This window comes from Marivirga sericea (assembly GCF_900177665.1).
Classification (GTDB): Bacteria; Bacteroidota; Bacteroidia; order Cytophagales; family Cyclobacteriaceae; genus Marivirga; species Marivirga sericea.
In genome coordinates, this window is sequence record NZ_FXAW01000001.1 from 403701 (window position 1) to 865073 (window position 461373).

General features: G+C 36.2%; 367 protein-coding genes, 3 tRNA genes and 2 pseudogenes (2 of these 372 running past the window's edge). 250 read left to right on the top strand and 122 right to left on the bottom strand.

Annotated elements, in window-relative coordinates; genetic code table 11:
* The 3 genes in view from B9Y84_RS01570 to B9Y84_RS01580 are tightly spaced (each overlapping or abutting the next) and all read left to right on the top strand, a layout consistent with a single transcriptional unit that may run on beyond the window.
* Positions 1-562 carry the 3' portion of a DUF58 domain-containing protein gene (locus B9Y84_RS01570; protein WP_085515337.1) on the top strand. The gene continues 317 nt to the left of window position 1, outside the view, so only the last 562 of its 879 coding nucleotides appear in the window; its start codon lies off the left edge, out of view; it ends in the stop codon at positions 560-562.
* Complete coding sequence (locus B9Y84_RS01575) at positions 559-1449, top strand: hypothetical protein (protein WP_085515338.1); 891 nt, start codon at positions 559-561, stop codon at positions 1447-1449. The genes B9Y84_RS01570 and B9Y84_RS01575 overlap by 4 nt, the downstream gene beginning before the upstream one ends.
* Positions 1439-2476 (top strand): vWA domain-containing protein, encoded by a 1038-nt coding sequence (locus tag B9Y84_RS01580; RefSeq protein WP_085515339.1) that lies wholly within the window; start codon positions 1439-1441, stop codon positions 2474-2476. Before B9Y84_RS01575 ends, B9Y84_RS01580 begins: the two co-directional genes overlap by 11 nt.
* A gap of 212 nt (positions 2477-2688) precedes the next feature.
* Here the strand turns inward: B9Y84_RS01580 and B9Y84_RS01585 are convergent, their stop codons facing one another.
* The 5 genes from B9Y84_RS01585 to B9Y84_RS01605 form a co-directional block, all read right to left on the bottom strand.
* Positions 2689-4044, bottom strand: a complete 1356-nt coding sequence (locus tag B9Y84_RS01585) for an NAD-dependent succinate-semialdehyde dehydrogenase (RefSeq protein ID WP_085515340.1) — start codon at positions 4042-4044, stop codon at positions 2689-2691.
* 27 nt (positions 4045-4071) lie between these two features.
* Positions 4072-4827 carry an EI24 domain-containing protein gene (locus B9Y84_RS01590; protein WP_085515341.1) on the bottom strand — a complete coding sequence of 252 codons (756 nt, stop codon included), beginning with the start codon at positions 4825-4827 and terminating at the stop codon, positions 4072-4074.
* Complete coding sequence (locus B9Y84_RS01595; RefSeq protein WP_221406400.1) at positions 4824-5213, bottom strand: rhodanese-like domain-containing protein; 390 nt, start codon at positions 5211-5213, stop codon at positions 4824-4826. Before B9Y84_RS01595 ends, B9Y84_RS01590 begins: the two co-directional genes overlap by 4 nt.
* 132 nt (positions 5214-5345) lie before the next feature.
* Positions 5346-6653 (bottom strand): UDP-N-acetylglucosamine 1-carboxyvinyltransferase, encoded by a 1308-nt coding sequence (gene murA / locus B9Y84_RS01600; protein ID WP_085515342.1) that lies wholly within the window; start codon positions 6651-6653, stop codon positions 5346-5348.
* 3 nt (positions 6654-6656) lie between these two features.
* Positions 6657-7298, bottom strand: a complete 642-nt coding sequence (locus B9Y84_RS01605) for a DUF4290 domain-containing protein (protein WP_085515343.1) — start codon at positions 7296-7298, stop codon at positions 6657-6659.
* A 209-nt stretch (positions 7299-7507) separates the two neighbouring features.
* On the opposite strand from B9Y84_RS01605, the gene B9Y84_RS01610 reads away from it, so the two are divergent.
* Entirely contained in the window at positions 7508-9373 is a 1866-nt protein-coding gene (locus B9Y84_RS01610) for a M1 family metallopeptidase (protein ID WP_085515344.1), read from the top strand.
* Positions 9374-9461: 88 nt separating this feature from the next.
* Positions 9462-10559: an MFS transporter gene (locus B9Y84_RS01615; RefSeq protein WP_085515345.1), complete on the top strand. Its 1098-nt coding sequence runs from the start codon at positions 9462-9464 to the stop codon at positions 10557-10559.
* A gap of 115 nt (positions 10560-10674) precedes the next feature.
* Here the strand turns inward: B9Y84_RS01615 and folE are convergent, their stop codons facing one another.
* From folE to B9Y84_RS01630, 3 genes are all read right to left on the bottom strand, one after another.
* Positions 10675-11370, bottom strand: coding sequence for a GTP cyclohydrolase I FolE (gene folE, locus B9Y84_RS01620; RefSeq protein ID WP_085515346.1), 696 nt, complete (start codon positions 11368-11370; stop codon positions 10675-10677).
* Complete coding sequence (locus B9Y84_RS01625; RefSeq protein WP_085515347.1) at positions 11351-11758, bottom strand: 6-pyruvoyl trahydropterin synthase family protein; 408 nt, start codon at positions 11756-11758, stop codon at positions 11351-11353. Before B9Y84_RS01625 ends, folE begins: the two co-directional genes overlap by 20 nt.
* A 151-nt stretch (positions 11759-11909) precedes the next feature.
* Positions 11910-12779 (bottom strand): bestrophin family protein, encoded by an 870-nt coding sequence (locus tag B9Y84_RS01630; protein ID WP_085515348.1) that lies wholly within the window; start codon positions 12777-12779, stop codon positions 11910-11912.
* Between the two features lie 120 nt (positions 12780-12899).
* On the opposite strand from B9Y84_RS01630, the gene B9Y84_RS01635 reads away from it, so the two are divergent.
* Complete coding sequence (locus B9Y84_RS01635) at positions 12900-14927, top strand: penicillin acylase family protein (protein WP_085515349.1); 2028 nt, start codon at positions 12900-12902, stop codon at positions 14925-14927.
* On the opposite strand, the gene B9Y84_RS01640 is transcribed toward B9Y84_RS01635, so the two are convergent.
* Positions 14899-15435 (bottom strand): DUF1643 domain-containing protein, encoded by a 537-nt coding sequence (locus tag B9Y84_RS01640; RefSeq protein WP_085515350.1) that lies wholly within the window; start codon positions 15433-15435, stop codon positions 14899-14901. The two genes, B9Y84_RS01635 and B9Y84_RS01640, sit on opposite strands and share 29 nt — an antisense overlap.
* A gap of 135 nt (positions 15436-15570) precedes the next feature.
* On the opposite strand from B9Y84_RS01640, the gene B9Y84_RS01645 reads away from it, so the two are divergent.
* The 7 genes from B9Y84_RS01645 (at position 15571) to B9Y84_RS01675 (ending at position 20695) form a co-directional block, all read left to right on the top strand.
* The gene (locus B9Y84_RS01645) at positions 15571-15978 is read left to right on the top strand and encodes a hypothetical protein (protein WP_085516015.1); all 408 of its coding nucleotides are present in this window, start codon (positions 15571-15573) and stop codon (positions 15976-15978) included.
* Positions 15975-16172, top strand: a complete 198-nt coding sequence (locus tag B9Y84_RS01650) for a helix-turn-helix transcriptional regulator (protein WP_085515351.1) — start codon at positions 15975-15977, stop codon at positions 16170-16172. The genes B9Y84_RS01645 and B9Y84_RS01650 overlap by 4 nt, the downstream gene beginning before the upstream one ends.
* Before the next feature lie 59 nt (positions 16173-16231).
* Positions 16232-17083, top strand: coding sequence for a LytR/AlgR family response regulator transcription factor (locus B9Y84_RS01655; protein ID WP_085515352.1), 852 nt, complete (start codon positions 16232-16234; stop codon positions 17081-17083).
* Positions 17084-17198: 115 nt separating this feature from the next.
* Positions 17199-18461, top strand: coding sequence for a hypothetical protein (locus tag B9Y84_RS01660; RefSeq protein ID WP_085515353.1), 1263 nt, complete (start codon positions 17199-17201; stop codon positions 18459-18461).
* Positions 18462-18465: 4 nt separating this feature from the next.
* Entirely contained in the window at positions 18466-19137 is a 672-nt protein-coding gene (locus tag B9Y84_RS01665) for a DUF2306 domain-containing protein (protein ID WP_085515354.1), read from the top strand.
* Complete coding sequence (locus tag B9Y84_RS01670) at positions 19134-20285, top strand: retropepsin-like aspartic protease (RefSeq protein WP_085515355.1); 1152 nt, start codon at positions 19134-19136, stop codon at positions 20283-20285. The genes B9Y84_RS01665 and B9Y84_RS01670 overlap by 4 nt, the downstream gene beginning before the upstream one ends.
* 65 nt (positions 20286-20350) lie before the next feature.
* Positions 20351-20695 carry a serine hydrolase domain-containing protein gene (locus B9Y84_RS01675; protein WP_085515356.1) on the top strand — a complete coding sequence of 115 codons (345 nt, stop codon included), beginning with the start codon at positions 20351-20353 and terminating at the stop codon, positions 20693-20695.
* Positions 20696-20876: 181 nt separating this feature from the next.
* On the opposite strand, the gene B9Y84_RS01680 is transcribed toward B9Y84_RS01675, so the two are convergent.
* Positions 20877-21758 (bottom strand): alpha/beta fold hydrolase, encoded by an 882-nt coding sequence (locus B9Y84_RS01680; RefSeq protein WP_085515357.1) that lies wholly within the window; start codon positions 21756-21758, stop codon positions 20877-20879.
* A 211-nt stretch (positions 21759-21969) separates the two neighbouring features.
* Here B9Y84_RS01680 and B9Y84_RS01685 point away from each other — a divergent pair, with 211 nt between their 5' ends.
* Together B9Y84_RS01685 and B9Y84_RS01690 are read left to right on the top strand one after the other, a co-directional pair.
* Entirely contained in the window at positions 21970-23001 is a 1032-nt protein-coding gene (locus tag B9Y84_RS01685) for a sensor histidine kinase (RefSeq protein WP_085515358.1), read from the top strand.
* Positions 22994-23707 (top strand): LytR/AlgR family response regulator transcription factor, encoded by a 714-nt coding sequence (locus B9Y84_RS01690; protein WP_085515359.1) that lies wholly within the window; start codon positions 22994-22996, stop codon positions 23705-23707. The genes B9Y84_RS01685 and B9Y84_RS01690 overlap by 8 nt, the downstream gene beginning before the upstream one ends.
* Here the strand turns inward: B9Y84_RS01690 and B9Y84_RS01695 are convergent, their stop codons facing one another.
* On the bottom strand, positions 23708-25843 hold the full coding sequence (locus tag B9Y84_RS01695) for an amino acid carrier protein (RefSeq protein ID WP_085515360.1): 2136 nt from the start codon (positions 25841-25843) through the stop codon (positions 23708-23710).
* A 308-nt stretch (positions 25844-26151) separates the two neighbouring features.
* Here B9Y84_RS01695 and B9Y84_RS01700 point away from each other — a divergent pair, with 308 nt between their 5' ends.
* The 8 genes from B9Y84_RS01700 to B9Y84_RS01735 all read left to right on the top strand — a co-directional run bounded on the left by B9Y84_RS01700 (position 26152) and on the right by B9Y84_RS01735 (position 36790).
* Positions 26152-26526: a BlaI/MecI/CopY family transcriptional regulator gene (locus tag B9Y84_RS01700; protein WP_085515361.1), complete on the top strand. Its 375-nt coding sequence runs from the start codon at positions 26152-26154 to the stop codon at positions 26524-26526.
* Positions 26523-28484 (top strand): N-acetylmuramoyl-L-alanine amidase, encoded by a 1962-nt coding sequence (locus B9Y84_RS01705; RefSeq protein WP_085515362.1) that lies wholly within the window; start codon positions 26523-26525, stop codon positions 28482-28484. The genes B9Y84_RS01700 and B9Y84_RS01705 overlap by 4 nt, the downstream gene beginning before the upstream one ends.
* Positions 28485-28633: 149 nt before the next feature.
* On the top strand, positions 28634-30349 hold the full coding sequence (locus tag B9Y84_RS01710) for a sensor histidine kinase (RefSeq protein ID WP_085515363.1): 1716 nt from the start codon (positions 28634-28636) through the stop codon (positions 30347-30349).
* A 548-nt stretch (positions 30350-30897) separates the two neighbouring features.
* On the top strand, positions 30898-32031 hold the full coding sequence (locus B9Y84_RS01715; RefSeq protein WP_085515364.1) for a DUF4221 family protein: 1134 nt from the start codon (positions 30898-30900) through the stop codon (positions 32029-32031).
* Between the two features lie 121 nt (positions 32032-32152).
* The gene (locus B9Y84_RS01720) at positions 32153-33058 is read left to right on the top strand and encodes an AAA family ATPase (protein WP_085515365.1); all 906 of its coding nucleotides are present in this window, start codon (positions 32153-32155) and stop codon (positions 33056-33058) included.
* 6 nt (positions 33059-33064) lie between these two features.
* A complete protein-coding gene (locus tag B9Y84_RS01725; protein ID WP_085515366.1) occupies positions 33065-34390 on the top strand; it encodes a hypothetical protein in 1326 nt (441 codons plus the stop codon).
* Positions 34391-34421: 31 nt separating this feature from the next.
* Complete coding sequence (locus B9Y84_RS01730) at positions 34422-35306, top strand: bile acid:sodium symporter family protein (RefSeq protein ID WP_085515367.1); 885 nt, start codon at positions 34422-34424, stop codon at positions 35304-35306.
* A 95-nt stretch (positions 35307-35401) separates the two neighbouring features.
* Positions 35402-36790: a sodium-dependent transporter gene (locus B9Y84_RS01735; protein ID WP_085515368.1), complete on the top strand. Its 1389-nt coding sequence runs from the start codon at positions 35402-35404 to the stop codon at positions 36788-36790.
* Between the two features lie 66 nt (positions 36791-36856).
* Here B9Y84_RS01735 and B9Y84_RS01740 read toward each other — a convergent pair whose 3' ends face one another.
* The 6 genes from B9Y84_RS01740 to B9Y84_RS01765 all read right to left on the bottom strand — a co-directional run bounded on the left by B9Y84_RS01740 (position 36857) and on the right by B9Y84_RS01765 (position 42272).
* Positions 36857-37714 (bottom strand): universal stress protein, encoded by an 858-nt coding sequence (locus B9Y84_RS01740; protein WP_085515369.1) that lies wholly within the window; start codon positions 37712-37714, stop codon positions 36857-36859.
* A 180-nt stretch (positions 37715-37894) separates the two neighbouring features.
* Complete coding sequence (locus B9Y84_RS01745; RefSeq protein WP_085515370.1) at positions 37895-38413, bottom strand: DUF2062 domain-containing protein; 519 nt, start codon at positions 38411-38413, stop codon at positions 37895-37897.
* Positions 38379-38729 (bottom strand): translation initiation factor, encoded by a 351-nt coding sequence (locus B9Y84_RS01750; protein WP_085515371.1) that lies wholly within the window; start codon positions 38727-38729, stop codon positions 38379-38381. The genes B9Y84_RS01745 and B9Y84_RS01750 overlap by 35 nt, the downstream gene beginning before the upstream one ends.
* 64 nt (positions 38730-38793) lie before the next feature.
* Complete coding sequence (locus B9Y84_RS01755; RefSeq protein WP_085515372.1) at positions 38794-39534, bottom strand: pseudouridine synthase; 741 nt, start codon at positions 39532-39534, stop codon at positions 38794-38796.
* A complete protein-coding gene (locus tag B9Y84_RS01760) occupies positions 39491-40603 on the bottom strand; it encodes an MBL fold metallo-hydrolase (protein WP_085515373.1) in 1113 nt (370 codons plus the stop codon). Before B9Y84_RS01760 ends, B9Y84_RS01755 begins: the two co-directional genes overlap by 44 nt.
* Before the next feature lie 43 nt (positions 40604-40646).
* Positions 40647-42272 carry an ABC-F family ATP-binding cassette domain-containing protein gene (locus B9Y84_RS01765; protein WP_085515374.1) on the bottom strand — a complete coding sequence of 542 codons (1626 nt, stop codon included), beginning with the start codon at positions 42270-42272 and terminating at the stop codon, positions 40647-40649.
* 442 nt (positions 42273-42714) lie between these two features.
* Between B9Y84_RS01765 and B9Y84_RS01770 the strand changes: the two genes are divergently transcribed.
* Genes B9Y84_RS01770 through B9Y84_RS01785 form a run of 4 tightly spaced genes read left to right on the top strand, consistent with a single transcriptional unit; the run spans position 42715 to position 47106 of the window.
* Positions 42715-43218 (top strand): nucleoid-structuring protein H-NS, encoded by a 504-nt coding sequence (locus B9Y84_RS01770; RefSeq protein WP_139827918.1) that lies wholly within the window; start codon positions 42715-42717, stop codon positions 43216-43218.
* 30 nt (positions 43219-43248) lie between these two features.
* Positions 43249-43833, top strand: a complete 585-nt coding sequence (locus tag B9Y84_RS01775; protein ID WP_085515376.1) for a hypothetical protein — start codon at positions 43249-43251, stop codon at positions 43831-43833.
* Between the two features lie 41 nt (positions 43834-43874).
* Positions 43875-44660: a hypothetical protein gene (locus tag B9Y84_RS01780; protein ID WP_245830800.1), complete on the top strand. Its 786-nt coding sequence runs from the start codon at positions 43875-43877 to the stop codon at positions 44658-44660.
* The gene (locus B9Y84_RS01785) at positions 44647-47106 is read left to right on the top strand and encodes a leucine-rich repeat domain-containing protein (RefSeq protein ID WP_085515378.1); all 2460 of its coding nucleotides are present in this window, start codon (positions 44647-44649) and stop codon (positions 47104-47106) included. Before B9Y84_RS01780 ends, B9Y84_RS01785 begins: the two co-directional genes overlap by 14 nt.
* Before the next feature lie 26 nt (positions 47107-47132).
* Here the strand turns inward: B9Y84_RS01785 and floA are convergent, their stop codons facing one another.
* A complete protein-coding gene (floA, locus tag B9Y84_RS01790) occupies positions 47133-48020 on the bottom strand; it encodes a flotillin-like protein FloA (protein WP_085515379.1) in 888 nt (295 codons plus the stop codon).
* A gap of 173 nt (positions 48021-48193) precedes the next feature.
* Between floA and B9Y84_RS01795 the strand changes: the two genes are divergently transcribed.
* The 8 genes from B9Y84_RS01795 (at position 48194) to B9Y84_RS01830 (ending at position 58856) form a co-directional block, all read left to right on the top strand.
* Positions 48194-51124: a hypothetical protein gene (locus B9Y84_RS01795; RefSeq protein ID WP_085515380.1), complete on the top strand. Its 2931-nt coding sequence runs from the start codon at positions 48194-48196 to the stop codon at positions 51122-51124.
* On the top strand, positions 51121-52224 hold the full coding sequence (locus B9Y84_RS01800) for a mechanosensitive ion channel family protein (RefSeq protein ID WP_085515381.1): 1104 nt from the start codon (positions 51121-51123) through the stop codon (positions 52222-52224). Before B9Y84_RS01795 ends, B9Y84_RS01800 begins: the two co-directional genes overlap by 4 nt.
* Before the next feature lie 64 nt (positions 52225-52288).
* Positions 52289-54286 (top strand): OmpA family protein, encoded by a 1998-nt coding sequence (locus tag B9Y84_RS01805; RefSeq protein WP_085515382.1) that lies wholly within the window; start codon positions 52289-52291, stop codon positions 54284-54286.
* Between the two features lie 311 nt (positions 54287-54597).
* Positions 54598-56634 (top strand): tetratricopeptide repeat-containing sensor histidine kinase, encoded by a 2037-nt coding sequence (locus tag B9Y84_RS01810; RefSeq protein ID WP_085515383.1) that lies wholly within the window; start codon positions 54598-54600, stop codon positions 56632-56634.
* 68 nt (positions 56635-56702) lie between these two features.
* Positions 56703-57302: an acetyltransferase gene (locus tag B9Y84_RS01815; RefSeq protein WP_085515384.1), complete on the top strand. Its 600-nt coding sequence runs from the start codon at positions 56703-56705 to the stop codon at positions 57300-57302.
* Positions 57303-57932, top strand: a complete 630-nt coding sequence (locus B9Y84_RS01820; protein WP_085515385.1) for a NeuD/PglB/VioB family sugar acetyltransferase — start codon at positions 57303-57305, stop codon at positions 57930-57932.
* Positions 57929-58453, top strand: a complete 525-nt coding sequence (xrtF, locus tag B9Y84_RS01825; protein ID WP_085515386.1) for an exosortase family protein XrtF — start codon at positions 57929-57931, stop codon at positions 58451-58453. Before B9Y84_RS01820 ends, xrtF begins: the two co-directional genes overlap by 4 nt.
* Entirely contained in the window at positions 58443-58856 is a 414-nt protein-coding gene (locus B9Y84_RS01830; RefSeq protein WP_085515387.1) for an exosortase F system-associated membrane protein, read from the top strand. The genes xrtF and B9Y84_RS01830 overlap by 11 nt, the downstream gene beginning before the upstream one ends.
* A gap of 72 nt (positions 58857-58928) precedes the next feature.
* On the opposite strand, the gene B9Y84_RS01835 is transcribed toward B9Y84_RS01830, so the two are convergent.
* Both B9Y84_RS01835 and B9Y84_RS01840 read right to left on the bottom strand, forming a co-directional pair.
* Positions 58929-59159: a DUF3820 family protein gene (locus B9Y84_RS01835; RefSeq protein WP_085515388.1), complete on the bottom strand. Its 231-nt coding sequence runs from the start codon at positions 59157-59159 to the stop codon at positions 58929-58931.
* Complete coding sequence (locus B9Y84_RS01840) at positions 59159-60049, bottom strand: 3-hydroxybutyryl-CoA dehydrogenase (protein ID WP_085515389.1); 891 nt, start codon at positions 60047-60049, stop codon at positions 59159-59161. The genes B9Y84_RS01835 and B9Y84_RS01840 overlap by 1 nt, the downstream gene beginning before the upstream one ends.
* Positions 60050-60276: 227 nt before the next feature.
* Between B9Y84_RS01840 and B9Y84_RS01845 the strand changes: the two genes are divergently transcribed.
* Positions 60277-62226 carry a M1 family metallopeptidase gene (locus B9Y84_RS01845; protein WP_085515390.1) on the top strand — a complete coding sequence of 650 codons (1950 nt, stop codon included), beginning with the start codon at positions 60277-60279 and terminating at the stop codon, positions 62224-62226.
* Between the two features lie 46 nt (positions 62227-62272).
* Here the strand turns inward: B9Y84_RS01845 and B9Y84_RS01850 are convergent, their stop codons facing one another.
* A complete protein-coding gene (locus B9Y84_RS01850) occupies positions 62273-62842 on the bottom strand; it encodes a M48 family metalloprotease (protein ID WP_085515391.1) in 570 nt (189 codons plus the stop codon).
* 141 nt (positions 62843-62983) lie between these two features.
* On the opposite strand from B9Y84_RS01850, the gene B9Y84_RS01855 reads away from it, so the two are divergent.
* Complete coding sequence (locus B9Y84_RS01855) at positions 62984-65803, top strand: M16 family metallopeptidase (protein WP_245830801.1); 2820 nt, start codon at positions 62984-62986, stop codon at positions 65801-65803.
* A 103-nt stretch (positions 65804-65906) separates the two neighbouring features.
* On the opposite strand, the gene pth is transcribed toward B9Y84_RS01855, so the two are convergent.
* Complete coding sequence (pth, locus tag B9Y84_RS01860) at positions 65907-66467, bottom strand: aminoacyl-tRNA hydrolase (RefSeq protein ID WP_085515393.1); 561 nt, start codon at positions 66465-66467, stop codon at positions 65907-65909.
* 211 nt (positions 66468-66678) lie between these two features.
* On the opposite strand from pth, the gene B9Y84_RS01865 reads away from it, so the two are divergent.
* The 16 genes from B9Y84_RS01865 (at position 66679) to B9Y84_RS01940 (ending at position 93723) form a co-directional block, all read left to right on the top strand.
* On the top strand, positions 66679-68031 hold the full coding sequence (locus B9Y84_RS01865) for a sigma-54-dependent transcriptional regulator (RefSeq protein ID WP_085515394.1): 1353 nt from the start codon (positions 66679-66681) through the stop codon (positions 68029-68031).
* Between the two features lie 12 nt (positions 68032-68043).
* Positions 68044-72855 (top strand): PAS domain S-box protein, encoded by a 4812-nt coding sequence (locus B9Y84_RS01870; protein WP_085515395.1) that lies wholly within the window; start codon positions 68044-68046, stop codon positions 72853-72855.
* A gap of 121 nt (positions 72856-72976) precedes the next feature.
* Positions 72977-77596 carry an FG-GAP-like repeat-containing protein gene (locus B9Y84_RS01875; RefSeq protein ID WP_085515396.1) on the top strand — a complete coding sequence of 1540 codons (4620 nt, stop codon included), beginning with the start codon at positions 72977-72979 and terminating at the stop codon, positions 77594-77596.
* Between the two features lie 166 nt (positions 77597-77762).
* Positions 77763-78197 carry a response regulator gene (locus tag B9Y84_RS01880; protein ID WP_085515397.1) on the top strand — a complete coding sequence of 145 codons (435 nt, stop codon included), beginning with the start codon at positions 77763-77765 and terminating at the stop codon, positions 78195-78197.
* A 1-nt stretch (position 78198) separates the two neighbouring features.
* Positions 78199-78945 (top strand): polysaccharide biosynthesis/export family protein, encoded by a 747-nt coding sequence (locus B9Y84_RS01885; protein WP_085515398.1) that lies wholly within the window; start codon positions 78199-78201, stop codon positions 78943-78945.
* 8 nt (positions 78946-78953) lie between these two features.
* Positions 78954-81152 (top strand): GNVR domain-containing protein, encoded by a 2199-nt coding sequence (locus tag B9Y84_RS01890; RefSeq protein WP_085515399.1) that lies wholly within the window; start codon positions 78954-78956, stop codon positions 81150-81152.
* Complete coding sequence (locus B9Y84_RS01895) at positions 81139-82389, top strand: lipopolysaccharide biosynthesis protein (RefSeq protein WP_085515400.1); 1251 nt, start codon at positions 81139-81141, stop codon at positions 82387-82389. The genes B9Y84_RS01890 and B9Y84_RS01895 overlap by 14 nt, the downstream gene beginning before the upstream one ends.
* Entirely contained in the window at positions 82371-83471 is a 1101-nt protein-coding gene (locus tag B9Y84_RS01900) for a glycosyltransferase family 4 protein (protein ID WP_085515401.1), read from the top strand. The genes B9Y84_RS01895 and B9Y84_RS01900 overlap by 19 nt, the downstream gene beginning before the upstream one ends.
* Positions 83468-84763, top strand: a complete 1296-nt coding sequence (locus tag B9Y84_RS01905; RefSeq protein ID WP_085515402.1) for an O-antigen ligase family protein — start codon at positions 83468-83470, stop codon at positions 84761-84763. The genes B9Y84_RS01900 and B9Y84_RS01905 overlap by 4 nt, the downstream gene beginning before the upstream one ends.
* 150 nt (positions 84764-84913) lie before the next feature.
* On the top strand, positions 84914-87292 hold the full coding sequence (locus B9Y84_RS01910; protein ID WP_139827919.1) for a nucleoside/nucleotide kinase family protein: 2379 nt from the start codon (positions 84914-84916) through the stop codon (positions 87290-87292).
* On the top strand, positions 87280-87972 hold the full coding sequence (locus B9Y84_RS20970; RefSeq protein WP_085515404.1) for an acyltransferase: 693 nt from the start codon (positions 87280-87282) through the stop codon (positions 87970-87972). Before B9Y84_RS01910 ends, B9Y84_RS20970 begins: the two co-directional genes overlap by 13 nt.
* Positions 87969-89192 (top strand): glycosyltransferase family 4 protein, encoded by a 1224-nt coding sequence (locus tag B9Y84_RS01920; RefSeq protein ID WP_085515405.1) that lies wholly within the window; start codon positions 87969-87971, stop codon positions 89190-89192. Before B9Y84_RS20970 ends, B9Y84_RS01920 begins: the two co-directional genes overlap by 4 nt.
* Positions 89192-90274 carry a glycosyltransferase family 4 protein gene (locus B9Y84_RS01925; RefSeq protein ID WP_085515406.1) on the top strand — a complete coding sequence of 361 codons (1083 nt, stop codon included), beginning with the start codon at positions 89192-89194 and terminating at the stop codon, positions 90272-90274. Before B9Y84_RS01920 ends, B9Y84_RS01925 begins: the two co-directional genes overlap by 1 nt.
* Positions 90275-90372: 98 nt before the next feature.
* Positions 90373-91422, top strand: a complete 1050-nt coding sequence (gene galE, locus B9Y84_RS01930) for a UDP-glucose 4-epimerase GalE (RefSeq protein WP_085515407.1) — start codon at positions 90373-90375, stop codon at positions 91420-91422.
* Positions 91419-92627: a DUF1972 domain-containing protein gene (locus B9Y84_RS01935; protein WP_245830802.1), complete on the top strand. Its 1209-nt coding sequence runs from the start codon at positions 91419-91421 to the stop codon at positions 92625-92627. The genes galE and B9Y84_RS01935 overlap by 4 nt, the downstream gene beginning before the upstream one ends.
* Before the next feature lie 4 nt (positions 92628-92631).
* Complete coding sequence (locus B9Y84_RS01940; RefSeq protein ID WP_176223681.1) at positions 92632-93723, top strand: MraY family glycosyltransferase; 1092 nt, start codon at positions 92632-92634, stop codon at positions 93721-93723.
* A gap of 32 nt (positions 93724-93755) precedes the next feature.
* On the opposite strand, the gene B9Y84_RS01945 is transcribed toward B9Y84_RS01940, so the two are convergent.
* The 8 genes from B9Y84_RS01945 to B9Y84_RS01980 all read right to left on the bottom strand — a co-directional run bounded on the left by B9Y84_RS01945 (position 93756) and on the right by B9Y84_RS01980 (position 102486).
* Positions 93756-94472 (bottom strand): alpha/beta hydrolase, encoded by a 717-nt coding sequence (locus tag B9Y84_RS01945; RefSeq protein ID WP_085515410.1) that lies wholly within the window; start codon positions 94470-94472, stop codon positions 93756-93758.
* Entirely contained in the window at positions 94462-95193 is a 732-nt protein-coding gene (rluF, locus tag B9Y84_RS01950; protein WP_085515411.1) for a 23S rRNA pseudouridine(2604) synthase RluF, read from the bottom strand. Before rluF ends, B9Y84_RS01945 begins: the two co-directional genes overlap by 11 nt.
* Positions 95194-95342: 149 nt before the next feature.
* Complete coding sequence (locus B9Y84_RS01955; protein WP_085515412.1) at positions 95343-95990, bottom strand: 50S ribosomal protein L25/general stress protein Ctc; 648 nt, start codon at positions 95988-95990, stop codon at positions 95343-95345.
* A 33-nt stretch (positions 95991-96023) separates the two neighbouring features.
* Positions 96024-96950 (bottom strand): ribose-phosphate pyrophosphokinase, encoded by a 927-nt coding sequence (locus B9Y84_RS01960; RefSeq protein WP_085515413.1) that lies wholly within the window; start codon positions 96948-96950, stop codon positions 96024-96026.
* Positions 96951-97013: 63 nt separating this feature from the next.
* Positions 97014-97086: transfer RNA gene (locus tag B9Y84_RS01965), tRNA-Gln, on the bottom strand.
* 78 nt (positions 97087-97164) lie between these two features.
* Positions 97165-97722, bottom strand: a complete 558-nt coding sequence (locus B9Y84_RS01970; protein ID WP_085515414.1) for a DUF4136 domain-containing protein — start codon at positions 97720-97722, stop codon at positions 97165-97167.
* A 68-nt stretch (positions 97723-97790) separates the two neighbouring features.
* Entirely contained in the window at positions 97791-101480 is a 3690-nt protein-coding gene (gene purL, locus B9Y84_RS01975; RefSeq protein ID WP_085515415.1) for a phosphoribosylformylglycinamidine synthase, read from the bottom strand.
* Positions 101481-101682: 202 nt separating this feature from the next.
* A complete protein-coding gene (locus tag B9Y84_RS01980; protein ID WP_085515416.1) occupies positions 101683-102486 on the bottom strand; it encodes an alpha/beta fold hydrolase in 804 nt (267 codons plus the stop codon).
* Positions 102487-102705: 219 nt separating this feature from the next.
* On the opposite strand from B9Y84_RS01980, the gene B9Y84_RS01985 reads away from it, so the two are divergent.
* From B9Y84_RS01985 to B9Y84_RS02075, 19 genes and pseudogenes are all read left to right on the top strand, one after another.
* Positions 102706-103320, top strand: a complete 615-nt coding sequence (locus B9Y84_RS01985) for a TetR/AcrR family transcriptional regulator (RefSeq protein WP_085515417.1) — start codon at positions 102706-102708, stop codon at positions 103318-103320.
* Complete coding sequence (locus B9Y84_RS01990) at positions 103313-104665, top strand: TolC family protein (protein ID WP_176223682.1); 1353 nt, start codon at positions 103313-103315, stop codon at positions 104663-104665. Before B9Y84_RS01985 ends, B9Y84_RS01990 begins: the two co-directional genes overlap by 8 nt.
* A gap of 28 nt (positions 104666-104693) precedes the next feature.
* Complete coding sequence (locus B9Y84_RS01995; protein WP_176223683.1) at positions 104694-105830, top strand: efflux RND transporter periplasmic adaptor subunit; 1137 nt, start codon at positions 104694-104696, stop codon at positions 105828-105830.
* 18 nt (positions 105831-105848) lie between these two features.
* Positions 105849-109253 carry an efflux RND transporter permease subunit gene (locus B9Y84_RS02000; RefSeq protein ID WP_085515420.1) on the top strand — a complete coding sequence of 1135 codons (3405 nt, stop codon included), beginning with the start codon at positions 105849-105851 and terminating at the stop codon, positions 109251-109253.
* A gap of 80 nt (positions 109254-109333) precedes the next feature.
* A complete protein-coding gene (locus B9Y84_RS02005; protein ID WP_085515421.1) occupies positions 109334-110590 on the top strand; it encodes a metallophosphoesterase in 1257 nt (418 codons plus the stop codon).
* Positions 110591-111079: 489 nt separating this feature from the next.
* Positions 111080-114100, top strand: coding sequence for a T9SS type A sorting domain-containing protein (locus tag B9Y84_RS02010; RefSeq protein WP_085515422.1), 3021 nt, complete (start codon positions 111080-111082; stop codon positions 114098-114100).
* A gap of 422 nt (positions 114101-114522) precedes the next feature.
* A pseudogene (locus B9Y84_RS02015) lies at positions 114523-115392 on the top strand (RHS repeat-associated core domain-containing protein); the annotation flags it as partial.
* Positions 115389-115775, top strand: coding sequence for a hypothetical protein (locus B9Y84_RS02020; protein WP_085515424.1), 387 nt, complete (start codon positions 115389-115391; stop codon positions 115773-115775). The pseudogene B9Y84_RS02015 and the gene B9Y84_RS02020, both read left to right, overlap by 4 nt.
* 40 nt (positions 115776-115815) lie before the next feature.
* Entirely contained in the window at positions 115816-116649 is an 834-nt protein-coding gene (locus tag B9Y84_RS02025) for an RHS repeat-associated core domain-containing protein (RefSeq protein ID WP_085515425.1), read from the top strand.
* A 126-nt stretch (positions 116650-116775) separates the two neighbouring features.
* Positions 116776-117180 (top strand): hypothetical protein, encoded by a 405-nt coding sequence (locus B9Y84_RS02030; protein WP_085515426.1) that lies wholly within the window; start codon positions 116776-116778, stop codon positions 117178-117180.
* Positions 117181-117306: 126 nt separating this feature from the next.
* The gene (locus tag B9Y84_RS02035; protein WP_139827921.1) at positions 117307-117684 is read left to right on the top strand and encodes a hypothetical protein; all 378 of its coding nucleotides are present in this window, start codon (positions 117307-117309) and stop codon (positions 117682-117684) included.
* A 16-nt stretch (positions 117685-117700) separates the two neighbouring features.
* Positions 117701-117928 carry an RHS repeat-associated core domain-containing protein gene (locus tag B9Y84_RS20910; protein ID WP_262494117.1) on the top strand — a complete coding sequence of 76 codons (228 nt, stop codon included), beginning with the start codon at positions 117701-117703 and terminating at the stop codon, positions 117926-117928.
* Between the two features lie 583 nt (positions 117929-118511).
* Positions 118512-118754 carry a type II toxin-antitoxin system HicA family toxin gene (locus B9Y84_RS02045; RefSeq protein WP_085515429.1) on the top strand — a complete coding sequence of 81 codons (243 nt, stop codon included), beginning with the start codon at positions 118512-118514 and terminating at the stop codon, positions 118752-118754.
* A complete protein-coding gene (locus B9Y84_RS02050; RefSeq protein ID WP_085515430.1) occupies positions 118751-119092 on the top strand; it encodes a type II toxin-antitoxin system HicB family antitoxin in 342 nt (113 codons plus the stop codon). The genes B9Y84_RS02045 and B9Y84_RS02050 overlap by 4 nt, the downstream gene beginning before the upstream one ends.
* A 1451-nt stretch (positions 119093-120543) precedes the next feature.
* Positions 120544-121056 (top strand): RHS repeat domain-containing protein, encoded by a 513-nt coding sequence (locus B9Y84_RS02055; protein WP_085515431.1) that lies wholly within the window; start codon positions 120544-120546, stop codon positions 121054-121056.
* A 75-nt stretch (positions 121057-121131) separates the two neighbouring features.
* A complete protein-coding gene (locus tag B9Y84_RS02060) occupies positions 121132-121518 on the top strand; it encodes a hypothetical protein (RefSeq protein WP_139827922.1) in 387 nt (128 codons plus the stop codon).
* A complete protein-coding gene (locus B9Y84_RS02065) occupies positions 121508-122170 on the top strand; it encodes a hypothetical protein (RefSeq protein WP_085515433.1) in 663 nt (220 codons plus the stop codon). Before B9Y84_RS02060 ends, B9Y84_RS02065 begins: the two co-directional genes overlap by 11 nt.
* Positions 122171-124544: 2374 nt before the next feature.
* Positions 124545-124799, top strand: a complete 255-nt coding sequence (locus B9Y84_RS02070) for a hypothetical protein (RefSeq protein ID WP_139827923.1) — start codon at positions 124545-124547, stop codon at positions 124797-124799.
* Positions 124793-125113 carry a type II toxin-antitoxin system RelE/ParE family toxin gene (locus B9Y84_RS02075; RefSeq protein ID WP_085515435.1) on the top strand — a complete coding sequence of 107 codons (321 nt, stop codon included), beginning with the start codon at positions 124793-124795 and terminating at the stop codon, positions 125111-125113. The genes B9Y84_RS02070 and B9Y84_RS02075 overlap by 7 nt, the downstream gene beginning before the upstream one ends.
* Positions 125114-126215: 1102 nt before the next feature.
* Here the strand turns inward: B9Y84_RS02075 and B9Y84_RS02080 are convergent.
* Positions 126216-126581 (bottom strand): hypothetical protein, encoded by a 366-nt coding sequence (locus tag B9Y84_RS02080; RefSeq protein WP_085515436.1) that lies wholly within the window; start codon positions 126579-126581, stop codon positions 126216-126218.
* 808 nt (positions 126582-127389) lie between these two features.
* Here B9Y84_RS02080 and B9Y84_RS02085 point away from each other — a divergent pair.
* The 3 genes from B9Y84_RS02085 to B9Y84_RS02095 all read left to right on the top strand — a co-directional run bounded on the left by B9Y84_RS02085 (position 127390) and on the right by B9Y84_RS02095 (position 132784).
* Positions 127390-127665: a hypothetical protein gene (locus tag B9Y84_RS02085; protein ID WP_085515437.1), complete on the top strand. Its 276-nt coding sequence runs from the start codon at positions 127390-127392 to the stop codon at positions 127663-127665.
* Positions 127666-127742: 77 nt separating this feature from the next.
* Positions 127743-127934 (top strand): hypothetical protein, encoded by a 192-nt coding sequence (locus B9Y84_RS02090; protein ID WP_085515438.1) that lies wholly within the window; start codon positions 127743-127745, stop codon positions 127932-127934.
* A 716-nt stretch (positions 127935-128650) separates the two neighbouring features.
* On the top strand, positions 128651-132784 hold the full coding sequence (locus B9Y84_RS02095; protein ID WP_085515439.1) for a Kelch repeat-containing protein: 4134 nt from the start codon (positions 128651-128653) through the stop codon (positions 132782-132784).
* Positions 132785-132855: 71 nt separating this feature from the next.
* Here B9Y84_RS02095 and B9Y84_RS02100 read toward each other — a convergent pair whose 3' ends face one another.
* A complete protein-coding gene (locus tag B9Y84_RS02100; RefSeq protein WP_085515440.1) occupies positions 132856-133293 on the bottom strand; it encodes a peptidylprolyl isomerase in 438 nt (145 codons plus the stop codon).
* Positions 133294-133345: 52 nt separating this feature from the next.
* Positions 133346-134212 carry a substrate-binding domain-containing protein gene (locus tag B9Y84_RS02105; RefSeq protein ID WP_245830805.1) on the bottom strand — a complete coding sequence of 289 codons (867 nt, stop codon included), beginning with the start codon at positions 134210-134212 and terminating at the stop codon, positions 133346-133348.
* A gap of 152 nt (positions 134213-134364) precedes the next feature.
* On the opposite strand from B9Y84_RS02105, the gene B9Y84_RS02110 reads away from it, so the two are divergent.
* The 6 genes from B9Y84_RS02110 to B9Y84_RS02135 all read left to right on the top strand — a co-directional run bounded on the left by B9Y84_RS02110 (position 134365) and on the right by B9Y84_RS02135 (position 142587).
* Positions 134365-136680 carry a penicillin-binding protein 1A gene (locus B9Y84_RS02110; protein ID WP_085515442.1) on the top strand — a complete coding sequence of 772 codons (2316 nt, stop codon included), beginning with the start codon at positions 134365-134367 and terminating at the stop codon, positions 136678-136680.
* 243 nt (positions 136681-136923) lie between these two features.
* Positions 136924-138144 carry an ATP-grasp domain-containing protein gene (locus tag B9Y84_RS02115; protein ID WP_085515443.1) on the top strand — a complete coding sequence of 407 codons (1221 nt, stop codon included), beginning with the start codon at positions 136924-136926 and terminating at the stop codon, positions 138142-138144.
* A 172-nt stretch (positions 138145-138316) separates the two neighbouring features.
* Complete coding sequence (locus B9Y84_RS02120) at positions 138317-140311, top strand: hypothetical protein (protein WP_085515444.1); 1995 nt, start codon at positions 138317-138319, stop codon at positions 140309-140311.
* Positions 140305-141462, top strand: coding sequence for an alanine racemase (gene alr, locus B9Y84_RS02125; protein WP_085515445.1), 1158 nt, complete (start codon positions 140305-140307; stop codon positions 141460-141462). The genes B9Y84_RS02120 and alr overlap by 7 nt, the downstream gene beginning before the upstream one ends.
* Before the next feature lie 17 nt (positions 141463-141479).
* A complete protein-coding gene (locus B9Y84_RS02130) occupies positions 141480-142247 on the top strand; it encodes a hypothetical protein (RefSeq protein ID WP_085515446.1) in 768 nt (255 codons plus the stop codon).
* A gap of 79 nt (positions 142248-142326) precedes the next feature.
* The gene (locus B9Y84_RS02135; protein ID WP_245830806.1) at positions 142327-142587 is read left to right on the top strand and encodes a hypothetical protein; all 261 of its coding nucleotides are present in this window, start codon (positions 142327-142329) and stop codon (positions 142585-142587) included.
* Between the two features lie 69 nt (positions 142588-142656).
* Here the strand turns inward: B9Y84_RS02135 and B9Y84_RS02140 are convergent, their stop codons facing one another.
* The 4 genes from B9Y84_RS02140 to B9Y84_RS02155 form a co-directional block, all read right to left on the bottom strand.
* Positions 142657-144018, bottom strand: coding sequence for a transglutaminase-like domain-containing protein (locus tag B9Y84_RS02140; RefSeq protein WP_085515447.1), 1362 nt, complete (start codon positions 144016-144018; stop codon positions 142657-142659).
* 62 nt (positions 144019-144080) lie between these two features.
* Entirely contained in the window at positions 144081-146402 is a 2322-nt protein-coding gene (locus B9Y84_RS02145) for a PAS domain S-box protein (protein WP_085515448.1), read from the bottom strand.
* Between the two features lie 39 nt (positions 146403-146441).
* Positions 146442-146819 carry a hypothetical protein gene (locus B9Y84_RS02150; protein ID WP_085515449.1) on the bottom strand — a complete coding sequence of 126 codons (378 nt, stop codon included), beginning with the start codon at positions 146817-146819 and terminating at the stop codon, positions 146442-146444.
* Positions 146820-146903: 84 nt separating this feature from the next.
* The gene (locus tag B9Y84_RS02155) at positions 146904-148148 is read right to left on the bottom strand and encodes a sterol desaturase family protein (protein ID WP_085515450.1); all 1245 of its coding nucleotides are present in this window, start codon (positions 148146-148148) and stop codon (positions 146904-146906) included.
* 132 nt (positions 148149-148280) lie between these two features.
* On the opposite strand from B9Y84_RS02155, the gene B9Y84_RS02160 reads away from it, so the two are divergent.
* The 9 genes from B9Y84_RS02160 to B9Y84_RS02200 all read left to right on the top strand — a co-directional run bounded on the left by B9Y84_RS02160 (position 148281) and on the right by B9Y84_RS02200 (position 158917).
* Positions 148281-148742, top strand: coding sequence for a hypothetical protein (locus B9Y84_RS02160; RefSeq protein WP_085515451.1), 462 nt, complete (start codon positions 148281-148283; stop codon positions 148740-148742).
* 222 nt (positions 148743-148964) lie between these two features.
* A complete protein-coding gene (locus B9Y84_RS02165; protein ID WP_085515452.1) occupies positions 148965-150824 on the top strand; it encodes a DNA topoisomerase IV subunit B in 1860 nt (619 codons plus the stop codon).
* Between the two features lie 106 nt (positions 150825-150930).
* Positions 150931-153534, top strand: coding sequence for a DNA gyrase/topoisomerase IV subunit A (locus B9Y84_RS02170; RefSeq protein WP_085515453.1), 2604 nt, complete (start codon positions 150931-150933; stop codon positions 153532-153534).
* 5 nt (positions 153535-153539) lie between these two features.
* A complete protein-coding gene (locus B9Y84_RS02175) occupies positions 153540-154232 on the top strand; it encodes a TrmH family RNA methyltransferase (protein WP_085515454.1) in 693 nt (230 codons plus the stop codon).
* A complete protein-coding gene (locus tag B9Y84_RS02180) occupies positions 154232-154855 on the top strand; it encodes a SanA/YdcF family protein (RefSeq protein WP_085515455.1) in 624 nt (207 codons plus the stop codon). Before B9Y84_RS02175 ends, B9Y84_RS02180 begins: the two co-directional genes overlap by 1 nt.
* A gap of 37 nt (positions 154856-154892) precedes the next feature.
* A complete protein-coding gene (locus B9Y84_RS02185; protein WP_085515456.1) occupies positions 154893-157370 on the top strand; it encodes a DUF5686 and carboxypeptidase-like regulatory domain-containing protein in 2478 nt (825 codons plus the stop codon).
* Between the two features lie 174 nt (positions 157371-157544).
* Positions 157545-157967, top strand: a complete 423-nt coding sequence (locus tag B9Y84_RS02190; protein WP_085515457.1) for a DoxX family protein — start codon at positions 157545-157547, stop codon at positions 157965-157967.
* Between the two features lie 6 nt (positions 157968-157973).
* Complete coding sequence (locus B9Y84_RS02195; protein ID WP_085515458.1) at positions 157974-158450, top strand: glutathione peroxidase; 477 nt, start codon at positions 157974-157976, stop codon at positions 158448-158450.
* Positions 158451-158452: 2 nt separating this feature from the next.
* The gene (locus B9Y84_RS02200) at positions 158453-158917 is read left to right on the top strand and encodes a MarR family winged helix-turn-helix transcriptional regulator (protein ID WP_085515459.1); all 465 of its coding nucleotides are present in this window, start codon (positions 158453-158455) and stop codon (positions 158915-158917) included.
* A gap of 84 nt (positions 158918-159001) precedes the next feature.
* On the opposite strand, the gene B9Y84_RS02205 is transcribed toward B9Y84_RS02200, so the two are convergent.
* Positions 159002-160408 carry an alpha-amylase gene (locus B9Y84_RS02205; protein WP_085515460.1) on the bottom strand — a complete coding sequence of 469 codons (1407 nt, stop codon included), beginning with the start codon at positions 160406-160408 and terminating at the stop codon, positions 159002-159004.
* A 291-nt stretch (positions 160409-160699) separates the two neighbouring features.
* Here B9Y84_RS02205 and B9Y84_RS02210 point away from each other — a divergent pair, with 291 nt between their 5' ends.
* From B9Y84_RS02210 to B9Y84_RS02220, 3 genes are all read left to right on the top strand, one after another.
* Positions 160700-161890 carry an RHS repeat domain-containing protein gene (locus B9Y84_RS02210; RefSeq protein WP_085515461.1) on the top strand — a complete coding sequence of 397 codons (1191 nt, stop codon included), beginning with the start codon at positions 160700-160702 and terminating at the stop codon, positions 161888-161890.
* A gap of 4 nt (positions 161891-161894) precedes the next feature.
* On the top strand, positions 161895-162098 hold the full coding sequence (locus B9Y84_RS02215) for a hypothetical protein (protein WP_139827924.1): 204 nt from the start codon (positions 161895-161897) through the stop codon (positions 162096-162098).
* A 355-nt stretch (positions 162099-162453) separates the two neighbouring features.
* Entirely contained in the window at positions 162454-164418 is a 1965-nt protein-coding gene (locus tag B9Y84_RS02220; protein WP_085515463.1) for an OmpA family protein, read from the top strand.
* Positions 164419-164509: 91 nt separating this feature from the next.
* Here B9Y84_RS02220 and trpF read toward each other — a convergent pair whose 3' ends face one another.
* Positions 164510-165142, bottom strand: coding sequence for a phosphoribosylanthranilate isomerase (gene trpF / locus B9Y84_RS02225; protein WP_085515464.1), 633 nt, complete (start codon positions 165140-165142; stop codon positions 164510-164512).
* 171 nt (positions 165143-165313) lie between these two features.
* On the opposite strand from trpF, the gene B9Y84_RS02230 reads away from it, so the two are divergent.
* Positions 165314-167470, top strand: coding sequence for a carboxypeptidase-like regulatory domain-containing protein (locus tag B9Y84_RS02230; RefSeq protein WP_085515465.1), 2157 nt, complete (start codon positions 165314-165316; stop codon positions 167468-167470).
* 61 nt (positions 167471-167531) lie between these two features.
* On the opposite strand, the gene B9Y84_RS02235 is transcribed toward B9Y84_RS02230, so the two are convergent.
* Positions 167532-169985: a zinc-dependent metalloprotease gene (locus B9Y84_RS02235; protein WP_085515466.1), complete on the bottom strand. Its 2454-nt coding sequence runs from the start codon at positions 169983-169985 to the stop codon at positions 167532-167534.
* Between the two features lie 179 nt (positions 169986-170164).
* Here B9Y84_RS02235 and B9Y84_RS02240 point away from each other — a divergent pair, with 179 nt between their 5' ends.
* Complete coding sequence (locus tag B9Y84_RS02240; protein WP_176223684.1) at positions 170165-171460, top strand: sensor histidine kinase; 1296 nt, start codon at positions 170165-170167, stop codon at positions 171458-171460.
* A 28-nt stretch (positions 171461-171488) separates the two neighbouring features.
* On the opposite strand, the gene B9Y84_RS02245 is transcribed toward B9Y84_RS02240, so the two are convergent.
* The gene (locus B9Y84_RS02245) at positions 171489-172184 is read right to left on the bottom strand and encodes a 16S rRNA (uracil(1498)-N(3))-methyltransferase (RefSeq protein WP_085515468.1); all 696 of its coding nucleotides are present in this window, start codon (positions 172182-172184) and stop codon (positions 171489-171491) included.
* Between the two features lie 228 nt (positions 172185-172412).
* Between B9Y84_RS02245 and B9Y84_RS02250 the strand changes: the two genes are divergently transcribed.
* The 3 genes from B9Y84_RS02250 (at position 172413) to B9Y84_RS02260 (ending at position 176392) form a co-directional block, all read left to right on the top strand.
* Positions 172413-173696 (top strand): NupC/NupG family nucleoside CNT transporter, encoded by a 1284-nt coding sequence (locus tag B9Y84_RS02250; protein WP_085515469.1) that lies wholly within the window; start codon positions 172413-172415, stop codon positions 173694-173696.
* A gap of 165 nt (positions 173697-173861) precedes the next feature.
* Positions 173862-175262 carry an alpha/beta hydrolase family protein gene (locus B9Y84_RS02255; RefSeq protein WP_085515470.1) on the top strand — a complete coding sequence of 467 codons (1401 nt, stop codon included), beginning with the start codon at positions 173862-173864 and terminating at the stop codon, positions 175260-175262.
* Between the two features lie 122 nt (positions 175263-175384).
* Positions 175385-176392 (top strand): NADP-dependent oxidoreductase, encoded by a 1008-nt coding sequence (locus B9Y84_RS02260; RefSeq protein WP_085515471.1) that lies wholly within the window; start codon positions 175385-175387, stop codon positions 176390-176392.
* 30 nt (positions 176393-176422) lie between these two features.
* Here the strand turns inward: B9Y84_RS02260 and B9Y84_RS02265 are convergent, their stop codons facing one another.
* Positions 176423-177136, bottom strand: coding sequence for a peptidoglycan DD-metalloendopeptidase family protein (locus B9Y84_RS02265; protein WP_317043229.1), 714 nt, complete (start codon positions 177134-177136; stop codon positions 176423-176425).
* Positions 177137-177169: 33 nt separating this feature from the next.
* A complete protein-coding gene (gene pckA, locus B9Y84_RS02270; RefSeq protein WP_085515472.1) occupies positions 177170-178792 on the bottom strand; it encodes a phosphoenolpyruvate carboxykinase (ATP) in 1623 nt (540 codons plus the stop codon).
* Positions 178793-179015: 223 nt separating this feature from the next.
* Here pckA and B9Y84_RS02275 point away from each other — a divergent pair, with 223 nt between their 5' ends.
* From B9Y84_RS02275 to B9Y84_RS02290, 4 genes are all read left to right on the top strand, one after another.
* Positions 179016-180518, top strand: a complete 1503-nt coding sequence (locus B9Y84_RS02275; protein WP_085515473.1) for a peptide MFS transporter — start codon at positions 179016-179018, stop codon at positions 180516-180518.
* 101 nt (positions 180519-180619) lie between these two features.
* Positions 180620-181156 (top strand): SiaB family protein kinase, encoded by a 537-nt coding sequence (locus B9Y84_RS02280; RefSeq protein WP_085515474.1) that lies wholly within the window; start codon positions 180620-180622, stop codon positions 181154-181156.
* An 11-nt stretch (positions 181157-181167) separates the two neighbouring features.
* Positions 181168-181548: a DUF1987 domain-containing protein gene (locus B9Y84_RS02285; protein ID WP_085515475.1), complete on the top strand. Its 381-nt coding sequence runs from the start codon at positions 181168-181170 to the stop codon at positions 181546-181548.
* Positions 181549-181554: 6 nt separating this feature from the next.
* Positions 181555-182088: a hypothetical protein gene (locus B9Y84_RS02290; protein WP_085515476.1), complete on the top strand. Its 534-nt coding sequence runs from the start codon at positions 181555-181557 to the stop codon at positions 182086-182088.
* Here the strand turns inward: B9Y84_RS02290 and B9Y84_RS02295 are convergent.
* Both B9Y84_RS02295 and B9Y84_RS02300 read right to left on the bottom strand, forming a co-directional pair.
* Entirely contained in the window at positions 182085-183119 is a 1035-nt protein-coding gene (locus B9Y84_RS02295) for a PorP/SprF family type IX secretion system membrane protein (protein ID WP_245830807.1), read from the bottom strand. The two genes, B9Y84_RS02290 and B9Y84_RS02295, sit on opposite strands and share 4 nt — an antisense overlap.
* A gap of 54 nt (positions 183120-183173) precedes the next feature.
* A complete protein-coding gene (locus B9Y84_RS02300) occupies positions 183174-190112 on the bottom strand; it encodes a PKD domain-containing protein (protein ID WP_085515477.1) in 6939 nt (2312 codons plus the stop codon).
* A gap of 327 nt (positions 190113-190439) precedes the next feature.
* Between B9Y84_RS02300 and B9Y84_RS02305 the strand changes: the two genes are divergently transcribed.
* Positions 190440-190961, top strand: a complete 522-nt coding sequence (locus B9Y84_RS02305) for a hypothetical protein (protein ID WP_085515478.1) — start codon at positions 190440-190442, stop codon at positions 190959-190961.
* 157 nt (positions 190962-191118) lie between these two features.
* Here B9Y84_RS02305 and B9Y84_RS02310 read toward each other — a convergent pair whose 3' ends face one another.
* The 5 genes from B9Y84_RS02310 to B9Y84_RS02330 form a co-directional block, all read right to left on the bottom strand.
* Positions 191119-192087, bottom strand: coding sequence for a sodium-dependent bicarbonate transport family permease (locus tag B9Y84_RS02310; RefSeq protein WP_085515479.1), 969 nt, complete (start codon positions 192085-192087; stop codon positions 191119-191121).
* 6 nt (positions 192088-192093) lie between these two features.
* The gene (locus tag B9Y84_RS02315; RefSeq protein ID WP_085515480.1) at positions 192094-192375 is read right to left on the bottom strand and encodes a hypothetical protein; all 282 of its coding nucleotides are present in this window, start codon (positions 192373-192375) and stop codon (positions 192094-192096) included.
* Positions 192376-192494: 119 nt separating this feature from the next.
* Positions 192495-194624: an ATP-dependent helicase HrpB gene (gene hrpB / locus B9Y84_RS02320; protein WP_085515481.1), complete on the bottom strand. Its 2130-nt coding sequence runs from the start codon at positions 194622-194624 to the stop codon at positions 192495-192497.
* Positions 194625-194897: 273 nt separating this feature from the next.
* Complete coding sequence (locus B9Y84_RS02325; RefSeq protein WP_085515482.1) at positions 194898-197378, bottom strand: TonB-dependent receptor; 2481 nt, start codon at positions 197376-197378, stop codon at positions 194898-194900.
* A gap of 120 nt (positions 197379-197498) precedes the next feature.
* Entirely contained in the window at positions 197499-198851 is a 1353-nt protein-coding gene (locus tag B9Y84_RS02330; RefSeq protein ID WP_085515483.1) for an MATE family efflux transporter, read from the bottom strand.
* Positions 198852-199374: 523 nt separating this feature from the next.
* On the opposite strand from B9Y84_RS02330, the gene B9Y84_RS02340 reads away from it, so the two are divergent.
* The gene (locus B9Y84_RS02340) at positions 199375-200214 is read left to right on the top strand and encodes an alpha/beta fold hydrolase (protein ID WP_085515484.1); all 840 of its coding nucleotides are present in this window, start codon (positions 199375-199377) and stop codon (positions 200212-200214) included.
* Here B9Y84_RS02340 and B9Y84_RS02345 read toward each other — a convergent pair.
* On the bottom strand, positions 200163-200564 hold the full coding sequence (locus B9Y84_RS02345) for a DoxX family protein (protein ID WP_085515485.1): 402 nt from the start codon (positions 200562-200564) through the stop codon (positions 200163-200165). The genes B9Y84_RS02340 and B9Y84_RS02345 overlap by 52 nt on opposite strands.
* Positions 200536-200934 carry an alkyl hydroperoxide reductase gene (locus tag B9Y84_RS02350; protein WP_085515486.1) on the bottom strand — a complete coding sequence of 133 codons (399 nt, stop codon included), beginning with the start codon at positions 200932-200934 and terminating at the stop codon, positions 200536-200538. The genes B9Y84_RS02345 and B9Y84_RS02350 overlap by 29 nt, the downstream gene beginning before the upstream one ends.
* A gap of 144 nt (positions 200935-201078) precedes the next feature.
* Here B9Y84_RS02350 and B9Y84_RS02355 point away from each other — a divergent pair, with 144 nt between their 5' ends.
* The 6 genes from B9Y84_RS02355 (at position 201079) to B9Y84_RS02380 (ending at position 204717) form a co-directional block, all read left to right on the top strand.
* Entirely contained in the window at positions 201079-201663 is a 585-nt protein-coding gene (locus tag B9Y84_RS02355; protein WP_085515487.1) for a coiled-coil domain-containing protein, read from the top strand.
* Positions 201664-201800: 137 nt separating this feature from the next.
* Positions 201801-202724, top strand: coding sequence for a lysylphosphatidylglycerol synthase domain-containing protein (locus B9Y84_RS02360; RefSeq protein WP_085515488.1), 924 nt, complete (start codon positions 201801-201803; stop codon positions 202722-202724).
* Entirely contained in the window at positions 202721-203845 is a 1125-nt protein-coding gene (locus B9Y84_RS02365; protein WP_085515489.1) for a glycosyltransferase, read from the top strand. The genes B9Y84_RS02360 and B9Y84_RS02365 overlap by 4 nt, the downstream gene beginning before the upstream one ends.
* A complete protein-coding gene (locus B9Y84_RS02370; protein WP_085515490.1) occupies positions 203826-204080 on the top strand; it encodes a hypothetical protein in 255 nt (84 codons plus the stop codon). The genes B9Y84_RS02365 and B9Y84_RS02370 overlap by 20 nt, the downstream gene beginning before the upstream one ends.
* An 11-nt stretch (positions 204081-204091) precedes the next feature.
* Complete coding sequence (locus B9Y84_RS02375; RefSeq protein ID WP_085515491.1) at positions 204092-204457, top strand: DUF3703 domain-containing protein; 366 nt, start codon at positions 204092-204094, stop codon at positions 204455-204457.
* Between the two features lie 2 nt (positions 204458-204459).
* Positions 204460-204717 carry a YnfA family protein gene (locus tag B9Y84_RS02380; protein ID WP_085515492.1) on the top strand — a complete coding sequence of 86 codons (258 nt, stop codon included), beginning with the start codon at positions 204460-204462 and terminating at the stop codon, positions 204715-204717.
* Here B9Y84_RS02380 and B9Y84_RS20525 read toward each other — a convergent pair.
* The gene (locus tag B9Y84_RS20525) at positions 204614-204907 is read right to left on the bottom strand and encodes a hypothetical protein (RefSeq protein WP_176223666.1); all 294 of its coding nucleotides are present in this window, start codon (positions 204905-204907) and stop codon (positions 204614-204616) included. The genes B9Y84_RS02380 and B9Y84_RS20525 overlap by 104 nt on opposite strands.
* 89 nt (positions 204908-204996) lie before the next feature.
* Positions 204997-207441, bottom strand: a complete 2445-nt coding sequence (locus B9Y84_RS02385; protein ID WP_085515493.1) for a zinc-dependent metalloprotease — start codon at positions 207439-207441, stop codon at positions 204997-204999.
* Positions 207442-207621: 180 nt separating this feature from the next.
* Between B9Y84_RS02385 and B9Y84_RS02390 the strand changes: the two genes are divergently transcribed.
* The 11 genes from B9Y84_RS02390 (at position 207622) to B9Y84_RS02440 (ending at position 216512) form a co-directional block, all read left to right on the top strand.
* Positions 207622-208854, top strand: a complete 1233-nt coding sequence (locus tag B9Y84_RS02390) for a PP2C family protein-serine/threonine phosphatase (protein ID WP_085515494.1) — start codon at positions 207622-207624, stop codon at positions 208852-208854.
* Entirely contained in the window at positions 208847-209485 is a 639-nt protein-coding gene (locus B9Y84_RS02395) for a polysaccharide deacetylase family protein (RefSeq protein WP_085515495.1), read from the top strand. The genes B9Y84_RS02390 and B9Y84_RS02395 overlap by 8 nt, the downstream gene beginning before the upstream one ends.
* The gene (locus tag B9Y84_RS02400) at positions 209482-210591 is read left to right on the top strand and encodes a glycosyltransferase family 2 protein (RefSeq protein ID WP_085515496.1); all 1110 of its coding nucleotides are present in this window, start codon (positions 209482-209484) and stop codon (positions 210589-210591) included. Before B9Y84_RS02395 ends, B9Y84_RS02400 begins: the two co-directional genes overlap by 4 nt.
* On the top strand, positions 210588-211343 hold the full coding sequence (locus B9Y84_RS02405; RefSeq protein ID WP_085515497.1) for a TatD family hydrolase: 756 nt from the start codon (positions 210588-210590) through the stop codon (positions 211341-211343). The genes B9Y84_RS02400 and B9Y84_RS02405 overlap by 4 nt, the downstream gene beginning before the upstream one ends.
* Positions 211344-212414, top strand: coding sequence for an asparaginase (locus B9Y84_RS02410; RefSeq protein ID WP_085515498.1), 1071 nt, complete (start codon positions 211344-211346; stop codon positions 212412-212414).
* Between the two features lie 191 nt (positions 212415-212605).
* Positions 212606-212692, top strand: a tRNA-Ser gene (locus B9Y84_RS02415).
* Positions 212693-212865: 173 nt separating this feature from the next.
* The gene (locus B9Y84_RS02420; protein WP_085515499.1) at positions 212866-213717 is read left to right on the top strand and encodes a MotA/TolQ/ExbB proton channel family protein; all 852 of its coding nucleotides are present in this window, start codon (positions 212866-212868) and stop codon (positions 213715-213717) included.
* A 24-nt stretch (positions 213718-213741) separates the two neighbouring features.
* Complete coding sequence (locus tag B9Y84_RS02425) at positions 213742-214071, top strand: hypothetical protein (protein ID WP_085515500.1); 330 nt, start codon at positions 213742-213744, stop codon at positions 214069-214071.
* On the top strand, positions 214071-214637 hold the full coding sequence (locus tag B9Y84_RS02430) for an ExbD/TolR family protein (RefSeq protein WP_085515501.1): 567 nt from the start codon (positions 214071-214073) through the stop codon (positions 214635-214637). Before B9Y84_RS02425 ends, B9Y84_RS02430 begins: the two co-directional genes overlap by 1 nt.
* A gap of 3 nt (positions 214638-214640) precedes the next feature.
* Positions 214641-215123, top strand: coding sequence for an ExbD/TolR family protein (locus B9Y84_RS02435; RefSeq protein WP_085515502.1), 483 nt, complete (start codon positions 214641-214643; stop codon positions 215121-215123).
* Between the two features lie 87 nt (positions 215124-215210).
* Positions 215211-216512 (top strand): MFS transporter, encoded by a 1302-nt coding sequence (locus B9Y84_RS02440; RefSeq protein ID WP_085515503.1) that lies wholly within the window; start codon positions 215211-215213, stop codon positions 216510-216512.
* Here B9Y84_RS02440 and B9Y84_RS02445 read toward each other — a convergent pair whose 3' ends face one another.
* Positions 216513-218090, bottom strand: a complete 1578-nt coding sequence (locus B9Y84_RS02445) for a GAF domain-containing protein (RefSeq protein WP_085515504.1) — start codon at positions 218088-218090, stop codon at positions 216513-216515. It abuts the gene before it with no gap.
* Positions 218091-218334: 244 nt separating this feature from the next.
* Here B9Y84_RS02445 and B9Y84_RS02450 point away from each other — a divergent pair, with 244 nt between their 5' ends.
* Entirely contained in the window at positions 218335-221358 is a 3024-nt protein-coding gene (locus B9Y84_RS02450) for an amidohydrolase family protein (protein WP_085515505.1), read from the top strand.
* A gap of 6 nt (positions 221359-221364) precedes the next feature.
* Positions 221365-222669, top strand: coding sequence for an amidohydrolase family protein (locus B9Y84_RS02455; protein WP_085515506.1), 1305 nt, complete (start codon positions 221365-221367; stop codon positions 222667-222669).
* 107 nt (positions 222670-222776) lie between these two features.
* On the opposite strand, the gene B9Y84_RS02460 is transcribed toward B9Y84_RS02455, so the two are convergent.
* The 3 genes from B9Y84_RS02460 to B9Y84_RS02470 all read right to left on the bottom strand — a co-directional run bounded on the left by B9Y84_RS02460 (position 222777) and on the right by B9Y84_RS02470 (position 227970).
* The gene (locus B9Y84_RS02460) at positions 222777-223106 is read right to left on the bottom strand and encodes a thioredoxin family protein (RefSeq protein WP_085515507.1); all 330 of its coding nucleotides are present in this window, start codon (positions 223104-223106) and stop codon (positions 222777-222779) included.
* A gap of 255 nt (positions 223107-223361) precedes the next feature.
* Positions 223362-224045, bottom strand: a complete 684-nt coding sequence (locus tag B9Y84_RS02465; protein ID WP_085515508.1) for a haloacid dehalogenase type II — start codon at positions 224043-224045, stop codon at positions 223362-223364.
* Positions 224046-224067: 22 nt separating this feature from the next.
* Positions 224068-227970: a PAS domain-containing hybrid sensor histidine kinase/response regulator gene (locus tag B9Y84_RS02470; RefSeq protein ID WP_085515509.1), complete on the bottom strand. Its 3903-nt coding sequence runs from the start codon at positions 227968-227970 to the stop codon at positions 224068-224070.
* A 250-nt stretch (positions 227971-228220) separates the two neighbouring features.
* Here B9Y84_RS02470 and B9Y84_RS02475 point away from each other — a divergent pair, with 250 nt between their 5' ends.
* From B9Y84_RS02475 to B9Y84_RS02505, 7 genes are all read left to right on the top strand, one after another.
* Complete coding sequence (locus B9Y84_RS02475) at positions 228221-228898, top strand: response regulator transcription factor (protein WP_085515510.1); 678 nt, start codon at positions 228221-228223, stop codon at positions 228896-228898.
* Between the two features lies 1 nt (position 228899).
* Positions 228900-230153 (top strand): sensor histidine kinase, encoded by a 1254-nt coding sequence (locus B9Y84_RS02480; RefSeq protein ID WP_085515511.1) that lies wholly within the window; start codon positions 228900-228902, stop codon positions 230151-230153.
* A gap of 169 nt (positions 230154-230322) precedes the next feature.
* On the top strand, positions 230323-232773 hold the full coding sequence (locus tag B9Y84_RS02485) for a TonB-dependent receptor (RefSeq protein WP_085515512.1): 2451 nt from the start codon (positions 230323-230325) through the stop codon (positions 232771-232773).
* A 129-nt stretch (positions 232774-232902) separates the two neighbouring features.
* Positions 232903-233814, top strand: coding sequence for an ROK family protein (locus B9Y84_RS02490; protein ID WP_085515513.1), 912 nt, complete (start codon positions 232903-232905; stop codon positions 233812-233814).
* A gap of 35 nt (positions 233815-233849) precedes the next feature.
* Positions 233850-234506 carry a ribulose-phosphate 3-epimerase gene (rpe, locus tag B9Y84_RS02495; RefSeq protein WP_085515514.1) on the top strand — a complete coding sequence of 219 codons (657 nt, stop codon included), beginning with the start codon at positions 233850-233852 and terminating at the stop codon, positions 234504-234506.
* Between the two features lie 17 nt (positions 234507-234523).
* Complete coding sequence (locus B9Y84_RS02500; protein ID WP_085515515.1) at positions 234524-236875, top strand: TonB-dependent receptor; 2352 nt, start codon at positions 234524-234526, stop codon at positions 236873-236875.
* 8 nt (positions 236876-236883) lie between these two features.
* Positions 236884-237372, top strand: a complete 489-nt coding sequence (locus tag B9Y84_RS02505) for a hypothetical protein (RefSeq protein WP_085515516.1) — start codon at positions 236884-236886, stop codon at positions 237370-237372.
* A gap of 5 nt (positions 237373-237377) precedes the next feature.
* On the opposite strand, the gene B9Y84_RS02510 is transcribed toward B9Y84_RS02505, so the two are convergent.
* Complete coding sequence (locus B9Y84_RS02510) at positions 237378-237731, bottom strand: arsenate reductase family protein (RefSeq protein WP_085515517.1); 354 nt, start codon at positions 237729-237731, stop codon at positions 237378-237380.
* 116 nt (positions 237732-237847) lie between these two features.
* On the opposite strand from B9Y84_RS02510, the gene B9Y84_RS02515 reads away from it, so the two are divergent.
* Entirely contained in the window at positions 237848-238327 is a 480-nt protein-coding gene (locus tag B9Y84_RS02515) for a hypothetical protein (RefSeq protein WP_085515518.1), read from the top strand.
* 69 nt (positions 238328-238396) lie between these two features.
* On the opposite strand, the pseudogene B9Y84_RS02520 reads toward B9Y84_RS02515, so the two are convergent.
* Positions 238397-240037: pseudogene (locus B9Y84_RS02520) on the bottom strand (ABC-F family ATP-binding cassette domain-containing protein).
* A 203-nt stretch (positions 240038-240240) separates the two neighbouring features.
* Here B9Y84_RS02520 and B9Y84_RS02525 point away from each other — a divergent pair.
* The gene (locus B9Y84_RS02525; protein WP_085515519.1) at positions 240241-240687 is read left to right on the top strand and encodes a KTSC domain-containing protein; all 447 of its coding nucleotides are present in this window, start codon (positions 240241-240243) and stop codon (positions 240685-240687) included.
* Positions 240688-240818: 131 nt separating this feature from the next.
* Here B9Y84_RS02525 and B9Y84_RS02530 read toward each other — a convergent pair whose 3' ends face one another.
* From B9Y84_RS02530 to B9Y84_RS02555, 6 genes are all read right to left on the bottom strand, one after another.
* Positions 240819-241310 carry a peptide-methionine (S)-S-oxide reductase gene (locus tag B9Y84_RS02530; protein ID WP_085515520.1) on the bottom strand — a complete coding sequence of 164 codons (492 nt, stop codon included), beginning with the start codon at positions 241308-241310 and terminating at the stop codon, positions 240819-240821.
* 126 nt (positions 241311-241436) lie between these two features.
* Positions 241437-243401: a DUF3352 domain-containing protein gene (locus tag B9Y84_RS02535; protein ID WP_085515521.1), complete on the bottom strand. Its 1965-nt coding sequence runs from the start codon at positions 243399-243401 to the stop codon at positions 241437-241439.
* A gap of 246 nt (positions 243402-243647) precedes the next feature.
* Positions 243648-246773, bottom strand: a complete 3126-nt coding sequence (locus B9Y84_RS02540; RefSeq protein ID WP_085515522.1) for a DNA polymerase III subunit alpha — start codon at positions 246771-246773, stop codon at positions 243648-243650.
* 171 nt (positions 246774-246944) lie between these two features.
* On the bottom strand, positions 246945-248084 hold the full coding sequence (locus B9Y84_RS02545) for a DNA polymerase Y family protein (RefSeq protein WP_085515523.1): 1140 nt from the start codon (positions 248082-248084) through the stop codon (positions 246945-246947).
* Positions 248085-248317: 233 nt separating this feature from the next.
* Positions 248318-248527: a hypothetical protein gene (locus B9Y84_RS02550; protein WP_085515524.1), complete on the bottom strand. Its 210-nt coding sequence runs from the start codon at positions 248525-248527 to the stop codon at positions 248318-248320.
* A 106-nt stretch (positions 248528-248633) separates the two neighbouring features.
* Entirely contained in the window at positions 248634-249005 is a 372-nt protein-coding gene (locus B9Y84_RS02555) for a hypothetical protein (RefSeq protein ID WP_085515525.1), read from the bottom strand.
* Between the two features lie 296 nt (positions 249006-249301).
* Here B9Y84_RS02555 and B9Y84_RS02560 point away from each other — a divergent pair, with 296 nt between their 5' ends.
* Positions 249302-250654 (top strand): NAD-dependent epimerase/dehydratase family protein, encoded by a 1353-nt coding sequence (locus tag B9Y84_RS02560; protein ID WP_085515526.1) that lies wholly within the window; start codon positions 249302-249304, stop codon positions 250652-250654.
* Positions 250655-250698: 44 nt separating this feature from the next.
* Here B9Y84_RS02560 and B9Y84_RS02565 read toward each other — a convergent pair.
* A tRNA-Asp gene (locus tag B9Y84_RS02565) sits at positions 250699-250772 on the bottom strand.
* A gap of 290 nt (positions 250773-251062) precedes the next feature.
* Between B9Y84_RS02565 and B9Y84_RS02570 the strand changes: the two genes are divergently transcribed.
* The 4 genes from B9Y84_RS02570 (at position 251063) to B9Y84_RS02585 (ending at position 256871) form a co-directional block, all read left to right on the top strand.
* On the top strand, positions 251063-252007 hold the full coding sequence (locus B9Y84_RS02570) for an acetyl-CoA carboxylase carboxyltransferase subunit alpha (RefSeq protein WP_085516020.1): 945 nt from the start codon (positions 251063-251065) through the stop codon (positions 252005-252007).
* 101 nt (positions 252008-252108) lie between these two features.
* Complete coding sequence (locus B9Y84_RS02575; protein ID WP_085515527.1) at positions 252109-252957, top strand: MBL fold metallo-hydrolase; 849 nt, start codon at positions 252109-252111, stop codon at positions 252955-252957.
* Positions 252958-252979: 22 nt separating this feature from the next.
* On the top strand, positions 252980-253762 hold the full coding sequence (locus B9Y84_RS02580) for a patatin-like phospholipase family protein (RefSeq protein WP_085515528.1): 783 nt from the start codon (positions 252980-252982) through the stop codon (positions 253760-253762).
* A gap of 253 nt (positions 253763-254015) precedes the next feature.
* Complete coding sequence (locus tag B9Y84_RS02585) at positions 254016-256871, top strand: M16 family metallopeptidase (RefSeq protein ID WP_085515529.1); 2856 nt, start codon at positions 254016-254018, stop codon at positions 256869-256871.
* 135 nt (positions 256872-257006) lie between these two features.
* On the opposite strand, the gene B9Y84_RS02590 is transcribed toward B9Y84_RS02585, so the two are convergent.
* A complete protein-coding gene (locus B9Y84_RS02590) occupies positions 257007-257801 on the bottom strand; it encodes a dienelactone hydrolase family protein (RefSeq protein WP_085515530.1) in 795 nt (264 codons plus the stop codon).
* A 103-nt stretch (positions 257802-257904) separates the two neighbouring features.
* Here B9Y84_RS02590 and B9Y84_RS02595 point away from each other — a divergent pair, with 103 nt between their 5' ends.
* The 3 genes from B9Y84_RS02595 to B9Y84_RS02605 all read left to right on the top strand — a co-directional run bounded on the left by B9Y84_RS02595 (position 257905) and on the right by B9Y84_RS02605 (position 263449).
* Complete coding sequence (locus tag B9Y84_RS02595) at positions 257905-261672, top strand: PAS domain S-box protein (protein ID WP_085515531.1); 3768 nt, start codon at positions 257905-257907, stop codon at positions 261670-261672.
* A complete protein-coding gene (locus B9Y84_RS02600) occupies positions 261659-262042 on the top strand; it encodes a response regulator (protein ID WP_085515532.1) in 384 nt (127 codons plus the stop codon). The genes B9Y84_RS02595 and B9Y84_RS02600 overlap by 14 nt, the downstream gene beginning before the upstream one ends.
* 138 nt (positions 262043-262180) lie before the next feature.
* Entirely contained in the window at positions 262181-263449 is a 1269-nt protein-coding gene (locus B9Y84_RS02605; RefSeq protein WP_085515533.1) for an NAD(P)/FAD-dependent oxidoreductase, read from the top strand.
* Here the strand turns inward: B9Y84_RS02605 and B9Y84_RS02610 are convergent.
* Both B9Y84_RS02610 and B9Y84_RS02615 read right to left on the bottom strand, forming a co-directional pair.
* Positions 263446-264408 carry an alpha/beta fold hydrolase gene (locus tag B9Y84_RS02610; protein ID WP_085515534.1) on the bottom strand — a complete coding sequence of 321 codons (963 nt, stop codon included), beginning with the start codon at positions 264406-264408 and terminating at the stop codon, positions 263446-263448. The two genes, B9Y84_RS02605 and B9Y84_RS02610, sit on opposite strands and share 4 nt — an antisense overlap.
* Before the next feature lie 11 nt (positions 264409-264419).
* On the bottom strand, positions 264420-265526 hold the full coding sequence (locus B9Y84_RS02615) for an AMP-binding protein (RefSeq protein WP_085515535.1): 1107 nt from the start codon (positions 265524-265526) through the stop codon (positions 264420-264422).
* Positions 265527-265735: 209 nt separating this feature from the next.
* Here B9Y84_RS02615 and B9Y84_RS02620 point away from each other — a divergent pair, with 209 nt between their 5' ends.
* The 7 genes from B9Y84_RS02620 (at position 265736) to rplT (ending at position 271912) form a co-directional block, all read left to right on the top strand.
* On the top strand, positions 265736-266215 hold the full coding sequence (locus B9Y84_RS02620) for an Lrp/AsnC family transcriptional regulator (protein ID WP_085515536.1): 480 nt from the start codon (positions 265736-265738) through the stop codon (positions 266213-266215).
* Between the two features lie 5 nt (positions 266216-266220).
* Complete coding sequence (locus B9Y84_RS02625) at positions 266221-266727, top strand: phosphoribosyltransferase family protein (RefSeq protein WP_085515537.1); 507 nt, start codon at positions 266221-266223, stop codon at positions 266725-266727.
* Between the two features lie 45 nt (positions 266728-266772).
* Complete coding sequence (locus B9Y84_RS02630) at positions 266773-268512, top strand: hypothetical protein (RefSeq protein WP_085515538.1); 1740 nt, start codon at positions 266773-266775, stop codon at positions 268510-268512.
* A gap of 115 nt (positions 268513-268627) precedes the next feature.
* On the top strand, positions 268628-270592 hold the full coding sequence (thrS, locus tag B9Y84_RS02635; RefSeq protein ID WP_085515539.1) for a threonine--tRNA ligase: 1965 nt from the start codon (positions 268628-268630) through the stop codon (positions 270590-270592).
* 97 nt (positions 270593-270689) lie between these two features.
* On the top strand, positions 270690-271238 hold the full coding sequence (gene infC / locus B9Y84_RS02640; protein ID WP_085515540.1) for a translation initiation factor IF-3: 549 nt from the start codon (positions 270690-270692) through the stop codon (positions 271236-271238).
* 25 nt (positions 271239-271263) lie between these two features.
* Positions 271264-271458 (top strand): 50S ribosomal protein L35, encoded by a 195-nt coding sequence (gene rpmI, locus B9Y84_RS02645; RefSeq protein WP_085515541.1) that lies wholly within the window; start codon positions 271264-271266, stop codon positions 271456-271458.
* A gap of 109 nt (positions 271459-271567) precedes the next feature.
* Positions 271568-271912, top strand: a complete 345-nt coding sequence (gene rplT, locus B9Y84_RS02650; RefSeq protein ID WP_085515542.1) for a 50S ribosomal protein L20 — start codon at positions 271568-271570, stop codon at positions 271910-271912.
* Positions 271913-272032: 120 nt separating this feature from the next.
* On the opposite strand, the gene B9Y84_RS02655 is transcribed toward rplT, so the two are convergent.
* Positions 272033-272803 (bottom strand): CDP-alcohol phosphatidyltransferase family protein, encoded by a 771-nt coding sequence (locus tag B9Y84_RS02655; protein ID WP_085515543.1) that lies wholly within the window; start codon positions 272801-272803, stop codon positions 272033-272035.
* Positions 272804-273057: 254 nt separating this feature from the next.
* Here B9Y84_RS02655 and B9Y84_RS02660 point away from each other — a divergent pair, with 254 nt between their 5' ends.
* Positions 273058-274020 (top strand): hypothetical protein, encoded by a 963-nt coding sequence (locus B9Y84_RS02660; RefSeq protein WP_085515544.1) that lies wholly within the window; start codon positions 273058-273060, stop codon positions 274018-274020.
* Between the two features lie 23 nt (positions 274021-274043).
* Here B9Y84_RS02660 and B9Y84_RS02665 read toward each other — a convergent pair whose 3' ends face one another.
* Complete coding sequence (locus B9Y84_RS02665; protein ID WP_085515545.1) at positions 274044-275207, bottom strand: iron-containing alcohol dehydrogenase; 1164 nt, start codon at positions 275205-275207, stop codon at positions 274044-274046.
* Positions 275208-275385: 178 nt separating this feature from the next.
* Between B9Y84_RS02665 and B9Y84_RS02670 the strand changes: the two genes are divergently transcribed.
* From B9Y84_RS02670 to B9Y84_RS02715, 10 genes are all read left to right on the top strand, one after another.
* A complete protein-coding gene (locus tag B9Y84_RS02670; protein WP_085515546.1) occupies positions 275386-276051 on the top strand; it encodes a hypothetical protein in 666 nt (221 codons plus the stop codon).
* Between the two features lie 91 nt (positions 276052-276142).
* Positions 276143-276739 (top strand): hypothetical protein, encoded by a 597-nt coding sequence (locus B9Y84_RS02675; RefSeq protein ID WP_085515547.1) that lies wholly within the window; start codon positions 276143-276145, stop codon positions 276737-276739.
* 59 nt (positions 276740-276798) lie between these two features.
* Positions 276799-277869, top strand: coding sequence for a hypothetical protein (locus B9Y84_RS02680; RefSeq protein ID WP_139827925.1), 1071 nt, complete (start codon positions 276799-276801; stop codon positions 277867-277869).
* 76 nt (positions 277870-277945) lie between these two features.
* Entirely contained in the window at positions 277946-280474 is a 2529-nt protein-coding gene (gene gyrA, locus B9Y84_RS02685; RefSeq protein ID WP_085515549.1) for a DNA gyrase subunit A, read from the top strand.
* A 56-nt stretch (positions 280475-280530) separates the two neighbouring features.
* Complete coding sequence (locus tag B9Y84_RS02690; RefSeq protein WP_085515550.1) at positions 280531-281691, top strand: tetratricopeptide repeat protein; 1161 nt, start codon at positions 280531-280533, stop codon at positions 281689-281691.
* Positions 281692-281776: 85 nt separating this feature from the next.
* Positions 281777-282325, top strand: a complete 549-nt coding sequence (gene msrA, locus B9Y84_RS02695; RefSeq protein ID WP_085515551.1) for a peptide-methionine (S)-S-oxide reductase MsrA — start codon at positions 281777-281779, stop codon at positions 282323-282325.
* 565 nt (positions 282326-282890) lie between these two features.
* The gene (locus B9Y84_RS02700; protein WP_085515552.1) at positions 282891-283208 is read left to right on the top strand and encodes a hypothetical protein; all 318 of its coding nucleotides are present in this window, start codon (positions 282891-282893) and stop codon (positions 283206-283208) included.
* Positions 283209-283242: 34 nt separating this feature from the next.
* Positions 283243-283674 (top strand): hypothetical protein, encoded by a 432-nt coding sequence (locus tag B9Y84_RS02705; protein WP_085515553.1) that lies wholly within the window; start codon positions 283243-283245, stop codon positions 283672-283674.
* 23 nt (positions 283675-283697) lie between these two features.
* Positions 283698-287849 carry a LamG-like jellyroll fold domain-containing protein gene (locus B9Y84_RS02710; RefSeq protein ID WP_085515554.1) on the top strand — a complete coding sequence of 1384 codons (4152 nt, stop codon included), beginning with the start codon at positions 283698-283700 and terminating at the stop codon, positions 287847-287849.
* 19 nt (positions 287850-287868) lie between these two features.
* Complete coding sequence (locus B9Y84_RS02715; protein WP_085515555.1) at positions 287869-288774, top strand: caspase family protein; 906 nt, start codon at positions 287869-287871, stop codon at positions 288772-288774.
* A 53-nt stretch (positions 288775-288827) separates the two neighbouring features.
* Here the strand turns inward: B9Y84_RS02715 and dinB are convergent, their stop codons facing one another.
* A complete protein-coding gene (dinB, locus tag B9Y84_RS02720; protein WP_085515556.1) occupies positions 288828-289907 on the bottom strand; it encodes a DNA polymerase IV in 1080 nt (359 codons plus the stop codon).
* 115 nt (positions 289908-290022) lie between these two features.
* Between dinB and B9Y84_RS02725 the strand changes: the two genes are divergently transcribed.
* The 8 genes from B9Y84_RS02725 to B9Y84_RS02760 all read left to right on the top strand — a co-directional run bounded on the left by B9Y84_RS02725 (position 290023) and on the right by B9Y84_RS02760 (position 301739).
* Complete coding sequence (locus B9Y84_RS02725) at positions 290023-291663, top strand: TldD/PmbA family protein (RefSeq protein ID WP_085515557.1); 1641 nt, start codon at positions 290023-290025, stop codon at positions 291661-291663.
* Positions 291664-291726: 63 nt separating this feature from the next.
* Positions 291727-293043 (top strand): TldD/PmbA family protein, encoded by a 1317-nt coding sequence (locus B9Y84_RS02730; protein WP_085515558.1) that lies wholly within the window; start codon positions 291727-291729, stop codon positions 293041-293043.
* Between the two features lie 144 nt (positions 293044-293187).
* Complete coding sequence (locus B9Y84_RS02735; RefSeq protein WP_085515559.1) at positions 293188-295014, top strand: PAS domain S-box protein; 1827 nt, start codon at positions 293188-293190, stop codon at positions 295012-295014.
* 91 nt (positions 295015-295105) lie between these two features.
* The gene (locus B9Y84_RS02740) at positions 295106-296323 is read left to right on the top strand and encodes a DEAD/DEAH box helicase (RefSeq protein ID WP_085515560.1); all 1218 of its coding nucleotides are present in this window, start codon (positions 295106-295108) and stop codon (positions 296321-296323) included.
* 17 nt (positions 296324-296340) lie between these two features.
* Positions 296341-297456 carry a DEAD/DEAH box helicase gene (locus B9Y84_RS02745; RefSeq protein WP_085515561.1) on the top strand — a complete coding sequence of 372 codons (1116 nt, stop codon included), beginning with the start codon at positions 296341-296343 and terminating at the stop codon, positions 297454-297456.
* Positions 297457-297572: 116 nt separating this feature from the next.
* Positions 297573-298592: a tetratricopeptide repeat protein gene (locus B9Y84_RS02750; protein WP_085515562.1), complete on the top strand. Its 1020-nt coding sequence runs from the start codon at positions 297573-297575 to the stop codon at positions 298590-298592.
* A 174-nt stretch (positions 298593-298766) separates the two neighbouring features.
* Positions 298767-300098, top strand: a complete 1332-nt coding sequence (gene ffh, locus B9Y84_RS02755) for a signal recognition particle protein (RefSeq protein WP_085515563.1) — start codon at positions 298767-298769, stop codon at positions 300096-300098.
* Between the two features lie 345 nt (positions 300099-300443).
* Positions 300444-301739 carry a sensor histidine kinase gene (locus tag B9Y84_RS02760; protein WP_139827926.1) on the top strand — a complete coding sequence of 432 codons (1296 nt, stop codon included), beginning with the start codon at positions 300444-300446 and terminating at the stop codon, positions 301737-301739.
* Between the two features lie 47 nt (positions 301740-301786).
* On the opposite strand, the gene B9Y84_RS02765 is transcribed toward B9Y84_RS02760, so the two are convergent.
* A complete protein-coding gene (locus B9Y84_RS02765) occupies positions 301787-302530 on the bottom strand; it encodes an NUDIX hydrolase (RefSeq protein ID WP_085515565.1) in 744 nt (247 codons plus the stop codon).
* Between the two features lie 126 nt (positions 302531-302656).
* On the opposite strand from B9Y84_RS02765, the gene B9Y84_RS02770 reads away from it, so the two are divergent.
* The 34 genes from B9Y84_RS02770 (at position 302657) to B9Y84_RS02935 (ending at position 348064) form a co-directional block, all read left to right on the top strand.
* Positions 302657-305116, top strand: a complete 2460-nt coding sequence (locus B9Y84_RS02770) for a beta-glucosidase (protein WP_085515566.1) — start codon at positions 302657-302659, stop codon at positions 305114-305116.
* 457 nt (positions 305117-305573) lie between these two features.
* Positions 305574-308669 (top strand): HYR domain-containing protein, encoded by a 3096-nt coding sequence (locus tag B9Y84_RS02775; RefSeq protein WP_085515567.1) that lies wholly within the window; start codon positions 305574-305576, stop codon positions 308667-308669.
* Entirely contained in the window at positions 308666-309658 is a 993-nt protein-coding gene (locus tag B9Y84_RS02780; RefSeq protein ID WP_085515568.1) for a PorP/SprF family type IX secretion system membrane protein, read from the top strand. The genes B9Y84_RS02775 and B9Y84_RS02780 overlap by 4 nt, the downstream gene beginning before the upstream one ends.
* On the top strand, positions 309655-311313 hold the full coding sequence (locus B9Y84_RS02785) for a tetratricopeptide repeat protein (RefSeq protein ID WP_085515569.1): 1659 nt from the start codon (positions 309655-309657) through the stop codon (positions 311311-311313). Before B9Y84_RS02780 ends, B9Y84_RS02785 begins: the two co-directional genes overlap by 4 nt.
* A 1-nt stretch (position 311314) precedes the next feature.
* On the top strand, positions 311315-313384 hold the full coding sequence (locus B9Y84_RS02790) for a sensor histidine kinase (protein WP_176223685.1): 2070 nt from the start codon (positions 311315-311317) through the stop codon (positions 313382-313384).
* Positions 313385-313475: 91 nt separating this feature from the next.
* Positions 313476-313727, top strand: a complete 252-nt coding sequence (locus B9Y84_RS02795) for a hypothetical protein (RefSeq protein WP_085515571.1) — start codon at positions 313476-313478, stop codon at positions 313725-313727.
* Complete coding sequence (locus B9Y84_RS02800; RefSeq protein WP_085515572.1) at positions 313728-314969, top strand: NAD(P)/FAD-dependent oxidoreductase; 1242 nt, start codon at positions 313728-313730, stop codon at positions 314967-314969.
* Between the two features lie 200 nt (positions 314970-315169).
* Positions 315170-317095 (top strand): CBS domain-containing protein, encoded by a 1926-nt coding sequence (locus B9Y84_RS02805; protein WP_245830809.1) that lies wholly within the window; start codon positions 315170-315172, stop codon positions 317093-317095.
* On the top strand, positions 317073-318275 hold the full coding sequence (locus B9Y84_RS02810) for a M14 family metallopeptidase (protein ID WP_176223686.1): 1203 nt from the start codon (positions 317073-317075) through the stop codon (positions 318273-318275). The genes B9Y84_RS02805 and B9Y84_RS02810 overlap by 23 nt, the downstream gene beginning before the upstream one ends.
* A gap of 381 nt (positions 318276-318656) precedes the next feature.
* A complete protein-coding gene (locus tag B9Y84_RS02815) occupies positions 318657-319007 on the top strand; it encodes a HEPN domain-containing protein (RefSeq protein WP_176223687.1) in 351 nt (116 codons plus the stop codon).
* A gap of 22 nt (positions 319008-319029) precedes the next feature.
* Positions 319030-323988 (top strand): 2-oxoacid:acceptor oxidoreductase family protein, encoded by a 4959-nt coding sequence (locus B9Y84_RS02820; RefSeq protein ID WP_221406402.1) that lies wholly within the window; start codon positions 319030-319032, stop codon positions 323986-323988.
* A gap of 6 nt (positions 323989-323994) precedes the next feature.
* The gene (rsxC, locus tag B9Y84_RS02825; RefSeq protein WP_085515576.1) at positions 323995-325323 is read left to right on the top strand and encodes an electron transport complex subunit RsxC; all 1329 of its coding nucleotides are present in this window, start codon (positions 323995-323997) and stop codon (positions 325321-325323) included.
* Positions 325323-326336 carry an RnfABCDGE type electron transport complex subunit D gene (locus tag B9Y84_RS02830; protein ID WP_085515577.1) on the top strand — a complete coding sequence of 338 codons (1014 nt, stop codon included), beginning with the start codon at positions 325323-325325 and terminating at the stop codon, positions 326334-326336. Before rsxC ends, B9Y84_RS02830 begins: the two co-directional genes overlap by 1 nt.
* On the top strand, positions 326333-327004 hold the full coding sequence (locus B9Y84_RS02835) for an RnfABCDGE type electron transport complex subunit G (RefSeq protein ID WP_085515578.1): 672 nt from the start codon (positions 326333-326335) through the stop codon (positions 327002-327004). Before B9Y84_RS02830 ends, B9Y84_RS02835 begins: the two co-directional genes overlap by 4 nt.
* Complete coding sequence (rsxE, locus tag B9Y84_RS02840) at positions 326997-327638, top strand: electron transport complex subunit RsxE (protein WP_085515579.1); 642 nt, start codon at positions 326997-326999, stop codon at positions 327636-327638. Before B9Y84_RS02835 ends, rsxE begins: the two co-directional genes overlap by 8 nt.
* On the top strand, positions 327635-328219 hold the full coding sequence (locus B9Y84_RS02845; RefSeq protein WP_085515580.1) for an electron transport complex protein RnfA: 585 nt from the start codon (positions 327635-327637) through the stop codon (positions 328217-328219). Before rsxE ends, B9Y84_RS02845 begins: the two co-directional genes overlap by 4 nt.
* A 9-nt stretch (positions 328220-328228) precedes the next feature.
* Positions 328229-328420: a hypothetical protein gene (locus B9Y84_RS02850; protein ID WP_085515581.1), complete on the top strand. Its 192-nt coding sequence runs from the start codon at positions 328229-328231 to the stop codon at positions 328418-328420.
* 12 nt (positions 328421-328432) lie between these two features.
* On the top strand, positions 328433-329290 hold the full coding sequence (locus B9Y84_RS02855) for a ferredoxin reductase domain-containing protein (RefSeq protein ID WP_085515582.1): 858 nt from the start codon (positions 328433-328435) through the stop codon (positions 329288-329290).
* A gap of 10 nt (positions 329291-329300) precedes the next feature.
* Positions 329301-330167 carry an RnfABCDGE type electron transport complex subunit B gene (locus tag B9Y84_RS02860; protein WP_085515583.1) on the top strand — a complete coding sequence of 289 codons (867 nt, stop codon included), beginning with the start codon at positions 329301-329303 and terminating at the stop codon, positions 330165-330167.
* 140 nt (positions 330168-330307) lie between these two features.
* Positions 330308-332224: a 2-oxoacid:acceptor oxidoreductase subunit alpha gene (locus B9Y84_RS02865; protein ID WP_221406403.1), complete on the top strand. Its 1917-nt coding sequence runs from the start codon at positions 330308-330310 to the stop codon at positions 332222-332224.
* A gap of 3 nt (positions 332225-332227) precedes the next feature.
* Entirely contained in the window at positions 332228-333190 is a 963-nt protein-coding gene (locus B9Y84_RS02870; RefSeq protein ID WP_085515584.1) for a thiamine pyrophosphate-dependent enzyme, read from the top strand.
* An 11-nt stretch (positions 333191-333201) separates the two neighbouring features.
* Positions 333202-334998, top strand: a complete 1797-nt coding sequence (locus tag B9Y84_RS02875) for a thiamine pyrophosphate-dependent enzyme (RefSeq protein ID WP_085515585.1) — start codon at positions 333202-333204, stop codon at positions 334996-334998.
* Between the two features lie 172 nt (positions 334999-335170).
* Entirely contained in the window at positions 335171-336463 is a 1293-nt protein-coding gene (gene sqr, locus B9Y84_RS02880) for a type III sulfide quinone reductase, selenoprotein subtype (RefSeq protein ID WP_085515586.1), read from the top strand.
* Positions 336464-336479: 16 nt separating this feature from the next.
* Positions 336480-336791: a TusE/DsrC/DsvC family sulfur relay protein gene (locus B9Y84_RS02885; RefSeq protein WP_085515587.1), complete on the top strand. Its 312-nt coding sequence runs from the start codon at positions 336480-336482 to the stop codon at positions 336789-336791.
* A 19-nt stretch (positions 336792-336810) separates the two neighbouring features.
* A complete protein-coding gene (locus tag B9Y84_RS02890) occupies positions 336811-337338 on the top strand; it encodes a DsrE/DsrF/DrsH-like family protein (RefSeq protein WP_085515588.1) in 528 nt (175 codons plus the stop codon).
* 214 nt (positions 337339-337552) lie between these two features.
* Entirely contained in the window at positions 337553-339016 is a 1464-nt protein-coding gene (locus B9Y84_RS02895) for a flavin-containing monooxygenase (protein WP_085515589.1), read from the top strand.
* A 68-nt stretch (positions 339017-339084) separates the two neighbouring features.
* Complete coding sequence (locus tag B9Y84_RS02900; RefSeq protein ID WP_085515590.1) at positions 339085-340056, top strand: phosphotransferase; 972 nt, start codon at positions 339085-339087, stop codon at positions 340054-340056.
* On the top strand, positions 340053-340937 hold the full coding sequence (locus B9Y84_RS02905; RefSeq protein WP_139827927.1) for a 3'(2'),5'-bisphosphate nucleotidase CysQ family protein: 885 nt from the start codon (positions 340053-340055) through the stop codon (positions 340935-340937). Before B9Y84_RS02900 ends, B9Y84_RS02905 begins: the two co-directional genes overlap by 4 nt.
* Positions 340938-341103: 166 nt before the next feature.
* Positions 341104-342537 carry a circularly permuted type 2 ATP-grasp protein gene (locus B9Y84_RS02910; RefSeq protein WP_085515591.1) on the top strand — a complete coding sequence of 478 codons (1434 nt, stop codon included), beginning with the start codon at positions 341104-341106 and terminating at the stop codon, positions 342535-342537.
* Positions 342538-342601: 64 nt separating this feature from the next.
* Positions 342602-343600: an alpha-E domain-containing protein gene (locus B9Y84_RS02915; RefSeq protein WP_085515592.1), complete on the top strand. Its 999-nt coding sequence runs from the start codon at positions 342602-342604 to the stop codon at positions 343598-343600.
* A 37-nt stretch (positions 343601-343637) separates the two neighbouring features.
* Positions 343638-344480, top strand: a complete 843-nt coding sequence (locus B9Y84_RS02920; protein ID WP_085515593.1) for a transglutaminase family protein — start codon at positions 343638-343640, stop codon at positions 344478-344480.
* Between the two features lie 56 nt (positions 344481-344536).
* The gene (locus tag B9Y84_RS02925; protein ID WP_085515594.1) at positions 344537-345601 is read left to right on the top strand and encodes a zinc-binding metallopeptidase family protein; all 1065 of its coding nucleotides are present in this window, start codon (positions 344537-344539) and stop codon (positions 345599-345601) included.
* 255 nt (positions 345602-345856) lie between these two features.
* Positions 345857-347413: an SDR family NAD(P)-dependent oxidoreductase gene (locus B9Y84_RS02930; RefSeq protein ID WP_085515595.1), complete on the top strand. Its 1557-nt coding sequence runs from the start codon at positions 345857-345859 to the stop codon at positions 347411-347413.
* Positions 347414-347551: 138 nt separating this feature from the next.
* A complete protein-coding gene (locus B9Y84_RS02935) occupies positions 347552-348064 on the top strand; it encodes a ribonuclease HI (RefSeq protein WP_085515596.1) in 513 nt (170 codons plus the stop codon).
* Positions 348065-348146: 82 nt separating this feature from the next.
* Here B9Y84_RS02935 and B9Y84_RS02940 read toward each other — a convergent pair whose 3' ends face one another.
* From B9Y84_RS02940 to B9Y84_RS02950, 3 genes are all read right to left on the bottom strand, one after another.
* A complete protein-coding gene (locus B9Y84_RS02940) occupies positions 348147-348725 on the bottom strand; it encodes a fasciclin domain-containing protein (RefSeq protein WP_176223688.1) in 579 nt (192 codons plus the stop codon).
* A 158-nt stretch (positions 348726-348883) separates the two neighbouring features.
* Complete coding sequence (locus B9Y84_RS02945; RefSeq protein ID WP_085515597.1) at positions 348884-349246, bottom strand: response regulator; 363 nt, start codon at positions 349244-349246, stop codon at positions 348884-348886.
* 125 nt (positions 349247-349371) lie between these two features.
* Complete coding sequence (locus B9Y84_RS02950; protein ID WP_085515598.1) at positions 349372-350589, bottom strand: caspase family protein; 1218 nt, start codon at positions 350587-350589, stop codon at positions 349372-349374.
* A gap of 525 nt (positions 350590-351114) precedes the next feature.
* Between B9Y84_RS02950 and B9Y84_RS02955 the strand changes: the two genes are divergently transcribed.
* The 9 genes from B9Y84_RS02955 to B9Y84_RS02995 all read left to right on the top strand — a co-directional run bounded on the left by B9Y84_RS02955 (position 351115) and on the right by B9Y84_RS02995 (position 364443).
* Positions 351115-351888 (top strand): hypothetical protein, encoded by a 774-nt coding sequence (locus B9Y84_RS02955; RefSeq protein WP_085515599.1) that lies wholly within the window; start codon positions 351115-351117, stop codon positions 351886-351888.
* 31 nt (positions 351889-351919) lie between these two features.
* Positions 351920-352717, top strand: a complete 798-nt coding sequence (locus tag B9Y84_RS02960; protein ID WP_139827928.1) for a c-type cytochrome — start codon at positions 351920-351922, stop codon at positions 352715-352717.
* 121 nt (positions 352718-352838) lie between these two features.
* Positions 352839-353393 carry a YceI family protein gene (locus tag B9Y84_RS02965; protein ID WP_085515601.1) on the top strand — a complete coding sequence of 185 codons (555 nt, stop codon included), beginning with the start codon at positions 352839-352841 and terminating at the stop codon, positions 353391-353393.
* 122 nt (positions 353394-353515) lie between these two features.
* The gene (locus tag B9Y84_RS02970) at positions 353516-354373 is read left to right on the top strand and encodes a DUF5777 family beta-barrel protein (protein WP_085515602.1); all 858 of its coding nucleotides are present in this window, start codon (positions 353516-353518) and stop codon (positions 354371-354373) included.
* A gap of 173 nt (positions 354374-354546) precedes the next feature.
* Complete coding sequence (locus B9Y84_RS02975) at positions 354547-354852, top strand: DUF6787 family protein (protein WP_085515603.1); 306 nt, start codon at positions 354547-354549, stop codon at positions 354850-354852.
* Positions 354853-354863: 11 nt separating this feature from the next.
* Positions 354864-356525: an alpha/beta fold hydrolase gene (locus tag B9Y84_RS02980; RefSeq protein ID WP_085515604.1), complete on the top strand. Its 1662-nt coding sequence runs from the start codon at positions 354864-354866 to the stop codon at positions 356523-356525.
* A 280-nt stretch (positions 356526-356805) separates the two neighbouring features.
* Positions 356806-362055 carry a BspA family leucine-rich repeat surface protein gene (locus tag B9Y84_RS02985; protein WP_085515605.1) on the top strand — a complete coding sequence of 1750 codons (5250 nt, stop codon included), beginning with the start codon at positions 356806-356808 and terminating at the stop codon, positions 362053-362055.
* Between the two features lie 372 nt (positions 362056-362427).
* Positions 362428-362640 (top strand): hypothetical protein, encoded by a 213-nt coding sequence (locus B9Y84_RS02990; protein WP_085515606.1) that lies wholly within the window; start codon positions 362428-362430, stop codon positions 362638-362640.
* Between the two features lie 66 nt (positions 362641-362706).
* A complete protein-coding gene (locus tag B9Y84_RS02995) occupies positions 362707-364443 on the top strand; it encodes a tetratricopeptide repeat protein (RefSeq protein WP_085515607.1) in 1737 nt (578 codons plus the stop codon).
* A gap of 21 nt (positions 364444-364464) precedes the next feature.
* Here the strand turns inward: B9Y84_RS02995 and B9Y84_RS03000 are convergent, their stop codons facing one another.
* The 4 genes from B9Y84_RS03000 to B9Y84_RS03015 all read right to left on the bottom strand — a co-directional run bounded on the left by B9Y84_RS03000 (position 364465) and on the right by B9Y84_RS03015 (position 367871).
* A complete protein-coding gene (locus tag B9Y84_RS03000; RefSeq protein WP_085515608.1) occupies positions 364465-365589 on the bottom strand; it encodes an amidohydrolase family protein in 1125 nt (374 codons plus the stop codon).
* Positions 365590-366144 carry a DUF2911 domain-containing protein gene (locus B9Y84_RS03005; RefSeq protein ID WP_085515609.1) on the bottom strand — a complete coding sequence of 185 codons (555 nt, stop codon included), beginning with the start codon at positions 366142-366144 and terminating at the stop codon, positions 365590-365592.
* A gap of 212 nt (positions 366145-366356) precedes the next feature.
* On the bottom strand, positions 366357-367220 hold the full coding sequence (locus B9Y84_RS03010) for an alpha/beta hydrolase family protein (protein WP_085515610.1): 864 nt from the start codon (positions 367218-367220) through the stop codon (positions 366357-366359).
* 69 nt (positions 367221-367289) lie between these two features.
* A complete protein-coding gene (locus tag B9Y84_RS03015; RefSeq protein ID WP_085515611.1) occupies positions 367290-367871 on the bottom strand; it encodes a Crp/Fnr family transcriptional regulator in 582 nt (193 codons plus the stop codon).
* Between the two features lie 263 nt (positions 367872-368134).
* Here B9Y84_RS03015 and B9Y84_RS03020 point away from each other — a divergent pair, with 263 nt between their 5' ends.
* Positions 368135-369184, top strand: a complete 1050-nt coding sequence (locus B9Y84_RS03020) for a helix-turn-helix domain-containing protein (RefSeq protein ID WP_085515612.1) — start codon at positions 368135-368137, stop codon at positions 369182-369184.
* 430 nt (positions 369185-369614) lie between these two features.
* Positions 369615-370859 carry a serine hydrolase domain-containing protein gene (locus B9Y84_RS03025; protein ID WP_085515613.1) on the top strand — a complete coding sequence of 415 codons (1245 nt, stop codon included), beginning with the start codon at positions 369615-369617 and terminating at the stop codon, positions 370857-370859.
* A 49-nt stretch (positions 370860-370908) separates the two neighbouring features.
* On the opposite strand, the gene B9Y84_RS03030 is transcribed toward B9Y84_RS03025, so the two are convergent.
* On the bottom strand, positions 370909-372999 hold the full coding sequence (locus tag B9Y84_RS03030; protein ID WP_085515614.1) for an OmpA family protein: 2091 nt from the start codon (positions 372997-372999) through the stop codon (positions 370909-370911).
* A 241-nt stretch (positions 373000-373240) separates the two neighbouring features.
* On the opposite strand from B9Y84_RS03030, the gene B9Y84_RS20530 reads away from it, so the two are divergent.
* Complete coding sequence (locus tag B9Y84_RS20530) at positions 373241-373390, top strand: hypothetical protein (protein WP_176223689.1); 150 nt, start codon at positions 373241-373243, stop codon at positions 373388-373390.
* 251 nt (positions 373391-373641) lie between these two features.
* On the opposite strand, the gene B9Y84_RS03040 is transcribed toward B9Y84_RS20530, so the two are convergent.
* From B9Y84_RS03040 to B9Y84_RS03055, 4 genes are all read right to left on the bottom strand, one after another.
* On the bottom strand, positions 373642-374481 hold the full coding sequence (locus B9Y84_RS03040) for an NmrA family NAD(P)-binding protein (RefSeq protein WP_085515616.1): 840 nt from the start codon (positions 374479-374481) through the stop codon (positions 373642-373644).
* 380 nt (positions 374482-374861) lie between these two features.
* Complete coding sequence (locus B9Y84_RS03045; RefSeq protein ID WP_085515617.1) at positions 374862-375716, bottom strand: T9SS type B sorting domain-containing protein; 855 nt, start codon at positions 375714-375716, stop codon at positions 374862-374864.
* Positions 375717-376021: 305 nt separating this feature from the next.
* On the bottom strand, positions 376022-376438 hold the full coding sequence (locus B9Y84_RS03050) for a hypothetical protein (RefSeq protein WP_085515618.1): 417 nt from the start codon (positions 376436-376438) through the stop codon (positions 376022-376024).
* 271 nt (positions 376439-376709) lie between these two features.
* On the bottom strand, positions 376710-377696 hold the full coding sequence (locus B9Y84_RS03055) for an AraC family transcriptional regulator (protein WP_085515619.1): 987 nt from the start codon (positions 377694-377696) through the stop codon (positions 376710-376712).
* Between the two features lie 1042 nt (positions 377697-378738).
* Between B9Y84_RS03055 and B9Y84_RS03060 the strand changes: the two genes are divergently transcribed.
* Positions 378739-379689, top strand: a complete 951-nt coding sequence (locus tag B9Y84_RS03060) for a DUF429 domain-containing protein (RefSeq protein ID WP_085515620.1) — start codon at positions 378739-378741, stop codon at positions 379687-379689.
* 129 nt (positions 379690-379818) lie between these two features.
* Entirely contained in the window at positions 379819-380034 is a 216-nt protein-coding gene (locus B9Y84_RS03065; protein ID WP_085515621.1) for a hypothetical protein, read from the top strand.
* Between the two features lie 3 nt (positions 380035-380037).
* On the opposite strand, the gene B9Y84_RS03070 is transcribed toward B9Y84_RS03065, so the two are convergent.
* Entirely contained in the window at positions 380038-383115 is a 3078-nt protein-coding gene (locus B9Y84_RS03070; RefSeq protein WP_085515622.1) for a Tn3 family transposase, read from the bottom strand.
* Positions 383116-383216: 101 nt separating this feature from the next.
* Positions 383217-383840, bottom strand: a complete 624-nt coding sequence (locus B9Y84_RS03075; protein WP_085515623.1) for a recombinase family protein — start codon at positions 383838-383840, stop codon at positions 383217-383219.
* A 94-nt stretch (positions 383841-383934) separates the two neighbouring features.
* Between B9Y84_RS03075 and B9Y84_RS03080 the strand changes: the two genes are divergently transcribed.
* From B9Y84_RS03080 to B9Y84_RS20535, 22 genes are all read left to right on the top strand, one after another.
* Positions 383935-384333, top strand: coding sequence for a DUF6660 family protein (locus B9Y84_RS03080; protein WP_245830810.1), 399 nt, complete (start codon positions 383935-383937; stop codon positions 384331-384333).
* Positions 384334-384660: 327 nt separating this feature from the next.
* Positions 384661-389073 carry a CusA/CzcA family heavy metal efflux RND transporter gene (locus tag B9Y84_RS03085; RefSeq protein WP_085515624.1) on the top strand — a complete coding sequence of 1471 codons (4413 nt, stop codon included), beginning with the start codon at positions 384661-384663 and terminating at the stop codon, positions 389071-389073.
* The gene (locus tag B9Y84_RS03090) at positions 389073-390374 is read left to right on the top strand and encodes an efflux RND transporter periplasmic adaptor subunit (RefSeq protein ID WP_245830811.1); all 1302 of its coding nucleotides are present in this window, start codon (positions 389073-389075) and stop codon (positions 390372-390374) included. The genes B9Y84_RS03085 and B9Y84_RS03090 overlap by 1 nt, the downstream gene beginning before the upstream one ends.
* A gap of 95 nt (positions 390375-390469) precedes the next feature.
* Positions 390470-391669, top strand: a complete 1200-nt coding sequence (locus B9Y84_RS03095) for a M20/M25/M40 family metallo-hydrolase (protein WP_176223690.1) — start codon at positions 390470-390472, stop codon at positions 391667-391669.
* Between the two features lie 10 nt (positions 391670-391679).
* Positions 391680-392021 carry a P-II family nitrogen regulator gene (locus tag B9Y84_RS03100; RefSeq protein WP_085515626.1) on the top strand — a complete coding sequence of 114 codons (342 nt, stop codon included), beginning with the start codon at positions 391680-391682 and terminating at the stop codon, positions 392019-392021.
* 27 nt (positions 392022-392048) lie between these two features.
* Positions 392049-392402, top strand: a complete 354-nt coding sequence (locus tag B9Y84_RS21020) for a zinc-ribbon domain-containing protein (protein ID WP_394334684.1) — start codon at positions 392049-392051, stop codon at positions 392400-392402.
* Positions 392403-392415: 13 nt separating this feature from the next.
* Complete coding sequence (locus B9Y84_RS03110) at positions 392416-393294, top strand: SPFH domain-containing protein (protein ID WP_085515628.1); 879 nt, start codon at positions 392416-392418, stop codon at positions 393292-393294.
* A 29-nt stretch (positions 393295-393323) separates the two neighbouring features.
* Complete coding sequence (locus B9Y84_RS03115; protein ID WP_014022494.1) at positions 393324-393542, top strand: SHOCT domain-containing protein; 219 nt, start codon at positions 393324-393326, stop codon at positions 393540-393542.
* Between the two features lie 64 nt (positions 393543-393606).
* Positions 393607-394374 carry an AlbA family DNA-binding domain-containing protein gene (locus B9Y84_RS03120; protein WP_085515629.1) on the top strand — a complete coding sequence of 256 codons (768 nt, stop codon included), beginning with the start codon at positions 393607-393609 and terminating at the stop codon, positions 394372-394374.
* A gap of 2 nt (positions 394375-394376) precedes the next feature.
* Entirely contained in the window at positions 394377-394925 is a 549-nt protein-coding gene (locus tag B9Y84_RS03125) for a hypothetical protein (protein WP_085515630.1), read from the top strand.
* Positions 394922-395341, top strand: coding sequence for a Fur family transcriptional regulator (locus B9Y84_RS03130; protein ID WP_085515631.1), 420 nt, complete (start codon positions 394922-394924; stop codon positions 395339-395341). Before B9Y84_RS03125 ends, B9Y84_RS03130 begins: the two co-directional genes overlap by 4 nt.
* Before the next feature lie 11 nt (positions 395342-395352).
* Complete coding sequence (locus B9Y84_RS03135; protein WP_085515632.1) at positions 395353-396243, top strand: bestrophin family protein; 891 nt, start codon at positions 395353-395355, stop codon at positions 396241-396243.
* A 15-nt stretch (positions 396244-396258) separates the two neighbouring features.
* Positions 396259-396687 (top strand): MgtC/SapB family protein, encoded by a 429-nt coding sequence (locus tag B9Y84_RS03140; protein WP_176223691.1) that lies wholly within the window; start codon positions 396259-396261, stop codon positions 396685-396687.
* Positions 396684-399185, top strand: coding sequence for a heavy metal translocating P-type ATPase (locus B9Y84_RS03145; protein ID WP_085515634.1), 2502 nt, complete (start codon positions 396684-396686; stop codon positions 399183-399185). The genes B9Y84_RS03140 and B9Y84_RS03145 overlap by 4 nt, the downstream gene beginning before the upstream one ends.
* 135 nt (positions 399186-399320) lie before the next feature.
* On the top strand, positions 399321-400724 hold the full coding sequence (gene lpdA / locus B9Y84_RS03150; RefSeq protein ID WP_085515635.1) for a dihydrolipoyl dehydrogenase: 1404 nt from the start codon (positions 399321-399323) through the stop codon (positions 400722-400724).
* Between the two features lie 95 nt (positions 400725-400819).
* The gene (locus B9Y84_RS03155) at positions 400820-402109 is read left to right on the top strand and encodes a CYP152 family fatty-acid peroxygenase CypC (protein WP_245830812.1); all 1290 of its coding nucleotides are present in this window, start codon (positions 400820-400822) and stop codon (positions 402107-402109) included.
* The gene (locus B9Y84_RS03160; RefSeq protein WP_085515636.1) at positions 402102-403469 is read left to right on the top strand and encodes a phenylacetate--CoA ligase family protein; all 1368 of its coding nucleotides are present in this window, start codon (positions 402102-402104) and stop codon (positions 403467-403469) included. Before B9Y84_RS03155 ends, B9Y84_RS03160 begins: the two co-directional genes overlap by 8 nt.
* A gap of 10 nt (positions 403470-403479) precedes the next feature.
* Positions 403480-404145, top strand: a complete 666-nt coding sequence (locus B9Y84_RS03165) for a cation efflux transmembrane domain-containing protein (RefSeq protein WP_085515637.1) — start codon at positions 403480-403482, stop codon at positions 404143-404145.
* A 19-nt stretch (positions 404146-404164) separates the two neighbouring features.
* Positions 404165-404392, top strand: a complete 228-nt coding sequence (locus B9Y84_RS03170) for a hypothetical protein (RefSeq protein WP_085515638.1) — start codon at positions 404165-404167, stop codon at positions 404390-404392.
* A complete protein-coding gene (locus tag B9Y84_RS03175; RefSeq protein WP_176223692.1) occupies positions 404389-405183 on the top strand; it encodes a cation efflux transmembrane domain-containing protein in 795 nt (264 codons plus the stop codon). The genes B9Y84_RS03170 and B9Y84_RS03175 overlap by 4 nt, the downstream gene beginning before the upstream one ends.
* Before the next feature lie 150 nt (positions 405184-405333).
* Positions 405334-405969, top strand: coding sequence for a cation diffusion facilitator family transporter (locus B9Y84_RS03180; protein ID WP_085516028.1), 636 nt, complete (start codon positions 405334-405336; stop codon positions 405967-405969).
* 66 nt (positions 405970-406035) lie between these two features.
* A complete protein-coding gene (locus B9Y84_RS20535; RefSeq protein WP_176223693.1) occupies positions 406036-406209 on the top strand; it encodes a hypothetical protein in 174 nt (57 codons plus the stop codon).
* A gap of 672 nt (positions 406210-406881) precedes the next feature.
* On the opposite strand, the gene B9Y84_RS03185 is transcribed toward B9Y84_RS20535, so the two are convergent.
* Entirely contained in the window at positions 406882-407100 is a 219-nt protein-coding gene (locus B9Y84_RS03185) for a hypothetical protein (protein WP_221406404.1), read from the bottom strand.
* 291 nt (positions 407101-407391) lie between these two features.
* Here B9Y84_RS03185 and B9Y84_RS03190 point away from each other — a divergent pair, with 291 nt between their 5' ends.
* From B9Y84_RS03190 to B9Y84_RS03210, 5 genes are all read left to right on the top strand, one after another.
* A complete protein-coding gene (locus tag B9Y84_RS03190) occupies positions 407392-409353 on the top strand; it encodes an AAA family ATPase (RefSeq protein WP_085515640.1) in 1962 nt (653 codons plus the stop codon).
* Positions 409350-409934 carry a hypothetical protein gene (locus tag B9Y84_RS03195; protein ID WP_085515641.1) on the top strand — a complete coding sequence of 195 codons (585 nt, stop codon included), beginning with the start codon at positions 409350-409352 and terminating at the stop codon, positions 409932-409934. Before B9Y84_RS03190 ends, B9Y84_RS03195 begins: the two co-directional genes overlap by 4 nt.
* A gap of 3 nt (positions 409935-409937) precedes the next feature.
* Positions 409938-410993, top strand: coding sequence for a hypothetical protein (locus B9Y84_RS03200; RefSeq protein ID WP_085515642.1), 1056 nt, complete (start codon positions 409938-409940; stop codon positions 410991-410993).
* 12 nt (positions 410994-411005) lie between these two features.
* On the top strand, positions 411006-412286 hold the full coding sequence (locus tag B9Y84_RS03205) for a DNA methyltransferase (protein ID WP_085515643.1): 1281 nt from the start codon (positions 411006-411008) through the stop codon (positions 412284-412286).
* Between the two features lie 330 nt (positions 412287-412616).
* Complete coding sequence (locus B9Y84_RS03210) at positions 412617-413390, top strand: AlbA family DNA-binding domain-containing protein (protein WP_176223694.1); 774 nt, start codon at positions 412617-412619, stop codon at positions 413388-413390.
* Positions 413391-413872: 482 nt separating this feature from the next.
* Here the strand turns inward: B9Y84_RS03210 and greB are convergent, their stop codons facing one another.
* Entirely contained in the window at positions 413873-414406 is a 534-nt protein-coding gene (gene greB, locus B9Y84_RS03215; RefSeq protein WP_085515645.1) for a transcription elongation factor GreB, read from the bottom strand.
* A gap of 718 nt (positions 414407-415124) precedes the next feature.
* Between greB and B9Y84_RS03220 the strand changes: the two genes are divergently transcribed.
* Complete coding sequence (locus B9Y84_RS03220; protein ID WP_085515646.1) at positions 415125-415571, top strand: TlpA family protein disulfide reductase; 447 nt, start codon at positions 415125-415127, stop codon at positions 415569-415571.
* 123 nt (positions 415572-415694) lie between these two features.
* Here the strand turns inward: B9Y84_RS03220 and B9Y84_RS03225 are convergent, their stop codons facing one another.
* Positions 415695-419180 carry a T9SS type B sorting domain-containing protein gene (locus B9Y84_RS03225; protein ID WP_085515647.1) on the bottom strand — a complete coding sequence of 1162 codons (3486 nt, stop codon included), beginning with the start codon at positions 419178-419180 and terminating at the stop codon, positions 415695-415697.
* 161 nt (positions 419181-419341) lie between these two features.
* Here B9Y84_RS03225 and B9Y84_RS03230 point away from each other — a divergent pair, with 161 nt between their 5' ends.
* Entirely contained in the window at positions 419342-419683 is a 342-nt protein-coding gene (locus B9Y84_RS03230) for a phage holin family protein (RefSeq protein ID WP_085515648.1), read from the top strand.
* An 84-nt stretch (positions 419684-419767) separates the two neighbouring features.
* On the opposite strand, the gene B9Y84_RS03235 is transcribed toward B9Y84_RS03230, so the two are convergent.
* The gene (locus B9Y84_RS03235; RefSeq protein ID WP_085515649.1) at positions 419768-421804 is read right to left on the bottom strand and encodes a carboxy terminal-processing peptidase; all 2037 of its coding nucleotides are present in this window, start codon (positions 421802-421804) and stop codon (positions 419768-419770) included.
* Between the two features lie 70 nt (positions 421805-421874).
* Positions 421875-423194, bottom strand: coding sequence for a serine hydrolase domain-containing protein (locus B9Y84_RS03240; RefSeq protein ID WP_085515650.1), 1320 nt, complete (start codon positions 423192-423194; stop codon positions 421875-421877).
* A gap of 210 nt (positions 423195-423404) precedes the next feature.
* On the opposite strand from B9Y84_RS03240, the gene B9Y84_RS03245 reads away from it, so the two are divergent.
* Complete coding sequence (locus B9Y84_RS03245) at positions 423405-424550, top strand: lycopene cyclase family protein (protein ID WP_085515651.1); 1146 nt, start codon at positions 423405-423407, stop codon at positions 424548-424550.
* 63 nt (positions 424551-424613) lie between these two features.
* Here the strand turns inward: B9Y84_RS03245 and B9Y84_RS03250 are convergent, their stop codons facing one another.
* Positions 424614-425357: an outer membrane beta-barrel protein gene (locus B9Y84_RS03250; RefSeq protein WP_085515652.1), complete on the bottom strand. Its 744-nt coding sequence runs from the start codon at positions 425355-425357 to the stop codon at positions 424614-424616.
* 234 nt (positions 425358-425591) lie between these two features.
* Here B9Y84_RS03250 and B9Y84_RS03255 point away from each other — a divergent pair, with 234 nt between their 5' ends.
* Positions 425592-427619 carry a glutamine--tRNA ligase/YqeY domain fusion protein gene (locus B9Y84_RS03255; protein ID WP_085515653.1) on the top strand — a complete coding sequence of 676 codons (2028 nt, stop codon included), beginning with the start codon at positions 425592-425594 and terminating at the stop codon, positions 427617-427619.
* 906 nt (positions 427620-428525) lie between these two features.
* Positions 428526-429113 (top strand): transposase, encoded by a 588-nt coding sequence (locus tag B9Y84_RS03260; RefSeq protein ID WP_085515654.1) that lies wholly within the window; start codon positions 428526-428528, stop codon positions 429111-429113.
* Positions 429114-430144: 1031 nt separating this feature from the next.
* Here B9Y84_RS03260 and B9Y84_RS03265 read toward each other — a convergent pair.
* The gene (locus B9Y84_RS03265; RefSeq protein WP_085515655.1) at positions 430145-430399 is read right to left on the bottom strand and encodes a hypothetical protein; all 255 of its coding nucleotides are present in this window, start codon (positions 430397-430399) and stop codon (positions 430145-430147) included.
* A 168-nt stretch (positions 430400-430567) separates the two neighbouring features.
* Positions 430568-431041: a pyrophosphohydrolase domain-containing protein gene (locus B9Y84_RS03270; protein WP_085515656.1), complete on the bottom strand. Its 474-nt coding sequence runs from the start codon at positions 431039-431041 to the stop codon at positions 430568-430570.
* A 131-nt stretch (positions 431042-431172) separates the two neighbouring features.
* Here B9Y84_RS03270 and B9Y84_RS03275 point away from each other — a divergent pair, with 131 nt between their 5' ends.
* The 3 genes from B9Y84_RS03275 (at position 431173) to arfB (ending at position 432584) form a co-directional block, all read left to right on the top strand.
* Positions 431173-431517 (top strand): zinc ribbon domain-containing protein YjdM, encoded by a 345-nt coding sequence (locus B9Y84_RS03275; protein ID WP_085515657.1) that lies wholly within the window; start codon positions 431173-431175, stop codon positions 431515-431517.
* Between the two features lie 58 nt (positions 431518-431575).
* Positions 431576-432073 (top strand): GreA/GreB family elongation factor, encoded by a 498-nt coding sequence (locus B9Y84_RS03280; RefSeq protein ID WP_085515658.1) that lies wholly within the window; start codon positions 431576-431578, stop codon positions 432071-432073.
* A 94-nt stretch (positions 432074-432167) separates the two neighbouring features.
* On the top strand, positions 432168-432584 hold the full coding sequence (arfB, locus tag B9Y84_RS03285; protein ID WP_085515659.1) for an alternative ribosome rescue aminoacyl-tRNA hydrolase ArfB: 417 nt from the start codon (positions 432168-432170) through the stop codon (positions 432582-432584).
* 5 nt (positions 432585-432589) lie between these two features.
* On the opposite strand, the gene B9Y84_RS03290 is transcribed toward arfB, so the two are convergent.
* The 13 genes from B9Y84_RS03290 to B9Y84_RS03350 all read right to left on the bottom strand — a co-directional run bounded on the left by B9Y84_RS03290 (position 432590) and on the right by B9Y84_RS03350 (position 447059).
* Positions 432590-433078 (bottom strand): DUF427 domain-containing protein, encoded by a 489-nt coding sequence (locus tag B9Y84_RS03290; RefSeq protein WP_085515660.1) that lies wholly within the window; start codon positions 433076-433078, stop codon positions 432590-432592.
* A 10-nt stretch (positions 433079-433088) separates the two neighbouring features.
* Positions 433089-433658 carry a pyridoxamine 5'-phosphate oxidase family protein gene (locus B9Y84_RS03295; RefSeq protein WP_085515661.1) on the bottom strand — a complete coding sequence of 190 codons (570 nt, stop codon included), beginning with the start codon at positions 433656-433658 and terminating at the stop codon, positions 433089-433091.
* Positions 433655-434152, bottom strand: a complete 498-nt coding sequence (locus B9Y84_RS03300; protein ID WP_085515662.1) for a hypothetical protein — start codon at positions 434150-434152, stop codon at positions 433655-433657. The genes B9Y84_RS03295 and B9Y84_RS03300 overlap by 4 nt, the downstream gene beginning before the upstream one ends.
* A 178-nt stretch (positions 434153-434330) precedes the next feature.
* Positions 434331-434795: a DUF2452 domain-containing protein gene (locus B9Y84_RS03305; RefSeq protein WP_085515663.1), complete on the bottom strand. Its 465-nt coding sequence runs from the start codon at positions 434793-434795 to the stop codon at positions 434331-434333.
* Positions 434796-434802: 7 nt separating this feature from the next.
* A complete protein-coding gene (locus tag B9Y84_RS03310) occupies positions 434803-434985 on the bottom strand; it encodes a hypothetical protein (protein WP_085515664.1) in 183 nt (60 codons plus the stop codon).
* Positions 434986-435147: 162 nt separating this feature from the next.
* On the bottom strand, positions 435148-436614 hold the full coding sequence (locus B9Y84_RS03315) for a M20 family metallopeptidase (protein WP_139827929.1): 1467 nt from the start codon (positions 436612-436614) through the stop codon (positions 435148-435150).
* Positions 436615-436618: 4 nt separating this feature from the next.
* Positions 436619-438328 carry a hypothetical protein gene (locus B9Y84_RS03320; protein WP_085515666.1) on the bottom strand — a complete coding sequence of 570 codons (1710 nt, stop codon included), beginning with the start codon at positions 438326-438328 and terminating at the stop codon, positions 436619-436621.
* The gene (locus tag B9Y84_RS03325) at positions 438321-440501 is read right to left on the bottom strand and encodes a hypothetical protein (protein WP_085515667.1); all 2181 of its coding nucleotides are present in this window, start codon (positions 440499-440501) and stop codon (positions 438321-438323) included. The genes B9Y84_RS03320 and B9Y84_RS03325 overlap by 8 nt, the downstream gene beginning before the upstream one ends.
* Positions 440494-441510, bottom strand: coding sequence for a BatA domain-containing protein (locus B9Y84_RS03330; protein WP_176223695.1), 1017 nt, complete (start codon positions 441508-441510; stop codon positions 440494-440496). The genes B9Y84_RS03325 and B9Y84_RS03330 overlap by 8 nt, the downstream gene beginning before the upstream one ends.
* Entirely contained in the window at positions 441507-442370 is an 864-nt protein-coding gene (locus B9Y84_RS03335) for a DUF58 domain-containing protein (RefSeq protein WP_085515669.1), read from the bottom strand. Before B9Y84_RS03335 ends, B9Y84_RS03330 begins: the two co-directional genes overlap by 4 nt.
* A gap of 3 nt (positions 442371-442373) precedes the next feature.
* Positions 442374-443339: an AAA family ATPase gene (locus B9Y84_RS03340; RefSeq protein WP_085515670.1), complete on the bottom strand. Its 966-nt coding sequence runs from the start codon at positions 443337-443339 to the stop codon at positions 442374-442376.
* Between the two features lie 167 nt (positions 443340-443506).
* Positions 443507-444124 carry a DUF4159 domain-containing protein gene (locus B9Y84_RS03345; RefSeq protein WP_085515671.1) on the bottom strand — a complete coding sequence of 206 codons (618 nt, stop codon included), beginning with the start codon at positions 444122-444124 and terminating at the stop codon, positions 443507-443509.
* Positions 444125-444248: 124 nt separating this feature from the next.
* A complete protein-coding gene (locus B9Y84_RS03350; RefSeq protein WP_176223696.1) occupies positions 444249-447059 on the bottom strand; it encodes a S8 family peptidase in 2811 nt (936 codons plus the stop codon).
* 232 nt (positions 447060-447291) lie between these two features.
* On the opposite strand from B9Y84_RS03350, the gene B9Y84_RS03355 reads away from it, so the two are divergent.
* Positions 447292-448149, top strand: a complete 858-nt coding sequence (locus B9Y84_RS03355) for a M57 family metalloprotease (protein ID WP_085515673.1) — start codon at positions 447292-447294, stop codon at positions 448147-448149.
* Positions 448150-448210: 61 nt separating this feature from the next.
* On the opposite strand, the gene B9Y84_RS03360 is transcribed toward B9Y84_RS03355, so the two are convergent.
* The 13 genes from B9Y84_RS03360 to B9Y84_RS03420 all read right to left on the bottom strand — a co-directional run.
* Positions 448211-448930, bottom strand: coding sequence for an SDR family oxidoreductase (locus B9Y84_RS03360; RefSeq protein ID WP_085515674.1), 720 nt, complete (start codon positions 448928-448930; stop codon positions 448211-448213).
* 68 nt (positions 448931-448998) lie between these two features.
* Positions 448999-449703, bottom strand: coding sequence for a response regulator transcription factor (locus tag B9Y84_RS03365; protein ID WP_085515675.1), 705 nt, complete (start codon positions 449701-449703; stop codon positions 448999-449001).
* 168 nt (positions 449704-449871) lie between these two features.
* A complete protein-coding gene (locus B9Y84_RS03370) occupies positions 449872-450477 on the bottom strand; it encodes a sugar transferase (RefSeq protein WP_085515676.1) in 606 nt (201 codons plus the stop codon).
* A gap of 1 nt (position 450478) precedes the next feature.
* Positions 450479-451414, bottom strand: a complete 936-nt coding sequence (locus B9Y84_RS03375) for a succinylglutamate desuccinylase/aspartoacylase family protein (RefSeq protein WP_085515677.1) — start codon at positions 451412-451414, stop codon at positions 450479-450481.
* Positions 451411-452073, bottom strand: a complete 663-nt coding sequence (locus B9Y84_RS03380; RefSeq protein WP_085515678.1) for a phosphatase PAP2 family protein — start codon at positions 452071-452073, stop codon at positions 451411-451413. Before B9Y84_RS03380 ends, B9Y84_RS03375 begins: the two co-directional genes overlap by 4 nt.
* Positions 452061-452726: a tRNA (guanosine(46)-N7)-methyltransferase TrmB gene (trmB, locus tag B9Y84_RS03385; protein WP_085515679.1), complete on the bottom strand. Its 666-nt coding sequence runs from the start codon at positions 452724-452726 to the stop codon at positions 452061-452063. The genes B9Y84_RS03380 and trmB overlap by 13 nt, the downstream gene beginning before the upstream one ends.
* 2 nt (positions 452727-452728) lie before the next feature.
* The gene (locus tag B9Y84_RS03390) at positions 452729-454033 is read right to left on the bottom strand and encodes a bifunctional folylpolyglutamate synthase/dihydrofolate synthase (RefSeq protein WP_317043231.1); all 1305 of its coding nucleotides are present in this window, start codon (positions 454031-454033) and stop codon (positions 452729-452731) included.
* An 86-nt stretch (positions 454034-454119) separates the two neighbouring features.
* Positions 454120-454968: a hypothetical protein gene (locus B9Y84_RS03395; protein WP_085515680.1), complete on the bottom strand. Its 849-nt coding sequence runs from the start codon at positions 454966-454968 to the stop codon at positions 454120-454122.
* Positions 454961-455356, bottom strand: coding sequence for an ExbD/TolR family protein (locus tag B9Y84_RS03400; protein ID WP_085515681.1), 396 nt, complete (start codon positions 455354-455356; stop codon positions 454961-454963). The genes B9Y84_RS03395 and B9Y84_RS03400 overlap by 8 nt, the downstream gene beginning before the upstream one ends.
* A 6-nt stretch (positions 455357-455362) precedes the next feature.
* Positions 455363-456040 carry a MotA/TolQ/ExbB proton channel family protein gene (locus tag B9Y84_RS03405; RefSeq protein WP_085515682.1) on the bottom strand — a complete coding sequence of 226 codons (678 nt, stop codon included), beginning with the start codon at positions 456038-456040 and terminating at the stop codon, positions 455363-455365.
* A 10-nt stretch (positions 456041-456050) separates the two neighbouring features.
* A complete protein-coding gene (locus B9Y84_RS03410; RefSeq protein ID WP_085515683.1) occupies positions 456051-456842 on the bottom strand; it encodes an SPOR domain-containing protein in 792 nt (263 codons plus the stop codon).
* Positions 456843-456997: 155 nt separating this feature from the next.
* The gene (locus tag B9Y84_RS03415; protein WP_139827930.1) at positions 456998-458686 is read right to left on the bottom strand and encodes a TonB-dependent receptor; all 1689 of its coding nucleotides are present in this window, start codon (positions 458684-458686) and stop codon (positions 456998-457000) included.
* A gap of 1 nt (position 458687) precedes the next feature.
* Positions 458688-461373, bottom strand: the 3' portion of a protein-coding gene (locus B9Y84_RS03420) for a tetratricopeptide repeat protein (RefSeq protein ID WP_085515685.1). The gene runs 383 nt beyond the window's last position; the window shows 2686 of its 3069 coding nt (coding positions 384-3069); its start codon lies beyond the right edge, outside the window; the stop codon is at positions 458688-458690.

The window sequence follows — 461373 nt, forward strand, 5'->3', positions numbered from 1 at the left end:
TCTGTGTATTTCAGCATTAAAAGAGGGTAGTCAAGTAGGTATGGTCGGTTATTCCGATGAACGAGAGTTATATGTTAAGCCTGGAAAAGGACAAAAGCACGGATACTATGCAATCACTAGACTTTTTGATTTAAAGGCAAAATCTTTAAAAACCAGTCTAGATAAAGGGCTTTCTTATCTCTTAGGATTAGTGAAAAGAAGAAGTGTTATATTTCTTATTAGTGATTTTGTGGATGAAGGATATGAACATCATCTAAAAGCCTTGGCTCGCAAGCATGACTTAATAGTGATTCACATCAAAGATAAGTTGGAAACGGATTTACCAATGTTGGGTATAGTTCCGATCAAAGATAAAGAGACTGGCAAAACCAGGTGGGTGAATACTTCAAGTGCTACTTTTAAAAAGCATTTTCAGCAAAAAAACAAAGACTATTCAGCCGAATTACATGATATTTGTAAGCGTAATCAAGCAGATTATTTGCTTATTGATACGCAAGAAGACTATACAGCAAAATTAATCAAACTATTTAAAATCAGGAATTTAAGCAAGAAAAAAGCATGAAGAAATACGGGTTGAGCTTAATTTTCAGTCTTGCAATTATTACTAATTTATTCGGGCAACAAATTAAGCCTAAAGGACAATTTATTCAGGACAGTATGGCCATTGGTGAGCCAATACAGTATAGCTTGAGTGTGCGTTATCCTGCTGAATTTCAAATATTAATGCCTGATTCATTATTTAATTATGCTCCATTCGAATACGCTACTAAGCAGTATTTTCCGACTAAATCGGATAGTATTCAGAGCTTTGATAGTGTAATTTATACCTTGTCATCTTTTGAAATTGATAAGGTTCAAATGTTAAAGTTACCTATTTTCCTTATTCAGGGCGAAGACAGTACTGCAATTTATGCTGATGAGGATTCTTTGTTCTTAGAAGAACAAATTCAAGTGGTAAGTGATAGCCTCAAAATGAAAACTGATGCCATCATTACAAAACTCGATAAGGACTTTAATTATCCTTACTTAATAGCTTTTTTGATTGCAGTTGGTATTGTGCTTTTGCTGATATTCATTTTCTTTGGAAATAAACTAAGAAAAAAATGGCGAATTTGGAGGCTTAACAAACGCCATACGAAGTTCAGGATTTCATTTGAAGGTAAATTATCTACAGTAGGAGATATACCCGTGGAGAAAATTGAAAAGTTGCTCTATATGTGGAAGAAGCATGCAGAATTTGTGTCAGGCTCACCATACGCAAAACTGACTAGCAAAGAGATCAATCAGATGCAGGAGCATAAAGAATTGTATGAGAATTTGAAGTCTATTGACAAAACAATTTATTCTTCGAAAGGAAGAGAAAATGCTACGGAAGCTTTTCAATTCCTTTTGAATTATGCAGATGTTATTTTAGAAGAACGAATTAAAGCAATCGCAAATGGAAAGTAATAACTGGTGGAGTTTCGATTGGTTTACTCCTGAAAGATTGAGAGCTTTTGAATACGAATTCCCTTTAGCATTATATGCTATGATTGCCTTGCCTATCCTTTATGTAATAGTGGAGTGGTTGAAAAGTAGGTTTAGCCCAAAAGTACCAGTTGCTTTCCGTGGAGAAGGAATTGCTTTTCAAATGTCTTCTATTCTCCGGTTTATTCCTTTAATTCTTCTGCTGTTTTCTGCAATCTTAATGTTGTTAGCGCTGGCTAGGCCCCAGCAAACTAATGAGCGTGTTGAGCAATGGACAGAAGGGATTGACATTATGTTAGTGATGGACATATCTGAGTCCATGAAGATTCAGGATTTCACACCCAATCGATTGGAAGCTGCAAAGCAAGTGGCTAATGATTTTATTGATGGCAGATTTCAAGATCGAATAGGATTGACCATCTTTAGCGGGGAAGCTTACTCTTTATCTCCTTTGACTACTGATTATAAGATGTTGAAGAACCAGATTTCTGATATTGATTTTAAAATGATGGAGGCATCAGGAACCGCAATAGGTAGTGCTTTAGCCGTTGGAACGAACAGAATGAGAGAATCAGATTCTAAATCGAAAGTGTTAATTCTACTTAGCGATGGGGATAGCAATGCAGGTAACATTGATCCAGAAACTGCTGCGAAATTAGCCAATGCCTATGATATTAAAATTTATACCATTGCCATCGGGAAAGAAGGAAAAGTGCCTTATGGAAAAGACTTCTTTGGCAGAACCCGATATATTGAAAATTCAATGGATGTAACAGGATTAAAAAATATAGCAGAAATAGGGCAGGGTAAATTTTACAGAGCAACAGATAATCAAGCACTAGAAGAAGTGTTTAGTATTATCGATGAATACGAAAAAGCTGAAATCAAAGAAACTCGTTATAAGGACACCAAAGATTATTATGATGTCTATCTGAAATGGGCCATCGTTTTTTTTCTATTATGGATGCTGACCAAATCAACTTATATTTCCAACGTTTTGGTAGATTAGCAAGTACAAATATCTGACATCCAAAGGCGTCCAGCACAATCGTTTTGTTGGTGCCTTTCTTGGATCTTGCTGGTTTTGTTCCTAGAGTCATCGTAACATTCTAATCGATCAGAAGGAAGGTTCAGATCTTTATTAAAATAGTTAAATCAGTCTAGTACCAGTACAAAAATTGCATATATTTTGTATCCGTCAGACCGAAATATTCAAATTTTTCAAGCTACCCAAACAGTCTTTTGATTAACAAATTCCTTGATTCCCATTTCGGACAGTTCTCGACCATAACCGCTCATTTTGACTCCTCCAAAAGGAACTGCGGGATGAGAGGCCATGAGTTTGTTGATGTAAACAGCTCCGCTTTCTACCTCTCTTACAAGCTTCTTGGCTTTTTCTATGTCTTTACTCCATAAAGAACCACCTAGTCCAAACCTGGAGTCATTGGCTAACTCTATCGCATGTTTTTCATCATTGGCTATTAAAATCACAGCTACAGGGCCAAATAATTCTTCTTCATAAGCTGGCATTCCAGGTTTTACGTCAGTTAGGATGGTAGGGTCAAAAAATGCTTTGTTTCTATTTCCACCTATAAGAATTTTCGCCCCTTTTTCTACTGATCTCTCTACCTGATCTTCTAATTCTTTTGCTAAGTCTTCTCTGGCCATTGCGCCATAATCAAAATTATCATCTGCCGGGTCTCCAATTTTGATATTTTCAAATTCGACTTTAAAATAACTCAGAAATTCATCTGCAATAGATTTTTCCAAGATAAAGCGTTTAGCAGCTATGCAGCTTTGGCCATTGTTGATCATTCTGGCCTTAGCACCTGTTTTAGCAGCTTCTTTGATATCAGCATCTTTTAGAACAATGAAAGGATCACTGCCGCCTAATTCTAAAACGGTCTTTTTCAGGTTTTTACTTGATCTCTCTGCTACTTTGCTTCCCGCTTCTTCGCTTCCCGTTAAAGTAGCTGCCTTCACTCGGTCATCATCTAAGATCATATTGACTTTAGAAGATGAAATTAAGAGCGTCTGAAAACAACCTTTGGGAAATCCAGCATCCAGTAGAACTTCTTGTATAGCCAATGCACATTGTGGTACATTGGAGGCATGCTTTAGTAATCCTACATTACCTGCCATTAAATTTGGTGCCAGGAAGCGGAATACCTGCCAAAAAGGGAAATTCCAAGGCATCACAGCCAAAACAATTCCGATAGGATCGTGGGCAACATAGGCTTCACCCTCGGGGACATCTAAGATTTTATTGGAGAGAAATTTTTCAGCATTACCTGCATAGTAACCACAGGCTAAGGCACATTTTTCAATTTCGGCAATAGCTTCTCTTTTTGCTTTGCCCATTTCGATTGTCATCAAGTTAGCATACTGTTCTTTTCGATCTCTGAGTAGAACAGCCGTTTTTAGCATTAATTCCTTTCGATGTGTAAAATTGGTTTTTTTCCAGTCCAAGTAAGTGTTTTGAGCTAAGTCAATCTTTTGTGATATTTGACTCTCAGTTTCTTCTTCAAAAGTTTTTACTACTTCGTTATTGAATGGATTTCTGCTTTCAATAGCCATAATAGATTTTCGTTTAGTTCAAAAAAATCATCTGATCACTTTATTTGCATGAATTCCTGCTGCTATGAGCGCAAAGGAAGGTGCAAATAAAACGCCAACAAATGGTATTAGTATAAACAGGTTTAAAGCCAAACCGTTACCTAAAACCAAACCTTTATGTATAAAAATTTTTTGTAAGCTCGATTTCACACTTAATTGGAAATATTCATTTCTATAATCGAGCATGGAAGCTCCGAAGAAAAAACTTTCTGTTAGAAAAATCAAAACAAGGAAAGCGGGAGCAAGAAAGGGTATAGCAATACTTGCAAGGATCAAAACAATATAAATTATAATATTAAAAATGATTAGGACTATGCCCATTATCATTCCACGTCCTATTTCAGAAACTAATCGAATCAAGTTAATTGATTTCTTTTGTCGAAGTAGGATGTTTTGAGTCCGCTCTGAAAGGATGGCTAGAACAGGTGCAAAGATAAGTAGGATTATGTATTTGTAAAGATTTATATAAATTGAAACCAGAAGGAGCCTTATAAAAATAGAGGTAAGAATTTGGAGGATATTACCCCATTCTTCCCAATCGCTCGGAAAATTGAATGTTGAGTAGATTAATTCTATTAATCTCCCTGTATAGATCCAAGCAAATACACCAACAAAAATAAATGCAAAAAGATTGAAGAAAGCAGCACTCAAAACAAAGCCTTTCAGCTTGTGAATCTTCACAAATTGAAAGGCTTCATAATAAGCGAGGGTCGACTGGCTAAACTCCTGAAAAAATCTTTTCATTTTTCTACAGGAAAATTTGCCGCTTCCCAAGCTTGCATTCCTCCCGTAATATTTTTTACGTTTTTGAACCCAGCCTCTGTCATCAAATCGGCCGCTTTTTGACTTCTACTTCCTGATCGACAAATCACATAGTAGGTTTTTTCTTTATCTAGTTTTTCGATAGAAGTAGTGAATAGATCTGTTTTCAAAACATCCAAATTTTGACTTCCGGAAATTTTACCTTCAGCATACTCTTGTGGAGTTCTGACATCTAAGACAAGCTGTTCGTTATCATCCGTAAATTCAATCGCATGCAATTCGCCTACTGTCATATTCTTTTGCGCGTTGCTTTGAGAACAAGCTGCCATAAGGAATACTGATATTGTAATAGAGATTAAGATTTTCATATCATTGATTTTAATTCTAATTTACAAACGTAATACATTAAAAATATTTCACTGTATCAAAGGTTACTTACTAAATAGAGCGAAATTCAATATCTAATGTGAATTCCCGACTTCTAGTCTCTAAAAATTAACTCAATCCACTCGTTCAATCTTAGCTCCTAAGGCATTTAATCTAGTATCAATATTCTGATATCCTCTGTCAATTTGTTCTACATTATGAATAGTACTTTCACCTTCAGCCGATAGAGCAGCTATTAATAAGGAAACTCCAGCTCTAATATCCGGTGATGTCATAGATATACCCCTTAAATTAATTTGTCTATCGAGGCCGATGACTGTAGCTCTGTGCGGATCACACAAAATGATTTGAGCTCCCATATCGATTAATTTATCCACGAAAAACAATCGGCTTTCAAACATTTTTTGATGTACTAAAACTGTTCCTTTCGCTTGTGTCGCTACAACTAGTACAATGCTTAACAAGTCAGGAGTAAAACCAGGCCAAATAGCATCGGCAATAGTCATGATAGAGCCATCAATAAAGGTCTCAATTTCGTAGTGCTGCTGAGATGGAATAAAAATATCGTCCCCTCTAAATTCCATTTTAATACCAAGCCTTCGGAAAGTTTCGGGAATGATCCCCAAATGTTCTATCCCAGCATTTTTGATGGTGATTTCAGATTGTGTCATAGCAGCCAAGCCAATGAAACTCCCGATTTCAATCATATCCGGGAGCATAGTATGCTCTGTTCCTTTTAATTCTTTTACTCCCTCAATATGAAGAAGATTTGAACCTATGCCTTCAATTTTCGCTCCCATTCTCACCAGCATTTTACAAAGCTGCTGTAGATAGGGTTCACAGGCAGCGTTATAGATGGTAGTTTTACCTTCTGCCATAGAAGCGGCCATTACTATATTAGCAGTACCAGTAACTGAAGCTTCATCTAGATGGATGTATGCACCTTTTAAACTGGAGGCATCTATGTGATAGAAATTCTTTTCTGATTCAAAAAGAAATTTTGCTCCTAGTTTCTGAAATCCAATAAAATGGGTGTCGAGCCTCCTTCTGCCGATTTTATCTCCTCCCGGTTTAGGGATCATGGCTTTTCCAAATCTGGCAAGAAGAGGTCCTAGAAGCATTATCGAACCTCTTAAGGAAGCTGCTTTTTTCGTGTATTCAGCAGTCCCGAAGAAATCAAGATTGACGTTTTTTGCCGTAAATTCGTAACTTTCCTCTCCAATTTGTTTTACTTCAACTCCTAAGTCTTTCAATAAATCTATTAACTTATTGACATCAACAATATTAGGAACTTTGTGAATAGTAACTTTTTCGGGAGTCAATAATACAGCGCAAAGAATTTGTAAAGCCTCATTTTTTGCGCCTTGAGGGTGAATTTCACCGGAGAGTTTTTGCCCTCCAGTAATTTTAAATGATGCCATTGATTAATTTCGTCTTCTTTTCGGGTTATTACCTTTGCTAGGTCTTTTTCCTTTATTATTATTATTTCTTGGCCGGTTATCCTTAAAGATGGCATCAAAACCATTAGTAGCTTTTACATGTTCAATATCAACAGATAATTTGCCATCCGACAATTGTTTGATGTTATCAGCTATCGCTTCTTCGGTTACATTATCTCTATTCCAAGTAGTGTAAAAAGTCTTCATTAAGCGGCCAATATAATATACTGCTGCTTGCTTTTCTTCTTCCTCTTCAATGCTTATGGCTTTTTCAACCAATAATTCTATATTTCTTCCATAATGCTTGAATTTTACTTCATCTGTAGCATATTTCACCGGTTGTGGCTTTTTTCCTAGAACCTCTTTTTCCGGCATCGGAAAAGGACTGTCAACATCCAAATTGAAATCTGACATGATATATAAGTCATCCCAGTATTTCTGCATATTGTCATTATTGTGGTCTTTTGGTCCGCTGCTCAACTGCTTTATCAAGTCTACAACCGTATAGGCCATTTTATTGCGCGTTTCTTTATCTTCAACAGTGCGCAAATGTTTGACCAACATTTGGACATTGCGTCCATATTCTTTTAATTTCATTTCCGGTCTTTGGGTATTATAATCTAACATAGTCTTAGCTTATTCTTTCACAAAGGTAGAAAATTAGAAATAAATAACAGGCATTACAATCTTAAGTAGAAAAATAAAGTCCTCAGCCTTGAAAAAAGCTTTACAATCACTTTTCATCAGCCAAATCTTAAAGCTTATATAAAATTGATTGACATATTAAATAGAATTAACCATTTTTGAAATTCAAGTAAAACCAAAATATAATCATTATGAAGATAAATTTTTTAGGATTAATTATGGCCATGTTGATCAGTTCTACTGTTGCTTTTGGGCAAGTAAAAGATCGTTGGCAACAAGCTATTAATTATGAAATGGAAATCGATATGGATGTGGAAACACATCGATTTGAAGGGGAGCAAAAAGTGGAATACACCAATAACTCACCCGATCAATTGGATAAGGTATTTTATCATCTCTATTTCAATGCATTTCAGCCCAATAGTATGATGGATGTTCGTTCCAGAACGATTAAAGACCCGGATAGAAGAGTAGGCGACAGAATAAGTAAGTTAGATGAAGAGGGAATAGGCTATCAAAAGATAAAAAGCTTAAAGCAGAACGGAAAAGCCGTTGATTTTGAAGTGGTAGGAACAATTCTTGAAGTGGACTTAAACCAACCGATCAAGTCAGGAGAGACGGTTACATTTGAAATGGAGTTTGAAGCACAAGTACCTGAGCAGATTAGAAGAACGGGTAGAGATAATGAAGAAGGTATTAGTTACTCGATGGCGCAATGGTATCCTAAGATGTCTGAGTATGATTACCAAGGATGGCATTCTAATCCTTACATAGGAAGAGAATTTCATGGTATATGGGGAGATTTTGATGTAAAGATCACAATTGACAAGGATTATATTTTAGGTGGAACAGGTTATGTTCAAAACCCTGAAGAAGTAGGACATGGATACCAAAAAGAAGGAACAGACGGAGGGAAAGGTAAAAAAGGAAAGTTAACCTGGCACTTTAAGGCTCCTCAAGTGATTGATTTCATGTGGGCTGCAGATCCTGATTACAAACACGTGAAAGCCCAGGTTCCAAATGGACCTGAATTACATTTCCTTTATCAGGAAAATGATAAAACTAAAGAGAACTGGGAACAGCTACCAGAATATACTATAAAAGCATTTGAGTATATGAATAAAACGTTTGGTGAATATCCTTACGAGCAGTATTCAGTTATTCAAGGAGGAGATGGAGGTATGGAATATCCAATGTCGACATTGATTACAGGGGAAAGAAGCTTAGGAAGTTTAGTAGGAGTCACTGTGCATGAAATGTTTCACAGTTGGTACCAAGGAGTTTTGGCTTCAAATGAATCATTGTACGAGTGGATGGATGAAGGTTTCACCTCTTTTGGTGCAGCTGAAACTATGAATGCGATTATGGAACAAGGTCAAGAAAATCCTCAGTCAGGAAACTATAGAGGATATTTGGCACTAGCAGAAAGTGGTTATGAAGAACCAATGAGCACTCATGCTGACCATTATGTAACTAATTTTGCATATGGAAGAGCAGCTTATTCAAAAGGTGCTACTTTTTTAGGCCAGTTAAGATATATTATTGGAGAAGATGTTTTCTATCCCGCTATGAGAACTTATTTCAATGAGTGGAAATTCAAGCATCCAAATGACAATGATTTTATTAGGGTTATGGAAAAAGCTTCTGGTTTAGAGCTAGATTGGTTTAAAGAATATTGGGTTTATTCTACCAAACAGATTGATTACGGAATTAAATCTGTAATAGAAAATGAAGATCAGACCTTCGTTACTCTAGAAAAAATAGGTAAGATGCCTATGCCTTTAGAAGTTTCTGTTACTTATAAAGATGGTAGCAGCGAATTGATTTATATTCCTTTAAGAATTATGAGAGGAGAAAAATCTTTTGATGATAATGCTAATATTAAAACGTTAGCAGACTGGCCTTGGGTTTTTCCAACTTATACTTTTGAGTTAGCTCAATCTGCTTCTAATATTGAAAGCATGATTATAGATGAAAAGCAGGGTATGGCAGATGTAGATAGAGAAAACAACTCTTTTGATTCAGAAAAGCATTTAAAGGCAACTTTCGATAAATAATTCAATTTCTTTGTAAAAAAGTCTTTACAGTAAATCCAAAAAGCGATGAGCCTTCGTAAATTGGGAAAACTGTAAAGACTTTTTTATTATGGATAATCAAAACACAACTAATGCTGTCATCCAATGGAAGCAAATGTTCAGTTTACTAGCACTTTATGCTTCCGTTATCATCGGTTGGATTGCCTATCATAGATATCAGCCCGCATTACTTGATACTTTTAATATGACAGAGTTTGAGCCAATGTTAATATGGGCACAAGCTATTATTTTGATCATTACACCCCCACTAGCAGGCTATTTAGGAGATAAATATCGTAACAGATTAGGCAATAGATTACGAATTATAACGCTGGGAGTGAGCTTTGCTGCTATGATATTTATGACGGTTGCTTTTACCCTAATAGTGAATCCCCCACAATCATTTGTCATTTATGCGTTGCCTGTCTTAGTGATTCTTTGGCTTTTTGCTATGAGTCTATTTACAAGCCCAGCAATTTCAACTATCGAAATGTTTAGCCCTAGCACCAAATTACCTATTACAGTAGCGGCCTTAACAATTACTTCTGATTTACTCTATTCCTTAGAACCTGTGATCGTGGATATTATCGATTTTTTAGGAGGAGCAGCAACATTTGCAGTGGGAGGGATCATTGTTTCTGTTTCGGGCTATTTATTAAGAAAGTACTCACTCAAAGTGACAGTAGAAGGACAAGAAACTAGACCTGATGATTTTAAACCGAAAACAAAAATGGGAAGAGTAATCATTTTAGGAGTTGGAATGGGATTGTTTTCTGGAATAATTATAGAAGTTTTCCCTGATTATTTAGATAGATTAAAGTCGATCATGGGCATGAGTGGACAGTGGGTGTCTTCTCTAGTTTTGATTCTTACTGCCATTTTCTCGATTATAATCAGTAGAAAGGTAACAAAGGATAATATTTTAAAACTCTTACTGATTGGTTTGGTGTTTGCTGGCGTCAGCACAGTTGGGATCTTTACCATCCCTAGTAATGTAATCATAATATTTGCTTTGGTTATTTTTGCAGTTTTTTATGCTATGGTTAACGTTACTGCCTTACCCTTAGCATTGCAGAATACAAGCGTTAAACAAAAAGTATTAGGCGTAGGAGTATTTTTCTGTGGATTTGAAATTCCGAATAGTGTGATTGACATTGTTTTACTATAGTCCGGGAGAAATGCGCAAAAGCCAATTTTTAACACCTTGAATAATCGATATGAACATAAAAAAACCTGTCAAGATTTATTTTGACAGGTTTTTGCAATTAGAATGTTCTTCTCTATTAAGAACTAGGTGAGTTAATATAATCTAAAAATTCACGTCTAGTAGCTTCATCATTAAATTTTCCGCCAAAATATGATGTACCAGTTCTGCTGTTTGTATCACCTACACCTCTGGAAGAAACACACATATGGTTCGCATCCATTACTACAGCCACGTCCTCTGTCTCCATCACTTTTCTTAGTTCTTCTGCAATCTGTACAGTCAAACGCTCTTGAACCTGAGGTCTTTTAGAAAAATATTGTACAATTCGGTTAATTTTTGAAAGACCAATTACTTTTCCACTTGAAATATATGCAACGTGTGCCTTTCCATAAATAGGTACAAAATGGTGTTCGCAATGTGAGTAGAAGGTAATATCTTTTTCTACTAACATTTGACTATACTTATATTTGTTTTCAAAAAGCTTAGGCTGAGGTTTATTTTTAGGATTTAAACCACTGAAAACTTCTTTCACATACATTTTAGCAACTCTATTGGGAGTTCCCTTCAAGCTATCATCACTTAAGTCCATTCCCAATATGTGCATGATTTCTTTAAAATGTTTGGCAATCATCTCCATTTTAAGATCATCGTCCATTTCGAAGGCATCTGCTCTCAAGGGGGTCTCGAAGTTTGAGGCTACATGGTCATCGCCCAATTCATCAAAATCATTCATATTATCTAAATCCTTATTTTTATGCGGGGTATTCAACATAGTTTCTTTCCGTTTCGTACAACTTAATTTTTAATTCCTTGTCAGGATCAATTTCACCCCTCAATAAATTAAAAATTACAACAGCAATGTTTTCAGCGGTCGGATTAAGATTAGAGAATTCTTTAGTATCCAAATTCAAATTTTTATGGTCAAATCTATCCAATACTCTTTCTTTGATCAAATCGCTGAGCACTTTCATATCCATCACATATCCTGTATCAGGGTCTGTTTCTCCTGTTACTTTAACGATAAGTTCATAATTATGACCGTGAAAATTGGGATTGTTACATTTTCCGAAAACCTCTCGGTTCTCCTCTTCCGTCCATTTCGGATTGTTTAACCTATGGGCGGCATTAAAATGTTCTTTCCTGAAAACTGCTACTTTCATTAAAATTTATTTATCAAAGGTGAAATATACGGCAATAACACGGAAGAGTTTGAAGTGTTTAATAAAAATATAAAAAAGTTAAACGGAATTAGGTCAAGTTTTGCGCTTTCAATTTTTTGAGTCTGAATTCGAATCACTTTATAAAATTAGCTTAATCCATTAGCTCTTTCACATTTAGCTCAATTTTATCGGATAACTCTTTAGTCGGTAAATCATTGACATCTCCTCCAAATGGTTCTTCTATTTCTTCAGCTATTAATTCCACGCTTACCAAAATAAAGAATACAAATAGTACAATAGGAATCGTGATATAATGGAATTCAGTGATAAAGGCCAAAGGAAGCGTTACGGTGTAAGTAAAAACGAATTTCTTGATGAACATGCTGTAGGAATAGGGGATAGGGGTGTTTTTTATTCTTTCGCAACCGCCTAAAATATCTGAAAACTCTTTCATTTCTTTATCTAGCATCAAAAATTGATTAGGTGTTAAATTACCGGATTTTAACAACTGATTTAATTTTTTGTAAATTAAAGCTGTTAAAGCATTTGGAATGTGGTCTTTTTTCTCCAGATATATAACGATTGCTTTGTCTGTGATTTTTAGATTCTTGATTTCCACACCTTTTCTTAAGTGATCTTTCAATGCAAAAGCGAAAGCAGGTATCATTTCCTCGAAAAATCTTCTATCGTCTTTGTTTTCTACAGAAAGCATTGCATTTAACTTTGAAGCCAAATTCCTTGAGTTGTTCAGTAATAAACCCCATAATTTTCTGCCTTCATACCATCGATCGTAAGCAGAGTTTACTCTAAACACCAAAAATAAACCCAGTACAATCCCTAGAAGTGAATGAACTACTGTGGTGCTGGTAAATTCTAATTGAAAATAATCTTCAATCAAAAAGGTAACAACAGCAGTGTAGATTGCCATTATAGTCAAAAATGGAAGTAGTGTTCTGACTACCTGACGACTATAGGAATGAAAAATAAGGCCGAACCAGTTTTTTGGATTATATTTAATCATGTTCTAAACAAATTGAGAGAAAAAGTGATATTATGAATGCAATAATATAGCAATTTGTACTCAGATTGAATTTTCCTTAATAAATTTATTGTTTTAACCTCTTCTATAGCTATTCATTAGATGAAAAATCTACTTCTACTTTTATTTACTTTCCATTTCTCCTCCCTTTATTCTCAAATCTCACCTGAAAATATTGATATAGTGCGTGATCAGTGGGGAGTGGCGCATATTTATGCTGAAACTGATGCAGAAGTGGCCTATGGATTAGCATGGGCGCATGCTGAAGATGATTTTAAAACTATCCAATCTACATTGACTGCGGGAAAATTGATGGCGGGTCGACAATTCGGAAAAGATGGAGCAGGAATCGATTTCTTTACCCAGTTTATTGGTGCTCCTGAACTAGTGGAAGCAAAAAAAAATGAACTGTCTACTGAATTTTTAGCTTTATTGGATGGCTACATTCAAGGAATAAATGCTTACGCATTAACCCATACAGAAGAAGTATTACACCGAAAACTGTTTCCTGTGAACCAGGATGACCTTTTGGTGGCCTTCGTTCTTTCTTTATCTGCCATGAATGGAGCTGATAAGGTTTTAGGCGATATTGTAGCTAATAAGTCATTTAATAATCCTTATGTAGGAATTGGCTCGAATGGTATTGCCATAAGCAAAAGCAAAACGACTAGCGGTGAAAGCTTTTTGGCTGTTAATTCCCATCAACCTTTTGAGGGACCTGCCAGCTGGTATGAGGTACATATGCATAGTGACGAAGGACTGAATATGCTTGGCTCATTGTTCCCAGGCAGCCCTACCATTTTTCATGGAGTGAATGAAAATTTAGGCTGGGCACATACAGTCAATCATCCCGATAAAATGGATATTTATCAGCTACGCATGCATCAAGATCATAAGAATCACTATTATTTTGACGGGGAAGTTTTGCCTTTGGAGAAACGTAAAGCCAAATTGAAAGTTAAAATATGGGGTTTAACGATTCCTCTGTCTAAAACCTATTACAATAGTGTTTATGGCCCCACTTTAAAGAATGAAAATGGATATTTTGCAGTAAGCTTTAGTGCTAATCGAAATTTGAAAGCTATTCAGCAGTGGTATGAAATGACTAAAACCCAAAACCTAGATGAATTTCAATCTGTAATTTCTCGGTTGGCCTTACCTGACTTCAATGTGGTCTATGCTGATCGAGATCATCACATCTACTATGTTAGTAACGCCAAACTACCTGTTCGTAATCCTCACTATGATTGGAAAAGTGTATTGCCTGGTGATACATCAACAACATTTTGGACTGAATATCATTCCTATGAAGATTTACCTAGTTATACCGATCCGCAGGCAGGCTATTTATTTAATATGAACAATTCGCCATTTAATGCCACAGGCAAGAAAGAAAACCTGAATCCGGTAAAATTCCCATCAGAAATGGGCTTTTCATTAAAGGATAACAACAGAAGTATTCGTTTTCAAAACCTGATGAGTAAAGAACTGAAATTGAGTTATAAAGATTTCAAGAGGATAAAATTTGATATTCAATACCCGGATGAATTTCAATTTGAAGAAGATGTCAATATCATATTTAAATTAAAGACTAGCGATTATCCTGAAATCGAGAAATACCTGACCTTATTACAAAATTGGGATAGAAGAGCAGAAAAAGAAAGTGTTGAAGCAGGATTAATGAAAGTATTGATTAATAATGCTAAGGGTCAAGAAATCGATAGTGCTACTGCTATTGAAATAGTAAAAACTTCGCAGGCTCAATTAATAGAGGAGTTTGGTACTATTCAAGTACCCTTAGCGAAATTACAAGTCCATAAAAGAGGAGATGTTGAAATAGCAATTGATGGATTGCCAGACGTGATTGCGCCCATGTATACTCAGAAAATGGGAGAGGGCTTGAAGGAAAAGACTTATGTAGGAGAATCTTATATTTTACTGGCTCAATTTGGTGAGGGGTTGCCAAAATTAGAATCCATCATGCCTTATGGAGCATCTTCTAAGCCTGAAAGTCCGCATTATACGGATCAAATGGAAATGTTTGTGAATAAAGAAATGAAACCAATGACTTTAGATAAAGAGGAGATTTATAAAAATGCAGCTAGGATATATCATCCTCAGGTTGAATGACAGTTTCCATATAGTGTTCCATATCGAATTTAGATAAGACTGTAGTCTTTTTTAGGTACAAAGGATGCCTTGGGTGACCTGCTTTTAAGGGCTCTCCAGCAGATAACCATTGACAATCGTAAAATTGACTCATATTAAAAATATCTGATAGACAGTGCTTTAAAAAAGGTCTTGAATCAAAAAGATTTCCCCATGCTGCCCATATAAATACCTCATTCTCTTCAAGATAGGATTCAATGATCTCTAGATTCTCTTCATGGTATTTCTTTTCAATTTTGTGATGAAGCAAATTTGGATCGGCACTTCTTTGAGGATAGAGGTTGAGCATAATCCAGCTATCAAAGTGATTATGGAAGGCAATTCTTTCCACTGAAGAGACTGTACCGTCATATTGTTCTGGACTAGCCTGACTAGGATTAACACCTATGCAGAGCAAGGTTTTTTCTCCTCTTTTACCTAAAGAATACCGGTAATTTCCCGTTTTTTCTGTGTCATAAATCCAGTCCATAGTCTAATATAAGCAATATTTCAAAAGTAATGTAAATAAAACTTGACATTTGTAGTTCTTTGGTTTTTCTTTGTGTAAATAAAACTTTACTTTTAGACAATAGAACATTACATTATGGTGACTAAACAACACATTATGGAGACAAGTAACTGGCAAGAGCAGAAAAAGAAAAACATCAAAAATTTAGCAATTTGGACAGTGGGATGGGTCCTAACGATGGCATTGGTTACCTTTGGCCCTAAATTCATTTGGGAAGGAAATCAGCTGCTGACCTATTTAGCCTTTTTTCTTAATTTAGGTCTCGGGGTCGGAATGATCTTCGCCAACCGAAATCATATAAATGGTTTAGATGAGCTAGATAAAAAAATCACTTTCGATGCCATGGCAATTGCACTTGGAGTAGGAGTGATTGGCGGATTAAGTTTTTCAGTGATGGATATTACCAATATGATAGGCTTTGATGCAGAGATATCATTTTTAGTAATACTTATTTCCATTACCTACTTAATAGCAATGGTGGTAGGAAAATTTCGATATAAATGAAAAATCGCGTTAAAGTATTAAGAGCTGAGCATAATATAACGCAAGCTGATTTAGCCAATTCAGTGCAAGTATCGAGGCAAACCATCAATGCCATTGAAAAGGAGAAGTTTGATCCTAGTTTAGATTTGGCATTTAAACTGTCGAAGTTCTTTTCAAAGTCGATTGAAGAGATATTTGAATATCATAATAAGTAGTTTATTAAGAATACTTGAAATCATATAAACAATTTAAATGCAAGTATTAGTTTTGCTTTATGCTTTCAATATTTAAAAAGCCTCATCCATTTATATTCAATTCCGGGAGTATTCTCATCCCCGGAATTTTCACTTTTCTGCTGATTTTGCTTTTTAGACCACTGGGATTTAATAGTCTGCCGCTCAATTATGTTGTAGCTTTTGCATTAGGCTTTGGCTTGATTGCTTCAATATTGGTTTGGTTTACAGTCAGGCTTTTGCAATTTATCGTGCCTAAATCGATGGAGGAGGATAGCTGGACTTTAGGAAAAGAGGTTCTACTGATATTTACAGTGCTGGTTCTTATAGTATTAACTATCTTCATTATTTTTTTCAGTATCAATGTTACAGAGCATGGTCCCTGGGAGCTATTTAAAATGGTTTTCATCAAAACACTTTTATTTAGTGCTTTCCCTATTCTTTTTATGGTCTTATTTGAGCAGTACAATTATCAAAGGAAACAACTCAAGGAAGCTGAAAAGTTGAATCAAAAAGTAAAAGCAGAAAATGGAGATGTGGATGTTACTCATTCCATTACTGCTGAAAATGGCCAGATTGCTTTACAGTTAAAGACTATTGAAATTCTTTGGGCGCAGTCAGATGGTAATTACCTAGAATTATTTTATTTGAATGAAGCAAAGGAAATCAAGAAAGAGCTCATTCGAAATAGATTAAAAAACTTGGCCGAGCAACTTCCCAATGATACCTTTTTCCATTGTCATAAAAGTTTTCTCATTAATCTCCATCAGGTTCAGAAAGTTCAGGGTAATGCCAGAAACTTTGAAGTAGTGCTTAGATATGGCAGTAATCCCATACCTGTAGCAAGATCAAAATCTTCCGAATTAAAGGAAAAAATCAATCGTCCTGAATAGATGCTTCCTTTTCATACCTAATCGTTCCCCTTAATACCAAACAGCACTCAATTTGCTCAAATGCTGATTTGATCAATCATATTTGCTTCATCATTCACAAACACAAAAGTAAAAAATGAAGCAGATTTTAATGGCATTGATTATGGTCTTCACCTCTAATTTCTTGCATGCACAAGTGTACTTGCAGGAGAAAAGCAAGCATAGATTTGCCCAAACCTATGTAGGATTTAATACGCAAATAGTACCAGCTCAGGGTAGTTTTATATCTGACGGATCAAGCAATAAATTTCCAACGCTTTTTTCTCCTAGGTTTAATATAGGGGGCTTACATTTCTGGGGAAAATGGGATTTCAATGTTAACCTTCCTCTTGGTCATTTGGGGGATAAAAAAGTTGCGGAAGAAACCGAATACCTTTTCATACCAGGGGCAGATTTAAGTGCTCGATATTATCCATGGAGAATGGAATTCGGCAAATTAAGACCTTATGCTGGTGTTTCAGTTAACCAGATGGTTTTCAAGTTGGATCATGAAGAGCTAGGGAGCAGAGATGATTTATTTTTTACTGCATCGCCCTTAGCGGGGGTTTCCTATGCTTATAAGGGATGGCAACTGAATGCGGAACTCATGTGGGTACCTACGAACAAAAAAAAATTTTATACAAGCCGAAATCAGCGAGAGATATTTCATTTACCTCAAAATTACTTTTCAGTTGGGGTTGTAAAGTTTTTTGACACCACTCTAAAAAATGAGAAAGGCTATAAAAATGGATCTACCGAGAAAAAGGAAGACGAATTGAGAAGTAAAGGGAAATTAAATAGCTTTTCTATTGGTATCGCACCGAGTGCAGCCTATTTCTTGCAGGCCCCACAATTCTCTAAAGGTGAGCAGCAGTCTTTACCACGGCATAAAGGCGTTTTCAATTGGGACTTTGGTCTTGGCTATTTATTCCATGATGCAGGGCTTCACCTTGGCTTTAGTTATAGAGATTACAGCTCAAACTCGAATAGCTATGGCCTTGAGCATGTAATTCGAAGAAATTCCTTAGCAGTTGAAGCGATAAAATTCTTCTGGGATTACAATGGATTTGTACCATTCATTGGACCAAGCATTAGCTATGAAAGATGGGGTGCAGCGGAATTTGAGAATGATGTGATGACAAATGAAGTAGCCAGAACTAGCATGATTTCGCCAGGGATAATTTTTGGTTGGGACATAGTACCATCTCCATTGAAGACCTGGATCTTACGGACTAATCTTCGATATTATCCGTCACAAAAAATTACTAATCCTACCGGAAAGGTATCCAGAGTGGATCAATTTGAATTCAATATAATTCAATTGGTTATTTATCCGAATAGAATCCTAAATACTCGTTAATCAGATGAATTACATAGTTCAAAATATATTATACGTGCATATTTGCGCAGGGGCAATTGCTTTATTGAGTGGCGCAGTGGCCATCAGTTCCACCAAAGGGAAGGGAACGCATCAAAAAGCTGGGAAAATATATGCATTGGCGATGTTAGTGGTCTTTATCACTGGAATCACAATAGCTTCTTATAAATTCAATAAGTTCTTATTTTTAATCGCTTTCATCAGCTACTACAGTGTTTTTGCTGGAGTACGCATATTAGAATTGAAAAAGCTTCACAAAGGCCAGAAAGCGAGATGGTTCGATTGGATGGCGGGATCAATAAATTTCATAGCCAACTTTTCATTTGTTTGCATGGCCGTTTACTATGCGGTCACACCAGATGTAAATGTACCTGGCGTATTGCTTTCCGCAGGTTTCGGCCTAGGAGGCATGTACCTGAGCTATATCAATATGAAACCATTTATTTTGAAGCCTGAAAAAGGCTATCATTGGTACACTTATCATTTAGGAAATATGATGGGAGGCTACATAGCAACCTTCACAGCCTTTTTTTCCACCATGGTAACACGATTTGAATTCATGAATCCATTTTTGGCTTTCGCTTTACCTTCCCTTATCGGAATTCCATTTATAATATATTGGACATATAAAACAGAATTAAAATTTAAGACAGAATGAAAAGTATTTTTTATTTATTAGTAATCGTCCTCTCTAGCACCTTGATAAGCTGCACATATCTAAAAAATGTTCAGCTCTTGAGTGGAGGAGAATTAAAGCGTCAGCAATTTGTAGAAGCTATTCCTTTTGAGATGAGAAAGGACTTGATTGTAGTAAAAGCCACAGTGAATGCAGATAGCACAGAGCGAGAATTTATTTTTGATACAGGTGCTTTCAATAGCAAAATTGAAAAGGGATTGGCAGAGTCGCTTGGATTGAAAACCATCACTACCAAATCCAATTCTACCGCAGCTGGAGTAAATAGAATAATTGAGGTCACTAGAATAGACTCTTTAGTTTTTGGAGAAACGGCATTTTATAATGTTGGTGCAGGAAAAGTAGAATATGATGAACAGTCTGCCAGTCCTTGCATAGCGCAGCATGGCATCATAGGAGCCAATATTATGAAGCTTGCCCACTGGAGAATTGATTATGAACATCAGATGATCTATTTTTCAGATCAACCCTTTGAAGTTAAAGAATCAGCTTACAATATTGAATTTGATAGCCCATTGCTTTCTGGAACGCCACTGATTAGTATGAAAATAGGTGGAAAGGAAGCGCAGAACATCCTATTTGATGTAGGCTATAATGGTGGTTTAGTGCTGCCCATAGCCTTAGCCAAAGAATTTGAAGGCAGTAATAAACTATTTTTCGATCGATCTACTACGGGTATTTATGGTGCTAAAACCGATACGTTAATTGAAAAACAACTGGAAATTGAAATTGATGGCTTTAAAACTACACTCCCTGTTAATTTCTCTGCAAATGGTAAAGCCCTGTTAGGTAATGAATTTTTAAAGCATTTCGATGTAATCATCAATTATGAAGAGGATTTAATAAGATTAGTTGAAAGAATGGCTGTAAGCATTCAGCCTAGTGTCCGATTTATTCCTGGTATTTTGAATGATAATCAGTGGGTGGTTAATAGAACAACAGAAGATTTGCCATTCGAATTGGGGGATACTTTAAGCACGGTAAATGGCAAAATACCAGCTGATCTATATGCTAATTATTGTGATTATAGGATGCATGTTGGGGCCCTAATTAATACGGACAGCTTAAAGCTTGTGAAATTAAGTGGAAAAGAATTCATTATTAATAATTAATCTGTTTCGAAGTAATGGTCAGAAGAATCACAGTATTAATTTCATATTTCTTATTGAGCTAGTCTTTGGTAGCACAAGAATATGATCACGCAATTGCCAAAGCGAGATTCCTCATTCTGGAACATCAAAAGCAAACTAATATTCCTGGGCTGCAAGTTGCAGTAATGATTGATGGTGAAATGATTTGGAGTGAATCCATGGGCTATGTTGATCTGGAAAATGCTGTTCCAGTTACGAGCCAAACGCAGTTTAGAACGGGCAGTCTTACAAAACCATTGACCTCCATAGCCCTAGGAAAGATGCTGGAAGGGAATCTGATAAGTTTAGACAATACTGTTGAAGATTTCTTTCCTGATTATCCTGCTCCTGCGAAACAAATTACTGTAAGACACTGCTTAGGATTATTTTAGAGCCAATTAGAAAAAGATAATGGAAGGCTTTTTCACTTTTCTATTTTTTTGATTTTCCCTGTTGCTATGAGGATGTAGAATGTAATTGCCACACTTAATAATACGGACAATATCATCATGATTTTATTATTTTTGGTGAATAAGAATAGAGTGTGATTCGATATCACACTCTAGATTTCAATTATTTTGAAGCTAAAAAACTGTCCACCTGATTAAAAAACCACTTAGGCTCATCGTAGAAAATAAAGTGGTAAGCTTCATCCGCTACCGCTACTTTTACATTCTCGATGTCCTTACACTGAGCTTCATAATTACTTTCAACTGCTTGTTTTGTACTTCCATATTGTTCATAAGCAGCCCATGCGCCCAATACTAAAACAGGTGTATTAACTTTACTCATTTCCGAACGGATATCGGTGGTGTACATTTCTCCATAAGCTTGAGTCGTAACGGTTCTACTGCTGTTAATTCCCATTTCAACTACTTGTTCTCTTTTGTCTGCAGTTGCAATCATTCCAGCGATAATCATTTTCTGCTGCTGTGCAAAAGCATCTTCACTCACATTTTTCATATTTGCTTGCATCTGTTTTGCCATGCTTTGTGCTCTTTCAGGAGTGAGCCCTGGCATTTGAATAGCAGGGAAGTAGGGAATTCCATCGACTGATATGATTTTGGAAAAAAGATCAGGAGCCTCTGAAGCTGCCCATAACGATAGAAATCCTCCCATACTATGGCCCATTAATATGGTATTCTTTAATTGATTGGTTTTTACATAGTCAATTAACTCATTTCTAACCTCTTTCAGGAAATGCTCACTTTCTACGCTTTCTTTATTTCCAAATCCTTTTAAAGTAACCAGGTGAATTTGGTAATCATTTTTGTAGTATTCGGTTACTTCATTCCATACCTCAGCGGAACAAGACATTCCATGAATGAGAATCATAGGCTGTCCTTTTCCAACTATGGTGGTGCTGAGTATTTTTTCGGATTTTGCTTCTGTAGCCATCATTAAAAGGGCAATGCTCAATAGTGCTGTTGGTAATTTTAAGAATAATTTTTTCATGACTTTTCTGTTTTGTTTGCTCAAATGAAGCACTGAATTTTGAGTTAATTAAATTTGATTGACCATTGGTTTGATTGTATTGACCAACTGCATTCCTGCACAAAACGCTAAGAGACTTATGAAATATTACTTCCAAATACCATTCGTCAATTCATACAAGCAGTTCGTCAAGCCAAGTTGTGAATAGTATCTTCTTTAATATCTTTAGGGAATGATTTTAAAAAGATTAACTCAGTACAAAATTCATCATCTAATTGGATGGCTACTTTACTTTTCCATTGCAGCGGCTGGCTACAACCGTTTTTATGAAAATAAACTTGATTTACTGTTGGTCACTTCAGTCTATGTTTTTTCGCATGCGTTGATGTATTACATATCGCAATATGTATTGACAGCTTTCAGTTTTAAAAAGGGAAGACCATGGCTGTTCTTTATTGGATATGTCCTACTCGCAATTTTCCTTTCGTTTGTGATGTATGGAGTAATCTATTTAATTTTAGGAGATCAAATGCCACTCTATTTCGGAAAAGAGTTTCTTACCGTATTCTCTGTATTTTTGATCTCTAATCTTTTTATGGGAGGAGTTTTGATTGGGATCAAATCTATGATAGACAAATCTCGTCAGCAAAAGTTTGAAAAGGAACGAAAGCAAGAAAGTCTTTTATCTGAGCTTAGCTATTTGAAAGCCCAAGTCAATCCTCATTTTTTGTTTAATACTATCAATAGCGTATATGTTTTAATCAAAATGAATCCTGATAAAGCAGCTGATATGCTCATTAAGTTATCAGATTTGTTAAGGTCTCAATTATATGATTTCAGCAGTGATAAAATTACCATAGAAGAGGAAATTAACTATTTGGAGAACTATATTGAATTAGAAAAACTAAGAAGGGCACATCGATTGGAAGTCCATTTTGAAAAGGAGGGATTGCTACAAGGTTTTTCTTTGCCTCCTTTATTGATGATTCCCTTTTTAGAAAACTGCTTTAAGCATCTTTCTTCCGATACAGATAAGTCTAATATAGTGAGAATTAGAATGACTAGAAATTTTAGTAAATTAAGCGTAGAATTCTCTAATACTTTTGACAAGCAATCAGCACCACGAAAGGAGGGAGGAATTGGCTTACCTAATGTGAAAAGAAGACTTGCATTGCTTTTCCCTGATAAATACCAGCTGGAGATCAATAGAACAGATGAATTATTTAGAGTAAATCTTGAATTAGACCTATCTGATTATGAGTAAGAAATTGAAAGTTTTAATTGTTGAAGATGAACACCTCGCAGCCGAGGGCTTAAAATCATATGTTGCTGAGATTGAGTTTTTAGAGCTTATTGCCTATTGCGAAAATGCATTAGAAGCTAATAAACTCTTATCTGAACAATCAATCGATTTGATTTTCCTCGATATTCAAATGCCTAAAATCACTGGAATTGAATTTTTAAAATCACTTTCTAAGCCGCCAATGGTGATTTTTACCACAGCATACCCAAACTATGCTTTGCAAGGTTATGAATTGGATGTGATCGATTATCTAGTGAAGCCTTATCCTTTTGATCGCTTTTTAAAAGCAGTCAATAAAGCCAAAGATCGATTTGTTTTGGAGAATTCAAACAATCAGGAATCTGAAAAAAATAGGGAGATAGATTACTTCTTTGTGAAATCAGAGCAAAAACTGGAGAAGGTGGTAATCAATGAAATATGTTATGTGGAGGCAATGGAGAATTATGTGATTATTCATACAGATTCACAGAAGACCATTTCTTTAATGACTATGAAAAGCATGGAAGAAAAATTGCCTCTAGATCAATTTATAAGATCCCATAAAAGCTATATAGTGAACATTAGCAAGGTGGAATCAATAGAAGGCAACTGTCTGAATGTGAAATCCAAACAGTTGCCCATTTCAAGACAAAACAAGCAGGAAGTCTTGAATAGAATTCTAGGCTAACTATTCGTCACCTTTTATTGCAGATACATCCGCCTTAAGATCATCGTCTGGTTGGCCTAACTTACCCGCATCCTTTTTCTTAAAGTAGTGCGCCAAGTCTTTTCTTACTTCACCCGACATGATGTAAAGTCCAATCATATTGGGAACTGACATGGCCAAAATCATCATATCCGAAAAGCTCAGAACGGCACCTAAACTTACTGATGCACCCACTACAACAAATACCAAGAAAGTGATTTTATATGCTAATTCTGATTTGTTGGTTTTTCCGAATAGATATGTCCATCCTCTCATTCCGTAATATGACCATGAAATCATGGTGGAAAAAGCGAAAAGGAAAACTGCAATTGCCAATACATAAGGGAACCAACCAATCACAGAACCGAAGGCTTGCGCAGTTAATTTCACACCTGTGACATCAGGCACTTCGTGCATACCTGTAAAGATCAATACTAAGGCAGTTAGCGTACAAACCACAACCGTATCAATAAATGGCTCCATTAATCCTACAAAACCTTCTGAGGGGGCGTTATGTGTCTTAGTGGCACTGTGTGCGATGGCTGCAGAACCCACACCTGCTTCATTTGAAAAGGCTGCTCTTTGGAATCCAATAATCAATACGCCTAAAAATCCACCTTTTAATGCACTTGAATTTAATGCCCCATTATAAATAGCCGAAAATGCAGGACCTATATTTTCATAATTAATTCCAATTATAACTAAGGCAGCAACAACATAAACTATAGCCATAATCGGCACTACTTTTTCTGTTACTTTGGCAATACTTTCGATACCACCGATAATAACAATACCGACTAAAACAGCCAAACCGATTCCGAACCAAAATCCCCAACCTTCCAATACCGTAAATTGAGAAGCCATAATTTGGAAAGATTGATTGGATTGGAACATATTACCAGCACCGAAGGAAGCCCCTATACAAAGGACAGCAAAGATCCCAGCTAAAACTTTTCCGACTCCTTTTATATTTCTTTTTTCAAGTCCGTACCGTAAATAATTCATTGGCCCACCAAATATTTTTCCGTCAGCCTTAATCTCTCTATACTTTACGCCTAATGTACATTCAACAAATTTCGAAGACATGCCTAAGAAACCGGCTAAAATCATCCAAAAGGTTGCACCTGCGCCACCAATTGATACTGCCACAGCCACACCGGCAATATTTCCTAAACCTACAGTTGCTGAAACTGCTGTTGCTAAAGCTTGAAAGTGCGTTACTTTACCTGGGGCATTTGGATCACTATGCTTTCCTCTTGCCAGATCAATAGAGTGTTTGAACCCTCTAATATTAATAAAGCCCATTCTTACTGTAAAGAAAGCCGCACCAGCAATAAGCCAGACCACTATAAATGGAATACTATTTTCCCTTATATCTCCATTTGCGTAAAGCAAAGGTTGTTCTTCGTCAAATTTAATACTGGCGAAAAACTGCGCGCCTTGTTCTATCAGATCTCTTGTATTATCAGGGCTAAAAATAACTTTTCCTTCTGCTACATTAAAATTGATCTCTCCATCAGCTGTTGCTTTCACTGTATCAGCGTCTTTTTTATCAATAGAAACAATGGCGATAGGATCACCTTCTTTGACTTGCTGACCGTCTTGCACTAATTTTTCCTTAAGAAGGAAAACTTTATCCGTTCGTGCATTCCAGTCAGGAGTTTTAATCATTTCCTTATCGGTCATGACTACGGGGTCGTATAGACCAATAGCAGCAAATGGATCCCAAAACAGTACGTTTCCCATTACCTCAACTGCTGGATCAAAAACAGCATTGAAGTTTTCTGTAATGGACTCGGCTTCTATGGTGATTTTTTTGTCGATGACCTGATTGTTAGCATCGGAAATTTGAACTGTATATTCCTTGCCTTCAATAAGTCCTGATGCTTTCGAGGCTGTTAAAGCAGTATTTTGATTAGACCATTTGTATTGATAGGGTTCTTCACCACCAGTCACTTTTAGTCTTATTTCTCCGTTATTGATAGTAGTAGAGGGATTGATTATTTCTACCTCTACTTGCAGAGAATCGTTAGTGCGCTGTGAATTGGCATGCAAAGTTGATTGGGATAAAAAAAGGAGAAGTAGTGGGATGAGTAATACTCTTAAAATTTTGTTCATAGATAACTTGAGAGTTAATTAAAAACTGATTTTAGACTTTACTTATTTTGGATTTACTATAGGATAACTAGCGTTATTACATACATTTTGTTACAAAATTAACAGTCGTCCTCTAATTTTGTTCAAAGCTAGGTATTATTTTATTGCTGACCAACCGCCACTAAATCAGTCCTTAATTCTTTACTGACAGAATTATGTTCTTTTTTTAAATGATCATTCGAAATAGACCATTATTCTATTACTATAAAAATAGTAAAGTAATTTAATAAATAGTTGTATTACTATTTAAATAGTAATATACTTGAGCTATGAAAGAATTGACAAAAGCAGAGGAGCAACTCATGAGACATCTTTGGAAGCTCAAAAAAGCATATCTAAAAGATATAGTAGATGAATATGATGAACCTAAACCAGCATATACTACTATCAGTACAGTTGTGAATGTTTTGGTAAAAAAGGGTATAATAGGTTTTGATTTACATGGAAAAGCTAAACATTATTATCCGCTGATCACCAAAGAGGATTATTCTAATCAATCCATAAAGGGATTGGTCAGTAATTTTTTCAATAACTCATACCAACAGTTTGCTTCCTTTTTTACTTCCAGAAAAGAATTATCAGTTAATGAATTAAAGGAAATTAGAAAAATGATTGATGATGAAATTAAAAAGAAAGGCAAATGAATGTTCTATTGATATATTTTCTGAAGGTAATCACTATCCAGGCCATCTTGTATTTGATTTATATATTGATTTTTCATAAGAGTGGACGGCACAGCATTAATAGGTTTTATTTAATCTTTACGTTAGTTATTGGTTTCATAATTCCATTTATGTTGATTCCGAAATTTCAATCCTATCAATCTTATCAGGAAGTTGAAAAGCCTATTTGGCATGAACTGGCCAACTTGACTGAATTTTCCGTTACAGAAGCCGAACTTCTACCAGTTGAAAGATTAAATCAATCAGATTTTACTACAGAATTGATTGTACTGGGAATTTCATTGATCAGTCTTTTATTTTTAATGAAGTTGATTTATAGTCATTTTCAACTCGTTAGGTTAAAAAGACAATCTAAAGAAATTAATAAAAATGGATATAGGATATATTGCAGTCCAGTTGAAAGCCCTTTCAGCTATTTTAAATCTATATTCATTCCGAAGAGCCTGCTAAATTCAGTGTCATTTAATACCATTATGGAGCATGAATTGGTTCATGTCAAGAAGATGCATTCTATTGATAGGGTATTGATGGAAATCATACTATCCATATTTTGGTTCCATCCTTTGCTCTATTTATTCAGGAATAGATTAATTGAAACTCATGAATTTCAAGCTGATGCAGAAGTGATAGCCTTGCAGCAAGATCCAATCGGCTATCAAGAAATACTATTCCAACAAATTAATGCACATAAAGCAATTTCTTATGTTAACTATTTCAAATTGAACACTGTTAAAACAAGAATTAAAATGATCAATAGAACTAAAAATCTTTCAAAGTGGCATTACTTATTGATTTTGCCTGTTTTAGCGCTCATGACATTTTCCTTTGCCAATAAAGAAAATGCGGAGTTCATAGCGCCTTTAAAGAGCGATGTTTCAGATGTTTTTGAATATGCAATAAATCCATCTGAGAATTATACGCCTTCTATTTTTCCTCTGCAGGATGCAGAAGGAGTAAAACTAACGGCAAGCTTTGGAAATCGAATCCATCCCATTTTAAAAGTGGAAAGATTTCATGAAGGTATCGACTTGAAAACCTATAGAGGAAATCCTGTTTTAGCAACGGCAGATGGTATTGTGATTGAAGCTGGGATCAATAGTGAAGTTGCCTGGGGGAAAATTGTACGAATTAAGCATGGTGATATGTATGAAACCGTCTACGCTCATTTGTCTGAAGTGGAGGTAAGTATAGGGGATAAAATTAAAAGAGGAGATATCATCGGAAAGGCAGGGACTACCGGAAGATCTACGGGTTCACATTTACATTATGAAGTGAAAGATGCTGCTGATGGATTTCTAGATCCATTGAAGTATATTTTGGATATTGATTTTAAGTTGAGTAAAAATGGTGACCAGTCTGGTGAATTGAGCTTGCGCAAAACAGATCAAAAGTTAAGAGTAATACTTGATCCAGGGCATGGTGGAAAGGACAGTGGCATGAAGTCATCAGCGCTGAATGAAAAAGACATTGTATTAAAAGTGGCACAAAAAGTAGCAGAAAACTTCAAAGAATCAGAAGAGATAGAAATCATTCTTACAAGAGATGTTGATAAAGTAGTGAGTTTGGAGGAAAGAGTTAGTAATTCAGAAAGCTCAGATTTGTTTATTTCGCTCCATATTGAAACGCATGAATATAAGGACGAAAACAGCATGCTTGCTATTTATAATGACCAGAATGATAATGCCTCCCACTCCAAATATTTTTCAGAATTACTGGCTCAAGAAATGAAGAATGAAAATAAAATTTTGAAAGTGGGTTATTCAAGTGGATATTATGTTTTGAAAAATGCAAAATGTCCTGCAGTAATATTCAGTATGGGCTATTTTTCAAATCCAGAATCTGAACAATATTTAAATTCAGAAAAAGGAATGAAAGAAATTGCTCAAGAATTGTCGGATGCAATAATGGCCGCAAAATAATAATATTTAGTTTCATTCAAAGGCTGTATAAGTGTGTCAAATACACTTATACCGCTTTTTTTAAATCATTAATCGATAAAATTTACAAATTCATAGAAATAGTTTCAGAAAAAAGTTTCATATTTAACTAATAATAAGTGAGTTAAGTAATGCAGCTAAAAGCTATAGTTAAATATAAACAAGATTTAATAATACTATTCGTAGCCTTGGGTTATTTCTTTTTTGCCCGATTAGGCTACTTTCTAGTATTTGAAGATATCTATATTTTGCCTACTTGGCCTCCATCAGGCTTAGCTTTAGCTTTTCTGATTCTGCTCGGGCGAAAAGCTTGGCCGGGCATCACCATTGGAGCACTTTTGGCTAATATTCTCGCTTATTGGAATACTGGCGATTTAGCCTCTGATTCCGTTATTTTATTATCCTCAGTTATTGCAGCTGGTCATACCTTAGAAGCATTATTAGGTAATTACTTGATCGAGAAATGGATTCAGAAAGATCAATTATTCAATAAATCTATTAACATATTTCGCTTCCTAGGAGTAGGGTTTATTATTGCATTGGTCAGTGCGGCAATCGGTACTGGTGCCCTTTATTATCAAGGATTATTTGGTGCTAATGAGTTTCTTACACGCTTTGTTTCTTGGTGGGTGGGTAATTTAGTAGGGATTCTACTTTTTACACCTTTTATTTTATCCTTTAAAGAACCAATAGCCAAAAAACTGAATAGGGGGCATTTCATGGAAATTATATTTTTCAGCTTGGCCTTAGTCATTGTATTTGTCCTATTGAATCAAGAAAGTTTACGATATCCTGTACAGCAATCTATACCTTTTCTCGTTTTGCCTTTATTGCTTTGGATGGCTTTTCGCTTTCATTTATCGGTTGCCATGACAGGAACAATAATAATTGGCTTAATATCAGTGTACATGACAACACAAGGTATTGGTCCCTTTGTTATGGAAACGCCAAGTAATGCCATGCTGATTTTACAGATTTTCTTAGGAGTGATTAGTGTTTCGACCATTATTCTTTCTGCAACTCAAAGAGAAAGGACAGAAGCACAAAATGAGCTAAAAAGTTTAAATAGCAATTTGGAGGAAATTGTGCAAACCAGAACAAAAGAACTGGAAAGTGAAAATGCCACGCGCAAAAATGCAGAACAAGAATTAAAATCTTCCAATACAGAATTACGGAAAATTAACGCAGAACTAGATAATTTCGTTTATCGAGTTTCGCATGATTTAAGAGCTCCAATTGCTAGCATGTTGGGTTTATTGAATTTGGCTAAATCTGACGAAAGTGAAGAAATGAAGTCGATTTATTTGTCGAAAATTGAGCAAAGTGCACAATTACAAGATACTTTTATCACAGAAATACTAGATCAATCAAGAAACGCAAGACTTGAAGTTAGAAAGGAACCTATTGATTTCGAAAAAATAATAAAGGAATCCTTTGAGCAACTTCAGTATTCCAATACAAATGAAGATGTCGAAAAGACTTTAAATATTGATTTGAAGGATCCTTTTTATTCAGACCCGTGGAGATTGAAGGTGATTATCAATAATGTAATTTCCAATTCCATTCGCTACAGAAATGGAAAATCCCCTAAAATAGATATTGATATTTCTTCAGAAAATCACGAGGCTTTGATTAATATTAAAGATAATGGAAGAGGAATAGAACAGGAACATATCGACAAGGTTTTTAATATGTTCTACAGAGCTACTGATGATAATGCAGGTTCAGGATTAGGTTTATACATTGTAAAAGAGACGGTTAGTAAGCTACAAGGCCGCGTGCAGATTCAATCAAAGCCTCGAGAAGGCACTACTATTAGCTTTGTTTTGCCTAATATGAAAAATTAGTTCAAGTTTCCTGATTAATAGAGCTACCGTTCCCAAAGAATTGGAAAGTGTATACTGGCAAATTAAGACTTAATTTCTTAAAAAGTCTTAATTTATCCTGTTTGTGCCGATCTATCGGTATATCTCCTTCAAATTAGGGCTTTCTTGATAAATACTACAAAGCTTTCAAGCCAAATAAAATTTGCTCATAGAGAGCGGGTTGGGGGTCAAAAATGCGGGCCAGACGAGGGTGTGGGTTGTAGCATATTTTTGTCTTGAATTTTTGTTTCTTTTTGTTCAAGCAAAAAGAAAAGATATAAAGCACAAAATTTAATTTGGAATACACATATGTCTATAATTTCTTAAACTTCAGATGATACCCAAAATCACTAATTTTGAGATCTTAAACATAATTATATTTCAAAAATGATGCTTTAATTTTCGTTTAAAAATATATTAAAGATACTTTATATTTTTCAAGAGAACCCAAATTACCATCTTATGATTTAAAGAGTAAAATCAAATTTCAGTTTCTTTATACCGTTAATTAGCAAGTTAAACCACTTTCTATGAAGAATTTATTGATATTAGCTTTTTTTAGTACTATCCTCTGGTCTTGTGAATCAGCAAATAGAAAAGAAACCACATCAGCTTATTTTAATTTTGAATTGGAAATTGATACAGTTCAGCTAGATTCTAGAAATGAAATAATAATGGCAGGAGCCTATATGGACAACCCAGCGGTCTCCTTCGATAAAACTAAGTTTTATAATTTTGATAATGAAAATTACGTGCTTGAAGTATTTGACATTGAAAATTATAAGCTTGACAAAAAAGTAAATTTTCAAAAAGATGGACCAAATGGATTAGGTTCAAACCAGGTGAGGAGTTTAAAAATTTTTCCAAATGGTAATATTGGAATTGAGGATTTTGAGTCTTTTAAGGTTTTTGATTTGCAGGGAAACCAGGTGAAAAATGTGAATTTTAACAAAGATTGGATAAAGGGAGATTTTACTGCCTCCGAAAGCTTTGAATTTGCTTCAGTTAATAAAGACGGTTCACTCATTGCAGGCATGCATTTTGGTACTGATAATTTTAAACCACTTATGTTTCTACTTGATATTGAAGAAAAGAAAGCGAAACGGATATTGCTATCCCAATTTGATAAGTTGAAAAGGTATAAAATTGTTTTTCGAAGAAATGGGGGATACCTAACAGATCATCATGAGCGAGTTCAATTCGGTTTTAAAGGAGATAGTATTATTATTTCAAATTCTGCCTATAACGATCTGTATATCTATAATGAAAAAACCAATGAATTGGAATATAGAACATTTGCTCATAAGTTAATACCAGAAAGAAAGGAAAAAGAGTATAAAAACAGCTCTGAATCTCGAGAAGAAGTAGTTGAAATAATCTATTCGATAAGCGAAGAAGTAAGATTTACAGAGTTTTTTTGGGATGAGGATACCAGAAAATTTTACAGATTTACAAATCAGACCATTTATGATGATAAGCGAGAAAACTCTACCTATAAAGTTTCAATGCTGGTATATGATGAATATCTGCAGTTAATCGGTGAAAAAGAATTGATGAAGTTTAAAGATTATGCCGAACCTCTTTTTGTAAAAGACGGAAAAGTCCATTTCCATTTAAATATGGAAGATGAATTAGGTTTTATACGAATAGGATTGAAAAACTAACAACCTCAACACTTACAAACTTAATCACCTCAACACTTGCAGACTTGCAAGTCCAAACATTTAATTTCAATTTTGCTTGTTCATTTTGGAACTATAATCATATCAGTCAGTTTTAATCATTATGGCAGAAACATCTCATTGGACAGGATCCGAAAAATATTTATGCGACCCAGCTTTAGCGCAGGCATTTCACATGGCAAGAACTTTAGGAATGCCTCTTCTAATAGAGGGGGAACCTGGAACGGGAAAGACCGAATTACCTATTCATTATGCAAAGGACAGGGGATTGGACTTAGAAGTTTATCCTGTTGGTTCGAAAAGCAATGTAGAACAATTTGTAGCTCGCTTTGACCACGTTAAGTATTTGCGTGACTCTCAAATCGAAATTTTGAATGCTCAACGCGAAGAAAAGGGGCTGGACAACAAATTGACTACGGGAGATCGTAATCCTGAATCTTTGAAGGATTATGTTGTAAAAGGTCCTGCAGCAGTTGCTTATAGCAAGCCTAATTCTGTTTTACTAATTGATGAAATTGATAAAGCACCTCGTGAATTCCCTAATGATCTACTGTATGCCTTAAGTCATAGGAAATTTATAATGCCTGAATCAGGTGAAATCATTGAGGTTTCTGAGGAGGATATGCCTGCTATAGTCATTACTTCCAATCGTGAGCAGGAGTTGCCAACTGCCTTTAAAGGAAGGTGTATTTATCACTATATCGATTTTCCAGATCAGGATACGATGAACAAAATCATTGATAAACATCACCCTGGAATGGATGAAAAAGTAGTCCGTGTAGCTTTAGATGTATTTTATCATTTGAGAAGGTTAGGTTTGGAGAGAGCACCGACAACTCGCGAAATCTTAAATTGGCTGAAATACATGAGTCAAATAGCTCCTGCAGAGGCTGTTAAGAAAATATCAGGATTGGAAGGAATTGGAGCCTTGATCAAAACTCAAGAAGATATGGAAAGGGTAGGCAGAATGATAGGGGCTGATGAGAGCTTTGGTACGAATTTAAATTAAATATTTATGCTCAGCTCATTACCTGAACATTTCCGATCCCATGGCCTAAAAGCAGATGTCAGAACATTGCTTTTATTACGGAAGGCTATGCAAAAAGGCCTAGTCAAGACTTTAGGTGATATTTATAATGTTTTGAAGGGGATTATTGTAAAGGAATCATCAGACCTAGGACCCTTTACGAAAGCCTATTATGCTTACTTCCTTTATATTCCTATCAAGCCAGGTCAAACCTTAGAAGATGCCATTTTGCGATCTGAAACTTTCCAAAAGTGGAAAACGGATTACGTTGAGGAAGCAGATCGAGATTTTACGGATGAAGAGCTGGTTAGTACATTTTTGGACGAGGTACATTTGACCAGTTACGATATTAAGGAAGTAGTTTCGGGCAAAGAGATCTGGGATAAAGACAATCCTGATCAGGAAGATAGTGATCCGATGGATGAAGACGGGGAAGTAGCAGAGCGTAAGTTGGATAAGATGGCAGATTACTCCGAATTATCTTTAGAGGAATTGCTAGAGCGAATGGAGAAAGTCCGTGAACAGCAAAAAACCAGACACGGTGGTGGAAGCCATTGGATTGGAACTGGCGGAATTTCACCTTATGGACATGGAGGCGCTGCCAAAAACGGCATCAGAGTAGGTGGCCAAGGAGGAGGGAAGATGGCCCGGAAAGTGATGGGTGATAAAAATTATTTTCCAATTGATAGAAATTCTACATTGAATGATAATAATATAGATGCAGCATTAGCCTCTATTAAGGGGGTTATTGAAGAAAGTGCAACGGAGAAACTGGATGTTCCCCAAACCATTAAATCTGGCTTAAAGCGTGGTGGTTTGTTTATTCCCGAAATGTCAAGTGAGAAAAATGAGGAACTGAAAATCATTGTTTTGATTGATAATGGAGGTTATTCAATGGCGCCTTATGTACGTACTGTTCAAAACCTTTTCAGAAAAATGCGTACTCGTTTTGCCCATGATTTGGAAGTTTATTATTTCCATAATACCATTTATGATAGGGTTTACACAGATGAAAGAAGAACCAAAGCCATTTCAATAGAAAAACTCCTTAGTCATAATAAAGATTACAGGGTATTCATCATGGGTGATGCCGCGATGGCCCCTTACGAAATCAACTCATTAAGCATGGAAAGTCTAAAAGCTATTCCTCAAAAATTCAAAAAATGTGTTTGGCTTAATCCGGAGCCTCTTAAATATTGGCCACATACTTATACGATTCAATTGATCAAGCAACTGATTCCGATGTTTCCTTTAACCCCTGCAGGTATTGAAAGAGCCGTTAGAAGCATGAATAGTAAGGGGACTGAAAATTGATTTTCATAATTTTTTATAATTAACATAATCAATGCAACAATCTTTCGTAGATTTTATCATGCCATTTGCAATTGCTGTGATCATGCTAGGCATTGGTTTAGAGTTAAAGTTTAAAGATTTTGAAAGGGTATTTATCCAACCAAAGGCTGTGATAACTGGCATTGCAAGTCAAATGATTTTAATGCCAGTAATTGCCCTAGGTTTAATTTATTTTTGGCCAATTGATCCTGTCTATAAAGTTGGCTTAATGCTTTTGGCAGCATGTCCTGGTGGAACAGCTTCAAACTTAGTGACAAAATTGTTAGGTGGAAGAGTGGCACTTTCCATTTCTATGACTGCTTTCAACAGCTTTATTATTTTATTTACTATTCCAGCCATCCTTAAGCTAAGCTTTTATTTATTTTTAGGGAAGGAGCAGTCCATTGATTTAAGTTTTTGGCAAACGACAGCACAGGTTTTTTATACTGTTATTATCCCTGCTACTATAGGTGTGCTAGTGAATGAATTTTCTTCAGAAAGATTCACTGATCCATTAAAAAAGCCATTAAAGTATATTTTGCCCATTATATTAATTGTCGCGCTTTTAGCCGTTGTGTTTTTAGATGAGGACAATAAAGAAGTAAATTACCTGGACCATCTTAATTTATTAATACCGCTTATTATTTTCAATGTTATAACCATGCTTTTTGGATATCGAATTGGCAAACTCTTAGGGCTAAGACATGACTCTAATTATACTATTGCAATCGAAATGGGCTTACAAAATAGTGTTTTGGCGCTGTTTATAGCCAATCAGGTAGTGGAGATTTCAGCGATCAGTACTATGGCAATTTTATATAGTAGTTTTTCTTTTATCACCACTTTTGGAATTGCTTTTTTAATGCAAAAACGAGTAATCCCAGGTTTTAGAGGCTAAAAATTATCCATTCATAACAATTTCTTCACATCTGTAAAGGTTTCATATTGCGCTATTGGATTTATCCTATATATTTACGACCTAAAATTTCATACATGGCATCAAGAGGAGGTTTTTCAAACCGTTTAGGTTTTATAGCAGCAGCAGCAGGTTCTGCAGTAGGTTTAGGTAACATTTGGAAGTTTCCTTATGAAGTAGGAGAAAATGGAGGAGCTGCATTTTTGGTAATTTATTTGGCTTGTGCTTTTCTAATTTGTTTACCCATCATGCTGGCGGAAACAGCTATTGGTAGAAATACTAGGCTGAATCCTTTTGGAGCATTCAACAAAATCGGAAACCGTAAATGGGGATTGGTTGGATTATTAGGAGTATTATCTGGTATCATGATCCTAAGCTTCTACAATGTTGTGGCTGGTTGGGCTTTTGGTTATTTTATCCAAATTGGTTTTGGGGGCTTGCTCAGTAAAGGAGTAAATTATGGTGAATATTTTGGAAGCTTTGTCTCTGACATTACAGATAACCTTTTATTCTCGATCGGCTTTATGGTGTTAACCGCCTTGATTGTTGCTGGCGGTGTGCAAAAAGGAATTGAAAGGTGGACAAAGATTTTGATGCCTTTGCTTATAGCTATGATCCTCGGTTTGATTTCTTATGGATTGACATTAGATGGAGCGATGGATGGTTTATCTTTCTATTTGGTTCCTGATTTTAGTGAAATAAATGCCAATACGTTTTACACTGCCCTAGCTCAGGCTTTCTTTTCTCTTTCATTAGGAATGGGAGCCTTGATCACATACGGTTCCTATGTTGGTAAAGATGATAGTATTGTAGGAGCAGCAGCTTTAATCACTATAGCAGATATATCTATTGCATTTTTAGCAGGTTTGATGATTTTCCCATTAGTATTCAGTCAGCCTAGCATAGAAGCAAATGCTGGCCCAGGTTTGGTATTCGTTGCCTTGCCAGGGATTTTTGAAACCATGGGAAGCGTTGGGCCATTCGTAGGAGCATCCTTCTTTTTGCTTTTGTGCTTTGCAGCACTAACTTCTACGGTTTCATTATTGGAGGTTCCAGTAGCATTTGTGACCGATCAGTTTAAGACCAATAGGAAAAAGACTGTGTACCTAGTGGCTACGTTCATTTTCTTTGTAGGCTTACCGACCATGCTATCACAAGGAGCTTCAGATTTCTTTACAAATTTCACTTATTACGGGGGAGAAAGTAAAGACTTTTTCACACTAATTGAGAATTTGTTTTCAGATTTAGCCTTGCCCTTAGGTGGATTCTTTATTGCAATATTTGCCGGTTGGTCTTGGAAAAATAAAGGTTTTCAGAAAGAATTATATTTTGGAAATGCTGCATTAGAAGGTACCTTTCTAGAAAAAATGATTTTATTCATGGTGCGCTTCGTTTCACCATTTGTAGTTGGAGCTATTTTTATTATTAGTGTTCTGCAGATTTTCTTCAATGTGTCATTATTCTAGAATAAATAGTAATGGTTGATAACATAAAAAGGCTCGAGATTCGAGCCTTTTTTATAGAAATTTTTTTCAGTCTGTTTCAATAATTTTCCTTTTAGAAGAGGAAAGTGCTAATAAAGGAACCTTAGTATGGAAAATTAGAGATTTGGATTCGCTTCTAGCAAACAAGCTTTCGAATAACCCTTTTTTCCTTGGCAAGACCACTAATAAATCAATTCTATTCCTCTCTGCAAACTCATCAATTCCGGACTCTACATTTCTGTTAACCATAAAATGGTATTGATGCGGTAGGCCCTTTAAATGGAGCTCTAAGTTTTTTGCCTCTTCCGCTTTTTCCTTATCTAGCATAGGCTCAGCACTTACATGGATCAAATGAATTTCAGAGGCATAGGCTTGTCGAATAGCTTTGACTGGGCTTAGAAGCTCCGCAATAATACCTTTATAGTCACTTGATAATGCGATATTCTTAATATCAACATATCGTGCATCTTCTGGGATGACTAAGACGGGTGCAACTTCTGCTTTAATAACTCGATGAGCATTTGTACCTAAAATAACTTCATCTACACCGCTTGCGCCCTTTGTTCCCATAATGATCAAGTCTACATCATTTTCCAGACAAAATTCTTCAACCGCATCTTTAACATAATTCTCAGTTTTAACGGGTTCATATTCAAAATCCTTTATCATGGGGACTTTCTCTTCAATTTTATCAAATTCTGAATCGATGAATTTCTTAATGTCTTCAACACTTTCACCCACATCATACGCTATATTAAAATCAGCGTAAGCCAATGGTACGGTATAGGCGTTTAAAATAGTGATTTCCGCTTGTGGATTGATATGTTTTGCAAATTTAAGTGCATATTCCAAAGCATTCATTGCGCAATCAGAAAAGTCGGTTGGAACTAATATGTGCTTTATCATGGCTTCTAATTTTAGAATTCAAAAAAGTTATACAAACAGCTTTTGTCCAATAATGTATTGATTGCTGTTTGTATTTTAAAATTAGAAATATTTAAACCGAAATACGTTGACTTAAAGTATATCTTAAGCTGATATAAGTCATCTTATTAAGAGTTATTTTTGTGTCAAAAAATAAAAACTTTAAGCAGTAATTCCACCTCTCCTTTGGGTCTGTCGAAGCCTCATTTTTCTTGCTAATTGTAGCAGCAATATTGCTAAGAAATAGCTTCCGATGGAGATGGGTATAGTTAAAGTTAAATTACCTAGTGCAAATTGCTTGAAAAACAGTAAGATTTGTCGCATAGTTTCATTTTGAACTTCTACATCGGGTAGACTGTTGGAAATCCTACTTCCTATCTTGTAACTTAGCCAAAAAATAGGGATTATGGTAATGGCGTTCCAAACCATCATGGAGAGCAATACAGCCATTTTGTTGAGCTGTTTGAATACAGTTATAAAACCGATCCCAATTGCCGTACTAAAACCAGGTGTTGGTAAGAGGGCAATTAAGGTTCCGAAAGCGTAGCTCAAAGCAATTGATACATCTGATTTATCAGAAGTGAGTATTGCTATGGTATAGCGCTTGAGTTTAAATATATATTTATCTTTATAAAAGCGTAAGCGTCTAACCGCCCACCTTTTTAACTTTGCTGTAGCCATCTTTTTGTAAAACTTCTACTATTTTATCTCGAAAATCTCCCTGAATGAGGATTTCTCCTTCTTTTACGCTTCCACCAACTCCGCACTTTGATTTGAGTACCTTTCCAAGATCTTTTAGATCATCTTCAGTTCCAATGAACCCGCTAATCAAACTGACTTTCTTGCCAGCTCTTGCTTTTTTGTCTAGTTGTACCTTCAGATTTTGTTGAGAGGCGGGGAGTGTCTCCTGTTCTTCTTGCCCCTCATACTCGTACTCGAAATCATCTGAAGTGGAATAAACGATACCTTCTCTTTGCTTTTTACTTTTCTTGCTCATTGTTAGTTTTTCTATACTTCTTATACGTTTAGTAAACTCAAAGTTTAGTCCTTTTCTATCAATTCTAGCTAATTATTTTTTCAAATTTAAGAAAGCTTAAAGTCCTTTCAAATTCCGATGAAATTTTAGCTCTTAGACGTAGAACATCATGAGTCACAGGATGTTTAAATTCAAGCTCTTTGGCGTGCAAGAGCATGCTATCCATAGACCATTTGTCTTTAAATAGTCTATTCTGCTTATTGCATCCGTGCGGTCGATCTGCGATAATAGGATGATGAATATGCGCCAAATGCTTCCTGATTTGATGCATTCGCCCAGTTTCAGGTTGTACTTCTACTAGAGAGTATCTAGATGTTTCAAATTTTCCTAAGGGAACTGGTATTTCAGTTTGTGCTAAGGTTTTATAATGGGTAATAGATTCCTGTAACTGACCGTTGTCTTTTTTCAGGGCATAATCTATAGTTCCTGTAGCATCAGTAAAACCCCTGACTATTGCCCAGTATGTTTTTGCAATTTGTTGCTCTCTAAACAGAGTACTTAAACGAGCATTAACATCTTCATTTAGGGCAAATAGTAAGATACCCGATGTTTTCCGATCGATTCTATGAACTGGATAAACACGCTGGCCAATTTGATCTCGCAACAATTGTAAAGCAAAAACATCTCTTTCCGTTGCTATCTTGGTTCGATGAACGAGTAAGCCGTGTGGCTTGTTAATAGCTATGATTTGTTCATCTCTGTAGATGATTTCTAATGGACCATTATTCACTGCTAATCTCTTTTGAATACTTCCTCCACCATCCATTATTACTCTTATCTGACAGTTTAAACCATTTACCTTGCGGGTGACTCAAAAGAGGCAAGTCTGTTTCACTTGAAAGTTGTTCTAATTCATGAATAGGCTCGTACCAGCTGTGCAATGCCAAGTCAAAAGTTCCCCAATGAATAGGAAATAATCTAAGGGCTCTCATTTGCTTGAAAGCCTCAATAGCTTCTTTAGGATCCATGTGGATATCATGCCAAGCTTCATTATAAGCACCTATGGGCATAATTGCAATTTCGAATGGGCCCAATTTAGCATCAATCTCTTCAAATCCATCGAAAATTCCAGTATCTCCACCAAAGTAGATATTATCCCCATCCATTTCAATGGCCCAAGAAGCCCAGAAGGTGTTGTTTTGACTCAATAATCTACCACTAAAATGGCGGGCAGGTGTGGCAGTGATTGTAATTCCATTTTCAGTATGGGTATCCCACCAGCTAAATTCCTTTATTTTTTCTTTTGGAACACCCCAATACTCTAAACTAGCACTTACACCAGTAGGTACATAAAAATATTTTGTTTTGGCTGTTATTTTTTTGATGGTTTCATAATCCAAATGATCGTAATGGTCGTGAGAAATCACTACAGCTTCCAACTCAGGAAGATTTTCAGCAGAAATAGGAGGGGCACTGAATCTTTTCGGGCCCATGAAGGTAAAGGGTGAAGCACGCTCACCCAACATTGGATCCGCTAATACATACTTACCATTTTTGTAGAAAAGGATTGCGGCATGCCCCAACCAATTAACTTGCAAAATACTGTCATTTTCCTGCTTGTTGGTTTCAGAAAAAATATAGTCTTCAGTAGGATTTGTTTCTACATCTCTTTTAAAATAATTTCTAAGGATGCGAGGCGTTTGGGAGAATTCAGCACTTTTCGTCTCAACTGAGTTGATGAATTTTCCTTTATGGTAATAAGGAGATTTTGCCATCTTTTCTGAATTAGGAGCTTTACCAACTGAGGGAACAAAATATTTTACCATATAATAGCCTAAAAAGAAAAAGGCTACTACGATGAGTAAGCCTTTTACGATGTTAATTAAAATTTTCATTATTTGTTTAAACTGCAAAATGAATTTAATGTTCCAATGAATGTCATGCAGTCACTTTACCATATAACTCAGCTCTCTGAGCTTGAATTCTGTCATCGTCCATGTATTGATCATAGGTTTTTAAACTGTCTATGTTTCCATTAGGAGTAATTTCCAAGATACGATTAGCAACAGTATTGGTGAATTCATGGTCATGAGATGTAAATAGTACAGTACCTGGGAAGTCTTTCAAGCCATTATTGAAAGCCTGAATGGACTCCAAATCTAGATGGTTCGTAGGTTCATCCAATATTAAAAGATTTCCGCCAGTTAACATCATTTTTGAAACCATACATCTTACTTTTTCTCCTCCTGACAAAACATTTACAGATTTGAAAGTATCTTCACCAGTGAATAGCATTTTACCTAAGAATCCACGGATGTAAACCTCATCTTTTTCATCAGAGTAGTTTCTTAACCAGTCGATTAAGTTTTCTTTCCCTTGGAAAAACTCATCATTGTGGTTCGGTAAATACGAAGTGGTAATGGTTTGTCCAAATTTGAAACTTCCTGAGTCAGCTTGCATACTACCGTTCAAGATTTCAAATAGGGCAGTGGTAGCCAAACTATTCTTACTCAAAACAGATATTTTATCCCCTTTATTAACGAATAAATCCAAATCCTTAATCAAGACTTTATCCTCAACTGCTTTGTTGAGTTTCTCAATCTGTAAGATTTGGTCACCCGCTTCTCTATTTTGATTAAAGATAATAGCAGGATATCTACGAGTAGAAGGTTTTATGTCTTCTACATTGATTTTATCCAATAATTTCCTTCTACTAGTCGCTTGTTTCGATTTAGATGCATTCGCACTAAATCGAGCAATAAATTCCTGTAACTCTTTCTTCTTTTCTTCTGCCTTTTTGTTGGCAGATGATTTTTGGCTTAAAGCCAATTGACTTGACTCATACCAGAAAGAATAGTTTCCAGAATACATGCTGATTTGACTGAAATCAATATCTACGATGTGTGTACAAACCGTATCCAAAAAGTGTCTATCGTGAGAAACTACGATAACGGTGTTTTTGAATTCCAAAAGGAAATCCTCGAGCCAAGCGATGGTATAAATATCCAAATCATTGGTAGGCTCATCCAGAATCAATACATCAGGGTTGCCGAATAACGCTTGCGCCAAAAGGACACGTACTCTATAATTACCGTCAACGTCTTTCAATAATTTGTAGTGATGCTCTTCTTCAATGCCCAAACCACTCAAAAGAGCAGCAGCATCAGATTCAGCATTCCAGCCATCCATTTCAGCAAATTCTTCTTCTAATTCCGATACTTTAATACCGTCTGCTTCAGAAAAATCAGGCTTGCTGTATAATTCTTCTTTGGCTTTGATGTTGTTCCACAATTTATCGTGTCCCATCATCACGGTATTTAAAACAGAGTGCTCATTGAACTCATTATGGTTCTGCTTTAGCACAGCCATTCTTTTGCCGGAATCAAGGCTAACATTTCCTTTAGTAGGGTTAATTTCCCCTGAAAGGATTTTTAGGAAAGTGGATTTTCCTGCTCCGTTGGCACCAATTACGCCATAGCAGTTTCCTTGCGTGAATTTGATGTTAACTTCATCAAATAGAACTCTTTTTCCAAATTGTAGGGTTAAATTACTGGTATTAATCATAGTATTTTTTCAATCAAAGTGCAAAGGTACGGATATTCATTGAGAGTGGTGAGCTTTAAAGACTAGATATTTGTGAAAAATAGTATAGCTCCTTCCCTAATTGGGCTTAGGTAACATAACAGTAGCCGCTTAGTACTAAAATATCCTTCCGAATGGAACTTGGACGTTTCGATTTTAGTGAGTAGACATGTTTTTTTTGTTTACTATTTTTAAAAGAGTAAATGCAGAAGTATGATAAATTTTTGCCCTAGCGGTATAATATTATGGTAATTAATAACCGAAACAGCAATACCAAGCTCATGTGATGAGCATTGCCTGCAATGGCTTTATGTTTTAACAACACTAAGCACCTATATTTATCGACAAATCAATTATTTCTATCGACAAATATAACTTTCTCCTAAAAATACGTTACAAGACGTGTACTAAACAATTGTATGAAATGAACAAATTGAAATCTATTTTTAGGCTAACCGCCTTGTGTTTGATTTTAAGTGCAGGCTTATTTGCTTGCAAGAGTAGTAAGAAAATGGCAGATACTTCTAAAAATGATGAAGCCGTTGAGACTCAGCAAGAGAAACCGGATAATACGACAGTAGATGTGGAGATGAAAGGAGAGTCTGAATCTCAGAAGAAGGAAATTAAAATGAAAACTATTTCCTCCAAGTTGGATGATTATTTTAACGCTATTGCTAGTTCTTCAGCTAATACCACTCAAGCTAATAGAAATATAAACGAAGCTAAATCAATGTTTGCTTCTCCTGATGTTCCAGTTTTGATTATCATCAATGAATCAGCAGATGGCACTAAGGATTATGATCAGCCTACCAATATTTTGGATTACATGAACTATTTAAAAGATCAAGGTAAAAATCTGAATGATATCTACAAGGTCAAAACCAATGAAAGGGGTAGAATTACCGAACTAGAATTGATCAGAAAATAATTCATAAAAGTCACTTAAAATTGTAAAAAAATGAAACTATTAAAGATAAGATATATAGGTTTAATCGCCTTGCTAATTACTTTTTCAGCGGGTGCTTTCGCACAAACGGATGACGTTTCGCCTCAACGAAAGCAGGCCATTGATTCATTAGCACTGGAAAAAGTACGGGACCTTAGTAAATATATTAGCATTATTGGCGACAAAGAAACAGCTTATTCGGAAGCTAATCGAGTAATGGATAGAGCTGAAGAACTTTTTGCTCCCGATAGCGAGATGGGTGTTTCTTCCTTAACTACTGAAGAAATTGAGTATTATAAGGTGAGAAAATACTTTGAGCGTTTGATGGCTTTGAATTATGATAAGGTAAAAATCAGTTGGTATGATATTCATTATATCAGTGATTTGGAAAAGCAACCAGATGGTAAATATGTTGGCATTGTTACTGTTTACCAAAGGTTTGAAGGATCTTCAGATGATGGCTTGAATTATAAAGACACCACCAAAAAAGATATTACCATATATGTTGAGAAAAAGAAAACTCAAATTTCTGGTAGAACTATCGAGTTTTGGGACGTGATGTTAGGCGATATTCGTGTGACGGAAACTTCTTCATGATACGAATTGTCATTCTCAATTTATTATTAAGTTTACCTTTCATGCTCCCTGCCCAAATTGTGCAGGGAGATGGAAGCACTTCAGATGAATCTGAATTGTATGCGTCAACTAAGCAGGTTAATCAATTTTTTAGACGATTTAATGGGGAAGAGGACCAAAAAGGGAATCGCTTTTATGAAAATGATAAATCCTTTAGGGAAACTTCTTTGCGAAAGGATTATATTACACTACTTTTTGACAGAGAGAACCAAAACATTTCTATTGATCAGAAAAAGTCTTTTATAAATGATGTTACTGATAAAAGGAATCCCCAGTTCTTAGATTTCCATCGAGAAGGCTGGTTTGCAGAAGTCAATGCTGTTTTTAATCGGGATGGTCAGCAAGAGAATATATTGCTTTTCTTTAAAATTCAACAAGAGGGAAAAGGTTATGAGTGGGTTTTAGAGCAGGTTGCTTCAAGTTATTATCAGGAGTTTTTTGATAAAGATGAAGGAGATGAAAAAGCCTTTTTGCACCCTATGAGTCATGAGTTGGATTTCATGAATTTACATAAATCTTTGAATCAGGAAAATGCTGTAGATTTTACTGGCGATGATTTTGAAGTAGATCCTTTGTCTATTTTTCTTTATGAAATGGCTTCAAAGCAGCTTCAGTTTAAAACCGTTAAGAACAGTAGATTTCATTTCTTCCAATGTGAAGGCTGGTATTTTCAAATTACTGAATACAACCGATCTGGTTATAATAGTGGTTGGTTAATTTCTGATTTGACAAAACTCCAAAGGCAAGATATTCCAAAACTGAAAGCATTTATCTATGAGGCAAAATAGTGTTGTATTCATTCTTTTTAGCTTTGTTTTTTTATTGAGTATAGAGCTTGATGGACAAGATATTGAAGGTTTTGATAATAAGGAAGTTAAATCCTATCAGTCTAAAGCAGAAGACCAAGTTCGTTTTCTAGAGTATTTGTTGAATACACTAGGTAGCAAAGAGGCAAGTCCTAGAGATAAAGATGTAATCATTAGAGAGAGCTATTTAAAGATCTTCAGGGATAGTAAAATTCAAATTGAAGATGATTTAACTGAAAATCGAAATGTATTAATTAATAAAGATGTAACTGCTTATCTGAAAGACATAGATTTCTTCTTTCAAGAAGCGTCTTTTGATTTTGACGTTAAATCAAGTGAACCCTTTTTACGAGATAATGGGGGCTTGTCTTTTAAATTTGAGCTTACTAGGACATTAAAAGCTACAGGGATTGAAGGGGAGTCTATTCTTAATAGTAAAACTCGGTTTGTTGAAATCAATTTGAATAAAGAAAATAATGAACTTCAGATTGCAAGTATTTACACGACTAAGGTAAGCAGAGATGAAGCAATTAAAGAATGGTGGGATAATCTTTCCTTAGGTTGGCAGAATATTTTTAAAAATGAGATTGGAAGTGAAGATGATAGTTTACAGATCAACCAATTAAATAAGATAGCTTCCATTGATTCATTAGATTTTTCTGGTAATGAAACAATCATAAGCCTCGAACCCATCAGCTTTTTGGTTGATCTAGAATTCATAGATTTGAGCCATACTGGAATTGAAGATATTGCTCCCCTTAGTAGTCTTACAGAATTGAAGCATTTGAATATTTCTTACACTGCAATAAAGAATTTAAGCTTTTTACGCTATGCTGAGAACATGGAGCATCTGGATATTTCATTTACTCCGGTTGAGAAGATTGATGAATTGGAAAATCTTAAAGCTTTAAAAGAATTACATCTATCCGGTGCAGATATCAGTGATTTTAAAGTACTGGCGCACTTCCAAAAACTATCAAAGGTAGATCTTAGTGAAACGTTTTTTAACGAACCTGAAGTGTTTTCTGAAATGAAGATGCTAGAAGAGCTCAATATGGCAAAAAGTAATTTATCCAGTTTGAATAATAGAATGAGTCCAGAAACATTGAAAAGACTTGATGTTTCATTTGCCTTTATTTCAGATTTGTCTCCTTTAGAAAATTACCAGAAGCTACAAATCCTCAATATCAATAATACGCAGGTTGAAAATTTGGAACCATTGCAAAGCTTAAAAAAGCTAGAAAAAATTTATGCAGACAACACATTTGTGAGTGAACAAGATATCAGTGACTTTGTGGATTCAAATCCTACGAAATTACTGATAGTAAATTCAGAAGAATTGTCGCATTGGTGGACGAATCTAGATCAATCTTGGAAAAATGTCTTCTCTGGATATTTCGAAAGACAGTTGAGTAGCAAACCTGAAAAAGAAGAGCTAACAAAGCTGATTTTGAAAGATAGTCTTAGCCTTGATGATTATGGCTTAACTGATTTAGATCCGCTGAGTAAGTTTTCAAGATTACGCTATTTGTCTATTTCCAATAATAGAATAAAAAGTTTATTACCTATTGAAGGCTTAAATTCTTTAAGCGTTTTGGAGGCTGAGAATATTGAATTGAATTCAGTTAAATCAATTCTTACTTTAAAGAAATTAAAGAGGTTAAATTTAGCAAATAATCAACTCTCAGAAGATCAGTTTTTGCAACTAAGCAAGTTGAATAGTTTAATTGAACTAAATGTCGATAGAAGTGGAATCGAAAAGGAAATTGTGCGCGACTTTTTATCCCAAAAATCTATGGAATGTGCGGTGATATACGATCAGAAAGGGATGAATACTTGGTGGAATGAACTGGACCCTAATTGGCAATCAATTTTTAAGTTACAATTTCCGTTGAGTAACAATCCTACAGTCAAAGAATTACATGAATTAACAGCTATCAGAAGTATTGCGATTATAGATGAGGATATTAAAAATCTGCATCCTTTGTCACAATTTATCTATGTAGAACAATTGGTTTTGGAAAAAGTTGGTTTGAGTAATTTAGAAAGTATATTCGCTGTAAAAGATGTAAGAATATTGAGTATTAAGGAAAGTCCTATCACAGATTTACAACCTTTAAACAGACTGTCTAATTTGGAAAAATTGACTTTAGATTTTTCAGCAGTTTCCGATTTAAGGCCATTGGAAAGAATGGAAAACCTACGATACTTGAGTCTAAAAGGAACTCAAATAAAAAACATTAAAGGTATAGAAACATTAATTGGCTTAAACTACTTGGATATATCAAGTACACAAGTCCGTTGGATAGGAAGACTTGAAGACTTGTATAATATTGAACAGTTTGTATGCTACAATACTAGAATCTTTGATTTCAGTATTAATAAATTTAAAGAAGGCCACCCAGATTGTATAATAAGGTTTTATTAGCCCCTTAATCCTCAAAGGGAAATTTTTTAATAGAATCTCCCTGTTCTGAAAGCGCCAGATAATGCTACCGGAATTTCAGCCTCGGCTTGGATAACGGTGGCTTTTGCTCTTTGTACGCGAGCGGACATTTCCTGTTCCAAAGCAACCGCCATAGCCCTTCTTTTTTCCGCTTTTGCTTTCGCAATATTCAAATCCGCTGAGGCTTGATCTATTTGTAGAAATGCACCAATGTTTTTTCCTATATCGATATCTGCTATATCTATTGATAATATCTCAAATGCAGTTCCAGCATCTAAACCATCTGCTAATACTTTTTTAGAGATACTTTCAGGATTTTCCAGTACCTCGTAATATGTTTTAGCTGTTCCAATACAGGAAATTACGCCTTGTCCGACTCGAGCCTTGATAGTTTCTTCACCAGCTCCACCCACTAATCTACCCAAATTAGTACGTACTGTGACCCGTGCCTCAGCGATTAGCTGAATTCCATCAAGAGATACCCCAGTAATGGCGGGAACTACAATCATATAAGGGGTTACTGAAACTTGTACGGCTTGTAAAACATCTCTTCCTGCTAAATCAATTGCAGTAGCTTGTTTGAAAGAAAGTTGCAAATTTGCCTTATCAGCAACAATTAATGCTTTAATGACATTAGGTAAATTGCCATTGGCTAAATAGTGTGTTTCCATTTCTTCAGTCGTGACATCAAGTATACCGGCCTTTGTGGCATTTATCATGGCATTGGCAATTAGCACAGGAGGTACTTTTCTGAACCGCATAAAAACTAATTCTAACAAATTAATTTTTACGCCAGAGAAAATGGCCGTAATCCAAATATTAACCGGAAATATGAATAGCAATAACCATATACCGACCAAAATGGCAAGCAGTAAAAAAATAGAATATAATGCCATTTGATATCAGCGTTAATAAGTGTGCTGAAAGGTAGTGAATTGCCCTTATATTTTGTCTTAATTATGTTTATTTAATTTTTGACTAAACTACCAACTTCCTTAATCTTTATTTGTACTAGAATTGAATATTTGGTAACATGCACTATATTTCAAGGGTGCTTATATTTTAATTAATGACAGAAAATCTAGAACAGCTTGCAGCACAATGGCATTCATTTTTGCAAGATTATTTTCAGAGACTTATTGCGCAAAAAAGAGAATTTCTTACAGCTCATTTTGAATTTGTGAGTCTACAAAAACCCGTGCAGACAGAGGAATCGAATTTCAAAGCAGATGATGAATATAAGCAAGCTATTTTCGAATTTATAAAAAACACTTATTCGGAACGTCCTAATTTGCAGCAATCAGATTTCGAAGTGCTACACGCTAGCTTGATTACAGAATTTAGAAACTTGCAGACTTCAGTACCGGATGTTACTGTTAAGCAACAAATATCAAATAGGTTTCAATTATTAAAAGAAGACCGTTTCCGATTAAAAGTGCAGAAGCCATTTAAGATTTTCATCTTCCACTTGAGCAAACTGCCTTTTTACTTTATTAATTTGTTTCGCAAGCAAAAGAAGCCTTTAAAATATTGGAAGCATGAAATTAATGTAAAACAACTCTTTGAAAGGCATTTCTTTAATGGATTTCAAGATTTCATAAGTGAACTCAATCAATCTATTTTAAAAGAATTTACAGCTTCGCTGGTCAAACTAAAAGATTACGAGGATTTGCCCACAGAAGAAATTAGCACAGACAGCGAAAGCTTTGATGTTGGTTTTAATCCAGATTTCGTAAAAGCCATCAAAACCAAGATTAATGACGAATATCTGGAATTATGTAAGTCATTTGAAGAAGAGTACGATCTTGCAGGTACTATTGAGTTGAAGGATAAATTACTTAGCTCTCAGCGACTGAAAAATGATTTTAAGCAATTAAAGAAGCAGTTTTCTAGAAAAAATCATCAGTGGAATAATACAATTCATGCGCTTTTCGAAGATTGGCGTTCCGAACTTGAATTATCAGCTTTGCAGTCTTTCGTAAATAAAAGCATTGACGAATTAAACACTAATGTTGGAGAATGGAATAGTAAACTTCAAAGTAATTTCATTAATTCTATTAAATCCTTTCTAGCAGAAGCGCAATCAACTTTTAATGAGGGAGGAAGCGAAGAAGAAGATATTTCAAAAAAGATTACTCAGGTAAAATATATTACTAATAAGCAATTGGATAAGGGTTTGTTACAGAAGTTGCAAGAGAGCCTGTCTAAGAATACTATCTTAAATCAAATGGATCGCCTAGAGCATTTGATTGGGGAGCGTATAGAAAAGTTGGCAAGTGATTATGCAGTTACTAAGTCTAACCATTTTGATAAGCCGTTAGAAGATAGTGAGCTCTCTTCTATTTCAAATTACGAGTTACTCTCGTTCGAGCTTAAACCAAAATTGAATCAGCAACTGGAAACTTTAAAAAGTAATATTTTCCAGAAGATGGGAGATATATTGATTAAGGTAGGAGATATTGATGAAATAGTAAATTATGTATTGAGCGCTGCCTCCAATTCTTTGAGTTCAGAAGCAAACGTTAGCCAGGCGCGCAGCATAATAGTAGATGGATTTGAAAGAGCTGAAAACACCGCTCAGGAAGCTGATGTCCAAATTCAAGAAGTAATTAAAAATGCGCAGCATGAGCTTAAAGTCATGAGCGAAGAGCTTATTAAAGAATTGCAGGGCCTTAAGCAAAATGAAAATGTATCTGCAATAAAATTAAGAATAAACAAAGCAAAAGCAATTCAGAAGTCAGAGGCACTCACGCAACAAGGCTTAGATTTTGTAAAAAAATATTTTGAGGTTGCCAAGAAATTTACATTGGTCTATTACCAGAAGGCTTGGGAGTTAAAGGAAGAACTGTCGAAGCGGTTTCTATCCGCCACTATCGAAAATGAGCCTAACCGGGCAGTTTCTGATTTTCTTAACGAATCTAATCAGGTGATTGATGGCTTACCTGTTATTTATAAAAGATTATATGCTATTGAGCCCTTAACCGATATGGTCCTTTTTGAAGGAAGGGAAAGTGAAATTGAAAAGTTATCGACAGCCTATTTAGCTTGGTCGGGTGGTAAATATGCTTCAGTTTTGATAACCGCTGAGAAATGGAGTGGAATGACATCGCTCATTAATTATGCAGTTAAAAATATCAAATTCAACAGTGTTCCACTTCGTACGGAATTTAAAGTAAATGATCCTGATCCGCAAGCATTGTTTCAAGGGTTATCGGACTTATTGGAAACTAAGCTCATGGATAAACAGGCTATTATTGACTTTTTGAATTCAGGTCGGAAGAGAGTGATTATCTTTGAAAATTTACAGAAGCTTTTTTTACGTGAAATGCATGGTCAGAAAGCTCTGATTGAATTTATTGATATCATGACTGCTACCCAGAGCAATGTTTTTTGGATAGGAACCATGTCTATCTACACTTTTGAGTATTTGGAGAGATCTTTGAAAATGAGTGCATTTTTCAGTTATCATATTCCGCTTGAGCCTTTAAGCGATACTGAAATCAGTCAGCTTATTATCAAAAGAAATCGTATTAGTGGCTTTAGGATAAAATTTGAAGCTGTGGAAAGAGATAGCAGTGACAAAAAGTTTAAAAAGCTAAATGATGCGGAGCGACAGCAGTATTTGAAAGAACGTTTCTTTAAAGATTTAAATAATTTTGCAAAGAGCAATATAAGTATGGCCTTAATGTTTTGGTTGTTATCTACGAAAAAAGTGGATGATCAAACTATTATTATTAAGAGCTTTAAAAAACCTGATTTGAGCTTCTTAGCATCCCTTAAGAATGATAGGGTTTTTGTATTACAAGCTTTGATCATGCATGATGGTCTAAAACTGGAGCAAGTTGCCAAAGTCTTGTCATATAGTGTTACAAAAGCTAAATTCTTGTTGTTGGAGTTATTAGAAGATGGTGTTCTTATTGAAAAAGAAACACAGTATCTAGTTAATCCGATTATTTATAGAAATACTGTGCAACTCCTTAAATCTAGAAATTTATTATGAAATTTGGGCAAATAAAATGGCTAGCAATCCTTTTGATGGGGCTTTTGATTGCATTTCAAGTTTCGGCTCAAGATAGTATTGAGAGTCAAGAGAAAAGCTTGATAGGAGTGAAGCCTACTGTTCAAGATAATACTCCTAAAACTAAAAAGGCTAAAGTTCAAGAGCCACTTTTGAGCGTTGATTCCTTACAATTTCAAGCAGACAGCGTAAACACCATAAAGAAATCAGAAAAAAACCAAGAAAACGGTCTTATAGCAGCTGATACTTTAGTAGTGAAAACCGAAGACAGTGGAGATGGAAAAGGGTTAGATGATAGTAAAATTGAAGAATTATCAAACCTCATTTCAGGTGGTAATCTTTTTTACACCGTGGTTTTTATGCTTTTTGGATTTCTATTCATAAAAGTCATTACCTTCATATTGAATGCGTTAGCCGAGCGGAGTACCAAGTACAGGATTGCATTTAAGGGTTCTATCCCAATTGTTAAGATCATAGGCTGGGTCATCATCGTTACTTTAGTGATTGTAGTGATTTATAAACCCTCCGTAGCTTCTATGTTGGCAGTGTCTGCTTCAATCGGAGTTGCTATAGGCTTTGCTTCGCAAGATATTCTGAAAAACATATTCGGAGGTATAGTTATTTTGCTGGATAGACCTTTCGTATCTGGAGACAAAATTGAAGTTGATAAATATTATGGGGAAGTAGTAGAGATCGGTCTCCGTTCTACACGAATCGTTACGCCTGACGATTCTTTGGTTTCAGTTCCCAATGCCGTAATGATGAACAGCTCTTTATCAAACTCTAACGCTGGAGAGCCTAATTGTCAAGTAGTGGCTGAGATTTATTTACCACTTACAATTGATACTATTAAGACCAGAGAAATAGCTACTCAAGCAGCAACAGTTTCCAAATATATTTACCTTGGAAAACCTATTACTATACTTTTCTTGAATGAAGTCAATAATACGCATTCATACTATAAAATGAGGGTAAAGGCTTATGTAATGGATATAAGAGATGAATTCCGTTTTAAAAGCGATATGACAGAGTTGATTATCACAGAATTAGTTCAAGAAGGGATATTGACTGGCGAATTTTGAAAACTACAAGCGGATACTTTCTTAAAATACTTATATTTTAATTAATTTGCACAAAAAACAAGTCATGCGTGAATCTTTAATTGTTCTATTAGCTATCTTATCTGTCAAGTTTGCAGTCGGTCAGAGCGAAGTCCCAAAGAGTTTGGGGTCTAATGTCAATTCATCTTATCAGGAAACTAAACCCGTGATTTCACCAGATGGCAACACCTTATATTTTGCAAGGCAAAACTATCCTGAAAATTATTCTGGCTCCAACGACCCGCAGGATATTTATGTTTCTCAGAGATTAAATGGGAATTGGTCAGCAGCCCGGAATATTGGAGAGCCTTTAAATGATAAATATCCAAATGGGGTGAGTTCAGTGACTCCTGACGGTAACACTTTGCTAATAATTAATGCTTACAATGAGTATGGGGATGTATTAGATGGGGCCTCTATTTCGCATAGAAAAGGTGGGCGTTGGCAATATCCTCAGATGATTAATATACAAGAGTTTTATAATTTAAATGAGTATATAGATTATTACTTAGCCAATAATGAAAGAACACTTTTGCTGGCTATAGAAACAGAAGAAAGCTTTGGCGACCAAGATTTATACGTAAGCTTTAGAATTGATGAGAGAAATTGGTCTAAGCCAGTGAACTTAGGTAGGCAAATAAACTCAAATTCTCCTGAGTTTTCTCCTTTTTTAGCAGCAGATAATAAGACACTATTTTTTGCATCATACGGCCACGGTGGATATGGAGATGCGGATATTTTTTATTCCAAACGATTGGATGACAGCTGGCAGAATTGGTCTAAGCCAGAGAATTTAGGTACTGAGGTTAATACAAAGGAATTCGAAGCATACTATACCATTGACGCAGGAGGAGAAAATGCTTATTTCGTGACTACCAAAGGAAGTGTTGCAAATTCTAAGGATATCTATCAGATGAATCTGCCCTACAAATTCCGACCAGATCCTGTTTTACTATTGAAGGGCGAAGTAGTAAATATTTCAAACGGAAGTAAGTTGGAAGCAGATATTGAATTTGTGAATACCACTAATTACCAAAAGAATGAGGATGTGGCATCAAACACAGAGAATGGATTTTTGCACATTTTAGAACAAGGGGCACTTTATCAATATTTACCTGTAAAAAAGGGTTATGTTGGTATCTTACAATATCAAGATTTGACTAAGCTCGGCGAATACTTAGAGAAAGAACAACAGCTCGGAATGGTACCGATTGCTGTTGGATCTCAAATCCCAGTCCATCATATCACTTTTGTAAATAATGCTGATATTTTTAGGTCGGATGCCTATTTTGAGTTGGATAGATTTGCTTCGCTTTTACAAAGCAATCCTCAAATGCAAATAGAAATCATTGGCCACACTTCTCAGTTACCGCTCGAAGCCGAAAATGAAAGACTTTCTTATAATAGAGCTCAATTAGTAGCTGAGTATTTTGAAAAGAAAAATATTCATCCTGATAGATTAAGAATTAAGGGTGCCGGTGAGAAGATTTCTTTCTCTTCAAATGGAGATGTTGCTTTAAAGAACGGAATCGCATTAGAAGATCGAATTACAATTAAAATCATAAGCATGAATTGGGAAAAGCCAAAACCTAAAGATTCTGATGAGGATGGCATAATTGATATTGAAGACGATTGCCCAACTCTGGCGGGTGTTTTCGAAAACAACGGCTGTCCTGAGATTACTGAAGAAACTAAGGAGGTATTAAAAGAAGCATTAGAAGGGATTGAATTTGAATTAGCTTCAGATGTTATTCGCAGCCAATCTCTGCCGATTTTAGATAAAGTGGTTACTGTAATGGAAGAGAATCCAGATTATAAATTAAAAATTTCAGGACATACTGATAATCAGGGAGATGATGATGCTAATTTGTTACTATCTCATAAAAGGGCTCAAGCCACCAAAAAGTATTTGATGGACCAGGGAATTGCAATTTTAAGATTAGATGCCGTTGGCTATGGAGAAATGCAGCCGATAGAAAGCAATGACACTGCGGACGGTAGAGCGAAAAATAGGAGAGTTGAATTTGAAATTGTGTTTTTTTAATAGTTTATGAGTACCTATTTTAGGTATCAATGGCTAATTAATTTAGAAGACTCAAACCAGGCATACATTTCAGAATGCTTATTTTTAAACATTTCTGTGTTTGGTTTTGAGTGCTTTTTTTAAATGGGATTTTTAAAATGTCCCTTCTGATATCCAGAGTAGTAAAAACGAATCAGCCTAATTTCAATTTTTGCTATTTGAAGTTTTAGAAAGAGTTAAGCTGCAGTTTTTATCCATTAAAAGGGGTTATTTGTCGATTTGATGATGGACTTATAAATATTTTGACGATATTATATTGAAGAGTTGCACCTATGTTATATCCGAAAACGTACATTTTTGTATTTATTTTAATATCGTGCGGGTGTTATGGGCAGTTAAATGCGCAGCCAAGCAGTTTAGTAGATAGCTTAAAAATTGAGTTGTCCAAAGCGGAAGTCAAAAGCGATCAAGTGCAAATACTAAATGAGCTAGCAGAAACTTTGAAATCCAGTGACGTTACAGATGCTTTAGAATATGCTAGAGGAGCATTGAATCTAGCTATTGAAATTGGAGATAAAGATGGGATTTTATCAGCTTACTCAAATTTAGGTTTAGTGAAAACCTATTCTGGTGATTACGATAGTGCTCTAATAGATTTCTTCAAAGGCTTACATTTATCTGATTCCTTCGATAATTCTTTTTTCAAAGCACGTATTTTAAATAATATTGGAAATACATATTGGAAGGCAAGCAGGCTGGAAGATGCTTATCAGTATTATAAAAGATCCTTAGAAATCAGAACGCTGATTGAAGATAGTTTAGGTATGGCAAAATCTTATGGTAATCTTGGGAATATTGCAAATGCCGTACTACATGACTTGGATTCCGCAGAATATTATTATCAAAATGCTTTACGTCTATTTTTACTTTTACAGGATTCAGTTAGTATTTCGATAACCTATATCAATTTGGGTAATATAGAAGGGTCAAAAGGTAATGATAGCTTAGCTTTAAGATTTTACAGCAGATCTCTGCAACTAGATTTACAACGTAATGACTTATATGGGGCTACATATGCATTGTCAAATTTAGGGGGTACTTATAAAGAACTTAAGAAATATGACTCAGCTTTGCATTATTTTCACACCTTGTTATATGTGGCAGAAGCTGTTAAATCGCTACCAAGAAAAAAGCAAGCTTATGAAAGGCTTGCATATATTCATAAAGAATTGAAGAGTTTTGATAGTGCTTTTTACTATTTGGAAAAATACCAGTCTGCAAATGACAGTTTAATTGATGAAAGAACGCAAAGAAGTATGTCCTCTTTGCAAGCTGAATACGAGAAGGAGGTTCAAAGTAAGCAGTTGCAAATTCTTAAAACGAAGAGCCAACTCGATTCGGAGAAGTTAGAGACTAAGTATTGGCAGAACTTATTATTAGTTTTTTTGGTCTTTTTTTTAGTAACCGGCCTTCTAATTCTTATCATCAGAATTAAAGAAAAGAGTAAGCTGAACACACAGTTGTCCTTAAGACAAAAAGCGCTAGAAGATAAAACTTTGCAGCTTGAGGAGGCTAAAGAATTAATTGAGGAGAGTCATCAGGAGTTATTGACATTAAACGACAATTTAGAGTCAAAAGTGGCGCTTCGTACACAAGAGCTGAACGAATCATATCAAAATCTACTAATCACTAAGGAGAGATTGAACCATTTTACTTATAGAAGTGCCCATGATTTGAAAGGACCAATAGCTAGTATCCTGGGCTTATGTAATTTAATGAAGAAAGATATTGAATCGATTAAAGGAAATCAGGACGAAACGTTTCACTATGTCAATTTAATTCTGGATACAGCCAATAGCATGAATGTGTTGTTGAAGAGGATATTGAAAAGCAATCAACTAAATGAGAGTATTTTAAAATTTGAGGACACCAACATTTCTCAATTGTTAGAAGAGATAAAAGAAGTTTTTCAGGAAACTGTAGATAATAATAATGTTCAATTACTTATTGACGCTGAAGATCATTTTATTGTTCATACCGACCCGACTATTTTAAAGCTTATCATAAAATACATCTTGAAAAACTCATTCCAACATATCAACAGGGCGCAAGAAAAACCCATTATTGAAATCCTAGTAGAAAGCCAGATCAGTAAGGGAATTAAAATTCACATCAAGGATAACGGAATAGGAGTAGAGCCTGAACTTGTGCCTGATTTGTTTAAAATGTTCAGTAAAGGTAGCCGAAACCCGAAAAATACTGGATTAGGATTATATGATGTTAATTTACTGGCAGAAAAAATAGGAGTAAGCGTTTACTATGATCAAGATGATGACGTTTTTACACATTTTGTAATATCATTAGATTAATTCCTAATACTTAATTTTATCTTTGTAATTAATTTGACAGTTAATCCTTTAAAATTATAATATTTCGTATGCTATTATTCGGAGCCAGTGGACATGCAAAAGTGATTATTGATATTCTTTTGTCAAAAGGCGTGCAAGTGAAAGGTTTTTATGATGAGGATGAGGCAAAGAGAGAACTTTGGGGCATACCTGTTATGGGTAAAACGAAAGATTTCAAAGATTCAATAGAGGAATGCATTGTGTCTATCGGTGAAAATGCCACTCGCAAGAAGGTAGTGTCAGATTTAGGTGATGCAGAATTTGGTTTTGCCATCCATAAAAAATCAAATATCGGATCACATGTGGAAATAGGAGAGGGCACAGTAGTGATGGCGGGTACTGTGATAAATGCAGATGCTAAAATTGGTAATCATGTAATCATTAATACATGTGCAAGCGTAGATCATGACTGTAAAGTGGGAGATTTTGCACATATTGCCCCAAATGCCTCACTTTGTGGTGGTGTTGAAATTGGTGAAGGAACTTTGATCGGAGCAGGCTCAACTGTAATTCCTCTGATTAAAATCGGTAAATGGTGCACAATCGGAGCCGGAGCAGTTGTAGTAGAAGATATTCCTGACAATTCAATAGTGGTGGGGAATCCTGCTAGAGTGATAAAGACAATTTAGATGACGGAAATAGCAATATATGGTGCCGGAGGCTTTGGAAGAGAGGTGAATTTAATTATTCAGCAACTTATTAAAAAAGGTCATCCTTATCATTTTTTAGGTTTTTTTGATGATGAAGATAAGACTCTAGAACTTGGTAATTCTTATCTGGGTAATACAGAAAAACTGAATAACTGGAAAACTCCAATTTCAATAGCACTAGGAATTGGAAGCGGAAAGATTCGGAAAAAAATAGTGGAGCGAATTACAAATCCTCAGGTGGACTTTTCTAAGGTAATTTCGCCTTATGCTTTTTTTAATGATATTATTTCCATTGGAAAAGGAAGTATTATTTGTGCGGGAGCTAATCTTACAACGAATATTGTGATTGGTGATTTCGCGGTCGTAAACTTAAATGCTACCATAGGACATGACACTCGCCTTGGAGATTATAGTTCTGTAATGCCTGGAGCTAATTTAGCGGGAAATGTTAATCTGAAGGAATGTGCCTATGTTGGCAGCGGAGCATCGATTTTAAACGGAATTGTAATGGGCGAAAATTCAGTATTAGGGTCTGGCGGAGTGCTCATCAAAAACTTGGAAGCAAATAGAATAGCCATTGGAGTGCCTGCAAAAATTTTAGAAAAGTGAGCTTATATCAAGATTTTAAACCTTCGATCCTTTTCTTGGCTAAATTTATTGGTCTATACATCATTTTAAATGTGCTATATGGTTTTTATTTAGATGCCTCAAAAGGAGAAGCAGATATTATGACCAAGTGGGTCACAGAACAGACTGCAACTATAATAGGTACATATGAAGATAAGATTGGTACTGGTCCTAAAGATGATTTAAAGAGCATTTATATTTATAAAGAGAGTAGCGCAATATTATCAGTTTATGAAGGTTGTAACGGCTTGAATGTGATGATTATTTTCGTTTCGTTTTTAATTGCTTATGGTAAGATCGGGGCAAGGTTGTTGTGGTTTATTCCTTTAGGGTTAGTAGTAATTCATCTATTCAATATTCTCAGGATATTACTATTATTTCACGTCACCATTTCTATGCCTGATTTCTTGTATTTTAGTCATAAGTATTTATTTACAGCCTTTATTTATATTGCCGTATTTGGCATGTGGGCACTTTGGATCTTTAAAGTAAATGAAAAATAACCATTGGTTACAACCAGATCGGAGCCTTAGAGTTTCTCTAATCTTAATTAGTTTGATAGGGCTAGGTGTTATTTTCATTGTTCAGCGTTTCAATTACAGCATTCTTTTCTTCGATTCATTGAGTGGTGAAAATAAGTTTATATTTAACAGAGGTATTAGATTTTTATTGAATGATAATTTAGTGCTCTTACTGATCTACGCACTTTTCTACGATAAAAAATACGTGAAATTTGGTTTGGCAGTTGAGGGAGTAGGATTTTTCTTTTTATTGATCCCTTATTTCATCTTAAGATTCTCGACTGACATTGATCATATGTATATTAGTTTTATTCATAGATTGATAATCAATCCTACCTTGATGGTGCTCTTGATCCCTGCTATCTATATTCAACGAAACAATTAAGCGATAGAGTCAAAATAATCTAGAAGTGAAAAGTACCAGAAAAATAAACATTTTTGTCTAAGCTTAAGCTTCTTATCTTCTCTGGTTAAGAAGAGGCTTTAGTAAATCTTCCAAACCATTGGTCTTAATCACCCAAAGCGTTTCCATTTGCATGCCTAGCTTTCCGGCAGGGAAGCCATCTTTTCTTTTGAACCACTCCAGATAGGAGACGGGAAGATTACAAAGTAAAGTGCCCTTGTATTTTCCAAAGGGCATCTTTACTCTGACTAAATCTTTTAAGATTTCAGGATTTAATCCTTCCATTATTTTTTGAAAGTATCGGCCACCACCAAATCTTTAGTTCCATGGCTATAGTTGTAAAAGCCTTCACCTGACTTAGACCCCATTTTTCCAGCTTGCACCATATTAATTAGTAGTGGACATGGTCTATACTTAGGATCTCCTAAGCCATCATGCAATACATTTAAAATACTCAAGCAAACATCCAAACCAATAAAATCAGCTAATTGAAGCGGTCCCATAGGATGAGCCATTCCCAACTTCATAACGGAATCAATTTCCTTCACACCAGCAACGCCCTCGAATAAGCTAAATATTGCTTCATTGATCATAGGCATTAAAATTCTGTTAGCTATGAATCCAGGATAGTCATTTACTTCTTCCGGAATTTTACCCAATTTTTTAGACATTTCCATGATTCGGTTAGTCACCTCGTCAGAAGTAGAGTACCCACGGATAATTTCCACCAATTTCATAACTGGAACGGGATTCATGAAGTGCATTCCGATTACTTTGTCAGGTCTTTTAGTAACAGACCCAATTTTGGTAATAGAAATAGAACTAGTATTTGAAGCTAGAATAGTTTTTTCATCACAAACTTCATCTAATTCTTTAAAGATCTTTAGTTTTAAATCAGTATTTTCTGTTGCAGCTTCTACTACTAAATCAGCATTTTTTGCGCCATCTTTAACTGATGTGAAAGTCGTAATATTATTTAAAGTTTCAGTCTTCTTTGCCTCGTCTATGAGTTCCTTTTTTACTTGTCTGTCCAAATTCTTTCCGATGGTGGCCATTCCTTTTTCAAGGGCTGCTTGACTGATGTCGATTAAAGAAACTTTGAAACCGTTTTGTGCAAATACATGCGCAATGCCGTTACCCATTGTTCCCGAACCTATTACTGATATATTTTCCATAGTTTATTTTTATTTATTATTAGCTGTGGCAAAGATATAAAATATGCATTGCCTTAGTAACCCGTGATTCGAAAAGATGTTGGAAAAAGTGTATATGGAGAAACCAAGAATTAAGGTATTTAATACCAAACTTCTAGCTTCAAACCCATTTATCAAACAATACTGTGGATGACAATAAAAATATACTAATTTCGTGTATTATCGAATACAAACCTTAAACGAAATATATGAGAGTATTAAAATTATCGATTTTGATGTTTTTAGGCGTAATGACTAGCCTATTTGCACAGGATCCGCAAGAGAGCAACCAGGATTTGTTTAAATTTTTTGGAGACAGAAGTGGAAATGAGTTCAGATCGGCTTCTGGTAAACCAGGTTACAATTATTGGCAAAATAGTGCTGATTATAAGATTGATGTGACTTTAGATGAAGAGAATGAAATGATTAATGGTAAAATCACTATTAGTTATGTTAATAATAGTCCGGAGGATTTAGAATTTGTTTGGTTGCATTTAGAGCAGAATCGATTTACTGAAACCTCAAGAGGTACACTAACTACCCCAATTCAAGGAAACAGATATGCAGGAGATATGGATGGCGGTTATAAGATCACTAATTTGAAAGCAGTTAGTGGGCGAAGAGGAAATCCATCAAGTGAGTATATTATCAATGATACTAGAATGCAAGTGTTCTTTGATGAGCCAGTTGAAGCAAAAGGTGGGACAGCTAGCATCAGTATGAATTTCGAATATAAGATTCCAGTAAAGGGAATGGATAGAATGGGTCAGCTGAAAGTTGATGATGGGACAATTTTTGCAATGGCGCAATGGTATCCTAAAATGGTGGTATTTGATGATATACAAGGCTGGAATACCCAACCATACTTAGGTGCTGGAGAGTTTTATTTGGATTATGGTGATTTTGAATACAATGTTACAGTTCCTTACAACCATATAGTAGTTGGTTCTGGTGAACTATTGAATCCCTCAGAAGTCTTGACTTCTGAGCAGCAAAATAGAATGGCGAAAGCTGCTAAAAGTGATGAAACAATCCATATCATTACTGCAGATGAAGTGGGTGATCCCTCTAAGACAAGACCAAAACAATCAGGAAACATAACATGGAAGTTCAAGATTGAGAATGCTAGAGATGTAGCTTGGGGATCGTCACCAGCCTTTATATGGGATGCGGCTAAAATCGATTTGCCCAGCGGTAAAAAAGCAATGGCACAATCTGCATATCCAAAAGAAAGTGATGGGGAAGATGGCTATGGTCGCTCTACTGAGTACTCTAAAGCTTCCATTGAGCATTATTCTAACAAATGGTTTGAATATCCATATCCTAATGCAGTGAATGTTGCGGCTGATATTGGAGGAATGGAATACCCAGGACTAAATTTCTGCGGATACCAATCTAAAAATAAATCCCTTTGGGGAGTAACAGATCACGAGTTTGGCCATAATTGGTTTCCCATGATAGTAGGAAGCAACGAAAGATTGTATGCTTGGATGGATGAAGGGTTCAACACTTTTATCAATTTCTATTCATCTGAAGAGTTCAATGATGGAGAGTTTGCAGATGATTTGGACGAAACCAGAAGCTATACAGGCTGGTTAACAAGTGAAAATAGAGAAAAAATAGCGACTTACCCGGATGTTGCTAACACTAGAAATTTAGGAATGATTGCGTATATGAAACCTGCTATGGGATTATTAATGCTAAGAGAATACATTATAGGTCATGAAAGATTTGATAATGCTTTTAAAGCATATATCAACAGATGGGCTTATAAGCACCCAACACCAGGTGATTTCTTCAATACAATAGAAAATGTTTCGGGAGAAAATTTATCTTGGTTTTGGAGAACATGGTTCTACGGAAATGGTAATATTGACATTGCATTAGATGGTGTATATCCTTATCAAGGTAGTTATTTACTTGTATTAGCAAATAAAGGTGAAGTACCCATGCCTGTTAAGATGAAAGTTACTTATGCCGATGGTTCCGAAGAAATAGTAGAACTGCCTGTAGAAATTTGGCAAAGAGGAAATTCTTGGAATCACTTGTTAAGCACCGCTAAAGAAGTTGAAAAAATAGAACTTGATCCTAATAAAATACTACCAGATATCAATGGAAGTAATGATGTTTGGCCTAGTCCTTATTATGAGGAAAAATAGTAATCAATTAAAGAAAGCTCTCCGATCGGAGAGCTTTTTTTATAGTCTATTTTTCAATAATTGGTTCAAAAGGTATTTCATTTAAATTGCAGAGTTCGACTTGTTCAATAGATAAATAGTATTTATTGAGTTTGTTTTTATAACCTTGATCAACGAGATCATGATTTAATAACCATTCTTTAGTCGCAATTATTTCTTCTCTAAAACCCCTTTCAATAGCAATATAATCAGCTTCATGCTCCGCTTTCATTTTAAAGGAATCAGAAAAAACGTATTTTAGCCCGTATTTAATCATTCCTAGGTTAGAATAAGATAGATAGTCGACCAAATGTCCTAATTCATGGGCGAACCAACCTTTCATGACTTCTTGTGGTACATCCTCTACTTTTAGGGTGTCACTACTGCTCACAAAAACGCCTAATTTAATTCTGTATTTTTTTACTCCGCTCAATATGTTTGATAAATTAATGATAGGTTGAGCTTGCATAGTAGAAGATTTCACTCTTTTTTGATATAATGTAATCGAGTGAACATGTAAATCATCATATGCCTTAAGAGCTTCTAAGAAACTGTCTTTTATTTTTTGACTTTTAACTTCTTTAAACTTTACTTTCATACCAACTATACAACGATGGTAAATTCTGATTGTTTATCGTTCAAGATTACAAAATAAAACTAACGAGATAGTTGTGTGTGAGCGTATTTTATAATAATTTAAGCATTTATAATTAAATAAAAACTTAAAATTATGCTTAAAATGAAGAACTTATTGATTGCTTTTATGCTGGTCATTTCGACAATTCCAGCCTTTTCGCAATCTTCAGAAATTAACAAAGCCTTACAAAAACCTATTCCATTGGATCCTAATGTGAAAGTTGGGCAATTAGAAAATGGTTTAACTTACTATATCCGACAGAATGAAAAACCTGAAGATAAGGTTGAGTTTCGTCTTGTCATTAATGCAGGTTCCATGCAGGAGAATGATAAACAATTGGGCTTAGCTCACTTCACTGAGCATATGGCCTTTAACGGTACCGAAAACTTCAAGAAGAATGAGTTAGTTGATTATTTACAATCAGCTGGTGTTAAATTTGGAGCTGATTTGAATGCTTACACAAGTTTTGATGAGACTGTGTATATTTTACCAATACCAACTGATGAAGAGACTCTAGATAATGGTTTAACCGTTTTGCAAGATTGGGCATCTGGGTTATTAATGACCGAGGATGAGATTGATAAGGAAAGAGGGGTTGTATTGGAAGAATGGAGATTAGGGCAGGGTGCCAGTCAGAGAATGAGAGATGAGTATTTCCCGGTTCTTTTTAAAGATTCTCGATATGCAGAAAGGTTACCTATAGGTAAAAAGGAGATACTAGAAAATTTCAAATATGAGACGCTACGTTCTTTTTATGAAGATTGGTATCGACCGAATTTAATGGCTGTAATTGCTGTCGGAGATGTAGATCCTGCAGAAATGGAGAAGGAAATCAAAGAACGTTTTGGAGATTTAAAAAATCCTAAAAAGCCTAAGGAGAAAAAACTGTATGAGGTTCCTTCACATGAAGAAACCTATGTTAGCATCGTTACCGATAAAGAAGCTAATTTTAATCAAATCCAGATTTATTACAAGCATGACAATGAAGTGATGAAATCTTTGTCAGATATGAGAAGGGATTTGGTCTACAGTTTATATAATGGCATGCTGGGCGAAAGATTAAATGAATTAAGTCAGTCTGCCAATCCTCCATTCTTATTCGCTGGAACTAGCTTTTCTCCTATGGTAAGAAGTAAGAGTGCTTATTCTTCATTTGCTATTGTAGGTGAGGGTGGATTTGAAAGAGGAGTGGAAGTACTAGCTGAAGAAAATAAAAGAATTAAAGAGCACGGATTTACCTCTTCCGAACTAGATCGCTATAAAAAAACATTTTTAAATAATGCAGAGAAAAGTGTAAAAGAGTTGGATAAAACAGAATCGAATAGATTTGCAAGTGCATATATCCAGCATTTTTTAAGAAACAGTCCAATCCCTGGAGCTGAATTTGAATATGATTTCTATAAGAATTTGATCAATACGATCACTTTACCTGAGATCAATATGTTAGCCGATAAGTGGGTTACAGATGAAAATATGGTTGTAGTATTAACCGGTACTGAAAAAGAAGGAGTGGAGATGCCAACGGAGGATGATATATTGAAAATCATCAATGAGGTGGAAAATTCTGAAATCGAAGCCTACGAAGAAGAAGAAGTAGCAGAGGGTTTTATGACTCAAGCACCGAAAGCAGGTAAGGTTGCTAATTCAATTTCACATGAAGAGTTAGGAGTAACTGAACTAGAATTAAGTAATGGAGTAAAAGTTGTGTTGAAACCCACAGAATTTAAGAATGACGAGGTTAAAATGAGAGCTTATAGCTTTGGTGGACATAGTCAGTATGAGATGGAAGATTATTACTCCGCTTCTAATGCTACTTCACTAATTTCAGAGGCAGGTGTTTCAGATTTTTCAAATACTGAAATTCAAAAAATGCTATCGGGAAAAACTGTCAGAGTAAGTCCATATATAGGATCTTTATCTGAAGGTTTTAGAGCTGAAACAAGTCCTCAGGATTTAGAAGAGATGTTTCAGTTGACACATCTTTATTTTACATCTCCTCGAATGGATGAAGAGGCATTTGGTTCATATGTAAGTAAAAATAAAATGCTTTATGGTAACTTGATGTCCAATCCTCAATTCTATTATAGCGATAAGCTGAGTATGATTTTATCACAAGGTAATCCTCGTGGTGGTGGATTTCCAAAAGCAGAAGATTTAGATAAAATAGATTTTCAGAAAGCATATGATATTTACACAGAAAGATTTGCAGATGCCAGCGATTTCACTTTTGTTTTCGTAGGCAATTTTACTGTGGAAGGTATCACACCATTATTGGAAACCTATTTGGGTAGCTTACCAACTGTTGAAAGAGAAGATGATTGGGTGGATTTGGGAATTAGACCACCAAAAGGTGTTGTAAAAGAAGAAATCATTAAAGGAACGGATCAAAAAAGTTATGCTACTATCTTATATCATGGAGCAACAGAATATGATAAGCAAAAAAGCTATCACTTAAAATCCCTTGGTGAATTGGTTACTAATGAGCTAATTGATATTCTTAGAGAAGAAAAAAGCGGAGTTTATGGAGTTGGTGCTTCTGGAAGTATGCAAAGATTACCTGAAAGTCGTTATTCTTTTAGAATAGCTTTTCCTTGTGGACCGGAAAATGTGGATGATTTGGTAAAAACTACGCATGAAATTTTAGCTGACATTAAAGAGAATGGAGTTAAAGAGGAAGATTTAACTAAAGTGAAAGAAGCGCAGCTTAAAAGTTTAAAGGAAAATTTAAAGACAAATGATTACTGGTTGAATAGGCTGTATGATTTTTACTATTACGAAGATGATTTAGGTAACTTTGTGATTACCGAAGATAAAATCGAAGCCTTAACTACTGAAGATCTTAAAGTAGCTGCAAATGAGTTCTTAAATGAAGATCAGTTTGTAGAAGCCATTTTATTACCTGAAGGAGCATCGGCCGAATAGATTATTTTGAATACATAGAGTAAAAGCTGTCTCAGATTTAGTTTTGGGACAGCTTTTTTTATAAGTTTTTTTGGAGGGAAATTATGTGCAGAAAATAATATCTTTAATCATTAAATTGGCTCATGGTCATATTTACTCCTATTGTAGAAAATCCTAAGATCATGTCGCAAGCTTTATCCATCGCAAAAGGTAATTCCTCAAATTCCTGCTTTGTGAATGGGCTCAAGACATAATCCACTTGTTGGCCTTTATGGAAATTATCACCAACCCCAAATTTCAAGCGCGCATAATTTTGACCTCCCGTGAGTTGTTCAATGTTTTTCAAGCCATTATGGCCAGCTGATGATCCTTTTGCACGAAGTCTCAATTTTCCAAAAGGAAGTGCAATATCATCAGTGATAACTAAGACATTCTCTTTGGGGATTTTTAATTCTTGCATCCAATAATTGACAGCCTTTCCAGAAAGGTTCATATAAGTAGTAGGCTTAATTAAGTGGATTTGTCTGCCTTTATATTTAAACTCGGATTTCATGGCGAGTTTTAAGGTTTCAAACTCCACTTTCTGCAGATCAGCCAGACGGTCTAATGTCAAGAAGCCTATGTTGTGACGAGTAATTTCATATTCTGGTCCAATATTGCCTAATCCTACTATAAGATATTTCATTTGAGGTATTTTGAATTAAAATTCTTTCGGGGAGCGAAATTACAGTTTTTCATTTTAAAAAATGGTCATAGAGAAAAGGAATCTAAATTTATCTTGAGATGTTAAAAAATGAACTTTCTAAATAGTTGATGAAATTATTACATATGATCATTAGTTTACAGGATTGTTTTTATCTTTTGAGATTAAATAGAAATTTAACGAACTGCTGAGAATGAATTACAAAATCTTTATTGTAGAGGATGACCCTTGGTACGGGGAAATGTTGAAATATCATTTAGAAATGAATCCCGAATATGAAATTACACTATTTGATAATGGTCGTGAAGTACTCAGTAACTTATATCGGAAACCTGATTTGGTATGTATTGATTTTGGTTTGCCTGATATGAATGGCGAAGTTTTGTTGAAGCGACTCAAGCAGGAGAATGTTAATTTACCTGTAATCATTATCAGTGGTCAGGAGGATATAGAAGTTGCTGTATCTCTACTTAAGATAGGAGCTCGTGACTATATCATAAAGAATGATCATACGAAAGAAAATTTATGGCAAGCGGTGATCAACGCCAGAGAGAATACTATCTTAAAACAAGAAGTAGAAGAATTAAAGGATCAACTGGAAGAGAAATTTGATTTTTCAAATTCTATAATTGGTCAAAGTCAGCCAATACTGAAAGTATTTAAAACATTAGAAAAAGCAATCAAGTCAAATATCAATGTTTCCGTGACAGGTGAAACGGGAACAGGTAAAGAACTTGTAGCAAAAGCTATTCATTTTAATAGCGATAGAAAGAGGAAGCCTTTAATTGCGGTTAATATGGCTGCTATTCCTCCAGAGCTAGTAGAGAGCGAATTGTTCGGACATGAAAAAGGAGCTTTTACGGGTGCTACTTCTCAGAAAACGGGGAAATTTCTTGCGGCTAATGGTGGTACTTTATTTTTAGATGAAATTGCTGAGCTGGATTTAAGTATACAGACCAAACTCCTTAGAGCCTTGCAGGAGCGAGAAGTGGTTCCAATAGGCTCTAATAAATCTACTATATTTGATGCAAGGTTGATAACAGCCACACATAAAGATTTGGCAAAAGAGGTGCAAGAGGGACGATTTCGAGAGGATTTGTATTATCGAATAATAGGTTTGCCCATAGAACTACCTCCCTTGAGAGAACGAGGCAATGACATTTTACTGCTGGCCAATAATTTTGTTCAAGATTATTGTAAGACTAATAAAGCTGGAAAGATTACATTTTCTGAGGATGCTAAGCAGAAGCTTTATAATTATGAATATCCAGGAAATGTAAGAGAGTTAAAAGCAATAGTAGATCTTGCCTGTGTATTATGCGATGAAGACAAGATACAGCCTAAAGAGATTTCTTTCAATAAATTAGCTAAGGATAATTTTATCAGTTTTCAGGAAAAGTCTCTGAAGGAATATCAAACGGACATTATAAGTTACTTTCTGAATAAATATAATCAGAATGTGGTAATGGTTGCTGAAAAACTTTCAATTGGAAAGTCAACCATTTACAATTTAATAAAAGCAGGTGATATAAAACTGGAGGAATAATTTTCAAAAGTTATGAACAGTCAATTTAAGGATAATCTGTTTTCTAATAATCAATTATTTAAGACAATAATAGAAAACGGAAGTGATTTGGTATTAGTGAGTGATTTGGAGATGAATATCATCTACGCTAATCCTTCTGCAATCGAAAAACTGGGGTTTAATCCAAAAAAACTCAAAAGCATTATTCCAGATAGCGAATACGATGCTTTCTTAAAATTCTTTAATTTGAAACAGGAAAACTTGCTCAGTACTGATTCCAATTTTAGGACATTATTTCAAAGCAAGGCAGGAAAATTAGTTAATATTCACTTCAACGTGTCGGTATACTCTGTAGATGATAAGCAAAACTATTTCATTTTTGATTGCAGGATAATAGATAATCTAGTTGCAAAGGAAAACAGTGTAAAAAGAATGCAGTCTATTTTAAAAGGGACTGCCACTGCTTCTTTAAAGTTAAACGAAAAAGGAAGTTTTGAAGAAAAAATTCAGGAATCATTAATTGAAATTGGAGATGTACTAAAACCTCAACGAATAACTTTCTATCGAAATCAGAGTGATCAGACTAGTATTTGTACTATTAAGCATTTTGAATGGTCATTTGACAAAGGAGTAAAAACTTTTAAGTCCGAACCCATTTCAATAGATGGTTTAGTCCATGTGTTGCCAGAAATAAAGGAGGGCGAGCCTCGCTATTTCTATAAGCAAGAGGTGGATGAAAGGTTTCATTTTCTATTTGAGAAAGACGGGACATCAATTTTATTTCTTCCTATTTATATTCAGGATCAATTTGCAGCTTTTATTATTTTTGAAAATTGTAAAGATGGAGATTCATGGTCAGAAAATGAATTATCGGTTTTAAAAAGCTACGGAACAAGTGTTCAGTCTGCTATAGTGCGTGGAAGATATCAGGAAAAATTACAGGAAGTTGCCAGCTTAACTAGTCTTAACCCCAATCCAGTTATAAGACTGGATCGATCGGGAAACATATTGTTTCGCAATAAAGCAAGTGAGCATATCAAAAGTCCAAGTATCATAAACTCATTGGAGGATCTTGCTTCTGAACATTGGATAGACTACATATGTTCAAATATAGATGAGGAAACAACCATATTAAATTTTGAAATCACTGAGAACAGACGCTATTTTTCAGTTCGTGCTATTTTATCGGAAGATAGAAATTATATCAATGTTTATTTAGCGGATATTTCAAGTCAGAAGGTTGCTGAGAAATCTATAATCAGGGCGACAGAAAGCCTAAGTTTATTTAAAAATCTTATTAATTATTCATCCGATGCAGTGCAAGTGACCTTAGAAAATGGAGATCTTTTCTACTTAAATCAGGAAGCAGCTAACAATCTATCTATTGATCTTGCCGATTTTGGTAAATACAGTATTCTGGATATTGAGAATAGATTTCAAAATATTGAACAGTGGAAAGGGCATGTTGAAGAACTTAAGAAATTGCAGAATTATACTGCAGAAGGAATTCATATTAACCAGCAAACAGGAAAAGAATTTCCTGTTGAAGTCAGTGTTAAATACCTGAAATTGAATGACCGAGGCTTTGTGGTAGCCAGCGTACGGGATATCTCTGAAAGGAAAAAGAAAGAAAACCAATTAAGATTACAAGAGGAGAAATATAGAAATATTATTTCCAATATGAACCTGGGACTATTGGAGGTAGATAAAAAGGAAAATATAGTCTATGCTAATAAAAGCTTTGAAAGTATTTCAGGATACAGTTTAGATGAATTACTCGGTAAAAATGCTTCTAAAATTTTCTTAACGAAAGATTTAGCCAAGGTTATGAGAAAGAAAAATCTTTCTCGCCTTCGTGAAGAAACCGACAGTTATGAAATACAGGCAATAGATAAAAACGGGAAGGTGAGATGGTGGTTAATCTCAGGTGCACCTAACTATAACGATAAAGGCGAAATAATCGGATCTATTGGTATCCATTTAGATATTACGGAAGAAAAGAATAGTGAGGTCAAGCTTGCTGAAGAGAGACAAAGGCTTGAATATGTCATTAGAGGTACCAATCTAGGGACATGGGAATTAGATATATACCGACAGCAAAGAACTTTGGCAGAAGGATGGAATCATATCCTGGGAGGAAGAAGTAAAAAAGATCTAACTTTTTCTCAGACCGAATGGGAAAACTGTATTCACTCGGAAGACCTTCCTTTAGAAATTGAGAGCTTACGAAAGCATTTAGAAGGTGAAACGGACTTTTTCCAGGTGCAAGTGAGAATGAAACACAAAAAGGGTCATTGGGTATGGATTGAATTGACTGGAAAGATCTTAAGTAATTTGAATACGGATACTCAACGAATATATGGAACTGCCAAAGAAATTACAGAAGCTAAGAATCTTGAATATGAGCTAAAAGCCAATGCAGAGAAATTCCAGTCTATCTACGATTTAAATCCTGTTGGCATTGCTTTAAACGATTTCAAAACAGGTGACTTTATTGAAGTAAATGATGCATTAGTTAAGTCCACAGGCTACACTAGGGAAGAAATTCTAAGTCTTGACTATTTTGATTTAACTCCAAAAGAGTATGCGGAAAACGAGCAAGAACAGCTTTCATACTTAGAAAAAACTAGAAAGTATGGACCCTATGAAAAGGAGTATATTTCAAAGTCAGGACAGCGCTACCCTGTTCTACTAAATGGGGTGATATTTACAGATCAAAATAATAGAGAAGTTATTCTCTCCACTGTTCAGGATATAAGCGAAAGAAAGAGATATGAAAATCAGTTGAAAACACAAAGAAGTGCCTTACGTTCTTTGAACGAAATCAATTCACTTGCTCATTTAAGTCTTGATGAACAACTCAATGAAGCTTTAAAGCTGGGTGCTGAGTTCCTTGGTATGGAGCTAGGGATAATTAGCGAAATTGATTTAGATTCTAGAGAATACACTATCACCCACCAATATTCCAATGAAGGACAATTGGAAGCTGGAATGGAGTTTTCCCTTGATCAAACCTATTGTGATATTACTATTGCAGAAAAAGATCTGGTTGCAATCAAGAATATGGAGCAATCAGAGTATAAGTCTCATCCTTGCTACAAAAGCTTTAATTTAGAATCGTACATAGGAATTCCTTTCATTGTCCATGATGAAGTGCAAGGAACTCTTAATTTCTCTTCTGTTATGCCAAGAGAACGAGAGTTTTACTCTAGTGAAATTGAATTTATAAGATTATTAAGCAGGTGGGTGAATTCTGTGATGGAACGAAATACTTTCATAAAATCCTTAAAGATCGCTAAAAGCCAAGCAGAACAGGAAGGGCTTGCAAAAGAATCATTCCTAACCAATATGAGTCATGAAATCAGGACTCCATTAAATGGAATTATCGGCATGATGCGTGAACTCCATAGAGAGGAGTTAACTAAAAAGCAATCCACTTATATTGATCGAGCTTCACGGGCTTCCCAACATTTGTTAGAAATTGTTAATAATATTTTAGATATATCAAAAATCGAATCTGGAGAGTTGCTGTTAGAATCTAATGACTTTGAGATTGCGGTTATAATGAAGGATATAGCTGATATTTTGCAGTCTCCAGCAAAAGAAAATCTGAATACGATTGATGTTCAAATTGCGCCAGAAGTCAATAAATACTTTAGAGGGGATGCTTTCAGGTTAAGACAAATATTATTAAATCTAGCAGGAAATTCTGTTAAATTTACAAAGGAAGGACTTATAACACTATCCGTAAACCTGCTAAGTGATAATAGCAATCATCAGTTACTTGAATTACAAGTGACTGATACGGGGATCGGTATTGATCGAGATTATCTAAATAGAATATTTGATAAATTCCAACAAGAAGATGCTTCTATTAGTAGAAAATATGGAGGCACAGGCTTGGGAATGTTGATCACCAAGGAGCTTGTTGAATTAATGGGGGGAGATATTGCCATAACAAGTGAAAAGGGGAAGGGTACTAAGGTCGATATTCACTTGCGTTTAGAAAAAGCTGCAAAAGGTAATTACAAACCGGTCGAAAAGAGGGCTGCGACACAAGTCAAAGACATAGCACCTATCAAGATATTATTAGTTGAAGATAATGAGATTAATAGACTCGTAGCGGCAAATAGCTTAAAACTCATTCCTTGTGAATTAACGGAAGCCACTAACGGATTAGAGGCGATAGATATTCTTAAAGCCCAGTCCTTCGACTTGATCCTTATGGATGTTCAAATGCCAGTGATGGATGGGATCGAAGCTACTAAGATCATAAGAAATGAATTGAAATTAAATACACCAATTATTGCGCTTTCAGCAAATGCTTTCAAATCAGAAATAGATCTTACTTTTAGTATTGGAATGAACGATTACATCTCTAAACCATATCAGGAAGAAGACTTTTTACAAAAGGTAATAGAAATAGCTGGAATGAGCAGTAATTTATCTATTGTAGCTGATTCAGTAGAAGAAGTTGAAACAACTAAAGAGACTGATTTGGATTCATTATATAGTCTTAAGGTGATAGAAGATATGAGTAGAGGGAATCATGAATTTGTAGTAAGGATGTGTAATATCTTCATTCAATCGGTTCAAGAAAGCAAATCTGAGATTAGGGAAGCACTTGACAGCGAGGATTTCAGCCGAATAGCGAAGCTAGTTCATCGAATAAAGCCTAGTATCTTAAATATGAAGATTAACAGTGTGACGAATGATATAGAATTTTTTGAGGGGTTAGATAAAAATGCAAATCCTGATGAAGTCTCTTTTCGCTTAGATAATTTCTTTTCGGTTTTAGATCGTGTTATTAAAGACCTTGAATTGAAAAGCCATAATTCCAAATAATGGAAATTTGATCTAATATTTGGAATGGATAGTAGATCAAAAGCGATCTAGGATTATATTTTAAAGGTTTTCTCAATTGGTATATCACTTGCAGTGAGGTGAAAATCCAAATTAGAGAACTATGAAAAGATTTTTCCTATTTTTATTGTTGCTTGGACTTACAACTGTTAAGAGTTTAGCTACTGGTGAACCAAGTACATACTTTAACATTTATGTTCCTTCCAACAATGATGCGGTCAAAAGAAACGTAGCGTTGATCGTTACCGCTATTCAGGATAGTACTTATTTTTCCATTGTCGATGATGATATGGATGGAGATAGTGATGATACAGTAGAAGGCTGGTTGAATGCTGGTCAGTCCTATATTTTGTATATAAAAGATAATGGAATTAATGATGATGCGAAATATGCATCCGGTGGCGAATTGAAATCTGATGGAGACTATTTTACCATTCAAAGTTCGAAATTGGTGTATGCATCTATGTCTACTGATAGTGATTGGCAACATGATTTTGTAGCGGCTATCAATAAAAAATCTGTGGGATTAAAATTTTATGTGTACGCACCAAAAATATCCTCCTCAAACCGAGATTTGAATGTTTTTGCGTACGAGGATAATACGAGTATTACTATTTCCAGAATTTCTCAATCTTCAACTTTTAGCACGGGTTATACTAATGTTGATGTTAACCAATCAGAAATTGTAGTTCAAAAGACATTAAATGTCGGGGAAGATCTGATTCACTATTATACTGAAGGCCGAGATGTAATGTCTTCCGGAGAGACCTACATGATTGAATCTAATAAGCCGGTAAGTTTGCAATATGGGGCTTTGTGGGGTAATTCACGTGATGGAGGTGCTTATGTGCCAAGTTTTCAAGGAAGTTCTTCTGGAGATTTGTTTTATTTTGCTGTTCCGTACCAGGCTAATGGAGAGCAGGAGATAAGAATGGTTTCTTGGGATGATAATAATGAGGTTCAATTCGACAGATTTGATAAAGGTAGTTGGATTAGCATGGGTAGCTGGAATATTTCAAAATTTGGGACAGCAGATTGGGTGGGGAAGGAAAACGATAATAGTACTTTTGCTACTGTTTTTAGAGTTAAATGTACCGAAGGGAAATCCATTTCAGTTTTCGAAGCAAACTGGATGGAAACGGGAAGTATTGGAACCTCGGATATGGCCAGTATGATGAGTTCTTCAAACGGCTCCTCTTCAGGTAAAGAGTTTTTGGCCTACATCGCACCTCCAGGAAACCAAAAAAATGTTAGAGATCCATTTACAGGAAATACCTTTGGAGGTAGTTTTTCACATTTATTTATTTTCGCTGGTAATACAAATGCTACAGTTTCTGTAGTGGATGCTAAAACAGGAGGTGAACTGTTTTCTAAATCAGTTTCAGTTGATTCAGCCCGATATGCAGATATTAAAATAAGTGAAGCAGAATGGAAGTCAATCTATAATGGGACCGGATACAATAGTGGTTCAGACCGACCTTATTTGTTAATCAATTCAGATCAGAATATATCCGTGCTCAATACAAATTTCAATGACAACTGGATGACGTATTTTGGGTCTTCTTTAAAGCCAGCTTTTGATCAAAGCATAGTTTCTAATACAAGTACAGCAATTCCAGGAGATACTTCTGTTCTTGTTTCTGAAATAATATTAGATCCATCCGTAACAGTGCAGAATCCTGATGTGAAAGTAGTAATTAGCTCTGGTGCCACAGCGGTTAGAAGTTCTTTAACTAATACTACTACTCAAGTATCTGTTGAAGGGGATATAGTTAGGACTAATGAAAACACTACTATAACCTTCGACAGCGTACCAGATATAACTACGCAGGATAAGTATGAGGTGAATACTGAGATTGTTTTATCTACTTCATACAATGATGGAACACCCATTGAAGATAATACGGTGATAAGTGTTGAAACAGTAGTTTCGGGAGAAATTGACGGCTATGTGCAAGAAAGTGTCGTATCCCAGGGTATCGAAAATGAAACTTCTAACACATCCGCTTTAGTTTTCAATACTTGCAGTGTGGCAGAAATTGAAAATAAACTGTGGGATACTTGGAATAGTTCATGGGTTGATTTTAATAATGATGGTTGGGATGATCTATGGGTGAATTCTAAATCAACTGATCAGGTCAATTATTTGTACCAAAATGTTGACGGAGTTTTGAGTGAGTTTCAGGGAACTGGTCAGTTTTTTAATGAGAAAGCAAAGACCGTCACTACAGTTTGGGGCGATATTAATAACGATGGCTATCCAGATCCATTTGTAGTCAATGCTACTGAAAAAGGTAGTATGCTTTACTTGAATTACGGCAATGGTAATTTTGAGCCATTGACTAATTCAGGTATTTATGTTCATCCTAAGTATTTTCATGGCGCAAGTTTTGCAGACTTTGATAATGATGGATTTTTAGATTTATTGATTACCAATTTCTTTCAAACAGAATTTCATCAGTTATATCGCAATAATGGCGATATGTCTTTTACCCTATTGAATGATAACGCTATTGCAACGGTTTCTGCAAGAGCAACTGCGCCTGTTTTAGCAGACTATAATAATGATGGATTAGTAGATGTTTTTATTCCAAATGGAAACAATGAGGCCAACAGTTTATTCAAAAATCTTGGCAATTTTACTTTCGAAAAAGTATCTGAGTCAGGATTAGAAAATGAATTGAAGAACTCTGTCGGTGCGAGTTGGGGTGATTTCGATCGTGACGGAGATTTTGATTTATTTGTTACCAATTCTTCTGATCAATTCAATGACCTTTATCTCAATAACGGAGATGACACCTTCACGAGAGATTCACAAAGCTTACTATCAAATCAGAAAGGACATAGCCATGGCGCTATATGGAAAGACGTTGAGAATGACGGAGACTTAGATTTATTAGTTAACAACGATCAGGGGAGAAATTTCCTTTACATCAACGATGGAACTGGCGATTTCTATCAAAATGTTGACGAGACTATTAGTGGTGATATTGGAAATGCTTACGGAGTAGCCACTTCTGATTACAACAATGATGGTGCTGCAGACTTTTTCATTTCTACCCATGGAAATCAAGCGAATAGGTTATTCTGTAATCAAAACAATTCCAACCACTGGATTCAAATAAAACTAGTCGGTAATAAAAGTAATAAGAAGGGGATTGGAGCCGTAGTTAAAGTCAAATCAGGCGGACAATGGCAAATGCAACAAGTACAACCGATCAGCGGCTTTGGCAGCCAGCATAGTTTAACTCAAACTTTCGGATTAGGAAATAATTCGCAGGCAGATTCGGTGCAGATAGTATGGCCTTCAGGATTAGTTCAAAACATCGTTTCACCACTTCTGGATACATTACATGTGGTAGAAGAACCCGATGCAAACAGGATTATATTTGTTGTGTTTAATGATTCAAATAACGATGGTTTGTTAAATATCAATGAGGAGAGGATCAAAAATATAAACCTATCTATCAATCCGATCGGAAGAATAATAAGAACTAATGCAAACGGAAAAATTCAAACTAGTCTGCCTGCAGGAGAGTACGAAATAGCTATCGAAAATAGCACACTTTATCAACAAACGGTTCCGATTAGTTTTACAGTAAGTGGAGCGGTTTTAAGCGATGCTATAGCGGTTCCCTTATCCGTTGTGACCTTGGGATTTGATTTGGACTTAGAAATTGTAAGAACGCCATTGCGAAGAGGCTTTTCTAATAATACTGTAGTGCAAGTCAGAAATAAAGGGAGTGTAGCGGCCGAGAATGTAGAGTTGCTAATGACTTACCCTAGTGATATCGTGATAAAAAACTCAAGTGAAACTTTACAAATACCAGAGACCAGTGTGTATAGCGTAAATCTAGGAGATTTAGGTGCTGGAGATGTGTATACAATGCAGATAGAGGACAGCGTAGGTTTAAATCTAAGAACAGGCGATTTTGTTAACTTTTCAAGTGAAGTGTCGGCGGTAGGCTTAGATCTTGATTTGACCAATAATACAGTCCAGGAGGATATTGAAATAGTAGGAGCTATTGATCCTAATGATTTATTAGTAAGTCCTAAAGGATATGGCGATAAAGGATGGATTTCCAAAGAGCAGTGGCTTACTTTTACTATCCGATTTCAAAATGTTGGGAGTTATTTTGCCACTTTTGTGAGACTACAATCAAGCTTAGATCAAGAGTTAGATCTTAGTACTTTCGAATTTATTGCAAGTAGTCATGAAGCGGATATCACACTAACACAAGATAGGAATTTAGAAGTGTTTTATGATCATATTATGCTTCCGTCAACTGAGGTTAATGAACTGGAGAGTCATGGCTTCTTTAAATTTAGAATAAAGCCAAAATATGATTTGCAGGGAGGTGAACAGATAGAAACTGATGCTGATATCGTCTTTGATTATGAAGATGCTATACAAACTAATAGAATTCAACACTCGATAAAGTTTCAATTAGATTCTGACCAGGTGAAATTAAGTGTTTACCCGAATCCTAGCATTGATCAGATTAAAGTGAACACTCATAAAAACTATTTCACTGTTGAAAATCTTCCTGCGATTGCATATTACAGTATAAGAGATCTATCCGGTACCATGGTGATGGAGAAAAGCAATCTGAAAGAAGATCGGCTTCAAGTATCGATTACGGGCTTGAAGAATGGCTTGTACATGATAGAAATATTGGATGAATCAGGGCAGAGATTTAATGCCCGATTTATCAAAAGATAACTCATAGTAGTTTTGGTTGAATATGGAGAGGTTTTCCAAATATTGGAATTCCTCTCTTTTTTTTGGACATATACCAAGATTAAATAATTGTAAAGCACTGAAAATCAATGTGTAAGATTTTTGGATTGATTTTGTATAAGTATTATACATATAAAATAATAAGATTATGAAAGAGTTCGAAAAGTTCAAAATGTTTTTAGTAGATGATGATCCATTCTTCTTAATGCTTTTGGAGCAAAGTTTTCAAAATTTAGGAATAACAGAGATTGATACCTTTAGCAATGGAGCAGAATGTCTAAATCACTTACACGAAAATCCTGAAGTGATATTTCTAGATTACAATATGGATAACCTAACTGGTTATGAAGTCTTAAAGAAGATTAAGCGTTACGATCCTGACATATTTGTGATTTTAGTATCTGCACAAAAAGATATTAAACCGGCAGTCGACTCTTTAAAGCATGGTGCTTTTGATTATATCCAAAAGTCAGATGATACAATGAATCAAGTAGAGTCAGTTTTGAAAAAAATAGTGGAGGTGAAGCAATTAATTGAGAAGCGAAAACCAACTGTTATCCAACGAATGTTCAAAGTATCTTAATATGAAGTTTAGATTTCTCTCATATCTTTTAGGAGTAATATCGGTTGTCAGTTTCTCTTCTTGCAAGACTCAAAATATTTATATGACGGGACTGCCAGAAGAGCAAAGACTGGATAGTGCTTTTCTTCTATCAGATGACTATCAGTATAGAATACGGAAAGACGATAAGCTTACCATTAGTTTATGGGGGCAAGATGAATTAAGTGTTGGATCAACTTACGGAATATATAATTCAAATGAAGTATATGGGAAATGGTTAATGGTTGATTACAATGGCGAAGTTCCTTTACCCAAGATTGGGGATTATAAAGTAGAAGGGAAAACGCTAATAGAATTGAAAAACGAATTAACAGTCCGATACAGTGAATGGATTCGTGAACCTGTGGTAGATGTCAAAGTACTAAATCGAGAGATCACAGTTTTAGGAGAAGTAAAAAGTCCTGGGACCATATCAATAGATAAAGAGCGAAATGAGTTTTTCGAAATAATAGCGAAGTGCAATGGCTTTGATTCCTATGCTAACTTGAAATACGTGAAGGTTTTAAGACAGAAAGGTCAAGATGTTGCAGTTGCTACTCTTGATCTAACAGATGCTAGCCGATCACCGCTAACGGATACACCACTTTTACCGGGAGATGTCGTGATCATTCCTTCAAAGAAGTATAAGGAGTTTGATAGAAGGGTGTCGGTAATCATTCCATTTACATCGACTATGACAGCCGCGGCCATTTTTATAGGCTTATTTTAACTAGAACTATGAAAGAATTATTAACCTTTTTGAGGCCTTATTTTAGAGGATTACCTATAATAATCTTGGCGATGGTAGCATGCTACATGATAGCTGCTAAGTACTTGAATTATGTAACCCCAATGTATGAAAGTACAACCAAGATTAAGTTAGCTGATATAAGTGAAGGCATCACAAACAGTAATCTCTTTAAGGATTTTGATGTTTTTGCTACTTCTAATAAAGTTGCCGGTGAAATTGAGGTTCTAAAGTCTGAAGTTCTACTTAACCAGGCCTTGGATCAGCTCAATTTTGATGTGGAGACTTTTAGAGTAGGTAAAATACGGCAGGTGGAGTTATACGAAGACAATCCATTTAAATTTCACTTTATTAATTTTAACCCAAGCTATAAAGATCGCTTATTATCCTTCTCTTTCAACAAGGATCAAAAAATAAGCTTTAACTATGCTGACGGCTCCTCGGAAAGCGGAAATTTATCTGACACTTTACAAACTAGATTTGGCTCAGTGAAAGTTGAACTAGACAGTGCAGTACTCCGAAGATTCCCTGTTATTAATTTGTATGACAATTATGGACTAAAGGTTCGCTCAAGACCTAAGTTAATCAGTGATGTTAAGAAGAACCTTGATGTAACAGCAGTTGATAAAGATGTAGCCGTAATCAGAATTATTTATAAGTCAGCAAACCCAAACAAAGCGGCTGTTTTTGCGAGTACTTTGGCTGACGTTTACATTCATGATTATATAGATGTCAAATATAAGGTAGCGAATACTACTTCTGAATTTCTTAAAAGTCAGATAGAGCAGATAAACAAGAAACTTCAAACTTCGGAGAATGAAATTGAGAAGTACCGAAATAATAAAGGGATTACAAATATCATTCAGGAGACTGAAACTGAATTAAGAAAAATATCTCAATTAAAGATTCAACAGACAAACCTTAAAATGTCTTTGTCTGCCATAAAAACTCTTGAAGAATATATAGCAGAAGGAAAAGATGATTTCCTAAATCTGGCACCAAATTTTGAAGCTTTCACTGATTTATTATCAACGGAAATCGTAAAATCCATTAAAGCTTTACAAGCCAAGAAGAAAGAACTTTTAATGATTTATACTGCTGATGCTGAGGAAGTAAAGATCATTGATGCTAAAATTGAAGATCTTAAAAATTACCTGATTGAAAGTATTAGTAATACAAGGAAGAATTTAGAAGTTAAATACGAACTTTTAACAAAGGATATTATTGAGGCTGAAAAGGTTTTCTTAAAAGTGCCGGAGAATGAAAAGGTCTTAGCAACACTCAATCGAGAGTTCAGAATTTACGAACAGTCATACAATTTCTTGAACGAGAAGAAAATTGAAGCGGAAATTGCCCGAGCAGCCACAATAGCTTTTCACAGAGTAATTAGTCCAGCCACTGTGCCAAATGTTCCAGTTTCTCCAAACAGAACTATTATCAAGATTGTATCGGCATTATTGGGCTTGTTTGGAGCCATAGCACTGATTTTTGTAGTGCATATGTTGAAGGCTAGAGTCAATAACAGAGATAATATTGAAAGTAACTCTTTGATCCCGGTTGTCATGGAGACACCGAAATTTAAATCTAGAGATCTTGAAGTTAAACACTTTCAACGGGTTTTAACTCACTTAGAGATAAAGGGCTTGCTAAAGGATCATAACGTCATGAATTTCACGCACTTTAAGAAAAATGAAGGAGCGGAATATAATGCTTTTAACCTTGCTTATACACTAGCAAATCAAGGAAAGAAAGTGTTAATTATTGATGTTTTGGATAGCCTATCAGATAGGAGGAGAGCCAATTTAAATGAGTTGATTAATGGAGAAATTGCCATTCAGCAAGTAGATATTCAAGAGTTCAGACTGTACTCCAATGCTGATGCGAAAAACTGGTTAGTTTCAAAAAGTCAGTCATTTGACTATACTATTATCATTAATGATTACTTAACAGAAAGAGATGGAATGCTTTTGATGGCTATCTCAGATTTAAACTTCATTAGTCTGGATGCAAGATTAACGCTAGCTAGCAAGATTGAGGAGGCTAATCTTATTGTTGATGAGTATAAATTGCCAAATGTTCATTTTATTCTGAATAGGGCTCATTACAATCCGAATATTGTTTTAGAAGCCTACTGGTACCTCAGAAAATTTTTCATAGCACTTAAAGGAAGATTCTATGAGAAAGCTTAAAAACTTATTGAGTAATCCCAAAGCACTTCTGTTCGGGGATCAAGCAGTGTACAGTGGAACAAGTTTTCTTTTGACGCTATTTATAGCTAGAAATTTTTCTAAGGAAGAGTTCGGTACTTATTCGCTCTGGTTAATTGGAGTTTACTTTATTCTCAACATAATCAGCACTTTAAGCATTCAGCAGTATCAGGTACTAGCACCAGGATTCAAGGAATATAAAAGCTATAAATCCTTTAATTTATTTCTGCTACTAGCCTTACTAATTCTTTCTGTTTTAATAGTTTTTGGTGCTATTAGTCCTTTTTTATCTGATTTTGAAAGACTACAAGAATTCAAGTTGGTCATTGTAATTTTTGGGATTGGATTCTTACTTCACGATTTCTTAAGACGATTTGCTATTGCTAATGATCATATAAGAACCGCTTTTTTCATGGATGTAAGCTATACCTTCTTGGTAGTCTTACTTTCTGTAGCACAGTACCTTTTTGCCTTTTCATTCAAAAATTTTATGGTGCTATTTCCTCTTGTTTACTTTCCGGCAGTAGTAATTGGCATATTGCAGTTTAGGAACGAAAGTATTGAGACTAAACATTGGAAGTATTTCATGAGTCAGCATTGGCAACATGGTAAATGGTTAGTATTATCAGCAATGGTGCAATGGTGGTCTAGCAATTTATTTGTGTTAGCATCAGGCTTATATTTAGGTATTGAGGCCCTTGGTGCATTTAGATTAGTTCAATCTCTATTTGGCTTATTAAATGTCTTTTTGCAAGCTATTGAGAATTATGCCATCCCTACAGCAGCAAGGATTTACAATGAATTTTCGATTCCAAGAACGGTAGATTACTTGAATAAGTTAAGTCTTAAAACTGTCATCGCTTTTGGATTAGTACTGGCCATGTTATTTCTATATGCTACACCTTTGCTAGTTTTAGCAGCAGGGGAAGGCTACGAGAATTATGGTTTTGTGGTAAAAGGAATGGTGATATTATACGGTATAATCATAATTGGTTATCCCATCAGAATAGGAATTAGGATTTTACTCTTGAACAAATATAATTTAACAGGTTATCTGTTTTCACTCCTCATCAGTTTCGTCAGTTTTCACTTCCTCCTTGAAAGATTTCAACTAGTTGGAGCCATCGCAGGATTAATATGCTCTCAGCTTATTTTACTTAGTTTTTGGTACTACGCTCTTCGGAGGCAAAAATTTTACATATGGAAATCATACATTTAATACTAGGCAAGGCGAATCCGGACAGGATGAATGGGGTGAATAAAGTAGTTTACCAATTAGCTACTAATCAAGCTAAGCGAAATTTGAAGGTAGAAGTTTGGGGTATTACAAAGGATTTGACTCACAATTACGAGGATAGGGTATTCAATACTCAACTATTTAAAAAGCAACATAATCCTTTTAAGCTAAGTGAGTTGCTAAAATTAGCCCTGATTAAAAAAAGCGGAAAAGCCGTAGTCCATTTGCACGGTGGCTGGATTCCAGTTTATGCTACTTTAGCGAAGTTTCTGTCAAAGCATGATATTCCTTTTGTTATAACTCCTCATGGAGCTTACAATACGGTAGCGATGAACAAGAGCAAATGGATTAAAAAGGCATATTATCAGCTGTTTGAAAAATCAGTACTCAAAAATGCGAAAGCCATACATGCTATAGGCAAAAGCGAAATTGACGGTCTTGCAGGCTTGGGAAATTATAGCAATACATTTTTGTCACCTTACGGGTTTGAGATTGAAAGTATTAAACCCGTAATGCCTAATAATGAAAAATTTGTAATAGGATTTGTGGGAAGAATCACTGCCTACACAAAAGGTCTTGATATTATTATTGATTCTTTCAAAAACGTGCTTCAAAAGAATGCTAGAGCAGAATTGTGGATTGTGGGGGAAGGTGATGATTTGAATAGTCTTAAATCAAAAGTTCAAGGAGAAGGTATTTCTGGTGTAAAATTTTTTGGAGCTAAGTATGGCGAAGAAAAGAATGCAATTATTAGAAAAATGAATGTATTCGTTCATGCCTCAAGAAATGAAGGGATGCCGAGCGCTGTAATAGAAGCAGCTAGTTTTGCGGTTCCTGTTATTGTTTCGCCTGAAACTAATATTGCTGAATTGGTTGAAAAATATAAGGCGGGAATAGCATTGAATGAAAATACTGTAGAAGAATTAACATCTGCATTTTTAGAGGCTATTAGTTCTTCAACAGAAGATTTATACTTACAAGGACTTTGTGCATTAAAGATGATAAAAGAAGCTTTTAACTGGACTCAAATTGTCCGTAGTATGAATGATTTATACGCTAAATGAGGACCACTAGTCAAAATATCGACCATGATATTTTCTTCAAAAAGGTAAACCGTTTGCTTCTGGTCATCTTATTGTTGATGGTCGCTTGTTTTTTTACCTGGAGTGAAAACGTACTCATAACTAGAGCAATTAAAGTAGTAGGTAGGATGGGAGTCCTGTTCGGCTCTTATTTAGTCTACAAAAAGATTATAGCTTATGGTGCTATAGATAATCTAAAGTGGCATAATGTCCCCTCCATATTTATGTACGTATTATACCTCTTGTTAGGCTTTGCTTCTTTTCTGTGGACAACTAACATTGGAGTTAGTGCTTTACAGTGGTTTATGACCACTCAAACATTGGTGTTTTGCTACTTCTTCATCAAATGTCTGTATTTGTTAGATAAGTTTTTTCCTGAACATAAGATCCGTTTATTCAATCTTTTAGGAAACGTATGTTTTGTCCTGATCACGATTTTTGTGGTAGGAATGTGGGTGAATCCTGACGTTTTTTTTCGCTATACCCATGGAGGAGAAGAGGCAAGGTTAGGAGGCTATATGATGAATCCGAATGAGCTAGGTATGTTGGCTGGAGTAGGGGTTGCGGGTCTGTTGTTTGATTTAAAAAGAGACCACAAAAAAGCCTGGACGATTTTCAAATTATTGGTCTTGTTTTACGGGCTTTATGCCACAGGATCACGATCTTCCCTGATTGGAGCATTATTAATTATAGGCTTTCATGTAAAGCAGTCTTCAAATACAAAACTGAAAATTTTAATTATCACGGGTATGATTGTCGTTGCTCCTGTAGCGATATATAAAGTAGTACTTAAAGATGGTGATTCAAGTCGTATTGAAGAAGTGTTAAGTATGACAGGCAGGCTTCCATTTTGGACTGCTTTGATAAATGAAGGTTTGCCCAGAGAACCGATGCTTGGATTTGGCTTTATGAGAATTGACTACAAGGAATATTTTCAGAGTACGCATACATATCCTGGAAAAATGACCCACAATACCTTTTTACAAGTGCTAATGAATTTAGGGTTTGTCGGCATCACAATTGTCATTTTCCAAATGATATTCACCTTTAAAGGCATATCAAAAGAGCATAGTGAAAAAAGACTCATGTTGCTCAGCATGTTGATTCCATTAATCATTAATTCCTTAACAGAATTTGGGATATTCGGAGAGTCAAATTACGGTATTCTGTTTTACCAATTGATTATTTTATACATATCATTCAAGCAAAACGATATTTTAACACCCGCTCAGAAATTATACTTGAAGAAGAGAAGACCTGATTTAGTTTACTAAATCAAGAATCTCAAATCAAAACCCTTTTTCCATATTTTGGAAAATACTCCTAGTGATTATTATGTAATGATCTGGAATTCAGGCCATTAATTTTTAGGTATCAATTTGGCATATCACTTTTCATCTAAGAGAAATCAAATGACCGAAAAGATGAAAAGTAATTCAGAGCATTTAAAAAGCTACTATGTTGTTAAGAATGGGGATGGAAGTATTAGATGGGTTTCACCTGTAAGTGCTAGTAAGCCATATTTTTTAGCATTCTATTCCATTACAAGTTTTAAATCTCTGTTAATCAGTATTTATTTCAAAGTGCTGTTCTTGTTTAAGATTCAAGCTCTTTTTATGAAGAAAGAAAAGTTAGATCTTAAGCTTGAAGAGCTAGATGTTTTCGGATTTGATGAACATGCTAATAATGAATGGTCTTTATTTATGGGGACAATTGGTCCCAATAATAAACGATTACTCTACTTTAGAAATGCTAGTGATGAATTTGATTTTATTAAAATCCCCACTACAACTAATGCCAAAAGGATAATTGAAAACGAAGCAAGAGTTCTCTCGCATATGGAAAGAAATGGTGCTTCTAGTTTTAATTTCCCGAAAATGAAATTGTATCGGAATGAAAAACTATTGCTTTCTGATATATCAGGTGAAGCAAAGAGGTCAATGAACCTTAGTTCAGCTCATTTAAATGGCTTAGCGGAGATTGCAAAAATAGAGCTTGAGAAAGGATCAGATGAGAACTATAATGATGTGATTAGTGCGATCGGGGGATTTATTGATGAGTTTTCCTCTGTAAATCAACAGAAATTTCCGAGTAGTATTGTCCGAAAAACAAAGGAATTGTTCCATATCTTAAGTAAATATGACTTAAATATGGAGTTTTCGCATGGCGACTTTACGCCCTGGAACACCTATTTAAATAACAATAAATTAGCAGTGTATGACTGGGAACTTGCAGATTACAGAACTAAGGGTTTTGACTTTTTCCATTTCATCGTTCAAAAGAGTATTCTCGTTGAACGAAAATCGTGGAAGGAAACTTATGAGGAAATTTCAGAAATTATAAAAAATGAAGAGTTTAAGAAGTTCTTGCCTGAAGTAGTAGAAAACCTTAATCTTTACCTATCTGCTTATTTTCTGCAACAAATTTACGATTCATTCAAATTATATTCAGTTCAATTGAAATGGCATGAGCAAATATTGTGGATGATTGAATTTTGGGATTCAGCACTTTCTTTTGTTTTAAGTAAATTTATTGATAGCAGAACAGTATTGCTGAAGGATACTGTTGACTTTTTGTCCAATAAAAGATATGCAGCTGTTAAATTAGAAGATCAGCCAATTGAAGAACTGAATATTTTCTCTGATGTAGACTGGTGTATAGAACGGAAAGATATAAAACCGATCCTGTCCTTTTTAAAGAAGCACCCATCAGTATTTAGCTACAGCATTCAAGTTAAAAGCTTCATGAGTTCTATTCAAATGGTCTTAAAAGATGGGTCTACTTTGAATTATGATTTCATTTGGAAGTTCAAAGTAAAAGCAATTGAGTTTTTAAGTGCTAAGCATGTCTTGGGTAATAGAGTGATAAACAGCTTTGGCGTTTATGTGTTTTCAGATCTGGATCTGGCTCGGTACATAAGTCTGTTCTATTTTCTAAATGGAGCTCATGTTCCGGAAAGATATCATAAATCGATCGAGTCTCTGAATAATTTAGAAACGGTGCTTGATATAGCACTGGTTCATCAAATTAGAAATAATATTAATTCTAACTTTAGTTTATCTGTAATATTAGATGATTACCCAGTAAATAAGAAATGGAGTGGCCTAGCCAATAGGTTTTCCTATTTATGGGACACGATCCGTTCTTTCTTTGGGACGAAAGGATTCTTGGTGACTTTTAGTGGAGTTGATGGTGCTGGAAAGTCCACCATAATTAATGCCTATCGAGCTATTTTAGAAAAGAAATACCGTAAAAAAGTAGTGGTTTTAAGACACAGACCGTCCGTACTTCCGATATTGAGCGTCTGGACTAAGGGCAAAAAGAAAGCGCATGAAGATGTTATTAATTCATTGCCACGACAAGGTGAAAATTCCAGTAGTTTATCTTCCATAATCAGGTTTGCTTACTACTACACTGATTATTTGTTCGGTCAATTTTACATATATCTCCGATATATTTTAACAGGATATATCGTTCTATACGATCGCTATTATTTTGATTTCATAAATGATAGCAAAAGAAGCAATATTGCCATTTCACCGGCTGTTGCTAAGCTGGGATATCATCTTCTTATGAAACCTAAATTCAACTTCTTTCTATATGCGGATCCACATGTAATTAGATCAAGAAAACAGGAATTGGAAGAGTCAGATATACTATCCCTTACCTCTAAATATTTAGACTTGTTTATCGAATATGATAAAAGTAAGAAAGCTAATTATTTCAGTTTACATAATACTGAAATGGATAGGACTTTAGAAATTATTGAAAATCATACATTTAATTATTTATGGAAGGCCTAGTTTCAAGTTTAGTTAAAAAGCGAAATCCTGATTTTCAATTTGACAGTCAGTTGAGCATTGGCATCTTTTTTTCCTTTTTTGTGCAAGCTGCATTTTCAGTTTTGAGAGGGTTCAAACTTTTACTAAAAGGCAAGATGCCAAAATATGCAATGCTTGGTAGAGGTGTAAGATTTCAGTATAGTAGCAAAATCTGTTTCGGAAAGTTTCTGAAAATAGGAGATGGAGCAAGATTGTCAGGACTTTCAAGAGATGGTTTAGTCATGGGAGATAACGTCAGTATTGGGGCTTACAGTAGCATTATAGTTTCTACTTCTTTGAATGATTTAGGAAAGTCTATTAGAATCGGAAATAACGTAGGAATGGGAGAGTACGCATATTTAGGAGGTGCTGGAGGACTTGAGATAGGGGACGCCTGCATAATTGGCCAATACTTTAGTTGTCATCCAGAGAATCATAATTTTAATGATACATCAGTAGAAATAAGAAAGCAGGGAGTCAATAGAAAAGGAATTAAAATTGGAGAGGATTGCTGGATTGGAAGTAAAGTAACAGTCCTGGATGGTGTAGAAATCGGAGATGGTTGCGTTATAGCTGCCGGAGCAGTAGTCACTAAATCTTTTCCAAAAAACTCAATAATTGGTGGAGTACCTGCCAAATTATTAAAATCTAGAAAGCCATGAAAACAATATTAGCCACGGCATATGCTGTGAACCCATACAAAGGTTCGGAAGATGGAATGGGATGGAATATGATCCTGCAAATAGCTAAGAAAAACAAAGTAATAGCTATCACCAGAGAAAATAACCAGCCCCATATTGACAAATACATGGAGGAAAACCCTAGTGATTTATACAAAAATATAAGGTTTGCCTATTTTGATTTGCCCTACTGGATGCGCTTTTGGAAAAAAGGAGGGAGAGGGGCTATGCTTTATTATTGGATGTGGCAAAGAGGAATCGTTTCCTTTATTAGAAAGCAGAAGTTTCAGTACGATATTGTTCACAATCTCAATTTTCATAATGACTGGACTCCCAGTTATTTATGGAAACTTAAAAAACCCTTTGTGTGGGGTCCAGTAGGTCATCATCCACGGATTCCCTCTAAATATTTGCAGTTTTATGACCGCAAGATTAAAGTGGTAGATGCTGCTACATGGTTGGTGAAAAAGACCTTTTGGAGATTATCTTCATCTCTCAGGGTAACTGCAAGAAAGGCAGATCATATTTTATGTATGAATTCATCGGTAGCAAAAGTTCTTCCTCATATCACCCACAAATCAACTGTGTTACCGTCTGTGGCTACACAAGACTTCGGTTATCAAGAGAAATCTACAAATGGTTTTAATATCATTTCTGCTGGTAGACTAGTAGCGCTAAAAGGATTCGACTTGACCATCAAAGCTTTTGAAAATTTCTATCACAGGTTAAACCAAGAGGAGCAAGCAGCAGTAAAGCTTACGTTGGTGGGAAGCGGACCAGAAAAAGAAAGATACTGCAAAATGATTGCGAATGCTGGGCTGACAGATAAGGTAGAAATTATCGCTTGGATAGATCGAAAAGACCTTCTCAATTTATATAGAGAATCATCTGTGTTTCTTTTCCCCTCGCATGAAGGTGCTGGAATGGTAGTGGCAGAGGCCATGTCTTTTGGTTTGCCCGTTGTTTGCTTAGACAATGAAGGGCCAGGAGAATTTGTAGATCAAAGCTCGGGAATAGCAGTTAATCAAAGTAGTAGCTACAATGAAACCATTGAAGAATTAGCTGATGGATTATTGCACCTTTATAGAAAACCAGACTTCTATCAGAGATTAAGCCAAGGAGCTAGAAAGAGATTTGAAAATAATTTTGATTGGGAGACTAGACATACAATATTAGATAAAGTCTATAAAAAGGTCTTATAATGAGGATTTTTGCAGCCCACTTATTTAACGATTATAGCGGTAGTCCGAAAGTACTCATGCAATTGATAAAATCATGGGTGGATGATAATCATGAAGTTCATTTGTATACATGCTCTGGTCGAGAAGGCTTTTTATCTCATTTGAACGGAGTCCAGTATCATTTTTATTGGTACAGCTTATCTTCCAATCCTTATATTAGATTGCTTTTCCTTATGGCTAGTCAATTCATATTGATGGCTAAAATTTTAATGAAATTAAGAAAAGATGATCTAGTTTATGTGAATACCGCTCTACCTTTTGGTGCTGCTATTGCTGCTAAAATGAAAGGAGCGAAGCTTGTCTACCATGTTCATGAAACTAGTCTGAAACCTGAAATATTCAAAAGTTTGGTCTTTGGCATTATGAAATGGTCGGCTGATCATTTAGTTTTTGTATCTGATTATTTAGCAAAGGAAGAAGCAATCGGGAATATTCCTTATACCGTGATTCATAATGCAATACCTGAAGACTTTTTGGAAGAATCCAGTTCTTATGAAAAGGAGGTAATAAATCAAGTAAAGCATGTTTTGATGGTTTGTTCACTTAAATGGTATAAGGGAGTAAATGAATTCTTAGAATTAGCGAAAAGTAATCCACGTTTAGAATTTAGGTTGGTTTTGAATGCAGAGGAGCATGAAATTGCTGAGTATTTTTCAAAATTGAATGTAGCTGAAAACATAGAAATATTAAGCACGCAAACTAATCTACATCCTCATTATCAGTGGGCACATATAATAGTGAATCTTTCTCGTGCAGATGGGTGGATTGAAACTTTTGGATTGACTATTATCGAAGGGATGGCATATGGGCTGCCTGCCATGATTCCAACTGTTGGAGGAATTACTGAATTGGTAGTGGACGGAACCAATGGCTATCAAGTAGATAGTAGAAATATAGATCGGTTGAATAATGCACTTTGCAAAATGACCGACCTGGACCATTACCAATACCTATCAAATATGGCTTCTCAACAGTTGAACTCATTCAGAGAGCTTGTATTTAAGCAGAAAAGCCGAGCATTATTGGAATTATTTTCCAAATAATGGAAATTCAGGCTTTGGATTCATGTGTAACTAACTAATAATCAATTGAATAAGATATTGGTATGATTTGAGCCATAGTTGAAATAAATAGTTCAAATATGGAAGACTTAAAAAATATCTTAGTTACAGGAGGAGCAGGATACATTGGCTCTCACACCGTAGTGAAGTTGAGTGAAGCCGGTTACAGAGCTATAATTGTAGATGACTTTAGAAATAGTCATCAATCTGTAATTGAAAATATTCAGTTCCTGTGCGAAATACCTCCAGTCTTATTCAAAAAGGACTGTACTGATGCAGTGGAAATGAAGAAAATATTCTCGACCTATCCGATTGAAGGTGTGATTCATTTTGCTGCACTAAAATCAGTGGAAGAATCCATTGAAGAACCACATGCCTATTTTGAGAATAATATGAATAGCTTGTTGTTAGTAACAAAGCTTATGAATGAGTTTGGAGTGTCCAAACTTGTGTTTTCATCCTCGTGCACGGTCTATGGAGAAAATGATATTGCAGCAGGCATCAATGAAAGCTGTCCCCTTCAGGAAGCAAAAACACCTTACGGCTATTCAAAACAAATGGCTGAGAAGTTTCTCCACTATTTAATAAAATCAAAACACAATCAGGTAAAACCTATAATTTTAAGATACTTCAATCCCATTGGAGCTCATAGTTCAGCATTAATCGGTGAAAACCCAATTGCTGAGCCTAAAAACTTGCTTCCTTTAATATGCAAGAGTGCGTATGGATTAAACGGTCCAATTAAAGTATTTGGTGATGATTATGATACAAAAGATGGTAGTTGTATTCGCGACTTCATTCATGTTGTGGACTTAGCAGATGCCCATATTCAGGCCTTAGCATATAGTGAGAGAATGGAAGTGTCACTTGATATTTTTAATGTAGGGACTGGGGAAGGGCATTCGGTTTTAGAACTACTGGAGATATTTGGGGAAGTGAATCAAGTGGATGTTCCCATAGAAATGCATGATAGACGAGAGGGTGATATTCCATATATCTATGCAGACACTCAAAAAATACAAAGCTTATTGGGTTGGAAACCAGCATATAGCATTCAAGATGCACTAAGACATTCCTGGATGTGGCAATTAAAATTAGTAGCAAAAGAAGATTTAATACTTGAATTATGAAAACGAGATTATCAATAATAGGGACAGTCGGCTTGCCCGCTAATTATGGAGGTTTTGAAACCTTGGCAGAACATTTGGTGACGAATCTATCAGTAGAATATGCGATTGATGTTTACTGTTCAGGAAAGAAATATGCAGCAGATGCAAGAAAAAAAACGTACAAAGGTGCAAATCTTTTTTACTTGCCATTTGATGCTAATGGAGTTCAAAGTATTATATATGATTCTATTTCTATATTACATGCATTATTTAGAAGTGATGTATTGCTGGTCTTAGGAGTAGCTGGGGCTTGGTTATTGCCTTTTGTTAAACTATTTACCAACAAAAAAATCATTATTTCAATAGATGGAATCGAATGGAAAAGGGATAAATGGAATGTTTTGGCAAAATGGTATTTGTTTTGGGCAGAGGGCTTAGCTGTTAAATATTCCCATATCGATATTTCTGACAATGAAGCTATTCAAGACTATACAGCTAGCCGATATGGTTCTTTGAGTAGAATTATTGAGTATGGTGCAGACCATGTACTAAATGTTAAAGTACAAGAATCAGATCTCAATACTTATCCTTTTTTATCTTCTGATTATGCGGTAAAAGTTTGTCGAATTGAACCAGAAAATAATGTTCACAATGTATTAGAGGCTTTTTCTAGAGTTAAAAGCCAGAAACTAGTCATCATTGGGAATTGGGAGAATAGTGATTATGGAAAAAATCTTAAATCGACTTACAGTGGGCTTGAAAACATTACAATATTAGATCCTATTTATGATCAGGAAAAACTTGATTTAATTAGAGGCAATGCATCCTTGTATGTCCATGGACACTCTGCTGGCGGTACCAATCCTTCTTTAGTAGAAGCCATGTACTTAGGCCTACCAATCATTGCTTTTGGGGTATCTTATAATCGCGTTACCACCGAGGAAAAAGCACTATATTTTAATTCCTTGGGGGAGTTGGTAGATCAACTTCAAGGAATTGATGATGGATATTTAAAACCATTAGGCGCAAAAATGCTAGAAGTTGGGAAGCGAAGATACAATTGGAAATTGATTTCTCAGAAGTATAGACAACTTGTTTTAGAAGCTTTATCTGCTCCAAAGAAGAAGTCAATACTTTCTAAATCTAATAAGTTGGACAAAGATGTCCTGTCAAAACTTGAACTTAACCATATTCTTAATCAAGAGACTTTTTATTCTAAACGCTAAAACTATGAATGCAATCCTTACTGCCCTGGCCCCCTATTTTTTCTCGGTTATATTTCCACTGATTATATTTTTATTGCTTAAACGACCTGCAATGGTTGTTGCCAATAGAATTGGTCTAGTTGATAATCCAAATGAGAGGAAGTTGCATATTGGTGCAATACCTTTAGTAGGTGGAATACTTATTTTTTTATCCGTGTTTATCACCAATTTTCTTATCAGTAATATTGGCGAAGAGTGGGCGTTTTTTCAAAATTATTTCTTTGCTGGTGGATTAATATTGCTCATGGGCTTGTTAGATGACAGGTTTGATGTAAGAGCAGTAATAAAGCTACTTTTTCAGCTTAGTTTAGCTTTATTTGCCTTTTATAATGGAATAAGAGTTGAATCTTTAAATGGAATTTTGGGGTTCTATGAAATCTCTTTTGTAGCACAGCTACTGATTACCGTCCTTGGGATTACAGGTTTTATAAATGCATTTAATTTAATGGATGGGGTAGACGGTTTAGCATCTGGATTTGCTTTTTTGACCCTTTCATTATTTTTAATATTAAACTTAATTCTAGGTAATTATACGGAAATTTTGCTGCTGATAAGCCTGTGCACTGCATTAATTGTTTTTTTTAAATTCAATGTAGGTCCTAAGATATCGAAAATATTCTTAGGTGATGCTGGCTCATTGTTTTTGGGTTTTACAATAGTTTTAGCTGCAATATCTCTTTTAAATAGTGGTACTGTCTTAGAAAGCAATTTATACTTTGCATTGGTGATCGTTGCATTATCGATTCCTATGATAGATTCAATTCGTGTATATATATTCAGAATTAATAAAGGTAGAAGTCCTTTTAGAGCGGACCGGAGTCATTTTCATCATTTGATGGTGGAAGCTGGAGTGAAGCCGGTGAAAGCTTCAGCAATTATTATCGGCTACAGCTTTCTGATGATTTCCATTTCAATAATTCTAATCAACTACCTCAGCATTAACGCTTTTCTCATTGCACTGATAGTGTCATTCACTGTTTTCGTAATGCTCTTGAACTTTAATTTAAAGATTTCAATGTGGAAAGTTAGAATTAGAGAGATGGAGAATAAAACTTAATTACCTGCTTTTTTTGTTTTCGCGAATTCCTTCTACAAGTATTTAACTATAATTTCATTAATAGGAGAGGGCTTGGTCAAGGTCATCATGTGCGATCCTTCAACGATAACATGAGTAGGATTTACATTTCTTAATGGAATCGTATGATCTTTAGTGCCATGGATATGGATAATATTTTCTTTTGCAGTTTTTCTGTCCCAGTTGATAATCATTGCCACTGTCCTTTTCATGTATATAGGATCTTTGGCTGCCAGCATACTTTTAAACGTGGTTTTGTTGCTGTTCCTATCTGGTTCTACAATAGGTTGGAGCAGTTTGGCACCTGCCAACATTAATTTAGGAGGGACTATTCTGTATATAGGAATTACTTTTTGAAATCTGTATCTGAATGGAAGCTCTGATCGTGTCTTAGCACTTGAAATGATGAAGGATTGTTGAGGGCTTAGAAAATCATTCAGCTCTGAAATTATCATTCCTCCTAAGGACACGCCAATAAAGATGTACTGACGAGAGGTATCTATCTGACTAGAAATTCTATGGGCATAATCTTTCACAGAACTTCCTTTTTCAGGAATAGGATATTTGATATGAACTATCTTAGTATGATTTTCGAATTTTAAGCTATCAAATAATCGCTCATCTGAACCTTGTCCAGGAAATAGATAGATAACGGGGAGACTTTGGGAAAATGAGAAGCTTTGAATACCTATGCCAAAAACCGCTAGTATCAAAATGCGTTTAATTGTCATGGGTTTTAGACGAATTATTCACCAGCTCACTGATTCCTGTTAGTTCTACTTCGCTTAAATGCCTCCATTTTCCTTTGTCAGTATCTAAATTGACATTCATGATTCTAATTCGCTTCAAACCTGCTACTTTATAATCGAAATATTCGCACATTCTTCTAATTTGACGGTTTAGACCTTGCGTTAGAATGATTTTAAAGGAGCTTTTGCCTATTTGCTCAACAAAACATTTCTTAGTAACAGTATCTAAAATAGGAACTCCGTTTCCCATTTTTTCAATAAAATCTCCTTTGATAGGTTTATTTAAATGAACAATATATTCCTTTTCATGATTATTTCGGGCTCTCAAGATCTTATTCACGATATCTCCATCATTAGTAAGAAATATTAAGCCTTCACTATATTTATCTAATCGTCCAATTGGAAAAATCCTTTCCGGGTAATTAATGAAGTCAATAATGTTATCTTTTTCCCTTCGTGTATCTGTAGTGCATACTATGCCTCTAGGTTTGTTAAAAGCGAGATAGATAAAATCAGATTTTGGTTCCGTTATCAACTCTCCATGAACCCTGACTTCGTCTTGTGCAGCTACTTTTGTTCCCATTTCAGGGATTTCCCCATTAATAGTAACAGCCCCTTCCTCGATTAATTTATCAGCTGCTCTTCTGGAGCAATAGCCGGCTTCACTTAGAAATTTGTTGATTCTTTTCAATTTTGTATCCAATAATCCGGTAGTTTAAAATGCAATAGCTTGTATGTATCTATATGTCAAAGTTATTAAAATATCGATTGAAATATTCTAAGTTTGGAAACAAAAAAATCCTGGCCATTTTCATGAACAGGATTTTAATAAAAATTTAGTATAAGGAAGAATTAACTTTCTGCTTCTCCTCCTTCTTCTGGTGCTTCTGCTCCTTCTGCTTCAGCTCGTTCTTCTCCCTCGGTTTCTTCTTCATCATCAGTTGCTTTTCCTCTTAGTGCTCTTGGGATTTCGACAACAGCAATTGAAGCTTGTGGTGTGTCTAATATCTCACAATTTTCAACAGATACAGACTCTACTTTAATTGATTTACCAAAATCAAGTGCGCTAATGTCCAACGTAATATGCTCAGGCATATTTTTAGGTAAAGCTTTTACGAGAAGTGTTCTTCTTTTGTGAATTAAAGTACCCCCTTTGGTGACACCTGGTGCAGTTCCTTCCAAATGAACTGGAATTTCCATTTTAATATTCTTTCCTTTGTGAAGTTCTAAGAAATCAGCATGAAGGATGATTTCACTTACTGGATGGAAAGATACATCTTGCAAAATAGCTTGGTACTCATCGCCTTCAATATTGATGTTAACGAAGTGTGCTTCAGAGGTAAATACTAGCGGGCGAAAAAGAATCATTGGCGCATAAAAGTGGATTTGCTCGTCACCACCGTACAATACGGCAGGAACCATTGCTTCCGCTCTTAATCTTTTCGCCTCTTTTTTGCCAAGATTTGCTCTTTTATACCCTATAATCTCAACAGTTTTCATAATATATATTTGTTAAAGTGAATAATTACTATCTTAAATAAACAATGAACTGATAGATTCATTGTCGTGAATTTTTCTTATTGCTTTGGCAAACATATCAGCTACCGAAAGCACTTTAATCTTATCAGATTTTTCTTTTAATGGTAAAGTATCTGTTGTAATTAATTCATCCAAAGTTGAATTGGCTATATTTTCATATGCTTTCCCTGAAAGAACAGGATGAGTTATGATAGCTCTTACTGATTTTGCCCCTTTGTCTTTTAGCATATCAGCGGCTTTACATAAGGTTCCTGCGGTATCCACTAAGTCATCGAAAATAATAACATCTTTACCTTCTACATCTCCTATGACTTGCATGGAATCAATCTCATTGGCTTTTTTCCTTTGCTTGTCACAAACGACCATGTCGAGTTGAAAATGCTTAGCATATTTTCTTGCTCTTGCTGTTCCGCCAACATCTGGGGAAGCAAAAATTGTGTCAGGAGTTATACTTTCCTGTAGATAAGGAACAAAAATAGCTGAAGCATCCATGTGATCAACAGGAATATTAAAGAAACCTTGGATTTGACCGGCATGTAAATCACAGGTAACGATTCTGTCTGCACCTGCTGCTTCAAAGATGTTAGCTAACATTTTTGCCCCAATAGCAACTCGTGGTTTGTCTTTTCTATCTTGCCTAGCATAACCGAAATAAGGAACCACTAATGTAACTTTGTATGCACTTGCTCTCCTAGCTGCGTCAATCATCAAAAGTAATTCCATGATGTTGTCTGCAGGAGGAAAGGTCGATTGAATTAAAAATACATGATGTCCTCTGATTGATTCTGTAAAATAGGGAGAAAGTTCACCATCGCTGAATTTTTGCAATTCAACATCTCCTAAAGGTTTCCCATAGCTTGCAGCTATTCTTTCAGAAAGATATTTTGAAGCGGAACCGGAAAAAATTTTGACAGAGGACATGGTTTTTATTTTTTGCGCTTAAAATAAAATATCCCGTCCTATGTTGCTATGGACGGGATTTAGTTGCCCGACTAGGGCTCGAACCTAGACTCTTCTGTACCAAAAACAGACGTGTTGCCAGTTACACCATCGGGCAGTTTTGTTTGCCTTATTGCTAAGGGAATACAAAGGTAAAAACGGATTTATTATTTGCAAACAAAGAGTAGAAAAAATATTAATTATTTTTTGAATCTTCAGGCAAATAGGCATAGTTGTTTAAAATGCTTAAGACCGCAACTCGTACTTTACGTGGATCGTCAAATATATTTTCAGCATATAAGTCAGTCGTATATCCCTGCCAAATCATAGAGTTACTTGAGGCTTCTGTAAAATTGATGACTAAAGTACCATTATTGATATCTAAGTTTTTATTTTCATACTTCTCTTTTTCTTTATCGCTTTTATTTCTAAACAAAATAAAATCATCCATTTTTGGCTGATCGTATCCGCGATATCTTAAGGAATCGGTATAGTACAAATAGTTCACATAAAAGCTTGGGTTATCCTCTTGATAATCATAACCTAATAATTCCAAATGATTAATTATAGTGGCCTTCACCAGTTCGTTTTGAGAATCGGGTATTGTGCTCGCAGTAACGAAAAAAGCGAAAGAATTGTAGTTGTTAAAGTCTCCCAAAAAATTATAATCATATTCCACTGGGTATTCCTTGGTTATAAAACATCCGTTTGACAGAATTAAAGTAAGTAGTAGCAATTGAGATATTCTTTTCATATTGTTAATTTAACAATAATATCTTAATTCTGTTTTTACATGACACAATATTTTAATAGAAGGTCTTATCACAATACTTTTTCAACCCATTTTCTGGCATTTACCAAAGCTTCTACCCATGGAGAGATTTCATCAGATTTTGAATCAGTTGGATAGTTTGCCCAATTCCATGGAAAAATACTTCGTTCCAAATGTGGCATAATGGCTAAATGTCTACCGTCTTTCGAACAAATTGCAGCGGTTTGGTAATCAGATCCATTAGGATTTCCAGGATACTGGTCAAAACTGTATTTTACTGGGATATCGTACTCTGACTCTTCTAGTGGCATTTCAAATTTACCTTCACCGTGTGCTACCCAAATCCCTAATTTGCTATTTTGAAGGTTGCTCAACATCACTGAATTATTCTCTTGAACATCCACATTCACAAAAGAACATTCAAACTTATGAGAATCATTATGAGCCATTTTAATTTTGTCTTTATGGTCTGGATAAATTAAATCTAATGCAACCATTAATTGACAGCCATTACAAACTCCCATACTTAAAGTATCTTCCCTTTTGTAGAAGTTTTCTAGTGCCTTTTTGGCATTTTCATTATATTTAAATGCTCCAGCCCATCCTTTAGCAGAGCCGAGTACATCGGAATTGGAAAAGCCTCCTGTAAATACGATAAAGTTTACATCAGACAAATCTTCAGCTCCGCTCATTAAATCCGTCATGTGAATATCTTTCACGTCAAAGCCAGCCATATACATCATATAGGCCATCTCACGCTCACTATTCACTCCCTTCTCACGAATAATGGCAGCTTTAATACCACTTTTAGTATTTCTATTAGGATTTAAACCTAAAGATTCGAAAGTGCCTTTAAATTGCTTAGGAAAATCATATGCTAAGGCTTGTTTTTTGTAATTTTCGAATCTAGATTTTGCTAAGTCCTTGCCACTTTGCTTTTCATCTAGCAAGTAAGAGGTTTCATACCATTCATCTCTTAAAGAAGGAATATCCAAACTTAAATGTTGTTCCTCATTTTTGATTTCGATTTTGTTTGAGGTGACAACATTTCCCAATAAGGTTATATCGATTCCTGCTTGCTTGAGTTCCTGAATTATTGCTTCGTTTTCAATTTGTAGTAATAAACCCGGTTGTTCACTAAATAGCAATCTCGTAAGGTCTTTTTCTGCGAACGAATTGAAATTCAATTCGAGACCTAAATTTTGATGGGGGAAAGTAATTTCTAGGATGGATGTAATTAATCCTCCTGAACCTATATCGTGGCCTGATAATACTTTGTCTGCTTTTATTAGTTTTTGAACTGCATCAAATGCTATCTTAAAATGCTCAGCTGATTTTATTTCTACTGTTTTTTCTCCCAAGGAAGCTTTCGTTTGAGCAAAAGCTGAACCGCCTAATTCAAAGCTTCCTTTACCCATATTGATATAAACCAATTGGGTCTTATCTTGGGGGACTAAAGCAGTTTCTAGCGTTTTTTTGATATCTGAAACTTCTCCTGCTGCAGAAATTATTACAGTACCAGGCGCATATACTTTTTCGCCTGAAGGATATTTTTGTACCATGGAAAGCGAATCTTTTCCTGTGGGGATGTTAATACCCAATCCCACAGCAAAATCGCTTATAGCTTCTACAGCTTCGTATAATCTAGCATTTTCCCCTTCATTTTTAGCAGGCCACATCCAGTTTGCACTTAAGGAAATGCCTTTTAAGCCATCCTGAATAGGAGCGAATACAATATTGGTTAATGCTTCTGCAATGGATAGTTCAGAACCTGCTTTAGGGTCAATTAGGGCACTGATCGGTGCATGACCAATAGAAGTTGCAATCCCTTTTTCGCCCTTGAAATCTAAAGCCATAACAGCTACATCATTCAGAGGTAATTGGATTGGACCTGTGCTTTGTTGTTTGGCTACTTTTCCGGTCACGCACCTATCCACTTTATTGGTCAACCAGTCCTTGCAGGCAACAGACTCCAATTTTAGTACATCTTTAACAGCGTTTTCGATTTCTTTTCGCTCATACTGCAAAGAGGTGAACTTTATAGTTTGTTTTTGATCAGCTAAAATGGTTTTAGGCGCGCTACCGAACATAGAAGCCAAAGGCCAGTCAACAGGGTTTTTACCACCTTTATTATCTTCAAAACTGAAGTGGTGATCTCCAGTGATTTCTCCTACTACATAGAATGGTGCCCTTTCACGTAAGGATACTTTTTCAAGTTTGGCTATATCCTTTTGTTTAATCACCAATCCCATTCTTTCTTGAGACTCATTGCCTACGATTTCTTTGGCAGATAGCGTACGATCACCAACAGGAAGTTTTCTTAAATCAATTTTTCCACCTGTATCTTCCACTAATTCAGAGAGGCAATTCAAGTGGCCCCCAGCTCCATGGTCATGAATAGATACGATAGGGTTTTCAGATGATTCAGCCATAGCACGAATAGCATTGGCCACTCTTTTCTGCATTTCTGGGTTGGCTCGCTGTACAGCATTTAATTCAATCTGATTTGCAAATGAGCCTGTATCCACAGAAGAAACTGCGCTTCCACCCATTCCTATGCGGTAGTTATCGCCACCCATCACCACAATTTTATCACCTTTTTGTGGAACGTCCTTTTTACTTTGATCCGCAACTCCGTAACCAATTCCTCCAGCCTGCATGATTACTTTGTCATAGCCATATTTCTTACCGGCATGCTCATGTTCAAAGGTTAAGACTGAACCTGAAATTAAGGGCTGGCCGAATTTGTTTCCAAAATCTGAAGCACCATTGGAAGCTTTGATCAAGATATCTACCGGGCTTTGATATAACCACGGCCTTTCCTCCATATGATTTTCCCAAGGTCGGTTCCCTTTTAGCCGTGAGTAAGAAGTCATATAAACAGCAGTTCCAGCTAAAGGGATTCCTGCTTTTCCGCCTGCCATTCTATCTCGGATTTCTCCACCTGAGCCAGTAGCGGCACCGTAGAAAGGCTCAACTGTTGTTGGAAAGTTGTGGGTTTCTGCTTTCAAAGAAATTACGGATTTGAACTTCTTTTTTTGGAAATAATCTGCTTTCTCAGGGTTTGGAGAAGAGAATTGCTCTACTTCAGGTCCTTCTACATAAGCTACATTATCCTTATATGCAGATACAATTCTATTGGGATTTTCTTTAGATGTTCTTTTAATCATCTGAAACAGTGTATGAGGCATTTCTTTACCATCAATTACGAAAGTTCCATTGAAGATCTTATGTCTACAATGTTCTGAATTGACTTGAGAGAATCCGAAAACCTCACTGTCAGTCAGTGGGCGGGCTAAGTCTCTGCTTACCTGTTCTAAATATTCAATTTCCTCACCGCTAAGTGCTAATCCTTCTTTTTCATTGTATTGAGCAATATCATCTATTAATTCAATGGAATCCGGTTCCTTATCAATAGTAAAAATATCTTCATTTAATCCTTGATATTTGGCTTGCAGCATTGGATCGATGAGATCGGAGAGCTTCTCAATAGCTTCAAACATTTCAATTCTGAAGATGCCCTGCAGCCCCATTGTTTGGGTAATTTCTACGGCATTTGTACTCCATGGACTTACCATTTCTTTCCGAGGTCCTACATAAATACTAGTCAATTCAGAAGAAGGGATGCTCTTTTTTGCATCTAAAAGCCAAAGGAGTTTTTCTGTGTCAGTTTCTGAAAATGAATTTTGATGTCCTAAGGCGTATATTTGATGATTGTTACCCTGAAAAAAGCTTAGCATAATGTGTTTTATGTAGGTGGAATTAATAAAGTCGCAAAGTTAGAAATTATCCATTATTTAACCTAGAACCAAGAACCTAGAATCTAGAACCAAGAGCCAAGAATCAAGATAATTTTGCTCTATCTTTAAATTCATGAAGATTTATTTCAAATTATTACCGCTATATTTCAATAATTGATTCTGCCCAGTTATCCCTTGGGGATTAAGGGGCTGGGGCAAGATGCTTAGCAGTATCAGCAATCAATGTATTATGTCCTGCTTCCAGTATTACATGTTCATATTCTTTCACATGTTTTAATAGATCCATCATATTTTCCGCAGTAATGATTTTGTCGTATTTACCAGTGAACATCTTCATGGGAATTTTATTTTGATTGATCAGGAAAGCAATCAATTTCAAATCAAATTTAAGATGTCGGAATACAACCCAAGTCAGATATACTCTCCGTCTTTTTTCGCGAGTATTCATCTGTGTGTTGGCGAATTTTAATAAGCTTTTGTCTACTATTCCTAGTTTTTTGGTGGTCTTTAAAATTTGGTAAAAATATTTAGGTCTCACTATCATTGCTCTGAAGAATTTTCGAAATGAGGTGGGGTAGGTAGCCAAGCTGTACCATAATGACGTTTTAATTCCGTCTGGAGCAATTAATTTAAATTCTTTAATCCTTCTCGGGAATAATTCTAAACTTGCTAGTGCAAATTTTCCACCCATGCTGTAACCCACGACCGCAAAGTTTTCAATGTGATGTTTTTTAAGAAATGATGTTAGTATTTCTTCCCAATCTTGTTTTTCTAAGGCTTGATTCCTGTCTTTCCATTCACTTTTACCGTGATAATAAATATCAAAGGCATAAACCGTATATTCATCACCTAGCAATTCATCAAATGGGTCATAGACTTCTTTAGATTGACCAAAGCCGTGAAATGCTAAAAGTGGGGTAGCCCCACGTCCTTTAACGGAATAGTGTAAAATATTTTCCCCAAATGTTATATGGTCAAGCGGCATCTATGCAATTGATTTAATCATAATAATAAGTATTAACAAAATTTTAAATCATAAACAGCGCTCGTTTTGAATACCTGCAACTATCTATAATCCAGTAATTTGTAAAATATTTTCAAATATTCTGAAAAATTATGAACAAAGACTATCTTTGCCCGTTGGAAACCGAGGAAACTTTCAAACAGCTTCAAGTTTCCTAAGTGTAAATCGCAATATAATAATTTGAGTACAGAGAAAAACATATTAGAGGGAGCAAAAAACTTGTTTATGCAATTTGGCTTGAAATCCATTACTATGGATGATATAGCCAGAAAGGTTGGCGTAAGCAAAAAAACGATTTATCAATTCTTCAGTGATAAAAACAGTATTGTTTATAAATCAGTGCATGAACATTTTTCTGATCACAGATCGGAAATAGAGAAAGTATTAGATAATAGTAAGGATTCAATTGAAGCTATGTATCGCATTTCAAAATGTATGAAAATGCAGGTAGAAGCCATTAATCCAACTGTCTTATATGATTTACAGCGCTATTTCCCTAAAGCGTATAAAAGGTTTTTAGATTTTAAAAACACCTTTATGAGGGAACGCATGAAAATCATTTTAGAGAACGGAATCAAATCAGGATACTTTAGAAAAGAGATCAATCCGGAAATATTAATCATTCAAAGAATCGAACAAGTCCAGTTGGCTTTTAATAATGATATTTTTCCGAGAGATAAATTTGATTTCAAGGAAATACATGAACAATTATTCGACCATTTTATTCATGGTCTGTTAACAAAAAAAGGAAAAGAAAAATATAATCAATATTTAAATGAAGAGCACGATGCTTAACAAAATCAGAATTTTTTGTGTCTTGTTTGCTTTTATGCCTTTAGGCGCAATAGCGCAAGAGGAAATGAGCAAACCAATGAGTTTGGAAGAATGCGTGAATTACGCATTAGACAACAATCGTAATTTGAAATCAACCCGATTACAGGAAAATATAGCAGAAACTCAAGTTGGTGAAACGCGATCGATGGGCCTTCCACAAGTGAAGTTTCAGACTGGATTAAATTATAATTACGAAGTTCAAAAGGCATTTCTACCAAACGAGATTTTGGGCAATCCTGAGCCTGGTTTTACACCAGTGCAATTTAGTCCTGAATATGATGGAAATGCCGCTTTTTCTATATCGCAACTGCTTTTTGATGGTTCTTACTTTGTTGGTCTCCAAGCAGCAAAAACTTTAAGGGAATTAAGGCAGAAGGAATCGAATCAATCGGAAGTGCAAACAGTAGAAGCTATTACAAAGGCTTACTACTTGGTGTTGATTACCGAGGAACGTCTGAAATTATTAAATGCTAATCAGGAGCAGTTAGAACGAGTGCTCAATGAAACGAAAGCCTTATATGAAAATGGATTTGCAGAGAAAATTGATGTTGACAGAATCAATGTAAATTATAATAATATTCAAACGGAAAACAATAAGGCCAAAAGGAGTTTTGATGTTTCGAAGGACATGTTAAAATTTCAAATGGGGATGCCCATCAACTCACCTTTAGAGCTTTCAGGCAGTATATCAAACCTCACATTAGAGGCGGAGGAATACATGAATAAATCAGAAAATTTCAATTACAGAGAAAGAAGTGAATATTCTATACTACAAGTCAACCAAGACTTGGCAAATTTGGATTTGAGAAATAACAAAGCCACCCATCTCCCTAAGCTATACGCAAATTTTAATTATGGATGGAACTCTGGAGTAAATGGTGCCAGTGAATTATTTGAGTTCAGTAATAATTGGTTAAGTTTTGGAGCTATTGGCGTGAGTCTTCAGTGGGATTTATTTACTGGATTGAATCGATCAAGTAAAATGGAGAAAAACAGAATTCAGATTGAGCAAATTGAAATACAAAAGGAACAATTGAAAAGCTCCATTGATATGGAAATCAAAAGAGCAAAAGATGATCTGACATCTGCCAAAGAAAGTATGGACGTGCAAAAGCAGAATATGGAGTTAGCTTTATCTGTTTACGAACAGATAGAAACTAAATATAAAAATGGCTTAGCAAGCAGTCGTGAATTATTAGATGCTGAAACCGCAAAAAAAGAAGCAGAAACAAATTATTACAGTTCTCTTTATGATGCTGTGATAGCTAAAATAGAATTAGAGAAAGCATTAGGTATATTGTATTGATTAGATAAAAATGATAAGATTTATAAAAATGAGAAATTTAGTTTTAATGATATCGCTAGCTGTTTTAATGAGCGCTTGCGGAGGAGATTCAGATGTAGCAAAACTGAAATCAAAGCTGGAAAGTATAGAGAAGGATATTCAAGAGAAAACGATTGAAGCAGCAGAATTAGAAGAGAAAATTGCTAAGATGGATCCCGAATTTGCAAAAAAGACAGAGCAGTCGGTATTAATTAAGTCTGCAACGATAGCTAAGTCTGATTTTAAACATAAGATTCAAGTTCAAGGAGAAGTAGCCTCTCGTAAAAATATAACGATGGGTGCTGAAACCATGGGTAGGGTAATGCAAATTAATGTAACACCTGGAGACATGGTGAAGCGTAATCAACTCTTAGTAAAAATGGATGCTTCTACAACTGAAAATAGCATCAAAGAATTGAAAACTGCCTTAGATTTAGCTAGCACTATCTACAAAAAGCAAAAAAATCTGTGGGAGCAGGAGATAGGAACAGAGGTTCAATATCTGGAAGCTAAAAACAGGAAGGAGACTTTAGAAAGACAATTAGCTACTGCCCAGTCGCAACTTAATATGGCCTACCTAAAGGCACCTTTTAATGGAAGGATCAATGATGTCAACGTAAATATGGGAGAGATGGTGCAGCCGGGAATGCCAGTATTGAGCATGGTGAGTCAAGAAGAGATGTATTTGAAAGCAGCTGTTTCCGAAGAGTACATCAATGATTTCAGTCAAGGTGATTCAGTTGAGGTGTATTTACCGTCAATCAAAAAGTCATTTTCTACGGTGGTTAGCTCGGTGAGTTATGTCATTAATCCAGCTAATAGAACCTTTCAGTTAGAAGTGAAGGTCAATGAGTTTTTAGAAAACTTGAAACCTAATCAATTTGCTCGTTTGACACTTGTTGATTATGAGAACGAAAATGCAATTGTTGTTCCTTCAGAAGTAGTGCAACAAGATAATGTGGGTGATTTTATCTACTTAGTAAAGACAAAGGACAATCAAAAGAAAGCTGAGAAGGTAAGAATTGAAAGAGGGAAGACCTTCAACGGAAAAACTGAAATTTTGAAAGGTATTGAGGCAGGTGACGTGATTATTTCTCAAGGATATAGAGAAGCTGTAAACGGTATTGCAGTTCGTTTAGCAAAATAATTTTGAAATAGGATATTTATGAGCGATCAAAATAAAAAGAAAGTAGAAAAGGAGTTTGGTTTAACTTCCTTGTCGGTGAATAACCGAACTACAGTTTATGTAATAGCTTTTCTGATTATTGCTTTAGGGATATATTCATATATTAATCTACCTAAAGAGAACTTTCCAGAAATAGCACAACCTACCATATATGTAGGTACTCCACATCCAGGAAACTCTCCTGCGGATATGGAAAAATTAATTACCCGTCCGTTGGAAAAGGAAATAAATACTATATCCTCGGTGGACAATATTCGATCTACCTCAGTTCAGGATTTTTCTACGATAATAATTGAGTTCACAACCGATACTGATGTTGATGAAGCCTTGCAGGAGGTGAGGGATAAAGTGGATCAGGCTAAATCTGAATTACCGTCTGATCTACAGGATGATCCGAATGTATTCGAATTGAACGTGTCGGAATTCCCGATCATGAATATTAATCTTTCGGGGAATTATAGTGTAGAAACCCTTAATTCTTATGCTGAATATTTAGAAGAGGAGATGGAGAAATTTCCTGAGATGTCTAAAGCGGAGATAAGAGGCGTTGATGAAAAAGAGGTTCGAATTATGGTGGATCCTTTGGAAATGGAAGCTCGTAAGGTCAGCTTCAACGATATAGAAACAGCCGTGCAGCAGGAAAATATGACCATGTCCGGTGGTAATATTAAAATGGGTGATATCAGAAGGACTGTAGCGATTTCTGGTGAATATGAAAATCCGGAGGCTTTGGAAAACTTAATTGTTAAAAATGAAAAAGCCAATATTGTTTATTTAAAGGACATTGCTGAGATCGAGTTTGATTATAAGGAAAAGCAAAGTTTTGCTCGCCTTAATAATGAGGCCGTAGTAATGGTAGATGCTGTGAAGAGAAGTGGAGAAAACTTGCTAATCTTAACAGATAAGATTTTCGAAGTAGTGGAAGATGCTAAAAAGAATGTTTTTCCTGAGGATTTAGTAGTAACCATTACTAACGATCAGTCACAGCAAACGCGTGATCAGGTAAGCAGTTTGGAGAATAATATTATCTCCGGAGTAATCCTTGTAGTATTGGTACTTTTATTCTTCCTAGGTACACGTAATGCCTTGTTTGTAGGGATTGCTATTCCGATGTCGATGTTTATGGCATTTATGATTTTAGGAGCCTTAGGCATTACAATTAATATGATTGTGCTTTTCTCTCTGATTATGGCACTAGGGATGTTAGTCGATAATGGGATTGTAGTAGTGGAGAACGTATATCGATTAATGGAAGAGGGGTATTCTCCAATAAAAGCTACTAAAATAGGTGTTGGAGAAGTAGCGCTTCCTATTATTTCTTCTACAGCAACCACTTTAGCAGCATTCTTGCCTTTGGCTTTTTGGCCAGGTCTCATCGGAGAGTTCATGAAGTATTTGCCAATCACGCTGATTATTACTTTAGGGTCCTCACTATTTGTAGCTTTAGTAATTAATCCGGTATTCATCGCGTCTTTCATGCGAATAGATGAAGGAGGGAAGCTTAATTACAAAAGGGTTTGGAGAATTGCAGGAATTTCTTTTGCAATTGGAGCACTTTTCATTGTATTCAAAGTTTATGCGATCGGAAATTTAGCAATTTTATTTGGTGCATTGGGATTACTCAATACCTATATTTTGACGCCTCTTTCGAGGAAATTCCAAAAGAGCTTTTTGCCTGCAGTGGAAAGACTGTATTCGAGAACTTTGAAATTTGCAATTCGAGGCAGGAATCCTTATTTCTTTTTGGGTGGAACAGTTGTGGCATTAATTGGCTCGGTGATGTTGTTAGGAGCATTCACACCTAGCGTTCTGTTTTTTCCTGAAAATGAGCCGAAATATGTGAATGTATTTGTAGAATTTCCTATAGGAACAGATGTTGAGCATACTAATGATTTTACTAAAGAAGTAGAAAAAGAGGTGAAAGAAGTCATTGCACCCTACACTGATATAGTAGAGTCTGTAGTAGCCAATGTAGGCCGAGGAGCAAGTGATCCTAGTGACCCTACCGCTATGGGGCAATCAGACACTCCAAATAAAGCTCGAATTACTGTAAACTTTGTGGAATTCAAGTATAGAGAGGGAATTTCTACCTCAAAAGTAATGAATGAAATAAGGGATGCCGTCTCGGATAAATATGCGGGAGTTTCAATTACGGTAGATAAAGATCAGGCAGGACCTCCAACAGGAAAGCCGTTGAATATTGAAATCAGCGGTGAAGACTTTGATCAATTAACTCAGATTACAGAGGATTTGAAAGTTTTTATAAAAGATCAAGCTATTGGTGGAATAGAAGACCTCAAAGATGATTTAGAAACCGGAAAGCCGGAATTAACGGTAAATATTGATCGTGAAAGTGCTAGAAGATTTGGATTAAGTACTGCAGTGATTGCCAATGAAATCAGAACGGGACTCTTCGGAAAAGAGATATCTAAATACAAAGAAGGAGAGGACGATTATGAGATTCAGCTAAGATATTCTGATGAATATAGATATGATATAGAAGCCTTGATTAATAAGAAGATTACTTATAGAGATCAGTCTTCAGGAAAAGTTAATCAGGTGCCCATTAGCTCTGTAGCAGATGTAGAATATACCAGTACTTATGGTTCTATTAACAGAAAAGAGTTGGATAGAGTGGTAACAGTATATTCTAACATTTTAGATGGTTACAATGCCACTAATGTTAATAACCAATTAAAGGCAGCGATGAAAGAATTCGAAGTGCCTGCAGGATATGAAGTAAAATTTACTGGTGAGCAAGAAGAGCAAGCTGAAGAGTTAGAATTCTTAAGTATTGCTTTACTATTAGCGGTGTTCTTAATCTTCTTAATTATTGTGGCACAGTTTAATAGGTTGACTGCGCCTTTCATTATTATGAGTTCTGTTATATTCAGTACTATCGGTGTATTTTTAGGATTGGTTGCTTTCCAAATGGATTTTGTGATTGTAATGACCATGATTGGTATTATTTCTTTGGCAGGGATAGTGGTGAATAATGCAATTGTGTTGATTGACTTTATTGAAATAAGTAAATCTAACACCAAACTGAATCTTAAGGAAGGTGAGAGTATGACATATGAAATGGTGAAAGATGCCGTGATGCTAGCAGGAAAGACACGTTTACGACCTGTATTGTTAACTGCGATCACGACTATCTTAGGTTTGATACCGCTTGCCATTGGATTCAATTTTGATTTTATCCAGTTGTTTACGAGCTATGATCCTGATTTCTACTTAGGTGGAGATTCAGTTATGTTCTGGGAGCCAATTTGTTGGACCATTATATTTGGTTTGTCATTTGCAACTTTCTTAACATTGGTAATCGTACCGGTTATGTATCTTATTGCGAATCAATTAAATGCTAAATTTGGGATAGGGAGATAAGTTAGAAGTTGGGAGTAGGAAGCTTGAAGTTTCCGCTCCCAACTTCTAGCTTCTAAACTTCTAACTTCCAACTCCTACTCATGTCCAAAATCATTCTCATACCGCTAGCTGCTGTAATTTTCATTTTGATTGATCTATATGTCTTTCAAGCAGTGAAAATAGCTGTACAAAATTTTTCTCCTTTAGGAAAAAACATTGTTTTTGGCATCTATTGGGGCTTTACGGCCATTACGCTTCTAGGCTTTTTCCTTTATCATTTTACAAATCCTGATTTGTTTTCTAGAGTGGCAAGGCAGTTTATGCTAGTGATCGTATTTATGAATTACATCTCTAAAACCATTGCGCTACTTGTTTTGCTCATAGGAGATGTCGTCAGATTTGGGCAATGGAGTTTTTACAAGATTACTGATCTTTTAAATAATTCAAAGAGTGATATTGAAGGACAAAAAATCACTCGATCAGCTTTTTTTGCCAAGTCAGCATTGGTTGCAGGAAGTTTACCATTGGCCGCCATGAGTTTTGGGATTATATCGGGAGCCCATGATTACAGAATCCGAAGGAAATCAATTGTAATACCGAATCTTCCCAAAGCGTGGCACGGAGTAAAGGTTGCACAAGTCTCCGATATCCATAGCGGCAGTTTTTGGAATAAAGTCGCAGTGGAAGGCGGAGTAGATATGCTTTTAGCTGAAAAGCCTGATTTGATCTTTTTTACAGGAGATTTAGTCAATAATGAAGCGAATGAAGTGGAGAATTATATTCCTATTTTTTCCAATTTAAAGGCAGATTTGGGAGTGTATTCAATACTGGGTAATCATGATTACGGAGATTATAAAAATTGGCCTAGTGAAAAAGCCAAAAAACAAAATTTACAAAATGTGATTGATGCTCATGGTGTCATGGGATGGAATATACTATTGGATGAACACCGTGTATTGGAAGTTGATAATGAGCCACTAGCCATTCTTGGGGTAGAAAATTGGGGAGCTGGGAGATTTGCAAAATATGGTGATATAAGCAAGGCTTATGCTGGAACTGCAGATTTACCAGCTAAAATATTACTTTCCCACGATCCAAGCCATTGGGATGCTCAAATCAGAAAGGACTATCAAGACATTGACTTAATGCTAGCGGGCCACACCCATGGCTTTCAGTTTGGAGTAGAAATCCCTGGCTTCAAATGGAGTCCTTCGCAGTACGTCTACAAGCAGTGGGCTGGTCTTTACCAAGAAGACAATCAAAACTTATATGTCAATAGGGGCTACGGTTATTTAGGATATCCCGGAAGGATAGGTATACCGCCAGAGATTACCATTTTGGAGTTGAGACAGAGTTGATCTATTATAATTCATACATCTCTGTATTCATGACTTGTTCGAATTTTGATACACTTTTGCAGTTAATAATTTCAACCACAGAGAATTTGCTACCTCTCGTTTTAAGAGATTAGTTTCATTTATTCCGTCTGATACTTCATTTCAATCTGTAAGCCATACCGGAGTTAAAAATAGATTTTATTGTAGAAGAGTTTTGGTTTCAAAGAAGCACCATGCTAGCAGCATTTGCTCCTTGGGGTAGATCAGAAAAATAAATGCTCAAGGTGCTTCTGGCTAAAAATATAGATAGTAACTTGGATCTACACTTTAGCAGCTTTTAATGTATTTAGTAAGCGAGAAATAAGTCAAAGATATTATGTATTTGGAACGGGAGATAATTGCACTGTATTTATATTTTTTATATTAAATAAAGATATTATATACTTTTTGAAATTTAAACTTGGTGATACTAATTATTACGTTTATTATTAAATAAAAATTTCAGCCAAAATGAAAAAAATCCTCCTTCTTTTAATCGGTTCTTTTTTCCTTTCGATTCAATTATTTGCTCAAATAAGTTTCCAGTCTGCCGATACGGTGCGATTCAATACAGAAGGATTAACCGATGCCGTCTTAGTAGATGTTGATGGTAATGGGGTTAAGGATTTGGTCTATCTATTAGACGATAGGATATATTCCATTGTTGGTTTTGAAGATAATTCAACGGCTAATAAAAGTTTGATTTTTGAAGTTGAGAATGTAAACATTAGAAATTTCTCCAATTTTGTTGATTATAATGATGATGGGTTTTTAGATTTTGCTATTGTAACCTTTGAAAATCCAACTTCTTTCTTACCGTATGTTATATTTGTAAAAGGTTCGGAAGATGGCTTTGTTGAGGATTTTAGGCAGGAAATACCTTCGCTCTTTTACACAAAATTTATTGATTACAATCAAGATGACTCTTTCGAATTCTTTTATTCTACTAGCGAAACATTTGGGTATGTGAGTAATTGGGAAAATGGAATTGAAGGTTTTGATATGGAATTCCAGCAAGAGTCTGTTAATGGAATTGAGGCTATTGATTACGATAATGATGATGAATTAGAGATAATCGGTGCTGGAACAAATAGTTTTCATATCTATGACGTATCACAAAGCCAAGAAGTTGATCTTGTGTATTCTGCTATAACCGATTTTACTCCAAATACAATTTCTTACGGAGATATCAATTTAAATGGCTTCACTGATTTTATTTATAGAAAACAGGATAATATATTCAGTTTGACTTACAATAATGGTGAATTTATTGAAAACAATCTTACTGAATCTCAAACGATATTTAATTTAAGGTCCCCACAATTAATAGATATTGATCAAAATAATACTTTAGATATAGTATTTAAAGATGCTCAAGATCGATTACGTTATCTTAAAAATGAAAATGGTAATTTCAATCAATTTGAACTTATAGGGACTACTGGAATTAGATTTATTGCCAATCTCCTTTTTGATGATTTTAATCAAGATGGTTTCATCGATATTTTAAATTATTATGCAGGAGTGTATGATTTGATATACCTTGACCCAAATCAAGAAATAAATGAGATTTTCAGTGGAGAGTTTTACGAAGAAGTTAATGCTCTATCATCCTTTGATATGGATAATGATGGAACTGATGATTTAGTAGCTATTGCAAAATCTGGCTCCATGAATATAACCTATGATTATAAAAACAACCTAACAGGAGAACCAATGAAATATCCCATCCAAAGAGATAGCGATAAGTTGAATGTTTTTGATGTAGATCAAGATGGTAAATTGGACATCATTTATTACGAGCCAAATGTTTCTGCTGGGAATTCTGTTTTATACTTAATGACAGGGTTGGGAAATAGAGAGTTTGAAGAACCTATTCAATGGAAATTTATACCCAATGGTGATGTGATTTTCGAAACTGATTTAAATAGTGATGATAATTTAGAATATGTAACTTTTAGATCATTTAATGAAGAAATAGTCATGATCGATCCCAATTCAGGAAATATTAATGATTATAATAATCCTGACAACGTAATAACGATCCAAAATGGCAGTGGAATTAAAGCAATTGATATAGGAGATTTAACTGGCGATGAGTCAGAAGATATTGTAACTGCAAATTTCCAATCTCAAAATATTTCAGTTTTGGTGAATGATGGATTTGGGATATTTGCAGAATCAAATATTGACGTTGCGCAAAATATTAATGCTATCAAAATCTTTGATTATGATTTTGATGGCCATAATGATTTATTAATTACCACAGAAGATATAAATAGCGGAGCGGAGCATTTACAAGTTTATTTGAATGATGGGCAGGCTGGCTTTATGCTTACCCATGAATTTGAATTAGATGTTTTTCAGGCTGTAAATATAGATATACTTGATTTAGATAATGATGGAGACAATGATATTCTTGTTGGAGCATTCACCTATCTTGGCCAAGAAATATTTGAGAATAAAGAAGGAACTTTTGAATTGGTATCAGTTGAAATTGATAATCTTGGTCAAGTTTTAAGATTATTTGATGATATAAATGAAGATGGTAAAGTAGATTTCCTATCTGCAGATATTACTTTTGGAAATACATTTATACACTATAATAATTCTGTTTCCAAACCCACATTCGATAATTTTAGTTTGGATATTCAAGAAATTGGATACGGAAACACAACTGTTGCCCAATCTGATTTAACTGCTTCAGGCTACATAGTATTTTTAAAGGAAGACAGCAGTAGTACTTTAAATGAATTGCCTGGAGATAATTTATTTTATGCAGCCAATACTTCATTTGGGAATGGCAGCGAACTTGATGGTGCATTTGTCGTGTATTCAGGAAATGATAATTCGTTTGAAATAACTGGTTTAAAGGCAAGCTCAAATTATAAATTATTTGCCTTTCCTTACAATAGTAATTCGCCTAATAATACTTTAATACAATATACAGATAGTAATTTTTCATTAAGCTTCGCAACAGACTCTTCTATTTATTTGCTACAAGATTTACCTAAAATAGAGATAGATGAAGATGGTTCTACTAGGTTGGATTTGACAGAATATGTTTTTGATGATGGAATTAACACCTACACTGCTTTAGCTGACACAGCTGATGTCGAATTGATTTTTGAGGCAAATATTTTGAAAATAGAGTCTTTAAATGGCTTTCACGGAGATGTTGCAATAGAGATTTCTGTAGAAAATGACTATGAAGAAAGAAGCTATAATTTGGAACTGTTGGTTAATGCCGTTGAACCTGTTTTGAGTAATTTGACAGAGTTGGAAGGAATTAGGGTTTACCCAAATCCAGTTGCCGATAATTTATATTTTGAGGGTATTATTGAGGAAACAGCCTATACAATTTTTACTGCTGACGGTCAAATGATAATGGTTGGCACCTCTATTCCAGAGGTATTGAATATTAGTAGCTTAGCCGATGGTATTTACATTTTTGTTGCTAATAGCAAGCTGTATAAATTTGTAAAAAGATAAGATTTTATCCAGCTATTTCTAGGGTTGCCATGGAATCAGCTTTATCTGTCCCGCTATCCTAATCGTGAATCTTAAATGCGCTTCTGGTATCAAATCAGCTAAGAGGTGTATGAAAATAATATCTTGAAAATTATGAATTTATGCCTGGGAATTAAATAAGTTGGAAGTTAATGATGGCAGTTTTTTTAGGACTGTTATTCTAATAGTTTTCATAAAATTGTTTTCTGCTTTATTGGAATTTTAGTTTGCCTATTTTTTGACGATATAAGCATAGAACATAAACATTCAGCCGTCATTCAGGAAGAAAAAGCTATTACCTTTTTGCGCTCGAAGTTTTAAGTAGGATGACTGTTGGCATGTCGCAGCACTACAGCTACCAAAGGGAGTTGAGCAAGAAGCAGCGCTAAACCTACAACGGCAAGGAATCCATCACGGATCTGGATTTGGGCTGGCTTGATTTTGGCGCAAGGATGTGCCAGGCAGACTTAGGCAGGTGGTTTAATGTGGATCCGATGGCAGAGAAATACCATGACATGACGCCCTACAAATACTGGCTCAATAATCCCATGGCCTATACTGACCCTACAGGTATGACGGAAGTTTATGGAGTGGACATGGATCTGGGGGCTACGGGTTCGGTGCAGAATGTTTTTGTATCTAGATCTAGTGGTGGGGAAGAGGAGAAGAAAAATAAAGGAGGTTGTGGAGGGGCTGGACAACAGCCTTGCCCTAATGGAATGGAGCAAGAACCTGATTTGATGCCAGAAGGTGCCCTATCTTATTTGGATGTTGTCCCAAGTGCCAAGGACAGGGTTGGGGTTGGTAAAGGAGATGATGTAACCAGCGAGGGTTCTTCATTAGTTCTGGGACAAGATTTGTCAGAATTTGATTGGCTTAATCTAGCATCAGCAGAAGGCGCCATCTGGGCAGGAGCTACATCAATTGCAACTAATAGTTCTAAACCTAAATTTACAAGTTCAAAGTCATGGGCAAAACAAGTTAAAATTGGCACTAAATTAGGTAGAGGATTAGGCGTAGTAGGGCTTGGATTTACTGTAATTAATATGCGAATGAATGGTATCAATTTAAGTAATAGTCTTGATGCCACATTTGGTGTTATAGGATTTTTTGGAGCTCCTGGAGCAGCTATTTCAGGCACATATTTTATAGGGAATTTGGTTACATATGGGGTAACAGGTCAGACAATTGGAGAACATATTAACAATTATTATTGGATTCCAAGCCCAGGAGGTATTGGGTTTATTCCGATTGATAAAAAGTCAGGAAGATGATGGAGCTATCTAATTATATTTACTACAGGATTTACGGTTTCTTTTTGTCACGAAAAGACAATGTTCCTGAAACAACAGGTTGGATGTTGTTATCTTTAATGCAATTCCTTACTATAGTCGATATTATATTTATAATGGAACTGATATATAGTTTTCCAATTCCTTCCAAATATGGATTTTTACCATTGCTGATAGTGCTTGGGGTATTTAATTGGTACAGATATGAACACAAATTTCAGATTGAAAGCTTTGATGAGCAGTGGAAAGATGAAGAAGAAAAGAAGAAAATAAGGAATGGGTGGTTAATAGGAATGTATCTGTTAATATCATTACTTTTTCCTGTGGTTTTGGGGATACTTGATCATAATCTTGGAATGATATAATGAATACTTTTATTACTAAGTAGCAGTCAAAACAGAAATAATGAAGCTATTCGATTTCGGAGAAAGCTATTACCTCTTCGGCATGTCGCAGCACTACAGCTACCAAAGGGAGTTGAGCAAGAAACAGCACTATACCTACAACGGTAAGGCATCCATCACAGATTTGGATTTTGGCTGGCTTGATTTTGGCGCAAGGATGTACCAAGCGGATTTAGGCAGGTGGTTTAAAGTGGACCCAATGGCAGAGGACCGTGATTGGTTATCTCCATATAATTACGTGCAGAATAATCCGATGATAAGAATTGACCCTGATGGAGCATTGGATGCCCCTATTTATGATACTGCCGGTGAATTTTTAGGAACAGATAATGAAGGATTACAAGGTAAAGCTATTGTGATGGATAAAGATAATTTTACACAAGGAATGTCTCACCAAGATGCTTTAACAAAGAACAAAGGTGCTGAAGGTTTAAATAGTACAGAGGCAGGATCGAAGCTGGTGAATCATTATGATGGTCTAAAAGATAGACCTGATTATGATGGGGTAGTGACTCCAAGTGAGGGAAGAGCATGGGCAAAATCTCACCCAAACTTAAGAGCTAATGCTAATGACGATGAATTTAAAAATGCCACTGCTAATGATAAACTTTACTTAGATGCATCAAAAATGGATTTTGGCACATTATCTACATCTGAATTTTCTGGGAATGGCGATATTAAAAATATTAATTTATTCAGAGTCTTTAATACGTATACAAATGATGCTACAGTTCGAGCCACTACTTACGCTTTAGGTAGGACAAGAATTCAATTGATAAATAAGAAAACTAGGGAAGTACGAGTAATAAATGGTAAGTGGAATGCGTACGATTAGAATACTGGAGGCAGCTGGGTTAGAGATAGAATGATTAGAATCGATAGATCTATAAATGGATTAAATGATAGCCATGGTGTTCCAGTTTCTGTATATGGAGTTGGTAAACTAAATTGGTAATTTAAAATGTTAAAATTTTATAAAGAGTATCTGGTAATCTCATTTTTCTGCTTTTTGTGTAGTTGTGGGAGCACAACCGATGAAAGTCTTGGTGATGATTTTTATTATTATCAAGAAAGTAGGAATAGTTTTATAGTTCTATTCTGCACTTCAAAGGGGCTATTTGAATGTAATTCTGGAATTCAAGTTATTCCTTCCGATATTGAGTTGATCAATTATAATGAGGATTATATAATTGCAAAGACAAAAACAAAAGATGGAGATCAGTTTTGGCTTGTAGATAAAAAGAAGTTTATCAATAAATCAAATAATAAAAACTCTGTTTTTAAATATTCAAATCATATTGATTTTCAAAATGATAAGGCAAAGTTTGGAGTTAATTTAGACTTGAAAAGTCCAGAGAATATTTAATTAATAGAATCCGTTTTTGTAGTCTTGGAAATCAAAAAAGTCATAAACTTATGACAAGTTCAATCATATTTAGGTTAATTTCACATTAAGGATAAATAGACCACTATTGGATGATCTAATTGGATTATGAAAAAAATAATATGGTTGATATTAATTTCCAGTTCGTGCGTATTCAGCAGAATGGATGATAGCATTGATTTAGGTGAGAAATATAGATATATTCAAGATTACCCTCAGGTAATTATTTATTACAAAACCCCTGAATATCAAGGTGGAGGGGTTAATATTGTTCCACCAGTTGTTTTAGCGTATGATTTCAACGATAATTACATTATTGCAAAATCTCAGGTAGATGATCCTTACAGCAAAAAAGTTAAACCAAACCAATACTGGGTCATAGATAAAAGTAAAAATGGAGATACAGTAGAGCCAATGGATTCATTAACTTTTTTCAATAGGTTAAAGGAATTAAACCTTGATTTAGATTTTACTGGTAAAGAATAGGTTTGCTCAATTGGATTTGGGCTGGCTTGATTTTGGCGCAAGGATGTACCAAGCCGACTTGGGCAGGTGGTTTAATGTGGATCCGATGGCTGAGAAATACCCGGACATGACGCCCTACAAATATGGGCTCAACAATCCCATGGCCTATACCGACCCCAATGTTATGACCGAAATTTATGGAGTGGATATGGGGGCTAAGGGCTCGGTGCAGAATGTTTTTGATGCATCTCGTAATGTAATGTAATGTAAAAATCGTTACGAAAGCTATGATGATTGGGTTGAACAGGTGGGGAAAGATTGTGTAGAATAAATTACACTGAAGGTTGAATAATCCGATTCAGAATGATGATCCGATAGCCAAAACAAATTTAGTGGAGACCAGAATTTATGCTTTACTATGCCATCTTTACTTTAGAAATAACTATATCTAGCTTCGCAATTATCATTTAAAGGAAGGATTCCTATTTTTCAATAGTTCCAGTCCGTTCGCAAAGCTTCAATAACGCTTATAGAATAAAGATTGTACCAAGTTTGGTTACAGGTATCAAATAAAAGGGTATTGGGTAAATTAGTTTTTCAATTAACCAATGATATAAAAATCTAAGTTGAAAAAGGACATTTTCAAGCCCTATGGTAGTGACACTAAATGGCTGAAAATCTACAACCTGAGGGAAGTCTAGTACCTTGCAGGTCACCGCTACATCAGCAGCACGGAAAGTTATTTAGAAAACGATATGGAAGGTTTACAGGAAGAAGTACAGCAGTTCCATCCGTTGGGGTAAGGAAATAAATTTGCAAATTGCAACTAAATATAGTTACTTTGAGTTATGTCTAAAAAGCAGAAATTAATTGACAGGTTTTTGAGTATGCCAGCTGATTTTCATTATGATGAGATGGCTAAACTACTTGGGTATTTTGGTTTTGAGGAAGTAAAGATAGGAAAGACCTCGGGTTCGAGGGTAAAGTTTGAGAATAGTGAAGGGGTTCCCATTATGCTTCATAAACCACATCCAAGCGGCATTATGAAAAAATATCAAATGAAACAAGTAAAAGAAACATTGGGGCTATGAAATATTTGGGATATAAAGGTTACACAGGAAGCATAGAGTACAGTCAGGAAGATAATTTACTTTATGGAAAGGTATTAGGTATTAAAGGGCTGATCTCTTATGAAGGAGAAACAGGGCATCTTTTAGAAGCTGATTTTAAAGAGGCTATTGATGTTTATTTAGCCGATTGCAAAGCAGCGGGAAAAACACCTGAGAAACCGTTTAAAGGAAGTTTTAATGTACGTATACCAGCTACATTGCATCAAAAGGCTGCTCTTTTAGCCATGGAAACAAAGACCTCGCTTAACAACCTTGTTGCAGAAGCAATCAGGTCAAGGGTAACGAAGGAAAGTGCATAACAGCTCATCCAGAAGCTAAGACAGGGCAGTAGTTGGCCGCTTATGGCGGCCATGTTGAGAGTGGTGCAATACGAGAGTGAGCAATTTATTGTTCCTTCCCCATCGAGGGGTCGGAACAATACTTGGTGAAGCGGTGTGTATGTGGTGCGTTGCTAAGACTGTTGTCTGGAAAAATTCAAACCTGCCTGCCGGCAAAGGCAGGTCCTCCCGCCTTAAACCGCTCCACAAGTAAAAGGATACCGTGATGGTTTAATGATGTTTTGCACTGCTGAAAAAGCAGAGCAGAATCGGAATCACCATATCCTTTTACTTGTTCCACTATTTAGCCCACGCACGTGCCGATTTGCATTTTCCTCCCTTTGCTTGCCATCCGCTCCTCGCCACGGCTGTTCCTTTTTGCTTTTTTAATGAGTTTAATCCCTGCGGGGCTATGGCAAAAAAACAAAACCTCAGCCCGAGTTAGTGCGGGCCTGCGACCACCGCCAGACACTGCCAGGCGTGCTCGTTCCTCACACTCCTCCTGGCAGGCTGGACGGTGGTACCCGCAGGGGCCCGCAGAGCAGACAGTGCAGGACGGGAAAGTGAAGTGGTTCCAGCAAATTGTTGTGGTCGTTTTACTGAGTGGAAAGCTTACCGCGCTCTGTTGGCTTTTTTACTTTTAATGGGGTGCAGTAGTTCGCTTGGATCATCCCGATAAAAACCAAATGGCAGGACAGGAAGTGCTTAACAAAAAAGTGAAATGATGCCATTTCCTTTTTTCCGGGACGTTTTACCTTCCATTCTGTCCGCTAAAAAAGTGCCTTAAAATGTAGGAAACGGTCTTGTCTAAATACTGATAAGCCTTTAAATGATTTAGAGCTCTATTTTGCTCTATTTTTGTGTCCTCTGATATAAACCAAAGCTACCATAACTTTACAATAATGCTACATGAGATATAGCTAGAAGGATGAAAAAGATAAAAAGTAGGTAGTGGTATTATAGGTTGTTAATCAGTTGTTTATATTGTTTTGAACTCACGAAAATCCTTTGCATTATTATCGAAATCCGATGAAATAATCACGTCCTAAAATAAGATATAAGGACTTAGTAATTTTGAAAGTAAGGAGTAAGAAAAGAGTTCCAGAATAGGAAGAAGTAACAAGTAAGGAAATAATAAATGGCTTTTGCCAAACCATTTTATCAGTAAGTGGAAAGGGAAAACTCATTTATCTAAAGGAAAAAGATATGGGGATTTTTACAATAGGTTTTTTTGGATGGTTTATCGTAACATTTTTACTACTGATGATATGCCCAAAAGATAGAATACCATTAATAAGAGAGTTTTTTGAAAGGATTTTCCCAAGGTTACCAATAACTGGGATCATAAAAGCTATCAAAAGAAGAAGAAAGCCTTAGACTTATTTAGTGGTTCAGATGGATTATTATAAACAAAAAACTATCTTGAAAGCTGAATGGGCTGTTTAAAATTATCATACCGACAGCCGGGGGAAGGCATAGGCAAAACCGCATTTTTTTCAGTGGGGAGACTGGAAAAAAAAGAGTGTGCGCTAAAAAATCGCTATAATTACTATCCCTTCGGGCTAACTTTTAACTCCTATCAGAGAAGCTACAGCAAGGCGAACAATTACAAGTACAATGGTTTTGAGGAGCAAGTGGAATGGGGCGTTTACGACTATCAGGCAAGGTATTATGATGCGGCTTTAGGCAGGTTCTTGAATGTTGACCCTGCAGCTGATTTAATGAGAAGGCACTCACCTTACAATTATGCTTTTGACAACCCGATCAGGTTTATTGACCCCGATGGTATGATGCCATCTGATGTAGTTGATCCCGATCCACCTTCTAAGGCAAATAGAACGCTTAGTGATGTTGGGGAAGGGTTTAGCATGCTTTTAAAAATAACGACAGGTAAAGATGCTTCAGAAATATATCAAGGTCTAAGTGACGGGCTTCAATACATGTAAGACAAATTAATAACAGAAAATCAAGTTAAGGATGTAGCTGATAATCCCGAAAAAACTGAATTATCAGGTTCTGCATTGATAGGAAATATGAATGGGGATGGTGCAGCAATTGAGGGGTACGGAGCTGCGAATGAGATAGATGTTTCAATTATGCAGAATTTATTAGGTGTAAGTATGCCAGGAGGAGCACCTGAAGCATTAGGTGAAAGAATTAGTACTGCTGTATCTGGAGCGGAAAAGCTGGTAGAAGGGGCTATTCAAACCTACAATGAAATTGGCAAGAGTGTTCAAACTAAACCTATTGAAACATCATCAACACCTGGTCGAGCAGTCACATATCCTTTTATGAAAGATGGTGATTCTTCCACTGCTGTTATTAAAACTTACTTGTCACCCCAAAGAGGAAGGTCATATTTTAGAAGTGATACTGTTGAATTAAAATATAATAATAATGAGAAATAAACCTGTTATTCTAATAGCCTTTGTGTTTTTACTGGGTTGTTATACTGAGTCCGAAAAACAAAAAAAATATTACGAGACTGGAGAATTAATGATTGAAGAATTTACCCAAAATGATACTTTGTTTTATCAAGAATATAATAAAAATGGCAATTTAAGTAAACAAAGGCAATCATTTAATAAATTTAATTTAGTAAGAAAATTTAATGATGAAGCTCCACAGCAATTAATGTACAAATTTGCCAGGATGAATGACACAATCACATACGCAGTTAAATATGATGAAGCCGGTTATAAGATTGATTCTTTAGTTAAGAGTAAATTAAATATTAATATTACTTCGGATGTAGATACTTACAGTGTAGGTGATACTGCTAATATAAAAATAAAAATGATCGACCGTAATTATGATGATCAATCAATAAATCTGGTTGAAGATTTTAATGTAAATAGTTTATTTTCTTTTGAAAATTATAGGTCACGCGACCATGAAATAGATCTTGAATTTTTATGTGATTCTAAAGGTGAAAATATATTAAGAATAATTTACTATGACACGTCTTTTGAAATGGTAGAACAACTAGGAGATTCTGCTTTTTATGGCTACAGATATGGATTGTTCGATTTTATTGAATACTCTTATATTGTAGAATAATATCCCTGTTCCCGCCATGTTTTACATGTTGGTAATTAAGAAATAGCGAAACCCCAAGCTTTTAGAGAGGCTTGGGGTTTATATTTTAAGAAGCTTTAAGGGCAGATGAGATGTTTTAGCAATATCTTTTATCCCGCCTGACATATTGATTTTATCGTGCCATGTTTTTTCTTGTACGACCCTTATGCTTAAGAAGTAATTAATGCCTAATAAAATATGGCTGATTATTGCCATTGGCAACGGCATAAGATGCTGTATTGGAAACCATACTTAAGCTTTATCTTTTGGGTGGAGCTTTTTTTGTGGATGATAGATTAAGTTGGGTGATGGTATAGAGGGAGAGTTGTTGCTGTAATAGCATGGTGCCTCCGGCACCATGGCCTGATTGCAACAAAGTGGCAATGTATTGTGTACCTAATATAAGACATCAATAATATTTTTGATGTAGGTTTATGAATTTAGATGCTCACAATGTTGGTTTTGTATATGCAATAATATATGTTTGTAAAAGAAAAAGGGCTTTAAGCCCTCTTTCGTTCTCTAATTTTGCTTCGACCTAAAGAATAAGAACACTTCCCATATAAAGTGTATTATTCCTAGAGCCAAAGCACATTCATCTGTGCTCATAGGCGTTTGGGTTTAGGTAAAACATTTATAAAATGGAGCTAGGTTAAGTATTGCCGTACTTGACCTTTTTCTTTGTACCAAATTTAATAAATAAAACTGCTACTTCTAATAAGGAACATTTATTTACAGAGGTCTGTGGATAACTTCATATAGTATTAGTAGACAGTTACTTACGTGTCTTTTCTTGATTTGTACTTAGGCTTAGAGTTACGTAGAATGAGGTTGAAAATAAATGTAAAAACTTTTAAACAGTCCTAAGCAGCAAAACTTTGCACTTATTCAAGAATGTGAGGCGTTTAATGCTTATTTAGATATTAACTATAGCTTCTTGGATGTTTAACTAAGAGTTTTTTTTAGGAACAATAAGTTCTTATATTTCAAGCAAGGCAAGCGTTTAAAGCAAGCAAAGTAAGCGATTAATAGCTTATTACTGAATTTAAGGATATATTTAAGAGTTTTATGCTTGTTTTTTTCATTCATTTATATGAGATATGCTTGCATCTATAAAATATCGAAAAACTACCTTATAAGTGTATTAGCGTGCAAAATAAATATATGATAAATACAATAGTTGAATTATTTATATGTCATAATATGCTCTAATACCATAAAATAATTATCAACATCGAAATAAGCGTTATTCAAGGCATGTTCCAGAAATGAATGAATTAGGAATGGATGTTGTAAATTAAAACTACTGATCATTAATAATGATATGCTGAGATACGATAGAATACTAGCCAACGCCATAGCCATTAAGCTAAAGCTCCAGTATGGACAGGAGTTAACTGCTCAGCATATGGCATATCTCGAATGAGTAAGGAAGATATGCAAAGGCGATAGAAGACTGAGATAGAACATTCAGTCATGGTTTTATGGTAATGTTGCTGTGGGTCATGGTGCCGGAGGCACCATGACCCACAGCAACATGTACTACTAGATAATACCCAGCTCATAATAGTCGTTTGTTTCCTTCACGAAGTGTAGAATTCCTTCACGTTTCATCATCTGATACTCTGCTTCATTCATCCCCCGTTCCCGCCATGTTTTACATAGTGGTGATAAATGCATTAAGAAATAACCAAACCCCTTGCTTTTAGAGAGGCTTGGGTGTTTTATTGATTAAGCATGGTCTTGCCTGATTTGCCGTTCAATCAAGCTTATAATAAAATCATGATTACCCACCCGTTTCTGTTGATTACACTCTGGGTCAGAACAGAGCCAGTCATTTGCTGATTGAAATTTAGTTAGCATCAAATCATGAATGGAACAATAAAGGGCACATTCTTCATTATTACGATTGGTGTTTAGAGTTATACCATCTTTACTTTAGAAATAACTATATCTAGCTTCGCAATTATCATTTAAAGGAAGAACTCCTATTGTTTCAATAGTTCCAGTCCGTTCGCAAAGCTTCGATAACACCTATAGAATAAAGATTGTACTAAGTAAAGATTGTACTAAGTTTGGTTACAGGTATCAAATAAAAGGGTACTGAATAAGATAATTTTTCAACTATCTAATGATATAAAGAGCCAAGTTGCACAAGGGCATTTTCAAGCCCTATGGTAGTGACACTAAATGGCTGAAAATCTACAACCTGCGGGAAGTCCAATACCTTGCAGGTCACCGCTGCATCAGCGGTACAGAAAGCTATTTACAGAATGATATGGAAGGCTTGCAGGAAGAAGTACAGCAGTTCCATCCAATGGGATGAATCAATTACAAAAATAAATCGTTACTTTGTATGAAAATAATATCAATTATGGGAGCACCTAAGATCAAAGAAGAACTCTACCATTTTATTGAAGAAGGAGATGCTAAGCTTATAAAAATGCTTTACGCTGTAGCTAAAGAGTATACCAAAGATGATTATACTTTATCGGGCAAACCTATGACGGCAAATCAATTAAAAACAAGGGTCAGGGATGCCAAAGCAAGAATAGCGAAAGGTCAATATACTACCCAAGATGATCTTGAAAAAGAGATGCAGGAATGGTAAAGAAAAAGTTGGATATTATCTGGGATGATGAAGCAAAAAAATCATTAAGAAGTATTTACAGCTACATTAAAAAAAGAGAATCCATTGACGTAGCCAAGAAAGTCAGAAATGAAATAGTTGCACGATCTAAGTCCTTGAGCGATTTTCCTGAGAAATTTGAAGAAGAGCCAAATTTAAAGGATGAACTTGGTAATTATCGTTATAAAGTAATATGGAGCTATAAAATAATTTACGAGATTACCAGTAAAGCAATCTTAATCCTTGATATTTTTCATACAAGCAGAGACCCCTCAAATATTAAGAAAAGGAAATAACCCCTAGTGAAAATCTTTGAATCAACTCCACCAAAAAGAAGTTAGGACAGGGCAGTAGTTGTTCCCGCACGGGCGGGATCATGCCGTGAGTGGTTCAATACGAGAGTGAGCAATTTATTGTTCCTTCCCCATCGAGGGGTCGGAAAAATACTTGGTGAAGCGGTGTGTTGCTAAGACTGTTGTCTGGAAAAATTCAAACCTGCCTGCCGGCAAAGGCAGGTCCTCCCGCCTTAAACCGCTCCACAATTAAAAGAATACCATGATGGTTTAATGATGTTTTGCACTGCTGAAAAGGCAGAGCTGAAAGCGCACGTTAGGAAAGTGAAGTGGTTCCAGTAAATTGTTGTGGTTGTTTTATTGATCAGAATACTTACTGCGCTCTGACAAATTTCTTACATTTAATAAAGGGGTGCAGTTCACTTGGATCATTTTTTTGAAGAGCAAATGCCCTACAAATCCCACGCACGTCCAAAGCTTTTATCCTCCGAAAAAACGTCAAGAATTTTTGTAAATCGGAGTATTAAAAAATTGTCTTCCGAAATTAAAACCCCTCATCATACCTTTGAATTGCTTAAAAAGCAAAAAAGAAGTGACTTTATGGAAATGATTAAAAGCCTATAAGAATCCATCTTCTGTAAAAGGAAAAAGGGCGAAACCCCTTTTGGCAGAATGAAGCCCTTTAGGGCAAAACAAACATTTATTGTGATGGGAAAAGAAGAACGAATACGAATCAGAGTGCTTTGGATGAGCTTTGAAATTAATAACCGTGGAAAACAAAACATCAAGATTTTAGCCCTCTTGTTAGGGTTTTAGCTTACAGTTATGGCATTACTAAAACATTAAAACTATCTTGAAAGCTTAAATGGAATGCTTTTAGAAATTTTTATTGCTTTACAGACACTTCATTACTTAGTGTTTATTCTGTGACTGAGCAACGATATGAAAAATACGATTGCTGAATATGGAGAATTTTTTGAAAAAAGATCATCCGAAATTTAAATAGAATTTAAAATATAGCGCAAAATTAAAGGCTGTCCGTTTCGAAGGCAGCCTTTTTTATAGATATTCCATAAAAATACTATTTAGGGTTGAAAATCAAACTTTAGAATACTTTGTAGAAACTTTTGTTTCCTGAAGCCATAATGAAATCCGCTTTTGTCATTAGTCTAGTTAAGAAGGCATTATTCTCATCTTCTATTTGATGACTTCCTTGGTATACAACTTCATCGTCTTCTCCCAAAACAACTATAATTTCAGTATTTGCACATTCCAAAATTCCTTCATCTCTTAATGTGCTTTCAATTTTGCTGAATTCTGAATCTAATTCGATCAATGTATATAGCTCTATATCAGCATAATAAGGGTTTTCAGGTGACTTTTCAGTACTTGCAAAGGCTGTAACATTGGTTGCAATGCTCATTACTAATGTTAAAGCAATCATTTTGGCGGTGGTCTTAATCGTTTTCATTTTTCTAGATTTTTTGTTAAAATATTATTTAGTTATTGTTTCTATAGCTAAGATGCTGCCAGAAATTAATTAGTTGCAGATAGGCCTTTGAAGTGCTTAAAGGCAGTATTTGAAATGTAGATTAAAACTCAATGTTCACTAATGAACACTATTTTATCCACTTTCGGACAAAATCATACATAATTATGTGGATTGTTCTTCAAGGAAACATGATATCCATTGCTGAATAAATTTAAATACATTAATAAAGCGTAAATAAGATCTAGGGCTATTCTCTTTTTTGAGTAGTGAATTAGTTTGCATTAGAATTTATTAAATAGCATAGTGAAGCGCTTATTTTTTCGTTACTGCATCCTTATACTAAAAAATGTCAGCTCGTCTTCGTTTGTAACGAGAATGCTTAAACCAAGCATTTGCAATGCTTACAAGGAATAATTTATTTAAACGTAGTAGCTGTTTCTCAAAAATCATTTCTTTGTGGGATAAACTAACAGGCAGATAATTAATCAAAACTATGTCTGGCGACCGATATAAAACAACAGATCAAAATGCTTTATATTTTGTAACATTCACAGTGGTAAATTGGATAGTTCTGTTTACCAGAAGAAATTATAAAATTAAAGTAGTAAATTCATTTAATTACTGTATTCAACAGAAAAGATTAAAAGTATATGCTAGGTGTTTGATGAGTAATCATCCCGATTAGTCGGGACAGGTAATCCATTTAATAGTAGCTGCAAATAAAGGATTTCAATTATCTGATCTTATCAGAGATTTCAAGAAATTAAGTGCCAAGCGTATCCTAAAGATGATAGAAACCGAAGCTGAAAGCAGAAGAGAATGGATGCTGCAACAGTTTAATTTTGAAGGCTTTAAATTGCAAAGAATCAAGAAGTACAAGTTTTGGAAAGACGATAATCACGCTATAGAATTAACAACCAAAATGATAGAAAGGAGAGTTGTATATAGTAAACAGAATCCTGTAAAAGCTTTAATTGTTGATCTTGCAGAAGATTATGTATATAGTTCAGCAAGAGATTATTCTGGAAGGACAGGCCTAGTACAGATTAGCTTTTTGAGTTGAAAACTCATAGTTTAGGAATCCTGGTTACAAACGAGGACTAATAAGAGTAAGGTGGTACCCAGAAAAATATTAATTATATGGATAGATATTCAATTATAAAATTAATTAGCACGATTTCTTTTATTGGAATTGCAGTTACAGTGGTTTTAAGTGTTTTTTTTAAAGCAAATGTAAGTAGTACTATAAATAGTTTAATAACATTTTTATTAGTAGTTTTTTTGGTAACGGCAGGTGTCAGTGAATTATTAATCAGAAAAATAAAAAAATGAGGTCTTTTATTGGTAAAGTAGCATATCATTCTTGTTAAATTATTAGAATATTATTTGTTGTCATTTTATCTTTCCTAGCATTGTCACATGATTTTATTTTTTAAGAAGGTAATATTCCTGTACTAATAATTTATTTTGGTTAATCACTGGTATGTATATTGGATATATAATTGCATGTTATTCTTTTAAATTCCTTAACAGTAAAAGTATTAAGAATTATTTACCCCTAAATTGATTTTTAAAAGTCAAAAATCAGTTTAGAATTATACTATATGAAAATACTTCGCCAAGGAGTTTACACTTTTCTTTAAGCTCGATTTAAATCTGTTGAAATAATTGAAGTTTTTCAATCGAAAAGAGTCCTTCCTTATGTGCTATAATTCTACCTATAGCAAAATTAATTTTACAATTGAAGTGGGGTTAAAACTGAAAAGCTAAGCGGGCAATAGGATCGGGCCAATAAGTAGTAAATAATTTATTTTTACGAAAGCTGTAGATTTAGGAGTAATGCATGTAGCGACACGGAAACACGGTAAATAACCCTCTTAAACCGATCAAAATAGCATAGATCTATTCATCTGTAAAGGATGTTGATACATCTAAAATCATTCATGACAAATTTTCCTCTTTTATCAGAATTATGTAATTAAAACTAAAAATAGGTATTTTTTAGAATGATAGATTTACTTATGTTTGCCGTTTGATATAAACATTTTATGAAGACAACATTACTCTCGTTACTAATTGCAATTTTTACTTTTGTTAATACTTTATCAGGCCAGGTTCAAGAATGGCAAGATGTAAGTCCATTTCCAGGTGCTGGCCGCGATGGTTCAGTCAGCTTTGTGATTGGAGAGACAGCTTATGTTGGTCTGGGAGTTATATATGATACTTACAGTACTTATCAGAACGATTTTTATAAGTACGATGTCCAGAACGATGAATGGACTGCAATTGCTGATTTTCCTGGTGCAGCGAGAGCTAGTGCAGTAGCATTTGTAGCTAATGATAAAGCCTATGTAGGAACTGGATACGATGCGGATAATAGCTTTGCTGATTTTTATGAGTACGATCCTGCTACAAACAGTTGGAATCCTATTGCGAGTATTCCAGAAGCTAGAAGATCAGCATCTTCCTTCACGATTGATAATACAGGTTATGTTGGTTTAGGTAGTGGTAGCAGCAGTCAGTTAAGCGATTTTTATAAATATGATGCCATTTCAGATCAATGGACTCCCATAACTGGAGTTGGAGTTGGAATGGAGAGGGTAGGCGCCATAGGTTTTGCAGCTAATGGAAAAGGATACATATCTTCGGGTCAAAGATTTGACGGGGGAACATTCGTTTATCAAGATATTCTTTCTTATGATCCCAATTCTGATACTTGGGTCGAAGAATTGGATTATAATATTAACCTAAGCAGCTTGATGTCTAACACAGCTTATGTGGATGAAGATGGTTTAGTACATGTTTTAAAGTCAAGTTCAAGCAATTCGGAAGTGATTATTAATCTATCTGATTTTTCTGTCAGGAGTGAAGATTATTATTTCACAGACGATCGTGACGACCCTATTGTTTTATATATCAATAATGAGGTGATAGCAGGTTTGGGTGCAACAGGGAATATCTTTGATCCTGTTTATCAAACATCATTTCAAAAGTTGGTCACTATAGAACCTCCTTTGCCACCTGTTTTAAATAGTGCAGCATATGAGTCCACTACTGCTGGAGAATCAATAAAGATTAAATGGACAAATAATGATACTGATCACGATGGAAATTTAATTTATGCAAAGAGCGAATACGATACCAAATTTCAATTAATTGATGAGGTGGAAGCAAACTTTACTGAATATAGTATTTCCAATAATAAACTGTCTCCTAACAATCGGTATTTGGTCAAGGTTGTGGCACATAATGGACTTGCTGAAGCGCCCTCTAATCAATTAAGTTTTTATTCGATCTTTAGAAACGGGCGAATGAATACGCCTGACATTGTATCAATTACAGCTAATGACTCATTTCAAATGAAAGAAATGAAAATTATAAATCACGACTTGCCGGCAAGTGTTATACTAGAAAGAAGAATTAATGATTCTCCTTTTTCAGAAGTCGATACTCTGGGTGTAGCAGAAGGGTTTTCAAAGAGTACTACATTTAGTTTTTCTGATACTTATTTTGGCAATGCTAATACAGTAGATTATAGAATAAGATTGTTTGATGAATCGGGTGTAAGAAGCCCTTCTTTTGTTTCGGAGCATGTCAGCTTGGATTTAAGTGGACTATCACCTTCCATATATGATTTTAATGTTTCTGAAGTCAATGCTTCTGATCGATCTTTTGCTGTTAAATTCAATGCTGTCAGTTTTATAAACATTGATAATTTAATTGTGCAGCACAGAAATTTTGGCGATTCAGCTTTTATAAATGATACGATTGAAAACAATGATTTGCGAATATATTTAGAGGAAGAAATGGATTCTATTGAAGCGCGAGTAATTGGTTCTAATGAGTTTGGATCTGATACAACTGATTTGCTTCCGGTCTATACCACCTTGTTGGTTCCGTATGGTTTAGAGCAATCATATTCCTCAGTAAATACAATTGGATTCAGTTTTAATAATAGGGGTCGAGTACAAGATGGAGTACTTGTGGAACGTTCTATTAATGGTGGCAGTTTCGAATCATATGATTCCATAACGGCAACCAGTGAGGTTTACTATGATGAAAATGTGGAGGAAGGAAATAGCTATTCGTACAGATTATTTAACTACAATAAAGATGTCACCTCCAAGAAGTCAAGTTCATTAACGCTTAAGGCTAGCAATATGGGGGTATGGAAGAAATTTAATGGGGATGGGTTGAAAACTGAAATAGACTCGTTAGTTAGATTCTCTATGAATTACAAGGTATTTGACGGCGGTAATATATATTTTCTAAGCACAGATTCTCAAAAATTATACAAATACAATTTGGATGACTTAACCTTAACAAGTTTAGAGGATCTTCCAGATAATGAATATTTTAATATCCAGCCACCTGTAATTCATAATGGAAAAATATACATTTTCATAAGACAAAATGCTAATTACGAAATTGTTGAAGATGTTCTTGTTTATGATATAGAAAATAACATCTGGACAACTGATTTTACACATCCCTTTAAAGGTTATGTAGTAAATTCTACTACAAGTATAGATGATAAGTTGTATTTAACGATGTCATCAACTGATTCAAAGCTAGCTATTGGAAGTTTTAATTCTTTCACTAGTAAATGGAATAAAACCGACTATGAAACTAATAGTAGTACTGCTGATTTTGTTACGTACAAGGGCGATTCATTAATAATTTTTCATGGTTTTTATGACGGAAGAACTGCTTATCATTTTGAAACTAAAGAAATTACCATCGATAAAGAGATTTATGGTTATAATTCAAATTCCTCTTTAAGGTTTGAATCAACTGCTATTACCACTTATAATAATGAATTAGTGCAATTCAAAGGTGATAATATTTATAGAATAGATGCCAATACAGCTCCCTTTTTGTTTAAAGGGGAATATTTTCCAGCAGCGCAGGATAAAAGAAATTCGAGTGATCCGACATATGCATTTACGTACAATAATAAATTATTTTATGGTCTTTCACGTATCTCGGTATCTAAAAGCATCGATGGTGAGTGGAATAGGTATATTTCATCGGATTTATTGTATTTTAGAGATAATACTGCACCTTTAGAACCTGCAAATCTCAAGGTGGATAGTCTAGGTATTACAGATGCCAAAATATCATGGATTGACTCTCCTAATGATGATGGATATTATTTAGAGTTTTCTTCCTATGACAGTATTTATGTTACTGATACATTATCTAAAGATCAGATTCAGTATGAAGTGACTGGTTTGGATCCAGATAGAAATTGGAGTGTGAAATTAAAGGCAATTAGGGATGGTATTGAAGGAAATCCAGTGCTATTGTCGTTCAAGACGAAAAGAGGTCGTCCATATCGTCCTAAAAACTTTGAATCTGAAGCCGTTTCATCATCTGAAATTTTATATACATGGGATCCTATTGACACTACTGAAATACCAGTAGATTCATTAGTGTTCATAGATTATAATGCTGACAAATATGTATTAAATATTTCTGATACCTCATTTTTATATACTGGTTTAGAAGAAAATTCAACACCATCTGTTGATTTATATGTTAAAAATATCTATGGTTCAGAAAGTGCATGGTGGAGTAATAGAGCAAGAACCTTTTTGAATAGCCCTTTTATTAAGAATGTGGAGATTCATCAAACGGAAGAGTATTATGACCTAATCTTTGAAGATAGATCGAGGTATGAAAACTATTATATGATTTATAGAAAGTCTCCTTCCGACACTTCATTTGTGAAAATAGATTCGATAAGTACAGAGTACAATACCATTGCTGAAGAAGGCCTCAACTATGAAGACAAAAATGCAGATTTAAGTATTCAATATGAATATTATCTAGTCGCTGAATATCAGGGAGTTGATGAGTTTACTGATACCACTTATTACTATACATATGTATCCTTACCATCTGAGAATTATTCAACAGAAAATGCGGTTTTGTCTGTTAATCCATATCTAGATGCGAATATTTCTTTTTATCCAAACCCAACTGAGCATGAGTTCTTTATACAATTGGAAAGTGATGTAGTAATTAGGAGAATTGAAGTGCTCAATGTAAACGGAAGTTTGTTAAAAAGCTTTGAAGTAAATACTTCTTATACGATTTCCGATTTAAATGATGGCTTATATTTTATAAAAATTTACACGGATCAAGGCGAAACCACTAAGAAACTAATTAGGCGATAATTGGAGCTGTGAAATTGAAAATGCCACTGATTTATTTCAGTGGCATTTTTTGATTACGATTTTTAAAATTCTTACTCTTCTGTAATCGTTACCTTCTCCATTACATCCCCCTGACGAATTTCATCAATAATGTCCAAACCTTCATATACTTTTCCGAAGGCCGTGTGCTTTCCATCTAAGTGCTGAGTATTTTGCCTACTGTGGCAGATAAAGAATTGAGAACCGCCTGTGTTTTTTCCAGCATGTGCCATAGATAAAACACCCTTTTCGTGGTACTGCTTATCTCCATCAGTTTCGCAATCTATAGAATAGCCAGGGCCACCTGCTCCCGTGCCATCAGGACAGCCACCTTGCACTACGAAATCAGGTATAACTCTATGAAATGTTAAACCATCATAGAATCCGTCTTTCGCTAGTTTATGAAAATTCTTTACGGTATTAGGCGTTGCATCATCATAAAATTCAATTTTTAATGTGCCCTTTTTAGTTACTATTTCTGCTTTGCTCATATTTATAAAATGTTAATTGTAATGAAATTCGTTGAAGAAAGTAAAAGTTCAATTAAATGCTATTTCTTTGCCAAACCAGCTGCTGAGTATCGGCCATTTCAGTAATGATATTTGCGGCTTTTAGTGTGTAAACAACATTTTTTAGCATTTTATTGCTAACCCATCCATCAGTTGCCCACTCTGTAGCATGATACCATTTTGCAGCATCTTCTTTTTTAATATTAAATCTTTCACTCACCATATCTACAGCCTCTTCGTTTTCCATAAACATGGCCGATGTACGCTGGATTTGTCTCAATACTCTTGAAATATCTTTTGGTCTTTCATTAATAATATCCTGGTGCGCTGCTAGTACAAAACAAGGCCATGGTGTTACGTATTCGCCAATTCTTTTCAGTTCGCCTCTTTCGACATAGGGTTTAGTGGTATACTTTTCCCAATAGAAAACATCGGTTTCTTGATTTTGAAGTGAATTTAGAGCAGTTTTTAGGTTATTGATTATATGAAATTGAGATTCCTCAATCTTTTTGTCATTGTTTAAAGCATCTACTATAGGCATTAAGTGTGAGCCTGAACCGAATCTGCTTATAGCGAATCGTTTATCATAAATCTCTTTATGGTCTCTGATTGGATTTTCAGTTCCGCTATGAATTCCCCAAATTAAAGGACTTTTTACATATCCACTTATGATTTTAGCAGGAACTCCTTGTAAGATGCCACTCACGATTCCTTCCGTAAGAATAGCACAAATATCCACTTCATTATTGATGAGCGCTTCCCTCATTTCTCCTGTTCCGCCTTCAAAAGTTTTCCACTCCACTTTTAGGCCTTCATTTTCTATAGCACCTGATTCGATCGCTAAATGAATAGGGGTGTTATAATGCTCGGGTACTCCACCAATTCTTATTGTTTTACTCACAACTTCATTCTTTTTTTGAGTGTACAAACATACAATCTTTCTGTTTTGAAATAATGGAAAATTGAAGCTTTTGTTCAAATTTCCATTCATATTGACATTTATGTTACACTTTTTAATACGATTTTCCGTTCTTCGCAGGATAATTCATTCGCATGCCAAAAAAGAAGAAAAGAAAAACTTTTAAAAGTAAGATCATTAAATATTTATCCCTGATTCTGGTAGCAGGAATATTACTGGTGATTCTATTTTTTTACGGTGTTAAGGCAGGCCTATTCGGAAAATTGCCGGATGAAAAATTGTTGTCTAATATAAAAAATGCTCAAGCCTCCGAAATCCTGGATGAGAATGATGAAAATATTGGTTTTTTATATCGCAGCTATCGCTCAAGTGTAGAATATGAAGACTTACCTCAGCATTTGATAGATGCTTTGGTAGCTACGGAGGATGCTCGCTTTTTTGAACATTCTGGTATTGATTATAGAAGTGTTTTTAGAGTTTTAGTTAAAACGATTATTTTGCAGGACCGATCAGCTGGGGGAGGTAGTACACTATCGCAGCAGCTTGTAAAGAATTTATTTCCGCGAGAGTATGATCACAAATTCGAGATCTTAATTATAAAAATAAAAGAGTCCATTGTTGCACAAAGGTTGGAGGAGATTTATTCGAAGGAAGAGTTACTCGCCTTATACTTGAATACAGTTAGTTTTCCTGATAATACTTTTGGAATAGAAGCGGCCTCTCAAACTTTTTTTAATAAGCATGTGAGCAAATTGTCGATAGATGAAGCTGCTGTTTTAGTAGGAAGTCTGAAGGCAACTTATACTTACAATCCCAGAATATTTCCTGAGAATAGTTTTCAAAGGAGAAATGTAGTGCTCTCTCAGATGCATAAATATGATAAAATTGATCAAGAAACCTATGAAAACACTATTAAGAAGAAAATAGCGCTTGAGTATCAACCCATCAAGTCGGATAAGGGAATAGCTCCTTACTTTAGAGAGCAAGTTAGACAAGAATTAGTAAAGTGGGCTGAGAGATACGAGAAAGAAACGGGAGAATCGATCGATATTTACGGAGATGGTCTAAAAATTCATACTACTCTCAATAAAAAAATGCAATTATATGCAGAATCCGCAATGAGGACCCATATGCAGGATTTGCAAAAGGCTTTTGAAGACAATTGGGGTAATCTAGCTCCGTGGAAGAAAAAGGCTATTTATGGGGAGTATATCAAGAGATCTCATCATTTCCAAGCATTGAAAAAGCAAGGTAAAACGGCCGAAGAAATACAGATAATTCTAAATCAAAAGAAAGAAATGCAGGTGTTTGATTGGTCTGGGTCAGATGTGCAGACTATGAGCGTGATCGATAGTATTCAACATGCTTTAAAAACCTTACAAGCAGGATTCTTGGTTATGGAACCTGGATCTGGAGCTATCAAGGCATGGGTAGGAGGGATTGATTTTGAATACTTTAAATATGATCATGTTAAGCAAAGTAAGCGACAAGTAGGTTCGACTTTCAAACCTTTGGTTTATATGGCTGCTTTAGAACATGGAGTGGAACCATGTGATTATTTTCCGGCAAAAGCAGTTTCTTATGAAAATCTAGAAGGTTGGAAGCCGACTAATAGTGATGATGAAGATTATGATTACATAAATGTAAGCATGCAAGAGGCTTTAAGGAAATCAATGAATACTGTTTCAGTAAAGATTTTGGAACAGACGGGGATTCCTTCTGTGATCGATTTGGCCAAAGCAATGGGTATCAAATCGCAAATACCCGAAGTGGCCTCTTTAGCGCTAGGAACTGCCGAACTTAGTATGCTGGAATTAGCAACGGCTTATTCGTCTTTTTTGAATAATGGGATAGCATCTGAGCCAATTATTATAGAGAAAATTACAGATGGATCTGGCAAAGTTTTAGCTGATTTCAATGCTAACAATCAGTATGAAAAAGCTTTTTCATCATTAAACCAGGAACTAATGCTGGAGATGATGCAGGAAGTTGTGAATTCGGGAACGGCATCTCGCTTAAGATGGAAGTACAAACTGAAGAATGACATAGCTGGTAAGACAGGCACGACCCAAAATAATCGTGATGGCTGGTTTGTGGGCTTGCTACCTAATTTGGTAACACTTAGCTGGACTGGTTCTGATAACGGAAGTATTGGCTTTAGAAGTACATCTATTGGACAAGGAGCTAATTCAGCCTTGCCAATATTTGGGCTTTGGATGCAGAAAGTGAATGCAGATGCGAGCTTGAATAGTTATAGCCGAAGCCAATTTAGTCCATTAACTGAGAAAGCCTCAAAATTATTAGACTGCCCACCAATTAAAGAAGATGGATTCTTCAAAAAATTATTCACTAATCCTGATAAAGAGAAAAGCAAGAATTTTGATGAAGACGGAAAAGAGAAAAAAGGACTTTTTAATAAAATCAAGAAATTATTTAAAAAGGACGATTAATAGCTTATTTCTATTTGTAATCTAACCTAACTTTGACCTAAAAAACGAAGTTTTTAATTATTAAATGCTGCTTTGTGAACTGTGAACACCCAAAAGGAGGATTTGCTGAAGCTGCTATTAAGTAGAATATGCCTATTTTTTCATCCTATTCATATTTGTAGATAACATAGTACTATATCGCACTAGGTATTTTTATAGTTTATATAAGGTAATTACTAAAATTTAAACTAAACTATAATAACTATGGCTAAATGCTTTGCACTAATGGGTTGGAGTTTACCCGTAATTGAAAGTATGCAAAAACTCAATAAACCTTATGTGGTTGTATCATTTCCAGATTTCGAAAATTATGCTAAAGAGCATGATATTCCCTTCGTTTCTTATCAATTTGATGAATGGAGTGATACGTCCAATTCAATAGATTTGCATGAGAAATTAAAGCCTTTTGACGTAGATGTAGCTGTTCCATTATTTGAGGAAACAGTTGAATGGGCTGGTGCTTTAAATTCTATTTATAGAGATGATCCTCGAGTTTTGAACCGCGCTTTCTTATTTAGAAATAAAGCGATGATGAAGCGGAAAGCATTAATTGGAGGTCTTAGAGTTGGCCTTTTTGAAGAAGTTTACAATAAGGAAGGCGTTAAAGCCTTTATGAAAAGATTAAATCAAGCTAATCTTCAAATAGAAAATGAAGAAGATAGTTGGGTACATGTTAAACCCTTTGCTTCAGCAGGAACAGTGGGACACAGATTATTACGTTCCATGAGTGATGTTGATGAAAAATGTCAAGAAGAAGATTTCCCTTGTTTAGCAGAAAGTCACTTGCCTGGAAAAGAGTTTTCTTGCGAAGCCTACATTCACAAAGGAAAAATCAGGTTTTTAAACATCACCGAGTATGTGAAATTAGGATATTCTAATTTTATACCTGAAGGTAACCACCTACACACGAAGCGCGATAGAATCATGAAGGAGATGCAGAAGTTGGTTGATTTATTCGGTATAGAGTATGGAATGATTCATCCAGAGTGGTTCTTGACCGAAGATGATACCTTGAGTTTTGGTGAGGTAGCTTGTCGTATTCCAGGCGGCCACATATTGGAACTTGCAGGGAAGGCGTACGATTTTGACGCTCTAGGGGCATTTGTTTTATGCCATGATCCTAACATTACAGAAGAGGAATTAGATGAAATATTACCTCCTTTGGATGCAAGGCCTAAAAACTTCTATGGAAACGTAATGATCTATCCTCATAAAAAGCAGATTTCTAAATTAGAAATACCTGACGAGTTGAAAGAGGAGCCTTATTTCTTAGATCACAATTTGGTACCACCAATGAGCGGTCAAAAAATAAGTGATAGAGATGGTTTCGGTAACCATTTTGGTACAGTGAACTTTAAGGGAGAAGATCCCGATAGAATGGAGGAATTATTATTGCATTATGAGAATGTAGATTTCTACCATTAAAAATTATTATAGCATGTAGAATACAAATGGCGCAAGCGTTAAGCTTGTGCCTTTTGTTGTTCAGTACTTTTTTAAAATTTCATTATTTGTAACGTGATAATGGAAGCGAAAGAGCATTAACGTTTGCCAGATTTTTAACTTTGGCAATAAATCTTTAAATTTTTAGTATTCCATGGGGAATCCAACATTAACAGAAAATAGTAGTCAGAAACTAATAGAACTCTTAGAAGAGTTCAAATCCGCCACGTCTTTAACTAAGCCTGAAAAAGCCAATAGACTAATGGGGCAAATTGATATCTTATGCGATTCTGTAGACGGATTGGGTGTGATTTACAATTTAATTGAGGAGATTTCTGAAGGAGGTATTTTCAACGAAACTCCCTGGGCAGACCCCTCTAAATTAGTTGCAGGCTTAGTACATTGGACATTGAAAAGTGGTCATCCAAATTCTACTATAGAGCTTTTAAGTGAGCTGAGACTGATGGCAATCGCTAAGGGTGATTATAAAACTCCAAGTATTACAGCTGCAGAAGCAGATTCTTTTATTCAAGAGGTCTTAGTCGGAAATTTAGAATTTGTGTTCAATGACCCAGTAGAGGAGACTCGCTTGACAATGAGTGAACACGAACTTAGCAAAGTGCATAATTTGTTTAAATTCTTGTCTAATCATATCCATTTAGATGACGTAAAAGATACTTTAGCAGAAGAGTTAACGCTAATTTGTGAACAGCGTCCGGTCGTAACCGAGAAGCAAAGAAAGATCATCGCTTTAGTAAAGGAAAAGATCGAATTGGACCCTAACAAGGAGGGTGATCAAAAGCTTTTGAGCTTCCAACGCAGTATTTATCGTCCTGCGCATCGCACCATAAATGTAGATGTGGCTGACTACAGAGCCGTACTTGAAAAATTAAATAATACTGAGCTGTATCTTGAATCTCAAGAAATGGGAGAATCGATGTTGCGCTATGGCCTAGTAAGTGCATATCATGCAGTGTTGCTAAAATACTTGATTGAAAAGGAGTATTTTCGAACTGTACCGATCTGTCTAGGTCTTTCGCCAGTAGGTGAGAGTCGTTGGCAAGAACATACGTCTTACCTCAGTAAATTAATCCTAAGTACCGTTCATGTTGCAAATTCACAATGTATCTACGGACTTGCGAAAATGTTAGAAAACGGAATCATAGCTAGACAAGCCGTTCGTTCAGGTCTTTCGAATCTGGGAGAGATTAAACTGAATTCAGAAGTTGAAGAAAGAATTTTAAAGTCATCCAATGACCCTAGACATGAGGTGACTGCAAGACAATATTTGATCGGTGCACTCTTTAGGATTCTAGGTCAACCACTAGGCGTAGGTCAAGGTAATAACCCAACTTGCCAAAGTGCAAGGGGCATCAGCATGTGGAGTCAGCATGCACCAGCAAAATTAATCAACATGGTGCAAACTGCTGCTGTTACAAATGATATTACTTTCCGTTTTGAGGGACAGGAAATTAAAGCCTCTACTACCGGTAAAGGTTTAGTACAAAACTTGGATTATAATCTGGATGCCGTTTCAGTTACATTGGTCCCTATGTTGGACCGAATATATAATGAAATGATGTTAAGAGGTTCGGGAAGAGCGGAAGACCCACATAAATGGGTTAACCCAGCACTATATGGTCAGTGGATTCAGATTGGTTTTGCTTCAGCTTATGACTATTTATCTAACGCAATTGTTGATTTTGATGGTTTTGTTCGTGTTTTCTATGCGATGTGCCATCCAGACTATAACGGAAATCACAGATTGATTTATCCTAATCCGGTCGGTATATTTATTACAAGTTCAAAGGGTGATATGCTTGGATTCCATGCTGTCTCTTTATTAAGAGTAGATAAAGATCCTTCAGGTGAATACAGAGCTTACTTTTTGAATCCAAACAATGAAGGTAGACAGGATTGGGGGCAAGGAGTAAAGCCATCGGTATATGGAAACGGAGAAAAGCATGGTGAATCGTCATTACCTATTCATCACTTTGCAGCTCGTACTTACGCCTTCCATTTTAATGACTTAGAAGCTGAGCTTTTAGTAGATAATGTACCGGCAAAAGAAGTAGAAAAAGTTAGAACATTAGCAAAAGATAGCTGGGGGAAATCTTATACCTGGTTGGAAACAAAGAAAAAATGGTAAAACACTCTTCAAGAATCGAATTAAAACAATCTGCTTTAGAAGCAAATGTAAATTTCATAAAAAATATCATTGGCAAGGATGTTATTTTCTCTTCCGTGGTGAAGGCTAATGCATATGGTCATGGTATTAAAGAATTTGTACAAATAGCTGAAAAAAGTGGCGTTCGTCATTTTTCTGTGGCATCCTCTTTTGAGGCGGAAGAAGTGCTCGAGGCAACAGATGGTAAAAGCACCATAATGTTGATGGGTATTATCTATACAGATGACATCCCTTGGGCCATAGAGCATGATATCGAGTTTTTTGTCTATAATTTTGAAAGATTGCCCGAAGCAGTAGAAGCGTCAAAAAAAGTCGGAAAGAAAGCCAAGGTCCATATTGAAGTGGAGACAGGGTCTAACCGTACGGGCATGCATAAAAAGGAGTTTCCTAAAGCACTTTCCTTTTTAAAGGATAATCAGGAACATCTCATATTTCAAGGATTATGCACACACTTAGGTGGAGCGGAGAGCCCAAGTAATCAATTTAAAATTGATGATCAGAAAAAACGGTATAAAGCATTTTTAGAAATCTGTCAGGAGAATGGAATCGAACCTAATATCCGTCATATAGCGTGTTCAGCCGCAGCCATAGCCATGCCTGATACCTTCTATGATTTGGTAAGAGTAGGAGTGGCGCAATATGGTTTTTGGCCTAGCCCAGAGATTCATTATCAGTATTTAAGTGAGCACGGAAAGCAAGAAGAAGATCCGTTAAAGAGAATCTTCTCATGGAAAACTGATATAATGGATATACGGGAAGTGCCAGAGGGCGATTATATCGGCTATGGAACAGTCTTTCAAGCTAGCCATGCGATGAAAATTGCAGTAATGCCATTAGGTTATTCTAATGGATATCCAAGAGCCCTTTCCAATCGAGGCTATGTCTTGATCGGAGGAAAGAAAGCACCCATTGTTGGATTGATCAATATGAATTTATTTATGGTGGATATTACTCAGATTCCCGATGCAAAAGTAGGAGATGAGGTTGTTTTAATAGGAAAGCAAGAAAACGAAGTAATTAACGTGAGCAGCTTTACGGATTCAACACAATTATTGAATAACGAAATGATGAGTAGATTACCTGCTGCAATTCCTAGAACTATTGTAAGATAATAAATGAATGGAGAAGTATGAACTACACAAATTATGAACATACCGTCATAAAAGAGCTCGAGAAGAGGGCGGGAGATGTTTTATATTTGAAAGATGTAGCCCCGTATTTTATTTCTAAGAGCTGTTTGCAAATTTCTACCTATACGCAGACTGCTTACATTCAAGTGGGTGATAATATGCAAGCTGCATTGTCTGAGTATTTTCAAATGTTAGTTTTTTTGAAGAAGTTAGAGGAAAATGGTTCTTGTTTTTCCATTCCCTATACTCCCCTAGAAGACAACTTAGTGCAATTTGGAAACAGTGACTATTGTGAGTTTCAGCAAAATACCATTGCTGATGGGGATTTATTAATTCAATTATTTCAATACGCGAATAAAAAATATGTGATAGCACCGAACGCTTCGGATCAATTTAACCTGTCCCCAAAAAAATCTAAAATCAATTTCATTATTCCAAGTTTTATTCTCTTGCTTCTATTTATATTTATTGGGTCAATTGCTTATCAATCTTACTTGGATAGTAATAGACTTAAGCTACAGCAACAAGCTGTAGAAGCTAATTTGAAGGAGCAAACATTAAAAATTGGTTTGCTTTCTGATCAAATTCAAGTTCAGAAAGAGCTACAAAATGAAAGCTTGAGAGCATTTCAAAGCAAAATTGATATCATTAATTCTTCTCTCGAAAACCAGAATAAGACTTTGCGGATTATTAACTATTGGAATCAAAAGCAGTCTGTTCAAATAGCAGATTTGCTAGAAGTTATACGTTATGATTCCTTACAATGATTTTTAATGTACTACTTTAATTGCTTTAAATAGAATACTTATTAACTTTCCTACCAATTAATCATAACCCATTGTAACTATGAAAATTTTAGAAAAATTCAAACCCTTAAGTTTAGTGGCTTTAGCAGCTTTATTCTTTTTTTCTACTACATTGATTTCTTGTGGTGACAGTAAGAAAGAAGGTTCTTCTGAAGAGAGTGAAACAGAAGAAGTAATGATGGATGAAGCTGAGGGAGAACACCCTTCTGATGGAGATCATGAACACCCTAGCAGCGAAGAAGAATCGGATTCAACGAAAGAAGAACATCCATCAGGAGGTGGTGAGCATCCTAGTAACTAATTTTAGATACTATTTTTGATAAAGAGCCTGGAATTGAATGTTCTGGGCTTTTTTATGATAGTTTCATTTTTAAATCTCTTCAGCTGCTATTCTCTGAAAACTAAAGGTAGCATTACTCACAATGCTTTGACCGTCAACTTCAAAAATTGGGTATGCCATAAATTTTACAGGACTTGAATTTGGAGCTGGTTCAAATTCCAAATCTCTACCTTTTGTAAATTCAATCCTGTTTGCAGGATGTCTACCGAAGTAGTATGTTGCCAAGGCTGTGTATTTGTTCCCTTCACTTATATCTACTGGCCACCATTTATCTTCTGCATAGAATTCTGCCCAGCAATGATAGCCATTGATACCACCTTCATTTCTGTCAGACGGAATAGCTGCACCAATTGCAAAACGAGCAGGAATACTGGCTGTTCTTGCTAAAGAAATAAAAAGCGAATGGAACTCCGTACAATTTCCTGTTTTGGAATCACAGGCGTAGACGGCATCACCAGTACCATATTTCACATTTTTGGCATAACGCATATTATCTATGATGTAATCGTAAATAGCGCGGGCTTGAATGAGCTTATTATCATTTTCCATTCCAGCCGTGGCTTCTGCCACTATCTCTTTGAAGCGCTGTGTTCCCACAGGCATCAGTACATTTTCATTCAAATATTTTGTCAGTTGGGGGTTTTGTTCCGAGTACGCACTCTTTTCTATCCTTTTTACGTGGTAAGTAATCTTTATATTTTTGTTACTGTGCTTTGGCCCTAATTGAAGAAATAATATTTTATTACCATATTCTTTTTCAAGTATCATCTGATCTTGACCGGAGATTTGCATACTTTTTATTTCAATATCTTGAAACTGATCAGTTTGTGCAATGGGTATCCAAACTTTTGCCTTTTCTTCTATTGCCGGCAAAGTTGTTTCATAGTAGAATTCAAATTCATCCTGGCCTTCTATTACGCCAAGTAGTTCGTTCGAAGCGGATTCAATAGGCACTCTATGCCAGGTTTTATCTTTTTTTTGTTTCCAACTATAGAAAGGTTTTCCGTTTAGTTTGTGAACTGTTGTTTGGGTTACATCCATTGCTCCTGATTTACCGTCCATGAAGAAATCAACATCGTAAACATCTCCCGACTCATCTGCTAAATCCACGCACGCAAAGTGGCGATTCGGACCAAGATTAGAAAGGTATTCAGTATGAACTCTCACCAGCTTTAGCCTTAGCTCTTTATTGTCATCTTTCACATGAAAGTATCCGTCAGCTTCCTTAGTTTTATTAGCTATGTAGGCTTTAATTCCAGATTCTATATCTGCTATATTAACAGTAGGGACTGATTTCGAATCTTCTTTAGTGCTACTTTCTTTCTTTTCGCTAGGTTGGCAAGACAGTAATAGAAATGAAAAGAAGAGTAGGAATGATGTAGTTTTAAGCATTAAATTTGTTTAATTATTTAATAGTTAATGATTCCAAATTGAATATTCAATAAAAGGGTTTGTTATTTTTTGCCTTTTAGTTTATCTAATTCCTTTTGAAGTTTTTCTTTATCTTCTTGAGCTTTTTTGAGTTCAGTAATATCTTTTGAGACTGTAGAAACTCCGATAACTTCACCTTTATCATTTGTAATAGGTTCGCACCGAGTTTCAATTGATAAATTACCAGTCTGAAGCTCCCTAACTTCCTCTATTCGTAGTTTTTCTCCAGCTAAAGCCCTGTCATATCGTGCTTTCCATTTTTCTAATTGGTCCTTCGGTAAGATTGTTAATATACTTAACCCTGGTTTCAGTTCGATTCCGGATTGTTTAAATCGATTTTTCAGGACATCATTTACTACTAAAATTTCATAGTCAGTATTAATAGCAAAATAAGTGTCTTCCGTATTATTAATCATACCGTTCAGCACAAACCCTCTTTGTGCCAGCTTTTCGGCATTCTCCTCTCTTTGCAATTCCAGCTGCTTTTCTTTGGTGATATCTCTAGAGAAGACGGATGCCCCTGATATGGCACCATCTTTTTGTTTGATCGGATGAATGTCGTAATGACGATACGTATCTTCACCTTTTACGCTACTTTTGATAGTAAACGAAAGAATCTCTCCTCTAAATACGCGATCATAATATCCTTTCCATTCATCTCTGACATCTCCAAGCATATCTAACGCATTGCTGCCTTCCTTCATTTTTTCGTACTGAGTGCCCTTATATCGATTTTTAATAACATCATTCATCAAAATAATTTTGTAATCGGTGTTAATCAAAATTATAGAATCTGTTGTATTATTAATTAAGGCATTGAGGTTGGCTTCTTTTTCTGCCATCTCCGTTTGAGCTCGTCCCATTTCTTCTTGGGTAGCCTCCATTTCCTCCATATTTTGACGCATTTCTTCTTCCTGAGAACGCATCTGCTCAGTCATTTCCTGTGATTCACTTAAGAGTTTCTTGGTTCGTTCATTGGTTTTGGCACTGGCAATAGTAGAAGCAATATTCTCTCCTAATTTCTCTACAAACTCAATTTTATATTCAGCTATGTCTTGAATTGAGGCAATTTCAACCACTCCCTTGATTTCTTCATTAATTTTCAAAGGAACAATTAAAACGCACCTAGGAAGAGTTTCTCCCAAGCCAGACTTGATTTCTACGTAATCTTCAGGGACTTCAGTGAGGTAAATCCGATCACCTTCTTGCACTGCTTGTCCTACTAAACCTTCCCCTACGGCAATTTCCTTTTTCAATCTTTTTCTACGTTCGTAGGCATAGGCCGATTCTAATATAATCTTAGCTTCTTCATCTTCATCTTCCGGCTCAGTCAAAACAAACAATGCCCCTTGGTTGGCATCCATGAATTTCACTAAATTGGAAACAATCTGATAGGATAATTCCTCAATATTGTCATTATTGTTTCTCAGAATATCTGCAAATTTTGCTAAACCTTCATTTACCCAACTGCGCTCTTTATCGGCTTTTGCAGAATCTTGCATCTTAGCACGCATTTGGAGTAGGGAGGATGCTAAAGAATTATCATGATCTTTTTCCAATCCTTTATAATCAGCGTCTAATTGACCTTCACCAATTTTCGTGGTGAAATCCGTAGCATTCTCTAAAATCTCGGCCATTGAGTTAATATTTTGAGCAATATAACCCAACTCATTTTTGCTATTATAGTCAATTTTTTCTGTTAAATTTCCTTTTGACAATTCTCTAGCTGAAAGTGAGATTTTGTAGATCGGGTTAAGAATTAAATATTTTACAATACAGTAAATAAAAGAACTTAGTAAAAAAATATAAAGGTAGAGGAGAATCATATACAGGGATTGAGCCTCTTGTTCTTCTTCATTTATACGATCTATCAATGTCTTTATTTTGGCATGCTTTGCAACAAATGCATTGTATTTTTTCTCCAGGCTTTGTTTTGCTTCCTGAATGGTCTTTTCACCATCTTGTATGTTGTAAAGCTCTTCTTTTAATGGAGTCCAATAGACCATTAAATCTTCAATTTCTGCTTTCAACTTATGATTGACTTCAACTTCTATAGTTTCTTCACCTAATTGACCCCCTTTGGTGTATGCAAAGAGAATTCTTTCCACTGCTCTAATGTTGGAACCGATGTTTTCTTTATTTTCACTTATATATTGGGGTGCTAGAGGAGAGCTAATATTGTCTAAACTACCGATGCTTTTTGATCTTAGTAAACTTTGTTGATTAATACCAGTGTTCATAATGACCAGATAGATCGCAATTGCAAGCAGAAATATTCCCACGCCCATAGAATAGGCCAAATTTCTAATTTTCCAATCACAAAGGTTTCTTCTCCAGTTTGCCATGATAGATTAATGGTATAGCGTTAAAAAAATATTAGTTCTCTATTGTACTTTTTGAATATTGAAATCGACTGCTTGATCTAGCGAATTGAAGCGAATATATAAAGCTTTTATATAACCTTCTGTATATTGTGTGCAATTTTCGTTCGGCTCTACATAATAGATGAAGAATTTCTGACTTCTTTCATATAATTGATGCTTATCTGCAGTACCTAAAAGATTGATCATTTCATTTTGCGATAATCCTCTTAATTTATCCTTCTGACTTAATAAATCATCCACTACGCCAATTCGATATTCATTGCAGGCATTTTTATCCTCTTTCCATTTCTTCAAGTCTATATTTTCCAATTGAGGAACTTCTCCACAGCTAAAACAAATTAGAAAAATTATAAAGGGTATCAGTTGGGTTGTTTTCATACTTATATGTTTATGCTTTTGGGGTTTCCTATAAATCGATTCAGATTTGATTTAATCATTGATTATTACAGCTTTATGACCAGTTCAAGAAATTGTTTTTGAAGAAGCTTGAGCTACGGTCGAAAAAGATTTTTTGATAAAAATCAGTGCAGTAAATGAAATGACTCCATAAGCTAAAACTGCTGCTGTAACTAGAGATCCAACATTCGGAATCAGAACGAAGACTACGACAACTGGAGTAAGTAGGACTCTAAATATCTCTAATCCAAAAGAGTACTTCTTTTCTTCCAATATGACACCGGCCCCTGTAACTCCTAAAATAATCAAAGAAACAGCTAGAGCTTGTTGCCAGATATTAAAATTATCAGCATTAAAAAGAAATAGAGCGGTTCCGGCAAGGATTATAATGTATTGAATCAAAACGTATAGACTGAATGCGCCTGATGTTTGCTTATCGTATTTTCGGTCATTTTTAGGATCGATTTCTGGTATAGGTAATTGTCCCCCCATTTCTTTAGGTTGCCAACCAGGACGGTAGAAAATATACTTTAGTTTATTTTTAAAACCTTTCATGAGTTTAATGCCTTGTCCCATTTCAATGTAGTGCTGAAAATTTACCCAAACAGGATTCCAGCTGGCAGTTTGTTTTGTAATTCCATAAGTAGGTCTTTCTTCTTCCTCTTGAAAGGTGCCAAACATTTTATCCCATATGATAAATACCCCAGCATGATTTTTATCTATATATTTAGGGTTTCTCCCGTGATGCACCCGATGATGGGAAGGCGTATTGAAGAACCATTCAATCGGGCCTAACTTTCCAATCGTTTCAGTGTGAATCCAAAACTGATAAACTGTTACCAAGCCAGACATCAGAACAAAGCTTAACGTATCAAAGCCAATGAAAGCTAAAGGAAAATAGAAGAAGAAAGTCCAAATAATCTGAAAAGACCCTTGCCTTAAAGCAACAGAGAAGTTATAATCCTCACTTTGATGGTGCACAACATGCCCACCCCAAAATAGATTAATCTCATGACTTTTTCTATGAGCCCAGTAATAGAAAAAATCTGCTAAGACGAAAAGTATTATAAGATTGTACCAAGTAGGAGTGATGGAAAATAATGCAAAATTTTCAAATACCCATTGATAAGCTGCTACGCTTAGTATTTTAAAAAAAATTCCGGTTACTTGCTGTGTAATTCCGCAACTTATATTAGTGATAGCATCGTTCAATCTGTAAATTCTATATCTTTTTACTGCTTGAATAAGCAATTCAATTCCGATCAGAGCGAAATAAATAGGAATTGATAAAATTATAGGGTTAAAATCCATTTGTAACTATTTAAGCTATAAACAAGACGAATCATCCGTTCGTTTCGAAATATAACATTTTGAATAAAAACTTCCTTGAAAAAATGCTGAAATACTCATGAATAAATTTAATTTTGCGTGTAAATAAAAATTATGGACAGAATCTCAAGAGCTTTTTTGATTGGTACGAGTATAGCTTACATAGCTGTTTTGTTTTACACTTATGCCTATTTTGCAGAGTTATCAGTTGTGAAAATCAAGCTGTTAGATAATCAGATTCAATTTAGTAATAATACGTTATTTTACACTGGTTTGATTATTCCTATTGTAATTGTACTTATCTGTGTTGCTCTTGCTGTAGTGATCAAAAGTCAACCCATTGGTCCTAAATTTTATTTTAAGAATGAAAAAGTAAAAAACACTTTAGCTTCTTGGGCTAGAAGTTTGGCAGGTACTTTCAATCTGTTTTTTGCCAGCCTCTTAACGGTTTTTATTTTTGTTAATAATGAGGAAGGTATGACTCAGAGTGGCTATTTACCACTCGTTATTGTTAGTATATTAGTTATCTTTTTTTGGGTCCTTTGGCTCCCATTTATTCTGAGAAGAAATAAATAAATTTTTACTTTTTTTTTCTTGGAGATTGAGGCCTTAATTCTATGGCTTTAATCAACTCATATTCAAATATTTTATTGGCTCTGCTTGATGTAAGACTTCATCTCTTTTGATGTCTTTCTATGCCTGAAATAGAATAGAGGGATTCCTAAAAAGCTTTACAATTAGAAAAAGCTTTGTAATTTTAAAATTTGAGTAGCTAAAACTTTCAATCCAACAAACACTATGGCGGAATTTCAATATGATGAGGATAGTATAAAATCACTGGATTGGCGGGAGCATATTCGTATGCGTCCTGGTATGTATATCGGTAAATTAGGAGATGGTTCTTCTCCAGATGATGGAATATATGTATTAGTAAAGGAAGTGATTGATAACTCCATTGATGAGCACATGATGGGGTTTGGTAAAACAATAGAAATTAAAATCACCGATCAAAGAGTAGAGGTGAGAGACTATGGGAGAGGAATCCCGCTTGGCAAAGTAGTGGATTGTGTCTCTAAGATCAACACAGGTGGAAAATATGATACTGGAGCTTTCCAAAAGTCTGTTGGATTAAATGGAGTAGGTACAAAAGCAGTCAATGCCCTTTCTAATTATTTTAAAGTTCAAGCGTTTCGAGATGGACAAACAAAAGTTGCAGAATTTCAAAAAGGGGTAATTAGCAATGATTCGAAAGTAGCCTCTTCAAGCGGTAGAAATGGTACTTTGATAGCTTTTGAGCCCGATGAAACGGTTTTTAAAAACTATCATTACATTCCTGGATTTTTGGAAGAGCAAATGTGGAATTATGCATTTCTTAATGCTGGTTTGACCATCAATTTTAATGGTGAGAAATTCCATTCTGCTAATGGATTGAAAGATCTGTTGGATCGTAAAACTGATGAAGAAACCAATCGCTACCCAATCGTTCATTTGAAGGGTGAAGATATTGAAATGGCCATGACTCACGCGAATCAGTACGGTGAAGAATATTATTCTTTCGTAAATGGTCAAAATACCACTCAGGGGGGTACACACCTAGTGGCTTTCAAAGAGGCTATCGTAAAAACTGTTCGTGATTTTTACGGTAAAAATTATGATCCTTCCGATATCAGGCAGGCCATAGTTGCAGCAATTTCAGTGCGGGTACAAGAACCTGTTTTTGAATCCCAAACGAAAACAAAGTTAGGGTCTCAAAATGTGGCTCCTGATGGCCCCACCATGCGAACATTCATCAGTGATTTTGTAAAGAAAGCATTGGATGATTTTCTGCATAGAAACCCTCAAACTGCTGAGGCGATTCAAAAAAGAATAATGCAGTCGGAGCGAGAACGCAAGGATATGGCAGGTATTAAGAAATTAGCTAACGAAAGAGCCAAGAAAGCTAATCTTCATAATAAGAAATTAAGAGATTGCCGTGTGCATTATGACGATCCTAAGCATGATAGAAAGGATGATACTATGATTTTCATCACAGAGGGAGACTCCGCCTCAGGTTCTATCACCAAATCTCGTGACGTGCAGACGCAAGCTGTGTTTAGTTTAAGGGGTAAACCGTTGAATTGCTATGGTAAAACCAAGAAATTGGTGTATGAAAATGAGGAATTCAATCTTTTGCAGCATGCCTTGAACATTGAGGAAGGTCTTGAAGGGCTTCGTTACCGAAAAGTAATTATTGCCACGGATGCTGATGTAGACGGAATGCATATTCGATTACTTTTAATGACCTTCTTTCTGCAATTCTTTCCTGATTTAGTTCGAGACGGGCACCTGTATATTTTGGATACCCCTTTGTTTAGGGTGCGAAATAAAAAGGAAACTATCTATTGCTATTCGGATGAAGAAAGAAGAAGAGCTATTGAAAAGATTGGGAAAGCAGCGGAAATCACCCGATTTAAAGGTTTAGGTGAAATTTCACCTGAGGAATTTGGAGAATTCATCAATGAAAATATCAAACTGGATCCAATTATTTTAAATAATCAAACAAAAATAAAGGATCTCTTGACGTTCTATATGGGGACTAATACCATGGAAAGACAACAGTTTATTATTGACAAATTAAGAGTTGAGAAGGATTTGGAAGAAGAATTGGCTGAATCTTAACTTATTTTAGGATACTTACAGGAGCTGAATTATTGTAATTGCAATACAGTGAATCGGTGTGTATTTGAGTAAAAAATCATCAAAATATCGTCTTTGATTAATTCAAATGGAAGAAAATAACGAAAATAGCGAACCAAAAAACAACCAAAACGGAGAGGATAAGGATAAATTACATAACGTGATTGCGGTATCTGGTATGTACGAAAACTGGTTTTTGGATTATGCTTCTTACGTAATCCTTGAGCGGGCGGTACCTGCAAACGAGGACGGATTTAAGCCTGTTCAGAGACGTATCATGCACGCCATGAAGGAAATGGATGATGGTCGCTTTAATAAGGTTGCTAACATTATTGGCCAGACGATGCAATATCACCCACATGGTGATGCTTCTATTGGAGATGCCATGGTGAATATGGGCCAAAAAGATATCCTCATTGAAACGCAAGGGAATTGGGGGGACATCAGGACAGGCGATAGTTCAGCCGCACCTCGTTATATTGAAGCCAGACTTTCCAAATTTGCTTTGGATGTAGTTTTTAATCCGCAAACCACTGAGTGGCAATTATCTTATGATGGCCGTAAAAAGGAACCCGTTACATTACCTGTAAAATTTCCATTGCTACTAGCGCAAGGGGTTGAAGGAATTGCAGTAGGCCTTTCCACTAAAATTCTTCCGCATAACTTTTGTGAATTGATTCAAGCATGTATCAATGTATTAAAGAAGAAAAAGGTAGAAATCTATCCTGACTTTCCGACAGGAGGAATGGCAGATTTTTCTGACTATAATCAAGGCTTAAGAGGTGGCAAAATAAGGGTAAGAGCAAAAATTGAAGAAGGCGAGAAGCGTACCCTTTTAATCAAGAATATTCCCTTTGGTACCACCACAACAGGCTTGATAGAATCCATCATTAAAGCGAATGATAAAGGGAAAATCAAAGTAAAGAAAGTGGTCGACAATACCGCGAAAGATGTTGAAATTGAAGTGCAATTGGCAGCAGGGCAATCTCCTGATATCACGATAGATGCATTGTATGCCTTTACAGATTGTGAAGTGTCCATTTCTCCCAATGCTTGTGTAATTATTGAGGACAAACCGATTTTCTTACCTGTAAATGAAATTTTAGATAAGAATGTTGAGGATACCGTTCAGCTTTTAGAGCGTGAATTGGAAATCCGTAAAGGGGAGTTAATGGAGAAAATCTTATTCTCCTCTTTGGAAAAAATATTTATTGAAAACAGAATATACCGCAACATAGAAGAATGTGAAACTTGGGAAGCAGTTTTAGAAACAATTGACAAGGGCTTAGAGCCATTCAAACCGCAATTCTACAGAGAAATTACGCAGGATGACATTATCCGCTTAACGGAAATCAAAATCAAGAGAATTTCTAAATTTGATAAGTTCAAGGCAGATGAATTGATGCGTAAGCTGGAAGATGAGTTGGCTCAGGTTGAGCATCACTTAAAGAACCTGACCGAATATGCCATCGATTATTACAAAGGTCTACTAGAGAAATACGGTAAAGGAAGAGAGCGTAAGACTGAAATCAAAAGCTTCGATAATATTCAAGCACACACTGTGGCTGCGAATAATCAAAAATTGTATGTAAACAGACAAGAAGGGTTTATTGGGTATGGGATGAAGAAAGACGAATTCGTGTCTGACTGCTCCGATTTAGATGACGTGATCGCTTTTAAGCGAGATGGGACTTATAAAGTCGTGCGAATTGATGAGAAAGTTTTTGTAGGAAAGGATATTATTCATGTTGATATTTTCCGTAAAAATGATGAGAGAAGAGTATACAATGCTGCTTATCTTGATGGGAAATCTGGGCGAACAATGGTGAAAAGATTTCAAGTCTTGTCAGTCACCAGAGATAGGGATTATGACCTGACCAAAGGAGCTAAAGGATCCAAAGTATTGTATTTGGAAGCTCGTCCGAATGGGGAGTCAGAAGTTATTAATGTAAAATTATCAAATTCATGCAGGGCAAGAGTCAAAGTATTCGATTTCGACTTTGCTGAATTGGAAATCAAAGGTAGAGGAGCAGGAGGGAATATTTTAACCAAATACCCTGTAAAGAAAGTAGAGTTTAAATTGCTAGGCGAAAGTAGTTTTGGAGGCCTGAAGATATATTATGACCAGTCTGTTGGAAAGTTGAATACAGACGAGAGAGGTAAATTGATCGGCTCTTTTCATGGTGATGATACTATTTTAGTTGTTTACAAAGAGGGTTCTTATGAATTGCGTAACTATGAATTGACCAACCGATTTGAAGGAGAAAAAGTACAGCTAATTCAGAAATTTGATCCAAATAGTGTGATCTCAAGCGTGTACTTTGACGGTGCATCCAAAAATTATTTTGTAAAACGTTTCCAAATCGAAACGAGAACGCTGAATAAACCTTTTCTATTCATCTCAGAGCATAAAAAATCAACTTTAACGGTGGTGAGCACCGACAAAGATCCTCAATTGGAGATAGAATTCCGTAAGGGGAAAGACCGAGAAAAGGAATCGGCAACTTATGATTTTGATATGTTGATAGATGTCAAGGGTTGGAAAGCAATAGGGAACAAGCTTTCTCAGTATGATGTCACCAAGGTAAAATTATTAGAAAGTAAAAAGGAGGAGAAAGAGAAGGAATATAAATCAGGTGATTCTGTAGACTTTGAGGTTGATGACGATAAAGAGCAATTGGGTTTATTCTAAAATACATGGAAGCAGATTTAGTTGATTTTCTAACGCAAAAATTTGGTGATTTTCTCTCTGATGAAAGAAAGCAGTTTATTGAAACTGTTTTAGATAATCGGACGGATTTTATTAGAGTTGTGCTCGAAGATATTCGAGATCCTCATAATGCCAATGCGATCATCCGCTCTGGGGAATGCTTAGGAATTCAGCATTATCACATCATTGAAAATGAAAACGTATTCAAGCTCGGTAGAGGAGTTAGCAGGGGAGCTATAAAATGGGTCGATGTTCATCAATATCCTGAAAGCAAAACTCCTACTGCCGATGTCCTCCAAGATTTGAAGTCAAAAGGATACAAAATTGTGGTAACTAGTCCAAATGAGGAGGCTTGCGAACCTAAAGATTTATCCTTAGATCAGCCGATTGCTGTTGTCATGGGCAATGAGCGAGATGGAATAAGTGATGAAGCTAAAGCTATGGCAGATGATTTTATACGCTTACCGATGCATGGATTTACCGAAAGTTATAATGTTTCAGTCGCGTCAGGAATAACATTCTATAGTTTGATTAGCAGATTAAGACAATCAGTGGATAAATGGCAATTTGATCAGCACACTAAAGCCGATTATCGCTTGCGCTGGTATAAAAAATGTATGGCTAGACCTGACGATTACGAGAAATTTTTCGTTAAGGCATTTGAACCAGAAAAAACATAATGATTAAGTTCTTCATTCGCCTTGGCTTATTTGTAGTAATAGCAGCGATCGTATTTGCTCTTTTTTCCAATGTATTCATCATTTCGCAAACCAGTGACTACATTTATGCAAATATTGACTCCATCCCGGAAAAAGAAATAGCCTTGGTTTTAGGGACTAGTAAGCGGAATGTCAAAGGTGAAGCGAATAGTTTCTTTGATAATAGGATGGAAGCAGCTGCTAAGCTGTTTCATAAAGGAAAAGTGAAAGGCTTACTTCTTAGTGGGGATAATAGAACTCGCTATTATGACGAGCCTAGCGATATGAAGAAGGCATTAATGTTGAAAGGTGTACCAGAAAGTGCTATTTCAATTGATACTGCTGGCCTTAGCACTATAGAAAGCGTTTACCGCTGCAAAGAACTTTTTAAACATGAAGATGTCACGATTATCACCCAGCAATTTCATGCTTATAGAGCCTTATATATTAGTAGGCACTATGATATGGATGCAATAGCTTTTCCTGCAGAGGAAGTACCTGTTTATTCTTCAACGAAAGTGACCATAAGGGAATTTTTTGCCCGTCCGAAAGCGTTGCTTGACTTATATTTACCTAATAAACTTATGGGGATTACGCAGCTTTGAATTAACCTTTTCGACCAATTTTTTTTGAACCACATTTATGAACCAATTTAAGCACTATTTCATAGTTCTATTAATTTTTACCACCCTGGCTGCTAGAGCTCAAACAGAGGTTTTCGGTACTGTTACCGATGCTAAAACGGGAGAGGTGCTCCCATTTGTAAATGTGTATTTTTCAGGCACTCAAAATGGAATTACCACTGATATAAAAGGTTTTTATGAACTGACATCAAGTGCTTCACTTGATACTTTAGTAGTAAGTTATATTGGTTACGTGACCGAAAGAATACCTCTAAAAAGAGGAGGGATTAATGAAGTGGATGTTTCATTGGGTCAAGATGTGATGACTTTAAATGAAGTAATTGTTCGACCGGGAGAGAATCCGGCCTTCAGAGTAATGAGAAAAGTAATCGCTAAGAAAGAAGAGTACGATCCACGGAACATTGATTATTATAAAGTGGAAAGCTATAACAAAATTGAGGGATATATTGATAAGATGAATAAGGGGTTGGAGGAGCGAAAGATCATACAAAAAATTGTTGCCGCTGTGGACAGCGTTCAGCCCCTAAGAAATAAGAAAGGGCAAAAAATGATTCCTGTTTTCTTCTCCGAAAGTATATCAAATGTCTATAACAATACTAATCCCAAGCACAGTAAAGAAGAAGTGATTAACAGCAATATCAAAGGGATCATGGTAGATGACAATTCTATTGCGCAACAATTTGTCGGTTCAGCATTTCAAGAGTATAATTTTTATGATAATTGGATGGATTTGTTCGGAAAGCAATTTGTTTCACCTTTAGCTGATTCCTGGAAAATGTATTATGAATATGAGCTTACTGATTCATTCAAAGTAGCTGATCAAATTCATTATCAAATTGAGTTTGAACCGAAGAATAAGCAGAATTTAGCCTTTATCGGAACGATGCTTATTGAGAAAAATAGCTGGGCCCTAAAGAATATAAGCGCGAATATTACCGAAAATACGAATATCAATTATTTGTCAGGGCTTCAAATCTTTCAGGAAATGAAGTACTTCCCTGAACGAAATGTACTGCTGCCTGAAAAAGTTGATGTGAAGTTAGATGTGGATCCTATTTTAGGAGTATATCCGGGCATGTATGCTGTTTTTAATCTCTCTTATTCAGACTTTGTTTTTGATCGTCCGATGCCAATTGCTTTTTATGATATACCAGTAAAAGTATTACCTAAACCAAGTAATGATAATTTTTGGGTAGAAAAGAGGCATCAACCCTTAAATGAAAGTAATCAACAGATTGCTACAATGATTGATGATATAAGAGATATTGGGGCTGTTCGAGCTTACGAAGATCTACTATATTTTGCGATCACTGGCTATTTTGAATTAGGAAAGTTTGATATTGGGCCCTATCCAAATATCTATACTTTTAATGATGTAGAAGGACATCGATTTCAGCTTGGGGGAAGAACAAATGAACGCTTGAGCAGCAAGTGGCAATTTGGTGGTCATTTGGCATATGGTACGGAAGATCAAAAATTCAAATATAATGCAAATATCAAATATATTTTATCACGTGCTCCTTGGCAAACAATCGAACTAGTTCACGGCTATGAATTGAATCAACTCGGCTTAAAAGATGTAAGTCCAGAGGACAACCCTTTTTTCTATGCCTCCTCAAGGTTCGGAACCTTAATAAAGCCTTATTACAGTGAAACAAATAAATTAAGCTTTAGTAGTGACATAAGAGGTGGGCTTTCTGTGAAGGCAGGAGTGAAAACAGAGCATTTCGAACCCGATTTCCCATTCAACTATATTCCAAACGAGCAGGATACAGGCGATTTAAGAAACAGCTTTAATACGACCGCCATAAAATTAGGAATTCGCTATGCAAAGGGGGAGAAGTTTTTGATTGACGGAAATCGGAAATTAGTGGTAGGACGTAATTCATGGCCTGTTTTTAGTTTAGATTATGAGTTAGGCTTGAAGGATGTACTCTGGGGTGATTTAGATTATCATCAATTAACAGCTAATATAACCCACTTTATACCTTACAACGGGATAGGAATCGGGAAAATGGACTTAGAGGCTGGAAGGATGTTTTCGGAAGTTCCGTATCCGATGCTGAAAGTGCATACTGGGAATCAGGGAATCTTCTTTTCCAATGCTTCTTTTAATTTAATGAATTTCTATGAGTTTGTAAGTGATAGTTATGTATCGGTAAAGTACACACATTACTTTGAGGGCATGATTCTCAACCATATTCCACTCATGAAAAAGTTGAATTGGAGACTAGTGGGTATAGCAAATGTGATCTACGGAGGTATGTCTGATGCCAATAAATCACTTGCTGGAGAGGAGTATAACTCGACAGATGGTTTTTATACCCTAGAGGACAAACCTTATGTAGAATTTGGGTATGGGGTAGAGAATATCTTCAAAGTGCTACGAGTTGATTTCTACCATAGACTGACCTATCTAGATAATCCCAGTATCTCAAAGTTTGGGGTGAAGTTTAATTTTCAATTGATTTTGTAAACCTCTTCGAGTTGATAGTTAGCTGTATTTTAAGGACTCAATTTAGCACCTTTTAAAAGTTTGTCTTCAGTTCGTAAATCAAGATAAATCTCTTTATTGATTTCACAGATAGAAAATTATTGCTATATTTTAATCGTGCACGATTAAAACGATTAAGATTTAAATTGAACAAACATGAAAACATATTACATTAAAAATGCGCTTAGAGTTCTATTAGGGCTCTTTATGACCGTTGCGGGTATTGGACACCTTACTTTCCAAAGGGAAGAGTTTCTAGCTCAGGTTCCTAGATGGTTACCAACAGACCCTGCATTTATGGATTTTGTGGTGCTATCATCTGGGATAGTAGAAATCACGCTTGGGTTATTAATGATCATTTTAGTGAAACATCAAGCAAAAGTAGGATTAGCGTTGGCTGTATTTTACATCTTGATTTTTCCTGGAAATATATCACAATATGTAAATGAAATCGATGCTTTTGGTCTTGATACAGATCGGAAAAGGCTGATTCGCCTATTTTTTCAACCTGTTTTAATTCTTTGGGCCTTATGGTCGACTGGTGGATGGAAGTATTTTTTGTCAAAAGTTAAAAAGTAGAGTAATATGAGTTTTTACAAATACGAAGCAAATCTCTTGACAGGAGAAAAATTGTCAATGAAAGTTTTTGAGAATAAGACAGTAATTGTGGTGAATACAGCCAGTAAGTGTGGTTTAACAACTCAATATGAAGGCTTGGAAGATCTATATAAGAAGTATAAAGATCAGGGGCTAGTGATTCTTGGGTTTCCTTGTAATCAATTTGCCAATCAAGAAAGTGGCGATTCTAAGGAGATACAAGAGTTCTGTCAAGTGAATTACGGTGTTAGTTTTCCTATTTTTGAGAAAGTCGAGGTAAACGGTAAAAATGCGCATCCCGTATTTAACTATTTGAAATCTCATCTCAAGGGCGGGATCTTAGGGAGCAAGATTAAATGGAATTTCACTAAATTTGTTATTGATAAAGAGGGTAGACCTGTTAAAAGGTTTGCGCCTACTACTAAACCTGAAAAAATGGAGTCATATATCAAACAGTTACTGTAACTATGGATGATAAATTCGCATCGCTTTATTTAGATAAACAGTTATGCTTCCCGCTTTATGCTGCCTCAAGATTAACTACTAAACTATATGGGCCGTATCTGGATAAGCTAGATATAACATATCCCCAATACTTAGTGATGCTAGTTTTATGGCAGCATAATTCCCAAACCGTTAATAAAATTGGACAAAGGCTTATGTTAGAGTCCAATACATTGACGCCTCTTTTAAAAAGACTAGAAGCTAAGGGTTTGCTTAGCAGAAAGCGAGCAGAAATTGATGAACGTACAGTAATAGTGGCCCTAACAAAAAAGGGGGATGATTTAAAAGCAGCAGCAGCATCTATTCCAGAGCAAATTTTTAGTTCCTTTCAAGATGAGAGTGTATCTATAGCTGAAATTACCATATTTAAAGACATGTTGGAAAAGCTGATCAACTCACTTGATGAAAAAGTAAATAAGGCTAAGTGATGTTGTCCCACTTGGTAGAGAAGGAGATAGGCATAAAAAAAGTCACCAACTTTGCGGACGGTGACTTCTTTATAGCTTAAGTTATTATTTTAAAGACCAAACAGTATAACTATTTGGAGGGCATTGAATTTTAACCCACTGATCATTTTGAGTTGTTGGTTCCCAACTGGAATTACCTGTATAGTCTTTGATAACAGAATTGCCCCAATTAGTAGAAACCCACCTTTCTAACCATTGATTTGAATCATTCAAATATACTATAATGCCAGGATTGCCATTCCTTCTGGCAACATACTCATCATTGTCAGCATATAAGATATCAGTTCCTCCGGTGGCTAGATTTCTGTGAATCCACATCAGGTTATCCAATTTATCTTGATCCAACCATTCTTCATAATCCTGATAGAATAGAGTAGGATAACCTTCATGTGTAAAGATATACGCATAGGCATGCATTTTATCCCAGATCTCATCTGTATCATGATTGCTGACGAAAGTGACAGCTTTTGCAGCATCTCTTTTCCAGAGCATATCTCCTTGCAGCTTGGTCAAATCATTTCCGTCAAAGGCTTCATCCATTCTGTAGTAGCATGCGAAATCAAAGGCGGATGATGTTCTGTTAGTACTATTCACCCAATCTTGCAACAACTGCGCATTTCCATCCCAATACTCGCCTACAGCGAATCCGCCTACATTATTCATCCACTCACGAACTACCCAGCCGCCAAAGCCTTTTACATAATCAAATCGCCAGCCATCGAAGCCTAGTTCATCGCGGTAGTATTTTCCAACTCCATCCGTTCGATTCCACAACCAATCCTGTACATAAGTAGTCGAATGACTTAAATCGGGAAAGCCTCCAAACACTCCCTCATCACTTCCCACTACCGCATTAGGGTGAAAATCACTAGCAGATCTGTAGAATTTTCCAGATGCTGGGTTGAAATCAGTGTAGGTATCAGTTCCTGTATAAGGGTTTGCTTCTAAATCAGCACCACTATTGTGGTTCAAGACAATATCAGCGTAGACTTCAATATCATATTGGTGAGCTGTATTGATTAGATTTTCTAATTCAGCTCTCGAGCCAAAGCGTGTTTCTATGGAACCTTGCTGGTCATAGTCACCGAAATCGAAATAGTCGAATGGATCATAACCCATAGAGTTAGGACCATCCATAGCTTTGGATACAGGTGGTAGCCAAATGGCGCTTACACCTGCGGCATCCCAGCTGGGAATTTTGCTTTCAATAGTCTGATACCAAGTACCTCCTGCAGGCACATCCCAGTAAAATGCTTGCATTATTATACCGCCACCAGGTCCAGGATTTCTTTGGTTTGCATTTTCATCTGTTGAGTGCACAGTTGAAAATGGATCCCTTGCTTTCTTTCTAGAGTGTTTTCGCTGTTCTTCTAGTTCGTTTTGATCTGAACAAGATACAATTATTGCCATTAGCAATAAAGGAATTAAATTTTGTGCAATTAGTCGTCTCATAAAATATTATATTTGGTTGAAGCATTAATTACAGTAATATATATCGGTATTAAAAGTGTTGTGTAAATAAAAGTTCCGAAATCGTTTGCGGTTTCGATTGCGAAAAAATTAGATTGCATTTATTTTTAGGCTATACCGAGACAGTTGAATTAATGGAATATTTCAAAATGTAGTCACAGCCTAAAAGTCTATTACGGATATGATGCAGGCGGTAGTGGAATTGCTAAAATCACCGATAAAGATGGAGAAGTCACCACCAACCGCTATATTCGTGATGCAAGCGGAAATGTAATGGCAGTGTATAAGGAAGAAGAAGCTATTGAACACCATCTGTACGGCAGCAGCCGTTTAGGTCTTGCGTTAGAGAAAGCCCGACCAGGACAGCTAAAGTTAGGCTATAGAAACTATGAACTAAGCAACCACTTAGGCAATGTGTTGGCTGTGATTACTGATAACGTAAACATCGTATCAGACGAAGCAGAAAGCGAATGGTACAGCAGCAAAGCCTGGCCTAATTTAATTGCCACGAATGACTATTATCCTTTTGGAATGGGCATGGAAGGTAGAACTTCGGACTTAAGCGATAATGAAGGTTACCGCTACGGCTTTAACGGTAAGGAAAAAGACCCCGAGGGCATGGGCGGTGGCGGCTCTACCTATGACTACGGCTTCAGGATTTATAATCCGAGGATTACGAAGTTTTTGAGTGTGGATCCGTTGATGAAAAGTTACCCTATGCTGACGCCTTATCAGTTTGCTAGTAATACGCCTATTCAAGCAATTGATTTGGATGGGCTGGAGGCTAAAACAGTAGCTAAATTGAAAGACGATTATGAAAATATGCAGGGTTATAAGGTTTCAATCAATAAAGAAACAAATGAGACTCTTATAACCAAGATAGAATTAGTTAATGTTAGTGTTTCTGGTTATTGGCTAAAAAATACTGTTACTGGGGAATTTAAACAAACAGAGATTAATATTTCAGGAAGTGGAAAAATTGAGAAATTTGTTGAATTTGATTTTACTGTTGTAGGAGAAAAGCTTCTTCCAGGTCACTTAGGCCACGATTTAGGATTTTTAACGACTTCAAAGAAGTCTAACTTGACTGTTAACGTTATAGCTGATTTAGATATTGATATCCCAAGTAATTCGAATTTTGTCAATGATACTCGAAATGATGTTATGTTTGATCCTGTCGTAGAATCGATGACTACCTTGTTAGGTAATCAAGAAAGGTATTGGCCAATGAATTTAAGTGAAACCACTTTTCCGGCCTCCTATTGGAGTTATCAAGATGCTTTTGAAGTTGTCTATGAATTTGTGGCTATGAAAATTGCTGATGAAGATCCTCTAAAGGCGTCTGATAATTTAACGGATAAAGCAGATAGAAATAGCATTAATTTATCTTTTGGTATAGAAGATACAAAAGATTTTAATGCCCTAATTAATGAAATTAATAATGCTCAACCAGTTAAGTATTAATTTAATGAGGAAAATAATAAATTTTATTAAGGATTTTTTTGATGACTTGTTTTCTTACCCTGAAATTTCCAACGAAGAAATGAATCGATACTACAGAGAGAAAGAGGTTGATCAGGAAAAGATGAATGAAATTAGAATGAAAAGAATAAAACTGGTAATTTTTTTATTCGTTTTGTTTTGGATAGTATTTTTAGTGATAAAAAAATGAAACCTGTATCTACTAAAATACCCACACCCACTAGCGCGCGTTGCGAAGCAAAACGCGTGCTATTTGCTGCTTATGTATCGTGCTAAAATTACTTTTCGGTTTTGCATTATTGTCCTAATGTAACTTTACTAAGATGAATAGCCCTAGTATTCTTTTAGGTTTTCTTTATAGTAGTTTTTCCATTTCCGTGTTATGATCTCTTCAGTTGTATGAGTTTTCTTTTATACTGATATATTGCCTGTAAATAATAAATAATTAAAATTCATTGTTGCCTGTTTATCAATAATTTATGTACATTTGATTAATCTTTTTATTGAAGACTATTATAATTTACTATCAACTTTAACATCAGGAGATGAAAAGCTTAATATTTTGGACCATTTCAACCGCCCTCATAGTCCTTATTTATTTACCTGCATTTGGACAGAAAATCACTAAAATAAACCTTTCTGATTCAATTAATAGCCAATATACTGAAACTAAACCAATGATTTCAGTTGATGGTAAGACCTTGTATTTTGCTCGGCAAAATGCGCCAGGTAATATAAATGGGGATCTCGATGATCAGGATATTTATATCAGTTCTTATGGGGATAAAGGTTTTGGAAAAGCAAAAAACGCAGGTACACTCTTAAATAATGAACGAGCAAATGGAGTAGTTTCATTATCATCTTCTGGTGAAACCTTATTTCTGCTTAATACTTACGAAGAATCTGGCAACAATGATGGAGTGTCTACTACTCAACTCGTAGAGGGCAGTTGGACGATCCCCAAGGCCGTTCCAATTCAAGATTTTCATAATAATAGTAACTACATTGATTACTTTTTTAGTAGCAGCGGAAAAGAACTATTACTTGCGGTAGAAAGAGACGATACTCAAGGTGACCAAGATTTATATGTAAGCAAAAAAGGGGCTGATGGTACTTGGCAAAGCCCAATCAATTTAGGAAAGCAAATCAACACTAAACATCCAGAGTTTTCCCCTTTTCTTGCTGTCGATAACAAAACGTTATTTTTCTCCTCCATGGGTCATGAGAATTATGGTAGTGCCGACATATTTTATACCAAACGTTTAGATTCTACCTGGACCAATTGGTCGGAACCTCAAAATTTAGGTCCGGATGTTAACAGCGAAGAATTTGAGGCCTACTATACTATACCGGCAAATGGAGCAATAGGTTACTATGTGAGTTCTAATGGTGGGAGAGAAGGAAGTAGGGATATTTTTTCAATCACCATACCTTATCAATTTAGACCAGATCCCGTTATACTCCTAAGGGGTGAGTTTATAGCTGATCAGGAAGAGGAAGACAGTATAAACTATCATGTGAATTTTTTAACTACAAGTGCTAGCGAATCAGAAGTTAATATAGAGTATGATTCAAATCATTTTAACGCCATTCTGCCCACAGGTGGTTCGTACTTCTTTTATGTAAACAAAAGTGGATATATCAGTGAAAGTCACTATATCGATCTAACAGATCAAAAAGAGTATCAGGAGGAAACTGCTGATATTCATACTATCCCTATACAAGAAGGAGCTATGACAGTAAGCCATAATCTTCAGTTCTCAGAAAAGTCGTCCGAATTTTTTCAAGTCAGTTATTTTGAATTAGTTAGACTTTTGGAAGTATTTAAGCAATATGACAGTTTACAATTAGAATTAACAGGACATGCTTATGATTTCGAGGATAGCTTGAAAAATTGGAGGCTTTCAGAAGAAAGATTATTAAAAATACAAGAGTTTTATGTAGATCAGGGATTTGATCCCGACCAATTTATTTTAACTCCTAAGGGTAGTACTGAGCCTAACGAAGATGCATACAAAAAGCACGTCAATTCTCAGTTTGATATTAATAACAGGATTGCATTCAAAATAACAAACATGCGATGGGAAGCGAAAGATTCCTCTGCATTAATGAGCAATGCGGAGCTAGATGTCTCAGCAGTACAATTAGCCATAAATGCCAAAGAAGAGCAATTTAGAGTGCTTTTTGCTTTTGATGATGATCAAATAAGTGGTAATCAAGAAGTTTTGCTCCAACTAAAAAACAAAATATCCAGTCACACTGGATCAATGGAGTTAATTGGCTATACCTGTGCCATAGGTGACATTACTTATAATCAATACCTAGCTAAAAATAGAGCTTTGAACCTCAAAAAATGGATTGTAAAACAAGGTTTTGATGACAGAGATATTACTGTGGTAGCCAAAGGAGAGTCAGAGCCAGTAGCAGATAATAATGATTCTAATGAAAGGAAACTTAACAGAAGAGTAGAGGTCAAATTCAAACCGAATTTGAGTGTTTCTGAAAATTAAATGAGATGGAAATAAAAAGCTTGTAGTGATAGATCATAAGAATATTTTTATCGCTTTTTTACATCCAGACTTAATCATTTAAATAGGTATTTCATTCATCTACGGTATCATCGATCTCCAAGGTCTCTAAAATATCGGCAAGCTCATCGAAATCTTTGTATCCAGGGCGGATTTCTTCTCCTCCTTTGAGTGCAATTCCCTTAAGGGACGTGTTTTTGACATAGTGCATCACATTATCATCCGTAATGTTGAATCCCAGAACAACTGGGAAGTTCTTGGTTAGTGCTAATACCTGATCAAGGATATTATCTTTATAAACAATGCCATTTTCTGATTCAAAGAGATAAAATTCTACCTGGTCTGCAGTTTTTTCCATGGTTTCTTTTACTTCTGCAGCATCCGATATTTTATCCATATCGAACCGTAAGATCTTTTTGTGATCCGGGAATAAGGGGAGGATGGCAGGATTATCCGTTTGTAGATAATCGATTTCATATTCGTCAATAACGGCCTTGATAGCTTCTTCTGAAGCATTTCCAAATTCACCAACGAACTCAAGTCCTGATAGCCAACCCGTAAGCTCCATAAAATTTTCAGGAGAAATAAAATAATCACTTTCCTTATTGAGATTAAACCCCATCAGGTTTACGGTCATCCCTGCACAGTAGCGTGCATCACTCAGATTATTGACTTCAGATATTTTAACGAATGTTTTTAATGCCATTTTGTGAAATTTTGATGCAAATTAAAGGAAAAAATTTGCCCTATGAAACGCTTTCTGATGAATAATTTATTGAAGATGAACCTCTAAAATTTAATAATAATAGGAATGAGTTTTGTTCTTTTAAGATATATGTAGCATCTTTAAATTTTTATAATTTCACAAATATATAATATGAAAAAATCTTTACTCATGATGCTTATTGCATCTGTTATGTTATGGTCATGTGCGGATGATACGAGTCAAATTGATGAACTAATGGCAGCGCAGGAGGCAACATTAGAAGAACAACTTCAAATCCTAAATAATCAAGGCGAGTTTTACAATTTTAATTTGAAAATACTTGATGGAAACGATCCAATTGAGGGGGCGACAGTGGCATTATCAAGCAGTAAAAGTGGTGAAGTTGAAGAAATTTCATCTACTTCAGATGCAAACGGAAATGTATTTTTTACCAACTTCAAAGTAGGCGGTAATTACATCAGTATCTCAAAAGAGAACTACTATACTGTTAATGGTATTATAAATTTCAAATTTGAAGAAGGTTATAATTATGAAATTGTGAATGGTAATGTTGTCCCAATTGAAAGAAATGAAACTGCGATTTTACCGCTTTATGCAGCAGATGGTTCTGGCAAAAATACTAGCAAAATTGCCGGAAAAGTCACCATGCAGTCCGATTTAACCACCGAAGAACCTGAATTTGCGGTAGGAGAGATAATAAAAGCAGATTTCACTAAAGAAGGAATAGATGTCAGTGATGGGTTGAAAATATCAGAATATACAGTTAGTTTAAATGATATTGAATTAGGTTCAGGTGTAGTAGATAGCGCAGGTAATTATACAATTATAATTCCAGGTAATACTGCAACTTCAAACGTAGAATTAGTTATTCCGGAGATAAAAAGACAGCAAAGACTAGCTTTTTATAATTCAGAAACAGAATCATATGAGTATACTAACTTAGAGTCTTACTTCGGAATAAATCAAGAATATAATGGTATTCCAAATATAAGAGGTATAATAGCCACAACAACTTCACCTCCTGCTGGGGGAGAGGGATTGGAAATTTTACTTTCCAAGGTGGGGAGAGCTATTGATTTGAATCGTTATTCATATGATCAGTATGTTTATCCAACTACTAGTAGAGAGTCTAATAATATCACATATCGTTTTTTTGCAGGTTATAAATATCAAGGAAATCCGCAGTTAAAAATCACTGATGAAAATGGCGGAAATTTTAGAGCTGATATACATATGGAATTTGCTTTAGAGAAAATTGATATGACAAATGCCGGGAAATACCATCCAAATCAATATGTTGAGATTGCTGTTGACAGAATGAAAGATGGAGTGAGATATAACGTTTTTTATTTTGTTGTTTATGCTGACAATTCTGGTGAGATTTCTCAAGAAGTAATGGACGATAGAATTGATGATTACATGAGGGATAATTATATCGCTGGATTTGGAAATAACTTTAGGAGAATCACAGAAGACTTCGATTCTTTAGTGGTTAGATTTGGTGAGAGTCAATTCAGCGGTGGTTTTCCAGCCAATGGAAAACTAGGATATAACGCTAAAATTGAAAGGTTAGACATAAGGAATAGAGGAGAAAGTTATGTAGATCCCTCTTTTGAATTTATAGGTGGAAATCCAAGTCAAGCAGCAATAATGGATGTTTCGTATTTTGGATGCAGATGGGCTATAGAATTAATTAATGCTTCAGTATCTAGTCCTTACCAAATTGTACCCGAAATTGATTTCCTTTACAGTAATGATAATTTTTATAATTTATCTAGTAATAAAATTACATTAGATTCTACTGTTTATGATTTTTATGATGATGAATCTATCGAAAAAGTGCTGAAGATAGTTGATGGAAAAGTGGATTTTGATTTCAATTTAAAATACTATACTGGATTTGTATCTGATCAGATGCCTGATGTTGATATTGAAAATATTTCATCTGAACCCGCAGCTGTAACCTTTGCATTAAATGAAGAAGGTGGCATTGATTTTGTTGATGGCTATTTTAGTGGTAGAGGATATTCTGAACCCTTTGAAGTAACCATTAGCCCAACAATTGAAGGATTGCCAGGTGAAAACGCAAATATTAAGATTAGAGGAGGAAGATATAACGCTTATGGTGAATATATATGGCAAGGAGAAGTAGAAATTATTGATTCTGGTTCAGGTTACATCGAAAAACTTAATCCTGTAGTACTTTCTAATTTTGCTGTGACTGGTGATGTTAGTTTTAAAGTTGTAGCAGGCCAAACCATTTACAGAGATATTAATTATGGTTCAGGAAGAAGGATATATGAATAGGAAAAACTTTTGTTTTTGAAATAAAAAAGTCCCGTAGAAATTTCTCCGGGACTTTTCTATTTTACTCCCCAAATGCTTTATCAATCCTTGCCAATAAATCATTCCAATGAATTCTGCTCATTTTATCGGAAGTCCTATACCGTCTGCTAGCAATATCTGTTTTCAATTGCTCTAGCTCTGCTCTCATCAGTGGAATTACATCTGAAATTATTACCTCATCATTTCTTTTTTCCTCTGCATTCAATTCAGCAATGCTATTAGTAGCCAAATCTATATAAGTCCTTTGTAGATTTCTTCTGTAAGCATCTACCGTTTGCCCTCTATATAGTTCTGAAAATATTCCAGTCCTAAGGTCATCCATCATTTCTAGAACAGTATAGGCTTCAGAACCGTTAAAACTCTCGTTCTCGATCATCCTGATCATACGATCTTCATCTAATAAGTTACTCAGGGTTCTTGTTTGAAGTGATTTTACTCTTTCGATAGCGCCATCATCTTCAATTCTCTGAAGAATTTCTCTGTTTAATAACCATTCATGATTGGTAAAGGCATGCTCGTTTAAGAATTCTACTGCTCCTTTTTGGATGTCTTTGGGTACATGTTCGTATACCGCACCCTTTTGGTTTGCAGTTTTGCGAGTTTCATAAACGCCTCCAACATTGTCGTAAACATGGCGAATGTAGCCGCTCCACATATAACCTAATTCTCTGTATACCTCCGCTAATTCTGCATAGTCTTGCCCCTCTTCGGCAGTCCACTTCACTAAATTAGGAACTACCTTTTTCAAATTAGCTAATCCATATTCACTAGCTTTTACATGGTCATCTCCCAAACTTTCTCTATTGGCTCTTGGATCTGCGACTCCATAACCGCTTCCAAATTCATACCATGAATTTCCGGCTTTATCCAAAATCCATTCATCTAGAATTGGTTTTTCATCTTCTTTGCTTTCTGCTTCCGGAATATATCGATAACCCCAATTCACAGAATACTTATCATATGGCCCCATCATTCTGATGTAGCGAACGCCTTCATCCTCAGGCTGTGCCACATAATTTACTCTGGCATAATCCATAATGGAAGGAGTGAGACCATATTTTTGCGTAAATGTGGCCGACCTTAAAGAGTCAGTAGGGTAGGCTGAACTCGCTTTCATATTATGTGGCAAACCTAAGGCATGACCTACTTCGTGTGCAATGACCATCCTCATCATTTCTCCAATTTCTTCTTCTGGCGTCTCTAAAGTTCTGGCAGATTCCTTCTGTGCACCTGCTTCGATCATATATCGATTTCTATATGACCTTAAGTGATTGTGATACCAGATAATATCACTTTCAATGATTTCACCGGTTCTGGGATCTGAAACCGATGGGCCTACGGCATTTCGGGTGGTAGTGGCCACATATCGAACTACTGAATAGCGGACATCCTCAGGACTAAACTCCGGATCTTCCTCTTTTGTCGGAGCTTCTTTAGCTATAATGGCATTTTTAAATCCAGCTTCTTCAAAGGCAACGTTCCAATCTTGAATTCCTTGAATGAAGTAAGGTCTCCATTTCTCAGGTGTGGCAGGATCTAAATAATACACAATCGGCTTAACAGGCTCTACCAACTCACCTCTTTTATAGGCTTCAATATCTTTCGGTACTAATCTCCATCGTCTGATTAATTCATAATCGTCTGATTTCAGTTTATCAGAATTATAATCATATTTCTGAATGGTGAACCAGCCTACTCTGTCATCTGCTAATCTGGGCTGCATTTTATCTTCCGGTAATAAAATCATGGATTGGTTCAAGAGCATACTAATTGTTCCTGCCTGATCTCTTCCAGGAGGATCACCAGCATCATAGGTCATCAGATGTTGAATCTCTACATTCTGAGGAAATGATTTTGCAGAAGCAATATAAGAGCGACTTTTATCGAGGCGCTTGACTTTATAAGCCTTTCTTAATCTTTCAGGCATGGCATTGATCGCACTTACTTCATCTGTGAATAAACTGGTTACATCCACTAGATAGGCAGTAGAATCAGGATTTACTGCTTCTATTTTGCTACTATACAGAATAGGAAAGAAATTATTGGCTTCTACCGATTTATATATTGGGGAATCTTCATCGCTTTCATTTTCAAAGCTGATCACTTTCAGATCAATGTTTTTATCTCTTTTATGCCAACGAACCACCTGCTCGTTTACTTTTGAACCCGCATTGATATAGCCACCGCCAAAATTATCTGGAAGTTTAACAATTCTACTTACTAAAAGCAGGTCCGTTTCTAAATAAGCAAAAGGGATTTCATAATAAAGCTTGTCGTCAATTTCATGAGTGGTGAAAAGACCTTGATCTGATTTTACATCACCTTTGATGATTTCATTATAATTTTTGAAGTCACCTTTTTTCTTTTCTGTTTGGCTTTTCTCTTTTTGCCTTTTCTTTTTTCCAAATAGTTGTGCATTTGCATCGGTTTGAATAAGGAAAAAGCATAGAGTAATACTAAAGATTAGTTGTTTCATATAGGACTGTTTTATTTGATTATGTAAAAGTATTTGAAGCTTACGAGAATATAAAATGCTTTTATTTAACTGGTAAATGACTTAATTTAATCGAATGGAGGAGCTCAATCATCGTAAATGTTGATAAACTTCGATAAAAGTTTTATATTTTAATGAATTACAACTCAAAAGTAAATTCAGTGTTTAGATTTTTTATCCTTAGTAAGTGGTCAAAATTAGAAAAGAGTCTAGAGCAAAAACCAAATATTTTGCTGTCGCAATTTTCGGTTATTGCTATAATTGCGGGATTTAGCCAGGTGCTCAATGATATTCTCAATTTCAACTATATAGCAGTATCGCTTGATTTTGTGATCGTAATTATATTTTTGTGTACTTTTATATTCAACGAAAGAGGACAACATTTAATTGCGAAGTTTATTTTTATTGTTTTGGGTACGGGCTTTATATTTGTTTATGCCGCTGTCATTCCCAAAGATATTGGAGCCTACCTAGTCTTTTTTCCTATAATTGCGATTATATTCCTAATTTATAATAACGAGGAAAGGCAATACAAGTACTATTCCTTAGCCTACGTTTTATTACTTTTATTTATACTTGAAATTACTGCTTATCAGCCTTTCGGAGAAATAAATTTCACAGAAGGGAAGTCCGAAGAAAGTTCTTTTTACGTAAACATGTTTATTTCCATTTTTGGAATGGTCTTTTCGATGTACAATATGGATGTCATTAACAGACAGATTGACCAGAATCGTGTAGAAACTTTGCAAGAGCTAGAGCAAAAAAATAAGGAATTAGAATTGGCAAATGATGAATTGGATCACTTTGTTTATAGTGCTTCTCACGATCTTAAAGCACCCTTATCATCTATTTTAGGTTTAATCAACATTGCTAAGTATGAGGTGAAGGATGAAACTGTTATAGATTATTTTGTAAGGATAGAAAATAGGATTGAGCGTTTAACTCTATTTATAAAAGAGGTTATTGAGATTTCTAGAAATACAAGAACGGAAATAAAAACAGAGCCAATAGTAATAGGGAAGATGATCGATGATATAATTGAAAACAATAATTATATTGAGGGGATGGAGAAAATAGAATTCAGTAAGCACATCGGTTTTGATTCAGTGGTAGTTACTGACAAGGCTAGGATGGAAGTCATACTAAACAACTTAATTTCCAATGCAATAAAATATTCTGACTCCAGTAAGGATCAATGTAGAATTGATATAAAAGCAGAAAAAGCTCGGAATGAATTACGAATAACGATTAGCGATAACGGGATTGGTATTCCCAAGGATCAACAGGAAAAAGTATTTGATATGTTTTACCGTGGAGTACAAGGCAAGGAGGGGTCTGGTCTTGGTCTATACATTGTAAAGAATATGTTAGTGAAATTGAAGGGCGAATTTGCTTTAGAATCTAAAGAAGGTGAGGGTACTACAATTCAAATGATTTTCCCAGAGTTGAAAAAATAATTTGTTCAGTTATTTACTTATTACTTTTTTAATCCGTTACAAGATTCATCAAATGAACTGCTGCAAGGGCCGCAGTTTCAGTTCTTAATCGGCTCTTTCCTAAACTGACTTTCACGAATCCTTTCTTGCAAGCTAAATCAACCTCTTCCTGGGTGAAATCACCTTCTGGACCTATCAATATGAGTGTATTTTTATGGGCATCTAAGTGGTCTTTTAAATGAACCTCATTATCGAAATCTACATAAGCTATAAATTTATTAATAGCACCCTTATTATCGAGGATAGAATTAAAAGGTAGCAATTCGTTTAGTTTAGGCATGGTCGCCTTCATTGATTGCTTTATGGCACTCACTACTTTTTTTTCTATTCGCTCAATCTTCACTATCTTCCTCTCTGAATGAAAGCTTTGGAAAAAACTTATTTCATCTACACCTAATTCCGTAGCTTTCTCTACTAACCATTCCATTCTATCCATGTTTTTAGTTGGCGCAATAGCTAAATGCCGATGAAAGGGCTGCTTTTTTTCTGTTGTTGTTTCGAGTATCTCAAACTTACATTTCTTATGATGCGCCTCAGTGATTTTTGCTTTGTAGAATGTTCCTTTTCCATCAATTAGATTGATTTCATCATGAATGTTCTTTCTCAATACTTTAATACAATGTTTAGACTCATCAGGGTCTAAGAATTTACTTTCTGGTAGTTGTGGTTGGAAAAACAGCTGCATGTGCAAAGCTAATTATTTTTGATTATTAGAATAAGCAATAAACTATTACATTTTGAGGAATTGATTTTGCTAGAGATTTTTTAATTAGATACATTCCTTTAATTTTGTCGCTGCTTTATGAGAGTACTAAAATTCTATCGCTGAGATTTTTTTATTTGTCTTTGATTATCAACTCAATACAAAGATGGCAAAAGCGGTAGCCATTGCAGGCTCTATTTAATATTATCTATGGATTATCTCAGAGGTCTTATCGGATTGCTAGTTTTAGTGGGCTTTGCCTGGCTTTTTTCAGTAAATAAAAAGAAAATTGATTGGCGACTAGTGCTAATTGGCATTTCATTACAAATTTTATTTGGTGTTTTAATTACTCAAGTAGAATGGATTAAGATCGGTTTTCGAGCAGTAGCAGATGCTTTTGTAGTTTTTCTTGGATTCTCTGATGCAGGTGCACAATTCCTATTTGGTGATTTAGCTGGAGACACCTTTGGTTACATCTTCGCATTCAAGGTTCTGCCGACTGTAATATTTTTCTCTACAGTAACCGCAGGATTGTATTATCTTGGTATTCTGCAAAAAATAGTATTTGGAATAGCATGGGTAATGTCTCGAACTATGCGATTGTCGGGAGCTGAATCTTTATCTGCTGCTGGTAATATATTTTTAGGCCAAACAGAAGCGCCTTTATTAGTGAGGCCTTTTATTCCCAATATGACACGTTCCGAATTAATGTGTTTGATGACAGGTGGCATGGCTACTATTGCTGGAGGTGTTTTGGCTGGATTTGTGGCATTTTTGGGCGGAGGGAATCCTGAGGAAGAAGGGAAATTTGCGGCTTACCTATTAAGCGCCTCCATAATGAATGCTCCAGCAGCGATAGTGATTTCTAAAATTTTGATTCCGGAAACTAATCCAGATGGAATAGACGATACCTTAAATGTTAGCCAAGACAAATTAGGTGTAAATCTAATTGATGCGCTGTCAAATGGGGCGGCTGAAGGGTTGAAATTAGCTTTAAACATAGGAGGGATGCTCTTGGCATTTATAGCTGTTATAGCAGCTATAAATTACTTTTTGGGTAATATGATTGGCGAATTAACTGGACTCAACGCATTTGTAGCGAGTTCTACCAATAATACGTTTGATAGCCTAAGCTTAGAATATTTATTAGGACAGATTTTTAGATTGTTCGCTTTCGCGATGGGAGTAGAGTGGAGCGAAACCTTAGCAGTTGGTAGTTTGATTGGTCAAAAAACCGCCATTAACGAATTTGTGGCTTACCTTGGACTAGCGGATATGAAAGCTGAAGGTATACTAAGCAATAAATCAATCGTGATTTCTACTTATGCTTTGTGTGGATTTTCAAATTTTAGCTCTATAGCAATTCAAATAGGAGGGATAGGAGGAATGGCACCCAACCAAGGCAATCTTTCAAAATTAGGATTAAGAGCATTGATGGCAGCTACCTTAGCTTGCATGATGACTGCTACAATTGCTGGTTCTTTCGTAGAGTAAGTTGCGAATTATGCTGCATGAAGAAATTGATTTTCAAAAGGGACAATTAAAGCCAGAATTTGTATTGATTTCCATAATTTTTGACGATTTTTAATACAGAATTATAGGTTGATTTATGTGGAATTATTAAATTGATCATGTTATATCACTTCTAAAAATCCATTCATGAAAAAGCTATTGACCCTTGCGATTTTAATTTTTGTTTCGTTCTCTTTACTATCTCAAAATATTGAGGGGAAATGGCAAGGATTACTTAAGGTACAGGGAATAGAGCTCACCATTGTATTCAATATTTCAGAGCAAGGAGATACATTAGTCGCTACGATGGATAGTCCGGATCAAGGGGCTTTCGGTTTGGCAGTTCAAGAAGTTTCTTTTGAAAATAACCAATTAGGTCTTGGTATGAATATGCCAGCTATTCAATACGATGGTAGCCTTAATGAAGATGGAGAAATTCAGGGTACTTTTAAGCAAGGGGGCGGTGAGATCCCTTTAGTACTGGTAAAAAATGAAATACAGAAATCGAAATTAAATAGACCTCAGAACCCCGAAGAGCCATTTTATTACCTAAGTAAAGAAATAACGTTTGAAAATGAAGCAGCAGGAATTAAGCTTGCAGGTACTTTAACAATGCCTGCTGAAGGCAATCGTTTTCCGGCTGTGGTTTTGATAAGTGGGAGTGGCCCCCAAGATAGAAATGAAGCTTTACTTGGCCATAAACCGTTTTTAGTCTTGTCTGATTACTTGACCAGACAAGGAATAGCAGTATTGCGTTTTGATGATAGAGGAACAGCTGAATCAGGTGGTGATTTCAATAAAGCGACTTCTGCTGATTTCAAAACAGATGTTGCAGCAGCTGTGGAATATTTGAAGAATCGAGATGAGATTGATTTAGATCATATTGGGTTGATTGGACATAGCGAAGGTGGACTTATTGCTTCTATGCTGGCTGCGGAATCTAAAGATGTAGCATTTGTGATTTTAATGGCAGGCCCTGGCATAAGGGGAGATAAGTTGCTCTTAAAACAAGCTGAATTGATTGGAAAAGCAGCAGGTATGAGTGATGCAGATTTACGAAAAGCAAGAGAGTTTAATCAAGGGGCATATGATATAGTGGTAAATACTATTAATGAAAAAACCGTTAAAGAAGATTTGAAAAAATATCTTGAAGAATCGGTTGCTAAAAATCCTGAATTGGCAAGTGCAAATGGCTTAAAGGAGCAAGTATTTGTCGACCAGATTTTGAGTCAATTGACTAGTCCCTGGATGATATTTTTTATGAACTATGATCCAGCCGAAGCTTTGAGAAAAGTAAATGTTCCCCTGCTAGCCATCATTGGGGAGAAGGATTTGCAAGTGCCTGCAGATCTCAATTTGAAAGCCATTGAAAAAGCTTTAGAAGCGGGAGGAAATGAACACTATACCGTAAAGAAAATGCCCGATCTTAATCACTTATTTCAGGAAGCTGAGACAGGCGCGCCCATTGAGTATGCTAGTATTGAGCAGACGATAGCACCAGAAGCACTGAATTTGATGAGTAGCTGGATTTTGGAACAACTCAAATAAGAAGTTCGATGAAATCAGACTTCAGTTATGTGTGTTTTTTTTGTAAAATCAACTCTATATAGCTCAACTTTTTGACTCAGATCCGTTGGAAAAGGACTAGTTCATTAAAAAGAAAAGAGTAGATGAAGGCTTTACAAATCACAGGCTACGGAGAAATAGCCAAAAACGTTGAAATTAGAGAAGTTGAGAATCCCCGAATTGAAGATGACCAAGTACTGATTGAAGTTCATGCAGCTAGCATTAATCCAGTTGATTATAAAATTATCGAGGGGGCAATGAGAAATATTCAAAAACTGTCTTTTCCTGCAGCAATTGGTTTTGATGTCGCAGGCACAGTTAAGGACAAGGGAACTAATGTATCTGATTTTAATATTGGAGACGAAGTTTTCGCTAGAGTTCCTACTCATTCACCTGGAACCTTTGCGGAAATGGTAGCAGTGGACCATCAGGCTGTTTGTCAAAAACCATCAAATCTATCTTTTGTTGAAGCTGCTAGTATTCCGTTAGTTGGGCTGACAAGTGTTCAAGCATTTCAAAAAGCCAATCTAAAAGCGGGAAATAAAGTATTGATTCATGCGGGCTCAGGAGGAGTAGGCTCCTTTGCTGTTCAGTACGCAAAAGCTCAAGGAGCATATGTATATACCACCACAAGCACCAAAAATGTTGAATGGGTAAAAGATTTAGGTGCTGATAGAGTAATTGATTATAAAAAGGAAGATTATCGTGAAATTGCAAAAAATGTTGATGTCGTGTATGATACGCTTGGCGGAAATTACACTAAAGAAGCATTAGAAATTCTCAAGCAAGGGGGTAGAGTGGTAAGCATTGCCGGAGATCCTGATAATGAAACCGCAAAGGAGTTAGGGCTGAATGGCTTGATTCGATTTCTTATGAAGCTGAAGAGATTTAAACTTGATCAATTAGTTAAAGATAAAAATGCTTATTATAAATTTGTAATGATGCATGCTGATGGAGCTCAATTGAATGATTTAAAAGAGCTTATTGAAAACCGCTATATTTCAGCAATTATAGACCAAGAGTATCCTTTTTCTAAGGCTATTGATGACTTAGAGCATGTTAAAAATGGGCATACTAAAGGTAAGGTCGTGCTAAATATGAAATTATCTTAATAATCGGACAAAAGCACGGAATTCACCCCTTTAATTAGCCTTACCCGTTTCAAGGAGAAAGCGATTAGGATCAGGACATAGTTTTATGAAATGTTCTAGTTCAGAGGGGGCACAAACACCAGGAAAGTCGCCTGATTTAGAAAGCATATCTGAAATTACCTGAAAGTGCACATGTGGGGGCCAATCTCCGTTTTCTGGGAAAGGCCCTAACTCACTAAATTTTTGACCTTTTTTGAGGTTGTCACCAATTTTTAAGTTTTCTAAGCTAGCCAAGCTTAAATGACCGTAAAGTGTATAGAATACTTTATCTTCAAATTCATGTTCTAGTATGATAGTGGGTCCATAATCTCCAAAGTTATTGTTATTAGCAAAGCTATGCACTTTGGCATCTAATGGAGCATATAGGGAATGGAAAGCTTCGCACCAAACATCAACACCCAAGTGCATACACCGTGATTCGCCTTGTTGAAAATGCGTGCTCCGTTGATAAATCATGCGATTTTCTAAATAGCCACCATGACCGTACTGTTTCCCCTTTTGTTTTAAGAAATCAAAAACATAATCATTAAAACTGGAAGTTGATTGCAAATCAAGCACTCTCAATTCTGCATTTTGATTAGAAAAATCTAGCAATAAACTATTTTTTTCATTTAACCATTTACCCATAATGGGAAAAATGTATTTTGAATCAATATTCATAAGGAATTCTGATAAAACAAAACTGCCGTGAGCAATAACTCTCACGGCAGCATAATTTAACTTAACTGAAAAAAACTACTATACCTTAGACAAATTTGCTTTTGGAGCGCCAGCCATGATTTCTTCATTTGCAAAATCTTCAAATTTCTTGAAATTAGCATTGAATTCATTGGCAAGCTTATTCGCCATTTCGTAATATCCTTTATCATTTTTCCATGTTTCTCTAGGGCTCAAAACCTCAGATGGAACATCGGGACAGGTAGCAGGAATTGAACAACCAAAAATGGAATGATTTCTATAACCTACTTCATCCAAGCCGCCATTTAGAGCAGCGGTAATCATAGCTCTGGTATATTTTAATTTCATTCGAGAACCGACTCCATATGGTCCACCAGACCAGCCTGTATTAATCAACCAAACAGTTACTTGCTGTTCATCCATTTTCTTACCTAACATTTCTGCATATTGGGTAGGGTGCAATGGAAGGAACGGAGCTCCGAAACAAGCGCTGAAAACTGTTTGCGGTTCTGTAACACCTGCCTCTGTTCCCGCTACTTTAGCAGTATAACCCGAAATAAAATGATACATGGCTTGACCTTTTGAAAGCTTAGATATAGGAGGTAAAACTCCGTAAGCATCACAAGTCAAAAAGAAAATATTTTTTGGGATCCCACCTATAGATGGGGTAACAGCGTTATCTATATGGTGAATTGGATAAGCTGTTCTAGTATTTTGAGTTACCTCTGTATTTTCATAATCCACAGTTCTGCTTCCTGGAACAAATCGAGTATTCTCAACAATAGCTCCGAATTTGATAGCTCTGAAAATTTGAGGTTCTTTTTCTTCCGTTAAGTCGATGGTTTTAGCATAACATCCACCTTCGAAATTAAACACCCCATTTTCAGTCCAACCATGCTCGTCATCGCCAATCAACCCTCTGTTTTCATCAGCAGACAAAGTTGTTTTTCCTGTACCCGACAAACCAAAGAAAATGGCAGTATCACCATCTGCTTTTTCGCTCATATTTGCCGAGCAGTGCATAGAAAGGACATTGTGGTCAGTTGGTAAGGTGAAGTTTAAAACAGAGAAAATTCCCTTTTTCATTTCTCCAGCGTAGCCTGTTCCTCCAATTAAGATAATGTTTTTTGAGAAATTAACAATTGCGAAGTTTTTCTGACGAGTACCGTCTACTTCAGGGTCTGCTTCAAATTCAGGAGCATTGATAATAGTGAAGGTCGGTTCGAAAGTCTCTAATTTATATTTTTCCGGCCTAAGGAACATATTATAGCAAAATAAATTATGCCATGCCTGGGTATTCACTACCCTTAAATTCAGACGATATGTTTTATCAGCACCGGCATAAGCATCTCTCACGTACACTTTTTTGTTTTCCAGAAATTTGAGCATCTTTTCATGCAGTGCATCAAATTTGGCCTCATCGAATGGAATGTTAATATCACCCCACCATACAGTATCTTTTGTTTTCTCATCTTTTACGATGAATTTATCCTTGGGAGAGCGACCCGTAAACTTGCCAGTATCACACATTAAAGCGCCCGTATCAGTGAGTACCCCTTCTTTATTGGCCAGAGCGTGTTCTGTTAATTCAGCAGGGCTAAGGTTCCAATAAGCTTCGGCTACATTTTTTAAACCCAGGCTTTCTAAACCGGATTTAGCGGACTTTAATCCAAATTCCTTCATTTTTGTATGTTTTTGCTAGGTATAACATGGTTTGGTTGGCAAAGTTAAAGAATTTACTTTGCTTAAAAAGTAATTTTTTAATCATTTACAAATGTTTAGATAGTGTATAAAATACACTTTCTATGGAAAATAGGACCGATTATCAAATCCGATTTGTTTTAATGAAAAGCCCGTATTAGCTTTAGCATTTCGATTTTTAATTTTAAGTTAACTTATAGATAATATGAATTCCGAAAAAACTTTTTTTGGTCACCCAAGAGGATTGGCAACTTTGTTTTTCACTGAATTTTGGGAACGCTTTAGTTATTATGGAATGCGTGCCCTTCTAGTACTTTTTCTGGTTGATTCCATTGAAACGGGCGGTTTTGGTCTAGATGATAAATCGGCTAATGCTATTTACGGTCTATATACTATGTTTGTATATTTACTAGCCTTACCTGGCGGATGGTTGGCTGATAGGTTTTTCGGTTTACAAAAGTCAGTATGGTATGGTGGAATAATCATTGCCTGCGGCCATTTTTCTATGGCAATTCCCACGGAAGAATTCTTCTTTATCGGATTAATTTTAATTGTGATTGGTACTGGATTATTGAAGCCTAATATCAGTAGCATAGTAGGAGGTCTTTATAAAGATGATGAACCAGCCAGAAGAGATGCTGGTTTTTCTATTTTTTATATGGGGATAAATTTAGGAGCTGTTATTGCCCCTTTAATCACTGGTTATTTGGGTGAAACCATTAACTGGCATTTAGGTTTTGCAGCTGCAGGTTTTGGAATGTTATTAGGGGTAATCCAATATAGGATTTCATCAAAAACCTTAGGTAGCATTGGAGCTCAACCTGAAGGATTTGACCCAGCGAATGAAAAGCAAATAGCTTTTAGAAAGAAAGTGAAGTTGGGTTTATTTGCCTTTTTAGTGGCATTGATTATCCTTGTTCTATTGACCACTTTTGGCTACATTAATATTGATGTGGTGAGTGTTGCTGAGGTAGCATTTTATGTAGTTGCAGCTGTATTAGTACTGTTTTTTGCAGCAATTTTTTTATTTGGCGGACTCAATAAAGATGAAAAGAAAAAAATATGGGCAATTGCTATTTTGTTAATTTTCTCAGCTGTTTTTTGGTCAGGTTTTGAACAAGCTGGTTCTTCTTTAAATTTATTTGCCGAAAGATATACGGATCGCTTTATAGGTGGATGGGAAATGCCAGCTTCTTTCTTGCAAAGTATTAATCCAACTTTTATAATTATATTATCACCTGTTTTTGGTTGGTTTTGGATACAGTTAGCAAAAAGAAATCTTAATCCAAGCATTCCATTAAAATTTGCTTTTGGACTCATTTTCTTAGGGTTAGGTTTCGCAACTATGATCTTTGCATCTTATTTGCTATTATCAGCGGATAAGGTATTACCTACATGGCTGTTAATAACCTATTTCTTACACACAACGGGTGAATTGTTCTTAAGTCCGGTGGGCTTGAGTGCAGTAACTAAATTAGCACCTAAACGATTGGTTGGTCAAATGATGGGTGCATGGTTCATGTCTGTTGCTTTTGGTAATTTAATTGCTGGATTGGTAGCAGGTGAATTTGATAAAAATGCAATTGCTGAAGACCCAAGTTTGTTACCCGATATTTTTCAATTCATCACGATATTTATTGTTGGTGCAGGTATAATAGCTTTAATATTTACACCATTAATTAGAAAATTAACTGGAAATGTTCATTAAAATATTTCCAATCAAATCATATTATTATTATATTTTATCAAATAATAATTGTAATTTGACCAGAGAATGTACTTTAAATCATTAATTCTCATTTGGTAATAATGATAGATACCTTAAAAAAGTTTAAAAACCTCGAGGAAAGTGAAGAATTATTGCTGGCTTATCAGGGAATTATTACTGATAGTTTGACTAATAATTTACTGACTTTAGCTGAAAATAAATTAGCTATGGTAGAGTATAATTCACGAATTAAAAAGAAGGTTTTTAATATTTTAGTAGAGGTTTTGCAGAATATTTATCATAATCAAGAAGAAATTAGAAATTCTACATTTCAAGAGATACTAGTTATGGTTGTGAAAACGTCATCTTCTTATGAAATAATTTCGGGAAATTATATAGATCAAAAAAACAAAAGTCTCCTTAAAAAGCGCATTGAAGAAATTAACCAGTTGACAAATGATGAACTGAGAACTAAGTATAGAAGTAAGTTAGATGAGGGCGTGTTTTCTGATAAAGGGAGAGCAGGTCTTGGAATAATGGATATGGTAAGAAAATCTGGTCGGCCTTTGCAGTTTGGATTTAAAACCATAGACGATAATTACGCATATTTCAGTTTGCAAGTGACTATAAAACATTAAGAAAAAACACTATGGATGCTTATTACTTAGAGGCGACACCTAAGACACCTAAACTTGATTTTAATCCGGCTGCAGAGACCTTTTTAATATCTGGTAGGTCGATTCCAGAAAATTCTATCGAGTTTTATAAGCCATTGCTCGATTGGTTGGATAAATATGTTCAAAATCCACTGGAATCTACTACTTTTGAGATTAAATTGGAATATTTTAACACCAGCTCCTCTAAATGTTTGGTAGAGATATTCCGAAAGCTTGAACGAATCAATGCAGATGGGAATTCTATTACCATTGACTGGTACTACGAAGAAGAAGACGAAGATATGGAAGAATCTGGTGAGGACTTCAAGCAAATCATTAAAGTGCCATTTAGAATGGTAGAAATAAAGGAATAAGAGCATATGGCTAAAAACTTTACCCAATCAGAGGTATTTCAATCTGAGATCGACTTTTTAAATGAAGTGCGTGCTTTAGCAGAGGATGATGATATTCCTGCTGAAAAGGTAAAGGAAAATTATAAATTATTATGTGATAAGTATGATCGCCTTATTGGCGAAGCAAAGCTCTTAACCTCTGTAAGTGATCGATTGCATTCAAAGTTGAATGAAGCAAACGAAAAGCTCAAGAAGCAATCTGATGAAATCAACAAAATCAATGACGACTTAAAGGTAAATAATCAGCTATTGCAAGATACTATTGATCAGTTAGTAAAAGCGAAAGTTGGAAGAAAAGCCTCTTCTATTGTACTGTTAATAGCAATAATCTTATTTATAATATCCGAAGGCTGGCTTGAGCCTATGGTAGAAAGCCAAATAGGGAATCCGCAGATCGGATTTTTATTTAAATTAGGGATTGCTGTGCTTTTGAAACCGATCGATGTTCTAGTCGAACGATACATGATGAGAAGAGCTTTGAAACAAAGAGAGAAGTCCTAAAAAGTAGGGCAGGGAATAAATTCCTTTTTCCTTCTCTTCTTCAGCTGAGCTTCAAAATCAAAAATTATAGAAATCTCATGGGCACCGCCCGAAGCTCCTCCGAATTCCGAGATAGTAAAATCATAGCTGTATCCTGCTTGGAAATCAGAAAAAATCAGACCAAACTTAAATATTAGGGCATCTCGGTCATAGAGACTTTCATTAGGTTCAGTTCTGTTAAATGGAACACCTCTATACCATAGACCTGCTGATATAGGATCGTAATGCCAATTAATTCCAACATCAAGTTGGTCATTAATGCCTTGTCTTTTATAAACAAAAGATGGAGCAATGCTTGAAATATTATCTAATTTTTTAGGGCCACTATACAATGGAATTCTTACCCCACCGTGAATGCTAATTTTCATGTTAAGAGGATTTGAGTCACCAATCAATGACATTTCTGGCTGGGTCAAGTGGTGCAAAGCAAACCCTCCCCACAACCTTTGACTATATAGAAGCATTCCCCCTGAGAAGTCGAAAAATTGAATGTTTTGAATGTTGGCTAATTCGGAATCGAAGGAAACTCCTCTATTATCTAATAGTTGATCTCCTAAGGTTAAGCCATTTTGATTTAGTCCAGTAAAATTATAGGCAAATTGTAAGCCTGTGCTTAATACTAGTTTATCTCCCAGGGCTGCTCTGTAAGAATATAAAAAGCTTGCATTGGTATTACCCAAGTTTCCGGATCCCGCTACATCCCGAGTGATCATTAATCCAAAGCCACTACTTAGATAGTCAAGATTATAATCGTAAGATACAGCATTTGTAACGAAAGCTCTGGGTAAGCTTGGCCACTGTATTCTTGAATTGACCGCTATCCTATGCATTTTACCTAAGCCAGTGAACGCAGGATTCAAATATAAGTGGGATTCGTGGTACTGTGAAAACTGAAAGTCTTGCCCCTTTACAGCATTGCCGCAAAATAGCAATAGCACAAGCACAGCTCCCGTAAAATAGTTAAGAAAATTTCTTAATTTATCCATATTCATACAGCCCCTAATTTAGACCTTCAAAATTTAGTCTAGATTAATACCTAAAACGCTTTACCTAATCAATGTAATATCACCCACTTGTGTTTCTCTACGACCATTCTCAAATACCAGCTCTAAGCGATATACATACACACCTTGTGGCATCAAAACCCCATTAAAGTAGCCATCCCAACCCTCATCTTTACTAGTAGACTCAAATAGTAGTTCTCCCCATCTGTTGTATATTTTCATATTAAATTGTGATACACCTTCCACCCTAGGTAAGAAGAAATCATTTTGCAAAGGGTTATTGCTGGCAGTACCTGGTCCTGCTCTACTTGGAGTAAAAGCATTAGGCACTTTAGATTCACCGCCTAATATCACTCGAACTTGAGAAGATAAACTTACAGAATCTGAACATCCTGTTTCGCTATTAATAGCAATCAGTGTAATGTCATAAACTCCACTGTCCGGGTACGCATGTATAGGTTCTTCTTCAAAAGATTCATTACCATCACCAAATTTCCAGATGTATTCATCTGCTCCTTCACTAAGATTTACAAATCTTACTTCTTCCGTTGTAAATACTTGTCGATACTCATCCGGAATGGTGAATGAAGCTTGAGGAGTGGCATTAACTGTAATAAATTCCTCTTTGAGTAGTTCTGTTCTTTGGCCGGTGATATTAGTAGCAGATAAGCGAACATTATACGTTCCGGGATTGGTATAGACATGAATTGGATCAATAACAGCGGAGGCACGTTGACCATCACCAAATTCCCACTGATAGGTGGAAGGATCTGCATATTCACTTAAATTTTCAAATTTCACGACCAGAGGCAAGCATCCTTCTTTTGGCTCTGCATCAAAGTCAATAATCGGTGGAATAGCACCGATGGTAACCAACGTTTGAAAAGTGGATGTGCAAAGTCCATTTGTGGCAGTCATCTTCACCGTAAATTCTCCAAATGTTCCATAATCATGTGGTTCAGGGTCAATGGCTTCCGAGCTTGTACCATCTCCAAACTCCCACAAATAATCCCATTCGGCTTTATTTGTGGTTTTGTTAGTTATGGTGATAGTGCTTTGCGGAAGTACCATATTCTGCGGGCTTACTTCGAAACTGGCCTCTAACTCTGGATACACGAATTTTTGCACACTTCCTGAGATTGGGCCAGAGCAAGCATCAGGATTGTTGCTGTCAGTCACAGAGACTAAGGAATAATTAGTAGGCACAATTGGACTAACAGGCTCGAAGTGTCTGTTAAAGGAAGTCGTAAAAGTGAAATTTTGATTTCCATCCGTATAAGTAATGGTCCATGGACCTACACCAGTCTGATCAAATACTAGATTGCTTTCAACCCCATAACAAGTAGTGTCAGAACCGGATATTTCGGAGCTAGGGAGTTGATTTACATTGACGCTTACTGGAGCACCTAAATTCAAGCCGAAGCAACCTCTGGTATCAAATAATTCTACTACTCTGTATACGGTACTTGTTTCGGGCGTGACATTAATACTAGCACCATCTTGGAGATTGCTAAATGCTAATGTATCTCCATTGGCAGTGTAATTACCATTAAATGGGCCATCACCCGTAAAGCCCAAGGATAATGGTGTGCTTTGACCTTGACAAATGGTTGTGTTTCCCGTTAACTCGACTTCTGGTCTATCGTAAGCAATCACCGTGGCTGTCCCAGAAATATCTCCCGAGCAAGGAATTGGAGAGCTGGAATCTAAAACTTCAGTTAATATGTAGTTCGTGGTTCCGCTAACAGGATTTACATCAAAGTTGTGAGTATAAGTGTCTATTGCAGAATCATAGCCAGCATCCGGTGTTATGTTGGATAAGGTGTAGGTGATGGTTCCGTCTGTATATCTTACTGTCCATGGTGCTGTACCCGTTAAATTAACACCTAGTTCAGTCAGATCATTTTGACAGACATTATCTACGTTTCCAAATATTTCTGCGGTTGGTTTTTTATTAACTTCTACTGCTGCAAGTCCACTTACAGTTCCAGAGCATATTGGAGTGTTTCCATCAGTGACAGATACTAATTCATAATTTGTATCTTCAGTTGGACTTATAGAAGCGATTGTAACAGGATTATTAGTATTATCAATATTGAAATTACTGTTGCCGTCCGTGTAAACCACGTTCCACGGACCTACTCCAGTTAAATTAATGATCAAATTTGTACTTTCCCCTTCACAAATAGTGGTTGAACCTGATATGGTTGCAGAAGGAGGCGTGTTAACGTTTACAAAAGCCGATCCTGTTAAACCTGAAGGATTGCAATTAGGATTTGCTAAATCAGTAACGTCTATTAAAAAGTAATTGGTTGAATTAGTAGGAAATACAGTCTCAATATGTCCATTCTCAATATTTTTTAATGTGTCATTTTCTTGACCGTTATTATAGATCACATCAAAATTTGTAGATCCAGGAGGGCCATTTAAATCAAACCTTAGACTTGTTTCATCACCAGGACAAATGACATTAGCACCATTTAAACTTAATGTTGCACTTGGGCCTGATAACACATTTATAGGTATCGTACTAGGAGTTCCAAAACATCCGTTACTATTAATTTCCTGTACTTGAAGCGTACCTGAAAAGTTACTGAAATTCACTTGGATTTCATTACCGTCTGCATTTGAACTTGATATAAATGCTCCAAGAGGTACTTGCCATAAATAGGATGAACCTGCACTATAAGGAACAGAATAAGGAACTGATTGAGCAAAAGCGCATACTTCATCGGTACCAATTATTGCAGGACTATCAAATTCGGGAAAGATGGTAATTTCCTGAATATCAGAAGTATCTGAACATCCACCAACTGATGAAACAGCTATATATCTTAATTCATATATAATTTCTGTTGCCGCAGTGTTTTCAAAATCTTCAGTTACTAATCCATTTGATTGAGGAGTTGTATCAAAAGCTTGCCAAGGATCACCAGAGCCCTTAATTCGTTTCTCATAAACATGATTTCCAGCTAAACCAGTACCTATTGCCGTACTTGTAAAATTTACAGTTAATGGGGAGCAACCTTCAATTCTATCTTTAAAAAAGTTGGCATCAACTCTAGGGTGTAGTGTAACAGTTTTACCGACTGTGACAGTACAATTGTTAGGCGTTTCAGCAGTAAGTGTAACATTATAATTATCTTGACCAAAAAAGGCCAATCTATTTAAAAAAGTATGACTAACAGCAGTATCCTGATCTGTTAATAGACTCTGACCGTCACCCCAATTCCAAGTAAACTCAGTGCCTGCTGGAAATACACTTGTAGTGAATTCAAAGTCAAAAGTATAATCTTCTTCACATGCTGGGTTAACGGAGGCGATATCAAAATCAATTTGGGGTTCTTGATAAACTCTCACGACATAAACACTATCATTCGTACAACCAAATTCATTTTCTCCAGATAGGGTGATTTCGTAATCGTTGAACCCTGTGCCGTCATCAGTAGTGTACAGCAATGTTGTGATAGGATTTATACTATTAAAATAATTTGCTGGTTCATTATTGACTACTATGTCATCTATTGCTCCAGATACAAGATTTTCCCATGATATTCTCACAACATCAAGGTCAGTCCCATCGGGATTGAATGAGGAATCTATAATGTCTAATTCTAGAGGTGAACATCCTTCTTCTTGCACAGGACGAAAATTCATTTGAGGACTGTTGTTGAAAGTCAAGCTAATGGGAGGATCTGAAGTTAAATCACAGGTACTTTCCAATAAAGCTATTAGCCTAATTTCATAATTAGCAGCCTGTGTAAAGTTATAGTCATAACCTAAAGAAAAATCTTGGTTACCTGCAGGAAGCGTATCACCTGCAATTACGGTAGTACTGGCTAAGGTAGTATTGGTGATATGTAACTCCCAATTTGTATTAGCAGGGATGTCAGTGGGGACGGTATTGTTCGTAAATGTATAAGTATTGGGCAAACAGTTTCCACTACCTGCTGAGGCGAGGTCTATATTAAAATTATCTTCAGGTTGAATGGTAGTTGTATAAGCCCCCGAAAGATCACTTGGGCAACCAAAGGGATTTTCTGTTAGTAATGTAACGTTGATGGTTAATGGTGGGTCAGTATCGGCTGGTCTTCCAAAGCTTACCCAATATTCAGCACCGTTATTACTTTCAGCTCTTAATGTATCAGCAATGGCATCATTATCTACAGGTGATGCAGTCCAGAAATAATTAAGCAGACCTGGTTGTTCCGCTTCAAAATAATAGGTGACTGAATCACAAGTCACTACTGTATCTACAGGAGCAAAGTCGCTAATAGGTTTAGGTCGTACTGTTACCGTTCTTTCAGAACTACTAATACAAACGCCTTGCGCATAAGGTTGAAGCTCTACAGTATAATTTATTGGCCCCACATTTGGGTAGTCATTTTCAAAATTAAAACTGAAATCATAATCTTCTCTGTTACCACCTGAGTATGCGATTGTGTCTCCCCCTAGAACAATACTTCCGTTTTTAGCAGTCCAAACGACAGAGTCATTACTATTCAATCTATTGTTTGTAGTATTATCAATCCTGAAAAAGAATTCTTGAGGAGAACAATAAGGTGGATTGTATGATACATCTGGCGATAAGCTTTCAAAAACATCAAATCCAGAGCCACTGCCAGGTAGTACATTCACTAAAATCGGAGGGGACTTTATTAGACAGTTATTGTCAGGGTTGACATCAGTAGGATTGGCAATTGCCACTAGGCTAATTTCAAAAACCTCAGTAGTTGGATTTAGGTTATCGAAAATATCAGGAGTGAGAAAAGAACCAGAATTTCCAATACTTCTTGTGACAATTGTTCCTAAACTATCTATTTCTAAGTAATAGTCAACATCAATAATGGAAGCGTCATTGTTAATTTCATCTGAATTGTTAACGAATTTAATCAAAGTACCAGGACATATAGGGTCTCCAGTGTAAGGATCATCTTCTAAAAAACCTTCATAATCTTGCCCATAAAAAGCTTGTAAGTCAGCATCAGGATTTGCGTAAACGCTAACAGTAGTCACAACAGTATCACTGTAGCAACCCTTATCTGAGCGAGTTATTAGTGCAACATCATAATCACCTGCAGCACCAATATTTCTAGAAAAAATATTATCATTAGTTGTGGTTAGCTCTGTATTAAATGAAACCCCGTCATAGGAGAAATCCCATAACCATTCATTTATTACTTCACCATTAATTACTGTTGGAATATTTGAGCCAGATGGATCAAAATCGGTATCTTCTCCTTCACATACGCCAGTGGCTATGAATTGGGCTTCTGGGGTATCGTAAACATAAATGTCAAGTTGATCAGTTGAGGTACAATTGGTAGAGCCATCCAAAACTATCAATTCAATACGGTAATGACCGGTATCTGAAACTACAAACGGGTTTGAGGGATAAGGAAAAGCTGTGGCTCCGCCACCACCATCGTCTACGTTGTCCACCAAAAAGCTTGTAGGTGCTATTTTTTCAATGTTCCATTCCGTTGTAAGATTGGCCGTTTTGGCAGGGGTTTCATCTGTAAGTTCGAGGTTGAGTGGCAAACTTTCAACACAGAAATCGTAGGTTTTGTCAATGGTATTTGGTGAACCAAATGAACCGTCATTAAAACCAATTGTGGCAGATGGTGTGCCAATTATTTCATATTGAGCTGTTATACTCGAACTGCATCCTCCTGAAATATCAGTGCTGTTATTAACTTTAATAACTTCGACAGTTTTAAGACCAGGAGTGTTTAAGGCAGTTGCATCAGGCCCGGTAGTGTTTTCTGTATCTAAATCTATATTTTGTGAAGGATAACTTGCGATTAGCGGGTCAGTGGTGGTTCCACCATCATAAATATTGATCGTCCATGGGCCTGGGCCTAGATCAGTTCCACCATTGGTAATTCGTATTGGTTCTTCTGGACAAAAAAGATTCCCTGGTTTGGGGTTATTGGAGAAATCCGTTATTTCAACTGGATCTAATATAGGTTCGTCAACTATTAATATCCGAATGGTTGTGAAAAAAGGAATTGAATCGGCATTTGCGGCAAGAGCTAAGGAGGGACTACCAGGAACATTAGGGTCATCAAAAGGATTACAAACGTTCCAAGCATTTAATTGAATATCAAAATATTGGCCAGCCACAGTACTGGTTCCATCAATAGTTATGGTTCCTGTAGGATCCATGTCTATATCCCCAGTAGCTAAATTTGGCCCTGGGTCAAGTTGTACAGGCTCTTCGAAATTTAAATTAGATGCTGGTCCGCCAACATTAAAGGACTGACTACCTCCTAAATTAGGGCCATTGATGACTACATCAGGAATAGGGTTACCTCCATCAATATTATAGATCCATTGAAACCATCTTTCAGTGGTGTTATTTGTCAATGGGCAGTTGTAATTACTAATATTTTCAAGAGGATTTATAGTAACTGATTCACCTTCGCAAATTCTGATTATGGGAGAATCTTGAATGTCAAGATTTCCTGGTAATATGTTATCTTTTTCCCAGTAAATTGTGCTGGCACTATTGACAGTTCCCGGACAAAGTATTGTACTGGGGTGTACACCTGGTGTTTCGCCAGCATCAACAAAAACAAGAAATGCGGCAACGTCATAAGAACAGTTTTCTAAATTTTCAGGGTATAGGTGGTAGGCATATCTGTCATTTGCAAATAAAGATCCTGCCGGAGGTGCAATAGGGGGTGTGTTATCAATTAAATAATTTCCAAATTCAAAAACTGTCGGATAATATTCTACTGCTCCAGCATAGCCCCAATCGACCATAATGTACACATCCGTTGCTGGAGGAAGGTCAACACTTGAATAGCTTTTACCAGCCCAAACTTTTTTCTCACCCCCACAGAAATCTTCCTCTAAGGTTTGAAAACCACCCACTCCACTACTACTGCCACATTGAGCAGATGATTGATCTATTGAACCAATCAAACACAAAATGAAAGCTAATAGAACTACTATATGTTTTCTACCCGTCTTCACCTCACAAAACTAGATACTTTATTTTATGCTTAAAAAACATAACTTCATCGAACAATACATTGATTAGATCGAAATAAATATATAAAAGATTATATTTTAAATCAATATAGTAATATTTAAGGACGATATCAACTAAATAGTTTGTTTTTTTATCGAACGTATTAGTTGATAAACTTACAATTCACTTTTGCTTCTATCTAATTCTCTATGGAATTGAGTGGCTTATTTACAGGCTATTTCTGTTCTCAAATTGATAATGAAGCAATTTTCTAAAAAACTTGGCATAGTTTTTAATCCTTACAGTTTCTAAAATATTATCTTTGCCGCATGAAAAAACTTTTGTTATCCTGTTTCTTAATATTAGCGCTTTTTTCGTGTTTACCGGATGAGCCCACTTTCGAAGCTTTCAGCAGAAGCGAAGTTCAAAGGCTATTGTCAAATAGAGATTCGAAGAGATGGATTTTGACTGAAAGAACGTCATTGGACCAAGATCTAACGCTAGAAGAATGTGAGGTTCAGCGACAAATCATATTTGATTTTACAAGTTCAGCAACGGATAGGGATTTGCTTTTCTATGTGAATCCCGCAGATACCTGCGGAAATGCTGCAGACACTTTAACAGGTTTTTGGTTTGTGCCTAGCACAATTACTCCCCAAACACCGATAGATACTGTAGTTTTTGTCTGGGAAGATATTGACACTGCCTACTTTCAGTTAGATGTTCTCAACCCTGAAATGTTTACTATTAGTCCATTCTTTGCAAAGGATAGTTTAGAAGAGAGTTTTACCCATTTTCCTTTTCCACCCGTTGTAGAGGATGATGAGGAAGAGGAAGAGGATAGCGAGTAGAAAACGCATCAAATTAACTTCTTAGTGTTCATAGTCAGGATTTACTACTTAATTAAATATCTCGTGGCTAGGCAAATTTTGCTTTTAAGCCATTCAATCATGAATTCACGATTATCAACTGATTGGAATAGGCCTTGATCATTGATAAAATTTCAGTTTACAATAAATTCATTTCAATTATTTTCATGTAAACCGGAAAACCTAAAGTGATATTAAATGGAAAAGTAATAGCTAAAGCCATAGGTAAATATAAGCTTGGGTTCGCTTTCGGAGCTGCAATTTTCATTGCAGCAGGGACCGCAATATAGGATGCACTCGCTGCTAAAATACTTAATAGAAATCGATCGCCTACTTCAGCAGTGATCAATCCACTGAGAATACTGACTAGTACACCGTTGAACAGTGGCATTAGGATTGAAAATGCAAAGATAAATTTACCGTGCTGGAAAAGGTTTCCTAATTTTTTTCCACTAGATATACCCATATCTAATAAAAATATGGCCAAAAAACCTTTGAATATATCTGTTGTGAAAGGTTCTATACCTTTTGCTTGACTATCGCTTGCTATCCAACCAATAACAAGGCTGCCTAAAATAAGCAGCACACTTCCATTGGTGAAGGCATGAGATATTACAGATCGGTCTAGCAATTTTCCAGATTTCTCTTCCTTGTAAATATTAAGCAATAATACACCAACCATAATAGCTGGTGCTTCTAGCATGGCCATTATGGCGACCATATGTCCACCAAAGCTAATTTTTTGCAATTCAAGGAAACTCACTGCTGTAATAAAGGTGACTGCACTTATTGAGCCATATGAGGCGGCAATAGCACCTGCATTTTGAGAACCAAGTTTTCGTTTTAATATAAAAAAAGAATAGATAGGGATTAGCACTGCTGTGGACAATGCAAAAAGGACGGTCCAAAATACCGACCAACCTAATTCAGCATGTGCTAATTCATGCCCACCTTTAAAACCAATGGAAAATAACAGATAAAGAGAAATAAACTTGGATGAGCTATCTGGTATTTGCAAGTCACTTTTTAGCATCACTGCAATAATTCCAAATAGAAAAAACAGAAGAGCAGGATTACTTAAATTTTCAAATAGGAGTCCGAAATTCATTCCTTTTTATTTTTGTACAGGATGGATGTTAATTGTACTTTCAATCGCTAAGTCGACTTTTTCATGCTTAGCTTCTTCTATGATGAGCCTTATTTCCTCTCTTAATAGTTTCAATTCCTTAATCCTATGCTCCGATTTCTCAAGATTTCCGGACCCCGTTTCTTTAATATGCGCAATTTCCATATTGTGAAAGTCAATTTTGTTTTTGAGTAGGCCTAGTAAAATCGTTGAAGCTTCGTCCGTACTGAAGATTCCCGAGATAAGTTTTAAATTTTCCGCTTTGATCATAGGTGCAAAACTATAAAACAATTTACTTGTATTATTATTTGTTTTCGTAATGGCTATTATAAAATATTTAAATAAGTTAATTTTATAAGAGTACTACAAATTCCCTAAAGATTGCTAGTCTATGACCTAGTAACAGTTTGAATAATTTGCTTCAGAGAAAGCCCTTGAAGCTTTTTTAAAATATGCGGATCATTCTCAATTCCTATTGGTAACCATTTTTCTGCAGTAATTCCAAAAAATGCTAAATCATATTCGGGGTGCTCAGGGTATTTGTTTTGCTCTTGTAGTTGTTCCAGTTGCTCTGCGATTTCATTATCTACCGAAAGGATTTCATCATAATTTAGCTGAAGGGCTTTAATGATTGACTTTCGTTTTTCTATCGGGGTAGGTTCGTCATCGATTTCTTCTCTTTTCAGCGTTATATTGCCTATACATAAATCATTGCTGACTATAAATTCATCTTCCTCAAAGTCCCATTGAACGTTTCGTTTGTTTTTTACAAGTGGCTTCAGATTTTTTGGATTTAGAGGAGCTGCTAAAAATATTTTACCCATCCCGCTTCTAGCATCCATATTAGCAACTGTTAGCCAGCTTTCATTCGCTAACTCATCTTTATGCCCTATAGCAGCAATGCTTCCATTAGATAATTGAAATTGGGCATTATTTCCCCTTTTTGCAGATGCGATTCTGTCCGGATAGGCCATTGCTAATAAGTATCCGATGGCATAAGGATCCGCTTCTTTATTGTCTTCCTCTATCTTGAAAACTGTTCGGTAGGACTTTGCTATTTTCTCTATCTTCTGGAAACTTCGACCTAGTCTTTTTTCCCGTCTTAAAGTTCGTAGAAGCTGAATTCTTTCACTTAAATCTGCTCCGGCTTTTTTATATAGAGGGTCTTTTTCTTCTAAAACAGATGCTAAATCAATTGCTAAGGATAAATTATCTGATGATTTTATTAGCATATGTGCCAAACGTGGATGACATGGTACTTGGTGCATCTGTTTCCCGATCTCTGTAATACTTTTGTCTTCATTTAAAGCTTCCAATTGAATCAATAGATGCTCGGCATAGATTTGCTTATCAAGTGGGGGAGTGGTTAACCAAAATAGGCGATCACTTTGTTGAATATCACGAGCTGCAAGATCAAGTTTTAGGGTGGCTAAATCAGCATGTAAGATTTCTGCTAGTCTATGGCTTGGCTTTATATTATGGTCAACTTCGGTCCACATTCTATAGCATTTACCTGCTGCTAATCTACCAGCTCTTCCTGCCCGTTGGGTTGCTTCATCTTGCGAAATAGACTGGGTTTTCAAGCTATTTAAAGCAGTATTTGGATCAAAAATTGAGTTCTTTTTTAAACCAGTATCAATGACTATTTTAATACCTTCAATGGTTAAGCTAGTTTCGGCTATAGAAGTGGCTAATACGATTTTTCTCTTGCCATTCGGATGGGGTTGAATGGCAGCCCATTGCTTGTGCCATGCAAGTTGCCCGTACAGAGGGTAAATTTGTGCATTTACTCTGGATTTTCTTAATATGTCTTGAACAGCTAGAATTTCTCCTTGCCCTGGTAAAAAGGCTAAAATATCCCCCTGATCACTATGAAGTGCTTTTTTGATTTGTTCAGTTGTAAGTTCTGCAAGTAGTCTTTGGTCGAGATTACCTACGTATTCAATATCCACCGGATACTGTCTACCTTTACTAGCCACGACTTTGGCATGCAATGCTTTTGCTAAAAGCTGCTGATCTAAGGTGGCGGACATGATCAATAGTTTTAGATCAGGTCTTGTGTTTTGCTGCGTATAGCGTGCTAGTGCTAATGCTACATCTGCATGAATGCTCCGTTCATGAAATTCATCAAAAATAATTAGTGCAACGTCTTTCAAAGTAGGATCGCTATCCATCATTTTATTAAGAATGCCCTCGGTTACAACCTCGATTTTAGTTTGATCAGATATTCTTGTTTCAAATCGTATTCTGTAGCCAACCGTATTTCCAACCTCTTCACCCATTAATTGAGACATCCTCTGAGCGATAGATTTTGCCGCCAATCTACGAGGTTCCAGCATAATTATTTTTTGCTGTTTGCTATTGAATAGTTCGAGAAGCGCCAATGGAATAATGGTGCTCTTGCCTGCTCCAGCTTCTGCATTTAAAATTAGGTTTTGTTCTTCTTTTAATTTTTTTAGTACTTCAGGAAGAATATCTACTATGGGTAAATTGATTTTTGAAAGATCTAAATTCAGCATAGTGCAAAGTTAAATGAGGAATCCTAATTTCTGATTAACCCTTCCAGAATTATTGTAATTGCAAACGTTTTCTAATCAAGCTTGGCATGCAAGAGCACAAAGTAAAGAATAGAATCAATTAAAATACTCATGTGGTGAAATAAATAAGGCTTTCCGAAAGCACTGCACTTTGAGAAAGCCTTATTTGAGGAAATATAGGGTTCTTAATTAGACTACTTTTAAAAGTCTGGAATTTTCACGGTCTAAAAATTGTCTAAATTAGCTAGCCAAAAACTAGAAGGACTGTCCATCATCTCCTCCTGATTTTTGATCATCATTAGATATTCGACTTCGTTTTTGTCTTGCTTTGTAGTCTAATTGGCCAAATTTATAGCTGAAGTTTATCCCAAATGAACGGAAAGGAATTGCAAAAACGTTTCTCTGATAAAAATCGCTGTTTTCGTCTCCTAACTCAGTTTTAAATGGTTTTCTTGCTTTGAAAGGTTCAATAATTGATAATCCAATACTGCCTCGTTTATCCCAAATTTGTTTTTTAATCCCCATTCCAAAAATGGAGAAAGCAGGGTTGTACCCTTGCAATGTCTGTCTTCGAGGTCTTGCAAATCCAAAAGCATCAATTACCCAATCATTAGGTAATTCTAGGTTTGAACTGATATTACCGCTGAATAGCCACGCATTGTTTTCAACTTCCTGTCCCTGAATAATTCCTTCAGCCATAAAGTAGTTGGCATTAAGGCCACCGCGCACTGTCCAAATTTTGAATAATTCAGTTGAAATAAAGATATTTGAGCCCATATTTTGTTGAGTACCAACGTTTTCAAAAGTTGTAACTGTTGCGTTTCTTTCCGGATCTTCAAAAATCACAGATTGAATTACCTCGCTGATATCATTGTAAAAGAATGATAGATTTAATGACGTTCCTTTTAAAAATGTGCTAAATCCTAATTCATAATTGTCTGATAACTCAGGATTTAGCATCGGATTACCAAAGCTGATATTTCGGATATTACCTATTTCTACATAAGGGTTCACATTGCCTAAACTCGGCCGTTGGATTCTCCTATTATATGCTAACTTAACAGAATTAAACTTCCCGAATTTTTGATTTACAATGATACTTGGAAGCCAGTTTTCATAAGAAATTGGACCAAAGGCCTGCTCAGTTGCTTCTTCAAAAGTGCCATCTAATCCTGTATATTCATATCGAACTCCTGCTATTACTCCTAATTTTTTTGTGATATTGGTTTGAGTAGAAATGTAGCCTGCAAAAACATCCTGGTTGTAGAAGAAAACATCTGTTCTATTATCGACTACTTGATAGCTACTTGCACCTTCGGGCTTCTCCTCAAAGCGGAAATCACTATCAATATCTCTGATGATCGATTTGAAACCAGTTTCTAACTTGAAACTTTCTCCCATTGGATGGGTATAATCGAGTTGTACGGTATTCTCCCTATTATTTCCATCATTTACATTTCGACCTACTTCGTAGTTGGCAGGATCTGGTTGGTTAATTTCAAATTCCTGATCGCGTACATTTCCATCTATCTTATAGGATGCTGAAAATTCTCTGCCTTCCTGCTCAGGAAATTTCATTACATAATCTAGCGACCACTCATAACCCCAGTTTTGAGAAAAATTATCTTGAAATCTTTGATATGAGCTTTCATCGCCAGCAAGGTTTTGTGTTACTGTATTTGTCCCTGTTGAATTGCTATTGAAACCACGTAATCTTAAACTTGTAGAGAGACTGTGGTAGGCATTGAAATCATAGAAGGCCCCCATATTGCCAAAATATCCTAATCTGTTACTTAGGTTTTCACCATTTTGCTCTCTTGTATTCGTTTGACCATTTACCACTGTTTGTTGAAAAAAATCTGTTGTAGCAAACTGAGGCCAAGAATAAAAGGAGCTACCATTAGCATTAAATCCTAATCGCCCTTTACCTGCATTAATCCCCACAACACCACGGTTAATTCGAGTTCCTGCTGTTAGATCTACATTTCCGGCAAAGCCTTGAGGAGTTTGTTTTTTTGTGATAATATTGATGATACCAGCTGTTCCTTCACCGTCATATTTAGCTGATGGAGAGGTAATCACCTCAACACTTTTGATTTGATCTGATGGAATCATTTTTAAAGCATCTCCCGTATTAGCGCCAAACATACTACTTGGCTTACCATTGATGAGTATTTGGACGTTAGAATTACCTCTTAATGACACATTTCCATTTTGATCAACTGACAATAATGGAGCTCTTCTTAAAACATCAGAAGCATCTCCGCCCATATTTGCTACATCTTGATCTGCATTATAAACGATTCTATCAATTTTATTCTCAATAGTTTCTCGCTTCCCTGAAACTACTACTTCATCTAGTTGATCAGTATCGGCTGCTAATTCTATCTTTTCAAAGTCAAAATCTGGTTCCTTAGGAGTTAATTCTACTTCTTGGGTAAATTTTTGAAAGCCTACAAAAGATACTTCTACTATGTATGTACCTAATTTTAAGCCTACTAGTTTAAAACTTCCGTCATCCCCAGTTACAACCCCATTTACTGTTTTGCCATCTTTGGGGGATTTAATAACTACAGTTGCATATGATACTGCCTCAGAGCTTTGTCCATCAACTATAGTACCTGTTATTTTTCCAGTTATTTGGGAGTTTGCTCCGCCTCCGTAGCCTCCTCTCTGCTGCGCTAAGGTCAGATTAGTGCTAAATAATAATGTTAATAATAGTATGCTGTATTTCATAATTATGATTTAATCTCACAAACTTAGACACTTGAACTTCGATATTGTTATTGATAATACACCGAAGGTCATTCTGTGGTCTTTAGATTGACATATGAATGATAGAAGGAAATATTTTTATTATGATATTGAAGATGGATTAAGTACAATTTTTTTACTGTCATAAACCAAATAGCTCATGCAAACGATAGCGGTAGCAAGATCTGCTATTGGGAAAGCGATCCAGATTCCATCTAATTCATAAAAATTAGGTAATATCAAAAGCAGAGGAATTAGAAAGAAGCCCTGCTTTGTTAATGTAAGGAGCAGAGCCGGTAAAGCTTTTCCCAATGCTTGAAAATAGGCTGCGCTGATTAGCTGGAAGGCAATAAGCGGAGTCATCAAGAACGTAATTCTCAGGGCAGGCACTGTTTGTTGGATCAGCTCCTGATCTTTTGTGAAAATCCCTATGATTTGTGGTGTAAAAATTAAAATACCTGCATAAATAAAGGACGAAAGAACAGTTGCAGATATTATAGCATTTTTTAAAGTTAAGCTAACTCTCCTGAAAAGTTCTGCTCCGTAGTTATATCCAATAATAGGCATAGAACCCTGAGTGATGCCAATTGCTGGAACATTTACAAGCATCATCATTCGATTTATGATGCCGTAAACTGCAATAGCGCTTTCACCGCCATATTTGAATAATGAGTTATTTAGTACTAAAAATAGCAGACTTACCACACCTTGCCGAGCAATAGTTACTGAGCCGATAGAAAATATTTCCCCTGTTAATTTTAAATCGAGGACAAGGTCTGATTTCTTAATTTTAAAACCTGTTTTCCCGCTTAAAAAGAAATAAGCAGCGTATGCTGCACTAAATAAATACGAAAAAGTGGTAGCCCAAGCAGCACCCTCTATTCCCCACTCCAAAACAGCTATGAAAATAGGGTCTAGAATAACATTTACTATTGCCGGAACAATCATTACTACCATTGCCACTTTTGGATAACCTACTGCGCGGAAAATACTATTAGACATCATTGCAAAGGCAAGAACCGGAATTCCCAGTAAAAGAATTTGAAAATATTCTATAGTTGGTTGGAGTATATCTCCTTTTGCACCAAATAATTTAAGAATCGGTTCTATAAAAATCCAGCAAGTTAAGCTGAAAAAGATTCCAAGGATGAATGTCAAGGTTAGCTGATTTCCAAAGGTTTTATTGGCTTTTTCTGATTTGCCTGAACCCAGTGCTCTCGAAATGATAGATGCTCCTCCTATACCTATACCCATTCCAATAGAGGAAATCAAAAAAGTAATAGGGATTACCACAGTAATTGCTGCAATACCTATTGACCCTACAAAATTCCCAACAAAAATAGTGTCTACAATTCCATAGATAGATAAAGTCAAAATACCGATAGCTGAAGGAATAGCTTGTTTACGTAATAAGTAATTTATTGGCTTTGTGCCAAATTCATCTGATGTGGTCATCGAAAGTATTTAATGCAGTTTAATGTAACTACATTAATTGTTTAATGTTGTAAATCTATCAAGGAAATTCAAAATAACAATTAAGGACCACATAATGGTGCGTTTCCAATTCGCCTGAACTAATTTTTCTGCTGCTTTCTTCATTTTGACTCCAGATTCAATCTGATTGTGCAAAGGTACTGCCTGAAAAAAGGTAGAAATCCATATGAAGATGATTATGATAGATTGGAACAGCAGAAAGTAATTGAAACTGCTGTAGGTCAAGTAAAAGGTTAACGCAATTTGCAAAAGCATCAATGGCATCACCACAACTGAAATTCGTTTAGTATATATAGGATGCCAAATAATCAAACTCGACTTTTTCATAAAGGTGAATGAAGGGTAAATGATAAGTTGTACAAGCCATATAAGAACAAATAGGCCAAAATCCGATAATTCTTTGATATAATGCAGCATTTGCAAGTTAACTGAGATTAATTGAATAGTTTTTACAACAAAAGGTGACAGTTGATGTTTCAGCAATATGAGAAAAACATCCTTAAGTGCTGTTAGTCATCTTAATAATTCTGCTAAAGAATGGGTGATCTTTATACATGGTGCAGGGGGCAGCACTGCTACGTGGAAATATCAAATTGACGCATTTAAAGATTCCTATAATTTACTATTGCTTGATTTGAGAGATCACGGTAATTCTAAAAACATAGAACCTGCAGCTAAGGATTATGATTTTGATTTAATTACCAGTGATATTAAGCAGGTTTTAGATCAGTATAAGATAGACAAAGCTCATTTTATAACGCTTAGTTTTGGAAGTGTTATTATGCAGGATATTAGTATTAAGTATCCACAGTTAGTAGCAAGCGCAGTATTTGCAGGGGGTATTTTTAAAGCAAATTACCTCATTAAGATTTTTGTCCAATTGGCAAGGTTTTTCAATTATTTTTTACCGTATAAATGGATGTATAGTATTTTCTCTTACTTATTAATGCCATTTGGCAAACATCAGCAATCCAGGAGAGTTTATAAGAAACAGGCCCGAAAACTAACTTCTGCGGAGTATATGCGATGGGTCGGACTTTATAAAGAGTTTTTCAGATTATTGAATCGTTTTTATAATCAAAATATCAATTTCCCAGCTTTGGCAGTAATGGGAGATTCTGATTTTATATTTTTAAAATCGGCTAAAAGCTTTACAGAAAAGCATAAATCAGTTTCCTTTACAGAAATCAGAAATGCGGGACATATTTGTAATATTGACCAAGCCGAAAGTTTCAATGAAGTAGCTCTTTTCTTTGCTCAAAAACATAGCTATCATTTTAAAGAAGTTCCTGCTTTCCAAGCCCACAATAACAACAATGGGTGAATAATAATTAATCGCAACCAGCCTATCCACTGTGGTACGCAGAGCCCATCATCAACGCAAGAACCTGTTTGGATAAAATAAACGTGTGAAGGTATAAAAGCAATTAGCATTGCTAGGATGACAAATGATGCAATTTTTCTGCTTTTTGAAATAAGAACTCCAAATGCAACTACGATCTCAATTACTCCACTGATCCAGTTTATGATTTCTGGATAAGGCAAGTAAGGAGGGATCAGTGGTAAATAGAATGTAGGATTAATAAAATGATTGAAGCCCGCCAATAAATAGAATACAAATAGCAGCCTAATAGACCATTTACTTTTAAGATAATTTCCAATGTGTTTTAACATGCACGTCTTTTAAAATCAGAATAAAAGGAATCCACCATATAAAGTCATTACTAATTAAAGTATATATAAATTCGAACGGAACTTTCCCTTGAAAATAATTAAAAAAGAAACCTATTGGCCCAAATATCTTGCCCAAAAAGCCCACCATAACTATAGGCCAGTGGCGATGTGGATCAGTTGATGCCCACCAGTAGCCTAAACCGTAGACGCCTATTACCATACCCATTCCCTGCCAAACCATAGGATGATTGATTTTTTCCATCCCAACCAATTCAAAAAACTGTTGTGGAAACAGTACCACCCAAGCGCCCCATACTAGATTATAAATAGCTGCAATTTTTAGAGTAGCTGTTTGATATTTTATTTTCATGGCCAATCAACTTTTTAGTTTTGAAAATGTTGAGGGAATTAGTGTTTTTTATAATTGAATTAGAGATAAGTTTTTTTAATTCCATTCGTTCAAACTATATTTACACCAAATTAAAGTGGTGATTTACACGATAAAGAGATTATTATGAGATTTAAGTTTTTGGTTATTTTTTCAATTCTTGTTTTTGCAATTCAGTTTGATGCTGAGTCGCAAGAAGATGCCAAATTATCAGATCAATATCAAAACATGATAGAGGGTAGCGAAACTTTTGAAAAGTACAAAGTCATTCCTATCACTAAAGTGAATTCATTCGGTCAGATCATGAATGATACGATCAGCACTTTAAAGGAAAGCGTTTCTTCAGCTGAGAAAGCTAAAAGTAAGGCTGAAACGGAAAGGGATTCAGCTAAGTCTCAAATGAATAGTTTGAAAAGTGAATTGGAAGAAACACAAGCTATAGTTGATGAGATGCCATTTTTGGGTATTCCGATGTCAAAAACTACCTATAATATTGCGATGTGGAGTTTAGTAGTGATTTTAATTGGCGGTCTAGTCTTAGTATATATAATGTTCTTGAATAGTTATCGAATGACGCGTCAGGCTAAAAAGGATAAGGAATTGGTCGATCAAGAGTTAGAAGACTTAAGAAAACGCTCTCATGATAAACAAGTAAAGATCAAAAGGGAGCTACAGACTGCTCTAAACAAACTTGAAGAACAAAGACGATAAAATTCATACTAGCAGATAAAGACTATGAAGATAATTTCAGGGTCTACCTAGGGTAGCAAAAATTAGTTAATCAAATTTTGAAAACCACCTTCTAATGTGCATCATTGTAAGGTGGTTTTTTATCTTTATAATATACGTTGAAGAAGGCATTACTGATTATTCTTAAACTGTTTGTAACAATAGTAGTGCTATTGTTCCTATATGAAAAAATCAGGGAAGATAAATTCGCTTTTATTTCCGCTTTTCAACTATTCACTGGTAGTCCTACTATAATAATTTTAGTTGTTTTTCTAATGCCTGCTAATTGGTTAATGGAAGTTCTAAAGTGGAAATATTCTATTCAGCCCATTACAAAAATCTCTATTTCTACTGCTTCAACTGGTGTTCTTGCAGGAGTAGCGTTAGGTTTCGTAACGCCTCATGCAGTAGGGGATTACTTTGCAAAAGTTTTTTCGCTAACTCATCATAACCGCAAAAGAGCTTTGGGTCTTATTTTGATTTCAAGGATGATGCAAATGTTTCCGACCGCAATCTTTGGAATAATTTCTTTCTATATTTTTTCCAGAAGAAGCTTGTTTCAATACGATATTCCATTGACTTTTTCATACCCTGTTCTAAGCATCTTAGGAGGGCTGGTAGCAGCCCTTTTATTGATGGTTTTTCTGAATAGAAACCATCCAAGAATCCAAGATAATATCCATCCTTTTAAAAGTGTTGGAATCGAATTCTTAGGTATTTTGGCAGGACTATCTATTATACGATATGTGATTTTTAGCGTGCAGTTTTTATTACTGCTGTCAGTTTTAGGCTTAAAAATTAGTCTATTGATGCAGTTTATGGGTGTAGCTTTCATGTTTTTAGCTAAATCAATTTTACCTACTTTTAATTTTTTGAGTGATTTAGGTATAAGGGAATTTAGTGTAGCGTTATTTTTTGAATCAATGGGAGTAGAGGTGGCACCTATTATAGCTGCAGGCTTAATTCTATGGTTGATTAATATTGCGCTGCCTGCTCTCATTGGATTATTCTTTATTCCGCAACTTAAATTAAGAAACTCATGATTTTGGCTTTTTTCTCCATTGTCATTCTTTTCTATGCGGTAGCTCTGCTTTTTGCTGCTAAGATTTGGAGGAAATTACCTGAATTAGATAGAAGTGGTGAACTAAAGTCGGTATCTATTGTGATTCCATTTCGAAATGAAAGTGATAACTTGGATAATTTGCTGCAAAGCATTTCTGAACTAGATTACCCGCATCAGTTATTAGAAGTAATACTCATTAATGATCATTCTGAGGATTCTTCTACAGCTATTATTAGTCCCTTTGAAGAGCATTTTGCTTTTAAACTAAGGGTTTTAAGCCTGCCCGTTGGTTTGCAAGGAAAGAAATCAGCAATTAGTATAGGAATACAGCATAGTAGTTCTGAAGTTATTTTAACATCAGATGCTGATTGTAGCTTTCCGAAAAATTGGGTGCGAACAATGCAAGCGCCATTTGAGATCGAACATATACAGTTGGTCAGTGGTGGTGTAGTATTTAAGACGAAACATTTTCTTGATCGGCTATTCCAAATGGAATTTGCACCTTTAATTGGTGTGGGTGCAGTTAGTATTGAGCTTGGAAATCCTACGATGGCTAATGGAGCTAATCTTGCCTTCAGAAAATCTACTTTCGAAAAACTTGATCCCTATGCAGGTAATTTAGCTATACCTTCAGGGGACGATATATTTTTATTGAAAAGAATAAAAGCAGAATACCCTGATGGCGTCTTTTTCCAGAAGGAGTCAGTCGTAGAAACGCTAGCACCAAAAGATATCAGGTCTTTTTCTAAACAACGGAAAAGATGGGCTGCGAAATGGAGAGCTAGTTCAAGTTTGTTGGATAGTGTGCCGGCAATAGCGGTTTGGGCATTTCATTTGATGTACATCACAGCTGTTCTATACAGTTTTATTACAAATGAGTTTCTGATTCTGCTTCCGGTCATAGTTTTAAAAATTGTTTCTGAGGCTATTTTTATCGCTTCAATCTTAAAATCTCTAGGGAACACTTTCAAAATAGGAGTGTTTAGTATTTTACAGTTGATTTATAGCTTTTATGTAATCATATTTGGTTTATTAGCTAATTTTGGTAATTATACTTGGAAGGAAAGAAAATATAAAAGTAATGAACGAGCAGGAAATTGACCTTTTAGACGAGTTATACTTTGTACAATCATACGCAGAAGTTAAAAAAGCTTTAGATTGGCAAGATACGGTCCTACAAAAATATTTATTCGAGCTGACTAGAAAGGAATATATCAAAATGCTGATCAATCATGATGAAGAATATGATAAAGCTAGTGACTTTACTAGTATCCCTTGGAATGACTTATATTTTCTAGCAACTAAGAAAGGTCTGCTAGAGCATAACGGTTTTTAAATGCGATGATTATGAAAGTTAACATGAGATTTCCAGAAAGCTTAAGACCTTATTATCGGAAAGAACTAGAGGATTATTATGCTAATCTTAAATCCTATAACTTTCCAGTAGCTTGGCGGCATTTAGAACGTGCTCATATTATCGGTCAGGCCTATCCGTATCAGCATTCATATGTTCACTGGATTATGCTGAAGTTTGGATTCAGAATTAAAAATTATAAAGAAGTTATTGGGCAAATCCCTAGGTTACTGGTTGGTGGAGTAAAATCTTTTGTAGGAAAAATACCAGCAGGTAATACTGGTGGTGCTAATGTTCCTCCCTTAAAAGCAATGGAAATTCCAGAAGACTTGAAATTGATTTTAGAAAAGGCTAAATAAGTATGTTGACCTTTGTTAAATCCATCTCCTTATTTATTTTAGCTGGACTGTTCGAAATAGGAGGTGGCTATCTGGTTTGGCTAACCATTAGAGAAGAAAAGCCATGGTGGATTGGAGCTTTGGGTGGAATAATCCTGATAGGCTATGGTATTGTCGCTACATGGCAACCTGCAAATTTCGGTAGAGTATGCCAAGAGCCCCAGATAGTGAAGCACCACTGTAAAACTCATAGTCTTCTTTTTCGATCCAATCATAGTTAAACATAAATTTTAGAAGAAAATCATCAATTAAGGTATTAGGATATAACCGGACTTCCGGTCTGAATTTATTGCTAAACTCATATGCATATGCTACTTGTCCGCTATTTGGTGATTGATGAAAACTAACAATCGATTGAGATAATGATAGGAAAGGTAGAATTAGTAGGGCTAAAGTGTAAATAAATTTCATAATGCTTTTTTTGGTTTAAGATTGAAGTTTAGTAGAGATTATTTGAACTGAAACCATAGTTCCAGTTCAAATATTTTGTTAGATAATAGTTAATAATCGCAACTTCCAATAGGACTACCAGGAGGTAATGATGGAATAGGAGCAACATTATATTCCTTAGGTGAATCCATAAAAATACTAATTTGGGTTACTATCATTTGATTATGAGATTTTTTCAAATCGCTAACTCTTCCACTAACTTTTACAAGCCTGTTGGAAATCTCAGTTAAAGCAGACATGAGTTGGGCTCTTGCCAATGCGGACAGATTTCCATTTTGGATAGTTTTCATAAGGTGATTTACGAAAACAGATTGAGTAGTAAGTTGTATGGCTTCATAATAACTATTGCTCACCTTTTGATTAAATAAAATGTCTTCAAAAATCTCAAGTGTTTCCTGAATGCCTGGGTATTTGATATCTCTAGCATGATATTCAACTAGCCTATTCAGTCTTTGTGGATGCATTACCAATTCAAAAACCATTGAGGCTCCTTGCTCTGCAGCTCCGATCGCATCAAATGTTACCCCAGTCTTGCCGCTTAGTAATTCTCTATTGTCATAATAACCTAAAGGTCTAGGATATAAAGTATTCAATAACTGCTCAGGTAGTGCCAAATTCTCTGCTTTTACAGAATTGGCTAAGCTGGTAGCTGCTTCAATTTGCCATTCAGCAGGCACAATACTCATCTTTTTTAAATTATCGCCTTTCACTTTGTAAGAATAATCTAAACCGCCAATCAATTTAACAGTGGCTTCTGCTTGATAGCGATGCAGGAAATATATAGGAATTAGCGCTTCCTGAATTTGAGCTAAAGGACGATTATCTTGAATCACATTTTTGCCAAATTTGGAAATTGCTTTTTGTCTAACATGCAGCAAATGGTTAAGCTGGACCGCTGCATCTTTTCCATTATCCCATAAGTGCGCATAAGGATGTGCACCACCTGTGGCTCTGGCATCTCTATCCGAAATAAAGGTTAAACCTTTGCTATTTGCTTCTTTCAAAATACCGGTTAGATAGTCTTGCTCATTTGTTTCACTTGGAATCTCCTCATAACCATATCGGATCGCATACTTATCCCAACTCCCTATATTTTCAGAATAGGCATTTTTTAGACTGATGTTACCTTTTTCATCCAGCTCAATTGTAGGATGAGGATAATCCATTACAGAAGCATCGTTTTCAGTACTAGAAGCGTAGGAGTGAGCTAAGCCCAAGGTATGACCGATTTCATGTGCGGAAAGTTGTCTTAGCCTAGCTAAGGCCATTTTTTCCATAGCGTTGCTTCCTTCAGCATTATCGTAGGGTGCTAAAAGTCCTTCAGCAATCAAAAAGTCTTGTCTTACCCTTAACGAACCTAAGCTGACATGCCCTTTGATAATTTCTCCAGTTCTGGGATCTGTGACACTTGCTCCATAGCTCCAGCCCCGTGAGGAACGATGCACCCACTGAATAACATTATATCGAATATCTAAAGGATCTGCATCTTCTGGTAAGATTTTAACTTGAAATGCATTTTCATATCCTGCTGCTTCAAATGCTTGGTTCCACCATTTAGCACCATCTACTAATGCTGAGCGGACTGGTTCTGGAGTTCCGGGGTCTATATAGTAGATAATCGGCTCAACAGCTTCACTTGTCTTAGCTGTTGGATCTTTCTTTTGTAATCTGTGTCGATTAATTAATCTTTGATTAATATCTTCTTGAATAGGAACTGCATAATCTTTGTAGGTTGTACCAAAATAACCTGCTCTTGGATCAAACTTTCTCGGTTGAAAATTATCATCTGGTAATTGCACAAAGGAGTGATGTTGACGAACTGTGATATTATCTGCATCTGGACTAACAGAATAAATTTCTCGACCTTTTGCTTCTCCTTTAAATGAAATCCAAAAATCTAATTCCGAATTTTCTGGAAAGTTTTTAGACCCCTCAATATTGAATACAGAACGATCTTTGTCTAAACTATAAGAACCTTCTTTTGATTGCTTCAATCTTTGACCTACACCATGTGCATCTCTTATGAAGAAGTCAGTGGCATCTACTAAATGAGCCCAGTCACTCGATGCTTCGATTTCAAAACCATGCAGAATAGAATGAGCAAATGCGTCTTTTACGGCTTTTTTCTCCGCTGCATTATCAGAGTTGGCTCTAAATTTATAATTAGGCTCAAACATCATGATTTTATTTCCGATTTTCTCAAATTTAATGATCTTGGAATTACCAATTTGTCCTCTATCAAGACCGATATCATTAGAACCTAACCCAGCAGAAAGATAGCTTACATAAATAAGGTCTTCATTTAATTTATCTATTTCGAGATAAATTTTGCCTTTTTCTGCATCCCAATAGTAATTCATAAATCCACTGAATTTTTCTTTACCTGAGATCAGTTTGTTGAATTTGGATAATTCAGGTTCGGTACTCTGATTATTTTTCAAAGCATTGCAGGAAACGGAAAAAAGGAGAATAAAAATGTATAAATACTGCTTCATTGTTTTTTGTTTTTCTGATTTCCTGAAAGATAATTAATTATCTAGGAAATTTCAGACATAATTCCTTAGATGGTTAGTGTTAACTATTTCTAAATGTTTCCTATCATTTAATAAGGTTGGTTTATTCGAGATAAGCGTTTTCCTTTTCTCGATTCTAATCCTTAACTTCACATTTTACTTATGGATACTGCATTCAAAATAGCGAACCGATATGAGCTCAAAGAACTTGAGCTAAATGCATTGCTGGAAATCACCCAAGCAATAAATGAGAATTTGCCCGAAAAATCCTTATATAAAATTTACAATTTCACCTTGAGAGCCAATCTCAAATTGGGAAAATTGATGTTACTGGTTAAGGAAAAGAATAATTGGGAACAGAAATTAGCTTTTGGTACTCGTGAAGATTATCAAACGACTGGTGCCAGTGCTCATCAATTGGTGGAAAAAAGAAAGATTTTATTTCCTTCAGATTTAGTTGACTCTCCTTTTGAAGAATTTGATGTTGCTATACCAGTTTTTCATAAGGATGAGCTCTTGGCAATTGTTTTCTTAGGGGGTGTAGCTAATGCTGAAGAAAAGGAGTTAATAGAAAACCATTTGAATTTTATTCAAGCATTGACTAATATTATTATGGTAGCCATTGAAAATAAGAAAATGGCTAGAGAAAGATTAGAACAAGAAGTCTATGATAAGGAGATGGAAATTGCTAAGAAAGTTCAGCAACTGCTATTCCCTAAATCTTTACCTGATAAAAGTAATTTTATAATTGACGCACATTACTCTCCTCATCATACAGTGGGTGGCGATTACTACGATTGGATAGCAGTAGATGACCACAAGAAAATAGTTTGCATAGCTGATGTATCCGGAAAAGGCGTTCCTGCGGCACTTCTCATGTCCAATTTCCAAGCATCATTACGAACCTTATTAAGAAAAACTATTGACTTGGAAGAGGTTATTCATGATTTGAATCATCAGGTTTTTGAAAGTGCTAATGGAGAGAATTTTATCACCTTTTTCATTGCCTTGATTGATTTGAAAGAAAAAGAACTCACATATGTCAATGCAGGGCATAACCCCCCATTTTTGGTTTCTTCTGATGGGTCTATCGAAAAATTGGATAAAGGAACTTTGGTTCTCGGTGCTCTTAAAGAAATCCCCTTTCTAGAGATAGGAACACTGAAAATTACAGAACCACAAACACTTTTGCTATATACTGATGGCTTAACGGAAGCTTTCAATGAGGACGAAGAGGAGTTTGGGCCAGAAAGAGTGATGGAGATTCTGAGTAAGTACATTTCTGCCACACCTCAAGCAATACTAGCTGCAATACTAAAGGAGATTGATGCTTTTATTGGAAAGAGAGCTTTGTCCGATGATATTACCCTTCTAGCGTGTAAGTATCATGTTTGATTATGCGTGGTACAAAACTCCTCAAATAATACAACGTTTTTTTCCTTCTTTATTATGGAAAGTAGACTCAGAAGATAAAGTCATTTATCTAACTTTTGATGACGGGCCGATTCCTGAATTAACCATTCAGATTTTAGAAATATTGAAGGAGTTTGACGCAGAAGCCACTTTTTTTTGTGTTGGTGATAATATTAGGAAGTATCCTAAAATCTTTCAATCAATATTAAATAGCAGGCATAGTGTCGGGAATCATACCTATCATCACATGAAGGCATGGAAATCGTCAAATCAAGACTATCTGGCTAATGTAGATCTGTGTCAGCAGGAGATTGAAAAGCATATTTCTCCAGATAGAAAGCTTTTCAGGTTTCCTTATGGCCAGTTTAATTTTCAACTTATTCGTACCCTTAAGACAATGGGTTTTGAACTTGTGATGTGGGATGTGCTCTCAAAAGACTACAACATCTCAATATCAGCAGATACTATACTCGAGAAGAGCATCCAAAACTCATTGAACGGTAGTATTATAGTGTTTCATGATAATGTAAAAGCCAAAGATAAAATATTGCAATTCCTACCTTTGTATCTCAAGTATTTTTCCGATATTGGATACAAATTTAAAAAACTATGACCTATCTATTTTTAGGCCTATTGACGATTATTCTTATTGTAATCTTTGTGGACTTAATTTTGTGGATGGCGTGGAAACCAAAAGCTGAGAACCCAAAACCTTACGAAGGTGAATTGCCTTTTATTTCCATTTTAATTGCTGTTCGAGACGAAGTCCATACTGTAAATTATGCCTTAAATTCATTAGAGAAGCTTGATTATCCAAACGATAAATACGAGGTTTTAATGGGGGACGATGGCTCGACAGATGGAAGTACCAAAATAATGCAAGAGTGGGATAAAGAAACTAATAACTTTTTGTATACCCCTATCAAGAATAAAATCGACCATTTGGATGCAAAGGCTAATGTTTTAGAGCAATTAGCTGCTAAAGCAAAAGGTGAATATTTGATGATAACTGATGCTGATGTGGAAGTTCCGCCAAGTTGGCTAATGAAGCAATTAGCTTGTTGGAAAACGGGTTCAGGTATTCAAAGTGGCTTCACGATCATAAAAGCCCAAGATTTTTTTTCCAGTATGCAAATGTTAGATTGGAGTCTGGCATTGGGCATGGTAAAAATCGTTAGTGGCTGGAAAATACCTGTCACAGCAGTTGGGAATAATATGATGATAAGCAAAGAAGCTTACACCAAAGTAGGGGGCTATAAGAATATTCCTTTTTCAGTAACGGAAGATTTTGCCTTATTTCAAGCTGTGGCAAAAAAAGGATATCTATATCAGCAATTGGCAAATGAGGATAGTCTAGTGAGAACTTTTGCAACAAGGGGTTTTTGGAATTTAATGAATCAACGGAAAAGATGGATGCGTGGGGCATTGAAACTACCAGCATTCATGGTGACTATTTTAGTTTTGCAAGCTTTATATTATCCCGCAATGCTTGCAATGATTTTTGTTAATCCCTTCGTGGCCATTCCATTATTTGGTTTAAAGATTACGCTGCAAAGTCTTTTTATCAGCAAAATTTTGGAGAGACTTAATCAATATGTGCCTTTAGGTAATCTTTTTATATTCGAATTTTATAGTGGTTTCATTTCTGTTGCACTTCTTTTCTATTATATCTTACCTTTGCCTGTGAAATGGAAAGGAAGAAAATTTGCTAAAGGATGATTGAAACACACGCGCATTTATATGCGGAGAAATTTGATGAGGATAGATCAGAAATGTTAAGTAGGGCAGAGGAAGCTGGAGTGGAAAAATTCTACATGCCGAACATTGATCATGAGTCTATCGAACCCATGTTAGAAGTTGAGGATAAATATCCTCATACAGTTGCTACTATGGGAGTTCACCCTTCCTCTATAGAAAAGCATTTCGAGAAACAGCTTTACGAAGTGGAAGATTGGCTTAATAAAAGGAAATTTGTTGCCATAGGAGAGATTGGCTTAGATTTCTATTGGGATAAAAGCTTGATGGAAGAACAAAAAGAAGCTTTAAAAATTCAAATAGGTTTAGCAAAACAGCATCAGGTCCCTATTATTTTACATTGTAGAGATTCTTTTCAAGATACTTATGAGATTGTAAAAGAGATGAAGGATGAAAACTTAAAGGGAGTATTTCATTGCTTTTCAGGCACTGCAGAAGATGCGCAAAAAGTTATTGATTTAGATTTTTATATTGGCATAGGAGGGATAGTAACGTTCAAAAATGGTGGTTTGGCTGAGCATATTTCTAAAATTGATGTAAACCGAATGGTTCTGGAAACAGACGCACCTTACTTAGCTCCAACTCCAAAAAGGGGAAAGAGGAACGAGCCGGCCTATCTAGAATTAATAGCTCAGAAAATAGCAGATCTGAAGCGTATGCCAAAAGAAGAACTTATATCAGTAACTTCCACTAATGCTAAAGCATTATTTTCCTAAATGAAAAAGCCTTACGAATTAATACATATTGAAACCGCTACTCCTAAAGCGCCAGAAAGTGCGGTAATGATTATCTATACAGGTGGAACTTTGGGAATGGTGTATAATGAGGAGATGGCACTTGTCCCTTTTGATTTTCAGAATATTTTAGACGAAGTTCCCTCTTTAAGAAATTTCAATCTTAAAATAACAGTAGCCTCTTTCAATAATCTAATTGACTCATCAAATGTGAATCCAAAACACTGGGATGATATCGCTGGATTAGTAGAAGATAATTATAAAGAATATGATGGTTTCATAGTAATTCACGGAACCGATACTATGGCATATACAGCTTCTGCCATAAGTTTTATGTTAGAAGGGTTGAATAAGCCTGTTATTTTCACAGGGGCTCAACTACCCATTGGCGCAGCCCGTTCTGATGCTCGAGAAAATCTGATAACAGCTATTGAAATTGCAAGTCAGAAGTTAAATCATAGGCCTATCGTTTCTGAGGTATGTATTTATTTTGATAATCTTTTATTGCGAGCAAATCGAGCTAAAAAGGTAGAAAGTGTTCAATTTGATGCATTTCAAAGCGAGAATTATCCAGTTTTAGCAGAAGCAGGAGTTATTATTGAGTATAATTTTTCTGCTCTTAGGCCATTTCAGGCTGATTTGGAATTAAAAGTAAGAAAGGACATACAACAAGAAGTGGCGATTCTTAAAGTTTTTCCGGGTATTTCAAAAGCACTTGTAGACGGTATTTTGTCAATTGAAGGTCTGAAAGGGCTTGTAATTGAAACCTATGGCTCCGGTAATGCCCCAACAGAAAAATGGTTTATAGATTCACTGCAAAAAGCAATTGATAAAGGTATTTTAATTTTAAATGTTTCACAGTGCATGGGGGGTAAAGTGATTCAAGGGAGATATCAAACCAGTAAGGACCTTCAATCCATTGGTGTAATAAGTGGTAGCGATATAACAACCGAGGCTGCAATCACTAAAATGATGTATGTATTAAGTCATGCACACAACAAAGAAATGCAACAGAATTATCTAATTAAGCCGCTTCGTGGTGAAATGGAGTGAGTTGTTTTAAAGTAGATACATGGAATAATATAATATTAAACTACAATCATTCTATTTGCAATTTATTTGCATGTTATTATTGTATTAATATTTACCATTTGACATAATGGGCTTGCATGAAGAATAAATTATTAATTTATTTGTGCACGTTTGAAAAGAGTTCAATCGATAAATATATGTAAACAGATAAAGGAGAGGTGCCAGAGTGGTCGATCGGGCTCGCCTGGAAAGCGAGTGTGCCTTCACGGGTACCGAGGGTTCGAATCCCTCCTTCTCCGCATTTTGCTCAATTTGCTGGCACTATTGTGAATATTATTAATAATTATTGAAGCATAGCGTTAAAGAATTGCTAAAAAAATTTTCTGTTTGTGGATATTTGTGTAAAATTGAACTTAGTTTACATTTAACTAACATACAATAACTAAAAAAGAAAATTACAAACAACTTAACTATGAAAAAGCTATTTGTTTTAATGATGATGACCGGAGCTCTTGCATTCGGTTTTAATGGCAATGCAATTGCTCAGGACGAGGAAGCAACTTCTGGAATGGAAAATGATACAACTGCTATGGAAGGGGACTCTGCGGAGGTATCTGATTCAGCGGCTGTAGAAGAAGTAGATACAACTGCTACTGCTGTTGTTGAAGAAGAAGAAGTGGTAGAGGAGCAAGGCTTTCACCAAGTCGTAAAAGAGAAGTTTATTGAAGGTGGATGGCAGTTCATGTCAGTAGTTTTAATATGTTTAATCTTAGGATTAGCTATTTCTATTGAAAGAATCATTACCTTAAACTTAGCAACTACAAACACTAACAAATTATTGGCTAATGTAGAAGATGCATTGAGTCAAGGTGGTGTTGATGCTGCAAAAGAAGTAACCAAAAATACTAGAGGGCCAGTAGCTTCTATCTTTACTCAAGGGTTAATGAGAATGTCTGAAGGTGTTGAAATGGTTGAGAAATCTGTAATTTCTTACGGTTCTGTTGAAATGGGACGTTTGGAAAGAGGTTTGGTTTGGATATCATTATTTATCTCTCTTGCTCCAATGTTGGGTTTCATGGGTACTGTAATCGGTATGATTGACGCATTTGATTCTATTCAAGAAGCAGGCGATATTTCTCCTTCTTTGGTTGCTGGTGGTATTAAAGTAGCCTTGTTAACAACTGTTGCTGGTTTGATTGTTGCGGTAATCTTACAATTATTTTATAATTATTGCGTTTCTAAAGTAGATTCTTTAGTAAATCAAATGGAAGATGCTTCTATTGCTTTAGTTGATGTTTTAGTAAAGCATAATCTTACTAAGTAAGTTTAACCTCAAAAAATTTACTATATGGAAACTGTAGGAGTTAATATAATGCTATATGCAGCTTATTTATTAGTAATCATCGCAGCGTTAGGTGCGATTGTATTACCATTGATAAGCGCATTGAGCAACCCAAAAAGCTTGTTAAAATCAGTTTTGGGAGTAGTAGTAATAGGTGTAGTTTACATAGTCGGCTGGGCGATCTCAGGAGATGAAGTAACTGCTAAGTATATTGAGTTTGATATTACAAACACTTCGTCAAAGGTAATAGGTGGTGTATTAATTACCACATATTTATTAATGGCAATTGCAGTAATATCGATTGTATATTCAGAAATTAGTAAAATCATAAGATAATGGCTAGAAGTAAAGGAAGATCAAAAGCAGAGGTGAATGCAGGCTCAATGGCCGATATTGCGTTCTTGTTGTTAATATTCTTTCTTGTAACTACTACCATTGCGTCTGATAAAGGTTTGACCTTAACTTTACCTCCTGAGCCGGATGATGCCGAGCAGATAGATGTTAAGATTAAGGATAGAAACTTATTTAAGGTTGCTATTAATTCAGCTGATCGCCTCTTGGTAGAGGGTGAACGATTGGATGACTACACACAGATCAAAGAGATGTTAATTGAGCATGTTTTAAATCCAAGTCAAAATCCTGAATTATCAGAAAGTCCACAAGATGCAATTGTTTCCTTTAAAACAGATAGAGGAACAAGTTATGAGATATATATTAATGTATTGGATCAGCTGCAAGGTGCCTACTATCAGATTTATGCTGAAAGAGCAGGTGTAACGGCTGAAGAATTTAGAGGTTTAAATTTGAAAGATCCAAAGGAAAAGGCTATTTACGAAAGAGGTAAAGGAGATATTCCAATGGCGATTTCTATTGCGGAACCAACAAATATAGGAGGGAACTAAGATATGTCAAAGTTTAAAAAGAAAAGCAATGCAAGTCAGGAAATTCCTACCTCTGCATTACCGGATATTATTTTTATGCTCCTCTTCTTCTTCATGGTGACTACAGTATTGAGAGAAACCGAAATAAAGGTGGAACAAACAATACCTAAAGCAGAGCAGTTGAAGAAGATTGAAAGAAAATCGCTTGTAAGCTATTTGTACATCGGAAAACCTAAGCAGACTGAGAAGTTTGGGGGAGAAGCTAAAATTCAAGCAAATGATGTATTTATTGAACCAAGAGATATTCTTTTATGGGTCGCAAAGGAAAAAGATAAATTAGCGGAGGCTGAGAGAGATAAGATCACAATCGCTATGAAAGTAGATAGTGAAGCAAAAATGGGAATTATTTCTGATGTTCAACAGCAGCTTAGAAAAGCAAATGCTCGTAAGTTAATGTACAATACGTTGAAATTAACTAGTAAGGATAAAAATAATTCCTTATTGTAAGTCTCTTATATTATTTCGAAAACCTCATTTCATTTATTGGAATGAGGTTTTTTTTTGTAAAAATTCGCAGTATATAACTCTGGAACTTTGAAAATTAACCAGTCAAAAACTATTAATGCATGGTGTATGTACGATTGGGCTAACTCAGTCTATGCTATTGTCATTAAATCGTCCATATTTCCTGTCTTTTATAATACAGCAACACAAAATGCCTTCAATGGTGATATCGTTGATTTCTTTGGTTTTGAACTGGTCAATACCGCATTATACTCTTTTGCCATTTCATTTAGTTTTCTGGTCGTTGCGCTTGTGTCTCCTTTGCTCTCGGGTATAGCCGACTATTCGTCTAGTAAAAAGACCTTTATGAAGATTTTTACATATTTAGGTGCTTTTTCCTGTATAGGACTTTTCTTTTTCACAGGAGAGAACGTAGAATGGGCTATAATATGTTCTATTTTAGCGAGCATCGGGTATTCTGGTAGTTTAGTTTTTTACAATTCATTTTTGCCAATTATTGCAACGCCAGATAGACATGATATTATCAGTGCAAAAGGATTTTCTCTTGGCTATGTTGGGAGTATTATATTATTGATTATTAATTTGATATGTATATCGAACCCTCAGTGGTTTGGTCTTGAAAGTACTGGATTAATTGCCCGATTTTCATTTTTGACGGTTGGTTTATGGTGGATTATTTTCGCTCAGATTACTTTCAAAGTACTAAAGGAACCTAAAACGGCCATAAATTATTCAAAGTCCTTAGTAGCTAGTGGCTACAAAGAGATATTGAAGGTTTTTCAGGAATTGAGATCGCAACTCATCTTGAAATATTTCCTCACATCATTTTTCTTTTATAGTATGGGCGTTCAAACTGTTATGTATATGGCAGCATCTTTTGGTAGCAAGGAATTGAATTTACCAGGAGATAAATTGATTTTTACAATCATTATTATCAATGCGGTTGCAATTATTGGTTCTTATGCTTTTGCTTATGTTTCGAAACGGAAAACTAATAAATTTGCTTTGTTGATTATGCTGGCCATTTGGGTAGGGATTTGTATTTATGCCTACTTCGTATATACCGATTATCAGTTTTATGTTTTGGCCTTTATTGTAGGACTAGTTATGGGTGGAATTCAGTCTCTTTCCAGAAGTACTTATTCCAAAATCATGCCTCAACAATCTAATGATGAGGCTTCTTACTTTAGCTTTTATGATGTAACTGAAAAGCTTGCGGTTGTTGTAGGAACTTTTTCATATGGCTTTATTGAGCAATGGACTGGAAGTATGCGTAATAGTACCATTGCATTAGGACTATTTTTTGCTGTAGGTATAGGCTTCCTCCTCATGATTAGAATTCCTTCAGCTTTAAATTATAAAAGATTTTAATCAGTCTGAGGCATTTTGCATTTTCTCTTCCATCATTTTTTCTTTTCTTCTCATTTCTTCCTGAGTAGCCTCAAGTTCTTCCATATTTTGCCTTAATTCCTCTTCTTGTGCCCTCATTTCTTCGGCTTGCTGTTGCATTTGTTCTAATAGAACTCTTGTTTTCTCATTGTTTTGGGTTGTAGCGATGGCTGATGCAACATATTCTCCTGCTTTTTCTAAGAATCGAACTTGATAATCTTCAAATTTTTTAAATGAAGCTAGCTCAATTAGAGCTTGTACTTTTTCATTATACAACATTGGAACTATTGCTAAGCAAGTAGGAGTGGAGTCTCCTAAGCCAGATCTTATGAAAGTATAATTCTGTGGAATTTCTGTTAGAAGCAGTGTTTCTCTTTCTAAATAAGTTTGACCAACCAAGCCTTGCCCAATTTGCAGTTTCTTATCAACAAATTTACGTCTATCAAAAGCATATGCTGCTGAAAGTTCTAGATGTTTTTCATTTTCATCTCCTTCGTCCTGAATGAGAATGAATAAACTTCCTTGTTGAGCATTTAAATATTGAGTTATATACTTGGTTGCTTCAAAGGTAAGTTCTTTCGTGTCTTGCTCACTATTTCTGATGATTTCAGTTAGTTTTGATAGGCCTTCCGTGGACCAAATACGCTTCTTGTTTTCCATATCAGCCAGTTGCATTTGTTTTTTCATTTCAATCAACTGGCCAGCAAGATTTTTATCGTTTAAGGTTCTGTTTTCATCTGTCATTCCTTCCCATTCAACATCAAACTCTCCAGAAGCAACCTTTCTAACATAATTTGCTGCTTTTTTTAGATTCTCAATTGAGCCATTTAGGATCTTAGCTGCGCCTCGAAAACGATTATCTCCGTCATTGAACAAATATTTTTTATTGTTTTCTCTTAAATTTATAAGTAAAGCTGTACGGTTTTTTTCGTCTTTTCTTAATTTAATTAGAATGAATATTAAAGTTGGTAGACCGATCAACAAAAGTAAAAGTTGGACAATGGTATTTTGAAAAATTGCTCTTTCGTATCTTTCTTGAGCTTTTTCCACTAGTTTTTCTTCAAATTCATAAAGTCTGTTAGTAAATGCATCATTTATTGGCCAAAAGGTCCTTCCAAAGTCGTTTCGTAATATTGCTTTATAGGCATCTAGGTCATCATTTTTCAGGTGCTCCACCATTTCTTCATACATATCAGCATATTTTTTAAAACCTGCTTTCAACTTTGGATAATTAACGGGATCAGAATAGTCTTGAATTGCAAAAAGACTATCCAATGTTTTGAAATTTTCTCGATTTTCCCTTCTTGCATTTGCTACACTCCAGAATAAAAATCCATCCTCTCTAATAAGGGCATAGCCTCTTCCACTAATGTCCATTTGTCGGATATTAAGTAATGTATTTTCAGAGACTCTCATCACCATATCGGCTTGTTCTTGTGTCTCGAGAGCATCACTCATTACTTTTTGATTGTAAAAGGAAAGCGTAACACTTAATAGTATGAGCGCAGAAACTGCATATATAGCGATGGATATCAAGTGCTTATTTAAAAATCTCCTCATAATTCCGTAAAAATTTATACTATTATCTACTTTAAATTAGGATATAATTCCTTTAAAACAAAGTGCCGTTTAATTTATAAATGAAATGGAAATGTGGTTTTGGGATAGTTTCATCACATAAAGGAGATTGTATGTTTGAAATCCGTTGGTAATCAAAAAGTACCAATAAAATAATAGATGAAGTAATGCTTATTTAATTATATAAAAAGTACTATTTTCAGTCATTAAACTAAAACTATATATAATGATGAGAAAATTACTTTTAGCGTGCTTAAGCTTGTGGTTTTTTTCTTCCCATGCACAAGATACTTTTACAGTAAATGGTGTAAAGGATGAAAGACCAGGTTTGCATGCTTTTATTAACGCTACACTGCATGTTGACTATCAAACGACAATAGAAAATGCGGTTTTGGTAATTCAAAAGGGCGAGGTAGTGGCTTCTGGTAAAGGTGTAAAAGTTCCAAAGGGGGCTATTGTTCATAACCTAGATGGAAAGCATATTTATCCTTCTTTTATTGAGTTATCCAGCAACATCGGTATACCCAAAGCGGATAGGAATGGGAGTTCAGGCCCTCAGTTGGGCCCTGTAAAAGATGGTGCATATAATGCCAATGATGCTATTAAAGCATACTTCAAAGCGCATGAAGCTTTCGAAGCAAATGATTCAGATGCAGATAAAATGCGTAAAGCCGGATTTGGTGTTGTGTTAACGCACAATCAAGATGGTTTAGTAAGAGGAACTGGAACTGTAGTATCTTTACATAATGGACCTGAAAATGAAATTATACTGAAGGAGAGTGCTTCACAGCATTTTTCGTTTGAAAAAGGAAGTTCAACTCAAGACAATCCTTCTTCATTGATGGGGGCTATTGCTTTGATAAAACAAACTTATTTAGATGCACAATGGTATAAAAACCAAAACGAAATGGTGGATATTTCATTGGATGCCTTTAATAAGAATAGCATCTATCCTCAATTTTTTGATGCTGATGGTGATAAATTATATGTATTACGAGCAGATCGTTTAGGAGATGAGTTTGGAGTTCAATATATCATAAAGGGAAACGGAGATGAATATCAACGATTGGAAGAGATTAAGGCCACTAATGCTCAATTAATTTTACCAGTTAATTATCCTGAGGCATATGATGTGGAAGATCCATTTGATGCTTTAAATGTTAGTCTTGAAGAGATGAAGCATTGGGAAATGGCTCCTGAAAATTTAAAATTACTGACCGAAAATGGAATTACGTACTCGATTACTTCTGATGGGTTAAAGGATGCCTCGAAGCTTCCTGCAATGCTTTCGCAGTCTGTAGAGTTGGGCTTAGCAGAGGAGCAAGCTTTGAAAGCATTAACCTATAATCCAGCGCAGTTCATTAAAATGGGTGATAAGTTAGGTGCTTTGACGACAGGTAAATATGCTAATTTCATCATTACAGATGGTAGTCCAGTTAGGAAGGACACCAAGATTTATGAAAACTGGGTTCAAGGCAATCCCTATAAGTTTCATGACTATACTTTGCCAGAATTGGCAGGGAATTACAAATTAACTGTTGGTAGTGAGGATTACCAGATGGAAGTAAAAGGAGAGTCTGGTAAAGAGAAATTTAAAATTGTGGTAAATGATTCTACCTCTTATGATGTAGCGAGCGAGATTTCTAAGCAATTAATTAGCTTATCTTTTACAGATGAAAGTAAAGATGAAGCCGGAAAAATAAGATTATCAGGATGGTTGAAAAAAGAAGGGCTTAGTGGAAATGCTAGGATGCCTGATGGCAGCTGGGCCAAATGGAGCGCTACATTAGAAGATGAGGATACGTCTGTAGATGCAGAGGAGAAAGAAGAAAAAGAGGATGAATCAAAAGCAAGTGAGATGGGGTCTTTAATTTTTCCTTTTGTAGCGCACGGCAATAGTAAAAAACCATTGGAAGAGACAATTCTTATTAAAAATGCAACAGTCTGGACTAATGAAGCTGAAGGAATTTTAGAAAGTACGGATGTACTACTGGAAAATGGGAAAATTGCAAAAATTGGAAAAAATATCACCTCCTCAGGGGCACGTGAAATTGATGGAACCGGTAAGCATTTAACTCCGGGGATAATCGATGAGCATTCTCATATTGCCATTAGTAGAGGCGTAAATGAAGGTTCTGAGGCTGTAACCGCTGAAGTGAATATTGAAGATGTAGTAGATTCTGAAGATATTAATATTTATAGACAACTTTCGGGTGGAGTAGTAGCTTCTCAATTACTACATGGTTCTGCTAATCCGATCGGTGGCCGATCTGCTATTGTCAAATTAAAGTGGGGGTACAGTCCAGAGGAGATGAAAATTTCTTGGGCTGATAAATTTATCAAGTTTGCTTTAGGTGAAAACGTGAAACAATCTAACTGGGGTGAAAGGAATACCGTGAGATTTCCACAAACTAGAATGGGAGTAGAGCAGGTATTTGAAGATGCTTTCACTAGAGCAAGAGAATATGAAGAAGAGTGGGAGGCTTATAACAGCTTGTCAAAAAGAGATAAAGTAAATGCAACTGCTCCAAGAAAGGATTTAGAGTTGGAAACTTTAGTTGAGATTTTGAATAGTGATAGATTTATTTCTTGTCATTCTTATGTTCAGTCCGAAATCAACATGTTAATGAAAGTGGCTGAACGCTATGGTTTTAGGATTAATACTTTTACTCATATTTTGGAGGGCTACAAATTAGCTGATAAAATGAAAGAGCACGGTGTAGGAGGTTCTACTTTTTCAGATTGGTGGGCTTACAAATTTGAAGTAAACGATGCCATTCCCTATAATGCTGCATTGATGCACGGAGAGGGAGTGGTTACGGCCATTAATTCAGATGATGCAGAGATGGGAAGAAGATTAAATCAGGAAGCTGGGAAGACTATGAAATACGGGGGAGTACCTGTTGAAGAGGCTTTAAAAATGGTGACTTTAAATCCTGCGAAGCTATTGCATTTAGAGGATCGTATGGGAAGTATAAAAGTGGGGAAAGATGCTGATGTAGTGCTTTGGAGCCATGAACCTCTATCAATTTACGCGAAGGCCGAAAAGACAATTATTGAAGGTGCTGTATTTTTCGACAGAGATAATCAGATTGAAAAATTAGATGCTATTCAAGCAGAAAGAGCTCGCTTAGTGGCTAAAATGCAAGGTGAGAAATCAAATGGTAAATCTACTCAAAAAGCGAAACCAAAATCGCAGATCATTTACCATTGTGAAACAGAAATTCAAAATTATTCATCTTTAAAATAAGCTGAAATGAAGTTATTTAAATGTATAGGAATATTAATACTGAGTGTCTTAAGCTTTTTTGCTAAGGCTCAGGTCCCTGCTCCTGGAGAAGTGCAGTCAAAGCCTATTGCTATTATGAATGCATATGCACATCTTGGAAATGGTGAGGTAATCGAAAATTCGGTCATCACCTTTGAAAATGGAATAATCACTAATGTTGCAGATGCAACTGTTATACGCTTAGATCTGTCAAATTTTAGAGTGATAAAAGCAGAAGGCATGCATGTGTATCCCGGATTGATTGCTAGTAATACGATTATTGGCTTGGAGGAGATAGCTGCGGTAAGGGCTACAAGAGATCAAGATGAGACGGGTGATTTTAATCCAAATGTGCGTGCTTTAATTGCATACAATACTGATTCTGAGATTATTCCCACAACTCGTTTTAATGGGGTATTATATGCTCAGACAACTCCAAGAGGTGGCAGAATTTCAGGAAGCAGTTCTATTATGAATTTGGATGCTTGGAATTGGGAAGATGCTGTATTGAAAAATGATGAAGGAATTCATTTAAACTGGCCCTCAAGATTAAGATATCCTAGATGGTGGTTAGGAGAAACGGAATGGAGAGAAAATGAGGATTATGATAAACAATATGAAGAAGTACAAATTTTCTTTAAGGATGCGGCCTCATACTTTGAAATACAGAATCCCGAAACTACAAATTTGAAGTTAGAAGCAATGAAAGGGCTGTTTGACGGTTCCAAAAGTCTTTATATTCATACGGACAGAGCCAAAGAAATCGTTCAGTCGATTCAATTTGCTCTGGAAATGGGTATTGAGCAAGTAGTTCTAGTAGGAGGAGATGAAGCCTATTATGTGAAGGATTTCTTGAAAGAGAATGAGATTGCAGTGATTTTGGAAGAAACTTTAAGATTACCTAGCAGAACTGCTGATCCTGTAGATTTACCGTGCCAATTACCAAATCTTTTGCACCAAGCGGGTATTAAAGTAGCTATAGGACAATGGGGAGAAGTAATGCAAGTTAGGAATTTGCCATTCAGCGTAGGGACTGCTGCAGCTTATGGTTTAGGAAAGGAAGAGGCTTTAAAAATGGTGACTTTAAATCCCGCTCAAATCATGGGTGTTGATGATAAAATCGGTAGCTTAGAGAAGGGGAAGATAGCCTCTCTGGTAGTATCAAAAGGAGACATTTTAGATATGGAAGGTAATAAACCGGAATATGTTTTTATTGAGGGTAGACAAGTCACTTTAGAAGCTCATCAGCAAAGGCTATATAAGAAGTTTAAAGATAAATTTGATCAAGAGTAGTTCGTAAAAATTAAATATTGATTAGTATATAGGAAACTCAATGATTATATAAAGAATTTAGATTATGAATTAAAAACAAGAAAACCGGCTCATGGCCGGTTTTTCTTTTATTGTAATTCGTGACTTTCTTGGATATTGTCGATTAATGCTTGAACGGCATTTCTATCAGCGCTAGAAATTTTTTCCTTCAGTTCACCTTTCTCGTAACTTGCAAAAAAAGGTAGACTGTAGACACCTGCAGACAGTCTAGCTTTTGGATTGTCTGGAGCATTGATTTCTAGGAATTTCACAGTTTCATCGGCACCTTCTGCCATTTTTTTGAATTGGGGCTCAAAAGCCTTGCACACTCCACACCAGTCTGCATAGAATTTCACTATGACTTTTTCATTTCCTTTCAGATATTCATCTAAATTGATATCAGTAACTTTTTCTATCATGATTAAAAAATTTGTTCATGAAAGAGACATCTTTGATCAGCTAATGTTTAAACAAAATGCTTCTAGGAAGTCTACCAGATGTAAGTTTTAATTATAATTGATTTTATATAGCGCTTCAGTTCTAAGAATGTTAAATTATCCTTAGAATATATAGTAATAAAATCCTTTTAGTGCTCAATGCTACTGTATTTCAAAATGTAAGTTATTAAAGATACTTTCTTGGCAATTTAGTATCTGTAGATAGTTGAAGTAGATTTATCTTTTATTTAAGACCTCAAATAATTCTTGTAAATCCTGAACCATATAATTAGCCGCCTGCAAGAGAGGGTAATATACTTGGGTAGGCCGTTCAATAAATGCTGTTTGCATGCCAACGGCTTTGCCCCCAGCTAAATCCCATGGGTGAGCGGCAATCAACATGGCATCTTTGGCTTTAATGTTAAGTTCGGACAATACATATTCGTAGGCTTTTGCTTGAGGCTTATAGCTCTGAACTTCTTCTACACTGAATAATCTTTCGAAATATTCAGAAATTTGAGCATAATCCATTTGTTTTTTAACGGTATCAGTCGATCCGTTGGTCAGTGCCACAATTCGGAAATTATTTGACTCGAACTTAGCTAGGGCATTCTTCACATCAGGGTGGGGCGGCAGTTGGGTAATCAAGCTGATTGTTGAAGCGATACTATCGTCAGATATATGTTTTCCTAATTTCTCCGCAGTCATACGTAATGTTGCTTTCCCGATCTCTGCAAAGCTATGATGCTGACTGGTAATAGATTCAACCATAGCATACTGCAAAAGTGTAGAAAACCAGATTTTAAATGCATGCTGATCTTGGAAACTGTTTTGAATTGCTTGTTGTAGTTTTTGAAGATCAAGAAGCGTTTCATTAACATCAAATACTAATAGCTTTGGTTGATTCAGGGATTGCTGCATGAATTCTCAAATAAAATGTGCGTCATAACTCTTTTTCAAGGATCAGTATTAGCTTCCGCAGTTCAGGAATAATTTTAGCTTTCATATATTGACTAACCTTTTTATTATAAAAACTGGGTCTTTCGAATTGATCGATTAGCAGTCCTAAATTTTCAAAGCAGGCAGCTAAAGCAGTTCCTTTTAATTTATGTAATACGGTTCTTAGCGCATGGATATTTTCAGTTTCAATCGTCTCGTTAATTTGCCTTTCAAAAGTCTTCATGTTTTCTTTCGCTAACTCTATAAAATTGATGTAATGCGCATCATTATGATTCAATCTTTGCATCAGGTCTATTTTATTGAAAGATTTCAAGTTCTGTTTGGTCCCTGATGTTGCACTTGCCTTCTGCTTAATTTTCCCTTCAAGTTTAAGCTTTTCAAGCATTTTTAGTAGGTCTCCTTGAATAAGCGGCTTTTCAAGGAAATCATCGATACCAACATCTAAGGCTTTCTCCTTTTCGTCTTTCATAACACCGGCAGACAATGCAATTATAGGAATGCGGTTTTCAGGTTTTTCAAATGCTCTTATGATCTCAGTGGCTTCAACCCCACTCATTACGGGCATTTGTATATCCATCAGAATTAAATCGGGATTGAGCTCTTTGAATTTTTTTACTGCCAGCTCTCCATTTTCCGCATGGATTAATTCGCAATCTGGTAATACATTTTCCAAGATTCGAGTTATGAGAAATCTATTTACATCATTATCTTCTGCAACTAGTATTTTGCTAAGTTGAACGGATTCATTAATTGAACCATTTTGATCATTTTTAACCAATAGTTGACTTGTATTTTTAATACCTTTATCGATTCTATTAATAGTTTCAATCAGCTCACTGTTCACAACAGGCTTAGATACTTTGTAAATGTTCTCATTGTCAGCATGGGAGGTATGGAAAAACTCGCTATCGATGTGCTTATGAAGTATTATAACTGGAGTTGAGTCAATCAAATTCTTTTGTTGCAGTAAATCTAGTAACTCGATACCATTGATACTAGACATTACCTCATCAATCAAAATAAGATCAAAGTCATTTCTTTCATTCATTATTTTATGTGCTTCGATCGCTGAATTTTTTATAACTACTTTCAATCCGAAAATCGTTAAAAAGTCTTTTAGAGAATTTAGCATTATCGGATTGTCATCCACAATCAGGACATGGCGTAGTCTTTCAAATGAGATTTTATCAGTCCATCTTTCCTCATTAATTTCATTTGGCTTTAAATCAATAGTAAAATTGAAATTACTCCCTTGATTAATCGAACTATCTAATTTCAACTGGCTGCCCATCATTTTCAACAATTTATTAGAGATGGTTAATCCTAATCCAGAGCCCCCAAACTTTCTAGTTGTAGATACATCTGCTTGTTCAAATGCGCTAAAAATATTTTTTTGCTGTTTTTTAGATATGCCAATGCCTGTATCGATTACTTCAAAACATACTTTATTTGTTTTTTCAACTGTACTGACCCTTAATACTATAGTTCCTTTTTCAGTAAATTTGACCGCATTCCCTAATAAATTAATTAAAATCTGTCTTAATCTTAGTTCATCAGCTTGAAAATATTGAGGAACATTATTTTGAAAGTCTATCACTAATTCTAAATCTTTTTGAGAGGTTTGATAGGTGATAAAATTAGCTGCAGATTCAACGAGTTTAATTGCATCAACTTCTTCCTTCTGAAGTTTTAATTTTCCCGCTTCAATTTTAGAAAAATCAAGGATATCATTAATGATCCCAAGCAGAGAGTGAGCTGAATTATAAATATGCTGAGTATAGTCGGTTTGTAAAACATTCAAGTTGGTTTTCCTAAGTAAATCTGAAAAGCCAATCACACCATTCAGAGGAGTCCTTATTTCATGACTCATATTAGCTAAAAAGGTTGACTTCGCTTGGTTAGCAGATTCAGCTGCTTGTTTAGCTTCCAGTAGCTGTTTTTCGGCCTTAAATCGATCCGTTATATCATTAAAAGTCACCAAAGCCCAATGTTTATCCTTTGCATCTATTATTTTAATATTTGCTTCGATCCATATTTTATAGTTAGTTTCCTGATTTACTAATTGAACTCGTATATCACTAAATGATTGCTTTTCTTTCAATGCAACATGTACAGGGTGTTCAGTCCTTTCTATTATTTTGCCATCAATATCCAGTAAATTTAGAACACTTGGCATAAGGTGAGTTCCCAATATGTCTTTTTTGGAAAGTTTTACTATTTCTTGCGTGCTGTCATTAATCGATTGAATTATTCCATGTTCATCATAAAATAATAGGGCCTCCTGCATGGAACTAAAAATATTTTGCAGTTGCTGTTCACTTTCTTTGACTTTCAGTTCTGTATTTTTTTTGTGTGTTATATCCGAAAGCGTGCCGAACCAATACCAATGACCATCCAAATCCTTATTGGGTTGTGATGTAGCCTTGACCCATTTAGTTTGTCCCTGGGCAATAATTCTAAATTCTAAATTGAAATATTGATAATTTTCTAATGCATAATTATTGGCTTTTATAAAGTATTCTAAATCATTAGGATGCACCACCTCATTGGCAAAATCATTGGTGTCAATATCTCGATCTCCTATACCAATTATTTTTTTGAAAGGAGGGCTCATGTAGTTTAAGTCACCATTTCTATTCAATTTGTACACTCCAATAGGAATATTTTCAACTAATTCATTGTACTGCTTTGTTTTTTCATTTAATTTAAGTTCATTTATTTTCTGGTCATCTATATTTTGTATAGTTCCATATAGTCTTTGAAGCTGTCCATTACTGCTTTCTGGGATTCCAATTATTCTCACCCAAAATTTCTTTCCTTTTCCAGAGTATAACTGCAGTTCTGTTTCAAATTTTTCGTTGAGTTCAGAGCTTTTTTCAATCTGCGCCTTTAAATGGAGCTCTTTGCTTTTATCGACAATAAATTCCCAAATTTCTTCATAAGTAGGATCGAAACTATCATCAACTTCGCATATCTTTCTCGTATTTTGTGTCCAATCTATTTTCCCATCTTGTATGTTCCAACTCCAACCACCGGTTTTGGCAATTTCATTGGTTTGTTGCAAAAGTGCTTTAGTTCTGTCTAATTCTATTTGAGCTGTCTTTCTTTCAGTGATGTCTATAATGATTCCGGAATGTTCTGACGGTACTAAATCTGAAGATAAATTTTCAACCTGACCATTATTTAGAACCCATACCCAATGGCCAAGCTTATGTTTTAAGCGAACTTCAAACTCATATTTAATAATTGATTGACTTTGACGATCTATAAAGTAATTTTGCATCTCAGCAAGATCATCAGGGTGAACAGTCTGGAACCATTCCTCCATTCTAAGCGCTGTGAGTTCACTTTTATGATACCCTAATAGTTGTGCATAGTGCTCATTGTAAAAATAAATTTCTTGTTTCCGATCCCAATCATACGTACCTAAATTGCTACTGGAGATAATAATATCTAGTCTCTTTTTTTCTTGCGTTAAGGCTTGCTCCGTTTCTTTTAGTTGGGTAATATCTTGAATAGTACCCCTGAAGATTGTCCGGTCTCCTTTAGCTATTTTTGAAGCAATTTGATGTACATATTTTACCCTACCTTTTTTTGTAATTACTCTATGAATTAGGTTAAAATAGCCGGTCTTAAATGCTTTGATATCCTCTTCATCGACTTTTGCTTCATCCTCAGGATGTACAAATTTTTTATATGTGGAAAGTGTAGGTTTGTAAGAGTTGGGGGTGCAGTCAAAAATATCAAATATTACTGGCGACCACTGAATATCTCCAGAATCCACATCGATTTCCCAGTTCCCTATTTTTGCTAATTGCTGTGCCTCAAGTAATTTTTGGTTGCTTTCTTCAAGCTCATTAGCAACTGACGGATTGTTTACTTTCATTTTCCCCTAATCTTGCTTTAAATTCACACATTATTTTCATTTTTTCAATGATTTTTGATAATAATTTCAGAGACCAACTTCTAAATATTACCTTAATAACAAGCGTATCTTCAAATTTACTTCAGAATTAAAGGCTAAATTTGATGAATCTTTAGTAAGAAGTTGTTGCTTTAGGTCTATCAAACCTATCCTTGACGACAATATTATGCTAAAATAAAATTAAGCAGTTTCGGGACTGCAAAAATAGAAGATGAAAGTATTAATAGTTGAAGACCAAGTAGAACTCGCAAAGAACATTGAAGAATACCTTGTAAAAGAAGGTTTTCAAATTAGTGTAGCGCCAGATTTTTTCACTGCTACTGATAAATTAGCTGCTTATGAATATGATGTTGTCATCATAGATCTTATGCTGCCTGACGGAAATGGGATGGATTTGCTATATTCACTACGAGCAAATCGTAAAAATATAGGAACCTTAATTTTGTCTGCGAAAAACTCCATAGATGATAAAGTGAGAGGTCTTGATGCTGGAGCGGATGACTATTTAGGTAAACCATTCCACTTATTGGAACTGGCCTCTAGATTAAAAGCTATATACAGAACAAGAAAGCAGGAAAGTAGTAATGTGATTGAGCTTGATAGAATGCTCATTGATACAGATAAAAAAGAGGCAAGGGTAGCCGATCAAAAATTGGACCTAACAAAAAAAGAATACGAGATGCTTTTATTTTTCGCAAATAACGCCAAAAGAGTCTTGACAAAACAAAATATAGCAGAACATTTGTGGGGAGATTTTATAGACCAAAGTGATTCATTTGATTTTGTTTATCAACATATTAAAAACTTACGTAAAAAAATTCAGAAAGCTACTGGAACTGATATCTTAGAAACAGTTTACGGAGTAGGATACAAGCTAAAAACCTTATAAAATGCGATTAATAACCAAGATAGTATTCATATTTTTAGGACTTTCTCTTATTGTATTTTTTATCGGTGGGATAGTTACTGTACAGATTATTTCTAACGAAGTCAAAAAAGAGGAACGTTGGTTTTTACAAGAAAGATTGACTTCAACTGAAAGGTATATTGAAAGAAGACAGCCTACAAAAGATATCATTCGTGATAAGGTGATAATTTTGCCGCAGGAAGACTCTTTAGAAATTGACAATATTATATTTTCGGATACCATCGTTCATCATAGTACATTAGAACGGCCAGAACAGCATAATAAGTTGGAAGTGGGCAAGAAGATTGAAGGCAGGTTCTATAAAATTATCCTCTACGATATTATTATCGAACAAGATGATATTGTAGATGGTATAGTTGAATCTTTGGTGAAGACTTATATTCTGTTATTGGTCGTGGTCCTTTTAGGAAGCTGGTTATTATCCAGAAGACTATTAAAGCCATTCGAAAGTACGCTCTCTGCAATCAAGAAATTTGATATAAAGGAAAATGAACCATTTAAATTACCTGATACAGGTACTTTGGAATTTAAGAGGCTAAATGCTTTTATTGATCAAATGTCTCAAAAAGTAATGGCTGACTATCAATCACTAAAAGAATTTACAGAGAATGCAAGTCACGAAATTCAAACACCGATCAGTATTGCAAAAGGTAAATTGGAACTCTTACAAGACGGAGATTTAGATGAAGGGCAGAAGCAATTAGTTTCAGATGCTGCAAAAAGTTTGTCAAATCTTTCAAAATTAGGAAATGCCTTAACACTACTAGCAAAAATCGATAATCAAGAATTCGAACAGAAAGAAAGTGTGGACGTCAGTAATACTTTACTAGATTTTATAGATGAATATGAGGAACTCATATTTCTGAAAGGAATTAGCTTAAGCAAGAAGATAGAATCGGATGTCGAATGGTATATTCACCCAGTTCTCCTAGAAATTTTAATAACTAACCTTTTAAATAATGCAATCAAGCACAATTTAGCTGAGGACGGATTTATAAAAGTGTATCTCGAGAAAAACCAATTAATTATTGAAAACTCAGGTAAACCAATAGGGCACAGTCCAGAACTTTTGTTTGCGCGCTTTAAAAAAGGAAACCAAAGTAGTTCTTCTCTAGGTTTAGGTTTAGCTATCATTCACAAAATCTGCACTGTAACTGGGTTACAAATCAGTTATAGCAATAAAGAGCAACTCCATCAAATTACCATAGAAAGCTGATTATCACCATTTAACAACTCTGCGATTTTTTTTACTGCATACCGATAACATTTTGTCTAAAAAAATACTTGTATCAACATCAAATTTCTGCTCACAACGGCAGAAATTCAAATTTTCTTCAGAATTGAATAGTAATTTTGAATTATAATAAAGATTGAAAATCAAATATATGCATAATACTTATACAAATATTCTCCGAACACTTCTTGTAGTGTTAGTTTTTATTGTCTCGCATTCAGTATGGGCGCAGAGCACCACCGTAAATGGTAAATTGGTGGATGGTAAAACAAATGAACCGCTAGCTTACGCCAATGTAAGTGTATTTAACGGATCGGATGAATTAGTGACAGGTACCGTCACTCCTGAATCTGGAGATTTCCAATTTAAAGTTGAAAGAGGGAACTACACATTAAGAATTCAGTTTATTTCCTATCAGACAATCAATAAACCACTTAATGCAAATCAAGCAAGTATAGAGCTGGGAACTATTGAATTAATGGAAGATGTAAATCAGCTTTCTGAGGTGGAAGTAGTAGCGAGAAGACCACAGATGGAAATGAAGTTAGATAAGAGAGTTTTCAATGTAAGCGAAGATCTTAGCAATATAGGAAGTAACGCTGAATCTCTATTAGATAATTTACCTAGTGTAACAGTTGATATTGACGGTAATGTGTCTTTGCGAGGCAGTGGAAATGTGCGGATACTCATAGACGGTAGACCTTCAGGCTTAGTGGGCATCAGTGGCGGCTCAGCTTTACGTCAAATTCAAGCAGATCAAATCGAAAGAGTAGAGGTTATCACTAATCCTTCAGCTCGCTATGAAGCTGAAGGAAACGCTGGTATCATCAACATCATTATGAAAAAAGAGAAAAAAGGTGGTGTTAACGGAAGCGTTAGTGCAAATGTAGGATACCCAATTATTGGAGGCGTCAATAGCAATATTAATTACAGAAAAGGGAATGTAAATCTTTTTGGAGCATATGGGATAACTTATCGTGAGAACTTTGGAGGTGGATACATTGATCAAGAATTCACGCCCGAAGATACCACTTACTCAACTTATGTGGATAGACAAAGGGAGAGAAGTGGTATTTCGCAAAACGCTAGATTTGGAATAGATTATAGTCTTAATGAAAGTACTAATGTGACAGGATCATTTCTATACAGAATTTCTGATGAGAGTAATTTGAGTTATAATTACTACGATGACTATAATGGGATAAATAGAGATACTAGAGAATTAGTAAGACGCTCTGTTCGTATCCAAGATGAAAAAGAAGATGAAGAGGTGCTAGAATATGATTTAAATTTCACTAAAATATTTAACGGAAATGATGATCATAAATTAACAGCTGATATTCAATATAGAAATAATACTGAAACAGAAGATTCTGATTTGAGGAATGAAAGATTTGTGATTTCACAGAACCAATTTATAGATAGCATTCAGCAGCGATCATTTATAAACGAATTTTCTGAGAATATTTTAATGCAAGCCAATTACGTAAAGCCATTAGGAGAGACCAGATCTTTCGAAGCAGGATGGCGAAGTACTATAAGAACGATTACCAATGAATATGAAGTAACACAAGATATTGAAGGACAAGAGCAAGATAGTGTTTTAAGTGACTTCACAAATGATTTTATATATAACGAAAATATTCACGCAATTTATGCGATCTACAATAGTGAGTTTGAAAAGTTTACTTATCAAATTGGCCTAAGAACTGAATTAACAGATATTACAACTCGCTTGAAGAGTCCGGTTGATACCACGAACGCCAGAGATTACTTAAACCTGTTTCCAAGTGTATTTATGACCTATGAGTTCAGTAAATTACACTCTTTACAAGCGAGTTACAGTAGACGATTTGATAGACCTAGATTCCGCTCTTTAAATCCTTTTTCTAACTTCAATGATGACAGAAATATTCGAATAGGTAATCCTAACCTCAATCCTGAGTTTACTGATTCCTATGAGGTAGGGTTGGTTAATAATTTTAGCGATGCTACACTTTACAGTGGTTTGTATTACCGCAGAACTACTGGGGTTACGGAAAGGATCAATACCGTTATTGATGGTATTACGTATGCTCAACCGCAAAATTTAGCCGAGAGAAACTCCATTGGAATAGAGAATAATTATTCGCATGATTTGAACGATTGGTGGAGATTAAATGGTAATCTTAACATATTCTATTCTGAAACTTACGGAGTAGTGAATGAGCAGGTCTTTGAAGCAGAGACTTTTACAGCATCAGGACGAGCTACTTCTCAAATGACCTTCGGAGATGATTTTAATTTTCAATTAAGTGCATTCTATAGAGCACCAGAAGAGACCACCCAAGGCACGCGAAAGGCTTTTTATATGATGGATTTAGGCTTTAGTAAGGAGGTTCTTAACAATAGCGGAACCTTAGCATTAAACGTTCGCGATGTCTTTAATTCGAGAAAATGGAGAACGACAACTTCTGGTGAGGATTTTTATTATGAATCTGAATTTCAGTGGAGAACCACTACCGTGACCCTATCTTTTGACTATAGGATTAACTCTAGTAAAAGAAAAAGAGAAGGAGGCAGAGAAGGTGGTGATTACGATGGCGGAGGTGATGAGTATTAATTGATATTGGTTATAGTTTTATTTTGAATTAGGCACGAATATATCTTCGTGCCTTTTTTATTCGAACTTTCTCTTCAATAAATTAGAATAATCTGCCATATTGGGTTCTTTGAGTCAAACAGTTTAGATATGAGCGAAGAAAATGCACTTTGGGGAGTTGATTTGGGAGGTACTAAAATTGAAGGTGTAATACTAAAATCAAAAAGTGATCCGCAGGTTTTATTAAGAAAAAGAATTAATACTGAAGCTGAGCAGGGATATCAACATATTACGCATAGAATCAAATCATTGCTAGATAAAATGGCACAAGAGATCGGATTTAAGCCTAATTCAGTAGGAATTGGAACTCCAGGTTCTACCGATCCAGAAACAGGCTTACTTAAAAATAGCAATTCAACTAATCTTAATAATAAACCGCTACATAAGGACTTAGAGGGTCTTTTGAATATTCCTGTGTTTATGGCGAATGATGCTAACTGTTTCGCTATTGCAGAAACGCAAATGGGAATTGTGAAAGAGCAATTTACAAAGGCCAAAGTTGTTTTTGGCGTAATAATGGGTTCAGGTGTTGGGGGCGGATTGGTCATTAACGGTAAAGTTTGGAATGGAAAACATGGTATCGCAGGAGAATGGGGGCATATCTTCTTAGATGAGCAAGGTGAAGACTGTTATTGCGGAAAGCAAGGCTGTGTCGAAACCATTTTAGCTGGAAAAGCCTTAGAACGCTACTACAAAAAGATTTCCGGACAGCATAAAAAGCTAAAGGATATCATAGCGGATAGAGAAGATGACGAATATGCCCAAAAGACCTACGAAAGACTTATTCATTATTTTGGAAAAGGCTTATCTGTTATTGTAAATATAATTGACCCTGATGTTATCATTATTGGTGGCGGGGTCGGTAATATTCCGAACCTTTACGATGAAGGCTTAGCATCGGTTAAGCGATTTACTTTTAATCCTGATATGAAAACCCCTATAGTAAAACCAAAACTAGGTGATAGCGCGGGAGTTTTTGGTGCTGCATTTTTAACAGCTTAAGTGGTGGGTAAAATCTAATTTTATATCTTTGCCAAATGAGTCATTTAATAGCCCCTTCCGTTTTAGCCGCAGACTTTGCTAATTTGCAAAGAGATGTGGAAATGTTGAATGAAAGCCAAGCAGATTATATTCATGTAGATATCATGGATGGTGTTTTCGTCCCTAATATTTCATTTGGTTTGCCCGTTTGCGAAGCCATTTATAAACACGCTAAAAAACCATTGGATGTGCATCTGATGATTGACAAGCCTGAAAATTACATCCAAGCTTTTCATGATGCAGGTGCGGCCACTATTTCGGTACATTATGAAGCAAGCCCTCATTTGCATAGAACCTTGCAAGCTATCAGGGATTTGGGCTTGAGGGCTGGCGTTGCCATTAATCCACACACAAATGTGTCCTTATTGGAAAATGTAATTCAAGATACTGATTTAGTTTGTATGATGTCAGTAAATCCTGGTTTTGGCGGACAGAAGTTTATCGAACAAACCTATACTAAAGTTCGGCAGCTGAAGGAATTAATTGCTGACCAAAATGCTTCAACTTTGATAGAAATCGATGGAGGTGTGAACATTGATAATGCACCTAAGCTTTTAGAAGCAGGGGCAGATGTTTTAGTAGCTGGAAGTTTTGTGTTTAAATCAGAGAACCCAATTCATACTATTCAGCAACTAAAAGACGTTTCTATTTGATAAACAGTATTGAGTACATGCGTCCAATTTTTCTTCTTTTTTTAACTTTTCTTGCATCTTCTACGATTTTGGCTCAAAATCAAAACTTAAAGGGTAGGGTAGTAGACGCTAGAAATAATGAAGGGATTGCTTCCGCTGGTATACAATTAATTGATACAGAATACAATACCCAAACGGACAGTTTGGGTTTTTTTAGTATAAAAACTCCTGATTTACCCGAATTTCATTTAAGAATAACTCACGTCAGTTTTATTAATCAAACTATTAAAACTCAAGCTTCAGATTCTATATTGATTCAAATGCAGGTTGATAATTTACTCCTGAAAGCAGTAGATGTGAGTGGACAAAGCGATCGGTTGCTTAAGAATGGATTGCAGAGAATTGAGCCACTGTCTGTGAATGAAACTGCCACTCCTTTCAACGAATTTAATCAAGTACTCGCTACACTTCCCGGAGTCGTATCCAATAATGAATTGAGCAGTTCCTATGCGGTTAGAGGTGGGAATTTTGATGAAAATTTAGTCTATGTTAATGGAATGGAAATCTATAGACCATTTCTGGTTAGGGCTGGTCAACAAGAGGGATTGAGCTTCATAAACCCTGACTTAGTGGGTAAAATCGAATTTTCAGCTGGAGGTTGGGAAGCTAAATATGGAGATAAATTATCTAGTAATCTGCTAATAGATTATCAGCAAACTGAAGAAACCGAAGGAAATATAAATCTTGGATTATTAGGGGCTTCTGGTTATTTATCTACTCAATTTAATGATAAAGATAATTTGTTACTTGGGTTAAGGTATAAAAATGCTAAATACTTATTTAATACCTTCGAAACAGCAGGAGAGTACTTACCTAGATTTTTAGATTTTCAAGCATTTTATAATTATCGTTTTTCTGATAAAACCACTTTGGATTTATTGGCTGTTTTTGCTCAAAATGATTATCGTATTGAGCCAGCTTCTAGAGAAACCGATTTTGGTTCTTTTCAGCAGAAGTTAAGGTTTTTCGTGGGCTTTGAAGGGACAGAATCTTTGAGTTATAGCAGTTTTCAAGGTGGAGCAAGGCTGCGTCATTTATTGACTGAGAATTTTCGAACTTCCGTTATTTTATCTGCTTTTTCCACTTCGGAATATGAGTATAACAATACAGAAGGTTCTTACCAATTATGTGACGTAGATAGAGACCTTTCTTCAGACACATTTGATGAGTGTATAAGCTTGCGAGGTATAGGAGCCAACTACAACTATGCTCGTAACTTTCTATATGCTCAAGTTGCACAGGCCATATTACGAAATGACTGGCAAATACAAAAAGACCATCTTTTAGCATTTGGCTTCGAGTATAAAAAGCAATACGTGAATGATAATTTGGACGAGTTTGAATTTCGTGATTCTGCAGATTTTGCTCAAGTGAACAGAGTAGTCAATCAAGAAAACAATTTGGAAGCCACGTTTGCAAACGTTTATGTACAACATGAATGGCAAATAAATGATAGACACTCTTTAAATTCAGGTCTCAGACTGAATTATGGTTCTAATACGGAGGAATGGTTACTAAGCCCTCGTGTTCAATACCAAGTAATTTTGCATCCCGATAAAAGTGGGCAGTTCAATTTTTCGACTGGTTTATATAGGCAATTCCCTTTTTACAGGGAATTGAGGGATTTCTCCGGTAATATTACGCCAGATGTTCGAGCGCAGTCTGCTCTACATTTTATAGGTAGTTACTCCAAAAATATAGAATTGTGGGAAAGACCTTTCCAAGCGAATTCTTCATTTTATTATAAGCAACTATACGATATTATCCCATTTGATGTCGATAATATTAGGTTGCGCTATAGGCCTGAGCTGAATGCAGACGGATACGCTTATGGAGCTGATTTTCGCTTTAGTGGTGAATTTGTACCTGGCATGGAATCATGGTTTAGCCTAGGTTTGCTTTCAACCAAAGAGAATGTAGAAGAAGATAATAGAGGATACATTCGAAGACCAACCGACCAGAGAGTAACAGCCTCTATTTTCTTTCAAGACAATTTCATAAATGATCCTAGTTTGAAAGTAAATTTAAAATTGCAAATTGGTTCGGGTCTGCCTGTTGGATTTCCTAACAGCTTAGAGGGCCGTAGTATTTTTACTGGAGAATGGTATAGAAGGATGGACGTTGGTTTTTCTAAACAGTTTATGGGAGAAAAAATACAAAATCTTGAGTATATTGAATCTTTTTGGATTGGCTTAGATGTTCTAAATGTACTAGGTGTGAGTAATACTATTTCTTATTCATGGATTGAAGATGTAAACGGTCAAACATTTGCAGTACCCAATTCTTTATCGGCAAGATTTTTGAACCTAAAAGGAATTGTTAAATTTTAAAAGCTAATATGAAAACTATCATCCTTCTACTCATTGGTACTTTCGCAATTGCGTGTAGTACTCAAAAGGTATTAAAAACAGACACAAATCAAGATATTGACTTAAGTGGCAGATGGAATAATACAGATGCTGAAATTGCAAGCAACAAACTTTATAATAGCTTAATCGGATCCACTTGGTTAAAAGAGCAACAAGCCAAAGATAATTTCGAACCGAGAATAGAAATTCTGTCTTTTGAAAGCAATTTTAAAGATGAAGCAAATAAGCTATCTCAATACTTTACACAATATATAAGAAAGGATTCAGCCTTTGAACTAATAGGAAATGAAAGCGAAAAAGCACCTGATTTTCAATTAAGTGGTGAAATCATGGCTGAAGAATTCATAACAGAGAGCCAAAATTACATTGACTACAGATTAACTGCCCAATTGAAGAATATGAAGGGTGAAATACAATGGGAGGACAATACGGTGATAAAGAAATATATTAAGAATTGATTCAATTATTTTCCTATTCTTTCTTTCAATTGCTCAACGGTCTTTTTGGCATTTCCGACATAAAGATCGCCATTAATTAAAAAAACAGGTCTTTTCAGAAAAGTATATTCTTCTAACAGCAGTTTCTTGAAATCATTTTCACTTAAGTCCGCTTTATTGAGACCTTGCTGACGAAACTTTATGGCTCTTTTATTAAATAGCTCTTCATACGATTCAGTGATAACATAAAGTTCAAGTAATTGAGGCTCAGTGAGTGGATTATTTTTGAGATCAATTTTATTGAAATCTTCTAAATCCAATTGGCTCATAATCTTCTTACAAGTATCACATGTACTCAAATAATAAACTACTTTTCTCATTTTTTCCTCTTTTACATCATAAAATAAGGAAAAAATTTGCCTTATGACAACAAAAAGCTTTAATTCGGGTTTTTAATTAATGTAATCAATTCAAAAAATCAAAGATCAAGACAATTATGAAAAGAATAGTGAGACAAGGAATGTTGGCATTAGCAGCAATAGTATTTTTAAATTCTACTGCTGTAATGGCGCAAGATTCAGAGATTACGGATAAGGATTTGTATAATTATGCATTAATGATGCAAGTGATTGAGCAAATGAAAGCTGAGGTAAGTCCAGCTATCCAAGCATTGATTGAAGAACAAGAAGGTTTTACAACAAATAGATATGAAGAGTTGAAAAGTGGTGGTGATAATGAAGCAAAGCTCAAGGAGATGGGAGCGAATGATTTTGAAGTTAAATTCATGGGCTTAATTATCAAAGAGAAAGATAAAAGAATTGACGCAATTAAAGAAGCATTAAATCTTTTAGCAAAAAGCATGGTTGGAGTGGATAACTATAAAACTATCAAGCAAACGCTTTCTGTTGATCCTGATTTAAAAGCTAAATATCAAGAAATCTCTACTAGAATAGCACCCGCTGATGCAGGAGCTTAATTTAAAATTAGATTGAAATTTCAGTAAAGCCACTTTTTATAAAGTGGCTTTTTTTATGCCTAACAAATTTTAAGAGACCTTTCTTTCAACCTCTTTTAAATTTTCCATTTTCTTATTGCGCAGGAATCCATTGATATCCTCGAAATGTTCCTTTACTCGCCTATTTCCAAATTCAAAGACTTTTGCGGCCAGACCATCTAAAAAGTCCCGATCGTGCGAGACAAGAATTAAAGTGCCATCAAATGCCTTTAATGCATCTTTTAGAATCTGCTTTGTTTTGATGTCCAAATGGTTAGTGGGCTCATCAAGAATCAAGAGATTTACGGGTTGCAGTAATAATTTCATTAACGCTAATCTGGTACGCTCTCCACCAGACAATACTTTCACTTTCTTCTCAATATCTTCTCCACCAAACATGAAAGCACCTAACATATCTTTTACTTTAGTTCTAACATCGCCTTTGGCAACCCCATCGATCGTTTGAAAAACGGTGAGTTCACCATCCATTAAGGCCGCTTGATCTTGAGCAAAATAGCCTATCATGCTATTGTGCCCAATCTGTAATTCTCCATCATAATCAATTTCGCCCATGATAGCTTTCACCATAGTAGATTTACCTTCACCGTTTTTACCTACAAATGCAATCTTCTCACCTCTGGCAATAGTAAATGTAGCATCTTTAAAAACTGTATGATCACCATAACTCTTACTTAAATCATTTGCTACCACAGGATAGTTTCCTGACCGTGGGGCGGGAGGGAACTTTAAATTCAAGGAAGCAGTGTCGATTTCATCTACCTCAACGATGTCCATTTTCTCCAGCATCTTCACCCGAGATTGTACCTGAAGTGTTTTAGAATAAGTGCCTTTAAATCGATCAATAAACTGCTGAATATCTGCTATTTGCTTTGCCTGCTCTTCAAACTGCTTCTGTTGCTGCTCACGTCTTTCTTTCCGCAATTCTAAGTAGTGAGAATAATTCGTTTTATAATCGTATATTTTTCCTTGCGTTATCTCTATAGTACGATTGGTCAGCTTATCTACAAATGCTTTATCGTGACTAATGACGATGACAGCTTTGGCATTATTGGTTAAAAATTCTTCCAGCCATTGAACAGATTCAATATCCAGGTGGTTAGTAGGTTCATCGAGTAAAATGAGATCTGGCTTTTTTAATAATATTTTGGCAAGCTCGATTCGCATGCGCCACCCACCGCTGAATTCACCTGTTGGTTTCTATAAATCAGACCTGACGAACCCAAGTCCTAAAAGTGTTTTTTCAATCTCAGCCTCAATATTAACATCATCAATGCTGTAATATTTTTCGCTTAGCTCCGATACTTGTTCAATGATTTTACTGTATTCATCTGATTCGTAGTCGGTTCGTATTTCCAGTTGCTGATTGCACCAGTCCATTTGTTTTTTCATCTCCATTATATCAGAGAAAGCTTTGGCGGCTTCATCAAATACGGTTGCATCGTCTTCAGTAAGTAAATGCTGAGGCAGATAGGCAATGACGGCATCTTTAGGTGCTGATATTTTACCTTCGGTAGGTTTGCTTGCTCCAGCAATGATCTTCAGTAGGGTTGATTTCCCAGCTCCGTTTTTACCCATAAGGGCTACGCGATCATTTGCGTTAATGTTAAAATTAATATTTTTGAATAGGGTAGTACCACTAAATTCAACTCCTACTGCATCAACTGAAATCATATCATCAAAAATTAAGTCGCAAAGGTATGAATTTGAATGCTCATTAACTTCTCACCTTCTAAAAAAACAAGAATCTTTTCAGTGATGATGAGAAGTAGGTAATATACCGAATACTTGAGCAGTTCTTAAGGCTATTATTTGAGCATTAGATAATTATCAGTTTTAATTAATTACCTTTGCGCTCCAATTGAGAAATTATCATTATGAAGCGTATTAACGAGTACAAGAAATTATTTAATATCGAAGGTCCCATTGACCTTAAGCAATTAAAAACTACATATAGAAATCTAGTGAAAGAATGGCATCCTGACAAATTTCAAGCAGGTGACCCAAAAGCGGAAGAGGCTGAAGAAAAAAGCCAGCAAATTATAGATGGCTATCATTTCCTAATTAGCATTGCCCCTGAAACTAAGGACGCTAATTTAGCTGAATATAATAAAACTATAGAGTCTGGGATACAGGACTTCTGGCATAAAGGATTGCGTCTTGATATTTCCTTTTTAGATGGCACTACCTATGAATACTTTGGCGTAAACAAAAACGTATATTCCAAATTAGTAAATGCAGATAAGCCATCTAGATTTGCTAAACGAAATATCTTTAATAATTTTCTATATAGAAAGTCTAAAAAAGCGATGGAAACAGCTTAAAGTTTAATTCTTCAATACTGCTTAAAATTAAACATTGTGTAACTACCTAGCTCTTTGTCTTTCTAATTTTGGATAAGGAAAATTGTGTTAACTTAACGACTTTGAGCGTTCATTCTAAATGGGCGTTTCATTCACTTCTTAACGTTTCTGCTGAACTTGTCTGTAAGTTTTTTCAACTTCGGACTAATATAATTCTTGCAAAAAGGTTTTTCAGGATTACTATAGTAGTAATTCAAATAATTCTCCTGATTACGTTTGAAGTCTTTAAAGGCTAGTACTTCAGTGATGATTCTTTCTTCAAACTCTTGCTGTAAATCGCTCAGAATATTTTTGATTTCCTGTTCCTGCTTTTCTGAAAAAGCGTAGACAGCTGATCTATACTTGCTCCGCATGGAATGCAGCTCAGTACAGCTATGAGTATGCAGATGAATATTGATAAGTATGCTTAGCTCTATCTCGTCAGGAAAAAAATGCACGATGACCGCTTCAGAAAAATTGTCATTAGGCACAGCTGATGCAATCCAACCCTGCTCCACTTTTTCAACTCCAATCAGAGATTGAAAAATAGCTTCTGTGCACCAATGGCAACCCCCTCCAAAACCTACTTTAACTATTTTCCTCATACGTTTACTCTCAGGCTATGAATCCTAAACTGACTAACCTTTAGTGCCTAAAATTGCAAAAACACCATAAGAAAGCGTCTTAACATGTATATACATTTTTATAAGAGATTCAGAAAATTGATTTTTTCAGAACCTTTCCTTCTTAATTAAATCTCCATTTTCATCATAATAGCGCCAAGTTCCTGATTTTTCATCATTTCTATATCTTCCCTTAATAATCATATTGCCTAAACTATCGAATTGAAAATATCGACCATGTTTTAAGCCATCTTTAAGGGAAACTTCAAATTTCACTTGCTCATTTTCATAGTATTCAATGAAGGTTTTGCTATTGAGATCTTCTGGCAAAATATTCTCTACTGAAATCAGATCATCTTCTTCGGTTTTGCTTGTATCAGTCACTTCCTCAACTTTATATTCACTTTCCTGCACTAATGAATTCCAGTCGCTAATTTGCTTATGATTTAAATAATTTAATTGAATTTGATGATTTAGTAATTCTCTCTCCGAAGTAAATTGCATACCAATCATCGGAAAACTCTTAAAATAGGCTTGATGTGGTTTTAGGGTTCTCCATGATTCCTGATCCAATAATCGCTCTGCATCACTTAGCAGCTCTTCAGCACTTAGGTAGATAAACAAACTCGATTCATAGTTGAAGTTTTCCATAAAAACAGCATACTCTTTAGTATGGTCTAAGGTCTTCTTTTCATCTACAGCTGAAATAATTTTTCCTAAAGTCCGTGGGGAATTGCTGAACACCACATATTCGTTCATAATCGTATAATAAGGTTTGTCAATTCCCTCAAAAGCTTTCCCAAATAATAGTTTGAAAAAACCCTTAATTGATAGGAATTGGATTTCATGCCCTTTATAACTAATCCCCTTAAATTTTACAGGAGTTTTCTTTCTAATCTGTTGTTCAATATAGTTCAATCGCTCCTTAGTGTCATCAAATCCACTATGTTTTATAGCCACTGCTAATTCTACCTTATTTTGATTGCTATTGGAATTTAGCTGTATTAAGGCAATTTCGTCATCAATCCAGCTTAGGAAATCCTCTTTTATGGAAATATCGAGATAGTTTTCAATTTTCTGCTTGCTGTCGATATAAGATTCACCATCTGTAGAAGTTTCCAATACATTTTCCATCTGCTCATAGAAATCTTCAGCATTATCAAAACCTAAACTCATAAAATAGGAGGCATTATCAGGAACTATAGTTCCTACTCCAATTTCACCTTCACCAGATTTCATTAAGGCCGTTAATAAATTGGGGTTACCTTTTTTGACACTAGAATATCCTTCAATAGAAAATACTTGGTCAGTGACTTCGAGAGACATTCCACTGTATTCTAAAATGCTGAACATATCTTCTTCTTCCTCTCCGGTATCATCCATCCATATACTCAAATAATCAGAAAAGGAACTATAATTAATATACATATTGATATCGTTTGAGCCCAAAGCCTTTGTGATATCAATAAAATCTAAATCTCGAATTAAAATAGGTTTCTTTAACTGATCAATGGATTGCTCTACAAGAGTGTGAGTAGAAGAAATACTTAAAAGATTTTCATAGATATAAAGATAGTAGCTGGTAGGGGAGTCAATGAATTTAATTTCTAAGATTTCTTGATTCTGATAATTTCTGGTATAAACGTTTTCAATGTCACCACTAAAGTCTTTAATATAGTTTTTGATAAAGTCGAACTGAGTGGCGCGCTGTAGATCAATCACATATAGAAAATCATAATCTTTTGGTCTGGTTTTATGTACGGACATCACCATAGGGCGATCCATAACCAACTCCCATAGGCTTTGATCACTTTTCATGTCAATTGTTAAACTATCCATTTCCTGCCCAATCTCTTCGAAATAGGGGTTTGATTTCAGATAATTCCAGATTTTATTATCAGAGATTTCATTCCATTCCTCAAAGGGATTGTCCATTTGAAAGATGATGCTCGCACTAGGTGGAACAGCCATCATGGGGTTGTTTTTCTTTACGGGTTGTAGATAGAAAAAGTAGATAAATGTAAAAGCAATGATAACCGTAAAGACTGCAATAACAATAATGGCTTTTTTCATAAGGCAGTGGATTTTAAACAATAACGTCAAAAATAGAGAAAGATTTAAGGGATTGAAATTATGTGAATAGTTAAATGAATAAAAATAGTTAACTATTTTAAGGATGATTTCAGCTGCTGACCATAGCAGAACAAGATTTTCTGACTTTCAATTATTCTAATAGCTTCTATGCCGTGATATTATAGAGAGATACACCTCTGCTATAACCTCATGCTTATAAGTTGTAGAAATTTAACTAAGTAATTTTTACTTTCTCCCCCCAATTGATAGTTGATTTTCAGTCCCCTTTTTTGTTTCATACTTTCCGGATACAGGCTTTCGTCCATACAACTCATCCAATTCTTCTTGATTAGGATAAGGTGCTCTGGAGGTGTAGCTGTGGGCTACTCTCATACTGTCCCATATTTTATTATCAGGCCGCTTCTCATCACTGTAGCGTGGATCAGGAATCATAGGCAGCTTTTCCATTTTCTGGATTTCTATACTTGGAAAATCATGATCTACTATAATCTTTCCTAATAACAAATAGCATCCAAGACCTGTAAATGGATGTTTTTTCAATGAGGCAGGAAAGTGCACCGTATCGAAATATCCACCATAGACATCAATCCATGTACCAAAATTCATTTTTGTTTTACCATCCTTATTGGTAATCGGCACATCTTTTATGGAAATTAAATAGCCGACCATGCGTACAGTCTTATTTTGGTTTTGCAAAAGCTCTGAAGCAAAAATAGCTCCCCGATAATTAGTTTTTAATAAGTTAAAAGGCGAAACAGAAACTGGATAGCCTAGGCCCTCCATCTCATCAAAAGCATCTTCAAATAGATCACCTTCGTCTATTTCGTAGGTATACTCCTTTGGTTTAATATTGAAGAGCTGTAACTCCTTTGTTTTGGCAGGCTCATGAGAGAAAAAGCGCTTAGCTTCTATGATCAACTGACCTTTACTTCTGGAAATACTCCTCAGGGCTCCAGCATATATCGCATAGCTAATATCATCAAAATTCAGCAGAGTTCTATCTAGTATATCTGTAATACTTGAAAACAAGCCATTCTTTTCACGTGCCTGACAAATGGTATCAATCCCCTTCTTAGAAAGATGCATGATCTGATCTAATCCTAGATGTATGATTTCTCCTTTTAAACTGGCATTCGCATAACTATAATTGATGTCAGGTGCTTCAATATGTGCCCCTAACATTCGTGCTTCATTGATATAGACCTCAGGCCTGTAAAAACCGCCATTATTATTGATAACTGCAGTGATAAACTCCAGCGGATAATAGGCTTTCAGATACAGGCTTTGATAACTTTCCACTGCATAAGAAGCACTATGGCTTTTACAAAAACTATAACCCGCAAAAGAAGCAATTTGTCTGTACACTTCTTCCACCATTTCTTTCGGATAGCCCATAGCTTCACAGTTGCTGAAAAACTGGTTCTTCACTTTGTCCATTTCCTGCTGGGAGCGGGATTTTCCAGACATGCCACGTCTTAGTACATCCGCATCATTCAAATCAAGTTTTGCAAAGTGGTGCGCTATTTTGATAACGTCTTCCTGATAAACCATCACTCCGTATGTGTCTTTTAACTGTTCTTCAAATACCGGATGAAAGTATTTGATTCTAGAGGGGTCCCGATGTCTTTCTACATATTCTCTCATCATCCCGCTTTGTGCTACTCCAGGCCGTATGATGCTACTGGCCGCCACTAGTGTTTCATAACTACTACATTTTAACCGTCTGAGCAGTCCACGCATAGCCGGACTTTCAACATAAAAACAACCGAGTGTTTTTCCTGTCCTTAGCAATTCGTTGCACTTCTCGTCTTTTTTAAAGCGTTTGGTGTCGGATATATTAATTTTTACGCCTCTATTCTCCTCCGCAATGCTTACCGCTTCTTTTATATGTCCCAAACCTCTTTGCGAAAGAATATCTATTTTTTCTAGGTGAAAGGTTTCTGCCATATACATATCTATCTCACAGGTTGGTACTCCTTTCGGATATATATTCATAGCCGTATAATTAGCTATGGGCTCTTCTGTAATATAAATACCACAGGAATGCATGGACAGCTGATTAGGGTAACCCGTTAGCATTTTACCATAATACTGGATGCTTTTAACCAGTTTATCTTGAGGATCTTGATCAAAAGACATACGAGAAAGCTGATCGAGCTCTTCTTTAGGTAGACCAAAAACTTTTCCCAGCTCACGTACTGTCGAGCGATGTTTGAAATCGGTTACTGTTCCGCAAAATCCTGTATGTTCTCTTCCAAACCTTTTGAAAACATAGTCTATGATGTCATCCCGGTCAGTCCAACTCCAGTCAATATCGAAGTCGGGTGGACTTGATCTTTTATTATTCAAAAATCTGGCGAAATAGAGGTTGAGTTCTATAGGATCTACTTCGGTAATTTTCAGGCAATAGGCTACAATAGAGTTGGCTCCGCTGCCTCTTCCTACGTGGAAATATCCTTTACTTAAGCTGTGACGGATGATATCCCAGGTCGTGAGGAAATAACAACCAAATTGCATTTTATGGATAATTTCCAGCTCATCATACAAACGTTGTTTGGCGAGTTGATTGCTGGGAGAGTAACGATCTTTAAAGCCTTCTAATGCTAAAGTTTCCAGCAGTATCTTATCTTCATAGTAACTTGAAGTGTAACACTTTTTGTTTTTGTGGGATTTAAAATCGAAGGGAAAGCTACACTGATCAAACAAAAGCTCCGTATTCCTAATGATTTCAGGATAATACTGATATAGCGTCTTCAGCTCTTTTAGTGGAATCATGTATTCACCCGTTCCTGCATGCTGCTTTTGTGTCAGATGGCTCAGCAGTATATTGTTATCAATGCAGCGCAGCAATTTATGTAGGTTAAATTCTTGTTTGCTGGAGAAAGTCACAGGATAGAGGCATACCAATTTCTCCATTCGTTTTGCAAAGGATGGTTGATACCTTTTTAATTCTGAAGGTTTAATACCAATAAATTCATGATTTTGAAGAATGTCAGGAACATTATGTGTGGGGTAGATTACAAAAACATTGTTGAAATGAGGTGATTGCAAAGGAAGAGGCATCTCCGATAAATTCGTTTTTGTAAGTAACTCATTGATTTCTTTGAAGCCTTCTAGGTTTTTAGCAATAGCCACATACAAGAGTTGGTCATTTTTCCGGATTTCTACTCCTGCCAGTGGCTTAATACCGGATTCAATGCAGTGTTTGGCAAAATCTGTGATTCCGGTAGTACTATTTATATCGGTAAGTGCTAAGCTTTCTACACCATGCAACACAGCCTGTTGAACCAGTGCTTCGACCGATAATGTGCCGTAACGCAATGAATAGAAAGAGTGGCAATTTAAATACATAAAATTTTAACTTATAATTACTGTTATTATTTTTAGAGTAAAACCTCTAATTGCATTTTACTGCTTACTAAGTAACACCCCTATAATCCCCTCAAGGGGATAATTCTCACTGATTTATTTCAGTAAAAAAACAATAGGTTTATCACTATTCTTCGAGACACTACTTTATAATTATAGACTTAATGCTCTGTGGACAATGGCTGGATTGTCATAGCGGTTTTTCAATTTATCCATAGCTTGATAAAGCTCAATGGTTTTTGCATTATCCGTAAAAAGGTTGATTTGATGACTTCCTTGCACCAAATGAGAAATTTTTACACCTATTAGCCGAATCAGCATTCTTCTGTGATATAATTTTTTGAAGAGCTCAAAGGCGACTTCCATTAATACTTCATCATTAGCGCAAAAGGGAATTTTCTTTTGCATGCTTTCCGTGTCATGGTTACTGTACCTGATTCGAACAGAAACACATGCGCACATTTGATTAAGCTTGCGTAATTTGAATCCTAGAAATTCTATCAGTTTTAGTAAAGTCCCCTTTAATATTTTTAAATCTTGCGTATCCTGATCGAAAGTAAAATCTTTCCCGATAGATTTCTCTGAGGAATAGGGAATAACCGGCGTTGGGTCAATTCCATTAGCTTTTTTCCAGATGCCAATTCCAGTTTTCCCTAAGAGCTCATTCATGGCCTCAGGAGGTAAAGACCTGATGTGCTTGATGAATTTAATTCTGATTCGCCTGAGTAACTTGAAAGTTTTACTCCCAACACTAGGAAGCTGTCTGATAGAATGTGGATCTAAAAATGGCTGTACATGATTTTCTAATACTTCATAGCCTCCAATAGGCCGAGCATGGGAGGTACAGATTTTAGCAACGGTTTTATTTACGCTTAATCCGTAAAGTAACGATAGGCCTGTTTCTGATTGTATTGTATTGATCAATTCCTTTGTGAATTTGGAGGTGTTGTGGAATCTATCCATGCCAGTCATATCTAAATAGAATTCATCTATACCTGCTCTTTCATGTAAAGGAGTTTTTTCCGTCATGATTTCGTTCACGATGTCAGAATATTTAGTGAAAAGATCAAAATCTCCTTTTAATAAGACTGCATCAGGACATCTTTGCAAAGCCACGCGAGTTGGCATACTTTTGTGTACACCATACTTCTTAGCTTCAGCTGAAGCAGACGCTACTATTCCTCTGTTATTTAAGCCTCCAATGATAAGAGGTTTACCTTTTAAGTCAGGGAGCTTCAAAAGGGTACAGTTAATGAAGAATGCATCTAAATCGATATGCGCTATCTGTCTCATGATTACTAATATATTTAGCAAATATAAATATAATACTACAAAAATTAGTAATAAAGAATGGTGAAAATTTTAGCTTTTTTTGTTTTGAAATTAGAGAGGGGTAAAAAAGATACTTAAAGGCTCTAGATGGGTTAATTACCTGATTATGTATCTAATTTAATTAAGAATAAAAAAGGACGAGCTATCACAAAACAGTTCGTCCTTTTTCTAAAAGCATACTTCTTTTACTTGCGCTATTGCTTCTTATTTTCTGATTCTATTAAATTTTGATCTTCTATTCTATTGATGATTTTCTTCGAGAAATCTTGTGTTAAGTCTTCCAAAGAAATAGGATTTACAGTTTTAGACTGTGCAGACCACACTAATTTTTCCGATTCAGCATCATAAAAATTAGTCTCTAAAAAATAGGTTTTATTGATGTCATAATATCCGCTACTATACATTTGTGGATACCAATAATTGTAATATCCCCAGAAAGTAGAATAGTAGCCGAAGCTATTTAATGGACTGTATGGATAATTTCCCGGAATATACCTTGCTTCACTTTCCTTATCTATTAGTGCTACAGTAATTATATAGTGCTACAGTAATTATACCATCAAAACCATTTTCCTCAATGGCAGCGAGAAGTTCTTCTTTGCTTCTCATATTATCGTCATCTAATGCAGGAGGAAAAATATTTAAGCTTTTATTAGCTCTTACTTTTCTATCGTTCAGCTCTTCAGCTAACTCATCTTCTAGACTTTTCTGGACATTTATGTCATCTATCATAGCAGTCACTAAAACATTACTGTAGTTTTCATTTTTAATATCCGAGTCATTCCAGGAGGCTATAATACTTGTGGAACTAGCGCATCCCGTTATCAGAAATAGAGCACTGGTTATGATGAGTTGTATAATTATGTTTCTATGATTTCTCATTATTTAAAATTTCAAAATTAGAAAATAGTGAATTTTGTGCTTGAATAAGACTTTTAAAGCCATGTAGTACGTATTAGAAATAAATTGTACTATAAAAAGTGAACTTAAGCACTATGTAAAATTTACGAGGCAGGAATGGTATAGTTACAAATACCGTTAGACAGCCTAATTTATAAGCTAGCAAAAGAGCTAGATAGGTTATATGATATTGTTATCAATAAAATTAACTTTTATATGGAGCTACTACTATTTAATAATTATTCCAACAAAATACGTTGGTTATGACTTATTATTAAATGAAAGAAAAAGTTGCTATCGCTGGTGCCACAGGTTTTATAGGGAAATGGTTTATAGATACTTATCACGAAACCTATGATATTATTGCACTAAGCAGGGGGGAAGTAAAAGATGATCAGTATCCTTCTGTTGAATGGAGACGAGCAGATTTATATTCACTTTCAAGTACTACTGATGCGCTTAAAGATGCGGATTATGCCTTATATTTGGTACATAGTATGAACCCGAGCACCAGAATGAATCAGAGTTCTTTTGAGGATACTGATTTGTTATTAGCGGACAATTTTGCACGTTCTGCAGAAGCTTGTGGCCTAAAACAAATTCTTTTTATTGGAGGGATACTGCCAAAGGAATCTAAAGATTATTCCAAACATTTAAGAAGCCGGTATGAAACGGAATTAACTCTTGGGGCGCGCTCAGTACCTTTGACCACTATAAGAGCCGGTATTGTGGTTGGTCCCGGTGGTTCTTCCTTCAACGTTGTAGAAGAATTAGTCAAGAAGTTACCCATAATGGCCTGCCCGCAGTGGTGCAAATCCCCTTCTGAGCCAGTTGATATAGCAGACATCCTAAATTTCATTGAACGATCATTAGGCAATGAAGAAGTTTACGGAGAGGCTATAGAAGTAGCAGGTCCAAAGGTAACTTCCTACATGGAGATGTTAGAAATCACTTCAAGAGAACTCCATAAGAAGCGTTGGATTTTTTCTATTCCATTTTTCACTTTGGGCTTCTCCAAGTTATGGGTAGCATTGTTTTCAGGCACGAGCATTACTTTTGTATCTCCTCTGATAGATAGTCTTCGTCATGATATGCGAGCAGATAAAACACAGAAATTTCACTGGAAAGGAGAGGTGTCAATCGATAGGAGCATCCGAAAGGCCTTATTTGAAGATTATCCTCGTATCAATAGAAGTTATGAGACAGAGGAAGAGCGTAATACCGTTAGAAGCGTACAGCGATTAAGTAATCCGGGTAATAAACCGGCCAAGTGGGTTGCTGATGTTTATCCCAGATGGTTGGATAAATACTTTAAATTTATTCTGAAAGCTACTGTCAGTGGAGAGATTGTACGTTTTCATCTTTTCAGTATTGTTCTTTTGGAATTGACATACATGCCAAATCGTAGTGACGAGAATAGAAGATTGTTTTTTATAACAGGGGGCGCACTTTGTAAAAGAACTGATATGGGTTGGTTGGAATTTCGCTCTGTGATGAAAAATGAACATGTTATTTCTGCTATTCATCGATTTGTTCCCACCTTGCCGTGGTTTATCTATAAAAACACACAAGCATTAGGGCACCTATTTATTATGAATCAATTTAATCGATTTCTTAAAAAGCAGAGCTAAATTACTGTAAACAAAAAAAGCCCACTTTTTAAGTGAGCTTTAAGCGGTCTGGACGAGACTCGAACTCGCGACCTCCTGCGTGACAGGCAGGCATTCTAACCAACTGAACTACCAGACCAATTTTTTATTTCTCCTATTTCGCGTTTCGAAATCGGAGTGCAAATAACTGAATTTTATTTCTAATATTCAAAACTTATTTGCGATTATTTTTCCAATATTTTTTGCTCTTAAATTACTTTTAAAAGCTTTTTATGTTGTCCTTTCGTTTAAGGAGATGCAAATGTAGGTGCTTATCTATTAATTGCAAAACTTACTCAATAATTTTTTCATTTTTTTTTCATTTATCCATTTTTGTGTGTGTCTTCAGATTTAAATATTAATTTTACATTTATTAAAACTACTAAAATAATGCTTTTGGAATTCGAACAACCTATAGTTGAATTAGAAAATAAATTGGCCGGGATGAAATCATTAGCTGAAGAAAGCGATGTAGATATTTCAGATGCCATCAAAAAACTAGAAGATAAAATTGTGTCCTTAAAGAAAGAGACTTTTCAAAATCTAACCCGGTGGCAAAGAGTACAGTTGTCTCGTCATCCGGACAGGCCATACACCTTAGATTATATTTATGAAATCACTGATGACTTTGTAGAATTGCATGGTGATAGAACAGTAAAAGACGATAAAGCCATGGTAGGTGGTTTTGGTAATGTGGATGGACAAACCTTTATGTTTATCGGTCAGCAAAAAGGGAGGAATACCAAACAAAGGCAAATGCGTAATTTCGGTATGGCTAATCCTGAAGGCTACAGAAAGGCATTAAGGTTGATGAAAATGGCAGAAAAGTTTAATAAGCCCATTGTCACGTTCATTGATACTCCCGGAGCTTTTCCTGGACTTGAAGCAGAAGAAAGAGGGCAAGGAGAAGCCATTGCACGTAATCTTAAAGAAATGTTTATGCTTAAGGTGCCTGTGATATGTATCATCATTGGTGAAGGTGCATCAGGTGGGGCTTTAGGTATTGCCATTGGTGATAAGGTATTAATGCTAGAGAATACTTGGTACAGCGTAATTTCTCCTGAATCATGCTCTTCCATTTTATGGCGAAGCTGGGATTATAAGGAGCAGGCTGCCGAAGCACTAAAACTAACAGCTCCAGATATGTTGAAAAACAAATTAATTGATGGGATTATACCAGAACCACTGGGGGGAGCTCATACAAATTTGAAAGCAGTAGCTGAGGAAGTGAAAAAGACTATTCTGAAAAATTTTAAAACTTTAGATAAAAAATCGGTTGACAAAAGAATAGAGGAAAGAATCGATAAGTTTAGTGCAATGGGTGTTGTAAAGTAAACACTTTTAGCTACTTATTAAGATGGCTTTTAAGAATGTTTGAATTGACATTTTTAAAAGCCATTTTTTTTATAACTTCAGATTTTAATAAATGAAATTATATGAATTTACACATCATTGAAACCGGATTTTTTAAATTAGATGGTGGCGCTATGTTTGGCGTAGTGCCTAAATCATTATGGTCAAGAACTAACCAGCCAGATGAAAACAACATGTGCACCTGGGCAATGCGTTGCCTAGCAATTGAAGATGGAAATCAATTGATCTTGATTGACAATGGAATAGGAGATAAGCAAAGTGAAAAATTCTTTAGCCATTTTTATTTACATGGAGATGCAAGTTTGGAAGGATCTTTGAAAAAGACAGGCTTCTCAATGGATGATGTAACTGATATGTTCTTAACGCATTTACATTTTGATCACTGTGGCGGTGGCGTTAAATGGCAGGATGATGAGCACACTAAGCTCGACATTGAATTTAAAAATGCAAAATACTGGTCTAATGAAGAGCACTGGAAATGGGCAACGGAACCTAATGCAAGAGAGAAAGCTAGTTTTCTGAAGGAAAATATTTTGCCAATGCAAGAAAGTGGTCATCTGAACTTCGCAAATAAAGGAAATCCTTCTCCCTTTTCGCAATTTGATATTTTATATGCTGATGGTCACACAGACAAACAAATGGTTCCAAAAATAAAATATAAAGATAAAACCATTGTTTTTGCAGCCGATTTATTACCCTCTGTAGGCCATATTCCCTTGCCTTATGTAATGGGATATGATACAAGACCATTATTGACTTTAGATGAAAAGGAGAAGTTCTTAAAGGAAGCAGCTGATAACGAATATATCATATTTTTAGAACATGATGCTCAAAATGAGTGTTGTACAGTGAAAAATACCGAAAAAGGGGTGAGGTTAGATGAAACTTTCAAACTATCAGAGGTATTATGATTCTTAAAAGAACTATTTAAAGATGAAAATAGGATTGGCACTTTCAGGTGGTGGGGCCAGAGGCTTTGCTCATTTAGGTATCGCTCAATACATGTATGAGCAAAATATTCGTCCCGATATGATTTCTGGAACAAGTGCAGGAGCTATTGCGGGCGCTTTTTTGGCAGCTGGGTATGATCCTAAAAGAACAATGGAAATTATATCAGATATCAATTTCCTAAAATTTTTTAGACCTGCTATGTCTTGGTCTGGTTTAGTTAATTTAGAAAAGATATCAGATCTCCTCTTAGAGTACTTTCCGAAAAATTCATTTAGTGATTTTAAAATTCCTTTGATTATTTCTACAACTAATTATACCAAAGGGGAAAACATTAATTTTGAATCTGGTGAATTGATTAAGCCCCTTTTAGCGTCAGCTAGTATCCCAGTTATCTTCAAGCCCATTATGATAGGAGAGGAAGCTTTTGTAGATGGGGGTATCACTAATAATCTACCGGTAAATGTGCTTAAATCTCACGTGGATTTTACAATTGGCGTTAATTGTAATCCTGTTGGAATTTCTAGTCCAAATAATAGTATGAAAGATGTTCTGGAAAGAACAATGCTCATGATTATTAACTATCAGACTAAAGAGCAAGCCAAACTTTGTGATATATTTATAGAACCCCAAGAATTGTCAAAATACAAAGTTTTTTCAATTTCAAAGGCTAAAGAGATGTATCAAATTGGCTATGATAGTGCCGAAACCACATTTGGTCAACTGGCAGAAGACCATCCCTTGAAAGGTCTTTTTAAATCAGTTTAGTTATTTCAATTTTTGGAAGATTAGTTTTGATTCATATATTGAAAAGGTCAATAAAAGTGAAAGCTGTGATTCCTTAGTTGTTAAACGCCTATTTTGCATCAAGGCATCCTTCAAGCTAACGGCTAGATTAAGCATGTAGGGTGTTTAACTCTTTACCATTTAACTGGTTTCTTTTCCGCTGATATAGAATTCATTGGCTTTATAAGTGAAAAATATACTTATTAACTCCTAAAGCAAAAACTAAATACAAAATATGAGAAAATTATCAGCGTGGTCATTAGTACTTTTTATGGGTATAATGGCAGCTTGTCAACCAAGCGAAAAAACGGACGAAAAAGCAGAATTGTCCATTGATTATGAAAAATACGTGCTTCCAAATGGATTGGAAGTTGTTCTTCACGAGGATAAGTCAGATCCCATTGCCGCTGTTGCTATTCAAATGCATGTGGGTTCGAGTCGTGAAAAACCAGGTAGAACAGGTTTTGCTCACTTTTTTGAGCATATGTTATTTCAAAAATCAGAAAATGTTGAAGAGGGTGCATTCTTCAAAAACATTAATGATTTAGGAGGTACTTTTAATGGTGGAACTTGGACTGATGGAACAGTTTATTATGAAGTTGTGCCGAAAGATGCCTTAGAAAGAATTTTGTGGATGGAAGCCGATAGAATGGGATTTTTCATTAATGCCATCACTAAAGCTGATCTTGAAGGAGAAAAGCCTGTAGTGCAAAATGAAAAAAGACAAAGAGTAGATAATCAGCCTTATGGGCATAGAAGTTATGTAATTAAAAAAGCTTTATATCCTGAAGGTCACCCTTATAACTGGGAAGTAATTGGCGAATTGGAAGATTTGCAGGCAGCTACTTTAGGAGATGTAAAAGAATTTTACAACAACTGGTATGGACCAAATAATGCTACTATAGTTGTAGCTGGCGACTATGACAAGGAGCAAGTGAAAGCTTGGATAGAGAAATATTTTGGTGAAATTGAGTCAAGAGGTAATGATGAAGTAATGTCTCCGAAGGCAGTGACATTAAAAGAAACAAAAAAGCTTTATCATGAAGATGATTATGCAAAAGTTCCAGATTTAAGAATGGTTTTCCCTACGGTTGAGCAATATCACCCAGATTCATGGGCGCTTTCAGCTTTGGGTGAAATTTTAAGTCAAGGTAAAAGAGCTGTTCTATATAAAAAGCTAGTTGAAGAAACGGAGTATGCTCCAAGTGTTTTTGCCTACAATAGTTCAAGTGAGCTAGCTGGTGAATTTAATATTGGTATACGAGCAAAAGATGGTGTCGATTTAGATTCTGTTTATTCAGCTGTTCAAGCAGCATTTGCTGAATTTGAAAGAGATGGTTTCTCAGAAAAAGATTTGCAAAGAATCAAAGCGAAACAAGAAACAAACTTCTATAATGGTATATCTAGTATTTTAGGTAAAGCTTTTCAATTAAGTAACTACAATGAGTTTAAAGGTAATCCGGGATATATCACTGAAGATATAAACAATATACTTGCTGTTGAGAAAGAGGATGTTATCCGTGTCTATAACGAGTATATCAAAGATAAACCAGCAGTGATCACGAGTTTTGTTCCAAAGGAGCAATTAGATTTAATTGTTGAAGGTTCTGAAAAAGCTACTGTAAAAATTGAGGAAGTTAAGCCTATGGATGAATCTACAATGGCTGACCTTGATAAAGATGCTGAATATCAAAAAACACCAAGTGAAATTGATAGAAGTAAAGAGCCAGCTTTGGGGGATATGCCTTTAATTACACCTCCGACTATCTATGAGACAAAATTAGCAAATGGAATGGAGATATTAGGAATCCAAAATGATGAATTGCCATTGGTTAATTTCAGTATCAGATTAAAAGGTGGTGGTTTATTAGATGACCCTAACAAACCAGGTGTTGCCAATTTATTTACTGACATCATGCAGGAAGGAACAAAAAACAAAACTCCTGAAGAATTGGAAGATGCCATTGGTCAGATTGGTGCTAATATAGGCATGTACACAGGTAATGAAGAAATCGTTATTTATGGTAACTGTCTTGCTCGCTATTTTGACGAAACGATTGCTATTGTAGAAGAAATGATGCTAGAGCCTCGTTGGGATATGGATGAATTTGACAGATTGCAAAAAGCTCAGATTAATAATATCAAGCAAAGAAATGCTAATCCGAATGCCATCGCAAGTTCAGTAGCCAATAAGATCACCTATGGAGAAGAGCATATATTTGCTAAGCCGCTAAGTGGGACAGTTGAATCAGTAGAGTCTATTACGATGGACGATTTGAAAAATTTCTATGAAAAGGCTTTCTCACCAAGCGTAGCTGGAATGCAGATTGCGGGAAGTGTGACTCAGGCACAAGTGAAGAAGTCGCTTTCAGGCTTGAACGAAAAATGGGCAGCTAAGGAAGTAGTTTTCCCAGAGTACGAAATGAAAGGAATAGACGAGGAAGGTAAAATCTATTTTGCTAATTTCCCTAACGCTAAGCAATCAGTTATTAGAATGCAGAGACTAGCAGTGGAAAGAAGCCATCCTGATTATTATCCTTTAACAGTTGCTAACTATGGTTTAGGTGGTAATTCTGGTGGAAAATTATTCCAAGTATTGAGAGAAGAAAAGGGTTATACCTATGGGGCTTATTCTAATATAGGTTCTAGTACGCAAAAAACTCCTTTTGCTGCTTACTCAAGTGTAAAAACCAATACTACGGCTCAGTCAGTTGCTACTTTCAAAGAAGTAATCGAAGCTTATAAAGAGAATTATAGCGAGGAAGAATTGGAAAAAGCCAGAACTGCTTTGATCAGAAAAGAAGCTAGAGAATATGAAACTTTAGGTCAGAAGTTGAATGTTTTACAGCAAATTTCTTCTTATGGATTATCTAAAGATTTTATCCAGAAAAACCAGGAGGAGCTGAAAGGCTACACAGTTGAGGATATGAAGAAAATCATGAGCACTTATATGAATGTTGATGAAATGAATTATATCATCGTAGGAGATGCTGAAACTCAGTTAGAAGGAGTGAAAGCCCTAAACATCAAAGACGTTGTAAAAGTGGATGAAGATGGAAATCCAGTTGACAACAAAATTGAAGCCATGTAATTCTCAACATTAATCATTATTAAAAGGGCTGGAATTGCGATTCCAGTCCTTTTTTTTGTGTTCTTTTTTTGATGCCCTCTGTTAAAAGAAACTGCACCTGCATGTTCCAGTATGACATAGAAATTATTGCAGTACTTATTTTAAAATTCTTACCAATCTTTCCCATGATTGATTTCTTGCTTTAATATTAGCTTCGGGGCCTTGAGGATCATCTCCAGAACGCATATAAGCATGTCCGGCATCATCATAGATTCGCACATCATAAATATGCTGATACTCTTCCATTGCTGCTTTTGATGATGCAATGGTAGCATTAACTCTTTGGTCATTTCCACCATAAAACCCATAGACCGGTGCTTCAATTCCTACATAATCCATTTCGTCTTTAGGCCCAGTCCCATAAAAAACCAACGCTTCACTTAAATTGCTATTATGGGTGGCATATCGAAATGATTGAGATCCACCCCAGCAAAAACCAACCACTGCAACTTCCCCATTTCCAGCCGGTAAATTTTTAAGGTAGTTAAAGGAATTATTCAAATAAGAAGTGACGAGATTGTCTTCTAATTCGTAAATTGCATTTCGAGCATCATCCGAAGTTGCGAAATCAGAAGTTTGCGAATACTCCTCGCTGAAATCGGATAACATATCCGGGGCCAAAGCTATGAAGCCTTTTTCTGCCAACTGATCTGCAAAACTCCGGACCCAATCGGTCAACCCTCTATTTTCATGTATAACAATAACCGTTTTTGCTTTATCAGAAACTTGCGGGTATACTACAAAAGCTTTAAGGGTTTTTTCTCCGGCATTAATCTCAACCCATTCATGGTGTCGGGGTGAATTTTCTAATCTGTCCTTCATCAAATCCTGTGCATTCCCATAAGATGCTAACAAGCAAATAATGGATATTATTCTTATAAGGTTTTTCATCTTATCATCTATTTAATGTGTTCTTAATTTAACAAAAAAAGAATTGATATAATAGTGCCCTTAATTAAAATAATTTAGTAAATTCATTATTTAATATAAATATATGAAGAATCTTCAAGGCATTCTGTACAACTGTGTTAGGCAAAATGAGCTTTTCTTTCAAATGATACAGAACGATGCAGTTGAAGGCTATATTTTCTGGGAGAGAGGTGAACAGCAGAATTTGCTTCTTGATTCTAAGCTCTCGCAGCAACTTGAATTAAAAACTTTAACTGATCTTGATAAGTTGAAGGCATCCAAGGGAGAATTTCTACATTCTATTATTGAAAAAGTGGAAAACCAACTTGGGGACGAATTTTCTGAAAATGATATCTTTAATACCAGTGTCTTTCAGCCAGTAAATAATACCGATATCCGCTTTTCGACTTGCCAATCCAAAGAAAGCAATGCGCTGTATATTCTAGCCGCAATTCAAAGAACCACTTACTTCAATCGTAACCGAAGCATTACGGATATATCAAACGTACTAGAGGTAGCAGTTTGGCAGTATAATGTTTTTTCGGGCGAAGTATTAATTAATGAAATGTGGGCTAGTTTAATTGGTTACAGCAAGAAGGAACTATATCCTGTGACGGTTAAAACTTTTGAAGACCTAACCCATCCACAGGATTTTGAAGAGTTTAAAACTGTATTGCAAAAGTATATTGACGGAGAATCTAAGTCATATACAATGGAAATCCGAATGCGGCATAAAGAAGGTTACTGGAAATGGGTATTGGCAAAAGGAAAAATAGTGACAAGAAATGAGGATGGGGAAGTAGAATGGATGATGGGGTCTCATATTGACATTACGAAAAGGAAAATTCGCGAAAATCAAATGGAAATCTTAGCACAGGTTCCTATTAGTACAAATAATGCTGTAATCATTAGCGATGCCAATGGAAAAATTACGTTTGTGAATAACGCATTCGAAGAGATTACGGGTTATCTACTGGAGGAAGTGCTTGGTAAGAAGCCTGGTGATTTTTTGCAAGGCCCACTCACAGATCAAAAGGATATCGCCTCTTTTAGGAAACACCTCTCTTTGGGAAGGTCATTTACACAAGAAATTCTTAATTATTCTAAAACCGGAGATCCATATTTATTGTCTTGTCAGGTAGACCCTATTTTTAATGATAAAGGAGAGATCAGTAAATTCATATCTTTGCAAAGAATTATAACGGAAGAAAAGAAGAATAAAGAATTTTTAGCGACTTTCAAAAATACGCTCGATCAGACGGAAGACTGTATATTTATTTTCGATCAAGAAGATTTAAAGTTTACTTACGTAAATCAAGGTGCAATAAATATGATGGGCTATACTGAAGAGGAAATGCTTCTTCTGCATCCTTACGATCTTAAACCTGAATTTCCTAAAGTAGAATTTCAGGCCTTAATTAAGCCTTTGGCAGAAGATAGAATTCCAAGTATTAGATTTCAAACTATTCACAGAGCAAAGAATGGTCGCGATATTCCGGTGGAGGTGTTTCTACAATTTATAAAGAATGAAAAGGTAAGCCCTCATTTCGTGGCAGTTGTAAAGGATATTACTGATCAATTAGCGATAGAAAAGGAGCTGAGCCGTCTATCACTAGTGGCTAAAAAAACTACTAATCTTGTAGTGATTACAGACAATATTGGCAAGATCGAGTATGTTAACCCAGCATTTGAACAGAAGACCGGATATAAATTAGAGGAGGTAATAGGATCTAAGCCAGGGAAATTCTTGCATGGTAAAGAAACAAAGTCCGAGCACATAAAGGCAACTAGAGCCGGATTAAAAACCTTAAAGCCATTTACTCAGGAGATTTTGAACTATTCTCGCTCTGGGGAGAAATATTGGGTTTCCATTACTTTCAATCCAGTATTTAATGAAAGCGGAGAGTTAACGAATTTTATAGCAATTGAAAGCGACATTACAGAGCAAAAGCATAAGGAAACTTTACTCAGGGAAAGCGAGGAAAGACTTCAATTTGTATTGGAAGGAAGTGAGTTGGGATATTGGGATATTAATTTGGAGACAGGAAAAACAACCATGAATGATAGATACTTCGAATTATTAGGTTACACTGCCGAAAATTTTGAACAAAGTATTCATTTCTATCAAAGTCTTGTACATCCCGATGATATTGGTAAACTAACTCGGCTGATGGATACTTCATTTATTCCAGGAGGCCAAGATGATTTTTCAATGGAGTTGAGAGTAAAACACAAATTAGGTCATTATGTGTGGATATTGGATAGAGGTGCGGTCGTCAAAAGAGATGAAAAGGGTACACCTCTTCGAATTTCAGGCACGCACACGGAATTCAGCAGGCGAAAAAAACTAGAAATCGAACTGCAAGAGGAGCGAGATTTCTTCAGTCGGGTGATAGGATCAAACACCTTATCGTTGGTCATAGTTGCCAAATCAGGGAAAATAACCTTTGCCAACAGAGGAGCAGAAAAGGTTTTAGGTATAATTAAGAGCGAAATTGAAGACAAAGTATATGATGATCCTGACTGGAGACATATTACTTTAGAAGATGAACCTTTTGATATTGAAAAGCTTCCTTTCCCAATTGTGATGCACACAAAAAAATCTGTACAAGATATCCGACATGGTATTGAGTGGGCCGATGGCACTAAAAAATATTTATCGATTTCTGGTGGGCCATTCAATTTGGAGGATGGTGAAATTCAAGACGTTATATTTTCTGTGGCAGATATTACCGAGCGAGTCAAAACTCAAAAACAATTAGATTTGGCTAAAGATCAAATGCAAAGTATACTGAAGGATATGTCTGACGTGGTTTGGTCTGTTGACCTTCCTGATTACAAAATGAAATTTATTACACCTTCTATTGAAAAATTGACAGGTTTCCCTGCATCTTATTATCTGGAGAATTACCAAGGGAACCGCTGGGAAGAAAGAGTTTACGATGCAGATAGAGGTTTAGTAACTCAAGCCTATGAAGATTTGGACAAGAACGGAAGCTACGAAATAGAGTATCGGATTCGAACGAAAGATAATCTTTTAAAGTGGGTGTTAAACAAAGGTACAATCATTTATAAAAATGGGCTTCCAAGTCGATTAGACGGGTATATTACAGATATAACCAATAGGAAAAAGCAGGAAAATTCCTTGGCTAAGTATTTGGGGATTGTGGAGGATCAAAATGAAAGACTCAAGAACTTTACTTATATAGTATCTCATAATCTTCGATCGCATTCAGCCAATATTCAAGGTCTAGTGTATTTGATTAATAAGAAAAATCCTAAAATTGCTGAAAATGAATATGTAAAGATGTTAAGCAAGGCCTCTAATAAGCTGGATGAAACCTTGCATCACCTAAATAATGTGGTATCAGTGGTTTCTTCCACCGAAGAGATGGAAAAAATCAACTTAAGCGATGCCATTGCCACTTTTCTTGATGCCTTCGAAAATGTAATTAGCGAGGCTCAACTTTATTTTTTAAACGAGATTTCGAATAATGTAGTAATAGAAGCTGTCCCGGCTTTTTTGGAGAGCATTATCACTAATTTACTCACAAATGCTATCAAATATTGTGATTCGCAAAAGGATTTCTCATTTGTCAGAATTAGTAACAGGAGTCTAAACGGAATCGTTATTATGGAAGTGCAGGATAATGGCTTGGGTATCGATATGGAAAAGTATGGAGAAAAACTTTTCGGAATGTATAAAACCTTTCACACCCATACAGATTCAAGAGGCCTGGGTCTATTTCTGACGAAGAATCAGGTCGAATCAATCGGTGGAAAGATTACTGTAGAAAGTAAGTTAGGAGTAGGTACAACCTTTAAAGTGTTTTTGAAAGATGGCAGTATTTAAAAATGTTTGCATAGTCGATGATGATGATTTATTTATGATTTTGACGATAGATATCATGAAAGATGAGAATTTTGCGGAGAATATCTACGATTTTGACGATGGGAAGAAAGCACTATCTTATCTAAAATCAACAGATGAACATAATTTTCCAGAAGTATTATTTCTAGATATCAATATGCCTATGATGGATGGTTGGGAATTTATGGATGTATTAAAAGAGGATAATTTAACAGGAAAAATGAATATTTATATTACTTCTTCTTCCATTGATCCCATAGATCTCAAAAAGGCCGAAGAGAATCCTTTTATTAGAGGATTTCTTACTAAGCCTTTGGATCCTGAGAAATTGAAAACAGTCCTAAAAAATTAGGAGCGGCTACTCGAACATTATTATTTTAATTTCTGTCCAAATCATATCAAAAGTTCTCGCTTTTCCGTTTTCTAGAATTCATTTATTTATTCATCTTTGAATATTATTTCATTTGTCGGAAAAAGCTCCAGTTACTACATGCAAGAAGAAAAAGTAATCATTATAGGTGCAGGCGTTGCAGGTCTAACGGCCGCAATCGAATTAGAAAAGGCAGGTTTTAAGCCTACTATTTTAGAAGGCTCAGATAGCATAGGCGGAAGAGTGAAGACTGATAAAATAGGAGGACATTTGCTTGATCATGGTTTCCAAGTTTTGCTAACTGCTTATCCTGAAGCGCAACATTATTTGGATTACGATAAGTTAAGCTTAAAAAAGTTTAAGCCTGGTGCTTTAATTGTAGATTCGAAGAATGGAAACTATTCAATTTCAGATCCTTTGAGGCAACCGGCCTCACTTTTCAGCATGTTATTTTCACCGGTGGGAAGTTTTTCAGATAAATTGAAAATATTTCATTGGAATAGGTCATTAAGAAAGGATACAATTGATGAAATTTTTGCCAAACCAGAAATTTCTTCCCTTGAATTTCTAAAGAGAAAAGGCTTCAGTGATACAATAATTGAAAATTTCTTTAAACCTTTTTTCGGAGGTATTTTCCTAGAAAATGAATTAAACACCTCTTCAAGAATGCTTGAATTTGTATTTAAAATGTTCGGTGAAGGTCATGCTGCCATTCCTGAAAATGGGATGAGAAAGATTCCTGAAATGCTAGCAAGCAACTTAGCCCAAACTGAAATAGTGTTCAATCAAAAGGTCGAAAAAGTGGGTTTAAAAAAGGTTACTTTGGACAGCGGAGATGAGATTGAAGCAGATGTTATTATTATTGCTACAAGGCCTGATGAATTATTGACGCAACTGAGCGGCCAATTTTCTGAAGATCAGTTTGTCACTAACTTGAATTTCACCTCTGATATAGATCCAATAGGGGAGTCTTTAATTGCTTTGGTACCCAGTAAAGAATTCCTAATTAATAATATTTCTGTGATGAACAATACTTCCGAGGCCTACGCTCCGGAAGGCAGCTATTTATTGTCTGTTTCAGTTACGCAAAACTATCAGGAGAATGACAAGCAATTAAGAAACAGAATAATGAAAGAGCTGATAGAAGTTTTTCCTAAGTTGGGAAAGGCTAAGATTGAGCATCTAAAGACCTTCTATATCGATAAAGCGCTGCCTCAAATTGATGATTTTCAAAACAAAATGAAGCCTTCTCAATCAAAAATTCAGGATGGAATTTATTTGGCCGGGGACTATTTACTCAATGGTTCTATTAATGCGGCTATGGCATCTGGCAGGTTTGCAGCTCATGCGATTTTTGAAGATTTGAAAGGTAAAGGATTCCGTAATTAGTAGTGCTCTTTTAAAAAGCTGAATGCATCAGAGGCTGTTTCCAGCGGTATTTCCTCCATTGGGACGTGACCAGCATTAGGATAGACTTTTAATTTGCTATTCGGTAAAATGCGATCAAATCGGTAGGCATGAGCAACAGGAATCCAGTTATCGTGCTCTCCCCACATAATTAAGACCGGGCAACGGAGACTGCTCAGTTCATTAAATCTGGCAGGAGTTCTTTGTTTAAATCTTAATAAAGTAGCTTGACGATTTCCTGTTTGGAGCATTAAATCATAATAGCGCTGAATTTTGTGATCAGTCACTTTAGATTCATCAGAATACACTTGCTTCATGCTCATGGTGAATAGGAATTTCGGTGTCATGCTCGTCATTAATCTTGAAAACACAGGATGATTCAGTAATGAAAAGACGGAAAATGAATTCTCATCTTTAAAATCAGCGGTGTCTGCTTTCATACTTGCCCCAGAGGCATTCAAAAGAATTAATTGCCTTACTTTTTGAGGAATATCTAATGCCATTTTGTAGGCTACTTGTCCGCCCATCGAATTTCCTGCTATTGCAATTGTATCATAATCTAATTTATCTATTAGTTGCCAAAGTATCTGGGCATAATAATCAGTATCGTATTGTCCTTGCGGGTTAGGCCCTGTTAAGCCATGGCCTGGCAGATCTACCGAAATAGTGGTGAAATTGTTTTTCAAGTTTTCTTGCCAGATTTCCCAAGTGTGCAAAGAAGAAAAACTACCATGAATCAATAAAACGGGAGCGCCTTTTCCCATTATTCTAACATGAAGTCTGTTGCTATCAATCTCAATGTATTCAGATTGGGTTGTGAAGTACTTTTCATGATTTTCGCTTTGTTGAATATCTGATTTATAAAAACTTAAAATCAAAATCACTAGCACAGCTAATATTATGGTTATGCTAATTCCTAAAATTTTGAAAAACTTACGCATGAAAAAATGTATTATCGTTTGTTGATTATCTTAATTGTTTCTAATCGATTGATTTTCCCACTTTCAGTTTCAGAAAAAGCTGAAACTGAAAAAATGTTCTTAGGAGCATGGAAAGCTGGCAAGTGCTCCTTTAATAAGTTATATAAATTTGGCTCTTCCATATTTCCTTCCAGTAACAAGTTCATAGACTGTCCCAATTTTTCATCTGGTAATCCAAAAATGAAAAACCGATTGAAAATCTTATTTATTTCAAATACTTCAGCAATTTCCTTTTCCAACAATTCGGGGTGTATTTTGATCCCACCCGAATTAATTACATAATCGTATCTGCCTAACCAATCGAATTCTACAGGAGATAATAATTTTACAACATCATTAGTGAGCAATTGATCTTGCCCGCTTATTGCGGGTGCATGAATTCGAAGACAATCACGGTTGTCAGTAGAGAAGGTAACGTTTTTTAAGGCTTTGAATGCTTCACTTTTTGCAGAGTTGATATGTTTTAATGCTACATGAGAAACAGTTTCGGTCATGCCATAAGTACTATATACCTTAGCATCATGAATTGTGGATTTGATCTTATTTGCTAAAATTTCAGAAACAGGAGCTCCCCCTAATATTATAGCGGTCGAATTATTTAGGAATTCTATTTTATTTGGAGTTTCATCCAGTATTTTCTCGAGTTGATACGGAACAAAAGAAAAGAAATCTACCGCTTCAGTAGTTGCAAATCCTTGTAGAGGATTGCTGACAATTGGTGAAATGCTTAAGTTTAGCTTACCAATTATAGCTCTCGCAATCATCATTTTTCCTCCTATATATTCAGGATTAATACATAGAAGCGCATGATCGCCCGCAGTCAAATCTAATGTATTTAAAGTCGATAAGGCGCTCGCTTTAATTTGAGATTTTGAGATTTTTATGATTTTAGGTCTACCTGTTGAACCTGATGTTTTCTGTGAAATGTACGAAGAATCAGATCTCCACTCCTTCAAGAAGCTTAAAATAGTATGGATAGGCTTGTCTGAGCTACTTTTATAGGTGTTTATAAAATCAGCGATAGAATACTTTATACTATTAAATTGGATCCAATTTTCTGCGAAACTTTTATTGGGCATGAATGCTTTGAGATCAAAATTGAAATATAAAATTACTACTAATTTGAGTTAATATTGTAATTAATAAAGTTCAATATTAATAATTCAATATATAAGCTATATTTTCTGTGAAATCACGAAAATAAATTTGGTGAAATTGCCTTTATATAGCTATGATCTCAATAATATATACTAATTTTACAATCTAATTGAAAACACGAAAAATATAAATGTTACCTTTTAAGCTAGATAAAATTGACAAAAAGATATTGGATATTTTGCAAGTAGATGGCAGAATTACCAATGCGCAATTATCGAAAGATATAGGACTTTCGCCTGCTCCTACTTTAGAGCGAGTTAAGAAACTTGAGAACGCTGGAATTATTAAGAGTTATCACGCTAAGCTTGACAATGAAAAAATAAACTTGGGGGTGAGCACCTATGTAATGGTGTCATTAAAAGGTCATAATAAATCAAACATTGATAAGTTCATTGCAGCTATTGATGAGGTAGATGAAATCATAGAATGTAATCACGTGACAGGCTCAAGCGATTTTATTTTGAAAGTAATTGCTAAAGATATCCCATCTTATCAGAAATTAATGTTAGAAAGAGTAAGTGAGATTGAAGTTGTGGATAGTATGCAATCAATGGTAATTTTATCTACTTTTAAGGACAGCAAGAGAATGCCGATACCTGAAAACAAATAAATTTTATGCTTAACAAGAGCAACCAAATTTTAGATCGAGAAGCTATCCGTAGTAAAATAAAACGGATAGCTTTTCAGATTTTAGAGAACAATTACAAAGAGAAAAATTTGTATATTATTGGGATCAATGGAGGCGGTGCGATTTTAGCTAAAAATATAACCGTGGAATTGATAGAGATCAGTGATTTAAAGCCCAATTATCTTTCAATAAAGCTTAATAAATTATCTCCAGCCGATTCGGAAGTTGTTTTGAGTGATAAAATCACAAATTCGGAAGATGCGGTGGTTTTGCTCGTTGATGACGTATTGAATTCCGGTAAAACCGTTTTTTACGCTTTAAGACCTTTAATGGATATGAATCTAAAAAAAATAGAAACCGCCTTTTTGGTAAATAGGGCGCATCGTTCATTTCCGATTGCTGCTAATTATACAGGAGTTGAAATTGCCACTACTATTCAAGAGCATATAAATTTCAATTGGTCAGATGAAGGTTTTGGAGTTTATCTTGAATGATTTACATTTGTAATTATTTAATATTGTGAATTTTAAATTCAACAGATGAGGTTCTTAACGATTGTAGTATTTTTATTGATAAATTTTGTATTTCATTCTGCTGCGCAGCGAATTAAATACAAGAATTTGTTTCCAGTCCTTCAAAGTAAAGATTACAAGACTGCCGAGCCTCAACTTTTGCAATTTCTAGAAGAGAACGATGATGAAGCCAATGCCTATTTCTATTTCGGTGAAATAATAGTTTCTAAACTTGATTCTACTGAAATCTTTCCAACAACAGCGAAGTATGATTCTATGGTCAATAAAGCTATCGCAGCTTACAAAAAGTCTATAGAGTTAGTTGATGATCGAGAGCTTAGAAAAAATGATGAGTATTATGCAGCCTATAATCGAAGAGATCTCAGAACTGGAAAGTTTGGGATTAAAAAATCAGATATCCATTTAGATTACGAGAATAAAATAAAGGCTGCCAGTAAGAAAAAGGAAACCGTATTGAGAATACATGAATTGAAAGAAAAATCAGTTCAGCAATACGATAATTTAAATAAGGAAGTTCTCGAATTATACGAATCTTTTCCTGATGAATCTTCTTTTCTTTTGCGTTCAAATGCTGATAGCAAAAAGACTCTGGTAGAAGTTGAAGAAAGCTACGCTACCTTTGTAACTACCTATAAGCAATTTGTTGAGCAATTAAACTCTTTAAATAACCCTGCCTATAATCCTGAACTAAAGTTTGTAGACATAACTAATTGGGAAGGCTTAGAACCTTTGCAAACCGATATTAATGAGTTTGTCATAACAATTCAGGATTATGAGAAATACTTTAACAATTTGAAAATCAAGATTGAAGAAGAAGTAATTCCGTTAAAGGAATTGCTTTATAAGACGGATGCTGAAATCACAGAAGCTATCTTAAAGATTAAGGAAGCAAAAGATTCTCTCAGTATGAAAAATCTAATGATTTCAGAAGAATTGGAAAAAGGACTGAATAGATATGATAAAAGTAAAACTATTTTGGACCTCCTTCACTATAAAAAACGCAAAGGCAAATCGGAGTTCTTGAGTAATAAATCGATTTTTCCTGTTTTAACAGATTCTACAAATGTATATCAAAGAGCAAATTTAGTAGCAGATTATCGAGAGAACCTTGCTGCGCAATTCGAATTGATTGAGTCAATCGAACAAGGTCTTAATGAAAAAGTAATCAAAAATTTCCAGCTTTTCGTGGATAGATTTGAGCCCTCCATCAAATCATATGTGCAGACCGAAAAAACAATATTGAAGCAAAAACTGGATTCAGTTACACAAAGAAGCGAGTTCATGGCTCGACAGATTCAATTTTTCAAGTATGAAAAAGATTCAATATTTTTAACGCCTCTTATCGCTGCTACCAATGATAGTAAAAAATATGTGATTCAAACTATCGAATTAGATTCTATGCTTTTAATAGGTGGAGTTTTAAATCAAAGCGCTTTTGTAGCGTCTGCTGGCTTCGATATGAAGGTGAAACAATACAGACTGTATGAAGATAGTACCTTGATTATTAATAAAATGATTTTGTTGAATAAAAACCTGCTAGTGAATTTTACTTCAGATATGGGGGAACAGCCCGAACAGCGTATTGAGTATTTATCTCCTGATTTAACACTATTATGGGAATTTCCATATCAAAGTAGTAGTACTTTAAGTAACGCAAAAGTGGAAGCAGGCATTTTCTTTTTGTATGACCAGGATGGGCAAGTTTTAAATACTTTAAACTCTCAAGGTGAAATTATAGGTAATTAAAGTTATTTTACCTCCATTCCTTTTACAGTTATTGAATCAAAAATTGCATATTTGTACTTCGGATTCATTTTAATCCATACAGAACATTATTTATTAGTAAGAATTACAGCACAATATGAGTAATAGAATTAAGATTACTTTGCCTGATGGCAGTATAAAAGAATTTGATAAAGGCGTAAGTGGACATGATATCGCCATGAGCATAAGCGAAGGCTTAGCGAGAAATGTTTTGTCAACAAAAGTTAATGGACAGGTTTGGGATTCAACCAGACCTATTAATGAGGATGCCCATATTCAATTACTCACATGGAATGATCCAGAGGGACAAAACACCTTTTGGCATTCTTCTGCTCACTTGTTAGCAGAAGCATTAGAAGAGATGTATCCAGGTATCAAATTTGGAATAGGGCCACCGATTGCGAACGGCTTCTATTATGATGTTGATTTTGGAGATCAAGAATTGCAAGGGGAAGAGTTAGAAAAGATCGAGCAGAAAATGCTTGAGCTAGCTCGCCAAAAGAATGAGTTTCAACGGACAGAAGTATCTAAGGATGACGCGAAGGTTTACTATGAGAAAAAAGGAGATGAATATAAATTAGAATTAATTGAAGGCTTGCAGGATGGAGAGATAACCTTTTATCAGCAGGGGAATTTCACTGATTTGTGCAGAGGACCTCATATCCCTCACACTGGATATATTAAAGCCGTAAAACTTCTGAATATTGCGGGCGCATATTGGAGAGGAGATGAAAAACGTAAACAGTTAACCCGGATTTACGGAATTACCTTCCCTAAGCAAAAGGAACTAAAAGAATATTTAGAGTTATTAGAAGAAGCAAAGAAAAGAGATCATAGGAAGCTGGGAAAAGAAATGGAATTATTTGCCTTTTCTGAAAAAGTGGGACTAGGTTTACCATTATGGCTACCCAAGGGGACAATGCTGAGAGATCGGCTCGAAAATTTCCTGAAGAAAGCACAAGTAAAAGCAGGATATCAGCCGGTTATTACTCCGCATATTGGTAATAAAGAATTATACATCACTTCTGGTCACTATGAAAAATATGGAAAGGATTCTTTCCAACCCATTGCGGCACCTTCTGATGATGACTCAAAAAGTGATGAGGAATATTTGCTAAAGCCAATGAACTGTCCTCACCATTGTGAAATATATAAAACCAAACCAAGAAGTTATAAGGATCTTCCTTTGCGTTTGGCTGAGTTTGGGACAGTTTATAGATACGAACAAAGCGGTGAGCTTCATGGGTTAACAAGAGTTAGAAGTTTTACACAAGATGATGCGCATATTTTCTGTCGTCCTGATCAGGTAAAAGAAGAGTTTATAAAAGTAATTGATCTTGTTCTATTTGTATTTAATTCCTTAGGATTTCAGGATTTTGTAACCCAAGTTTCTTTGCGAGATCCTGAAAACAAAGAAAAGTATATTGGTGGAGATGAGGTGTGGGATAAAGCTGAGCAAGCAATAATTGAAGCAGCCGAGGAAAAAGGATTGAAAACAGTAGTTGAAACAGGAGAAGCTGCTTTTTATGGCCCTAAGCTTGATTTCATGGTAAAAGATGCGCTTGGAAGAAGCTGGCAATTGGGAACAATTCAAGTCGATTACAACCTGCCGGAGCGTTTTCAGTTAGAATATGTCGGTGCTGACAATAGTAAGCACCGGCCTGTGATGATTCATCGCGCACCCTTTGGAAGTATGGAAAGATTTGTGGCTGTGTTAATTGAACATTGTGCTGGGAATTTTCCATTATGGTTGTCGCCTGAGCAAGTGGCGGTTTTACCGATTTCAGAGAAATATGCAGACTATGCTAATCAAGTGTATACTGAATTAGAATCTGATGATATCACAGGCTTTATCGACCATAGAGATGAAAAAATAGGTAGAAAAATCAGGGATGCTGAAATTAAAAAAATCCCTTATATGCTTATAGTAGGTGAGCAAGAAGCAGCTGAATCTAAAGTTTCAATTAGAAAACATGGTGAAGGTGACGTGGGTAGTATGAGTTTAGTAGATTTTAAGTCATTTTTCAATCAAAAAGTTAGAGATAGTATAGAAAATAAATGATATTGATTATTAGATTTTGGATAGTAATTTTGTAATCCGATATTTATAACGATATTTGCACACTGGAAACTAAAAAAAGGAGGTTAATATTAGTAAAATGCGAAAAAAAGGCAGCTACAGACCTAGAGGTAGGGAAGAAGAACCCTACAAGGTAAATAGTAAAATAAGAGCTAGAGAGGTTCGTGTAGTTGGTGAAAATGTAAAAGTTGACGTCTATACCATTGGTGAGGCCCTCAGAATGGCCGAAGAGCAAAATCTTGATTTGGTTGAGATTTCTCCAAAAGCTGACCCTCCTGTTTGTAAAATCATTGATTATTCAAAGTTTAAGTACGAGCAGAAGAAAAAGCAAAAGGAGATAAAAGCCAAAGCGCAAAAAACAGTTATCAAAGAGATACGGTTTGGTCCCAATACCGATGATCATGACTTTGAATTTAAACTGAATCATGCGAAGAAATTCTTGACTGATGGAGCAAAAGTGAAGGCTTATGTTCATTTTGTAGGTAGGACGATTGTTTTTAAAGACAGGGGAGAACTTTTATTATTGCGTTTTGCTTCTGAACTGGAAGATTTAGGCAAGGTTGAACAAATGCCTAAATTGGAAGGAAAAAGAATGACCCTTTTTATTACTCCTAAACAAGGTAAATAAGTAACCAATTTAAATAAATAGATAAATGCCTAAAGTAAAAACAAAATCAGGCGCGAAAAAAAGGTTTAAATTGACTGGAAGCGGTAAAATTAAAAGAAAGCACGCTTTTAAAAGTCATATTTTAACCAAAAAGGAAACTAAGCAAAAAAGACGCTTAACCGATATGGGACTTGTACATAAGTCGGATATGGGTAGAGTAAAAGATATGCTTAATCTCTAGTATTTCGCAAAAATTAAAGTGAACGAAGGTTCGATGTTTAACCGGGATATATGGTAGTATCAAGAATCAACTTTAAAGTTGGTCACCAATTTCCAAAAAATTAAAATTTATGCCAAGATCAGTAAATCATGTAGCTTCAAGAGCTAGAAGAAAAAAAATCCTTAAGTATGCGAAAGGCTACTGGGGTAGAAAGAAAAACGTTTGGACGGTAGCAAAGAATGCCGTTGAGAAAGGTTGGTTGTATGCCTACAGAGATAGGAAACAAAAGAAAAGAGAATTCAGAAAATTATGGATTCAGAGAATTAATGCAGGAGCAAGAGAGCATGGGATGTCTTATTCTCAGTTCATGGGCGCTGTAAACAAAAAAGGAGTAGAATTAAACAGAAAAGTATTAGCAGATTTAGCTATGAATCATCCAGAAGCGTTTAAAAGCGTTATAGATTCGGTTAAATAATATACTTTGAATCAATATTATATAAGCCTCAATGCATTGCAGCATTGAGGCTTTTTTTATTCTCAATTTCACAAATTGAAGATGAAGATATGCTGCTAATTTAAAATGTAAATTTTCAACTTATTTGATTGATGATTTTCTCAAACCAATAAAAAGTAAGATTAAAGCACTATAAGCAATGAAAAAGGGAATAATGTAATTAATGAGTCCTAAAGAGAGCATGATAGCAATTAGCATTAATTGAAACCCCAGACCGTAAATAGATATCATGGACATAAACCAGTTTGGGATCTGTCGTATTTTAAATGCTCCTTGATCGAACTTGTAAATTAACCAGTCAAAGGGAAGGTACAAAACTCGGAATAAGTGAAATAGAATATTAACAGTTGTCTGGCTTTCAATTGGAAAAGCAGTAGGAGGGTTACTTTCAAAAATTTTGCTAGTGGTGTCGCCACCACTTGTCCGATGCCTTAAAATCACGTAGTAATAGTTATATAGAGTCCCTTGCAGCTGAATACAAAAGTAAGCAATAAGTCCTAACCAATAGGGGCTATCGCTCTTATAACTTATCACCATAATAAATATCAAATTCAAAAAACTATCAAATATTGAATCTAAATATCTACCAGAATAGGACGGACTCATTTTAATTCGGGCCAATTCACCGTCCATCGCATCTATGATTGATTTTAATATCAGGCCGATGCCAGCTATAATGTAGGTTTCCTCCACTATAAAATAGGCTGAAAACAATCCTACTAGTCCAAATCCAACAGTGAGCTGTATAGGGGAGACAAAGGTGTTTTTCAATAAATTAGAGAGGAAGACTGCAGGGCCGCGCCCATAATCTGAAAAGTCAAAGAATTTTTGTTCCTTATCTATTTTTGGCATTTACTTTCTTCGGTAACGTCAAACTCATCTAATGAGACTGAAGGATGATTTAATTACTATAAATTATTTTTAAACAAGATTCTACTACTAACTAAAACTATTAATTATTTGTTCAAAGAAATAGAGCCTTCTAAAAGAATAACTATTGTTAGAATAATTGTATTTTAATGCAACTATTACGTTATATGGGCTGAATACACTAAAATACTACAAAATTTAATTGGTGATTTAGCTTTAGGTCTTTACTTTGGAATGTGCAAATACTTAACTTCAAATATTACTGGCAAAAAAGTGATTTTTTTGGAAGAGCTTCGCTTATATTTCGGAGTTCTGCATATCTATTCAATGGTATCTACCTTATTATTTTTTTAAATTTCTACAATATTCCATTAGATCTTTGGCATTACGCTTCTTTTCTTGTTGTATTCTTTTTACCCTATTTTATTTTCGTATACTATGTAAATCACAATAACGATAAGGGTATTGGAATTAGACAGAACTTGGTAGATTTTTTCATTGTAGGTTGGTTTTTAGGTCTTATTCATTTGCTTTATATACCCTCTTTTATCTTTATTGTCGGCTTAGTAAGTAACTATATCGCATCAAGAGGCTTTCATAAATTTTATAGAGTTTTAGTTATTCCGTTGGGATATTTATGTACGCTACCGATTTATGGATTTCAGTATGAAACTAATTTACCAGATCTGATGCTGCACTTAACTTTAAGTTATGCGCTGATTCATTTTATATCTATTGCTTATATTAGCTACAGATTTTCTAAAAACGTTCAAATAGTTAATCGCAAGGTTACCAATCAGCAGAAAGAAATCCTGACACAATCTGAAGAGCTTCAAGCATTAAATGAGTCTCTAAAATCTCTCAATAATCATTTAGAAGACAAAGTGATAGAAAGAACAACAGAATTGCAGTTAAAAAATGAAAAACTTGCAGAGTACACTTTTATAAATGGCCACCAATTGAGAGCCCCAGTGGCTACTATGCTAGGGTTATGTAATCTATTAGAATATACGCAGGAAGTTGCAGAAAAGGAAGAAATAATCAACAAGGTGAAAGCTGAAGTTGAAATTTTGAATATTACTATAAAAGAAATCCGGCTGAAGTTAGAAACAGATCAAACTATACACGACAAAGTAAAGAAAGTGGAAAATGAACATTCTCAATTTGAAAAATTAAAAACTAAGATTCAAAAATCTTGACCTTGTCCACTTTCCACTTCTGGTTAAATACTCATTTCGACTATCTCTTTGGCCATCTTAGGACCTACTTTTTGTCTTTCTCCTAATCCTACCCATTTACGCTCTTCAAATCTATCATAAACAGTTTGCGCAGTTTCTTTATATTCTGATGTATAGTCTGATAATTTTGTATCAACACCTAAGGAGTGAAAGAATGAAACCGTCATCTCAATGGCTTTTTCTGCAATCTCAATATCTGATTCTCCCGTTAACCCCCATACTCTTTTACCGTATTGAACAAGCTTTTCTTTCTTATCTTCAAAAAGTTTCTTGTAGAGATTAGGAGCAATGATGGCCAATGTTCTAGCATGATCAATCCCATGTAGGGCAGTTAGCTCATGAGCGATCATGTGCGTAGCCCAATCAGTGGGTACTCCAAGGCGTAGAATACCATTTAAGGCCATGGTTGCGGACCACATAAAGTTTGAAGCAGCCTTATAATCTGATGGGTTATCCATTACTTTTGGGCCTATCTCAATTAAGGTCTCCAAAATTCCTTCCGCAATTCTATCCTGCAAGATAGCATCATGCTGATACGTTAAGTATTGCTCCAAAGTATGGGTGTACGCGTCTACGATACCATTTGCAATTTGTCTTTTTGGAAGTGATTGAATGACTGTTGGATCGCAAATTGAAAAGAGCGGGAAGTACTGTGGTCCTCCAAATGTTCTTTTTTCTTGAGTAGAGGCTTTTGTAACCACTGCTCCTGAGTTCATTTCTGAACCTGTTGCTGGAAGAGTTAACACTGATCCAAAAGGTAAAATCTTTTTTTGCTTTCTGGATAGACCTTTCGAAACTAAATCCCATTCATTTCCATCATAAAATGCAGCAGCAGAAAGAAATTTGCAGCCATCTATAACGGAACCGCCACCAACCGCTAAAATAAAATCAACTTGTTCATCCCTTATGATCTTCACCGCATTCATTAATGTTTCAAAATGTGGATTAGGTTCGATTCCTCCAAATTCCGTTATCTTGAAATCATGAGTAGCAGCAATTACCTGGTCATAGATACCATTTTTTTTAATACTTCCACCTCCATAAGCTAAAAGCACATGGCTACCCGCAGGAATATTATCTGCTAACTTTTTAATTTCTCCTGCCCCAAATATGATTTTTGTAGGGTTTTTAAATTCAAATGATTTCATGATTACTGCTTTTATTTATTTTAATTAATACTTATTTAGAAACTTCAAATGGAAAAGTAAACGCCATAGCTTACTTAGGGTTTTTAATTTTTATCTAATATGCTTTTAGTTATATTTGAGTTTAAGTACTGAGACTGTAACTCAGTATTTGTTTGGATAAAAAGAAAAAGACTAATCAATGAATAATTCCATATATTTTATTTTGATTTTACTAGCAGGGATTTCATGTTCCGAGCCTGCACAAAGGAATGATTTATCAGCAATTCATCAATCATTATTAGAGCAGCGACATTTTTACTACAGTGTTCAATATACGATCAGTAGTTCTTTTGATCAATCTGAAGAGAGCTTGTACGGATTGGTTTCACTTAATAGGAATTCTGATAGCGGAATATCGTCAGCTTATTTCGGACGTAGTTCTGAGACGCTACCAAATTACTTAAGTTCCATGTATTTAAATAGACACTGGATACATGAATTATCCAGTAGTATTTTTGATGTTGAAAGTGCAGATATCTTAACGGACAGTTTGCATAGCCCGATTTTGATCAATCCAGATCTTTTATTTGGAATCCAAGCAGAGTCAAACGCTATTTCGCTCCATGAAATTAATGCTGAAAATGTAAAATGGACTTTTGATTTAAAGCACAAGGACGATCAATTTAGTTTTATCTGGAATAAAGCATTGAATAAAATAACTGAACTAGAGTATAGCTATGATGTGACTTCCGATAATGCTTACAGTAGAAAATGGGCATTTAACTATTTATTGAAATCTGATTATAAGCAGTTGGCTACTGGGTACAAACACCAAAACCAAATTGCTGATCAATCTTTTTTGTAATTTTGATCTAATTTATTTGATGCTCTGTCTATTAAAATTGTATTCTGCAATTATTTAATGTATTTTTCCTTTTGTTAAACGAATTAAGAATATGTTCACTGAAGCCGAAATAGCCGTAATCATTGAAAATCAAGATATTGATAAAATTGTAGAGGACTTGAAGAAGAAATTTCTTGAGAAGGAAGCCCCTTACTTCGAAATTAGTAATCATGATTTCCTTTCATTGATATTGTTAAGCCCTGTTGTTGGTAAGGCAATGGCCAATAACAATATTAGTTTTCGGGAAGAAATGTCTTTGCAAAAGAAAGCTAGAAAGCTATCGAAAGGTGGTTTCTTTTTATCAAAAGACCCAGTGGCAGACGGAATGAAATTTCTAATTAAAAAGTTTGATCAGTGGGAAGATGATTTTTATAGTTCGATTAGAAGTATTTTTCAAGTTCTTTTTGAAAAAGAAACATTAGATCGAGCTAACAATACTTCTGTTCCTTATCAAATAAGAGTTATGGAGGCTCCTTATATCTTGGTGAGATTTATATCATCCTTGTTCTTAGAAAGAGATGAAGATATTTTAAATCCAGGAAAAATTCGAAATATGGAATTTAATAAAATAAAATCTATAGGTGATAAGATCGGGCTATCCGAACTAAGTTTATTTAATGAGTTTATTAAAGCTTTTGAGGTTAAATGAATGTATTAACATGCTTTAGCATAATTTTTGTACTTTTGTGCTACTAAAACTATCATTCATTGGGGAGAAGCCAGTTTAATATAATATCCTTTACTATTAGCTTACTATTTTTGAGCGTTATGACCATTTCGCCTTCAATAGGACAAGTATTTAATCCTTGGGGTCCACCACCTAATGATAAAGAAATAGAAGCTAATCTTTTCCGCAGGATTGCCCAGCACTTTTCCGCTGAAGTTGCTTTAGGATATGGGTCTACACGGTATCGTCAAAATCTAGATGAATATCAAATTTATAGCAATGGTTCCAATCTTTATTTACTAGGCGAAGATTCACTTGGAAATTCTGTAGGTATTGGAAATTGGTTAAATAGACCGTTTTTGACGGATACGCTAGATACAGCTTCTGCTATTTGGTATCAAAATACTTTAAATGAATCGGATCAGAATAGAAGTTATGTGATAGATAGCTTAGAAAAGAGATTAGTTGGTGGGGGAAATGCTATACCTATTCACTTAAAACTTCACTTTAATTATGATAGATACAGAATAGGAGCAGGGGCTACATTTGAAATCAATTCAAAGGCAAACCTGCAATTAAAAGGCTTTCCTGATTACGTGGCAAACTATGAATCTGATTTTAAAAGGTTTTATACGCGAAAGTTCTATTTAACTGCAGGTGTTCGTTATTACGATTTTTGGGATTTTTCTTATTTTGCTGATATTGAGTATGGTAACTTTCGACTATCTGAAAGTGCTTTCCCAGGAGGTCAGGTATCTACCAATAATTATTGGAATATTAGTTTGCCTATTGAAAAGAATTTCTCAGAATATTTTAGATTAGTTATGCGTCCTTCATTAGATCTAAAATCAATAAACACAACGCTGCCCACAGGTCAATCTATCAAGACTAATTTGTGGAATTTGCAATTCCAAGTAGGTGTCAGAGTAAGTTTTCCCCTTTTCAAAAAATGTCCAATTAGTAATTGCGAAGCGCAAAAAGAACACCGTCACATTGATAAGAAATTTAGGGGTCAACCTATTTACAAATGGCAGAATCCTAAGGTTGGTGAAAATGATCCGTATAATATGAATGAAAAAAGAGAAGCATTTCCGTTTTTAAAACGCAAATGAAATGATTATTTTTGTCACCGCTTAATAAAATTCTTTAAATTGCACTTTATTTATTTTATAGACAGTAAACAAATCTATGGCTGAAGGAGAAAATGAAAAAATCATCCCCATTAATATAGAGGATGAAATGAGAGGCGCCTACATTGATTATTCAATGTCGGTTATAGTTTCTAGGGCTTTACCTGACGTTAGGGATGGCTTAAAACCCGTACACAGAAGGATACTTTTTGGAATGCAAGAATTAGGTCTTGCGCATAACAGACCCTATAAAAAATCAGCCAGAATTGTAGGTGAAGTACTAGGTAAGTATCACCCTCATGGTGATTCTGCAGTTTACGACACTATGGTTCGTATGGCTCAACCTTGGTCGCTTCGTTATCAAATGGTTGATGGACAAGGTAACTTTGGTTCGATTGATGGCGATTCTCCAGCTGCTATGCGTTATACAGAGGCGCGTCTGAAAAGGATAGCAGAAGAAATGTTAACTGATATCAATAAGAACACAGTTGACTTTCAATTCAACTTTGACGATTCCTTAAAGGAACCTACCGTATTGCCGGCTAAAGTCCCTAATTTATTATTAAATGGTGCTTCAGGTATTGCTGTTGGTATGGCTACGAATATGGCTCCTCATAATCTAACGGAGGTTGTCAATGGAATCAATGCCTATATTGACAATAATGATATCACTGTAGCAGAATTAATGGAGCATGTTTCTGCTCCTGATTTCCCCACAGGAGCCTCAATATATGGTTATCAAGGCGTAAAAGCAGCATTTGAAACCGGTCGTGGTCGAATTGTGATGCGTGCCAAAGCAGAGATTGAAGTTTTGAAATCAGGGAGAGAAAGGATTATTGTAACTGAGATTCCTTATATGGTCAATAAGGCCAATATGATTGAGAAAACTGCTGGTTTAGTAAATGAAAAGAAAATTGAGGGTATTTCAGACATCAGAGATGAATCTGATAGAAATGGCTTAAGAATAGTATATGAAGTTCGTAAAGATGCTATCCCAAATGTTGTTTTAAATAACCTTTACAAATATACACAGCTTCAAACTTCTTTCAGTGTCAATAATGTAGCATTGGTTAAGGGAAGACCAGAGACATTGAACCTGAAGGATATGATTAAACATTATGTTAATCACAGGCATGATGTAATCGTAAGAAGAACAAAATACGAATTAGAAGAAGCTCAGAAAAGAGCTCACATTCTAGAAGGATATTTGATTGCCTTAGATAACCTTGACGAAGTAATCAAATTAATTCGTGAATCAAGAGATCCAGAAATTGCCAGAACAGGCTTGATGGATAAATTTGAACTATCTGAAATTCAGGCTAAAGCCATTTTGGACATGCGACTCCAAAGGTTAACCGGTCTTGAAAGAGAGAAGATCATTAAGGAATACGAAGAAATTAAGAAACTCATCGAGTACTTAGAATCAATCTTGGCAGACGAGGACTTAAGAATGAAGATCATCAAGGACGAGATGCAGGAGATGAAGGATAGATATGGTGACGAAAGAAGAACAGAAATCATCCATAGCGCAGAGGAGTTTACTGATGAGGATATGATTCCTAATGAGGATGTGGTGATTACCCTATCTCATCAGGGATATATTAAAAGAACCTTACTGAACGAATATAAAACTCAGGGAAGAGGCGGAGTTGGCTCTAAAGGAGCGGGAAGCAAGGACGATGATTTTACTGAGTTACTTTTTGTTGCTAAAACCCATAACTACCTATTGATCTTCACAGAACTAGGTAAAGTGTATTGGATTAAGGTTTACAGATTACCAGAAGGATCTAAAACATCAAAAGGAAGAGCTATCCAGAATCTGATCAATATTGAATCTGAAGATTCTGTGAGGGCAGTAATTAATGTTGAAAATCTCGATGATGAGGATTACATCAACAATAATTTCGTAGTAATGTGTACTCAGAAAGGTACAATTAAGAAGACAACCTTGGAAGCGTACTCAAGACCAAGAGCAAATGGTATAAATGCTATCTCCATAAATGAAGGAGATAGATTATTAAACGTGAAGCTTACTAATGGTGATAACAATATCATAATTGCAGCACGTTCTGGAAGAGCCATTCGTTTTCACGAAAGCAATGTTAGACCAATGGGTAGAACAGCTGCCGGTGTTAGAGGAATCACCTTAAAGGATTCTAATGATATAGTGGTGGAGATGGTAGCCATTACTAGAGAGAATGCGAATTTATTGGTAGTTTCAGAAAAGGGCTATGGAAAACGCTCGGATATAGAAGATTACCGCATTACCAAAAGAGGCGGTAAAGGGGTCAAGACGTTGAATGTTACTGAAAAAACAGGTGAATTAGTCGCTATCAAAGAAGTGATTGATACTGATGACTTGATGATCATCAATAAATCCGGAATCACGATTCGTATGGCAGTTGAAAGCTTGAGAGTAATGGGACGTGCCACACAGGGTGTTCGATTGATAAAAGTAAATGAAAATGATAGCATTTCTTCTGTAGAAAAAGTTGAACAAATTGATGACATTGATATCGAATTGGAAGAGCAAGAAGGTGACGAAAAGCCCACCAACCCAAATGAAGAGGAGAATAGTGAATCATAATTGATTAAAAATAGTATAATAGGTTAATAATTGTTTTAAAAAAAAATAAGATAGAAATGAAAAAACTCGCGTTATTTTTCGCCTTTGTATTAGTTGCAGGGCTTTCGTTTGCGCAGAATTCTAACGTTCGTAAAGCGGACAGGGCTTTAGAAAATGGCGATTTGCAAGAAGCTAAAGACCTTATAAATGAAGCTGCAGAGCATGAAAAAACCATAAATGATCCAAAGACATGGTATACCAGAGGAACAATTTATCAAGCAATCCTGAATGACGAAGGATATTCTGAAGAATTAGTTAAAGAAGCAGCAAAAAGCTATGATAAAGTATTTTCCATGGTTGAAGAAGGGGATAAGTACTTCACATTATCGGATTTAAAGGTCCAAGAGCTTTGGGGCGGATTCGTTAATGAAGGCTCTGAAGCATATTCTGCTCAAAAATATGAAGATGCAGTAAAAGCTTTTGACAAGGCACTCTTGGTGATTCCTGATGATACAACAGCTACTTTATATGCTGGTGTCGCATCACAACAATTGCAAAATAATCAAGATGCCTTAAAATATTATTACAGACTTTTAGATCTGGATTATCATTCAGAAGATATTTATGGAAGCATAATTTCTATTGAAAGATATGGTAATGAAGATATGGAAAAAGCTTTGGAAATGACTAGAATAGCTAAAGAGAAGTTTCCTGAGAATGACACTTTTGAAAAGCAGGAAATCAATCTCTTAATTAATTCAGGTCAAGTTGACGTTGCTAAAGACAGAATTAATGATGCAATAGAAAAAGATCCTAATAATGCCAATCTGTATTTCAATTTAGGATATTTGTACGAACAACTGGAGCAACCAGATAAAGCTGAAGAAGCTTATTTAAAGGCAATAGAAATTGATCCTGATTATTTAGATGCCAATTTTAATTATGCTGTATACTATTATAATAAGGCTGCAGATTTGTTAGCAAAAGCTAGAGATATGGATTTGCAAACGTATAGAAAAAAAGGGAAAGCGCTAGAGAAAGAGGCTGTTGGTTATCTTGAAAAATCAAAGCCTTATTTTGAGAAGGCTTTAGAGATTGCGCCAGAAGAATTGGCAGTAATTGAAACTTTGCAAACTGTTTACGCACAGTTGGGAGAAAACGAGAAGTCTGAGGAAATGAGAAAGAAGGCTGAAAAGCTTGGTGCAGATGGTAAAGCAAAAATGACAGATAAGAAATAGTTAAAGTAACATTTTCTTTTTAAAAAGGTTATCTCAATAGATAGCCTTTTTTTGTGTCTAGGCTTTGAATTTAAGTTTGATATTGATGGATTCCAAGAATAAAAATTTTGAAAAAGCAACCTTTGGAGCCGGCTGTTTCTGGTGTATAGATGCGGTACTAAGAAAGCTGAAAGGAGTAGAAAAAGTAGAATCCGGCTTTGCAGGCGGACATATAAAAAACCCTCCGTACAGGGAAGTAGTTCAAGGCCGAACGGGTCATGCAGAAGTGGCTCAAGTTACTTTTGATCCAGATATTATTTCATATCAACAATTACTGGAAGTATTTTGGCAAGTTCATGATCCTACTACATTAAATAGACAGGGAGCAGATGTTGGCGAGCACTACAGATCCATCATTTTAGCTCATAATGCTGAGCAGACAAAAATTGCTGAGCAAATGAAGGAAAAATTAAATAGTTCTTCAGTTTTCGATGATCCTGTTGTAACAGAGATTAAAGCATTTGAAACGTTTTATCCAGCAGAAGAAGTACACCAAGATTTCTATACTAGAAATGAAGGAATGCCTTACTGCACTTTTGTTATAAAACCAAAGATTGATAAAATCAAAAGACTGTTTGCAGAGAATTTAAAATAGTTTCAGTCTTTTAAAAAAGTAAACGCTAATAGCCTTCTAAGGCTCTTGCGTTTACTTTTTAATCCTTTTTCCTTAAGCTAGAAAGCAAATTCCGTTGGCTTGATATACGAGTATCAATAGTAGCCTACTTCCCCGAGCAAAGTCTCACAACTAAAACATATCCATTTATCTTGTCAGTACCTATCACTTATTGATGACATCATTCGCTTCAAATACCAGCCTTTTTTGGCATTTAGTTTTCTATATAAATGTTGGATGACAAGGGGTTAATTTTCATTTACAGTGGACAAGCTTACCACTTACTTCTAAATACAGATTGAATTGCTGCCCTATTCGATATTATATGGTAATTACTTCAATATTGTCGCACTTAAATTAAGTAGCGAAATCTATTATATCTTACATTTAAGGTCGTTGATCGAATAATTTGAATACTAATAATATTATTTCTTTAATTAAATTTTATTATTTATATTTATTATGTTCAATAGTTAATATATAATATTTCTTATACTATAACTTTCATCATTTGTAAAAAACTACACTAACTAAATTTTTGAATTATATGTATTTTAAGTATAGTCTAAAATATATTTTACAGACCTTCTTTCCTAGTAGTGTTTCATTATTACTATTGATCTTCTCATTGCTTATTGTTAGTTACAATTCGCAAAGTCAGACCGTTGAAAATGTAACAGCAACTGTGAAGGGTGATATTATAATTGTATCCTACGATTTAGTATCCACTTCTGATGAGTTATTTAATATCAACCTATATTCTTCCAAGGACAATTTTGAAAAGCCGCTTGCTTTAGTAACTGGCGATGTGGGTCCAAACATAGCTAACGGAAAGGAAAAAAATAGAGTGGTTAGCAAAAAATGAACTTCTAGAATATACCGGTAATCTCATTTTTGAAGTGAGGGCATTTTTACCGGAGGCTGCTTTTGATCCTTTAGAATTCAAGAACTTCTCAATTTCGGAAATTAAAAGCGGTAAAAGTTACAGATTACAATGGACAGGAGGAAAGAAAAATGAGGATATCGATATTTACTTGTTTGAAAATGGTAGTCAGAAGGCTAAAATTGTTACAATAGGTAATAGTGGGCAATATTTATGGAAAATACCGAAAGGAAAAAAGTCCGCAACCTACCAAGTGCAACTCAGAGGGGAGACTGGGATAATAGCAAGCAATGACTTTCGAATAAAGAGAGGGTTTCCCGTTTTAGCGGTAGGAGGTGGGGTTATTGTAACTGCTGGAGTAATTATCTATTTATTAACGAGAGATTCTGCAACAGTGCCTGATCCGAGCGATCCCAGTGAACTACCAGTTCCTCCTGAGCCCAATTGAATTGAACATGATATCTACTTAAAATGAAAAAAGCGTATATAAAATACTATCTGTTATCGATTCTTCTTATTCCTTATTATGGCGTAGTCGCTCAAATTGATTCAAATAGTGTCCTGTCATCAAGTTTCAATTCATCTTATCAAGTTATAGAAGATACTCTTGCTAGATACACCTTTAGTGGCAGTGCAGAGGATGTGAGTGGTAATGGTGCAAATGGTACAGTGAACGGTCAAAGCTTAACTCAAGATCGATTTGGCAGAAACGGCAACGCAATTCTCTTCAATGGTAATAATTCAGGAATTCAAACCCCTTTTGTAGAACAACCTGATGCGATTTCTTTATGGTTTCAAACTACAGCTGAAGCAGGAACTCTGTTATCATGGGGCTCGGGTAGTGAAGGGGTTTATGGTTACGTGGTGAATGTTCTTCCAACTGGTATTGAATTGGTGTATAATTCAGGGGATGGTGTAACTGATGGTAGTACGTTTACTGGAGTTTCAATTAACAATCTCGAAGATGGAAATTGGCACCATTTGGTTATTAATATTGATATCACTAATAATGAATTTGAATTCTATGTTGATAATGAGCGAATAGGAGCGACCCCTATTTTCGAAGATGGTATCTTATGGGCTACGATCAATAGTGTCGGAATGAAGATTGGTCCGCAATTCACAGGCAAAATTGATGATCTGATATTCTTTTCAGGTATTTTGTCGGAATTTCAGGTCTCAAAAGCTTTCCATCAGTTCGGGTGGGCTGTACAAGCTAACACTTTGGTGTTGGGATATGAATTTACAGATGGTGTATTATTTGACTTAAGTGGCTATGAATTTGATGCATCCGTGGTTTTAGCTACTCTAACCCCTGATCGATTCGGTGAGCAGGGCCAAGCTGCTGCATTTAATGGAATAGATAATTATATTCAAACTCCCGGAGTACCTACTTATGATAATTTTAGTATTTCTACGTGGTTCAAAACTTCACAAGATTTTTCAAGTGGATTCCGACAGATTATAGATTTATTTGGTGTGGGCGCCATTTCTATTGGATCAAATAATTTTCTAGAGGGTAGTCTAAGGTTTGGTGACTCCGATTTTCTAATATTAAATAGTGGAGTAGAGGTGAACGATAATGAATGGCACCACGCAGTATTAACTTATAATGGCAGTAGTGCTAATCTATTTTTAGATAACCAGCTAGTGCAGAGCGTTTCTGAAAACAGGTCACTGTTTAGGACATCAATTGCTACTTTTCTAAATGTGGGCTTGTTATTCGAACCAGGAAATTCGTTGTTATTTACAGGTTCCATTGACGATATCTATTATTATAATTACGCATTAAGTGAAGCCGAAGTGAGCTCTTTATTTTCAATAGGTACTGAGCCTGATAATCAAGGTGCTTTTGCCAGTTATTTTTTCAATGGGAACGTAGACGATGATAGCGGAAATGATTTGAATGGAGGTGCTGTTAATGCTGTCTTAACTGAAGATAGATTTGGTAATCCTCAAAAGGCCTACAATTTTGAAGGACCAGTTTACTTGACTATTCCTGACAATAATCTATTTGATATTGGTTTTAGTACTGATTTGGCAATATCTGGTTGGTTCAGAACTACCTCTACTAGTGGAATACTAGTCTCTAAATCTAATCAGAATACAGGATTTTGGATTCAAATTCCGGATGATGGGTCGAATTTACTAGAGTTTGTATTGTTAGAAAGTGGTTTAGGGATCAGCATGACAAGTGATGTAGGATTCAATGACGGAGAGTGGCATCATTTTGTCATCCAGACAGATAGAGATGGGACTTCGGAGATGTATATAGATGGTTTATTTAATGCCGAAAATATCGAAACCTTCTCAGGAGGTGCAAATCCTGATAGTAACGGGGCATTGCAAATGGGTGGATCAGGAGGAAATGATACTTATGAGGGTGACCTGGACGATATTCAACTGTATAAAACTCTTCTAACAGAAGAACAGATCAGATCTTTATACACTGCTGGAAATTACCCAAAAATAGAAAGTGCTGAAATCGAAGGGAATCAATTTGAAAATAATCGCATATTGGATTCATACTATCAGTCAACTACCCTATTTGGAAATGCGGTAATAGTGCCTGCTGGCCAAATTCGTTTTATATTAAATCAGGACATCGACAGACCGTATGGTGATGATAATGAAGATAATACATTGGAATTATTAGGAGCAGAAATTACGGTGGAAAGTGGACTAAACTTAATGAAAATCGATAACGATAGTAGAAATTATGTGGCCAGCAAAATAGCTTCAATGGGATTTATAGGGAGTGCTTTAACTGGAAGTGAAGAAGATTGGAGTGGTGACGATATTGAAATGGAAAACTTAGGGGAAGGTATATTTCAGCTTAGCCAAGTTCAGTTATTTAATGGAGAATGGAAGATTAGAGCAAATGATGATTGGGCATTTGCCAATTGGGGAATGTCCGAGGAAGAAGGTAAGTTAGCACTGAATGGAGCTAATATTCCTGTGACTGCTGGAACTTACAATATTGTAGTGGACGTAATTAACAAGACTTATACATTTGAAACTGTTGGTGGTGACAATACTGCTCCTATTATCTCAAACCTTGCATATCAGAATGAAATCAGCGTAGGTAACCCTGTTAGTATTACCGCAAGGGTAGTCGATCAGGAATCTTCTGTCCAAGAAGTAGTTGTTCAGTACATTATTCCAGGGTCTAACAACTTTGATAATCCAAATACTATTGAAATGGAGGCTTCTGGTAATGAATATAGTGTCGAATTGCCTGAAGTGACCGAAGTGGGTTTAGAGTTTAAGATTTTTGCTAAAAATGGCGCTAATCTTGAAGAGCTAACAGATTTACAATCAATTATTGTTAGATATGATGAAGGCTTAAGCATTCCGTACAACTCTTTTGGTTCTCAACAAGCGAATTATAGAATAGTTTCAGTACCTCTGATCTTAAATAGTAAGTCTATCGATGAGGTTTTTGGTATTGAGCTGGGAACTTATGGAGATAAGTCGAAATGGAGAATGTTTAGATATGATAATGAATCAACTAGGGAATTGTCAGGTAATTCTACATTAAACCCTGGCCTTGCATATTGGTTAATTGTGAATGATGGAGAGGGTTCATTTAATACTGGAAATGGCAAAAGTGTTGATGCGGATAGTGAAGAGCCTTTTGAAATCATATTGAAGCCCGGCTGGAATTTAATAGGGAATCCTTACCCATATAATGTTTCATGGAGTGATATTCAGCAATTCAATAATGAGGAGTTTGCACTGAGAGTATTTAATGGATCTTTTAGAAACGGAACCTCTCTTCCAGCGTTTTCCGGTGGCTTTGTCAACTGGCCTAACTCTACTGATTTTACATTACTTATACCTCGAACTTCTCTTTCCCAGAGTCAAAATAGAACCTTGGATGATGAAACCGATCAAGGATGGGAATTAGATTTTGTATTAGAAAAAGATGAAGTTGTAAATGAGTTGACTGGTTTTGGAATGCATAAAAATGCACAAGATGATTTAGATAGGAAAGATCAGTTTAATTTGCCTCGATTTTTAAATTATATAGATCTCAAGTATGAATTGAAAGCAAATGGATTTCATGTAGCCAAAAATATTGCAGCAATGCATGAAGAATATACATGGAAGTTTGATATTGAGTCCAATATGAGTGTTGACGGACTAACTGTGAAATGGAAAATTCCTAATAATCCGCATTTTAATAAAAACAATGAACTTATGCTATGGGACCCTTCATCAGGCAATTTAGTTGATATGAAGGCCGCCAATCACTATAAATTACGATATAGTGATGGAAGAAATCTCAGAGTTATTTATGGTTCCCTGGAGTATGTCCATAGTTTTGTTGATGTTAGTAGCTTGAAAATAGCTGACCCCTATCCCAATCCATCGTCAGGAACTATTAATATCCAGTATCATATTCCCAAAGACCAAATTAAATCTGATTTACTATTTGAATTATTCGATTTAAATGGGAGATTAATCAATAAGCATTTGCACAAGACTGATGAATTCGGTCATGACGTGTTTGAATGGAATGTCAGAGAATCATCTAATGACTATCTTTCAGGCGTTTACTTGCTACGAATCTCAAATGGAACAAATAGTATAAATAAAAAGATAATAATGAATCACTAAAAACTATAAAATTGTTGATATGAAAATGAAGGTTCACCTATTAATCTTTACAATGGTTTTTACAGCCCATTTAGGATTAGCCCAGACGTTTTCGGGTAGAAGTAATAGTGTAGCAGTTGATTATACAGCTGAAAAACGGAGTGGAGATTTAAAAATTGCTTCTTCAGAGAAAAAAGAAACGATTAAAGAGGCTTTAAGGTCCTCAACCGAACCTGTTTATCATGCTTTAATTATTGGAGTCTCAAACTATGAATATGCCGGCGCAAATTTACCAAATCTAGATAAGCCAAATAAAGATGCAGAAGAATTATATTCAGTACTAACAAAAAAATATAATTTTGATCCTTCAAATGTAACATTGCTAAAAGATCCAAATAGAGCAGAGGTGATTGATACTTTTTACGGATTAGCAGACAAGGTTACGGAGAAAGATAACTTACTAATATTTTATGCAGGACATGGTTACTATGATAAACCAAAAGATTTTGGGTACTGGTTGCCATCAGATGCACGAGCAGAGAGTACAGCAAACTGGATACCAAATAGTACTATTAAAGACTATATAAGTGCTATACCCTCAAAACATACGCTATTAGTAACAGACGCCTGTTTTGGAGGTAGTATTTTTAAAACAAGAGCAGTTGGCGGAATGAGTCAATTGAAAGTTCACGAACTCTATAAAAATAGAAGTAGGAAGGCAATCACAAGTGGCAGCCTTACGGAAGTACCTGATGAAAGCTTTTTTGTTTACATGCTGATAAAAACTTTAGATGAGAATGATTTTGATTACCTGCCGGCCTCAACTGTATATTCTAGAATCTACGAACCTGTTATGAACAACGCACCATCAGTACCGCAATTTGGAGTTATTCAAGGTGCCGGTGACGAGGGAGGTGATTTTATATTTATAAGAAGGAAAGAGTGACTTCTGCAAAGCGAGATATTGAATAGAATAGAGGCTATTACCATTAGATAATTTCAAAACCTCAAAGTTAATTGACCATGTTCATTTACTTTATTGGTAATTTCAAAATTAGATAATGAACAGCCTACTAAACGAACAGGCTCCTTCATTTCAAATGAATCCATCAGGCTTTCTAAACCTTGATCGAACATATATGCTGAATTGATTGCTTCTTCGAAGGTTTTGCTTCTAGTGATTTGTTTAAAATCATCAAACTTGATTTTTAATGTTATAGAATGAGCATTAGCCTCGCTCTGTTTATAACGTTTCCAGCATTTTTCAGCTACGGGTTGCAAAGCATCCCAAATTTCGGCTTTCGTTTTTAAGCTGATTCCAAAAGTATTTTCAGCACCGACAGACTTTCGAATTCTATTGGGGTTAACTTTTCTAAAATCTTCTCCACGACTTACAGAAAAAAAATATCGACCTTGTTTCCCAAAATGCTTAACCAGTTCCTTAATAGATTTATTTTGTAAATCAGCACCCTTAGTAATATTTAGTGAATGCATTCTCTCTGCCGTTTTTTTACCAACCCCAAAAAACTTCTCGATTGGGAGTTCTTCAATAAAGGGCAATACTTGATGCGGCTTAATTATAAACAATCCATCTGGTTTTCGATAATCAGAGGCAATTTTAGCTAGAAATTTATTGATGGATACTCCTGCGGAGGCAGTTAGCCCCACTTCATTTTTAATAGCTTTTTTGATATCTAGTGCAATTTCAGTAGCAGTAGAAATCCCCATTTTATTTTCTGTCACATCCAAATAGGCCTCGTCTAAAGACAAAGGTTCCACCAAGTCTGTATATCGAAAGAATATTTCTCTAATCTGGTGGCTCAGTTCTCTGTACCTTTCAAAACGAGCTTTAACAAAAATCAAATCTCTACACTTTGATGCTGCAATTTTTGAAGGCATAGCAGAATGCACTCCAAATTTTCTAGCTTCATAACTGGCTGCGGCTACTACGCCTCTTTGCCGATTTCCACCCACAGCAACGGGCTTTCCTTTCAATTTAGGATAGTCCATTTGCTCAACAGAAGCGTAGAAGGCGTCCATATCTACGTGAATTATTTTGCGTTCTCTTTCCTTTTCCAAAGCTTATCCGCTTAAAGTTTTCTATTGCCGTTTATCCTTTTGTACTAGCTAAATATTGAAATAAAACGGATATTATTTTTACAAAATAAATCAATTCATTTTTAATATTAACCAAATGAAGAGAAGAGAGTTTTTACAACTAGCAGGAATGGGTGTAGGAGGTGCATTATTAACCGTACCATTAATAGGTAATGCGGTAGATATGGAAAGACTTCTGGAAAACCCGATAGATGTTTTAGAGAAAAAAAGGTTGGCTGATATCGGACTAAATGCTGCCAAAGCGAATGGTGCTACTTATGCAGATGTTCGAATTGGACGATATCTAAACCAGTATATTTTTACTAGAGAGGATAAATTGCAGAATGCTGTCAATACTGAATCTTTTGGAGTAGGAGTAAGGGTAATAGCCAATGGAACTTGGGGCTTTGCATCAACTTTAGATGTAAGTGATGCCGGAATTCAGAAAGCTGCAGAAACAGCAACAGCCATAGCGAAAGCAAACGGCAAAATCCAAACTGAACCAGTGAAATTAGCACCAGTTCAGTCTTACGGAGAGGTAAGTTGGAAGACCCCACTTGAAAAAAATGCAGTGGCAGTTCCTTTAAAAGAAAAAGTTGATCTACTGCTTTCTGCTAATGCAGAAGCGATTAATAATGGAGCTAATTATGTTAATAGTGCTTTGTTTATGATTAATGAACAAAAGTATTTTGCTAGTACTGAAGGTTCTTATATCGATCAAGATGTTCATAGGATTTGGCCAAATTTCAATGTAACAGCTATTGATCCCGATAGCGGAAAGTATAAGTCTAGACAGGCTTTGAGTTCGCCTATGGGAATGGGATTCGAATATATGGATCCAAGAGCCTCCAGCAAAAAGGAAGGGCCGGGCGGTACTATGCATTACTATGACAGATATGACATGATAGAGGATGCTGGACTTGCAGGTAAGCAGACAAAAGAGATGCTAAAAGCTGATTCAATAAAAGCCGGGAAGTATGATCTTGTTTTAGATCCAAATCACCTTGGTCTGACCATTCATGAAAGTATAGGTCATGCTACCGAATTAGACCGTGTTTTAGGATATGAAGCCAACTATGCAGGTACTAGTTTTGCTACTTTGGATAAATGGAAAAGCAAAGATTTCAAATATGGTAGTGATATTGTAAATGTATTTGCTGACAAGACTCAAGAAGGTTCTTTAGGTGCCGTTGGGTATGATGACGAAGGAGTAAAAACGAAACGTTGGGATTTAATTAAAGACGGAGTATTAGTAAATTATCAGGCTATCAGAGACCAAGCTCACATTATAAATGAAGATGAGTCTCATGGATGCTGCTATTCTCAAAGCTGGAATGATGTTCAGTTCCAGAGAATGCCAAACGTTTCATTAGAACCTGGTAAAGAAGAATACAGTCCGGATGAAATGATTAAAGATGTTGAAAAAGGAATTTATATAGTCGGAAGAGGTTCTTACTCCATTGATCAGCAGCGTTATAATTTTCAATTTGGAGGTACTTTATTTTTCGAAATAGAAGATGGGAAAATTAAGGGGCCTGTAAATGATGTGGCTTATCAATCCAATACGCAAGAGTTTTGGAATTCATGTTCTAAGATTTGTGATAAGAGCGACTATAAAACATTTGGTTCTTTCTTTGATGGAAAAGGTCAGCCGTCACAAATTAGTTCAGTTTCTCACGGTAGTGCTACTACTCGTTTTGACGGAGTGAATGTTATCAATACAGCAAGAAATATATAATCTAAGGGTTTTTGACTTTAATTAGTTATAAAATCTATTAGTCTAAAACTAAAATCTTTAACAATGGCAATATTATCTAAAGAAGAAGCAAAGCAAATATTGGAGAAGGTGATGAGCTTTTCCACTGCTGATAGCTTGGAGGCTGGCCTTTCTGGAAGCGGCAGAGGAAATATCCGATATGCTAGAAATACAGTTACTACCAGCGGTTTCAATGACGACATTAGCTTAGGAGTAACCGCTAATTTTGGAAAAAAATCAGCATCCTCGACTATTAATGAATTTGACGATGAATCATTAAGAAAAGTGGTAAAGAGAGCCGAAGAATTGGCTAAACTGGCTCCTGAAAACCCTGAATTTATGGAACCTTTAGGCCCACAGGAATATAAGGATTCTAAAACATATTATAAAAGCACAGCAGATATTAGTCCTGAATACAGGGCCGAAATTGCAAAGAACAGTATTGAGCCTGCAAGAGCAAAAGATGTAACTGCAGCAGGATACTTAGAGGATACCTCTGGTTTTTCAAGCATCATGAACTCTAAGGGTTTGTTCGCTTATTCACAAGATTCTCAACTAGAATTTACTGTGACCATGCGAACTAATGACGGGACAGGTTCAGGCTGGGTGACGCGTGATTTCAATGACGTGAACCAATTCAATGGTGCAGAAGCTTCCTCTGTTGCTTTAGAAAAAGCACTGATGAGTAGAGAAGCAAAAGCGATTGAGCCTGGAAAATATACTGTGATACTTGAACCAGCAGCTTCCGTTCAGCTTTTAGGGAACATGCTTTTCAATATGGGGGCAAGACAGGCCGATGAAGGTAGAAGTTTTCTCTCAAAAAAGGGAGGCGGTACTAAAATTGGTGAAAAGCTGGTAGATGAAAGAGTTAATATATATTCTGATCCATTTAATGAAAAAGTGCCGGCAAATGCCTGGTCTGGAGATGGATTACCAAGAGGGCGTACTAGCTGGATAGAAGATGGAGTGGTCAAAAATATGTCTTACGGAAGATATTGGGCCAAAAAACAAGGGGTAGAACCTGTTCCTGGACCAGCGAACGGCATTATGGTTGGAGGAGATGCCACAACTGAAGACCTGATAAAAAGCACTAAAAGAGGGATTTTAGTTACTCGGTTGTGGTATATCAGAACAGTGGATCCTCAGACGTTACTTTATACAGGACTAACTAGAGATGGTACTTTCTATATTGAAAACGGTAAAATAAAACATCCTATTAAGAATATGCGATTTAATGAAAGTCCTATTATTATGTTGAATAATTTGGAAGAATTAGGACTGCAACAGCGCATAAACGGAAATTTAATTCCTGTTATGAAAATTCGTGATTTTACTTTTACGAGTTTGTCGGATGCTGTATAAATATTCAAACTATTTTGTTAAAAGAGCTTTGGAGCACCCAAAGCTCTTTTTTTTTCATAAATACAGATATGTAGGGCAAAACCAGTTTAAAATTGATAAATCTCGTTATACACTGTGAATCAAATAATTAGCTAAGCCCCTAAAATGAACTATCGACCAAATAAAAATTTCAAAATCAGATCTTTGGCTTTTGCTACTGCAATCGGGCTGATTTCTGCCATACTATTTTCAATTCTAATTATCGTTAGTTATCAGTATTACCAAAAGCAGAAATACCAACAATTACAGTCTGAACTAAACATGATTACCGAAAATATTAGGAAAATTATGATTAATAGTAATCTGGCAGCTTTTTCGGTAGGCCTAACCATTAGTCCTATCACCGATACTGTAAGTAATTTCGATTTTGTAGCTAAGGAAATTATGGAGCGCCACCCATATTTATATGGCGTTCAGATTTTAAAGAAAGGGGTTATACAGTATGTCTATCCTTCCAGTATACACAGCAGCGTTATTGGTTACGATATCTTGAAGGATTCTTCTACAAGAAATGAGGCTCAAAAAGCCATCCATAAAAAGGAAATATATTATGCAGGGCCTTTGGAATTTAAACAGGGAGGCAAAGGAATCATTGGCAGGTTACCTATTTTTCATAGAAATGAATTTTGGGGCTTCTCCGCAGTGCTTATGACCATGGATGATTTTCTGTCGTATTCCGGAATTAAGAATAGTCAGCTGCCATTTGTTAGTTTTCAATTATCGAAAGTAGACCCAAACACTGGAGAAGAGGAGATTTTCACTAGTAGCCAGAAGAAAAGTGAGCTGTCATTGGATTATACATTTTCAGAGGCAGGCTGGAAGGTTACTGCTTTCTACGAACAAGATGCTGTGGTTTACATTTTACTAGGCCTCGTTATTTTTCTGGCTTTCTCGTCCTCTATAGGTAGTGGCTTTTACGTTTTTCATGTGTATCAGGAACCTGAGCGATTGCAAGCACTTTTAAGCAAAAAAACTAAAGAGATAGCAGAAAATAACAGATACTTAGCTTCGATGGTCAAGGCAATTCCTGATTTGATTTTTGTTTACGACAAAGATGCCAAATATCTTGATTTTCATGCTTATCAACGATCCCTATTATACTACCTCCCGCAACATTTTATTGGCAAGTCCAGTTATGATTTATTTCCAAAAGACTTTGCAACAAAGATTCACGAGAATATTAAAGCAGCATTGACTTCAAATCGAGTTGAAGAACATTCATACTACCTCGATTTTAAAAGAGAAAGAAAATATTTTGAAGCGAGGTATATTGCAATAAATTCAGAAGAAGTACTAGCTGTAGTGCGAGATGTTACGGAAAGTAAATTGGCCGCAGAAAAACTGGAAAAGAGTGAGCAAAAATATAGGGAATTAGTATCTCAGGCATCAGATGCAATACTGTTAGCAGATGAAAACGGTAATCTATTGGAATTAAATCATAAAGGGTCTGAAATGACTGGTATTCCCAATGAAGAAATCACAAAATATAATTTGAGTCAGATTATTAAATTTGAGAAAAAAGACGGTTTTACACTAACTGAGCTTATTCATAGGTCGGGCTCAATTTTTGAAGAAGCTTGTTTAATTCCTTTAAATGGCATAGAAGCAGCTGTAGAAATAAGTTGTAAGCTTACTCCGTCTAAGCAGATTCAAGGTATCGTCAGAGATATTACCGCTAAACATAATTTTATCAAATCCATCAGAAATCAAAATAATCAACTAAGGGAAATAGCATGGGTTCAGAGCCATGAAGTACGGGCCCCCTTGGCAAGGCTTCTCGGCTTGATCGATTTCATTGAAAAATACCAAAACGGAAGTCAGGAAGAACAAAGGAAAGTTACTCATTCTATAAGAAGTAGCGCATTAGAGCTTGATATCATCATTCGAGATGTAGTTCGCAGAACTGAAGAAGCTGAAGATTCTATTTCTTAGCGGGAATCTACCTAATATTTAGCTATATATCCCTGCTATTCATTACCTTTGATCTAAACTGCAAAGTTTTAAATCATTAAAAATTAAGAAATTGGAATTTAAAGAATTGAACTTTCATCCTTCGCTAAGCGAGGGTTTGGAAATGATGGGCTTCCAAAAAGCCACCCCCATACAAACAGAAGCCATTCCTAAGATATTAGACGGCAAAGATTTAATAGCCTGTGCGCAAACGGGAACTGGTAAAACCGCAGCCTTTGTATTGCCAGTCTTACATAAAATTGCCATTGGTGGTGAAACAAAAGGTGTTAATACCTTGATCATTGCTCCCACACGTGAATTAGTGCAGCAAATAGATCAGCAAATTGAAGGCTTTTCATACTTTACGAACGCAAGTAGCATTGCAATATACGGTGGTGGAGACGGTGCTGCCTGGGAGCAGCAGAAAAAAGCGATTAGAGCTGGAGTAGATATCTTAGTAGCTACTCCGGGAAGGCTTATTGCACTTTTAAACTCTAATGAAACACAATTAGATAATGTGCAACACCTGATCCTAGATGAGGCAGATAGAATGTTGGATATGGGATTCCATGATGATATCATGAGGATTGTGAAGCAACTGCCTGAGAAGAGACAAACACTACTGTTTTCAGCCACTATGCCTCCAAAAATCAAAAAGCTGGCAGGTGCAATTTTAAATCAACCTGAAGAAATTAGTTTATCAATTTCAAAGCCAGCAGCGGGAATATCTCAAAAAGCATTTTTAGCTCATGATGGACAAAAAACTCCGCTCTTAAAATTCATTTTAGGTTCAGGTATCTATGAAACTGCAATTGTATTTGCTGGTAAAAAGGATAAAGTAAAAACTTTAGAACGTGAGTTAAAAGATATAGGGATGTCAGTGAAGGCTTTTTCTAGCGACCTAGATCAAAAGGAAAGAGAAATTATCATGCGAGATTTTAGAGCTAAAAAGGTTCAAGTCTTAATTGGTACTGATATCATATCTCGTGGAATCGATGTAGAAAATATCAGTTTAGTTGTAAATTATGATGTACCTGGAGATCCTGAAGACTATGTTCATAGAATTGGTAGGACTGCTCGTGCAGCCACTAAAGGAGAAGCTATAACCTTCATCAATGAAGTCGATATGGAAAAATTCAATCGTATAGAAGCATTGATTGAAAAATCTATCATGAAAACGAATAGTTTGCCAAATCAAATCGGACAAGGACCAGAATATGAGGAAAATGCTCGTAAAAGGAAACCAGGTGGCTTCAAAAAAAAGAAACCTTTTAGAAGAAAGAATAAATAATATCACGAATACGAATCATGACATTTAAAGAATTAGGAATATCTGATAAACTTATAAAAGGATTATCAGAGTTGAATATAAAAAGTCCGACCAGGATTCAAGAACTGGTAATTGGTCATTTAATGCAAAATACTGGAGACTTGGTAGCACAAGCTCAAACCGGAACAGGCAAAACCGCAGCCTTTGGATTACCAATTTTAGAACGAATTAACCCTAAAGATGATAAGATTCAGGCAGTGATTTTATCTCCTACCAGGGAGCTAGCACAGCAGATTAAACATCAATTATTCAAATTCACCAAGTTTTCCGACCAGATTTTTATGGAAGTAGTTTTTGGTGGAGAGAAAATTGATAAGCAAATTCAAAATCTTAAAAGGCCAACCCAGATTTTAGTGGCTACTCCCGGGAGGCTTAATGATTTAATAAGGAGAAAAGCTGTTGATATCCGAGAAGCGAAATTAATGGTATTGGATGAAGCAGATGAGATGTTGAGTATGGGTTTCAAAAAAGAGTTGGAATTCATTCTAAGCACCATAAAACATAAAAAAGATATTTGGCTGTTTTCTGCTACAATACCGACAGACATTAAGTATATTATTAAGCAATATTTGGATCCTAATGCCAAACAGATCAAAGCATCTGGCAATGAATTAGTGAATGAAAAGATTTTGCATCAATATGTTCCTTGCGACTCTGATGAAAAAATGATGGTCTTAGATTATTTCCTGAAAACCCAGAAAAATGAGAGAGGTATTATTTTCTGTAATACAAAGAATTCTGCTAGAGCGCTTCATGAACAATTGAATGCAAGAAAAATCTCAACAGGTATATTAGAGGGCGATATGCATCAGAAGGATAGGGATAAGGAAATGAGAGCTTTCAAAAGTAAAAAGATTGATATGCTGATTGCAACAGATGTGGCTGCAAGAGGAATAGATATTGCGAATTTGGCTTTTGTAGTTCATTATGAAATTCCAAAACAAATAGATTATTATATCCACCGAAGCGGTAGAACGGCACGAGCTGGTAAAACTGGAATCAGCATGGCGCTTTGTACAAAAAATGAAGTAACACAAATCAAAAAGGTGCAACAAGAGCTGGGGATCAAAATCAAACAGGTGCCATTTGGTTAAGTTATTGCCCTTTGCACAGTATTAAAAGACAAGAAGATTTAAAGTTTTCCTGATCCTATTCTCAAAATGCCCTAAGGATAAAAATACTGTTTAAAATTGTTAGATATTGAAGAGAAATGAAAAATTCCATTCTTATTATTGTTATGGTAGTCCTGGTAGCTTGTTCGACAAAAGAACAGCGGCAGGAAAGTCTAATTCAGAAAGGCTATCAATCATTAGAAAAAGGCCAAACCAAACAGGCATTTAATTACTTTGAAAGCGCGATTGATCTAGATAATAAGAATCCATCTGCTTGGAACGGTCTAGGAGTAACTCATTATCAGAATGGACATCCTTATGAAGCTATTCAAGCATTTGAGAAAGCTTTGCAACACAAGCCTGATTATATAAGGGCCTATTATAATAGGAGTAATGCTTTTTATCAAACAGGTGAATATTATAGAGCACTAGATGATTTAGAACCTGTCTTAAAGACTTATAAGGATTCAGCATTCGCCCATTTAGCAAAAGGATTAGCCCTAGTGGGACTAAAAAAATATGAACAGGCAGAAGAATCATTCTCGCAGGCTTTAGAGATAGACGCAAAAAACGCGGAAATTCATACGAATTTAGCAGCTGTTGCCTATTATCAAAAAGAATTTGAAGCCGCTATACAATACCTTGATAAGGCATTAGAATTGAATCCTAGTGAATCAAATGCATGGAATCTGTTAGCATTAGTTCAATCAGAAAAGAGCGACTATGAAAAAGCACTTGCATCAGTCAATAAGGCCATAGATTTGCAACGGAATCAACCTTACTTTTTAAACAATCGAGGTTACATCTATACGTTCTTGGGTGAATTTGACAAAGCTTACGCAGATTTGAGAAAAAGCATAGTAGCAGATGAAAAAAATCCATTTGTATATAGGAATTTAGGTATTTTAGCTCTGAAAAAAGAGGATTATGCAGAAGCAATTAGGCAATTAGAAAATGCATTAAGTAAGCGGATTGATCTGCCTTCCACACATTTTTACCTAGGGGAAGCTCTAAGATTAGATAACCAACTTGAAAAGGCTTGTATCGCATACAAAGAATCAATTGAACTTAATGACCAGCAAGGAATAGCGGCATTCGAGAAATACTGCAATGAATAGTATTCAAAACCGCTAACTACTCGGATTAAAACAATAAATTTCTTACTTTTGCCCAAAATTTATCCATTAAAATGAGCCGATTAGGCTATTGCCTGATAAAATTTTATTACTATTTGATTAGAAATTTTAAGTAGTAAATTTTAATAGTATTCATTATTAGATACAGTATAAGATATGTTCGATAATCTCAGTTATAAGTTAGATCGCGCCTTTAAAACTCTGAAAGGTCAGGGGCAAATTACAGAAGTAAACGTAGCAACTACTGTTAAAGAAATTAGAAGAGCATTGGTCGATGCTGATGTGAATTTCAAAGTAGCAAAGGAAGTTACTGATAGAATTAAGGAAGAGGCTTTAGGACGTGATGTATTAATATCAGTTTCACCTGGTCAACTCTTGGTAAAGATTACCCAAGAAGAGTTAGCCAAAATGATGGGGGAGAAGCAAGAGGATATCAGTATTGAAGGATCACCTGCCACTATTTTAATTTCAGGTCTACAAGGATCGGGTAAAACTACTTTCTCAGGAAAGCTCGCCAACCGTCTTAAAAAGCAAGGTAAGCAAGTTCTTTTGGCCGCTTGCGATATTTATCGACCTGCCGCCATAGATCAATTGAAAGTTTTAGGAGAGCAAATAGGAGTTGAAGTTTATGCTGAGCCTGATAATAAAGATGCCGTTAAAATCGCAAATAATGCTATAAAGTATGCTAAAGCCAATGGTAAAAGCATTGTTATAGTCGATACTGCGGGTCGTTTGGCGGTAGATGAAACCATGATGAAGGAGATTTCAAGCTTGAAAAAAGAGCTTAAACCTTCAGAGACCTTGTTTGTAGTAGATTCAATGACTGGTCAAGATGCAGTAAATACTGCTAAGACCTTTAATGAGCAACTTGATTTTGATGGTGTTGTATTGACTAAATTAGATGGTGATACGAGAGGTGGTGCTGCGCTATCCATTCGAAATGTAGTTGAAAAACCCATAAAATTTGTTAGCAGCGGTGAGAAAATGGATGCCATAGATCTCTTCTATCCTGATAGGATGGCTCAAAGGATTCTCGGTATGGGAGATGTTGTTTCTTTGGTTGAGAAGGCACAGGAAACCTTTGACCAAGAAGAAACTGATCGTCTGTCGAAGAAAATTCGCAAAAATCAATTTGATTTCGAAGATTTCTTATCTCAGTTGCAGCAAATTAAGAAAATGGGGAATGTAAAAGATCTATTGGGTATGTTGCCAGGCATGGGAAAACAAATCAAAGATTTGGATATAGACGATGATGCATTCAAACCTGTAGAAGCTATTATTCGATCCATGACAAAAGAGGAAAGATCTAATCCTGAGTTAATGAACGCAAGCAGAAAACAAAGAATTGCAACGGGTAGTGGAACTTCAGTACAGGAAATCAATAATTTGCTTAAGCAGTTTAAGGATATGAGAAAGATGATGAAGACTATGAATAAAATGAGCGGAAGCAAAAGAGGTTTAGCAGGTTTTAACCCTTTTGGAAAATAAATATTCGGTAGGAACCTTTTTCTTACATTGATTTAAGGAGCTTTTTTGTTTAGCCTGATATTACAAATTTAGTAGTATCAGGCTATTTTTTTGTCCATAAATAGGTAAGCAGCTTATATTCAACAGTATAGCCTATTGTTGTTCGGTTATATTTTATTTAAATCAATAGTTTAGTCGAAAAGGTATTAAATTAATATAATGATTTCTTGTTTTTAAGAGTAATATTTTATTAAATTGACACTTCAATGAAAATAGCATAAACTGCTGATAACTAATGTGTTTTGACTATTTAAAAAAACTATAAAACTTTTTATCATTAATAGCATTATTTTTAGACTGGTATTTGTGAAAAACTATTTCAACTATTGTATTTCTATTACCCTATTAAGCCTATTGCTTATATTGATGGTTCAACCAGCCAATGGTTCAGCTTTACAAGCTTCTGTCTTTACAGCCCAATCTGCAGCGATTGGATATTTATTTGTTAATACTCCGGAAAACATTACTGACATTATTCAGTCAATTTTTATCTTATTGTTAAGTGTAGGAATCTTTGGCATCGCATTTAGTTTTATCAGCTTGGGTTCCAAAAGGATTAGAAGGCATAATGATTACCTAGAATCACTGGTGAAGGACAGGACGAAAACGCTAGAGGAAAAGCATAACCAATTAAAATTGCAAAATGAAGATTATAGGGAGGCAATCGCACTTATTCAAGAACAGAAAGAAGAGATTGAAACTGCTCAACATGATGTATTGCAGAAGAATAAAGACCTAACCGAAGCATTTGAAGAAATACTATCTCAAAATGAGCTTTTAGATTATGAAAGAGCTAAACTTGAGCAAGCCAAGCGAATTATTCAAAGCCAGAACACCAAACTATTAGGTATTGCGCGTAGTTTAGATCAGCAAGTTCAAGATAGGACAAAAGAATTATCTCACTCAAATAATTTACTTTTAGAGAAGAATAAAGAGCTTGATGAATTCATCTATAAATCCGCTCATGACTTAAGAGGGCCGATTGCTCGATTCAAAGGCTTGAGTCAACTGATTCAGATGGAGTATGATCAGAAAAGTGATATTAGTGCTCATTTGGAACATCTCAATCATTCAGCAAATCATATGGACAATATGCTGAAAAGGTTAAGTAATGTTTATGAAATTAGTGCTCGACCTATAACACCCCAAAAAATTAAAATAGACTTAATTCTTGATACAGTTTTTGACCGCTTAAAAGGAGAAGAAAATCTAGACGCTGTTACAGTAGACGTCAATAACACTGTAAATCACCCTATTCAAATTGACCCTAGCTTGTTGCATTTAATTCTCAAGAATCTGATTGGAAACGCTGTGCGATTTCATGATCCTTTGAAGCTAAAAAGGTGGGTTAAAGTTAACATTGAAATTGTTGATAAGAACATGGTTATCAATGTGAAAGATAATGGAATAGGAATCAAAAAAGAGCAGAAAGAAAATATATTTGATTTATTTTATGTGGGCTCTGAACTCCCTAAAGGTCCTGGACTAGGTTTGTACATATGCAAAATAATCACCAAAAAGCTGAATGGAAATATTACCTTGAACTATTCAGATATTGAAAAGGAAACTGAATTTAAAGCTTCAATTCCAATCAAGGCTTAACTTGTTTTCCCAAAATCATTAAATTGGTTAATTCATTTGAATTATGACTAAAACAAATTGATATGATAGCCCTCTTTAAGCACCTGATGATATTTAGTTTTATCAAATTTATAAACTATAGGGGCACGATTGTTTGAACCCATTCTTTTTTCTTTTGTATCTATTATAATATTCAGGCTTAGAATTTTCCTTCTGAAGTTTCTTCTATCTATCTTCTTTTGCAATATGGTTTCATACAAAGCTTGTAATTCAGGCATAGTAAATTTTTCGGGTAATAAATTTATACCAACAGGTTTTTGATATAAATCCTGATTAAGTCTAACGTAAGCCCTCTTAATAATTTCCTCATGGTCTAACATCAGCTCAGGTAGTTCATCCAAGGAAACCCATTGGCATTTTTCAGAAAGAAAATCAGGTTCAGGTTTATTTACCTTTGAATATTCAACTAATGCATAATATCCTATAGATATAAATCTATTTTTAAACCATCCAAGCACATCTTTATCTAAAACATCATTTGAAATTAATTGCTCAATATGGGAAGTTTGAGACCTTTCTGGGTCAGTAAATACATGAAATTGCTGTTGATATATGCCCTCCAAACCAGTTCTATCTTTTAGCACTTTATCAGCTGCTATTGTTGCGCTCTGATTATTTTCAATAAAACCACCTGGCAAAGCCCACAAATTCAAGTGTTTTAATTTTAACATTAAAACTTTCAACTGATTCTGATGAAATCCAAATACTACACAATCAACAGATACTGAGGGCACATAATCTGAAAAATCCATATAAACTGTTTTAATCTTTAATAAAATTTCATACTATTGTGTAATAATGACACAATAGGATTTAAAATCATATGATAAACTCAAATTTATCATTATTATTTTATCCAGTAATCTAACATCATAACTATGGAGAAAAAATTGTTTAACATTAAGCCAAAACTGAGACCATACAAGATATTCATTTTTGTATTGCTCAGCGGTATTGCTTTTTCTTGTTCAACTCCAGAAGAACAGAATGAGAAAAAGGAATTTGACATCTCTTCTGTGATTGAAAAAATGTCTGTGGAAGAAAAAGCTCGATTAGTAGTAGGTACTGGTATGTATCTTCCATTACCAGATTCTATAAAGGCCATGATACCAGAAGGCCTTAGAAAAGAATTAGACACCACCACTGCTTATGGTAAAATGGTGACTAAAATACGCCAATATTTGCCAGGTACTGCAGGTGTAACGGCTGAATTTCCAAAATATGGAATTACGAGTCAGACATTGGCTGACGGTCCCGCAGGATTAAGGATATCTCCTGTAAGAGAAGGGAAGGAAGGGACTTTTTATGCCACTGCTTTTCCGATTGCTACTGTTTTGGCATCTACCTGGGATACTGACCTAATTGAAAATGTTGGACAAGCCATGGGGGAGGAAGTTTTGGAATATGGTGCTGATATAATCTTAGCTCCAGGTTTGAATCTGCAGCGTGACCCACTTAATGGAAGAAACTTCGAATATTATTCTGAAGATCCACTGGTTACGGGTAAAATGGCATCTGCCATGATCAATGGAATTCAATCTAATGGAGTTGGGACTTCGATTAAACATTTTGCGGTTAACAATCAAGAAACCAATCGTTTATCTGTAAATACAATCTTAAGTGAACGAGCTTTGCGCGAAATGTATTTAAAAGGTTTTGAGATAGCGGTTAAGGAAAGTCAACCCTGGACTGTCATGTCTTCATATAATAAAGTAAATGGACTATATACTTCAGAAGACCCTGAATTATTGATAACTATATTACGAGATGAATGGGGTTTTGATGGATATGTAATGACCGACTGGGGCGGAGGAAGTGACATTGTAGCCCAATTAAAAGCAGGAAATGATATGATTCAACCCGGTTCACCTGAACAAATTCAGGCTGTTGTTGAGGCTGTTGAAAATGGAGAATTAGAAGAGAATATTTTAGACACCAATGTTGAAAGAATATTATCAGTTATGGTAAAAACTCCTCGTTTCAGGGGTTATGAGAATTCAAACAAACCTGATTTAGAGGCTCATGCTGCAATAACACGCCAAGCTGCTACAGATGGTATGATCCTACTTGAAAATAAGGATAATGCGCTTCCATTTGAATCTTCTGTTAAAAATATAGCAGCATTTGGTGCCAATTCTTATGATTTTATATCAGGTGGTACAGGAAGTGGTGATGTTAATGAAGCCTATACAATTTCACTAATTGAGGGTTTGCAAAAAGCTGACTATGAGATTGATGAAGAATTAAAGGATATCTATGATAATTATATTAAAAAGACACGAGCAAATCAGCCACCACCAGAAAATCTCTTAACAGCACTATTGGGAGGAAAACAACCCATTCCAGAAATGGAATTAGATGAATCAATCGCTAAGGAAATGGCTTCTAAGTCAGATATTGCTTTGATTACTGTAGGCAGAAATGCTGGTGAAGGAGATGACAGAAAAGCGGAGGCTGGAGATTTCTATTTGAATGATAAAGAAAAATCAATGATTGAAATGGTTACTAAAGCTTTTCATGCCGAAGGTAAAAAAGCTGTTGTAATCTTAAATATCGCTGGAGTAATTGAAACGGCTAGCTGGAAAAATATTCCGGATGCTGTGTTATGCTCATGGTTACCGGGACAAGAAGCTGGAAATTCGGTGGTAGATGTTTTAAGCGGAAAAGTAAATCCATCAGGAAAATTAGCTATTACATTTCCAACTACTTATGAAGATGCTTCTACAGCTAAGAACTTTCCTGGAAGTAGTGTAAAAGGCGAAACGGATGATAAAGAAGATGAATCAGGATTTTCTTTTATGAAAAGAGTGCCTTGGGAAGTGATTTATGAAGAGGATATTTATGTTGGCTACCGGTATTACCAGACTTTTGATGTTCCCGTTTCCTATGAATTCGGATATGGAAAATCATATACTTCATTTGAGTATAGTAACTTAACTTTAAATACTGATTCCTTTATAGATCAACTGGAAATTACCGTTGACATCAAGAATGCTGGACAGCTTGCGGGTAAAGAAGTAGTTCAAATTTATGTGAAAGCTCCTTCCGATCAATTGGAAAAACCAGAATCGCAATTAATTGCCTTTGGAAAAACTTCATTATTGAAACCTAATGCTAGCGAAAAATTGAGCTTTACAATAGCTGCAAAAGACCTAGCATCCTTTGATGAAACAAATTCAAGATGGTTGGTAGAAAGTGGGGAATACACAATCCGAATAGGTGCTTCTTCTCAAGACATTAAATTGACTGATAAATTTTTTGTGAAAGAAGATATTACAGTCGAAAATGTGAATAAAGTAATGACTCCAAATAGGGACATAGAATTGCTAAGACAATAGTTAGTTTAGTTTTATAGATTGGTTTTAAGGCAGTAACTTTTTTAGGGTACTGCCTTTTTTATGGCCTTGCTTTAAAGGGATTAGACGGATAAATCTGTCTCATTCTTAATGGTTATGGCAAAGGCTATCATTAAGACGATGTACTAAGCCAACAATGAAAACTTAGAGTTCTCAATGAATTTAAGGCTTTGGTTGACAAACAGTTGGAACGAATGGCTTCAGTGGTTTTGTCAGTTATTTTTAGCTCACTTAATGCTAAAATTTATCTTGATTTAAGATAAATGTAGCAGTTAGTCCCATTAACAAACCGACCTACTAAACCAAAAGTATAATTTAAAGTGATATTACTTTAATTATTTACCTATATAAAATAGAATAAGTTTTTTTATTCATTTCCTTTTACATAAATTACTCTTTATAATAATTTAAACATTACAAGGCTGTAATTTATCTCGAAGTGTATCGAAAAGTAATTATTCTAATATTTTACTTCATTTCTTTTAGTTTCTTTGAAGTTAGGAGTGAAGAAAATCATGCTATATTTGAAGAGGGCTTTTCAGAAGTGAACAAGGGTTCTAAAAATGAACATACTGATCAAATTTTTGCGTTGAATTGTCCCTCCAATATAATTCAATCGGTTACAAGTGCCTGTGAAAAATCAGTCTCTTGGCCAGCACCAACATCAGATAATACGGATGTAGTAGAAATTATCTCAATACCCGCTTCTGGCTCCTTATTCCGCTTGGGACAAACTACCGTAGAAGTTCAAGGTAAAAACAGTTCAGGAGATATAATTGAAACTTGCAGCTTTACTGTCACTTTAAATTTAAGCAACCCGTATTCCTATATATTTCCAGATGTGCAATGCGCACCGAGTCAGACAATAACTTTACTCAATAGTTGTAACAGAACAGTAAGCTGGACGGAACCCACCTCGCCATGTTCGGAAATAACATTTACCAAAACTGCTGTTCCTGGAATTACCCAATTTAATATAGGTGAAAACGAAGTTTTTTACCGAGCAAATCTAAACGGGGTTGAAATTGCTTCTTGTAGCTTTACCATCACCTTGGTTGATAATATTCCTCCAGTATTTGAGAGTTGTCCAAGCAATATAACATTAGATGCTAATGAAGATTGCCAAGCCGTTGCCGATTGGACTGTTCCAGAAGCAAGTGACAATTGCGGCTTTGCACCCAATTTAACTACTAATTTTGAACCGGGTAGCATTTTTCCGATAGGAACTACTGAAGTGGTCTATACGGCAACTGATGAAGGTGGCAATACTGTTGAATGCTCATTTGATGTCATCGTAGAGGATAATACTGCACCAGAATTCCTTAACGCACCCACGGAGATACGAATTTCTGCCAATGAGATCTGTCAGGCAACACCCACTTGGACTGAGATAAGTGCAGTCGATAATTGCAGTGCTGATGTTACCATTAATAGTAACTTTTCTTCGGGCGAAATTTTTGATCTGGGTGAAACTGTGGTTGAATATACAGCAGAAGATGAAGCAGGAAATGTGCAAACTACCTCTTTTAATGTCATTGTCGAGGATGATACTGCTCCAGCTTTAGATGCAGGTACTTGCCCAACAAATATTACTGTTTCCGCAGCAACAAACTGTGAAGGAATAGCAACGTGGGATGCACCGACTTTCAGTGATAATTGCAATAATTTTCAAATAAGTTCTTCCCATGATTCTGGAGATGCATTTCCTTTTGGAGATACTCAAGTAACCTACAAAGCCACTGATGCCTCAGGAAATCAGTCGTTATGTAGTTTTACAGTCACTGTTGAAGATGATACTGCACCGCAAATTTTAGAGCAACCTGATGATATTTTCATTTCTGCTGCGAATGATGCCTGCGAAGCTTCAGTTACTTGGGATGAGATTATTGCAGAGGATAATTGTAGTGAGCAGCTAAGTATTGCGACAAATTTCAATTCTGGAGATTTGTTTCCTTTGGGCGAATCCGTTGTTGAAATTAGTGTCAAAGATGAATCGGACAATGAAACAATCTCTTCATTTAAAATTACAGTTGAAGATAATACGGGTCCTGAAGTACGTAATTGCCCATCCGATATAACTGTTTCAGCCGTAGCTAATTGTCAATCATCAGTAAATTGGATTCCGCCCTCTTTTTTAGATAATTGCGATTCAGATGTAACTTTAACTTCCAGCCATGAACCAAGAGCCCAATTTCCAGTAGGCATAACAGTAGTTTCATATACTGCCACTGATAATGCTGGTAATACAAGCACCTGTAGCTTTAACGTTATAGTTGAAGATGATGTAGCACCATTATTTACAAATTGCATAGCAGATATTCTACTATCAGCAAATGATGATTGTGAGCAAATTGTAGAATGGGTGACTCCAGTAGTCTCTGATAATTGTGATCCCGAGGTTAATTTAGAAAGCGATTTTACATCCGGTGATTCCTTTCCTGTAGGAACAACGCTGGTTACCTATACTGCTGCAGACGAAGCAGGTAATACGAGTGTTTGTTCATTTAATGTAGTGATTGAGGACAAAAGTGCTCCTCTAGTAAGCTTTTGTCCAGACGATCTTAAGATTAGTACCGCGGAAAATTGCGTTGGAATGGCTCAGTGGGATGAGCCTGTCTTCGAAGATTGCTCTAATCTTGACATCAGCAGTAATTGGCAACTAGGTGATGAGTTACCAGTTGGCTTCACCACTATTGAATACACAGCAACAGATGAAAATGGATTGGTTGCTACTTGCTCATTTGAAGTTGAAGTTTTAGATCAAACTGTACCAGAAGTGTTGAATTGTGTAGAGGATATAACTGTTTCGGCTTCGGATAACTGTAATGCGATTGTGGAATGGGAGGAGCCTACCGCCAATGACAATTGTTCCACTGTCATTATCAGTTCAAATTACGAATCCGGAAGTTCATTTCCTTTTGGAATCACTACTGTTGAATATGAGTTTACGGACGAAGAAGGTAATAGCAGTTTTTGTATTTTTGATGTAAACGTTATTGATGAATCTGAATTAATAGTGAGTAACTGCCCAGAAAATATTGTTATAAGAGCAGATAATAATACTGGAACTACCGCGGTGACATGGGAAGAGCCAACAGCAACAACAGCATGCTCTGATATTGTGGTAAACGCCAGTCATGAGCCAGGAAGTTCTTTCGATGTAGGAACTACTATAGTTCGTTATAATTTTACTACAGAAGCTGGTAAAAGCAGTGAATGTAGCTTTGAAGTAACAGTAGAGCCAATTTTGCTGGAGATAAATTTCAATAAATTGATGACCCCTAATGGTGACGGTAATAATGACTCGTGGATAATAAGCGGTATAGAGAATTTTCCAGATAATGAAGTAATTATAGTTGATCGGTGGGGAACCGAAATCTTTTCTGCGCAAGGTTATAACAACGAAGAAGTGGTATGGAAAGGAGAAAATAGAGGCGGAGAACTCGTACCTAGAGGTACTTACTATTATTTCATTTCCGTGAGAAATGATCAAGATGGCATCCAAAGAAAAGGATTTTTAGAAGTGTTGAGATGAAATTGATACTGTTTGATAAAATATTTGATAACATACTATACAGCGACAATTTAATTATTGTGAATAAAATTGAATTACACATAAAGAATTTGCTGCTTACTCTGACAATTATTGTTGGGTCAGCAACTCTTGGGTATGCGCAACAAGGTGTACAGTATACTCAGTATATGTACGATGGCTCTCTCATTAATCCTGCATATGCTGGTGCAGAAGATGCATTAAGTATTTCTTTATTGCATAGAGATCAGTGGAGTGGGCTAGAAGGAGCTCCTCAATCACAAACCTTTTCATTGCATACACCACTTAAGAGTCCGAAGGTCGGAACTGGGCTATTTCTCCACAGAGAAAGTATTGGAGTTCATCAAAACCTGACCATCGCTACGAATTTAGCATATCACTTACCCTTGGGCAATAACAGATATTTTTCGTTCGGACTTAAAGCAGGTATGATAAATGTTAGATCAGACTATCAGTCTCTGCAAAACGGGAATCCTGACCCTTCTGTAAATGATGAGCTCTTTTCAGGTACAGATTTCAATGCCGGTTTCGGGTTTTATTATAAAAGCAAAAAGTTTGAAGCAGGCTATTCAATTCCTTCTATTGTGAATAGATCAATTAATGTTAACGATTCTGTAAGCTTAGATCCTATTAATCTTAATCACCTTCTATTCAGTCAATATCATATTCCTGTAGGAAAAAACTTAGTCATTAGCCCCGGTATTTTGTTAAAATATTTACAAGGTATTCCAGTAAGCTACGATCTTAATTTACTAACTACTTTCAAAAATGTTATAACTGCAGGAGTTTCATATCGAAAGCAAGAATCTGTTGATTTCCTAGTGAGGTTCAACCTTACACCTCAATTTCAAATGGCTTATGCCTATGATTATCCTATTGGAAATGTCAGCAGGCTTGCTCAGGCCTCCAATGAGATTATGCTGCGGTATATTTTCAAATTCAGATATGAAAATGTGAATTCACCACAATGAAATTGATTAAAAAGTCATCTAAAATGCTTATTTTCAGTAAATTAAAGATTTTATTGGCGCTAATTTTTCTTTCGATTAGTGCGTATTCATTTGGGCAAGAGTCTGTGTTTACTGCCTTAAATAAATCAATAGTAGATGCTGATAAAGCTTTTATTTCAAAAAATTATAGTACAGCCCTGAGCATTTATGAAGATATTGCATTGGATGATAATGCTCCTGAAAACATTGACTTACGCCTGGCTAGGAGTTACTTTTTCACTTATCAATATGATAGAGCTGTTAAGTACTATCAGCAGCACAAAGAAACCAATTTGGAATTTCCAGTAGAAGACTACTTTTATTTTGCTGAAGCACTATTATCGATTGGCAATACAATGGATGCGCTAGAATACTTTCAGATTTGTCTGGATAAGAAGCCTAATAATGACCTATATGCGAGTAGAATTTGGAGGCTAAGCAATTTATCGTATTTGTATGAAGACTCCCTAAAAAACATGGCGCATAGGGCTAAGCTCAATACCAATAAAAGTGAACTTCAAATGCTCCAGTTTTCTGAAAAAGAAGTCTATTTAGTGAGTAATCAACCGCAGGTGGAGATTATTAAAAAAGTAGATTCTAAAGAGAATTCCTCTTTTTATAATTTGCAGAAAATTGAAACTTACGAGGATCCCTTTTCAATAGTCGCTTTAAATTATGAAAATGCGAAGCCTATCGGTAAAAGCCTGAAAATCCCTTTTCATGTATCAGCTATCAATAGTTTTGAGGAGGGAGATCATATGATTTATGCCGCATCTTCAAAACAAAAAAATGTGAAAGGTAATTATCCTTTACAGTTATATTTTGCTGAAATTAAAAGAGGTAAATGGACTAGAACTGCAGCTTATGAACATAATGATCTACTTTTTGATATGTCAGAACCCTCTGTCAGCAATGATGGTAAGCTATTAATTTTTAGTGCGAACTTTGACAGCGGGCTAGGTGGTAAAGATCTCTATAAATCAATAAAAACAGAGGAAGGCTGGTCTAAACCTGAAAATTTGGGCGATCGTATTAATACTGAGCGTGATGAACGCTTTCCCTTTCTTCAAGGCTCTAATCTATATTTTTCCTCAAATGGCCATGCTGGCCTTGGCGGATTTGATTTATATAAATCAAAATTAATTGATAATCAGCTAGGGGAAATTGAGAACTTAGGTTATCCAGTTAATTCTAATTATGATGAGTTATCTCTTAGCATTGACAGTTTGGGTCAACAAGGATTTTTAAGCTCTAATAGGCAAAATGGGGGCTTTGATTTTGATATTTTTGAGTTTGCCCTTGACTTGCAAATATATCCTCTTGCAGTAGAGGGGATAGTGAAATTTATTGAACATAATTGGATGGACTCATCTGAATTAGAAGTATTGTCTAATGTTGCTTTGGAGCTGATTGATAGAACAGGAAACAATGTAGTTGCGGAAACGATGACTGATTCTAGCGGAAAATTTAATTTAAAAGTTCCGTATTACAGCAAGTACAAAATCAGAATTCGAGGAGAAGATTTAGATGGATTTGTAAGTTTTGAGGTTCCAAAATTTGCGAAACAAGATTTAAGCTACGAAATCGTGGTGGTAAATGATGATTTTAAAAATAGTTTGAGGGAAGAAAATGAGTAATGTGAATTTTGAACACTGTAGAAATGCTCCCCATCTTTTAATAGTTACAATATTATTTGTACTGACGTTATTTGTCCATTCACATGACATATTTGCTCAAAGCAATCAAGTTATTCAGGTGAAAGCTTTTTCAGAAGATCTTACTGTATATCCAAATCTCAGCCTATCTATTAATAAAGGCGAATTTGTAAATCTTAATGATAAAGGGATGGTATTTGTTAATTTGAAATCTTCAGATCTTCCTGTGCAATCAATTAAACCAAGAGATGAGTCTTTGGAGGCAGCTTCTTGGAACTTGAGTAAAGGTGTTTTAGAAGTGATAATTCGTAAAAAAAGCTATATCGACAAGCCTATTAAGATTATTAGTAGCAATGGAAGTGGAATAGAAGGAATTGAAGTGCAATTTAGGGGAGACAAAAGCATTAGCAAACAAACAAATTCAGCCGGAATTATATCAATCCCTCTCGGTTTAAATGAAAAAATTAAAAGTCCTGACCAGTTTAAAATTCCGGGCTATGATATTTTGAAGTTCAGTAATGAAGAGTTGGTCTTAATCTCTGTTGAAAAGATAACATCTAAAGTAGAAGCAGCACCACAGATAGTTGAAAAACAGTCCAACCAAAATAGAGCAAAAAAAGAAACAGGTTCATCATTTCTGCAAATAGATACGATTAACTCTTTACGTTCATTTTACAACCTGTTAAATACTATTCAAAGGGAAAATTTAAGTCAGAATGATCAGCTACAATTAGATCAAAAATTTGATGAGCTGCTTACGAATATTACTAAAGGGAATAATGCTGACTCTATTGATTTATTGGCACAAATTTCAGACACCACTATTGTAGAAAATGATATTAACAAAATTTTTCAACAAGTAATGAAAGACAATACCAGTATGTCTAAACAACGGCTGGCTTTAGAAGAAAAGATTCAAATGGTCATAGATAAGCTAAATGCAGGCTTTGAAAACATGTCCGAGGAATCAAAAGAAAATTTGCTTGATGACATAGAGGAACTTGAAAGTACATTGAGAAACAATAAAAATGAATTGAATGAAAATTTGAATAATTATTTACGAGTCATCAATGAATTAAAGAGACGATTTTTTGATTTGCAAGAACTTGAAAGCCGACTGTCTGAAAGCGAGAGAGAACGTAAAAAAGAGCGAGAAATATACCGGCAGAGGTTACTGATTACCTTAGGAATAGTATTGCTTTTTGCATTTCTAATTATCCTGCTCTTTTATTTCCGGTCAAGGCTAAAAAGGCAAAAAGCTGCTTTAATTGAGGCTAATAAGGTCGTGAAGCTGACGAACGAAAATTTAGAAAATATAGTGTTTGAAAGGACTTTTCTTTTGCATAAAACATTTAAAGAGTTAGATACAGTTTTATATAAAGCCTCACATGATTTACGAGCTCCGCTCAGTTCTATAGCGGGAATTAGTGATCTGATAAAGCGAGAGACAAATAATAATGAGCTTACTGGTCTGCTATTCAAGACTAATAAAAGAATGGATAAGCTCCTCAAGAAACTAAGCACAGTGAGTGAAATTCATCAGCCAGGTGAATTTGAGCAGTTTGATATTAACATCATTTCTAATCAAGTGATAGCTTCCTTTAGTCAAACTATTAGGGAACGAGGAATTAAATTCACCTCAAATATAGACGCACAAGATAAAGTATTGAGTATTCCCAAGCTATTTGAAGTGATTTTATTCCATCTGTTGGAAAATGCATTATTCTTTAGTTGGATTGATAATGAGAAGACAGGTGAGGTTGACCTGAAGGTCTCCATTCAAAATGATAATATTGAAATTTCTGTTACTGATAATGGGATGGTTATAGATAATTCCATTAAGTTTAAAATATTTGAAATGTTCTACGTGGGGAGTGAATACTCAGATGGAAATGGTTTGGGCCTGTACATAGTCCAAAAGTCGGCAGAGCTTTTAAATGGGACAGTAGAGGTCAATACTAATTCTCAAGGAGGGACAAGGTTCATTGTGAAATTGCCTACAGATGGAAAGGGGAGTAATACACTTGAATTTTTAAGCAGCTTAAATGTTTAATTTATGAAAGTACTAATAAAGAAATCATAAAAATCACAGTTACAACTGAATAGAACCTCTTAATTTTAAGGTTCAAGTTAATAAAAAAAATATGTTTAACGGAGCAGCATTTCCGAAACCTTTGGAAGAGTCTACTTTTGAAGAGTGGTTTAATATTGGTAGGGCAAGCAAAATTGGATATAAGTATATGCTAGTCATTTGGGATAACTACGATGATGAATACCAAGCGGTATATGTAGAAGAGCGTGAGAGCATACATAAATATGAGCGGTATGAAAGCTCCACTGGCCGTGAATCGCTCGTTGCGGCTTATGATTTGTATTCAGAAAGTAGAGTAGCATAGATGACTGACTCAAGCTATGTTTTCGATCTCCTTATTGTAGGAGCTGGCCCCGCCGGATTTGCTTGTGCCTATCAGCTTAGGAACCAAGATTTAAAAATTGCGATTATAGATCAGGCTACTTTTCCTCGAGATAAGATTTGTGGAGATGCCCTCAGTGCTGATGTGGTCAATCAGCTCTATAGAATGGAGGAGTCTTTGGGGGAAAAATTTGAGAAATTTGCTGAGAAAATAGATTCTCACGGAGTCAGATTTGTGGCTCCTAATCATACTAGCCTAGCAATTAATTACCAAAATCCCAATCAAGGAAATGCAGCAGGTTACATAAGTAAACGACTTGATTTTGATCATTTTCTTTTTCAAGAGATTGAAAATCAGTCTAATGTTGAAATATTTCAGGGCGAAAAAGTACTTGACATACTAAGTTCTTCGGATGGCATTGAACTGAATACGGCTACAGCAAAGTTCAGTGGATCCATTATTGTTGGGGCAGATGGTGCGCATTCTATAGTGAATAGAAAACTTGGCAATATCAAAGTAGAGAAAGACCACTATTGCGCAGGAATTAGACAATACTATGAAGGGGTTTCCGGTTTCCATGAGGATCAACATATTGAACTCCATTTTTATAAAGAACTATTGCCCGGCTACTTCTGGATATTTCCCTTGCCTAATGGACAAGCAAATGTAGGCTTGGGCATGTTATCTAGTGAAGTAAGCAAAAGGAAAATTGATTTGAAAAAGGCTTTAACTGACCTTATTCAATCTAAACCACACTTAAGGAATCGGTTCAAAAATTCAATCCCTCTTGAAAAACCTCAAGGTTTTGGTTTACCCATTGGCTCCAAAAAGAGACCTATTTCCGGAGACCGCTTTCTATTGTTAGGTGATGCTGCGAGCTTGATTGACCCATTTACAGGAGAAGGTATTGGTAATGCTCTAAGAAGCGGGAGAATTGCTGCTGAATATATCATTAAAGCATTTGAAAATCAGAACTTTACTTCTGATGCTCTCAAGCAATATGATAAGATGATTTATCATAAAATGTGGAATGAATTGCGTGTTAGTCGACAGCTACAAAAGCTATTGAAATACCCCAGACTCTTTAACTTTGTTGTGAAGCAAGCGAATAATAATTCCTCAGTCAGAACACTCTTAACTTCAATGTTGGACAATGTGGATTTGAAAAAGGAGTTGGTGAAGCTGGGGTTCTACCTAAAGCTTTTGTTTGGAGATATTAGATAGAAAAGCGCTATACTATACAGAAATTTTGAACAGCCGAATAGTATTAAACCTCATAAACATATTTATTAAATCAATTAGTATAACAGAACATTTCAATTACCTATTAGATAGGTTTTTATCATTCATCATCTGGAAACCTATTCCCCTTATTAGTTATACATCGTTTGTTGAAATATTAACCAAGTATTTCCTTTTTCCTTATGAATTATCTATTTTTATTAGACATAGGTAGGCAATCTGTATCAACAATGGGTGAACAAAACGTAAACTTAGATTTAAATAATGCTCTTCGAACTTCATTTATAGAACATTTGCTCACCGATATAAAGTCGCTGGAGCAAATGCTTGAGCAGGGTATGATCGAAGATGATATTACTAGAATAGGAGCAGAGCAAGAATTTTGTCTTGTGAATAATAATTGGCGACCTTCTCAAAAATCAGTAGAAATTCTGGAAGCTATCAATGATCCTCATTTTACCACGGAGTTAGCACGTTATAACCTCGAAATTAATCTTGACCCAATCAAACTAGAGGGTAAGTGCTTTAGTAAGTATGAAAAAAGCCTCGATCTATTTTTAGAAAAAGCAGCTACAGCTGCAGCTGAGAAAGAGAATAGAGTGATTTTGGCCGGTATATTACCTACTATTTCAAAGAATGAGTTAGGGATGGATTTCATGACTCCGAGCCCACGGTATTACGCTCTCAATGATACCATAAAGGCGCATCGTGGTAAAGATATTGATTTACGAATCAGAGGAATTGATCAATTATCTATTATACACGACTCTGTTTTATTTGAAGCATGCAATACTAGCTTTCAAATGCACTTGCAAATTGCACCTGACGACTTCATATCCAGTTATAACTGGGCACAAGCTATTTCAGGACCTTTACTAAGCATATGCTGTAATTCACCTTTGCTTCTAGGTCGTGAATTATGGAGTGAAACCCGCATTGCACTTTTTCAGCAAAGTATTGACACCAGAAGCTCATCTTTTGCCCTTAAGGATCAACGAGCACGGGTAACTTTTGGAAACGCATGGGTATCAGGATCTATTGCTGAAATATTTAAAGACGACATTGCTCGATATAAACTACTAATCGCTAGAGAAATTGAGCAAAATTCTTCGGAGGAATTAGCCAAAGGAAACACTCCTAAGCTTCAGGCACTCAATTTACATAATGGCACAATTTATCATTGGAACAGGTGTTGCTACGGAGTAGGAAATGGCAAAGCACATGTCAGAATAGAAAATAGATATATACCAGCGGGCCCAACCGTAAAAGATGAAATAGCAAATTTTGCGTTTTGGATCGGTATGATGATGGGCAGACCGAAAGAATTTGATGATATGGAAAGCGTGATGGAGTTCAGAGATGCTAAATCAAATTTCATTAAGGCTGCACGCACTGGTAAAGAATCTGTTTTGCGCTGGAAGGGAGAGCAGTATTCTGCTAGGGAGCTCATTACGAAAGAGCTCTTGCCCATAGCTCGTGTGGGCTTAGAACGTGCTAAAATTGCGAAAGAGGATATAGATTATTATTTAGGGATCATTGAAGAACGATTGACCAAAGAAACGGCTTCCCGTTGGTGCATCCGCAATTACCGCAAGCTAAAGCAAACACATAAAAAAGATGATGCCCTACTCATGCTAACCAAAGCAATGCATGCCAATCAGAAGATAGGTCATGTATCTCATGACTGGCCAGAGGTGGACCCTAGCTTGGAAGCGCATGAGGCTGCTTATATGGCAGCACATATCATGAGCACTGAACTGTTCACAGTTACCGAAAATGATCTTGCCGATTTGGCCACAAGTGTCATGCTGTGGAAAAACATTCATCATCTTCCAGTAGAAAATAAAAAAGGAGAACTGTGTGGCTTACTTACTTGGTCACATCTTGAAAAATATAGAAAAGATGTAGGCAATACTGAGGCATTGCCCGTTTCAGACATTATGACCAAAGATATCATTACCGTCAGACCTGAAACTACCATAGAAAATGCACTGGTGATCATGAAGAAGAATAGCATTGGTTGTGTTCCGGTTACGCATGACCAGCATATGGTCGGAATTATTACTATTGATGATATACTACCTTATGACAATGGCAAAAGTGTATAGTAAAGCACTGAGACAAACCATAGAGGTCGATCGTTTTATTGGGAAAATCAGATCAACTAGTGAGGGGCCTTCCGTGATTTTTATAGGAGGTATACACGGCAATGAACCCGCTGGAGTTTTAGCCTTGGACCGTCTGATATCTTTTGTACAAAATAATAAGATCTCTTTAAAAGGAAATTTATATGCTCTCGCAGGAAGTCTATGGGCATTGGAGCATGGCGAGAGATACCATAAGCAGGATCTGAACAGATTATGGACGAAGGATAGATTGCTCCAAATACAAAAGGGAGAAATAGCGATTGAAGATAAAGACACCATCGAACAGATTGAATTATATAAGTGTATTAAAAATATTATAACTCAGGATGAGGGCCCATTTTATTTTATTGATCTTCATACCACTTCCTGCGAAACCAGTCCTTTTATCGTAATGAACGATAGCCTGCTGAATAGGCGATTCACCGGTCTATATCCATTGCCTTCAATACTAGGAATCGAAGAATATCTGGAAGGGCCTGTACTTAGCTATATTAATGAATTGGGTTATGTAGCCTTCGGTTTTGAAGCAGGCCAACACGATGACAAGTCCTCAGTTGATAATCATTTTGCTTTTTGTATGTTATCAATGCAGTTTACTGGACTTATCGAAAAAGGGGAGATTGATTTTGAAGAGTACTACAATATACTTTCTAAAAACAGTATAAGCGCGCAAAATTTCTTTGAAATATTATATCGCTATAAAATTGAGCCAAGTGAGGATTTTAAGATGCTACCCGGCTATGTAAATTTCCAGCGGATTAAGAAGGGAGAAAAGCTGGCTCTAAGTAATAGCAAATCAGTCATTGCTGAGACCAGCTCAAGAATTTTCATGCCTCTTTATCAGGCTAAAGGCTCTGAAGGCTTCTTTGCTATAAAAAGAGTCTCGCTTTTTGCTCTGAAACTATCAGCAGTCTTACGAAATATGGGCTTTGAGAGACTATTGCGCTACCTACCGGGAGTTTCCTATGAAAAACAGGCCACATTAAAGGTAAATAGAAGAATTGCTCGTTTTTTCACAAAACAGTTCTTCCATCTGCTGGGCTACAGAAGTATCCGACTTAATGAAGACTATTATTTGATGAGCAATAGAGAGGCTGCTTCACGTACCAAGGAGTATGAAGAGGAAAGCTGGTTCAATTAAATATTTCATGTGAGAATGATGCTAATAGACTTTCATACCTCGTTTATGTTAATTTAAGCTTAAAAACAAAAAAATTATTCTTCCACGTCTAATTTTATTTATCTGTCTACAAGTATAGAAATTAAGGATGAAATACTTTCATTTGGATTGACATTCTAAAACAGTATTTCATTAACATTCAAGGCATTCTTATAATTATTCGGCATGGTAGATTCTTTGCAGATCAACGTTAGAACTTATAGGTTAAAGTAAAGTCTATACGCCCATACGCCAACGTCCTCTCGATATAAAATCATCCATTTTCGTGATTTATGTCATAATATGAGTCAATTCCAATTCGTAGATTTATTTGTATAACAAAATCCGACTAATATGGAACCGATGACTAAAACCCTCCTAGAAACAGCTGATGAGCTATTAGCTAGGGCCAATAATGAGTTATGCAAGCCTGAAGAAGACGTAGTACACTACAGCGTTTGTCAGAATGCATATGACGCTATCGTAAATTATTTGGGAAGTTTCCTTTTAGATAATGATGTTGAGTTTGAAAAAACTTCAAATGTTGAGGATCTGCTGTCAAACTGTAGGTCAATTGACAAAAGATTCAATGAGCTAAACCTTGCACCTCTTTATAATCCTACAAAGAGTGAAGACACTTGGATGAGCCTAAATACTGCCAACAGCTTTACGGCAATGGCTGAAAATACACGCAAAATGGTTCGCGAAGAATAATTCAAAATTAAATAACACTGCTATGAGCAAAAGTATCAAACCCAAATATCCCGGAATATCTGCAGCTATGGATGGAAATACTGCTGCTATCATGTGTGAAAGAGAATCTTCAGATGCTGCAGGGGCATATCCCATTACGCCATCAACCCAGATGGGAGAGTATTGGGCAGAAGAAGCTGCTAAGGGACACCTCAATATTTCTAACAAGCCTCTAATATTCATTGAGCCTGAAGGCGAACATGCAGCCGCAGCCGTTACAGCTGGGCTATCAATGACCGGCCAACGGGCTGCAAATTTCTCGTCTGGGCAAGGTATAGCTTATATGCACGAGTCTTTGTATGCTGCAGTGGGTAAAAGGCTAACCTATGTGTTAAATATCGGTACGCGAGCCATGACAAAATCAACCCTCAATGTGCATGCCGGACACGATGATTATCATGCTGTAGATGACACCGGATTTTTCCAGCTCTTTGCAAAAAATGCACAACATGTAGCAGATTTAAATGTAATTGCCCACCGGGTGGCCGAGTTGGCACTTACACCTGGAATTATAGCCCAAGATGGATTTTTGACCACCCACTTAATAGAAAGCCTTTTGATCCCTGAACGGGAGCTAATAAATGAGTTTTTGGGTAGACCGGATGATCTAATTGATACACCTACACCTGCTCAAAAGATAATCTTTGGAGATCAGCGCAGGCGCATTCCTGAGCTGTGGGATGTAGACAATCCTGTGATGGCTGGAATTGTGCAAAATCAGGATTCTTATATGCAAAGTGTAGCTGCACAACGGCCTTTCTTTTTTGATCATATTAAAGACTTGACGGACCTTGCTTTTAAGGAATATGGACAACTAACTGGTCGCAATTACAAACGGGTTATGTCCTATAGAGCTGAAGATGCTGATTACCTTATATTAGGTCAAGGCAGTGTTATCCCAAGCGCTGAAGCAGTAGTGGATTATCTTAGAACTACTCGAAAGCTCAAAGTAGGGGTAGTGGATTTAGTGATGTTTCGTCCATTCCCAGCTGACCATTTATCAAAAATTCTAAAAGGTAAAAAAGGAGTAGTGGTTTTGGAAAGACTGGATCAACCATTAGCAGAAGACTTGCCCATTGCCCGTGAACTTCGAGCCGTGATGACAAAATGCCTCGAAAATGGACTTTCAAAAACCGATAAGTCTTATCCTGAAATCGAATCCTATCAGCCAAAAGATGTACCTAGAATCTATTCTGGTTCATTTGGAATGGGTAGCCGTGATTTGCAGGCCGAAGGCATCATTGGGGCTATTGAAAATATGCTTCCCGATGGCAAACATAAAAAGTTATTCTATTTGTCTATTGATTTTATTAGGGACAATCCCTTCACACCTAAGCAAAGAGCTCATCAAGAAACCATAGAAGCTGCCTACCCGAAGGTTAAAGAATTGGCAGTGCATGGTTCTGAGAGTCCGAATCTTATGCCCAAAGGAGCTACTACCGTTCGCTTCCACTCTGTTGGTGGATGGGGTGCTATTACCACTGGTAAAAACCTGGCGATGACCCTTTATGATCTGCTGGGATATGACATAAAAGCAAATCCTAAATATGGTTCAGAGAAGAAAGGCCAACCCACCACTTATTACTTAGCAGCAGCTCCTGAACCTATTCGCATGAACTGTGAATTCTACTTTGTTGATGTGGTATTGTCACCTGATCCTAACGTATTTAAACATACCAATGCATTGGCAGGCTTGAAAGAGGGAGGATGTTTCATCATTCAAAGCGATAAAGCGAATCAGGAGGAAGTTTGGGCTACTATACCAAAGCAGTATCAAAAATTAATTGTGAAGAATAATATCCGGGTCTACTACATTGATGGTTTTAAAATCGCCCGAGAGGAAGCTTCAGATCCTGAGCTTCAGTTGCGCATGCAGGGAATTGCCTTCCAAGGTGCCTTCTTTGCAGCCTCTCCATTGATGAAAACGGCTGGACTAAATGAAAAGGAATTATTGCAAGCCATTGAAGATCAACTTCAATCCAAATTTGGTGGTAAAGGCCAAAGGGTTGTGGATGATAATATGCGTGTAGTAAAACGTGGTTTTACAGAGATTAATGAAGTTACGATTAAAGAAGTTCAAACAGCTTCTAATGGCCACGCCAATGGAACAGTAGGGATACCGATTCCACAAATGTTGAAGGAGATGCCAAAAAGTGAATCTAACTTAAGTGACATCCATCGCTTTTGGGAGCAGACAGGTAACTTCTATGCCCAAGGAATAGGAAATGATAATATTACTGATCCCTTTATTGGCTTGAGCGTAATGCCGGCAGTTTCCTCAGTATTTCGTGATATGACTGGTATTCGTTTCGAGCATCCGGAGTGGATAGCCAATAATTGCACCGCATGTGGTAAATGTTATACAGTTTGCCCTGATACCGCTATACCTGGATTAGTTAGTGAACTAAAAGATGTGCTTGATACAGTGGTGAAGCGGGTGAAAAAGAACAATGAAGGTGTAAAGCATTTGCAGAAAGCTGTCCGTACAATGGAAGGTAAAGTAAGGACACAATTTAATTCATCAGGCAATGGTGCAACGGTCAATAATTATATTCAAGAAGCTATTGACCAGATGATTGAAGAGAATAAAGATCAGACTGATATGGTACAAGAGCTGGGCTGGTTTAGAGAAGAGCTAGGCGATTTTCAATTTGCACTTACCAGACCATATTATGATCTACATGAGAAGAAATCACCCAATAGCGGAGGTCTATTTAGCATTACGATTAACCCCAACACTTGCAAGGGCTGCAACGAATGTATTCAGGTCTGCGAAGATGACGCTTTAAGACCTATTATCCAGACCGATGGCACCGTTGCTAAACTGAGAAAAGACTGGGATTTATGGACTGATCTGCCAACAACGCCAGAGAAGTACAATCGCATTGATGATCTGGAAGAGAAAATTGGGCCATTGGAAACCTTGCTTTTAAACAAAGAAGCCTACATGAATTTCGCAAGTGGCGATGGAGCCTGCTTAGGATGTTCTGAAAAATCTGTAGTGCATTTATTTACAGCGACATTAGAGTCTCTGATGCAGCCCCGCATTAAAAAGCACATCGCTTATTTAGATGATCTCATTAAACAGATGGAACAACACATCCAGGCTCGTTTAATAGAAAATGTCAATATAAATGATACTGATGCAATAGAAAGAATTCTTAAAGATACACATGATTCAGATTTAACCATGTCTGGCATTGCCGCCAAGTTGGAAGCTGAACGTGGAAGCAAACCAATTGACCAAGATTGGTTGAAGGAAACAACACATACACTTTCCCAATTAAAGCGACTGAAATGGAAGTATACTGATGGGACCACAGGTAAGGGCAGGTCTTCAATGGGCATGACGAATGCCACTGGATGCACATCCGTTTGGGGCAGTACTTATCCTTACAATCCTTATCCTTTCCCTTGGGCTAATCACCTATTTCAAGATTCAACCTCTATGGCAATGGGTATTTTCGAAGGGCATATGGCTAAAATGGCGGAAGGCTTTACCACTATCCGTAAAGCAGAACTGGAATTAAAAGGAAAATACCGTCCTGAAGAAGATAAAGACTTCTTTACCTATTTCAACTGGCATCAATTTACAGATGAGGAGTGGCTCTTATGCCCACCGGTGGTAGCTTTAGGAGGCGATGGGGCTATGTATGACATAGGTTTTCAAAATCTATCCCGTATGATGGCATCTGGCAAGCCTATCAAAGTAATTGTGGTCGATACTCAAGTGTATTCTAATACAGGTGGACAAGCTTGTACTTCAGGCTTTATCGGACAGATTTCTGATATGGCACAATACGGACAGGTATGGAAAGGAAAAGCTGAGCCAAGAAAAGAGATTGGCTTAATCGCAATGGCACATCGAAATACATATGTCATGCAAGCTACTCTGGCCAATACCAGCCATATGATAGAAGGTTTTATTGACGGTTTAACTACACGAAGACCAGCATTATTTAACTTATACACTACTTGCCAACCAGAACATGGTGTAGCAGATGATTTAGGGGTACATCAAGCAAAATTAGCGGTAGAGTCAAGAGCTTATCCAATATTTAAGTACAATCCTGATCTGGGGGTAAAAGTACAGCAGGCTTTAGATCTTACAGGAAACCCTGCAATGGATCAAGATTGGCCAACCTATGAGTTGAAATACGAGGAAAATGGCATCCAAAAAACAATGGAGGTTCCTATGACCTTTGCCGATTTTGCCATAACTGAGGGACGTTTTAGAAAACATTTCAGGAATGTACCACGCAACTCTTGGAACGACAATATGATCTTGCTGACAGACTTCTTAGCGCTAAATGAAAGCGAAAGAGAGGATAAGTTCCCATTTATTTGGGCGGTTAACAGAACAGGCGAGTTGAGTAGAGTATTGGTGGCTAAACCAATAGTAGAATCATGTGAAGAACGCAGGGATTTCTGGATTCTGCTCCGCGACCTTTCTAGCACCAAGCAGGAAAGCGGTTCAGATGGCGATCTAGAAAGCAGAATTAGAGCAGAGGTGGTCGGTAAGATTACTCAAAAGCTCATGCAGCTTGCTGGAGGAGATGGTGTTACAATGCCTGCTGCAGATCAGCTATTGAAGAAAACGGCTGCACAGCCTACCAAGACTGAAAAGAAAGAGAATGTGGCAGTTGCTGATAGTCCGCAGCCGAAAGCTGAGCCTAGTGCAACAAGTGAAGCCACATCAGCTCCTTGGCTAGAAAGTGATGAGTGCACTTCTTGTGATGAGTGCATCAACATCAATTCTAAGATATTTGCTTATAACGATGACAAGCAGGCTTATATCAAAGATCCTAAGGGAGGACCATACCAAGATTTGGTGACTGCAGCTGAAAAATGCACCGCACAAGTGATTCATCCTGGATTACCAGCCGATCCAAATGCTAAGGATATGGAAAAATGGATAAAAAGAGGAGAGAAATTTAATTAATCCCTTATGAAAACAGCTAAACAGACTTTCAAGCACGGAATACATCCTCCTGAAAATAAGGAGGAAACGAATGGGTTACCTATTCGACAGTTTTCCTTTGCGCCTTTGATTATTCTGCCTTTGGCTCAGCATATAGGAGCTCCATCTAAATTGGTGATCAGAGAAGGACAGGAGGTCGTTAGAGGACAGATCTTGGCAGAATCAGATGGATATCTATCTGTTCCGTTACATGCCCCCGTGAGCGGATTGGTGAAGAAAATTGCTTATGTTCCGACTATCTCTGGCAAGATGACCACAGGAATATATCTTGAACCATTTCCTTCTTCCACTCAGGAGACATTAGAGGGCGAGGCAATTGACATTGACTCAGCATCACCAGAAGAAATACTAATAGGTATCCAGCAGGCTGGAATTGTAGGCCTGGGAGGGGCGGCATTTCCGACCCATGCTAAATTGAAAATTCCTGATGGCAAACATTGCGATACTTTGATTATTAATGGCATTGAATGTGAACCTTATCTGACCACTGATCATCGGGTAATGCTTGAGCAATCAGATGATATATTCTTAGGAATCAAATACTTAATGAAAGCTACCGGTGCAAAACGCACCATTATTGGTATTGAAGCAAACAAACAGGATGCAGCGGATTTGCTACGGGAACGACTACCGAAAAATGAAGCCATTTCAGTAGAGGTAGTGCCTGTAAAGTATCCTCAAGGCGCAGAGAAAATGCTAATTACAGCGCTCTTAGGAAAAGAAGTGCCTTCAAGAGGATTGCCAATTGATGTGAATGCGGTGGTCGTAAATGTAGCCACTACTGCTGAAATTGGACGACTATTGCCTCATGGTAGAGGAATTCAAGAACGAGTGATCACCATTACAGGACCAGGGGTCAAGAAAAAAGGAAACTATTTGATTCCCATTGGAACACCACTTCGATATGTATTGGAGCAGGTCGGAGTGGACGAATCTGTTAGTGAGGTCTATATGGGCGGACCCATGATGGGAGTTGCTGTGGCTAATCTAGATATTTCAATTGTAAAGGGAACTTCCGGCATAGTAGTCTTTAACAAAGAGCAAATTGAGCAAGCACCTCAAGTTTACCCGTGTATCAAATGTGGCGCCTGTGTAGATGCATGCCCACTTTCATTAAATCCTTCGAAGTTAGGTATTCTTGCAAAATTTGAATCCTACGAAAAAATGGCTGAGGAATATCATTTGATGGATTGCTTTGAATGTGGTTCCTGCTCTTATGTATGTCCATCCCACATTCCATTAGTGCAATACTTCCGACTATCAAAATCTATTGTACGAAAACGAAAAGTAGCCTGATGAAAAAGCAAACACTCCATATCAGTACATCGCCTCACCTAGCACAAGGTACTAGTGTAGAGGTGATTATGCGAAATGTTGTTATTGCATTGATGCCTGCTGCTTTGTTTTCGATCTACGCTTTCGGATGGAATGCTGCTTTAGTTCTGATTACGGCAGTTGTTTCGTGTCTGCTTACTGAGCACATTTTATGCCGTCTGGCTAATAAAAGGAGTACTGTTTCTGACTGGTCTGCCATTATCACCGGACTGCTTTTGGGCTTAACATTACCACCTATTTTCCCGCTTTGGATGACCTTTTTGGGTGGTGTCTTTGCCATAGGTATGGGTAAGTTCCTTTTTGGAGGTTTAGGATACAATGTATTTAACCCTGCATTAGTAGGAAGGGCAGTGTTGCAAGGGGCGTTTCCGGTTGCGATTACGACTTGGTACGCTAGCTTTTCTGCTGAACGTTTTACCACACTTCATTCTGCAGTCTTAGCAGTCCCTTTTATGGAACCTGTTATTGATGGAACTTCAGGAGCTACACCACTTTCAGCATTCAAGTTTGATGGAATCACTTCTGAAGCAAGCGATTTAGCATTAGGTTTAGTGAGCGGATCAACAGGAGAAACATCTTCTGTTTTTATCCTTCTGGGAGGATTGTATTTGGTATGGCGCAATTTCATGAACTGGAGGATACCTGTAGCCATACTCGCTACTGTATTCGTATTCAGTGGCATCCTTTATTGGATTGATCCCATAGAATATCCCTCTCCATTATTTATGCTTTTTTCTGGTGGCTTAATGTTGGGAGCGGTATTTATGGCTACCGATATGGTTGCTTCCCCTATAACGAGCTGGGGAGTAATAATTTATGGAATTATCATTGGAGCTTTAGTTGTGATTATACGGCTATGGGGAGGTTTACCGGAAGGCGTGATGTACGCTATTTTATTGGGTAATGCCATCTCACCTCATATAGATAGATTAGTTCGATATAGAGTTTACGGTACTTCATTAAAAACCTCATGAACAAGCAAGAGACCATAGCGCCCAACAGTTTCAAAATGATCAGAGCTATGGCTGGAATCGGTATTTTATGCGGTCTGCTGATCGTATTTACCTATGAAGGCACAAAACCTCGTATCGAAACTTTGAGAGCAGAAGCCTTAAAAGAAGCTATTTTCAAAGTTATTCCGGGAAGTACTCAAATGCAACCCTATGTTTATCAAGACAATACATTCAAACCAGCGAATAAGTCTGATGAAGATGTCATTTACGCTGGCTATGACGATAGCGGTGTTTTCAAAGGACTAGCCATCGTTGCAGCGGGACAGGGATATGCAGACATTATACGAATCATATATGGGTATAGCATTGATCAACAGGAGGTTATAGGGTTTTATGTATTAGAAAGTAAGGAGACGCCTGGCCTGGGTGATAAGATCGAAAAAGATCCTGATTTCCTCGACAACTTCACTGATCTCGATGTCTCCTTAAACGAGGATAAAGATGCCCTTAAGAATAAAGTGACCACCGTGAAAAGTGGCTCTAAAGTAAATGAATATGAAATTGATGGAATTACAGGGGCTACCATTTCCTCTCGAGCTATAGAAGATATCATAGCAAGCAGTGCAGAAAAGTGGATGCCAATTATTCATAAGAATAGGAGCATTTTTAAAAATATCGATAATGAGTAATAATCAAAACCATAACGAAAGCTTAAAAACTGTCCCCACTTCCACTGATGAGTTCATTAAAGGCCTGTGGAGGGAAAATCCGGTTTTTGTACAAGTATTGGGAATGTGCCCGGTTTTAGCAGTTTCCAATACAGCAGAAAATGCGCTCGCCATGGGAGTAGCCACGGCATTTGTATTGCTGATGTCCAATATTCTGGTATCCTTGCTCCGGAATTTCATCCCTAAGGAAGTACGAATCGCTTCCTACATTCTTATCATCGCCACATTTGTCACCATTACAGATTATGTCATTCAAGCGATTAGCGTGGATTTGCATAAAAGCTTGGGAGCATTTATCTCACTAATTGTGGTGAACTGTCTGATATTAAGCAGGGCAGAAGCCTTTGCTTCAAAAAACACCGTAGGAAAGTCCATCATGGATGCACTGGGAATGGGTATTGGATTTATTATAGCACTGTTTAGCCTTGGAGCGGTACGGGAGATACTGGGAAACGGGGCGTTTTTTGGATTTAGCTTGTTTCCTGATGGTTTTCAGGAGTGGGTAATTATGATCCTTCCGGCTGGAGGTTTTTTTACCCTGGCCGCTTGGTTATTGATTTTCAATTTAATTAAACAAAAAAGAGCTCAATCATGAATCAGGAATCATATAGTCAGATATTCATCAGTGCCTGCTTAGTGAACAACTTCGTGTTAGCTTACTTCCTGGGCATCTGCCCATTCCTTGGTGTTTCAGGAAAAATTGAAACCTCCAGTAAAATGGGGGCGGCTGTCACATTTGTGATGTTAATCAGTTCGATCTGTGCCTATGGAATTCATGAATTATTGGTGGCGATCAATGCTCCATTTCTACAATTGATCAGCTATATCGTGGTGATTGCTTCCACAGTTCAGTTGGTGGAAATGTTTGTTAAGAAAATGAGCCCTGCACTTTTCAAGGCATTGGGTATTTTCTTACCCTTGATCACCACCAATTGTGCAATTCTGGCGGTTGCCTTGTTCCAAACGAACAAAGGATATGATTTTTTTCAAAGTATAGTCTACGCCTTGGGTGCCGGGGCAGGTTTTACATTGGCTTTACTTTTAATCTCAGGACTTAGAGAGCAGCTTGAATTAGCTGAAGTACCCACTGCAATTAAAGGGACAGTTTTGACTTTGATAGTAGCCGGCATTTTGTCCTTGGCTTTTATGGGATTTTCAGGTTTAGGAAGTAATTGATTAAGAATTATGTTAAAATATTTAATAGGAATAATCGGTATTACAGGCTTAATGATCCTTTGGGTCATTATTCAGAACCTATGGCGAAGGACCTTTTCTGATCAGCAAAAGGATGAAGATGTGTTAGCTGGCAGATCAACTTGTGGAAGTTGTGGTTGCGGTACCATTTGTAAGAATAAAAAAGTAGAATTAAAGAATTAAAACGATAAAGCCATGGCACATTTATCAGATTACGACACTAGAAAGCAATATTTCGCAATTGTTAAAAAGACGCGAAGGCTAAGTCCGGAAGATAGCGAAGAAGTACGAGAATTAGTGCTTGAAGTGAAAGATCCAGAGTTTGGTTGTGAAATCGATCAAAGCTTTGGTGTTTTGGTGAAATCTTATGACGACTTTGGGAATACAGATCATCTGCGCCTCTATAGCGTTGCAGACCTTCCAAAAAGGACTAAAAACCATACTACGATAACTATGTTGGTGAAGCGCTGCTCTTATGTAGATGCTTTCAGTGGTGAGCTTTATGATGGAATTGTCTCCAACTATTTATGCGATAGGAAAGCGGGAGATAAAATCACGATCACCGGACCTTATGAACTGCCTTTTAAAATACCGGAAGACAGAAGTGCCAATCTAATTCTAATAGGAATGGGAACGGGCATTGCCCCATTTAGAGCCTTCATAAAGCATATTTATAATAATATTGAAGATTGGACTGGCAGAATTCTTCTCTTTTACGGGGCAAAAACAGGCCTAGAGCTATTGTATCAAAATGAAAAAGATGATGATCTCACAAATTACTATAGCGAAGATACATTCAAGGCCATTCACGCCTATAGTCCTCGGCCACTTTGGAACGATACGGTTGTCCTTGACCAATCAATAGAAGAGCGTGCCGAAGAGATAGTTGATATGTTATCAGTTCTGAATACCTATATCTATGTTGCTGGGCATGCAAAAGTTAAAGAAGGCCTTGATAAAGCATTTTCGGAAATTATGGGGTCAGAGGAAAAATGGCAAGCCCGAAAAGCAGAGCTTGTTGCAGGGAAAAAGTGGGTTGAATTAATTTATTAAATCATATTACATGACTATCATCATTGCTATACTTGCATTAGGGGGATTGACATTAGTCTTGTCAATCATGTTGGTAATTGCCAACAAGAAACTCTATGTCTACGAAGACCCACGCATTGATGTAGTAGAAGATATGTTGCCGCATGCGAACTGTGGTGCTTGTGGATTTCCTGGCTGTCGACCTTTTGCTGAAGCCTTAGTTTCTGGTGAGGTCTTACCCGGAAAATGTACGGTTAGCTCAGACGAGGGAAGAGCCGAGATTGGAGCTTATCTTGGAGTATCAGTTGGAGCTGAAGAAAAACAAGTAGCTCGTCTTGCCTGTGCAGGCGGGACAAATGTGGCCAGAAACAAAGCGGAATATGAAGGCTTGCAAAATTGCCAAGCTGCCGCCTTAGTATCAGGAGGTGGAAAAGGATGTTTCTGGGGCTGTTTGGGCTTTGGCGACTGCATGAATGTTTGTGATTTTGATGCTATTCATATGGATGAACATGGCCTGCCCGTGGTGGATGTAGACAAATGCACGGCATGCGGAGATTGTGTGGAAGTCTGTCCAAAAGACTTATTTTCAATAGAGCCGGTGAGCCACCAGCTATGGGTGGCTTGTAAAAACCTCGAAAAAGGGGATGAAGTGCTGGAGGAATGCCAGGTAGCTTGTACTGCATGTGGACGCTGTGCCATGGATGCTCCCGGAGACCTGATTACGATGGAATATAACCTTCCTGTGGTTAATTATTCTATTGCAGAACAAACCCCATTACCTATACAAAGATGCCCAACGGGGGCTATTGTCTGGCTAGATAAGAAAGCAGGGGCTATCAAAGGCAAAGACAGTAAGAAGATCGTGAGAAAAGGGGAGCGAAATATGGGCTATTCATAATTGCTTAAAGCTTTTCAGTTGCCAGTAGGAATCCTAAAAGGTAGAATCCGTGACAAAAAGTAGTTTAAACAGGAAGAGTTGATTTTAATCCTTGTTTCATATGATTTACATCAGGGAAAAGTAGCGTAAAATTATCTTAATTGATTAATGATAAAGTAGAAATCATGAGCAATAATTCTGAAACCATAAAGTCTGAGCCAGTCAAAATTAAAAGGGAGCAAATTAGAGAGGCTGTCGTTGAAATAGTCAGTGATTCAGGGGAAGGAGCACAAAAATGTGGTCAAAGCCTGGGGACGATCTCGGCAAAAATGGGGAATGGCGTATGGACGGTAGAAATTATCCCTGCAGAAATACGCCCACCAGCTAGGTCAAAAGCAGGTGCTTCTGGGATAAGGGTAAGAATGGGCAGCAAGAAAGTCACCAATATGGGAGATCATGCCGATATGGTAGTGGCTTTAAATGAGCAAGTTTTGTATGGTAGAATAGATCAAAATGCATATAAACCTGGCACTTATCTACTCATTGAAAATAAATGGGCCACCGATACAGAAGAATCAAATGCAGCCTATACGGAGTCAATTCAAAAGTTCAAGGCGCTTGGCTATATCATCCATGAAATCCCAATGGAAAAAGAATGTCTAAAACACGTAAGCGATCCTCGAAAGGGCAAGAATATGTGGGTGCTTGGCTTGTTATGCAATATTTATGACAGAGATCTTAATATTGCAGCTGCGCAGGTCAAAGCTATATTCAGTAAAAAGAGTGATGACATTATTCAAAGCAATATAGACTTATTGCATGCCGGATATGCATATGCAAACGATAACCTCCCTATGCATTTTACCATAGCAAGTAAAGTAAGTAAAGAAGATTTTGTCGTGATGAATGGAAATGAGGCGGTTAGTTTAGGAGTAATGGCTGCAGGAATTGAAGTATGTTCGATGTATCCGATTACACCTGCCACTTCAGCAAGCCATGCTATGGCCGAGAAAATGGAATCAGCAGGAGGCCTCATTCATCAAGCTGAAGATGAAATAGCAGCAATAGGATTCGCAATTGGAGCTTCATACGCAGGTCAAACAGCTGTCACTATCACATCAGGTCCAGGGATAGCGCTAAAGACCGAATTTATAGGACTCGCAGTTATGGCCGAGGTTCCACTGGTGATTGTGGATGTGCAGCGGGGAGGCCCCTCAACGGGATTGCCTACCAAGGTAGAACAGGGCGATCTTTTGGCAGTATTATACGGGGCAGCAGGTGATGCACCTAAAATTGTATTGGCTCCATCCACCATTGAAGAGTGCTTTCATTATATCATTTTAGCCAGAAAATTAGCAGAGTCATTCAGGACTCCTGTCTTTGTGTTGACCGATGCCAATCTAGCAACTGGTGTGCAACCCTTTCCCAGACCTAAGATTAAATCAGCTTGGTTTCCAGATCCAATTGATCAAAGTAAATGGGAAGAAGGAGTGAAGGCCTACGATTGGGATCCAAAAACCGGATTGAGCAAACGTCCGATCCCGGGTCAAAAAGGAGGCATGTACACCCTTACAGGGCTTGCACACGATGAAGAGAGTCATGTGGCTTATGACCCTTCTATCAACCAACGTGCCGCTGAAAGCAGAAGCCGAAAGTTGGCCGCCTTGCATAAAACGCTCAAGGAACCAAAGATACTGGGTGATAAATCAGGTGACTTATTGCTAGTGGGATGGGGTTCAACCAGAGGTGCAATTGAGGAAGCAGTGGAAAGGGCACGCGAGAGGGGGGCAAAAGTTAGTAGCCTCCATCTTCACTTTTTAAGTCCCATGGAACCAGGTCTGAAATCTATATTCAAAAATTTCAAAAAGGTAATGACGGTGGAAATTAACTATAGCGATACCATTGGCAATTCCTTGATAACAGAAGAGAACAGGCGTTATGCGCAATTAGCCTGGTACCTGCGGGCACAAACGCTAACAGACATAGACTGCTTTAGCAATGTCTATGGTCAGCCCTTGAGCCCGATCCAAATATTGGAAATGCTTGAGAAGAAACTTGATTTAACTTTAACAGAATAAGACATGATTAGCTTACAGCCGGATTTTTGCGATATAGAAATACCAGAAAAAGAGCATTATAGCATCGAGGACTATTCAAGCAGCAAGGCGCGATGGTGTTCTGGTTGCGGTGCGCACACTATTTTACATTCCGTGCAAAAGCTTTGTACTGATGAACAATTACCACCCGAAAAAACGGTTTTTGTATCTGGAATAGGCTGTAGTAGCCGGTTTCCACATTATATGAAGACTTACGGCTTTCACGGACTTCATGGCAGAGCTTTTCCTGTAGCGAGCGGAATAAAGTTTCGGAGACCTGACTTGCATGTGTTCGTGATCACAGGAGACGGGGATTGTTGTTCTATTGGTGCAGGGCATTGGGTACATGCGATCAGGTATAATATGAAAATGGTGGTATTGCTTTTTGATAATTCTATTTATGGACTGACTAAAAAGCAGACTTCTCCTACCAGTCCGCTGGGAACCCATACAAATACTCACCCGACAGGCTCGGTTCTTCCGCCTATAAACCCTATACAATCTACCTTAGGCTTAGCAAATGTCTCTTTTGTGGCGCAAACCGTTGATTGGAAACCCGCTCATTTGAACGCTACCCTTAAGAAGGCCTACGACCATCCTGGTTTAGCTTTTGTTCGAATAGTGCAAAGATGTCCGATTTGGATGCGAGAGAACTATGAGCCTACTGTTAAAGATCCTGATGCTATAACCGTTTTGAACCATGAGAATGGAATTGTATTGGAAGAGAATGCCTTGAAGAAATTTAGACATATTCAAGAGCATGACCCATCAAATCTTGTGAAAGCAAGAGAAGTAGCCGAATTGGTTAAGACCACTACACCTATAGGGCTTTTTTACCAGAATAAAGAAGCTATTAGATATGATGAATATGGTGCCCATAATCTGGGAGTTCCGGTTGAAGACCGAATAAACGCTATTAACTCACTTATGGATAAATATGCTATTTAACAGAATGTATTATGGAAACTCCTAATAAGCTATCGCCAAATACCTCTTCCTTTTATTGGAAGAAAAGTGATCCTGCTCCTGAATTGGAAATGCAATCTTTCTGGAAAAAGTTAAGGCATTTTTATAGAACAGGAAAGCATTCTGACTCGCATCAAGAGTCCTTTTCTTCGGCCTTGTTGCGTTTTTTGGATGATAAGCAATCAGCATATCCTTTTACACTGGAGGGAAATTCCAAAAAAGCAGTGATTGAGCTGGAGGAAAAAACGCCTTTCTACTTTCTTGACTTTATGCTTTCAGAACTCCATCAAGAACATCGAAAAGCATTTAAAGGGCAATTAGCTTCACTTATTACAGGTTTAAATAAATTATTGCAAATTGAAGATAAAGACGCTGAAGTTGAGACACTTAAAGGAGATTATGATTTTGCGAATGAGTTGATTGCTTTTGATCAAATGGCGGACATGATCCCAAAATCTAAGGGAGAAGAGTTGTCCCAAGCGCGGTCATCTCGTCTGATCTCAGTAATTGGCACATTGAAAGAAGGACTGGAACTATTTGGTAAGCATGAAGGAATAGTGCTGCTTGAAAAGGAAGTTAAAAAGAGCCTGGAGAAAGCTCCGCTTTTTCAGAATACACTGCTAATTGAGACCAAAGATGACGTTTTTGAGCATTGTCAAAAGCTATTTCAGAAAGAAGTGAAATCTTTTACTTCCTTGATGAAAGCCTATCGAATAGCAAAACTGGAAATTGAGGGGGAATACCAAGAGGATATCCATAAAGACTATTTTGAAGACTTCAATTGGTATCGATTATTGGCTGAAGAGTTAAAGCTTTTTTATCCGATAGTAGTAGTTGTTAATCAACCCTATGTGTTTGATCATCTAAGCTCTCTTTCAAGTCTAATGGCATCAAACAAACCCATAAAGGTGGTAGTATTAAACCACGAACATATTTCTACTCCCAACCAAGAGCTAATGTGGGAAGATGCCTCTCATCAATTCAGACAAGAAGTTGCTGCATTGGCGATGGCGCATCGCAACGTGTATACCTTCCAAAGTAGTATGGCTGATCCTTCGAACGTACACCAAGGATTAACGAATTGTTTCAAGTCCACAGCTCCAGGATTATGTCACCTATCTGTACCAATGCAGGATGTATCAGCTGAAATGAGTCAATACCTCGTGGCAAAAGCAGCAAATGCGAGCCGTTACTTTCCTGCTATCCAATATGACCCTGCAAAAGGCAGTAAATGGGGAGCAAGGTTTGATTTGACAGATAATATTAAAGCAGAAGAGAGCTGGCCGAACTTTGTTTTAAATGCAAATACTTCTGAAACCGAAAAAATCGAAATTACTGCAGCCTTTACCTATGCCGACTATAAAGCTTGCTTTTCGCAAAAAGTTAAGGAACTGATGATAGTACCTGATGCTTACAACACTGATTATTTAATTCCGCTTAGCGACTATTTGGAATTAGATGAGGCAAAGCTTTATGGTAAAATTCCTTTTATTTGGCTCATCGATGAGGAAAACCAATTGCACAGAGCTGCAGTGCCTAATGTTTGGGTGGTTTCTTGTCAGGAGCGATTAGATTTTTGGCTTTTTCTACAAGAGCTAGGAGGTTTTAATAAAGCCAAGGACAAAGAGGCTATACAGCAAAAAGAGAGAGAAATGACCCTTTTATTAGAAGAACAAAAAGCAAAAATGGATCAAGCTAATCAGCAAATCAGTGAAACTGCTCAAGAAGAAGCCACTTCGAAAGCTGTTGAGCGACTTGTTAAGGCCTTGCTCAATGATGAAGAATTGTAAAATTATAGAGTCTTAACTCTCGATTTCAATTGCAGAGGTAATAAATACACTTCTTGCTAAATACATGACTTATATCACCTTTTCTGGCTATTAATAATCAGTGTTTAGCGATAAATAATTCGCGAAATTTATGTAGTAAATAAAAGAAGAAAACCCTTTAAATCTACATATCATGAAAAAGCTATTAATATTAGGAGCAGGCACAGCGGGCACGATGATGCTCAATAAGCTTGATAAGAGAATAGATAAAGAGGAATGGGACATCACCATTATTGATAAAGACAACACCCACTATTATCAGCCCGGATTTTTGTTCATTCCTTTCGGTATATATCAACCTTCCGATGTAGTCAAGACTAGAAAGGAGTTTTTTCCTAAGGGGACTAACTTTATTATGGATGAGGTCGAAGAAATAAATGCAGCAGATAAGGAAGTAATCCTTAAAAGCGGCAAAGAATTGTCCTATGATCTCTTAGTAATAGCAACCGGTACTAAACCTGTTCCGAGTGAAACAGAAGGGCTGGATGGACCACTTTGGTATAAGGATATTTTTGACTTCTATACCTTTGAAGGTGCTACTTTACTAGCCAAAAAACTACGCGATTGGAAAGGTGGAAAATTGGTCATTAACTTGGCTGAAACCATTATAAAATGCCCAGTAGCACCTTTAGAATTTGCCTTTTTGGCAGATGCTTACTTCACTGAAAAAGGGATAAGAGATAAAGTAGATATTCAATATGTTACCCCTCTTTCTGGAGCTTTCACTAAACCGATAGCAACAAAAATGCTAAGTCAACTTATGGAAGAAAAGAACATCCATGTGGTTCCTGATTTTTATATAGAGCATGTTGACAATGAGAATAAGAAAATCGTGTCTTATGATGGCTTGGAAGTAGATTTTGATTTGCTGGTGAGCATCCCTACTAATATGGGCTCTGAAATGGTCGAAAATAGCAATATGAGCGATGAGGATGATTTGAATTTTATCCCAACCAATAAGCATACACTACAACATAAAGAGCATGAAAATATCTTTGTGATTGGAGATGCTACCAACTTACCAACTTCTAAAGCAGGTTCCGTAGCACACTTTGAGGGGGAGATTTTGATAGAGAATATCTTGGATTTTATGAACAATAAGCCTCTATCTGCAAATTTTGATGGTCATGCCAACTGCTTTATAGAAACTGGCTTTGGGAAAGCAGCATTAATTGACTTTAACTATACTACCGAGCCTTTACCCGGCCAATTTCCGATACCCATATTAGGGCCAATGGGATTATTGAAGGAAACACGAATTAATCATATGGGTAAATTAGCCTTCAAGTGGGTGTATTGGCATATGTTGTTAACTGGTAAGTCTTTACCAGTAAGTACAAATATGAGTATGAGCGGAAAAAAAGCGCCTAAAAAAGAAGAAAATAAAGAGAAAGAAGAGCCTCAGCAAGAGGAAGTTTTATTATAACAAAAACATCAAAACCATGGACACATTAACAATTAACAACGCAGAAATTAAGGTAAATGAAGAAGGCTATTTCACTGATCCATCTCAATGGAGTGAAGATATAGCCATAGAAATGGCTAAGAAAGAAAACATAGACCTCACCGATAAACATTTTGAAGTCTTGAATTTCTTGAGAAGCAAGCATGCGGAAGAAGTACCGCTTTCAATTCGAAAGGTAGGGAAGTCTGGAGTGGTGAATATCAAAGAGTTTTACGCTCTCTTTCCTGGTGGTCCCTTAAAAATCTCCAGTAAAATAGCGGGGATTCCTAAACCAGTAAGCTGTGTATAACCTTTTAAATTAAGAAATAATGGAAGCTTTAGAAACAAAAACTCTCGAAAATAATACGAGTGTAAAAGATAAAAAAAGAGTCAAAAAAATGATGGTGATTTGTGCCAGAGGTACATTGGAAGACGTTTATGCAGCATTAATTATGGCAAATGGTGCATTAGCAGAGGGCATGGAGGCCAATATGTTCTTTACATTTTTCGGCTTAGATGCTATTACCAAAAAGAAAGCAGATCATTTGCATACCGCAACAGTAGGAAACCCAGCTTTTATGAGAGGTATGCCTACCATGATCGGGGGTCTACCAGGATTTGAAGCCTTAGCTTCTAGCATGATGAAAAAGGAAATGGATAAACTAGATATTCCGCCAGTTAGCGAATTTCTGGAAATGATTGAAGCAGGAGGTGGCGGTATTTATGCTTGCAAACTCGCTGCTGATATGTTCCACATCACCAAAGATGATTTGGTTCCTGAGGTGAAAGATATCATCACAGTTGGGCAAATGTATGAACTAGCCGAAGGCGAAGGGACTCATATGGTATTCATTTGATCCTTAAAGTTCTTCTATCAAAAAGCAGCTCTTTTGATTGGCTTTAGTTGCCAGTCAAAAAGTTGCTTTTTTTTTGTTATAAGAGCTTTCAGTTTCTTTTTGACATCTCTTTACACAAATAATTTACATCCAATACTTTATCATTAACCAAAAAGTAGCTATAGGTAGATATCATTAATTCTTCTATATTTGATTAAGAAGATCACATATATCAATGGAGAAAAAAGTATATGATGTTTTAATTATTGGTGCTGGTATTTCAGGCATCGGCATGGGCTATTGGCTAAATGAAAAATGTCCTAATAAGAATTACAAGATTTTAGAAGCAAGAAACAAAATAGGAGGGACTTGGTCGCTATTTCAATATCCCGGTGTCCGTTCAGATTCCGATATGTTTACCTTCGGTTATCGGTTTAAACCATGGAATGATCCTGAATCTATTTCAAGCGGTGATAAAATTTTAAAATACCTTCAAAGCACCACTGCTGAGCATAACATAGATAAGAATATTCTTTTTAACCATAAAATGATTCATGCCAACTGGTCTGATCAAAATAAAGCTTGGGAACTTGAAGTAGAAACATCAGAGGGCACTAGCAGTTATCACTGTAAATTTTTGAGTATTTGTACGGGCTATTATGACTATAAAGAATCTTATCGACCTAAATTTAAGCAGGAAGAAGATTTTAAAGGAAAAATAGTAGTCCCTCAATTTTGGCCTGAAGATTTAGACTATACCGGTAAAAAAGTGGCCATTGTGGGTAGTGGCGCCACCGCAGTTACCTTAGTTCCCGCTATGGTTGCCGGCGGGGCAGAACATGTCACCATGATTCAAAGATCTCCCACCTACATCATGAATCTGCCCAACCGAAATCAAATGTTTATCAGTCTGAAAAAATACATCTCATTAAAATGGGCATATAAAGTTACCAGATGGAAAAATATTGGGCTACAGATGTTTTCATACGGACTTTCCAGAGTATTTCCAAAATGGATGAAGAGCATGTTGATGAAGGCAGCAGCTAAGCAATTACCTGAAGATTATCCAGTGGAGAAACATTTCAACCCTAGCTATAACCCCTGGGATCAGAGACTCTGCGTAGTTCCTGATGGAGATCTTTTTAGCGTAATTAAGGAAGGAAGAGCAAGTGTTGCTACGGATCATATTTCTCACTTTACAGAAGAGGGGATCAGCCTAAATTCCGGAGAAATGATTGAAGCAGATCTTGTGGTGTTAGCTACCGGTTTAAAGGTGCAGCTTCTAGGGGGATCGGCCCTTAGTGTAAATGACCAAGTAGCAAAAGTCAATCAATCCATGATCTATAAAGGCATGATGGTCAGCAATATACCCAACCTCATTTATGCTTTTGGTTATACCAATGCCTCCTGGACTTTAAAAGTAGATTTGACTGCCAATTATCTCTGTAAACTTTTGAAATTCATGGATAAAAAAGGCTATGAAGTAGTGGTTCCTAATGAAAAAAATGTGGCTTCTGATGAGAGCTTTCTAAACTTGAATTCAGGTTATATAGAAAGAGCCAAAGATGTTTTGCCAAAGCAGGGAAAAAGAAGGCCGTGGCGAGTGTATCAAAGCTATTTGATGGATATGTTAGCCACACGTTTTGGTAGAATAAATGATCATGCGCTGCAATTTGATAGCTCAAAAGAAGAAAAATAAAGTTTAAATCGCTTCGCTCTGTGCTTCTGACTTGATGATTTAATGAAAAAGAGACAAATTGCATCTCTATGATCGAGGTTGAGCGAGAGATACTATCCATTTCAGGAGCACTGAGTATAAAGAAGACAGAATCAGTCCAAATGCTTTGGAGCGATTATGGTGAAATCAAACGATATTTCCTTGAAGAAGGGAAGTACTCCAGTCTAATCGTTAAGCACATTCAGCTACCTGATTCCAGCCAGCATCCGAAAGGGTGGAATACGGACTTATCTCATCAGCGAAAGCTAAAGTCTTATCAGGTCGAACGCGAATGGTATCAAGAATTCGCACATAAGACTGACACTGACTGTAGAGTACCTAAGAGCTTTCATGCTGTGGAAGCTGGTAATGAACTCTTGCTCATCATGGAGGATCTAGATGCTAGTGGCTTTCCAATTCGCTTACATCATAATGACGTTAGCTTGAGCCATACTAAAAGCTGTGTAAAATGGCTGGCTCATTTTCATGCTAAATTTATGAACACATCGGCAGAAGGCTTATGGCCTATCGGAACCTATTGGCATCTGCAGACACGGCCCGATGAATGGGAACGAATGCAAAACACTCCCTTGAAAAATGCTGCAAAAGCTATAGACGAACACCTTCAACAATCTAATTATCAAACGATTATACATGGAGATGCCAAACTGGCTAATTTTTGCTTTAGTGAAAATGGAGATGTCGCTGCAGTTGATTTTCAATATGTAGGCAAAGGCTGTGGCATGAAAGATGTTGCTTATTTTATCAGCAGTTGTTTTGAAGCGGACGAATGCCAACAATACGAAGAAGAACTACTCGATCATTACTTTAAGCATCTCAAAATCGCCTTAGGTCAAAGCACTGTATTTCAAAGTATTAAAGAGGAATGGACCAAACTATATCCTTATGCTTGGGCCGATCTGTACCGCTTTCTGGATGGATGGAGCCCTGGGCACTGGAAGATGCATGGTTATAGTGAACAACTCACAACGAAGGTTCTGAAAGAATTAGATAGCAAATGATACTGAGCACTCAAGACTTAAACACACTTTGCAGTACCGCAGAAACTGCTGCCAGAAAAGCAGGAGATTATATACAATCACGCTTTGATCAGCATTTTGACAAGACCAACAAAGAAGGTGGCGATTCATTGGCCTCGCAGGTAGTTACGGAAGTTGATTTAAAAGCACAGGAAATTATACTTGAGCATTTGCATGAAAGCATCCAGAAATATGATCTGGGATTGTTAACAGAAGAAGCAGCAGATGATTCTTCCAGGCTTGAAAAAGACTATTTTTGGTGTGTAGATCCGATGGACGGGACCTTAGCATTTACAGAAAGCAGGAGCGGTTACTCGGTTTCCATAGCCCTTATATCAAAGGCAGGGGACCCTATTATTGGAGCAGTCTGTATACCTGATAAGATGGAAGTATACAGTTCGATACTGGGTAAAGGTCTGCAATTAAATGGTGAAAAATTCAAGCATCCTACTACAAACGATCAGAAGCTTCATTTCTATAGAGATAACAGCATGGAAAAAGAAAGTTATTATGATCCAGTAGTAAGAGAATTAAGGAATTGGGTATCAAACAGGAGCTTGGAGTTGGAGGTGCATGTGGGTTACGGTGCAGTAAGAAATGCTATAGCAGTAATACATTCCTCTAAAAGCTGTTATTTTAAATTTCCTAAGAAACGTAAAGGAGGAGGTAGCATATGGGATTTTGCAGCGACCAGGCTTTTTTTCGAAGAACTGGGTTTGCCTTGTTCAGATAGTTTTGGTGAAAAATTAGAGCTCAACAATCCGAATACCACTTTTATGAATGATGTAGGAGTCCTGTATACGAATGAAGAAAAGTTATCGAATTATATTTTGAATTTGGCAAGATCATTGGCGAGTGAATAGAAGCTCATATTCCAATTAGTAATGCCCTTAAAAATTTTTCGAAACCTCATAATTCTACTTTTAGTCGACTTAATTTAACTAATTCGTACTTCCTAACTTCTTTTTAAGAATAATTTTAGCTATCTTAATTTTTAACCTTAAAAGCATTCCTACTCAAAATCTCCACATGCCAAAATTAAATTTAAGTAATTACGATACCACTCATTTTCTTGATGAAATGTTAGATGAGAACGGCCAGATTAGGTCTTCCTACACACTTTTTCGAGACCGAATTGAAAAAATGGGTTGGAAAAAACTTAACTTCCTGCAGAAATCAACTGATCGAGCACAGCTTTCACTCGGAATGACCTTTAACGTCTATAGCGACAATCAGGGTACAGAACGTATACTACACTTAGACATTATTCCAAGGATAATAGATGGGGTGGAATGGGACAAACTGGAAAGAGGACTAAAGCAGAGAATAACTGCACTCAATATGTTTGTAGCGGATATTTATGGCGAACAGAAAGTACTAAAAGATAAGATTGTACCAAAAGAGCTTATTTTTTCAAGTGCCACATATCTGAAAGAGTGCATAGGACTAAAGCCGCCTAAAGGCGTATGGTGTCATATTTCAGGATCAGACTTGATCAAAGGAGATGATAATCAGTTTTATGTACTTGAGGATAATTTACGATGTCCGTCTGGGGTTTCTTATATGTTGGAAAATAGAGAGATCTTAAAGCGAACCTTTCCTGAAATATTCGAAAAGTTAAAAGTTCGACCAGTCAATAATTACGCACATAATTTACGAGATATGCTGGAATCATTGTCTCCGCAGTCTGAAGCAACTATTGCTGTAATGACTCCAGGAGCTTATAATTCAGCCTATTTTGAGCATGCCTATTTAGCGCAACAAATTGGAGCCGAACTGGTAGAGGGAAGGGATTTGGTAGTTCAGGATGATTGTGTGTATATGATTACCACTAAAGGACTAAAAAGGGTTCATATTATCTATAGAAGGGTAGATGATGATTTCATTGACCCTTTAATCTTTAACCCCAACTCATTACTGGGAACTCCTGGTCTTTTCAATGCCTACAAAAAGGGAAATGTCGTTTTGGTGAATGCTCCTGGGACAGGAGTTGCTGATGATAAGGCAGTCTATGCGTACATTCCAAGAATCATAAAATATTATTTAGGAGAGGAGCCTATTCTGGAGAACGTCCAAACTTATATCTGCGATGAAGAAGCAGACCGAAAGTACGTACTTGAAAATATCGCCAATTTAGTGATAAAGCAAACCGATGCTTCTGGTGGTTATGGGATGTTAATCGGTCCTAAATCTACTTTAAAAGAACAAGAAGAGTTTAAAGCTAAGATCAAAGCTAACCCAAGAAATTATATTGCCCAGCCTATGATCAATCTATCTAGGGTGCCAACATTATCCGAAGACGAGATTCAGGGAAGACATGTAGATTTAAGGCCCTATATTCTATTTGGTGAAGATATAAAGATTACTCCTGGTGCATTAACCCGTGTAGCGCTTAAAAAAGGGTCCATCGTGGTAAATTCCTCTCAAGGCGGAGGAAGTAAAGATACCTGGGTGCTAGATTAAGTAATAGATAAAGTAGAACTTATAGCAATCTTAAAATCAGTCAGTTACCATTAAATTATAAAGAATGTTAAGTAGAGTAGCAGATCACATTTACTGGATGAACAGGTACATAGAAAGAGCTGAAAATTATGCTCGATTTATGGATGTCAATTTCAATTTATCATTAGATCTCCAACCTGATGAAGCAGCACAATGGAGGCCCTTGGTAGTGACAACAGGAGATTGGCCTCTATATCAAAGTCTTCATAAAACGGTAAGCAAAAGTAAGGTCATTCATTTTTTAGGATTTGACGAACGAAACCCAAATTCAGTGCATAATTGCATCGTCTATGCGAGAGAAAATGCGCGCTCAATCAGACCAGAAATAACTAAAGAGGTTTGGGAACAAATAAATTATCTCTACTATTTTGTCAAGGAAGGGACTAGTAAAAAGAAATGGGAAAATAAAGATCCAAGGAACTACTTTTTAGAGATTAAGAAAGGATGTCAAATGCTATATGGTATTCTAAATTCGACTATTTCGCGTTCAGAAGGCTGGCACTTTGGTAGAATTGGTCAGTTGATCGAACGTGCAGATAAAACATCTAGAGTATTGGATGTTAAATACCATATTTTACTTCCTGAATCAGTTAAAGTAGGGTCGCCTTTCGATCTTATTCAATGGTCAGCTTTACTAAAATCGGTAAGTGCTTACGATATGTACAGACGAAAATACGGAAAATTGACAGCCCAGGGAATTTGTGAATTTCTCATCTTTGATAAACACTTTCCTCGGTCCATATTAAGCTGTTTAACTGACGTTGATCGTTCTTTACGTTCCAATTCAAACAAGGACTCAATTTATAGGTCCACGGCCGAAAAACAGTTGGGATTACTCCGTTCTCAGCTAGAATACTCTGATATCAACGAAGTTTTTGAGACTGGTGTACATGAATTTTTGGATAATATTCAAGTGCGACTTAATGAGGTTTCTGAAAGTATTTTCCAAAATTATTTCTCAGTCGCAGATCATTATAAATCAGAAAATCCGCTGTTTTCGAATAACAATAAGCAGGTACAGTAAAGGATTTTTTCTTTTCTAAATCTAAAATTACCACTTTATGAGAATAAAAATAAGTCATCATACACGATACCGGTTTGACTCAGAGGTATTTTTAGAGCCACACTACCTGAGGTTTCATCCCAAAAAAACAGCGTATTCACAGACCGAAAGTTATGATCTTGTGGTAAGTCCAAAAATGGCTGGTGATAAAGAACTGCTGGATGCTGAAAACAATAGAATTAATTTCTGCTGGTTTGAAGGCTTAACGAACCAATTGACTATTCAGCTGGAGACAATCGTTGCTATCAAGGAATATAATCCCTTTAATTTTATAATTACGCCATTTGAATATAATCGAATCCCTTTTACCTATAATAACAATGACGCCATGCTGCTTCAGGCCAGTATGGCAAAGCAGCCATTGGGGGAAGAATTAATGAAGTATGCTCAGAATATACTTGAAGACGCTGATCATCAATCAATTCCATTTTTAACCAATTTAACAGATCAGATTCATAATGATTTTGATGTTGTGTATCGTGAGGAAGGAGCCCCAATGCCAGCAGAAGAATGCTTTTCCGGGAAAAGTGGTTCCTGCCGAGACCTTTCCTGGATGCAAATCAGTGTCTTGCGGCAGTTAGGAGTAGCTAGTCGATTTGTAAGCGGTTACTATTACTTTGAAATGGAAGAACCCAGCTATGAATTACATGCCTGGTTAGAAGTTTTTTTACCAGGAGCGGGCTGGGTAGGTTTAGATCCCAGCCACGGTATTTTGACAGGAAAAACACATATACCGGTTGCTGCAAGTGCATTTCCTGAAAACACTATGCCTGTCACAGGATCTATCAGAGGCTCAGCTAAAATGGAGTTAGAAACCTCACTGGTAATTAAGACATTATAAATTGTTTTTTGCTTATATTTGCCCTCTCTAAAAGCCTAATTCAGTAGCGTCCAGGAATGAAAATATTCGAATGCGGAAATTGCAAGTACGCTTTATTTTTTGAAAATAACTCTTGCGAAAATTGTGGTTATATCAGCGGTTACTATGATCAAAACCATCAAATGCTGACTTTTGATCCAAAGCAAAGGACTCTTTTTTCTGCTAAAAAACAATTATCATTTAAATTTTGTAAAAATAAACAGCACCAAACCTGTAATTGGCTTATCCCAATTGAAAGTACTGAAGAATTCTGTACAGCCTGTCAACTCAACAGAATCATCCCTGATTTGTCTGATGCTAAAAATGTTGAAAATTGGCGACATTTAGAAGTAGCAAAGCACCGGCTCATTTATCAATTACAAAAACTGCATCTACCATTAAAAAGTAAGCATAAAGATGAAAAAGGTCTGGGATTTGACTTTGTAGTTAGACAAAAACAAAGTCAGCTAATGACCGGCCATGCAAATGGTATAGTCACAATTTTGCTGCGCGAGGCAGATTCAGTTTTTAGGGAAAAAACCAGAAGAGAATTATCGGAGCCCTACAGGACATTAATCGGCCATTTTAGACATGAAGTTGGACACTATTTTTGGGATGTTTTAATTAGTACGAACAATAAAAACTTGAACGACTTCAGGAAGCTGTTTGGCGATGAGCGTCAAAACTACGGCCTGAGTTTACAGCAATATTACAAGGGAGAAGGAAAAATAGATTGGCAGGATTCATACATTAGCAAATATGCCAGTTCACATCCTTGGGAAGACTGGGCAGAAACATGGGCTCACTATCTTCATATAATGGATATGGTGGAAACAGCCTATTATTTTGGAATTAAAACCGAACCAAAGTCGACTAATGATAAAATGGAGCTCAATGCACCTCTTGATCCTTACAAAGCACCTCTCTTTGATTCGGTCTTAAAAAACTTTATTCCGCTGACTTTTGCAGTAAATAGTATCAACCGTTCAATGGGTGTGCCTGATGTATATCCCTTTGTCGTTTCTTCTGCGGTGGTCAGCAAAATGAAATTCATTCATCAGGTTTTGACTGGAATGAAAAAGAGAGACGAGTATGACAGCTAGTAAAATAAACCCCTTATTTGTTACTTTAAATAATTAGAACCTTTGTGTCCTATTTTTTTACGAGAAGGCATAATTAGTGCATTAATCATCTGCAACAGACCATTACAAGGCTTAAAAGCATTTTGAAGAGATTGTAGATGATTAAGTGTAAAATGCTAGTGCTGACAAGCTAATAGAACTTGTAGCTATTTTAATTCTTCATCTATAAAAATTACTCAATATTCATCGCTATTTTTGCAGATTCAAAATTAGTATATGACAGAAATTACCGAAGAAGGCAAAAACACTGCTTTCAGCGAAGAACAGATTGAACAATGCATCTCCATCTTGGAAGCATTGAATAAGGATACCAATCAGATTTTTGATATCCCTAAAGAAAAAAGAAAAGCCCTCATCATGGCGGCTGGCTTATTTTCAAGGCCAAGCAGAGAAGAATTTCGTAGACGGAGGAAGGATGCAAAAAAAGCTGAAAAGAGAATAATTAAGGAAAAAGATAAAGAAGCAAGAAATAAGACGGGCATTAGAAGTGCAAGAGAGGCTTTAGTGTTTGAAGCTCCTAAAATGATCTCCTTAACGGGCAGTATTCCCAAATCCGATGTGAAATTAGAAAAACCACGTGAATGCTATGTCTGCAAAGAACAATACGATACGCTCCACCATTTTTACGACACTATGTGTCCTACATGTGGCGATTTTAATTATGCGAAGCGTTTCCAAACAGCTGATTTAACTGGCCAAGTGGCACTCATCACGGGTTCTCGCCTGAAGATCGGCTATCATATTACACTGATGATGTTAAGAGCCGGAGCCACTGTAATCGCAACGACACGTTTTCCTGTAGATTCGGCTCTTCGTTTTGCAAAAGAAGATGATTATCACAAATGGAAAAATCGTCTGAAAATTCACGGCTTGGATTTAAGGCATATTCCTAGTGTAGAGATTTTCTGTAATTTTATAGAACAGCGATACGAACGATTAGATGTATTGATTAATAATGCTGCGCAGACGGTAAGACGTCCATCCGGGTTTTATAAGCATTTAATACCCAATGAGGAAAAGCCATTTTCAGAACTTCCTTCTTATGCACAGGAACTACTATCAGATCATGATTCTTGCGTGAGAGAGCTGCGTGAGCTAAGTGAAGGTGTAGCGGATGGTCAAAAAAATCTTCCAGTAAGCTGGCACGGGAAAATGCTAGGAGTGGGGCTGAGCTCTTCCGCCAAGCTATCTCAAATCCCGTATAGCATTGATAATTCTTTAAGCGCTGAAGAGGTATTCCCGGAAGGAAAATTAGATGCAGATTTACAACAAGTAGATTTACGGAAAACAAACAGCTGGCGACTAAAACTAGGCGAGATCAACACCATTGAAATGGTGGAAGTACAGTTGGTGAATTCTGTTGCGCCTTTTGTGCTTTGTAATCGCTTAGCGGCTCTTATGAAGAAGGATGATACAGGAAAGAAGCATATCATTAATGTATCGGCTATGGAGGGAAAATTCCATCGCTATCATAAGGAAGATCGTCATCCACATACCAATATGGCAAAAGCAGCTTTAAATATGATGACGCATACTGCCGCATCAGATTTTGCTAAATATGGCATTTATATGAATGCTGTTGACACTGGTTGGGTAACTGATGAAGATCCGGCTGAATTAGCTAAAAAGAAAGAAAAGGAACACGACTTTCAACCGCCTTTAGATATAGTGGATGGTGCTGCAAGAGTAATGGATCCTTTATTGGATGGCATTAATACTGGGAAACACTGGTGTGGAAAGTTTTTGAAGGATTATAGACCGATTGATTGGTAAGCCAGCCCCAGCCCCCTAACCCCCAAAGTGGAAACTATCATGGATTATACTTAGTAGAATGACAAAATAGTTATGTCTCTTTTTTTTACATTGATGAGGGTATAAATATCTTTAAAGAGCACAAAATTTCAAATTAAAATGAAAAAGAAAATCAGTGCGTCTTCCCCGCCAACTGGCGGGGTTCGGGGGCTCTTTATTGACGGAAGCGTTAACAACCAACTGAAAGTGGGCTACGGTGCCTTTTTGCTAGTTAATAAAAGTGAAATGGATCATACTGATCTGCACCAAAAAATACAGATCAAGCAGTTTGAAAATACCTCTTCAACCAAATTAGAATTACAGACATTGATTTGGGCGCTAGGGAAACTTGAAAGTATCCCTGAAAAGCTAATCGTTTATACAGATTCTCAAAATATCATAAGTTTGAAGGATAGGCGTAAGGGAATGGAAGAGAAGAATTTTTATTCTGCGAAAGGAAGGCTATTGAATCATCATGAGTTATATCGTGAAGTATTTTTATTAACTGATCAGCTCAACTGCGAATTTGTCAAAGTGAAGGGTCATCAAGCTGGTCTCACAAAAAACGAGACTGAGAAAATCTTCACGCTAGTTGACCGAGCAGCAAGAAAAGCATCTAGGAGTTTAAATTAGGGCAATAGGAGGTTTTCAGATTGGAATAGGCATAAAAAAAGCTCCAATCATGGAGCTTTTACTAATTGGTTAATGAATTTAATTATTTCTTAGCAGGAGGCATAATTACCGCATCAATAACATGTACTACACCATTTGAAGCTGCCACATCTGCAGATACAACATTGGCTCCATTTACTTTAGCACCATCAGCTGTCGTAATAGTTACTTCAGCGCCATTAACAGTTTTAGCTTTCATGCCGTCAGAAAGGTCTGTTGACATTACTTTTCCTGCCACTACGTGATAGGTTAAAATAGCAGCTAATTTCTCTTTATTTTCAGGCTTCAATAGATCATCTAGTGTGCCTGCCGGCAAAGCTGCGAATGCTTCGTTGGTAGGTGCGAAAACAGTAAAAGGACCTTCTCCTTGTAATGTCTCTACCAATCCGCCAGCTTTAACTGCGGATACTAATGTTGATAGGGATTCTGTTTCCATTGCCAAGGCTACGATATCTTTAGCAGACTCATCTTCTTCAACGATTTCTTCAACAGCTGAAGATTCTTCAGTTACAGCTTCTTCCATTGAATTCTCTTCTGACTGATCAGATTTTGATTCTCCACCGCCACAGGCTAGGAACGTAAATATTAATCCTAAAGCGAATACGTAATTTAATTTTTTCATAGTGATATGATTTAGTGAGTCCTTATAACTCTGTTTAAATCAATTTGTTTGAAAAATAAAAAAGCTGATTTTCTCGCGGCCTACGCTTACTGTAACTGAAATATGAAAGCAAATTCAATTTGCTTTTTATTTGCACAACTTGCTAGAAAACATGATTATCAAATGATGTGATGGCTTTTGAGCAAAGCTTTCAATTTATCTAAGTCCACAGGCTTATCGATAAATCCTATCACATTTGGGTATTCGGCTAGTTTAGATTGATCCACCTTTTCAGATGAAATCATGATCGTCTTAGGTTGTTGCTTCATCAAATCCAATACATCAAAACCACTTAATCCATCAATATATTGATCTAGAAAGATCAAATCGGGCTCATTTCTATGGATATCTAGTAAACCGCCAAGCGTGTCCACTCTGGAACTTATATGATCAAAATCGGGGAATAAATCTGCTAGATTCGTTTTCAACCATAGACTGAATACATGGTCATCATCTATAATTAAGTATTTAATTTTGGTCATATAATTGTATTAATTTAAATAAGCGCTTTATAGGATCAAAAGTACAAAAAAATTATTCAACTGATAGACTCTTTTCTAAAGCCGTTTAGGAAGTGAAGTACAAGAAGTGGGATTTGAGCTTCAACTTATTCATTCCGTAAAAATATAAAATCTCCACCTTCGTCACCTGATTGATAAATGGCTCCATATTGAGGCACTTGACCGTTTTTACTATTATTTATAACCGCAATTTTAAACGAGTTAAAAAGTTCTTCAGCAGAAAGCAGAACGTTTTCGTTTTCAATCAGTCGCTGGGCAAGGTACTTTAAAAATACGCTTTCATCTGGAACGGTTTTTAATGTACCACTTGTAATGGCCTTTCTGCTTGTCAGTTTATACATTTCTAAAATGGCTCTTCCATTAGCAAGATTCAAATCTCTTTCTTTAAAGATTCCCCCACTGAAGCATGCGTCTGTAATAAGCAAGGTATGTTTTGTGTTGATTCCTCCAATGTAATCTCGGATCGTGCTGTTAGAAATCCACTGTGCTTTATTTTTAGATGAGGCATTAGAAGGTAGCCAAAAACCTTGATTCAGTTTCTCATCCCAAATCCCATGACCTGCATAGAAAATCAGCAGCTGATCTTTCTCTGTTATTTTATGACTTAATTGATCTAATGTTTCGATGATTTGGGAGCGAGTCGGATTTTTAAGAAAACTGATGTTTTCCTTTTCAAACGCATAATAAGTATTAAGTACTTCTCCTATACGCTCAGCGTCACTAACAGGGTGATTTAAATCTGTGATTTCCTGATCTTGATAATCTTCTATACCAATCAGTAAAGCATAGTATCTACGTTTTTTTAATTCGCTCACCACATATTCGGAGTACTCATCAGATGTAATCACATTTTGTGTCTGACTATCTGGTTTTGGAGGACTTTTGCTACTTTGCTTGACCAAATGAATCTTTCCTGAGAGGCTAGGCGGACAAGTACTTAGCTCCCAATTCCCAGTCCATTTTCCTGATAAGCGCTCCACATCACCGTTCTTTTCATAAACTAATTCATGAATAGAAAGACAGGCACCAGGATAGGAATATTCAAAATCTGTACTCCTGAACATTAGTTCTTTATCCGAAATCGTGCCTGATAAATTAGCTTTAGCTGAATCAGAACTCTTATATTTTTTGATTTTCAAATATCCAATAAGCGATGACTCCTTCTGCTCAAAGTAAAACGTGCTTGTTAAAGAAGAAGAGAATGGAACTTCTACTTTTCCGTACCAAAAACCCGATATATCAATATCCTGAGCATTAAGAACAGAAAGAGATATAAAGCAGAAGGTAAAAACGAGACGTTTCATTATTTAAATATAGCAAAAATATTATACCAACTGTCTCTTATTGAGTGTTCTAGCCTTACAAATATCAGGAATTTGATTTATCCTGAACTAGTTCGAATTAACCATGTCTAGAAATAAAGAAGGATTAATCTCTGGAATCACCTTCAAAGCATTTTCATAATAAACTTTCTTCAAAACAGAATCGGGGAGACCCAAGCCATACATTTTCCAATGGGCATGGCGTTTTCTTCAGTTGTTTGAATGCTCTTCATGGGTGCCCTTGAATTTCCTCATATGACAGTAACTTATCATAATCCTTACCCTTAACCTCAATTTTAGTGCTGTATATTCCAATTTTCATGGGTCATGTGATGGTGTTCTAAAAACAGGTATTCAACCATTTAAATCAATATTTCATAAGATTATGTCTACTTCAAAACTACTTCAAAAAATGTCTTTGTACTCCTTTTGTCTACATGCAATACTCTAAAATATTTTGATTAGCTAATAAATTTGTTGCAGACAAAAAATAAAAGAAAATCTAAAATGAAAACATTAAAAAAGAAATCAATTCAATTACTATTTGCTTCCATATGTTTAGTCGCTTGGAGTTGTTCAGAAACAGAAGAGCCTTCACCAACAGAAGATGTCGCAGAGATCAAACTTGTTGATAAAGGAGCATTAGGAGAAATCATTACAGATACTAATGGACTGTCTCTTTATATCTTTACTAAGGATGTTGATGGCACAAGTGCTTGCACTGATGACTGTTTAAGCGCATGGCCTGTATTTTATATGAAAGATATTGCCACAAGTACTGGTTTAGATGCATCTGATTTTGCAAACATCACCAGAGCTGATGGATCAAAGCAAACCACTTACAAAGGTTGGCCATTATACTATTTTGCTTCTGATGAAGTCGAGGAAGATGTAAAAGGGGATGGAGTAGGTTCCGTATGGTATGCTGCTAAATCTAACTATAGCGTATCAATTGGACAACAAACTGTTGAAGGTTCTGAGTTGAATTATTTAGTGGATGCAACAGGTAATTCCTTATACTATTTCGCTAATGATGAAGAAAATGTAAGCAATTGTGCAGATGGTTGTATAGCCGCATGGCCCGTTTTCGAAGTGGAAGGTGCTTTAGTTATACCTTCTGCATTTTCATCAAATCAGTTTGGCACAATCACTCGCATAGATGGTAAGGTACAAATCACTTACGGAGGAAAACCTTTATACTACTTTGCACAGGATACGAAAAGAGGTGAAATAAAAGGTCATACGGTGCTTAATTGGAGTTTATCCACTGTCCAACTTTAGTATTTACTTATCACTATCTAATCTTGAACAGATGTTAAAAACAATAAAGATATTTCAGTTATTGCTAGGGTTTTTATGCCTATTGTCGTTTGGATGTACATATGAAGTATTGCCTGAAGATAATGCTTGTTTAGAGGTTCCGAAACTTATTTTGGTTTCTACCGAAGATTCAAATTGTGGAGATGATTCCGGTGAAATAATAGTAGAAGTGGAAGGGCTAGAAGGAACTCCTTTTAAGTTTTCAATCGATGGAGAAAGTGAAAACGCAACAGGTAGATTTGAAAATTTACCCGCATCGACTTACCTAATTACTGTTGAAACCATTGAAGGCTGCACCAATACTCTTGATGTAGAAATCAAGAATCAATCAGGATTAAATATTTCTGTTGAAGCTTCAAATTCAGATTGCGGTAGCAATTCTGGAGGAATTGTGATTATACCGGAAGGCGGAGAACCTCCTTATAGCTTCAGTTTAAATAATACAGATTTCCAATCAGAGGCCTCTTTTGAAAATTTAGCAGCTGGTGAATATACTATTTTTGCTCGGGATGCAAGTGCATGTAATGTTTCACAAGATGTTGAAATTGAAGCAAGTGTAAGCTTATCTTCTGTTGAAGCAATCATTCAAGCAAACTGTGTTACCTCAAGCTGCCATGGAGGCAATGTAAATCCTGATTTTAGACAAGCGGCTAATATTACAGGAAATGCTGGGCGCATTAAATCTCGTACTGGAGGGAAAACTATGCCTCCTTCATCAAGCGGAAAAAGCTTGACTGATCAAGAAATAGAGTTGATAGCTTGTTGGGTAGATAGTGGTGCAAATCAATAAATTTAAATCAAATAAATCAATTATTAGCAGATTCTCTTGTCCACTAATTATAAGGATTTTTATGAGTTTATTCATTTAGTAAGGATCTGCTAATGATTTTTCACCTCATAAATAAAACAATATGAAAAATTTACTAATTCCAATGCTTTTATTAATTCTGTCGCAACAAGGACATGCGCAGGACAAATACTTCACGAAAACCGGTTATGCTAAATTTTATTCTGAGGCCCCTTTAGAAAATATAGAAGCTATCAATAATAAGGTTCAGAGCATCATAGACATGAAAAGGAGCGAAGTGGTCATAAATTTACCAATTACCGCATTTCAGTTTGAGAACTCTCTGATGCAAGAGCATTTTAATGAAAATTACATGGAATCTGAGAAGTTTCCTTTAGCCAAGTTTCAAGGCTATTTCGTTAATGGAGCACCCATAGATATGACTGTTGATGGTAGCTACGAGGTGCAAGTAAAAGGCAAAATGACAATTCATGGAGTGACAAAACCTCTTAATATTGGAGGGGTAATTAAGGTGACAGATAATAATGTATTGGCCACCACCAAATTTATGATCAGGGTAGCAGATTATGATATTGATATACCCACTATAGTTTTCCGAAATATAGCAGAAGAGGTAGAAGTCACTATTGAACTACAATATATGCCTTTAAAAAGTTAAGTAAGAATTTATCAGAATAGACAGCTATTATGTAAGGTTAGAGGTGGGCTAGCAAGTGTTAGCTCCCTTTTTATCCTAGCTTAAAGTCATTACATATTATCAATTTTTCAACAATACAAATCATGAAATATATATTCATCATCAGTATATTTTGTCTTTCACTTGCAGTAAAAGCTCAAGAGAATGATTTAATGGCACTTCTTAATGACCAAACGGAAGAGCCTATTATATATGCCGAGGCAACTTTCAAAGGGAGCCGTTTGATAAACGGCCATACAGTGCAAACAAGAAAAGCAAAGGCTTTTGAATTTCTGATTTCGCATAGATTTGGCCGCTTGAACTCCGGTGCGTACGAACTATTCGGTATAGATGGTGCCAATATCAGATTGGGCTTTGAATATGGCTTGAGCGATAGAATCACGATTGGACTGGGAAGAAATTCCTTTGAAAAAACTTTTGATAGTTTTATGAAAGTTAAGCTGTTGAAGCAAAGTAAAGGTAGAAAAGTAATGCCTTTTTCGGCTGTTTTTTTGACGAGTGCTGCATTAAAGACTTTGAAAGGGCAAGAAGGTTTTACAACTACTGTCTCTAAGCTTACCTATACGCATCAATTGCTCATAGCCAGAAAGTTCAATAATAGCTTTTCTTTTCAAGTTATGCCCACAATTATTCACAGGAATATGATTCTTGTTGAGCAAGAAAATAGCGATGTGTTTGCATTAGGAGTTGGAGGAAGATTTAAACTGACACAGAGAGTGTCTCTGAATGCAGAATATTATCAACGCTTTGATGTGCCAGAAGCTGATTTAAACTACAACTCTCTTGCTGTGGGAGTAGATATCGAAACTGGTGGTCATGTATTTCAGCTTCATTTAACTAACAGCAGAGCCATGATTGAAAAGGGCTTTATAACAGAGACTTCAGGTGATTTCTTTAACGGAGATATTCACTTTGGATTTAACGTGTCCCGAGTATTCTAATGATTTAAAGATACGGAAGCAAAAACAATAAACTTATTTAACTAGTGAATTTGCAGGATAGATTAAAAGCATATGAATTTACTTTTAGTTAGTGTGCTTTAGATAACACTATAAATAATCACTCTTGAAATTGGTGGGAAATAAGTACCATACGAAGCAAAAAAACAATTGATATGTCAATCCTATATTATCTTCAGAGAAAATGGAAGCTTGAAAATTTAATGCAAGTGTTTGCTATCCTGTGTGTTTTTACACTTACGGGCACTACAGTTCTTTTATTAAGACCACTATTTTTTGACTTAATTGGCATCGGTTCGGATACTAAGACCTACGTTAAAGTGGCCTCCTATATCGTTTTGATATTACCAATGTATCAGTTATTACTTCTTGGCTACGGATGGGTTTTTGGTCAGTATAAATTCTTCTTGTCCAAAATAAAAAGAGTAACACAAAGGGCTTCGATTATTTTCAGGAAATAACCTTACAAACAATGAAAGCAAGAACTCAATACACAAAAAGTGGACGAATCAATATAGCTTACCAAGTCTTTGGTTCAGGTCTAATTGATCTTGTATATATTCCTGGATGGGTTTCCAATATTGACATGATGTGGGCATGCCCTGAATTAGTTCATTTTCTTGAGGAATTAGGGAAGGTGGCTAGAGTTATATTATTTGATAAAAGAGGTACAGGACTTTCAGATCGAATAGTGGAATTATCTACATTAGAAGAGCGAATGGATGATATTCGGGCCGTGATGGATGCCGTTGGCTCTGAAAAAGCAGCTTTATTCGGGCACTCTGAGGGAGGTTCGGTATCGGCCTTGTTCGCTGCTACTTATCCTAACAGAACTGTTAGCTTAATGACCTTCGGTGTTTTTGCAAAGCGTAGATACTCTGATGATTATCCATGGGCTCCAACTGATTACGAAAGACAGGAAGTTTTTGACATGATTGAAACTTCTTGGGGTAGTGGAGACATGAATTTGCAGACGCTAGCACCGTCCAAAGCAAATGATCCTGTTTTTATGGACTGGTTAGCTAATTATTTTAGGTCCGGAGCTAGTCCAAGTGCAGCTATGGTATTGACTAAAATGAACACAGAAGTTGATATTATTAATATTTTGAATACTATTAAAGTACCTACTTTATTAATGCAACGGACTGAGGATATCGATGTAAAGATCGAAGAGGGCCGTTTTATTGCTGAGCGAATTGAGGGAGCAAAATTTGTTGAATTTGAGGGGGAAGACCATTTATTTTGGGCTGGAAATACGAAAGAGATTTTGGCAGAGATGAAAGCTTTTATGCTGCAAGTAGAACCTCAAAGAGATTATGAAAAACAACTCTATACAATAGTTTCTGCTCGAATTCTTTCTCAACAGGCACCAAATTCTAAATGTAAAGAGCAAGTAAAGGATTTAGTTTTACAATACAGAGGCAAAATTATTGAGCATAAAGAGGGCACTCTCATTGCAATTTTCGAAGGTCCCAGCAAAGCAGTTCATTGTTGCATGGATATTTCAGCCACCATGCAAAAATGTGATACCGAATTATCTCTAGGAGTGCACATTAGAGAAAGTACCATTGCAGAGATAGGTTTCATTAGTGAAGAAACAGACAGATTCATTGAGTCTATCCTTAATCTTGGTCTGCCAAATCAAATACTACTGACTCAAACGGTTAAGTATTTACTCTCAGGTGCAGGCATAAATTTTTCTCAATATAAATCAGTTGTAGATCAAGAAACTGGAGCTTCGCATTTGCTTTATATCGTAAGTGATCAGACAGTGCATGATGACAACCCTACTCAGATTGATTACAGAAATAAGCTACCTCAGAGTCATTCATTTTTAGAAAATGTTTTGCAAATCATAGAGAAAAATATGAGTGTGGAAGAGTTTGGTGTAGATATGTTATGCAAAGAAGTTGGTGTCAGTGAACGTCAATTGCAGCGTAAATTAAAAGCCATCACTAATAAGTCACCTAATCAATTGATTTCATCAGTTAGGTTGCATAAGGCGAAAGAGTTACTTATCAGCCATGGTGAGAATGTTTCAGAGGTAGCTTATCTAATGGGCTATACAAGCCCTTCTTATTTTTCTAAAAGATTTAAAAGGGAATTTGGGATAAGTCCTTCTGTTTTACAATAATAGTTGATTTAATATTTCTCTTACTTTATTGTCGGTTTTGTTACATTAATACTTTTATGCAAGCAAATTGCACCTATTCTCTGTCGGATATGTGCGATCTTTTGGCGGATTTGTGCTATTCAAAATACTCAAGCAGACCGTACCTTTACATCTAAATAATTTTATTGATTCATGTTAAAGTGCAAAAAGTATCCAACTGAACCCTTTGATTAAGTTTTGCTACTCTTTTTCTGATTCAAAAGAAATGTAGCTAGCAATTAAATAATTGTAATACCTTACTATGAAAAATCTAATTCTTCTCCTACTATTTAAAGTGATTATTTTTCAATCTGCCTTTAGCCAGGAAGATCCCAGACCATTTATCACCACATGGAACATACCTTCAGAAGGTTCATTTAATATTCCTTTGTCTACTAGTCAAATTTATGACTTTGAGTTTTTTGTAATTCAGGAATCAGATACGCTTTTCTCTGGTGTGCATACTAGTGCTGATGGAGATTTTAGTTTCGGAAGTATAGAACCAGATACTGTGGCATTGCATATCTATGGTGCCTTTCCGCATTTTACCGGATATTCGAAGAGTCTTTTGCTTGATGTACTCCAATGGGGAGATATTGTATGGGAGAGCATGTTTCAAACTTTCAATGATTGGAGAGGTACAGGTTTTAGTGCTACAGATGCGCCTGATTTGAGTCAGGTAACTGATATGGCACAGATGTTTTTTAGAGCTACTTCTTTCAATGATGACCTTAGTGATTGGGATGTAAGCAATGTCGAAGCCATGAATGTTATGTTCCGGCAAGCAACAGTTTTCAATCAAGACCTGAGCGCTTGGGATCTTCGTAACGTTACCACCACGGCTATCATGTTTGAGAATGCAGATGCATTTAATCAAGACCTGAGCACTTGGAACGTGAGCAACGTAAATAATATGACCAGGATGTTCGATGGGGCGGATAGCTTCAATGGCGACATCAGTACTTGGGATGTAAGCAATGTAACCAACATGGAGCGAATGTTTCAAAGAGCTACTTCATTCAACACAGACATCAGTGATTGGCAGGTGGGTAATGTGACCAATATGAGAGACATGTTGAACGGTGCATTGGTATTTAATCAAGACATTTCTTCCTGGGATGTTTCGAGAGTTACGAACATGAATGAGATGTTGAGGCGCACAGCGTTTAATCAGGATATCAGCAGTTGGGATGTATCTAGAGTGACGGATATGAGAAACATGTTTCAGGATACCAATCTCTCTTCTGAAAGTTATGATCAAATACTCATTGGTTGGTCTGCACTACCCAATCTGAGAAGTAACGTCCCACTAGGAGCACCAGGAGTGGAAGCGTGTGAAGGAGAAGTAGCGCGGTTCTTTCTTCGGGACCAATTCGGCTGGAACATTACCGATGGAGGAACGTGCGATCAGGCTGAAAACATACTTTCATTTGAAATAGCGAATGATCAGATAGGAGAAGAGGTAATCGACTATGTAAGCCATTCCATCACCTTGAGAGTTTTTCCTGAAACTGACCTGACTACTCTTACACCGCAAATTGCCTTATCAGAAGGAGCGACCAGCGAACCAGCTGATGAAGCAGCTCAGGATTTTACAAATCCTGTCATATATGCAGTGACGGCAGAAGATGGCGAGACTGCTCAAAACTGGACGATAACTGTAGAAGCATCAGAGCAACTACCTTTTATCACTTCCTGGTCTACCGTAGCAGGTGAAAGCATCACCATTGAATTGAATGGCAGCTTTGCTTACAATTTTGACTATACCTGGAAGGATTCCGGTGGAAATGAACTAACCTCAGGAAGGCACACCTCAGCAGATGGTGATTTTGTCACTGACTTTACAGCAACAGAAGAGGCCACCCTTGAAATCACAGGTAACTTTCCTCATTTAGAGAACTACTCAAAAAGCCAGCTGCTGGATGTCCAGCAATGGGGAGAAATTGAGTGGGCCAGTATGGCTTCTACCTTTCAAAATTGGCCCGGCACTGGTTTTAGTGCCACTGATGATCCTGATTTGAGCAATGTGACCAACATGTCGCTAATGTTTCGTGGTGCCGCCAACTTCGATGACGATATAAACGATTGGCAAGTAGGTAAGGTGACCAACATGAGTGACCTTTTTTTAGATGCAGTTAATTTCAACTCAAACATCAGTGACTGGGACGTGAGTTCGGTAACGAATATGAGTAGAATGTTTTTCAGAAGTGACGCCTTCAATCAAGATCTTAGTGAATGGGGTGTCAGTCAGGTCAGAAATATGAGAGAAATGTTTTCAGGAGCAGAAAGTTTCACCTCAGACCTTAGCGGCTGGAATGTGAATGTAGTAACGAGTCTTGAAGGACTATTTCGTGGTGCAAGCAACTTCAATTCTGACTTAAATGATTGGGACGTAAGCCAAGTAACCAACATGGCCGGTGTATTCCAAGATGCTCAATCTTTTAATGGAAATATTGGCACATGGAATGTAGAGAACGTGACCGACATGGAATCCATGTTCGATAATGCAGATGCATTTAATCAGGATTTGAACGAATGGAATGTGGGCAATGTAAGAGATATGTCATTTATGTTTCGTAATAGTAGTGGTTTTAATGGAAACATCAGCACCTGGAATGTTGAAAACGTAAACACCATGTTCCGAATGTTTCAGAATGCCTCAGCCTTTAATCAAGACTTAACTAATTGGAATCCAGCGAGCCTGAATACAATGTTCCGAATGTTTGATAATGCAAACAGCTTTAACGGTGATATTAGTACCTGGAATGTTGAAAGCGTGACGAATATGGCTCAAGCGTTTGTGAATGCTGACTCGTTTAATCAAGACCTGAGCGGTTGGGATGTGAGTAGCGTGACAACTATGACAAATACGTTTAATGGAACTTCGCTTACACCACAGAATTACGATCAAATATTGATAGCCTGGACTGCCTTGGAAGGCTTGCAGCCAAATGTATCTTTGGGCGCATCCGGCATCACGTTTTGTAAAAGTGCAGCTGCAAGAGCCATTCTTACTGACCCTGAGGGCTTAAACTGGGAGATTGAAGATGATGGTCAGTTTTGTCTGGACGAAACAGTCATAACATTCTTCGATTCTAACCTAGAAAATGGCTTAGGAATAATCAAAGGTGTAGAAGGTGTAATTAGCCTAGCTGTAACAGAAAGCACAGATGTGAGTTCAATAGCATCGACTATCAAATTATCTCCTGGAGCCACAATTTCACCTGAAAGGGGTGTACCAGTAGATCTGAATAATGTAGTATATACTGTAACAGCGGAAGATGGTATCACCACCCAAGACTATGCTATTGAAGTTACGGGGCCACGGTTTATTACTACATGGGTAGTAGAAGGTGATGAAGGGATAAAATTTGAAGGAAGTGAAGAAGGGTTTGATTATGATTTCGATTATATCATTGTAGATGCCAACAACACCGATGTTACCAGTGGCTCTGCTAGTTCATTTGATGACATATTCCCTTTGGAAGCAGGCGAATACCACATTGAGATAACGGGTGAATTTCCACATTTCGCAGGGTATCCTGTAGATCAATTATTGGATGTGTTACAATGGGGTGATATCGAATGGAAAAGCATGAAATTCAGTTTTCAGGGTTGGGAAGGGACTACGTTTTCAGCAACAGATGCTCCAGACCTATCCTTGGTTACCGATATGACCGGAATGTTTGAGAACGCATTCAATTTTAATGGTAATCTGAGCAACTGGGATTTTAGCGCTATAGAAGATATGAATTTAATGTTTTATAACGCTATTGAATTTAATGGAAATTTAAGTGAGTGGAATGTTAGTAGTGTGACTAATATGCAAGAGATGTTTGCTACGGATACAGGTGAACCAATGGCCTTTAATTCTAACATTAGCTCATGGGATGTAGGTAAAGTAGCGAATATGGCCTTTATGTTTAATGAAGCGTCATTATTTAATAGAGATCTTAGCAGCTGGGATGTGAGCAGCCTCGAAGCAGGTGCTGGCACGGGTGCAGACGGCATATTTAATGGTGCTGGTTTATCTCCACAGAATTATGATAAAACATTGATTGGCTGGGCAGCACAGGAAGTAAAAGACAATGTTACTTTAGGTGCAGATGGCATAACCTTTTGCAAAGGATCAAAAGCCAGACAATCATTAATTGATGACCATAATTGGATTATTGATGATGCTGGGAGTTTTTGCTCTTCTGAAACGGATATTCTAAGTTTTACAATAGAAGGACAGTTTGGGGGCACTAGTATTGATGAAGTAAATCATACAATATCATTATCAATGCCGTTTGCTACAGATCTAAGCGCTTTAGTTCCAGACTTTGAGCTATCAGTTGGAGCCCTTGCCAGTCCTGCATCCAGCGAAATAGTTGATTTTTCAGGATCAGTAATTTATACAATTACAGCAGAAGATGGTATCACAACTCAAAATTGGGAAGTTAGTGTGACTGAAGCACGAAACACAGCTACCGATATAGAAACAGTTTTTGTTAATACAGAAAATGAAGATATAACAATCGATGCTGCAAATCCTACGGTAAATATCCGCTTTGCCTTTGGAACCGATATAACAGCTGTTCCAGTAGCCTTCGCTTATTCAGAAGGAGCCACGAGTAACATAGGTGAAAGCGGAACATTTGATCTTACAAATCCTTTAGTCATTACAGTTACCGCCCAAGATGGCATCACTACTCAAGAATGGACCATTAGAGCAGCATTTGCATCAAACAAAGACACTGATATAGAAGCAGCTGTTGTCAATGTAGAAAACGAGGAAGTAACGATCAATGATGAAAATCATACAGTCAATATCCTCTTTGCCTTTGGTACCGATATTACAGCTATTCCAATAGAATTCAGTAATTCAGAAGGAGCCACGAGTAACATAGGTGAAAGCGGAACATTTGATCTTACAAATCCATTATTCATTACAATTACCGCACAAGATGGTATCACTACTCAAGAGTGGATTATTTCAGCTGAGATTGCATTGAATACGGCAACTGATATTGTAGGAGTGACCATTGATTCAGAAACAGAGCAAATTGTAATTGATACTGAAAACCGTACCGTGAAAGTGCTCTTCACAAATGATAGTGATCTTTCAGCTGTTACTATGAATTTCAGTTATTCGGAGGGCGCTAACAGCAATGTTGGAGAGGGAGGGATTTTCGACCTAACCGTCCCATTGACTATCTCTGTTACTGCTCAAGATGGTAGCACCACTGAATTATGGACCTTAACTGCAACGAAGAAAGAAGAGGTTTTAGGAATCAATGAAAAACGGCAGGAAGTAAAGTTTTACCCTAATCCAGTTCTAGATATTCTGTACGTCCAAAGTTCAGTAGCTTCTACGATCTATTTAATAGATCTAGACGGTCGAAGAGTCACTACTCAGAAAAAAGGTAATCAAATATGGCTTGATGTAAGTGATATAGAACCAGGAGTATATTTTCTCATAGTTGAATTAAACCAAAACAAGACTTTACAACGGATTATAAAAAAGTAGTCTATTGGAGTTATAGCGGAAGTGCTCTGACTATAAGTATACTCGCAAATCCAGTTTTAGACTCCTACAAAAAGCTGATCTAAATTTGTCTTGTAAAATATCAAAACTGCTTTAAAGTATTGCAGTGAAGTAAAACAATTAAAGAGTATTAACAAACAGCTTTTGGAGATGACTTTGCTAAAGAATAAAGCCTAAATAAAAATCAAATGGAAACTTTATTATTATCATTAATATCAGCACCTCTAATATTTATTATGATAGGGGTGATAGCATTACTAAATAGAAAGAAATCAGGAGAAGCATGATAGCCGCCTTAAATATAAAACCAACAGGACTAACGGTATTTTTCTCCTTTTAAATAAAAAATAGCATATGAAAAATCCATTTTCAAAGGAAATAGAAAACAAGTATAAAACTGAGTTGAAAAAGTATTCTACAAATGAATTGCTTAGAGAGCTTATAAAAAGAGAAGAATTCCCTACAAATAGAAAAACTCCTGAAGATGCAGTGAAAATAAATATTATAAAAGCTTGCTGGAAGCAACTTTCACCTGAAGATCTGTACTATGCTTTGGACAAAATTTAGAAGTGCAGATGTATAAATTTCAAACTTGAGCTTTATTTAAACTTATTATGCCTACTTTTAATAAGCATGACTTATATAATTGTGACCAAATTGAGATATCTCTTCGCACTCTTAATCTTAATTGCTTCTCATTTTTCGAGGGCAGCCCAAATAACGGATAGCTTAAATCATGCGTTAAAAAGCTATACTTCAAAAGATTCAGTTCGCGTTGATATGCTGAATGAACTGAGCTATTCTTATTGGATAATGGATCCCGCCAAGGCAGAGATTTTAAGCAAAGAAGCACTTGAAATTGCTACAAATCAATCGTATCTGAAAGGAATGGCGATGGCCAATAGATCAATAGGAGTTGCCAGCTGGGCGCAAGGTAATTATGAGGAGGGCTTAAATGTATTGCTGACTGCCCTGTCGCAATATCAGTTATTAAAAGACACTCTTAATATAGCCAATGTAAAGTTAAATACCGGACTCATTTATAGTGAGCAGAATAGCTTTGCAGAGGCGCTATTATACTACCAAGATGCCCTGAAAACCTTTAGGTATCTTAATAAACCTGAAAGAAGCGTTAACACCCTTAATCATATCGGAGTGCTATATCAAAGACAAGGGAATACTGAGTTAGCAAAGTCTACTTACAATGAAGCTTTAGAAGTCAGCAGACTACAAAATTACGCTTACGGAAAATCAACGGCTCTGTCGAACCTATCTAATCTTTTTCAGCGGTCAGGGAAGCTTGATAGTGCCATAGTTTATGCAAGAGAGGCATTACAGATCCAAGAAGAATCTAATGATTTAAACGGTGAGGCTTTTAGTTTATATAATTTAGGAATCATTTATCAAAAGTTGGAGAACTACGAACTTACGCATGAATATTTACAACGAGCACTGAAAGAAGCTGAAGTAATAAGTTCCAAAAAGCTAAAAAGGGACTGCTATTGGCAGCTGAAGCAAACGGCTAAAATGAGAGGGAATTATCAAGAGGCGTTGCAATACGCTGAACAATACAATATTGTCAATGATTCGCTTTTTAATGCAGAGAAATTAAGAGAGTTTGTAAGGTTGGAAAACCGATTTTCATTAGAAAAGAATGCTCAGGAGCTTAAATTGAAAGATCAAGAAGTCGATATTTTGCAGAAAGCAGCCGTAATCGATCGATTATGGAGGAATTCAGCCATTTTGGTTATTGTAGCAATATTGCTGATCTCCTATTTCATTTACAGCAGACAAAGAATAAACTTGAAACGAAAACAAGAGTTATTTTCTAAAAATGAAGAAATTTACCGAACTAATGCAGCATTAACCGAGGCAGAACTTGAAAATGCGAGATGGAAAGAAATTGAACTCAATCAAAAAATAGAATTCAAAAACAAAGAGCTAACGAGTTATGCACTAAATTTTGTGCAAAAGAATGAGGTACTTGAGGAAATTAAGTCTTCCATTGGCGAATTGAAGAAGTCACCAAATGGAGTGACAGCAAAAGAACTAAATTCGCTCAACAAACTGGTTAGTAGTAGCATGCACATCGATAAAGATTGGCAAGATTTCAAACGTCAATTTGAGGAAGTGCACACGAACTTTTTCACTAATCTAAAGACACAATTTCCTACACTTAGTAGCAATGAACTTAAATTATGTGCGCTCCTCAAGTTAAATATGAATCTGAAAGAAGCATCCACAGTCATGGGGATTTCTCCCGAAAGCGTAAAAACGGCTCGTTACCGATTAAGAAAAAAATTGGGTTTAGGTAGATCAGACAATTTAGTAGAACATATTATTTCGCTGGAGATAAAAATGAATGAATAGGGCTTTATTTAAAATAGAATCTCATTCCTCAAACAAGCTCTTATCAATCCCAGGAATCACTTCCAAAGCATTCTCATAATAAACCTTCTTTAGTACAGAGTCGGGGAGTCCCAAACCGTACATTTTCCAGTGGGCATGACGTTTTCTGTAATAATCGAAATATTCATCTCGGGTTTCCAATACTCTAAAATAGGTGTAATACTCCTCTTTATTATAAGAATCTTTTCCCATCAAAATACGATCTTGATAATTGATCATAAATTCCCTTGCGGTAATCGGTTGACGACCTAATTCAGCCAATACTGCCCCAATTTCAGTGTAGACATTCGGTAACTCATCAAGCAAAGTCCCCAATCGTTCTAAATCATTACCAAACCAGCCCAGATGCGCGGCAATAAATTTAGTATCAGGATGCTTTCGGAATATAGCATGTTGCTCAGCCATCACTTCTTCAAAGGAAGGATTCTTATCAGGATCTTTGTACCGACTGGGGTACTGCTTTAATTCCAGCCATCGCTCATTGTTTTTGTCTTTAGGCAACCAAAAAGCTGAGGGTTCACCAGTATGGATCAAAACGGGTATACCCAATTCTCCGCATTTCGTCCAGATAGGACCTAATCTTGGGTCATCAACTTTAATTCTATTGCCTTCACTATCCGCATCCGTAAGACCTAAGCTTTTATATACTTTGAGCCCCTTTACGCCCTTCTTTACCGCCTCTTCCATCATAGCTAGAGTTTCATTAGGCCAGTCTTCGTCATCTATTTTTTCGAAATCGAGATTCATAAATAGCACAAATCTATTGCTGTATTCTTCATTTACATTCTCTAGCGACCATTCCAAATATTTGCCCCGGAAACCACTTAGATTCACCATCACAGCCATATTTAAGTCGTCCATATCTTGAACCAGATCCCCAAGATCTTGAATGGGCATAGTCCATTGATGATTATGCACGTCAATAAAGGGAAACTTCGCTTCTGTTAATAGGTGCTCATCGACCACCAAAGTAGAAACAGGCTCATACTCTTCAACATCCATGACATTTAATCGGTATTGAATTTTACCGATTAGCCAATAGGTGATGCCAAGAAAAATTAAAATAGAAATGGGCAGTAATACCCACTTCTTTGCTGAAAATGCCATCTATTCTTGTATTGCTACAGGGACTTGAAACATGCTCTGATCCCAACTGAAATTGATATTGGCACCATTCTCTTTTGCGCTAAAGCCAATCGTGAAAGTCTCTACCGGTGCGGCTGGCTTTTGCACTGGAACTTCAATCGTGAGTACATCTAAATCATAATCAGGTTCAAAGGCACCCATAAAAACATCCGTTTCGCTATTTAAAGTGATTTCAAATGATTCAGGACCGGGCACGGCATACATTCTATAAGTTCCAGCTTCCACGGACTTACCTCCAAAAGTAACGTCCTTATTAAAACTGATTTCGGTTGCTGCATTGGCACCTAATCTCCAGTATTTACCGTAAGGCTGTAAAGCGCCTTCACTTTCCTCGCCAAAAATCTTTCTGCCTTTCTTAGAGGGCTGACTGTAGTCAATGGTTATTTCTAATCCGGCTTCATTATAAGTTACGCTAGCGGGTGGGCTAACAGGCGTGGCAAAAAATAATCCATAAACTGACCAAATAATAAATAATAGGAGTAATGCTCCAAGTCCGATTAATATCTTCTTTTTCATGTTCTTGTGGTTTTTAATTGGTAATTTAGTGATTTAAATTGAATTTTTTTTGTAGAAATCAAACACAGAGGAGTCATCACAGCGGAAGCCAAGGCTCAGGGCTGTATCTGCTTCAAAAAAGGAGTGTTTATGTTATTATCGTTCTTATGAGCTTGCTTAGGTAAGCAATTTTAACAGATTAAATCTACAGCCCCTACAAGGATGAAAGTAATTTATTCAACTGCCAAGTGTTGATTCAGAAAGTCGTATACCAAATTAAAATGATCTAAAGGTGCAATATGACTACCATCTAAAACCGCATGTTCGCTATGGAAGCTAAAATTCTTTTCCTTTAATCTCTCCATTAATTGATTGGACATTGCGGTAGCCGGCCATTGCTCATCATTCTTTCCAGATACAATCAATATCGGGCCATTGATGTCTTCCACTTTAATTTCTGCATTTTGTATAGCATTTTTATTCTCTAGCATCATGCTGTGCGCAGTATACAAATCACCTTTCATTGCTGGTAATATGGTTTTGAAAGGCGCAGGGACATAGGCTACTTCCTCACCATTAAAAGTCCATGAAGAAGTGTTAGCAGTCCAGGTTATGGCTGGAAAGCTCACATTTGAAGTGGACAACCCAATAACCGCATGAAAATGACTAAATCTGCTGCCTAAATTTAAAGCCAATTCGCCACCGCGAGAACCGCCCATCAATGCAATCTTATTCTCATCTATTTGTGGATGTTTGGCAATGCTTAAGATGCTGTCGGAAATAGCATTTAAAGAGATACGGTCTAAATAGGAGGGGGAACTCTTATAATTAAAATAACCTACCGCAAGCACCGCATAGCCCATTCTATTCAAACTATCCCTTTTGGCCTTCATATAATCTCTCGCCCAGTCATTTCCGCCACCGCCACCACCGAATGCTACAATCAAGGGCTGTTTATCGCCCTCACCTAAATATAATTCCGTTTCTACATTGCCATGCTGTTCTGAAAGAGGTGGGACATAAGTAAAAATGTATATTAGGCCAGCAGATACTATTATGCCGATAATCATTAAAATCTTTGTGGTTCTTTTTTTCATGGTTATTAGTTTATGCTGCTGCAATTATACAGATTGAATTTTCATTACTATTTGATCTATGTCAAATAATCATTTTTCTGCTCTAATTCTGCTTAAAGTTTCTTGTGTTATGCCCAAATAGGAAGCCACCATTCCTAAAGGAATTCTATGATAAATGTCGTGGTAGGTTTTTTGAAAATGTTCATATTTATCTTTGGCAGATGTAAATCGAATTGAAGTAATGCGTTCCATTAAATGGCCAAAAACACTCCCCATTGATAATCGAGCATAGCGCTCCATTTCGGGGAAATGATCAAATAGATACATCAGATCTTCTATCTCTAAACAATAGGCTGTTGTATTTTCAATCGCATCTATATAATAAATGTCTTTTTGCTTAAGGATAAAGCTCTTGGGCGAGTTTACCCATTCATAACTTGCGCTAAAGTATTCGGTGATTTCCAATCCATCTTTGATAAAATATGTTCTTAAGATGCCTTCAGAAATAAAGTAGCTTTTTGTACAAATAGTATTGGCATCTAAGACCAATTCACTCTTTCTAAAATGAACTTCTTTTATTCTTTTTGTCAACTCAGATTTTAGCTCATTCGATACTTCTATATAATTTTCAAAATGATCAAATATAGGCTCCATTGGTTCAGTTGAATTCATTTTTGTTTGTTTTATCACCTCAATTTTAGATGTTATTTGGTCATATTGGGTTCTACTATTTAAATGTAGATAAAAAGATCATTCCATAAATTTTGTGCTGCTGACTTTTACCCGACATTTTCCAAAATGAATGGAAGAGCCCTTTTTACTTAAACTTCTATAATTTGAAATACAGTCAAGCAAAAATGTTATTTTTGAAGCTCAGAAGAAGAGAGATATTCTCTTAAAGCTAATCTGATATTATTAAGTTTGAACTATTCTCAATGAATGTAATCGCTAGCCTAGGACTGATCAGTGTATTTTTACTATTATTGTTGTCCAGCTTTCTCCTTTTTAACAAATCGCCAAATAGAGTAGGCAATGTTCTCTTTGCTGCATTTCTGCTGATAACCTGTTTGGATATATCAGGCCAGGTTCTTGGAGACTTTTACAGAAACCATGGATGGATCAATAAACTTAGACTGGCCTTGGCTTTCCTTCAAATGCCGCTCTTATATTTCTATGTCAGGAGAGCTTGTTTCAGTGACTTTAAATTAAAACCAAAACTGATTTGGCACAGTCTGCCATTTTTCGTTTTTCTTTTAATTTTTACATTTTTTGGGATAGAGCAAAAGCTGGAAATAGGCTACGTCATTATTCTACAGCTGCAATATTACCTTTACTTTGTAGCGATTTTCCTCCTGCTTCGAAAGTATAGAAAGATCCATGATCAATTTCATTCTCTGCAGAGTGCGACCTATCAATGGCTTATGACTGCTTCAATATTATTAGTTTTCAGCAATACTATCGTACTTCTTCGCGGAGGATTTGAAGCCATGAATGACTTTCAGCGCTTTCCAGAATTGAATATAGCCGTAGCCTTAATGGGATTATTAGTTATTTCCTGGTTTGTACTGAAGACAATGCGTAATCCTGAACTTTTTACTAAGGTGAATGAAATTAAAGCTTCCTCAAGGAAAAATACGATAGCGGAAGAGGAGCAAATGCAGCATCAACAGGAAAAGTTGCATCGATACATGTTGGTAAATAAACCCTATTTAGAGGAAGCACTTAGCCTGCAAGAGCTTTCCCAAAGTACCCAAATCCCTATGAAACGATTGTCTCTATTGATCAATCAGAAAATAGGCAAGCATTTTTTTGACTATGTCAATGCTTACCGAATAGAAGATGCAAAAAGCCTCTTAAAAGAAACTGATTTTACTATTCAGCAAGTCATGTACGAAGTAGGCTTTAATTCAAAATCTTCTTTCAATACTGCTTTTAAGAAAATCACCTCACAAACGCCTTCAGCTTTCCGAAAGCAATCGGTTTAAAAATGCCCGTTTTGCAATTTTATTGACTGAAAATTTCCAAAAGTAGTACTCAATACAAAATATGAGGTCCTGAATAAAATTGCTAGGATTACAGTCTAAAGTATATTTTGCAGTGTCTCCCTTTTCTTCTTCCTACTGTATAACTATTTTAATTTTTACAATCAACATCTTTAAAGCTCGCAAGCAACACCCCTATAATCCACTCAAGGGGATAGTCCTCACGGATTTAGATGACTAGATAATTTTAAGGCTTATAACTTATGACTCATTATTAAGCAAAAGAATATATCTAGAGCACCTTAACACATCAAGCTTTTCAATTTTGGATAGTTATGAATAAAAGGGTTCGACTTTCGTCTAATCGAACCTGAAAGCCATTTTATATTGATTTCTTTGCCTCAATCAGTAAGCAATTATTAAAATAAACGAAATGAAGAAATTAAAAAACGCAGCCATTATTACTGCTTGTATTATTGCTTGGACTCTCTTTGTAGTCTTTGGTTTTATCAATGGGTATCTTTTGAGAACACTTGACTCATCTGGTAGCTCCGAGGAATTTTTTAATGCCGCAAAAAACGGCCTAAAAACTGAATTTGTCGGAAATCTGGCCATGGCCATGATTGAAGGGGGAAAGGTGACTAAAACTTACTTTTACTCCCATGATGGTGAGAAGATAGACAAACACTCAGCCTTTCCTGTAGCCTCTGTAAGTAAATGGGTAACAGCTGTTGGCATATTAAAATTAGTAGAAGCAGGAAAATTGGAGCTGGACAAACCGGTAGAGCAGTATTTAAGCCGTTGGCAATTACCCGAAACTGAGTTTGACAATAATGAAGTGACCATTAGACGGCTTCTTTCTCATTCTGCAGGATTTGATGACCAATTAGGCTACAATGGATTTGCTGCTGATGAAAAAATGCAAACGCTGGAAGAATCACTGAAAAAGGCCGCAGACGCAGGGAGCTGGACAGAAGGTAAGGCCAGAGTAGGGTATGAGCCGGGCGGACCTCATATGTACTCTGGTGCAAGCTATACTTTGCTGCAGTTGCTAATAGAAGAAGTTACTCAAATGTCTTATCAAGAATTTATGGCATCACAAATTTTTGAACCTTTAGGAATGAAGAATGCCAGTTTCCTTTTAGCCGACAGTACAGAAATTGGATTGGTGGATGTCTATAAAACAGATAGCACCATTCGCCCTATGAAAAGATTCACGGCTAAGGCAGCTGCCGGCTTGATGATTAGTCTGGATGATCTATCAAAATTTATGACAGGACTGATGCAATCGCAGGCTATTGTTTTGTCTCCAGACATGATTGAAAAAATGAGAAGCCCTCAAAGCTATAAGAATGGGCATGCTTTTTACGGTCTAGGACCAAGATTATACGGTCATCCCCTAGGAAAATCAAGGACCATGGGCCATGATGGAAGCGGAAATGATGCAATAAATGCCGCAGTTAGGATGGATGTTGAAACGAGTTCTGGTATCATCATCCTTGAAACCGGTCATTTCTCCTACGCCTCCGATATAGCAGATGAATGGCTATTCTGGAAAGCCGGTATAGCGGACAGGGTTGTGATGCAGCGGAATATACCTTACCTGATAGGATTATTAGTTTTTGGGTATTTATTTATATTGGTCATTTCGATTTGGACGATGAGAATAAGAAAATAAAGAACATCCTGCAACTCAAGAACTGCTGTTCATCCAGTTGCAGGATAGTTTACAAAGACAATATAGTATATTCCACCCTTCTATTTTGCTTTCGCTCTTTTTCTGTTGTACCATCCGTTATAGGTTTGGACGAACCGTAGCCTTTGGTTTTAATTCTTTTCTCGTCAATGCCTGCTTGTACTAGATAAGCCTTCACAGCATCCGCTCTATCCTGTGATAAGATCTTATTGAGCCTTGCAGAACCTCTTCTTTCAGTATGCCCTCCAATTTCTATTTCCATGGTTTCGGAGGATCGCATAAGCCTTATTAATCGGTCCAATTCAGGATGTGAGGCTTCTAGAATTTCATAGCTCCCTTGCCCAAAATAGACATTATTTAAACTAATAAAGGAGCCTTCGCTAAGTGGACTCAAATAGATGTCTCGGGTAATTTCTTGATAATTCTCTTTTTGCTGCAAATCGATATTGTCATGGGTCGACAAATAGCCCTCTAGCTGCGTATAATAGCCATAGTGTTCACCATAAGGTAGAATGATTTGGTAGCTTCCATCCGTTCCCTTCGACCTTACTGCATTCAATCTTCTTCCTTTCGGTAAAGATTCAAAATAGAGCTGTGCATGTAAAGGTTTTTTTGTGTTGGCATCTAATACTCGCCCTTTTATCAACACTACAGGATCGGGTTTTAGCGCTTCAGGTACTTTTACTCGATAGATATCTAATTGGGCGGCACCATCGCTTTGCGAAACCATATATGCCCAATCTCCTTTAGCGGGAATACTAAAATAGCCGTCCCACTTAGGAGTATTAATTTCAGGCCCTAGATTAATGGGCTCGCTCCATTCATATCCTCGATCATCCAACATGCGGCTCATAAAAATATCCATATCCCCATAACCCGAATGACCTTCACTAGAGAAATAGAGCGTTTTCCCATCCGCAGCTAAAAAGGGAGCGCTTTCATTGCCAAAGCTATTGACTACTTTCCCTAAGGTTCTCGGCCCGGACCAAGAGTGGATATATGAGGTGTAATTGGAAAGGTATAGATCATTCATTCCTTCATTGTATCCCGTTTTTAAAGATAGCACCATACTTTTACCCGTAACAGAAAGACTCGTTTCAGCGATATTGGAAGAGTTGATATAGCTTGATATCTTCACTTTCTTAGGAATAGACCAATGGTCATCTTGCCATTCCGTCATTGAATAGCCATTATGAGTCAAGCTTAAGCCATCTTCGGAATACGTATTGCTCAAAATCAGTTTGGAATTATCTGTTGAAATCCCCATCACATTATTGTGACCTGGCGTATTCAAGGGAAATCCCAACTTTATCGGAGCTCCCCATTGCTCATCTTCTAATGTAGATTTCCAGATTTCTTGTGCCTGCTCATCGTGTTCATTTCGGGTAAAGTACAAGCTTTTTCCATCATAAGAGACAATAGGCATTAATTCCTCTGCCTCGGTATTGATCGGGTAAGGTAGTTTTTCTTTGATGATTGCTGGCTGATTTGCTAATTGATTAATGGCAGATTTATCCTGTAATACATGAAAATAATCCACGTTGATGCCAATATCACCATTTAGTACCAACCCAATTCTACCTCCTTGAAAATGGACCTTACTAGCTCGTATTTCCGCTACTTCCTTCTCATTAATGCTGAAAAAGATCGTTTCCTTTCGCTTATGAATCGTCAGTTTATTGTTTTGGCCCTTCCCTCGAATGGCCGCAGACTTTCGCCAGGCTGTGAATTCCTTGATTCTTTTGCCCCAACTTGAATAGATCTTAAAGCTTCCTGATGAATTAATGATAAAAGAGAAGGTTGATCTGCTTTGAAAATGAGAGCCCCAATGGATGCCGTAGGAACCCGTATTTCCACCTTTCGTTTGCTTTACTAAGGCTTCGATTTTGTAGTCTGTTTTAGGATTAATGGCAAGATGGGTATAGGTAGCAAATCGATCTGTTTGATGTGATCTATCGATGCTTAAATGCTGGCCATCATAATGATATTGGGCATTACTATCACTCTGAAACTGCCATGTATAAGAGGGAGATGTAAAATCTTCCTGCATCAAATAGTGGGTTTGCGCAGACAAGAAAAGGGGAGAAGTGCAGCATAAAAATAGCAGCAAAAAGTACTTCATAAGTTTATTTGAGTTCAATTAGCGCGCTAAACTAATAGAATGCGTGTAATAAATCCAAATGGACAGCAAAGGGAAATACAAAATCGATTTACTGAAAGTGTTCAAAATTTTGTTCTCTGCTTATCCCAAAAAATTGACTTTCCATCTAAGGTTTCAATCTCTTCATCTAAAGCTATTTTTCTATTTAAACTTAAAATTCTACATTAGATATAGTAAAATATCAACTAAAACCTATAAGATCATGCCTGTAAAACATACCCTTACCAAAGAAATACATAAAGAAACGAAAAGAGGAACCACTGGATGTGGTACTAGTTTGAAAGACCGTCCTAGCCAATGGGTGTATACAAGGAACAAAATTACCTGTGAGAAGATTGGCTGTAGGAATTAGATTTCTACTTTATTATGGATTAGAAACAAATCAAAGTAATTAGACGGTTTAAATTTAATGATTAAAATCATCTTTTTTATTTTGATCAAATACAGTTTCAATTCTCCCAAGCGCAAAGGGTTCTCTTGGACTCTTTTGTATCAGGTAAAGTAGCTTTTACTACTTTTGCTTTTTAAGCATTTAAACCTCTGGAATCTAATGTAAGTAGCTCTGTGATTCATTCCGCAAAGCTACTTACCCTTGCCTTTAGATTATAGAGTCTTAGCTTCTGTTTTCCATACAGGTGTCTTAGCAGTATAATCTACATACTCTTCAAAATCTATGGGTTTGCGTCCGAGTATCTTCTCAACATCATGGGATACAGTTTGATTAGCAGGATTAGTAAGCACTTCTTTGAAGAGGTATCCGAATAGCCAGACGTAGGAAGAAGGTAAGCCAGCAGCAGTCATTCCCTCCTTAAACTCTTCAATTGAGATGGGTTGATATTGAATTTCCCGTCCTAATCCTTTAGCTAAGATTTCCACTACTTCTTTAAAAGTTCTTTTTTTCGGGCCCGTAACGGTTATTGTTTGGCTGTTATAATGCTCATCTAGTAGTACTTTGGTCACCACATCGGCAATATCATTCACGTCCACAAACGGAATTTCTGCATCAGGCATTGGCAAAGCGACTACGCCAGACATTACAAAATCACGAAATGCCCCATCACTGAAATTCTGGTTAAACCAAGATGCTCTTACCAAAGAATAGTTCAAACCGGAATCCGCTACTATCTGTTCACATGCTTCTGCTTCAGATTCACCCTTTCCCGAAAGCAAGACTACCTTTTCAAGTCCTTCTATAAATGCTGCGTCAGTTAATTTTTTAATAGCCTCCTTGGCGCCAGGAACAGCCAAGTCTGGATAATATACAATGTAGGCTCTATCCATATCTTTTAATGCAGCAGCATAAGTTGAAGGATCGTCCCAATCAAATGCAGGATTACCGTTTCTTGATCCCACTCTGACTTTATGTCCTAGTTCCTTAAGGTTTTTAACGACTCTTCTCCCGGTTTTACCAGTGCCACCAATTACTAAAATTTTTTGTTTCATATTAATAAATTTTCTGATTTGAAAATGATAATTACAATTACAAAAGCGACTAAAATACCTATCACCAAAATCGCTGGTTTTGGTAGGCGTATTATGTATTTCGTTTTGTTCATCGTGTAAAGATCACAGATTTGGAAAGGCTAAAATTGACTGGCTGCGACAACTACTTGGTTAATTAGGCCAATACTATATTATTAACTATTTCATGGGTTTGAAATCCTTTTAGATTGCTATCCTATTATTTAGATATATTGTTGCATAATCTACATTTCCATATTGTTTGTAATATGTCAATAAGCCTTGAAAGTACGGCTTGCAAAAGCGCTCAAAGAAAGGAATAACCACCCTATTTAAAAGGCTAAATGTAAGGGCCAATTTGATCATTCTATAGTTAATATGATCCGGTCTATAATATTTTTTGCGGTGGTAATCTGGGACAAATCTTTATATAAAGTCCCATCCTTCCCTGAATGATGACCATGACCAATCAACTTCATGATTTTATGTGATTTACTAATTAATTCTTCCTGATTTACTATTGCTTCATATACCAAGGAGGGTTGCCCTACTTTTCCATCACCTGAATAGATTTTATCATTAGGGAATTTGTCTTTACTGTAATAATTATTCCAGTCGTATGATTGATTGACTTCGAGAAAAATTTTAAAATCTGAGTGACTATTCATATCACTTTTCACATTCACAATAAAATTACTGGTGGGAGTTGCTCCCGACACTCCATCGAGATCAATCGGATTATCAATTGGTACATACAAACCATCACTTGCTAGAATACCTCTCTGGTGGGACCATCGAGGTAGTGCTTCAGGGCGTCTTTTAGTAGAAGCTTTCCATTCATCACCTTCCTTAACGCCATAATCAAAAGTACTTGAAGCAATCACCCGGGAGATATATAATGTTTCAATATAATTACCAAGTGTATCTTCAGCCCAAATGGCGAATAAAGGATACTGAAAGGCCGCTCCCTTTTTTAATTCCACACTGATTCGATGGTTACCAAGAGCCTTATCAACTTCAATAATTTGATAATTAAAGTTTTCTTCAGATTTTCCAGCTTGCTGATTTCTTAGTGCATTCCCATATGAATATAATGAATTGAGTACCGGCACTTCATGATACAAGCCTGTGGTCAATAATACGATTACCAGTATGATTAGGGGTACTTGAAACTTCTTGAATCTTGCTAGTCTTTTTCCAATTAGGTAATTTTTCATTGGTAATTTATTGTTTACCATATGAAAGAGAATGGCAAGCATAAATAATAGCGCGAATACAGTATGTATTGATGCTATTCGTTTCTGGAAGGGTGTAAAATACATGATTAAACCAGTTCCGGTCAGGATAATTAAAGTTAGCAGTAAGGTCACCGCAAGAATTCTTCTATTCATGGCTAGCTAAGGATTAAATAGTGATGTGTTTACTTTATGTATAGTTCTGAATTAAGGACACTATTTCTTGATAATTGGATTTGACTCAAATTCTTGTGTTTAAGTCTTCGTGCTTATATCACATGATTAGCTTAAACTTCACTTTTTTCAATTGCAAGGCGTAAAAACAAGACGGATAAGGCAGCTGTCACAATGGCAAAAACCTTTTCAAAATTGCTAGGAGCTATAATATTCCCCACAGTATTCAGCATAAACATGACAAAAAGAAGCCACATGGCGATCTTGCTAAAGCCTATCAATTTGCTGAAATTGACTTTTTTAGCTCGAATTAATACAAGCAATAGGATAAGAACTACTGCGGCCAGGGAGGCTATTTCAAAATTTAACAATTGCTGCCTCGTTTGCATTTTACCACCCCACAACAAATCGATAGGAGCATAGTCAAATCCCAGGATTCCAATTAAAATGGAAGCATGAAATAGAATGAGAGTACAAACCATAAATAGAATGACCCTTACAGCTTGATCAAAACCTATTATTTTCTTCATGATGATTCTATTTAAAGTGTTGAAGTAATAGTACCGTGTCACATTATGAACCAAAAATGAGGAATAAAAAGGTATCCTTCTTGACCTTAAATGACGATCATTTGACAGTTTAAGCCAAGCGCTATTTAAATGAAGAAATTTTACAGGCTCTATTCATTAAAACACTATTTATAGGCGTTCTGAAACATAAGTAAGAATCGAACTCAGCTTGTACTTAAGAAGTTTATTGAGTACAAAATTATTGCTTCAAAAAAGTGCCTGGAAAAACTATCTACACCTGCTTTCTGTATTCGATTGGCGTTACTCCCGTCCACCTTTTAAAGGCTCTATTAAATGCACTTTGTTCGGAAAAACCCACCTGAAAGGCCACTTCGCCTATTGACTGCGGAGTGTTTTTTAATAAGGTTTGGGAAGTAGATTTCTGAATATCTTGTAAAAAAGCTCGAAAGGTCAGCCCTCTCTTCGAAAGTCTTCGGTTTAAAGTCCTTGTACTCATCCCTAAGTGATCTGCAGCTTGAACAACACTCGGCACTCCGCTTGGCAATGCATCCTTCAAAAGCTGATGAAGGTCTTTAAGCATTTGATCTGAATTAGTTTGAATGTTAGATAATTCTTCATTCATTCTTTCCGTTAAAAAATGATTAATACTTCTATCCGCTTTAACAGTGGGCATATTTAAATCCTCAGCCTTAAAGACTATGAGGTTCGATTTGTCTTCCGAATAAACTGGGCATTCAAAGTACTCTTTCAAAGAGCCTAAAGAGCTAACCTTATGCTTAAAATGCACTGAAACAGGACGTATTTCCTTATCAGTTACTTCATTTAAAATTTTATTAAACACAACAAACCCTACTTCATTACCTATTTCATGGCCTTTTCGGCTAGTATCTCTGACAAGCTTTAGCACGGTAAGATTATCTCTATCTGAAATCTCCAGTGATCCCTGGTCTGTAATTAAAGTCATAAATCGCAAAGTACGGTCAAGTACTTCCCGAGCCTTCCAACAAGTTTTCCAGGATAAGCCTAAAGTACCATAATCGTCAGCTGTCATTTGTGTACCTTGCATGACACTAAAATTGTCATCAAGATTATCAAAACACCACTCATATAAGTCATATAAAAGGCTGGCTGGAATGTATTTTGCATTGCTCTGTATTTCTCGGCTTTCTTCATGCCGTTTTATGATTTCATATGGGTCTCCCTGCGCTTCAGCTAAATTCCTTGCTTTTTTATAAATGCTGTAACTAACAAAATACATCTTGTGCTATCCATTAAACACAACAATAATACAATATTTTCACCTAATATTAACTTGAAAATGTGCTTAAATGTTAAGGTATGTAAGACTCCAGACCTTTAAACTGGACGACATCTATGTTCGTACTTATTAAAAGTTCCCTGAATTTCTATCTAGCTAATTTCTTAGATTTTGCGATATAGTATCCAATGAAAACGACTGAGTGTTCTTGTGATACGTATTCTAGGATTCTTACTTGAAGAGGGCCACTGACTCCTTTTAATGGCTCAATTATCTTATCAATTAAATCAAAATTTGAAATAGCACTTTTACCATAATGATATTTTATTAATTAATTGAGTGCCTTTATTACGTTATGGAGTTAATAGGCTAAATCAAAATATCCTTTCTCATTTACGGCAACAATCACCATTTAGTCTATTTTTATCGGGCAAATTTGTCTCTCCATCTAAGGCTTTAGTTCCTTCATCTAAACCTACTTTTCTATCTAAACTTATAATTCTACATTAGATATAGTAAAATATCAACTAAAACCTATAAGATCATGCCTGTAAAACATACCCTTACCAAAGAAATACATAAAGAAACAAAAAGTGGAACCACTGGATGTAGTACTAGTATTAAAGAATATCCTAGCCAATGGGTGTACACAAGAAACAAAATAACTTGTGAGAAGAGTGGTTGTAGAAATTAGATTTTTACTATAATATGGAATAGAGACAAATCAAAGTTTGTAGACGGCTGAACTTATATGAGTATAGTCGTCTTTTTTAATTTTAACCAATTGCAATTTCAAGCTTGCCATCTACAAAGTATTCTCTTAGATTCTTTTGTATCTTGTAAAGTAGTTTTTACTACTTTTGCTTTGCAAGCATTTAAACCTCTGGAATACATATAATTTTGAACAATTTTCCGCTACAATGACAATACTGTAAGCATATAATATTTATATTCGGTTTCTTGATTTTAAAAATCTATTCTACTTATAATCAAGTTATATAAGTCTATTTATAAGTAGTAAATCATTAAAAGACAGTTGAAGATGGATAAAGTACTATGCATAGGATTAGATATTGCTTGGTTTGGAGGTTCCAAAAATAATAAGGCTTCGAAATATGATTGTTTGGTGTCACTCATTCATGATCCAAAAGCAAACTCTGTCCAATTTAACGAACCAATAAGGGTCTCACTTCATGATAAAGACTCGAATAAAGATAGAGATCCTACTGCACAATTGTTATCAAAATCAATCGATGAATTGCTTGAGGACCATTCAGATTGCTCCAAAGTAATATTTGCTATTGATGCTCCTTTACAGACAACTGAAAACGAATTAGGAGAAAGGAAAGCAAGAGTCACAAAAGGATCCATTAAAAGAAGGGCATGCGAAAACCATCTTAGTAAAAAGAGAAAGTGCACCGATAAAGGCCAAAAGGATATCGCTGGCTGGATGTTTAGAATACAAGCAGGCGCACCCCTTGCACCAAGAGTTAAAAATCTTCTGACACATTTAGAATCAGTTGGCTTCTCTATTTGGGACGAGCAGCATAGCAATTCAGACAAGTTGGTAATTGAGTGCTTTCCCGCGGAGGTAATTTGGTTTACAAAGCGCTCCGGAGGTTACAAGGATAAGAAGAGCGCACAGGTAAAAGCTTATAAAAAAAAGGAAAAGGAACCGCTTTCGGAAGAAGAAGTCAAAGACAAGGTACATCATGTATTGGCTGATGTAGCTCCTTTTAGCGGAATAGGGAATTCATGGAATAAGGTAGTAGACAACACGATTGATTGGATGATTAAGGATAAGGCATGGAAGACGGATAAAGGCTTTCGGTCAGGTAAAATGTTAGACGATGTTGTAGATTCCTGTCTCTGTTTGGCTTCAGCTGTTAGTTATTCGGCCAATAACTTTCATGTTTGGCAGGACCCAGAAAAAAAATCCGATGGCCATATTATTGGTCCTGGTAAGTTAAACTCCTTGGCTAAGCAAATCTAAATTCAACTTTGATCAAGCATATGAGGGCATTTTGAGTCGTTGGTATCAAATTCTAAGAAATTCATTCTTAACACAACTGGTTATTTCATCAATAGTTTTTGAAGTAGTTTTGCTCAAAACGAGATGAACATGAAAAAAGATGACCCCTTTTTAGACTATGCAGATGAATGGAAAAATCAAGCCTCATTTGGCAGTATTAGTATTATCACCTATGAAGAACCCTATCTTCCTGATTATGCGAATAGGATTAAACATGAGATAGATATTAAATGTCATGGGCTAAACAAAGAAGAATTTGATCTATGGCTTTCAACCAAGAAAGGGACGAAAACCGCAATAATCTAATTATTAGACACTTACCAAATCCATGTTTAAAATTTCTTCAAGATTAAAAGTAGATTTGTTGTTATTCATTTTTTCAAAATCATATTCCCCATGCATATTAATATGCTGCCAAGTCATAATAGAACTCTTCTCAACAATATTTAATATGGATTCACGCTCTTTATTATCAGTAATTTTTGTCAATTGATCTGATATATTTAGATAATTCCAAAGAACAATAGCATTTTGTATAAGGTGCCTACAACTAACTGCAATTTCTTGCTCTTCTTTAGTATCTACTCTGAATTCTTGGTTATTTCCAAAGAAAATGGCGCGTGCAAATTGATGTGATTGTTCTACTCTATTAAGTTGCTTTTCTATCCCTTGCCTTAATGGAGTTTCATTAAGATATCGTAATATAAATATAGTTTTGTATATTCTACCGAACTCTTTTAGGGCTTTATAAAGTGGGTGTTGTTTTGAGTATGAACTTAACCTTCTGAATAATTTGGAAGCTGTGGTTTCACTAAGTTTTATGGAGCAAATTAATCTTAACACATTATCCCATTGTTCATTCAATAGAAACTCATCAATGTGCATACTTTTAGATGGAAGAATTTTGAAGTCTTTTACCTCATAATATTTTCTTCTTTTGTCCTTAAATGTATACAGTAATTGATCTTTATAATTCTTAATCCTTGGGGCAAAAAAGATTCCTAAAGCATTTGCAACACCAAATACAATCTCACTATAGCCATGGGTATCGGTTGAATGAATCTTACTTTCAATTTCCTCATTATGCATTAGTCCATCTATAACATAAGCTGCCTCCCTTTCAGATGCACTGATAACTGTATCATAAAATAACCTACTCTGTTCATCTATAAAGCTATATGCAGAAACTCCTTTACCCGTTCCAAAATATTTGAAAGAATAAGTAGCATGTAAAGAAGGTACTGCTACATTGAATTTTTGACCATCACTGGATGTATGTAATTTGTTTTTGTCCTTAATGAATATTTTTGGAAGTGATAATTGATTTGTTAGAGTTATTATCCTTCGATTGGACTCTTCAATATTTTGTTTGCTAAGGTACCATCTAACAGCATATTCTAACTTGTCAGGTCCAATCCCCTTTGATATTTTTCCCATTTTCCTAACACCAATATTGCAACCAATAGCAATTATAGCAGCTAGAAACAATTCATTAGATGGTGGTTTTTTTGCACCCTTGCGGCTATAGTGATGAAAACACGAAATAAAATCAGATAAATCGTCTATATCAGAGAGTACTGTTATAAGTGGCAAGAAATCTTCCTTACCCAAAATATCGATAATCTTGTCAGATTGAATTTCCTCAAGTCTAGGAGTAGTAACCCTCGGCCGTCCATCTCTAGAGAATTTCACATGCTCATTATGCTCTAAATTTAAATTTGTTTCTTCAAATTGTTGATGTAATTGCTCTTTAAGTTTAGGTATAAATTTGTCAAAATCAGACATGGAATTTAAGTTTGCCCTTTCTAGCAAATGATCCCTTTCTCTTTCCCACCGATCAGAAGAAATTAAATATTCATCTAATGATTTATATTTATCAGAAAACTTTAAATTTAATGTACCAGCTTTTAGGTGTTCAGCAATTTCCCTAAAAAGTAGCGCTTTATAAACTTGTGAATCGAAACTACCGTCTTCTGCCCATATCCACTTAATTTCATTTTTTTTAATGAATTTTATTGGAGACTTTTGAGTTATTTTTCCCTTACGACCTTGATAATATTGTATAGCCTCAATGATATTAACGTCTGAGGTTTGCGGATTAAATTCAATTACTAATAGTATACCAGAGACTCTATTATTAATTTTTCTAAACCCTTTTGATAGCTGACTAAAATACATCTGATCCTTCATATGAGCAGTTCTAGAATTCTCAAGAACTTTAAGCTTTTCTAAAAGCACTTCATGAAAATTTTCTTTGCTCATTGATAACAAATCTGTAATAAGTATTATCTTTTGCCTATCCGGATAGTTGTGAGCGAAGATTATTTCCTTTACTTGTTCAAGCTGTTTTTTTGACGAGCTAACTATATCCTTGATTTGTTTGACTTGTTCTTGCTTTGCGGGTATCTTATTAATAAAATCTGCTGCTACAAGCTTTTGAGTCTCATTCAAAAAACGTTTTGTGGCTTGTAAAAAAGTGTCTATGAACAGATCTTGCCTAATACGGTATTGATAAACGATAAAAGCTATTAAATAGAGATGCTTTTTAGAAAGATCTCTTATACTATCAAATTGAATATGTTCTGCTTTTATTATCCAAACCGCATAATAATTAAGTAGCTCATTGGAAATTATGGTCGAATCCAATATTAATGAAAACTCGTTATGCAAATCGCGAATAATTTCGAATTGATTTAAACTTTCTCTAATTTTTCTGGGCGTTGTAGCCTGTTTTGGTTTTTTTAGTTCAGTTATTAGATAGGGGTTTTGAGCCGATACTTCATTATCACTAGCCGGCATCGAGATTAACTGATCAAGAATATTCTTTTGTACTATGGTTAATTGATTTTCTACTTTTGTTGATAAATCTTGTTCAAAAGAATTTAGTGAATTAGTTAATGTTTCAGCGAAGACATAATAAGTAGGTATTTCTATTTTCTTATCATTTAGTACTGTTATAAGGGTATGGAATATTTCTCTAGGCCTAAGCGAAGTTTTAACTAGCTCATAAGCTTCATCTACAAAAAACGATCTAAATTTCTTAAAGGATTGATAACCATACTGCTCAAGAATGCTTTTTTGATGTAACCTATATGTCGCTTCTTTATAATTTTTTAGATTTCTAATTGAATCATTCTTAATTACAAGATTGACCACAAATTTAATATCCTGATCAACAAATTTATTAATAGGGAAAAATTTATGGTGAGCAAGGAAATATCCCCTTTGCAATACGTATCCAACCTTGGTAATAGGCTTGCGAAACATATCATCATCCTGATCTAGATTATCAAAGTTGAAAAATTCTTTACGCTCATCGTCAGTGAATTGTGCAGGTGAATCAAAAGCTTTAATTTCGGTATCTTTTAATAATTTTATTCTAGGCATGGTAGATTAGAGTTACCCGTTTGAATTGTTATCTAGTTGGAATGTACAAAAGATTTATGATATAGATCTGATTTGAATTCTAATAGTTAAGGAATCAATAATTATGAGTTATCTATTATTAGAATTTTTACTTTCGAAATTGTATTTGGAGAACACCTACATAATTTTTGAATCTCCCTCGATGAATAGCCTTTCTTGAGGTATTTAATTATGTCTTCATGTTTAGCTAGAAAGTTTTCGTGTGTTTCTTTTGAACCTATCTTTCTTCCAGTAGTAAAACCTTTGGCTTTCCTGGACCTAATCCCTGATTTGATTCTGTAACTCATTTGTTCACTTTCAAGCCTTGCCAAGTCAGCCATAATCGTAACTATCAATCTTGTAAAGACCTCACCCATTTCATTGTCAGTATTAATGGTTGTTCCAATATTATGAATATATAATGCTACTCCAGTAGTTTTTAAATGCTCTATCAAATTAAGAACTTCGTGTGTGTTTCTACCAAGTCTGGAAACTTCTGATACCATAACACACTTTACATTGTTATCGAATATGTATTTTAGTGACTTTTGTAAGCCTGGTCGCTTTTCTATGGGTACAGAAAAGCCTGAAATTTTTTCTGAGAAAACTTTCACCACTTCAAACCTTTCAACCTCTTTCATATCATTGAGCTGCCGGGCTGTGGATTGGTCTTTAGTCGAAACCCTAGTGTAAATTATTGACTTCATGTTACAATTTAAGCATTAGCTAAAATAATAACTATTATTAATGAAATATTCAAGGGTGGCAAAAGATACTATCATATTTGGTAACAATGTTTAAATGATAACAATCTCTACAAATTTTCAGACTTTACTTTTGCAATACCCTTGCATTGAATTAATTCGTATATTTGCAGAAGTGAAAATTACATGCTACATATTGAGCTTTTACTTCATGGCCTTGACAGGGGTAGCCTGTGCGGATACTGTACCGCAGCGGGATACTTCAGAAAACATCTCGGTAGTTAATACTGCTGATAATAATCATGACCATGACTCCAATCGGGGTTGGGACGGTTGTTCCCCGCTCTGCGTATGCCATTGTTGCCACGTACATTTTTTATCAGCAGCAGGGATTGATTTTACGCACCTGTTGAAACTACCTGCGGTTCATACTGCTTATATTCAGGATTTCAGCAGCATTGAAATCTCTGGTTTTCTCAAGCCTCCAATGTCTTGATTTTCCGGGTTTAGCAGGATCAGTATGTCTGACCGATAAAGTCTCTTATTAAGATTTAAGGTCTTTAATCATACTGATAAATTGCTAAATATCTCTTACGTGCCTTTTTTCAAAGGCATCCCTTTATTCATGTTCAATTCTATTTGTAAAGCTTGAAAAAACTGAATAAAAACAAAACGAAAAAAAGGAAAAAGAGAAGAAAGAAAATCACTACTAAAAAGATTCTAAAGTGGTTTTTTATTGTGCTAATGTGCCTGATTCTTCTAATAGGGATTGTGGCACGTTTCCATCACTTCTTCTCAGTACACGCAAAATAATACATGCAATATGATCAATAAAATCATTTCTTTTTCAATAAGGAATAAATTCATCGTGGGCTTGCTCACGCTGGCGCTCATAGGGGTGGGGATCTACTCCATGTCCACAATCAATCTGGGTTCAGTACCTGATATAACAAATAACCAGGTACAGGTAATGACTGTGTCTCAAAACCTTGCCACAGAAGATATAGAACAGTTCGTCACCTACCCGGTGGAATTAGCCATGGGGAATCTGCCGGGCGTTACAGAAATTCGTTCCGTATCCCGTTTTGGGTTATCTGTAGTTACCATCGTATTTGAAGACGAAATGGGGATATACAAACCCCGGCAATTGGTACAGGAAAAGCTTAATGAGGTCAGGGATAAAATCCCCGAGAAATTTGGTAGTCCGTCTATGGGGCCTATAACCACTGGACTAGGAGAAATTTACCAATATACCATCAAGCCCAAGCCAGGATATGATACTGTTTATACTCCCACAGAACTACGTACAATTCAGGATTGGATTGTAAAACGTCAGATGACTTTGGTGGATGGCGTGGTAGATGTCAATGCCTTCGGGGGTAAAATAAAGCAATATGAGATCGCTATCAATCCTGAAAAACTTAACGCACTGAATGTATCCATCTCTGAGGTCTTTGAGGCCCTTCAGCGCAATAATGTAAATACAGGAGGTGCTTATATAGAGAAGAACAACATGGCCAATTTCATCCGTGGAGAAGGTCTTGTGCGTTCGCTTGACGACATCCGGGAAATAGTAGTACGGAATGAAAACAACATTCCTGTCACCATTGGTGATGTAGCAGAGAAAGTACATTTCGGAAGTCAGGTTCGTTATGGAGCATTCACCCAGGATGGGCAGGAAGCTGTTGGTGGTATGGTGCTGATGCTCAAAGGATCAAACCCTAATTCTGTGATCCAGAATGTGCAGGAGCGCATGAAAAAAGTGCAGAAGTCTTTACCGGAAGGCTTGGAAATAAAACCATTTCTTGATCGTAGTTCCCTGATTGAAAGAACTACCAGTACCGTAAAAACAAATCTTTTGGAAGGGGCCCTCATTGTGATATTCGCCCTGGTAATATTGTTGGGAAGTGTTCGTGGGGGTATTATTACTGCTACCACTATTCCACTTTCCCTATTATTTGCCTTCATACTCATGAAGCAATTCAATGTATGGGCCAACCTGATGAGCCTTGGTGCTATAGACTTTGGAATTATTATAGATGGTGCGGTGATCATCATTGAGGGTACGGTCTATGAAATACAGAAACGGATCCGATCAGGGAAAATTAAGTTTAACCAAGGTGTGATGGATGAGGTGGCTTATGATGCCGGCAGTACTATGATGGGCTCTGCATTTTTTGGACAGATTATAATTCTTATTGTATTTGCACCTATTTTATTTCTTACTGGGGTTGAAGGTAAAATGTTCCAGCCCATGGCCTACACATTTGGATTTGCCATGATTGGTGCCATTTTCTTATGTCTGACTTATGTTCCGATGATGTCGGCATTATTCATGAAACCTATCCAAAACAAGAAAAACTGGTTTGGGAAGTTTGAACGCTGGCTGGAAAAGGTAAGTGATAAAATTATAGATGGCATTCAATGGGCTTATGTGCCATTGCTAAAAGGTGCCTTAAAGTTCAAGACCCTTGTAATCATTGTGGCTATTGTATTACTCGGGCTGTCAGGGTTCATTTTTTCACGTATGGGAGGAGAATTTGTCCCGCAGTTGGATGAAGGGGATTTAGCTATGCAGGCATTGATTCGGCCGGGAAGCGGATTGAGTGAAGCCATTGATGTTTCTACCAAAATTGAAACCCTCCTGCTGGACAATTTTCCAGAAATTAAAACTGCTGTAGCGAGAATAGGCGTGGCCGATATTCCTACCGACCCTATGCCCATGGACATTGCCGATATGTTCATCATTCTGGAAAAGGATATGGATAAATGGACTTCCGTAGAGACTAAAGAAGAGCTGATAGCTGAAATCAAAACATTGCTTGAACGGGAACTTACTGGTGTAAATCTGGTATTCAGCCAGCCGGTCGAGCTACGGTTCAATGAGCTTTTGACTGGGGTAAGAGAAGATGTGGCCGTCAAACTCTATGGTGAAGATTTGGATGTGCTTTCTCAAAAAGCGGAGGAAATGGCTGAAATTATTCAAACTATCTCTGGAGTAGGTGATGTAAACCCTGAGCGTACTTCCGGCTTGCCGCAAATGACCGTTCGTTATAACCGCAAAAAGATTGCTCAATATGGATTGGACATTCAAAAGCTGAACGAATATGTGAGTGCAGCTTTTGCCGGTGGAGTAGCCGGGGTGATTTTTGAAGGAGAAAAGCGATTTGATATGGTCATTCGCTTTGATGAAAAACATCGCAGAAGTATTGACGACTTGCGTACCTTGTACATTGACTTGCCCGATGGCACACAAGTACCTATTAAAGAAGTAGCGGATATCAACTATGTGCCGGGACCGATGCAGATTTCCCGCGACAATACTTTCCGCAGGACCTACGTGGGTGTTAATACCAGAGGTCGTGATGTAGAGTCTGTTGTAACGGATATACAGGAAAAACTGGATGCGGAATTGGATTTACCACCGGGCTACTACATTACTTATGGTGGTGAATTTGAAAACCTGCAAAGGGCGAAGGGACGATTAATGATCGTAGTGCCAATAGCCCTCTTTCTGATTTTTGTGTTGCTTTATTTTGCCCTGCAGTCATTCTCTCAGTCTATTATGATCTATATGGCGATTCCCCTGGCAGCTATTGGGGGCGTAATTGCGCTTTGGATGCGAGACATGCCCTTTAGCATATCAGCTGGTGTGGGCTTTATTGTGCTTTTCGGGGTGGCTGTATTGAACGGGCTGGTCTTGATCAATCGCTTTAATTCATTGAAAGAAGAAGGCGTAACCAGCATTCGCGAAAGAATTCTAACAGGAACTAAAGAACGAATCAGGCCCATTATGCTGACAGCCACAACAGATATATTTGGGTTCTTACCCATGGCATTTTCAGCTTCCGCTGGAGCAGAAGTGCAGCGACCATTGGCCACCGTGGTGATTGGCGGAATGCTTACAGCGACTTTGCTGACGTTGGTCGTTCTCCCAGTGCTATACACTCTTGTAGAAGGAAGAAATGATAGAAGAAAAAGCCTGAAAGCACCGAATGCCAATGTGATCATCATATTGATTATTTGTGGTGGATTGTTTGGTTTACCGGCTGTGGCAAATGCACAACAGCAAGAACAAGAGAAAGACAGCCTTTCAACGATTACATTAGAACAAGCAAGAAAGCGCGCAGTAGAAAATTATCCTAAAATTCAATCGGCACGTTTGGAAATTGAAAGCCAACAGGCCTTAAAGAAAACAGCATGGGACTTTGGTAATACCCAGGTATTTACCGGAAAAGAGGAAGTGGGTAACGGCTCGGATGGAGTTTACACCCAGATAGGCATACAACAACAAAATATTGATGTTTTTGGAATAGCACCCCGGTTGAAATTGCAAAAAGAACGGGTGGCGTTAGCCGAATCTGCCCTTGACCTTTCCGTGATAGAGCTGGAAAGGGAAGTGAGCCAAGCTTGGGCGATGGTGTATGCCACCAAAAACAACTACCAGGTGTATGAGCAGTTGGATTCGATTTTTACCGATATTGAAAGAGCCGCACGAATTCGTTTGGAAACTGAAGCTACTTCTAAACTGGAATACCTGGCTACCTCCAATCAGGCCAATCAGGTACAGATACAAAAAGAGCAGGCTTATCGGGATTACCTCAGTGCCTTGCAGCGGCTCAACTTGTGGTTTGCCAATGATACCCTCTTTACGGTACCGGATGTTCCAGCTACCCAACTGGATGAACCGCTAAATTATGTGGCTGATTCTTTGATGAACCACCCGTTGCTGAATATATCAAAACAGCGTGTAGATGTAGCGGACGCCACCATAAAAGAGAGGCGTTCACAGTTTTTACCTCAATTGCAAGGGCAGTATGGTCGGCAGCAGATAGCCGGACAATCCGGTTTTTATCAATACCAGGTAGGGATAAGGATTCCTCTGTTTTTCGGGCCAGAACTCGGGCGGACACAGTCGGCCAAAATCCAGCGGGATATAGCCGGACAAAACCTTCGACAAAACCAGTTGGAATTGAATGCGGCCTATCAGGGAATGAAAGAACAATACCTGAAGTGGCTTAACTCATGGAACTACTACCGGGATGAAGCACTACCATTGGCCCAAGAGCAAAGGGACGGAGCTATTTTGGCTTATCGGGAAGGAGCTATTGATTATGTGACCTTCCTGCAAAACATCAGGGATGCCATTCGCATAGAGGTAGACTCCTGGAATGCCTTTGGCAGTTACCTGGACAGTCGCTACCAACTGGAGTACTACTTAAAAACAACAAACTAATGATGGAATTGAAAGTCAATAATAAAGTCAGACAAATAATAGAAGAAATGAAAAAGCAAATTATATATATAGTAGCACTGGTACTGATGGTATCATTATTTACGGGTTGCGGCAACAAGTCGGCTGATAACTCAGGTGAAGCTTCTCACGAAGAACACAGTGAGGGCGAGGCTGGGCACGAAGGTGAAGAAGGACATGGAGACGAAGAAGGCGAGCATAATGAAGAAGGGATGGCCGAGCTCCATCTTTCTGACATGAAATTTGCAAGTTTGGGGATTAAGGTAGATACACTGCCCATCCGGGCGCTCTCCGGAGTGGTTGAGGCCAACGGCCAGTTAGAAGTTCCTCCTCAGCATGAGGCGACCGTTACGGCTATTCTGGGAGCCAATGTTACTTCCATCAAAGTGATAGAAGGAGATCAGGTGAGCAAAGGGCAGGTATTGGCCTATCTCTCTCACCCCAACCTGACCAGGTTACAGACTGACTATGTACGGGCTTATAGCCAACTACAGTTTCTGGAAAAAGAAAACCAACGGCAAAAAAGGCTCTATGAAGCAGAGGTAGGTTCCGGAAAAACTTATCAGCAAATACAGGCGGACTACCAGGCCATGAAAGGAGAGGTGAAAGGCTATGAAGCCCAATTGAAGCAGCTAAGTCTGAATGTGAAAAAAGTACAGAGTGGTGATATCTATCAGTATGTACCGGTGGTTAGTCCAATTGATGGATACATTGAAAAAGTAGAGGTTCAGGTTGGTCAATATGTAGACCCTCAGACCGAGATGTTTATGATTGTCAATACCGACCATATTCATGCCGACCTGATGGTGTTTGAAAAGGATGTTCACAAAGTGAAAAAAGGACAAAAGTTGTCTTTTACTGTGGAATCTGTTCCGGGAAATACGTTGACTGCCAAAATTTATTCAGTAGGAAAACAATTTGAACAAAATCCAAAAGCGGTGCATGTGCATGCAGAGATAGATCAAAAGGAAGATTTTCTGATCCCGGGGATGTATATCAATGGTAAAATACGTACCGGAAATAATCCGGTAAAAGCTTTACCAGAAAGCGCCATTATAGAAGAAGAAGGCAAGCCTTATATTTTTATGGCAGAAGCGCATGAAGAAGATGGAAAGACCGAATGGGCATTTAAAGCAGTGGAAGTGCGAACAGGCATGACAGAAGATGGATGGGTAGAGATTAAATTATTAGAACCCCTTCCTAACGGCACCCAAGTCGCATGGAACAACGCCTATTACCTGATTTCTGAAATGAAGAAAAGCCAGACTTCTCATGGTCATTAAGTAAATAGGTTCATGGCAGTTGACATCTTAATTTGTCACTGCCATGAGCTTTAATAATGTTTAAAGCATGACTTATTAAACCATTTTAAATGTATATGAAATTGAAATTTATATTTCTACTTATAGCTTTGTTAAATCTTAATGCACTGACTGGATGGACACAAAATTCCACTGTTCAAAGTATAGTGGAAAAGGTCGAATTAGATTCTTTGACTTTTTTCGTTAAACAGTTGTCAGGAGAGGAAAAAGTTTTTATAAATGGCGTGGCAGACACTATATATTCTCGACATATCGATCAAGATGGCAATGAAAAAGCATTTCAATTTATCAAACAAAAATTGTTTTCTTATGGTCATGAAATAGACTCACAGCAGTTCAGTACAAATGGTAAAAATTTATTTGGAATTAAAACGGGAACAGTTTTTCCGGATAGAAAACTAATAATTGGTGCTCATTATGATAATCGTCCCGCCATAAATATTGCACCTGGCGCTGATGATAATGCAAGTGGAGCTGCGGCTGTAATAGAAGCGGCTAGAATATTTTCAAGATACGATTTCCCCTTCACTATCGTCTTCGCTTTTTGGGATGAAGAAGAACAGGGCTTAATCGGTAGTAAGGCTTACACATCTTTCGCTGCTGCTAATGGTGATTCAATTATTGGCTACATAAATTTAGATATGCTGGGGTGGGATGGAAATGAGGATTTTGTGGCCGACCTCCATACAAGACCGATTGCAGGTTCTATTCAACTAGCTGAAAAAGCATCAGAAGTAAATTCACGCTATTCTGTCGGCTTGAACTTGAATTTTGTAAATCCTGGAATAGGAGCAACTGATCATGCGGCTTTTTGGAGTAATGGATTTACGGCTATTGGTATAAATGAAGAGTATAGTAATGACTTTAATCCTTTTTATCACTCTCCCGCAGATTCGCTGGGGCAGTTTAATCTTCAATTTTATGAAAAATGCACTAAACTAGCAATAGCTACTTTGGCTGAGTGTGCACTAGATCGTAATCTAGTATTAAGTGCAAAAGAACAACCCTTTGCCAAAGAAATGTTTAAAGTCTATCCTAATCCGGTTGGCCATTATTTAACAATCAAGAAAGTAACTCAAGGTTTAAATGAGTATGAGGTAAAGGTATATAATGAAATGGGACAATTCATTCAAATGAGTTCGTCCAATGAAAATATTAATATTAATGTTTCTAGTTATCCTACAGGAACTTACATTTTGCGTATCAGTTCCATAAAAGGACATCCATTAGAAACTAAGACTTGGATTAAATTATAAATAAAAAATTATGAAAGAAGTAAAAGCATTTATAAAACCGAAAAAAGTACAAATAGTTGTTGACTCCCTGCGTGATGCAGGTTTTGAAAGTGTAACGCTATCCAAAGGTGAAGGAACCGGGGCGCACCGACAAAAAGATGCTTCCCCTTCATTAGATTTTCATTTTACCGATAGCCCGATAGTTAAGCTGGAGCTGGTCTGCCAAAATGAAGAAATGGACAAAGCCGTGCAATTAATATGCGCCAAAGCCAAAACGCCAGAACCTGGCGATGGGATTATTTATGTATCTGAAATAGACGATGCGTATAGAATTAAGACCGGAAAGTCTATCAAAAGATTTGATATGAAGTGAAAAATTATGGAGTCACCAATTGAAAAAATGCAGCAATTAGCCAGGGAACGTGGCGGACTTTGTTTATCAGATTTATATATCAACAGCAAGTCCAAATTGTGGTGGCAATGTGCAAAAGGTCATCAATGGCAGGCCACCCCTTTTAGTGTGAAAATACGAAAAAGCTGGTGTCCTGTATGTGCTAACAACGTTCCCCACGGGATTGAGAAAATGCAGTCCATGGCTCATGCAAAAGGAGGTATATGTCTTTCTAAAGAGTACATAAACTCCAAAACACCGCTCATGTGGCGATGTAAAAACGGTCACCGTTTCCAGGCTACCGCTGATAGTGTGATTCAGGGGAGTTGGTGTCCGAAATGTAGGGATAATTTGAAAAATTAAAATTGATATTATTATGAAAGCTATAAAAGTCTTAGTTCCCTTGATCACCGCATTTATGCTGTTTCAGGGATGTGCTATTGTGCGACCGGGAGAGGTAGGTGTAGATGTGCATTTTGGCAAGGTGAAACCAACGGTAATGAAACCGGGCCCTCATCATTTTATGGGGTTTATCGGGCGGAAAATAGAACGTTTTGATACGCGGATTGTCAACTACTCCCGGGAACTCAATTTCCATACAGAAGAAGGAATAGAGGTAAGCTCTGAAATAACCATATTATACCATATCGTTCCTGATTCGGTCATTCGCATTTATCAGGATTTTGGTGCCGGTTATCAGGAAACGGTCATTGAGGATAATTTGATTACCATCCTTCGGCAAACGGGACTTGATTATAAGGCCACTCAGTTGATTACCGAACGAAATACGATTGAAAATACCATTAAAGAAAAAATGAATAAGGTAATCGGAGAATATGGTTTTGCCATGGATCTCGTAATGCTTAAAGAAGTCGATTTGCCACAGGCAGTGGTGGAAACCATCGAAGCTCAGCTCAATGCAGACGAGACAGCCAAGAAGACAAAAATCGAGAATGAAATAAAAAGGAATCAGTTGGATTTTGAGCTGGAGAAACAAAAGAAAGAAAAGGAGATGGCCATCATTACAGAGCGTATGCAAATCAATTTCAACATTGAGAAGCAGAAGAAAGAGGCTGAAAGGTTATTGATAGAGGCCGATGCAATAAAAAAGCAGCAGGCCATCATCAACGCCACTCTGAATGACCGGCTCATCAAATATAAGAGCCTGGAAATCACCAGGGATCTGGTCGGCTCTAAGAACACCAAAGTAATTGTAACCGATGGCAAATCACCGGTAATTGTAAATGACAATTAAATAAATGTTTAACCCTAAAACCTACAGTTATGATGTATGATTGGTATTTCGGAGGAATGCACTGGATCTGGTGGATCTTGTGGCTTATCCTTCTATTCTGGATTTTCTTAATTCCATACCCTACTCCCGGACAAAACAGACGAAAGGATAAGGCCATGGAAGCCCTGAGAGAGCGATATGCCCGGGGCGAGATATCCGATGAGGAATTTGAACAAAAGAGGAAAGTCCTTCAGGATAAGAAGAAGTAATTATAAAGCCACAGGTGTATCCCAAGCGAGGTGACACCTGTGGTTTATAAAAGGATATTATAAAATGAAAAAACGGAAAGTACTTGCTTATATACTTATTGGATTAGCCTTTGGACTATTTGTGATACAGCCCCTGGCTATTTCACTTCACATGTATGACATGGAGGGAGATAATGGCAACTGGTGGAAATACCTGCTTGCTTCATATCAGCAGGAAGTTAGTTCATGGGATTTAGATCAGGCCATCATCAAATTGCTATTCGGGTTACTGGGCATTGCCCTGGCACTGATGTTTATGGTCAGGCAAAAAATATTTCAGCTTACCACGAAAAGGAATAAGCTAGAGGAGATCAAGGAGTTGATTGCGGCAGGAGAAAACCAGCAAGTAGAATTCAAATCTACCTTAAGGTGGGACTTGAGGCAGTTTAAGCCAAATAAGGCTTTAGAAGACGTAGTAGCAAAAACCATTGCCGGATTTATGAATACCCAAGGTGGGCACCTATTCATAGGTATTGATGATGATGGTGAACCACTGGGTCTAATCGAGGACTACCGTTGTTTAAAAAAACCGGGAAGAGATGGTTTTGAGCAGTATATAATGCAACTGGTCTCCACCAAATTAGGGACAAATTATTGCGCTCTGGTAGGTGTGTCTTTTTACCAAATAGAAGGGCTTGATGTTTGTCATCTTGAAATTAAAGTTGCAGGTACTCCAGTATATATGCATAAAGATGACCGGTCTCATTTTTACATTCGCACAGGGAATGGCACCCGAGAGCTTGATATACCAGAAGCGCTCAACTATATCGAAGAAAACTTAAATAGTCGTTAACCATGAAAATTATATTTATTACACTGCTATTTTTTGCGCAAACATGGGTGGCTGTTGGGCAATCCCTTTACCGGACTACCGAGGGGCATATCGTGATGGTGGCCGAAATAAATAATGAACGGATAATTGCTGAAAGCCATAAGCTGTTTCTTTTTTTGGATTATAATACCAAAGAAATTTCAGGAAAGCTAGAACTAAAAACCATAGATACCGGTATTGGTTATTTAAATGAGCAGATAAGCAATGCTGATGGTGAAGAGCTTATAATCTCCTTTTCAGGTTTTATCCCTGTAGAGGATTTTATAAGTAAGCCACATGCTCCGATTTCGTTTAACTGGCCTTTAAAAGTAACGGCAGGTGAAAGTACATTTCAGATTGTTCTTTCTGGCAACTTGAAACACTTTAACGGAGGTGAAGCCATAGCCTGTATGCTAAGCGCTACCGGAGAGGTTTCTACAACTGAGGTTGGTCTGAAATCCATGTTGCCGGAAATAAGCGAAATACTAAAGATCCAGTTTACACAGGTGATACTTAGAAAAAATGAGTTATGAGCGTTATAAAAGAACTAGAAGAAAACCTATTGCAACACAAAATAAAACCTACAGCCATGCGGCTGCTTGTGCTAGAGTACTTGTTGGACCACGAGATAGCAGTAAGTCTTACTGATCTATACAGGGACTTTGTGAAATCTGACAGAACTACCATCTATAGAACGCTAAAGGCGTTTGAGGATAATGGACTGGTACACAGTATTGATGATGGTACCGGAGTGCCTAAATATGCACTTTGTTCAGATGCCTGTGATGTAGGTAAGCATGATGATGCCCATATTCATTTTCATTGTGACAAATGTGGAAAGACCTATTGTCTTCCAAAGTTCAGTATTCCACATTTTGAATTGCCTGAGAGTTTCAGCAAAAATGAAGTAAATCTGGTGGTGAAAGGTATCTGTCCGGATTGTAAGTAATAATTAAGAATATGCTCTTAAATAAAAGAATATCCATACTTGACTTTATCAAAACCATTAAGGTTGATATAGTACTTATCTCCTCGTATGCGGTTGTGGTAGGCATTTTCGATCAATACGGATTTCTTGACAAAATTTCGGTTCCTATTGGCGTCACTGCCGTTTTTGGTACCGCGGTAGCCTTGCTGTTGGGTTTTCGAACCAATCAAGCCTATGAACGGTGGTGGGAAGCCCGTATTATTTGGGGTGCTATTGTTAACGATTCCCGAACACTGGTTAGACAATGTGTTTCATTTTTCAAAAGGAGCAACGGGCAGTACGATACCTTGGTCAATGAAATGGCCAATCGTCAGATCATTTGGTGCTATGCGCTCGGAGAATCACTAAGAAAACTACCTTTTTCCCACAGGGTCATTAAATATAAAGAATCCAATAAGACCGAAGCATTTAATATTCCAAATGCTTTATTGTCAGAACATTCTGAAACTTTGCTAAAGGCAAAAGAAAAAGGTATGGTGAATGATTTTCAGCAGGTGCAAATCGATAGCACCATCGCCAGATTATGTGATTCTATGGGCAAGTGCGAACGCATAAAAAACACGGTTTTCCCCAAAGCACACAGCCTGTTGATCCATACCATTATTTATGTCTTTGCTACTATGCTGCCATTCGGTTTAACTGATGAATACCTAATTGTAGAAATAGGCCTGACTATTGGTATACCGATCATTTTTATTGCCATCGAAAAAACCTCCATTCTCATGCAGGATCCTTTTGAGAACCAGCCTTTGGACACGCCCATGACAGACCTGGCGGAAACGATAGAAATAAACATCAGGCAAATGATTGGAGAAACGGATGTTCCTGAAAAGAAAAAACCGACAGACTATTATGTTTTATAACACAAAATATTAACAATGGATTTTCAAACTGAAATAACGCTCATACCAAGGTTACTTGTCGCCCTTGTACTCGGTGTTTTGATAGGACTCGACAGGGAAATTGACGGGCATGCCGCAGGAATCAGAACGTATGCTGCCGTTTGCCTGGGTGCGGCTTTAGTCACAATTATCAACTCCCACATTGAAGTTGCAGATCAGACCCGAATTGTTGCCAATATTGTTTCAGGCATTGGCTTCCTGGGGGCGGGTATTATTTTCAGAGATGGATCCAAAAATTTTATTTCAGGTTTGACAACCGCAGCTACTATTTGGGCCACTGCTGCTGTAGGAATTGCTATTGGATATGGCATGTACCTTATCGGGAGTGTCACATCCGCTTTGCTTATTCTATTATTGATTTCACATCATTTCCCTTTTTTAAAAAAGAAAAATATCAGAAAATGAAAAAACTACAAATAAAAATACCATTACTCCTGCCCGAAGTACCGGATGAAAAAGATCAATGTGTACAAAAACTCATTCAACAACTTGAGAATAAAGAAGGCCTTGAGAAAGTACATGTAGCAGATGAAACAGATAATGGCGTACCTCAGCTATGCTTTCACTACGACCCGGAGTTGATCTCCATAGACCGTATCCAGTCGCTGGCAGAGCAAGCAGGGGCGGAAATCACGCAAAAATTTGGACACAAACTCATAGAAGTAGAAGGCATTCGCCATACCCGCCATGCCCGTCATATAGAGCGTGACATTAGGGATATAGCGGGTATTCTAGAAGCCTCCGTATCGGCATCCGGTATGGTACGGGTAGAGTATGATACCGCCAAAACAGATGAGGCCGAAATCCTGAAAGCCCTAAGAAAGGACGGGCTTGATATGCCCGATACGCAGGTGAGTGCCGAACGTTTTCTTGAGCAAGTAAAAGAAAATGAAAAACGCGAAGATCAAAAGGAAGGTAATAAGGAACATGACCATGAGGAAGATGAAGATCATGATCATTCGCATGGCGGCATTTTCGGTAAAAATACGGAGCTGATTTTTTCCATTATCTGTGGAGCATTGCTCGGAATTGGCTTTGGATTGTCTTATGTAGAGGCTGTGCCTTCCTGGGTGAGCCTCGCATTATACATCGGAGCATATTTCTTTGGTGGCTATTTTACGGCCAAGGAAGCCATTCAAACAGTGGCCAAAGGAGGTTTTGAAATTGACTTTCTCATGCTGGTGGCAGCCATTGGAGCTGCTATTTTGGGAGAATGGGCAGAAGGTGCTTTGTTATTGTTCCTGTTCAGCATGGGGCATGCACTGGAACATTATGCCATGAACAAAGCCCGTAAATCCATTGCTGCTTTGGCAGAACTCGCTCCTAAAACAGCATTGCTTAAGAGAAATGGCAAGACCGAAGAAGTCGGTATTGAGGAATTGAGCATAGGCGACATCATTGTGGTGAAGCCCAATAGTAAAATCTCAGCAGATGGGGTGGTTGTCAGCGGTACAAGTAGTGTGAATCAGGCCCCCATCACCGGGGAAAGTGTGCCGGTAGACAAAGAACCGGTGGATAATCCCGAAAAAGACTGGTCGGAGGAAAAAGACATCAAAGACGAGAACCGTGCTTTTTCGGGTACCATTAATGGCAACAATACGCTTGAAATCAAAGTGATCAAAGAAGCCAAAGACTCTACGCTTTCGCGACTGGTCAAGTTGGTGAATGAAGCACAGACCCAGAAATCACCTACACAGCGGCTCACCGACAAATTTGAAAAGTATTTTGTGCCGTCTGTATTGGTCTTGGTGGTCATACTCAATTTCGCCTTTCTGGTACTGGACGAAACCTTTAGCGAAAGCTTCTACCGTGCAATGGCCGTATTGGTGGCAGCCAGCCCTTGCGCTTTGGCCATAGCCACCCCCAGTGCGGTGCTGAGCGGGGTAGCCCGGGCAGCCAAAGGCGGGGTGCTGATCAAAGGTGGCCGTCCGCTGGAAGATCTGGGTGTACTCACCGCTCTGGCTTTTGACAAAACAGGAACGCTAACAGAAGGTAAGCCCAAGCTCACCGAAGTAATTGCTTTAGGTGATGTAAACGAGGAAGAACTGTTAAAAATAGCAGTAGCCGTAGAAAATCTCAGTGACCATCCTCTGGCCAAAGCTGTAGTGCGGGATGGGAAAGAGCGATTGGATGGGGTTGATATTCCGGAAGCAAAAGACCTGGAAGCGGTACTTGGCAAGGGGATTAAGGCCTCCCTGGGTAATGATAAAGTGTACATCGGCAACCTGGACCTGTTTGAATCTCTGGATGGTAATAAGCCGGAGAAGGAAACAGAAGAAAAAGTAAAGTCGCTGGAGTCAGATGGTAATACTACCATGTTGATCCGTCAAAATGACAAATACATTGGCATTATTGCCCTGATGGATACCCCGAGGGAAGAAGCCAAAAACACATTAAAACGACTGAAAGAAATCGGCATCAAGCGTATGATTATGCTTACGGGTGATAATCAGAAAGTAGCGGATGCAGTGGCCAAAGAGATTGGCCTTACGGATGCATGGGGCAGCCTATTGCCGGAAGAAAAGGTTGAAGCCATTAAAGAACTTAAGGAGAAAGAATCCAAAGTAGCGATGGTAGGTGATGGGGTGAATGATGCCCCGGCCATGGCCAATAGCACTGTAGGTATTGCCATGGGAGCAGCTGGCAGTGATGTAGCCCTGGAAACAGCCGATATAGCCCTGATGGCCGATAAGCTGGAGACCTTGCCTTTTGCAATCGGTTTAAGTAGAAAGGCTAAAGGCATTATCAAACAAAACCTTTGGGTGAGTTTGGGGATAGTTGCTTTATTGATCCCCTCAACCATTTTCGGACTGGCCAATATTGGTATTGCTGTGCTTATCCATGAAGGCTCTACGCTGGTAGTGGTGTTTAATGCCTTGAGATTATTGGCTTATAAGAAGTAAGAAACTTGAATAATGTAAAGTGTTAAAAGCTAAAAGAAGTTTACAAAAAGTCATAGGGAAAGCAACACGTTGGACCTGCCTGAAAACTGAACCTTAACGGCTCAATAATCAACTTTAACTTTAAAAAATGTGAATATGCAAAAATATGATGTAACTATAATAGGCTCTGGCCCTGGCGGGTATGTAAGTGCCATCCGATGTGCTCAATTAGGGTTAAAAACGGCTATTATTGAAAGATACAGCACGTTGGGTGGCACATGCCTAAATGTGGGCTGTATCCCGTCAAAAGCCTGGCTGGAAGCCTCGGAGCATTACTACAAACTCAAACATCAATTTGAAAATTTTGGGATTGATGTAAAAGAAGCTAATGTCGATATCAAAAAAATGAACCAAAGGGTTCAGGATGTGGTAAAGGAAATCATCAATGGCGTTGACTATCTGATGAAAAAGAACAAGGTTTCCGTTTATGAAGGCCACGGCACCATCATGGACAAAAACACGATTGAGATTAAGGCCGAAGATAAACCAGAAACCATAGAAACCGATAAAATTATCATTGCCACAGGGTCCAAACCCGCTTCACTGCCCAATATTGAAATCGATAAAAAGCGGATCATCTCTTCTACCGAAGCCCTTGCTCTAAGCGAAATCCCCGACCATTTAATGGTTGTTGGTGGGGGCGTTGTCGGGGTTGAGATAGGTTCCGTATTCGCCCGCCTGGGTTCAAAGGTATCCATTGTGGAATATCTTGATAGCCTCATTGCCACTATGGATGGCGCTCTGGGACAACAATTGCACCGTTCCCTAAAAAAACAGGGGATTGAATTTTATTTGGAAAATAAGGTGACAGATGTAACAGCCATGGATAATAAGGTGAAATTGAAAGCAGAAAAACTTTCTGATAAAGAAGAGATATCCTTAGAAGGTGATTATTGCCTTATGGCCATTGGCCGAAAGCCGTACACCGTCAATTTAGGCCTTGAAAATATAGGAGTGGAAACCAACGAAAAAGGGCAGATAACGGTAGATGAAAACCTCGAAACCAATATCAAGGGAGTGTATGCCATTGGGGATGTAATCCGAGGGGCAATGCTTGCCCATAAAGCCAGTGAAGAAGGCGTTTTCGTAGCCGAACGGATTGTTGGCCAAAAGCCCTATATCAATTACTCGCTCATCCCAAATATCGTGTACACCCAACCCGAGGTTGCAGGAGTAGGTTTGACAGAGGAAGAATTGAAAAAGGCCAATAAAAATATAAAAACAGGATCTTTTCCATTCAAGGCCAATGCAAGGGCAAAAATAAGTATGGATACCGATGGCTTTATCAAGGTAATTGCAGATAAGGAAACAGATGAGATATTGGGAGTGCACATGATAGGCCCACGCATCGCGGACAGTTATACCGAAGCGGTGGTGGCCATGGAGTTTAGGGCATCTGCCGAAGATGTTGCACGGATGTCGCACGGGCACCCCACATTTTCAGAAACCTTTAAAGAAGCTTGTTTAGCGGCAACAGAAGATAGGGCGTTACATATTTAATGGTCTTAAGTACATTGTAAACTAAATTATGCGGTATTTAGTCATTTAACCAAACTCAGATTACGTTGTATTAAGTTTAAGTTACTGGTTTAAAAATGAAAGATAAATTTTTTAAAGATATAAAGAACATGACAACTATTCCGAAAGACAAAAACTTCGATAGCAGTTTGATACTGCTTCGTGACGGCTATGAATTTATTCAGAAAAAGCGTGAAAATCTTGGGATTGATATTTTTAGTACCCGTTTGATGTTAAAAGAAACAATCTGCATGAGTGGAAAAGAAGCCGCGGAGGTTTTCTATGACACTGAAAAGTTTCAACGCAAAGGTGCTACTCCTAAAAGAGTGCAAAAAACATTATTCGGCCAGAAGGGCGTCCAGACACTGGATAATTCAGCACACAGGCAAAGAAAAGAAATGTTTATGTCTTTGATGAAACCGGATAGCCTTCGGAGGTTCTTGGAAATTCAAAAAAGCTACTGGGAAAAATACATTAGTAAATGGGAGAAAGAAGAGCAAATAATATTATTTAACGAAGCACAGGAGCTCCTTTGCCGTGCAGTCTGTACATGGTCGGGAGTTCCGCTGCGAGAAGAGGAAGTGCAACAAAGAGCCAAGGATTTTGGAGCTATGGTAGATGCCTTCGGAGCCATCGGTCCAAGGCACTGGAGAGGAAAGCAGGCTCGGAAAAGAGCTGAAAAGTGGATTGGTAACCTTATTAAGGAAATCCGTAACGATAAAATTCATGTAGAAAAGGGCACTGCCGCCCACTCAATTGCTTTTCACCGTGAGCTTGATGGCAAATTGTTGGACACAAAGGTTGCAGCAGTAGAACTGATCAATGTATTAAGGCCCACCGTAGCCATAGCCACCTACATTATTTTTACTGGTATTGCTTTACATCAAAATCCACAATACAAAAAAGAAATACAGACAGGGAAAGACAATCTGACAGAAATATTGGTACAGGAAGTACGAAGATTTTATCCATTTACTCCCATGGTAGGCGCCATTGTGCGAAAAGAATTTGAATGGAAAGGATATATGTTTAAGCGTGGCAGGCTGGTGTTGCTGGATATTTATGGAATGCTTCACGATCCTGAATTATGGGAAGACCCCCATGAATTTCATCCTGAGAGATTTATAAACTGGGACGGCAATCCCTTTACCTTAGTTCCACAGGGTGGAGGAGAACATTTACACGGTCATCGGTGTGCGGGTGAATGGCTCACTATTGAATCGATGAAACAAGCTGTAGATTTCCTGATCAATCGGATGACTTATGAGGTACCCGATCAGGATTTGACATTCAGTTTATCGCGTATGCCCACGCTGCCACGCAGTGGTTTTATGATAAGTAAAATAAAAAAATTGCCATATGAATAAAATTAAAACCACGGTTTTATGGATGCTGTTTGATACCTGGAAGGCTAAGAAAGAAGGCTTAAAAGGAATAGAAATACGGCAAAGTAAACGTTTGGCTGATATTGTAGCCTTTGCTCGTGCAAACTCACCTTATTATCAGGAACTATATCAAGAGTTACCAAAGCAGATTGAAGATCCAACACGCTTGCCGGTTACAAGTAAAAAAGAGTTAATGGAGCATTTTAACGATTTCGTCACCGATCCAGAAGTAACCATTGAAAAAGCACAGGCATTTGTTGGTAATACCGAATTCATTGGGGTGTATTTTTTAAACAAGTACACTGTCGCTACTACCTCCGGAACTACAGGAAAAAAGGGAATATTCCTTATTGATGAGAGGAGCTTTAAAGTAGTGGGCGCTCTTGCATTTCGCATGATGATTTCCTGGCTTGGTTTAGGCGACTTCATTCGTATTCTTGTTAACCGGGGCCGTTTGACGATGATAAACGCAATGGGTGGGCACTTTGCTTCCGCCATCGCTGCGGCACGGCTAAAAAAGAAGCGTGACAAAAGGTATCAGGTCCTTCCTGTGAACATGCCCATACCAGATATGGTTAAAAACCTCAACCAGTTCCAGCCCATAATACTTGCCCCCTATGCAAGTATGGGCCCGCTGCTGGCCAGTGAACAGGAAGCTGGACGGCTGCACATAAATCCTTCGCTAATCGTGCTCTCTGCAGAAGGGTTACCTGAAAAAGAGTACCAACGGATTTCAAGGGCATTAAATGCTAAAGTCTACGATAGTTATGCTGCTACGGAATGTCCTTTTATTAGCTACAGGTGCAGATATGGCTGGCTCCATGTAAATAGCGATTGGGTGATACTGGAACCTGTTGACGAGGATTATAAACCAACTCCTCCAGGGAAACAGTCATACACTGTACTTCTAACCAATCTTGCTAATAAAATACAGCCCATACTTCGCTATGACCTTGGAGATAGTATTTTACAAAAACCTGAACCCTGCAAATGTGGTAATCCGCTTCCTGCTATTCGTGTACAAGGCCGCTCTTCTGATGTGCTTACTTTTCCTGCGGATGGGGAAAAAGTATCTATTGCGCCTTTGGCATTCAGCACTGTAGCTGCACGCATTCCCGGAATTGATTTGTTCCAGCTTGTACAGACCAGTCCGACAAATCTTCGTATACGCCTGAAGCTTTCGGCTGGTGCAGAACCTGAGCGGGTTTGGCAAACAATACTCGCAGAGCTAGCTGGTGTGCTAAAAGAGAATAGACTTGAAAACATCACCTTGGAGAAAGCTGAAGAACTGCCTGAACAGACATCCGGTGGTAAGGTTCGTGAGGTAATTCCATTAAAATAATAGACCAGTCATGAGCGGTAATAATAAAAACGAAGAAGCCGAGATCCAGCTTGATGCGGCCAATAAAGCCGATAGAAAAATATTAAAACAGGTCCTGGGAATCAATATGTTTCAGGTGGCACTGGCCGGTATTGTTGGCTTTATTGCAAATTCCACAGGGCTATTGGGTGCTGCACTTGACAACCTGGCTGACTCAGCCGTTTACCTTGTAAGCATTTACGCTGTGGGCAAAGGTGTTGTAGCTCAATCACGCGCTGCAAACCTTTCCGGTGTTCTTTTAATTGGGCTGGGTCTGCTTTTGTTGGGTGAAGTGATCAGGCGTTTTGTTACAGAAGCCGAACCAATTGGCTGGGCGATGATCATTACGGCTATTGTAAATGCGGCAAGTAACCTGCTTGCCTTGCGCTTGCTGAAATCTCAAGGTGAAAGAGGCGTGCACATGAAGGCCTCTATGGTATTTACCAGCAACGATATGCTTGTTAATTTAGGCATTGTGTTATCCGGTATAGCAGTGATGCTGTTAAATTCTCCACTTCCGGATTTGATCATCAGCCTTATAACCGTGGGAATTGTGCTAAAAGGAGGATGGGAAATTCTTAAGGCAGCAAGAATTGCACGCAGTAATGGTGCTACAGCTTCGGAAAATAATAATCAGAAGAAAAAGCATAGAGAATAGATTGGAAATCTAAAATATTATGATTCAAATACCTGATTTTACATTTGCCTGCCATTTTATATTGGAAGGAAAACAAAATAAACTTGTCGATAAATCAGAAGAGGTAGGCCGAATGCTCAACCATATGATTGAAAACCTCGAAAATATAAACCAAGAAATAAATGACGGTACCTTTTGCAAACTGCCAACTGCTTTTGCCAACTATTTTTGGCCAACAAAACTAACGGGTAAACAAAACAACATTTGAAAAAAAGCACATTCATAATAACAAAAATGGACTGCCCCTCCGAGGAGCAGATGATCCGCATGAAGCTGGAGCCTTATAGTGAGGTAAAGCAGCTTTCATTTGATATCCCCCACCGTAAACTGGAGGTATATCACACGAAAAAAGTGGACAAGATTCATCAGGCCATTAGCGAACTCAAACTCAATGACCGGTTGGAAAATACCGAAGATGAAGCTGAGTTGCCGTTGGCTCCTGACGATTCAAAACAGCGAAAAATACTGTGGTGGGTGCTGGGCATCAATTTTGGATTTTTTGTAGTAGAAATGACCACAGGCTGGATATCCAACTCTATGGGCCTGATAGCCGACTCATTGGATATGCTGGCAGATTCCATCGTGTATGCACTAAGCCTGTTTGCTGTGGGTGGTGCTGTTTCCAGAAAGAAAAAAGTAGCCAAATTTAGCGGTTATTTTCAAATGGGATTGGCGCTCTTAGGCTTTTCAGAAGTATTGCGGAGGTTTTTCAGCGAAAGCGAAACACCTCTTTTTCAGTGGATGATCTTCATAGCAATACTGGCCCTCATAGGCAACCTTGTTTCCCTCTGGCTGATCAATAAAGCCAAAAGCGAAGAAGCCCACATGCAGGCTAGCGCCATATTCACTTCCAATGACATTATAGTAAATGGCGGAGTGATCTTGGCGGGGGTGTTGGTTTATTTCCTGGATAGTAAATGGCCCGATTTGGCCATCGGAGGGATAGTTTTCGCCTTCGTGATGCGCGGTGCTGTGAGAATATTGAAACTGACTAAATGAAAAATGCATGACCATCAAAGGAAAACCTCACCTTAAAAAAGCTGCTATAATTGACGAAATAAATGCAAGAGTTTATGACCGATACTGAGATTCGGTGATTTGATAAATTCTGGAAAAATAAGAAAGTGAAATAATACCAACTAAATGTATATGGAAAATCAAAGGGAAAAATACCTCAAAAAGGCTCGTAAAGTTCAGGTTTATAATATCATTTATGATACGATTGAAGTAATAGTATCTCTGATCGCAGGTTTCATTTCCGGCAGTGCTGCTTTAATCGGTTGGGGATTAGACAGTGTAATTGAAGTGGTATCGGCAAGTACATTATGGTGGCGCTTGCACGGTGAAATAAAGGGGAAAGATGACGAGCAGGTCAAAAAAAGAGAAAAAATAACCCTGTACGTAATAGCGACATCTTTTCTGATTGTCAGCGCTTTTATTACGTACGATTCTATTTCAAAACTGATAGCTCAAAACCCTCCTTCCTGGAGTACAGCAGGCATAATCATACTTGTTATCTCCCTTGTAGTAAATCCTATTCTTATTTGGTACAAACACCGCTATGGCAAAAAGCTGGACAGCAAGGAGCTGATCGCTGATTCCAAAGATACCTTTGTGTGTTTATATCAAACCATAGCCGTATTGGGTGGCCTACTCGCTGTACGCTATCTGGATTGGTGGTGGGCCGATCCCGTTGCGGCATTTCTAATTGTGCCCTACGCTCTTAAAGAAGGATGGGAAGCTTTTCAGAATGGAAGAAAGATTTCATATGATCCAAATAAATAAAAAAATTCGAGATAAAGAAAAACAATAGAGTAGCAAGTCGGGAATTTTAAATTTGAAGTAATAAAAATGACAGAGCACTTATTCAACGACTATAAGCACCGTCTCAATGCATTGGATGAAGATATCAGGAAGCTGGCTTTAAAATATGCCGAAGAATTCTATGTCCATAAAAAATGCACAAAGGCAGAAGCTATTGACCGTGCAATTACGAAAGCTGAAATGAAAAAAAGAAAATTATAATTAAAATGCTAAATGTGCGACATAAATTAAGAGTCGTAACTGCCACTTAAATTCTCAATCTCTAGTTTGTTTAACCGTAAATGCAATTTTCATAAAGCCAAAGAAGGGCGATTATATTACTTCCTACTAAGGAACTTGTAGGAAGTAATATGATAACTTTCCAGGAATAAACTTCAGTAAACTTTTTCATAATGAATATTTTGCCCCATTTTTCTTATAAGGCCATTTAACATTAAATAAGTTAAGGAACATATAGAATGGTGATTATTTGTGAAAATGAAATATGTAAACTATTGATTTTAAGAATCTTGAATAATTACCCCAATATTTGTAAAGAGCCATAAATATAAAATTTGTCGAATATATATTCAGGCCTACTGTGCTTTACGTCCCTTTCTTGGCTAGAGGCCATCTATGGAAATCCTCGATTGTTAAACATCATGGGCTTATCGGAGATGCTGATAATATCTTGATTTTTACTTCTTTTTCCGAAGAATTAAAAAATATCTGAAATTATGGGACGGGCTACAATTACAATGATCATTCCCGAATGTTACTTCCTAGTAAGGAAATTGAAGGAAGTAAAATATCTTTTGAACATGGAATTTGAATGTATTTGCTTGTATATAACAGTATCAAATGAGTCGGTGCAGTAGGGGAGCGAGGCTTCTCCTAATCCTCCCAACCGCAAAGTGTTCTTTTGGAATCTTTAGCATCAGCTAAGGTGACTTTAACCACTGCTGCTTTGCAAGCAATTAAGCCCCTGTAATCTTTTTTATAGTGATACTTTTTAGCGTTTTTGCTATCACAAATATAAACATGATCAACTACCGTATTAAATGAAAATAGTAAGATGGTAACAAATAGGAGAGAACTCTTCAGGAATTTCATAGCTAAAGTATTAATTACCGCCGAATATAAGGTATATTCTTATATAGTGAAGCAGTATAATTGAATAAAAACAACACCTTCCGTCTAAAGATTTAGTTCATTCATCTAAAGCTGCTTTTTTAATTAAACTAAAAGTAATACATTGCAATTTTAATGCACCTTCAACTAATACCTTAAAATATGTCAACTACAATTCCCAAATTCAATACTAACTATTCCCAATCGATTAGACGTAGAACAAAATAAAAATTAGATATCATAGCATATGAAATTCTTTAAAAAATTGAACTGATGCACTTAATTCTCCCAAAAATTAAATCGGTTAGACTAGAAGGCTACTACCCTTTATTCGATCAGCCAGTTGAGTTCGATATAGAGAAGGATTTGTATATTCTTTTAGGAGGGAATGGCTTGGGTAAGACTACAATTCTTCAATCTATTATATACGGTGTTGCTGGACCTGCTGACGCGAATATTGAACCGACTCGCGAGGATAAATTTAAACGCTGGGGTAGGGATTATTTTGCTGATAGATTGTCAAACCACTCAAAGGCATATATTGATGTAAAGCTTGAATTTGGAGATAATTCAATCGAAATAAGGAGGGGATTTGCCTCTAATAATATATTAAGCTTCACGAGGAATGGTGAGTTTTTATCAGACAAAAAATCTGAGACTGAAGATCTATTTGAGCAATTCTTAGTAGAAGAAGTAGGCTACTCTGGTTTAAATGAGTTTTACTACATTTTTCATAAGCTTTGTTATCTATCAGAAAATCGAGAGAACTTGGTATGGAATGTGAATGCTCAAACTAGAATTCTTATGCAATTATTTTCTGATACCACTACGGAGTATCAATTTAGAAAAAGGCGGGAAGAATTGAAGAATCTTGATACTAAGATTAGGCATAAAAATGTAGCTGTAAATAAACAGCAGAAGGTTGTTGATCAATTAAAATTAGATCTGTCCACCGAAAAAAAAGCTCATAAAAATGAATCTGAAGATGAGATGATAGCAATGACCGATAATACAGCAAAGGAAAGTGAATTTAAAGATTCTCAAAAAGAACTCGTACAAGTTGGAGAAAAAATTAGAATTACACAGAAACAACTAAAGGAAAGAAAAATTACAGTTGCTCATAAGGCAAGTGAAATTGAAGAATTAAGGCAACAAATTAATAAATACGAGGAAGATTTTCTAATGGAACAGATCAGCCAAATTGAAAACACCGAAACTTCTCATGCGATCTATAAATTAATACATCACAAGCTTTGCCCTTCATGTGGAAATCAAAATGATGAATTACATCAAAAAGCTGTCGAATATATTAAAAACAAGCAGTGCCCGCTTTGTGGAATAGAAAGTTCTTTGGATGAGCCTACGATTAAGCCTGGATGGGAAGCATCAATGTCGGAGTTGCTTAAAGATAAAATCGACATTGAGCAAGAAATTTTACAATTAGAGCCTCAGTTAGAAGAATTGATGGATAGGTCAATTATTCTAAATAATGAGATAAATAAGTTTCTAGTTAATCGGCCTCAAAAAGTAGTTTATATTCACGAAGATGCCCCCCCAAGTGAGAATAAGCTTGCCGAAAATGAGTCGGCTTTAAGTCTACTACAAAAGGAAAAGAGAGATTATCAAATTCAATTTGATAGTTTGCAAAAAGAATTAGATGACACGTACAAAAATTTTGCACAGATTAATAATAGCAGAGTTGAAAGATTAGGTGAAATATATTCAGACTTCGCATCCGATTTCCTTGGAGTGAAATGTGAATTGGAGCCAGTAGTCGACAATTCCGACTTCTTCGATTTAAATCTGTTTGTACCTACTTTCTTAGGTAAAGTCAGAGCAAGGCCAACAAGTTGCTCCGAAGCTCAGAGATTTTTCTTAGACATTGCTTTCAGAATGTCGGTAATTGAATTATCAAATGAAATGAGCAGCCATAAAGGTACTTTTATATGTGAAACCCCTGAGAATGCTTTAGATATTTCCTATATCAACAATGTGACCGAAATGTTCTTCACCTTTTCCAAGGAAAACAATAACACTTTGATAGTTTCAAGCAACATCCAACCCGCGGGAATTGCAGAGACTATCCTTACACGGTTGCGAAAAGATGAGCGACAGCTCCACTTTTTAAATATGATAGAAATAGGAAAGTTATCTGATGTTCAAGCTAATGGTTATGGGGCAGAAGCTATAGAAGAAATACTCGATAGGATATTAAATGAACCTAGATTTTCATGAAAGTAACATATTTAAATCATCGTTTTAAAGATGTTATAATTGCCTTAGCCATTTCTCAAGACTATGAGAGATCTCTTGGAAAAATACAACTTCAAAAATATATATATATAATTGATACTTTATCAGTAATTGCTTCAGTAGTAGCACCTAAAAATGGACATGAGACATATAAGCATGGGCCTTGGGACAGAAAAATTCAAAATGCAGCAGATGCATTAGCTTTTCGTGGTTTTATTAATATCGATAGAAGTTTAACTGGTGAGAGATTTTCTTACTCATTATCAAGTTCAGGAATAGAACTTTTTCAAAGAATCAGGAAAAACACTAATTTTAGCAAACGAGTTAGGCTCTTTGAATTGGTTGGAATAGAAGTAAATAAGAGAGGATGGCATAAATTAAAAGCTTTGGTTTATAGTGAGCCAACATACTTAGGTAGTAAAGGTAGCTGGGGAAATAAATTTGAATATGATAGTTTAATTAGTAATAGTTCTTTAAGGGTACTTAAAGATTTTGATAAGATGTTCTCTGTCCCAGTGGGGGAGGAAAATTTAGTTCCTATCTTCTTTAAATTAATTGAATAAACTATGGGAAAATTTAAATATACTCCTGACACGCTAGATAGGGTAAATAAAGTTTGTAAAGACAAGGCTTTTAAAATTTTTCAAAGGCTTAAAGATCATAGAACATCAGTTACAATCAATGAAATAGAAAGTTGCCTTAAATCATTTTCTGAATTCATTATTGAAAATAATCATGAGATTGGGTCTTTACCTTATGTGTTAGAGGTAGATTTTTCGCAAAATGATGATTCTCCTGGAAATTTGCTATCTCCAAAAGTGATACTTGATGCAATAAAAGACAATGACAATTTACTTCTTTGTACCAAAACATTTGAGGTGAAATCCACAGACAGATTATCGCGTTTGGACAATTTTAGTGTCGCTGATAGATCTTTAAATGAAGCAAACTTATTTTTTTTTATAGAAAATGGATTAGATACTTCAATTTACATTAAGGGAGTTCCAACAATTTATTTCAATCCAATTCATCCAAAGGCCGAGCCACCGCAGAACAACAAGTATAAACGAATTGCACGAGATTATGAATTGGCCTTGATAGACTTTTATAAAGTTGAAGTACGAACGTGGCGAACAGGTCATTGGAAAGACAAGCAAAAAAGAATTTTAATTGGCGATAGAAAAACTGAAGATGTATTTCAACAAGCTTTGTATCAATGGTTGGATCTTAACTTATCTACATGTACTGTGACTCAAAAAGTTAGAAAGCTAAGTACTGATGAGACGGATATTGAGATAATGGAGCACGGTGGCAATAATCACTTATTGGAAATAAAATGGCTAGGTAAAAACCCGAGTACAGAGTATAAATATGATAAAGTTGATGATGCTGTGCATCAAGTAAAGAATTACTTGGAAGAAAATTCAGGTACACTAAGCGCAGCTTTAGTGGTCTATGATGGTCGCACGGAAGAAGAGTTTAATTGCATTGTCAGTGAAAAAGAAGATCCTAATAACTGGAAGCTAATTAAAGAAAGTAATGGAGTTCATTTACCTGAAAAAGGTGTAGGATATATATTCTTCCTCATAAGCAAAACAGCATCTAAAAGAACTTCAGCATAGGTACAACATACGATGGGAAAAGAATTAGTATTAGATGGGCCATATGCCAACGAAGACTTTTATAATTTTAGTTCTACCTCTTTACTACCGCGTCATAGATGGTATTACTTTAAAGAAGGTTTTTCAGTTGGTATTGTTAAAGAAGCAATTCGTGCTCAATCGAAGAATAAATTAAAAATAATTGATCCTTTTAATGGTAGTGGGACAACTGCTTTGACAAGCGCATTAATGGGTCATGATGCCACTGGAGTAGAAGTAAATCCATTTCTTCAATTTGCAACTCAGATCAAAACAACCTGCTTTCAGCCAAAACGTTCGTCTTTTTTAAATACACTTAAGCAAGTTAGTCATGAAAGTAGGGGAGGTTCATATTCTGATTTAGAAGGATTCTCAACATTTACACCAAGCAAAAAACTAAATAAATGGCTTTTTAATACAAGTGTCATTAGGAGATATTCCGGAATAATAAAGTCAATAGAAAAACTTCCAGAACATCAAAAAATAAAGGATATCCTGCGATTTTCAGCAATAGTTGCAACAATAGAAAATAGTAATGCCAAAAAAGACGGAAAGGGACTAAAATATAAGAAAAACTGGAATGAAAAATCTTACAATGGGGAATCACTCTTCTTTAGTTTCGAGGCAATATCAAGAATGATGTTGGATGATCTAATTAGTACACCTCTTCAAGCAGATGAGCCATCTATACACTTATCAGACTCAAGACAGTTCTTATTAAATAAAGATTTTTCAGAAGAAGAATATGACTTGGTGGTAACAAGCCCTCCATATATGAATTCATTTGACTATACAGATGTATACAGAGCAGAGCTATTTCTTGGGGGATTCGTAAAGAACAATGTCGAATTAAATCTTTTACGCCATAAAACCGTGCGATCTCATGTTCAAGTTGACTGGAATAAAGAAATCTCGTACGAATCAGAACTTCTTAGACCATATTTCGAAAAATTAGAGGAAAGTAAAGAAATTTTATGGAGCAGTCGAATCCCTTTGATGATGAAGGCTTATTTAGATGATTTAAATACAGTATTAAAAGGACTTTATAATAGGTTAAAAAAAGGGGGAGAGGTTTGGTTAGTTGTTAGCACTTCAGCATATGCTGGTGTTCACATACCCGTAGATATTCTTATTGGCAATATAGGCCATGATCTTGGATATAGTTTGAAAGGAATTCATTGCCTCCGATATTTACGTACATCCTCGCAGCAATACAATCAATTAGGTACAAAAAAAGCTCCACTTAGAGAATCATTAATTATATTAAAGAAATAGATATCTTATAAAATCTTAATAAGAACAATTTCAATATTATAGTCATAAACATTTAGTAATAATTAAGAACAAAAGTCATACTTCAACCCATAGTAAGGTCTTCGAAAAATTAGGATTGATTCATTGAGGTTATGTAAGGAATATCTAGAAAAGTAGAATTGGTAATTGTCTAACGGTTACATAAGTTATTTAAGAATATAAATCATAAGTTCGTCTTTTGTCCAACTTTTATTGATGTTAAGATTCAGCTTAGCTACCTTCGTCTTTGATCTGCGAAGTTTCGCATATAGATTTCAGGTCTACATTAGTTTAAAATTCAATAATCAATTTATGATTGCTATTAAAGAATCCTTTGCAAAAATTCTCGAACAACCAGATAGAGTAGCTTTTCGTGATTTAATGAAGTCTAATTTTGGTGAACTAAATTATATTGACTTTAAAGCAGAATGGATTGACAGTGATAAAACTGCTCGCCATATTTTAGCAATGGCAAATTCTGGAGGTGGTATAATTGTATTAGGAGTCAGCGAAGAAGATGGTGAGATTGAGCCAAGAGGGCTCAACAAAATTAAGGATAAAGCAGATGTTACTAACTCTTTAAATAAATTTTTACCCAATAATTTAGAATATGAAATACTAGATTTTACTTATAAGGAGTCCGAATACGATAAACTTAAAGGTCTTAAGTTCCAGCTTATTTTAATCACTGATTTACCCCGGTATATTCCTTTTTTATCAAGAAGTGAAAGTTCGACAATAAAGAAGGACCAGATCTATATAAGAAGAGGCACGCAATCCATTCAAGCAAATTATGAAGAGCTTCAAAAGCTTTTCAACCGGAGAATTGAATCAGAATACGACTCAACTTCTGAAAAAGAACTGGAGGAGCATCTAGCACAACTCAAAACTTTATATAAGCAGATCAAAAAGCATTTTAATATAAGTACAATTGATATTCCCGAAGATGAACTGAAAGAAATTTTCGAGGAACAGGAAGCTTTTAGGAGCAAAAACAAGAATTATCCTGATGAAGGATTTGATGAATTTGTACTGAAGTTGATAACTATAAAAAAGGAATTAATTATTAGCCAAATTAAAAAATAATATAGATGTATCAGATATTTATTTAAAAAAGTAGAAATCCATGGTGAATACATGTAGGATAATTAGAAATGTAGAATTTAAGTAATGCTTAATAGAAGCTAAAATGTTTGTGATACTTAATACTAGAGTTGTATTATCCATGATGAAATAGTATTCAAAAAATTGTCTATAAATTGATTGGCGAGTAGGGCATACTCACCTCTTTGAATATTTTGTTTTTTTTTGAAAAAGATGATTTGGGTTGTCAAATATTACTGTTTGATAATCACTCTTAGACTTTAACAAGGCACTTTCCATAATGTCTCTACTTTGTTCAATCGAAACTTATTCATCATTAGCTGCCATAAGTGCTAAATGTTCTGTTATAATTTTATCCTCCTTGCCGCCATGCTTTGCATGGTGGTAAGGTTTTCGCCTAAACAGCGGGAGAGAGGTGAGCTTAGAAATGAAGCACTATTATTCTTTTCAATTAGACCGATGATTTAGAAATCAGATGCACCACCTTGTTCATACTCAATCTTAAGTATTCGCCAGTTGAATTCACCGGCAGGAGTTTTTACAATGACTTCATCACCTGCCATTTTGTTTAAAAGCGCTTTTGCCAGCGGTGAGTCCATCGAAATATAATCTTTATTGCCAATAAGCTCTTCGTATCCCACAATACGGAATCGTCTTTTTAGTCCTCTATCAAGGTTCTCAACTTCCACCAAGGCGCCAAACATTACTTTGCCTTCTTGATGAGGGTGATAATGAATTACTTTAAAGTTATCTATGCATTTGCGTAGGTAACGAATGCGACTATCAATTTCACGTAAGCGTTTTTTATTGTAATGATAATCAGCATTTTCTGATCGGTCACCTAAACTGGCGGCCCATGAAACCTTGGCCGTAACATCTGGACGTACAACTTTCCACAAATGATCATGCTCTTCGTGCAACTTTTGAAATCCTTCAGCAGTAATCATTTGCGAACGATTCAATTTAGGCAGTGTTGATTCCGGAATTTTACGTCTCATGTTTTAATGGTCTTATTATAGCGCAGGCGAAAATTAATAGATTAATATCTGTTTGTAAAGGAAGTCATGTGATAGTTTAGATCAAAGTGTAGTTATCGATGTTATATAATTTATATTATGTTAAGTTACTATTTTTTAATACCCACCTATTCTTTATTATCTTCTTTTCAAATGGCTGTAATCTGAGCAGCGCCCTATCATGATGAAATTGTTATTTCTCTTATACACTGCTTAAGCGGTCCAAAGTCTAAAGCGCTATTTGCAATTGTATGTCCTGTGGTGAAGAGTTCTTTATTTTAAGCACTGTATTTTGTCTTTAAATTATTCATGCTAGGACCTCATAATTGTAAGCGTTCTATTTTCACTTCAGCCTAGCCATTGTACAGCTTTGTAATTCTAAGCGAAAATAGCGCTTTAGGAAATCAGACTATCTTCCTCAAGTGTGCACGCTTTTTCCTGAAGCCTAATGCATTGATGGATGTCATCCTATAAAGTAAACGCCTGGCTTCCATTTCATCCATAGGAACTTATGCAGTATTCAACTTAACATAATATTTTATGGAATGGAGTTCTAAGCCTATGAGATTTTATCAGCTTAATATCTATCAAAGATATTGAACACATTAGGCTCATATATTCGTATTGGGTTAATATCGATCAAATCAAGGATCAAAAACTATGAACTTTCTATCTTTGTGTCTCATTATAATTATTAAGCATGGAAACAGCAGTCACCACTATCGCATCCATAAAAGTGCAGGATTTTGACGATCATGAGGTCAACTTACTTGAAAAGTACAAAGGAAAGCCACTATTGATCATTATTTATAACAATCAATGTTTAGGATGCACTGGCAGAGCAATTCCTTTAGCTTATGAATATCAACAGGAATACCCTAATCTACAAGTAGTTGGGATTCACAGCATTTTCAATAAAAAACCAGTTACCGAAGAAGACATTAAAAGCATTTTCACCACCAAGGAACTCCCCTTCCCTATTTATTTAGATCAAAATCATCAGATCTATGATCAATTTGAATCAGAGGGAACTCCACAATGGCTTTTAATTACAGCTGAGGGAAATATGTACAGATCGATCTTTGGGTCGCAATTAGGTGCGCAAAATAGATTGATGTACGCATTGGATGAGCTTTGCGCTGTATAAAAGCAGTCTCAGGATTTCTACAGTAAACTCTCAATAGAATTTCCTGTAAGATGTTGTGCGTTTTTAGTCACTTTTCTAGATCCCAATTGTAGAGTTATAATTTTAAGAGATTCCTGTTGCAGGTTAATCTTTCATCATCTGAACCCAGCCTTTTCTTTGACCTATTTCCCCACATTCAGTTTCGTATTTTAACAAATAATAGTAAGTCCCTGAATAGCCACTTTCAGCATACCAATTAAAATTTTGATCATAACTCTGATAAACTTCTTTTCCGTATCTATCATAAATCGATATGATGAATTCCTTGAAGGGATAATCGGTTTTAATTCTAAAAGAATCATTATACCCATCATTATCAACTGTAGAGATATTAGGTACAAATAGATCTTGCGGATTTGGTTTAAAGAAAACGGATACAGTATTTGTCGTGAATTCGCAGTTTAAGCTTCCAATGGTACAAAAATATTCCCCACTTTTGTTTACTATCAATTGAGCATTCGCTGAATCTAGCTCTTGAAAAATCGCACTATTTTCTTCTTTAAAATACCAAGTCAGCTCCTCATAAGAGTCTACATTTTCAATGCTTATCATCGCTTCCGATTCACAGTATTCTAATTCCCCTGATAAATTAAGCGCTGGAGATATTTCATGATTAATAATCTGAAATTCCTCTTCTATCTCATCACATTTAGAATTCAACAAGCTCACTTTGTAAAATCCTGGCTCAGTTGTTTGAATTCGAGTAAAATCCATCGCAGAGTCTAGAAGCTGATAATCATCTTCCATTTCATTTTTATGGTACCAGGCAAACATATTCTGGCTCCTATTTAACGCAATATATAACTCTGCTTCATCATTGGTACATTTCGTTATGATGCTGTCTGCTTTTGATTGAAGCACTGTATTTGGATATATTTCAAAGGTTTTTTCTTCTATACAGCCATTCAAATTATAACTAACGGTATGCTCTCCAGCTTGTAAAGTTGCAATATCAAGGATGTTATTTTCAAGTACAACTTGGTCTAGACTTAAAATCCCACCCTTAGGACTTACCTTCAATTCATATTCAGTAGTGTTATTACATAAATTAGGAATGCTATCTAATGCTGGCTGTAGTGCAGTCGTAAAAACTGAACCTGATCTAAATCCACTTTTAGTATCAGCTTCTGGATTACCTAAAATTAGGAATCCATTATCTAATTCGATAGCACTTCCAAACCCACTTTTTGTATTGTTCTCAGGATTATCAAGCATTTCCATCTTATTCCCATATGCAAATTCATCTTCAGTGATGGAAATTAGGTCAAATTTATAAAGATGGTCATTTTTAATTTCCTCATTCCGTAAATCTTTGGCTTGAATAGTAAGATCATTTCCATTTATAGCTAGGTAACTTCCAAATTGAGAATAATCATCTGTTTCCTTGGGTGTTATATGGAAATCTTCATAATTGATGCTTCTATCGGTTGAGTTCTCTGGAATCCTAAAGCCATATACTCTTCCTGTTGCAGACTCATAATCCTCCTTGCTTTTGAAATTAGGGTCTCCCACAAGTAATAAATCATCTTTAATTGCAATGCTTGTTCCAAATCTTGAGAAAATATCTCTATAGGAAGACGCAAAACGATAATCAGGCAATCCATTCTGAAAGGCTTCAGAGTTAAATTTATAGACATAAACATTTAGATTTCTTGAGGCACTTCTTGATACATTGCCAGTGCCAATTACCATGTATTTATCGTTTATGATCACATCTTTTCCGAATCCATCATAATTGTAATTTTCATTGTTTTCAAATTGTAAATGTAAGTGGAATTCCTTGCTAGACTCATTGTATTGATATAAGTAGACTCTCCCGCCAGCTCTTGTGCTATATAAATCATTCTTGATTTCACTTATAGCAAGATATCCATTGTAATACGTAATATTTCTACCAAATAAGCCTTGTTCATTTTCCGATTTCATATCAGGAGACACCAAGGATGTCAGGTATTCCCAATTATTTCCTTGTCTTTCATAAATATATACCTTACCAGTTGAGTAGTAATTTTTACCATCAATCAAACTATCATAGGTCGGTGCTCCTACAAAAAGCAGATTTTCAGATATCTCAATGCGACCTGCAAATGCATCACCATTGACTTCTTCAGGCGCTATTACTTGTTGTTGGAAATCCCACTGTCCATTTGATTTCTCATAAATGTAAACACTGCCTGCTTGATCACCCCATTTATTAGCACTTCCCTTTGCTCCAATTGCCAAAGTGTTAAGGCTTACTGACAGTTGAAAACCAAATTCATCGTCTGATGCGGAAGTGAACCCTCCTGTAAACGCATATTTATACTTTTCTATGTCTGCGCTAGAATTGGGTTCTAAATCATAGATTAAAACGTGTTCGTTTTCTTGATTACTTTCCTCTTCGTAAGTGTGCCTGGTGCTTATTATCAATTCATCGCCAGTGCTAATTGGGTTGGTACCGAAGACCATTTTTTCATCTCCAATATCATTAGGTTTTACGATCTCTTTTTCAATGTATCCTGTAGGAACTGAATTATCAGCCATGTAGAGCTGAAAATTTTCTTCCAGTACAGGGATGCTCCAGAAGATAATATCGTTTTTTACGGTGAGCTCTACTTCACTTCCCGTATAACCAATCGACTTTTCAATGTATCGACTTTCCTGCATGTCAGTCCAGCCTGTGGCAGGTTTATCAAAAATGAAGAGACGTGAAAGCATTGATGATTTATCATATGAATTAGCAACATATAGTTTATCATTTTCATAGGCCATATTGATACCGAATCCAAATTGATTGCTGCTACTTGCTTTCAAAACAGCTTTCGGATTAATATTCCATTCATTTTCGCCATCCTTTTCAAAAACGAATATAGCACCTTGCAATTCTCCCTCTTTTGTGGTGTAATCTGGATTAGAAATAAATAATACATCGGATTTGAAAACAATGGATGTATTATAGCCATAAAAATTCCTATCTGCACTGCTTAAGGTATCATCTAAAAGAATAGAGTTTTCATTTACAAGGTCAATGATTTTAATCTTTACCTGACTGCTATAATCTTGGGAATTCCTGTAAATAATGGCCAATTCACCCTTTTCATTTAGTTCCATTTCAAATATCCCTACTCGGTTATTGGAATTTACCGTGTCTTCTAAGACTATTCGCTCAGTTTCTACTGAAGGCCAATTTCCTGATTGATTCTGCCTGTAAATGTAAAGAATTTGATTTGCACCCTCATTTGAACTATACAAATTACCTTTCGCTATAATAACGCTATCACTACATATTAAATCACTTCCCAAGGCTTGGCTTGATGATGTATTTTGAGTGGCCAATTTCTTAATAGGACTCCAGCTTTGGTTTTCCTTTTTGTAGAGATGGATAACCCCAGCATTATAAGCCAATGAATCATTGAGATGCTCGCTTACCACAAGGTATCCATTACTATAGCTGGTTGTAGCACCATAATTATTTTTGGTTTTTAATGTTGCTTCAGGTATTAATTTCTGATTTCCACATTGGCTAAAACCCTTTTTGTACTGGATAAATAAAATGGAAAATAGAATGAGTAGTAAAGTTGTTGAACGCATTATTGGGCTTTGGTAGTAGAGCAAATATAGCCAACAGATTAACTTCCTCTAAAAAAATCCAAACTATTTTATATGTGCTAAATGTAAGTTTATGCTTTAAGAATAAAAATAAAAAATAGTATCTTGGTTCAAAGATTTATAAATCAATCAAAATTACAATTATGGACTTAACCGAATTTATCATTAGATTACTTTTATCAGCAGCTGCTGTTTTTATAACCGCTAAAGTACTTTCAGGTGTAAAAGTAGAAAGCTACGGACAAGCAATAATCGTGGCTATTGTACTGGGAGTCATCAATGCGGTTGTAAAACCCATTTTAGTTTTCTTAACCATCCCGATTACCATTTTAACCCTCGGATTGTTTCTCTTGGTTATCAATGCCCTGATGATCATGTTGGTAGATAAAATATTAAAAGGATTTTCTGTAAAGAGCTTTTGGTGGGCATTTTTCTTTAGTATTATTCTGTCGCTCTTGAATGCTATTTTGCAATCTATATTCTAATGGGCTTTAAAAAATAATAGCTTGTGAAATGAGGTTTAGACACCTCATTTACAAGCTATTAAGAACTTCCAGTTCATGTCATTTTTAACCGATACCCATGGCAATTAAATCCGCCAGTACAACAATTCCCTCTCTTAAATAAGGGTCTTTGATCTCACCATCAGTATTAATTTTATTAATCAGTTCTGGGTCAGCAGATATTTTCTCCTTTAATTCATTAGCTGCATTTCTTCTATCCATTGCTTTCTCATTTTCAGCTTTTCGAATATCTATGTTCAAACTAACTCTTGATAAGCTTTGTTGATTAATGGCTTCATCTACATCATTTTTTAAGCTTCGGAGGTATTGTTCTTCATTTAATCTCTTCTCGTGTTTTTCATTTAATTTAGCTAAGGTCTTATCATCTATGTAATTAGAGGGCTCAAATTCAGAACTTTCTATTTGATCCCATTCTAATGCACGCTCATAAGAACTTTCTCCAAATGTTTTTGCGGTATAAGGTGACGGCATTTTAATATCCGGACGGACGCCTTTATGCTGAGTACTACTTCCATTCACTCTGTAATATTTTGCCAAAGTTAATTTTACCTGTCCAAGCGTGTCTTGCACTTTCGGTACAAATTGATTCAAAGAAATCAAATTCTGTACAGTACCTTTTCCAAAAGTATTTTCACCTATCACAACGCCTCTTTTATAATCCTGAATTGCACCAGAAAATATTTCAGAAGCAGACGCGCTAAAACGATTGGTCAGAATTGTGAGAGGTCCATCATAATAGACACTTTTATCTTCGTCTTCACCCAACTCAATGCTTCCATCTGAGTCCCTGATCTGAACAATTGGTCCTTCTTCGATAAATAAGCCACTTAAATCAATAGCTTCTTGCAAGGATCCACCTCCATTTGATCGCAGATCCACAACAATTCCATCTACTTGGTTTTTTATGGTATCTAAAATGGCTTTAACATCTCTGGTGGTACTTCCATAGTCTTCCTCACCATTGCGCATAGCCTCAAAATTTAAGTAAAAGGAAGGAATAGTAATTATACCAATTTTGTACTGATTTCCTTCTCTGTATACTTTTTTCACTTCCGCATACGGAACCTGATTATCTAATTTGATTTTATCTCGTACGATGGTGATTTCTTGCGGAACTCCTGTTGAAATCGGAGTACCTGCTTCAATGATTTTTAATCTTACCGTGGTACCTTTAGGGCCTCTAATCTTTTGCACTACATCATCCAATCGCCAACCTGTAATATCTACATAATCTCCATCTGTTCCTTGTGCTACTGCTAATATTCTATCATCAGTATTGACCATTTTACTTTCAAATGCAGGACCTCCTGGCACAACGGAAGCTACTCTAGTATAACTACCGTCTGTAGTAAGTGTAGCTCCAATTCCTTCCAAAGATTGGCTCATTCTAATTTTAAAATTCTCAGAGGTGATTGGCGAAAAATAGCTACTGTGAGGATCAAAACTCTCCGCAAACGTATTCATATATAATTGGAAAACATCTCTGCTTTCATATTCAGCAATTGTTTGCTTTAAACGAGCATAGCGTTCTTTAATTAATCGCTCTATAGTTGTATCGGCCTTATCGTCTAATTTGTAATCAAGTGCCTGACTTTTAATAAGCTTTCTCCAACGTTCATTTAGTTCAGCTCTTGATTCTACATGATCTAAGGAATCAGGATCAATCGTTAAGTACTCTTCTTTATTATAATCAAAATCATAAGAGAGTTCGTTTTCAATGAAATTCATTCTATCTGAAAATCTTTCTCTAAAAACATTGAACACTTCATAGGGTGGTAATAAATAGCCTAATTTGATATGGTCATCCAAACGCTCCCGATATTTTCCAAAACCTTCTAAATCTTCTTTCAGGAAGTAATGCTTGTTAACATCTAAAGAAGATAAATATTCATCATATATAATAGTAGAAAGTTTGTCATCTATAGGAGTCTTCTGGTAATGGTATTGCGTCAAAAGGCCCGCTACTAACCTAGCTTCCATAGATTGATCTTGTGTCGGACTCAGTTTTGCAAATTTATCATTCTGCGCAAAGCTTGTTAAGCCCAACAGAACAAATGATATAATTAAAAGTATATTTCTCATGGTCGTATTATTGTAATTCAAAAGAGTCAACGAAATTTCCTGATTTTATTTTCGTGAATTTGATAAACGGTCAAATTGCAAGAGGTAGTATACTAGGTGATTGATGATCTTGATAAAATAAATTTCTTTTATCGTTATCCAGCTCCAAAATAGCTTCATCCATCATCCATTTTATATAGTTATTGAACCTATGGCCCATCCAAACGCTTGAATTTAATATCACTGCATACGTATAGCCGTCTTCTTTCCTTTGAATGAAACATGCAGAGCCTGCTAATGTTCCAGTCCTCCAAAAATTTTCTCCTCTTGCTCCTTTCCATCCGTAAGCATCTCTATAGCTGTTTCCACTCACCATTAAATCTCGACTTTCATTGGATAGCAACTGATAAGAATTATTTGGATCAATTAAGGCCACCAATTTTGTTAATTGGGAAGCGTTTGCAATCCAACCACCGGCAGCACCTAAGGTGTGTATATCACTTCCACCATAGGGTTTCTCAACTGCTTCGTAATTTCCGTCAAATGATGGAAACTGATAAGCGCCTGGATGATTATAATAATGTACTTCAAATGGTCTTCTCTCCCATTCATAATTTCCGGATATGCGCATTCCATAAATTCCATTGGGCTCTAAGATATTGCGCACCACATAATTTTCATATGAAGTGTTGGTCTTTTGTTCAATGATTTTCCCTAATAACATATATCCAAAATTGGAATAGGCATATTGAGTGCCGGGTCTGTACCTCAAGCTTCTGTGCTTCAAAACAAATTCAATTATATCATCTTCAGAAGGTGGTCCCTCTAATTCCATAATTCGCTTTATCTTATCTGCCTGAAACATGAAGTCACCATCTCTCCAACTCCATCCACCTCTATGATTCAAAAGATGTTTAACTTTAACATTTTTATGCTTTGGGTCTTTCATTTGATCGAAATGAGACAATATACCATTCGTCCCGAATACATTTTCATCTAAATCAACCAGACCATCATCGACCATTTTCATGATAGTAATGGCCGTTATCAATTTGGATGCACTCGCAATTCTAAATAGATGCTCGGTTTGAACTTGCTCTTGAGTATTTTTATTAGTGACCCCATATCCTTGAGCATATATCAGTCGATTATCTTTCATAACAGCAACTGATGCCCCTTTTATATCCCATCTATTCAGAAATGTGTTGATCTCAAGATCAAAGGCAGGTTTGAATTCAGTCGAATCCATAGTAGGTGCAGGACTTACTAGATTAAAATTGATGTAGCTAATTTGGTCTTGATTTCCTTCATCGACTGAACGCGTGAAGGCTACTTCTGATGTGGTGTAAAAGGCAAAACTAATTGCAGTTACCCCTAATAAAATTGCAATTATTACTGTTCTTTTCCTCAACTGGTTTAAAATAGTTAATTATTAAAAAATTATGATACAAATACGTAGTAAATAGCCAAATATACAACATTTTACATGAAATGTATAGGTTATTCACACCCCTTAGAAACGATTTTTTGATAAATTAATTCCAAATAGCCCTAATTTCTTTCAACAATAAGGTTAATTTTAGATTTGTAAAAGAGCCAAATTCTTGATTTATAGATTTTAATGAGATACGACTACATTATCGGAGGTGCGGGTTTAGCAGGTTTAACTTTAGCATGGCAAATGGTTGAAAACGACTTATTAGAAGATAGGAATTTGCTGATAATAGATGCTGATAAGAAAGAGACCAACGACAGAACTTGGAGTTTTTGGTCTAAACCTGAACTGTGGATTGGTGATTTACCAATTAGTCAGTCATGGGGTAAAGCAGTAGTGAAAGGAGAAGATTTTGATCTCTCTCAAAACTTGAAGCCTTATCGATATTATAAAATTGAAGGAATCGACTATTATAAGTTCGTACTAGATAAATTAAAGAAAAATAGCCAAGTTACTTTTATTCAAGACCTTATCACTTCTGAAAATGAAGAAGAAAAAAGTATTAACACCCAACAGTCGACCTACTATTATAAAAGCTATTTTTTTAAATCGTATTTTTTTCCTGATGAGATTGCAGCATTAGCCAATCCTAAAAAACATTTTATATGGCAGCATTTCTACGGATGGAAGATAAAAACAAAGCAAAATCGTTTCAATCCTGATGAATTTACCTACATGGATATGCAGGTGCCTGAAGTTGAAGGCGGTTTAAGTTTTGCTTATACTTTACCTGAGTCACAAAAAATATCTCTAGTTGAATATACGTTATTTTCAGCCGATTTATGGAAGAAAGAAAGCTATGAAAAGCATCTAAAGAATTATATAGAATCAAACTTAGAAATCTCAGATTATGAAATAATAGAGGTTGAATTCAATAAAATCCCGATGACGAATTCCATCTTCGTGAAAAGGTCAAAAAGTATAATTCCCATAGGAACTTTAGCAGGTACTGTAAAGCCCAGCACCGGTTATTCTTTTATGAGAAACTATAAGCACGTCCAGCAGATAGTCGAAAGCTTGAAGTCAGGACAAGAAGATTTTGCTTTAAAAGAATCCTCTAGATTTAGATTTTATGATGAAGTGTTGATGAATGTTTTGCATACTGGCAAAAGCAGCGGGCATGAGGTATTTGGAAGCATGTATAAGCGAAATAAACTAACACAATTGCTCAAGTTTTTAAATGAAGAAACTAACTTGTTAGAGGATATTAAAATCATGAATACAGTACCTAAATGGCCTTTTATAAAGGCTGTAGCAGAGGAATTATTTTGAATTCCTTATCACTTGTTGATAAGGAATCGTCACCAATATCACTTAAACACAGAAATTAATGATTTACTTTTCATTTGAATTAAAATGAAATCGCAAGCCAATGTTAACACTTAAATAGCTTCCTTCATGTAATACTGATGCATTGCGTTGCGGTTCATTTTTATATTGGTATTGAATATTTGTCTGCTTGAGATTCGTAAATCCTCTGTTGTAGGTAAAAGTAGAATAAATATTAAATTTTGGGCTAATTTTAAAGTCAAAGCCTGCTTCCGCTGCGGCTGTGAAGAAGTATTTGTTCCAAGACGTGTATTGCGTTGTATAAGAATATATTTCATTTCCATTCTTAGTAGCTGAACCTTCTCCACTGTCTGAATTAAAGTTTGTCCCCACACGAGTTGGGTCTGTGACACTTAAATTGGCACCTATGCTTCCCGTAGCAAAAAGCCAATCACCGAACAAAGGGATTCTTGCCCTAGTTCTAACAGGAATATGATAGTATGCACCACCACCTTCAATTCCGCTCCCCCCTTCTTTAAAATGTAAAGAAAACCCACTCTTAACAGGTCTTATTGCTATTCCGCTCTCAATACTAAAAACTGAATTTAACTCATAGCCTGCTATTAAGGTAGCTCCTGGAAAATCCAAAGTCCTGATATTTGAAGGTCCTGCGGCATTTCCTTCATCTGTAACTTGGTAAAGGTCATAAATAAAGTTTGTTTCTGTTGATATATAAAATTTTGACTGAGCACTAGCTTGGAAACCAGCTAGCATGAGTCCAGCAATGATTAATGAGGTTGATATTTTCATTTTTAAATCGTGTTGTTTCACATATTAACTCTGTAGTTGTATAAATAGTATACTTATAGTAGCTAAAAATAGATGAGGTCCAAAATCTTTAGCAGTATAACGATTTTGAGTAATCTCTTACTTTTATGTTTTATACCTTTCAGAGAAATTTACCTTTAATAGAAATTAATTAGCACAACTCCCCTATTGGAATTGAATCCTTTTCAGCTAATTTTGCATCACAATTAGACAATCATGAAAGAAGGATCAGAATCACTTAATTTTTTGGAACACATTATAGAAGAAGATCTAAAATCAGGTTTAGCCAAAAACCATCTTCGTTTTAGATTTCCTCCTGAGCCCAATGGCTATTTACACATTGGTCATGCAGCCTCAATTTGCCTCAATTTCGGATTAGGTGAAGGTCATGAAGCCCCTGTAAATCTGCGCTTTGATGATACAAACCCAATTAAAGAAGAGCAAGAATTTGTAGACTCTATCAAGCATAATATCGAGTGGTTAGGATTTAAATGGGCCAAAGAATGCTATACTTCTGATTACTTTCAGCAGCTTTATGATTGGGCAGTTGAGCTAATTAAAAATGGCAAAGCTTATGTAGATGGCCAATCCCCAGAGCTAATAGCCGAACAAAAAGGCACTCCAACTTCTCCAGGAAAGCCAAGTCCGCACAGAGATCGACCAATTGAAGAGAATTTGGAGATTTTCGAGAAGATGAAAAATGGGGAGTTTCCTGCAGGTTCATATGTATTAAGAGCAAAAATCGATATGGCATCACCTAATATGTTGATGCGAGATCCGTTGATGTACAGAATTCTTAATAAAGCTCACCACAGAACAGCTAATGATTGGTGCATCTATCCTATGTACGATTGGGCACATGGGCAATCTGACTACCTTGAGCAGATTACGCATTCATTATGTACATTGGAATTTAAATCACACCGAGAGCTCTATGATTGGTTTTTGGATCAAATTTATGATGAAACCAAAATAAGACCAAAGCAAAGGGAATTTGCCAGACGTAATTTGAGCTACACAGTGATGAGTAAGCGAAAATTATTAGAATTGGTGCAAAGTAAAACCGTTGCAGGTTGGGATGATCCTAGAATGCCTACTATTTCAGGATTAAGAAGGAGAGGCTATACTCCTGAATCAATCCGCAAATTCAGTGAGCTGTCTGGAATCTCTAAAAGAGATAGCGTTACTGATGTTTCATTATTGGAATATGCCATTCGTGAAGATTTAAACAAAAGAGCGACACGTGCAATGGCGGTTATTGACCCGGTTAAATTGGTCATCACCAATTATCCCGATGGAAAAACAGAAATATTAGAAGCGGAAAATAATCCTGAAATGGAAAATTCAGGATCCCATGAAGTACCGTTTTCAAGAGAGTTATACATTGAAAAAGAGGACTTTAAGGAGGATGCTGGAAGCAAATACTTTAGGTTGACCATTGGAAAAGAAGTTCGATTAAAAAATGCTTATATCATCAAAGGAGAATCGATAGTAAAAGATGCTCAAGGCAATATTGCAGAGATTCACTGTACAGCAGATTTAGACTCTCGATCAGGCAGTGGAACTGAAGCCAGCATGCGAAAAGTAAAGGGCACTTTGCATTGGGTTTCTATTCAACATGCCGTCAAAGCTGAAGTAAGGGAGTATGACCGATTGTTTTTGGACGAAGCCCCTGACAGCCATGGAGATAAAAGCTTTATGGAATTCGTCAATCCTGAATCCTTAAAAATAACTAAAGAAGCCTATGTAGAGCCGTTTTTACAAAAAGCTCAGTTGGAAGATAAATTCCAGTTTCAAAGGGTCGGCTACTTTACGTTGGATCAAGATGCCACAGCAGATCATTTGATTTTCAATAAAACAGTTGGATTAAAGGATTCATGGGCCAAAGCACAAACGAAAGAGCAAACTCAAGTTCAACAGCAAAAACCAAAGGAAGGAACAGGAAGAAGTGCAATTAATGAAGTTCAGAAGATTAGTAAGAAATATACTAATCTGTCTGGTAATAAATTGGAAACCGCTAGAGCAAACATCATTAAATTGGCAGAAGATGTTCAATATGAGGAATTAGAGCCTCTATTTGGCACTGCGAAGAAAAAGGTGGGTACCCGAATTGGTGCTACTATTGCCTTAGGCGTATTATTGAAAAAAGGCCTAGAAAAGAATGAAGCGATAAATGCTTTTATTCAAGCTGGTTTAGAAGATGATAATGAGCTATTAGTGGAAGAAGCTAAGCATATAGCATAATTTAATATTCGAAGTTAATTCAATCCTATGAAATGCATAGGTCAGTACCGAAGGTCAGACCGGAAACAGCTAAACTTCAATCTCATGATTATAACCAATGAAAAATTAGCTGATAAGCTGTATTAATTCTGATTAGCTTTAGAAGGATATTCTGTAGATATAAAACCGGTCTGACCTCCGGTACTGACCTAATCGAGTGCTTTGGCTAACAAAATGAGTTGCATCAGTCAGAACAGAAAGCTTGCACTCAGGACACAAAATGAAAGCTCGTAGATAGTAGTGATCCGATGCAATGCATAGGTCAGTACCGAAGGTCAGACCGGCAACAGCTAAACTTCAATCCCATCATTATAACCAATCAAAAATTAGCTGATAAGCTGTATTAATTCTGATTAGCTTCAGAAGAATATTTTGTAAATATAAAACCGGTCTGACCTCTGGTACTGACCTAATCGAGTGCTTTGGCTAACAAAATGAGTTGCATAAGTCAGAACAGAAAGCTTGCACTCAGGACACAAAATAAAAGCTCGTAGATAGTAGTACTCCGATCCTTTGGAATGCATAGATCAAGACCGAAGGTCAGACCGGCAAGTGCTAAACTTCAATCCCTTGATTATATCCAATGAAAAATTAGCTGATAAGCTGTATTAATTCTGATTAGTTTTAGAAGAATATTTTGTAGATATCAATCTATCTGACCTCCGGTTATGCCCTAATCGAGTGCTTTGGCTGACAAAATGATTTGCATCAGTCAGATCAGAAAGCTTGCGCTCAGGACACAAAATGAAAGCTCTTAGGTAGTACTCCGATCCTATCGAATGCATAGGTCAGTACCGAAGGTCAGACCGGAAACATCTTTAGTATAAAGTGTTTTTTCGATTCTTCTCTTTTTGTATTTTTGATTCTATGAAATTAGTTGCCGATAACATCTATCATGTTTATAATCAAGGAAATAATAAGGAAACCATTTTCAGAGATCATGAAGATTATATCTCTTTTTTAAAAAGAGTACGAAAAAGAGTTTTTCCGATTGCTGAAATTCTCAATTATTGTTTAATGCCTAATCATTATCATTTTCTAATTTATACAAATCAAAAATCTATTGAATCTATTCAATTAGGACTATTAGAAAGTCAAGTGTTGAAAAATAGCTTTAGATTAATAAATAGTAGTTTTTCAATTGAATTTAATAATAAGTATACCCGTACAGGTTCTTTATTCAGACAAAAAACAAAATTTAAATTACTAGAAAATAAAAAAGACAACTATCCATTTATATGTTTTAACTACATTCATCAGAATCCTTTGAAAGCAGGATTAGTTAAAAAAATGGAGGATTGGAAATATTCTTCATTCCAAGATTATTTAGGAATCAGAGAAGGTACACTGTGCAATTTTGAATTGGCTGAAAAATTGATTGATATTCATAAAGATGATTTTTACAATACTTCCTACTCTGTCATCAATGAAAAATTAGCTGATAAGCTGTACTAACTCTAAATAGCTTTAAAAGGATATTCTGTAGATATAAAACCGGTCTGACCTTCGGTACTGACCTAATTGAGTGCTTTGGCTGACAAAATGATTTGCATAAGTCAGAACAGAAAGCATGCGCTCAGGACACAAAATGAAAGCTCGAAGGTAGTAGTCCGATCCGAAGCAATGCATAGGTCAGTACCGAAGGTCAGACCGGCAACAGCTAAACTTCAATCCCTTGATTATATCCAATGAAAAATTAGCTGATAAGCTGTATTAATTCTGATTAGTTTTAGAAGAATATTTTGAGGATATCAATCTGTCTGACCTCCGGTACTGACCTAATTGTGTGCTTTGGCTTACAAAATGAGTTGCATAAGTCAGAATAAAAAGCTTGCACTCAGTATACAAAATAAAAGCTCGTAGGTAGTAGTCCGATCCTATGGAATGCATAGGTCAGTACCAGAGGTCAGACCGGCAACTGCTAAACTTCAATCTCATGATTATATACAATGAAAAAAATAGGTGATAAGCTGTATTAACTCTAAATAGCTTTAAAAGGATATTCTGTAGATATAAAACCGGTCAGACCTCCGGTACTGACCTAATCGAGTGCTTTGGCTGACAAAATAAGTTGCATAAGTCAGAATAAAAAGCTTGCACTCAGTATACAAAATAAAAGATCGAAGGTAGTAGTCCGATCCTTTGGAATGCATAGGTCAGTTCCGAAGGTCAGACCGGAAACAGCTAAACTTCAATCTCATGATTATAACCAATGAAAAATTAGCTGATAAGCTGTATTAATTCTGATTAGCTTTAGAAGGATATTCTGTAGATATAAAACCGGTCTGACCTTCGGTACTGACCTAATCGAGTGCTTTGGCTGACAAAATGAGTTGCATAAGTCAGAACAGAAAGCTTGAGCTCAGGACACAAAATGAAAGCTCGTAGGTAGTAGTCCGAGCCTTTGGAATGCATAGATCAAGACCGAAGGTCAGACGGGCAACAGCTAAACTTCAATCCCGTGATTATATCCTTAATCCATCATCTTACTCTTCAATCCAAGCAATTCTAACTATATCCTCAAGTTCAACTCTATAATTCCCTTGTCTTATATGGCCATGGACCAATAGCGCTGGAGGTAACTCAGGAACCGTAAGTGTTTCATATTGCTTTTCGTCCGTTTCGCTCACTTCATGGCTTGACAGTCGCACATCCATAATGTTTCCAGATTTTTGAATCACCTGAATTTTCGCACCAATTGGGATATCTTTAATGGCTTCTTTAGCTTCCTCTTTTGTCATAGCTTTACTTTTTGTAAATAACAAAGAATAAAGCAGTGTTGTTTACCTGATTAGATTTAACGATGGGCAGACCTTTTAACTGCTTAGGTCAGTCTTTTCTTAAAGCAGCCTTTCCTATGAAGTAGACAAGCAATATGGAATTTGGTAGCTCTACCCTAATCCACCCACCTACTGCGCTTGCTCAAGGATTGCTTTTAAATTGACCTCTGAATAATTAATTGATTTCAAGGTTTTATTATCCGCTTTTCTGTATACCAAATAAAAATTATCTTTCTTCTCAAAGTAAGCATCTTGATTTTGCGTTTTGTAATGGTTAATAGTGGCTTGCGCTTCTTCTTCCGAACTGCACACTTTGCTCATATTTGACCGTTGAACTTCAGCAAATAATTCTGCGAACTTATTACCCATTCCAAATTCTAAAATAGCCCCAGCCAAGACATATTGCAAATCGCACAAAGCATCTGCAGCTTCTACTACATCCTTGTTCTCCACTGCTTCTTCCAATTCTTCTAATTCCTCTCTCAATAGACTTATACGCAATTCTGCTCGTTTTTGAGGTGGTATTTGCGGCTCTGATAAGATAGGATGATTGAAAGTTTTATGGAATTTTGATACCGAATTGAGTGCTTCTGCTTCTTTCATTATGGTTAAATTGTAAAATTTATTTTTCTAAATTTGAATTTATACTAATTGATTGAAATTCCATATTAATTTTCAAATTACCTTATTTTACAATAAAGAAATTATCTTTGCGACTTTTAAACCTAAGCAATATGTCCACTATTTGTCCCAATTGTAATTCCCCATACGGCTATCCGACTGATGTTTTAATGATGTGTCCTGAATGTGGTCATGAATGGCATCCTGAAGAGGTGAAAAATGAAGCTACAGCTGAAGAAGGCCTGAAAGTGATAGATGCTAACGGAAATCCATTAACAGATGGGGATAGTGTGGTTATAGTGAAGGATTTACCGGTTAAAGGAGCACCTAAGCCCATCAAAGCAGGAACTAAAGTAAAAGGCATACGACTAGTCGATGGAGATCACAATATTGATTGCAAAGTACCAGGATTTGGTGTTATGGCTCTTAAATCAGAATTTGTAAAGAAGGCCCAATAAGTAGAAATTAAACTGATGCGCTTATCAATCGTTGAATAGCTTATAAATATTCAATAAAATGAGCAGAGCATTTGTAAAGGAAGACGATCAAGAAGAAGCGCCATTTATTCCACCAAGAGCGCCATTGCCGGAAAATGAAACTAATTATGTTACAGCTGCAGGCAAAAAAGCCTTGATTCAAGAAAAATCTCAACTAGAGGAAGAGAAGACTAGTGTGAAATTTATAGAGAAGGAAGCAGATCGCAGAAGAGCTCTCGCAACTCTAAACGGGAAAATGAAGTTGCTTGAATCAAGAATTAATTCAGCTAGGGTGCTAACTGCTGAAGAGCAACCGCAAGATGAAGTTCGATTTGGTGCTAAGGTCCAATTTACCATGAATGGCAAAGTGCAATTTTTTCAAATAGTAGGTGTTGATGAAGCAAATGTGAAAGATCAAAAAATAGCTTTTACAGCTCCCATTGCTAAGGCTTTAATGGGTAAGAAAGTAGGAGCAAAACCACAGCTTATGTTGGGCAAGGAAGGCCGAAGCATTGAAATTCTAGCTATAGACTACTAAATGTAAGGCTATCAATTAAGCTTTATCCGCTTTTATAATTAATATGCAACTAGCGTATTTTAAACAAAAACTGCCTATTTCCGATTCATAGAATATGAAAAATCAAAAGTTTAAACTCAGTAAAATTAAGAAGGAGTTAGAGCTTTCCACTGCAAGAAGCGGTGGACCAGGAGGACAGCACGTAAATAAGGTGGAAACAAAGGTGGTACTTCGCTTCAATATAAATGAATCCGAGCTTTTATCTGAAAATGAAAAAGAAAGAATCCGACAAACTTTAGCCTCAAAACTTACCAAATCTGGAGATTTACTGATCACTGCTGAAAGTCATTCTTCGCAGATCAAAAACAAAGAATTGGCTTTCAAAAAAATGGAGCGAACCTTGTCAAAGGCTTTTGAAAAACCCAAAGTGCGCAAGAAAACGAAACCCACGAGGGCATCTCAAAAGAAACGATTGGAGAAGAAGAAAATGCATTCTGACAAAAAGAAAATGCGAAAGAATCCATTAAAATAATAAAACTACCAACCCCAACTTCCCTTTATTCCTTTAAATGGACCAACAACTTGTGATGTAATCCAACCTCCATAAAAATCCCCTTCTTGAGCTTCCACTTTCTCATCACCTACAAAGCAGGCATCCATTTTATGCGCATAAACAGCGATGTGGTCTTTTATCAATTTAAAATCGCCTTTTGGTGTGGGATAGCTCCAAGCCGCATTTGAAGCAGTTTTGTTACCATGTTTTACATCATAATAAAATGATACTCCCTTAAATTCACAAGCGGTACTATGCGTTCCTTCAATTAATGTCCCGTCTTTAAAAGAAGAAATGGGTAAATAATAAGTAGGCGGATGACTTGTTTCCAGTACTCTGTACGAAACATTAGTATCTGCTATTACTTCGCCATCAAAGATAATCCTAATATGCTTATTTACTGCCTCAAGCTTAGGAGGTCTTGGATAGTCCCAAACAGATTCTTGTCCTTTTTTCGGCTTAATTTTTTTCATATACTCTCTTTTAGGGCACTAAGAACGATGACTGATTATGGTCAAGATCGAAAAATGATCTAATATGGCCCTCATTGTTAAGTTGCAAGCATTCCATCTTAGAGACTTTTAGAACGAGAACAGCAAAATGTCGATCGTCAAAGGCATTCTTCATCTGATGCGCATCCTGCAATGTATCTACCTGTTTTCCAGGATCTGCTGATGTATTGTAAGATTCCTTTCCTCCATCCAAAGCACTCCAATGTTGATAAGCTAATTCATCCTGATGATGAATAACCGCTCTTGCTCCTAGCTTAATTTGAAATTTCTTTTGCTTGTCATAAGCTAAAACTGATACACTTGGATTATTCCTAATTTCTTGAATTTTGTTAGACCTAAAATCTGTATAAATGAATAACTCAGCACTTTCCCTTTCGAATTTCCTTAAGACCACATATCTTGAATTAGGATAATCATTTGCTACAGTATTCAATATGATAAAGCGAAAGGCAGAACGTCTGTCGTTCCCTGCTCTATTTAAAAGTTGTATAACATTTGACTTTATCTCTTCTAAGCTATCTGTAGAATTAATTACACTCATGAAATCCTCTTCTTAACGCTCTTATTCATCCATTTTCCAAATCGACTCCAAAAAATATTTTGACTCCAATTCCATAACTTATAAAAAGAAGGCGCAATGTAACTGCTCAACTGAACAGTCAATATCCTATGATCTCCCTTGTCTTCTGTCCAAAATTCAAGTCGGAAAGGTCTTACAATACGAAAAGATATTGCATAGCTACCGTAATAATAATGCAAGTCACGATAATGAGGTGTTATTTCACCAATTTCACCTGCTAATGACAGCATTGGCCCGTGGTGATTATTGAGGACTCCTGTTTCAAAGTCACTCTTTTGATTTTCGTTCGGCAAGAACTCAACCCGGTAAGGCCACACCTGATCATCCACAAAGGTTGCAGGGTCATTCAGCCAATTCCAAATCTGCGATTCTTGATGAGGTGAGCTGTATTCTTTAGTGAAAATATGAGTCTTAAAATGTTTTGGTTTGGTGTTAAGCGCTCTGAGGGTTTCCATATCTAGATTTTAGATGATAACAACAAGCACCTACTTTTGTTAAGATTAATCACATAATTTTGACGGCTATTTGCAATGTAAAGTCATACATAACGACAATTATGTTCCTACTAAGCTCAGTATGAGCTCTGCTGCCTCCCTTTCGGAGAAAAAATCAAGGAGACTTTATCGCTTGAGATTAGGCTGCTTTATCCAAAATCTCCCAAGTATGATCCGCTAATAATTTAACAGTAGCTAAATAATTCATTTTGCTATTACTTCTACCCCACTCATTAGGCGCTATTAACGATAATATATCTTTTCCATCAGGGCCTTCATACATATAATAAGTATGATTAATCAATGGTTCAAAATTGATTTTAGCTAGGTAAATTCGTTCGGATATCTCTACTCTTCCTTTTAAATCATTAGCTTGTTTTGCTAATAACTGCATCTGCTCATAGAGCTGATTCATTTGTCGATCGGTCTGCTCATGCATTGCAGAAACCGCACGTCCTTTTATTTTACCTCTGTCAGTGGGTTTAATAATGGCGCTTCCGGAATGATGAGGGAAAGCAATAGTTCCGGGCTTATCGGTAGTTCCCTCCTTCATTTTATCTAAATCTATTTTATCTATATCTATTTTCTTACCTGATTCGCTCATATACAATTTATCTACGAATTTCGACTTCCATTGGATCCGTTTTCTTAACACTATCTTTAACGGATTTGTTTTTCTCAGTTTCATCACCAAATTTCCTAAATTTGGTTTTAGTGGACATATCATAAACCACATAAAAAACGACCAACATAAAGATGATGGCTATCAATAGAAATACTTTAGATTTTTTCATATTGTATGTTATTCATATTGTGGAAACCTAATCCTAAACGACTAGCTCAAATCCCTCTTTTTTCTCTAAAAATGTCTGGTTTTGGTCAATTACCTCCTGTATTTTGGTATCTAGCTGTCATTTGCTTAATCAATACGAATCATCTTGTGACTGCCATTTAGATTATTCTTCTTCCTCATCGTCCATAAAACCAAAGAGCGAAAATCGTTCTTTTAACTGTAATTCTTTGATATAGTTATAATAAACTGTAATACCAGACTGCAGAACATCTAAGCTAATGCGCTCATTGACACTATGAATACTGTTGATATCTCTTTCAGTTACTATCGCCGGGATTAATCCATAAGAAGGGATACCATATGATCTAAATAAGCTATTATCGCTAGTCGCAGGAAATAAAAATGGAATCGTTTCTGCATCGGGATAGCTCATAGCAATGGCATCTTCCAAAGCTCTATAATACTTATTTAAGCGAGAAGGTGGCGCTTCCGGGCTTTCTGATATCACCGTTACTTTAATGTTATCATTATCTAATTTCCTTTCAATATAACGTATAAAGCTTTTGGATGATGTCCCAGGCACAAGCCTACAATCTAAAACTGCAGTTGCTGAGGTACTTATTTGATTAGGGGGGCCCGGAGGGTTATAAATATTGGTTACTGTCACTGTATTCGTTAATAAAGAGGATAAAAATGGCTCTCTTTCAATCTGCTTCCTTACAAAAGGTGCTAGAATAGACCAATTTATATTTCGTATAAAAAACCCTCTGATTCCTCCTTCTGCTCTTCCTAACCTTCTAAACATTCTTCTTGTGCTGGTATTGAATAACAATAAAGCCTTGCGGTTGGTAATATTATTTAAACTGTTGATCAGTTGAATATTGGCATAATCAGTGGACGGAGCAGCTCCATGTCCGGCAGAATTACTTACAATTTTAAGCTGAAGCCATAAACTTTGTTTTTCGGCAATAGAAACCCCAAAAACCACTTTTTCGGGTTTATTTTGTAATACGTTTTGATAACCAGCTCCTCCTTCACCCAAAACAGCAACAGCATTGAGTTCTTCCTTAAAATTATTCATAACGAATCGAGCACCTTTCTCACTTCCACCAGTTTCCTCAGAGGAAACGAATAAAACGGTAATATTAAAGGGTAATTCTGCAGTATCATAGTCATGCTGAAACGCTTCCACAGCTTTTAATTGCATGATGCCCAAGCCTTTTGCATCCAAGGCTCCCCGACCATAAATGTGTTCTCCATCGAAATAACCACTGTAGGGATCATGCTGCCAAATATCTAAATCCTCAGCAGGAACAACATCTATATGGCTTTGCAGGATCACATTTGGTTTGCCACTGCTCAATGGATAAAGTGATGCAGCTAGATTGTAATTATCTGAAAAATTGGAAAAAACTCTTAAATGTAAATCTGTACCTAAAATGTAATCTTCAATAAAGATACCCGCTTCCTTTTCATTACCTGAAACACTTTCTCTTTGGATATAGGCTGAAAGCAGTTCAATAGATTGATCTAAAGAAACAGAAGGTGGCAGTTCAACATAATCGGATTTATTTTGAGCTAAAGCGGAAGTGGAAAAGAGTACAACACATAGCACAAAAAATCTTATCATATTTTTAGGTAATTTTATCTTCAATCCACAAATAAGTCACACCTATTATAAACAGTATGAAAAACCATATAGTTACGGATTTCCTATTAAAACTTCGCTTTTCCTGCTGAATAACTGATTTCGCAAAATTAAGATATTTTAAGTAATCATAGTTGTAATTGAGTAAGAATTCTGACTGTCTTATTTCATCTTCAGGATGAACGTAAAATGGGATAGGTGCTTCTTGATTTTTCAATTGCACAAAGTGCCATCCCTCTTGCTTAGGATAAAACATAAAATGCTGCCTTCCTGCAAATAAATAATCAACTTTTGAAGCTAAATAAATAGTATCCGAAGTTGGCGTAATAACTAAAATATTTTCCCTTTTAGCTTCAGCCCAAAGTCGAAAAAAGAAAGGCTGAAATTGAACCGGCCATTCTGTTTTGTCATAAAATTCATCGCCTGATTTTCTGATCAAATCATTAAAAATTGGCGACCAAAGTTGTGCATATTCTTTATCCTTACCTGATAATTTTAGCTGAAAACTGCTTTGAAAATTAATGACTCCTACAATCAATTCTGGAAGTACCTTTCTAAAAACGGCATTTTGAGCCACTTCATCTAAATCTCGTAAGTTGTTGAATTGTAGATAATTATAATCATTTGATTCAAGTAAATTATCGCTTGTGCTAAATATATTAGTAGATTTAGACTTGTCTAAATCAAGCTGTATTTGGCTATTAGGACTAGTTCTGAAGATTAAACTACCATCATTGCTTTCTAATTTTTTTAAGAAATCTCTTTTAGCATTTGAACTTAAATCTTCCCAAGCCTTGGCATCTGTAAACAGTACTTTCAAATCATTAGCAACTCCCCTATTGATTTGCAAAGAATCATGCCAATTGACAAATGCAGATTTAAATTTGTCTTTCGAAATCTGCGTCTTTTGATACACGGAATGCTCTTTAGATTTTAAGAAATCCACGAAGAATTTCCACTCAAAATCAGGAGAAGCAGAAAGGATTTGCATGATATATTTTTCTGGCTTTTCTACCGACACAGCAAAATGATAATTCGCGTCATCTGTTGAAATCTTCGATAAAAGAGCGCCATTAAATTTAGGGAGAATAGATAAATCGATCTTTCCTTCTTTGGGAAGAAACTTTGATACAGTATCCTGCCCTATCGTAGCTGAAATACGAGTATCTCTGCTATTCAAATTCTGAATGCCTATCTTCAGACTATCCCCAAAAGCTATGGATTTAGGATAATGGAGTTTAAGTCCTTTTTCCATTACAATATCTTTGCGAATTTTATAATATTCCGGATTTAAATGTGGAACATAACCATAAACAAAGACGGTATCAAGTTGAAAATCTAACTCGTTTATCGAGCTTTCTTTCCCCGTTTCACCTAATTCAAATCTGCCTTTTTGATTCTGTTTTAAGATGCTTACTTCATAGATCAACTTTAATGAATCAATAATGCTGTCAGGAATATCTCGGTTAATAATTAGTGCTGATTTAAGGGGCTTTTCTGTTAAAGTATAAGGTGATAAATAGATGACATACAATGAAATAAGCACTAAGGATAAAGCTATAATTCTTGCCCCTTTTCTAGGTTTTCGTTTTTGGAATTCCCAATAAATTCCTAAAATCCAGAGTCCTATAAGCAAAAGCAAATGCCAAAGCACCAATGAATTTTCAAAAGCTACATTTTCCGAAAAACTATTCATTCTCTAATTCATAATAGGTTTTGTGCAAGTCGCTTTCTATGCTGGCAGCTTGCTTCCCTTTTTCCAACTTTTCTAGATCTAACATATCCTCCATGATGACTAAAACATCCCGCAAAGCCCTCGTGGAGTTAGTAGATTGAAATTGTTTGATGCCCGCCAATAGACTTCCATAGCGGACTGGTTCATCGACTATTTTCGACACTAACTCATCCGTGAAAGGATTAAGTATCTGTGATACCTTACTCAAACCCTTTCGTTGATAGACTTCTTTCAGCTGGCTATAAGTCTCAAAAAGCTTTTCCTGAAAAGGTTTTTCTCCTCGTTCAGCTTTAACAGTCTGTGCATCAATTTTTTCCAAATCACCGCTCAGTCTCTTTTTCTCTTCGTCAATAGGCGGTGGTTCAAAACCCATTCTTTCCACATAAATTCTAGACGCTCGTTTCACCTCCTTGATGAGATTTAATGCTTTATATTCAAAAGGCAGTGCTTCTTTTGGTTTATAGGTTCTTAAGAATAATTCAGCTTCCCACATATTAGCCAATGCCTCCTTGAGCTTAGCTTTTACATTGGCATCCAAGAAAGTAGATAATTCAGAATCATCATGCGCATGAACGTAAGCTTCTAATTCGGGCGTTTCATTGAAAATTGGGTTAGAAAAATTACCTTCTGATTCATGTTCGTGTCCTTCATGTGAATCATGGTCGTGTTCTTCTTCCTCATTCTTTTCATCTAAATCTACGTGGTCGTGACCTGAATGGTCAATTTCCCCTAAACCGCCAGTCGTTTCAAATTCTTCCCCTAAAAAGACCCCGTACCTTAAGCGTAACAATTTCTGGTCTGCCCCAATCGTATTACTTCTTTTTTCAAATTCTTCCTGCGTTATTTGGTCTTTTTCCGCCAATAGCGCTTCTGTATCTATGATAATCTGTCGCTGGCTCTTGAAATATTCTGCCTCATTGGTCAGAGCGAATCCTTCATATTCCACCATCTCCTGCTCACTAGTATCGGCTACGGATAGAAAGTACACATCAGTTTTCCCTTTATTGCTCTTGGGTTCTTTATTGTCTATTGCTGAAAAGTAAAAATAAAGCTCATCACCGGGTTCTAATGAAAAGGTATCCAACGGCAAAGTGATGTTCATTTGCTGTTTTCTGAGCATTTCAGAAATGCCTGCAATGGATTGTTTCATCTCTCGGAACCTCACCGCCTCGCCTTCTCCTCTGCTTAACGTCATGATGATATCTGTAGAAACTATTCCATAATCGTCCTCAATCTCCAATTCTAGCTGAAATCCTTTGGTTAAATCCTTGAAGTCAATTTCATGACGGTTTTCCTTGAGATTAGTGGACAATATGGGTGGGTTATCCCGTAATACTTCCAAAACTTCAGGCTGCAATGAATACAGGCTATCATTGAGCGTGTATTCAATTTGAAAAATAGCAGCTTGATTTAAAGTGAATGTTTTCGTTTGCTCAGATTTTAATCTGAAGTCGTACTGATTTTGCCAAATCAAATCAATATTGATAGTTCCTTTATTGTCAAATACCAACCGACTCCCTTCAGGTATTTTTTTATTCTTTTCCCATTTAAAACTTTTCAAGCTTGTATATTCTGGTGGAAAAACCGAAAGCCTATATTCAAATTCTAAAGCTGACTTTTGAATAGTACTGTCTTGATGAATATCTACTTGCTTTTTGGTAGCTGAAATCGGAGGTGTTGAGGTTTTTTCAGTTTGATAAAAGAAGGAAACCATATACAATAAAACACTAACAATCAGTACAATATACGATCTCTTTAAAGCAATCGGAAGTTCAACTTTTTGAACTTCCGGTAATTCCTTTAGAACTTTTCGTAGTTGAAGTTTCTCCAGTTCATTCAAGTCCTTTTTAAAAAAAATGGATAAGCTATATTCTAATCTGCCATATTTTTGATGCAGAAAATCAAGGAGCTTTTGGGTGCTCCATTGTAATGAAGGATTCCAAATGAGTAATAAGCCTAAAGCAGAAACTACATAAACGATCCAAAATGCAATAGGAATCCGCAAGTCGAAGAAGTTCGCAATAGCCAATAGCAATAAGATAGCGGACACAAAAGGAATTACAACTGATAAGCACTGCCACAGATTAAATCGCATTTTTAGCTTAGCCCAATATTTTTCAAACTCCTTATGCATTGCGTTTTTTATAGCTCAAAAATCTTTCTAATACGATTAAAAAAACAATCATCCCCAATAACACTTGCTCAAATCTCTGCGCTTTTTGGATAGAACCAGCATCTTCATTCGTGCGAGTGTACAAAGCATCAAATGATGAATATTGGTAATTCGGCTCAACTATTTGACCTATAAATTCCGTGACCACAGATAAAAACATATCCTCATTCAGTGGATTATTAAGCCATTTTTCGTTTAAGTACAAGATGCTGTAAGTATACTTCCTCTCCACTTCATAATCATCTGATATAGTGTCAGTCAATACAATTTGATTGGCTTCCTGCTTATGCGTGGAATTACCAATAATTAAGTGTGCTTTCTGCTTTTCAGATTGTATGAAATTTACCTTTTCTTTAGTATATAAATGATTTGCTTTCAACACTTTACGCAACTTTTGTTCGATTACTTGGGAAAGCTCCGCAAAATGGATAAGTATAGTGTCTTGACTCATCGGCTCTTGATTTCGATCCATAGATTCTCCCGTTGATATCAATTCCAACTGGAAATTCAATTTTGGTATCTCACCTGTGAAATCACTAGTTCCAAAATTATTAATGTAAATTAGTGAATCGATTTCAGGGTACTCTTTTGAAAGCTTTTCCAATAAATACCATTGGTTTAAGCTGTTTTCAGATTTAGCAGTATTTAAAACCCTAAATTCGTCATCTTGATAAGCCTCAGGAACTTGGATTCCTTCTCCTAGCAATAAAGCCTTTTCCTTTTCTACCTCTGTAAAACGGACCCATTTGGCTAAAAGCATTACTAGCAAGAATAGTATCAACATTCTCAACAATAGTAAAGGAAGTTCAGAGAACTGAATTCTTTTGGATTGTAAAGTGCTACTTTCTTTCAAAAAACGGATACTTCCAAAAGCAATTTCCTTGGTTTTATTTTTACTCCATAAATGAATAATTATGGGGAGAGCCAAAGCAGTTAAACCCCAGAGCGCTATGGGATTAAGCCAATTCATGACCATGATTGGTTAAAGTGGTTCAATAGCTCAAATATGACCTTTTGGATTTCCTCTTTGCCATTAACTTGCCAATAAGCGATACTATTTTTCGCACAGGTTTTTTGAATCCCGCTTTTCCAATTTTGAATCCTATTTTGATAATCTTGTAAACCTTCTTTTGTATTGACCTGCACACTGCCCTGCCCTTCCAAGTCTTTAAAGGTGAAATACTGCCCTTCAAATTCCAATTCTTCTTCATTATCAAATAGTAAATGAATCAACATGACTTCCTCGGAAGCTATTGCCCAATTTTTCAATAATGTGCTTAAATCCTTTTCATTTGAATAGCCGTCCGTAAAAACAAATACGGTGCTTTTGTTTTGAATCTTTTGGATGGGGTTTAAATCATCGAGGCTCTTCTCTTTATCTGTCTGAATTTGGATCATTCGAAAAAGGAAAGTTTCAAAATCTGTTGGAGGATTATCTTGATTGAATAAATAATATTTATCATGCTGATTACTGGCTAAATAAGCTAAAGCAGCTATTAAAGTTCTTGCCCAATTGAATTTGCTGGCACCATGCATTTCAAAATTCATGGAAAGACTTTTATCCAAAACGAAAATGAAGTCATGTTGCTTTTCCATTTCCGCTTCTTTGATCATATAATGGTCAGTTCGAGCATAGTATTTCCAATCCATTTGTTTGAGCGAATCACCCGGGACATAGTTCCTGTATTCTTTGAACTCAATTCCAAATCCGGTTTTAGGACTTTGATGCATCCCCATCATCACCCCTTCAATATGATGTTTGATGTACAATTGCAGGGCTTTGAGTGCCTCAAAATCAGGCATTTGAAAGATCTTGTTCAGAGCGCTCATGAATTATAAACTTTTGAGTAATTCAGGAATTAAATCTTCCACAGTAAATTTTTCCGTTTTAGCAACAAAATTCAACACCACTCTATGACGCAATACTGCCAAGGAAACAGCTTTTATATCTTCAGGAATCACCGATAGACGACCCGCCAAGAAAGCATGCGCCTTAGAAGCCAAGACTATAGACTGCCCAGCTCTTGGTCCTGCTCCCCAATCCACATATTGCTTTACTAAATCATTTTCCGAATTTTGCGGACGAGTAGAGCGTACTAACTGGCTAATTTTTACCAATAATTCCTTATCAATATGAATATCCCGAACCCAGCTTCTGGCTTTGAGAATTTCTTCTGCTGTCAGGCTTGGTTTTAGCTCGTTTTTTTGATTCCCTGTGGTGAGCTCCAATATATCAACTTCTTCTTGTTCAGCAGGATACTGCACTACGGTATAAAACAAAAAACGGTCTAGCTGTGCTTCAGGTAAGGGGTAGGTTCCCGATTGTTCTAATGGGTTTTGGGTGGCTAAGAGGAAGAATGGTTTAGGTAATTCATAAGTTTTCCCTGCATAGGTGACTTCACGCTCCTGCATCGCTTCCAATAAAGCAGACTGCGTTTTGGGTGGCGTTCTATTAATTTCATCGGCCAACAAAATATTGGTAAATATGGGACCTTTGTTGAATTGGAAGAAACGCTTCCCTGTGCTTCGGTCTTCTTCCAAAACTTCCATTCCGATAATATCAGAAGGCATTAAATCAGGGGTAAATTGCACCCTATGAAAATCCAATTGCAGTACCTTAGCCAGAGAACGCACCAAAAGCGTTTTCCCCAAACCTGGAACGCCCTCCAACAAAATGTGTCCATCAGCAAGTAAAGCCATAAAAACCTCACTTACAACGTTTTCTTGTCCGATGATGGCTTTTGCTAGCTCCTTTCGAGCCTCTTTAAATTTTGTTACTGTATTTTGTATATCTTCCATGTGACCGTAATATCGCCCCGCCAATTCGCGGGCTTTGGTTATTTACCTTTTATTTATGCTACCTTATTGTCGTCCCTACGGAACTTGAAAATTACATTTAATAAAAATCGAATCTCCCCCATTCAAGTTTTTACAAAGTCATTCAGTGCTCCAATTTCCCCTTTGGGTTAGGGGGCTATCGCATACATCACAATATTCACCCCGAATTTAGTATTATCTTCTGCCAACCACCTTTTGTTTCTAAAATCGTAATCCCATTCGCATCCGTAATCTTTGTTGCTGTAGAGCACTCTGATTTTTCCGTCTTTTTCAATAGCCTTCAAATAATCATGTACAATGTCATCGCCCCAGCCATTTAATTCTTGCGAAGTGGTAGGCGGGCCATCTTCAAATTCAAAGAAACTGAAGTAGATAGGATCGTCATTGGCTATTTTTTGCAATGCTTCTTCTCCATAAATCTCAGCCATCTGACTTTCGAAAGATTTGGCAAAAAGCCCATCGATATCGTGATTGCAGTCATCAACAAAGATGAAACCCCCATTATCGATATATTTAATAAAATTATCCTTCTCAGCTTGTGTGAATTGAACCAATTTATGTCCACTTAAATAGCAAAAAGGGCATTCAAATATTTCCTCACTGCTCAAAGCGACAACTCTTTCTTGAGTATCGACTGGCATATTGGTATATTCAATCAGTGAATTCAAAAGATTACTTGGCATACGTTGGTCCACATTCCAATCTCCTGATTCATATTGCAAGCGTGTGAAGAAAAAATTATTCATTTCACGAGTTTACGGGAATTTACGTATGAGAACAACGAATTTATAGGTATTTATATAAATGGTCAGAAACGTGAATTACTGGAGAATACTGCAAGCATCAATTTTTTATCAGAAGATAAGAGCGTCAATTTCTGATCAATATTTTCCCTTGATCATATTGATTATTAGTATCTTTAATTCTATAGATATATAGTCCCTCTCTTAAGGAACTCAAATCGACAAAATTGCGATCATTTGGAACAGGAAATGAAATAATGTGTAATCCCTGCATATTATAAAAACTAATCTCTGCCCTATTTTTTGCTTCTTTTGCAAAAACTTTCAGGTCTTCTTCTAAAACTAGAGGATTAGGATAAAGTATAAAATTATCATCTGTTACAAAGTAAGTAGACTGGATTTCACTCAACACAGTTTGCCCGTTATTTAAATATATGATTACCCTTGATTCATTAAATCCATTGTTGGGACCCTCTTCTAAAAACTCAAAACTGAAAGAATTAGCTTTAATTTCAGCAAGTGCATTCCAGCTATCATTCAATTCATCTTTTTTCTGAATTTGAATTTTATCTACTCCACTGAATGATGATAAACGAATACTGTGTTTAATACCATTTCCCTGAATAGCTTCCACAAAATATGACTGTAAGAAACAGTTTGAAGCTTGCAAATTATAATCAATTACCCTACCTTGAATTAAAGATTTATCATTTTTAAAAGCCTGAATCTTTAAAAAAGAACTACTTAAATCTGACTTATGAATTGTGATAACGGTGTCTTGCGTACGCTCAAATAATTTCATTTCAGTTCCTTGCAAATTAAAGAGTGCATAATCATCTACTTGATCTACCCTTGACCAATAAAAAGATAATGAATCAGTACAATTAAAGCCTACGTTCAATCGCAGCGGTTCAGATATAGAGAAAGTATCACTTATATAGCTCTTATCGCCAACGGCCATTTTTAATTGCGCAAAATCATTAACCATTTCAGGATCCCATCTATAATTCTCTGCTCTTAGAGAAATGTCTTCTTCTATTAAGCTCCAATCTGATTCATGAATTAATTTAAAATACAAATCACCTTCTTGCTCCCCTAAGTAACTACTCTCCCATCTTATATGTGAAACAGTTTCACCATTATAAGGAATATTGTCTTTAAAGGTGGGACTCGTCCAACTAAAGTCATTTTCAGCTTCCCAATCATACACAATTGAGAAAGACTGCGATGATTCTAAAGGGTTTTCTGTACTAATTATAATCTCTAGCGTATCAGATTCAACTTTTTCAATATGCACTTGTTCAATGTTATTCAAATGATCGGTACCCTTTACAGCGGCTGAGCTTAAGGATTCAATATTGGGTTCAGCGGATAAAACCCAAGGCATATGATATTGAGCATTTTTATCCAGTACACGAATATTTAAATCATTAATTAAAGCTATCTGATCATTTGGATTAGCTGGCGGATCAGTCCATACTAATGTGGCTTTAAAATTAACGGCATTTTCTGGAATGGCTATGCTGTACTTCTTCTCTTCATTATCGACCAGATCATTTTGAATAAACTTTTCATCCTCGAGTTGTAGCATAGCTTTGTAAGCATTTAGACTACCATATCCCGTTTTATGATCAGGGCCAAGTGTTTCAGTATAATCAGCGCTGTTAATCAAAAATGCCTTCACCAGGGAAGAAGGCATAGCACTATTGAATTTATCACGAAATGATTGTTGTAGCAATACGCTGACACCGCTAACATATGCAGCAGAATTTGAAGTGCCAGCCATACTATAAGCAACAAGCTCTGGTTTAATTCTACCATCAAATGAAGGCCCATTGCTATTTAAAGGTATAATTTTCATTGTGGTATCTACGGCTCCGATCGTCAATACATTCTTTGCAAGCTTGGAATTTCCTGTAATATTCGAATAACCAGATAACCCTTGAAATTTACCATGAGCAGCACTTTCTAAGCCAGAATTACCAGCTGAAAAAACATGTAATATCTCAGGGGATTCATAAACTTGTTGATCGTAAAGAGAAGCCCCAATTCCATAAAAAGATTCTACATCGATTCCGTAAGAATGATTCTGTATCTGAATAGCATTGGAATTAAAATATTCAGCTGGATCTGGAGAAATTTCTTCATTAGAAGAGGAGGTATGAATAACCGCAGGAGCAACACCAAGTCCATTCAATGAGGAATTTCCATTTCCTGCAATGATGGTGGTCATTTCCAGAGCATGTGAATCCGTAAATTCACTGGCCATTCCAGTATTAGCATAGCGACCTGCAATATCAATGTCACTTACATTATAAAAAGGCTCTTTTATGCTCACCTTTTCAGAGCTTCCATCAAATCGAGTTAAATAGGCCTGAATTGTATTAATTCTATTTGGATGTAAATTAAGATCTAGTACCGTAGCTTCAGATTTCACTTGTGCCGAAACTTTCTCAATGTAAGTTACAAACTCTTTATTTAAAAAATGCTCGAGTTGGAGACTCTGGATCAAAACCTTCTCATATTTGCCAAAATCACTAATTGTACTAATTCTTGGCTCTCTAATTTCAAAATCACTCCATTCTTGCTCATCTTCAATTGCCAACCAATACTCACCATTCAAATATTCATTCTCGGCTATTGTTATATTCGAAGATTTCTTCCAAGCATTATCGGTTTCAAATAAGGCTATGCTTTTGAGATCTAAAGCATCAGAATCCAAATCAGAAGGATCAATACTAATTATAAATGAGCCATTTAAGTTCCTTTTTATGACTTTAAATCCACTTAAATTACTCGCAAGACAAGTATTTTCGAACGCACATTCTAAACGATAGAAAACATCTTCTTTTATACTATTAGTAGATGTAATCCTTGAAGCACTCGTAGAATATTTTGGGTGCTCTTCATACATTTGAGCAAACCCTTGATTCACCATTCCTATCATTAAATATAATAAAAGGAAGTTTATCACTTTGTGAATTATCAGGCATGGTACACAAATCAGTCTGAGCTTCATTAGGTTTTGGCAATTTTTAGATTAAATATAAGTAATTATTTCTATTTTCAGTATAATTAATTCAATAAGTATACAATAATTTAATGTAATATTTTTTCAATCCGAAATAAAAACTATATGTTGCAAACATAACCAAAATTTTACAAATTTTATGACAAATTTAAGAAAAGGTATCATGTATGTAGTTACATTCATGGCCGTAACAGTATTCATGAGTTCTTGCCAGCAAGATGAAGAAATGGCAGCTCAAATTGACAACAACGAAGTGTCTGAGAAAGTCAAAGAACAATTACAAACTCTTGGCTTTGATCCGAGCGACACCTATCGTGAGAAATTCAACAATCCGTTAACTGGTGAACAAGGATTTCATTACGTTGTAGAAGGTGATATTTCAATCACTGAAAAGCAATTAGATGAAATGGCTAATAGTGAACTTTTCCATACAGGAAGATTTGCTGAGCAGTACCGCACGAGTAACTTAGTGGCTCAAAACAGTACAATCAACGTGATCGGTTACACTGCAAACAATGCAAATGGTTTAGATTCGAAAATGAGAACAGGTTTGCAATGGGCAGTTGATAACTATAATGCACTCAACACCGGATTAACTTTCACATTGACTTTCGGTAGTAACTTTTCCCCTTTCGACATGGTGGTTTATAGAGTGAATGGCGGAGGAGGCGGTAGTGCTGGCTTCCCAAGTAATGGTAATCCAAATAAATTCATTCAGATTCAGTCAGGTACAAGTAGTTTTAGCACAAATGTGGTAGAGCATGTAATTGCACACGAAATGGGACATTCTGTAGGATTACGTCATACTGACTGGTTCAACCGTTCATTCTCTTGTGGAACTGGAGGAAGCGAAGGTACTGCTGGAGTAGGTGCTATACCAATACCGGGCACGCCAGAAGATATTGATCCGAATTCATTGATGTTATCATGCTTTAGTGCTAATGAAGATGGAGAATTTGGATTTTTTGATCGTGTAGCTTTAGAATTTCTATACTAATCTTTAGCAAAATTATAAATGAAAAGGTCAGCTGTTGCTGACCTTTTTTTTTCTTCTAAAACTATTTTTTGGGAGGCCTGCTCGGTCTAACTTCAATTTTACTTGGTAATGTTCTTGGATTCATTTCTAATAAATCAACTACCATTTGCCCCATATCTTCTTTTTGGATTTTCCAGTAGTCGTCTTCATTGGGTTCATGATCATTGAAATAAGTAGCTACAGACCCTGGCATGATCGTAGAAACATTTATACCATGTTGCCTTAAATCTAACATTACAGATTGGGTGAAACCAGTTAAGCCAAATTTACTGGCATTGTAGGCAGAACCTGAAGGGAAGAAATTTGTACCAGCCAAACTAGAAATAGTAAAGAAATATCCTCCATTTTTCTTTAGAGCCTCTACGCTTGATTTTATAGTATAGAAAACTCCCGTTAAATTAGTATCAATAACCTCATTCCATTTATCTATTTCCATTTCATCTATTGAAGCGAAATGACCTAAACCGGCGTTAGCAATTACAATATCGAGCTTTCCCCATTTATCTAAGACCGCATTTACACAAGTTTGCTGATTTTCAAAGGATCTAACGTCTGCCTGAAGTCCTAAAACTTCACCTTTCGCATTCTTCGCTAAAGATTCCGCTGCTTTATCTGCAGAATCTTGGCTCCTACTAGTGATGGCTACATTAATACCTTTTGCTAAAAGCGCTTCCGCTATCCCGTATCCTATACCTTTACTTCCTCCTGTTATAAGTGCTGTTTTATTTTCTAAGTTTTGCATAATTACATTTTGTTTACATTAAATCAACTGATTCAAATTTGATTGGTTACAAAATGGAAGAGCAAAACCTATTTTTTATCACAAAATAGGTAACCCACACCTTTAATGGTTTTAATGTAGCCTTCACCTAACAGTTGTCTGATTTTCAAAATATGAATATCAACAGATCGTAATGTTACTTTTGACGAGCTGCCCCAAATGACGTGCATCAGCTGCTCTCTAGAAAAAACCTGATTAGGGAAGCGCGCAAGAAATAATAATATTTCATACGACTTAGACTGGATTTGGAGCAATTCCTTGGCGGGTAACTTAAATAAGAGACGCTTTTTCATATCAAAATATAAATCTCTTATTGCATATTCATCTAATGGTTTCAAGTGAAAAATATTTTCCTCTGCTCCAAAAAACTTTAATAATCGCTTTTTGAATGCATTTTTTCTTAAGGGTTTTCTTAGAAAAAAATCTATTCCAGATTCATAGCTTAGGATCTCATTTTGCTCTTCATTATTAGAAGTGAGGGCTATAATTTTTGGCTCTAATTCCGAAATGCTGGCCTCTTTTTTTAAATAATTAAATAAACTAATACCATCATAATTCTTGTTTGCAATTTCCGAAATTACTAGCAAGGGCTGATGTCTGTTAATAAGTTGGATTGCATGTTGAGTATCTAATGCCAAAGCCACATTGAAATTTTCAGACTCCAATATTTTTACTAAATCCCGTAATGTTTCTTTATCATCATCAGCTATAACGGCTGTTTTGCGCTGTTGCATTTCTTAGATACTTCGTTTATTTGCTTCTCTAAGAAAGCACTAATTTTGTTGGATTGTGCTCTTAAAAATTCATCTTAAAACGAAAATAACTTGAAGGTAAACTAAACTTAATATAGGGTGTGAAAATCGCATGAATTATTAATATTAGCATAAAGAACACTATTTACATTATTCATTTCCTTTAAACTTCTCCATGGTAGCCATACCTTTTCCGCTAATTCCCTCTGCTTTGAAAACCTTAAAAATCGTCATGAAAATAATTTTCAGATCCAATAAAAAGGATTGATGTTGCACATACCAAACATCATACTCAAATTTCTTTTGCCAGCTAATGGTATTCCTTCCATTAATCTGTGCCCAGCCAGTGATTCCTGGCGTAACAAAATGTCTCTTTCTTTGCTTATCATTATATAGAGGTAAATATTCAACCAAGAGCGGTCTTGGCCCAATAAAAGACATTTCTCCTTTAATTATATTTAATAATTGCGGAATTTCGTCCATGCTCGTTTTTCTCACAAATTTGCCAATCCAAGTAAGTCTTTTTTCATCTGACAATAGCGATCCTGTTTCATCTTTGTCGTCTCGCATGGTTTTGAATTTAATCAGCTTAAAAATATGCGCATTTAAACCAGGTCTCTTTTGTATGAAAAAGATTTTGCCATTCTGAAAAATGGCTAATAAAATGCTGACTATAAGGAAAATCGGACTTGCAATAAGCAATGCTATTAGAGCTGTGAACCTGTCAAGAAATGGTTTAACTATACTTCGATACATATTACTTGATAACTCCAAGGTGCATTAAAGCATCTCCTTCATGGACGATAGGATTATGATTTAGCCCAATTACATAGCCGTTCACTGCAGAAGTGACTTTATTTTTAAATCCGCCAAATGGATCATTAATATGTCCCAAAAGCTGATTTTTTTTAATTTTTTCACCGCTTTTAACGGCTGAAAGAAAAACTCCAGATTTTTTGGCTCTTACCCAAGATGAATTCTTGATTACTAAATTATCGTATTCAGCCTTGTCGGCTTCATCCCGCATGCCAAGATGCCGCATCATTCTTCTTGCACCTCTTATCCCTTCCCTTATTGCATATTCATCGAAACGAGACGACTCTCCACCTTCATACACTAATATATTCTTACCTAACTTATTTGCGGCTTGCCTCAATGAATTAGGGCGGAATTTTGAATCTAAAGTAAAGGGTGCATGAAAAGCTTCTGCTAATTCCACATTCTTGCTATCCTTCATCATACATCTAACCTGCGGAAAATTGGTTCGATCAGCTCCTCCCGTATGAAAATCGATACCGTAATCAATTATGGGTAGAATTTCTTTTGTCAGGAAATTGGCCATTCTAGAGGCAAGAGAGCCATTTTTATTACCTGGAAATGACCTATTCACATCTTTCCCATCGGGTACGTATCGCGAGAAATATATAAAACCATATACATTAATAATCGGAATGCAGATTACCGTCCCAACTTTAGGAATATGATCATTTTTCTCGATCATTCGCCTTACAATCTCTGACCCATTAATCTCGTCACCATGCAAACCACCCATCAAGAGTAGCACTGGCCCTGGCTCAGTCGATCTAGCGATTGTAATGGAAACATCGATCGTGGTATGAGAAGGAAGTCGAGCTATATTTACATCCACTACTTTTTCTTCCCCTGGAGCTATTTCTATTCCGTTGATAATCATTTATTGAAAATTAAACCTTTATGTAAAGGATTGATATTGTAAAGTAGAGACTGGTTTTTAAATGAAAAATACCACCAAATAGTACCAGATACTAGTAATCCTAATGATGCACCCACAATAGTATCTACCATGAAATGCTGAAATAAATACACACGGGATACGGCCACTAGTATGGCTAACAACATTAAAAACACTTGCAATAATTTATTTTTAGTAAGTAAAATTAAGATAGTGGCTAAAGCAAAAGCTGAGGCAGAGTGCCCACTTGGCATACTGTAGAACGTACTAAGCTCAACACCTTCTACCAAATTAAAAGACGATAATGACTCTTCATATTTCAAAGCAGGACGGTGCGCTTCAAATACAATGATCTTAAGAAACTGCACAATTGCTAAATGGATGAGACCTGTTAAAGTAAGTAAAATAGCGTAATAGATTCTATAAAGCAAAACAAGCACTCCAGCTATTACAAAAATATGCCATTCACCCAAGAGCGTAACATAGCTAAAAAACACATCACCGAATGGATTATGCCTTTCATTTAACCATAATAAAAAAGTTCCTTTTTCTAGGAATAGGACTACTGCCAATGCTGTTAAAAAATAAAGCACATACATTAAAAAAGCAGGGCTCTGTAATTTATCTTTTATGCTTTCCATTCAAATCTTAGGTATTTTATGGTTTCTCCTACTTTAGCAAATTTTCTTTCGTAGCGAGTAGTGATCCCATAATGCTCCTTTAAATATACAGAATTATGTAAATCATCTGTGAAATGCAAATCTTTAATATCATCTCGTGCCGGTAAAATCTCATTTAAAGTCCAATGATACAAATCGGTATTATCAGTTTTGAAGAATATTCGTCCCTTTCCACCCTGAATGCGCTTATAAATATCCAAAAATCGATGAAATGTTAATCTTCTCTTTTCATCTCGGTCTCTTGGCCTTGGGTCAGGATGTATAATCCAAATATCATTGACTTCCCCCACGACAAACATTTGTTCTAAGTCTAGAATAAAGTTACGAGCAAAAGCAACATTTTCCAGACCTTCCTCAATTGCTTTGGAACTGCCTTGCCACAAGCGCTCTCCTTTTATATCGACTCCAACAAAATTTTCATTGGGAAATTCCTTTGCTAAACCAATAGAGTACTCTCCTCTTCCACAGGCCAATTCCAAATTTATCGGATTGCTATTAGCAAAAACCTCTTTTGCCCAGTTTGATTTTATGTTAGGAAATCTTTGATCATCATACTCCAATACATTGTGGCGATTTCGCAAATCTTCAAACCGCTTTAATTTTTGTCTACTCATATTTACAAATTGGGAATCTCTGCTACCGCAAAGGTAGAACCTCCTACAAAAATTAAGTCCTTATTGCTCGCATTTTTTTGCGCTTTCTCAAATGCTTCTACGACTGACGGGTATTTATTGCCTTTCAATCCAAATGTACTTGCTATTTTCTCTAATTCGCTTGCATTCAGCGCTCGCGGGATATTAGCCTGTGTGAAGTAATAGAGCGCATTTTTGGGAAGAATCTCTAAAACCCCCTCTAACTTCTTATCATTAACAGTGGCAAAGACAAAATGTAATCGTTGGCAATTTTCTTTTTCTAACATCTTAACTAAATATTCAAAAGCAGCTATATTGTGTCCCGTATCTGCAATAATAGGAACCTCTGATACTAAATTCGGGATTCTTTGCCATCGACCTTTTATTCCTGAGTTTTGAACGACATTTTTTAGACCTACTTTTATATTTTCATTACTGATAGAATAGCCTTTTTCCTTTAGAACTTCTAAAGCGCAAAAAACACTGCCGAGGTTTTGTATTTGATAGCTAGCTGAAAGACCAGACTCAAACTCCAAGACTTCTTCATCAATAAGATTTTTCGCTAAAAACTTCCAATTGGGAATCGATTGTTCCTTCACTGAAATTTCGTACCTCTCTTTACTTTCTAAAAAAGGAGCATTTTTGGACTCTGCTATTTCTTCAATAATTAACCTGAGTTTATTTTCTTTTACAGAGCTGACTACAGGCACTTTATTCTTTATTACTCCTGCTTTCTCTCTTGTGATTTCTTCTAAGGAATCACCAAGAAATTGCTGGTGATCTAATCCGATTTGTGTGATGATAGACACTTCGGGATGAATAACATTGGTGCAGTCAAGCCTTCCTCCCATCCCCACTTCTATTACTGCAATATCCACTTCCTCTTTGGCAAAGTAGTCAAATGCCATTGCAGTAGTCAATTCAAAAAATGAAGGCCTTAGTTCTTTTATAAGCGGCTTAAATTTCTCAACGTATTGAATGACCTCTTCTTGCAGAATTGGAATCCCATTTATCCTCATCCGCTCTGTAAAGCTTTTAAGATGAGGAGAAGTATAAAGAGCCGTTTTGTAGCCAGCTTCTTTTAATACGGATGCTAAGAAGGACGAAGTGCTCCCCTTTCCGTTAGTCCCAGCAACATGAATATATTTTCCCTTTTGATGAGGATTGCCAAGTGCCTCTAATAATGCCAATGTATTTTGTAAATCTTTTTTGTAGGCTGAACCTCCCACTCTTTGAAACATGGGCAACTGTTCAAAAAGAAATGCTTCTGCTTCTTGATAAGTCATCATTTATTAAGATTCTATAATGTAATTATGTGTGATTGAAAGATTTAGTTCCACTAATTTAGTGAATCATCAGATTTTGAGTGAACAGTTTAATTTGAGCGTATCAAAAATGTAATAGTCCCCTTAGATTGCGGAGCCGTTTTGCCTTCAGAAGTTCTGTAAAAACTTAACTTTTTAACTTCATCTTCATAGATTTTTACAACCTCTGGGGAAACAGTAGTTTCAACTGTTCGAACATCAATGACTTCACCATTATTATCAACTCTTATTTCAAATACTATCTTACCGTTTTGCTGAGTTGGATCATCTGGTCGTGGTGGTGAAGCCCATTTCCATCCTGACATAGATAATTTACTTCCATTACCGCCACCTTGGGGACCCATCATGGCTTCCGCATCTACTTCCCCTTCAGGGTTTCCTTGATCTCCTTTTGGAGTGTTGGTTTCACCCTGTGATTTACTGTCGCCCGGAAAAAGTGCATTTGGATTGGCTTTAGGTTCTTGTTTTTTTTCTATTTTTTCTTCCTTTTTAGGAGTTTCCTTCGCTTTTTCTTGTGGTGTGTCTTCCACCTTTACTGGGGATTCGGTGTCGCTAACTGCTTCTTCAACAACTTCATTTGCAGGTTCGGAGACTTCTTCTACTGCATCATCAGCCTCGGCATCCGTTGCTTCTTCTATTTCTTCCTCTACAACTTCTTCCGATTCTTCCGTTGGAATTTCTTCCTGTTCTTGGGGTTCTTGGGCAGCAACAGGCTCGTTTCCTGATCCTTGGTTGTTCATCCCTATATTTAATTCAATTCCGTATTCTGGCAAAGGTGGATAGGGTTCTTTCCAAGCGGTAACCCATAGGAATAGCAGGAGCACCAAAATATGAAGCCCTACAGATACGGATATTCCAATTATCCGATTTTTCTTTTCCCTATGTGCATAGTCACTCATTTGGCTGTGCTGCGATCGATACTTTTGCTTTTAAGGACGAAGCGATACCTGCTACTCTAACTAAATGTTCTGTGGGGACACTTTTATCGATATGCAGTACCACTACCCCTTCGTCTGCATTTCTTAATTCTCTTTTTATAGCTGTTTCGATATCTGAAACAGCCACTCTTTTATCATTAACGAAATAAAGCATGTCTTTTGTTATCGTTACACTTACTTTTTGCATTACGATATTTGTTGACTTACTAGAAGGTAAATTAACCGGCAATCCTGAAGGTGTGATAAAGGATGAAGTCAGCATAAAGAAAATCAACAATAGAAATATTATATCTGTCATCGAAGACATGCTGAATGCAGGATCAACATTATGTCTGGATTTCATGGACATAGCTTCTTATTTAGATTCTTGAAGTAAATCAATAAATTCAACAGAAGTATACTCCATCTTATGAATTACCTTCTGTACTTGCGTTACCAGATAATTATAGCCTAAGTAAGCAATAATACCAACTGAAAGACCAACTGCAGTAGTGATCATGGCTTCGTAGATTCCTTCAGAAAGTAATTTAGGGCTCACTGAACCCTCTTCTTGTGCGATCGCAATAAAGGCCTGAATCATACCGGTGACTGTACCCAAAAACCCAATCATAGGAGCGGCACCAGAAATAGTCGCTAATAATGACAAATTCTTTTCCAGTCGGTAAATCTCAACTTTACCCACATTCTCAATAGAAACCTCAATATTTTTTAAAGGACTTCCAATTCTCGAAACACCCTTTTCAAGCATTTTAGCTATAGGTGTTTCATTTTGGGAGCAAATCATCTTTGCCTGATCAATTTTACCCTCAGTAACCAATGCTTTCACCTGATTCAATAAACCTGGAGGCGTTTTGGCACTTCTTTTAATAGTCAACACCCGTTCCACAAAAATGGCAATAGCGGCTGCTGATAATAACAAAAGGGGAATCATAACATATCCCCCTTTTAAAAGTAAGTCAAACAAATTAACGCTGCTATCTGAAGCGTTTACTATTGCAGAATCTGCAACAGTGGTAACTTGTAATAGTATCATATTTTAAATATCAATATTTCAATGGCCAAGGTTGTTCTTTATATTGTCCTAACAATTCCGTAGCACGAGTACTAGCTGCTGCAAAGCTCTCTGTTTCTTCAATAGCTACTCTATTGAATTTACTTTTTCCAAAAGGCGGAATGATATAAGCATTTGTACCTTCTTTCACAAGCTTGTCTGCATAGTCCTTAGCTAAATCTTCATCAAAAAAACTACCTACAATAACATATGAACGACCTGTTCTAGAATTTAGTGTATTAACCACTCCCACTTCCGGCTCTTCAGGCTCAATCACCTCAGGCTCTGGCTCAACAGGTTTTTCAACCACGTAGGAGGTAGTATCTTTTATAGGCTGTTTCTCTACCACTGGCTCTTTCTCCGGCTCTCTTAAAAAGAAAAAATAAACCAATGCAACAGCTAAAAGGATTATGATCGATAAAGTAATGATAACTGGTGCCGCTGATTGTTTCTTAGGTGGTGTATAAGTAGAAGCTGTTTCATCCTCAACTTCAACTTTTTCCTCATCATCATCGTCTCCAAAAGGATTTGGGTCATACTCAAAATCCTCGTCTTCAGTTGAAGCGAAAGGATCTTCCGAAGTTTCAGCAGTATCAAATGAGGTTTCTACTTCTGAATCTTCAGCTGGAGACGATGCATCCTCATCTGAGTCAAAATCATTAGTAGTATCTGTATCATCTTCATCATCTAAATCAGGAAGCCCGAAATCTTCATCATCCTGTTCAGGAGAATTATGTAAGTTTTCATCCTTATACTCTTCGTCTTTTTTGTCCTTTTTGGCCATATTCTGGTAATTTAAGGTTTTATCTAGCTTAAAAGTATTAAAAATTTATAATACTTTATCAATAAACTATTATTATTCAATAAAATCAATACTTAATTATAAGTAGATTTAACTACAAGAATCAAATATAATGTCAATTATTGATATTAAAAACATTAAAATGAATATGTGAAGCCGCCTAGAAGCTGAAAACCACGATTAGGATATCCTAAATAGTACTCGTATTTATTGGCTATCAGGTTATTAGCATGTAAGAAAACACCGCTCCTATCGCTTAACTGGTATCCTAATTTTATTCCTAAATCATAGATAGGGGGAATCGACTCGCCTATATTAAACGAATAAATGGCATTTTCTTGCTCAAAAGTATTAACATTATTCATAGCCCCTTGCAAATGAGCATTTAATCCAATTTTTAGTTTATTGGCAATCCAATACTCCCCATTAAATTTTAAACGAAAATTCGGACGAAAAGGCATCAATTGCGTCTCCCCTACATTATAGTAAAAGTAATCTCCTCTTAGATTCGCTCTCAATTTACTGAAACTAGTAGAAACCGAGGCGTAAACATTAGCTTCTGTATTGTTATCATTGAAATACTTTGTTCTATACCTAATTTCTCCTTCCCTTTCGTTGTAAACTGCCTCATAACCAAAATTATGGCGAACAGATGATACACTAAACCCAATTTCATAGCCTAGATAGTTACTAATAGCTCCATTGGCGCCTCCATAAAACTGAAAAGGCATCAACGTATTGTAAACATTCACAGTATTATCCAAGTAAGGATTTTCCATCAAGAAATCTCGATATCGATTAGCGCGCACATCCCCTTTTACTCCTGCAAACAAAGTTAATTTGTCGAAAGGCGTATAAACTATGTTTAAATCGGGAAAGATATGGAATTTGTTCATACCCTCTAAGGTGTCATTTTCATGAACCATATTGAGACCTAACCCTACTTTTAAGTTTTCCTTCGCAAACTTAATTCCTGGTTTAAACCTTAACAGGTTCCTATTTTGAGCAGAATCCAGAAGATCAAATTTAAGTTTTGTTAAATACCCATCGGAATTCAGATATAAAGCAAATTCCTCATTTAAATCAAATTCATTTTGAAAGCTATAATCAAATGAAAACTCTGAATTATTAATGTTTGTAAATAATTGATAGATATCTGTTTCTAAATTATAATGATATGGGCTATTTTCATTTTCATCTTGTAATGAGATGGAAGCACCTACAGTGTGAAAAGTACGCTGCAAACTATCCCGATCAACTTCTGTACAGTGAGCAGTATCGTACCCATACAAATAGTTATTATGACGCTCATAGTAGGCCTCAGCATTTAGTATTGCTTTCCTAAATATGTATTTACCATATGGATTTACTCTTTGATATCCAGAACCAGAATTTCTTTTATCAATAGGTCCATTAGCATAACTTTGATGAAAAAGATGGAGCCCATAGCCTTTATCCTTATTTCTTTTACTAGCAAAATTTCCTTCCAAATACGATGCCCCGTAGTTCCCTGCACCTACTTTAACTTGATTAGCGTATAATTTTTCTAACTTTTCATCTTGAACCGTTAGCACCCTAATCCGTGGTGCTAAACTGCTGAGGCTGGGAATAAATTGTCGAGAACTAAAATTAACATCGATAGGTGATTGAATACTTTTTATTTCAGGCACTTTTTTAAAATCCCTATTAATTCGAGGCAAATCAATCTTCCGATTCTTCTCAATAATTACTTGAGAATCCTCCAAGTCCCCTTCCTGATCCCAGTTATCTTGCCCTAAAACAGCTATTGGCAAGAAAAAAATGAGGAATAAAATAAATCTTATCATATTAATTTTTTGTAGAGTCATTTTCAATTACTTCTTCCATCTCAACCATATTTCCAGTAGAATCTTGCGCATCGGCAGGCCCCTCCTCTTCTTGTTTGATTAGATCGAGTTTCAACTGAGCTTCATCTTTTAGAACTTTCGAGTCAGCATTTTCAATGATAGAATTCAAGGTCGCCTTCGCTTGAAAGGTTTCTCCTATTGCAAAGTAGTTATCTGCAATAAGCAAAAATGATTTTCCCAACCACTCAGCGTAAGAACCAAAATTCTTGTTCAATTCAAATAGCGTACTGAGTGATTCTTGATGCTTTTTAGAATTGTATTCCATGAGCGCTATCATGTATTGAGATTCAGCAGCAAATTCATCTTGAGCAGCATCTACTGCTTTCTGAAAACTTATTTTCGCTTCTGCATATTTTCCTTGATAATAATTAGCCATTCCTTTATTAAGATAGGCTTCATTGATTGCATTGGCATTTATAGCAGCTTTTTCTATAATCAAATCAGCATATAAAATCATTTTACTGTAATCTGATTTTGCTTTTGCAATATCCAGTAGACCAGTGTATGCATTAAACTTATCTTTTTTATTTTCTGCTTGATCCAATAGTTTAGTAAAATATAATCTGGCTTTGTCAAATTCCTGCTTTTCCAACTCAATTTCTGCAATCTTTTGAATAGAGCGTTTATTAAAGGAAGTGTTATTATCTGCTACCACTTGATAAAACAAGTCAAGCGCTTCATCAAATTGTCCATTTCTGTAATATGAATCTGCTAAATAATATCTTGCCTCAGCGGCTAAAGAATGATCAGGATAATTTTCAATATATGCCTTAAAGGATGAAATTGCCCTATCATATTTTTGATTAAAATAGAGAGACTGAGCCCCATCAAACTCAATTTTTGTTACTTCGCCATCATTAGGATTTGCTTGCTTATAGGCAGTCAGATACTGATCTAAATCGCTCTCTTTATTCATCAACGAGTATAAATCTTGCAAACCTGCTAATGCCCCCTTGGCAGTAGCATGAGTTAAGTAATTCTGCAAAATTAAGGTATAATCCTTCTCTGCACTTTCGTATTGCTTTAAATTAAAATATGCTAAGGCTCTCTTTGCGTAAGCAAATGGGCGTAGAGGGCTTTGCGGTAAATTTTTAAGTAAATTTGAAAATCCCTGAATAGCCGATTCATATTGTCCTGATTCGAAAGCTAGCAATGCTTGCTGAAATATTGCATTATCATAGTAATTTGAGCTGCTGTAATCGCGGATAACTTTATCAAAACTTTGGTTTGCAGCAGAATTATTTCCGTTTATGCTATGTACTACTCCTTTCTGGAAAAAGGCATAATCTGTATTCGAATTTCTCTCGTCAATAGCCTTCTGATAATAATTTATGGCCAAGGGGTAATTCTTAGTTACATAATAACAGTCTGCCAAACGGATTACTGCATCTTCATAATAAGTGGCTGATTTGCCATTTTTCAAATAATCTTTAAAGTATTGAAGTGATTTTTCAAATTGCTTTTCATTATAATATGCATGAGCCATGCCATAATTCAGATTTGAATACCAGCTATCGGAACTTGTGCTATTCCTCATAGACTTTAAATAAGAATTGATAGCTTCTTCAAACTTCTTACCCGTAGAAAAAGACTCTCCCATCCAGAAATAGGTCTCCCCTAATAATGATTTATTTTGAGGATACTCCACTGATTTTTTGAAGAACTGCATTGCACGATAGTAATCTGCTTGATTAAAGAATTCTGCCCCTTGATAAAAAGTCACTTTTTGATAGGCCTCTTTTAGCTTCAACGATTTATTATCGATTGACTCTAGAAAAGCAATAGCTTGATCATATGCATTTGAATTTAAGTATGCCTCACTTAAAAGTTCTTTTGCCTGAGTTAGATAACTACTTCTAGGGTACTTTTCAATAAAAGATGAAAGCTCAGTTACTGCACTTGCCGTATTTCCTTGACGCAGATTTAATTTGGCCAATTGAAAATGACTTTCCTCTGCTATTTCATTGTTATAATTTAAAAGCTTAGCTTGCTCGTAGGCATTGGATGCAAATCGGAAATTCTCTCTTCGGAGATATAATCCTCCTAAATAGTAAGCATTGTATTGGGAAAGAGAGTCTTTTGCGATCCCTACCGCTTCAAAAAGTGTAATAGCCTCTTCAAAGTCTTTCAACTGTAAAGCCACATAGCCCATTCGATACAATAATTCTCTATCTAATTTGCTCTTACTTTCTTTTCGATACTCCTCAAAATATTCATTTGCTCGCTTAAAATCATTTTGCTCAAAATAAGCATCTCCTATTATCAATTTGATATTGAGTGCTTCAATCCTACTGAGTCGAGGTAATAAATCCTCTGCATAAGCAATTAATTTATCGTACTCTTGCTTTTGATAGTAAATATTGGCTATCATATTCGCTGTAGAGATTGTATAAGCATCATTTTTTGCAGCTCTTTCCAAGTCTATCAGCGCCTCATCGAAGTTTTTTTGCTCAAAATGGATGTATCCGGCATAGTAGTTAGCAGCTGATTGATATTGATTATCTCTTCTTTTTAATTGATTGAAGTAGGGTAAGGCCTCGTCAAAAGCTCTTCTACTAAAATATGCATATGCAATTTTAAATTGAAAGTGCGTTTTATCCTCTCCCCTAAGCTTATCTGCTGCAGTC

What these genes read in the sequence shown, in the direction of transcription:
- B9Y84_RS03335 (WP_085515669.1), bottom strand. Translation starts at nt 442,370, where the DNA reads ATGAGCGCTCTGAACAAGATCTTTCAAATGCCTGATTTTGAGGCACTC.
- B9Y84_RS03120 (WP_085515629.1), top strand. Translation starts at nt 393,607, where the DNA reads ATGAAAAAACGGAAAGTACTTGCTTATATACTTATTGGATTAGCCTTT.
- B9Y84_RS03375 (WP_085515677.1), bottom strand. Translation starts at nt 451,414, where the DNA reads ATGATTATCAACGGAATAGAAATAGCTCCAGGGGAAGAAAAAGTAGTG.
- B9Y84_RS02600 (WP_085515532.1), top strand. Translation starts at nt 261,659, where the DNA reads ATGGCAGTATTTAAAAATGTTTGCATAGTCGATGATGATGATTTATTT.
- B9Y84_RS02370 (WP_085515490.1), top strand. Translation starts at nt 203,826, where the DNA reads ATGAACGAGCAGGAAATTGACCTTTTAGACGAGTTATACTTTGTACAA.
- B9Y84_RS01920 (WP_085515405.1), top strand. Translation starts at nt 87,969, where the DNA reads ATGAAAACAATATTAGCCACGGCATATGCTGTGAACCCATACAAAGGT.
- B9Y84_RS03305 (WP_085515663.1), bottom strand. Translation starts at nt 434,795, where the DNA reads ATGAGCGAATCAGGTAAGAAAATAGATATAGATAAAATAGATTTAGAT.
- B9Y84_RS01655 (WP_085515352.1), top strand. Translation starts at nt 16,232, where the DNA reads ATGCTTTCAATATTTAAAAAGCCTCATCCATTTATATTCAATTCCGGG.
- B9Y84_RS02395 (WP_085515495.1), top strand. Translation starts at nt 208,847, where the DNA reads ATGTTTGATTATGCGTGGTACAAAACTCCTCAAATAATACAACGTTTT.
- B9Y84_RS02405 (WP_085515497.1), top strand. Translation starts at nt 210,588, where the DNA reads ATGATTGAAACACACGCGCATTTATATGCGGAGAAATTTGATGAGGAT.
- B9Y84_RS02070 (WP_139827923.1), top strand. Translation starts at nt 124,545, where the DNA reads ATGAAAATAATATCAATTATGGGAGCACCTAAGATCAAAGAAGAACTC.
- msrA (WP_085515551.1), top strand. Translation starts at nt 281,777, where the DNA reads ATGGATTCCAAGAATAAAAATTTTGAAAAAGCAACCTTTGGAGCCGGC.
- B9Y84_RS03090 (WP_245830811.1), top strand. Translation starts at nt 389,073, where the DNA reads ATGATGGAATTGAAAGTCAATAATAAAGTCAGACAAATAATAGAAGAA.
- B9Y84_RS03165 (WP_085515637.1), top strand. Translation starts at nt 403,480, where the DNA reads ATGAGCGGTAATAATAAAAACGAAGAAGCCGAGATCCAGCTTGATGCG.
- B9Y84_RS01800 (WP_085515381.1), top strand. Translation starts at nt 51,121, where the DNA reads ATGAAATTTGGGCAAATAAAATGGCTAGCAATCCTTTTGATGGGGCTT.
- B9Y84_RS02420 (WP_085515499.1), top strand. Translation starts at nt 212,866, where the DNA reads ATGAAAAAGCTATTTGTTTTAATGATGATGACCGGAGCTCTTGCATTC.
- B9Y84_RS02875 (WP_085515585.1), top strand. Translation starts at nt 333,202, where the DNA reads ATGGAAACTCCTAATAAGCTATCGCCAAATACCTCTTCCTTTTATTGG.
- B9Y84_RS02745 (WP_085515561.1), top strand. Translation starts at nt 296,341, where the DNA reads ATGACATTTAAAGAATTAGGAATATCTGATAAACTTATAAAAGGATTA.
- B9Y84_RS01870 (WP_085515395.1), top strand. Translation starts at nt 68,044, where the DNA reads ATGAACAGTCAATTTAAGGATAATCTGTTTTCTAATAATCAATTATTT.
- B9Y84_RS01705 (WP_085515362.1), top strand. Translation starts at nt 26,523, where the DNA reads ATGAATGTTCTATTGATATATTTTCTGAAGGTAATCACTATCCAGGCC.
- B9Y84_RS02590 (WP_085515530.1), bottom strand. Translation starts at nt 257,801, where the DNA reads ATGAAAAACCTTATAAGAATAATATCCATTATTTGCTTGTTAGCATCT.
- B9Y84_RS01850 (WP_085515391.1), bottom strand. Translation starts at nt 62,842, where the DNA reads ATGAAAGTAAAGTTTAAAGAAGTTAAAAGTCAAAAAATAAAAGACAGT.
- B9Y84_RS03315 (WP_139827929.1), bottom strand. Translation starts at nt 436,614, where the DNA reads ATGATAAGATTTTTTGTGCTATGTGTTGTACTCTTTTCCACTTCCGCT.
- B9Y84_RS02575 (WP_085515527.1), top strand. Translation starts at nt 252,109, where the DNA reads ATGAATTTACACATCATTGAAACCGGATTTTTTAAATTAGATGGTGGC.
- B9Y84_RS02885 (WP_085515587.1), top strand. Translation starts at nt 336,480, where the DNA reads ATGGACACATTAACAATTAACAACGCAGAAATTAAGGTAAATGAAGAA.
- B9Y84_RS01710 (WP_085515363.1), top strand. Translation starts at nt 28,634, where the DNA reads ATGCAGCTAAAAGCTATAGTTAAATATAAACAAGATTTAATAATACTA.
- sqr (WP_085515586.1), top strand. Translation starts at nt 335,171, where the DNA reads ATGAAAAAGCTATTAATATTAGGAGCAGGCACAGCGGGCACGATGATG.
- B9Y84_RS01745 (WP_085515370.1), bottom strand. Translation starts at nt 38,413, where the DNA reads ATGGCTACAGCAAAGTTAAAAAGGTGGGCGGTTAGACGCTTACGCTTT.
- B9Y84_RS03155 (WP_245830812.1), top strand. Translation starts at nt 400,820, where the DNA reads ATGAAAGATAAATTTTTTAAAGATATAAAGAACATGACAACTATTCCG.
- B9Y84_RS02540 (WP_085515522.1), bottom strand. Translation starts at nt 246,773, where the DNA reads ATGTATTTAAATTGCCACTCTTTCTATTCATTGCGTTACGGCACATTA.
- B9Y84_RS20535 (WP_176223693.1), top strand. Translation starts at nt 406,036, where the DNA reads ATGACAGAGCACTTATTCAACGACTATAAGCACCGTCTCAATGCATTG.
- B9Y84_RS21020 (WP_394334684.1), top strand. Translation starts at nt 392,049, where the DNA reads ATGCAGCAATTAGCCAGGGAACGTGGCGGACTTTGTTTATCAGATTTA.
- B9Y84_RS02965 (WP_085515601.1), top strand. Translation starts at nt 352,839, where the DNA reads ATGAAAAATTTACTAATTCCAATGCTTTTATTAATTCTGTCGCAACAA.
- B9Y84_RS01865 (WP_085515394.1), top strand. Translation starts at nt 66,679, where the DNA reads ATGAATTACAAAATCTTTATTGTAGAGGATGACCCTTGGTACGGGGAA.
- B9Y84_RS01690 (WP_085515359.1), top strand. Translation starts at nt 22,994, where the DNA reads ATGAGTAAGAAATTGAAAGTTTTAATTGTTGAAGATGAACACCTCGCA.
- B9Y84_RS01695 (WP_085515360.1), bottom strand. Translation starts at nt 25,843, where the DNA reads ATGAACAAAATTTTAAGAGTATTACTCATCCCACTACTTCTCCTTTTT.
- B9Y84_RS03205 (WP_085515643.1), top strand. Translation starts at nt 411,006, where the DNA reads ATGGGAAAAGAATTAGTATTAGATGGGCCATATGCCAACGAAGACTTT.
- B9Y84_RS01590 (WP_085515341.1), bottom strand. Translation starts at nt 4,827, where the DNA reads ATGAAAAGATTTTTTCAGGAGTTTAGCCAGTCGACCCTCGCTTATTAT.
- B9Y84_RS02390 (WP_085515494.1), top strand. Translation starts at nt 207,622, where the DNA reads ATGGATACTGCATTCAAAATAGCGAACCGATATGAGCTCAAAGAACTT.
- pckA (WP_085515472.1), bottom strand. Translation starts at nt 178,792, where the DNA reads ATGAAGGAATTTGGATTAAAGTCCGCTAAATCCGGTTTAGAAAGCCTG.
- B9Y84_RS02985 (WP_085515605.1), top strand. Translation starts at nt 356,806, where the DNA reads ATGAAAAATCTAATTCTTCTCCTACTATTTAAAGTGATTATTTTTCAA.
- B9Y84_RS03190 (WP_085515640.1), top strand. Translation starts at nt 407,392, where the DNA reads ATGCACTTAATTCTCCCAAAAATTAAATCGGTTAGACTAGAAGGCTAC.
- B9Y84_RS02165 (WP_085515452.1), top strand. Translation starts at nt 148,965, where the DNA reads ATGGCGGAATTTCAATATGATGAGGATAGTATAAAATCACTGGATTGG.
- B9Y84_RS02530 (WP_085515520.1), bottom strand. Translation starts at nt 241,310, where the DNA reads ATGAGGAAAATAGTTAAAGTAGGTTTTGGAGGGGGTTGCCATTGGTGC.
- B9Y84_RS03340 (WP_085515670.1), bottom strand. Translation starts at nt 443,339, where the DNA reads ATGGAAGATATACAAAATACAGTAACAAAATTTAAAGAGGCTCGAAAG.
- B9Y84_RS03365 (WP_085515675.1), bottom strand. Translation starts at nt 449,703, where the DNA reads ATGCAACAGCGCAAAACAGCCGTTATAGCTGATGATGATAAAGAAACA.
- B9Y84_RS02045 (WP_085515429.1), top strand. Translation starts at nt 118,512, where the DNA reads ATGTCTAAAAAGCAGAAATTAATTGACAGGTTTTTGAGTATGCCAGCT.
- B9Y84_RS02355 (WP_085515487.1), top strand. Translation starts at nt 201,079, where the DNA reads ATGAGATTTAAGTTTTTGGTTATTTTTTCAATTCTTGTTTTTGCAATT.
- B9Y84_RS02995 (WP_085515607.1), top strand. Translation starts at nt 362,707, where the DNA reads ATGACTTATATAATTGTGACCAAATTGAGATATCTCTTCGCACTCTTA.
- rsxC (WP_085515576.1), top strand. Translation starts at nt 323,995, where the DNA reads ATGAAAACAGCTAAACAGACTTTCAAGCACGGAATACATCCTCCTGAA.
- B9Y84_RS03030 (WP_085515614.1), bottom strand. Translation starts at nt 372,999, where the DNA reads ATGAAGTACTTTTTGCTGCTATTTTTATGCTGCACTTCTCCCCTTTTC.
- infC (WP_085515540.1), top strand. Translation starts at nt 270,690, where the DNA reads ATGCGAAAAAAAGGCAGCTACAGACCTAGAGGTAGGGAAGAAGAACCC.
- B9Y84_RS02505 (WP_085515516.1), top strand. Translation starts at nt 236,884, where the DNA reads ATGAAAACTATCATCCTTCTACTCATTGGTACTTTCGCAATTGCGTGT.
- B9Y84_RS02085 (WP_085515437.1), top strand. Translation starts at nt 127,390, where the DNA reads ATGATAGAAACCGAAGCTGAAAGCAGAAGAGAATGGATGCTGCAACAG.
- B9Y84_RS20970 (WP_085515404.1), top strand. Translation starts at nt 87,280, where the DNA reads ATGGAAGGCCTAGTTTCAAGTTTAGTTAAAAAGCGAAATCCTGATTTT.
- B9Y84_RS03140 (WP_176223691.1), top strand. Translation starts at nt 396,259, where the DNA reads ATGGATTTTCAAACTGAAATAACGCTCATACCAAGGTTACTTGTCGCC.
- B9Y84_RS02255 (WP_085515470.1), top strand. Translation starts at nt 173,862, where the DNA reads ATGAAAAAGCTATTGACCCTTGCGATTTTAATTTTTGTTTCGTTCTCT.
- B9Y84_RS02385 (WP_085515493.1), bottom strand. Translation starts at nt 207,441, where the DNA reads ATGAAGCAGTATTTATACATTTTTATTCTCCTTTTTTCCGTTTCCTGC.
- B9Y84_RS02020 (WP_085515424.1), top strand. Translation starts at nt 115,389, where the DNA reads ATGATGGAGCTATCTAATTATATTTACTACAGGATTTACGGTTTCTTT.
- B9Y84_RS02525 (WP_085515519.1), top strand. Translation starts at nt 240,241, where the DNA reads ATGAAGCGTATTAACGAGTACAAGAAATTATTTAATATCGAAGGTCCC.
- B9Y84_RS02455 (WP_085515506.1), top strand. Translation starts at nt 221,365, where the DNA reads ATGAAGTTATTTAAATGTATAGGAATATTAATACTGAGTGTCTTAAGC.
- B9Y84_RS01660 (WP_085515353.1), top strand. Translation starts at nt 17,199, where the DNA reads ATGAAGCAGATTTTAATGGCATTGATTATGGTCTTCACCTCTAATTTC.
- B9Y84_RS01685 (WP_085515358.1), top strand. Translation starts at nt 21,970, where the DNA reads ATGATTTTAAAAAGATTAACTCAGTACAAAATTCATCATCTAATTGGA.
- B9Y84_RS02785 (WP_085515569.1), top strand. Translation starts at nt 309,655, where the DNA reads ATGAAATTGATTAAAAAGTCATCTAAAATGCTTATTTTCAGTAAATTA.
- B9Y84_RS03145 (WP_085515634.1), top strand. Translation starts at nt 396,684, where the DNA reads ATGAAAAAACTACAAATAAAAATACCATTACTCCTGCCCGAAGTACCG.
- B9Y84_RS01885 (WP_085515398.1), top strand. Translation starts at nt 78,199, where the DNA reads ATGAAGTTTAGATTTCTCTCATATCTTTTAGGAGTAATATCGGTTGTC.
- B9Y84_RS01945 (WP_085515410.1), bottom strand. Translation starts at nt 94,472, where the DNA reads ATGACAATTAAACGCATTTTGATACTAGCGGTTTTTGGCATAGGTATT.
- B9Y84_RS01900 (WP_085515401.1), top strand. Translation starts at nt 82,371, where the DNA reads ATGGAAATCATACATTTAATACTAGGCAAGGCGAATCCGGACAGGATG.
- B9Y84_RS02960 (WP_139827928.1), top strand. Translation starts at nt 351,920, where the DNA reads ATGTTAAAAACAATAAAGATATTTCAGTTATTGCTAGGGTTTTTATGC.
- B9Y84_RS03070 (WP_085515622.1), bottom strand. Translation starts at nt 383,115, where the DNA reads ATGCCTAGAATAAAATTATTAAAAGATACCGAAATTAAAGCTTTTGAT.
- B9Y84_RS02035 (WP_139827921.1), top strand. Translation starts at nt 117,307, where the DNA reads ATGAAAAAAATAATATGGTTGATATTAATTTCCAGTTCGTGCGTATTC.
- B9Y84_RS01585 (WP_085515340.1), bottom strand. Translation starts at nt 4,044, where the DNA reads ATGGCTATTGAAAGCAGAAATCCATTCAATAACGAAGTAGTAAAAACT.
- rpmI (WP_085515541.1), top strand. Translation starts at nt 271,264, where the DNA reads ATGCCTAAAGTAAAAACAAAATCAGGCGCGAAAAAAAGGTTTAAATTG.
- B9Y84_RS02900 (WP_085515590.1), top strand. Translation starts at nt 339,085, where the DNA reads ATGATCGAGGTTGAGCGAGAGATACTATCCATTTCAGGAGCACTGAGT.
- B9Y84_RS01725 (WP_085515366.1), top strand. Translation starts at nt 33,065, where the DNA reads ATGCTCAGCTCATTACCTGAACATTTCCGATCCCATGGCCTAAAAGCA.
- B9Y84_RS02425 (WP_085515500.1), top strand. Translation starts at nt 213,742, where the DNA reads ATGGAAACTGTAGGAGTTAATATAATGCTATATGCAGCTTATTTATTA.
- B9Y84_RS02215 (WP_139827924.1), top strand. Translation starts at nt 161,895, where the DNA reads ATGAGGAAAATAATAAATTTTATTAAGGATTTTTTTGATGACTTGTTT.
- B9Y84_RS02100 (WP_085515440.1), bottom strand. Translation starts at nt 133,293, where the DNA reads ATGAGCAAAGCAGAAATAGTAACTAAAAAGGGCACATTAAAAATTGAA.
- B9Y84_RS02690 (WP_085515550.1), top strand. Translation starts at nt 280,531, where the DNA reads ATGAAAAAACTCGCGTTATTTTTCGCCTTTGTATTAGTTGCAGGGCTT.
- B9Y84_RS01855 (WP_245830801.1), top strand. Translation starts at nt 62,984, where the DNA reads ATGAAGAACTTATTGATTGCTTTTATGCTGGTCATTTCGACAATTCCA.
- B9Y84_RS01700 (WP_085515361.1), top strand. Translation starts at nt 26,152, where the DNA reads ATGAAAGAATTGACAAAAGCAGAGGAGCAACTCATGAGACATCTTTGG.
- B9Y84_RS03345 (WP_085515671.1), bottom strand. Translation starts at nt 444,124, where the DNA reads ATGAATAATTTTTTCTTCACACGCTTGCAATATGAATCAGGAGATTGG.
- B9Y84_RS01760 (WP_085515373.1), bottom strand. Translation starts at nt 40,603, where the DNA reads ATGAAAATTTTAATTAACATCGTAAAAGGCTTACTCATCGTAGTAGCC.
- B9Y84_RS02625 (WP_085515537.1), top strand. Translation starts at nt 266,221, where the DNA reads ATGCTTAACAAGAGCAACCAAATTTTAGATCGAGAAGCTATCCGTAGT.
- B9Y84_RS02715 (WP_085515555.1), top strand. Translation starts at nt 287,869, where the DNA reads ATGAAAATGAAGGTTCACCTATTAATCTTTACAATGGTTTTTACAGCC.
- B9Y84_RS01875 (WP_085515396.1), top strand. Translation starts at nt 72,977, where the DNA reads ATGAAAAGATTTTTCCTATTTTTATTGTTGCTTGGACTTACAACTGTT.
- B9Y84_RS03280 (WP_085515658.1), top strand. Translation starts at nt 431,576, where the DNA reads ATGAGCAGAGCATTTGTAAAGGAAGACGATCAAGAAGAAGCGCCATTT.
- B9Y84_RS03295 (WP_085515661.1), bottom strand. Translation starts at nt 433,658, where the DNA reads ATGAGTGTAATTAATTCTACAGATAGCTTAGAAGAGATAAAGTCAAAT.
- B9Y84_RS02310 (WP_085515479.1), bottom strand. Translation starts at nt 192,087, where the DNA reads ATGAATTTCGGACTCCTATTTGAAAATTTAAGTAATCCTGCTCTTCTG.
- B9Y84_RS01645 (WP_085516015.1), top strand. Translation starts at nt 15,571, where the DNA reads ATGGAGACAAGTAACTGGCAAGAGCAGAAAAAGAAAAACATCAAAAAT.
- greB (WP_085515645.1), bottom strand. Translation starts at nt 414,406, where the DNA reads ATGAGACGTAAAATTCCGGAATCAACACTGCCTAAATTGAATCGTTCG.
- B9Y84_RS01750 (WP_085515371.1), bottom strand. Translation starts at nt 38,729, where the DNA reads ATGAGCAAGAAAAGTAAAAAGCAAAGAGAAGGTATCGTTTATTCCACT.
- B9Y84_RS03225 (WP_085515647.1), bottom strand. Translation starts at nt 419,180, where the DNA reads ATGCGTTCAACAACTTTACTACTCATTCTATTTTCCATTTTATTTATC.
- B9Y84_RS02710 (WP_085515554.1), top strand. Translation starts at nt 283,698, where the DNA reads ATGAAAAAAGCGTATATAAAATACTATCTGTTATCGATTCTTCTTATT.
- B9Y84_RS02205 (WP_085515460.1), bottom strand. Translation starts at nt 160,408, where the DNA reads ATGAGACGACTAATTGCACAAAATTTAATTCCTTTATTGCTAATGGCA.
- B9Y84_RS02190 (WP_085515457.1), top strand. Translation starts at nt 157,545, where the DNA reads ATGAAAACATATTACATTAAAAATGCGCTTAGAGTTCTATTAGGGCTC.
- B9Y84_RS02850 (WP_085515581.1), top strand. Translation starts at nt 328,229, where the DNA reads ATGTTAAAATATTTAATAGGAATAATCGGTATTACAGGCTTAATGATC.
- B9Y84_RS01990 (WP_176223682.1), top strand. Translation starts at nt 103,313, where the DNA reads ATGCTTAACAAAATCAGAATTTTTTGTGTCTTGTTTGCTTTTATGCCT.
- B9Y84_RS02380 (WP_085515492.1), top strand. Translation starts at nt 204,460, where the DNA reads ATGTTGACCTTTGTTAAATCCATCTCCTTATTTATTTTAGCTGGACTG.
- B9Y84_RS03300 (WP_085515662.1), bottom strand. Translation starts at nt 434,152, where the DNA reads ATGGAAACCCTCAGAGCGCTTAACACCAAACCAAAACATTTTAAGACT.
- B9Y84_RS03255 (WP_085515653.1), top strand. Translation starts at nt 425,592, where the DNA reads ATGAAAGAAGGATCAGAATCACTTAATTTTTTGGAACACATTATAGAA.
- B9Y84_RS01785 (WP_085515378.1), top strand. Translation starts at nt 44,647, where the DNA reads ATGAGGCAAAATAGTGTTGTATTCATTCTTTTTAGCTTTGTTTTTTTA.
- B9Y84_RS01815 (WP_085515384.1), top strand. Translation starts at nt 56,703, where the DNA reads ATGCTATTATTCGGAGCCAGTGGACATGCAAAAGTGATTATTGATATT.
- B9Y84_RS03265 (WP_085515655.1), bottom strand. Translation starts at nt 430,399, where the DNA reads ATGACAAAAGAGGAAGCTAAAGAAGCCATTAAAGATATCCCAATTGGT.
- B9Y84_RS20525 (WP_176223666.1), bottom strand. Translation starts at nt 204,907, where the DNA reads ATGAAATTTATTTACACTTTAGCCCTACTAATTCTACCTTTCCTATCA.
- B9Y84_RS02090 (WP_085515438.1), top strand. Translation starts at nt 127,743, where the DNA reads ATGGATAGATATTCAATTATAAAATTAATTAGCACGATTTCTTTTATT.
- B9Y84_RS03000 (WP_085515608.1), bottom strand. Translation starts at nt 365,589, where the DNA reads ATGGCATTTTCAGCAAAGAAGTGGGTATTACTGCCCATTTCTATTTTA.
- B9Y84_RS03210 (WP_176223694.1), top strand. Translation starts at nt 412,617, where the DNA reads ATGATTGCTATTAAAGAATCCTTTGCAAAAATTCTCGAACAACCAGAT.
- B9Y84_RS03045 (WP_085515617.1), bottom strand. Translation starts at nt 375,716, where the DNA reads ATGAAAAATTACCTAATTGGAAAAAGACTAGCAAGATTCAAGAAGTTT.
- B9Y84_RS02460 (WP_085515507.1), bottom strand. Translation starts at nt 223,106, where the DNA reads ATGATAGAAAAAGTTACTGATATCAATTTAGATGAATATCTGAAAGGA.
- B9Y84_RS03235 (WP_085515649.1), bottom strand. Translation starts at nt 421,804, where the DNA reads ATGAGAAATATACTTTTAATTATATCATTTGTTCTGTTGGGCTTAACA.
- B9Y84_RS02110 (WP_085515442.1), top strand. Translation starts at nt 134,365, where the DNA reads ATGCCAAAAAAGAAGAAAAGAAAAACTTTTAAAAGTAAGATCATTAAA.
- B9Y84_RS02920 (WP_085515593.1), top strand. Translation starts at nt 343,638, where the DNA reads ATGAGAATAAAAATAAGTCATCATACACGATACCGGTTTGACTCAGAG.
- B9Y84_RS02665 (WP_085515545.1), bottom strand. Translation starts at nt 275,207, where the DNA reads ATGAAATCATTTGAATTTAAAAACCCTACAAAAATCATATTTGGGGCA.
- B9Y84_RS02730 (WP_085515558.1), top strand. Translation starts at nt 291,727, where the DNA reads ATGGCAATATTATCTAAAGAAGAAGCAAAGCAAATATTGGAGAAGGTG.
- B9Y84_RS01780 (WP_245830800.1), top strand. Translation starts at nt 43,875, where the DNA reads ATGCTCCCTGCCCAAATTGTGCAGGGAGATGGAAGCACTTCAGATGAA.
- B9Y84_RS02245 (WP_085515468.1), bottom strand. Translation starts at nt 172,184, where the DNA reads ATGCAGCTGTTTTTCCAACCACAACTACCAGAAAGTAAATTCTTAGAC.
- B9Y84_RS01890 (WP_085515399.1), top strand. Translation starts at nt 78,954, where the DNA reads ATGAAAGAATTATTAACCTTTTTGAGGCCTTATTTTAGAGGATTACCT.
- B9Y84_RS01995 (WP_176223683.1), top strand. Translation starts at nt 104,694, where the DNA reads ATGAGAAATTTAGTTTTAATGATATCGCTAGCTGTTTTAATGAGCGCT.
- B9Y84_RS02615 (WP_085515535.1), bottom strand. Translation starts at nt 265,526, where the DNA reads ATGCCCAATAAAAGTTTCGCAGAAAATTGGATCCAATTTAATAGTATA.
- B9Y84_RS03320 (WP_085515666.1), bottom strand. Translation starts at nt 438,328, where the DNA reads ATGAATAGTTTTTCGGAAAATGTAGCTTTTGAAAATTCATTGGTGCTT.
- B9Y84_RS03220 (WP_085515646.1), top strand. Translation starts at nt 415,125, where the DNA reads ATGGAAACAGCAGTCACCACTATCGCATCCATAAAAGTGCAGGATTTT.
- B9Y84_RS02480 (WP_085515511.1), top strand. Translation starts at nt 228,900, where the DNA reads ATGCGATTAATAACCAAGATAGTATTCATATTTTTAGGACTTTCTCTT.
- B9Y84_RS02855 (WP_085515582.1), top strand. Translation starts at nt 328,433, where the DNA reads ATGGCACATTTATCAGATTACGACACTAGAAAGCAATATTTCGCAATT.
- B9Y84_RS02145 (WP_085515448.1), bottom strand. Translation starts at nt 146,402, where the DNA reads ATGGCAAACTGGAGAAGAAACCTTTGTGATTGGAAAATTAGAAATTTG.
- B9Y84_RS02555 (WP_085515525.1), bottom strand. Translation starts at nt 249,005, where the DNA reads ATGAGAAATCATAGAAACATAATTATACAACTCATCATAACCAGTGCT.
- B9Y84_RS02275 (WP_085515473.1), top strand. Translation starts at nt 179,016, where the DNA reads ATGAATTCCGAAAAAACTTTTTTTGGTCACCCAAGAGGATTGGCAACT.
- B9Y84_RS03110 (WP_085515628.1), top strand. Translation starts at nt 392,416, where the DNA reads ATGAAAGCTATAAAAGTCTTAGTTCCCTTGATCACCGCATTTATGCTG.
- B9Y84_RS02250 (WP_085515469.1), top strand. Translation starts at nt 172,413, where the DNA reads ATGGATTATCTCAGAGGTCTTATCGGATTGCTAGTTTTAGTGGGCTTT.
- B9Y84_RS02010 (WP_085515422.1), top strand. Translation starts at nt 111,080, where the DNA reads ATGAAAAAAATCCTCCTTCTTTTAATCGGTTCTTTTTTCCTTTCGATT.
- B9Y84_RS02845 (WP_085515580.1), top strand. Translation starts at nt 327,635, where the DNA reads ATGAATCAGGAATCATATAGTCAGATATTCATCAGTGCCTGCTTAGTG.
- B9Y84_RS02000 (WP_085515420.1), top strand. Translation starts at nt 105,849, where the DNA reads ATGAGCGATCAAAATAAAAAGAAAGTAGAAAAGGAGTTTGGTTTAACT.
- B9Y84_RS02610 (WP_085515534.1), bottom strand. Translation starts at nt 264,408, where the DNA reads ATGCGTAAGTTTTTCAAAATTTTAGGAATTAGCATAACCATAATATTA.
- B9Y84_RS02955 (WP_085515599.1), top strand. Translation starts at nt 351,115, where the DNA reads ATGAAAACATTAAAAAAGAAATCAATTCAATTACTATTTGCTTCCATA.
- B9Y84_RS03260 (WP_085515654.1), top strand. Translation starts at nt 428,526, where the DNA reads ATGAAATTAGTTGCCGATAACATCTATCATGTTTATAATCAAGGAAAT.
- B9Y84_RS02700 (WP_085515552.1), top strand. Translation starts at nt 282,891, where the DNA reads ATGTATTTTAAGTATAGTCTAAAATATATTTTACAGACCTTCTTTCCT.
- B9Y84_RS02180 (WP_085515455.1), top strand. Translation starts at nt 154,232, where the DNA reads ATGATTAAGTTCTTCATTCGCCTTGGCTTATTTGTAGTAATAGCAGCG.
- B9Y84_RS01955 (WP_085515412.1), bottom strand. Translation starts at nt 95,990, where the DNA reads ATGAAAACTGTTGAGATTATAGGGTATAAAAGAGCAAATCTTGGCAAA.
- B9Y84_RS02550 (WP_085515524.1), bottom strand. Translation starts at nt 248,527, where the DNA reads ATGTATAGTAGCGGATATTATGACATCAATAAAACCTATTTTTTAGAG.
- rplT (WP_085515542.1), top strand. Translation starts at nt 271,568, where the DNA reads ATGCCAAGATCAGTAAATCATGTAGCTTCAAGAGCTAGAAGAAAAAAA.
- B9Y84_RS02815 (WP_176223687.1), top strand. Translation starts at nt 318,657, where the DNA reads ATGACTAAAACCCTCCTAGAAACAGCTGATGAGCTATTAGCTAGGGCC.
- murA (WP_085515342.1), bottom strand. Translation starts at nt 6,653, where the DNA reads ATGGCATCATTTAAAATTACTGGAGGGCAAAAACTCTCCGGTGAAATT.
- B9Y84_RS01715 (WP_085515364.1), top strand. Translation starts at nt 30,898, where the DNA reads ATGAAGAATTTATTGATATTAGCTTTTTTTAGTACTATCCTCTGGTCT.
- B9Y84_RS02570 (WP_085516020.1), top strand. Translation starts at nt 251,063, where the DNA reads ATGCTTTTGGAATTCGAACAACCTATAGTTGAATTAGAAAATAAATTG.
- B9Y84_RS03370 (WP_085515676.1), bottom strand. Translation starts at nt 450,477, where the DNA reads ATGTATCGAAGTATAGTTAAACCATTTCTTGACAGGTTCACAGCTCTA.
- B9Y84_RS02280 (WP_085515474.1), top strand. Translation starts at nt 180,620, where the DNA reads ATGATAGATACCTTAAAAAAGTTTAAAAACCTCGAGGAAAGTGAAGAA.
- B9Y84_RS01670 (WP_085515355.1), top strand. Translation starts at nt 19,134, where the DNA reads ATGAAAAGTATTTTTTATTTATTAGTAATCGTCCTCTCTAGCACCTTG.
- B9Y84_RS02195 (WP_085515458.1), top strand. Translation starts at nt 157,974, where the DNA reads ATGAGTTTTTACAAATACGAAGCAAATCTCTTGACAGGAGAAAAATTG.
- B9Y84_RS01960 (WP_085515413.1), bottom strand. Translation starts at nt 96,950, where the DNA reads ATGTCCTCTGTCAAAATTTTTTCCGGTTCCGCTTCAAAATATCTTTCT.
- B9Y84_RS02800 (WP_085515572.1), top strand. Translation starts at nt 313,728, where the DNA reads ATGACTGACTCAAGCTATGTTTTCGATCTCCTTATTGTAGGAGCTGGC.
- B9Y84_RS03130 (WP_085515631.1), top strand. Translation starts at nt 394,922, where the DNA reads ATGAGCGTTATAAAAGAACTAGAAGAAAACCTATTGCAACACAAAATA.
- B9Y84_RS02910 (WP_085515591.1), top strand. Translation starts at nt 341,104, where the DNA reads ATGCCAAAATTAAATTTAAGTAATTACGATACCACTCATTTTCTTGAT.
- B9Y84_RS01765 (WP_085515374.1), bottom strand. Translation starts at nt 42,272, where the DNA reads ATGATTAATACCAGTAATTTAACCCTACAATTTGGAAAAAGAGTTCTA.
- B9Y84_RS02630 (WP_085515538.1), top strand. Translation starts at nt 266,773, where the DNA reads ATGAGGTTCTTAACGATTGTAGTATTTTTATTGATAAATTTTGTATTT.
- B9Y84_RS02155 (WP_085515450.1), bottom strand. Translation starts at nt 148,148, where the DNA reads ATGGATTTTAACCCTATAATTTTATCAATTCCTATTTATTTCGCTCTG.
- B9Y84_RS02435 (WP_085515502.1), top strand. Translation starts at nt 214,641, where the DNA reads ATGTCAAAGTTTAAAAAGAAAAGCAATGCAAGTCAGGAAATTCCTACC.
- B9Y84_RS03410 (WP_085515683.1), bottom strand. Translation starts at nt 456,842, where the DNA reads ATGGCCAAAAAGGACAAAAAAGACGAAGAGTATAAGGATGAAAACTTA.
- B9Y84_RS03160 (WP_085515636.1), top strand. Translation starts at nt 402,102, where the DNA reads ATGAATAAAATTAAAACCACGGTTTTATGGATGCTGTTTGATACCTGG.
- B9Y84_RS02200 (WP_085515459.1), top strand. Translation starts at nt 158,453, where the DNA reads ATGGATGATAAATTCGCATCGCTTTATTTAGATAAACAGTTATGCTTC.
- B9Y84_RS02350 (WP_085515486.1), bottom strand. Translation starts at nt 200,934, where the DNA reads ATGAAAATAAAATATCAAACAGCTACTCTAAAAATTGCAGCTATTTAT.
- B9Y84_RS02235 (WP_085515466.1), bottom strand. Translation starts at nt 169,985, where the DNA reads ATGAAACAACTAATCTTTAGTATTACTCTATGCTTTTTCCTTATTCAA.
- B9Y84_RS02585 (WP_085515529.1), top strand. Translation starts at nt 254,016, where the DNA reads ATGAGAAAATTATCAGCGTGGTCATTAGTACTTTTTATGGGTATAATG.
- B9Y84_RS02340 (WP_085515484.1), top strand. Translation starts at nt 199,375, where the DNA reads ATGAGAAAAACATCCTTAAGTGCTGTTAGTCATCTTAATAATTCTGCT.
- trmB (WP_085515679.1), bottom strand. Translation starts at nt 452,726, where the DNA reads ATGAGTAGACAAAAATTAAAGCGGTTTGAAGATTTGCGAAATCGCCAC.
- B9Y84_RS01625 (WP_085515347.1), bottom strand. Translation starts at nt 11,758, where the DNA reads ATGAAAGTAGCAGTTTTCAGGAAAGAACATTTTAATGCCGCCCATAGG.
- B9Y84_RS02135 (WP_245830806.1), top strand. Translation starts at nt 142,327, where the DNA reads ATGAAAATTTTAGAAAAATTCAAACCCTTAAGTTTAGTGGCTTTAGCA.
- B9Y84_RS01970 (WP_085515414.1), bottom strand. Translation starts at nt 97,722, where the DNA reads ATGAAAAGAATATCTCAATTGCTACTACTTACTTTAATTCTGTCAAAC.
- B9Y84_RS01905 (WP_085515402.1), top strand. Translation starts at nt 83,468, where the DNA reads ATGAGGACCACTAGTCAAAATATCGACCATGATATTTTCTTCAAAAAG.
- B9Y84_RS02400 (WP_085515496.1), top strand. Translation starts at nt 209,482, where the DNA reads ATGACCTATCTATTTTTAGGCCTATTGACGATTATTCTTATTGTAATC.
- B9Y84_RS02185 (WP_085515456.1), top strand. Translation starts at nt 154,893, where the DNA reads ATGAACCAATTTAAGCACTATTTCATAGTTCTATTAATTTTTACCACC.
- B9Y84_RS03005 (WP_085515609.1), bottom strand. Translation starts at nt 366,144, where the DNA reads ATGAAAAAGAAGATATTAATCGGACTTGGAGCATTACTCCTATTATTT.
- B9Y84_RS03135 (WP_085515632.1), top strand. Translation starts at nt 395,353, where the DNA reads ATGCTCTTAAATAAAAGAATATCCATACTTGACTTTATCAAAACCATT.
- B9Y84_RS02365 (WP_085515489.1), top strand. Translation starts at nt 202,721, where the DNA reads ATGATTTTGGCTTTTTTCTCCATTGTCATTCTTTTCTATGCGGTAGCT.
- B9Y84_RS01840 (WP_085515389.1), bottom strand. Translation starts at nt 60,049, where the DNA reads ATGGAAAATATATCAGTAATAGGTTCGGGAACAATGGGTAACGGCATT.
- B9Y84_RS02115 (WP_085515443.1), top strand. Translation starts at nt 136,924, where the DNA reads ATGGCTAAATGCTTTGCACTAATGGGTTGGAGTTTACCCGTAATTGAA.
- B9Y84_RS02735 (WP_085515559.1), top strand. Translation starts at nt 293,188, where the DNA reads ATGAACTATCGACCAAATAAAAATTTCAAAATCAGATCTTTGGCTTTT.
- B9Y84_RS01630 (WP_085515348.1), bottom strand. Translation starts at nt 12,779, where the DNA reads ATGATTAAATATAATCCAAAAAACTGGTTCGGCCTTATTTTTCATTCC.
- B9Y84_RS02290 (WP_085515476.1), top strand. Translation starts at nt 181,555, where the DNA reads ATGGCTAAAAACTTTACCCAATCAGAGGTATTTCAATCTGAGATCGAC.
- B9Y84_RS03330 (WP_176223695.1), bottom strand. Translation starts at nt 441,510, where the DNA reads ATGAATTGGCTTAATCCCATAGCGCTCTGGGGTTTAACTGCTTTGGCT.
- B9Y84_RS02285 (WP_085515475.1), top strand. Translation starts at nt 181,168, where the DNA reads ATGGATGCTTATTACTTAGAGGCGACACCTAAGACACCTAAACTTGAT.
- B9Y84_RS01820 (WP_085515385.1), top strand. Translation starts at nt 57,303, where the DNA reads ATGACGGAAATAGCAATATATGGTGCCGGAGGCTTTGGAAGAGAGGTG.
- B9Y84_RS03020 (WP_085515612.1), top strand. Translation starts at nt 368,135, where the DNA reads ATGAATGTAATCGCTAGCCTAGGACTGATCAGTGTATTTTTACTATTA.
- B9Y84_RS03400 (WP_085515681.1), bottom strand. Translation starts at nt 455,356, where the DNA reads ATGTCCATGAAATCCAGACATAATGTTGATCCTGCATTCAGCATGTCT.
- B9Y84_RS02450 (WP_085515505.1), top strand. Translation starts at nt 218,335, where the DNA reads ATGATGAGAAAATTACTTTTAGCGTGCTTAAGCTTGTGGTTTTTTTCT.
- B9Y84_RS02065 (WP_085515433.1), top strand. Translation starts at nt 121,508, where the DNA reads ATGAGAAATAAACCTGTTATTCTAATAGCCTTTGTGTTTTTACTGGGT.
- B9Y84_RS01925 (WP_085515406.1), top strand. Translation starts at nt 89,192, where the DNA reads ATGAGGATTTTTGCAGCCCACTTATTTAACGATTATAGCGGTAGTCCG.
- B9Y84_RS02975 (WP_085515603.1), top strand. Translation starts at nt 354,547, where the DNA reads ATGTCAATCCTATATTATCTTCAGAGAAAATGGAAGCTTGAAAATTTA.
- B9Y84_RS01830 (WP_085515387.1), top strand. Translation starts at nt 58,443, where the DNA reads ATGAAAAATAACCATTGGTTACAACCAGATCGGAGCCTTAGAGTTTCT.
- B9Y84_RS02940 (WP_176223688.1), bottom strand. Translation starts at nt 348,725, where the DNA reads ATGAAAAAATTAAATTACGTATTCGCTTTAGGATTAATATTTACGTTC.
- B9Y84_RS01775 (WP_085515376.1), top strand. Translation starts at nt 43,249, where the DNA reads ATGAAACTATTAAAGATAAGATATATAGGTTTAATCGCCTTGCTAATT.
- B9Y84_RS02075 (WP_085515435.1), top strand. Translation starts at nt 124,793, where the DNA reads ATGGTAAAGAAAAAGTTGGATATTATCTGGGATGATGAAGCAAAAAAA.
- B9Y84_RS01580 (WP_085515339.1), top strand. Translation starts at nt 1,439, where the DNA reads ATGGAAAGTAATAACTGGTGGAGTTTCGATTGGTTTACTCCTGAAAGA.
- B9Y84_RS02795 (WP_085515571.1), top strand. Translation starts at nt 313,476, where the DNA reads ATGTTTAACGGAGCAGCATTTCCGAAACCTTTGGAAGAGTCTACTTTT.
- B9Y84_RS02980 (WP_085515604.1), top strand. Translation starts at nt 354,864, where the DNA reads ATGAAAGCAAGAACTCAATACACAAAAAGTGGACGAATCAATATAGCT.
- B9Y84_RS01770 (WP_139827918.1), top strand. Translation starts at nt 42,715, where the DNA reads ATGAACAAATTGAAATCTATTTTTAGGCTAACCGCCTTGTGTTTGATT.
- B9Y84_RS02150 (WP_085515449.1), bottom strand. Translation starts at nt 146,819, where the DNA reads ATGAAAACAACCCAACTGATACCCTTTATAATTTTTCTAATTTGTTTT.
- lpdA (WP_085515635.1), top strand. Translation starts at nt 399,321, where the DNA reads ATGCAAAAATATGATGTAACTATAATAGGCTCTGGCCCTGGCGGGTAT.
- B9Y84_RS02095 (WP_085515439.1), top strand. Translation starts at nt 128,651, where the DNA reads ATGAAGACAACATTACTCTCGTTACTAATTGCAATTTTTACTTTTGTT.
- B9Y84_RS02810 (WP_176223686.1), top strand. Translation starts at nt 317,073, where the DNA reads ATGACAATGGCAAAAGTGTATAGTAAAGCACTGAGACAAACCATAGAG.
- B9Y84_RS01935 (WP_245830802.1), top strand. Translation starts at nt 91,419, where the DNA reads ATGAAAACGAGATTATCAATAATAGGGACAGTCGGCTTGCCCGCTAAT.
- B9Y84_RS03270 (WP_085515656.1), bottom strand. Translation starts at nt 431,041, where the DNA reads ATGAAAGAAGCAGAAGCACTCAATTCGGTATCAAAATTCCATAAAACT.
- B9Y84_RS02230 (WP_085515465.1), top strand. Translation starts at nt 165,314, where the DNA reads ATGAAAAAATCTTTACTCATGATGCTTATTGCATCTGTTATGTTATGG.
- B9Y84_RS02595 (WP_085515531.1), top strand. Translation starts at nt 257,905, where the DNA reads ATGAAGAATCTTCAAGGCATTCTGTACAACTGTGTTAGGCAAAATGAG.
- B9Y84_RS02905 (WP_139827927.1), top strand. Translation starts at nt 340,053, where the DNA reads ATGATACTGAGCACTCAAGACTTAAACACACTTTGCAGTACCGCAGAA.
- B9Y84_RS03290 (WP_085515660.1), bottom strand. Translation starts at nt 433,078, where the DNA reads ATGAAAAAAATTAAGCCGAAAAAAGGACAAGAATCTGTTTGGGACTAT.
- B9Y84_RS01910 (WP_139827919.1), top strand. Translation starts at nt 84,914, where the DNA reads ATGAAAAGTAATTCAGAGCATTTAAAAAGCTACTATGTTGTTAAGAAT.
- hrpB (WP_085515481.1), bottom strand. Translation starts at nt 194,624, where the DNA reads ATGCTGAATTTAGATCTTTCAAAAATCAATTTACCCATAGTAGATATT.
- B9Y84_RS02860 (WP_085515583.1), top strand. Translation starts at nt 329,301, where the DNA reads ATGACTATCATCATTGCTATACTTGCATTAGGGGGATTGACATTAGTC.
- B9Y84_RS01805 (WP_085515382.1), top strand. Translation starts at nt 52,289, where the DNA reads ATGCGTGAATCTTTAATTGTTCTATTAGCTATCTTATCTGTCAAGTTT.
- B9Y84_RS02475 (WP_085515510.1), top strand. Translation starts at nt 228,221, where the DNA reads ATGAAAGTATTAATAGTTGAAGACCAAGTAGAACTCGCAAAGAACATT.
- B9Y84_RS03350 (WP_176223696.1), bottom strand. Translation starts at nt 447,059, where the DNA reads ATGGTGAATCAAGGGTTTGCTCAAATGTATGAAGAGCACCCAAAATAT.
- B9Y84_RS02140 (WP_085515447.1), bottom strand. Translation starts at nt 144,018, where the DNA reads ATGCTTAAAACTACATCATTCCTACTCTTCTTTTCATTTCTATTACTG.
- B9Y84_RS03015 (WP_085515611.1), bottom strand. Translation starts at nt 367,871, where the DNA reads ATGAATTCAACTGAACCAATGGAGCCTATATTTGATCATTTTGAAAAT.
- B9Y84_RS02915 (WP_085515592.1), top strand. Translation starts at nt 342,602, where the DNA reads ATGTTAAGTAGAGTAGCAGATCACATTTACTGGATGAACAGGTACATA.
- B9Y84_RS01895 (WP_085515400.1), top strand. Translation starts at nt 81,139, where the DNA reads ATGAGAAAGCTTAAAAACTTATTGAGTAATCCCAAAGCACTTCTGTTC.
- B9Y84_RS02305 (WP_085515478.1), top strand. Translation starts at nt 190,440, where the DNA reads ATGAAAAAACTTTTGTTATCCTGTTTCTTAATATTAGCGCTTTTTTCG.
- B9Y84_RS02930 (WP_085515595.1), top strand. Translation starts at nt 345,857, where the DNA reads ATGACAGAAATTACCGAAGAAGGCAAAAACACTGCTTTCAGCGAAGAA.
- B9Y84_RS03390 (WP_317043231.1), bottom strand. Translation starts at nt 454,033, where the DNA reads ATGATGACTTATCAAGAAGCAGAAGCATTTCTTTTTGAACAGTTGCCC.
- B9Y84_RS03080 (WP_245830810.1), top strand. Translation starts at nt 383,935, where the DNA reads ATGATAACAATCTCTACAAATTTTCAGACTTTACTTTTGCAATACCCT.
- B9Y84_RS02560 (WP_085515526.1), top strand. Translation starts at nt 249,302, where the DNA reads ATGAAAGAAAAAGTTGCTATCGCTGGTGCCACAGGTTTTATAGGGAAA.
- B9Y84_RS02260 (WP_085515471.1), top strand. Translation starts at nt 175,385, where the DNA reads ATGAAGGCTTTACAAATCACAGGCTACGGAGAAATAGCCAAAAACGTT.
- B9Y84_RS02485 (WP_085515512.1), top strand. Translation starts at nt 230,323, where the DNA reads ATGCATAATACTTATACAAATATTCTCCGAACACTTCTTGTAGTGTTA.
- B9Y84_RS03115 (WP_014022494.1), top strand. Translation starts at nt 393,324, where the DNA reads ATGATGTATGATTGGTATTTCGGAGGAATGCACTGGATCTGGTGGATC.
- B9Y84_RS02510 (WP_085515517.1), bottom strand. Translation starts at nt 237,731, where the DNA reads ATGAGAAAAGTAGTTTATTATTTGAGTACATGTGATACTTGTAAGAAG.
- B9Y84_RS02655 (WP_085515543.1), bottom strand. Translation starts at nt 272,803, where the DNA reads ATGCCAAAAATAGATAAGGAACAAAAATTCTTTGACTTTTCAGATTAT.
- B9Y84_RS01610 (WP_085515344.1), top strand. Translation starts at nt 7,508, where the DNA reads ATGAAGATAAATTTTTTAGGATTAATTATGGCCATGTTGATCAGTTCT.
- B9Y84_RS02220 (WP_085515463.1), top strand. Translation starts at nt 162,454, where the DNA reads ATGAAAAGCTTAATATTTTGGACCATTTCAACCGCCCTCATAGTCCTT.
- B9Y84_RS02160 (WP_085515451.1), top strand. Translation starts at nt 148,281, where the DNA reads ATGGACAGAATCTCAAGAGCTTTTTTGATTGGTACGAGTATAGCTTAC.
- B9Y84_RS03195 (WP_085515641.1), top strand. Translation starts at nt 409,350, where the DNA reads ATGAAAGTAACATATTTAAATCATCGTTTTAAAGATGTTATAATTGCC.
- pth (WP_085515393.1), bottom strand. Translation starts at nt 66,467, where the DNA reads ATGAAATATCTTATAGTAGGATTAGGCAATATTGGACCAGAATATGAA.
- B9Y84_RS01735 (WP_085515368.1), top strand. Translation starts at nt 35,402, where the DNA reads ATGGCATCAAGAGGAGGTTTTTCAAACCGTTTAGGTTTTATAGCAGCA.
- B9Y84_RS03310 (WP_085515664.1), bottom strand. Translation starts at nt 434,985, where the DNA reads ATGAAAAAATCTAAAGTATTTCTATTGATAGCCATCATCTTTATGTTG.
- B9Y84_RS02005 (WP_085515421.1), top strand. Translation starts at nt 109,334, where the DNA reads ATGTCCAAAATCATTCTCATACCGCTAGCTGCTGTAATTTTCATTTTG.
- B9Y84_RS03415 (WP_139827930.1), bottom strand. Translation starts at nt 458,686, where the DNA reads ATGATAAGATTTATTTTATTCCTCATTTTTTTCTTGCCAATAGCTGTT.
- B9Y84_RS03230 (WP_085515648.1), top strand. Translation starts at nt 419,342, where the DNA reads ATGGACTTAACCGAATTTATCATTAGATTACTTTTATCAGCAGCTGCT.
- B9Y84_RS02770 (WP_085515566.1), top strand. Translation starts at nt 302,657, where the DNA reads ATGGAGAAAAAATTGTTTAACATTAAGCCAAAACTGAGACCATACAAG.
- purL (WP_085515415.1), bottom strand. Translation starts at nt 101,480, where the DNA reads ATGCTAAGCTTTTTTCAGGGTAACAATCATCAAATATACGCCTTAGGA.
- B9Y84_RS02935 (WP_085515596.1), top strand. Translation starts at nt 347,552, where the DNA reads ATGAAAAAGAAAATCAGTGCGTCTTCCCCGCCAACTGGCGGGGTTCGG.
- B9Y84_RS03100 (WP_085515626.1), top strand. Translation starts at nt 391,680, where the DNA reads ATGAAAGAAGTAAAAGCATTTATAAAACCGAAAAAAGTACAAATAGTT.
- B9Y84_RS02580 (WP_085515528.1), top strand. Translation starts at nt 252,980, where the DNA reads ATGAAAATAGGATTGGCACTTTCAGGTGGTGGGGCCAGAGGCTTTGCT.
- rpe (WP_085515514.1), top strand. Translation starts at nt 233,850, where the DNA reads ATGAGTCATTTAATAGCCCCTTCCGTTTTAGCCGCAGACTTTGCTAAT.
- alr (WP_085515445.1), top strand. Translation starts at nt 140,305, where the DNA reads ATGGTAAAACACTCTTCAAGAATCGAATTAAAACAATCTGCTTTAGAA.
- B9Y84_RS02120 (WP_085515444.1), top strand. Translation starts at nt 138,317, where the DNA reads ATGGGGAATCCAACATTAACAGAAAATAGTAGTCAGAAACTAATAGAA.
- B9Y84_RS02210 (WP_085515461.1), top strand. Translation starts at nt 160,700, where the DNA reads ATGGCAGTGTATAAGGAAGAAGAAGCTATTGAACACCATCTGTACGGC.
- B9Y84_RS01730 (WP_085515367.1), top strand. Translation starts at nt 34,422, where the DNA reads ATGCAACAATCTTTCGTAGATTTTATCATGCCATTTGCAATTGCTGTG.
- thrS (WP_085515539.1), top strand. Translation starts at nt 268,628, where the DNA reads ATGAGTAATAGAATTAAGATTACTTTGCCTGATGGCAGTATAAAAGAA.
- arfB (WP_085515659.1), top strand. Translation starts at nt 432,168, where the DNA reads ATGAAAAATCAAAAGTTTAAACTCAGTAAAATTAAGAAGGAGTTAGAG.
- B9Y84_RS02445 (WP_085515504.1), bottom strand. Translation starts at nt 218,090, where the DNA reads ATGAGGAGATTTTTAAATAAGCACTTGATATCCATCGCTATATATGCA.
- B9Y84_RS03405 (WP_085515682.1), bottom strand. Translation starts at nt 456,040, where the DNA reads ATGATACTATTACAAGTTACCACTGTTGCAGATTCTGCAATAGTAAAC.
- B9Y84_RS02830 (WP_085515577.1), top strand. Translation starts at nt 325,323, where the DNA reads ATGAAAAAGCAAACACTCCATATCAGTACATCGCCTCACCTAGCACAA.
- B9Y84_RS02870 (WP_085515584.1), top strand. Translation starts at nt 332,228, where the DNA reads ATGATTAGCTTACAGCCGGATTTTTGCGATATAGAAATACCAGAAAAA.
- gyrA (WP_085515549.1), top strand. Translation starts at nt 277,946, where the DNA reads ATGGCTGAAGGAGAAAATGAAAAAATCATCCCCATTAATATAGAGGAT.
- B9Y84_RS02345 (WP_085515485.1), bottom strand. Translation starts at nt 200,564, where the DNA reads ATGTTAAAACACATTGGAAATTATCTTAAAAGTAAATGGTCTATTAGG.
- floA (WP_085515379.1), bottom strand. Translation starts at nt 48,020, where the DNA reads ATGGCATTATATTCTATTTTTTTACTGCTTGCCATTTTGGTCGGTATA.
- B9Y84_RS02780 (WP_085515568.1), top strand. Translation starts at nt 308,666, where the DNA reads ATGAAATTGATACTGTTTGATAAAATATTTGATAACATACTATACAGC.
- B9Y84_RS03050 (WP_085515618.1), bottom strand. Translation starts at nt 376,438, where the DNA reads ATGAAGAAAATAATAGGTTTTGATCAAGCTGTAAGGGTCATTCTATTT.
- B9Y84_RS01940 (WP_176223681.1), top strand. Translation starts at nt 92,632, where the DNA reads ATGAATGCAATCCTTACTGCCCTGGCCCCCTATTTTTTCTCGGTTATA.
- B9Y84_RS02545 (WP_085515523.1), bottom strand. Translation starts at nt 248,084, where the DNA reads ATGAGACAGATAGCGCATATCGATTTAGATGCATTCTTCATTAACTGT.
- B9Y84_RS02895 (WP_085515589.1), top strand. Translation starts at nt 337,553, where the DNA reads ATGGAGAAAAAAGTATATGATGTTTTAATTATTGGTGCTGGTATTTCA.
- B9Y84_RS01740 (WP_085515369.1), bottom strand. Translation starts at nt 37,714, where the DNA reads ATGATAAAGCACATATTAGTTCCAACCGACTTTTCTGATTGCGCAATG.
- B9Y84_RS01720 (WP_085515365.1), top strand. Translation starts at nt 32,153, where the DNA reads ATGGCAGAAACATCTCATTGGACAGGATCCGAAAAATATTTATGCGAC.
- B9Y84_RS03180 (WP_085516028.1), top strand. Translation starts at nt 405,334, where the DNA reads ATGGAAAATCAAAGGGAAAAATACCTCAAAAAGGCTCGTAAAGTTCAG.
- B9Y84_RS03095 (WP_176223690.1), top strand. Translation starts at nt 390,470, where the DNA reads ATGAAATTGAAATTTATATTTCTACTTATAGCTTTGTTAAATCTTAAT.
- B9Y84_RS02725 (WP_085515557.1), top strand. Translation starts at nt 290,023, where the DNA reads ATGAAGAGAAGAGAGTTTTTACAACTAGCAGGAATGGGTGTAGGAGGT.
- B9Y84_RS02130 (WP_085515446.1), top strand. Translation starts at nt 141,480, where the DNA reads ATGAACTACACAAATTATGAACATACCGTCATAAAAGAGCTCGAGAAG.
- folE (WP_085515346.1), bottom strand. Translation starts at nt 11,370, where the DNA reads ATGTTGAATACCCCGCATAAAAATAAGGATTTAGATAATATGAATGAT.
- B9Y84_RS02670 (WP_085515546.1), top strand. Translation starts at nt 275,386, where the DNA reads ATGAATAATTCCATATATTTTATTTTGATTTTACTAGCAGGGATTTCA.
- B9Y84_RS03245 (WP_085515651.1), top strand. Translation starts at nt 423,405, where the DNA reads ATGAGATACGACTACATTATCGGAGGTGCGGGTTTAGCAGGTTTAACT.
- B9Y84_RS02820 (WP_221406402.1), top strand. Translation starts at nt 319,030, where the DNA reads ATGAGCAAAAGTATCAAACCCAAATATCCCGGAATATCTGCAGCTATG.
- B9Y84_RS01755 (WP_085515372.1), bottom strand. Translation starts at nt 39,534, where the DNA reads ATGGATGGTGGAGGAAGTATTCAAAAGAGATTAGCAGTGAATAATGGT.
- B9Y84_RS03075 (WP_085515623.1), bottom strand. Translation starts at nt 383,840, where the DNA reads ATGAAGTCAATAATTTACACTAGGGTTTCGACTAAAGACCAATCCACA.
- B9Y84_RS02375 (WP_085515491.1), top strand. Translation starts at nt 204,092, where the DNA reads ATGAAAGTTAACATGAGATTTCCAGAAAGCTTAAGACCTTATTATCGG.
- B9Y84_RS03170 (WP_085515638.1), top strand. Translation starts at nt 404,165, where the DNA reads ATGATTCAAATACCTGATTTTACATTTGCCTGCCATTTTATATTGGAA.
- B9Y84_RS03200 (WP_085515642.1), top strand. Translation starts at nt 409,938, where the DNA reads ATGGGAAAATTTAAATATACTCCTGACACGCTAGATAGGGTAAATAAA.
- B9Y84_RS20530 (WP_176223689.1), top strand. Translation starts at nt 373,241, where the DNA reads ATGCCTGTAAAACATACCCTTACCAAAGAAATACATAAAGAAACGAAA.
- B9Y84_RS02535 (WP_085515521.1), bottom strand. Translation starts at nt 243,401, where the DNA reads ATGAAAAAAGCCATTATTGTTATTGCAGTCTTTACGGTTATCATTGCT.
- B9Y84_RS03325 (WP_085515667.1), bottom strand. Translation starts at nt 440,501, where the DNA reads ATGCATAAGGAGTTTGAAAAATATTGGGCTAAGCTAAAAATGCGATTT.
- B9Y84_RS03060 (WP_085515620.1), top strand. Translation starts at nt 378,739, where the DNA reads ATGGATAAAGTACTATGCATAGGATTAGATATTGCTTGGTTTGGAGGT.
- B9Y84_RS03355 (WP_085515673.1), top strand. Translation starts at nt 447,292, where the DNA reads ATGACAAATTTAAGAAAAGGTATCATGTATGTAGTTACATTCATGGCC.
- B9Y84_RS02465 (WP_085515508.1), bottom strand. Translation starts at nt 224,045, where the DNA reads ATGCAGCAATCCCTGAATCAACCAAAGCTATTAGTATTTGATGTTAAT.
- B9Y84_RS02430 (WP_085515501.1), top strand. Translation starts at nt 214,071, where the DNA reads ATGGCTAGAAGTAAAGGAAGATCAAAAGCAGAGGTGAATGCAGGCTCA.
- B9Y84_RS03185 (WP_221406404.1), bottom strand. Translation starts at nt 407,100, where the DNA reads ATGAAATTCCTGAAGAGTTCTCTCCTATTTGTTACCATCTTACTATTT.
- B9Y84_RS01650 (WP_085515351.1), top strand. Translation starts at nt 15,975, where the DNA reads ATGAAAAATCGCGTTAAAGTATTAAGAGCTGAGCATAATATAACGCAA.
- B9Y84_RS01880 (WP_085515397.1), top strand. Translation starts at nt 77,763, where the DNA reads ATGAAAGAGTTCGAAAAGTTCAAAATGTTTTTAGTAGATGATGATCCA.
- B9Y84_RS02890 (WP_085515588.1), top strand. Translation starts at nt 336,811, where the DNA reads ATGGAAGCTTTAGAAACAAAAACTCTCGAAAATAATACGAGTGTAAAA.
- B9Y84_RS01665 (WP_085515354.1), top strand. Translation starts at nt 18,466, where the DNA reads ATGAATTACATAGTTCAAAATATATTATACGTGCATATTTGCGCAGGG.
- B9Y84_RS02315 (WP_085515480.1), bottom strand. Translation starts at nt 192,375, where the DNA reads ATGATCAAAGCGGAAAATTTAAAACTTATCTCGGGAATCTTCAGTACG.
- B9Y84_RS03250 (WP_085515652.1), bottom strand. Translation starts at nt 425,357, where the DNA reads ATGAAAATATCAACCTCATTAATCATTGCTGGACTCATGCTAGCTGGT.
- B9Y84_RS02175 (WP_085515454.1), top strand. Translation starts at nt 153,540, where the DNA reads ATGGAAGCAGATTTAGTTGATTTTCTAACGCAAAAATTTGGTGATTTT.
- rsxE (WP_085515579.1), top strand. Translation starts at nt 326,997, where the DNA reads ATGAGTAATAATCAAAACCATAACGAAAGCTTAAAAACTGTCCCCACT.
- B9Y84_RS01835 (WP_085515388.1), bottom strand. Translation starts at nt 59,159, where the DNA reads ATGGAAGGATTAAATCCTGAAATCTTAAAAGATTTAGTCAGAGTAAAG.
- B9Y84_RS01605 (WP_085515343.1), bottom strand. Translation starts at nt 7,298, where the DNA reads ATGTTAGATTATAATACCCAAAGACCGGAAATGAAATTAAAAGAATAT.
- B9Y84_RS01595 (WP_221406400.1), bottom strand. Translation starts at nt 5,213, where the DNA reads ATGAAAATCTTAATCTCTATTACAATATCAGTATTCCTTATGGCAGCT.
- B9Y84_RS02470 (WP_085515509.1), bottom strand. Translation starts at nt 227,970, where the DNA reads ATGAAAGTAAACAATCCGTCAGTTGCTAATGAGCTTGAAGAAAGCAAC.
- B9Y84_RS02170 (WP_085515453.1), top strand. Translation starts at nt 150,931, where the DNA reads ATGGAAGAAAATAACGAAAATAGCGAACCAAAAAACAACCAAAACGGA.
- B9Y84_RS03085 (WP_085515624.1), top strand. Translation starts at nt 384,661, where the DNA reads ATGATCAATAAAATCATTTCTTTTTCAATAAGGAATAAATTCATCGTG.
- B9Y84_RS02805 (WP_245830809.1), top strand. Translation starts at nt 315,170, where the DNA reads ATGAATTATCTATTTTTATTAGACATAGGTAGGCAATCTGTATCAACA.
- B9Y84_RS03275 (WP_085515657.1), top strand. Translation starts at nt 431,173, where the DNA reads ATGTCCACTATTTGTCCCAATTGTAATTCCCCATACGGCTATCCGACT.
- B9Y84_RS02490 (WP_085515513.1), top strand. Translation starts at nt 232,903, where the DNA reads ATGAGCGAAGAAAATGCACTTTGGGGAGTTGATTTGGGAGGTACTAAA.
- B9Y84_RS01845 (WP_085515390.1), top strand. Translation starts at nt 60,277, where the DNA reads ATGAGAGTATTAAAATTATCGATTTTGATGTTTTTAGGCGTAATGACT.
- B9Y84_RS02620 (WP_085515536.1), top strand. Translation starts at nt 265,736, where the DNA reads ATGTTACCTTTTAAGCTAGATAAAATTGACAAAAAGATATTGGATATT.
- B9Y84_RS03065 (WP_085515621.1), top strand. Translation starts at nt 379,819, where the DNA reads ATGAAAAAAGATGACCCCTTTTTAGACTATGCAGATGAATGGAAAAAT.
- B9Y84_RS02330 (WP_085515483.1), bottom strand. Translation starts at nt 198,851, where the DNA reads ATGACCACATCAGATGAATTTGGCACAAAGCCAATAAATTACTTATTA.
- B9Y84_RS01980 (WP_085515416.1), bottom strand. Translation starts at nt 102,486, where the DNA reads ATGCCGCTTGACCATATAACATTTGGGGAAAATATTTTACACTATTCC.
- B9Y84_RS02515 (WP_085515518.1), top strand. Translation starts at nt 237,848, where the DNA reads ATGAAAAGAATAGTGAGACAAGGAATGTTGGCATTAGCAGCAATAGTA.
- B9Y84_RS02675 (WP_085515547.1), top strand. Translation starts at nt 276,143, where the DNA reads ATGTTCACTGAAGCCGAAATAGCCGTAATCATTGAAAATCAAGATATT.
- B9Y84_RS02030 (WP_085515426.1), top strand. Translation starts at nt 116,776, where the DNA reads ATGTTAAAATTTTATAAAGAGTATCTGGTAATCTCATTTTTCTGCTTT.
- B9Y84_RS01575 (WP_085515338.1), top strand. Translation starts at nt 559, where the DNA reads ATGAAGAAATACGGGTTGAGCTTAATTTTCAGTCTTGCAATTATTACT.
- B9Y84_RS03125 (WP_085515630.1), top strand. Translation starts at nt 394,377, where the DNA reads ATGAAAATTATATTTATTACACTGCTATTTTTTGCGCAAACATGGGTG.
- B9Y84_RS02050 (WP_085515430.1), top strand. Translation starts at nt 118,751, where the DNA reads ATGAAATATTTGGGATATAAAGGTTACACAGGAAGCATAGAGTACAGT.
- B9Y84_RS02410 (WP_085515498.1), top strand. Translation starts at nt 211,344, where the DNA reads ATGAAAAAGCCTTACGAATTAATACATATTGAAACCGCTACTCCTAAA.
- B9Y84_RS03010 (WP_085515610.1), bottom strand. Translation starts at nt 367,220, where the DNA reads ATGAAAAAAAGAACCACAAAGATTTTAATGATTATCGGCATAATAGTA.
- B9Y84_RS02025 (WP_085515425.1), top strand. Translation starts at nt 115,816, where the DNA reads ATGAAGCTATTCGATTTCGGAGAAAGCTATTACCTCTTCGGCATGTCG.
- B9Y84_RS02970 (WP_085515602.1), top strand. Translation starts at nt 353,516, where the DNA reads ATGAAATATATATTCATCATCAGTATATTTTGTCTTTCACTTGCAGTA.
- B9Y84_RS02325 (WP_085515482.1), bottom strand. Translation starts at nt 197,378, where the DNA reads ATGAAATACAGCATACTATTATTAACATTATTATTTAGCACTAATCTG.
- B9Y84_RS01635 (WP_085515349.1), top strand. Translation starts at nt 12,900, where the DNA reads ATGAAAAATCTACTTCTACTTTTATTTACTTTCCATTTCTCCTCCCTT.
- B9Y84_RS03395 (WP_085515680.1), bottom strand. Translation starts at nt 454,968, where the DNA reads ATGAGTGACTATGCACATAGGGAAAAGAAAAATCGGATAATTGGAATA.
- B9Y84_RS02055 (WP_085515431.1), top strand. Translation starts at nt 120,544, where the DNA reads ATGGGCTGTTTAAAATTATCATACCGACAGCCGGGGGAAGGCATAGGC.
- B9Y84_RS02605 (WP_085515533.1), top strand. Translation starts at nt 262,181, where the DNA reads ATGCAAGAAGAAAAAGTAATCATTATAGGTGCAGGCGTTGCAGGTCTA.
- B9Y84_RS02990 (WP_085515606.1), top strand. Translation starts at nt 362,428, where the DNA reads ATGAAAAATCCATTTTCAAAGGAAATAGAAAACAAGTATAAAACTGAG.
- ffh (WP_085515563.1), top strand. Translation starts at nt 298,767, where the DNA reads ATGTTCGATAATCTCAGTTATAAGTTAGATCGCGCCTTTAAAACTCTG.
- B9Y84_RS03025 (WP_085515613.1), top strand. Translation starts at nt 369,615, where the DNA reads ATGAAGAAATTAAAAAACGCAGCCATTATTACTGCTTGTATTATTGCT.
- B9Y84_RS02295 (WP_245830807.1), bottom strand. Translation starts at nt 183,119, where the DNA reads ATGAATATGGATAAATTAAGAAATTTTCTTAACTATTTTACGGGAGCT.
- galE (WP_085515407.1), top strand. Translation starts at nt 90,373, where the DNA reads ATGGAAGACTTAAAAAATATCTTAGTTACAGGAGGAGCAGGATACATT.
- B9Y84_RS01640 (WP_085515350.1), bottom strand. Translation starts at nt 15,435, where the DNA reads ATGGACTGGATTTATGACACAGAAAAAACGGGAAATTACCGGTATTCT.
- B9Y84_RS01615 (WP_085515345.1), top strand. Translation starts at nt 9,462, where the DNA reads ATGGATAATCAAAACACAACTAATGCTGTCATCCAATGGAAGCAAATG.
- B9Y84_RS02765 (WP_085515565.1), bottom strand. Translation starts at nt 302,530, where the DNA reads ATGGATTTTTCAGATTATGTGCCCTCAGTATCTGTTGATTGTGTAGTA.
- B9Y84_RS02750 (WP_085515562.1), top strand. Translation starts at nt 297,573, where the DNA reads ATGAAAAATTCCATTCTTATTATTGTTATGGTAGTCCTGGTAGCTTGT.
- B9Y84_RS03380 (WP_085515678.1), bottom strand. Translation starts at nt 452,073, where the DNA reads ATGGAAAGCATAAAAGATAAATTACAGAGCCCTGCTTTTTTAATGTAT.
- B9Y84_RS01810 (WP_085515383.1), top strand. Translation starts at nt 54,598, where the DNA reads ATGTTATATCCGAAAACGTACATTTTTGTATTTATTTTAATATCGTGC.
- B9Y84_RS02080 (WP_085515436.1), bottom strand. Translation starts at nt 126,581, where the DNA reads ATGAAAACGATTAAGACCACCGCCAAAATGATTGCTTTAACATTAGTA.
- B9Y84_RS01795 (WP_085515380.1), top strand. Translation starts at nt 48,194, where the DNA reads ATGACAGAAAATCTAGAACAGCTTGCAGCACAATGGCATTCATTTTTG.
- B9Y84_RS03360 (WP_085515674.1), bottom strand. Translation starts at nt 448,930, where the DNA reads ATGCAAAACTTAGAAAATAAAACAGCACTTATAACAGGAGGAAGTAAA.
- B9Y84_RS02835 (WP_085515578.1), top strand. Translation starts at nt 326,333, where the DNA reads ATGAACAAGCAAGAGACCATAGCGCCCAACAGTTTCAAAATGATCAGA.
- B9Y84_RS02500 (WP_085515515.1), top strand. Translation starts at nt 234,524, where the DNA reads ATGCGTCCAATTTTTCTTCTTTTTTTAACTTTTCTTGCATCTTCTACG.
- trpF (WP_085515464.1), bottom strand. Translation starts at nt 165,142, where the DNA reads ATGGCATTAAAAACATTCGTTAAAATATCTGAAGTCAATAATCTGAGT.
- B9Y84_RS03040 (WP_085515616.1), bottom strand. Translation starts at nt 374,481, where the DNA reads ATGAAACAAAAAATTTTAGTAATTGGTGGCACTGGTAAAACCGGGAGA.
- B9Y84_RS02925 (WP_085515594.1), top strand. Translation starts at nt 344,537, where the DNA reads ATGAAAATATTCGAATGCGGAAATTGCAAGTACGCTTTATTTTTTGAA.
- B9Y84_RS01680 (WP_085515357.1), bottom strand. Translation starts at nt 21,758, where the DNA reads ATGAAAAAATTATTCTTAAAATTACCAACAGCACTATTGAGCATTGCC.
- B9Y84_RS02945 (WP_085515597.1), bottom strand. Translation starts at nt 349,246, where the DNA reads ATGACCAAAATTAAATACTTAATTATAGATGATGACCATGTATTCAGT.
- B9Y84_RS02950 (WP_085515598.1), bottom strand. Translation starts at nt 350,589, where the DNA reads ATGAAACGTCTCGTTTTTACCTTCTGCTTTATATCTCTTTCTGTTCTT.
- B9Y84_RS03055 (WP_085515619.1), bottom strand. Translation starts at nt 377,696, where the DNA reads ATGTATTTTGTTAGTTACAGCATTTATAAAAAAGCAAGGAATTTAGCT.